393 protein-coding genes, 12 tRNA genes, 9 rRNA genes, 33 pseudogenes, 2 riboswitches and 1 other annotated feature (2 of these 450 running past the window's edge) are annotated in these 461373 nt (G+C 49.9%); of the genes and pseudogenes, 226 read left to right on the forward strand and 221 right to left on the reverse strand.

What is annotated here, in order from left to right; genetic code table 11:
- The 10 genes and pseudogenes from LJ046_RS00990 to LJ046_RS01035 form a co-directional block, all read right to left on the reverse strand.
- On the reverse strand, nucleotides 1-437 hold the 5' end (the start) of the coding sequence (locus LJ046_RS00990) for a glycosyltransferase family 4 protein (protein WP_002880142.1). 646 nt of this gene lie to the left of the window's left edge; 437 of the gene's 1083 nt are visible here — the first part of the coding sequence; it begins with the start codon at nucleotides 435-437; the stop codon falls past the left edge of the window.
- A gap of 99 nt (nucleotides 438-536) precedes the next feature.
- Nucleotides 537-1462 (reverse strand): annotated as a pseudogene (locus LJ046_RS00995) (acyltransferase family protein).
- 152 nt (nucleotides 1463-1614) lie between these two features.
- A complete protein-coding gene (locus LJ046_RS01000; protein ID WP_002880140.1) occupies nucleotides 1615-2361 on the reverse strand; it encodes a WecB/TagA/CpsF family glycosyltransferase in 747 nt (248 codons plus the stop codon).
- Between the two features lie 80 nt (nucleotides 2362-2441).
- Nucleotides 2442-3755: a sugar phosphate nucleotidyltransferase gene (locus LJ046_RS01005; RefSeq protein WP_002880139.1), complete on the reverse strand. Its 1314-nt coding sequence runs from the start codon at nucleotides 3753-3755 to the stop codon at nucleotides 2442-2444.
- A 12-nt stretch (nucleotides 3756-3767) separates the two neighbouring features.
- A complete protein-coding gene (locus LJ046_RS01010) occupies nucleotides 3768-5444 on the reverse strand; it encodes a phospho-sugar mutase (RefSeq protein WP_002880137.1) in 1677 nt (558 codons plus the stop codon).
- A 28-nt stretch (nucleotides 5445-5472) separates the two neighbouring features.
- Nucleotides 5473-6141, reverse strand: coding sequence for a sugar transferase (locus LJ046_RS01015; RefSeq protein WP_002880136.1), 669 nt, complete (start codon nucleotides 6139-6141; stop codon nucleotides 5473-5475).
- Between the two features lie 30 nt (nucleotides 6142-6171).
- Nucleotides 6172-6948: a tyrosine-protein phosphatase gene (locus LJ046_RS01020; RefSeq protein ID WP_002880135.1), complete on the reverse strand. Its 777-nt coding sequence runs from the start codon at nucleotides 6946-6948 to the stop codon at nucleotides 6172-6174.
- Nucleotides 6949-6951: 3 nt separating this feature from the next.
- Nucleotides 6952-7734, reverse strand: coding sequence for a CpsD/CapB family tyrosine-protein kinase (locus tag LJ046_RS01025; protein ID WP_002880132.1), 783 nt, complete (start codon nucleotides 7732-7734; stop codon nucleotides 6952-6954).
- A gap of 9 nt (nucleotides 7735-7743) precedes the next feature.
- A complete protein-coding gene (locus tag LJ046_RS01030) occupies nucleotides 7744-8652 on the reverse strand; it encodes a YveK family protein (protein ID WP_002880131.1) in 909 nt (302 codons plus the stop codon).
- Nucleotides 8652-9695 (reverse strand): LCP family protein, encoded by a 1044-nt coding sequence (locus tag LJ046_RS01035; RefSeq protein ID WP_035176866.1) that lies wholly within the window; start codon nucleotides 9693-9695, stop codon nucleotides 8652-8654. Before LJ046_RS01035 ends, LJ046_RS01030 begins: the two co-directional genes overlap by 1 nt.
- 329 nt (nucleotides 9696-10024) lie before the next feature.
- Between LJ046_RS01035 and hflX the strand changes: the two genes are divergently transcribed.
- Nucleotides 10025-11305 carry a GTPase HflX gene (hflX, locus tag LJ046_RS01040; RefSeq protein WP_002880127.1) on the forward strand — a complete coding sequence of 427 codons (1281 nt, stop codon included), beginning with the start codon at nucleotides 10025-10027 and terminating at the stop codon, nucleotides 11303-11305.
- A gap of 48 nt (nucleotides 11306-11353) precedes the next feature.
- On the opposite strand, the gene LJ046_RS01045 is transcribed toward hflX, so the two are convergent.
- The 3 genes from LJ046_RS01045 to LJ046_RS01055 form a co-directional block, all read right to left on the reverse strand.
- Nucleotides 11354-12130, reverse strand: coding sequence for a C40 family peptidase (locus LJ046_RS01045; protein WP_002880125.1), 777 nt, complete (start codon nucleotides 12128-12130; stop codon nucleotides 11354-11356).
- Between the two features lie 45 nt (nucleotides 12131-12175).
- Entirely contained in the window at nucleotides 12176-12931 is a 756-nt protein-coding gene (locus LJ046_RS01050; RefSeq protein WP_002880123.1) for a C40 family peptidase, read from the reverse strand.
- 292 nt (nucleotides 12932-13223) lie between these two features.
- Complete coding sequence (locus tag LJ046_RS01055) at nucleotides 13224-13937, reverse strand: C40 family peptidase (RefSeq protein ID WP_002880122.1); 714 nt, start codon at nucleotides 13935-13937, stop codon at nucleotides 13224-13226.
- A 363-nt stretch (nucleotides 13938-14300) separates the two neighbouring features.
- Here LJ046_RS01055 and LJ046_RS01060 point away from each other — a divergent pair, with 363 nt between their 5' ends.
- Nucleotides 14301-15524 carry an IS110 family RNA-guided transposase gene (locus LJ046_RS01060; RefSeq protein WP_072557688.1) on the forward strand — a complete coding sequence of 408 codons (1224 nt, stop codon included), beginning with the start codon at nucleotides 14301-14303 and terminating at the stop codon, nucleotides 15522-15524.
- 224 nt (nucleotides 15525-15748) lie between these two features.
- Here the strand turns inward: LJ046_RS01060 and LJ046_RS01065 are convergent, their stop codons facing one another.
- The 5 genes from LJ046_RS01065 to LJ046_RS01085 all read right to left on the reverse strand — a co-directional run bounded on the left by LJ046_RS01065 (nucleotide 15749) and on the right by LJ046_RS01085 (nucleotide 19828).
- Entirely contained in the window at nucleotides 15749-16531 is a 783-nt protein-coding gene (locus LJ046_RS01065; RefSeq protein WP_002879477.1) for a C40 family peptidase, read from the reverse strand.
- A gap of 187 nt (nucleotides 16532-16718) precedes the next feature.
- Nucleotides 16719-17192 carry a C40 family peptidase gene (locus tag LJ046_RS01070; RefSeq protein ID WP_002879478.1) on the reverse strand — a complete coding sequence of 158 codons (474 nt, stop codon included), beginning with the start codon at nucleotides 17190-17192 and terminating at the stop codon, nucleotides 16719-16721.
- A gap of 170 nt (nucleotides 17193-17362) precedes the next feature.
- Nucleotides 17363-18409 (reverse strand): 2-hydroxyacid dehydrogenase, encoded by a 1047-nt coding sequence (locus LJ046_RS01075; RefSeq protein WP_002879479.1) that lies wholly within the window; start codon nucleotides 18407-18409, stop codon nucleotides 17363-17365.
- A 283-nt stretch (nucleotides 18410-18692) separates the two neighbouring features.
- Complete coding sequence (locus LJ046_RS01080) at nucleotides 18693-19178, reverse strand: C40 family peptidase (protein WP_002879480.1); 486 nt, start codon at nucleotides 19176-19178, stop codon at nucleotides 18693-18695.
- A gap of 107 nt (nucleotides 19179-19285) precedes the next feature.
- Complete coding sequence (locus LJ046_RS01085; RefSeq protein WP_002879481.1) at nucleotides 19286-19828, reverse strand: guanylate kinase; 543 nt, start codon at nucleotides 19826-19828, stop codon at nucleotides 19286-19288.
- A gap of 89 nt (nucleotides 19829-19917) precedes the next feature.
- Here LJ046_RS01085 and LJ046_RS01090 point away from each other — a divergent pair, with 89 nt between their 5' ends.
- On the forward strand, nucleotides 19918-20247 hold the full coding sequence (locus LJ046_RS01090; RefSeq protein ID WP_002879482.1) for a DUF2187 family protein: 330 nt from the start codon (nucleotides 19918-19920) through the stop codon (nucleotides 20245-20247).
- 250 nt (nucleotides 20248-20497) lie between these two features.
- Here the strand turns inward: LJ046_RS01090 and LJ046_RS01095 are convergent, their stop codons facing one another.
- Entirely contained in the window at nucleotides 20498-21778 is a 1281-nt protein-coding gene (locus LJ046_RS01095; RefSeq protein WP_002879483.1) for an RNA-guided endonuclease TnpB family protein, read from the reverse strand.
- Between the two features lie 143 nt (nucleotides 21779-21921).
- Here LJ046_RS01095 and LJ046_RS01100 point away from each other — a divergent pair, with 143 nt between their 5' ends.
- Nucleotides 21922-23460 carry an O-antigen ligase family protein gene (locus LJ046_RS01100; protein ID WP_035176736.1) on the forward strand — a complete coding sequence of 513 codons (1539 nt, stop codon included), beginning with the start codon at nucleotides 21922-21924 and terminating at the stop codon, nucleotides 23458-23460.
- Nucleotides 23461-23510: 50 nt separating this feature from the next.
- On the opposite strand, the gene LJ046_RS01105 is transcribed toward LJ046_RS01100, so the two are convergent.
- From LJ046_RS01105 to LJ046_RS01140, 7 genes are all read right to left on the reverse strand, one after another.
- Complete coding sequence (locus LJ046_RS01105) at nucleotides 23511-24137, reverse strand: LVIS_2131 family protein (protein ID WP_002879487.1); 627 nt, start codon at nucleotides 24135-24137, stop codon at nucleotides 23511-23513.
- Nucleotides 24138-24139: 2 nt separating this feature from the next.
- The gene (locus tag LJ046_RS01110; protein WP_002879488.1) at nucleotides 24140-24655 is read right to left on the reverse strand and encodes a hypothetical protein; all 516 of its coding nucleotides are present in this window, start codon (nucleotides 24653-24655) and stop codon (nucleotides 24140-24142) included.
- A gap of 806 nt (nucleotides 24656-25461) precedes the next feature.
- Complete coding sequence (locus LJ046_RS01120) at nucleotides 25462-25953, reverse strand: threonine/serine exporter family protein (RefSeq protein ID WP_002879490.1); 492 nt, start codon at nucleotides 25951-25953, stop codon at nucleotides 25462-25464.
- A gap of 2 nt (nucleotides 25954-25955) precedes the next feature.
- Nucleotides 25956-26711: a threonine/serine exporter family protein gene (locus LJ046_RS01125; protein WP_035176738.1), complete on the reverse strand. Its 756-nt coding sequence runs from the start codon at nucleotides 26709-26711 to the stop codon at nucleotides 25956-25958.
- 52 nt (nucleotides 26712-26763) lie between these two features.
- Entirely contained in the window at nucleotides 26764-28308 is a 1545-nt protein-coding gene (locus LJ046_RS01130; protein WP_002879493.1) for an ABC-F family ATP-binding cassette domain-containing protein, read from the reverse strand.
- 14 nt (nucleotides 28309-28322) lie between these two features.
- Nucleotides 28323-28700, reverse strand: a complete 378-nt coding sequence (locus LJ046_RS01135; RefSeq protein ID WP_002879494.1) for a hypothetical protein — start codon at nucleotides 28698-28700, stop codon at nucleotides 28323-28325.
- 118 nt (nucleotides 28701-28818) lie between these two features.
- Entirely contained in the window at nucleotides 28819-29958 is a 1140-nt protein-coding gene (locus tag LJ046_RS01140; RefSeq protein ID WP_035176740.1) for an LCP family glycopolymer transferase, read from the reverse strand.
- A gap of 414 nt (nucleotides 29959-30372) precedes the next feature.
- Between LJ046_RS01140 and LJ046_RS09930 the strand changes: the two are divergent.
- Both LJ046_RS09930 and pepF read left to right on the forward strand, forming a co-directional pair.
- A pseudogene (locus tag LJ046_RS09930) lies at nucleotides 30373-30699 on the forward strand (RNA-guided endonuclease TnpB family protein); the annotation flags it as partial.
- Nucleotides 30700-30975: 276 nt separating this feature from the next.
- On the forward strand, nucleotides 30976-32778 hold the full coding sequence (gene pepF, locus LJ046_RS01150) for an oligoendopeptidase F (RefSeq protein WP_002879497.1): 1803 nt from the start codon (nucleotides 30976-30978) through the stop codon (nucleotides 32776-32778).
- Nucleotides 32779-32847: 69 nt separating this feature from the next.
- Here pepF and LJ046_RS01155 read toward each other — a convergent pair whose 3' ends face one another.
- The 21 genes from LJ046_RS01155 to rsmG all read right to left on the reverse strand — a co-directional run bounded on the left by LJ046_RS01155 (nucleotide 32848) and on the right by rsmG (nucleotide 56523).
- On the reverse strand, nucleotides 32848-34074 hold the full coding sequence (locus tag LJ046_RS01155; RefSeq protein ID WP_002879498.1) for a lactate oxidase: 1227 nt from the start codon (nucleotides 34072-34074) through the stop codon (nucleotides 32848-32850).
- Nucleotides 34075-34203: 129 nt separating this feature from the next.
- Nucleotides 34204-35742: an L-lactate permease gene (locus LJ046_RS01160; RefSeq protein ID WP_035176742.1), complete on the reverse strand. Its 1539-nt coding sequence runs from the start codon at nucleotides 35740-35742 to the stop codon at nucleotides 34204-34206.
- A gap of 880 nt (nucleotides 35743-36622) precedes the next feature.
- Nucleotides 36623-37420, reverse strand: coding sequence for a metal ABC transporter permease (locus tag LJ046_RS01165; protein ID WP_002879501.1), 798 nt, complete (start codon nucleotides 37418-37420; stop codon nucleotides 36623-36625).
- Nucleotides 37420-38073, reverse strand: coding sequence for a metal ABC transporter ATP-binding protein (locus LJ046_RS01170; protein ID WP_002879502.1), 654 nt, complete (start codon nucleotides 38071-38073; stop codon nucleotides 37420-37422). Before LJ046_RS01170 ends, LJ046_RS01165 begins: the two co-directional genes overlap by 1 nt.
- 25 nt (nucleotides 38074-38098) lie before the next feature.
- Nucleotides 38099-38899 (reverse strand): HAD family hydrolase, encoded by an 801-nt coding sequence (locus LJ046_RS01175; protein WP_002879503.1) that lies wholly within the window; start codon nucleotides 38897-38899, stop codon nucleotides 38099-38101.
- A gap of 265 nt (nucleotides 38900-39164) precedes the next feature.
- Nucleotides 39165-41135 (reverse strand): PTS fructose transporter subunit IIABC, encoded by a 1971-nt coding sequence (locus LJ046_RS01180; protein WP_002879504.1) that lies wholly within the window; start codon nucleotides 41133-41135, stop codon nucleotides 39165-39167.
- Between the two features lie 48 nt (nucleotides 41136-41183).
- Complete coding sequence (gene pfkB / locus LJ046_RS01185; protein ID WP_002879506.1) at nucleotides 41184-42098, reverse strand: 1-phosphofructokinase; 915 nt, start codon at nucleotides 42096-42098, stop codon at nucleotides 41184-41186.
- Nucleotides 42098-42847, reverse strand: a complete 750-nt coding sequence (locus LJ046_RS01190) for a DeoR/GlpR family DNA-binding transcription regulator (protein WP_035176743.1) — start codon at nucleotides 42845-42847, stop codon at nucleotides 42098-42100. The genes pfkB and LJ046_RS01190 overlap by 1 nt, the downstream gene beginning before the upstream one ends.
- Nucleotides 42848-43009: 162 nt before the next feature.
- On the reverse strand, nucleotides 43010-43759 hold the full coding sequence (locus LJ046_RS01200; RefSeq protein WP_002879510.1) for an aspartate/glutamate racemase family protein: 750 nt from the start codon (nucleotides 43757-43759) through the stop codon (nucleotides 43010-43012).
- A 13-nt stretch (nucleotides 43760-43772) separates the two neighbouring features.
- Nucleotides 43773-45323, reverse strand: coding sequence for a UDP-N-acetylmuramoyl-L-alanyl-D-glutamate--2,6-diaminopimelate ligase (locus LJ046_RS01205; protein WP_002879511.1), 1551 nt, complete (start codon nucleotides 45321-45323; stop codon nucleotides 43773-43775).
- A gap of 36 nt (nucleotides 45324-45359) precedes the next feature.
- Nucleotides 45360-46568 (reverse strand): sensor histidine kinase, encoded by a 1209-nt coding sequence (locus LJ046_RS01210; RefSeq protein ID WP_002879512.1) that lies wholly within the window; start codon nucleotides 46566-46568, stop codon nucleotides 45360-45362.
- On the reverse strand, nucleotides 46558-47244 hold the full coding sequence (croR, locus tag LJ046_RS01215; RefSeq protein WP_002879513.1) for a response regulator transcription factor CroR: 687 nt from the start codon (nucleotides 47242-47244) through the stop codon (nucleotides 46558-46560). Before croR ends, LJ046_RS01210 begins: the two co-directional genes overlap by 11 nt.
- Nucleotides 47245-47372: 128 nt before the next feature.
- Complete coding sequence (locus tag LJ046_RS01220; protein WP_002879515.1) at nucleotides 47373-49217, reverse strand: ABC transporter ATP-binding protein; 1845 nt, start codon at nucleotides 49215-49217, stop codon at nucleotides 47373-47375.
- Nucleotides 49218-49227: 10 nt separating this feature from the next.
- Nucleotides 49228-50955 carry an ABC transporter ATP-binding protein gene (locus LJ046_RS01225; RefSeq protein WP_002879516.1) on the reverse strand — a complete coding sequence of 576 codons (1728 nt, stop codon included), beginning with the start codon at nucleotides 50953-50955 and terminating at the stop codon, nucleotides 49228-49230.
- A gap of 138 nt (nucleotides 50956-51093) precedes the next feature.
- Entirely contained in the window at nucleotides 51094-51864 is a 771-nt protein-coding gene (locus LJ046_RS01230; RefSeq protein ID WP_002879518.1) for a DUF1129 domain-containing protein, read from the reverse strand.
- A 14-nt stretch (nucleotides 51865-51878) separates the two neighbouring features.
- On the reverse strand, nucleotides 51879-52979 hold the full coding sequence (gene ychF, locus LJ046_RS01235; RefSeq protein ID WP_002879521.1) for a redox-regulated ATPase YchF: 1101 nt from the start codon (nucleotides 52977-52979) through the stop codon (nucleotides 51879-51881).
- A gap of 76 nt (nucleotides 52980-53055) precedes the next feature.
- Nucleotides 53056-53319 (reverse strand): DUF951 domain-containing protein, encoded by a 264-nt coding sequence (locus LJ046_RS01240; RefSeq protein ID WP_002879522.1) that lies wholly within the window; start codon nucleotides 53317-53319, stop codon nucleotides 53056-53058.
- Complete coding sequence (locus LJ046_RS01245; protein ID WP_002879523.1) at nucleotides 53312-54202, reverse strand: ParB/RepB/Spo0J family partition protein; 891 nt, start codon at nucleotides 54200-54202, stop codon at nucleotides 53312-53314. The genes LJ046_RS01240 and LJ046_RS01245 overlap by 8 nt, the downstream gene beginning before the upstream one ends.
- On the reverse strand, nucleotides 54180-54959 hold the full coding sequence (locus LJ046_RS01250) for a ParA family protein (RefSeq protein WP_002879524.1): 780 nt from the start codon (nucleotides 54957-54959) through the stop codon (nucleotides 54180-54182). Before LJ046_RS01250 ends, LJ046_RS01245 begins: the two co-directional genes overlap by 23 nt.
- Before the next feature lies 1 nt (nucleotide 54960).
- Nucleotides 54961-55785, reverse strand: coding sequence for a nucleoid occlusion protein (gene noc / locus LJ046_RS01255; protein ID WP_002879525.1), 825 nt, complete (start codon nucleotides 55783-55785; stop codon nucleotides 54961-54963).
- A gap of 18 nt (nucleotides 55786-55803) precedes the next feature.
- Nucleotides 55804-56523 (reverse strand): 16S rRNA (guanine(527)-N(7))-methyltransferase RsmG, encoded by a 720-nt coding sequence (gene rsmG, locus LJ046_RS01260; RefSeq protein WP_002879526.1) that lies wholly within the window; start codon nucleotides 56521-56523, stop codon nucleotides 55804-55806.
- Between the two features lie 172 nt (nucleotides 56524-56695).
- On the opposite strand from rsmG, the gene LJ046_RS01265 reads away from it, so the two are divergent.
- Nucleotides 56696-57220 (forward strand): CvpA family protein, encoded by a 525-nt coding sequence (locus LJ046_RS01265; protein WP_002879527.1) that lies wholly within the window; start codon nucleotides 56696-56698, stop codon nucleotides 57218-57220.
- A 45-nt stretch (nucleotides 57221-57265) separates the two neighbouring features.
- Here LJ046_RS01265 and LJ046_RS01270 read toward each other — a convergent pair whose 3' ends face one another.
- The 5 genes from LJ046_RS01270 to LJ046_RS01290 all read right to left on the reverse strand — a co-directional run bounded on the left by LJ046_RS01270 (nucleotide 57266) and on the right by LJ046_RS01290 (nucleotide 60892).
- Nucleotides 57266-58225 (reverse strand): FAD:protein FMN transferase, encoded by a 960-nt coding sequence (locus LJ046_RS01270; RefSeq protein ID WP_002879528.1) that lies wholly within the window; start codon nucleotides 58223-58225, stop codon nucleotides 57266-57268.
- A 10-nt stretch (nucleotides 58226-58235) separates the two neighbouring features.
- Complete coding sequence (locus LJ046_RS01275) at nucleotides 58236-59018, reverse strand: tyrosine-protein phosphatase (protein ID WP_002879529.1); 783 nt, start codon at nucleotides 59016-59018, stop codon at nucleotides 58236-58238.
- 93 nt (nucleotides 59019-59111) lie between these two features.
- Nucleotides 59112-59660, reverse strand: coding sequence for an NADPH-dependent FMN reductase (locus tag LJ046_RS01280; protein ID WP_002879530.1), 549 nt, complete (start codon nucleotides 59658-59660; stop codon nucleotides 59112-59114).
- A gap of 16 nt (nucleotides 59661-59676) precedes the next feature.
- Nucleotides 59677-60216 carry an NAD(P)H-dependent oxidoreductase gene (locus LJ046_RS01285; RefSeq protein WP_002879531.1) on the reverse strand — a complete coding sequence of 180 codons (540 nt, stop codon included), beginning with the start codon at nucleotides 60214-60216 and terminating at the stop codon, nucleotides 59677-59679.
- A gap of 127 nt (nucleotides 60217-60343) precedes the next feature.
- Nucleotides 60344-60892 (reverse strand): TetR/AcrR family transcriptional regulator, encoded by a 549-nt coding sequence (locus tag LJ046_RS01290; RefSeq protein ID WP_003616592.1) that lies wholly within the window; start codon nucleotides 60890-60892, stop codon nucleotides 60344-60346.
- A 275-nt stretch (nucleotides 60893-61167) separates the two neighbouring features.
- Between LJ046_RS01290 and LJ046_RS01295 the strand changes: the two genes are divergently transcribed.
- Complete coding sequence (locus LJ046_RS01295; protein ID WP_035176744.1) at nucleotides 61168-62568, forward strand: C69 family dipeptidase; 1401 nt, start codon at nucleotides 61168-61170, stop codon at nucleotides 62566-62568.
- Nucleotides 62569-62634: 66 nt separating this feature from the next.
- Here LJ046_RS01295 and LJ046_RS01300 read toward each other — a convergent pair whose 3' ends face one another.
- Both LJ046_RS01300 and LJ046_RS01310 read right to left on the reverse strand, forming a co-directional pair.
- Nucleotides 62635-63132 carry a PTS sugar transporter subunit IIA gene (locus tag LJ046_RS01300; RefSeq protein ID WP_002879534.1) on the reverse strand — a complete coding sequence of 166 codons (498 nt, stop codon included), beginning with the start codon at nucleotides 63130-63132 and terminating at the stop codon, nucleotides 62635-62637.
- Between the two features lie 686 nt (nucleotides 63133-63818).
- Nucleotides 63819-64211: a pyridoxamine 5'-phosphate oxidase family protein gene (locus tag LJ046_RS01310; RefSeq protein WP_002879536.1), complete on the reverse strand. Its 393-nt coding sequence runs from the start codon at nucleotides 64209-64211 to the stop codon at nucleotides 63819-63821.
- A 91-nt stretch (nucleotides 64212-64302) separates the two neighbouring features.
- Here LJ046_RS01310 and LJ046_RS01315 point away from each other — a divergent pair, with 91 nt between their 5' ends.
- The gene (locus LJ046_RS01315) at nucleotides 64303-65229 is read left to right on the forward strand and encodes a helix-turn-helix transcriptional regulator (RefSeq protein ID WP_002879537.1); all 927 of its coding nucleotides are present in this window, start codon (nucleotides 64303-64305) and stop codon (nucleotides 65227-65229) included.
- 313 nt (nucleotides 65230-65542) lie between these two features.
- On the opposite strand, the gene LJ046_RS01320 is transcribed toward LJ046_RS01315, so the two are convergent.
- From LJ046_RS01320 to yaaA (LJ046_RS01340), 5 genes are all read right to left on the reverse strand, one after another.
- Nucleotides 65543-66217 carry an ABC transporter ATP-binding protein gene (locus tag LJ046_RS01320; RefSeq protein WP_002879538.1) on the reverse strand — a complete coding sequence of 225 codons (675 nt, stop codon included), beginning with the start codon at nucleotides 66215-66217 and terminating at the stop codon, nucleotides 65543-65545.
- 1 nt (nucleotide 66218) lies between these two features.
- Entirely contained in the window at nucleotides 66219-67277 is a 1059-nt protein-coding gene (locus tag LJ046_RS01325; RefSeq protein ID WP_002879539.1) for an ABC transporter permease, read from the reverse strand.
- Nucleotides 67278-67318: 41 nt separating this feature from the next.
- Nucleotides 67319-67825 (reverse strand): TetR/AcrR family transcriptional regulator, encoded by a 507-nt coding sequence (locus LJ046_RS01330; protein ID WP_002879540.1) that lies wholly within the window; start codon nucleotides 67823-67825, stop codon nucleotides 67319-67321.
- Between the two features lie 302 nt (nucleotides 67826-68127).
- Entirely contained in the window at nucleotides 68128-69531 is a 1404-nt protein-coding gene (locus LJ046_RS01335; protein WP_002879541.1) for an FAD-binding oxidoreductase, read from the reverse strand.
- A gap of 180 nt (nucleotides 69532-69711) precedes the next feature.
- Complete coding sequence (yaaA, locus tag LJ046_RS01340) at nucleotides 69712-70449, reverse strand: peroxide stress protein YaaA (protein WP_002879542.1); 738 nt, start codon at nucleotides 70447-70449, stop codon at nucleotides 69712-69714.
- Nucleotides 70450-70513: 64 nt separating this feature from the next.
- Between yaaA (LJ046_RS01340) and LJ046_RS01345 the strand changes: the two genes are divergently transcribed.
- The gene (locus tag LJ046_RS01345) at nucleotides 70514-71149 is read left to right on the forward strand and encodes a hypothetical protein (RefSeq protein ID WP_002879543.1); all 636 of its coding nucleotides are present in this window, start codon (nucleotides 70514-70516) and stop codon (nucleotides 71147-71149) included.
- Nucleotides 71150-71242: 93 nt separating this feature from the next.
- Entirely contained in the window at nucleotides 71243-72454 is a 1212-nt protein-coding gene (locus tag LJ046_RS01350) for a L,D-transpeptidase family protein (RefSeq protein WP_002879544.1), read from the forward strand.
- Between the two features lie 80 nt (nucleotides 72455-72534).
- On the opposite strand, the gene LJ046_RS01355 is transcribed toward LJ046_RS01350, so the two are convergent.
- The 3 genes from LJ046_RS01355 to LJ046_RS01365 form a co-directional block, all read right to left on the reverse strand.
- On the reverse strand, nucleotides 72535-72708 hold the full coding sequence (locus LJ046_RS01355; protein WP_002879545.1) for a hypothetical protein: 174 nt from the start codon (nucleotides 72706-72708) through the stop codon (nucleotides 72535-72537).
- 83 nt (nucleotides 72709-72791) lie between these two features.
- Nucleotides 72792-73424, reverse strand: coding sequence for a nitroreductase family protein (locus tag LJ046_RS01360; RefSeq protein WP_002879547.1), 633 nt, complete (start codon nucleotides 73422-73424; stop codon nucleotides 72792-72794).
- 125 nt (nucleotides 73425-73549) lie between these two features.
- Nucleotides 73550-76081 carry a M1 family metallopeptidase gene (locus LJ046_RS01365; protein ID WP_002879548.1) on the reverse strand — a complete coding sequence of 844 codons (2532 nt, stop codon included), beginning with the start codon at nucleotides 76079-76081 and terminating at the stop codon, nucleotides 73550-73552.
- 174 nt (nucleotides 76082-76255) lie between these two features.
- Here LJ046_RS01365 and LJ046_RS01370 point away from each other — a divergent pair, with 174 nt between their 5' ends.
- The 5 genes from LJ046_RS01370 (at nucleotide 76256) to LJ046_RS01390 (ending at nucleotide 80965) form a co-directional block, all read left to right on the forward strand.
- A complete protein-coding gene (locus LJ046_RS01370; RefSeq protein WP_002879549.1) occupies nucleotides 76256-76435 on the forward strand; it encodes a hypothetical protein in 180 nt (59 codons plus the stop codon).
- A 342-nt stretch (nucleotides 76436-76777) separates the two neighbouring features.
- Nucleotides 76778-77596, forward strand: coding sequence for an aggregation-promoting factor C-terminal-like domain-containing protein (locus LJ046_RS01375; RefSeq protein ID WP_002879550.1), 819 nt, complete (start codon nucleotides 76778-76780; stop codon nucleotides 77594-77596).
- Nucleotides 77597-77767: 171 nt separating this feature from the next.
- Nucleotides 77768-78715 (forward strand): sugar-binding transcriptional regulator, encoded by a 948-nt coding sequence (locus LJ046_RS01380; RefSeq protein WP_002879551.1) that lies wholly within the window; start codon nucleotides 77768-77770, stop codon nucleotides 78713-78715.
- 277 nt (nucleotides 78716-78992) lie between these two features.
- Nucleotides 78993-79682 carry a C69 family dipeptidase gene (locus LJ046_RS01385; protein ID WP_002879552.1) on the forward strand — a complete coding sequence of 230 codons (690 nt, stop codon included), beginning with the start codon at nucleotides 78993-78995 and terminating at the stop codon, nucleotides 79680-79682.
- Between the two features lie 233 nt (nucleotides 79683-79915).
- Nucleotides 79916-80965 (forward strand): IS30-like element ISL7 family transposase, encoded by a 1050-nt coding sequence (locus tag LJ046_RS01390; RefSeq protein ID WP_002878880.1) that lies wholly within the window; start codon nucleotides 79916-79918, stop codon nucleotides 80963-80965.
- Between the two features lie 334 nt (nucleotides 80966-81299).
- On the opposite strand, the pseudogene LJ046_RS01395 reads toward LJ046_RS01390, so the two are convergent.
- Together LJ046_RS01395 and LJ046_RS01405 are read right to left on the reverse strand one after the other, a co-directional pair.
- Nucleotides 81300-82800, reverse strand: a pseudogene (locus LJ046_RS01395) (RNA-guided endonuclease TnpB family protein).
- A gap of 65 nt (nucleotides 82801-82865) precedes the next feature.
- Nucleotides 82866-83492 carry an IS607 family transposase gene (locus LJ046_RS01405; RefSeq protein WP_072557691.1) on the reverse strand — a complete coding sequence of 209 codons (627 nt, stop codon included), beginning with the start codon at nucleotides 83490-83492 and terminating at the stop codon, nucleotides 82866-82868.
- A 93-nt stretch (nucleotides 83493-83585) separates the two neighbouring features.
- Between LJ046_RS01405 and LJ046_RS01410 the strand changes: the two genes are divergently transcribed.
- Entirely contained in the window at nucleotides 83586-83939 is a 354-nt protein-coding gene (locus LJ046_RS01410) for a C69 family dipeptidase (protein WP_133281435.1), read from the forward strand.
- A gap of 448 nt (nucleotides 83940-84387) precedes the next feature.
- Here the strand turns inward: LJ046_RS01410 and LJ046_RS01415 are convergent, their stop codons facing one another.
- Nucleotides 84388-85806: a DASS family sodium-coupled anion symporter gene (locus LJ046_RS01415; protein WP_002878959.1), complete on the reverse strand. Its 1419-nt coding sequence runs from the start codon at nucleotides 85804-85806 to the stop codon at nucleotides 84388-84390.
- A gap of 25 nt (nucleotides 85807-85831) precedes the next feature.
- Nucleotides 85832-87235, reverse strand: a complete 1404-nt coding sequence (locus LJ046_RS01420) for a class II fumarate hydratase (protein ID WP_002878957.1) — start codon at nucleotides 87233-87235, stop codon at nucleotides 85832-85834.
- A gap of 613 nt (nucleotides 87236-87848) precedes the next feature.
- On the opposite strand from LJ046_RS01420, the gene LJ046_RS01425 reads away from it, so the two are divergent.
- Nucleotides 87849-89222, forward strand: coding sequence for an IS4 family transposase (locus tag LJ046_RS01425; protein WP_072557692.1), 1374 nt, complete (start codon nucleotides 87849-87851; stop codon nucleotides 89220-89222).
- 175 nt (nucleotides 89223-89397) lie between these two features.
- Here LJ046_RS01425 and LJ046_RS01430 read toward each other — a convergent pair whose 3' ends face one another.
- From LJ046_RS01430 to LJ046_RS10675, 5 genes and pseudogenes are all read right to left on the reverse strand, one after another.
- The gene (locus LJ046_RS01430; RefSeq protein WP_002877134.1) at nucleotides 89398-90153 is read right to left on the reverse strand and encodes a DUF4430 domain-containing protein; all 756 of its coding nucleotides are present in this window, start codon (nucleotides 90151-90153) and stop codon (nucleotides 89398-89400) included.
- A gap of 34 nt (nucleotides 90154-90187) precedes the next feature.
- Complete coding sequence (locus tag LJ046_RS01435) at nucleotides 90188-91234, reverse strand: prenyltransferase/squalene oxidase repeat-containing protein (protein WP_002877136.1); 1047 nt, start codon at nucleotides 91232-91234, stop codon at nucleotides 90188-90190.
- A 127-nt stretch (nucleotides 91235-91361) separates the two neighbouring features.
- Nucleotides 91362-91511, reverse strand: a pseudogene (locus LJ046_RS01440) (type II toxin-antitoxin system RelB/DinJ family antitoxin); the annotation flags it as partial.
- Nucleotides 91512-91736: 225 nt separating this feature from the next.
- Nucleotides 91737-92548, reverse strand: a pseudogene (locus tag LJ046_RS01445) (replication initiator protein A); the annotation flags it as partial.
- Between the two features lie 117 nt (nucleotides 92549-92665).
- Nucleotides 92666-92812, reverse strand: a pseudogene (locus LJ046_RS10675) (replication initiator protein A); the annotation flags it as partial.
- 438 nt (nucleotides 92813-93250) lie between these two features.
- Between LJ046_RS10675 and LJ046_RS01450 the strand changes: the two are divergent.
- Nucleotides 93251-94345, forward strand: a pseudogene (locus LJ046_RS01450) (IS110 family RNA-guided transposase); the annotation flags it as partial.
- 247 nt (nucleotides 94346-94592) lie between these two features.
- Here the strand turns inward: LJ046_RS01450 and LJ046_RS01455 are convergent.
- Nucleotides 94593-94832 carry an LPXTG cell wall anchor domain-containing protein gene (locus LJ046_RS01455; RefSeq protein WP_002879463.1) on the reverse strand — a complete coding sequence of 80 codons (240 nt, stop codon included), beginning with the start codon at nucleotides 94830-94832 and terminating at the stop codon, nucleotides 94593-94595.
- Nucleotides 94833-95610: 778 nt separating this feature from the next.
- Here LJ046_RS01455 and LJ046_RS01465 point away from each other — a divergent pair.
- On the forward strand, nucleotides 95611-96525 hold the full coding sequence (locus tag LJ046_RS01465; RefSeq protein WP_002879460.1) for a hypothetical protein: 915 nt from the start codon (nucleotides 95611-95613) through the stop codon (nucleotides 96523-96525).
- A gap of 58 nt (nucleotides 96526-96583) precedes the next feature.
- On the opposite strand, the gene LJ046_RS01470 is transcribed toward LJ046_RS01465, so the two are convergent.
- The 5 genes from LJ046_RS01470 to glpK form a co-directional block, all read right to left on the reverse strand.
- Entirely contained in the window at nucleotides 96584-96823 is a 240-nt protein-coding gene (locus tag LJ046_RS01470) for a hypothetical protein (RefSeq protein WP_002879459.1), read from the reverse strand.
- 96 nt (nucleotides 96824-96919) lie between these two features.
- Nucleotides 96920-97420: an O-acetyl-ADP-ribose deacetylase gene (locus tag LJ046_RS01475; RefSeq protein WP_002879458.1), complete on the reverse strand. Its 501-nt coding sequence runs from the start codon at nucleotides 97418-97420 to the stop codon at nucleotides 96920-96922.
- Nucleotides 97420-98202 carry a tyrosine-protein phosphatase gene (locus LJ046_RS01480; protein ID WP_002879454.1) on the reverse strand — a complete coding sequence of 261 codons (783 nt, stop codon included), beginning with the start codon at nucleotides 98200-98202 and terminating at the stop codon, nucleotides 97420-97422. The genes LJ046_RS01475 and LJ046_RS01480 overlap by 1 nt, the downstream gene beginning before the upstream one ends.
- A 111-nt stretch (nucleotides 98203-98313) precedes the next feature.
- Nucleotides 98314-99084 (reverse strand): tyrosine-protein phosphatase, encoded by a 771-nt coding sequence (locus LJ046_RS01485; RefSeq protein WP_002879453.1) that lies wholly within the window; start codon nucleotides 99082-99084, stop codon nucleotides 98314-98316.
- A 33-nt stretch (nucleotides 99085-99117) separates the two neighbouring features.
- Nucleotides 99118-100626: a glycerol kinase GlpK gene (glpK, locus tag LJ046_RS01490; protein ID WP_002879452.1), complete on the reverse strand. Its 1509-nt coding sequence runs from the start codon at nucleotides 100624-100626 to the stop codon at nucleotides 99118-99120.
- A 196-nt stretch (nucleotides 100627-100822) separates the two neighbouring features.
- Here glpK and LJ046_RS01495 point away from each other — a divergent pair, with 196 nt between their 5' ends.
- From LJ046_RS01495 to LJ046_RS01510, 4 genes are all read left to right on the forward strand, one after another.
- Nucleotides 100823-101491, forward strand: a complete 669-nt coding sequence (locus LJ046_RS01495; RefSeq protein WP_002879450.1) for a type 1 glutamine amidotransferase — start codon at nucleotides 100823-100825, stop codon at nucleotides 101489-101491.
- A 126-nt stretch (nucleotides 101492-101617) separates the two neighbouring features.
- Nucleotides 101618-101854, forward strand: coding sequence for a transcriptional regulator (locus tag LJ046_RS01500; RefSeq protein ID WP_072557693.1), 237 nt, complete (start codon nucleotides 101618-101620; stop codon nucleotides 101852-101854).
- 97 nt (nucleotides 101855-101951) lie between these two features.
- Entirely contained in the window at nucleotides 101952-102188 is a 237-nt protein-coding gene (locus LJ046_RS01505; protein WP_072547936.1) for a transcriptional regulator, read from the forward strand.
- A gap of 123 nt (nucleotides 102189-102311) precedes the next feature.
- A complete protein-coding gene (locus tag LJ046_RS01510) occupies nucleotides 102312-104402 on the forward strand; it encodes an AAA family ATPase (protein WP_002876617.1) in 2091 nt (696 codons plus the stop codon).
- Between the two features lie 561 nt (nucleotides 104403-104963).
- Here the strand turns inward: LJ046_RS01510 and LJ046_RS10290 are convergent.
- The 13 genes and pseudogenes from LJ046_RS10290 to LJ046_RS01585 form a co-directional block, all read right to left on the reverse strand.
- Nucleotides 104964-106063 (reverse strand): annotated as a pseudogene (locus tag LJ046_RS10290) (branched-chain amino acid transport system II carrier protein); the annotation flags it as partial.
- A gap of 419 nt (nucleotides 106064-106482) precedes the next feature.
- On the reverse strand, nucleotides 106483-106806 hold the full coding sequence (locus tag LJ046_RS01530) for an AzlD domain-containing protein (RefSeq protein WP_002876620.1): 324 nt from the start codon (nucleotides 106804-106806) through the stop codon (nucleotides 106483-106485).
- Nucleotides 106790-107500, reverse strand: coding sequence for an AzlC family ABC transporter permease (locus tag LJ046_RS01535; RefSeq protein WP_002876623.1), 711 nt, complete (start codon nucleotides 107498-107500; stop codon nucleotides 106790-106792). The genes LJ046_RS01530 and LJ046_RS01535 overlap by 17 nt, the downstream gene beginning before the upstream one ends.
- Nucleotides 107501-107597: 97 nt before the next feature.
- Complete coding sequence (locus LJ046_RS01540; RefSeq protein WP_002876624.1) at nucleotides 107598-108509, reverse strand: DMT family transporter; 912 nt, start codon at nucleotides 108507-108509, stop codon at nucleotides 107598-107600.
- Between the two features lie 153 nt (nucleotides 108510-108662).
- Nucleotides 108663-109412: a gamma-glutamyl-gamma-aminobutyrate hydrolase family protein gene (locus LJ046_RS01545; RefSeq protein WP_002876625.1), complete on the reverse strand. Its 750-nt coding sequence runs from the start codon at nucleotides 109410-109412 to the stop codon at nucleotides 108663-108665.
- Nucleotide 109413: 1 nt separating this feature from the next.
- Entirely contained in the window at nucleotides 109414-110223 is an 810-nt protein-coding gene (locus LJ046_RS01550) for a Cof-type HAD-IIB family hydrolase (protein ID WP_002876627.1), read from the reverse strand.
- A 64-nt stretch (nucleotides 110224-110287) separates the two neighbouring features.
- The gene (locus tag LJ046_RS01555) at nucleotides 110288-111163 is read right to left on the reverse strand and encodes an alpha/beta hydrolase (protein WP_002876630.1); all 876 of its coding nucleotides are present in this window, start codon (nucleotides 111161-111163) and stop codon (nucleotides 110288-110290) included.
- A complete protein-coding gene (locus LJ046_RS01560; RefSeq protein WP_002876631.1) occupies nucleotides 111156-112466 on the reverse strand; it encodes a PTS sugar transporter subunit IIC in 1311 nt (436 codons plus the stop codon). Before LJ046_RS01560 ends, LJ046_RS01555 begins: the two co-directional genes overlap by 8 nt.
- 542 nt (nucleotides 112467-113008) lie before the next feature.
- Nucleotides 113009-114715 carry an RNA-guided endonuclease TnpB family protein gene (locus LJ046_RS01565; RefSeq protein WP_002876634.1) on the reverse strand — a complete coding sequence of 569 codons (1707 nt, stop codon included), beginning with the start codon at nucleotides 114713-114715 and terminating at the stop codon, nucleotides 113009-113011.
- Between the two features lie 247 nt (nucleotides 114716-114962).
- Nucleotides 114963-115079 (reverse strand): 5S ribosomal RNA (gene rrf / locus LJ046_RS01570).
- A 70-nt stretch (nucleotides 115080-115149) separates the two neighbouring features.
- Nucleotides 115150-118057 (reverse strand): 23S ribosomal RNA (locus LJ046_RS01575).
- A gap of 217 nt (nucleotides 118058-118274) precedes the next feature.
- Nucleotides 118275-119838: ribosomal RNA gene (locus tag LJ046_RS01580) — 16S ribosomal RNA — on the reverse strand.
- A gap of 511 nt (nucleotides 119839-120349) precedes the next feature.
- A pseudogene (locus LJ046_RS01585) lies at nucleotides 120350-120544 on the reverse strand (anion permease); the annotation flags it as partial.
- 66 nt (nucleotides 120545-120610) lie between these two features.
- Here LJ046_RS01585 and LJ046_RS01590 point away from each other — a divergent pair.
- Nucleotides 120611-121410, forward strand: a pseudogene (locus tag LJ046_RS01590) (LysR family transcriptional regulator).
- A gap of 385 nt (nucleotides 121411-121795) precedes the next feature.
- On the opposite strand, the pseudogene ribH reads toward LJ046_RS01590, so the two are convergent.
- The 16 genes and pseudogenes from ribH to LJ046_RS01670 form a co-directional block, all read right to left on the reverse strand.
- A pseudogene (gene ribH / locus LJ046_RS01595) lies at nucleotides 121796-122260 on the reverse strand (6,7-dimethyl-8-ribityllumazine synthase).
- A 14-nt stretch (nucleotides 122261-122274) separates the two neighbouring features.
- On the reverse strand, nucleotides 122275-123417 hold the full coding sequence (locus LJ046_RS01600) for a bifunctional 3,4-dihydroxy-2-butanone-4-phosphate synthase/GTP cyclohydrolase II (protein ID WP_035176353.1): 1143 nt from the start codon (nucleotides 123415-123417) through the stop codon (nucleotides 122275-122277).
- 123 nt (nucleotides 123418-123540) lie between these two features.
- Nucleotides 123541-123614: transfer RNA gene (locus LJ046_RS01605), tRNA-Asp, on the reverse strand.
- Nucleotides 123615-123617: 3 nt separating this feature from the next.
- Nucleotides 123618-123690: transfer RNA gene (locus tag LJ046_RS01610), tRNA-Val, on the reverse strand.
- Between the two features lie 2 nt (nucleotides 123691-123692).
- A tRNA-Arg gene (locus LJ046_RS01615) sits at nucleotides 123693-123766 on the reverse strand.
- 35 nt (nucleotides 123767-123801) lie between these two features.
- A tRNA-Gly gene (locus tag LJ046_RS01620) sits at nucleotides 123802-123873 on the reverse strand.
- A gap of 19 nt (nucleotides 123874-123892) precedes the next feature.
- Nucleotides 123893-123966: transfer RNA gene (locus LJ046_RS01625), tRNA-Pro, on the reverse strand.
- A gap of 3 nt (nucleotides 123967-123969) precedes the next feature.
- Nucleotides 123970-124042 (reverse strand) — tRNA-Asn (locus LJ046_RS01630).
- Between the two features lie 7 nt (nucleotides 124043-124049).
- Nucleotides 124050-124166, reverse strand: a 5S ribosomal RNA gene (gene rrf / locus LJ046_RS01635).
- Nucleotides 124167-124235: 69 nt separating this feature from the next.
- Nucleotides 124236-127143: ribosomal RNA gene (locus LJ046_RS01640) — 23S ribosomal RNA — on the reverse strand.
- Nucleotides 127144-127271: 128 nt separating this feature from the next.
- A tRNA-Ala gene (locus tag LJ046_RS01645) sits at nucleotides 127272-127344 on the reverse strand.
- Nucleotides 127345-127413: 69 nt separating this feature from the next.
- Nucleotides 127414-127487: transfer RNA gene (locus LJ046_RS01650), tRNA-Ile, on the reverse strand.
- A gap of 113 nt (nucleotides 127488-127600) precedes the next feature.
- Nucleotides 127601-129164, reverse strand: a 16S ribosomal RNA gene (locus tag LJ046_RS01655).
- Nucleotides 129165-129666: 502 nt separating this feature from the next.
- A complete protein-coding gene (locus tag LJ046_RS01660; RefSeq protein ID WP_002879620.1) occupies nucleotides 129667-130293 on the reverse strand; it encodes a TetR/AcrR family transcriptional regulator in 627 nt (208 codons plus the stop codon).
- A 3-nt stretch (nucleotides 130294-130296) separates the two neighbouring features.
- Nucleotides 130297-132297: an ABC transporter ATP-binding protein/permease gene (locus tag LJ046_RS01665; RefSeq protein WP_002879621.1), complete on the reverse strand. Its 2001-nt coding sequence runs from the start codon at nucleotides 132295-132297 to the stop codon at nucleotides 130297-130299.
- A 134-nt stretch (nucleotides 132298-132431) separates the two neighbouring features.
- Nucleotides 132432-132821 carry an iron-sulfur cluster biosynthesis family protein gene (locus LJ046_RS01670; RefSeq protein ID WP_002879623.1) on the reverse strand — a complete coding sequence of 130 codons (390 nt, stop codon included), beginning with the start codon at nucleotides 132819-132821 and terminating at the stop codon, nucleotides 132432-132434.
- Between the two features lie 160 nt (nucleotides 132822-132981).
- Between LJ046_RS01670 and LJ046_RS01675 the strand changes: the two genes are divergently transcribed.
- The gene (locus tag LJ046_RS01675; protein ID WP_002879625.1) at nucleotides 132982-133206 is read left to right on the forward strand and encodes a hypothetical protein; all 225 of its coding nucleotides are present in this window, start codon (nucleotides 132982-132984) and stop codon (nucleotides 133204-133206) included.
- Between the two features lie 174 nt (nucleotides 133207-133380).
- Here the strand turns inward: LJ046_RS01675 and dltD are convergent, their stop codons facing one another.
- Entirely contained in the window at nucleotides 133381-134667 is a 1287-nt protein-coding gene (dltD, locus tag LJ046_RS01680; protein WP_002879626.1) for a D-alanyl-lipoteichoic acid biosynthesis protein DltD, read from the reverse strand.
- Nucleotides 134657-134899, reverse strand: coding sequence for a D-alanine--poly(phosphoribitol) ligase subunit DltC (gene dltC, locus LJ046_RS01685; RefSeq protein ID WP_002879627.1), 243 nt, complete (start codon nucleotides 134897-134899; stop codon nucleotides 134657-134659). Before dltC ends, dltD begins: the two co-directional genes overlap by 11 nt.
- Nucleotides 134900-135111: 212 nt before the next feature.
- Between dltC and LJ046_RS01690 the strand changes: the two genes are divergently transcribed.
- The gene (locus LJ046_RS01690) at nucleotides 135112-136161 is read left to right on the forward strand and encodes an IS30-like element ISL7 family transposase (protein WP_002878880.1); all 1050 of its coding nucleotides are present in this window, start codon (nucleotides 135112-135114) and stop codon (nucleotides 136159-136161) included.
- A 65-nt stretch (nucleotides 136162-136226) separates the two neighbouring features.
- Here LJ046_RS01690 and dltB read toward each other — a convergent pair whose 3' ends face one another.
- The 5 genes from dltB to LJ046_RS01715 form a co-directional block, all read right to left on the reverse strand.
- Nucleotides 136227-137459 carry a D-alanyl-lipoteichoic acid biosynthesis protein DltB gene (gene dltB, locus LJ046_RS01695; protein ID WP_002878369.1) on the reverse strand — a complete coding sequence of 411 codons (1233 nt, stop codon included), beginning with the start codon at nucleotides 137457-137459 and terminating at the stop codon, nucleotides 136227-136229.
- Nucleotides 137456-138958: a D-alanine--poly(phosphoribitol) ligase subunit DltA gene (gene dltA, locus LJ046_RS01700; protein WP_002878368.1), complete on the reverse strand. Its 1503-nt coding sequence runs from the start codon at nucleotides 138956-138958 to the stop codon at nucleotides 137456-137458. The genes dltB and dltA overlap by 4 nt, the downstream gene beginning before the upstream one ends.
- Nucleotides 138959-138973: 15 nt before the next feature.
- Nucleotides 138974-139123 (reverse strand): teichoic acid D-Ala incorporation-associated protein DltX, encoded by a 150-nt coding sequence (gene dltX, locus LJ046_RS01705; protein WP_002878364.1) that lies wholly within the window; start codon nucleotides 139121-139123, stop codon nucleotides 138974-138976.
- 192 nt (nucleotides 139124-139315) lie between these two features.
- Nucleotides 139316-139618, reverse strand: a complete 303-nt coding sequence (locus LJ046_RS01710; protein WP_002878362.1) for a hypothetical protein — start codon at nucleotides 139616-139618, stop codon at nucleotides 139316-139318.
- A 36-nt stretch (nucleotides 139619-139654) separates the two neighbouring features.
- Nucleotides 139655-140863 carry a YncE family protein gene (locus LJ046_RS01715; RefSeq protein WP_002878361.1) on the reverse strand — a complete coding sequence of 403 codons (1209 nt, stop codon included), beginning with the start codon at nucleotides 140861-140863 and terminating at the stop codon, nucleotides 139655-139657.
- 597 nt (nucleotides 140864-141460) lie between these two features.
- Here LJ046_RS01715 and cbpB point away from each other — a divergent pair.
- Both cbpB and LJ046_RS01730 read left to right on the forward strand, forming a co-directional pair.
- Nucleotides 141461-141958, forward strand: a complete 498-nt coding sequence (cbpB, locus tag LJ046_RS01725) for a cyclic-di-AMP-binding protein CbpB (RefSeq protein ID WP_002878360.1) — start codon at nucleotides 141461-141463, stop codon at nucleotides 141956-141958.
- 138 nt (nucleotides 141959-142096) lie between these two features.
- Nucleotides 142097-143911: a heavy metal translocating P-type ATPase gene (locus LJ046_RS01730; protein ID WP_002878359.1), complete on the forward strand. Its 1815-nt coding sequence runs from the start codon at nucleotides 142097-142099 to the stop codon at nucleotides 143909-143911.
- A 264-nt stretch (nucleotides 143912-144175) separates the two neighbouring features.
- On the opposite strand, the gene LJ046_RS01740 is transcribed toward LJ046_RS01730, so the two are convergent.
- Nucleotides 144176-145354 carry an RNA-guided endonuclease InsQ/TnpB family protein gene (locus LJ046_RS01740; protein WP_002878358.1) on the reverse strand — a complete coding sequence of 393 codons (1179 nt, stop codon included), beginning with the start codon at nucleotides 145352-145354 and terminating at the stop codon, nucleotides 144176-144178.
- A gap of 22 nt (nucleotides 145355-145376) precedes the next feature.
- Nucleotides 145377-145820 (reverse strand): IS200/IS605 family transposase, encoded by a 444-nt coding sequence (gene tnpA / locus LJ046_RS01745; protein ID WP_002878357.1) that lies wholly within the window; start codon nucleotides 145818-145820, stop codon nucleotides 145377-145379.
- Nucleotides 145821-146026: 206 nt separating this feature from the next.
- Nucleotides 146027-146075 (forward strand) — a sequence feature (sodium ion sensor (DUF1646 type); this cis-regulatory element may regulate processes involved in with the transportation of sodium ions).
- 52 nt (nucleotides 146076-146127) lie between these two features.
- Between tnpA (LJ046_RS01745) and LJ046_RS01750 the strand changes: the two genes are divergently transcribed.
- Entirely contained in the window at nucleotides 146128-147282 is a 1155-nt protein-coding gene (locus tag LJ046_RS01750) for a cation:proton antiporter (protein WP_035176559.1), read from the forward strand.
- Between the two features lie 99 nt (nucleotides 147283-147381).
- Here the strand turns inward: LJ046_RS01750 and LJ046_RS01755 are convergent, their stop codons facing one another.
- Nucleotides 147382-148038: a CPBP family intramembrane glutamic endopeptidase gene (locus tag LJ046_RS01755; protein ID WP_002878355.1), complete on the reverse strand. Its 657-nt coding sequence runs from the start codon at nucleotides 148036-148038 to the stop codon at nucleotides 147382-147384.
- 92 nt (nucleotides 148039-148130) lie between these two features.
- Between LJ046_RS01755 and LJ046_RS01760 the strand changes: the two genes are divergently transcribed.
- Nucleotides 148131-149231, forward strand: a complete 1101-nt coding sequence (locus LJ046_RS01760) for a YdcF family protein (protein ID WP_002878354.1) — start codon at nucleotides 148131-148133, stop codon at nucleotides 149229-149231.
- A gap of 204 nt (nucleotides 149232-149435) precedes the next feature.
- On the forward strand, nucleotides 149436-150530 hold the full coding sequence (locus LJ046_RS01765; RefSeq protein ID WP_002878352.1) for a BMP family lipoprotein: 1095 nt from the start codon (nucleotides 149436-149438) through the stop codon (nucleotides 150528-150530).
- 45 nt (nucleotides 150531-150575) lie between these two features.
- Here the strand turns inward: LJ046_RS01765 and LJ046_RS01770 are convergent, their stop codons facing one another.
- Genes LJ046_RS01770 through LJ046_RS01780 form a run of 3 tightly spaced genes read right to left on the reverse strand, consistent with a single transcriptional unit; the run spans nucleotide 150576 to nucleotide 152730 of the window.
- Complete coding sequence (locus LJ046_RS01770; RefSeq protein WP_035176550.1) at nucleotides 150576-151793, reverse strand: MFS transporter; 1218 nt, start codon at nucleotides 151791-151793, stop codon at nucleotides 150576-150578.
- A 25-nt stretch (nucleotides 151794-151818) separates the two neighbouring features.
- On the reverse strand, nucleotides 151819-152277 hold the full coding sequence (locus tag LJ046_RS01775) for a hypothetical protein (RefSeq protein ID WP_002878350.1): 459 nt from the start codon (nucleotides 152275-152277) through the stop codon (nucleotides 151819-151821).
- 42 nt (nucleotides 152278-152319) lie between these two features.
- Nucleotides 152320-152730, reverse strand: a complete 411-nt coding sequence (locus LJ046_RS01780) for a hypothetical protein (protein ID WP_002878349.1) — start codon at nucleotides 152728-152730, stop codon at nucleotides 152320-152322.
- A 45-nt stretch (nucleotides 152731-152775) separates the two neighbouring features.
- Here LJ046_RS01780 and LJ046_RS10615 point away from each other — a divergent pair.
- The 10 genes and pseudogenes from LJ046_RS10615 (at nucleotide 152776) to LJ046_RS01820 (ending at nucleotide 161818) form a co-directional block, all read left to right on the forward strand.
- Nucleotides 152776-153844 (forward strand): annotated as a pseudogene (locus LJ046_RS10615) (serine/threonine protein kinase).
- A gap of 186 nt (nucleotides 153845-154030) precedes the next feature.
- Entirely contained in the window at nucleotides 154031-154201 is a 171-nt protein-coding gene (locus LJ046_RS10120) for a hypothetical protein (protein WP_002878348.1), read from the forward strand.
- Nucleotides 154202-154219: 18 nt separating this feature from the next.
- Nucleotides 154220-154885, forward strand: coding sequence for a hypothetical protein (locus tag LJ046_RS01790; RefSeq protein ID WP_002878346.1), 666 nt, complete (start codon nucleotides 154220-154222; stop codon nucleotides 154883-154885).
- A gap of 21 nt (nucleotides 154886-154906) precedes the next feature.
- A pseudogene (locus tag LJ046_RS10305) lies at nucleotides 154907-155005 on the forward strand (DUF4352 domain-containing protein); the annotation flags it as partial.
- 186 nt (nucleotides 155006-155191) lie between these two features.
- Nucleotides 155192-156289: a BMP family lipoprotein gene (locus LJ046_RS01795; RefSeq protein WP_002878343.1), complete on the forward strand. Its 1098-nt coding sequence runs from the start codon at nucleotides 155192-155194 to the stop codon at nucleotides 156287-156289.
- A 295-nt stretch (nucleotides 156290-156584) separates the two neighbouring features.
- Entirely contained in the window at nucleotides 156585-157670 is a 1086-nt protein-coding gene (locus tag LJ046_RS01800; RefSeq protein ID WP_002878342.1) for a BMP family lipoprotein, read from the forward strand.
- An 82-nt stretch (nucleotides 157671-157752) separates the two neighbouring features.
- Nucleotides 157753-159297 (forward strand): ABC transporter ATP-binding protein, encoded by a 1545-nt coding sequence (locus LJ046_RS01805; protein ID WP_002878338.1) that lies wholly within the window; start codon nucleotides 157753-157755, stop codon nucleotides 159295-159297.
- A complete protein-coding gene (locus LJ046_RS01810; RefSeq protein ID WP_002878337.1) occupies nucleotides 159290-160429 on the forward strand; it encodes an ABC transporter permease in 1140 nt (379 codons plus the stop codon). Before LJ046_RS01805 ends, LJ046_RS01810 begins: the two co-directional genes overlap by 8 nt.
- On the forward strand, nucleotides 160429-161385 hold the full coding sequence (locus LJ046_RS01815) for an ABC transporter permease (protein WP_002878333.1): 957 nt from the start codon (nucleotides 160429-160431) through the stop codon (nucleotides 161383-161385). The genes LJ046_RS01810 and LJ046_RS01815 overlap by 1 nt, the downstream gene beginning before the upstream one ends.
- Nucleotides 161386-161620: 235 nt before the next feature.
- Nucleotides 161621-161818 (forward strand): hypothetical protein, encoded by a 198-nt coding sequence (locus tag LJ046_RS01820; protein ID WP_002878331.1) that lies wholly within the window; start codon nucleotides 161621-161623, stop codon nucleotides 161816-161818.
- A gap of 43 nt (nucleotides 161819-161861) precedes the next feature.
- Here LJ046_RS01820 and LJ046_RS01825 read toward each other — a convergent pair whose 3' ends face one another.
- The gene (locus LJ046_RS01825; protein ID WP_002878330.1) at nucleotides 161862-163091 is read right to left on the reverse strand and encodes an MFS transporter; all 1230 of its coding nucleotides are present in this window, start codon (nucleotides 163089-163091) and stop codon (nucleotides 161862-161864) included.
- 345 nt (nucleotides 163092-163436) lie between these two features.
- Nucleotides 163437-163589, reverse strand: coding sequence for a hypothetical protein (locus tag LJ046_RS09945; protein ID WP_155240865.1), 153 nt, complete (start codon nucleotides 163587-163589; stop codon nucleotides 163437-163439).
- 143 nt (nucleotides 163590-163732) lie between these two features.
- Between LJ046_RS09945 and LJ046_RS01830 the strand changes: the two genes are divergently transcribed.
- Nucleotides 163733-164578, forward strand: a complete 846-nt coding sequence (locus LJ046_RS01830) for a helix-turn-helix domain-containing protein (RefSeq protein ID WP_002878328.1) — start codon at nucleotides 163733-163735, stop codon at nucleotides 164576-164578.
- A gap of 40 nt (nucleotides 164579-164618) precedes the next feature.
- On the opposite strand, the gene LJ046_RS01835 is transcribed toward LJ046_RS01830, so the two are convergent.
- Both LJ046_RS01835 and LJ046_RS01840 read right to left on the reverse strand, forming a co-directional pair.
- Nucleotides 164619-164990, reverse strand: a complete 372-nt coding sequence (locus tag LJ046_RS01835) for a hypothetical protein (RefSeq protein WP_002878327.1) — start codon at nucleotides 164988-164990, stop codon at nucleotides 164619-164621.
- A 92-nt stretch (nucleotides 164991-165082) separates the two neighbouring features.
- A complete protein-coding gene (locus tag LJ046_RS01840; protein WP_002878326.1) occupies nucleotides 165083-165925 on the reverse strand; it encodes an aldo/keto reductase in 843 nt (280 codons plus the stop codon).
- Between the two features lie 200 nt (nucleotides 165926-166125).
- On the opposite strand from LJ046_RS01840, the gene nagB reads away from it, so the two are divergent.
- Nucleotides 166126-166830, forward strand: coding sequence for a glucosamine-6-phosphate deaminase (nagB, locus tag LJ046_RS01845; RefSeq protein ID WP_002878325.1), 705 nt, complete (start codon nucleotides 166126-166128; stop codon nucleotides 166828-166830).
- Between the two features lie 1096 nt (nucleotides 166831-167926).
- Entirely contained in the window at nucleotides 167927-169261 is a 1335-nt protein-coding gene (locus LJ046_RS01855) for a dihydrolipoyl dehydrogenase family protein (RefSeq protein ID WP_002878324.1), read from the forward strand.
- Between the two features lie 397 nt (nucleotides 169262-169658).
- Here LJ046_RS01855 and LJ046_RS01870 read toward each other — a convergent pair whose 3' ends face one another.
- The 4 genes from LJ046_RS01870 to LJ046_RS09820 all read right to left on the reverse strand — a co-directional run bounded on the left by LJ046_RS01870 (nucleotide 169659) and on the right by LJ046_RS09820 (nucleotide 171731).
- Nucleotides 169659-169928, reverse strand: a complete 270-nt coding sequence (locus LJ046_RS01870; protein ID WP_002878320.1) for a hypothetical protein — start codon at nucleotides 169926-169928, stop codon at nucleotides 169659-169661.
- Nucleotides 169929-170117: 189 nt separating this feature from the next.
- Nucleotides 170118-170771, reverse strand: a complete 654-nt coding sequence (locus LJ046_RS01875) for a ParA family protein (RefSeq protein ID WP_002878318.1) — start codon at nucleotides 170769-170771, stop codon at nucleotides 170118-170120.
- 21 nt (nucleotides 170772-170792) lie between these two features.
- Entirely contained in the window at nucleotides 170793-171362 is a 570-nt protein-coding gene (locus LJ046_RS10680) for a tyrosine-type recombinase/integrase (protein WP_133281467.1), read from the reverse strand.
- Nucleotides 171363-171431: 69 nt separating this feature from the next.
- Complete coding sequence (locus tag LJ046_RS09820; RefSeq protein WP_035176547.1) at nucleotides 171432-171731, reverse strand: site-specific integrase; 300 nt, start codon at nucleotides 171729-171731, stop codon at nucleotides 171432-171434.
- A gap of 636 nt (nucleotides 171732-172367) precedes the next feature.
- Between LJ046_RS09820 and LJ046_RS01885 the strand changes: the two genes are divergently transcribed.
- On the forward strand, nucleotides 172368-172835 hold the full coding sequence (locus LJ046_RS01885; RefSeq protein WP_002878317.1) for a Dps family protein: 468 nt from the start codon (nucleotides 172368-172370) through the stop codon (nucleotides 172833-172835).
- A 53-nt stretch (nucleotides 172836-172888) separates the two neighbouring features.
- Here the strand turns inward: LJ046_RS01885 and LJ046_RS09950 are convergent.
- Nucleotides 172889-172978, reverse strand: a pseudogene (locus LJ046_RS09950) (IS30 family transposase); the annotation flags it as partial.
- A gap of 202 nt (nucleotides 172979-173180) precedes the next feature.
- Here LJ046_RS09950 and LJ046_RS01895 point away from each other — a divergent pair.
- Nucleotides 173181-174314: pseudogene (locus tag LJ046_RS01895) on the forward strand (IS3 family transposase).
- A gap of 64 nt (nucleotides 174315-174378) precedes the next feature.
- Here the strand turns inward: LJ046_RS01895 and LJ046_RS01900 are convergent.
- The 3 genes from LJ046_RS01900 to LJ046_RS01910 are packed head-to-tail and all read right to left on the reverse strand — an operon-like array spanning nucleotide 174379 to nucleotide 175900.
- A complete protein-coding gene (locus LJ046_RS01900) occupies nucleotides 174379-174681 on the reverse strand; it encodes a hypothetical protein (protein ID WP_002878316.1) in 303 nt (100 codons plus the stop codon).
- A 27-nt stretch (nucleotides 174682-174708) separates the two neighbouring features.
- Nucleotides 174709-175362 carry an ABC transporter ATP-binding protein gene (locus tag LJ046_RS01905; protein WP_002878315.1) on the reverse strand — a complete coding sequence of 218 codons (654 nt, stop codon included), beginning with the start codon at nucleotides 175360-175362 and terminating at the stop codon, nucleotides 174709-174711.
- Between the two features lies 1 nt (nucleotide 175363).
- Nucleotides 175364-175900 carry a hypothetical protein gene (locus LJ046_RS01910; RefSeq protein ID WP_002878314.1) on the reverse strand — a complete coding sequence of 179 codons (537 nt, stop codon included), beginning with the start codon at nucleotides 175898-175900 and terminating at the stop codon, nucleotides 175364-175366.
- Nucleotides 175901-176093: 193 nt separating this feature from the next.
- Here LJ046_RS01910 and LJ046_RS01915 point away from each other — a divergent pair, with 193 nt between their 5' ends.
- The 5 genes from LJ046_RS01915 to LJ046_RS01935 all read left to right on the forward strand — a co-directional run bounded on the left by LJ046_RS01915 (nucleotide 176094) and on the right by LJ046_RS01935 (nucleotide 181456).
- Nucleotides 176094-176741: a deoxynucleoside kinase gene (locus tag LJ046_RS01915; RefSeq protein WP_002878312.1), complete on the forward strand. Its 648-nt coding sequence runs from the start codon at nucleotides 176094-176096 to the stop codon at nucleotides 176739-176741.
- 21 nt (nucleotides 176742-176762) lie between these two features.
- Complete coding sequence (locus LJ046_RS01920; protein ID WP_002878308.1) at nucleotides 176763-177461, forward strand: deoxynucleoside kinase; 699 nt, start codon at nucleotides 176763-176765, stop codon at nucleotides 177459-177461.
- Between the two features lie 243 nt (nucleotides 177462-177704).
- Complete coding sequence (locus LJ046_RS01925) at nucleotides 177705-179162, forward strand: ABC transporter substrate-binding protein/permease (protein WP_002878306.1); 1458 nt, start codon at nucleotides 177705-177707, stop codon at nucleotides 179160-179162.
- Between the two features lie 19 nt (nucleotides 179163-179181).
- A complete protein-coding gene (locus LJ046_RS01930; RefSeq protein ID WP_002878305.1) occupies nucleotides 179182-179928 on the forward strand; it encodes an amino acid ABC transporter ATP-binding protein in 747 nt (248 codons plus the stop codon).
- A gap of 217 nt (nucleotides 179929-180145) precedes the next feature.
- A complete protein-coding gene (locus tag LJ046_RS01935; protein WP_002878304.1) occupies nucleotides 180146-181456 on the forward strand; it encodes an NCS2 family permease in 1311 nt (436 codons plus the stop codon).
- Between the two features lie 65 nt (nucleotides 181457-181521).
- On the opposite strand, the gene LJ046_RS01940 is transcribed toward LJ046_RS01935, so the two are convergent.
- Together LJ046_RS01940 and LJ046_RS01945 are read right to left on the reverse strand one after the other, a co-directional pair.
- Entirely contained in the window at nucleotides 181522-182775 is a 1254-nt protein-coding gene (locus LJ046_RS01940; protein ID WP_002878302.1) for an MFS transporter, read from the reverse strand.
- Between the two features lie 14 nt (nucleotides 182776-182789).
- Complete coding sequence (locus tag LJ046_RS01945; protein ID WP_002878299.1) at nucleotides 182790-183929, reverse strand: ThiF family adenylyltransferase; 1140 nt, start codon at nucleotides 183927-183929, stop codon at nucleotides 182790-182792.
- A 339-nt stretch (nucleotides 183930-184268) separates the two neighbouring features.
- Between LJ046_RS01945 and LJ046_RS01950 the strand changes: the two genes are divergently transcribed.
- On the forward strand, nucleotides 184269-185114 hold the full coding sequence (locus LJ046_RS01950; protein WP_002878293.1) for a helix-turn-helix domain-containing protein: 846 nt from the start codon (nucleotides 184269-184271) through the stop codon (nucleotides 185112-185114).
- A gap of 20 nt (nucleotides 185115-185134) precedes the next feature.
- Here LJ046_RS01950 and LJ046_RS01955 read toward each other — a convergent pair whose 3' ends face one another.
- The 5 genes and pseudogenes from LJ046_RS01955 to LJ046_RS01970 all read right to left on the reverse strand — a co-directional run bounded on the left by LJ046_RS01955 (nucleotide 185135) and on the right by LJ046_RS01970 (nucleotide 189154).
- Entirely contained in the window at nucleotides 185135-186034 is a 900-nt protein-coding gene (locus LJ046_RS01955) for an ATP-binding protein (protein WP_002878291.1), read from the reverse strand.
- A gap of 112 nt (nucleotides 186035-186146) precedes the next feature.
- On the reverse strand, nucleotides 186147-186302 hold the full coding sequence (locus LJ046_RS09955; RefSeq protein ID WP_002878290.1) for a hypothetical protein: 156 nt from the start codon (nucleotides 186300-186302) through the stop codon (nucleotides 186147-186149).
- A gap of 104 nt (nucleotides 186303-186406) precedes the next feature.
- Nucleotides 186407-187931: pseudogene (locus tag LJ046_RS01960) on the reverse strand (ClC family H(+)/Cl(-) exchange transporter).
- 70 nt (nucleotides 187932-188001) lie between these two features.
- On the reverse strand, nucleotides 188002-188247 hold the full coding sequence (locus LJ046_RS01965) for a hypothetical protein (RefSeq protein WP_002878287.1): 246 nt from the start codon (nucleotides 188245-188247) through the stop codon (nucleotides 188002-188004).
- Nucleotides 188248-188470: 223 nt separating this feature from the next.
- The gene (locus LJ046_RS01970) at nucleotides 188471-189154 is read right to left on the reverse strand and encodes a hypothetical protein (RefSeq protein ID WP_002878285.1); all 684 of its coding nucleotides are present in this window, start codon (nucleotides 189152-189154) and stop codon (nucleotides 188471-188473) included.
- Between the two features lie 819 nt (nucleotides 189155-189973).
- Between LJ046_RS01970 and LJ046_RS10310 the strand changes: the two genes are divergently transcribed.
- The 6 genes from LJ046_RS10310 to LJ046_RS10315 are packed head-to-tail and all read left to right on the forward strand — an operon-like array spanning nucleotide 189974 to nucleotide 193795.
- The gene (locus LJ046_RS10310) at nucleotides 189974-190264 is read left to right on the forward strand and encodes a hypothetical protein (RefSeq protein ID WP_231128064.1); all 291 of its coding nucleotides are present in this window, start codon (nucleotides 189974-189976) and stop codon (nucleotides 190262-190264) included.
- A gap of 1 nt (nucleotide 190265) precedes the next feature.
- On the forward strand, nucleotides 190266-190976 hold the full coding sequence (locus LJ046_RS01980) for a hypothetical protein (RefSeq protein WP_002878282.1): 711 nt from the start codon (nucleotides 190266-190268) through the stop codon (nucleotides 190974-190976).
- 10 nt (nucleotides 190977-190986) lie between these two features.
- A complete protein-coding gene (locus LJ046_RS01985; RefSeq protein WP_035176552.1) occupies nucleotides 190987-191616 on the forward strand; it encodes an ATP-binding cassette domain-containing protein in 630 nt (209 codons plus the stop codon).
- A complete protein-coding gene (locus LJ046_RS01990) occupies nucleotides 191606-192115 on the forward strand; it encodes a hypothetical protein (RefSeq protein ID WP_002878278.1) in 510 nt (169 codons plus the stop codon). Before LJ046_RS01985 ends, LJ046_RS01990 begins: the two co-directional genes overlap by 11 nt.
- A gap of 19 nt (nucleotides 192116-192134) precedes the next feature.
- On the forward strand, nucleotides 192135-192917 hold the full coding sequence (locus tag LJ046_RS01995; RefSeq protein WP_002878276.1) for a hypothetical protein: 783 nt from the start codon (nucleotides 192135-192137) through the stop codon (nucleotides 192915-192917).
- A 29-nt stretch (nucleotides 192918-192946) separates the two neighbouring features.
- Nucleotides 192947-193795 carry a hypothetical protein gene (locus LJ046_RS10315; protein WP_057709470.1) on the forward strand — a complete coding sequence of 283 codons (849 nt, stop codon included), beginning with the start codon at nucleotides 192947-192949 and terminating at the stop codon, nucleotides 193793-193795.
- Nucleotides 193796-194032: 237 nt separating this feature from the next.
- Here LJ046_RS10315 and gndA read toward each other — a convergent pair whose 3' ends face one another.
- From gndA to rpmH, 7 genes are all read right to left on the reverse strand, one after another.
- Nucleotides 194033-195418 (reverse strand): NADP-dependent phosphogluconate dehydrogenase, encoded by a 1386-nt coding sequence (gene gndA / locus LJ046_RS02005; protein ID WP_002879895.1) that lies wholly within the window; start codon nucleotides 195416-195418, stop codon nucleotides 194033-194035.
- Nucleotides 195419-195516: 98 nt separating this feature from the next.
- Complete coding sequence (gene spxB, locus LJ046_RS02010; protein WP_072557695.1) at nucleotides 195517-197367, reverse strand: pyruvate oxidase; 1851 nt, start codon at nucleotides 197365-197367, stop codon at nucleotides 195517-195519.
- 305 nt (nucleotides 197368-197672) lie between these two features.
- Nucleotides 197673-199568 (reverse strand): tRNA uridine-5-carboxymethylaminomethyl(34) synthesis enzyme MnmG, encoded by a 1896-nt coding sequence (mnmG, locus tag LJ046_RS02015; RefSeq protein ID WP_002879417.1) that lies wholly within the window; start codon nucleotides 199566-199568, stop codon nucleotides 197673-197675.
- 26 nt (nucleotides 199569-199594) lie between these two features.
- Nucleotides 199595-200980 (reverse strand): tRNA uridine-5-carboxymethylaminomethyl(34) synthesis GTPase MnmE, encoded by a 1386-nt coding sequence (gene mnmE / locus LJ046_RS02020; protein ID WP_002879418.1) that lies wholly within the window; start codon nucleotides 200978-200980, stop codon nucleotides 199595-199597.
- Between the two features lie 107 nt (nucleotides 200981-201087).
- Nucleotides 201088-201957 carry a YidC/Oxa1 family membrane protein insertase gene (locus tag LJ046_RS02025; RefSeq protein ID WP_002879419.1) on the reverse strand — a complete coding sequence of 290 codons (870 nt, stop codon included), beginning with the start codon at nucleotides 201955-201957 and terminating at the stop codon, nucleotides 201088-201090.
- Nucleotides 201957-202322, reverse strand: coding sequence for a ribonuclease P protein component (gene rnpA, locus LJ046_RS02030; protein WP_002879420.1), 366 nt, complete (start codon nucleotides 202320-202322; stop codon nucleotides 201957-201959). Before rnpA ends, LJ046_RS02025 begins: the two co-directional genes overlap by 1 nt.
- A 48-nt stretch (nucleotides 202323-202370) precedes the next feature.
- Entirely contained in the window at nucleotides 202371-202511 is a 141-nt protein-coding gene (gene rpmH, locus LJ046_RS02035) for a 50S ribosomal protein L34 (RefSeq protein ID WP_002879421.1), read from the reverse strand.
- A gap of 475 nt (nucleotides 202512-202986) precedes the next feature.
- Here rpmH and dnaA point away from each other — a divergent pair, with 475 nt between their 5' ends.
- The 12 genes from dnaA to dnaB all read left to right on the forward strand — a co-directional run bounded on the left by dnaA (nucleotide 202987) and on the right by dnaB (nucleotide 217114).
- A complete protein-coding gene (dnaA, locus tag LJ046_RS02040; RefSeq protein WP_002879422.1) occupies nucleotides 202987-204351 on the forward strand; it encodes a chromosomal replication initiator protein DnaA in 1365 nt (454 codons plus the stop codon).
- Between the two features lie 180 nt (nucleotides 204352-204531).
- The gene (dnaN, locus tag LJ046_RS02045; RefSeq protein ID WP_002879423.1) at nucleotides 204532-205659 is read left to right on the forward strand and encodes a DNA polymerase III subunit beta; all 1128 of its coding nucleotides are present in this window, start codon (nucleotides 204532-204534) and stop codon (nucleotides 205657-205659) included.
- 224 nt (nucleotides 205660-205883) lie between these two features.
- The gene (gene yaaA / locus LJ046_RS02050; protein ID WP_035176726.1) at nucleotides 205884-206114 is read left to right on the forward strand and encodes a S4 domain-containing protein YaaA; all 231 of its coding nucleotides are present in this window, start codon (nucleotides 205884-205886) and stop codon (nucleotides 206112-206114) included.
- Complete coding sequence (gene recF, locus LJ046_RS02055; protein WP_002879425.1) at nucleotides 206114-207259, forward strand: DNA replication/repair protein RecF; 1146 nt, start codon at nucleotides 206114-206116, stop codon at nucleotides 207257-207259. Before yaaA (LJ046_RS02050) ends, recF begins: the two co-directional genes overlap by 1 nt.
- A complete protein-coding gene (gyrB, locus tag LJ046_RS02060) occupies nucleotides 207243-209204 on the forward strand; it encodes a DNA topoisomerase (ATP-hydrolyzing) subunit B (protein ID WP_002879426.1) in 1962 nt (653 codons plus the stop codon). The genes recF and gyrB overlap by 17 nt, the downstream gene beginning before the upstream one ends.
- Before the next feature lie 12 nt (nucleotides 209205-209216).
- Nucleotides 209217-211688, forward strand: coding sequence for a DNA gyrase subunit A (gene gyrA, locus LJ046_RS02065; RefSeq protein ID WP_002879428.1), 2472 nt, complete (start codon nucleotides 209217-209219; stop codon nucleotides 211686-211688).
- Between the two features lie 216 nt (nucleotides 211689-211904).
- Nucleotides 211905-212198 carry a 30S ribosomal protein S6 gene (gene rpsF / locus LJ046_RS02070; protein WP_002879429.1) on the forward strand — a complete coding sequence of 98 codons (294 nt, stop codon included), beginning with the start codon at nucleotides 211905-211907 and terminating at the stop codon, nucleotides 212196-212198.
- A 40-nt stretch (nucleotides 212199-212238) separates the two neighbouring features.
- Nucleotides 212239-212817, forward strand: coding sequence for a single-stranded DNA-binding protein (ssb, locus tag LJ046_RS02075; RefSeq protein ID WP_002879431.1), 579 nt, complete (start codon nucleotides 212239-212241; stop codon nucleotides 212815-212817).
- 26 nt (nucleotides 212818-212843) lie between these two features.
- Complete coding sequence (gene rpsR / locus LJ046_RS02080; RefSeq protein WP_002879432.1) at nucleotides 212844-213080, forward strand: 30S ribosomal protein S18; 237 nt, start codon at nucleotides 212844-212846, stop codon at nucleotides 213078-213080.
- Nucleotides 213081-213220: 140 nt separating this feature from the next.
- Entirely contained in the window at nucleotides 213221-215242 is a 2022-nt protein-coding gene (locus LJ046_RS02085) for a DHH family phosphoesterase (protein ID WP_002879433.1), read from the forward strand.
- A gap of 22 nt (nucleotides 215243-215264) precedes the next feature.
- A complete protein-coding gene (gene rplI / locus LJ046_RS02090; protein WP_002879434.1) occupies nucleotides 215265-215720 on the forward strand; it encodes a 50S ribosomal protein L9 in 456 nt (151 codons plus the stop codon).
- 23 nt (nucleotides 215721-215743) lie between these two features.
- On the forward strand, nucleotides 215744-217114 hold the full coding sequence (gene dnaB / locus LJ046_RS02095; protein ID WP_002879435.1) for a replicative DNA helicase: 1371 nt from the start codon (nucleotides 215744-215746) through the stop codon (nucleotides 217112-217114).
- Between the two features lie 48 nt (nucleotides 217115-217162).
- On the opposite strand, the gene LJ046_RS02100 is transcribed toward dnaB, so the two are convergent.
- Complete coding sequence (locus LJ046_RS02100) at nucleotides 217163-218320, reverse strand: DUF2974 domain-containing protein (RefSeq protein ID WP_002879436.1); 1158 nt, start codon at nucleotides 218318-218320, stop codon at nucleotides 217163-217165.
- 271 nt (nucleotides 218321-218591) lie between these two features.
- Nucleotides 218592-218906, reverse strand: a pseudogene (locus LJ046_RS02105) (zinc ribbon domain-containing protein); the annotation flags it as partial.
- Nucleotides 218907-219183: 277 nt separating this feature from the next.
- On the opposite strand from LJ046_RS02105, the gene LJ046_RS02110 reads away from it, so the two are divergent.
- Together LJ046_RS02110 and LJ046_RS02115 are read left to right on the forward strand one after the other, a co-directional pair.
- The gene (locus tag LJ046_RS02110) at nucleotides 219184-220233 is read left to right on the forward strand and encodes an IS30-like element ISL7 family transposase (RefSeq protein ID WP_002878880.1); all 1050 of its coding nucleotides are present in this window, start codon (nucleotides 219184-219186) and stop codon (nucleotides 220231-220233) included.
- Between the two features lie 121 nt (nucleotides 220234-220354).
- Complete coding sequence (locus tag LJ046_RS02115) at nucleotides 220355-220579, forward strand: hypothetical protein (protein WP_002879886.1); 225 nt, start codon at nucleotides 220355-220357, stop codon at nucleotides 220577-220579.
- A 110-nt stretch (nucleotides 220580-220689) separates the two neighbouring features.
- Here LJ046_RS02115 and LJ046_RS02120 read toward each other — a convergent pair whose 3' ends face one another.
- The gene (locus tag LJ046_RS02120) at nucleotides 220690-221394 is read right to left on the reverse strand and encodes an MgtC/SapB family protein (protein ID WP_002879885.1); all 705 of its coding nucleotides are present in this window, start codon (nucleotides 221392-221394) and stop codon (nucleotides 220690-220692) included.
- A 128-nt stretch (nucleotides 221395-221522) separates the two neighbouring features.
- Between LJ046_RS02120 and LJ046_RS02125 the strand changes: the two genes are divergently transcribed.
- Both LJ046_RS02125 and LJ046_RS10320 read left to right on the forward strand, forming a co-directional pair.
- Nucleotides 221523-221595 (forward strand) — tRNA-Thr (locus LJ046_RS02125).
- 194 nt (nucleotides 221596-221789) lie between these two features.
- Complete coding sequence (locus LJ046_RS10320) at nucleotides 221790-222341, forward strand: helix-turn-helix domain-containing protein (protein ID WP_002879883.1); 552 nt, start codon at nucleotides 221790-221792, stop codon at nucleotides 222339-222341.
- A 22-nt stretch (nucleotides 222342-222363) separates the two neighbouring features.
- On the opposite strand, the pseudogene LJ046_RS10685 reads toward LJ046_RS10320, so the two are convergent.
- Nucleotides 222364-222657, reverse strand: a pseudogene (locus LJ046_RS10685) (LytTR family transcriptional regulator DNA-binding domain-containing protein); the annotation flags it as partial.
- A gap of 387 nt (nucleotides 222658-223044) precedes the next feature.
- On the opposite strand from LJ046_RS10685, the gene LJ046_RS02145 reads away from it, so the two are divergent.
- On the forward strand, nucleotides 223045-223785 hold the full coding sequence (locus LJ046_RS02145) for a ThiF family adenylyltransferase (protein ID WP_002879877.1): 741 nt from the start codon (nucleotides 223045-223047) through the stop codon (nucleotides 223783-223785).
- Nucleotides 223786-223891: 106 nt separating this feature from the next.
- Here the strand turns inward: LJ046_RS02145 and LJ046_RS02150 are convergent, their stop codons facing one another.
- Nucleotides 223892-225265 carry an IS4 family transposase gene (locus LJ046_RS02150; protein ID WP_072557696.1) on the reverse strand — a complete coding sequence of 458 codons (1374 nt, stop codon included), beginning with the start codon at nucleotides 225263-225265 and terminating at the stop codon, nucleotides 223892-223894.
- Between the two features lie 268 nt (nucleotides 225266-225533).
- On the opposite strand from LJ046_RS02150, the gene LJ046_RS02155 reads away from it, so the two are divergent.
- The 6 genes from LJ046_RS02155 to LJ046_RS02180 all read left to right on the forward strand — a co-directional run bounded on the left by LJ046_RS02155 (nucleotide 225534) and on the right by LJ046_RS02180 (nucleotide 230563).
- Nucleotides 225534-227114, forward strand: coding sequence for an ATP-binding cassette domain-containing protein (locus LJ046_RS02155; protein WP_002880565.1), 1581 nt, complete (start codon nucleotides 225534-225536; stop codon nucleotides 227112-227114).
- Complete coding sequence (locus LJ046_RS02160; protein ID WP_002880563.1) at nucleotides 227104-228678, forward strand: ATP-binding cassette domain-containing protein; 1575 nt, start codon at nucleotides 227104-227106, stop codon at nucleotides 228676-228678. The genes LJ046_RS02155 and LJ046_RS02160 overlap by 11 nt, the downstream gene beginning before the upstream one ends.
- A gap of 83 nt (nucleotides 228679-228761) precedes the next feature.
- Nucleotides 228762-228834, forward strand: a tRNA-Thr gene (locus LJ046_RS02165).
- A 135-nt stretch (nucleotides 228835-228969) separates the two neighbouring features.
- A complete protein-coding gene (locus LJ046_RS02170; RefSeq protein WP_002880562.1) occupies nucleotides 228970-229608 on the forward strand; it encodes an ABC transporter ATP-binding protein in 639 nt (212 codons plus the stop codon).
- Nucleotides 229605-230372: an ABC transporter permease gene (locus LJ046_RS02175; protein ID WP_002880561.1), complete on the forward strand. Its 768-nt coding sequence runs from the start codon at nucleotides 229605-229607 to the stop codon at nucleotides 230370-230372. Before LJ046_RS02170 ends, LJ046_RS02175 begins: the two co-directional genes overlap by 4 nt.
- A 2-nt stretch (nucleotides 230373-230374) precedes the next feature.
- Nucleotides 230375-230563, forward strand: a complete 189-nt coding sequence (locus tag LJ046_RS02180; protein WP_002880559.1) for a hypothetical protein — start codon at nucleotides 230375-230377, stop codon at nucleotides 230561-230563.
- A gap of 241 nt (nucleotides 230564-230804) precedes the next feature.
- On the opposite strand, the gene LJ046_RS02185 is transcribed toward LJ046_RS02180, so the two are convergent.
- Entirely contained in the window at nucleotides 230805-231947 is a 1143-nt protein-coding gene (locus LJ046_RS02185; RefSeq protein WP_002880557.1) for an SLAP domain-containing protein, read from the reverse strand.
- A gap of 267 nt (nucleotides 231948-232214) precedes the next feature.
- On the opposite strand from LJ046_RS02185, the gene LJ046_RS02190 reads away from it, so the two are divergent.
- The 3 genes from LJ046_RS02190 to LJ046_RS02200 all read left to right on the forward strand — a co-directional run bounded on the left by LJ046_RS02190 (nucleotide 232215) and on the right by LJ046_RS02200 (nucleotide 234560).
- Nucleotides 232215-232736 carry a GNAT family N-acetyltransferase gene (locus LJ046_RS02190; RefSeq protein ID WP_002880554.1) on the forward strand — a complete coding sequence of 174 codons (522 nt, stop codon included), beginning with the start codon at nucleotides 232215-232217 and terminating at the stop codon, nucleotides 232734-232736.
- A 397-nt stretch (nucleotides 232737-233133) separates the two neighbouring features.
- Entirely contained in the window at nucleotides 233134-233967 is an 834-nt protein-coding gene (locus tag LJ046_RS02195) for a pyridoxamine kinase (protein WP_035176956.1), read from the forward strand.
- Nucleotides 233968-234002: 35 nt separating this feature from the next.
- Nucleotides 234003-234560: an ECF transporter S component gene (locus tag LJ046_RS02200; protein WP_002880550.1), complete on the forward strand. Its 558-nt coding sequence runs from the start codon at nucleotides 234003-234005 to the stop codon at nucleotides 234558-234560.
- Between the two features lie 26 nt (nucleotides 234561-234586).
- On the opposite strand, the gene LJ046_RS02205 is transcribed toward LJ046_RS02200, so the two are convergent.
- Nucleotides 234587-237352 carry a DEAD/DEAH box helicase gene (locus LJ046_RS02205; protein ID WP_002880549.1) on the reverse strand — a complete coding sequence of 922 codons (2766 nt, stop codon included), beginning with the start codon at nucleotides 237350-237352 and terminating at the stop codon, nucleotides 234587-234589.
- A 148-nt stretch (nucleotides 237353-237500) separates the two neighbouring features.
- On the opposite strand from LJ046_RS02205, the gene LJ046_RS02210 reads away from it, so the two are divergent.
- The 15 genes and pseudogenes from LJ046_RS02210 (at nucleotide 237501) to LJ046_RS02285 (ending at nucleotide 251877) form a co-directional block, all read left to right on the forward strand.
- Entirely contained in the window at nucleotides 237501-238211 is a 711-nt protein-coding gene (locus LJ046_RS02210; RefSeq protein ID WP_002880548.1) for a DUF975 family protein, read from the forward strand.
- A gap of 85 nt (nucleotides 238212-238296) precedes the next feature.
- Entirely contained in the window at nucleotides 238297-238776 is a 480-nt protein-coding gene (locus LJ046_RS02215; RefSeq protein ID WP_035176954.1) for a YcxB family protein, read from the forward strand.
- Nucleotides 238777-238866: 90 nt separating this feature from the next.
- Complete coding sequence (locus LJ046_RS02220) at nucleotides 238867-239292, forward strand: Rrf2 family transcriptional regulator (RefSeq protein ID WP_002880542.1); 426 nt, start codon at nucleotides 238867-238869, stop codon at nucleotides 239290-239292.
- Between the two features lie 138 nt (nucleotides 239293-239430).
- A complete protein-coding gene (locus LJ046_RS02225) occupies nucleotides 239431-240276 on the forward strand; it encodes an NAD(P)H-binding protein (RefSeq protein WP_002880538.1) in 846 nt (281 codons plus the stop codon).
- A 58-nt stretch (nucleotides 240277-240334) separates the two neighbouring features.
- Entirely contained in the window at nucleotides 240335-240544 is a 210-nt protein-coding gene (locus LJ046_RS02230; protein ID WP_255217700.1) for a 2-hydroxymuconate tautomerase, read from the forward strand.
- Nucleotides 240545-241005: 461 nt separating this feature from the next.
- Nucleotides 241006-241578: a hypothetical protein gene (locus LJ046_RS02235; RefSeq protein ID WP_002880533.1), complete on the forward strand. Its 573-nt coding sequence runs from the start codon at nucleotides 241006-241008 to the stop codon at nucleotides 241576-241578.
- A 458-nt stretch (nucleotides 241579-242036) separates the two neighbouring features.
- A 16S ribosomal RNA gene (locus LJ046_RS02245) occupies nucleotides 242037-243600 on the forward strand.
- 217 nt (nucleotides 243601-243817) lie between these two features.
- Nucleotides 243818-246725: ribosomal RNA gene (locus LJ046_RS02250) — 23S ribosomal RNA — on the forward strand.
- 71 nt (nucleotides 246726-246796) lie between these two features.
- Nucleotides 246797-246913 (forward strand): 5S ribosomal RNA (gene rrf / locus LJ046_RS02255).
- Nucleotides 246914-247189: 276 nt separating this feature from the next.
- Nucleotides 247190-247543 (forward strand): hypothetical protein, encoded by a 354-nt coding sequence (locus tag LJ046_RS02260; RefSeq protein WP_002880594.1) that lies wholly within the window; start codon nucleotides 247190-247192, stop codon nucleotides 247541-247543.
- A 91-nt stretch (nucleotides 247544-247634) separates the two neighbouring features.
- Nucleotides 247635-247769 (forward strand): annotated as a pseudogene (locus LJ046_RS09960) (family 1 glycosylhydrolase); the annotation flags it as partial.
- Between the two features lie 127 nt (nucleotides 247770-247896).
- The gene (manA, locus tag LJ046_RS02270) at nucleotides 247897-248859 is read left to right on the forward strand and encodes a mannose-6-phosphate isomerase, class I (protein ID WP_072557742.1); all 963 of its coding nucleotides are present in this window, start codon (nucleotides 247897-247899) and stop codon (nucleotides 248857-248859) included.
- A 39-nt stretch (nucleotides 248860-248898) separates the two neighbouring features.
- On the forward strand, nucleotides 248899-249774 hold the full coding sequence (locus tag LJ046_RS02275) for an ROK family protein (RefSeq protein ID WP_002880597.1): 876 nt from the start codon (nucleotides 248899-248901) through the stop codon (nucleotides 249772-249774).
- 559 nt (nucleotides 249775-250333) lie between these two features.
- Nucleotides 250334-251098, forward strand: a complete 765-nt coding sequence (locus LJ046_RS02280) for a hypothetical protein (protein WP_002880598.1) — start codon at nucleotides 250334-250336, stop codon at nucleotides 251096-251098.
- The gene (locus LJ046_RS02285; protein WP_002880600.1) at nucleotides 251095-251877 is read left to right on the forward strand and encodes a hypothetical protein; all 783 of its coding nucleotides are present in this window, start codon (nucleotides 251095-251097) and stop codon (nucleotides 251875-251877) included. Before LJ046_RS02280 ends, LJ046_RS02285 begins: the two co-directional genes overlap by 4 nt.
- A 50-nt stretch (nucleotides 251878-251927) precedes the next feature.
- Here LJ046_RS02285 and LJ046_RS02290 read toward each other — a convergent pair whose 3' ends face one another.
- Nucleotides 251928-252413 (reverse strand): sigma-70 family RNA polymerase sigma factor, encoded by a 486-nt coding sequence (locus LJ046_RS02290; protein WP_002880607.1) that lies wholly within the window; start codon nucleotides 252411-252413, stop codon nucleotides 251928-251930.
- A gap of 487 nt (nucleotides 252414-252900) precedes the next feature.
- On the opposite strand from LJ046_RS02290, the pseudogene LJ046_RS02295 reads away from it, so the two are divergent.
- The 4 genes and pseudogenes from LJ046_RS02295 to LJ046_RS02310 form a co-directional block, all read left to right on the forward strand.
- Nucleotides 252901-253902: pseudogene (locus tag LJ046_RS02295) on the forward strand (RNA-guided endonuclease TnpB family protein); the annotation flags it as partial.
- A gap of 103 nt (nucleotides 253903-254005) precedes the next feature.
- Nucleotides 254006-254627: pseudogene (locus tag LJ046_RS02300) on the forward strand (IS607 family transposase).
- Entirely contained in the window at nucleotides 254599-256149 is a 1551-nt protein-coding gene (locus tag LJ046_RS02305) for an RNA-guided endonuclease TnpB family protein (protein ID WP_072557743.1), read from the forward strand. The pseudogene LJ046_RS02300 and the gene LJ046_RS02305 overlap by 29 nt, the downstream one beginning before the upstream one ends.
- 373 nt (nucleotides 256150-256522) lie before the next feature.
- Nucleotides 256523-256906: pseudogene (locus tag LJ046_RS02310) on the forward strand (zinc ribbon domain-containing protein); the annotation flags it as partial.
- A 417-nt stretch (nucleotides 256907-257323) separates the two neighbouring features.
- Here the strand turns inward: LJ046_RS02310 and larD are convergent.
- The gene (gene larD / locus LJ046_RS02315) at nucleotides 257324-258046 is read right to left on the reverse strand and encodes a D/L-lactic acid transporter LarD (RefSeq protein WP_002878857.1); all 723 of its coding nucleotides are present in this window, start codon (nucleotides 258044-258046) and stop codon (nucleotides 257324-257326) included.
- 163 nt (nucleotides 258047-258209) lie between these two features.
- Nucleotides 258210-259124, reverse strand: a complete 915-nt coding sequence (locus tag LJ046_RS02320; RefSeq protein ID WP_002878856.1) for a LacI family DNA-binding transcriptional regulator — start codon at nucleotides 259122-259124, stop codon at nucleotides 258210-258212.
- A 179-nt stretch (nucleotides 259125-259303) separates the two neighbouring features.
- Between LJ046_RS02320 and gtfA the strand changes: the two genes are divergently transcribed.
- The 4 genes from gtfA (at nucleotide 259304) to LJ046_RS02335 (ending at nucleotide 263213) form a co-directional block, all read left to right on the forward strand.
- Nucleotides 259304-260746 (forward strand): sucrose phosphorylase, encoded by a 1443-nt coding sequence (gene gtfA, locus LJ046_RS02325; RefSeq protein WP_002878855.1) that lies wholly within the window; start codon nucleotides 259304-259306, stop codon nucleotides 260744-260746.
- Nucleotides 260747-261199: 453 nt separating this feature from the next.
- Nucleotides 261200-261457: a hypothetical protein gene (locus LJ046_RS10325; RefSeq protein WP_231128067.1), complete on the forward strand. Its 258-nt coding sequence runs from the start codon at nucleotides 261200-261202 to the stop codon at nucleotides 261455-261457.
- A 289-nt stretch (nucleotides 261458-261746) separates the two neighbouring features.
- Nucleotides 261747-261911: a hypothetical protein gene (locus LJ046_RS10330; protein WP_002878853.1), complete on the forward strand. Its 165-nt coding sequence runs from the start codon at nucleotides 261747-261749 to the stop codon at nucleotides 261909-261911.
- Nucleotides 261912-262265: 354 nt separating this feature from the next.
- Nucleotides 262266-263213 (forward strand): glycosyltransferase family 2 protein, encoded by a 948-nt coding sequence (locus tag LJ046_RS02335; protein ID WP_002878851.1) that lies wholly within the window; start codon nucleotides 262266-262268, stop codon nucleotides 263211-263213.
- A gap of 194 nt (nucleotides 263214-263407) precedes the next feature.
- Here the strand turns inward: LJ046_RS02335 and LJ046_RS02340 are convergent.
- A pseudogene (locus LJ046_RS02340) lies at nucleotides 263408-264373 on the reverse strand (IS110 family RNA-guided transposase); the annotation flags it as partial.
- An 8-nt stretch (nucleotides 264374-264381) separates the two neighbouring features.
- A complete protein-coding gene (locus LJ046_RS02345) occupies nucleotides 264382-264888 on the reverse strand; it encodes a DUF1836 domain-containing protein (RefSeq protein ID WP_002879665.1) in 507 nt (168 codons plus the stop codon).
- Nucleotides 264889-265053: 165 nt separating this feature from the next.
- Here LJ046_RS02345 and LJ046_RS02350 point away from each other — a divergent pair, with 165 nt between their 5' ends.
- From LJ046_RS02350 to LJ046_RS02370, 4 genes are all read left to right on the forward strand, one after another.
- Nucleotides 265054-265887 (forward strand): DegV family protein, encoded by an 834-nt coding sequence (locus tag LJ046_RS02350; RefSeq protein WP_002879664.1) that lies wholly within the window; start codon nucleotides 265054-265056, stop codon nucleotides 265885-265887.
- A gap of 261 nt (nucleotides 265888-266148) precedes the next feature.
- Nucleotides 266149-266733: an SGNH/GDSL hydrolase family protein gene (locus tag LJ046_RS02360; protein ID WP_035176768.1), complete on the forward strand. Its 585-nt coding sequence runs from the start codon at nucleotides 266149-266151 to the stop codon at nucleotides 266731-266733.
- Complete coding sequence (locus LJ046_RS02365; protein ID WP_002879661.1) at nucleotides 266730-267383, forward strand: histidine phosphatase family protein; 654 nt, start codon at nucleotides 266730-266732, stop codon at nucleotides 267381-267383. The genes LJ046_RS02360 and LJ046_RS02365 overlap by 4 nt, the downstream gene beginning before the upstream one ends.
- Before the next feature lie 75 nt (nucleotides 267384-267458).
- Nucleotides 267459-268280, forward strand: a complete 822-nt coding sequence (locus LJ046_RS02370; protein WP_002879659.1) for a hypothetical protein — start codon at nucleotides 267459-267461, stop codon at nucleotides 268278-268280.
- A 91-nt stretch (nucleotides 268281-268371) separates the two neighbouring features.
- Here the strand turns inward: LJ046_RS02370 and LJ046_RS02375 are convergent, their stop codons facing one another.
- Complete coding sequence (locus LJ046_RS02375) at nucleotides 268372-268923, reverse strand: biotin transporter BioY (RefSeq protein WP_002879658.1); 552 nt, start codon at nucleotides 268921-268923, stop codon at nucleotides 268372-268374.
- A 397-nt stretch (nucleotides 268924-269320) separates the two neighbouring features.
- Here LJ046_RS02375 and LJ046_RS02380 point away from each other — a divergent pair, with 397 nt between their 5' ends.
- From LJ046_RS02380 to LJ046_RS02455, 16 genes and pseudogenes are all read left to right on the forward strand, one after another.
- Entirely contained in the window at nucleotides 269321-270034 is a 714-nt protein-coding gene (locus LJ046_RS02380) for a YjjG family noncanonical pyrimidine nucleotidase (RefSeq protein ID WP_002879656.1), read from the forward strand.
- 49 nt (nucleotides 270035-270083) lie between these two features.
- Complete coding sequence (locus tag LJ046_RS02385; protein WP_002879655.1) at nucleotides 270084-270242, forward strand: hypothetical protein; 159 nt, start codon at nucleotides 270084-270086, stop codon at nucleotides 270240-270242.
- A 57-nt stretch (nucleotides 270243-270299) separates the two neighbouring features.
- Nucleotides 270300-271127, forward strand: a complete 828-nt coding sequence (locus LJ046_RS02390) for an exodeoxyribonuclease III (protein ID WP_002879654.1) — start codon at nucleotides 270300-270302, stop codon at nucleotides 271125-271127.
- A 79-nt stretch (nucleotides 271128-271206) separates the two neighbouring features.
- Nucleotides 271207-271746, forward strand: coding sequence for a cyclophilin-like fold protein (locus LJ046_RS02395; RefSeq protein WP_002879652.1), 540 nt, complete (start codon nucleotides 271207-271209; stop codon nucleotides 271744-271746).
- Nucleotides 271747-271933: 187 nt separating this feature from the next.
- Nucleotides 271934-272842, forward strand: a complete 909-nt coding sequence (locus LJ046_RS02400) for an L-lactate dehydrogenase (protein WP_002879651.1) — start codon at nucleotides 271934-271936, stop codon at nucleotides 272840-272842.
- A gap of 118 nt (nucleotides 272843-272960) precedes the next feature.
- Nucleotides 272961-273818 (forward strand): aldo/keto reductase, encoded by an 858-nt coding sequence (locus LJ046_RS02405; RefSeq protein ID WP_002879650.1) that lies wholly within the window; start codon nucleotides 272961-272963, stop codon nucleotides 273816-273818.
- A gap of 296 nt (nucleotides 273819-274114) precedes the next feature.
- Nucleotides 274115-276334, forward strand: coding sequence for a ribonucleoside-triphosphate reductase, adenosylcobalamin-dependent (nrdJ, locus tag LJ046_RS02410; RefSeq protein ID WP_002879649.1), 2220 nt, complete (start codon nucleotides 274115-274117; stop codon nucleotides 276332-276334).
- A gap of 179 nt (nucleotides 276335-276513) precedes the next feature.
- Nucleotides 276514-277552: pseudogene (locus LJ046_RS02415) on the forward strand (IS30 family transposase).
- 122 nt (nucleotides 277553-277674) lie between these two features.
- Entirely contained in the window at nucleotides 277675-278760 is a 1086-nt protein-coding gene (locus tag LJ046_RS02420) for an ABC transporter ATP-binding protein (RefSeq protein WP_002879600.1), read from the forward strand.
- On the forward strand, nucleotides 278760-279626 hold the full coding sequence (locus LJ046_RS02425) for a carbohydrate ABC transporter permease (protein ID WP_002879599.1): 867 nt from the start codon (nucleotides 278760-278762) through the stop codon (nucleotides 279624-279626). The genes LJ046_RS02420 and LJ046_RS02425 overlap by 1 nt, the downstream gene beginning before the upstream one ends.
- A 3-nt stretch (nucleotides 279627-279629) precedes the next feature.
- Entirely contained in the window at nucleotides 279630-280454 is an 825-nt protein-coding gene (locus LJ046_RS02430; RefSeq protein WP_002879598.1) for a carbohydrate ABC transporter permease, read from the forward strand.
- The gene (locus LJ046_RS02435) at nucleotides 280438-281739 is read left to right on the forward strand and encodes an MBL fold metallo-hydrolase (protein ID WP_002879597.1); all 1302 of its coding nucleotides are present in this window, start codon (nucleotides 280438-280440) and stop codon (nucleotides 281737-281739) included. Before LJ046_RS02430 ends, LJ046_RS02435 begins: the two co-directional genes overlap by 17 nt.
- A 52-nt stretch (nucleotides 281740-281791) precedes the next feature.
- On the forward strand, nucleotides 281792-283087 hold the full coding sequence (locus tag LJ046_RS02440) for an extracellular solute-binding protein (protein WP_035176757.1): 1296 nt from the start codon (nucleotides 281792-281794) through the stop codon (nucleotides 283085-283087).
- A 124-nt stretch (nucleotides 283088-283211) separates the two neighbouring features.
- Nucleotides 283212-283673, forward strand: coding sequence for a DUF4430 domain-containing protein (locus LJ046_RS02445; protein ID WP_002879595.1), 462 nt, complete (start codon nucleotides 283212-283214; stop codon nucleotides 283671-283673).
- A gap of 1 nt (nucleotide 283674) precedes the next feature.
- Complete coding sequence (locus LJ046_RS02450) at nucleotides 283675-284223, forward strand: ECF transporter S component (protein ID WP_002879592.1); 549 nt, start codon at nucleotides 283675-283677, stop codon at nucleotides 284221-284223.
- Nucleotides 284216-284779 (forward strand): cob(I)yrinic acid a,c-diamide adenosyltransferase, encoded by a 564-nt coding sequence (locus tag LJ046_RS02455; RefSeq protein WP_002879589.1) that lies wholly within the window; start codon nucleotides 284216-284218, stop codon nucleotides 284777-284779. The genes LJ046_RS02450 and LJ046_RS02455 overlap by 8 nt, the downstream gene beginning before the upstream one ends.
- A gap of 257 nt (nucleotides 284780-285036) precedes the next feature.
- Here the strand turns inward: LJ046_RS02455 and LJ046_RS02460 are convergent, their stop codons facing one another.
- Together LJ046_RS02460 and LJ046_RS02465 are read right to left on the reverse strand one after the other, a co-directional pair.
- On the reverse strand, nucleotides 285037-286038 hold the full coding sequence (locus LJ046_RS02460) for a D-2-hydroxyacid dehydrogenase (RefSeq protein ID WP_002879588.1): 1002 nt from the start codon (nucleotides 286036-286038) through the stop codon (nucleotides 285037-285039).
- A gap of 290 nt (nucleotides 286039-286328) precedes the next feature.
- Nucleotides 286329-287726, reverse strand: a complete 1398-nt coding sequence (locus LJ046_RS02465; protein WP_002879587.1) for an FAD-binding oxidoreductase — start codon at nucleotides 287724-287726, stop codon at nucleotides 286329-286331.
- 189 nt (nucleotides 287727-287915) lie between these two features.
- Here LJ046_RS02465 and LJ046_RS02470 point away from each other — a divergent pair, with 189 nt between their 5' ends.
- A complete protein-coding gene (locus LJ046_RS02470) occupies nucleotides 287916-288347 on the forward strand; it encodes a peptide deformylase (RefSeq protein WP_002879586.1) in 432 nt (143 codons plus the stop codon).
- A gap of 44 nt (nucleotides 288348-288391) precedes the next feature.
- On the opposite strand, the gene LJ046_RS02475 is transcribed toward LJ046_RS02470, so the two are convergent.
- The 9 genes from LJ046_RS02475 to LJ046_RS02510 form a co-directional block, all read right to left on the reverse strand.
- On the reverse strand, nucleotides 288392-289273 hold the full coding sequence (locus LJ046_RS02475; protein WP_002879585.1) for a MetQ/NlpA family ABC transporter substrate-binding protein: 882 nt from the start codon (nucleotides 289271-289273) through the stop codon (nucleotides 288392-288394).
- Between the two features lie 25 nt (nucleotides 289274-289298).
- A complete protein-coding gene (locus LJ046_RS02480) occupies nucleotides 289299-289778 on the reverse strand; it encodes an S-ribosylhomocysteine lyase (RefSeq protein ID WP_002879583.1) in 480 nt (159 codons plus the stop codon).
- A gap of 411 nt (nucleotides 289779-290189) precedes the next feature.
- Nucleotides 290190-290345 carry a hypothetical protein gene (locus LJ046_RS09965; protein ID WP_002879582.1) on the reverse strand — a complete coding sequence of 52 codons (156 nt, stop codon included), beginning with the start codon at nucleotides 290343-290345 and terminating at the stop codon, nucleotides 290190-290192.
- 20 nt (nucleotides 290346-290365) lie between these two features.
- Nucleotides 290366-291961 carry an acyl-CoA dehydrogenase family protein gene (locus LJ046_RS02485; RefSeq protein WP_002879581.1) on the reverse strand — a complete coding sequence of 532 codons (1596 nt, stop codon included), beginning with the start codon at nucleotides 291959-291961 and terminating at the stop codon, nucleotides 290366-290368.
- Between the two features lie 161 nt (nucleotides 291962-292122).
- Nucleotides 292123-293700, reverse strand: coding sequence for an ATP-binding cassette domain-containing protein (locus LJ046_RS02490; RefSeq protein WP_002879580.1), 1578 nt, complete (start codon nucleotides 293698-293700; stop codon nucleotides 292123-292125).
- The gene (locus LJ046_RS02495) at nucleotides 293697-295259 is read right to left on the reverse strand and encodes an ATP-binding cassette domain-containing protein (RefSeq protein ID WP_035176755.1); all 1563 of its coding nucleotides are present in this window, start codon (nucleotides 295257-295259) and stop codon (nucleotides 293697-293699) included. The genes LJ046_RS02490 and LJ046_RS02495 overlap by 4 nt, the downstream gene beginning before the upstream one ends.
- 141 nt (nucleotides 295260-295400) lie before the next feature.
- Nucleotides 295401-297299, reverse strand: a complete 1899-nt coding sequence (locus LJ046_RS02500; protein WP_002879575.1) for an endonuclease MutS2 — start codon at nucleotides 297297-297299, stop codon at nucleotides 295401-295403.
- Between the two features lie 80 nt (nucleotides 297300-297379).
- Nucleotides 297380-298081: a hypothetical protein gene (locus LJ046_RS02505; RefSeq protein WP_013438912.1), complete on the reverse strand. Its 702-nt coding sequence runs from the start codon at nucleotides 298079-298081 to the stop codon at nucleotides 297380-297382.
- Nucleotides 298082-298314: 233 nt separating this feature from the next.
- Nucleotides 298315-299229, reverse strand: a complete 915-nt coding sequence (locus LJ046_RS02510; RefSeq protein ID WP_002879573.1) for a LysR family transcriptional regulator — start codon at nucleotides 299227-299229, stop codon at nucleotides 298315-298317.
- Between the two features lie 135 nt (nucleotides 299230-299364).
- Between LJ046_RS02510 and LJ046_RS02515 the strand changes: the two genes are divergently transcribed.
- Complete coding sequence (locus LJ046_RS02515; RefSeq protein WP_002879572.1) at nucleotides 299365-300489, forward strand: 5-methyltetrahydropteroyltriglutamate--homocysteine S-methyltransferase; 1125 nt, start codon at nucleotides 299365-299367, stop codon at nucleotides 300487-300489.
- A gap of 145 nt (nucleotides 300490-300634) precedes the next feature.
- On the opposite strand, the gene LJ046_RS02520 is transcribed toward LJ046_RS02515, so the two are convergent.
- The gene (locus LJ046_RS02520) at nucleotides 300635-302008 is read right to left on the reverse strand and encodes an IS4 family transposase (protein ID WP_072557698.1); all 1374 of its coding nucleotides are present in this window, start codon (nucleotides 302006-302008) and stop codon (nucleotides 300635-300637) included.
- A 218-nt stretch (nucleotides 302009-302226) separates the two neighbouring features.
- Here LJ046_RS02520 and LJ046_RS02525 point away from each other — a divergent pair, with 218 nt between their 5' ends.
- Nucleotides 302227-302730, forward strand: coding sequence for a hypothetical protein (locus LJ046_RS02525; protein ID WP_002878644.1), 504 nt, complete (start codon nucleotides 302227-302229; stop codon nucleotides 302728-302730).
- A gap of 192 nt (nucleotides 302731-302922) precedes the next feature.
- On the opposite strand, the gene tnpA (LJ046_RS02530) is transcribed toward LJ046_RS02525, so the two are convergent.
- Nucleotides 302923-303384 carry an IS200/IS605 family transposase gene (gene tnpA / locus LJ046_RS02530; protein WP_002878645.1) on the reverse strand — a complete coding sequence of 154 codons (462 nt, stop codon included), beginning with the start codon at nucleotides 303382-303384 and terminating at the stop codon, nucleotides 302923-302925.
- Between the two features lie 66 nt (nucleotides 303385-303450).
- Between tnpA (LJ046_RS02530) and LJ046_RS10335 the strand changes: the two genes are divergently transcribed.
- The 3 genes from LJ046_RS10335 to LJ046_RS02540 all read left to right on the forward strand — a co-directional run bounded on the left by LJ046_RS10335 (nucleotide 303451) and on the right by LJ046_RS02540 (nucleotide 306152).
- Entirely contained in the window at nucleotides 303451-303795 is a 345-nt protein-coding gene (locus LJ046_RS10335; RefSeq protein WP_231128107.1) for a hypothetical protein, read from the forward strand.
- Nucleotides 303789-304862 (forward strand): RNA-guided endonuclease InsQ/TnpB family protein, encoded by a 1074-nt coding sequence (locus LJ046_RS02535; RefSeq protein ID WP_231128088.1) that lies wholly within the window; start codon nucleotides 303789-303791, stop codon nucleotides 304860-304862. Before LJ046_RS10335 ends, LJ046_RS02535 begins: the two co-directional genes overlap by 7 nt.
- A gap of 351 nt (nucleotides 304863-305213) precedes the next feature.
- On the forward strand, nucleotides 305214-306152 hold the full coding sequence (locus tag LJ046_RS02540; RefSeq protein WP_002877686.1) for an ROK family glucokinase: 939 nt from the start codon (nucleotides 305214-305216) through the stop codon (nucleotides 306150-306152).
- Between the two features lie 51 nt (nucleotides 306153-306203).
- Here the strand turns inward: LJ046_RS02540 and LJ046_RS02545 are convergent, their stop codons facing one another.
- Together LJ046_RS02545 and LJ046_RS02550 are read right to left on the reverse strand one after the other, a co-directional pair.
- The gene (locus LJ046_RS02545; protein WP_002877693.1) at nucleotides 306204-307127 is read right to left on the reverse strand and encodes an L-lactate dehydrogenase; all 924 of its coding nucleotides are present in this window, start codon (nucleotides 307125-307127) and stop codon (nucleotides 306204-306206) included.
- 721 nt (nucleotides 307128-307848) lie between these two features.
- Nucleotides 307849-309067 (reverse strand): annotated as a pseudogene (locus tag LJ046_RS02550) (MFS transporter).
- Nucleotides 309068-309165: 98 nt separating this feature from the next.
- Here LJ046_RS02550 and LJ046_RS02555 point away from each other — a divergent pair.
- Nucleotides 309166-309312 (forward strand): fumarate reductase flavoprotein subunit, encoded by a 147-nt coding sequence (locus LJ046_RS02555; RefSeq protein ID WP_133281457.1) that lies wholly within the window; start codon nucleotides 309166-309168, stop codon nucleotides 309310-309312.
- A gap of 143 nt (nucleotides 309313-309455) precedes the next feature.
- On the opposite strand, the gene LJ046_RS02560 is transcribed toward LJ046_RS02555, so the two are convergent.
- Nucleotides 309456-310376, reverse strand: coding sequence for a LysR family transcriptional regulator (locus LJ046_RS02560; protein WP_035176483.1), 921 nt, complete (start codon nucleotides 310374-310376; stop codon nucleotides 309456-309458).
- A gap of 154 nt (nucleotides 310377-310530) precedes the next feature.
- Between LJ046_RS02560 and LJ046_RS10125 the strand changes: the two genes are divergently transcribed.
- From LJ046_RS10125 to LJ046_RS02575, 3 genes and pseudogenes are all read left to right on the forward strand, one after another.
- Complete coding sequence (locus LJ046_RS10125) at nucleotides 310531-310935, forward strand: shikimate dehydrogenase family protein (protein WP_002877697.1); 405 nt, start codon at nucleotides 310531-310533, stop codon at nucleotides 310933-310935.
- Nucleotides 310892-311260, forward strand: a pseudogene (locus LJ046_RS10130) (FAD-binding protein); the annotation flags it as partial. The gene LJ046_RS10125 and the pseudogene LJ046_RS10130, both read left to right, overlap by 44 nt.
- 27 nt (nucleotides 311261-311287) lie before the next feature.
- Nucleotides 311288-311587, forward strand: a complete 300-nt coding sequence (locus tag LJ046_RS02575; protein ID WP_002877703.1) for a hypothetical protein — start codon at nucleotides 311288-311290, stop codon at nucleotides 311585-311587.
- Between the two features lie 80 nt (nucleotides 311588-311667).
- Here LJ046_RS02575 and LJ046_RS02580 read toward each other — a convergent pair whose 3' ends face one another.
- From LJ046_RS02580 to LJ046_RS02600, 5 genes and pseudogenes are all read right to left on the reverse strand, one after another.
- A complete protein-coding gene (locus LJ046_RS02580; RefSeq protein WP_002877705.1) occupies nucleotides 311668-312531 on the reverse strand; it encodes a lysophospholipid acyltransferase family protein in 864 nt (287 codons plus the stop codon).
- Nucleotides 312532-312546: 15 nt separating this feature from the next.
- Nucleotides 312547-313493 (reverse strand): annotated as a pseudogene (locus tag LJ046_RS02585) (glycosyltransferase family 8 protein).
- Nucleotides 313494-313528: 35 nt separating this feature from the next.
- Entirely contained in the window at nucleotides 313529-314353 is an 825-nt protein-coding gene (locus LJ046_RS02590) for a glycosyltransferase (protein ID WP_002877714.1), read from the reverse strand.
- A 27-nt stretch (nucleotides 314354-314380) separates the two neighbouring features.
- Complete coding sequence (locus LJ046_RS02595) at nucleotides 314381-315157, reverse strand: lysophospholipid acyltransferase family protein (RefSeq protein WP_002877715.1); 777 nt, start codon at nucleotides 315155-315157, stop codon at nucleotides 314381-314383.
- A 61-nt stretch (nucleotides 315158-315218) separates the two neighbouring features.
- Nucleotides 315219-315291, reverse strand: a tRNA-Lys gene (locus LJ046_RS02600).
- A 126-nt stretch (nucleotides 315292-315417) separates the two neighbouring features.
- Here LJ046_RS02600 and yycF point away from each other — a divergent pair.
- The 9 genes from yycF to LJ046_RS02645 all read left to right on the forward strand — a co-directional run bounded on the left by yycF (nucleotide 315418) and on the right by LJ046_RS02645 (nucleotide 324543).
- The gene (gene yycF, locus LJ046_RS02605; protein WP_002877717.1) at nucleotides 315418-316146 is read left to right on the forward strand and encodes a response regulator YycF; all 729 of its coding nucleotides are present in this window, start codon (nucleotides 315418-315420) and stop codon (nucleotides 316144-316146) included.
- A 46-nt stretch (nucleotides 316147-316192) separates the two neighbouring features.
- A complete protein-coding gene (gene walK / locus LJ046_RS02610) occupies nucleotides 316193-318088 on the forward strand; it encodes a cell wall metabolism sensor histidine kinase WalK (protein ID WP_002877719.1) in 1896 nt (631 codons plus the stop codon).
- The gene (gene yycH, locus LJ046_RS02615; RefSeq protein WP_002877720.1) at nucleotides 318078-319643 is read left to right on the forward strand and encodes a two-component system activity regulator YycH; all 1566 of its coding nucleotides are present in this window, start codon (nucleotides 318078-318080) and stop codon (nucleotides 319641-319643) included. The genes walK and yycH overlap by 11 nt, the downstream gene beginning before the upstream one ends.
- Complete coding sequence (locus LJ046_RS02620) at nucleotides 319644-320444, forward strand: two-component system regulatory protein YycI (RefSeq protein WP_002877722.1); 801 nt, start codon at nucleotides 319644-319646, stop codon at nucleotides 320442-320444. It begins immediately after the preceding gene.
- Nucleotides 320445-320462: 18 nt separating this feature from the next.
- A complete protein-coding gene (locus LJ046_RS02625; RefSeq protein WP_002877724.1) occupies nucleotides 320463-321260 on the forward strand; it encodes an MBL fold metallo-hydrolase in 798 nt (265 codons plus the stop codon).
- A gap of 94 nt (nucleotides 321261-321354) precedes the next feature.
- Nucleotides 321355-322638 carry a S1C family serine protease gene (locus LJ046_RS02630; protein WP_002877726.1) on the forward strand — a complete coding sequence of 428 codons (1284 nt, stop codon included), beginning with the start codon at nucleotides 321355-321357 and terminating at the stop codon, nucleotides 322636-322638.
- A gap of 492 nt (nucleotides 322639-323130) precedes the next feature.
- A complete protein-coding gene (gene rlmH, locus LJ046_RS02635) occupies nucleotides 323131-323610 on the forward strand; it encodes a 23S rRNA (pseudouridine(1915)-N(3))-methyltransferase RlmH (RefSeq protein WP_002877727.1) in 480 nt (159 codons plus the stop codon).
- Nucleotides 323611-323838: 228 nt separating this feature from the next.
- Nucleotides 323839-324102, forward strand: coding sequence for a hypothetical protein (locus LJ046_RS02640; RefSeq protein WP_002877729.1), 264 nt, complete (start codon nucleotides 323839-323841; stop codon nucleotides 324100-324102).
- A 99-nt stretch (nucleotides 324103-324201) separates the two neighbouring features.
- Complete coding sequence (locus LJ046_RS02645; protein WP_002877733.1) at nucleotides 324202-324543, forward strand: hypothetical protein; 342 nt, start codon at nucleotides 324202-324204, stop codon at nucleotides 324541-324543.
- Nucleotides 324544-324607: 64 nt separating this feature from the next.
- Here the strand turns inward: LJ046_RS02645 and LJ046_RS02650 are convergent, their stop codons facing one another.
- The 3 genes from LJ046_RS02650 to LJ046_RS02660 all read right to left on the reverse strand — a co-directional run bounded on the left by LJ046_RS02650 (nucleotide 324608) and on the right by LJ046_RS02660 (nucleotide 327140).
- Nucleotides 324608-324973 carry a pyridoxamine 5'-phosphate oxidase family protein gene (locus LJ046_RS02650; protein ID WP_002877735.1) on the reverse strand — a complete coding sequence of 122 codons (366 nt, stop codon included), beginning with the start codon at nucleotides 324971-324973 and terminating at the stop codon, nucleotides 324608-324610.
- Nucleotides 324974-325106: 133 nt separating this feature from the next.
- Complete coding sequence (locus LJ046_RS02655) at nucleotides 325107-325775, reverse strand: energy-coupling factor transporter transmembrane component T family protein (protein WP_072557699.1); 669 nt, start codon at nucleotides 325773-325775, stop codon at nucleotides 325107-325109.
- 9 nt (nucleotides 325776-325784) lie between these two features.
- Entirely contained in the window at nucleotides 325785-327140 is a 1356-nt protein-coding gene (locus tag LJ046_RS02660; protein ID WP_002877739.1) for an ATP-binding cassette domain-containing protein, read from the reverse strand.
- Nucleotides 327141-327439: 299 nt separating this feature from the next.
- Between LJ046_RS02660 and LJ046_RS02665 the strand changes: the two genes are divergently transcribed.
- The 3 genes and pseudogenes from LJ046_RS02665 to LJ046_RS02675 all read left to right on the forward strand — a co-directional run.
- The gene (locus LJ046_RS02665) at nucleotides 327440-328915 is read left to right on the forward strand and encodes an MFS transporter (protein ID WP_035176485.1); all 1476 of its coding nucleotides are present in this window, start codon (nucleotides 327440-327442) and stop codon (nucleotides 328913-328915) included.
- A 63-nt stretch (nucleotides 328916-328978) separates the two neighbouring features.
- A complete protein-coding gene (locus tag LJ046_RS02670; protein ID WP_002877744.1) occupies nucleotides 328979-329827 on the forward strand; it encodes a helix-turn-helix domain-containing protein in 849 nt (282 codons plus the stop codon).
- A 140-nt stretch (nucleotides 329828-329967) separates the two neighbouring features.
- Nucleotides 329968-330573, forward strand: a pseudogene (locus tag LJ046_RS02675) (ATP-binding cassette domain-containing protein); the annotation flags it as partial.
- Nucleotides 330574-330748: 175 nt separating this feature from the next.
- Here the strand turns inward: LJ046_RS02675 and htpX are convergent.
- From htpX to LJ046_RS02690, 3 genes are all read right to left on the reverse strand, one after another.
- Nucleotides 330749-331648, reverse strand: a complete 900-nt coding sequence (gene htpX, locus LJ046_RS02680; RefSeq protein WP_002877752.1) for a zinc metalloprotease HtpX — start codon at nucleotides 331646-331648, stop codon at nucleotides 330749-330751.
- Nucleotides 331649-331664: 16 nt separating this feature from the next.
- Entirely contained in the window at nucleotides 331665-332219 is a 555-nt protein-coding gene (locus LJ046_RS02685; RefSeq protein ID WP_002877753.1) for a LemA family protein, read from the reverse strand.
- 157 nt (nucleotides 332220-332376) lie between these two features.
- A complete protein-coding gene (locus LJ046_RS02690; RefSeq protein WP_002877754.1) occupies nucleotides 332377-333534 on the reverse strand; it encodes an SLC13 family permease in 1158 nt (385 codons plus the stop codon).
- A gap of 592 nt (nucleotides 333535-334126) precedes the next feature.
- Here LJ046_RS02690 and LJ046_RS10575 point away from each other — a divergent pair.
- The 3 genes from LJ046_RS10575 to LJ046_RS02700 all read left to right on the forward strand — a co-directional run bounded on the left by LJ046_RS10575 (nucleotide 334127) and on the right by LJ046_RS02700 (nucleotide 336643).
- Complete coding sequence (locus tag LJ046_RS10575) at nucleotides 334127-334261, forward strand: hypothetical protein (protein ID WP_003616231.1); 135 nt, start codon at nucleotides 334127-334129, stop codon at nucleotides 334259-334261.
- A gap of 121 nt (nucleotides 334262-334382) precedes the next feature.
- Nucleotides 334383-335294: an HNH endonuclease gene (locus LJ046_RS02695; RefSeq protein WP_002877755.1), complete on the forward strand. Its 912-nt coding sequence runs from the start codon at nucleotides 334383-334385 to the stop codon at nucleotides 335292-335294.
- A gap of 221 nt (nucleotides 335295-335515) precedes the next feature.
- The gene (locus LJ046_RS02700; RefSeq protein WP_002877756.1) at nucleotides 335516-336643 is read left to right on the forward strand and encodes a C40 family peptidase; all 1128 of its coding nucleotides are present in this window, start codon (nucleotides 335516-335518) and stop codon (nucleotides 336641-336643) included.
- 289 nt (nucleotides 336644-336932) lie between these two features.
- On the opposite strand, the gene LJ046_RS02705 is transcribed toward LJ046_RS02700, so the two are convergent.
- The 3 genes from LJ046_RS02705 to LJ046_RS02715 form a co-directional block, all read right to left on the reverse strand.
- A complete protein-coding gene (locus LJ046_RS02705; protein ID WP_002877762.1) occupies nucleotides 336933-337694 on the reverse strand; it encodes an amino acid ABC transporter ATP-binding protein in 762 nt (253 codons plus the stop codon).
- 3 nt (nucleotides 337695-337697) lie between these two features.
- Nucleotides 337698-339281 carry an ABC transporter substrate-binding protein/permease gene (locus LJ046_RS02710; RefSeq protein ID WP_002877764.1) on the reverse strand — a complete coding sequence of 528 codons (1584 nt, stop codon included), beginning with the start codon at nucleotides 339279-339281 and terminating at the stop codon, nucleotides 337698-337700.
- Nucleotides 339282-339410: 129 nt separating this feature from the next.
- A riboswitch (Lysine riboswitch) is annotated at nucleotides 339411-339586 on the reverse strand.
- 93 nt (nucleotides 339587-339679) lie between these two features.
- Nucleotides 339680-340306 (reverse strand): DNA-3-methyladenine glycosylase, encoded by a 627-nt coding sequence (locus tag LJ046_RS02715; RefSeq protein WP_002877767.1) that lies wholly within the window; start codon nucleotides 340304-340306, stop codon nucleotides 339680-339682.
- A gap of 82 nt (nucleotides 340307-340388) precedes the next feature.
- On the opposite strand from LJ046_RS02715, the gene LJ046_RS02720 reads away from it, so the two are divergent.
- Nucleotides 340389-340760 carry a DUF488 domain-containing protein gene (locus tag LJ046_RS02720; RefSeq protein WP_002877770.1) on the forward strand — a complete coding sequence of 124 codons (372 nt, stop codon included), beginning with the start codon at nucleotides 340389-340391 and terminating at the stop codon, nucleotides 340758-340760.
- Here LJ046_RS02720 and LJ046_RS02725 read toward each other — a convergent pair.
- A complete protein-coding gene (locus LJ046_RS02725) occupies nucleotides 340747-341445 on the reverse strand; it encodes an NAD-dependent protein deacylase (RefSeq protein ID WP_002877771.1) in 699 nt (232 codons plus the stop codon). The genes LJ046_RS02720 and LJ046_RS02725 overlap by 14 nt on opposite strands.
- Before the next feature lie 110 nt (nucleotides 341446-341555).
- Here LJ046_RS02725 and LJ046_RS02730 point away from each other — a divergent pair, with 110 nt between their 5' ends.
- The gene (locus LJ046_RS02730) at nucleotides 341556-342035 is read left to right on the forward strand and encodes a hypothetical protein (RefSeq protein WP_002877776.1); all 480 of its coding nucleotides are present in this window, start codon (nucleotides 341556-341558) and stop codon (nucleotides 342033-342035) included.
- A gap of 51 nt (nucleotides 342036-342086) precedes the next feature.
- On the opposite strand, the gene cls is transcribed toward LJ046_RS02730, so the two are convergent.
- Together cls and LJ046_RS02740 are read right to left on the reverse strand one after the other, a co-directional pair.
- Nucleotides 342087-343550 carry a cardiolipin synthase gene (gene cls, locus LJ046_RS02735; RefSeq protein WP_002877778.1) on the reverse strand — a complete coding sequence of 488 codons (1464 nt, stop codon included), beginning with the start codon at nucleotides 343548-343550 and terminating at the stop codon, nucleotides 342087-342089.
- 1 nt (nucleotide 343551) lies between these two features.
- Complete coding sequence (locus tag LJ046_RS02740) at nucleotides 343552-344496, reverse strand: alpha/beta hydrolase (protein WP_002877779.1); 945 nt, start codon at nucleotides 344494-344496, stop codon at nucleotides 343552-343554.
- Between the two features lie 72 nt (nucleotides 344497-344568).
- Between LJ046_RS02740 and LJ046_RS02745 the strand changes: the two genes are divergently transcribed.
- On the forward strand, nucleotides 344569-345336 hold the full coding sequence (locus tag LJ046_RS02745) for a ribonuclease H family protein (RefSeq protein ID WP_002877782.1): 768 nt from the start codon (nucleotides 344569-344571) through the stop codon (nucleotides 345334-345336).
- An 87-nt stretch (nucleotides 345337-345423) separates the two neighbouring features.
- Here LJ046_RS02745 and LJ046_RS02750 read toward each other — a convergent pair whose 3' ends face one another.
- Nucleotides 345424-346380 (reverse strand): DUF1002 domain-containing protein, encoded by a 957-nt coding sequence (locus LJ046_RS02750; protein ID WP_002877784.1) that lies wholly within the window; start codon nucleotides 346378-346380, stop codon nucleotides 345424-345426.
- A gap of 133 nt (nucleotides 346381-346513) precedes the next feature.
- Here LJ046_RS02750 and LJ046_RS02755 point away from each other — a divergent pair, with 133 nt between their 5' ends.
- The 5 genes from LJ046_RS02755 to LJ046_RS02775 all read left to right on the forward strand — a co-directional run bounded on the left by LJ046_RS02755 (nucleotide 346514) and on the right by LJ046_RS02775 (nucleotide 350831).
- The gene (locus LJ046_RS02755) at nucleotides 346514-347386 is read left to right on the forward strand and encodes a glycosyltransferase family 2 protein (RefSeq protein WP_052001642.1); all 873 of its coding nucleotides are present in this window, start codon (nucleotides 346514-346516) and stop codon (nucleotides 347384-347386) included.
- Nucleotides 347370-348029, forward strand: coding sequence for an alpha/beta fold hydrolase (locus tag LJ046_RS02760; RefSeq protein WP_002877787.1), 660 nt, complete (start codon nucleotides 347370-347372; stop codon nucleotides 348027-348029). The genes LJ046_RS02755 and LJ046_RS02760 overlap by 17 nt, the downstream gene beginning before the upstream one ends.
- A 93-nt stretch (nucleotides 348030-348122) precedes the next feature.
- Nucleotides 348123-349124: a ribose-phosphate diphosphokinase gene (locus LJ046_RS02765; protein WP_174269723.1), complete on the forward strand. Its 1002-nt coding sequence runs from the start codon at nucleotides 348123-348125 to the stop codon at nucleotides 349122-349124.
- 182 nt (nucleotides 349125-349306) lie between these two features.
- Nucleotides 349307-349987: a TetR/AcrR family transcriptional regulator gene (locus LJ046_RS02770; RefSeq protein ID WP_002877792.1), complete on the forward strand. Its 681-nt coding sequence runs from the start codon at nucleotides 349307-349309 to the stop codon at nucleotides 349985-349987.
- Nucleotides 349988-349997: 10 nt separating this feature from the next.
- Nucleotides 349998-350831, forward strand: a complete 834-nt coding sequence (locus LJ046_RS02775; protein ID WP_002877793.1) for a hypothetical protein — start codon at nucleotides 349998-350000, stop codon at nucleotides 350829-350831.
- Between the two features lie 39 nt (nucleotides 350832-350870).
- On the opposite strand, the gene LJ046_RS02780 is transcribed toward LJ046_RS02775, so the two are convergent.
- Nucleotides 350871-351521, reverse strand: coding sequence for a Crp/Fnr family transcriptional regulator (locus LJ046_RS02780; RefSeq protein WP_002877795.1), 651 nt, complete (start codon nucleotides 351519-351521; stop codon nucleotides 350871-350873).
- Between the two features lie 37 nt (nucleotides 351522-351558).
- Complete coding sequence (locus tag LJ046_RS02785) at nucleotides 351559-352866, reverse strand: CAP domain-containing protein (RefSeq protein ID WP_002877796.1); 1308 nt, start codon at nucleotides 352864-352866, stop codon at nucleotides 351559-351561.
- A gap of 146 nt (nucleotides 352867-353012) precedes the next feature.
- On the opposite strand from LJ046_RS02785, the gene LJ046_RS02790 reads away from it, so the two are divergent.
- The 15 genes from LJ046_RS02790 (at nucleotide 353013) to LJ046_RS02860 (ending at nucleotide 371805) form a co-directional block, all read left to right on the forward strand.
- On the forward strand, nucleotides 353013-354101 hold the full coding sequence (locus tag LJ046_RS02790) for a D-alanine--D-alanine ligase family protein (RefSeq protein WP_002877797.1): 1089 nt from the start codon (nucleotides 353013-353015) through the stop codon (nucleotides 354099-354101).
- Between the two features lie 49 nt (nucleotides 354102-354150).
- Entirely contained in the window at nucleotides 354151-354786 is a 636-nt protein-coding gene (locus LJ046_RS02795) for a helix-turn-helix domain-containing protein (RefSeq protein WP_002877800.1), read from the forward strand.
- Between the two features lie 130 nt (nucleotides 354787-354916).
- The gene (locus LJ046_RS02800; protein WP_002877803.1) at nucleotides 354917-356026 is read left to right on the forward strand and encodes a YibE/F family protein; all 1110 of its coding nucleotides are present in this window, start codon (nucleotides 354917-354919) and stop codon (nucleotides 356024-356026) included.
- Entirely contained in the window at nucleotides 356023-356817 is a 795-nt protein-coding gene (locus LJ046_RS02805; protein WP_002877806.1) for a YibE/F family protein, read from the forward strand. The genes LJ046_RS02800 and LJ046_RS02805 overlap by 4 nt, the downstream gene beginning before the upstream one ends.
- On the forward strand, nucleotides 356783-357649 hold the full coding sequence (locus LJ046_RS02810; RefSeq protein ID WP_002877808.1) for an alpha/beta hydrolase: 867 nt from the start codon (nucleotides 356783-356785) through the stop codon (nucleotides 357647-357649). The genes LJ046_RS02805 and LJ046_RS02810 overlap by 35 nt, the downstream gene beginning before the upstream one ends.
- A gap of 161 nt (nucleotides 357650-357810) precedes the next feature.
- Nucleotides 357811-359427 (forward strand): alpha-glucosidase, encoded by a 1617-nt coding sequence (locus LJ046_RS02815; protein WP_002877811.1) that lies wholly within the window; start codon nucleotides 357811-357813, stop codon nucleotides 359425-359427.
- Between the two features lie 149 nt (nucleotides 359428-359576).
- Nucleotides 359577-360536 carry a LacI family DNA-binding transcriptional regulator gene (locus LJ046_RS02820; RefSeq protein ID WP_002877817.1) on the forward strand — a complete coding sequence of 320 codons (960 nt, stop codon included), beginning with the start codon at nucleotides 359577-359579 and terminating at the stop codon, nucleotides 360534-360536.
- A 118-nt stretch (nucleotides 360537-360654) separates the two neighbouring features.
- Nucleotides 360655-362310: an alpha-glucosidase gene (locus LJ046_RS02825; RefSeq protein WP_002877818.1), complete on the forward strand. Its 1656-nt coding sequence runs from the start codon at nucleotides 360655-360657 to the stop codon at nucleotides 362308-362310.
- Between the two features lie 54 nt (nucleotides 362311-362364).
- Entirely contained in the window at nucleotides 362365-364068 is a 1704-nt protein-coding gene (locus tag LJ046_RS02830) for a glycoside hydrolase family 13 protein (RefSeq protein ID WP_002877819.1), read from the forward strand.
- Between the two features lie 93 nt (nucleotides 364069-364161).
- Nucleotides 364162-366438 carry a glycoside hydrolase family 65 protein gene (locus tag LJ046_RS02835; protein ID WP_002877822.1) on the forward strand — a complete coding sequence of 759 codons (2277 nt, stop codon included), beginning with the start codon at nucleotides 364162-364164 and terminating at the stop codon, nucleotides 366436-366438.
- On the forward strand, nucleotides 366423-367088 hold the full coding sequence (pgmB, locus tag LJ046_RS02840; RefSeq protein WP_002877823.1) for a beta-phosphoglucomutase: 666 nt from the start codon (nucleotides 366423-366425) through the stop codon (nucleotides 367086-367088). Before LJ046_RS02835 ends, pgmB begins: the two co-directional genes overlap by 16 nt.
- 10 nt (nucleotides 367089-367098) lie before the next feature.
- On the forward strand, nucleotides 367099-368205 hold the full coding sequence (locus LJ046_RS02845; RefSeq protein WP_002877826.1) for an ABC transporter ATP-binding protein: 1107 nt from the start codon (nucleotides 367099-367101) through the stop codon (nucleotides 368203-368205).
- 110 nt (nucleotides 368206-368315) lie between these two features.
- The gene (locus tag LJ046_RS02850) at nucleotides 368316-369533 is read left to right on the forward strand and encodes an extracellular solute-binding protein (protein WP_035176490.1); all 1218 of its coding nucleotides are present in this window, start codon (nucleotides 368316-368318) and stop codon (nucleotides 369531-369533) included.
- Between the two features lie 53 nt (nucleotides 369534-369586).
- On the forward strand, nucleotides 369587-370945 hold the full coding sequence (locus LJ046_RS02855) for a carbohydrate ABC transporter permease (protein ID WP_002877834.1): 1359 nt from the start codon (nucleotides 369587-369589) through the stop codon (nucleotides 370943-370945).
- 2 nt (nucleotides 370946-370947) lie between these two features.
- A complete protein-coding gene (locus LJ046_RS02860) occupies nucleotides 370948-371805 on the forward strand; it encodes a sugar ABC transporter permease (RefSeq protein ID WP_002877836.1) in 858 nt (285 codons plus the stop codon).
- Between the two features lie 151 nt (nucleotides 371806-371956).
- Here the strand turns inward: LJ046_RS02860 and LJ046_RS02865 are convergent, their stop codons facing one another.
- Complete coding sequence (locus tag LJ046_RS02865) at nucleotides 371957-374962, reverse strand: glycoside hydrolase family 31 family protein (protein WP_002877837.1); 3006 nt, start codon at nucleotides 374960-374962, stop codon at nucleotides 371957-371959.
- Nucleotides 374963-375509: 547 nt separating this feature from the next.
- On the opposite strand from LJ046_RS02865, the gene nagA reads away from it, so the two are divergent.
- Nucleotides 375510-376658: an N-acetylglucosamine-6-phosphate deacetylase gene (nagA, locus tag LJ046_RS02870; RefSeq protein ID WP_002877838.1), complete on the forward strand. Its 1149-nt coding sequence runs from the start codon at nucleotides 375510-375512 to the stop codon at nucleotides 376656-376658.
- A gap of 70 nt (nucleotides 376659-376728) precedes the next feature.
- On the opposite strand, the gene LJ046_RS02875 is transcribed toward nagA, so the two are convergent.
- A complete protein-coding gene (locus tag LJ046_RS02875) occupies nucleotides 376729-377202 on the reverse strand; it encodes a nucleoside 2-deoxyribosyltransferase (RefSeq protein ID WP_002877839.1) in 474 nt (157 codons plus the stop codon).
- Between the two features lie 172 nt (nucleotides 377203-377374).
- Here LJ046_RS02875 and LJ046_RS02880 point away from each other — a divergent pair, with 172 nt between their 5' ends.
- Complete coding sequence (locus tag LJ046_RS02880) at nucleotides 377375-377854, forward strand: PTS sugar transporter subunit IIA (protein ID WP_002877840.1); 480 nt, start codon at nucleotides 377375-377377, stop codon at nucleotides 377852-377854.
- Nucleotides 377855-377863: 9 nt separating this feature from the next.
- Here LJ046_RS02880 and LJ046_RS02885 read toward each other — a convergent pair whose 3' ends face one another.
- On the reverse strand, nucleotides 377864-378661 hold the full coding sequence (locus LJ046_RS02885) for a tyrosine-protein phosphatase (protein ID WP_002877843.1): 798 nt from the start codon (nucleotides 378659-378661) through the stop codon (nucleotides 377864-377866).
- Between the two features lie 196 nt (nucleotides 378662-378857).
- Between LJ046_RS02885 and LJ046_RS02890 the strand changes: the two genes are divergently transcribed.
- The 5 genes from LJ046_RS02890 to phnE (LJ046_RS02910) all read left to right on the forward strand — a co-directional run bounded on the left by LJ046_RS02890 (nucleotide 378858) and on the right by phnE (LJ046_RS02910) (nucleotide 383196).
- Complete coding sequence (locus tag LJ046_RS02890; protein WP_002877844.1) at nucleotides 378858-379331, forward strand: universal stress protein; 474 nt, start codon at nucleotides 378858-378860, stop codon at nucleotides 379329-379331.
- A gap of 420 nt (nucleotides 379332-379751) precedes the next feature.
- Nucleotides 379752-380693 carry a phosphate/phosphite/phosphonate ABC transporter substrate-binding protein gene (locus LJ046_RS02895; RefSeq protein ID WP_002877845.1) on the forward strand — a complete coding sequence of 314 codons (942 nt, stop codon included), beginning with the start codon at nucleotides 379752-379754 and terminating at the stop codon, nucleotides 380691-380693.
- 117 nt (nucleotides 380694-380810) lie between these two features.
- Nucleotides 380811-381581 carry a phosphonate ABC transporter ATP-binding protein gene (phnC, locus tag LJ046_RS02900; protein ID WP_002877846.1) on the forward strand — a complete coding sequence of 257 codons (771 nt, stop codon included), beginning with the start codon at nucleotides 380811-380813 and terminating at the stop codon, nucleotides 381579-381581.
- 2 nt (nucleotides 381582-381583) lie between these two features.
- Nucleotides 381584-382384: a phosphonate ABC transporter, permease protein PhnE gene (gene phnE, locus LJ046_RS02905; protein WP_002877847.1), complete on the forward strand. Its 801-nt coding sequence runs from the start codon at nucleotides 381584-381586 to the stop codon at nucleotides 382382-382384.
- The gene (phnE, locus tag LJ046_RS02910; protein ID WP_002877848.1) at nucleotides 382384-383196 is read left to right on the forward strand and encodes a phosphonate ABC transporter, permease protein PhnE; all 813 of its coding nucleotides are present in this window, start codon (nucleotides 382384-382386) and stop codon (nucleotides 383194-383196) included. Before phnE (LJ046_RS02905) ends, phnE (LJ046_RS02910) begins: the two co-directional genes overlap by 1 nt.
- 255 nt (nucleotides 383197-383451) lie before the next feature.
- Here phnE (LJ046_RS02910) and LJ046_RS02915 read toward each other — a convergent pair whose 3' ends face one another.
- Nucleotides 383452-385077, reverse strand: a complete 1626-nt coding sequence (locus tag LJ046_RS02915) for a peptide ABC transporter substrate-binding protein (RefSeq protein ID WP_002877849.1) — start codon at nucleotides 385075-385077, stop codon at nucleotides 383452-383454.
- A 251-nt stretch (nucleotides 385078-385328) separates the two neighbouring features.
- On the opposite strand from LJ046_RS02915, the gene LJ046_RS02920 reads away from it, so the two are divergent.
- From LJ046_RS02920 to LJ046_RS02970, 11 genes are all read left to right on the forward strand, one after another.
- Complete coding sequence (locus LJ046_RS02920) at nucleotides 385329-385814, forward strand: hypothetical protein (RefSeq protein WP_002877850.1); 486 nt, start codon at nucleotides 385329-385331, stop codon at nucleotides 385812-385814.
- Nucleotides 385815-385871: 57 nt separating this feature from the next.
- Nucleotides 385872-387272, forward strand: a complete 1401-nt coding sequence (locus LJ046_RS02925; RefSeq protein ID WP_002877852.1) for a metallophosphoesterase family protein — start codon at nucleotides 385872-385874, stop codon at nucleotides 387270-387272.
- A 96-nt stretch (nucleotides 387273-387368) separates the two neighbouring features.
- Nucleotides 387369-389318, forward strand: coding sequence for an asparagine synthase (glutamine-hydrolyzing) (gene asnB / locus LJ046_RS02930; protein ID WP_002877854.1), 1950 nt, complete (start codon nucleotides 387369-387371; stop codon nucleotides 389316-389318).
- A 33-nt stretch (nucleotides 389319-389351) separates the two neighbouring features.
- Nucleotides 389352-390611 (forward strand): carboxylate--amine ligase, encoded by a 1260-nt coding sequence (locus LJ046_RS02935; protein WP_002877857.1) that lies wholly within the window; start codon nucleotides 389352-389354, stop codon nucleotides 390609-390611.
- A 364-nt stretch (nucleotides 390612-390975) separates the two neighbouring features.
- Entirely contained in the window at nucleotides 390976-393186 is a 2211-nt protein-coding gene (nrdD, locus tag LJ046_RS02940; RefSeq protein WP_002877859.1) for an anaerobic ribonucleoside-triphosphate reductase, read from the forward strand.
- A 71-nt stretch (nucleotides 393187-393257) separates the two neighbouring features.
- Nucleotides 393258-393980 carry an anaerobic ribonucleoside-triphosphate reductase activating protein gene (nrdG, locus tag LJ046_RS02945; RefSeq protein WP_002877861.1) on the forward strand — a complete coding sequence of 241 codons (723 nt, stop codon included), beginning with the start codon at nucleotides 393258-393260 and terminating at the stop codon, nucleotides 393978-393980.
- Between the two features lie 18 nt (nucleotides 393981-393998).
- Nucleotides 393999-394556 carry an iron-sulfur cluster assembly protein gene (locus LJ046_RS02950; protein WP_002877862.1) on the forward strand — a complete coding sequence of 186 codons (558 nt, stop codon included), beginning with the start codon at nucleotides 393999-394001 and terminating at the stop codon, nucleotides 394554-394556.
- Nucleotides 394556-395872 carry a DUF438 domain-containing protein gene (locus LJ046_RS02955; RefSeq protein ID WP_002877865.1) on the forward strand — a complete coding sequence of 439 codons (1317 nt, stop codon included), beginning with the start codon at nucleotides 394556-394558 and terminating at the stop codon, nucleotides 395870-395872. The genes LJ046_RS02950 and LJ046_RS02955 overlap by 1 nt, the downstream gene beginning before the upstream one ends.
- A gap of 99 nt (nucleotides 395873-395971) precedes the next feature.
- The gene (locus tag LJ046_RS02960) at nucleotides 395972-397192 is read left to right on the forward strand and encodes an MDR family MFS transporter (protein WP_002877867.1); all 1221 of its coding nucleotides are present in this window, start codon (nucleotides 395972-395974) and stop codon (nucleotides 397190-397192) included.
- An 86-nt stretch (nucleotides 397193-397278) separates the two neighbouring features.
- Nucleotides 397279-397617, forward strand: a complete 339-nt coding sequence (locus LJ046_RS02965; RefSeq protein WP_002877868.1) for a hypothetical protein — start codon at nucleotides 397279-397281, stop codon at nucleotides 397615-397617.
- A 24-nt stretch (nucleotides 397618-397641) separates the two neighbouring features.
- The gene (locus LJ046_RS02970; RefSeq protein WP_002877870.1) at nucleotides 397642-399594 is read left to right on the forward strand and encodes a M13 family metallopeptidase; all 1953 of its coding nucleotides are present in this window, start codon (nucleotides 397642-397644) and stop codon (nucleotides 399592-399594) included.
- Between the two features lie 334 nt (nucleotides 399595-399928).
- Here LJ046_RS02970 and LJ046_RS02975 read toward each other — a convergent pair whose 3' ends face one another.
- The 3 genes from LJ046_RS02975 to LJ046_RS02985 form a co-directional block, all read right to left on the reverse strand.
- Nucleotides 399929-401950 carry a KUP/HAK/KT family potassium transporter gene (locus LJ046_RS02975; protein ID WP_002877871.1) on the reverse strand — a complete coding sequence of 674 codons (2022 nt, stop codon included), beginning with the start codon at nucleotides 401948-401950 and terminating at the stop codon, nucleotides 399929-399931.
- Between the two features lie 156 nt (nucleotides 401951-402106).
- Nucleotides 402107-402520 carry a hypothetical protein gene (locus LJ046_RS02980; RefSeq protein WP_002877874.1) on the reverse strand — a complete coding sequence of 138 codons (414 nt, stop codon included), beginning with the start codon at nucleotides 402518-402520 and terminating at the stop codon, nucleotides 402107-402109.
- A gap of 116 nt (nucleotides 402521-402636) precedes the next feature.
- The gene (locus tag LJ046_RS02985) at nucleotides 402637-403584 is read right to left on the reverse strand and encodes a YfgM family protein (RefSeq protein ID WP_002877877.1); all 948 of its coding nucleotides are present in this window, start codon (nucleotides 403582-403584) and stop codon (nucleotides 402637-402639) included.
- A gap of 213 nt (nucleotides 403585-403797) precedes the next feature.
- On the opposite strand from LJ046_RS02985, the gene LJ046_RS02990 reads away from it, so the two are divergent.
- The 5 genes from LJ046_RS02990 (at nucleotide 403798) to LJ046_RS03015 (ending at nucleotide 409353) form a co-directional block, all read left to right on the forward strand.
- Nucleotides 403798-404007: a DUF1659 domain-containing protein gene (locus LJ046_RS02990; protein ID WP_002877879.1), complete on the forward strand. Its 210-nt coding sequence runs from the start codon at nucleotides 403798-403800 to the stop codon at nucleotides 404005-404007.
- Nucleotides 404008-404066: 59 nt separating this feature from the next.
- Nucleotides 404067-404303: a DUF2922 domain-containing protein gene (locus LJ046_RS02995; RefSeq protein WP_002877881.1), complete on the forward strand. Its 237-nt coding sequence runs from the start codon at nucleotides 404067-404069 to the stop codon at nucleotides 404301-404303.
- Nucleotides 404304-404573: 270 nt separating this feature from the next.
- Complete coding sequence (locus LJ046_RS03005; RefSeq protein ID WP_002877886.1) at nucleotides 404574-405773, forward strand: glucosaminidase domain-containing protein; 1200 nt, start codon at nucleotides 404574-404576, stop codon at nucleotides 405771-405773.
- Between the two features lie 20 nt (nucleotides 405774-405793).
- A complete protein-coding gene (locus LJ046_RS03010) occupies nucleotides 405794-407404 on the forward strand; it encodes an SLAP domain-containing protein (RefSeq protein WP_002877887.1) in 1611 nt (536 codons plus the stop codon).
- Between the two features lie 110 nt (nucleotides 407405-407514).
- The gene (locus LJ046_RS03015) at nucleotides 407515-409353 is read left to right on the forward strand and encodes a monovalent cation:proton antiporter family protein (protein WP_002877888.1); all 1839 of its coding nucleotides are present in this window, start codon (nucleotides 407515-407517) and stop codon (nucleotides 409351-409353) included.
- A 104-nt stretch (nucleotides 409354-409457) separates the two neighbouring features.
- Here LJ046_RS03015 and LJ046_RS03020 read toward each other — a convergent pair whose 3' ends face one another.
- Both LJ046_RS03020 and LJ046_RS03025 read right to left on the reverse strand, forming a co-directional pair.
- Entirely contained in the window at nucleotides 409458-410423 is a 966-nt protein-coding gene (locus tag LJ046_RS03020) for a Gfo/Idh/MocA family protein (RefSeq protein WP_002877890.1), read from the reverse strand.
- Nucleotides 410424-410464: 41 nt separating this feature from the next.
- The gene (locus LJ046_RS03025) at nucleotides 410465-411214 is read right to left on the reverse strand and encodes a hypothetical protein (protein WP_002877891.1); all 750 of its coding nucleotides are present in this window, start codon (nucleotides 411212-411214) and stop codon (nucleotides 410465-410467) included.
- A 163-nt stretch (nucleotides 411215-411377) separates the two neighbouring features.
- Here LJ046_RS03025 and LJ046_RS03030 point away from each other — a divergent pair, with 163 nt between their 5' ends.
- The 7 genes from LJ046_RS03030 (at nucleotide 411378) to LJ046_RS03060 (ending at nucleotide 420131) form a co-directional block, all read left to right on the forward strand.
- Nucleotides 411378-412067 (forward strand): 2,3-diphosphoglycerate-dependent phosphoglycerate mutase, encoded by a 690-nt coding sequence (locus LJ046_RS03030; RefSeq protein WP_002877893.1) that lies wholly within the window; start codon nucleotides 411378-411380, stop codon nucleotides 412065-412067.
- 251 nt (nucleotides 412068-412318) lie between these two features.
- A complete protein-coding gene (locus tag LJ046_RS03035) occupies nucleotides 412319-413602 on the forward strand; it encodes an LCP family glycopolymer transferase (protein WP_002877894.1) in 1284 nt (427 codons plus the stop codon).
- A gap of 2 nt (nucleotides 413603-413604) precedes the next feature.
- Nucleotides 413605-414222, forward strand: a complete 618-nt coding sequence (locus LJ046_RS03040; RefSeq protein WP_002877895.1) for a glycerol-3-phosphate acyltransferase — start codon at nucleotides 413605-413607, stop codon at nucleotides 414220-414222.
- Nucleotides 414223-414300: 78 nt separating this feature from the next.
- Nucleotides 414301-417303, forward strand: a complete 3003-nt coding sequence (locus LJ046_RS03045; RefSeq protein WP_002877896.1) for an LTA synthase family protein — start codon at nucleotides 414301-414303, stop codon at nucleotides 417301-417303.
- A gap of 46 nt (nucleotides 417304-417349) precedes the next feature.
- Entirely contained in the window at nucleotides 417350-418441 is a 1092-nt protein-coding gene (locus tag LJ046_RS03050; protein ID WP_002877897.1) for an acyltransferase, read from the forward strand.
- A gap of 257 nt (nucleotides 418442-418698) precedes the next feature.
- A complete protein-coding gene (tyrS, locus tag LJ046_RS03055; RefSeq protein ID WP_002877898.1) occupies nucleotides 418699-419964 on the forward strand; it encodes a tyrosine--tRNA ligase in 1266 nt (421 codons plus the stop codon).
- A 94-nt stretch (nucleotides 419965-420058) separates the two neighbouring features.
- Nucleotides 420059-420131: transfer RNA gene (locus LJ046_RS03060), tRNA-Thr, on the forward strand.
- 159 nt (nucleotides 420132-420290) lie between these two features.
- Here the strand turns inward: LJ046_RS03060 and LJ046_RS10620 are convergent.
- A pseudogene (locus LJ046_RS10620) lies at nucleotides 420291-421522 on the reverse strand (IS4 family transposase).
- A gap of 309 nt (nucleotides 421523-421831) precedes the next feature.
- Between LJ046_RS10620 and LJ046_RS03075 the strand changes: the two are divergent.
- Entirely contained in the window at nucleotides 421832-422014 is a 183-nt protein-coding gene (locus LJ046_RS03075) for a zinc-ribbon domain-containing protein (RefSeq protein ID WP_002877198.1), read from the forward strand.
- Between the two features lie 464 nt (nucleotides 422015-422478).
- Here the strand turns inward: LJ046_RS03075 and LJ046_RS10690 are convergent.
- Nucleotides 422479-422628 (reverse strand): annotated as a pseudogene (locus LJ046_RS10690) (transposase); the annotation flags it as partial.
- Nucleotides 422629-422794: 166 nt separating this feature from the next.
- On the opposite strand from LJ046_RS10690, the gene LJ046_RS03085 reads away from it, so the two are divergent.
- The 10 genes and pseudogenes from LJ046_RS03085 (at nucleotide 422795) to LJ046_RS03130 (ending at nucleotide 434869) form a co-directional block, all read left to right on the forward strand.
- Nucleotides 422795-423445: an HD domain-containing protein gene (locus LJ046_RS03085; RefSeq protein ID WP_002877201.1), complete on the forward strand. Its 651-nt coding sequence runs from the start codon at nucleotides 422795-422797 to the stop codon at nucleotides 423443-423445.
- Nucleotides 423446-423644: 199 nt separating this feature from the next.
- On the forward strand, nucleotides 423645-423806 hold the full coding sequence (locus tag LJ046_RS10695) for a hypothetical protein (RefSeq protein WP_002877205.1): 162 nt from the start codon (nucleotides 423645-423647) through the stop codon (nucleotides 423804-423806).
- Nucleotides 423769-424806, forward strand: a pseudogene (locus tag LJ046_RS03095) (peptide ABC transporter substrate-binding protein); the annotation flags it as partial. The gene LJ046_RS10695 and the pseudogene LJ046_RS03095, both read left to right, overlap by 38 nt.
- Nucleotides 424807-425048: 242 nt before the next feature.
- Nucleotides 425049-426677: a peptide ABC transporter substrate-binding protein gene (locus LJ046_RS03100; protein ID WP_002877209.1), complete on the forward strand. Its 1629-nt coding sequence runs from the start codon at nucleotides 425049-425051 to the stop codon at nucleotides 426675-426677.
- Nucleotides 426678-426941: 264 nt separating this feature from the next.
- Complete coding sequence (locus LJ046_RS03105) at nucleotides 426942-428570, forward strand: peptide ABC transporter substrate-binding protein (protein WP_002877213.1); 1629 nt, start codon at nucleotides 426942-426944, stop codon at nucleotides 428568-428570.
- 228 nt (nucleotides 428571-428798) lie between these two features.
- A complete protein-coding gene (locus LJ046_RS03110; protein WP_002877214.1) occupies nucleotides 428799-430445 on the forward strand; it encodes a peptide ABC transporter substrate-binding protein in 1647 nt (548 codons plus the stop codon).
- Between the two features lie 425 nt (nucleotides 430446-430870).
- Nucleotides 430871-431791: an oligopeptide ABC transporter permease gene (gene opp3b, locus LJ046_RS03115; RefSeq protein ID WP_002877215.1), complete on the forward strand. Its 921-nt coding sequence runs from the start codon at nucleotides 430871-430873 to the stop codon at nucleotides 431789-431791.
- Between the two features lie 21 nt (nucleotides 431792-431812).
- Nucleotides 431813-432844 (forward strand): ABC transporter permease, encoded by a 1032-nt coding sequence (locus LJ046_RS03120; RefSeq protein WP_002877216.1) that lies wholly within the window; start codon nucleotides 431813-431815, stop codon nucleotides 432842-432844.
- 13 nt (nucleotides 432845-432857) lie between these two features.
- Nucleotides 432858-433901 (forward strand): ABC transporter ATP-binding protein, encoded by a 1044-nt coding sequence (locus LJ046_RS03125; RefSeq protein ID WP_002877218.1) that lies wholly within the window; start codon nucleotides 432858-432860, stop codon nucleotides 433899-433901.
- A gap of 14 nt (nucleotides 433902-433915) precedes the next feature.
- Nucleotides 433916-434869, forward strand: coding sequence for an ABC transporter ATP-binding protein (locus LJ046_RS03130; protein WP_002877224.1), 954 nt, complete (start codon nucleotides 433916-433918; stop codon nucleotides 434867-434869).
- 348 nt (nucleotides 434870-435217) lie between these two features.
- Here the strand turns inward: LJ046_RS03130 and LJ046_RS03140 are convergent, their stop codons facing one another.
- The 3 genes from LJ046_RS03140 to LJ046_RS03150 all read right to left on the reverse strand — a co-directional run bounded on the left by LJ046_RS03140 (nucleotide 435218) and on the right by LJ046_RS03150 (nucleotide 438407).
- Nucleotides 435218-436531 (reverse strand): C1 family peptidase, encoded by a 1314-nt coding sequence (locus tag LJ046_RS03140; protein ID WP_002877226.1) that lies wholly within the window; start codon nucleotides 436529-436531, stop codon nucleotides 435218-435220.
- A gap of 52 nt (nucleotides 436532-436583) precedes the next feature.
- Entirely contained in the window at nucleotides 436584-437897 is a 1314-nt protein-coding gene (locus LJ046_RS03145) for a C1 family peptidase (protein WP_002877228.1), read from the reverse strand.
- A 96-nt stretch (nucleotides 437898-437993) separates the two neighbouring features.
- Entirely contained in the window at nucleotides 437994-438407 is a 414-nt protein-coding gene (locus LJ046_RS03150; RefSeq protein ID WP_002877230.1) for an Hsp20/alpha crystallin family protein, read from the reverse strand.
- 226 nt (nucleotides 438408-438633) lie between these two features.
- Here LJ046_RS03150 and greA point away from each other — a divergent pair, with 226 nt between their 5' ends.
- Nucleotides 438634-439095 carry a transcription elongation factor GreA gene (greA, locus tag LJ046_RS03155; RefSeq protein ID WP_002877232.1) on the forward strand — a complete coding sequence of 154 codons (462 nt, stop codon included), beginning with the start codon at nucleotides 438634-438636 and terminating at the stop codon, nucleotides 439093-439095.
- Between the two features lie 83 nt (nucleotides 439096-439178).
- Here the strand turns inward: greA and LJ046_RS03160 are convergent, their stop codons facing one another.
- The gene (locus LJ046_RS03160; RefSeq protein ID WP_002877233.1) at nucleotides 439179-440468 is read right to left on the reverse strand and encodes an adenylosuccinate synthase; all 1290 of its coding nucleotides are present in this window, start codon (nucleotides 440466-440468) and stop codon (nucleotides 439179-439181) included.
- Between the two features lie 185 nt (nucleotides 440469-440653).
- Between LJ046_RS03160 and LJ046_RS03165 the strand changes: the two genes are divergently transcribed.
- The 3 genes and pseudogenes from LJ046_RS03165 to LJ046_RS03175 all read left to right on the forward strand — a co-directional run bounded on the left by LJ046_RS03165 (nucleotide 440654) and on the right by LJ046_RS03175 (nucleotide 443260).
- Nucleotides 440654-441646 carry a GMP reductase gene (locus tag LJ046_RS03165; protein ID WP_035176450.1) on the forward strand — a complete coding sequence of 331 codons (993 nt, stop codon included), beginning with the start codon at nucleotides 440654-440656 and terminating at the stop codon, nucleotides 441644-441646.
- A 128-nt stretch (nucleotides 441647-441774) separates the two neighbouring features.
- Nucleotides 441775-442936, forward strand: a pseudogene (locus LJ046_RS03170) (Y-family DNA polymerase).
- A pseudogene (locus LJ046_RS03175) lies at nucleotides 442929-443260 on the forward strand (hypothetical protein). The pseudogenes LJ046_RS03170 and LJ046_RS03175 overlap by 8 nt, the downstream one beginning before the upstream one ends.
- Nucleotides 443261-443329: 69 nt before the next feature.
- Here LJ046_RS03175 and LJ046_RS03180 read toward each other — a convergent pair.
- Both LJ046_RS03180 and LJ046_RS03185 read right to left on the reverse strand, forming a co-directional pair.
- Nucleotides 443330-444622 (reverse strand): nucleobase:cation symporter-2 family protein, encoded by a 1293-nt coding sequence (locus LJ046_RS03180; RefSeq protein WP_002877239.1) that lies wholly within the window; start codon nucleotides 444620-444622, stop codon nucleotides 443330-443332.
- Between the two features lie 29 nt (nucleotides 444623-444651).
- Nucleotides 444652-445221 (reverse strand): xanthine phosphoribosyltransferase, encoded by a 570-nt coding sequence (locus LJ046_RS03185; RefSeq protein ID WP_002877242.1) that lies wholly within the window; start codon nucleotides 445219-445221, stop codon nucleotides 444652-444654.
- Between the two features lie 67 nt (nucleotides 445222-445288).
- A riboswitch (purine riboswitch) is annotated at nucleotides 445289-445386 on the reverse strand.
- Between the two features lie 189 nt (nucleotides 445387-445575).
- On the opposite strand from LJ046_RS03185, the gene guaB reads away from it, so the two are divergent.
- From guaB to LJ046_RS03200, 3 genes are all read left to right on the forward strand, one after another.
- Nucleotides 445576-446733 (forward strand): IMP dehydrogenase, encoded by a 1158-nt coding sequence (gene guaB, locus LJ046_RS03190; RefSeq protein WP_002877243.1) that lies wholly within the window; start codon nucleotides 445576-445578, stop codon nucleotides 446731-446733.
- Nucleotides 446733-448286, forward strand: a complete 1554-nt coding sequence (guaA, locus tag LJ046_RS03195) for a glutamine-hydrolyzing GMP synthase (protein ID WP_002877245.1) — start codon at nucleotides 446733-446735, stop codon at nucleotides 448284-448286. Before guaB ends, guaA begins: the two co-directional genes overlap by 1 nt.
- Before the next feature lie 144 nt (nucleotides 448287-448430).
- On the forward strand, nucleotides 448431-450041 hold the full coding sequence (locus LJ046_RS03200; protein WP_002877247.1) for an ATP-binding cassette domain-containing protein: 1611 nt from the start codon (nucleotides 448431-448433) through the stop codon (nucleotides 450039-450041).
- A gap of 36 nt (nucleotides 450042-450077) precedes the next feature.
- Here LJ046_RS03200 and LJ046_RS03205 read toward each other — a convergent pair whose 3' ends face one another.
- The gene (locus LJ046_RS03205; RefSeq protein ID WP_002877248.1) at nucleotides 450078-450920 is read right to left on the reverse strand and encodes a helix-turn-helix domain-containing protein; all 843 of its coding nucleotides are present in this window, start codon (nucleotides 450918-450920) and stop codon (nucleotides 450078-450080) included.
- Between the two features lie 156 nt (nucleotides 450921-451076).
- On the opposite strand from LJ046_RS03205, the gene LJ046_RS03210 reads away from it, so the two are divergent.
- Entirely contained in the window at nucleotides 451077-452549 is a 1473-nt protein-coding gene (locus LJ046_RS03210) for a glycoside hydrolase family 1 protein (RefSeq protein ID WP_002877249.1), read from the forward strand.
- 52 nt (nucleotides 452550-452601) lie between these two features.
- On the opposite strand, the gene LJ046_RS10135 is transcribed toward LJ046_RS03210, so the two are convergent.
- From LJ046_RS10135 to LJ046_RS03235, 6 genes are all read right to left on the reverse strand, one after another.
- The gene (locus tag LJ046_RS10135; RefSeq protein ID WP_002877251.1) at nucleotides 452602-452763 is read right to left on the reverse strand and encodes a hypothetical protein; all 162 of its coding nucleotides are present in this window, start codon (nucleotides 452761-452763) and stop codon (nucleotides 452602-452604) included.
- 118 nt (nucleotides 452764-452881) lie between these two features.
- Nucleotides 452882-453097 carry a hypothetical protein gene (locus LJ046_RS03215; protein ID WP_002877258.1) on the reverse strand — a complete coding sequence of 72 codons (216 nt, stop codon included), beginning with the start codon at nucleotides 453095-453097 and terminating at the stop codon, nucleotides 452882-452884.
- 253 nt (nucleotides 453098-453350) lie between these two features.
- The gene (locus LJ046_RS03220; RefSeq protein ID WP_072557701.1) at nucleotides 453351-454574 is read right to left on the reverse strand and encodes an IS110 family RNA-guided transposase; all 1224 of its coding nucleotides are present in this window, start codon (nucleotides 454572-454574) and stop codon (nucleotides 453351-453353) included.
- Between the two features lie 281 nt (nucleotides 454575-454855).
- Nucleotides 454856-455668 (reverse strand): transporter substrate-binding domain-containing protein, encoded by an 813-nt coding sequence (locus LJ046_RS03225; RefSeq protein WP_002876658.1) that lies wholly within the window; start codon nucleotides 455666-455668, stop codon nucleotides 454856-454858.
- Between the two features lie 51 nt (nucleotides 455669-455719).
- On the reverse strand, nucleotides 455720-456469 hold the full coding sequence (locus tag LJ046_RS03230; protein WP_002876657.1) for an amino acid ABC transporter ATP-binding protein: 750 nt from the start codon (nucleotides 456467-456469) through the stop codon (nucleotides 455720-455722).
- Nucleotides 456466-457185 (reverse strand): amino acid ABC transporter permease, encoded by a 720-nt coding sequence (locus LJ046_RS03235; RefSeq protein ID WP_371857118.1) that lies wholly within the window; start codon nucleotides 457183-457185, stop codon nucleotides 456466-456468. Before LJ046_RS03235 ends, LJ046_RS03230 begins: the two co-directional genes overlap by 4 nt.
- A 411-nt stretch (nucleotides 457186-457596) precedes the next feature.
- Between LJ046_RS03235 and LJ046_RS03240 the strand changes: the two genes are divergently transcribed.
- Nucleotides 457597-458361 (forward strand): nucleoside phosphorylase, encoded by a 765-nt coding sequence (locus LJ046_RS03240; protein ID WP_002876654.1) that lies wholly within the window; start codon nucleotides 457597-457599, stop codon nucleotides 458359-458361.
- 79 nt (nucleotides 458362-458440) lie between these two features.
- Here LJ046_RS03240 and LJ046_RS03245 read toward each other — a convergent pair whose 3' ends face one another.
- The 3 genes from LJ046_RS03245 to LJ046_RS03255 form a co-directional block, all read right to left on the reverse strand.
- On the reverse strand, nucleotides 458441-459703 hold the full coding sequence (locus LJ046_RS03245) for a carboxylate--amine ligase (protein WP_002876652.1): 1263 nt from the start codon (nucleotides 459701-459703) through the stop codon (nucleotides 458441-458443).
- Between the two features lie 93 nt (nucleotides 459704-459796).
- On the reverse strand, nucleotides 459797-460762 hold the full coding sequence (locus LJ046_RS03250; protein ID WP_002876649.1) for an ATP-binding protein: 966 nt from the start codon (nucleotides 460760-460762) through the stop codon (nucleotides 459797-459799).
- A gap of 150 nt (nucleotides 460763-460912) precedes the next feature.
- Nucleotides 460913-461373, reverse strand: the end of a protein-coding gene (locus tag LJ046_RS03255; protein WP_002876648.1) for an amino acid permease. It continues 934 nt past the right edge of the window; the window shows 461 of its 1395 coding nt (coding positions 935-1395); the start codon falls outside the window, past its right edge — the gene reads right to left on this strand; its stop codon occupies nucleotides 460913-460915.

Genomic DNA, 461373 nt, shown 5'->3' on the forward strand with positions numbered 1-461373 from the left:
TCTTTAACCTTTTCACCACAAGCAATCAAGTGTGCATGATTATATGAGAAACGCGTGAATTTTATCTTATCATAGAAGGTGTTGTGACTAGTATTAATAAAGACACACTTCTTATAAAGCCCTAACAACGTCACGTAAAACGCAGCCATTCTGTGGTGAGTATGAATCACTGTAATATTTTCGGATTTAACTATCTGTCTAAGCTTGAAAGAAATATCTAGCATAGTCTTAGGACTCTTATCAGCTAAATCTGGTATTTCATAGAACTTGATTTGCATTTCTTTCAAAGCATCTTTATCAAAGCCCTTACCCGCGCAGACGATAATTTTATTGACTAGTGGCTTAAAAGTTTCACACAATTGCAAAACAACGTTCTCAGTCCCACCATGAATTGGTGCTCTAGCGATGAACAGAATGTTTTGGTCTGCCAAGTCCATTAAGCACATACTCCTTTCAAATGACTACAACTTTATAGTTAGTTACATCTTGCTCTTTTAAAGTAAATTTCTTTATGTTTTGATTCTCTAGGTAAGACATTATACTTTTAACATCTTATGAACTAATTGCCAATAAGCAACAGCCGCTATATAGCTAATAATCATAGCAACCAATCCAAGGCTTATCTGGTTCATTAAGCTCTGTGGTTTTAGTAAAAAGATAGTTGTGAAAACCACTACATGGACTAAATACCATTCATACGAATACTTACAAATTGTCTCCCAAATTTTCTTTGTGCCTTGCCCTATAACGGCGTATAACCATATCGCTAAAGCAGTATACCCAAGAAATGCTGGAACATCATTTAAGGCCTTCAAAGTAGGAAACTTAAGTGCTATTACAGCTTCTAGTCCGATACCAACAATTGCTATGAGAAACAGTTGCCACCTTTTAAAATCAAGCTCTTTACCTGATTTTAATACTTTTGCTACTTCCATACCCAAGCAGAATTCCCATAAAAACTGCAAAAAGAAACTATTCAGAACACGTTCTTCGCCAAAACCTAGAGCCGTCACCAAGCATGACCACGCTAAGCTAACAATCACTGAACCGATAACAAACTGTTTACCATTAATTTTTTCTCTAACCTTACAAAGTAAGGTAAAGATAAAATAAAACTGAAACTGTGTTGACAAATACCACAGCTGAAAACCAAAACTACCTTCATATCTTGGCACAAACATCTTAAACAGAAAAATATGGCTGAGTAGAGCAACAAATCTATCAGATCCAACATACATCCACGGTAATATGAATGAAATGATCACAATCAATATATACGGAATATAAATCTTGCCGAATCTTTTTTCATAAATTCAGTAAACGTCGTTGAATGCTTAAGGTAGCTTAAGTATAAGCCACATCCTGAAGCAAAGAAGAAAACGTGCACCCCCGTACCACCTAATGAAGATGCTGTATTGATAACGGATGGTAAAGCCTTGAGATAATTCTGAACACAATGCATCAAAACTATTGTGATAATTGAGAAAGCTTTTAAAAAATCTAACGTTTGAATATGTCCTTTTTTATCAAGTTCAAATCCAACAACTAGTTCATCTGTCTGTCTGTTTGTCAAGATTATGTCCTTTTTACTGCAAAGTCAACTGTATAACAAATTTAGTTTTTCTTCTTGTACTTCAAAGCTAGCTTAAGGATTTTACGATCATCAACTAAATAGCGTTTCGCCAGTCTTTTTGGATCTTGAGTAATTCTATAGAACCATTCAAGCCCATGATCAGCCATCCACTTTGGAGCACGCTTAATTTGGCCAGCTTCAAAATCCAGGCTAGCTCCCAAGCCCAAACTAACAGGTACACCAAGGCGTTCACGATTATGATAAATAAATTTTTCCTGCTTAGGAGCTCCCAGACCAACAATCAAAATCTGCGGAGCAACATCCTTAATCATCTTAGTAATCTTATCCATCTCAGACTCATCATTTTCAAAGCCATAAGGCGGGGAGTATACACCACAAACGTTCAAGCCTGGGTAACGATTTTCCAAGTTCCTAGCAGCCTTAGCAGCAACTCCTTCAGCAGCTCCTAAGAAAAACATCTTATAACCCTTTTTAGCAGCTCTTTCACAAAGTAGAGGAAACAGATCTGAACCTGAAATTTTTTCTCTAATTGGCGTTCCATACCACTTAGCTATCCAAGTAAGGGGCTTACCATCACAAAGAATCAAATCTGCGTGTTTATATACTTCTACAATCTCTCCCCCTCGTTCGAGCTGGATGATGTGATCAGCATTAGGAGTAACAACGTATGCATTCTTATCAGCCGCTACTAGCTCTTCAATCGCATCTAATGCCTCCGTCATTGTTAAGTTGTCAATCTCTGTGTTCATGAACTTGATTCGTGACATTAATTTCTACCCACCTTTAAATATACGCAAACCTGAAGATAAAATCACCTTCAGGTTCACACATAACTATATATTCATTTCTATTCTTTACTACCAAATTCGTAGCTTGATTTATCACTAACTGAGATGTCAGAACCAATTTGAGTTTCCAAGACAGATAAGTTAGTTCTTGCAATAATAGTGTGTTTACTACCGGCTGGTAGAGTAATCACACTCCCCGGTTGAATAGCTCTCTCTATACCATCAACAACGACGCGACCAACACCAGACAGAATCGTCCAGACCTCTTCACGTAAATCATGACTGTGATATGACATTCTGTGACCAGCTTTCATGGTAGCTTTAGCTACTAAGTTGTTTTCACCAACACTGATAATCTGATATGATCCCCATGACTTATCTGCATAGCGCACATCAGTAGCAATCTTTTCAACGTAAGGCTTCATATAACCTGATTGCTCTTTCTCAGCTACCAAGATACCATCACCTGAGGCTGCAACAACCATGTCATGTGCCCCCATTACCAAAATTGGAATATCCAATTCATTAATAACGTGAGTGTTAGTTGTTGTTTCGTCCAAAGTGGCATTACCAATTACATTGTCAGCCATAACTTCAGACATCATATTCCAGGTACCGACATCACGCCATTCACCCTTGTAGCGAAGAACGTTAATGCTACTTTCCTTCTCAACAACGGCATAGTCAAAACTGATCTTTTCACATTGATCGTATTTGTTGTAAAGGTCTTGGTAATTTTCAAAATCAATCAACTCATGCGCTTTTTCCATTAAGTATGACAACTTAAAGGCGAAGATTCCTGCGTTCCAAACAGCACCCTGTTCCAAGTACTTTTCTGCAGTTGCACGGTTAGGCTTTTCCTTGAATTCTTTAACCGGACTAACCTTGTCCTTTGATTTAGGAATGATGTAGCCATACTTTTCAGAAGGGTAAGTTGGTTCGATACCCATCAAAGTTAGATTGGCTTGACCAGCAAGTTTTCCAAGCTGTTCGACAGCTTCATAATAGCTATCGCCAACGTAAGGGTCAACGGGACAAACAACAACCGGTTCGTCATCCTTTACACCCATTTCATCATGTAAGTATGCTGCGGCTAAAACAATAGCTGGGAATGTGTCGCGGCGCATTGGCTCTACGCAAACTGAAACATCTTCACCTAATTGATTATGGATTGCTGGTACTTGGGACTTACTAGTCGCAATCGTAACTGTTGCATCTTTGTCAACACGCTTGATTTGACGGTAAACACGCTGAACCATTGATTCATGCTTATCGCCATTTCTGAAAAGCTTGATGAATTGCTTACTTCTAACATCGTTAGACAATGGCCATAAACGCTTGCCAGAACCACCTGAAAGTAAAATGATGTTCATTTGACCTCTTCCTTACTTCATGTACTCAGCTAATTGATCAGCAACTTTCTTTTCTGTTGCTTCTGATTCTTCCATCGTATCTGAAACAATAGAAATGTAAGCTTTAAGCTTAGGCTCAGTACCTGAAGGACGAACAACAACTGAACTTTCACCTTCCAAAAGATACTTCAACACATCTGATTTAGGAAGACCATCCAACCCTTGACTGTAGTCAAGAGTCTCAATTACCTTGCGACCACCAAATTCATTGATGCCTTGGTGGAAGTGCTTCATGATCTCTTGCATCTTTTCGAAACCAGCTGCACCTTCAAAAACATATGAGTGCAAAGTGTTCAAACGGTAGCCATATTGCTTGTAAAGGTCTTCAAGCTTCTCTAACAGACTAATGCCTTGAGTCTTGTAGTAGGCAAACATCTCACAGACCATGAATGCACCACCAATAGCATCTTTGTCACGTACATACGTACTTGACAGGGTACCGTATGATTCTTCGAAACCGAAGATATAATCATTCAAGCGGCCTTCCTTTTCCAAGAGGCCAATCTGTTCCCCAATGAACTTGAAGCCAGTCAAAACATCTATCGTCTTTACACCGTAGTGATCAGCGATCTGGTTCCCCATATCTGAAGTAACGATAGTTTTGACTATGACTGGGTTCTTTGGCATCGTACCATGCTTAATACGCCGACTACAAATGAAGTCAAATAGAAGCAAACCAATTTCATTCCCAGTCAAAAGACGGTAATCCCCGTCCTTAGTCTTTACACCAACGCCACAACGGTCTGCGTCTGGGTCAGTAGCCAAAAGGATATCAGCGCCAACCTTCTTGCAAGTATCAAGACCAAGCTGCATGGCTTCACGGTATTCTGGATTAGGGAACGGGCAGGTAGGGAAGTTGCCATCTGGCATTTCTTGTTCCTTAACCAATGTAATGTTTGTAAAACCAGCTTCTTTTAAAGCTCGAGTCATTGGAACTCGGCCTGTACCGTTTAACGGAGTGTAAACAATCGCCATATCACGGTTGATATCTTCAGTAACAACCGATTGTTTCTTAACTTCTTCAATAAAGGATGTCAATACTTCATCTGAGATGTATTTAACCTTACCCGCTTCCAAATCAGCATTGAAGTCACCCATCTTAACATCAAAGTAGTCAATAGCTTCGATTTCCTTAAGGATTTCAGCAGCAGTTTCAGTAGTAATCTGACAACCATCGTCACCATAAACCTTGTAGCCATTGTACTTAGATGGGTTGTGCGATGCAGTAATCATAATACCAGCTGATGTGTGCAAGTAACGAGTCGCAAATGAAACAGTAGGAACTGGGCTCAGCTGTGGCCAAATATTAACTTGAATACCATTCAGCACAAAAACAGTTGAAGCAACTTTTGCGAAAAGATCTGACTTAATCCGTGAATCGTAGCCAATAGCAACAGAAGGATTGTCGTACTTCTTGTTCAAATAGTTGCTTAACCCTTGTGACGCTCTAGCAACAGTATATACATTCATTCTGTTTGTACCTGCGCCAATAGTACCGCGAAGACCACCAGTACCGAATTCCAAATCACGATAGAATGCATCTTCAATTTGTTCTTCGTTCATACTGTTGAGCTCAACGCTTAAGTCTGGATCAGCAATTGCTAATTTTGACCATCTACTGTATTCATTCTTGATATTTTCTTTTAACATTAGTCTTTCCTTTAAAAAAAGCCGTTTCCTACTCTTCATACATCCCGTTCGGATGGAAAATAACCCCAATTGTCTTGATGATGATCCATAGATCAAAGAAGACGCCACTCCGGTTGATGTACTCGATGTCAAGCTGCACCATTTCCGGAAAGTCTGCCGCGTTCCGGCAGGTTGCCTGCCAAAGGCCACTACATCCCGGCTTAACCAGTAATCTCTGCTTGTCATAGTCAGTATACTGTTCCACCTCATTTGGCAACGGCGGCCGGGGACCAACCAGTGACATATTCCCAATCAGCACATTCCAAAGCTGAGGCAATTCATCTAAGCTGTGAGCTCTGATGAACTTGCCAATATTAGTGATCCGTGGGTCATCATGCATCTTAAACATAGCCCCTTCGACTTCATTTTGCTCCAGCAGATCCTTCTTCAGCTTGTCAGCATTGACCACCATAGACCGGAACTTGTAAATCCGGAAAGGTTTCTCATCCTTGCCGATTCTGATTTGTGAGTAAAAGACTGGTCCGCCGTCTTCGCCATGAATCTTGATCGCCAGCACCAGAAAAAGCGGCGACAACAAAATCAAGGCAACCAAGGAAGCCAGAAAGTCAAAGAGACGCTTAATCCCATGGTAGAGAGGGCGGCCCTTGACTTTGGACTGTTTAACATATGCTGGACTGCTGCTATATCCCATATCCATTTTTTCCTCTCCTTCATCCAAATTTCTACTTTAAAACAGACCCAAGAACTTCTTGCGCTTCTTCGGTAAAGGTTGCCAGTCTAGGTAAACTGGATCGCCATTGATTACCGCTTGCGCATTATCCAAGTACTCCTGTTTCTTATCTTCACCAAATTCTTTTGCCAACTTGTTTAACGCTTCACCCAATTGGTATTGCCGTCTTGGCAAATCATGAGCATCACTGGCAAAGAAGGCACATTGTCCAGCCTTGATAAACTCCCGGCTACATTCTTCAATTTCTTTGCCAAACAAGCCGGTATATGAGCTAGCCGTGATCTGTACCAAAACTCCCATTTCCAAGAATTCCTGCAGCTTCTGTGGATTTGCCAGAATTTCCTTATTCCGTTCTGGGTGAACAATGATTGGCGTAATCCCTCTTCTGGTCAGTTCGTACACCATGTTCTTGGTGTAATGTGGCACTTCATTGCTTGGCAATTCCAAGAGCATGTAGTGGCCATCTTCATCGCAGAAGAGGATGTCATCATTGTCAAGAGCTTCAGTCAAGCCACCTGACAATCTGACTTCATGTCCTGGAAAGACCGTCAGCGGAATACCCGCTTGGTCAATCCGGTCTTGAAACTCTTCCGTCAACTTGATCACATCTTGCTTGTGGTTGGTGTAGCGGCCATTCAATGTGTGTGGAGTACACAAAGCATGGGTTACGCCATCCGCAACCGCGGCTCTGGCAAGCTTAAGTGAAGCCTCCCAAGACTTTGAACCATCGTCGATCCCTGGTAAGATGTGACAGTGTAAATCAACTACCGGCATGAGCTACTTCTTTCTCCCAAAGAGACCCTTCTTCTCCTTTTCTTCGCCATAACCGTAGCCGTATCCATAACCATAACCATATCCATAGCCGTCATCCCCATCGGCATCAACATCGTTCATAACATAACCTAAAATTGGTGACTTAGTCAGCTTAAGCAGCTCAACTGCCCGCTTTACCGCTGACTTCTGTGAATATGCCTGGCGCACAACCAAGATCGTCCCGTCCAAAGAACTGGTCAGTAGCTGGGTTTCGGCCGCGTCCAAGACCGGTGCTAAGTCGATAACTACCATGTCGTATTCTTGCTTCAAGTCTTCAATCAAGTTCAACATATGCTTGGAAGACAGAAGTTCTGAAGGGTTTGGCGGGATTGGACCTGCAGTAAGGATTGACAGGTTCTCAACTCCGCTTTCCCGGATCACACTGTTTGCGCCCATTTCTTTTGCCCGGCTAGTCAACAGAGTCGTCAAGCCGTTACTGTTGGATACGTTGAAAGTGGAGTGCAAGGTTGGCCGACGCAAGTCCGCGTCGATCAAGATCGTCTTCTTACCAACTTGTGCCATGGTAATGGACACATTGGCACTAACCGTAGACTTGCCGGCACTGGCCATGGCTGAGGTAAAGGCGATCGTCTTTACTTCTTTATCAACGTTCATGAAGTTGATGTTGGTCCGGATGTTTCTGAACTGTTCTGAAATAACGCTTTGCGGGTTGGCCAAAGTAATCAGCTTGACCCCGTTCTTCATTGTTTCACTGTCGAAATGCTTTTTTCTGCCAAATAAGCCCATGCTAACCTCCTAAACCCGTCTTCTGGAACTGCCACGCTTTTCAGCGGTCTTAGCCGTAAAGGTCCAGTCCTTTGGCATCGTGATATGTCCAATTTCACCCAAGTTGGTCAAGCCTTTACCCAAGTTGGTCGAGCCAAGTTCATTGGTCATGAATGAATCTTCACGAACAGTCGTATCTGACAAGTCCTTGATGATGATGATCAACAAGCTGACTACCAAACCAACTAAGGCACCAACAGCCGTCATCATCTTCACGTTAGGGAAGCTCTTAGTGCCGTTAGATGCAGTTGCAACGATGGTCACGTTGTTAATATCCATGATAGATGGCAGCTGTTCCTTGAACTCCTTGGCAACGGCGTTGGCTTCGGCCTTGGCCTTGACTGGGGTTTCTGCCGTAGCAGATACGCTGAAGACCTGAGATGAAGTGGTCGTCGTAACACTAATGGCGCTCTTTAATTCGCTAGCAGAAACAGTGTAGCTCTTGCCATCCCGCTTGATCACAGCTGGCTTGGCCTTAACGGCCTTTTTAACTAAGACTTTAGTGCCATCGTCTTGAGTCTTGTAGACAGCCTTCTTGGCTGGAGTGGCTTTTCTGACAACCGTAACCGGGTTGGCCAGGTACTTGGAAGCGCCCTTCAAGATCTTGCTACTGGTAATCAGGTCCTTGTAAGTGGTAACGGCGTTAACATCGGCTTGCTGCATAGCGTAAGCTTGGCTAGCATCGCTAGATTTCCGGTTAACCAAAAGCTGGGTCGTCGCCGTGTACTTAGGAGCGATCAGGTAATCGGATACGCCGTAAGCGACTAAGCCTAAGCCAATGGTCCAAATCAAAATGCTAATAATGTGCTTTCTGATTAAGATGAAAAGCCTGCGCAGGTCAATGGTTACTTCTTCATTATTCTGTTGTTCAGCGCTCACTAGTTGTCCTCCTTATAAACGTTGACATTCTTAATTCCTAAAGTTTGCCGGATGTTATTGGAAATCCGCTGTCTTTCCTTAGTAGACATGATTTCAACTTCCATGTTGCCGAATCTTTGATTGTTGACGCTGCTGCTCTTCCCTTGAGCGTAGTCTGACTTGACATTGTCAGTTGCCCCTTGGTAATTCATGGCCAACTTAATCATGTCGTTCAAACTTAGATCAGTCTGTATGCTGTCACCCAAAGATTGCATGAATGAGCTGTTCAAGATGGTCTTGTAGGACACGCTCTTCTTAATTGCAGCCATCATCACCAGCCGTTCACGCTCCTGGCGGCCGTAGTCTTGCCGCGGATCACCGTGGCGGAGCTGGACGAAAGCCAAAGCCTTCTTACCAGAGATGTGGTAGGTCTGCCCTTCTTTAAAGCTGTAACCCATGTTGGTGAAGGTCAGTGGTGACACTACATCCACCCCGCCCATCTTGGTGATGATCTTCATGGTGCTTTCCCAGTTGACCAGGACGTAGCCATCGATCGGCACGCTGTAGTACTTGTCCAAAGTCTTGATCGTTTCACTGACCCCGCCCAAAGAGTAGGCGCTGTTCAGCTTGATCGGTGAAACCTCCGGGTAATCCGGCAGGTTAACCTTGGAGTCCCGGGCGATCGTGGTTACCCGCGTCTGCTTCTTACTTGGATTGACCGTGACAAACATCATCAAGTCAGTCAAGCCGTGGTAGTTCTTTACGCTCCGTCCTTCAGCCCCGGTGTCAGTCCCCAGAATCAAGAGGTTGACTGGCTTCTTGGCATCCAGGATCTTGTCTAAGCTGGACCGGTTCTTATTTGACTTGGTAGACTTTGAAACCGGCGTGTACATCGTCGTCGCTGCATCCCTGGCATTCTTATAAGCATGACCGATTACTAATAACCCTGCCAGCAGCAAGACCCCAACAATCCCCGCGATCCAGCGGCCGATATGGCGCTTACGGCGGCGGTGATGGTGATGATGATGGTGGTGGTGAACACGACTTTGATCAGGTTCATTCATAATTATCTTTTCTTGTTCTCCTTATATCCCATACCCATTTTTTATCTCTATTTTTCCTAGAACATAACGGTTCTTGTTGGATAAGCATTGCTACTATAGCATGCACAATCCATGATAATGTCCTATTATACATCTCATCTCATTCACAAAAAAGGTCTAAATCGTTTCCAATCTATTTCCATGGATCAAATCTCCTTAACATTTATCTGTTTAAGCAATTTCCACCTAAATTTAGGCAAATTCAGCGCTTTTTCTTCTCCGCTTCTTTACAATAGATAATAAATAGATGTACAAATTCATCATCTAGCAATACAGAAAGGAAGTTATAGATGATCGACAATCAAGCTCACTCAGTCAAGGCCTACTTAGCCGGCGTCAATCTTGATGATCCCAACTTTGACTACTCCATGACCGAACTGGCCAATTTAGCAGAAGCCAATAATTTCACCGTTGTCGGCTCCAGCCAACAGAAGGCGGAAAACATCGTCGCCTCCAGCTACCTGGGCAAGGGCAAGGTGGCTGAAATCAAAGACCTGGCCCAAGGACTCGGGGCCTCCGTCCTCATCGTCAACGATGAACTGACCCCAGTCCAAATCCGCAACCTGGAACACATGACCAAACTCCGCGTCATCGACCGGACCGAACTCATCCTGGAAATCTTCTCTTCCCGGGCCCGGACCAAGCAAGCCAAGCTGCAGGTCCAATTAGCGCGCCTGCAGTATGAACTGCCCCGCCTGCACCCGTCCGAAAACAACCTCGACCAGCAGCACGGCAGCGGCGGTTCCACCGGCGGGGGCTTCGCCAACCGCGGGGCCGGGGAATCCAAACTGGAAATGAACCGGCGAACCATCGGCAAGCAGATCTCCGCTATCAAACATGAATTAAAGGAAATCTCGGGTCAGGAAGAAATCAAGGCTGCCCGCCGCAACCAGAGCCAGCTGCCTAAGGTCGCCCTGGTCGGCTATACCAACGCCGGCAAGTCTACCACCATGAATGGCCTGCTCAATGCCTTTGGAGCTGGCAATGAAGATAAACAGGTCATGGCCAAAGACATGCTCTTTGCAACCCTGGACACCTCAGTCCGCCTGATCGACCTGGATGGCTTCTCCTTTATCCTGTCTGACACGGTCGGCTTCGTCTCCAAGCTCCCCCACAAGCTGGTCGACTCTTTCAAAGCGACCCTGCAGGAAGCCAAAGACGCTGACCTCTTGATCAATGTCGTTGACGCCGCTGACCCGAACATGAACCAGATGATCAAGACCACTCTGGAAGTCTTGGACGAAATCGGCGTCAAGGACCTGCCAATGATCACGGCCTACAACAAGGCTGACTTGACAGACCGTAACTACCCGCAGATTGAAGGGGGCGACCTTCTTTACAGCGCGGTTGACCCAGCTTCCATCCAGGCCCTGGCCAAGCTGATCACGACCCGCCTTTTCAGCAATTACCAGATCACTGACCTCCGCCTGCCGCTAACAGCCGGCAAAGACCTGGCCTACCTGCACCAGCACTCCCGGGTCTTAAAGGAAGACTACCAAGCTGACGGAATCGAAGTTTCCGCCCGCCTGTCACCCCAAGACCGGGCACGTTTTAGCGCCTACCAAATTTAGACCGCATAAAAAGCCAGACTCTATCACTAGAGCTTGGCTTTCCTATTGCTATAGAACTCTTCTTGCCCGACCAGGCCAGAAGTAGGTGGACAGGCTCGCTTGTACAACCCCCTGCTGGTCTCCAGCAGCGGTAACGTACTTCCCGTCCCCCACGTAAATGGCTACATTATATGGTTTATTCTTGGAACCCCAAAAGAGCAGGTCTCCTTCCGCGAAGCCAGAACTTGGATCAACCGCGATCCCCTTCTTGACCTGGCTCTTGGTGCTGGAACCTGTATTGACGCCAGCTGCCTGCTTGTAGACATAGGCAACCAAACTGGCATTGTCAAAGGCATTCGGGCCCTTGGAGCCCTTGACATAGGCCTTGCCGACCTGCTGCTTAGCCAAAGACACGACTGCCTTAGCCCGGGCCTTAGACCCCATCGGGGCAAACCAAGAGGCTGCCAAACTGGCAGCACTGCGGGCCTTCTTAACCGTCTTCTTAGATTTAGCCTTGGCCTTCTTGGCCTTCACGGCCTTCTTGGCAGACTTGACCTGGTTAAAGTACTTGGCCATGACCCATTCCCTCTTGCCAATCCGGTACCACAGATTGCCCATGGAGTCAGTTGCCGTCTGGTAGACAAAGTGGCTGCTGCCCTTCTTTAAATGAGTCGCAACATGCCGCCCTCTCTGATAGTTGGTCCAGACAGTGACATATTGCTTGCTGATAACCTTGATCCGCTTGCTGGCGGCCTGGGCCTGCTTGACCGGCTTGACCCCTGTCGCTGAGATCCCTAAGAAAGTCAGCGCTACAGCAGAAAACTTGATCATATTAGACTTCTTCATGCTCATTTTCTCCCTTACACCGCTAACTCTATTTTAACACGGAAACTAGAGACGCCGGGCCGTTGATGGCCAGAAGTAACTGCTGATGGTTGCCAAGATAACCCCCTGCTGCTCATCAGCGGCGGAAACATATTGACCATTACCAACATAAATTGCAACGTGATATGGCGCTGCCACATCCCCCCAGAAGAGGAGGTCCCCCGGCTGCAGGCTGGCCGTTGATACCGGCACAGCTACGCCTTCCTCAACCTGGGTATAGGTAGTCCGGGAAACGGTTTGACCAATCGCGGTCTTGTAAACCCATTGGACTAAGCCGGAGCAGTCAAAGCTGCTTGGACCGGTCGCGCCCCAGACATAAGCCTTGCCGACTTGCGCCTTGGCTAAGGCTACTACGGCATTTTGCCGCCAAGATGAACCAACGGGAGCCTGGGAAGAAGCAGCTTGCGTCAATTGATTGGTGTTTAAGACCGGGTTGGCCGGTTTCTTGGCTGCAGTCTGTTTGGTCGTTGTTAAGACAACCGTGTACTTGCTGGCAATCCACTTTCTATTCCCAATCTTCAGCCAAACCTTGTGCTTCTTGTCAGTAGCTGAGGCCTTGACCTTCTTGACCGTACCCTTCTTAAGGTACTTGTGGGTCTTCTTGCCCTTCTTGTAGTTGGTCCAAACCGGAGCCTTCTTGACTACCTGGACCTTGGAAAGGTGACCCTTGACTTGCGCGTTTGCTGGCTGGCCGCCTAGGCCCAGTCCCCCGAAAAAGAGCGCCGCCACGCCCAAGAATTTAATCCATCTTGCATTACCCATATTTTTTCCTCCAACGGAAGCAAAACTTATACCTAATATTAATGATAAGCGTTCGCCCCCCTGGCCCGCAAGCCCCCTAATGATACAAAAATATTACAAAAAACGGGGAAGGCGCCGTCGCCCTCCCCGCTGGAAATATGCAAGTGTTGAATAATCGCTGCAGTTTGTCCCGTTGGAACAAAAAAGCCGTCGTAACGACGGCTAATTCAAACGTGTAAACTTTAAATCGGCCGTCACCGGCTCGAGTTCATTCTACTTAGACTAGCGGAAAAATGCAAGATAAGAACGCGGCTTAAATTACTTTCCGCGCGCTGGATGGGTAGAAAGCACTGGAGCGGTTCGCGCTGACCTTGTACTTAATCACCCCAACCGTCGGGCTGGAGGCATGGACGAACTTGCCGCCGCCCACGTAAATCCCTACGTGGCTTGGAGCTGACTTAGAACCAAAGAAGAGCAGGTCCCCCTTGACCAGCTTCTTGGTTGATACCGCCTTGCCGTAGTAGAGCTGGCTGACTGAGTAGTGCGGCAATGTCAAGCCTGTTGCCTTCTTGTACACGTACATGGTCAAACCTGAGCAATCAAAACTGTAAGGACCAGTTGCCCCCCAGACATAAGCCTTGCCGACTTGTGCGTTAGCCAGCTTAACAACTTTGTTCTGCTTAGTCTTTTTAGCCGCGGCGGCCTTAATTGAAGCGTACTTCTTAGTCGTGACTGTGTTAGTCCCCAGAATCCACTTGTTGTCCTTGATCCGATACCAGGTCCGGCCCTTGTACTGGGCCTGGCCCGTGGCCGTGAACTTGTAGCCGGACTTAACCTGGCCAGCCAATTTCTTGCCGGCCCCGTAAGTGGTCCAGGTGTTGACCTTGTTACCCTTATTGTAGGCTACCCGGGTCTTCTTCACGATCGTAATATTGCTGTCCTGGCTGTCGGTTGCCGCGTAGGCCGGCTGCGCCCCGCCGAGCCAAACTGCCAGCAGTAAAAGGACTAAACTGAATTTCCGCTTCATTATAACTGTTTTCTCCTAAATTGAATCCGCTTTTTCTAGTGTAAGCAAGTTTTGTTACAGAAAGGTTACAGAAAAAATACAGTTATTTTTTAATAACAAAAGGCAAAACATACTAACCTAGTGTTGGATGATTACTCGACGGAGTAGTCGTTCAACACTTTTTCTTTTACTATGTAAAGTGGAGATGAAGCCAATGCCGTTCCTTTTCTGGACACACGATGTCGTAGGCAAAACGGGCAGCTTCACCATTCAATTGTGAATCTCGTCTAAGTATGTTGGCTGTTAAAGTCCTGTTGAGAAAATTAGATCTGATTGGATTAGGTGAAGGTAGCTCATCTCCGAGTAAAGCGGAGGTTTATTCTTATGGATTTATTGAAAACTGTTTTCGGTATTGATGTTAGCAGCCGAAAGTCTAACGTATGCATTATGGTCAATGGCCAAAAAGTTAATGACTATGCCATCTACAACGATATGGTAGGCTTCAATCAGCTGCTAGGTGACCTTAAGCAGGTTACTAACCCACAGATTATCTTTGAAGCAACTGGCGTCTATTCCAGAAGACTCCAGGCGTTTTTAGACATGCACGAATTGCGCTATGTCATGATGAACCCGCTGGAAGCCAAAAGAAAGACAAAGGATAACCTGCACCAGAACAAGACCGATAAGCTTGATGCCTTGTACCTTGCCAAGCTGCAATCTGAGCACCCGCAGCGGCTGGCCTACGTTCAAAGCGAAGAATATCAAGAATTGATGGCCAATAACCGTATCTATGAGCAGGCTTCGCACGATCTGATAACCAACAGGAATAGACTGCACAAAGCCATTCAGCTCACTTTCCCAGAGATTGAGCACTTAATGGTTAATCCGAGAGGGAAAAACTACTGGAGTATTGTCCTCAGATTCCCACACCCAGATATCGTACTAGAAACAAAAGAAGCCGATATCATCGACTTCTTAAAGGGCTTAACCGGTATTGGTAAAAAACGCGCTAACGACATAGCGCAAAGTCTTATTCGGTTGGCTAAAGTCGCATGCCCAGCTGTCAAAAAGAACAGTGCTCATATTCGTGGCCTCAAAATGGCTATTAACAACATTTTGAGCGCTGAAGAAGAGTGCCAGACTGCTTTACAGGAGATGGCTAAGCTGGCTCCTAAACGGGATCTGGAGATCCTCACAAGCATTCCAGGCATCGGCGAAAACACTGCTCTAAGAATCATTAGTGAGCTTGGGGATATCAGACGCTTTAACAACCCTAGCCAATTAAATGCCTTCGTTGGTGTTGATCCTCAAGTTTATGAATCTGGCAACCTCACGGCCCACCTGTCAATTTCAAAGCGTGGGACAGCTATTGGCAGAAAGGTGCTGTACTTGGCCATAAACCAAATTCAGTCGGCTAAGAAAGTGGGAAACCCTTGCCATATTGCGGATTATTACGAGAAACGAAAACGGTCTTCTGAGACTGCAAGTCACAAGAAGGCCGCTATCGCATCGATCCATAAATTATTACGGACGATCTTCGCTTTAATTAAGAATGATCAATTGTATAGCTATGACGTAGCCAAACATAACCAAAGACTTTTGTCATAAAAATTGATCCAATAGATATTATAACAGCCTCTTTTTTGAAATTACAGAAGGTGGCTGTATTTATCATGCCCTAAACCAGATATTTAACTCGATTCTCCGGGAACCATTTCCCGATTAGGCCCTTATTTCAAAATAAAATTGCCTAAAATCGTTGATAACACTTGACTTAGAGTAGAAAAGAAAAAGGACGCCAACTGGCGTCCTATATAAAGGATATTTCTCAATTAAATCAAGCGCTTGGCAGTTGATGGCCAGAAGTAGTAGCTCAGGCTCTGCTTGATCACGCCCTGGCTTGGAGTAGCCGCGTGAACAAACTTGCCGTCGCCCACGTAAATCCCCACGTGGTATGGTGAAGACTTGGAACCCCAGAAAAGCAGGTCCCCCTTCTTCAAAGTTGTCGTAGAAACAGCAACCGTCTTGCCTTGGTGCACTTGCGTGTAAGTGGTTCGGGTAATGTACTTGCCTAGGGCCCGGCTGTAAACGTAGCTAGTCAAGCCGGAGCAGTCAAAGCTGTAAGGACCAGTGGCACCCCAAACGTAAGGCTTGCCCACTTGGGCCTTGGCCAAGGCAACAACCTTGTTTTGCTTGGTCTGCTTGCTCTTAGATACCTTCTTGGCTGCCGCAGCCTTCTTAGCTGCCTTGGCAGCGGCCTTCTTGGCTTCTGCTGCCTTCTTGGCCCAGGCTTTAGGACTCAAAGTGTAAGAAGCCAGAATCCATTCGTTGTCAGCGATCTTGTACCAGGTTTGCTTCTTGTACTTAACTTCGCCGATCACCGTCAAAGTAGTCCCGTGCTTGAAGCTGATGCCAGTGTCGTTGGCCGCGCCAAGCTTAACCTTGTAATTCTTCCAGGCCTTAACGCTGTAGCCGGACACGTAGTTGACCACAACCTGCTTGTTAACAGCCTCAACAGTCGCTGCCTGGGCGGCCGGAGCTTGGGCGCTGGCGGCAACAGGTGCGACCAGGGCCAGGGCCATTAAAACTTTGACTAATAAACTCTTGAACTTCAAAACTTGATACCCTTTTCTATTCTGATGTTTTACACAGGTTCTATAATAAATTACCGATGTTACAAGAATGTTACAAAAAGGATACTAGATTGTTAAAATTAAGTCCAATTTAAAAAGGCCAACGCTTTTTGCCGCGCTGACCTTCTTTTTTATCGTTATTATCGTAATTTTAGCAGGTAATGATAAACTAGATAACCCGCTTGGCAGTTGATGGCCAGAAGTAGGAGCTCAAGTACTGCTTGCGGACACCTTGGCTTGGAGTAGCCGCGTGCACGTACTGGCCGCCGCCCACGTAAATCCCAACGTGGTATGGGGAAGACTTGGAGCCCCAGAAGAGCAGGTCGCCCTTCTTCAAGCTGGCAGTTGAAACCCTAACGGTCTTGCCCTTCTTTACCTGGGTGTAGGTGGTCCGGGTAATGGACTTCTTGATCGCCCTCTTGAAAACGTACTGGGTCAAGCCTGAGCAGTCAAAGCTGTAAGGACCAGTAGCGCCGTAAACATAGCGCTTGCCAACTTGCTTCTTGGCCAGCTTAACGACCTCGTTCCGCTTGGTCGTCACGCTTGCTGCCTGGGCCTGGTGGCTGTTTGCCTGCACGGCGATTGGCACAACCAGGGCCAGGGCTAAGGTCAATTTTACTAAGATCTGCTTAAACTGCTTCATTACGTTGTAACTCTCTTTCTCTTTTCTCGATGCTTGTATCATAGCCGATGAGTGTTACAAGAACTTTACAGACCGTTTGCAGTTTCTTTAATAAGCCTTTGCAGTTTTTTTAACATCCTGCAATTTTTCCGTAAAAAAAGGCCCCGGCAAAGAGCCAGAACCTTAATTTATTAAGCCCGCAGCTTCTCAGATGCGAAAGTGGAGCTTTCCGGTGCAGCCACGACTTCATTGCGGGCATCAACTGCCCCCTCAGTGGCCATGTTATGGAAATTGTTAAATGACAAGGAGATCATGTCTTCCAGGGCTGGTTCAGTAAAAGAGCCCATGTGCGGAGTCAAGAGCACCCGCGGGTAAAGGTCCATTAAGGACTGGACTTCCTGGTCCGGCACGTCGCTTTCACAGTCAAACTTGTGGCCCATGATCTTCTTTTCATTGGAAACCACATCAGCGCCGTAGCCAGACAGGTGGTTACTGGAGACAGCAGCGGCGATAGCTGCTTCATCAGCCAGTTCGCCCCGGGCCGTGTTAACCAAGACTGCCCCTTCCTTCATCTTAGCGATGAATTCAGCATTCATCAGCTTGTCGTTCTTCCCTGGGAAGTATGGCACGTGAACAGAAACGATGTCACAAGTTGCCAGCAGTTCGTCTTCTGTTACAAAAGTGCAGTATTGCTTGGCGAAGTCAGATGGGAATGGGTCATAAGCATAAACTTCGGCGCCCAGAGCCTGCCACATCTTGCCTTCAACTGCCCCGATCTTGCCGGCCCCGTAGATGCCGACCTTCAAACGGTTGAATTCCGTAGCGAAGTAGTCCGGATGCATCCCAAAGTCCTGTTCATGGACATGATGGGCAGCTTCACCAACGTGTCTTGACAAAGTCAAGCCCAGGGTAAAGGCCAGGTTGGCTACCGCGTATGGGGAGTAGTTTGGCACCCGGGCAACGGAGATGCCCAAGTCCTTAGCGGCTTCCAGGTCGAAGTGGTCCACGCCGACTGACCGGGTGAAGACCCAGGAGATCCCGTAGTTCTTAAACTGTTCCAGGTTGGTCCGGTCACAGAGGCAGTTGCCCCGGACCAGGACGGCGTCGCAGTCTTCTGCTTGTACTACGTTTTCCCGGTTCAAGTATTCAGTAATGAGCTTCAAGTCGTAGTCATACTTGTTTAGTTTTTCAAAATAACTTCTTTCAAGCGGCCTAACGCCGTAACATGCAATTCGCATCTTGAATACCTTCTTTTCTAGGACTTTACTTTATTTCTTTCAATAATTGCCCCTATTCTATTTAATTCCTTTCTCATTTACAACCCTTTCCTTCAATTTCTTAACTATTTAATTTTCTCCCGCCTTTCCAGGCCAGGTAAGGGCTGACAGACTTTGCTTTCCGTAAATCCTTCCCTTAAAAGTCCAGCTTTTGCTTTTAATCTACAGGCCAAAAAGGCAAAGAAAAACGCCCCTGAGGCGGGTGCCTCAAGGACGCTGATTTGATCATTTTGAAGTTTGCTAATTAGATAATCCGCTTGGCAGTTGATGGCCAGAAGTAGGAGCTCAGGTATTGCTTACGGACACCCTGGCTTGGCGTAGCGGCGTGCACGTATTGGCCGCCCCCAACGTAGATGCCCACGTGGTATGGGGAAAACTTGGGACCCCAGAAGAGGAGGTCACCCTTCTTCAAGCTGGCAGTTGAAACCTTAACAGTCTTGCCTTGGTAAACTTGGCTGTAAGTAGTCCGGCTGATGTACTTGCCGATGGCGTGGCTGTAGACGTATGAAGTCAAGCCTGAGCAGTCAAAGGCGTTAGGACCGGTTGCCCCGTAAACGTAACGCTTGCCGACTTGCTTCTCGGCCAAGGAGACGACCTTGTTGCACTGGCTGGTCTTAGAAGCAGCTTGGACAGTGTTGCTTTGAGTGTTAACAGTATTTACGGAAACGAAACCGGCGAAGGCCAGGGATACGGCTGCGACTACTTTGGCTAATGACTTCTTGAACTTCAAAACGATTTACTTCCTTTTCTTAATTTGATGTTTAACATTTTACAGGAGAAATATTTCAATTCTGTTTCAAAAAGGTCACGCCTTTTTTACAATCTATGAGAAAAAGCTTAATTTTGTAATTTTCTCACCAAACTGTCCAAGCTGGCATAGGTCGCTTGCAGGTCGTCATTGACCAGGACATGGGCGTATTTTGCCAAATCTTCCGGCAATTCGTTCAACTCGCTGCCGGTCAGCCGCTTCTTGATCTGGTCACTTGCATCACCCCGGTCAGCCATTCTTTGCGCCAAGGTATCCAGGCTGCAAGTCACATAAAGGAAGTAAACCTGGTCTCCTAAAGCTTCCAGGTAGGACCGGGCCCCCTTGATATCCACGATCAAGCTGACCAGGTCGTTTTTAGCCCAGGCTCTTTCCAGCCCTTCTTTACTGGACCCGTACTGGTAGTCTCCGTATTTGACATGTTCAAAAAAGTGCAGCTGGGCAAAAGAATCATCGTCTTCAAAATAATAAGCTGACCCGCTTTCCCCAGGCCGCTTCGGCCGGGTGGTGTGGGTAATCACCCGGGGGATCTGGTAGCGGTCGGTCAGATATTCAGATATAGTCGTCTTGCCCGCCCCGCTGGGACCGGCAATCAAGATAATTTTTTTAGCCAAAAAAGGATCTCCTAACTTGAAAATTTTCGCTCTATACTATATCATAGCCTAGTTGAAATTTTAAACATTTGCGAATTAAGGAGATTGCCATGAAGAAAGCCGATGTTGAATTAGGTGCCGTCGTTAACGCCAAGTCAGAAGAAGAACTGAAGAAGCAGTTCCAAGGCACGGTGGAAAAGATCTATGAAAACTCCGCCCTCCTGGCTATCACTTCCTTTGACGACGTTGATGCTGCTGCCGTCAGCGACCTCAACTACAAGCTGGTCGTCAACTTCAAGAACATGAAGCCGGCCCGGGCAGCCAAGAAGGCCAAGGCCCTCTCCACCAACAACGTGACCATCGAAAAGATGGCCCCGACCATGAAGGCTGACGACAAGGACAAGAAGGAAAAGAAGGCTCCGGCCAAGAAGAGCAAGTAAGAGAACTCCGTGGTTATCCCGCGGAGTTTTTTGTTAAGATAGTAGAGAAAGCGAGTTGACAACATCAACTACCCCCGACCGAGGTCGGAGGTTTGCAACTAGCTAGCGTGGTCCAAGCAAACTCCCCGAGGGGAGTTCTCCCATAGCCAAGCCCGAAGGCTTACGCTGTCGCTTCTCAAGCATCCTTGGCGAACCTCAGATGCTCCCGCAGGCTGACTACTACGGCAGAACAGCACGTTTACGCACTGCTCTAATTTGTTTGTTTCTTTGTTTTCTTGCCTTTGGCTTTCTTAGCATCTGTCGTATCATGCTTACTCTGATACGACGGATTAGGCACGCCGCTGACGTACATCGTTCCCAGCATTTGAATGTTCATTGCGGCTATGCGGTCGTCATTAGAGCGGTAGCCGCATCTGTCACAGATATACATGTGCAGCTCATGGTCACGATTTTCTTTCAAAATCCGCCCACACTTAGGACAGCGCTGACTGGTATAGTGAGCGTCTACCTCGACAACCTCGCTGCCATTCTGATGTGCCTTGTACTTGAGCTTTTGTTCCAGGTCATAGAAAGACCAGGAATGGTGCTCATATCTATTTTCCTTCTTACGGCTATAGACCGTATCAAAAGTTACGTCAGTAAGATCCTCAAGCACAAAGAGAGTATCAGCTCCGTAGTGGTTGACGAGTGTCTTAGACAAGCAGTGATTGTAGTCGCTCATCCAGCGGTTCTCTCGTTGACCAATCTTGCGAATGCGTCTCTTTGAGTTTCTGGTATTTGTCATCTGCAGATGACGTCTCAGCTCTTTATAGTGCTGACGCTTTCTGGCAATCGTCTTCCCGTTGTGGAAGAAAGTTTTGCCTTTTTCGTCATAGCAGGTAACGATCTGGCGAAGGCCTCTGTCAACCCCAACTACATGACGAGTCTGCTCAATCTCGTAATCTGGAAAAGACTTGGTTGCGCTGATATGCATAAACCAGTGCTTGCCAGATCTAAGGATTTTGGCAGTGCCAAAAGTCCATTCGTCATCCAGATATTTTTCAAAGCCTGGCATGGCAATTTCGCATTCAATCCGTCCGTTAAGGGTATTGACAGACACGATCTTGCCATTCTGCTTGAAGGAATAATCCCGATCTCTTACTTCATCCAATTGCGGACGCTTGAAAAATATTGGCTCCCAAAGCCAGTCAAGATCACGTTGGACAGTGTAGTAGCCCTTGTCTTTCGGCGCATTGATGTCGTGAAATTTATAAGGCTTCTGACCAAGCTGCGTTTTAACAGACTTGTATCTGGCGATAACGGTCTTCAAGACAGACTGAGCCATTTGTGATCTGAGGTTGAATTTTTGTCGTAAGTCAGAGTAGACAGCTTTGTTCAGCTTTGCTTGGCCGAGTTCAAAGTCATGCTCAAAAATGTATTCAGATGCAAAATTACAACCTTGTCTATAAGCTTCCATGCTGTCTATCAGTGATTTAGCATTTTCGGAACTGGCAACTTTGATGTGAGCTTTAATAGTCAAAGAAATATCCATGGTTTGCCTCTCTTCACTAAAAATAGCATACCACAAAAACTAGTGATATAGGAGGCTAGACTACCGAATATCTAACAATCAGAAAGGAGAAAGGCGTGCTCCTCCCTCGATTGAAATCGAAGGTTTCCGCACGCTACATTTTAATGAAAGAAAAAACTAAAAGCCTGCTCTACTGGTTCATCCTCCTCCAGCCCTTCCTGGATTTGGACTTCTTCTACCGGGGGAAGCTGGCCACCATCCTGCCCTTCACCATCCCGACCATCATCCGGATCGCCGGTGTCATCGTCTTGGTGGGCCTGCTTGTCTGGGGGCAAAAGCAGCTGCCTCCGGCCTGGCTCTGGGCCTACCTGGCCCTCTTGACCCTCTACGGGATCTTCCACCTCTGGCACATGCAGAACTTCAAGAGCCTCAGCCCAAACGATTATGGCTACTCGAATTTCGGGGAGATTTTTTACCTCTTCAGAATGCTCCTGCCCCTGGCCTTGATCTGGGTGACCAAGAAACTGGAAATCAGCCAGGACTTCTTGTTAAAAGCCTTCGCCTGGGTCAGCGGCCTCTTCACCGGCACGATCGTCTTGAGCAACCTCTTCGTGGTCTCTTTGAAGTCCTACGAAACTGGGGTAATCTCCGGCAACATCTTCACCTGGTTCATGGGGCCGCTTTACGGCTACTCCCACAGCGCCTCCAAGGGTTTCTTCTACTTTACCAACACCTTGAGCGCCATCCTCTTGATGCTGGCCCCGGTCGTCTTCTACCTGCTTCTTGAGCGCTTCTCTTGGCAGACCGGCCTTTTGGCCCTCAGCCAGACTTTGGCCATGCTGGAAGTCGGCACTAAGGTCGCCCTCTACGGCTTAGCCGGAACCCTGGCCGTCAGCTTGATTGCCTGGCTGGTCCACCTGTTTTGCTTAAAAAACGTCAAGTTTTCTAAAGGCGGCCTGGTCACCCTTTTGGCCTTAGCCGGGATCACCGGGGTCTGCTGGCAGGTCTCCCCGGCTGTCCAGCGCTACAAGTACGAGATCTACTGGGCAAACAGCCATGACTCCAAGATCGACCAGGAAAACGCGCTCTTAAAGGCGGGCCTGGCCAAGTACAAGAATAACCCGGACAAGCTGAAAGAGTTTGAGAAGGACTTTTTGGCCAAATATTACCAGAAGTACGCCTTAAACAAGCGCTTCATTACCAAGTCCTATCCATATAAGTACGACCCGCAGTTCTGGATCGACCTGCTTAAAGAGCCGGCCAGCGTCCGTTTAGCCAACCGCAAGGTCGAAGAGGCCATGCTTAAGCAAGTGGTCAAGTATGACAATGATCCTTTGGACAAGTGGCTGGGGATCGGTTATATGCGGCAGACCAACATCTTCAACCTGGAGCGGGACTTCACGGCCCAGTACTACTCTCTGGGGCTAGTCGGCGCCTTCCTTTACCTAGCCTTTTACCCGGCCATCATCCTCTATGGGGCCTTTGAGTGGCTGAAGGAAAAAGCCTGCCGGACCTTTTACTTAACCAGCCTCTTGATCGCTAGCGCCCTGCTACTGGGGGCTAGCTACATGTCGGGCAATGTCCTGGACTTCCCGACCTCTAATCTGCTTTTAGCCTTCCTAGACGGCGGCCTCCTGGCTTACATCAAGGAAGAAAAAGGCCGAAGCAGAGGACTGCGAATCGTCAGATTTGAGAAAAAGTAAGAAAAAATCGTCTTCTTTAATTAGAAGGCGATTTTTACTTTGTTTAATTCTTACTTGCTTTCCTTGTCAATAAAGGAACTGTCCGGCACCCGGATCAGGTAGAAGCGCTTGGCCTGGTGGCCAACATGGAGGCCGATCCCGTTAGCCGCGGTGTTCTTGTACTTGGCCGTGTAGATAGCCACGTAGGCCTGCTGGTAGCGGGAATCTTGCTTCTTTAGCTCCTTGCGGCTGAATGGCAGAGCCGAGGCCGTCACGTTGATCGGATCCTTTTCATAAGAGACCGTAGCCAGGTAGCTGGGCACGGTATACTTTTTCCCCTTCAGGTAAAAAATATACTGCTGGCTCAAATCCCGGTTCTTGGTGGACTTGACCTGGACATAGTAGTTCTGGCTGGCGCTAGGCTGCAGGACCAGGGGCTTGTAGATCACGGATGAAGTAATCCGGGAAGTATCCGTCAAGTTCGGGTCGTCAAAGAGGCTGACGGCTAAGAGCCAGCCGGCCAAAAGGCAGAAGCTGGCGACTTCCAGCAGGCTGATCAGGGAGTTGCCCCATTCAAATTTATGCTGGCGCTGGATGATCATCTTCAGCCGCCGGCGCCGGATATTTTGCACGATAAAGACCAGGTAAACGATGGCTACCACCCAGAGGGCCACCCCCAGTACGTTCCAGCTCCACATAATTATGCCTCTTTCTTCGTCTTGGCCTTGGCTTCTTTGGCAGCTTCCTTGGCGGCTGCTTCGCCTTCCTTGACCTGCTTGATCTTCTCGCTCATGGCGTCAGCCAGGCGGTCGGCTGCCCCTTCAACATCGGCTACTAATTCGTCGCCATCCATGAAGAGGTCGATCCGGAAGTGGGAAGCGTTCAGGTATTCGCTGGCCGTTTCAAAGTAGACCTTGACCGGCTGGGCTTCTTCTTCGTCAAAGAAGTTGATCAGCTTCTTGTAGTTGGCCAGGGGCAGGTTGATGATGTTGGTTTCCAGGGCAAAAGTGATGGGGTTCTTCCCTTCCAAAACCAGCTGGACCTGCATGAGCCGGTCTTTCTTCAAGGCCGTGGCCACTTCCTGGACCATGGTCAAGGCGTGTTCACGCAGCTTCTTCTTGCTCCGGGAGACTTCGGAATACTTGATGGTCTCCATGTCAGACAGGTAGGTCTGTTCTTCGATTGCTTTAGTTAAGTCTTTCAGGTTGATCTGCATTTTTTGTCACCGTCCAATTATGTCTGTATCTACATTAACTAAAAAAGTCCCCGGGCGCAAGCGAAAAAAAGAGCCGGCCAGGGGGGCCGGTTCTCATTAGGATTAATAGGAAATGTAGGTTGTCACCAGCACTCGACTGATTTATAACCTCCGGGGCGGCGATAACATGGGGAAAACACCGCCGCTCCGGGAAATAGAGCCTGCCGCGCGGCAAGTTCTCTATTACTCTGCTATTTTAGCATATCCATCTTCAAGAATCTCTCATGATATGCGATCTCAGTGAAAAAATCTTCGGCTATAGCTGAATTATTAGACAGCTATTCTGGCCAGAAGAGGTCGTTTAGGGTTTTATCCAGGGTTCTAATGAATAATCTCTCTAGCACGTGACTTCTTTACGTGCTTTTTGTTGATATATGCTGATTTTTTGATAAGGGGATTATAATTGGAAGAAGAAGATTGACAAGGGCGACGCCAACCTCCCTTATTACAAGGAAATCACGGTCCGCCGGAGCGAGATGGGCTGGAAGGTCACCGTTTCTGATTCGATTGGGCAAGAGGAAAGCAATTATAGCGTGAAATGACAAAAAAGCCGCCAGAAGCATACTTGCCTCTAGCGGCTTTCTTAACTCAAGGCACTTGCCAAACGGCAAATGTGACTCCTTCTCGTTCACATCAAGGGTGTGTCAGCATCGACGCTTCCCGCGTCTGGCCAAAGGCCTGATGCCCTCTATCTTAAAATACGCACCTTTGCGTTTTCCTCGACTCGTCGATATTAGATTATACGCTCTTTCCCAGGCCTTGTAAAGCTACTTTTTCAACTTTTTCCGCAGCTTGAGCCGCTTGATGTACTTGTTCCAAGCTTCCTGGAACAGGGTTGACAGCAAGAAGCCCAAAGCGATCGACACAGTCACGATAGCCACCCGCATCATCATCTGCTGGGCAGCAATATACTTGCCATCAATCAGCCGTCTGACCACCATATAAGCCGGCGCTCCCGGCACCAGCGGCACCAGGCCCGGTACGCTGAAAAGGGTGACGGGACACTTTTTCCACTTAGCCAAAACTACCGCGACCAAGCCCACGGCAAAGGCCCCCAGGGTGTTGGAAATCATCCTCCCGCCAGAAGCCTCCGTCACCAGCCAGTAGACCATCCAGCCCGCGCAACCGCAGATCCCGCTCCAGTGAATCACCCGGTGGGGAATATTCACCGTCAAGGCAAAGCCCACCGTGGCAATGTATGAAAAGACCAAGTTGATCAAGACGTCCCAGGTGTTGAAACTAACCTGCATCCCCAGCATGACTAAGCTCCTAAAAATCTAATCACGATCCCGACGCCGCCGCCCAGGGCAATCGCCGTCATCGCCGCCTCACACATGCGCACGATCCCTGACACCCAGTCGCCCATAAACAAGTCTCTCAAGGCGTTGGTCAAGGCCAGGCCGGGTACCAGAGTCATCAAGGCCCCAGTCAAAATATTGTTTACATTGCAGGCCGGAAAAATCCCATTAATGATAATGGTGAGTAGCCCCATCTCCATGGCCGCGATCATTTCCGCCAGGAAGCGGATCTTGGTGTAGCCCTTAAGCCAGGAGTCCATCAAATAGCCGCTGGCCCCGACCAGCCCGGCAACCGGGAAGTCGACCCAGTCATAGACATCCAAAAAGAGAACCATCAAGGTGGCACTCAAGATCCCGGCCCCGATGACCTGCAGCCATAAAGGAAAAGTCGGGATGTTCTCCTCGATTTCCCGCAGCTTCTCTTCCAGCTCCTCCAGGTCAATCCGCTTGTCTGCGAATTCCCGGGAGAATTCATTGACCTGGTCGACCAGTTCCAGGTTGATGGCCCGCTTCTTTACGGTTTCCAGTTCCGTCACCGTGCTGCATTCCCCATCATCCAGGCTGACGAAGAGGCCGGTTGGCATGGCAAAAACATTGACCTCCTTGATGCCGGCGTTGACAGCGATCCGGCGCATGGTGTCCTCCACCCGGTACATTTCGCTACCGCCGGCCAGCATGAGGCGGCCAGCCTTCAAACAAGTATGAACGACTCTTTTCATGTACGCGTCTGTGCTCATTTTTTCACCGCGAGCCTGCCTAAAGGCAGCTAAATCAATTATTCATGGCTTCAATATCGACGACCTTGTCGACCCAGTCACCTCTGAAAAAGTCCCGTTCGTGACTGACGATGATGACCCCGCCCGGGAAGTTGACGATGGCCTTCCGCAGGCTGTCCTTAGTTTCATTGTCCAGGTGGTTGGTCGGTTCGTCAAGGAAAAACAGGTTGGCCGGCTCAAACTGCATCTCAGCCAGCTTCACCTTCTCCTGCTCGCCCCCGGACAGTTCCTTAAGTGGACTCATGACCAATTGGGCGGTCAGCCCCATCCGGGCTAAAGCCTGCCGCAATTCCTTGGGCTTCTTCTGGTCAAATTCACTCTCTAAGTACTGCAGAGGCGTCATATTCTGGTTGGGCCAGGTCAAGTCCTGCTTGAAGTAGGCCAGCTTAGCCGTAGCCGACAGGTCAAATCCCCCATAGATCGGCGGAATCTGCCCCAAGAGGGTCTTCAGCAGGGTGGTCTTGCCGATCCCGTTAAAACCGGTGATGGCGACCTTTTCCCCATTGCCAACGGAGAAGTTGAAGGCTTCCTTAACCAAAGCCTGGTCGTAGCCGATCACCAGGTCCTGCGTCTGCAAAAGCAAGTTAGAGGCCGTTTCCACGTATGGAAAGTCAAATTTGGCCTTCTTGCCGTTTTGCGGAGGGGTCAGAATTTCCATTCTGTCCAGCTGCTTTTGCCGGGACCGGGCACTTTTGGCCCGGGTGCCGGCTTTATTTTTTCTGATATAGGCTTCAGTCTTGGCGATCTGCCGCTGCTGGTTGGCATAGGCCTTCATATAAGTCTGCCGGTTGGCTTCCTTTTGCCGCACGGCTTGCTTTAATGTACCGGTATAGCGGGTGATGGTCCCGAAGTCGATGTCGATAATACAGTTGGTTATCCGGCCTAAAAAGTCGTAGTCGTGGCTGACAACGATAAAAGCGCCCGTAAAATCATTCAAGTAGTCGACCAGCCAGTCGATGTGACCGACGTCTAAGTAGTTGGTTGGTTCGTCCAGGACCAGGACCTGGGGCTGCTCTAAGAGGAGCTTGGCCAGGATCAGCTTGGACCGCTGGCCCCCGGAAAGCTGGGAGACGTCCCGGTCAAAGCCCAGTTCAGCCAGGCCTAAGCCGCTGGCCACCCGGTCGATTTCTGTGTCCAGGTCATAGAAGTTGTTTTCTTCCAGGTAGGTCTGCAGGCGTCCGGCTTTAGTTAAAAGGGCCTCATCGCCGCTTTCGCTGTAATCGATGTAAAGCTGGTTCAACCGGGCTTCATCTTGGTAGAGCTGGTCAAAGGCAGTTTTTAAAAAGTCCCGCATGGTCAGACCGGGCGTCAGTTTGGCGTACTGGTCCAGGTAGCCGACGGAGAGCTTGTTTTGCCACTTGACTGACCCTTCATCAGGGAGGATTTCCCCGGTCAGGATTTTGATCAAGGTGGACTTGCCGACCCCGTTTTGGCCGGTGACCCCCATGTGGTCTTCCTTGTTTAAAACGAAATTGGCGTCTTCATAGAGGGTCTTTTCCGCAAAGCCCTGGGTCAAGCCGCTGACGGTCAGTAAACTCAAAATTTTTTCCTTTCTTACAGGTGAAAGTTTTCCGCCTGCTTGCGCTCATGGTCGTACTTCTGCAGGGTCTTGAGGATCCGCGGCCAGAGATAGCGCGGGGCGGTCAAGTGCAGGTGGTCGTCAGCCACCCGGAAGTAGCTGGGACTGAGCTTGGTTAAGCCGGAGAGGAATTCCTCATCCAGGTGGTACTTGTCAGAGATCCGCTGGATTTCGGCAATCGCGTATTCGGTGTAAGACGAGCTCACGAAGACCAGGATGGCGCCGATGATGCCCCAGACCAGGGACTGGGTATTGGTTAAGGCGAAAGAGTGCCGGCAGATGTAGAACATGGCGATGAAAGTCATTACGCCGGCAATCCCGCCGTAGATGTATGGATAATAGCGTTTTTTCACGAAAATTCCTCCTAATTCTATCAACTATCTTAACGTATTTTGCCCCCTGGATAGTAGGAAAATTATTGCTGAAAGGGAAAAAATACCCCTAGCTAAGCTAGAGGCATGATTGTCAGCACTACCAAGAATCACTGTTTCTTGGCGTAATTGAGTTGGCTTCATAAATCGTGTAGTTGGTGATGGTCTCATTGCTGGAGAAGTCGACCCCGTTATAAGTCTCGTTCAGACTGTTCTGCCGGGTTTCCTGGTTGGTCAAAGTCTGCGTGGACAAGCCCAGGCTCTTTCTCAGCTTGTTGGACCACTTCTGCAATTCTTCAGTTGACGCTATCTGGAAGCTGGTTCCGGAAATCGTCGCGTCGTGGCCCTGGATGTAGCCGCTGGAGATGTTGCTGGCCGCGCCTCTGTAGTTGATGGCCAGGCTGGTCATGTCGCCAAAAGTCAAATTGGTCTTGACGTACTTGGCAAAAACCTTGAGCAGCTTCTGGTAGTTGGCTAAACCGTTGACGGACAAGCCCTTCTTGACCACAGCCTGGATGATCTGCCGCTGCCGCAGCTGCCGGCCGTAGTCCCCCCGGGGGTCGTCATAGCGCATACGGGCATAAGCGATGGCATGGCGGCCATCCAGGTGCTGCTTGCCCTTCTTAAAGTCACACCAGTCATAGCTGAAACTAAACGGCACGTTGACGTCAACCCCGCCTAAAGCGTTGACCAGGCCCTTCAAGGCCTTCATGTTAACTTCCACATAATAGTTGATCGGCACGTTGAGCATGGCCGAAACCGTCTTGACCGACCCGCTGCTGCCCCCAAACTGGTAGGCCGAGTTGACCTTGAACATGTAGTAGCTAGTGCTGCTCGTTTCACCCAGAATTTCCGTCAAGGTATCCCGGGGAATCGAAGTCATGGTCGCCTTCTTGGTCGTTGGGTTGACGGTCACCAGGATGATGGTGTCCGAGTTCCCCTTGTCATTTCTCCCCTCAAGCCCCTGGTCGACCCCTAAAACCAGAATCGAGATCGGCTTCTTGGTCGCGATCCGGGCACTGGTCGCCGTGCTGCCGTTATTGCCGTTCATGCTCACCAAGGCTGAATGCAGGGAGAAGTAAGCATGCGCCCCCCAGGTCACCGCGATCATGACGGCAAAGGTCACCAAGAGGCCAATGATGGTCGGCAAAGGACGGCGGGACTTTTTCAAAAAGCCAGCCTGGACAAGAGTCACATTACGAAAAATTTTCTGTTGTCTTCTGCTGTGTTGCTCTTCCATGGACTAACCCCTTTAGTAATTTGCTATTATTTATTTTCGCATGAAAAAGGCATTTAATAAACCAGGCGTGGTAATATTTAGACTATCTTATTTTTTGGCAAAAAGCCGCTTTGAGAGGACAATACTAGTGGCAAAAAACGTACTTAATGTGTTTGATTATATGTAAGAGATAACAGGTAGGTTCTAAGTTCAATTAATTTAGGGAAATCCGGAACTTTGCTTTAGGATAGATCCCAGCTTTCACCCACACTTCAAAAACGTATGTTTGGAAATCAGCAGGAATACCTGCTAAAATATTCCTCGAAACAAAGATATAATTCTGAAAGGCGGTGAAATCAAACGGCGGAACAGGTAAAAGAAGCACCGGCAGAATTAATTCAGACAAGAGTCTATGAACTACGTCCCAACAAGACTATGAGAAAAGTTTTGGATGAAGCTTGTGACTACCGTCGTTATTGCTGGAATCAAGGCCTCGCCTTGTGGAATGAAATGTATAAGGTAAGACAAACACTTAAATCTTCTTTGTCCACCGACTCCAAAAAGCTGACCGAAGAACAGAAAGTGCTGCTTAAAGACAAGCCTTCATCGAGTGAACGAAGAGTTCGTAATATGTTAGTTGCCGATAAAAAAGACTGGCAGTATGCACAGTCAGCCCGGATTCAGCAACTGGCAATTTCTGATTTGGGTAAGGCTTGGAACAATTTCTTTGATAAGGCCCAACCAGGCTGGGGCAAACCAAAGTCATGCGGGTTGGCTGTACCCGAGGATTGGTGAGAGCCTTTCCCTGAAGTTGCAAGAGTGGTGCTTCGGTACCTGCGCTGGTCAATGCGGTTACCCCCTTGTTGGGATATCGGAATACTGGTGATGACGGCAATAAGAAAAATGTCTGTATTCATGTCTTTGGACATACGTAGTCAAAGATTACGGTTTGGCTACATTGCACACGTTTTTTTGCAGCAGTAGAATATCAAGTATCGTAAACACACTAAAAGAAATGAGAAAAAGAAGAGGTATCGTATGGAAATCCCTTATCGCAGTGAGGTTCCCAAAGAACAGACCTGGGACTTGACCCGGATCTTCAAGACTGAGGCGGACTGGGAGGCCGCCTTTAAAGCTGTCAAGCAGGAAGTCAAGGCCCTGCCGGCCTTGGAAGACGGCTTTACGGAGAGCGCGGCCGTCCTCTATGACCGCTTGACCCAGATTTTTGCCGTTGACCGCCGCCTGTCCAAGATCTACGTCTATGCCAGCATGGCCAGCGACGTCGACACCAGCAACCAGAAGAAGCTGGCCCTCAATTCCCGCGCCCAGAGCCTGGCCGCTGAATACCAGGCGGCTGTTGCCTTCATTCAGCCGGCTGTTTTAGCCTTGGGGAAAGAGGGCCTGGACGCCTTTTTCAAGGAAGAGCCAAGACTGGAAAACTACCGGCACTATTTGGAACAGATCGTCAAGCAGGAAGAGCACGTTTTGCCAGCTGAAGAGGAGAAGCTGGTATCGGCGGCCGGGGATGCCCTGTCAGCTTCGGCCAACACCTTCAACGTCTTGACCAACTCCGATTTGCAATTCCCTTACATTGAAGATGAAGACGGGGAAGCAGTGGAACTGACGGAAGCCAACTACGACATCTTGATCCAGTCCCAGAACAGGGAAGTCAGAGAGGACGCCTTTGACGCCCTTTACGCTGTCTACGGCCAGTTCGCGTCAACTTTTGCCTCAACATTGGCCGGCAATGTCAAGGCCCACAACTTTGATGCCCAGACCCACCACTACCAGGACGCCTTAGCCGCGGCTCTGTCAGAAAACAACATCCCTGTCGACGTCTACAACCAGCTTTTGACTAGCGTCCACAAGCACCTGGACCTCCTCCACCGCTATGTCAACTTGCGCGAAGAGATCCTGGACCTGAAGGGCGACCTGCAAATGTGGGACATGTACGTGTCGATCACGGGCAAGCCAAGCCTCAGCTACACTTTCGCTGAAGCCAAGGCCCAGGCCAGAGAGGCCCTGCAGGTTTTGGGCGAGGACTATGTCAAACACGTCGACTACCTCTTCAATAACCGCTGCATCGACCACGTGGCTAACATGCACAAGCAAAGCGGAGCCTACTCCGGCGGGGCTTATGACACCGACGCCTATGAGCTCTTGAACTGGCAGGGGGACCTGGATTCCCTCTACACCCTGGTCCACGAGACCGGCCACTCAGTCCACAGCATGTACACCCGGGAAAACCAGCCATACGTGTACGGGGACTATCCGATCTTTGTCGCGGAAATTGCCTCAACGACCAATGAAAACCTGCTGACCAACTACTTCCTGGATCGGGTAACGGATCCAAAGACCCGGGCCTTCCTGCTCGACTACTACTTGAGCTCCTTTAAGGGAACGGTCTACCGGCAGACCCAGTTCGCGGAATTCGAGAAGTTCATTCATGAAAGCGACCAGGCGGGTGAAGCCTTGACGGCTGACTACCTGTGCGGCTTCTACGACCGGCTCAACCAGCAGTACTACGGCCCGGCGATCAGCCTGGGCAGCGACATCGCCCTGGAATGGGCCCGGATTCCTCACTTCTATTACAACTTCTACGTCTACCAATACGCGACCGGCTTTGCCGCGGCGACTGCCCTGGCTAACAAGATTACTTACGGCAGCCAGGAAGACAAGGAGAAGTACCTGGACTTCCTTAAGTCCGGCTCCAGCGACTACCCGATCAACATCATGCAGAAGGCCGGCGTCGACATGACCAAGTCCGACTACCTGGAAGATGCCTTCAAGGTTTTTGCGGAAAGACTGGACGAATTTACTGACTTAATCAAAAAATTGTAGAAAAGAAAACGAAGCTGCTCAAAGTGAGTAGCTTCGTTTTTTGCTATTAAACTTGACACATGTTCAATCTTAGTGGTGTGAAGCACCAGTAGCCGCGTCTGGTTCAGACTTGATTTGGTTGACCGCGGTAACTGGGTATGGCTTGCGTACCCGCGGGTCAGTGCTGGATGGCTTAGTGTCGCCAGCGTACTGGAAGTCAGTCAAGCGGGCGTGCTTAACGTCTTCAATAGTCTTGCAGCCAGTCAGTTGCATGTCGATCTTCAATTCATCGTTCAATTCGTTGATGACTGAAGCAACCCCGTGCGGGCCACCCAAAGCCAGGCCGTAAAGGTAAGGACGGCCAATACCAACTAGGTCAGCCCCTAAAGCCAAAGCCTTGAAGACATGGGAGCCCCGGCGGACACCACCGTCGAAGATAACCGGGCAGCGGCCGTTGACTGCTTCAACAACTTCTGGCAATACATCGATAGTTGCAGGAGCACCGTCGATTTCCCGGCCACCGTGGTTAGTCACGTAAACGCCGTCTGCGCCGGCAGTCAAAGCAACTTCAACGTCTTCAGCACAGTTGACACCCTTAACGATGACTGGCAAGCCGGACATTTCCTTGATCCGCTTGATGTCATCCGGACCGATGTTCTGGGCGCTGGAAGCGTACATTTGCGCAACCGTTTGCCCTTCGCCCTTGGCGCCTTGGAAACGGGTGAAGAAGTCCAGCGGTACCGGGAAGGCAAAGTTGGTCCGCAGGTTGGCTTCCCGGTAGCCTGATACCAAAGCGTCAACCGTCAACAGGATTGCCTTGTAGCCAGCAGCGTTGATCGCGTCAAAGACCATATTGTTGAAGTCCCAGTTCTTTGAAAGGTAAAGCTGGAACATCCGCGGAGCATCTGGCGCAGCGGCAGCGATTTCTTCAACCGGCTTGTTGCCGTAAGTGCTGGAAGTAAACATGGCCCCAGCCAAAGCTGCCGCCTTTTGGGTAGCAACTTCAGCGTCAGCGTGGGAGATCCCATGACAAGCGATTGGTGAGATCATGATCGGCGTCTTCAGCTTCATGCCCAGGAATTCAGTTTCAGTTGACGGGTTGTCCATCCCGGTCAAGGCCCGGGGAACAATCTGGTAGTGGTTGAAGGCAGTAGTGTTGTTTCTCCAAGTCCATTCATATTCTGAACCTGAAGCTACGTAGTAGTAAGCCCCTTCCGGCATTACTTCCTTGGCCTTTTCTTCAAGCTCATCAACGTTAACAAATTTTAAGTCTTCATCTGCTTCGCTTTGCGGGAAGCCCTTGATGTAATGTGTCATGGAAATCTCCTCAATCATTAAAAAATTACTATCAATTACTGTTAACTTACAAGGATTATCATAGCATTTAATCGCTTACTTTTGGGCCAATCTTTTGCTTTTTAGAATCTGCTCAAAAAATTAGAAGTACTAGAAGTGCAGCTGTCCCGTAGCCAAGCCGACCAGGTACAGGAAGATACAGATGATTGCAGTGTAGATCCCGCACCACTTGAAGGCCTGCTTCAAGATCGTGCCTTCGCTGCCTTCCTGGCCGATAGCGGTAGACGCAACCGTGATGGATTGCGGGGAAATCATCTTCCCGGCAGTAGCCCCGACCATGTTGTTGGCCACGACCCAAGTCTGACTCACGCCCAGGCTTCGGGCAGCTGAGGCCTGCAATTTGGCGAAAAGGATGTTGGAACTGGTGTCTGACCCCGTCACGAAAGTCCCCAGGGCACCGATGATTGGCGCGATCAATGGGTAAACCGGACCCATGACCTTGACCAAAACAACCGCGATGGCACTGGTCATGCCGGCATAGCCCATAACCTTAGCCAGGGCCACGATAGCGGAAATAGTCACCGCCGTCTTGCCGATCCCCTTAATCAGGTTCCAGAGGATTCCAAAAGTTTCCTTAACGCTCAAGCCCTGGATCATGGCCCCGATGAAGGTAGCCAACAAGATCAAGGTCCCTGGTGAAGACAGCCAGTTGAGGCTGAACTGACCAGCATTTTTGCCAGTGTAAACCTGGAACTTCAAAGTCGCGGAGTTGAGCAGGCTGTTAACGGCTGGGAACAAGGATGAAGCGGCCAAAACGAAGACGAAAACTAAGATGAATGGCGCGCAGGCTTGCAGCAGTTCACCAGCTGAGTGCTTGGCAATGTCCCCGGTAGAAGCGGAGTATTCCGGCACGTCCTTGTGCCGCTTGGCCAAGAGGGCCGTAACCAGGATGCAGACGATGGAACCGGCGATGGCTGGCAATTCCGCCCCAACGTACTTAGCCACTAAGATTTGCGGCAAGGCAAAAGCCAGACCAGACATGAAGGTAATGAAGCCTACCCCCTTGATAGCCTTGACGCCCCCGCCGACCAGGCCAACCAAGATGTAAGGGATAACCAGGATCAAAACGCTCAGCTGCAGAGATACCACGAAGGCCATGTTCATCACGTCCAGGCCGGCAGTCTGGGCCAAGGTGATGACTGGCAGGCCGACCGCCCCGAAGGCAGTTGGAGTGGTGTTGGCCACCAGGCAGATAACGGAAGCTTCAATCGGGTTGATCCCGAAGGTCATCAAGATGCTGGCCGGGATGGCAACAGCGGTCCCGAAGCCGGCGATGGCTTCCAGGAAGCCCCCGAAGCCCCAGGCGATCAAGAGGACCAGGACCCGCTTGTCGGTCGTCAGACCACAGAGCATGTCCTGGATTTTTTGCATGGCGCCGGATTTAAAAGTTACCTTGGAGGTGAACATGGCGGCCACGATGATGTAGACAATCGAGAACAGGCCGCCCAGGATCCCTTCCAAGGTCCCGGTCAAAGTGTCAACGACTGGCAACTGGAAGGCAGTAATGGCCAAAATGATTGCCAGGATAAGAGAAATAACGGCTGCCTTGGCCGCAGGCATCTTCAAGGCTGTCAGAGAGATGATCATCCAGACGATCGGGATCAAGGCAAAAATGAATTTAACCCATATTCAGATAACTCCTTCTATAAGTATTTTTCACAAGGATTATTGTACATGAAAGCGCTTAAAAAGTCATGTGAATTTTGCTTTAAAACGTTGATATATTAGCGCTTGTACTTGAACTTATTTCACAATATTTTTGTTTGCTAAAAGAAAGATCCAAAAAAGCCCCGCTATTGCGGGGCTCTATATATTTTTTCACAAACTTGTTTGTTAACAAGGTTGCCTCTATTGATCGTCAAAAAAGATTTAAAAAATTTTGCTATTTAGCGTTAGGCGTACCTAATTTTTCCAAAACGTAGTCGCCGTCACTGTCCTGGCTGATGATCCCGTTTTGGTAAGTGTCAGTCACGCTAGTGTCATCCTTGTCACCGGTGTCACCGGTGTAAGAGAGCTTGTGGGTGACCGTGTAGTTGACGTAAGTCTTGCCGCTGCTGGCCGAACTGGTAGACAGGACGCTGACGACTTCGTTGTAATTAGCGACTGAGTCAGAGTCGTCCCAGTTGTCGTGCAGCTTCTTGATGCTGAGGTAGCCGGTATTGCTGCCGTTGACCCAGTCTTCGCTGCCATTGTCATCCCAGATGTCCTGGAGAAGGTCTAAAGCGTCTTCGCTGCTTGCCTTGCCTGGAGAAGGTCTAAAGCGTCTTCGCTGCTTGCCTTGGTCTTAGTATTCCTGGAGAGGCTGCACGATTTGCTTATCCTTGGCATAGTGTGCCTTGCTGGCGCCGCAGTTAGCGCAGTAGATTAGATCATTTTTACTTCCCCCTTTTTGATAAAAACTCTGTATGCTTAACTGGCAAAAAATGCTCTCAAGCCCAGTATTGCATAGAAAAATACAATTTTAGGCAAAAGAAAAGGAGCTCAAGAGCTCCTAAAATTCCATATTTGACTACGCCCGCTTCTTTCTGGCTTGGGTGAAGTAAACCAGCAGGTAAGCCGTTACCTCAATTACAGAAATGAAAAAGGTTACCGGCCAGTTGGTGATGTAGCCCAAGCACAGCCCGGCCCAGACCCCCAACAGGGCCAGGCCGACCGACCAGGCCAGCATGCTCGGAATCGACTTGCCCAAATAACGGGCCGTTGATGATGGCATGGTCAAAAGGACAAAGACCAGCATGGACCCGACCACCTGGGAGCCAATGGAAACCGCCATGGCCAAAGCCACCAGGAAGACCACCCCGACAAAGCCGGTATTGATGTGGTGGGCCGCTGCCCCGATATGATCAAAGGAATCATAGTTTAGGGGCCGCTGGATGGCAAAAATGATCAATAAGACAACCACTGACAGGCCGACCAGCTGATAGACGCTGGATCTGGACACCCCGATAATGGACCCGAACAAAATGTTGGTCGCGTAGCTGCTGGCTGAGCTGGACAGGGACAAAAAGAGGATCCCCAGGCCGACGAAGAAGGCGGAAATCGCGGAAATCGACGACTCCTTCTGCTCAGTCTGCATGGACAATTCCCCGACCCCGATTGAACCCAGGAGGGCAAAAATCAGCATCCCCGTCAAAGGCTTCAGTCCCATCAAAACGGCAAAAGCCGCCCCGGCAAAGCCGATTTCCGACAGGGTGTGGGCCAGGAAACTGAAATTGCGGGCCACGACATAGACGCCCACCACCCCGCAGGTAATCGCGATAAAGGTGGCCGCCCAAAAAGCATTGCGCATGAATTCGTAGGCAAACATCAGTTGAAACTCTCCTTAAAATCTTCCATCTTCCCCTGGCTGACCGTCCCGTCGCTTAAGTAAAGATAGTCCTTCATATAGCGCTTGGCCAAAGGAATGTCGTGGGTGACGAACAAGACCGTCATCTTGTGTTCATGGTTGAGGTGGGCGATTAGGCTCATCAATTCTTCCTTGGCCTTAGGGTCCAGGCTGGCCGTGGCTTCATCCAAAATGATGAAGTTCGGCTGGTCCAAGAGGGCCTGGGCCAGGTAGGCCCGCTGCTTCTGCCCGCCGGAAGCCTCCCCCATCCTGGTGTCCGCCAGGCCTTTCAAGTGGGTCTCCTGCAAAATATTGTTGACCTGGTCCTTAACCTTCTGGCTCTTCCAAAAAGGCGTGTTTAATTCGATAAAAGACTTGATTGACAAGGGATAGTCCGGGTCAATATTGCGGAACTGAGGCACATAGCCCACCTTTACGTCGTCAGCCAGCTCAAAATAGCCGTGGCTGGGACTCAGCATCCCTATCAGTATTCTGACCAGGGTGGTCTTCCCGGCCCCGTTAGGGCCCAAAAGAGCCGTCATGGACCCGGTCTCCAAGCTGAAATTGAGCTTTTTAAAAATCTCCTGGTCGTCGAACTTCATGCTCAAGTCCACGACCTGCAAAACTTTACTCATTTACTTACCTCTAGTCTCAGTCTCTCTATAGCTTCTTCAGCAAGTCCAGGACCTTGTCCTGGACTGCACTTTCATCGCTTGAGCCGATAATCCCGTTAGCCGCCCGCTTGGCTTCCGGCAAAGCCGTAGCTGTCGCGTAGCTCTGGCCCACGTATTGGAGCATGGCCACGTCGTTGCCCCCGTCGCCGAAGGCCACCATTTCGTCAGCCGGGATCCCGTAGCGCTTGCCCAAAAGCTTGAGGCCTACCGCCTTGTTCATGCCCAGCTTGCTGATGTCAACGGCTGAGTCGCTGCCGGCCACCATGTCCAGGCTCGGGAATTCCCGCTTGAGCTGCTGAGCAAAGGCTGATGATTCCCCTTCCCCGGTCGCCACAGTGAACTTGAAGATCCGGTCCTTGACGCTTTCGTAGTTGTCCACGGCTTTCAGTTCCTGGTAAAAAAGGTGGAGGTAGTTGTAAAACTCTTCCCCGTAGCTCTGCAAGGTGTAGGCGCTATTCACCCCGGCCAAGACAGTCGGGTGGTCCTGGCCGTACTTTTCCTTGATCTCGTGGATCATGGCCAGTTCATCGCTGTTTAAGTCCACGATGTTGAGGATTTCCCGCCCCTTCAAGACATAGGCCCCGTTTTCAGCCACGAAGTAGAGCTGGCTGAGGTATTCTTTTGGAAAACGGGTAACCAGGTTTTCATACTGGTTGCCGCTGGCGATGACGAACTTGACCCCCTTTTCCCTGGCTAGGTCCATGATTTGCTTGAACTTGTCCAGGTCGTACTCCTTCTTGGAGTTGAGCCAGGTACCATCCATGTCGGTCGCGATTAACTTGATCATCTTTTCTGCTCCATTCTCGTAATAAATCGTCTCATTTTTCAGTAAGTATAAAACTTTTGCTTTCTTTTGCTTTTTCCACTATCTATCTTACAGAATTTTGCCCGCTATTACTTGCTTTTTGTCCGCATTTAAAAAATCTGTAACAGTAGAGTATAACAAATCTTCCAGGAGAATGCCAGTATTTTTTCTAAAAAGAAAATTTAGGGCTAAACACAAAAACAGGAGGGACTTAATCCCCTCCTGTTTTGCATTTTAACTTATTTGTTTACTTTTCAATTGGTTTCTTCCAGAAGCCCATCATCAAAGCAGCTACGATTGAGCCGACAGCTACGGCGCCCAGGTAGCCCAGCCAGTTGCTGGACAAAGCGATAACCCAGAAACCACCGTGAGGTGCTGGCACGCCGACATGCCACAGACCCACCAGGGCCCCGCCGACAGCACTGCCGACGATTGATGAAACGATAACGTGCAGCGGGTCAGCACTGGCGAATGGGATAGCCCCTTCAGTGATGAAGGAGAAGCCCAGGATCCAGTTGGAAACACCGGCCCGGCGTTCATCTTCGGTAAACTTGTTCTTGAAGAAAGTAGTCGCGATAGCAGTCGCGAATGGTGCTACCATACCACCAACCATAACGGCAGCCATCAAGATAGCTGAGGTCTTGGAAGTCGGGTCGTTGGCGAAGGCACCTGAAGCGAAGACGTAAGCGGCCTTGTTGAAAGGACCACCCATGTCGATACTCATCATGCCGGCCAGGATCATGGTCAAGAGAACCAGGTTGCCAGTGCCCATGCCGTTCAAGAAGTTAGTGATAACCCCGTTCAAGGCACCGAAGACCGGGTTGATGATGTAGTACATGATCAAGGCTACTAAGAGCAGACCAAAGATTGGGTAGAGCAACATTGGCTTCATACCTTCAACGTTCTTCGGCAGCTTAGCGAAGAGCTTCTTGAGGCCCAAGATCAGGTAACCGGCGATGAAACCGATGGCAATCCCGCCCAGGAAGCCGGCTGGTGAAGCAGCCTTGACGTCGGCGTTAACAGCGTAAGAGCCACCCAAGGAAGAGTTGGCGATTGAGGCCATGAAACCACCGACGAAACCTGGCATCAAGGCTGGCAGGTCACCGATTGATTCAGCGATGTAGCCGGCCAGAACCGGAACCATGAAGGCGAAGGCCAGGTTACCAGCACTGTTCAAGAAGATGAAGGCCGGGCTCTTGGCGCCACCCATGTATTGTTCAACCAGGAAGGAGATGGCCATCAAGATACCGCCACCGATAACGAACGGAAGCATGTGGGAAATACCGCTCATCAAGTGCCGGTAGATGGTTGACCATACGCTGCCGTCGCTTGCAGCTGAGCTTTCACTGGCTTCACCAGCTTCTGCATGGTAAACGCTGCCCTTGCCGGACAGGATCTCGTCAATCAGTTGGTCTGGCTTGTTGATCCCGTCAACAACTGGGTGCTTGACCAGTTGCTTGCCGTCAAAGCGGGCCATCTTGACCTGCTTGTCGGAAGCGATGATAACACCCTTAGCCCGCTTGATTTCGTCAGCAGTCAGTTCGTGCTTAACGCCTTCTGAACCGTTGGTTTCAATCCGGACTTCAACGCCGCGCTTTTTACCGGCCTTGATCAGGGCTTCTTCAGCCATGTAAGTGTGGGCGATCCCGTTGATGCAGGCAGTAACGCCGACGATCAATGGCTTTTCGTCACTAGCTGCCTTAGCTTCTGCTTCCTTCTTAGCGGCCAGCTCGGCTTCGCGTTCAGCGTCTTCCTTGTCCTTGTCAGCTTCTGCCTGGCTGAAGAGGTCGATAACTTCGTCAGCCGTCTTAGCTGCCTTCAGCTTTTCAACCAGGTCAGGGTTGATCAAGAGGCTGCTCAGCTTAGCCAGGGCTTGCAAGTGGGTGTTGTCCGCACCGGCTGGGGCAGTGATCATGAAGAAGAGGTAGACTGGCTGCTGGTCTAATGAATCGAAGTCCACGCCTTTTTCACTCTTGGCAAAAAGCACCCGAGCCTTGTTAATGTATTCGTTTCTGGCGTGAGGCATGGCAATCCCGCCACCGATCCCGGTAGTGGATTCCTTTTCCCGGGCCCAGATGGATTCAACGAACTTTTCCTTGTTGTTGACGACGCCCGTAGCTACTTCCAAGTCGGCCATTTCGTTGATGGCTTCTTCCTTGGTGGTAGCCTGCAAGTCCATAATCATCGACTCTGGGCTCAAAATGTCTTTAATCCGCATCTTGTTCTCCTCAGTTACTAAAAAATACTTTGTTACTTCTTATTCCCTTTATTCAACGACGTCGATCTTGATTTGCGGCAAAACGGCGTCGATTTGGCTCTTAACCGCGATGTCTTCAGTGAAAGCCGTTGCCCCGCCGCAGGCGCTACCGACCCGGAGGCCTTCAGCCGCGTCGTGCTTTTCAAACCAGGTGCCGACGAAACCGGCAATCATGGAGTCCCCGGCGCCAACGGAGTTGACCGCCGTGCCCGTGGCCGCGTTGGCGTGGTAGACGTGGTCAGCAGTTACCAGGTAAGCACCTTCGCCAGCCATGGAGATCATGACGTTTTGCGCGCCCAGCTTCTGCAACTTCTTGGCTGCTTCCAGCATGTCGGCAGTTGATGAGAAGCTGGTGTCAAAAAGGTCAGCCAGTTCGTGGTGGTTTGGCTTGATAACCAATGGATTGAACTTCAAAGTACGCAGCAGGGCTTCGCCAGTCGTATCAACGACGAATTCCGCCCCCTTTTCCCGGATCAGCGGCAAAAGGCTTTCGTAGAAGTCCGTTGGCAGGCTTGGAGCCAGGCTGCCGCTCAAAACAACGACATCGCCTGCTTCCAGGTCGTCCAGGCGGGACTTGAAGGCTGCGACTTCCTGGTCGGTAATGTCCGGGCCAGCCGCGTTTATTTCAGTTTCTTCCTGGGCATGGATCTTAACGTTCACCCGGGTGTCGTCGCTGATTCTTACGAAGTCGCTGCTGATCTTCTTGACGTTCAATTGGCGGATCAATTCTTCGCCGGTAAAGCCGCCGACAAAGCCCCAGGCAGTGTTGTCCACGCCTAATTGGTTAAGAATCTGGGAAACGTTGATCCCCTTGCCCCCAGCTAAGAACTGGGTGTCGCTTGACCGGTTGGTCTCCCCGTCCTTGACTTCTGGCAGTTGCAGAACGTAGTCCAAAGCTGGGTTGACAGTCACGGTGTAAATCATTATTTAGCCTCCTCAAGTTGAATATTTACTGGCAATTTCTCCCGGTCGCCAGCCTCCAGGCGGCTGATGATGGTCACCTGGTCGGTCTTGGCGAATTCGGCAAAAGTTACCGCGTTAAATTTGCTGCGGTCGATTAAAACGAAAGCCTGCTGGCTTTGCTGGATAGCCGTCCTTTTCACGGCAGCTTCCTCAGTGTCCGGTGTGGTTAAAAAGCCGGCCGGGCTCAGGGCGTTGGCCCCAATGAAAGCCGCGTTGAAGTTCAGCTCCTGCAGGCGGGAGACAGTGGTCGCGCCAATGGCCGCGTGGGTCTGCCGCTTGACATGGCCGCCTAAAAGGCAGCAGTCAATTCCAGCGTCAGTCAAGGCCAGGGCCGTTTCCAGCCCGTTGGTCACCACGTGCAGGCCGCTGATCTCTTTTAAAAAGGGAACCATTTCATAAATGGTCGTCCCCGCGTCTAAAAAGAGATAGTCGTGCGGGTGGACCTTCCTGGCGGCCAGGCGGGCAATAGCCAGCTTGTCATCCCTGTTCAGATTGAAGCGGATCTGCTGGGCCACATCCTGGCCAAAAGTTTGCAGGCTCTGCGCTCCGCCGTGGACCCGTTTAAGCAGACCCCGGTCTTCCATTTCACTCAGATCGCGTCTGATCGTCGACTCGGATGTCGAGGTCAAGCGGCAAAGTTCCGTTACGCGGCAAATCTGATGTTCATCTACATAATGGGCAATCATTTGTTGCCGCTCTTCCGTCAGCATCTTTATCTTACCTCGTTATCTATTGTGAAGGCTTTCTCAGTCAAAAGCAATCATTTTTCGTCAAAAATGAGCGATTTTCCTAAAAAATTGACTTTTTTTGACAGAAACATACTTAAAATTAGCCAGGCAAGCAAAAAAGACCAGGAAACCCTGTTCTTTTATTTAGTCATATAGATATTTCTGACAGGCCTGGCGGGGATCTTGCCCGTTCCTGATCGCCAGAGCCAGTTCGATCGACACGTCAGCGATGATCGACTGGGGGTCGATAACCTGGTAGGGGTGGTCCGGCGACTGCTCCTGGGCTAAGGAAAGTTCCGTGCAGCCCAGCAGGATCACGTCGCAGCCATATTCGTCGTGCATCTTGCGGAGGATCTCATGGTAGAGCTCCTTGTCGACGATCCCCTTCTCCTTGATGTCCCGGTAGATCAATTCCGTCACCATCGGCTGGATCTCGGGACCGCCGAATTCGACTTCCCGTCCCACCCGGTGGATCTCGTCTTCATAAAGGTGGTCGTAAATTGACCCTTCAGTCGCGATCAAGCCGATCTTGGGACTGTTTGGGAACTGGTCGACATATTGGTGCACGGCAATCCGCATCATGTGCAGGAAGGGAATGTCGGTCAAGGCCGCCAGGTCGTCATAAAAGTAGTGGGCCGTGTTGCAGGGCATGACCATGAAGTCCGGCCCCAGCTTGGCCTGGCCTAAAACATCTTCTTTAAGCGCATTGAAAAAATTCGGCTGGCTGTGGTCCTTGATGTAGGCCGTCCGATCTGGCACCTGGGCATCATTGACCAGGATGTAGTTCAAGTAGTCCTGGTCCTTGCTGATCTTGACCCGGTGGTTGATCAAGCGGACATAGCTTTCGGTCGCAATGGTCCCCATCCCGCCAATAATGCTAAAGAAATGCTTCACTAAATATCAATCCTTACTTTTCTAATTCCTGGACCACCTGCCGGGCGATAACAATATCGCCGGCATATGGGGTGTCTACCCCGCGGATCTTCTGGAAGGCGTCAGCCCCCTTGCCGCAGAGCAGGACCACGTCGTTCGGGCCAGCTTCGGAAATGGCTTCCTTGATGGCCTTCTCCCGGTCCAGTTCGATAACCGTTTCACACTTGGAGTGGTCGATCCCGGCATCGATTTCCTCGCAGATGTCCTGGGCATTTTCAAAGCCAGGGTCGTCCGTGGTCAGGTAGGCCTTGTCAGCTTCCGCCGTCAAGCTTTCACTGAAGCCCGGCCGGCGGGAAATTCCCTTGTCCCCAGGCGCGCCGACCACGACGATAATCCGGGGGTTGGTGAATTCCCGGCGCATGAACCGCATCAAGGCCAGCATCGAGGCCTTGTTGTGGGCATAGTCCACCACAATCAAGCCGTGCTTTTGGGTCGTGACGGTTTCCATCCGGCCTGGGATGGTCACGTGCCGGATCCCCTTGGCGCAGTCTTCATAGCTCATCCCGGCTAGGCCAGCCCCGATGATGGCGCCGGTAGCGTTGGTTTCGTTGAAGTCGCCGATCATCTGCAGAGTGTATTCACCAGAGATTGGCAGCTTGTGGGCCTTGCTTGAAGCCGTAGTCAAGATGAACTTGGTTTCAGCCAGGTCAGTTTCCACGGACTTGTAGCGGAAGTCGATCGGCTTCTTCAGATCCGGGTTTTCAAAGCCGTCCCGGGCAAACAGGTAGATGCTGTCCGGGTTGGTCGTGGTCGTTGCTGCCGCGTAAACATCAGCGAAACGGTCGGTTTCCGCGTTGATGATGCACTTGCGGGAGTTAACCAAAAGCTGCAGCTTGCAGTGGAGGTAGTCCTCAAAGTTCGGGTGCTCGTTGACCCCGATGTGGTCCGGGGTGATGTTCAGGAAGAAGCCCAGGTCGTAGGTCAGGCCAAAGACCCGGTTCTTCTTGTAGGCTTGGGATGACACTTCCATAACCATGTGGGTCATGCCGTTGTCAACTGCCCGCCGCATGTCTCTGAACAAGTCCAGTGATTCCGGCGTGGTCAGGCTGGACTTGAAGGTGTCTTCCGGAGACAGCCCGAGGATGTTGTCGACTGAGGACAAAAGAGCAGTCCGGCCCCCGTTGAGCTGGTCCAGCATCCCCTTTAAGAAGTAGGCGGAAGTGGTCTTGCCCTTAGTCCCGGTAAAGCCAACCAGGAAGAGGTCGTCTTGCGGGAAGCTGTAGAAGGCAGATGACAAAAGGGCCATCGCCTTGGACACGTTGCGGACGATCAAGGCGTGCATCCCCGTGCCTTCCGGGTATGGCTGCTCAGCCACGTAGGCAATTGCCCCGTTTTCCTTGGCCATGGTCAGGTAGGTTGGCCGGAAGCCCGCCCCCTTGCAGAAGAAGAGGCTGTTGTTCTGGACATCGCGTGAGTCATAAGAAACAGCCTCCATTCTGGTCTGGACAGTGTCCTGGACGGCACTGGACTTGAGTAGGTGGTGTTCTTTTAAGATTAAAATACAGGTGTTTAATGAGATGCTCATTTTTACTCCTCACTGTCAATTAAGATTCAATTCAAATTATACCACAGGTCTAAGAGCAAAGTTATTTGCCTGGGGATCCCGGGGCAAGAGAATGATGAAACTGGTCCAATCCTTGTTTGATTCACAGCGGATCGTCCCCCCGTGCAGCTCGACGGCCCCCTGGACGATGGACAGGCCTAAGCCCGTGCCCCCGGTCTTGGTATTGCGCGAGCTTTCCACCCGGTAGAAGCGGTCAAAAATCTTCTTCAATTTGTCCTTGGGAATCGGTTCCCCGTTATTCTCAACCCGCAGCTCAACCTGCTCGTGGTTGATCAGGTTGGCCACCAGGTTGATCCGGCTGGCCCCAGCCGCGTACTTTAAGGCATTGGAGATCAAGTTGTTGTAGACCCGGACCAGCTTTTCCACGTCGGCGTTGACGATCAAATCATCCGGCCGGGCCTTGACGCTAAAGGCAATGCCCTTCTTCTCCGCTTCTAGCTCAAAGCCGGCCGCCACCTGCTCCATCATGCCCTTGATATTGATCGGGGTCACGTTCAGCTTGGTCTTGGTCGACTTCAAGGTGGTGTACTCGAAAAGGTCATTGGCCAGGGACCTCATCTGCTCAGCCTTGTCATAGGCGATATTGATGTACTTGAGCATGTCCTCCTGGCTGGTCACGGCCCCGTTCTTCAGCAGGCCCAGGTAGCCGATGATGCTGGTCAAAGGGGTCCGGATATCGTGGGAAACATTGGTGATCAGTTCGTCTTTCGACTGCTCGATCGCCTTTTCTTCATTGATCGCCCCCACGGTTGAGTCGACCAGGGAGTTGATGGAATCGATCACCTTCTGCATGTCGTTGTTGACGCTGAAGGAAATCCGGTGGTCAAAGTGGCCGTTGGCAATATAGTGCAATTCGGAAATGATGTGCCGCAGCTGCATTTGGTGGTAGCGGCGGATTAAGCGCCAGTACAAGACGATGACGTCAGCGATCCCCATCAAAATTATCCCGATTCTTTCCCAGGACCAGATATGGTAGCCCGGTCCGATCGTCATGGTCTTTTTCAAAAAATAAATGCCGTTGACCAGGCTCTTGTCCTGCAGGACCGCCAAATGGTAGAGGATGATGACGGACATGTTCAAGAGCAGCATGATGATGACCGTCACCACGCCTTCAGCAAAAAGCTCGCTCTTCTCAGCCGCGGTCAGCTTGACTCGGGGCCGCTTGCCCTGGACGACTTGTTTTTCTTTGTCTTGCTTAGGCTTCAACCTTGTAACCTACACCCCATACAGTCTTGATAACTTCTTCTCCGTCGGTGGCCTTCTGGATCTTGTCCCGCAAGTGGGAAACGTGAACCATGACCGTCTTGGCGCTGACAATGGACTCTTGCTGCCAAACCCGCTCGAAGATCTCATCAGCTGAGAAGACCCGGTTGGGGTGGCTGGCCAAAAGGTAAAGAATGCCGAATTCCAGGGCTGTCAGTTGGATTTCCTTGCCTTCAACCGTCTTGACCTCATGGGAGTCCTTGTTGATGATCAGAGGCCCGACTTCCAAAACGTCAGGCTCCTCTTCCTTGACCTGCTTCTGGCTGCGACGCAAAAGGGACCGGACCCGGGCCATGACTTCCAGGGGGTTGAAAGGCTTGGACACGTAGTCGTCGGCCCCGGTGATCAAGCCCTGGATCTTATCCATGTCGCCGGTCTTGGCGCTGACGATGATGATCGGAATGTCAGAATCTTTGCGAACTTCCTTGACCACATCGATGCCTGACAGGTTCGGCATCATCACGTCCAGAATCATCAAGGCGATATCTGGCGTGGTTGAGAGCTTGGTCAAAGCTTCCTTGCCATTGTAGGCGGCAATCGGCTCATAGCCTTCGTTCTTCAAATAAATGCTTAAGAGTTCCACGATTTCGTGGTCATCATCGACAACGAGAATTTTCATTTGCAAAACCTCTTCTATTCCAAACTTATCTATCCTGTATTGTACCTTTTATTTTAACCAATATACCAAAAAGAGCGTACTTTGACGTACGCTCTGACTTGGATTTTAGCAAAACATAAGATTCGCTCTTATTGGATTTCTTTTTTGCCGGTGTAGAGCTCGTAGTAGTAGCCCTGCTTGGCCAGAAGCTGGTCGTGGTTGCCGGCTTCCAGGATCCGACCGTGGTCCAGGACTATGATCAAGTCGGAGTTGACGATGGTGGACAGACGGTGGGCAATGACGAAGCTGGTCCGGCCAGCCAAAAGGTTGTCCATCCCGGCTTGCACCAGGCGCTCAGTCCGGGTGTCGATGGAACTGGTGGCTTCGTCCAGGATCATAACCGGAGTGTCAGCGATCATGGCCCGGGCAATGGAGAGCAGCTGCAGCTGCCCTTGAGAGAGGTCACCGCCGCCCCCGTCGATCACCGTTTCATAGCCATCATCCAGGTCATGGATGAACTCGTCGGCCCGGGCCAGGCGGGCTGCCTGGTAGACGTCGTCATCTGAAGCGTCAGGCCGGCCGAAGCGGATGTTTTCCATGATGGTGCCGGTAAACATGTGAGTTTCCTGCAAGACGATGGAAACAGACTTGCGGAGGTCATCCTTCTTGATGTCCTTGATATCGATCCCGTCGTAAGTGATCGTGCCGGAATTAATTTCATAGAAGCGGTTGATCATGTTGGAAATGGTAGTCTTCCCGGCCCCCGTTTCCCCGACCAGGGCCACCTTCATGCCAGGCTTGGCTTCAAGGGAAATGTCGTGCAGGATCTGCTTGCCTGGTACATAGCCGAAGCTGACGTGGTCAAAAACGATGTGACCCTTGACTGGCACGTACTTAAAGCCGTTTTCGGTCGGCAGCTTCCACTGCCAGGCATTCTTGACGCCCGACTTCTCTTCGATAGTTACCTGGCCGTCGTCAACTTCAACATTTTCATCCAGGACCTGGAAAATACGCCGGGCCCCGGCAATAGCCAGAACGATGGCGTTCAGCTGCTGGGAAATCTGAGCGATCGGCATGATGAAGGCCTTGGACAGCTGCATGAAGGAAGCCAGAGCCCCCAAGGTCAGCGGAATGTTGCCGGCTAAGATTGCCGCCCCGCCGATCAAGGCGATCAAGACATAGAGCAGGTTGCCGATATTGCCCATGATTGGGAACAAGATGGTGGCATAGGTGTTGGCCTTACCTGAGGCAATCCGCAGCTGGTCATTGTAGCGGTCAAAGTCGGCCTTGACTTCCGGTTCATGGGAGAAGACCTTGATGACCTTCAAGCCGTTAAGCATTTCTTCGTTGTAGCCGTTGACCATGCCCATAGTCTTCTGCTGCTGGTCAAAGTAGTAGCTGGACTTGCCGGTCAAGTAGCGGACAACGCCTAAGGACAGGAGAACCACTACCAGGGAAACCAGGGTCAATTGCCAGCTGAGATAGAACATCCCCGCCAAAACGAAGACTACTGAAAAGACAGAGTTAGCGAACATCGGCAGGGCCTGGGAGATCATCTGCATCAAGGTGTCGATGTCGTTAGTGTAGCGGGACATGATGTCGCCGTATTCGTTCTGGTCAAAAAAGGCTATCGGCAGCCGCTGCATGTGGGTAAACATTTCATTTCTGATTTGCTTTTGCACCTGCTGGGACAAGACCATCATCAGCAAGGTGAAAAGGTAGTTGGCGACCAGACCGATGGCGTAAACGCCGGCCATGAGCAAAACAGCGTGAGCCAAGGGGCCAAAGTCCGGGCTCTTTTGCTTGAGCATGGGCGTGATGTAGCGGTCGATAACCTGTTCAATGAACAAGGAGCCGACAACGGAAGCCGCCGCGCTGATGATCACGGAGACCAGGGAAACGATCAAAGCCGCCGGGCTAACCCGGTAGACGTATTTCAGCAGGCGGGTCAAGGTCTGCATTTGTGATGGTTGCTGAGCTTGTTTTTTAGTCATCGATTATCACCTACTTGCTGTTTTCTTCCTGGAACTTGGCGATGGATGAGTACAAGTCGTTGCGCTTGATCAATTCATCGTGGGTTCCGACGTCTTCGATCTTCCCGTGGTTCATGACCACGATCCGGTCGGCATCCTTGATGGAGACGATCCGCTGGGAAATGATGATCTTGGTCGTTTCCGGCAGGTCCCGCTTCAAGGCTTCCCGGATTTCCCGTTCAGTCTTGGTGTCGACGGCACTGGTGGAGTCGTCCAGGATCAGGATCTTCGGCTTCTTCAACAGGGCCCGAGCGATCGTGATCCGCTGCTTTTGCCCCCCGGAAACATTGTTGCCGCCTTGTTCGACCATGGTGTCATAACCGTCCGGCATTTCCCGGATAAAGCCGTCAGCCTGGGCAATCTTGGCTGCCCAGACGATTTCCTCGTCGCTGGCCTTTTCATTCCCCCACTTGAGGTTGTCCTTGATAGTGCCGGTGAAGAGGACGTTCTTTTGCAAAACGACCGCCACGTTGTCGCGCAGGGTCTTAAGGTCGTAAGAGCGCACGTTGTGGCCGCCGACTCTGACTGCCCCGCCGGTCACGTCGTAAAGGCGAGGAATCATGGAAATCAAGGTTGACTTGGAAGACCCGGTTTCCCCGATAATCCCCAAAGTTTCCCCGGACTTGATCCGCAGGTCAATGTCCTTTAAGGCATAGTGGGCATCTTCCTTGTTGTACTTGAAGTCAACGTGGTCAAAAACGACTTCCCCGTTGGTCACGCTGGTCAAAGGTGACTTGGCCGGGTTGACAATAGTTGGCTTGGCCATCAAGACGTCAGCCACCCGGCGCCCGCTTGACTGAGCCATCATCAGCTGGGTGAAGATCATGGACAGGATCATCAAGGACATCAAGATGGACATGGTGTAAGAGAACATGGAAACCAGCTGGCCGGTTGCCAGTTGATGGCCCACGATCAGTTTTGCCCCAAACCAGGACAGGGCCAGCATGACAGCGTCGATCATCATGGTCATGACCGGGCCGTTGAAGGCCATGATGAACATGGCCCGTCTGAAGAGCTTGTAGATCTTGCTGGTGGACTTTTTAAAGTTGTCGATCTGCTCTTCTTCATGGACATAGGTCTTGACTTCCCGGATCCCGCGGATGTTTTCCCGGACCTTCCGGTTCAGTTCGTCATAGGCCCGGAAGATTCTCGGGAAGTATGGCCGAGCATTCTTAATGATCAAGATCATGGCAAAAGCCAAAATCGGAACAGCCACGAGGAAGATCAGTGTCAGTCTCCAGCTGATCGAAACTGCCATGAACAGGGAAATGATCATCATGAACGGGGCCCGGACGGCCATTCTGATGCTCATCTGGTAGGCCTGCTGGATGTTGTTGGTGTCAGTCGTCAGCCGGGTCACCAGACTCGCGCTGGAGAACTTGTCAATGTTTTCAAATGAAAAGTCCTGAATGTGGTAGAACATGTCATGGCGGAGGTTGGCGGTAAAGCCGGCTGCCGCGTGGGCTGAGAAGTAGCTAGCACTGGCCCCCAGGACCAGGGAGACCAGGGCCAGCATGATGGTGAACAGACCCATCTTGCGCACGTAGTCCATGTCCCCCTTATTGATCCCGTTGTCAATCAAGAGCCCCATGATATATGGGATATACATTTCAATGAAGACCTCGACGACCACGCACAAAGGAGACAAGAGCGTCTCTTTTTTGTACTGGCGGACGGACTTCAATAAAGTTTTAAGCATTAATGACCTCCCTCTTTACTGCTCATCGCTTTTTATAAAAAAATCGTCAAACAAAAACAAATAGATGCTGAGCATCTATTTGTTTTATACTTATCAGCTTATTTTACACCCATTAGGATTAAAAAGCACGCTATTGATTTACTTTTTCTTCATGGTCAGCTTGTCCGGGCTGAGAGAAGTCCCTTCAATCCCGTAGTGACGGCGAACCAGCCAGCGAATCCCGTAAGCGGCTGCGGCCACCAGGATGTCAGCCCAGCCTGGCAGAACCGGGTTGATGACGGACAGGGCCGGAATTGAGAGGACAAAGACGATCAGCATGATGATCAAAAGTGACCCCAGAAGGCCCCAGATCACCTTGCCCCAGGCCGGCTTGCCGGTCTTCGGGTCAGGCTGCATCCAGGTGTTGTATTTGGTGAAGTACCAGCCCATGGCCAGACCCATCACGATCAAGGTCAGGATCCCGGAACCGGAGGAAGTGGACTTACTGTTGTCCGTGAACAATTGCAAGACCCCAAACAGAACCGTCAGCATGGCCGTGTAGAAGAGGGCCCCGTCCAGGGCTACCAGCTTGTCCGGCACCCTTTCCGGCTTAACGACCGGGTGCAGGATCTGGCTGGCCTTCAGCTTAGGCGCGGCGCCAAACAAAACGTTGGCCGGCTGCCCCTTGATCTGGGCGTCGTAGATTTCCGGCAAAAGGCCGTCGATCTGGGCGTCAGCGTCGCCTTCGCTCATGCCGCCGGCAACCAGTTCCTTCTTCAAGCGGTAGATGTAGTCCTTGTTCTTGTTGGACAATTTCCCCCGGAGTTCTTCCGGGTTCTCCTGCTTGATGCTTTCCGTCTTGGCTTCTGCCTGCCCCTGCTTTTGCAGCTCGGCTTGAGAAGCGTTCTTAACTTGCTTTTCTTCGCTCACTTCTGTCTCCTGCCTTATACGTTAAATCTAAATTCGATGATGTCGCCGTCCTGGACTTCGTATTCCTTGCCTTCCAGGCGGACTCTGCCGGCTTCCTTGATCTTCTGCATGCTTTCGTACTTGTCCAGGTCTTCGAAGGAAACGACTTCGGCCCGGATGAAGCCCCGTTCAAAGTCGGAGTGGATGACACCGGCGACTTGCGGCGCCTTCATGCCCTGGTGGAAGGTCCAGGCCCGGGTTTCCTTGCCCCCGGCCGTAAAGAAGGTTCTGAGGCCCAGCAGGTGGTAGGCAGCCCGGATCAAGCGGTCCAAACCGGATTCTTCAACCCCTTCAGCCGCCAGCATTTCTGCCTTTTCTTCATCGTCCAGGCCGGCAATTTCTTCTTCGATAGCCGCGGAGATGCCCAGGCAGCCAGCCCCTTCCTTGTCGGCGTGGGCCTTGACGATTTGGTAGTACTTGTCGCTTTCCGGATCAGCCATGGATTCTTCCGCGATGTTGGCCACGTAGATGACCGGCTTGGAAGTCAGGAGGAAGAGGCCCTTGACGATCTTGGCTTCGTCATCAGTGAACTTGATGGACCGGACCGGGTCGCCGGCTTCCAGAACTGGCTTGATCTTTTGCAAGACATTGTATTCAGCCATGGCTTCCTTGTCCTTTTGCTGGGCCATCTTCTGCACCTTGCCGATCCGGCGGTCAACTGAGTCCAGGTCAGCGTAGATCAGTTCCAGGTTGATGGTGTCGATGTCTTCTTCCGGGTCAACCTTGCCGGAGACGGAAGTGATGTTTTCATCGTCAAAAGCCCGGACCACGTGTACGATAGCGTCGGTCTGGCGGATGTTTTCCAGGAACTTGTTGCCCAGGCCTTCACCCTTGGAAGCCCCCTTGACCAAACCGGCAATGTCGGTGAATTCAAAAGTCGTGTGGACAACCTTCTTGGCCGGGATCAGTTCTTGGATTCTGGCCAGGCGCTTGTCCGGCACTTCAACCATCCCCACGTTCGGTTCAATGGTCGCGAATGGGTAGTTAGCCATTTCCGCGCCCGCCTTGGTAATTGCGTTAAAAAGAGTTGACTTGCCGACGTTTGGCAAACCGACGATACCAGCAGTTAAAGCCATATTTTGTAATTCCTCTTTCTTGTTTTTTCTTGCTTGCGTGTTTAATTCTTGGCCTTTTGGCCAGATTAGTCAATGCCTAGCCGAAATTTGGCCGGGCGATGTCTTCCTTGGCCACGTAAAAATCGTTCTTCAAGTTGACGGGATCATTGCTCTTGGCCAGGACCTTCTTGACCTTCTTGTTGAAATCAGCCCGCGGCATCATGACCACGTGCCCGCAGCCCATGCATTTCAAGCGGATGTCGGCGCCCAGGCGCAGGACCTCCCAGTTGTTGGTTTGGCAAGCGTGGGGCTTCTTCATTTCAACCGTGTCCGCCAAGTCAAAAGTAATGTTTTTAGTCATCGAGATTCACACCTAACAAATCCAGAATTCGGTTCAGTTCATCCGGGGAAGCAAAGTCAATTGACAAGTGCCCCTTCCCCGTCTTGTTTTCCGTAATGCTTACCGGCGAGCCGAACTTGGCGGCCAGCTGGCTTTCGCTGGCCCGCACGAATGCTGACTTGCCGGCATTCTTTTTCTTCTGCTTCTGCCCGCGCTCGTTCATCTTGGCGACCAGCGCCTCGACCTTGCGGACCGGCATCCCTTCCTTAACCACCCGCTTGGCCAGTTCATCGATCCTGTCCTTGTCCTTTAAGCCCAGAAGGGTTCTTGCCTGGCCCATGGACAATTCCCCTCTTTGCAAAAGACCCTTGGTCTTCTGCGGCAAGGTGAGCAGACGGAGGTAGTTGGTGATGTAAGGGCGGGACTTGCCCATCTTCTTGGAAACCTCTTCCTGGGTCAAGCCCAGGTTCTTTTGCAGCATTTCATAAGCCTGGGCTTCTTCCAAAGGAGTCAGGTCTTCCCGCTGCAGGTTTTCCAAGATGGCCACTTCCATCATCTGGCTTTCATCAAACTGGCGGATGATGGCCGGGATGGTGGCCTGGCCGGCTAATTGGGAAGCCCGGCAGCGGCGCTCACCGGCGATTATCTCGTAGCCGCCGACTGACCGGCGGACGATGATCGGCTGCAGGACCCCGTTTTCCTTGATGGATTCAGCCAGTTCTGCCAGCTTCTTTTCATCAAAATTCTTCCGCGGCTGGTAAGGGTTGGGCCGGACTTCTGCCAAAGGCAGGTCTTCGATTTCTTCGGCCGGCTTTACCTGGGGTTCTTCTTCAAAAAGCGCCCCCAAGCCCCGGCCCAGGCCGCCCTTCTTTTCCTGTTTCTTATTTCTTGAGTCTCTTGCCATGAGCCTTCAGCACCTCTTTTGCTAAGTCATCATAAACCTTGGCCCCGCGCGAACTTGGCGCGTATTCCGTGATTGCCTCCCCGTAGCTTGGCGCTTCAGCCAGCTTGGTGATCCGCGGAATGATCGTCTTGTAGACCCGGTCGCCGAAATATTCCTTGACCTGCTGGACCACGTCGGCCCCCAGGTTGGTCCGGGCATCCAGCATGGTCAGCAAGACCCCCTCCACGCCCAGGTCCTTGTTAAAGTGCTTCTGGACTAAGCGGATGGTGTTGAGCAGCTGGCTCAATCCTTCCATAGCGTAGTATTCGCTTTGGACCGGAATCAAAATCGACTGGCTGGCCGTAAAGGCATTGATGGACAACTGCCCCAAAGAAGGAGGACAGTCGATAAAGACGAAGTCGTACTTGTCGCCCAAGTCTTCAATGGCCCCCTTCAAGCGGGTTTCCCGGGCCATCATGCTGATCAGCTCGGTTTCCGCCCCGGCCAGATTGATCGTGGCCGGCAGGATGTCCAGCTTCTTGCTGCTAGTCGGCTTGATGGCTGAGGCGATCGGGATTTCATCGATTAGAACATTGTAGATATCATACTCGATGGTCGACTTCTCAATCCCCAAGCCTGAGGTGGCATTGCCCTGCGGGTCAATGTCGACAATCAATACCTTGTAGCCTCTTTTAGCAATGGAAGCGGCCAAATTGATGGTCGTCGTGGTTTTGCCAACGCCGCCCTTCTGGTTGGCGACTGCGATGACGCTACCCATGCTAGTCCTCCTTCTTCTTTCTCTGATTCTTCATCACGATAGTAATCTGGTACTCATCCGGGCTCTTCGCCTCGGTAACCTTGACTTTCACGCCGGACTCCTTGGCCAGTTTAACCGCCTGCTTGATCGTGTTGATCTGCAGCTGCATGTCCCGGCCATAGCGGACCACCGCCTTCTTCTTAACGGCTGGCTTAGGATTGGCCAGCTTGGCCGCCCGCTCTTCCGTCTCTTTCACGCTGAGACCTTTTTCGACAATCTCTTCAGCCAATTTAACCTGGTCCTCTTCGCTTAAGCCCAAAATGGCCCGTCCATGGCGGGCACTGAGCCCGCCTTTGGCCAGATACTCTTGCACAGGTTCAGCCAGCTTGAGCAGGCGGAGCTTGTTAGCTACGTAGGACTGGGACTTGCCAATATCCTGGGCCAGCTGGGTCTGGGTCAAGTCGTTGAGCTGCATCAGCTGCTCATAAGCCTGGGCCTCATCGATCGGATTCAGGTTTTCCCTTTGCAGGTTTTCGATTAAGGCCAAAGAAGCGGTCTGCTGGTCATCGAGATTGTTCACGATAGCCGGGATCTTTTCCCAGCCCAGGCTCTTGGCCGCCCGGAAGCGGCGCTCGCCGGCAATGATTTCGTAGCCGCCCTGGTCCTGGCGGACGATGATCGGCTGCAAGAGCCCTTCTTCTTGCAAGGTCTGGGCGAGTTGCTGGATAGAATCATCGCTAAAAGTCCTTCTTGGCTGGTAGCGGTTCGGATGGATTTCCGCTAAAGGCAGGTCCTGGACCTGCTTGTTTTGGGGAATTTCATTTCGATGAAAAAAACCAAAAGCCATTTGGGCACCTCCAAAAAACTACAAGGGTTTCCGGTTTGGCGTGCCTGCCTGGCGCGGGTACTTGCCCGGAGTTGCCTTGACCTTGTCAACCAGGACGAGGATCCGCTCTTCAGCGCTGCCTGGCAGGGTGATGACCCGGCTGAAGACAGCTTCGCCGCCCAATTTCTCCAGGGCACCCTTGGCGTCTTCCAATTCTTCATCAGCCCGCGGCCCCTTTAAAGCCAGGAACTTGCCGCCGACTTTGGCCAGGGGCAGGCAGTATTCGCTCAAAACGCTCATTCTGGCCACGGCCCGGGCAGTTACCAGGTCAAACTTCTCCCGGTAGTCCGGGTTTTGCCCCACATCTTCAGCCCGGCCGTGCACCAGGTTCACGCCTTCGATGCCAAGCTTCTCCAGCAAGTCAGACAAGAAGTTCAGCCGCTTGCCTAAAGAGTCAACGATGGTGACTTCCAGGTCCGGGCGGAGGATCTTGATCGGCAGTGACGGAAAGCCGGCTCCGGCCCCGACATCGCAGAGCTTGGCTCCTTCTGCAAAGACCTCTGGCCAGAGCAGGAGCGGAGTCACGCTGTCGTAGAAGTGCTTGAGGTAGACCTCGTCTTCGTCCGTGATCCGGGTAAGGTTGACGTGTTCATTGACCCGGACCAATTCCTTAAAATATGTTTTAAATTGTTGCTCTTGGACAGGAGACAACTTAAAATTATATTTTGACAATGTTTCTGCAAAAAGTTCAGGATTCATTCTTTCACCTGTGAAACCGTGTTTCACACCCTTAAATGTAACGCAAAAAGCAATCTTGCGCAAAAAAATGTTACACAAACCATCTTAACAATTATGGATTATTTTTGCTTGAAGGTCAAAAAGAATCCATGGAAAATTACAGCTAAAAACAAAGGATATAAAGGATATAAAGATGCTCTTAGTTATTTTCGTCATTCTCTACATCGCCTGGCAGACCTACAAAGGCTACCATGTGGGTTTCTCCAAGCGGATTGTCAATTTGATCTTCGCCGGTCTGGTCTTCATGCTGGCCATCATGCTGCAGAATCCAGTCGGCGACCTGATCTACACCCAGTTCGTCCAGGGGCAGGCGGGCGACTCCAGCCTGGTCCTGCATGCCTGCCGCTTCGGGGCCTTCTTCGCCCTCTTCTTCATCCTCAAGCAGATATCCAAGATCTTCAAGGCCTGGCTACCCGCCCAGGAGACCAAGACTGGTTTCACGGCCACTTTGGACCACATGGCCGGGGCCATCGTTTCTTTCGTGGCCTCCTACTTCTTCATGTACGTGGTCTTGTCCATCCTCAACTCAGTCGGCATCAGCCAGCTGAGCCAGCTGATCAGCGATTCACAGCTGCTCAGTTTCATCGTCAACGACACGCCAGGTCTGTCGACCGGGGTCTTCAAGACTCTCTTCAGCATCAGCCGGACCACGGCCTAAGGAAAAAGCAGCTTCACCAGAAGGTGAGGCTGCTTTTGCTTTACTTTAGTAATCCAGGCCGACTTTTTCCACCCGTTCATCGTTATACACGTAAATGGCGCCTAAGCGGTGGTCATTGACCCAGTTGGCAATTGGCTGGCCGGCAAAGAAGCAGCGCTTGCACTCGATTTCCGCGTCAACGGAATTCTTGGTGAAGGTCGTCACCCCGGCGATGTTGGTTTCCACCGGGTAGCCAGTCCGGGAGTCGATCAAGTGGTGGTACTTGTGCCCGTCCACTTCCAAAAAGCGCTCGTAAGTCCCGCTGGTGACCACGGAGCATTCCGGGATCATCATGGCCGTGATGTTTTCTCCCCGCGGCTTCAAAGGATCCTGGACGCCTACCGTCCACATCCCGTTGGCCCGCTTCGGGCAAGGGTTGACGAAGAGGACATTGCCGCCCAGGTTGATGATGCCGGCTTCGACCCCGTAGGCCCGCCAGAGGTCCCTGATCCGGTCGGCCGTCCAGCCCTTGGCGATCCCGCCCAGGTCCAGCTCCATGCCTTCCTGCTTCAAAAAGACCGTGTGGTCATCGTCATTTAATTCGACCATCCAGGGGTCGATCAGCTTCATTTTCTCCTGGATTTCCGCGTCACTTGGCACGCGGGCATCCTGAAAGCCGATGGACCAGAGCTTAACCAGGGGGCCGATTAAGGCGTTGAAGCCGAAGTTTTTCCGGCTGGTCTCAACGGCCAGCTTGATCAAGCCGTAAACGCTGCTGGAGACTTGCACGGCCTCCTTGCCCGCCTGGTCGTTGACCCGGGTTACTTCGGACAGGCTGTAGCGGGGGTGGTCCGGCTTGCGGTTGACCGTCAGCAGGTCTTCAAAGTGGTCGATTAGGACCTTGGTCTGGTCCAGGATCTTTTCCGGGTCTTCCCTTGCCCCGTAGATCTGCAGGCTGATGTGGGTCCCCATGGCCTTGTGCTGGGCCATCACTTGGTCAGTTGATATGTATTTGATGATTCCCATTTTTAAATCCTTACTCTTCTAGATACTTGGCCCGGAGCTGGTCACGAAGGACGGGCGTTACGCCCAATTGCCGGGTCAAAAAGGCTTCCATGCCGCCATATTCCTGGTCGATGGTGATCAAGGCGCTGTCTAAGTACTCATTGTTGACCGTGCCCAGAGACCTAAGGTTGGCCCGCTGCACCAGGCTTTCCCCGTTTTCCCGGGCTTCCTTGTCCCTTTTGGCCCGGTAGTCGTTAAGGTAGGGAGCGGATAAAAGATAGTCCTGGCGGATGGTTTCCGGGTCAACCCCCAAAACTGTCAGCAAAAAGACAGTCACCAGGCCCGTCCTGTCCTTGCCTTCCGAGCAATGATAAATAGTTCCGCCTTCAGTTTCAGCCAGATAGGCTAAAACCTGGCCAAAAGCCGCCTGGGCGTGCTCTTCCGTCACCATCAGCCGGTAGCTCTCCACCATATGGCGGAAGCCCGCCAGGGGGTCTAGGCCGTACTGCCTGGCTAATTCCGCCAGGCTGGCTCCGGCCTTGGTCTGGTCCCGGCTGTTAACGGGGATATTGACGTTCTGAATCCCGGCTAGCTTTTTATCCGGCCGCTTGCGGCATTCTTGCGGAGAACGGAGGTCGATGATGGTTTTCACCCCGCGAGCCCTCAAATAATTGCCATCTTCTTCACTGATCGCTGCGACCGTCCCGGTCCGCAGCAAAAGTCCGGCCTTGATCTTCCTGCCGGCAAAGCCGGTATAGCCGCCAAGGTCCCGGGGATTGCGGACTGTTTTCAAGGGTAAAAGCTCCTCTGCCATCTTTTCTCCTCCTTCACTTCTCCCTACAATTTTAAAACAAAACAAGGCGGAAGCGCCAAGCTATCCGCCTTATTTTGCAGTTTTTCTTTTACATTACTTCTTGGCTTGGGTAACGAAAGCAAAGAAGGCTTCCATAACCTTGTCCAGCTGAGCGATTGAAGCTTCGTCAACCAGGTCGCCGCTTTCCTTGTCAAAGCTGCTGTAAGCCTGGCCGATCAGCAATTCGTTGCCTGGCAAAACGTTGGCCGTCATGTCCGGAGACAGCAGGATTTCCCGGGCATCTTCCTGGGCGCGGGAAGCGCCTTGGCCGCCCAAGGACACGCCTACAACGCAGACTGGCTTGTAGGCCATAACCTTGCTGCCAGCGTGGCTGCCCAGCCATTCCAAAGCGCTCTTCAAAGCAGCTGGAATAGCGTGGTCGTATTCTGGAGTAGCGATGATCAAGCCGTCAGCCTGGTCAACCTTTTCCCGCCATGCCGCAACGCGGGCATCAGCTTGCCCTTCCTTGTAGAAAGCTGGCAGGTCGCCAATTTCAGCGACTTCGATTTCCGCCTTATCGCCAAAGCGCTTGGCGATGAACTGGCAGAGCAGACGATTGAAAGAAAAATCGGCATTAGTTCCGACAATAGCTAATAATTTCATTTGGCAATTCCCCCACTTACTTCGTGATTTGTGCGTACCAGGCGTCGACTTCGTCAAAGAAGTGTTCCAGGAAGTCAACGGTACCGGGAATCTTCAAATCGCCGTTTTCGTCAAAGGCAGTAGCTGCCCCGCCCATCATGAATTCATCGTCGTTGAAGACAACCGGGCGCAGGCCCGGGGAAGCCAAAATCGTCTTCAGCTTGGTCTGTGACCGGGCAGCCCCTTGGGCCAGCGGTGAAGTTGACACGATAACGACTGGCTTGCCGTTGAAGGGGTGAGTGTTGGTTGACAGCCATTCCAGGGCGCTCTTCAAAGCGCTGGTTACTGAGTGCTGTTGTTCCGGTGACCCGATCAAAACCAGGTCAGCAGCGGCAACTTGGTCACTTAATTTGGCCACGTCAGCCGGGTCTTCCTGGCCTTCCTTAAACATCGGCAACCCCTTCACGGTCGCGAATTCAAAATCATACTTATCAGCGAAGTGCTTGGCAATGAACTTCAGCAGCATTTCGTTGTAAGACTTGTCAGCGTTAGATCCGTTAAGAGCTAAAACTTTCATAAAAACCACCTTTCAGATTTTCCATTACTTCCCTATTATACCCAAATTAAAGGGATTTCAGCAGGGCTTTTGTGAATAAATTACAAGGATAGAAATGCCCGATTGATAGTTTAATTTTTTAAATGGATCAGCGGTCAAAAAGGCTTTCCAGCTGCCGTTTGATGATCCGGACGAAGTTGTCCTGGTCATAGTCAATCAGGCCATCGACCAGCATTACGGCCAGGCCGTTGACGATAATCCAGTTGAGGGCGATGAGCCACTTCTCCAGTTCCGGGTCAAGGTCGCGCTGGTACTGTTCGCGGAGCTTGGTGTGGCCCAGGTCCATCAAGGTATCGCGGATTAAGTCGTCACCAAATTCCCCATTGACGAAAATCGTTGAGAACAGGCTCCGGTGGTCGCGGGCAAATTGCAGGTAGGAGAGGTCAACATCGTATAAGGGCTCGCCAATAAATTTCTTCTGCAGGATTTCATCACGCAAGGTGCGGGAGACGCGCTTAAGCACTTCCTTGCGCAGGCCATCCATGTTCTTGAATTCCAAATAGATCGGTTGAGTTGAAAAGTGGCCAGTCTGGGCAATGCTGCGGGCAGTCAGGTTCTCGATCCCGTCGGTCAAGGCCTTCTTGTAGGCGATGTCCAATATTCGCTCGCGATCAATTTCTTTCCTTCTGGCCATCATCTGCTCCACCTAATTTCATCATATTCTGAAAGCACTTTAATATTTCATTCCTAACCGGACCAAGCTTTTCCAGCTGATTCTATTAGCTTAGACTAATGAACTATCGGCAATCAGCCTATAAAAAACTCTTATTCGTACTAATTAATATATTAGCACAATATCAAACCAACAGCGTATTTTTAGTAAAAAGTTAAGCAGATAAACCCCGTTCCTGCGGGCGGAGGCAAAATAAGGTAAAATCTAAACAAGAGCAAAAGGAGAAAAGAGGACAAATTATGACAACACACGGACGTTCATCCTGCACTTCAATCTTGATCGGGAAAAAGGCCAGCCTAGACGGCAGCGTGATTATTGGCCGCAATGAAGACTCACGGACGGCCTGGCCCAAGCACCTGGCCTTCCACCAGCGGCAAGCAGGAGCCCAGACTTTCAAGTCACATGATAACAAGTTCACAATTGATTTGCCAGAGGAGGCCTTTGCATATTCATCCACTCCAGAATGGACGAAAAAGTACGGGCTTTTTGAAGAAGACGGGATCAATGAGTACCATGTGGCAATGAGTGCTACGGAAAGTGCTTATGCCAACGAGCGGGTTCTGGCCATCGACCCCTTTGACGCTGAAAAGGGCCTGCTGGAAGAAGCCATGGTGACTATTGTTTTGCCTTACGTCAAGACGGCCCAAGAAGGGGTCAAGCGCTTGGGCGAAATCGTGGAAAAGTACGGGGCGGCTGAATCAAACGGGATTCTGTTTGCGGACAGAGACGAGGCCTGGTACTTGGAAATTGGGTCCGGCCACCACTGGGTTGCCCAGAGAATCCCGGACGACTCCTACACGGTGGTTGCCAACCAGCTGTCAATTCAGGAGATCGACTTTAAGGATCCGGCCAACTTCCTTTATTCAGCCGGCCTGCAGGAATTCGTTTATGAGCACCAGCTGTGGCCAAAGGAAGCCAAGTTCAACTGGCGGGAAATTTTTGGCACGAGAAGCGAGAGCGACCTGCACTACAACACCCCGCGGGTTTGGTACGGGCAAAAGCTGCTGACCCCGTCAGTTAAGCAAGAGCCACAGTCTTTTGACCTGCCATTTATTCAAAAGGCGGACCGGCCACTCAGCGTCCAGGACGCCCAGACGGTACTGGCCAGCCACTACAGCGATACGGAATATGACTTGACCAACCCGAAGAACGCGGGCCAGGCAAGCTTCCGGCCGATCGGGGTGGCGACGACCCAGGAATCCCACCTCTTGCAGCTTAAGGGCGAGGACATGTACCACTGGCTGGCCATGGGGGTTACGGCGCAGAGCGTCTACATTCCCTTCTTCCCGCAGGGGACCAAGGTGCCTTACATGTGGGGCAACGGTAAGGTCGACTACAGCCCGAACTCTGCCTACTGGATCTTCAAGCTGGCCGGGGTTCTGGTTGACCGGAACTGGGGCAAGTACGGCAAGGAACTGGCCAACGCCCAGACGGAAGCCAAGGAAAAGGTCCTGCGCCTCCGCTATGAATACGACCAGAAGCTGCACGCTGACCCAAGCCAGGCCACGGCGATCGCTGATGAGGCCAATGCCAAGATGGCCAAGACGGTTACGGACATCTACAACAAGCTGATCAGCAGCTTGATTACCCAGCAGACGAGTGATTCCCCGCTCAGCTTCCAGATGGACCCGAACTTGTAAAAAAGCATATTAAAAAAGGCGCGAACCCGCATCCCCGCAACGTTCACGCCTTTTTCTTCATCTAAATTAATGGTAGCTGATCGTCTGGACCGCTCTTTTGGCATTGATCTCCCTAAAGAAGACCGGTGCCGAGACCCCTTTGAGGATCTGGTCGTTGGTATAAGTCACGATCACCGTATCGTCGTAGCCGAGACCGCGGAGCAGCTTGCGGTTCATCGTCGCCAATAGCTGCCCCTTTTTAACTTCCTGACCGGCTTCAACTAAAATGTCGCAGCCGACCCCGCCTAGCTCTACCGTATTCAAACCCAGGTGGATCAAGAGATCCAGTCCTTCCTTGGTCCGGATGCCAATCTCATGGTTGGTCGGAAACAAAGAAGTAACCGTGCCGTTCAAGGGAGCGTAGATCAAGTCGCTGGACGGCTGAACCGCGAAGCCCTCGCCCAGTCCCTTGCTAGCAAAAATCTCATCGTTGACGTCCTCGAGCGGGAACAACCTGCCCTGGACCGGAGCCAGAACCTTGCTCAGCCGGGCCCTGCTCTTTAGCAAATCAAAAATTCTAAACATAAATCAACCTCAAAATTATATTCAGACTAAAATATGTAAGCGGAATCATCACTGTCTAGTTTATCATTTTGATGGTAGTTTTGCTATATGTTCCCGCTAACAATTGTCATTTTCCTAACGGAGCATCCGTTTTGGCCGCTATTTCGACCTTCCAATTATATTCGTCAACCAATTTATTTGTCCATTTCATGACGGAACCTCCGTGAAAAGCTTAGAATCTCACCGTTCAGCATGACAATAGTCCGTTTGCGCAAGTTGATCGAGATAACCATAAATAAGCTTGGCCGTGGTTGACATGTCTTGGTACTTTTCATCAGTGAACAGCTTGCCATTTAGGACAATGCTGGTATTCCGGAGGTCTAGTCGGGCTGGGCCATCGTCCTAACTGTAGAATAGGGGATTCCTGTTTCTTTAGCAATGCCTTGCCAACTTAATTTGGACTGCAAGATCTTTTGATAGTCCAAGCTGGTGCTGCTTAGACCGTTCAGTGTCTTCGTATCGTTTGCATCAAGCAGCTACATCAAGCTGCTGCAAAGCCTTGCCAATCATCCGGCCGTATGGTGATACAAGCTGGAAATATGTCGACAGTTCATTCAGCCCAAGCCGGAGATGGCCAAAAAGCTCCTAAACACTAACCCCCTGGTTGATTTTCATCCAACCAGGGGTTTTCTTGTCAGTTATTTAGTTTAGATTTTTTGCTTAACTTCTTGCACGTGGACAACCAGGACCTTCCGCAACCAAGGCAGATCGGCTTTCATGAGGTCAAAGTACTCGCCGGCTTCAACGAATTCGCCAGTAGCATAAACGTGGTAGCCACGGCCTGGACCTTCAGTGCCTTCAAACTTCATGGAGCCGAAGGTCAGGATCAGCTGGCTGTTTTGAGTCGCAATATCTGCTTCAATCGACCGCATCCCAGCAGCAGGCACGAGGAAGGTTGAGTCATCAACCACCTTGATGTAGCTGCTCCAGGTGTTGACCACATGAGCTGGACTGGCTTGGTAGGAAACGATCGTTACTGGTTGCGGATCGCTGATTACCTCCAAAAAGTTTTGGGTTAAAGTAGTGCTTTCTTCTAACATATTTAAATTCTCCTTTTCTTCTTGTTGTAGACATCATAAAATAAAAAGATGACAATTTACGGCACCTTTTAGCAAAAATAAGGAGAAAAAATTGAAAAAATCTGAGCGGCTTAATCAAGAGCTGATTTTTTTAAGTGACAAGAAGCGCTTTAACCTGCAGGACCTGATGGACAACTTTCAGATTTCCAAGCGGACGGCCCTAAGGGACGTTGCCAGCCTGGAGGAACTTGGCTTGGCCTTATATGCTGAAGCAGGCCGGGCTGGCGGCTATTCACTGATTCAAGAGGACCTGCTGACCAAGATATACTTCAATTCGGATGAGGTTGCCGCGATATTTTTCGCGCTCAAAGCCATGGAGCAGCTAAAAGAAACCCCGTTTAACGAATCTTTCCAGATGATCAGCCAAAAGCTGCTCAAGAACCTGGCAGCGAGCCGGCAGCAGCAGGTCTTAGCCTCACAAGCAGCGGTTTCCTTCTTCAACCCCCCGGCAGTTCACCACAACCCTTACTTGCGCCTGCTGATGGAGTCAATCCTGCACGACTCCCTGGTCCGGGCCAACTTCAAGGGCCAGCAAGTCCTGCTGCAACCCTGCCAACTCTTTTTTAGGGATGGCAACTGGTTGTTTGCAGCCTATGACTTGCTGGGCCAGGCCTTTTGGAACTACCGCTGCGACCAATTGCAGGATTGTACTGAGCAGGCTGCCGTTCCTAATAAGCTTAGTTTGGCTGAATTGAAGCAAAAGCAGCTAGAGTTTGAGCACGACAAGTCAGGCCAGGAATTTAAAATTCTCCTCAACCACCGGGGCCAGGAACATTTTTTGAAAAATCTCTACCCAAATATGCAGCTTGAGCATGAAGGCGGGACTACTTATTTGACCGGTTCATATACGCCACGCACCTTTGAGTACTTAATTGACTATCTCTTGACTTTTGGACTGAATGCGAAAATCATCACGCCAGAAGAGCTAAGAAGGAGCTTTAAAGAGCGGCTGGCTGCCATACTTGACCAATACAGCTAAAAAGCCCCTAATTGGACTATATTCCAATCCAATGTCATTAAGTTAAGGGATTGACATCAAGAAAGAACCGTATTATCCAAAATTTGGGTAGTACGGTTCTTTTGACTTTTGTAGAATTCGGAATAAAAATAAACGTGGAAGTGTCATTAGCACTCCCACGTTTATTTTTCCATCCCTAACGACCTCACATTTCTCACTCGTTTTCTTATTTAATCACAACCTTTTTCCAGATTTTTCTGCCAAAAATTCAAATCCGGTCATTTTTCTGCGTATCCGGTCAAAAAAGGCCCCGCCTGAGCGGAGCCTTCTTCTGTTATTTTCTTTGTGACAACTGCCCGTCCATCATGTCATAGATGTGGTCAGCGTATTTTTCCAGCCGCGGGTCGTGGGTGACCAAAATGATCGCCTTCCTGTCATCCTTGGCCAGCTTCTTAAACAAGCGGCCGACTTCTTCCACCCGTTCACTGTCCAGTGATGCCGTTGGCTCATCAGCCAGTAAAATCTTCGGGTTGGCGTACATGGCCCGGGCGATTGCCACCCGCTGCTTCTGCCCGCCTGACAAGTTCTCCGGATACTTCTTGACCAGGTTCTCAATCCCCAGGTCAGCCAAAAGATCCTTTAATTCTTCCTGGCGCAAGTTGCCGGTCTTCTTCACCTTGTCCACCAGCTGGAACTGTTCCTTAACCGTCAAGTAAGGCACCAGGTTGTAGGCCTGCAAAATAAAGCCCAATTTGTTCAAACGCAGGCGGCTGCGGTCCTTCTCCTTCAACCGGCTGATGTCCTGGCCGTCGATTTCCACCTTCCCGCTCGTCGCGGTCTGCAAGGCACCCATAATCGTCAGCAGGGTGCTCTTCCCGGCCCCGCTTGGTCCCATCAACAGAACCACGTTGCCAGTATCCGCGCTGAAGTCGACCCCCTTGAGGGCAACCGTCGCTGCATCCCCCTGCCCGTAAACTTTTTTCACGTTCTTAATTTCAATCGCTGCCATCTTAGCCTCCAATTGCCTGTACCGGGTCAATCTTCAAAATCGTTCTAACTGGGTTAAGCCCGCCCAGCAGACCCATTACCAACATCCCGCCGATCGTCGCCACGAAAATCCCTGGCGTAAAGGCCATCGGAACAGATGCCGGTATCGCGGCCGCCGTGCCCCAGATTGCCAAAAGAGCAAGGACCAAAGCGCTCGTTACCAAAATCAGACTCTGGCTGACCGTGGCCCAAATCAAAGTCTTGGCCGGCACGCCCTGTGCCCGCAGAACCGCGTAGTTCGGCAGCTTCTGGATAGTCAAAATGTACAGGAAGACTGCCACGATGGCCAGGGAAATGATGAACATGAAAGCAATCATCAATTCAAAAGTCAGGTTCTGTTCAGAGTGGCCCGGCAGTTTTTGCGTAAATTCCTTAATCCCGTAAGCCTTGAAGTTCTTCCCCTTAACAGACAGCTTCCGCTGGGAAATGATCCCGGAAGCTTCAATCCCCGGTGCCACGTTCTTTAATTCCTTCCATGCCGGCAAAAAGCCATACATGATCGGTTCAATATTAATCTTGGCATCCTTGACGAAGCCGACGATCGTGTACTTGTGGTCTGACCCGTTCAAGGTCACCTTGTCGCCCAGCTTGTAGCCCTTGTCCTTAAAGCTGCTGTCAGCCGTGACTTCGTACTTGCTCTTAGCCCGTCGGCCAGCAATTACATCCTGGTCCTTGTAGATAAATTCGCCCTTCTTAACCCCCATGTACTGGGCGTTAATCCCGGTCTTGCCCTTCTTCTTGGCCACTACCTGCAGTTCGCCGACCACGGCTTCCTTGTCAGTCAGGTCGATCTTCTTCAAGTCGTCCTTGGTCAAAATCGAACTGTTCATAAACAGGTTGGCGTTCTTGTTCAAGACCACGCTCTTGGTCTGCCAGCCTTCCAAAGCCACCGTGTTTTCCCGGGCCAGGCCGTATGCCAGGCCCCAGGTTGCCAAAATCATGTACGCGATCAGAAAAATCATGAAGACGATCAAGCCGTACCGCATCTTTTCATGCTTGATCTCTTTTAGTGCTAAAAACATTTTTTTGCTTTCTTCCTTTCTTATGTCTTTTCCCAGCCTGCCTATTTATGTTGGCTAAAGAGCTTCTCTAAAGCCTTATGCTCCCGGTCTAAGTAAAAATCAGCCTTGTCCGGGTCCAGCAAGGCTTCCCTGATCGCCTCGTGTGACAGGGCCATGGCCGCCCAGGCACAGGCCGGCATCTGCTTGTTGGGCCTGCTGCTTGGCAAAAGCGCCTCGTTAGCCGCGTAGTGCAGGCGGATCAAGTTATAGTACTGGCTGCCAGTAGCCTTGGTCACAAAGTCCTTGGTCATCTGATAGAGCTCGTCTGCCCCCATCCGGCCGGTCAGACCCGTGTGTAGGTCCCGCATGGCCAGCTTGAACAGGTACTGGTAAGCATCCGTCAAATCCTCAAAGTACTTGTAAAAGGTCCCCCGGGCAATCCCGGCTTCCTTGACGATCCGCGCCACCTGGGCGCTGGCCAAAGTATGGGCGCTGAATTCCTTGAGCAGGGCCTCTGTTACCCGGTCCTGCTTGTCTTTACTTAAATTCTCAAAAGTTGCCTTGACCATTTTTCACCTCCGTGACACCGTGTCACCCTCAACTGTTTTCCAGTATATGCCTGAAGTGACACCGTGTCAACATAAAAAGTGACGCAGTGTCATTTTTTTTGCACAAAAAAGGGCTGCCGGAGCAGCCCTTCCCTGTGATAATTAATTTGTGAAGATTAAAAATTAAAATGTTGTTTTGTTGTTTTTATGTACTTACTGTTAGGTACTTGTTCTTTTCGTTTTTTGGTTAATTCTTGATTTGCTTAGTTGATTAGTTCTTGATTATTTTTACTTTGGATTTTCCGCGCGGAGGGAGCCGTGCTTTAGTTTAACGGGAAGATCTTGTCTGGGTTAAGGATGCCCTTAGGATCGAAGAGGCCCTTGACCTTTCTGAGCAAGTCGGTGTAGTCCTGGCCGTAGAAGTCTTCGTAGTAGTTCTGGCGGGCGTAGCCAACCCCGTGTTCACCGGACATGTTGCCGTCCACTGACTTGGCGGTCTTGTAGAGTTCGGAGATAACGGTGTCGCCCTTCTTGGCGAATTCTTCGTCAGTCATATCGTCTGAGCAAAGGTAGATGTGCAGGTTACCGTCGCCGGCGTGGCCGAAGTTAGGAATCCGCATGTCTTCTTCCTTTTCCAGTTCTTCGATCCGGTGCAGAACCAGCGGAATCTTGTTGATCGGCACGGAAACGTCGACTTCGTCCATCTTAGGAGTTGACTTTTGGATGGCCAAAAGCAGCTTTTCACGGGCGTCCCAGATGGTCTTGGCTTCGTCTGATTCAGCGTTCAAGACAGTTTCCTTCAAAGCGTGGAATGGCTTGACTGCTTCCAAAGCTTGAGCCAATTGGGCTTCAGCGTCGCTGGCCGTGAAGGAGTCGATGCCCAGGATGATGAAGCCATCGCCTTCCTTGATTGGGAAAGTAGCGTCGTAGTACTTTTCCCACAGGTTCAAGACCTTGCGGCCCATGTATTCAACAGTGGTTGGCACAACGCCGGAAGCCAGGATAGCTGGCACTGACTGGATGGCATCGTCCAAAGTCGGGAAAGGAATGATGGCGTTCAAAGCGTGCTTTGGTCTTGGGTAAAGACGGAGAACAGCTTCAGTGATCACGCCCAAAGTCCCTTCAGAACCGATGATCAGGTCCTTCAAGGAGTAGCCGGATGATGACTTAACTGACTTGGAACCGAACTTGTAGACCTTGCCGTCAGTCAAGGCAACCTTTACTTCCCGGATGTGTTCACGGGTTACCCCGTACTTGATAGCCTTCAAGCCGCCGGCGTTGGTGCTGATATTGCCGGCTACAGTAGCCCAGTGCATGGCTGGTGCTGGCATGTAGGTAAATGGCTTGTCTGCCAAAAATTCTTCCAGTTGGTTCAAACGGATGCCTGGTTGAACAGTGATAGTCAAGCTGGCTGGGTCGTAGTCGATAACCTTGTTCATCTTAACCATGTCCAGGGAGATCCCGCCGTGCACAGTCAAGTTAGCCCCCATCAAACCAGTTGAGTTGCCCCGTGGAGTCAAGGCAATTTCGTGGTCGCTGGCATACTTCAAGACGCTGGCTACTTCTTCAGCCGTGGTTGGCTGGATTACCAGGTCAGGCATAGCCCGGACAGTCTTGAATTGGTCGTGGTCCCAGTGTTCAGTTACTTCAGTAATAAAACGTTCTGGGTCGGCAATCATTGGCCGCAAGTTTTCAATGTCTTCAGCAGTTAACTTATGATATTCCATTCTAGTTCACCTTACAGTTTTCTTTTTTGTGTTTCAATCTCCGTTTCTATTAAATCACATATGAAAGCGTTGTCAATTTTATGATTTATTGCACAAAAGAAAAAAGGCCTGTCAGCAAGCGCTTCCTAGCCTTTTAAAAGTGTAAATTTTTTCTCTTTTTTCGCACTTTGTGAAAAATCGTCATGCCTTCTTCCGAAAAACGACCCGGTCTTCCCCGCTTTGGTCAGGGGCAAAGGCATAGCCGAAGTCGGTGAAGTCCGGCAGGTCGGACAAGTCCCGTCCCCCTTCCGCCAGCCAACGGACTAAACGGCCCCGGGCCATCTTGGCATGAGTTGCCTGGGGCCGCCATTTGCCGTTTTTCTCTTCCTGGAAGACGACCTCAAGCAAGCGGTCTCCCTCTTTTAAGAACGGAGTCAGGAGATGGCTGTATTCCTTGGAAGCCAGGTTGAGGACCACGGAATCATCTTGGTAGAGCTCTTGGTAAACTTTTTCTCCCCAGAATTCATAAAGGCTCTTATACTTAAAGGCAGGCAGGGGGCTCTTCATTTCCAGGCGGTAGGGCACGATCCCGTCAAAGGGGCGAAGGCTGCCGTAAAGACCGGACAAAACGCGCAGGTGCTGATCTAGGTAGTCTAGCCCGGCTTGGTCTAAAACATCAGCGGCCAGGTACTGGTACTGCAGGCCACTGTAGGCAAATAGGGCTGGTACTTGCGGCTGAGTTAGGTCAGCAGCCAGCATCTGGCGGGCTTCTTCGGTGATTTTGGCATTGGCCCGCCAGACTTTTTCCAGATCAGCTTGATCTAAGGAATGCAAATAGGACCAAAGCTCCTCAGCCTGGTCGAGGAAGACGGGCTGGCTTTTCGGCAAAAAGCCGCCGTCTGTCTGCATTTTTTTAGCTGGGGAAATTACAATCTTCATTTTTTACATCCTATTAATAATCTAGTAAAATAAAACATGTGTTTAACAATAAGGAGGAGCAAGCATGATCAACCCTGATTTTGCGATTATCTTAAATTTTAACCCAACTGGGGCAAATGTAAACGCGGATGCTCTGGTCCGCCGGGCAAGGGACATCGGTGCCCGCGCCGTCAGCGGCCGGGAAGAATTAAAAGCGGCCTGCGAAAAGTACACCATCGCCTACCTGCCAGACCAAGCTGGCCAGCACTACAAGGCAGATGAAGTCGTGGACGCTTTGCTAGCTGCCAGAAAGGCCGGCCAGGCCTTAGTCGTTGACGTGGACGGCGAAGACGAAGCTGACCAAGCGGCTTTAGACGCTTTGAACGCCTGGATGCACAAGTTTGGCCACGCGGTTAATGAAGGCCAGGAAAGTGACTTGTCAGCTGACGCGGCAGAGGCTTTTGTCTTGACCAACCGGCACGCGCCCTACCAGGCCTACCTTTTCTTAAAGGCCCCTTATCCTGCAGAGGTCAAGGTGACTGGCTTGACGAAAGCGCCAAACCGGATCGAATGGCTCGACGGCCGGGAAGAATGTGAATTTGTTTTTGAAAACGGAGTCCTGACGGTTCAGTTAAAGAAGCAAGAAAGTCCTTTTGCCTGGCAACTGGTGCGGATTCAAGGCCACCGGCCGGAGGACGATATCGCGGAGACAAAATTTTAAATTCATATTAAAGATCTTTCCGTACATTTTAATCGCTAAGAGATTCGTATTATACTGAACACAATCTTTTGAATGAGCAGATTGGAGTTATTAATGACATCTCGCAAAGACTACCGGAAGAAAAACACTCAAGGCAGCAAATACCTGATTATCGCGGGTGTGGCGGTTATCGTCCTGGCCTGCGCGGGTATTTGGGGCCACAATGCCTACCAACAGCACCAGGCAACCGTTCTAGCGGAAAACAAGAAGCAGGTGGCATACAACAAGAAGCACTTCAACGCTAACGTCACTATCTATGGCGTCAAGGTGGGCAAGCTGACGGTTGACCAAGCGGTCGAAAAGATCCAGGCCAAGGCTGTCAACAAGCTGGTCTACAAGGACGGCAAGATCAGTGCTGTTCGTGACAGCAAGTTGACAACTATCAGCAAGGAGCAGGTCCAGAAGTACTTTGACAAGCAGTACACCCAGCTGCCGACTGACCAGAGCTACAATTACGAGAACACGGCTCTGAAGAAGGGCAAGAGCAAGCTGAAGGCCATTACCGCGGCCAGCGTGGACTACTCTGTGGCGGGGAAGACTTTTACCCTGCCAGCTAAAGACTACTTGACCCAAATCAGCTACTACAGCGGCGCTGTCCACTACGACGACGCAAGCAAGCTGACGGCGAAACTGAACGCCATGGACAAGGAAGTCAAGACTTTGGGCAAGAGCTACAAGTTCAAGACGCCAGCCGGGTCAACCATCACCGTTACCAACCAGAGCTACGGCTGGGGGATCTGGACGGCCAGCGCCAAGAAGGCGGTTCTGTCAGCTTATGAGACTGGCAAGAAGACCATTGACGGGAAGAACCACATCTATGGTGAAGGCTACACCACGCAAGGTCTGGGCTACGGCAAGAGCAACAATGGGCTGGGCAACAGCTATGTGGTTGTGTCAATCGCCAGCCAGGACATGTGGGTGGTTGTCAACGGCAAGGTGGTCGTAACTGTATCTGACGTGGTTACGGGGACGGCCAACAAGGGCGACAACGCTACTCCTACTGGGGTTTGGTACATCATGTACAAGCAGAAGGATGCTACTTTAAGAGGGCAGAACGACAACGGGTCGAACTACGCTTCTAAGGTCAGCTACTGGATGCCGTTTACGATGAGCGGCTGCGGGCTGCACGACGCGCCATGGCGGACCGACTGGTCAAGCACGGCCTACCTGAAAGGCGGGTCACACGGCTGCGTCAACATCCGGCCTAGTGAAATCAAGTCCGTTTGGGACGCGGTTAAGGTGCACATGCCTGTGATCGTTTACTAAGAAGTAAATTACATATAAAAAGGATCTATCTTCATCAAGAAGGTAGGTCCTTTTTTGGTGTGTTATTTTCTATTTATCCGCTAATTCCTTAAGTTTCTGGACAGGTTCGCTCTCCTTGAGCTTTCTCTTCCCTTCTCCATGAGGATCCCTGCCTGCACGCCCTTCAAGAACGGGGCTGACCGCTTCAAAGCCTGTCCACCAGCGTAGCCTAAAACCAGCAAAAGGGCGATTCTCTTAGCATGTTTCATCTTCATTTTGCTCACCTTATTTCTCACACATCTCTGACCATTTTCTACTACTTATATTATAGCGCTTTCTCAGCGGCAGCAATGCCAACTTAGGCGAATTCCGTCACGTCTTTGACATCATAACGGACAGTATCTGGAACAACTTCACTTGGGTCCGGTTTGCCAATGGAGATGGCCATCACTGGAATGTATTGTTCTGGGTCCAGGCCAAATTCTGCTGCAGCCTTGCTTGCATCATAGCCAGCCATTGGGTTGGTTTCGTAGCCGTGTTCACGGGCAACCAGCATCAGTTGCATGGCAACGAGTGAGGCATCAACCATCGCGTCTGCAACTAACATTTGCCGGTCAGCCTTTTCGTAAAGTGGAAGGAAGGTGTTAACCGCGGCATCGCGTGCTTCTGGAGTTACCTTCTTTTCTTCTACCATGCCATTCCACAGGTCACGATACTTCAGATATGACTTAGTGTTACCGAAAACCATGATCGTGGCTGGAGCAGTGTCAACTTGAGGGTAATTGAACGGCATTAAGAAATCGCGAAGCTTCTTCTTGCCTTCTGGAGTGTCGACAATAACAAAGTGCCAGGACTGCAGGTTGCAGGCACTTGGAGCAGAGATAGATTCATTAATGATTTCCAGCAATTCGTCACGGGAAATCTTCACGCTGGAATCATAGTGCCGGATAGACTTTCTGTTTTGCATGATATCTTTAAAATCGTTGTTCATTTTATTACCTCAAAGAATGTACGATAGTATTTACATCTATATTGTAACCGATTGCAAACGAGTTGAATACATAAAAAAACTGTTTCCAGCTCTTACCGGAAACAGTTTTCTTATGCTCTATTCAATTACTTTTGCAAAGCAGCAGCAACCGCGGCGTTGACGTCAGCTTGTTCGCTAGCAATCAAGTCCACCCGGGCAGCGATGACCTTCCGGTCCATCTTGATTTCCCGGTTCAGCAGCATGTTGCTTTCCTTGTCAGTAAAGAAGGCGTTGTATTCGTCGTAGCGTTCCTTGGTCTTGAAGACGCGGGAGATGACAGTGATGAAGGTAGCGAATTCCATGTCGCCGCCGACCGTCTTTTCCAACCATGCCCATTCGTCTCTGATCCAGTCCCAGGCCAGCTGTTCACCTGCTGGGTTGGACAAAACGCCGCTGAACCAGCCGCGCAAGTCCTGCGGCTTAATGATTTCAGTGTTTTTGAACCAGGAAACGATCTTCTTCAGTTCGCCTTCGTCCTTGCTCTTCACGATCGCGGCTTCCAGGTCCATCTTGAATGACGGGTCACTGGTTGCCTGGTACAAACCAATCAGCTTGTCAGTCAATTCGCTTGACCCGTAGTTTTCAACTTCGTTGATCAAAACGTATGGCCGGATGTCAGCTGGCAGTTCTGCCAACTTATCAGCGTATTCCACGTAGATTTCGTGAGCTTGCTTTTCTGAATCAGCGTTGCGGCCGTAAAGACTAGCAGACAAAACGTATGGCCGGGTCTGAATGTCTTCATCGCTTTCCCCTGCCTTAGGCAGCCAGCCCAAACGGGCAACTTGGTCCTTGGACAAGTCGTTGTACAGAGCCCGCAGGTTCTTGTCAGCTTCACTGCCGGCTGGGGCAAATTGCCGCAGCTTAGCAGCAGTCGTATACAGAGCATCGTTGACAATGTGGCTTTCTGAGTTCTTGAAGAGTTCCAGAACTGGTACCACGTCAGCGTATGAAGCCTGCTTGCCTTCTGCCAAAAGCCGCAGGTCTTGCAGCAATTGCAATTGGGAAACTGGATCCAAGTCCTTGGCTTCCTTCATGATGTCGTCCATCAAAGTCTGGTCGTACTTCACGATGAAGTGGGAGTTGTTGCCCACGTTCAAGCGCAGAGCGTGGCCGGCTTCTGCCCGCAGAGCCTGGTAGTCACCCAGGTCAAGTTCAACGTCTGACATGATCTTTGGTGCCTTGAAGTTAGCGTTAAGCGGAATTTCCCACTTGCGGCCGACTTCCTTGCCTTCACCGATGAAGAATTGCTTCTGAGTCAGCTTCAAGTGGCCGTCCTCAACAAAAGCATTCACCACTGGGTAGCCTGGCTGGTCCAGCCAAGTGTGCATGATTTCCCCAATGTTCAAGTCAGTGGCCGTTGACAAGGCATCCCAGAGATCGTCACCTGCCGCGTTGCCAAACTTGTGCTCGTCAAAGTAGCGCTTCAAGCCCTTTCTCAAGGCTTCATCGCCCAAAAGTGACCGGACCATGACCAGCATTCTTGACCCCTTGGCGTAAACGATGGCCCCGTCAAAGAGGGCGTCGATTTCAGCCGGGTCATTAACTTCCACGTGCACTGACTGTACCCCGTCGGTTGCATCCCGGGTCAAGGCAGACGCTGCTTCAGAAGTCTGGAACATTTCCCAGATGTGCCAGTTAGGTTCCAGGTGGTCAACTGACAGGTATTCCATCATGTTGGCGAAACTTTCGTTCAGCCAGAGGTTGTCCCACCATTCCATGGTTACCAGGTCACCGAACCATTGGTGGGCCAGTTCGTGGGTCACCACAGTCGCAACCAGCTTCTTCATTTCCAAAGTGGTGTTGTCCGGGTCCAAAAGCAGGTAGGCTTCCCGGTAGGTTACCAGACCCCAGTTTTCCATGGCACCGGCTGAGAAGTCAGGCAGGGCCAGCTGCAGTGATTGCGGCAGCGGATATGGAGTTTGGTAAAAGTCTTCGTAGAATTCAATTGCCCGCTTGGCAATGTCCAAGGAGAAGGTCAGTTCCTTTTCAGTGTGGGCTTGAGTTGAGTAAACCCCGATCAAGACCCCGCTCTTGGTGTGGGTGGTCAATGACCGCATTTCACCAAAGGCGAAAGCAACCAGGTAGCTGGACATGCGGACAGTTTCCTTAAAGTAGTGCACACCGTTTTCTACCCGGTCTTCTGGCATGTTGGCCAAAACAGTCTCGCCTTCGTGTTCGTCGAACTTGAGGGCGAGGGAGAAGGTTGCCTTAGCTTCTGGTTCGTCAACACATGGGAAGGCTTCCCGGGCAAAAGTAGTTTCAAACTGGGTCCCGATCAGTTCCTTCTTAACGCCATCAACTTGGTAGTAGGACGGGTAGATCCCCATCATAGTGTCAGTCAAAGGCGCTGAGTAGTCGATCGCGATGACCGCTTCCCCAGTCTTGCCGGCTTCGATCTTGATGCCTTCAAAGTCGTCGCCAAAAGTAAACGGCACTTCCTTGCCGTCAACAGTGACCTTGCTGATGGTCATGTACTTTTGGTGGACCAAGACAGTTTCTTCCTGGATTTCACCATGGATGGTGGAAGTCCCTGAGAAAGATCTTGCTGCCCGGTCAACGTCGATGTATAGATCGTAGTGATCTGGATGGAATGTTTCGTAAAAACGCTTAACAGCCATTGTTTCCTCCTATAATCCGCGCCTAATTTTTCCTCGCGTATATTGTATTCATACTTCTCTATTCTAGCAAAAAAGGCTAAATAAAGCCCATTTAACGCAAAATATCTTTTCCCCTGCCAGCATTAAAAAACGCGTACACCACCAAGCCCGACCTTGCGGGTACATGGTAGCGTCATGGCCCTTAAGCAAGACGATGTACCCAGCTACTTAACCAGACGGAAGATCCTGTCTCCAGTTAAGCTGGCCATGGCAGAAAAAGCCAACCTCAACCAGCTCCGCTTTACCAAGGAGCAGCAAGGGCTGCTGACTGAATTAACCCGGCTGACCCGGCGGGTCAAGCTGAGCTTCGTCTAGCTCAGCCCCTTGATCTCGATCAGCCAATTCAGTTTCTAACGGAAATTAATTCCATTTTTGAAATAATTGCATATGTAAAAGACCAGTCTAGCAGCTGGCCTTTTCCTTTTATTGCAGTCTCTTGACAATTGTTACTAATGTTACTTATCTGTATAGCTAATTTAAAGCGCTTAAAATGATAATTTCGGCCCTATCTTCGACTTTTTTATGATCTTTTTGCCAAAAAAATGTTCATTTTACCTGATTGTTAACGAGCTGTGGTCGTTTTGTAACACTCCTGTCATATTCCTTTAGTAGCATAGACTTAGTTTTTAAGAGAAGCATGTGAGGAGTTTCTACTATATGACGTTCAAACACAATTTCAAGAAAGTTTTATCAGCAACTGCTTTTGCAGCTGCCCTCGTGGTTGCTCCCGCCGCTAACGTTTCAGCGGCTACTAATGATGCAAGTTCTACCCAACAATCAGCAACTGCAACTAGTCAAGACCAACAAGCCAGCCAAGACCAGGCCGCAAGCCAGTCTAGCGCTGCTAACCAAAGCTCAAGCACTTCTACTTCTAGCGCGACTTCAACCAGCACGGTAAAGAAGGTTGCTAAGAAGACTTCCAAGAAGAAGGCAGTCAAGAAGGTTGCTAAGAAGACTAGCAAGAAGGCAACTAAGAAGACCAAGAAGACTAGCAAGAAGTCAACTAAGAAGACTACTAAGGCCGCTACCGCAGCTGTAACTGCCAGCGCTGACCAAAGCCAGGCAACTGACCAGCAAGACGACGCTGCTAAGAAGGCTGCTGAAGCTGCTGCCAAGAAGGCCGCTGCCGCTAAGAAGGCTGCTGCTAAGAAAGCTGCCGCTAAGAAGGCTGCTGCCAAGAAGAAAGCCGCCGCTAAGAAGAGGGCCGCTGCCAAGAAGAAAGCTGCCGCTAAGAAGAAGGCTGCTAAGAAGTCAGCTGAAAAGGCAGCTAAGTACTGGATCGCTATGCGGGAATCAGGCGGTTACTACACTGCCAGAAACGGCAGTTGTTACGGCCGCTACCAACTCTTGATTTCTTACCTGGGCGGTGACCTGTCCAAGAAGAACCAAGAACGGACTGCTGACCGCTACGTTTACGGCCGTTACGGTTCATGGGTCAACGCCAAGAGATTCTGGCTGGCTCACAACTGGTACTAAAATCAGACAATGCCGAAGGGGGAATCGATCGATTCCCCCTTCTTTTTTACCCTTTTTAGTTCTTTTTTCCCTTTTTCAAAAAGTGATACCTTTTTACTTATTTTACAAAAGCAACCTTTTGTTTTACAATATTCAAATAGTCTTTTAAATGTCTAAAATTGGGAGGAAATCATGCAGCTCAGCAACGACCAGCTTGCGAACATCGCACACGACTACTACATCAGCAAACTCAACATCGCCGAAATTTCCGCCAAATACAACCTGTCCCGCTACCTCATCGACAAGGCCTTAAGCGATGCTGAAAAGACCGGCATCGTCCAGATCAACATCAAGGAAGGAGCCAAGCGGAATTCCGGCCTGGAAAAGAGTTTCCGCCAACAGTTTGGCCTCAAGGAAGCCTTTATCTTAAAGAAGCTGGAGACCAAGAACCAGGACAGCGAAAAGATCGTCAGCTTTGCCGCTGAACAGATCCAGAGCTACATGCAGTCCAGCAAGAACGTCGGAATCACCTGGGGCACGACCATGCTCGACATCATCAACTCCTTTACGGAAGTTAAAAACGATGACCTGACCTTCGTCCAGCTGGTTGGCTATCCTCTCCAGGGCAACGGCCGCAAGAATCCGCTGGAAAGCATCGCCGCTGCCCAATGCGGGGGCCACTTCCACGCCCTTCCCGCTCCCCTTTACTCCTCCAACCCCGACCTGGTCAACTTGATCAAGAAGGAACCTTTTTACGAGCAGCTGGATGAGCTCTACGACAACATGGACCTCCTGGTCGCCAGCCTGGGAACCCTGCAAGCCTTTGAAGAAGAAAGATTCCTGCACGAAAAATACGAGAGCCTCCTCTTCAAGAACATCCACCAAAAGAGTATCTCCGGCATGATCTTCGGCCGGCCATACGACCATGAAGGCCACTTCTTCAGTTCAATTACTGACAAGATCATCGGCATCTCCGACCAGCAGATCGTCAAGACCCCGGTCCGCTTCGTCGTGGTCAACGACCGCTTCAAGTCTAAAGCCCTCTTAGGCGCCCTCAAGTCGGGCATCATCACCCACCTAGTCACTAGTGAAACCATCGCTGACCGGGTCCTGCAGCTGCAAGAAGAAAGCGGCCGGTAAAAAATTAATTATTTTGCCTGCTTAGCAGGCAAAAGGACCAGCTCCGAAAAAGAGCCGGTCCTTTTTTCAACCGGTATAATCTAGCTATCCCCTATTTTGTATGTAAAAATCTTTCTCATTTTCCGATAATTTCTTGCCCAGCTCCTTCTTAATAAAGTAGTTTCTCTTTTCGTATAGGATTTTAATTTAACGGTTAGATGCTTATGATTTCTTTCAGTAAGCGCTAACAAGCGCTGCTGTGTGATTGATAGGATTATATTTGATAGGGGGAAATATCATGCGTAAGTTTATTTGGGCTGCCGGTGCCCTGGGCCTGGCCGCTGCTTTTACCGCCACACCTGTTAAGGCTTGCACGACTGTAGTAGTTGGCAAGAAGGCCACGACCGACGGATCAACCCTGGTTGCCCGTAATGAAGACATTGGCGCCTGGTCCAAGCACTTCTATGTTCACCAGGCAACCAGCAATGGCCCGACCACTTATGTTTCTGAAGACAACGGCTTCAAGACCAGCTTGCCGAAGACTGCCCTACGCTATACCAGCACGCCAGACGTCGAGCAGGTTAATGGCCACCAGTGGATTTTTGGCGAGAACGGGGTCAGCTTCAGCAACAAGAACGAAATCTGGTACATGGAAATCGGCTCCGGCCACACCTGGGCAGCTGTCAGAGTTCCAGACAACAAGTATGCCGTCATCCCTAACCAAATGGTGATCGGCAAGCTCAACCTCAAGGACTCTAAGAACTACATGGCTTCAACCAACCTGGTCAAGAAGGTTAAGGCCTGGTCCCAGAACAAGAAGATCAAACTGGCTGGCTATGTAAAAGGCACGGTCAACTACTCCAAGGCTTTTGGCACCAACGACAAGACCGACGCCATCTACAACCGGCCAAGAATGTGGGACGGGCAGAGAATCTTGACCTCAAGCAAGAAGCCGTCAATTACTAAGAAGTCCTACACCGAATCATAAAACTTACTAAATCTTGATAATCACATCAATATTGGTAAGTTTTTCTGATATTCCTTTCTAGTTAAATCTATGAGTAGATTCAACTTGGCAAAAGAAACGCCGATTGTAAAATTAAACTGAACACTGTTCCGATCCAGTAAGAAAAATCGTTTTCACTGGATTAGAGCACAAAAAATCCATTTCAACCATCTGGTAGAATATGAATTACCACAAACATTTCTAGAGAGGTTAAAATGGATCATTCTTATTCTAACACTAAACCACACCAAAAGGGCAAGCACCTTACGCTAAACGACCGGACTACAATCCAGGAGCTGCACTCTAAGGGCTACTCTAATCGTGCTATAGCTAGAGAACTTAACTGCTCACCAAGCACGGTCGGATATGAGCTCAAAAGAGGCACAGTATCCCTGTATACCGGCAATGTGAGGCGGTATAAAGCTGTCGAAGGGCAAAGCACTTACGAACTACATAGAAGCGAATGCGGCCGCAAGAGCTTGTTTCTTCGCAGACATAAGTTCATCGACTATGTTTCCCACTGCTTTCATAATCAAGGCTGGTCTCTTGATGCTTGCGTGGGTTATGCTTTGGCCAAGGGAATCTTCCAGAAAGATCAGGTCGTATCAACCAAAACTCTGTATAACTACGTTGACTTGGGCCTAATGGACATCAAGAACGGTGATCTTCCAGAGAAGGTCAAGCGCAATACTAAGACTCGTCGTGCCCGTGTAAACAAGCGTATCCTGGGACGAAGCATCGATGAACGTAGTCCTAGAATCGAAAGCCGTAAGGACTTTGGCCACTGGGAATGCGATCTGGTTCTTGGACACAAGACTAAGGACGACGATGTGTTGCTTACTCTGTGCGAACGAAAGACGCGTCAGTTCTTCATGATCAAGATTGAGGATAAGACCTCAGCTAGCGTTATGAAGGCATTTGATAAGCTTCGAGAGTACTACGGATCCAAATGGAATCAAATCTTTAAGTCTATCACAACTGACAACGGATCTGAGTTCGCAGATCTATCCAATCTTGAGCAAGTTTCCAAGACTCTTGTGTACTACGCTCATCCTTATACATCTTGTGATAAAGGCAGCGTAGAACGGCACAACGGGCTTATCAGACGCTATATTCCCAAGGGAGACCGTATGGATAAGTACAGTGTGGAAGATATTGCTAAGATCGAGGTATGGTGCAACTCTCTTCCTCGGAAGATCTTAAACTACAAGACTCCAGAAGAGTACTTTGACACCGAACTTGACCGCATTTACCGGCGTAGATAGTCAAAATCTACCAGATGTTATGGTAAGTGTTCAATTTATTCTTGCAATTGGCGTTGGCAAAAGAAATCAGATTTTTAACCTTTTGAAGTTAAGGTCAGTGAGTACGGTTGGCTGTCAAATAACGCCAAATGGCATTATCCAATAGCTTTTTATCTGCCCCACTGGAAACTTTTAGCATGGCAGTCGGAAAGGCATCTTGCCCGCAAAAAGCGGGCAAGCATATCGTGATGCCTTCTCGAAGCAGTCAAGCCGCGATTTTAATACCCCGAACTGAGTTCGTTAAAGCTGACTGCTCTTACATGCTAGAGCCTTCAACTTTGTAGTATTACTTGCCTTATGCTTCTTTTATCCGACTGGCAAGAATCTCCTTAACTCGCTTGTAAGGCGTGTAAAGCGTGATTTCTTCGTCAGTTAATCTACTCAATATGTTTTTGGCTGCGGCGATATTCGCATTCATCTCGCCGCATTTCTTGCATTTGGTCAGTTCATGATGACTGCCGTATCTTTCCTCAAAATGCTGCCCGCAGATCGGACAGTACTGAGAAGTATATGCCGGATTGACATCATGAGTTTCAATCGAATTCTTGCTTGAAAGATATTCAATACGTTCATCCAGTTGGCCCTTAGTCCATGAATTCAAGCGTTTGCGTATCTTTCTTGCGAATCTGCTGTTATCTGATTTGACGCCTTTTTCTTTTACGAATGTCAAGTCTTCCTTAGCAATGACCGCCGGATGCTCTGTCTCGATCATCCTGTTTATCGCATGGTTGATAAAGCTTCTGACAGTTTCTTGCGCTGAGCGGTAGCTCTTGTCATACGACTTTCTGCCGATATTGTTCTGCTCCAGATTCTTAAGCTTGCCAAGCAGTTTTATTTTCTTCCTCAAAGCAGTCTTAGACAAAGGTTGGTTTGCCTTCTCCAGTTGCTCAAGCTGCTGATTGAGCTGCCAGCGCAAACTCACATATGGCTGGCGATTTGCGTTTCGCTTGCCGTATTTGTCAACGATGGCATTGGCAAGCTTGCTGAAGTTTTCACCATATTCATTGCCGCTGCTGCAGGAAAGCAGGGTGGCAAGCCCCTTGTCAATGCCGATTGCCTTCTTTGAATCATTGCTGTAACGCTTGCTAGAGATCAGCTTATGAACTTCAAGGCGCTGCTTGATGCGGTCAAGCACCACGGTGATATCGCCGGTGCGTGGATAATTCCACGAACTGGTCATCTCTACAGAAAACTGCTTTCTAGGCACATCGGAACTGAATGAAAAAGTATTTCCTTCAAATGCCCAATTCAAGTCACACTTCATGCTAGAGCCAAGCTTGCCCGACTTGCGTGCCCGGTAGTGGCAGCGGTACGTAATCCGGCGCAGGTAGCTGTGCGCTTGCTTGATTTGCTTATCCGTAAGTTTAGCTTCTATTTCAGTTAAAGCTTCAGTGTATTCTTCTGGCAGCTCAATTGGCTTGTGAAGAAGAACGGCTTGCCATGCGCTCTTAAATTTCAAAATAAAGAACAGAAGGTGGCGCTGATCAGCAGAAAGATTTTCATTTCCTTGGATCACTTTCTTCAAGCGATTCGCCAGATTCGACCACATGCTTTTTATGTTGGCACATGCTTTTTATGTTGGCACATGCTTCACGGAGAGCGCCTACCCAGTGCTTGGTCTGAAAGTTGTAGACTGTTTCTAGCTTGCCTTTTGAGCCTTTAACCGGCTTGTCCCACTTGCGAACTTGGTTGCGCAGAGCCTGCCAGTTATTAACCGCTAGCATCGACTTGATGCCGCAGTAGCGGTTCAAAAAGAAATGCCGGCATCTGCCGTATCTTTCAAAAAAGTCGGACATTCTGGCAAATTCTTCATCGCTTATCTTTTTGGAGTAGACTCTAACTGTCTTGGGCTGAGTCTTTTTCACTGTCTGCTTGACTGAAGAGTTTCTTGGATGACTCTTGCATTCTGATGCGACCTCTTTCCATACAGCTTAGCTGAGAAAACAGTGATTATAGATAAAACATCTTCTACAAGTTCTGAATTTGGATCAACGTTATCTGTCTGATTGATGACAACCAGCTCTACATCGTTTGCCTGACAGATTGTCTCAATCATTTCAAAGCCAAAACGGACAAGCCGGTCTTGATAATTTACCACGACTCGCTCGCACTGCTTCTTGCAGATCATGTTGATCAGCTCTGTCAGGCCCTTTTTCTTATAGTTGAGACTAGATCCAACATCTTGAATGATCTTAAACTGATAGCCATTGACTTCGCAATATCTGGACACTACATCCTTCTGCCTTTGGAGGTCTTCTTTTTGATGACCAGAAGAAACCCGGCAATAGCCGATGGTTAGCAGCTTCTTAGGCTTAGACGCCTTCACATTTCCTTGCAGAACTTCATCTAGCATTTCTTTAGTGTAGCGACGTTGATTGGAGGCAGTTCTAAGCGGCGTAATCAGTCCTTCAGCTTCCCAATTGCGGAGAGTTGACTTGGCAACGTTAAGATATTCAGCTGCTTTTGATATGGACATGTATTCGCTCATCGTTTCTTCCTTCCAATCTTTTGATACCGGCATTATATCATGAATTGGTAAGAAATATTACTATTTAGTACTGGATGAAATTAATACTTTTTAATAGTCACAACCTTCTTCCTCAAGCCGGACAAGAAGGTTAGTCCGGCCAAGGTTGGCCAGGTGCTTTCCTCCCACTTCACCGGGACCAAGTACTCCAGCTACGGCAAGTGGAAGGGCGGCTACCGGCCGATCAACGTGCCAACTGACGTGGAATCCCACATCCTGCATGTGCCTAAGGAATACGCGGCTATCCAGTGGCTGGCCATGGCCTCCTCGGCTAACAGCGTCTACCTGCCTTTCTACACCAACATCAGTGACACGCCAAGCCAGTACAAGGTTGACGTGACGGCAACTACTAGGACCCGACTAATACCAAGTCCGCCTACTGGACTTACAAAACTACGGCCATGGTAATTGAAGCCTACAAGCACAAGAAGTTCATCGACAGCTCAACTGGCAAGAAGATGGACCTGATCTACAAGGACGTTAACCCGACTAAGAAGGCCGTAACTAAGTAGCTCAAGGCCTACCTGGCCCAAAGCGACAAGCTGACGGCCTATCTGACAGAACAGAACCAGAAGAAATGCCGACTACGCTCAAAAGAAGTGGCAGACCATGAACAATAGCTTGATCGTCCACTCCAACAAGCTGGCTCCGGTAACCAAGTCCAAGCTCACTTTCAACAAGTAATTTTATTTCTGTAATCTCCATAGTAACTGTAAACAAGAAGCATTTTAACAAGTAAGAAGAGTAACATCGATATTTTAACCGCGCGAAAAAGGCAGCCTTAGCGGGGCTGCCTTTTCACTTACAAACTTTTTACTTTACTTACAAGCACTTTGCAAACTTGCTTTTAACCTTTTTACCACAGGCCGATCAGCTTCATCCACAAGCCGCCAATGCCGCCGTAGACTACCAGGTAGAAGAGACCCAAAACGAAGCACATCTTCCACCAGTCAGTCTGCTTGACATAGCCTAGGGCGAAGAGGGCAGTAGCCGGCCCACATGAGTAGTGGGTGGTTGACTGGAAGATCGCCCCAGTCATGCCCAGCATGATAGCCGCGAACATTACCGGCACGCCAGCACTCTTGGCAATCAAGAGCAGAGGCGCGTACATGGCAACAACGTGGGCCGTGCCGGAGGCAAAGAGGTAGTGGCTGTAGAAGTAAACCAGGACCAGGATGGCCATGACCAGAACTGGTGACATGCCGCCGATGACAGACTTGATTGAAGTCTGCAGCCACGGAATCACGCCGCCCTTAAGGCTCAGTTGGTTGGCCATGAAGATCAGGATTGAGAACCAAACGACAACGTTCCAGGCACCAGTTTCGCTCAGCATGTCCTTGGTGGTCAGCACCCCGGTTACCAGCAAAAGCGCGGTTGCCAGGAAGGCTACCCAGGTAGCGTCCAAGCCGATGAAGCTGGACAGCATCCACAAGACAAGGGCCAGGATGAAGACTGCCATCATAACCTTCTCAGAAGCCTTTATAGCGCCCATTTCCTTCAATTGGCCGTCAGCCCATTCCTTGGCGTTAGGAGTTTCCTTAATCTTAGGCGGGTACATCTTGTAGATGATAATTGGCACTAAGATGAAGGAGATCAAGGCTGGCACGATAGCGGCTGCTACCCAGCCGAACCAGGAAATCTTGACCCCATTAGCCGCTGCCAGACCAACCGCGGCCACGTTAGGAGCTGAGGCAGTCATGAAGAGGCTGGATGAGATCGTGTTGGCGTGGAATTCGTTGAAGACCAGGTAGGAACCGATCTTGTCTTCCGTGCCATCAGAAACCTTGGAACCGAAAGTGTTGGACAAGGATTCGATGATTGGCAGGACGATACCACCAGACCGGGCAGTGTTACTTGGGGTGGCTGGTGAAACGACCAAGTCGATCATGGACAAGGAGTAGGCCAGACCCAAAGTCTTTTTCCCGAAGGCCCGGACGAAGATCAAGGCGATCCGCCGGCCCAAGCCAGTCTTGGTAAAGCCCCGTGCAATCATGTAGGCCATGGCGATGGTCCATGGAGTTGAGTCAGCGAAGGCTGACAGGGCTGGCTTCATTTGCGCCAGGCCCAGGCCGATGATGGTCACGTAGGCGATGATGGATACCCCGGCGATTGGCAGGGGCTTGGTAATGCAGGCAATGATCGTCGCCAGGAAGATGGCGAACATATGCCAGCCGGCAACGGTGATGGTCGCCGGGCGCAGAGGAGTGAGCAGGAAGAGCCCAATCCCGATGATCAAAGGCCAGATGAAGCCTTTGTAATTAACTTTTGTTAACATTTTTTCTCCCGCTTTTTGAAAAAAACTATTCTTCCGGCTTAGTCCGGTCGATGTTGGTCATGGCCATGTAGTCCATCCATTCATCGTATTGTTCTTCAGTCACCTTGCCGCTCTTCAGGGCAGCTTCCTTCAAGGTAGTGCCTTCACGTTGAGCAGTTTGAGCGATTACGGCAGCTTCATGGTAGCCGATCTTTGGTGACAAAGCAGTAACAGTCATCAGGGAGTTTTCCAGCAGGTCATCCATTCTTTGTTCGTTGACAGTCAAACCGTGGATCATCTTGTCAGCGAAGCCAGTAATAGTGCCGGCCAGGATGTCAGCTGATTCCAGGAAGGCAGCGATCATGACAGTCTTGAAGACGTTCATTTCGAAGTTACCTTGGCTGGCAGCGAAGTTGATAGTTACGTCGTTACCCAATACGCGGGCTACAGCCATGGTTACTGCTTCAGCCTGGGTTGGGTTAACCTTACCTGGCATGATTGATGAGCCTGGTTCGTTGGCTGGGATGTTAAGTTCACCGTAGCCGGCACGTGGGCCAGAAGCCAGGAAGCGGATGTCTTGGGCAATCTTGAACATGTCGTTGGCCAAAGTCTTGAAGGCGCCGTGCATTACGCTCAAAGCTGAGTGGTGAGCCAGGCCCCAGAACTTGTTGGTGTCAACCTTGAATTCGTGGCCGTAAACTTCTGACAGCTTGCCAGCGATAGCTTCAGTCATGCCCGGAGCGGCGTTCAAGCCAGTACCTACGGCAGTACCACCGATAGCCAATTCGTAAAGGCTTGGCTTCAATTCTTGGATGTAAGCCAGGTCATGCTTCAAAGCTGAAATGTAGCCGGAAACTTCTTGGCCGAAAGTCAAAGGAGTAGCGTCTTGCAGGTGGGTACGGCCAACCTTGACAGTCTTCCAGTACTTGTTTTGCTTTACCTTAAGTTCGTCAATCAAGTGTTCAATAGCTGGTTCCAGCTTGTCGACAGCTTCAACAGCAACGATGTTCATTGCAGTTGGGTAAGTGTCGTTTGAGCTTTGGCCACGGTTAACGTCGTCGTTAGGCAGGATGTTCAAGCCTGGGTGAAGCTTGTTAGCCAGGTTGGCAACAACTTCGTTGACGTTCATGTTGGTTTGAGTACCTGAACCAGTTTGCAATACGTGAAGTGGGAAGTGCTTGCGCAGGTCTTCGTCGCTAAGTGCCAGCAATTGGTCGATAGCTTCTTCGATTGCTTGTCCCTTTTCAGCTGGTTCGTCGCCAACTTCAACGTTTGATTCAGCAGCAGCCTTCTTCAAGTGCAGGAAAGCACGGATGATAGCCAATGGCATCAATTCGCCGGATGGGAAGTTGTTGCGGCTTCTTTCAGTTTGCGGGCCCCAGAGAGCTTCCTTAGGAATCTTAACTTCACCGATCGTGTCTGATTCAATACGGTATTCTTGTTCTGCCATCTTACAAATCTCCTTACAAAAAGCTTTTACAAAAATCTTGCTTAACTAATTGCATTATATAACGGCTTTTTTGAATTTTGTTAAAAATAACACAGCTTTTTGTCGTTTTTTAAAGAATTTCAAGGACCGTCTATTTTTTGAAATTTAGGGGATTTTTTAGCAAATTTGTTAAAATGTAAAAGTTTTCAGTGATAAGTAAGCGGTTGCCAGAAGCTCTTTGCAATTTATTTTGACGTAGTAAAAAAATTTTAGCCTGTTTTTTACAGGAAGTTAATGAAAAATGTAACTTGTGAAATATTCATTAGCCAAAAGTGGTTCAGGCAGTTTTTCCTTATAATAATACGCTTTCATCGTTTTAAGAAGAATGCGAAAAATGAGCATAGCTAAAAAATGAGGGATTTTGGGCAGTTGCATCCCCGGCACAAACACAAAAATACAAGGAAGAAAAAGGTCTATCCTCAATTGGTCAATGTCATTAAGTTAAGACATTGACTCTGAACGGAGAACGTCTTAGAACACTCATCAGAATTTGATGAGTGTTCTTTTTGCTTAATTTTTGAAATCGCTTTACGCTATCTTTGATTAGAAATTTTATCAAAGGTGGCGTATTCTCATGACTAAGAAACATCAAGTCTTTAGACAGCTTGATTCTGTAACGGATAAGGCTGCCGAATGCATCAATTACTTTGCTTATCATCCGTGCAAAGATTTCACGCGTAAAAGAAAATTGGATGCTAAGACATTCATTAAGACCACTCTTGGCATGCAAGGAAACTGCTTAAATAAGGAGCTAGCTGACGCATTTCCTAAGTTCTCTGAGCGAATGACTGTATCGGCCTATGAACAACAGAAAGCTAAGGTTAACCCTAGATTGTTCAAGGTAATTCTGTATGAATTCAATTCAACTCTGAAACAGCCTGCTTTATATCGTGGCTATCGACTGCTGGCAATCGATGGTAGTGACTTTGCTTTGCCATATGATAAGCATTCACCATTTCTATGCAATATTCAAACAAGAAAAACACCTTCGGCCGATAATAAATTAACGACCAAAGGTGCTTGCTTGATTCATGCCAATATCCTTTACGATATCGCAAATTGTTGTTACCTAGACTGCTTATTGCAATCACGAAAGGGTATGGATGAACGCAGTGCGGCTGTGCACATGCTTCAGAACTTAAGACTTCAGCACCGCTATATCGTACTGATGGATCGTGGCTATGAATCCTTCAATCTTTTCAAGCATGGCAATCGACTGTCTAACTGCAACTATGTTGTTCGCCTCAGAACTAAAGATAAAGGTGCTATTCGGGAAATCAGTGCTCTTCCCGACCAAGAATGTGATCTTGAGATGACGTTTAACATCACCAATAGCGCCAAGCAAAAGAAGCTTCATCCGGAGTATCACAAAATCAATGCCCCAAATCGTCGCTATAAGGACAAATATTCACCCAAGTACCGTACAGCGCACTGGGATTTTGAAAGTTTTTGTCCGGTCCACTGCAGAATCGTTAAGCTTAAGATCAACGACCCACAATCGGGAAGCACCAAGTGGGAAGTACTAGCTACTAATCTAAGCTCGAACGACTTCCCGCTTAGTGAAATGAAAAAACTGTATCATCTGCGCTGGGATATTGAAAGCTCATTTCGCAAGCTAAAGTATGATCTCGGTGCAGTATGTTTTCATTCGAAAAAACCAACATTTCAAGAAATCGAGTTGTACTCTCAACTGATTATGTTTAACGTGGTCAACAGAATCATATCCCTTTGCCGGGTAGCTGATGCTCACAGGAAATGGCCTCATGAGATAGACTTTAAAGAGGCAGCCAACATAGTTCACCGCTATTATACAACGTCCATGAAAGATGCCCCAAAGCAGATGATTGAAGAAATAGAAGCGTATCATCATCCAGTCCGAAAAGGCCGAAAATATCCAAGACCTTTACGGTTTCAAGGTTCTGTTAATTTAAACTATCGAATTTCGTAAAAAGACAGTCAATTGACTGCTTATTTGTCATGCCCAAAAAACAGAAAAGACACCTATCTAACATAGATAAGTGTCTCAAAACGGCTCCCTGTTCAAAGTCAATGCCTTAACTTAATGACATTGCCCTTTGGCAGCAGTCGCTTTGTTTGAATCAATATTAGCGGGATCTAATCAGTTAATACCCCTCCGTTGTAAAGTACCAACGAACGTTGTCCCCACTCTTAAGCTTCGTTAAGTTTGCAGCATGGTCAATAAATTTCTTGTTAACACTGAACATCCAACCGGAACCGGCCTTAACGTCATTTTCCTTGAGGCCGTTAATGCCGTTCACGTAAACGGAGGGGCCCGGAATATAACTAATCTTCAGGTTCGTTTGCTTTAAAATCGAAAACGCGTTGGCGCCCTTTTTAACGCGCATCCACTTCGAATAGAAAACTTTTTTGTATCCATCAACCGTTAAATGGATTTGAATTGTATTCTTAGCATTAGACGACTTTTTAGCCGCATGATGCGTATCCTGAACCACCTTGGTTTCTGCTTTGTGGTTAATTTTACCCAGCTTATCAGATTTAGGGGCATTTGACCGCTTAGTTTTAGCGACCTTGTTAGGACTTGCCTTTGCACTGGATCCGGTTGTCCGATTAGGGCTTGTGCTTGATTGAGAACTAGCAGTTTGGGGCTTGTTGGCTGTTTTTTGAGCCCGCCTATCTGCTTTTGGTTTTGCTTTGCTTGCACCCTTTGCTTTTTGCTGGTGACTTGGCTGTTTAAGATAACTTGAACTGGTCGAACTTGAACTTGAACTTGAAGAAGTCACTTGTTTAGAAGTTGTCGGCTTAGGGGCTGCGTCTCTCGATGAAATCACCTGTTGGGCGCCAAAAGCGATTCCAATTGTGAGAATGAACGTAAGAATGAAGCCAATTGCTTTTTTCATATTGTTTTGTCACCTATCACTCAAAATTTGGCGATTAATTAATTGTGTAAACTGAACGATTCTTTAAAGCAGCTTTATAAGCGGCAACCGCTAAATTTACCTGACCGACACCATAGAGCTGAGTAGCTGCGTTTTTAATTGAACCGGATTTATTGACATAGGTCAGCATTGCATAAAGCGGCGTACTAGTTTGACTTGTTTTCATCGCCGTGTTATTCACATATTTCTTCATGCCAAAAACATTTGATAGGGCAATAATTGCTTCAGCGGTTGAATTGGCATTTGGCGTTGTTTTGCCATTAAACGTGTAGCCAAATGCACCACTGGGCTGCACAATACTAGTAAGAAATTCTTGCCCCTTCAGCAGGCTGTCCTTGACGTTAGTTGTATTAACCTTTCCTAGAGCCAGAGCGGTTAGAACCATGCTGGTCGTGTCGGCATCCCTAACTCCTTGTTGGTTATTATACGTCCAACCATGATTATTTAATTGAGCTTTCACTAGCCGAGCACTCAAGCTTGCTTTGCTAAACTTCGCTCCCTTTGGCTGCTTGAACTTTGAGCTCATCGAAATGGCAATCAGCACTTGTGCCTGGGCACTTGTCGTTTGTTTGGAAACACTTGTCCGGTACAACTTGGTTACCAGATTGATTCCCTTTTTGTGGCCATATGGCTTATAATCTCTAGCGTTGAGCCCCATCGCCTGAACGGCCATCACGGCATTGGCCATTGTTGCAGCAGGGGTTGTCTTTTTGATTACCAAGTTTTTTCGCAGCAACGTTTTTTCCTTGGTATTAAATTTATAACCGTTTCCCTTGAGCCCTAACAGAAAGTCAGAGTACCCCGCAGTCGCACCAGTATCAGGATTGAGTTTCTTACTAAAAATAGGACTGCTTTGACCGGAAAGTCCGGTCTTATTTTCTTTAATCATCTTTTTGGCATAGGAATAAGTACGGGCAATTCTGCTGTGAATGGTGCCGGTACTAGCCTTCCTAATTGATGCAGCGTTGGTAGTTGTTGAGAGCGTCAAAGCGGCGATAACCAAAGTTGCAGAAGTCAAGACTGATTTTATATATTTATTCATAGGTGTGATCTCCTTAGATAATGCATAAAAGTGGCTGGGGCCTCATTTTCCCCCAACCACTTTGATATTTGATTGTTAGATGAAGAATTACTTATTGTAGGTCATCGAAATTGAATCGCCATCTTTCAGGTAAGGCACCATTAGCAACAATCCGCTTATAAAACATATTGATCGCGGTAGTTGGGTTTAGACCTAACTGGCTTAAAACGGCTTCGGTATTATCTGCCAATTCTTTGTCAATCTGGACTTGTACGCATTTCTTTTCCTTAACTGCCATGATTTTCTCGCCCCCCTTTATTACTACTCACATTATACTAATCTTTGAGTACCACTCAATTAGCCTGCTTCTTTAAAAGTTGTGAATTTAAGTTTGCTGTCCTTTCCGCAATGGCACTTATACAACGTTCCTAAAGTGCCCGTAAGCGCATTTTAAAACTCGTTTAATATAATTATGCTCTATCTGTTTAAAACAGCTTAAATGGCCTTATATAGCTTTTTAGTTTTAAGCACGCTCATCGTTAGGGTGTTTGGCCGCATATTCTCTAGCCGCCTGTTTATTCCACCAAACACCAAATAAGTTTTGCATGGTGCCATACAAGTAGTTCTCAACGTTCTTGATGTGCTTCTCATTGCTTCTTAGGGCGTTAAAGTAGCGTCTTAGTGCTTTAGTCATCAAAGGTTTCAGTTTTCCTCATCATCAAGTGGGATTATGACGCCAATGTCCTGATGATCCTTTTCAACTCGATATTTAGCATTCAAGATGATACCAATAAACCGGCGCATTTGTTGCGGGGTGCGGCACCAGAAACTAAGTAATTGCACGGCTTCGGGTTCTAAGAAAACGGGTAAGCCACTATCTTCATCAGTTAAGAAATCATTAGCATGGTTCACCAAATCCTTGTTTTGCTTTTCTAGTTCTGCTGGTGAGAATTGGGCTGTGGAAAAGTCCAACTTTTGAGTATCTATATTATATCTATTAGTATCTAAATTATTAGTATAGTCTAGATTGTGACTCTTTTTGACACTTTCGCGTGTATCAAGGGTTCGCGGCTCTTGTTGCCGAGATTTTGTATAAATGTCTGTTGCCGTAACTTCTAAATCTGCTAAATACAATCTATTTGGTTCATTTTTACCAGTTTTGGGATTAAAGTGCATGGTTTTCTGAAATAATAATCCTTGGTTTTCAAGTTCATTTTTTACCCTAATCACTTTCTTTTTTGACCAGCCCATAAGATCTGTTAGTTCTTGATTTGTAAAAATGAAATAAACCCGGTTATCTTCATCAACCCAGTTTTTTTTCAATGAATAATCTAGTGTAGTGTCATGCCGATATTTAAAGCATGTGCAATTAGAACTATAACTGCTGATATAGAGCCGCATGCGTAGTATCCGTGTCAATATTACTAAGATATCATCATGACACTACACTAATCTATCGTGTAAAATCATATATCCTAATTTTGCACTATCACTTAATGTCTTATATTGAGATCCATAAATTAAAACCTGTGGGAATTGGAAAAAACGAGTTGCATAAGCTTTTTCCGACTCAATAAAATTGAAATTAGTTTGATTCATTATAAAACTTCCCTTCTCAACTGACACATACTGTCTCGAAAGAGAGTTGCTAAAACATTAGATTTGCTTTAAAATAAAAATCTGATATGCTTTAACTAAATTACAAAGCATTCATTTAGCCGTGAGGGCTTTGTAATTTACCAGCATGTGTCTATTCTTGGTTGCCCATTCGGCAACTTTTTTAATTTCTGGTAGATTGCAAATTTAATCCGAATTTTTGGACAAATTTGCAATCTACCATTAACACGGTTCTGACCATTTTAGGTATGCTAGGTGTAATTACAGACGTACAAACTATAAACGTCTCACAGGACACGACAGGCACCTTAAAACATGTTACAAACGAGGTGGACTCCGCTAGCCAAGCTGATAAAGCACCAACTAGTGCGAACGTTTCTAATGTGACCTCAACTAGTGTAATGTCATACTGACATTGCACTAGGTGACCTTAAGCAGGTTACTAACCCACAGATTATCTTTGAAGCAACTGGCGTCTATTCCAGAAGACTCCAGACATTCTTGGACATGCACGAATTGCGCTATGTCATGATGAATCCGCTAGAAGCCAAAAGAAAAACAAAGGATGACCTGCACCAGAACAAGACCGATAAGCTTGATGCCTTGTACCTTGCCAAGCTGCAATCTGAGCACCCGCAGCGGCTGGCCTACGTTCAAAGCGAAGAATATCAAGAATTGATGGCCAATAACCGTATCTATGAGCAGGCTTCGCACGATCTGATAACCAACAGGAATAGACTGCACAAAGCCATTCAGCTCACTTTCCCAGAGATTGAGCACTTAATGGTTAATCCGAGAGGGAAAAACTACTGGAGTATTGTCCTCAGATTCCCACACCCAGATATCGTACTAGAAACAAAAGAAGCCGATATCATCGACTTCTTAAAGGGCTTAACCGGTATTGGTAAAAAACGCGCTAACGACATAGCGCAAAGTCTTATTCGGTTGGCTAAAATCGCATGCCCAGCTGTCAAAAAGAACAGTGCTCATATTCGTGGCCTCAAAATGGCTATTAACAACATTCTGAGCGCTGAAGAAGAGTGCCAGACTGCTTTACAGGAGATGGCAAAGCTGGCTCCTAAACGGGATCTGGAGATCCTCACAAGCATTCCAGGCATCGGCGAAAACACTGCTCTAAGAATCATTAGTGAGCTTGGGGATATCAGACGTTTTAACAACCCTAGCCAATTAAATGCCTTCGTTGGTGTTGATCCTCAAGTTTATGAATCTGGCAATCTCACGGCCCACCTGTCAATTTCAAAGCGTGGGACAGCTATTGGCAGAAAGGTGCTGTACTTGGCCATAAACCAAATTCAGTCGGCTAAGAAAGCGGGAAACCCTTGTCATATTGCGGATTATTACGAGAAACGAAAACGGTCTTCTGAGACTGCAAGTCACAAGAAGGCCGCTATCGCATCGATCCATAAATTATTACGGACGATCTTCACTTTAATTAAGAATGATCAATTGTATAGCTATGACGTAGCCAAACATAACCAAAGACTTTTGTCATAAGAATTGATCCAATAGATATTATAACAGCCTCTTTTTTGAAATTACAGAAGTTGGCTGTATTTATCGTGCCCTAAATCAGATATTTGACTTGATTCTCCGGGAGCTATTTTCCGATTAGGCCTTTATTTCAAAATAAAATTGCCTAAAATCGTTGATAACACTTGACTTAGAGTAGAAAAAAGCTCCAGAACTTGCTAAACGCTTCTGAAACTCTTTCTTTATGGACTGATTTTCAAAAAATCAAGACTTACTTTTCTTGCTTTCTTTTCTCAAAGCTGAAGCCAAAGAGAGAAACTCCGGCCAGCAGAGAAATAATGCCTGCCAAGATGCCTGGCTTAGCGTCCTTTTCACCGGTTTGCGGGAGCTGAGCTCCAGTGGCTGCTGGGGCCTTGGCTACTGGTGCAGTGTTGGCTAACTTAGTTACAAGAGTTGGAGTCTTGGCTGCTGACTTAGTTGCTGGCTCTTCATCCGTGTTCACTACAGTCACAACGTCACCGCCGTCAGTATCTTCCTCCGTATCAGCTGGTTCTTCAGTATATTCCTTAGCGGTTGGTTCTGTAGAAGGTTCTTTGGACGACTCGGTAGTCGGTTCTGTCGTTGGATCCGTTGACGGTTCTGTACTTGGCTGAGTCGGTTCAGTTGGAGTCGTTGGGTCCGGTCCGTCGGCTGTGTTGCTTCCAAGGCAGCCAAGCGGGCCTTTGCCAGGTTCAAAGCGTGCAGAGTTGCGGCCGCTTTTGCCGTAGCAGTGGCCAACGCTTCCTTCTTTTCCGCTAAATCAGCTTCCTCCGCGATCAAAGCAGCTTGCGCGCTTTGCAGCTTCAGCCGTCTTAGCGTTGCGCCGTCTTCAAGTCATCCTGGCTGGACCCTAGCCTGGACGTCATTAGTGGCCGCGTTGACTGGCTAAGGCAAATTTGCCGCCCCCAGACTGACTGCCCCAATACCAGCAGCCGCAACTGCTGCCATCTGCTTGATCCGGGTCTCGCTTCTCGCTTTCATGTTTTTCCACTTTTCGCTCTTAAATAGTAAGATCACATATATATAATTATAAATGGTGGAAATATTCCCGGGAAAGCAGGAAGCACCGGAAAAGTAAAGATTCTTTTATCTATTAAAAAGAAAAAGTATCATCAAAAAGCAATAAAGCTGCTAAACTATTTTTCACCCAAAGGATCGGTAATTAGCCTATAATTTTAGTTAAACCGTCTGAAAAAAGAGCCTTTGCAAGCCAACTTGTGCTAGGCTTGTGATGCGAAAGGAAGATTTATATGGCAAGAATGTCGCGCAGACAGTACCAAGAAAGACAAGAACAAACCGCGCAAAAGCAGACGCGGCAGACAAACCCTAACTCCGTTCCTCGCTTGGACACTGACAGGGCTTCAAGAAGCGAGCAGAAGGTCCGGCTCAACTTCTGGCAGATCTTCGCCGACCGCCCTTACGTCACGGTCATCATGATCAGCCTGGCCCTCTTCTGCATCCTGGCCAAGTGGTGGATCGGCCTGGCCATCATCATCATCTTGACCATCGCCGGTATCTTCGTGATTGGCCGCTCTCACCACCCTAACCGGGTCCTCAGTCTGGAATTCAAGCTCAAGGCCTCCCGCAAGCTGAGTATGATCAAGGCCCTGCAGCTTTTGGGTTCAAACATCATGTTCCTGGCCGCCTACATGCGGCAGATCGTCAGCGTTGACTTCTCCAGCGCCGGGGCGACTGACAGCCTTACAATCATCCAGAACATGCTCTCCAATCAAGGGACTTTCGGCCAGCAAGGTTCCTATTTCTTGAGCCTCTTCAACCAGCTGACCGGGGGATCGCTTTGGGGGACCTACCGCTACGCTACCAACAGCTCGCAGATGATGAACTCCACGGCCGGCACCATGATCATCCTCTGGATCTTCCTCTTGATGATCGCCCCAGCCTTCTGCGTTTTGTCCCAGTTCTTCAGAGAGCCTTACTCCCGGCACGTGATGACGGTGGCTTCCTTGATTTCCACCATCTCCTTTGCCTTGACGCCAACTTTGATGAACCGCTGGGTCATCTCATACGCCGTAGAAAACCAGATGAGCCAGGCAGCGGCGGAAAACGCTGTCCAAGTCGGCGGTATGGTCTACCCGGCCATCATCTCCGCCGTCTTCGTCTTTATCCTGGCTATCTACCGGGAAATCAAGAAAGATGAATTTTAATAGCAATGAAAAAAGCTTCAGTATTGCTTTACTGAAGCTTTTTCGTTTGATTCTAAATCTATTTTGTCAGAAAAATCCAAAGCAGGTTGACTGCCAGCAAAACAGCTGCCGTGCATCCCTTCCACAAATTGTATTTCTCTGCCGGCGCCTTCTTGTTCACCAGGTACTCCATGCCAAAGCCGCAGACCAGGTTTAAAGCCAGCATGACCAGGCGGTACTGCAGCGTTCCCCAGCTACTCAGCAAATTTAGCAGAGCCAGCAGGGTAAAGACGATTGTCACGTAATATTTTCTCAACACCTTCTATCCCTCTCTTGTAAGCAAAAATATAATTTACACTATTTTCAAATTAGCATTAGCTTAAACCGTTATGAGAGAGATGTCAATCTCCATTTCCTACCCTAGCAATTTCTGGTACAAGGCGTAAGTCCGGGCGTCGTAGGCCACCATGATTACCCGCATTTCGTAATCCTTGTGCTCTCTCAGCCACTTGCGGACCTCACCGAAAGCCACCTTGCTGGCCGCGTCCAGCGGATAGCCGTAGACCCCGGTTGAGATCGCGGAAAAAGCGACCGAGTGCAGGCCATTTTCCTTGGCCACCCGCAGGCTGTTTCTGTAGCAGGCAGCTAAAAGCAGGGGATCGCTGTGTGAACCCGAGTAAATCGGCCCTACAGTATGGATGATGTACTTAGCCGGCAGGTTAAAGCCCGGCGTGATCTTGGCCTCACCCGTCTCGCAGCTGCCCAAGGCCCGGCAGGCCTCATTCAATTCAGGTCCCGCTGCCCGGTGGATGGCCCCATCGACGCCACCGCCGCCCCGCAGTTCCCGGTTAGCCGCGTTGACGATCGCGTCCACCTTCAAAGTCGTGATATCCCCTTGCCAGATTTCTAAATTCATTAGTCTGTCTCTTCCTCCTCTAAGTACATTTCCCGGAACTTTTCCAAATCTGCCTGCTTAAAGCCCAGTTTTCTGGTAAAAAAATTGTCAAAACTGCCCCAGCCCTGCCGGATAGTCTCCGTGATCCCTTTAACCGCGGGTCCTTCGCCCCGGGTCACGTTCATCTTCGCGATCACCTGCGACAGCTTCTCATTAGTCGGATGCTGCTTCTCAATGGAAAAATCGTACAATTCATCCGTCAGCAAATAGTCCTCCGCGATGGTCTTGTCGTCCACGCCTAGGGCCATCAAGATCAAAATACTGATGATCCCCGTCCGGTCTTTCCCGGCCGCGCAGTGGTAGACCAAGGCCTGGTCCTCCGGCAGCTTCAGCAATTCCTCAAAGACCCGTTTGATCCCCTCTTCTGAATGCTCATTTAACAAAACCTGCTGGTAGATCTTAGGCAGGTAGTCGTCAAATTCCGGCAGATGGTGAAAAAGGCGCAAGAAAGGATGGGCCTGGTTGAAGCGGTCCCCTTCAGCGTAAAGGCCAATATTCACAAAACGGACCCCCGGCCAGAGCAGGTCGGGGTAGGATCGCTGCTCCCGGCTGGACCGCAGGTCACAGTCCACCGTAATACGCAGGTTGGCCAGCTTGACCCGGTCCCTGGCTGACATCTCGTTTAAAGCCGCCGACCGGTAGATCTTCCGCCACTTAACCCGGCGGCCGTCCAAGCCTTGATAACCGCCCAGGTCACGGAAGTTGACCGGTATGTCCAGTTCAATTACCCTTTGCATCTCCATCCGGCATCCCTCTTTTCCAAAAATCCGCGAAAAATTCTTCTCCCTTCCATTTTAGTTTTCCCAGAATTTTTTGGCAAAAAAATCGCCCCAGCTTAAGCCGGAGCGAAAATCTTATTCTAAAAACTTGTCCCTAAGCCTGTCCAAGTCTCCTTGGCCAAAGCCCAGGCTGGCAAAATAGCGGTCAAAGCCGCCCCAGGTCTGCCGGATCGTTTCCGTAATCCCGTAAAAAGCCGTCTGGCTTACCTGGGTCTGGTTCATCTTGGCAATCTGCTGGCCCAAGCGGTCGTTTTCATCCGCCTCATCCCAGTCCCGGCTGTATTCCCGGCTGTATTCCCGGCTGAGCAGGTAGTCCCGTAGGATTTCCCGGTCTTCCAGGCCCAAAGCCATCAAAACGATCACCGACACCATCCCCGTCCGGTCCTTGCCCATGGAGCAGTGGTAGATCAAGGCTTCATCATCTTCCAGGGTCAGCATTTCCTTAAAAATCTTCCGCATCACCAGGCCCGTTCTGGGGGCGACAAGGTTCTGCTGGTAGACCATGGCCAGGTAAGATAATTTGGGTAGCTTGCCCGAATACTTCTCCCAGGCTGCCTCAGCTTCTTCCTCTTCATCCCCGCTCTCACTGTAAAAGTGGGCGTCGACCAGTTTAGCCCCGGGCCAGAGCTTGTCCGGGAAGTTGTCCTGTTCATGCCGGGAGCGCAGATCACAGTCCACCACAATCTTCCGCCGGGCCAGTTCCGCCTGGTCTGCCTTGGTCAAATGGCTGAGTGACCCCGACCGGTAAAGCCGACCCCACCTGACAGTCCGGCCGTCCTGGCTGACATAGCCGCCCAAATCCCGGCAATTGTAGCCGGCCTCTAACTTTACGATCCGCTTTGGCATTTTTTATCCCTTCATCCTGTTAAACGTTAAAAACTAAAAATCTTTCCCGTGGGCAAAGACCCGGGTGGCCAGAACCGCCCGCTGCCAGCCCGCGTAGAGCCGGTCTCTTTCCGCCTCTTCCATCTTTGGTGCAAAGGCGGCCCCGGTCTTGGCAATTTCCTTCAAGCTATCCAGGTCTTGCCAGTAGCCGACGGCTAAACCTGCCAGAAAGGCGGCCCCCAGGCCAGTGGTTTCCAAATCCGCTGCACGCTCGATCTTCTTGCCTAATAGGTCTGCCTGGAACTGGAGGAGGTAGTTGTTGTTTGAAGCCCCGCCGTCGACTCTGAGGACCGGAATCTCAATACCCGAGTCCTTCTGCATGGTGTCGACCACATCCCGGGTCTGGTAGGCCAAGGACTGCAGGGTTGCCTTGATCAAGTCCTTGTCACTGCTGCCTCTGGTCAAGCCAAAAATCGCCCCCCGGGCTTCACTGTCCCAGTATGGTGCCCCCAAACCAGTAAAGGCGGGAACCACATAGACTTCATTAGCGTCTTTAGATTCCAGGGCCGCCTGCTCTGATTCCGGAGCTGAGTTCAGCAGCTTGACCGAGTCTCTCAGCCACTGGATGGCTGACCCGGCCACGAAGACTGACCCTTCCAAAGCATAGTTTACTTGATTGCCCAGCTTGTAGCCAATAGTCGTCAGCAAATTATTCTTGGATTCGATCGGTTCCTCCCCCGTGTTCATCACGATGAAAGACCCGGTCCCGTAGGTGTTCTTGACCATGCCTGGCTTGACGGCCAATTGGCCAAACAAGGCTGCCTGCTGGTCCCCGGCCATCCCGGCGATCGGCACCCTGCCGCCGAAGAACTGGTAAGGGTCAGTTTCCCCGTAGACTTTAGAATTTGATTTAACCTCCGGCAGCATGGCCCGCGGAATCTTCAGCAGGTCCATGATCTCCTGGTCCCAGGTCAAATCATGAATGTTAAAGAGCATGGTCCGGCTGGCATTGGTGCAGTCAGTTACATGGACCTTGCCCCGGGTCAGCTTCCAGACCAGCCAGGTGTCGATCGTGCCAAAAAGCAGCTCCCCTTTTTCCGCCCTTTCCTGGGCCCCTTCCACATGGTCCAAAATCCAGCGGATCTTCGTGGCAGAGAAGTAAGGGTCGATCACCAGGCCCGTCTTTTGCCGGATCATCTCGCTGTAGCCGTCCTTAACCAGCTTTTCCGCGATATCGCTAGTTTGCCGGGACTGCCAAACGATAGCCGGGTAGATTGGCCGGCCCGTCTCCTTGTCCCAGACCACCGTGGTTTCTCTTTGGTTGGTAATCCCGATGGCCGCCAGTTGGTCCGGCCGGATGGCGGAGTTGATCAGAGCAGTTGACGTCGTGATCTGGACCGCGTTCCAGATTTCCTCAGCATGGTGCTCTACCCAGCCGGGCTTGGGGAAGTACTGGGTGAATTCTCGGGCCACGCTGGCCACCTGCTGGCCGGCATGATTGAAAATGATTGCCCTGGTTGAGGTAGTCCCCTCATCGATTGCCAAAATGTATTGTTCACTCATATGTGATCCTTTAAACTTATCCCTTTCTTGCTTTACTTACTTGCTTTTTCGCCGTCTTTTTCGAAAACGCTTACCATTTTAGTCTAAGCCAGTTTGTGAAAAAAGCAAGCCAAAAGGACCTGGCCTTTAGATTATTATTTTTCCGCCTTTTAGTTTATAATTAGTGTGATTGATTACGATAAGGAAGAATTTGACTATGGATGATAATTTGATTCGCATTGCCTACCTCTACGAAGACTTGATGAACACCTACGGGGACTCCGGTGACGTCAAGATCCTCCGCTACTTTTTGCAGAAAAAAGGCTGGCAGACCCAGATCGACAATATCTCCCTGGGCAGCCAGTTCAACGCGGACGACTACGACTTTGTCTTCTTCGGCGGCGGCCAGGACTATGAACAAAGCATCGTGGCCAAGGACCTGCAGCGCTTCAAGGAAACCCTGAACGACTACATCCAAGCTGGCAACCCCATGCTGGCCATCTGCGGGGGCTATGAACTGATGGGGACCTACTACAACACCATTTCCGGGACCAAGATCAAGGGCCTGGGGATCCTGCCCCTACACACGGAATTTGACCCAGAGAAGCGGATGATCGGTGACACCAAGTACGAAACTGAATGGGGCCCGACCATCGGCTTTGAAAACCACTCCGGCCAGACCTTCCTGGATGACCGGAAGATGCTCAAACCTTTCGCCAAGGTAGTCGAAGGCTACGGCAACAACCATGAGGAAAAGGAAGACGGGGTCCGCTACAAGAACTTCATCGGCTCCTGGTCCCACGGCCCGATGCTTAAGAACGAGAATGTGGCTAATGCCCTGGTGGACATGATTTTGAAGCGGCACGCTGCCCGCGTGGCTCAATAAGATAGCTTTTTGACCAGCTTTTGACGAGCTGGTCTTTTTTTCGCGATTTTTTTAAAAAAATCGTTATTTCACACTTGTGGTATATCACAGATGTGGTATAATAATTGGCGTAGGGGAGTGAGAACGATGAAGATCGATATTCTTCGATACCTCGACGACAAGCACCTGACCATTTACCGGGTGGCGAAAGAGTCGGGCTATGGCTACACTACCCTTCACAAGTCATTTAACAAGCAGCAATCAAATGCGACGTCAATCAACTTGCGCGATCTCGACGCGATCGCCCGGGCCAAGCACGTGGCGATGTGGCAGGTTCTGCGTGAGCTGGAGAATGATTATCTCAACGATGACGATGATGACTAAACTAAATACGAAGGTTGGTTTAACCGCTGAGCAAATCCTATTGTTTTGATTTCGCTTGATGCAGAAGTATAATAGTTGGCGTAGGGGAGTGAGAACGATAAAGATCGATATTCTTCGATACCTCGACGACAAGCACCTGACCATTTACCGGGTGGCGAAAGAGTCGGGCTATGGCTACACTACCCTTCACAAGTCATTTAACAAGCAGCAATCAAATGCGACGTCAATCAACTTGCGCGATCTCGACGCGATCGCCCGGACCAAGCGCTTGGCGATGTGGCAGGTTCTGCGTGAGCTGGAGAATGATTATCTCAGCGATGACGATGATGACTAAACTAAATACGAAGGCTGTTTTAACCGCTGAGCAAGTCCTATTGTTTTGATTTCGCTTGATGTTGAAGGAGTTTTTAGTTAGCCAAAAACCAGCAACTTATTTTACTCAGAAAGGGGTAAAATCATGGATTACAACAACTTTAACGATATGGATGATCTTTTTAGAGAATTAATGAACGGCTTGGGCGGCTTCAATTCCGAAAACCGCCGCTACTTGATCAACGGCCGGCAGGTAACCCCGGAAGAATTCGCTGAATACCAGAAGACTGGACAGCTGCCAGGACAAGGCCAGGCCAAGAATTTCCAGGGCAAGCAAAAGAAGGCCAACGGCATTTTGGAAAAGTTAGGCCGGAACCTGACCGCTGAAGCCCGGGAAGGCAAGCTCGACCCGGTTATCGGCCGGAACAAGGAAATCCAGGAAACGGCGGAAATCCTCTCCCGCCGGACCAAGAACAACCCAGTCCTGGTCGGGGACGCCGGGGTCGGCAAGACCGCGGTTGTTGAAGGCTTAGCCCAGGCAATTGTCCACGGGAACGTGCCGGAAGCAATCAAGAACAAGGAAATTATTTCCATCGACATCTCCAGCCTGGAAGCCGGGACCCAGTACCGGGGCTCCTTTGAGCAGAACATCCAGGACCTGGTCAAGGAAGTCAAGGACAGAGGCAATGTCATCCTCTTCTTTGACGAAATCCACCAGATCCTCGGTGCCGGCGGCTTGGGCGACGGCAATGGTTCCAAAGGGATGAGCGACATCTTGAAGCCGGCTTTGTCCAGAGGTGAAATCACCGTAATCGGGGCCACCACCCAGGATGAATACCGGAACACCATCATGAAGGACACCGCTTTGGCCCGCCGCTTCAACGAAGTAACTGTCAATGCTCCGAGTCCAGCTGAAACCTTCAAGATCTTGAAGGGAATCCGGGCCTTATACGAAAAGCACCACAATGTGGAACTGCCAGACGACGTCTTGAGGGCCGCCATCGACTACTCAGTCCAGTACATTCCGCAGCGGTCCCTGCCTGACAAGGCCATCGACCTTTTGGACATGACCGCCGCTCACCTGGCTGCCCAACACCCGGTGACTGACGCCAAGACCATTGAAAAGCAGATCAAGGAAGAAAAGCAGGCCCAGGAAAAGGCCGCTGAAAAGGAAGACTACGAAGCCGCCCTTGACCACAAGACCAAGGCTGAAAAGCTGGAAAAGCAGCTGAGTGAAAACCACAAGGAAAGAAAGACCGTGGCTACCCCGGCTGACGTGGCCGCTGCTGTTGAACGCCTGACCGGGATTCCGGTTTCCAAGATGGGCGCCAGCGACATCGAACGCCTGAAGGGGCTCAGCAGCCGCTTAAAGGCCAAGGTCATCGGCCAGGATGAAGCCGTTGAAGCAGTAGCCAAGGCTATCCGCCGCAACCGAGCTGGCTTTGACGAAGGCAATCGGCCAATCGGCTCCTTCCTCTTCGTTGGCCCGACCGGGGTCGGCAAGACGGAACTGGCCAAGCAGCTGGCCTTGGACATGTTTGGCTCTAAGGATGCCATCATCCGCCTGGACATGTCTGAATACTCCGACCGGACAGCCGTTTCCAAGCTGATCGGGACCACGGCCGGCTACGTGGGCTACGATGACAACTCCAACACCTTGACGGAAAAGGTTCGCCGCAACCCTTACTCAATCATCCTTTTGGACGAAATTGAAAAGGCTGACCCGCAGGTCATCACCTTGCTCTTGCAGGTCCTTGACGACGGCCGCTTAACTGACGGGCAAGGCAACACGGTCAACTTCAAGAACACCATCATTATCGCTACCTCTAACGCCGGCTTCGGTAATGAACAGCTGATGGGCGACGCTAAGAAGGACGAGAAGCTGATGGACCGGCTGGCTCCTTACTTCAGACCGGAATTCCTCAACCGCTTCAACGCGGTCATCGAATTCAAACACCTAACCAAGGAAGACTTGAAGAAAATCGTTAACTTGATGCTGGCTGACGTAAACGAGACTCTGGCCAAGAAGGGCATCAGCCTGACTGTCAGTGAAAGCGCCAAGGACTACTTGATTGAACAAGGCTACGACGAAGCTATGGGGGCACGGCCGCTGAGAAGAGTCATCGAACAGGAAATCCGTGACAAAGTAACTGATTACTACCTGGACCACCTGGACGTCAAGAAGCTGAAGGCGGACATGGTCGACGGGGCCCTGGTTATCAGTGAAGATAAGTAATAGTATTCTGTTAAAGATCTTGCACAATCGTAAAAAAGGCAGTCAAATGACTGCCTTTTTTACTTTGTCCGGATTTTTGCATTATAATAAACAGGTAATATAAAATTGCTTGCGGAAGGTTGCCTTATGCAAGATAAATTCTACGCTTTTAGTGAGGAAGCCAGGGAAGTTTACAAGCGCTCCCCTTTCCCAACCTTGATCTACCAGTTGATCGACGGTCAATACCAAGTGGCGGGAAGATCAAGCCGGAAAACCTCTGGGATGCCATCACCCACCAAATCAAGCTGGGCGTCTTCTAGAAGGACAGACAGCGGAACTTCCTGGGGGCTAACCAGCACTTTTTGGACTACTACGGCTTGACTCTGCCGGCTATACTTACGGGATCGCCAATAACAGCGACGAGATCAAGAGCATGATCCGCCTGGCCGACCACAACCTTTACCAGGTTAAAAAGAACGGCCGCAAGGACATCTGCGGCAGTCCCTTCCAGCCGAATTTTTTTGAATATGAGTAAAAAGAAACAGCGTGAAAGCTTAATTTGCTTTCACGCTGTATTTTTTGTGGCAGGTAACGGCCGGCAAAGGTCAGGGCAGCCTTAGCAAAAGCAGTATTGCTAATAATGCTTGGGGCCGCGTTCAAGCCGTCAAAGAGGGCCGGGATGATCGTGAAGTAAACCGCGAACTTGTAAACTGCCGGATTATTATTGAAAAAATTGCTGGTCAAGCCGCAGAAGATAAAGGCGATGGCCAGGGGGTAGAGGAACATCAAAACCGGAGTTGACCAGGCGATGATGGTGGTCAAGCCAAAGTTGGCAATGGCAAATGAAAGCAGGCAGTTAAAGGTCAGGAAAGTCCGGTAGGAAATTTTTGGAAAACGCTTGTGGAAGTCCTGGGCAAAGGCAACTACCAGGCCGATGGCCGTGGATATCCAGGTGATGGTAGCCAAGGTCGCCAGGAGGGCTTCCCCGAAAGTGCCCAGGTAGTTTCCTTGCCTTCCTTGATCTTGAAGCCCTTGATGGCCGTAACAACCGTAATCCTGAAGGTCAAAGCTGCCAGGGCGTCCAGGGTGTTGTAGCCCTGCAGAAAGCCGTTGGTCAAAGGAGCAGCGAGGTAGTCGGCGCTAGCTTGCGTGCTGCTGGTTGCCCCCATTGGCTTGATAGCGGCAATTAAAAAGATGATAAAAAGCAGGGCCAGGAAAGACGGGTTAAGGATTTTGCCAACCCGGTCGGTGATCTTCCCTTCGCTCAAAGAGCAGTAGTAAACGATACCGAAGAAAACAGCTGAATAGATCAGCAAGGCCCAAGGCTGCATCCCCTTTGAGAATTGGTCAGAGAACATGGAGAAAGGCACGGTTGCCGTCCGCGGAGTCGCGAAGAGCGGCCCTAAGGTCAGGTGAACCAGGATCAAGAAAGGTCAAGGCGAACTTTTCCCCAGCGGCCGGGCTAAACCAAAGATCCCGTCAGCCCGGGTAACGGCCAAGGCCAATAAGGCGGCCAGAGGGATCAGAGTCCCGGAAATGATGAGGCCGATGGCGGCGAAAAGCCAGTTTTTACCGGCCATTTGCCCCAGGTGAACCGGGAAGATCAGGTTCCCGGCCCCGAAAAACATGCCAAAAATCAAAGAGGCGATGATCAGATACTGTTTGCTAGTTAACTTTTTCATGATAAATCTCCTTGCAATCACTAATGATGTCCGGAGATCAGCGCTAATCCCAAGTTGCTAAAAAACGAGTAAAAAAAGTCCTTGCAGAAACGATTATTTCTACAAGGACGCTTGCGCGTGTTACCACCTTTGCTTCACCGCTTTGTCACCAAAACGGCCTTACCCCGTGCTGGCCCATCGGCCAAGACGTTGTCGCTGTAAAGGGCAAACACATTTGACACTTCGCAAAGACGTCGCGCCAACCACTCAGAGCCTACTTTCGCCTTGGACCCGTCTGCCGCTTTCCCAGCTGACCGCGGCTCTCTGGAAGACTTCCGTCCGGGGCTACTCTGCTCTTTTCAGTGTTTCAACTCGCTTTTTTAACTTGTTTATGATCTAATACTTTTTCTCAGCTAAATGCAAGCTTTTTTGCCGAATTTTTAAAAAAATCTGAACAGGGCCACGCTGGCCACCCCGGTGACCACGATCCACATCAGGCTCTTGGTGAAATAGGCCACTAGAAGTGTCGGCAGAGTTGCCGTCAGATACTGCCAGTCAACCTTGGGCAGCTGCCCCTGCCTGGCCGTAAAGAGGCTGCCGAACCAGAGAGTGGTCATGATGACGATCGGCACGAACTGCAGGAATTCCACCATCCACTTGGGCAGGCAAAATTTTTTTAAAATCAGGAAAGGCAGGATCCGCAAAAGGGTTACCCCGCCGCCGCAGACCAAAAAAGTTATCAGTAATTTACTCGAAAAAGACATGCTTGATCACCATCCCCACTAAACAACCAACTACCGTCACCACAATCGTAGCCACGCTGGCCGGCAGGAAGATAAGACCTAGGTAGGTTAGGACCATCGTTCCCCCGATCATGACCAGCTGCAGCTCGATTTTGACCGACTGGTCGGTGATCAGCTGCAGGTACAAAAGGCCTAGGAACATGGCAACCACCGCGTAGTCCAGGCCCAGGGCCTTGGTGTCGGTGATCACGCTGCCGATTAAAGCCCCGAAGAGGCTGGACAGGCACCAGGCAGCATAGGCCACCAGGTTGGCCGCGTTCAGCCATTCGTATTTCAGCTTGCCCTTGGTGTAGTTGAGCTTGGTGATTGCCAAGGCAAAAGTCTCATCAGTTACCAGGCTGCCCAGCCAGAGATTTTTGATCAATTTCTCGTCCTTGAATTTCGGGGCCAGGGTCATCGTCATCAAAAGCATCCGGGCACTCATCAAATTGGTGGCCGCGAAGATTGAAAACAGACTGCTCCCGGCCGGAAGCATGCTAACCAGGGCGAACTCACCCGAAGCCGTGTACACCAGCAAGGACATGATAAAAGTCTCCAAAGGACTAAAGCCATTGGTATGCGCGATAATACCAAAAGCGGTGCCAATCCCCACGTAGCCGAGCACGGTCGGCAGGGTATCCTTGACCCCGGTTTTGGCGTCTAATACATTATTCAATTGTTTTTCCCCCATGTTAATGATCAAATCATCGTTTTGGTTTTAACACAGTTTTCCTTGCTCTGACGGGCTTTTTCGGCAATATGGATAAAAATTTCTAAAGATTTCTTCGCAATTTGCCCCGGCGGGGACTGGGCACGACCTGCAGGCAGGTGGCCAGGATAATCAAGACCCCGCCCGCTATCTTCATGATGCCAAAGTCGCTGCCCAGAAGGGTAACCGACAGAATCGTCGCTACCAGCGGCTCAAAGGCCTCCAGCATGCTGGCCAGGCCGGCTGAGATGTACATAACGCTGGAAAGGTAGAGCGAGTAAGCGAAAACCGTACCGGCGATCACGATGTAGATCACCAGGCTCCATTCCTTAACCGTAACTCCAGTGGCGGGCATCACGGACAGGGCCGGACTGAGGATAATCCCGCCCAGCAGCATCCCCCAGGCCAAAATAGTGATGGTCCCATACTTTTTAAAAAGCTTGGCCGGCATGGCAATGGCCAGAGCCTGGGTCAAGGCACTGAAGAAGCCCCAGACCAGGGTTTTAGGCGTCACCGCCAAGTGGCTGAAATTTCCGTTGGTCACCAAAACCACCGTCCCGACCACCGCTAGCAAGACCGCGATCAGATCGATTCTCCGGGGCATTTGCTGGGTTTTAGCCGCTATAAAGCAAATGATCAAGACCGGGGCCAGGAAGACCAGGACAGTGGCCGTCGGCGCGTTTGAGGCCGCTACCGTGTAGAAGTAGGTAAATTGGGCCCCGGTGATGCCCAGCATGGAGAAAAGGGCCGCGTAGAGAAGGTTGCGGTGATTTTTGAAAATAGCAAAGGTTCCCTTCCCCTTGTGGACCAGGGAAATGAGCAAAAGGCTCGCCCCGGCCAGCCATGACCGGACGTCAACCAGCCAGAAGGTATTGATATTTGGGCTTTGGTAGAGCATTTCCGCCGCCGTCCCCGAGGTCCCCCATAAGGCAGCCCCAGTAATTGCCAACAGGATTCCCAAATGCTTGTCTTTCATTTCTTCACCGTCATCGTTTCACGTGTAACATTCCATTTCTGCCTGGAAAGACAGATCCTTTTATATTATGACAGTTTTATGAGATTTTTGTTAGTCCCTTCCTGAAAAAAGGCAAAAGAAAAAGCAGCGAAAACGCTGCTTGCTTCTTTTCTTCTACTGCTTCTCTTCTTCCGCCTTGTCGATCAGGTACTTGAAGAGACGGTTCATGATGGCTGCTTCCGGGGCAGGGTTAGCGTGCATTTCTTCCGGGTGCCACTGCACGGCGATCACCTTGCCGTCAGTGCTTTCCAAAGCTTCCGTCACCCCGTCGCTGGCGCTGGCTGATTCGGTCAAGTCCGGAGCCACTTCCTTGATCAGCTGGTGGTGGAAGGAGTTGGTCATGAGGCTGCTTTCCCCCATGATCTTTTCCAGGGTTGTCCCGCTCTTGATCTTGACCACGTGGGTGCCCACGTCAGGCCGGGTAGCCTGCATGTGCTTTAAAGTGTTGCCTGGCCGCAAAGACAGGTCCTGCCACATGCTGCCGCCGTGGGCCACGTTGATGATCTGGGCGCCCCGGCAGATGCCCAGGACCGGTTTGCCGGTTTCTTCCGCCCGCTTCAAGAGGGCCATGTCGAAGGTATCCCGGTCTGGCCAGGTTTCCCCGCTTTTTTGGTCAATTTCTTCCCCGTACAAGTGGGGGTCAAGGTCATGGCCGCCAGACAGGATCAAGCCGTCAACTAAGTCCAGCTGCTTAAAGGCCATTTCTTCTCCGCCAGCAGTAAAAGGAATTACCAAAGGAATCCCGCCGTTCTTGAGGACTGAGTCCACGTAAGCAGCGTTGACGTAGGTCCGGGGCTCACCCATGAAGGGGCCGGACTGGATCGTAACTTCTGAAGCTGAAATACCGATAACTGCTTTTGCCATCTTATTCTCCCATGTCTACAAACTTCTCCACCGCCAAAGCGATGCCGTCCTGATTGTTGCTGGCCGTGACGTAGTCAGCCGCGGCCTTGATCTCGTCGATCGCGTTGCCCATGGCCACCTTGAAGACCCCAGGCAGCTGGAAGTCAGAGAGGTCATTGTTGTTGTCGCCAAAAACCATAGCTTCTTCCGGCTGGATGTTCAAAAGGTCCAGCAAAGTGGTTAGGGCCTGGCCTTTGGAGGTGCCAGCAGTATTGAATTCCAGGCACTGGCCGCCGGAAGCTGAGATTTCGAATTCCTGCTCAGTCGCCGGACTGAGGCCAGCCCGGAACTTCTTCATCTTGCTAGGCAAAGAAACAAACTCGCCCTTGATGAATTCGTAGTGCTGGCCGGGCACCATCCGCTTGACCCCCATGTTCCGGGCCTTGGCCAGAAAGCCGACACCGAAGGCACTGCCCTTTGGGGCTACATAGAAATCCTTGGTGTCCATGAAGTAAGGGCCAAAAATCCCCGTCTGCTTCAAGGCCAGAATGTGCTCCACGTTTTCATCAGTCAAGGGGCTGGCGCTTAGGACTTCCCCGTCCATCCGCTGGATCAGGCCGCCATTGTAGCAAATAGCAAAGTTGTCTGCCGGATCCAGCTTGAAGGGTTCAAAGACCTTCAAGACGCCAGGCAGGGGCCGGCCGGACAGGGGCACCACAAGAATTCCTTTTTCCCGGGCCTTTTTTAAAGTCGCCAGGGTCTTAGGGCTGACCTTCTTTCTGGAAGTCAGCAAGGTTCCGTCCAAGTCCACCGCGATCAATTTAATTTTCATAGATGTTTCCTTTCATCTTTGCAACTATTTTACGGCAAAAGGCGACCAGCGCCTAATTTCACGCTTAGTTTTCCTTGTGCTTGGAATTTTGGCTGTTGTTTGGCCCCGGCTTGACCTGCTGCTTGAGCAGGTACTCCTGGATAATCCTGACCACCTGCTTATTCTGCGGCAGGCTGGAGTGCTGGGCTTCTGCCCCGGTAACAGTCATCGTGGTATAGCTCTTGACCTGGTTCTGGAAGATGTACTTGCCGGCTTCCACGCTGCTTTCCGGCACTATCCCGTCGGATTCGTAGTTTTTCCCGCCGGACAGGGAGTAGACGATCATATTTTTCGGCAGGCGCTTGCGGTACTTGATAAAGTCTGTCATCATTTGCGTCTTGTACTTGATGCTCTTTTCACTGAAGTTGTAAGGCGAGCCCAAGGTCATCAAGCGCTTGATTGTGATTTCATCTGAATAGTCGCTGTAGTAGTGTTCCAGCCAGTAGGTCCAGATCAGGCCCCCGTTTGAGTGGCCAAAAGCCTTGAAGTTGTTAAACTTGTAAGTTTTAGCAATTTCGTAAAAGGCATCGTCCAGCCAGCCGGCCTGCTTCTTGATATTGCTGTAACCGTCATGGTTATTTTGGAAGCCAATCACGATAAAGGGCTCATTGTCCTCCTTTTTTATTGAACCAGAATAAGTCAAGGTCCCGTCTTCACTGATTTCCACCTTAAGCAGGCTGTGCTTATAAGGGGTATTCTCGTTGAGCAGGTCCACCAGTTCATTGAAGCGGTTGACGGTAGCACTGGAGCCGGGAACCATGATCAGAGGTGACAGTTGCGAGCGCTGGCGTTCAGCGTGCTCCTTGTTGGTCTTTTTCATCCAGGAATAGCCCGGAACGGCCAGCAAAATAATGATCGTCAAGGCAACGACGATCAGTTTCCAGTTGCGGCTCTTAAACATGACGGTCATCCTCCATTTCATAGTCCTTCAGCAGGATCTTGGTCCGGTTGTCCAGCTTGACGGCTGGAATCATCATGACCACGTCCAGGCAGAAGAGGAAGATGGTGAAAATCAAGGTCGGCCAGTTGCCGTTAGTGGCAAAAAACGGCACCAGAGGGCCTGGCGTCCCCGTCAAGACCGTGTAGACCGGAGTCGGCACGATATGCAGGAAAATCGCCAAAGCCGCGATCAGCATGTTCACGACTGGCACCAGGACCAGCTCAAGGGCATAGATCGGGTTGAGAATCACCGGCAAGCCGACCAAAAAGCCCCGAGACGAACTGAACAAAAGCGGCCAGAGGTTCATCTTAGCCACTGTTTCCGACTCCTTCCCCCGGCCCCAGATCAAGATGGCCACGGCTAAAGCTAAAATTGCCCCGCAGCCGCCCATCACCCCGTAAATCGAGATCATGGACCCGCCCAGGTAAGGATAAGGCACCTTCCAGACTGCCCCCCGCCGCAAGACATAGGTCAAGTTGGCAATCGCGGCGGCTGATCCAGCCATGTTGCTCAAATCGAGAATCGGGGCTTCCAGGCCCAGCCAGCTCAAAAATGAAGCCAAGGCCATGGCCGGCACCGTCAAAAGCAGGTTGTTGGAATTTTCAACCGGTGACACGATGCTGGTCAGGCTAAAGTCGGCCTTGACCTTGCTGATAACCACATAGAGAATCCCGCCGATAGCGATTCCCCCGATTACAGTAACCAGGGTCGGCTTCAGAGCCTTGATCGCCCGGTCCTGGACTAGTTTGGTGTGCTCATAGTTGACAGACTCATAATCGCCCCCTAACCAATGGAAAACCTGTCCTACCCCATAACCTAGCAAAAGGGCAAAGGAGGTGTACTGGAAGCCCAAATAGCCCCCTGTAAGCAAAGAAATCCGTCCGGTCAAGCCCAGCTGAAAGAGATAGATCATGACCAAGAGACTGGTCAGAGCACTGATCCCAGCCATCGTCGCATCTTTACGGTAGATTTTAGCCGTAAAGGAAGCTGAGAAATAAACCGTGAACAGGCAAAAAAGGCCGAAGATAACTTCAACCACGCATTGTGACAGGTTGGTCCCGATGTCCCAGAAGCGGTCACTCATGATTTTGTCAAAATCAAATATATTATAGATAAAACTTTCCGGCGCAAAGACGCTGTACTGCAAGACCTGGAAAAAGGCTCCGACCGTCGCGATCGGCATCAGAACGGCAAAGGTCCGCTGGGCCACTCTGAAAAAGGAGCGGCGGCGCAGCCAGATGCACCACTTGGCTAATTTGTCCATTTACTCTTCCCCCCACAAAAACTATATCAATTATACAAATTTCCTTAGTACTTGAGCAAACTTTTGCCGCAAAAAACCGGACCAATTTCTGGTCCGGTTTAAAAAGTAACAAGAAATGTATTTATTCAACACTTGTAGCTGTCTCAGTTGCCAATGTAGGGTTAACCAGCATTACCAAACCGATGATGAGTGTTAGTAATCCGAATTCAAAAACATATCCATTAATATTCAAGTGAACACTAATGAACACATTCTTGTCCTCTAGCTGAAGCTAGAAGATTTTTTAGGCTTTTTTGCGGGGAAATGCCTTGTGCGCTCAGTTGTATGTACCTCCACTAAAGTTTCCCTTAGCTTCTGATACTTTTATCATACGCACAGTCAAAGAGTTCGCCATATTTTGCTTAACAAAGCCCGAAGACTCAGTCTCACAAAACGGGCAGGAATATGTCCTAAGTTTCCCTAGTGCCGAAGCTCTAGGGCAGCGCCCAGTCCACGACTTGAAGCAGGGACGAACCCACGCTTGTGACGCTTTGATTGATAGACTATGCCATCACCAACTGTTTGTTTGCGTAACGGTCTTCAAGAATCAACTTAACATTCTTGTACGGCATATATTTCGTTATTTCTTTGTCATCCGCCCTTTGCAAAATATTTACCGCTGCTGCTGTATTTGCGTTCATTTCTCCACAATTTGGACAGACAGCCGTTTCATGATGTGTGCCTTTTCTTTCACTGAAATGCGCACCACATCTTGGACAGAACTGAGACGTATACGCTGGATTAACGTCAATGGTTTGAATTCCCAGACTGCAGCATAAATACTCGATACGTTTATCCAGTCTTCCTTTAGTCCATGACGATAACTTTCGTCTCACTTTTGCTTCATAGCGGTTTGATGCTTTAGGCAATTTCTCTTTCGTAAAAGTCAGATCTTCCTTGACAAGAATATCTGGATCTTCTGCTACAAGCATCTGTCTAATACTTGTGTTCATCACCCGCTCCATATTGCATAGCTTTCTTTCATGTTGGTGATGGTAGAGCTTGCTGCCAAGATGGTGTTTTTCAAGACGGGAAATTTGGCACTCAAGACTTCCAATGCGGTGTCTGATACGCTTCTTTGTTTTGGCTGAATAATTCTTTGCTAACTTTTCCTGCAAAGCAGACTTTTCTTCTCTTAATTCCTTGGCTAACTGGATGTACTCATTGCGATTTGTATTGCGGTCATTGATCCGCTCAACTTCAGCGCCTACCAGCTGACTGAAATCTACCCCATATTCTTGATTACTACTGCATGAGATAAGTGTTGCCAATCCCTTGTCCATCCCCAGTTGCTTTTGTGGCTTGCGGATATTATGGGCAACAGCCTTAATAGCACGATGAACTTCCAGACGTTTCTTGTCTCGATCAAGAATGAGCTGGATGTCACCGCGTTTCTTCTTATTGGCATAGCAGTATGGCCCGGTCAGCTTAATCTGCTTTTTCTTTCTGCATTTTGCCGTCATGATTTCTAGGTAGCTTGAGCCATCTTTTTCAACAACTTTCCACATCATTTCGTCACAGAGCATGCATCGTGCTGCCGTTGAATGAGGGTAGGGTTTATGTTTTCTGGTGAGACGTCTGATATATCCAAAGCAGTGCCGAAGCTGCTTCTCGGATAAAGCGGCTCTTAGTGCAGGATACTGGCTCATTTCTTCATTTGGCTGTGCTTCATTCTCACGTCTCTGCAGAATGAGTTGCCAGTAATACGGAGAAGTGAAGACGTAATTGAGATACTGGCGCTCAGCATTAGACAATGCATCATTAGCTTGAACCATCTTTTTCAGTTTCAAGCCAAGATTTGACCACATGGAATTGAGATTCATGCACACGTCTTTAACCGCTTCTGTTACATGCCGGCCTTGAATTCCAAACTGCTCGCTAAGAAGCTTTTGCTTTGAGAGTCTGACCGCTCTTGAATCAGGAAATTTCAATCCTTGAGCTTTATTCTTCTTATAAGCCTTTTTCCAGTCTTTGACCGCTTTGCGGGCTTTCTTGATTTCACCGTCATGCTTGCGGATTTTATCTCTAGGGCCATACCAGTTAGCAACATCAGTCATGTGGTTGATGCCGCACAACTGTGAATAAAGGAAGTCTCTGCATTTGCCGTAAGCAGTAAACAACTCATCCAATTCTTTTAGTTCGTCACCATTTAACTTTACCGTATAAGCTCTGACTGTCTTAGTTTGAGTTCTTCTCTTTTTTCTGGTCATTTTTGGAAACGACTTTCTTTTTACGATTTGCGATCTTATGTTCGCATCTATCCGTATTATATCACAGAAGCTCGTTCAAATACATTGGGAACATGACCTAGAATAGAAAAGACTACAAATAAGCATTAGTAGTCTTTAATTGCTATTTTTGACTATATATTTTTACGGCTGCTGATTTCCCAAAAAAGAAAACAAAGAATAAAACAATAAAACAAAAAGAGCCAGACTTCCGTCTGACTCTTGATTCGCGCGGCAGCTTCCTATCCTCGCAGGCAGTTTCCCACCAACTACTTTCGGCGTTAAGAAGCTTAACTTCTGTGTTCGGCATGGGAACAGGTGTATCCTTCTTGCCATTGCCACCGCACTCTTTGCTTGAGCTTGCACGCTCAAAACTGAATATCTCTTCCAAGTCAAAACCTCATTGCTTTGCTCTTTTGGTCAAGTCCTCGACTGATTAGTACCGGTCCGCTCCAAGCCTCACGGCTCTTCCACTCCCGGCCTATCTACCTCATCGTCTCTGAGGTGTCTTACTTTCTTAAAGAAATGGGAAATCTCATCTTGAGGGGGGCTTCGCACTTAGATGCTTTCAGCGCTTATCCCGTCCGCACATAGCTACCCAGCGATGCCTTTGGCAAGACAACTGGTACACCAGCGGTGCGTCCATCCCGGTCCTCTCGTACTAAGGACAGCTCCTCTCAAATTTCCTGCGCCCACGACGGATAGGGACCGAACTGTCTCACGACGTTCTGAACCCAGCTCGCGTGCCGCTTTAATGGGCGAACAGCCCAACCCTTGGGACCGACTTCAGCCCCAGGATGCGACGAGCCGACATCGAGGTGCCAAACCTCCCCGTCGATGTGAACTCTTGGGGGAGATAAGCCTGTTATCCCCAGGGTAGCTTTTATCCGTTGAGTGATGGCCCTTCCATGCGGTACCACCAGATCACTAAGCCCTACTTTCGTACCTGCTCGAGTTGTCTCTCTCGCAGTCAAGCTCCCTTTTGCCTTTACACTCTGCGAATGATTTCCAACCATTCTGAGGGAACCTTTGGGCGCCTCCGTTACACTTTAGGAGGCGACCGCCCCAGTCAAACTGCCCGTCAAACACTGTCCTCGGCCTGGATCACAGGCCTGAGTTAGAGCATCCGTCAAGCAAGGGTAGTATCCCACCAGCGCCTCCGATAAGACTGGCGTCCTATCTTCTCCGGCTCCTACCTATCCTGTACATGCTTGACAGATACCCAATATTAAACTGCAGTAAAGCTCCATGGGGTCTTTCCGTCCTGTCGCGGGTAACCCGCATCTTCACGGGTATTATAATTTCACCGAGTCTCTCGTTGAGACAGTGCCCAAATCATTACACCTTTCGTGCAGGTCGGAACTTACCCGACAAGGAATTTCGCTACCTTAGGACCGTTATAGTTACGGCCGCCGTTTACTGGGGCTTCAATTCAAACCTTCGCTTGCGCTAAGCTCTCCTCTTAACCTTCCAGCACCGGGCAGGTGTCAGCACCTATACTTCATCTTACGATTTTGCAGATGCCTGTGTTTTTGATAAACAGTTGCTTGGGCCTTTTCACTGCGGCTGATCTTGCGACCAGCGCCCCTTCTCCCGAAGTTACGGGGCCATTTTGCCGAGTTCCTTAACGAGAGTTCTCTCGCTCACCTGAGGATACTCTCCTCGACTACCTGTGTCGGTTTGCGGTACGGGTGCACCGTTTCTGGCTAGAAGCTTTTCTCGGCAGTGTGACGTCGCAGCCTTCGCTACTTTAATTTCGCTCCTCATCACGCCTTGTCCTTATGAAAGCAAGCATTTGACTCGCTCTCAGACTTGACGCTTGAACGTGGTATCCAGCACCACGCGCTGCTAGCCTCCTGCGTCCCTCCATCGCTCATAACGATTCGGTGCAGTACAGGAATTTCAACCTGTTGTCCATCGACTACGCCTCTCGGCCTCGCCTTAGGTCCCGACTTACCCTGGGCGGACGAGCCTGCCCCAGGAAACCTTAGTCTTGCGGCGGACAGGATTCTCACCTGTCTTTCGTTACTCATACCGGCATTCTCACTTCTAGAAGCTCCACATGTCCTCTCGGTCATGCTTCACCGCCGCTAGAACGCTCTCCTACCACGTGCATAAACGCACATCCACAGTTTCGGTATCATGCTTAGCCCCGGTAAATTTTCGGCGCGGCGTCACTCGACTAGTGAGCTATTACGCACTCTTTGAATGATGGCTGCTTCTGAGCCAACGTCCTAGTTGTCTGCGCAACTCCACATCCTTTTCCACTTAGCATGAATTTTGGGACCTTAACTGGTGATCTGGGCTGTTTCCCTTTCGACTACGGATCTTATCACTCGCAGTCTGACTCCCGCACATAAATGTCTGGAATTCGTAGTTTATCTGAATTCAGTAACCCTTGACGGGCCCCTAGTCCAAACAGAGCTCTACCTCCAGCATCCTCTTTGCGAGGCTAGCCCTAAAGCTATTTCGGAGAGAACCAGCTATCTCCAAGTTCGTTTGGAATTTCACCGCTACCCACAACTCATCCCCGCAATTTTCAACTTACGTGGGTTCGGTCCTCCAGCGCGTTTTACCGCGCCTTCAACCTGGTCATGGGTAGGTCACTTGGTTTCGGGTCTGCGTCAGCCAACTGCTCGCCCTCTTCAGACTCGCTTTCGCTGCGGCTCCGTCTTTTCTGACTTAACCTTGCTGACTAACGCAACTCGCCGGTTCATTCTACAAAAGGCACGCCATCACCCGTTAACGGGCTCTGACTACTTGTAGGCACACGGTTTCAGGTTCTCTTTCACTCCCCTCCCGGGGTTCTTTTCACCTTTCCCTCACGGTACTGGTTCACTATCGGTCACTGGTTAGTATTTAGCCTTGCGAGATGGTCCTCGCGGATTCAAGCGGGATTTCACGTGTCCCGCCCTACTCAGGATACTGATAGGCCTTCTTTGGATTTCGCTTACGGGGCTTTCACCCTCTCTGGCGCGTTTTCCCAAACGCTTCTGCTATCCTCTGAAGTACCATGTCTCAGTCCTACAACCCCGGCAGATAAATCTGCCGGTTTGGGCTCTTTCCTGTTCGCTCGCCGCTACTTGGGAAATCGATATTTCTTTCTCTTCCTGCAGCTACTTAGATGTTTCAGTTCGCTGCGTGTTCCCTCCTTAAGCTATGTATTCACTTAAGGATAGCATGTCTGCACATGCTGGGTTCCCCCATTCGGAGACCTCCGGATCAAAGCCTACTTACGGCTCCCCGAAGACTTTCGCGGTTAGTCGCGTCCTTCATCGGCTTCCAGTGCCAAGGCATTCACCGTGCGCCCTTCTTCACTTGACCTTGCAAGTTTGTTCTTTCGAACTCTCTCGGTCGCTTTGCAATGTTTTCATTGATCTCAATGATTCTCGGTTTTTTCTTGGAATTAAGATATTCAGTTTTCAACGTACAAGTGAGAGCTGATACTCTCAAAACTGAACAAAGTTTCTTTTGCAGTGTGCTTCCGTAACTGGTGGACTTCTATTAGCATTTCTGCTCTCCATCCATCCGTTTTCCTTAGAAAGGAGGTGATCCAGCCGCAGGTTCTCCTACGGCTACCTTGTTACGACTTCACCCCAGTCATCTGCCCTGCCTTAGGCGGCTGACTCCTATAAAGGTTATCCCACCGACTTTGGGCATTGCAGACTTCCATGGTGTGACGGGCGGTGTGTACAAGGCCCGGGAACGTATTCACCGCGGCGTGCTGATCCGCGATTACTAGCGATTCCAGCTTCGTGCAGGCGAGTTGCAGCCTGCAGTCCGAACTGAGAACAGCTTTAAGAGATCCGCTTACCCTCGCGGGTTTGCTTCTCGTTGTACTGCCCATTGTAGCACGTGTGTAGCCCAGGTCATAAGGGGCATGATGACTTGACGTCATCCCCACCTTCCTCCGGTTTGTCACCGGCAGTCTCTTTAGAGTGCCCAACTTAATGATGGCAACTAAAGACAAGGGTTGCGCTCGTTGCGGGACTTAACCCAACATCTCACGACACGAGCTGACGACAGCCATGCACCACCTGTCTCTGCGTCCCCGAAGGGAACCATCTATCTCTAGGTGTAGCGCAGGATGTCAAGACCTGGTAAGGTTCTTCGCGTTGCTTCGAATTAAACCACATGCTCCACCGCTTGTGCGGGCCCCCGTCAATTCCTTTGAGTTTCAACCTTGCGGTCGTACTCCCCAGGCGGAGCGCTTAATGCGTTTGCTGCGGCACTGAGGACCGGAAAGTCCCCAACACCTAGCGCTCATCGTTTACGGCATGGACTACCAGGGTATCTAATCCTGTTCGCTACCCATGCTTTCGAGCCTCAGCGTCAGTTGCAGACCAGAGAGCCGCCTTCGCCACTGGTGTTCTTCCATATATCTACGCATTCCACCGCTACACATGGAGTTCCACTCTCCTCTTCTGCACTCAAGAATGACAGTTTCCGATGCAGTTCCACGGTTGAGCCGTGGGCTTTCACATCAGACTTATCATTCCGCCTGCGCTCGCTTTACGCCCAATAAATCCGGACAACGCTTGCCACCTACGTATTACCGCGGCTGCTGGCACGTAGTTAGCCGTGACTTTCTGGTTGATTACCGTCAAATAAAGACCAGTTACTGCCTCTATCCTTCTTCACCAACAACAGAGCTTTACGATCCGAAGACCTTCTTCACTCACGCGGCGTTGCTCCATCAGACTTTCGTCCATTGTGGAAGATTCCCTACTGCTGCCTCCCGTAGGAGTTTGGGCCGTGTCTCAGTCCCAATGTGGCCGATCAGTCTCTCAACTCGGCTACGCATCATTGCCTTGGTAGGCCTTTACCCCACCAACTAGCTAATGCGCCGCGGGCTCATCCTAAAGTGACAGCTTGCGCCGCCTTTCAAACTTGAATCATGCGATTCATGTTGTTATCCGGTATTAGCACCTGTTTCCAAGTGGTATCCCAGTCTTTAGGGCAGATTGCCCACGTGTTACTCACCCATCCGCCGCTAGCGTCCAACAAATCACCCCGAAGGGATCTTTGAATTCAGCTCGCTCGACTTGCATGTATTAGGCACGCCGCCAGCGTTCGTCCTGAGCCAGGATCAAACTCTCAATTTTAAAATTGAGCTTTTTTAATCTGCTCCAGATTATTTGCTTGCGAATTGACTTCGCTTATTTGTTTGGATCAAACAATGTTTGACCCGCACACTGCGAAACTTTGTTCAGTTTTCAAAGTACCAACTTGCGTCTTAGCGACGCAACATTTTATATCTTACTCGCTTGTTGACTTCTTGTCAACAAGTTTTTGATATTTTCTTTTTCGTGTCTCCGGCGAATTCCTTCTTCGCCGCGACAACAAATACTAGTATACTCGTTATTGTTGAAAGGTCAAATCCACCTTTTCATTCGCTTTATCATGGGTACAGCCGGCAGAGTTGTAACAAGCGCTGCTTGATATAGTTTTGCCTTTGTTTTCGCTTACGGGGGAAAATCTTTTTCTTTGCGAAGAATAGTTCGGATTATCGTAATTTTTCCGGGAGAAAAAAGGTGAAACTTTTTATTTTTTTGCTTTAAACAAGAAAAAACACTAGAGTGAGGCACTCAAGTGTCAGCAAACTCTTCATTTTTTTTACCAATATCCAATGCACTTGGTCCACAGCAAACCGCCGCCCAGCCAAATAACATTGAAAATCACACCGATGATCGCGCTCAGCTTCCACCAGTCCTTGTTTGACACATAGCCTGTACCGGACAGCATAGCTGCCGGTCCAGCTGAGTAAGTCGAAGTCGACAGGAAGACCGACCCGCAGAAAGCCAGCATGATAAATCTGATTTATCAATAAACCAGCACGTTAGAGCTATGTTTTACGATAAGCGAAAGGATTTTTATATGGAATTCAGAGATCTGCGTTATTTTATCGACTTGGTGGAAAGCGAAAGCTATCATGCCACTGCTCAAAAGAATCAGGTCACCCAGCCAGCCATCAGCGCCATGGTCAAAAGGCTGGAAGAAGAATGCGGGGTCCAGCTGGTCTTTAAAAAATCAAGCCGGGCTCCCCTGGGTCTTATATAAAAGGGCCAAGAAACTAGTCAAAGAGGAAAATTCAATTAAGATCGAAGTCAAACGGGCCAACGCCAATAACTTCCGCTTAGGCTATTCAGAACTGGCCGGCAAGGCCTGGCTGGCATCAGTGATCACTCACTTAAACCAAAGCCGGATGCTGGCAAATATCGAAACTAAAGAAGAAGATTCCCACCTGCTTGAGCAACATCTGCGGGAGGGACGCTTTGACGTAATCGTCTTCTCCAGATTAGGCGATGAGCCCTTACCAGGAATCAAGACTACCCCCTTGCAGCGCTATCAATATGTTTTGGTAGTTGCTGAAGACAGTCCCCTGGCCCAGCTGGATGAAATCCGCATTGCTCAGATCAAAGACACGCCCTTGATCATGCGGCACAAGTGCTTTTTATCAAGAATATCCCTTGACCGGCTCTTTGCGGCAAGGAATGGGCGTCAGCTACTTGATGGACATTGCCGTGGAAAATGTTCCCGGCGTCAAAGCCATCCCCTTGGTTCCAAGCCAGCGAAGCTACTGCTACTCTAGCTTGGGGATCCGCGAGAATTTCATTCCAAATGAGGTTCAAAAGCAGTATCTGGAGATCTTGAAGAAGAACCAGGACCTTAATTAAACAAAAATAAAAAGCTGAATTGGTCAGCTTTTTTAACAGGAAAAGGGCCCCGCGTCTCAACACTAACGCGAAGCCCCTCATGCCACAATAATATTCAATTTTATTACAAACTGCCTGGCAAGTCGTCATTTTTGATCGGCCCAGTCGCTGTGCACAAACAGAACACCCTTGCGCGGAAGGCTTTCCCGCTAAATCGCGACTGCTGCCTTAGCCTTGATCTTGCCGACAGCAAACTGACAAATACGCCCTTTCAAGAGGCTCACTCATCAACCATCTTTTCTGTCATTCGCATACGCCCTTTCCATAAGGTTCGATACGATATTCGAAAGTACTTTCTCTACTTAGGATAATAGCACAAAAGTTAAGCGCTTGCAAGTTATGGGGATTAACCGATTTTTTCCTGCAGGCTCATCATTTCCAGCAGGCTCTGGGCGGTCGCGCTCCCCTCGTTGCCGACCTTCAAGCCGGATCTTTGCAAGGCCTGGTCGATATTCTCCGTCGTCAGCATGCCAAAAGTCACCGGTACCTTGCCCGCCAAATTCAATTCCATGACCGCGCTGGTTACATTGCTGATGATCATCGCGTAGTGGTCGGTCTCGCCCTTGATCACCGCCCCCAAAGTCATGATCCCGTCGTATTTGCCGGAATCAACCAGCTTTTTAGCCGCGAAGCCCAGTTCAAAAGCCCCCGGTACCCGGTAAGTATCAATATCTTCTTACTTGATCCCAAACTTAAGCAAAGTCTCGGCCGCGCCGGTTGCCAGGCTCTTGGTCACCAGCTCGTTAAAGCGGGACACCACGATCGCTACCTTGCCGTGGACTTGCTTAAAATCACCTTGAATTACTGCCATCTTTTTCTTCCTCACTATAAACTGACTAACATGTGCTTAAAGCGGTCCCGCTTGGTTTCCAGATATCTGCGGTCCTCAGCCGTTGCCGTCATTTCCAGAGGCAGGCGGTCGGTAATTTCCACCCCGGCCTCTTCCAATTGCTTGATCTTGTCCGGGTTATTGGTCAAAAGCTGTACCTGCTTAATCCCCAAATCCTTGATCATTTTGGCGGCCACGTCGTACTTGCGCTCATCTGGAGCAAAGCCCAGAAGCAGGTTGGCGTCATAAGTATCATGACCTTGGTCCTGCAAGACATAAGCCCGGAGCTTATTAGTCAAGCCAATCCCCCGTCCTTCTTGGTTAAGGTAGAGGATAAGCCCGGACCCCTTTTCTTCAATCCGCCGCATGGCCTGGTGGAGCTGGTGGCCGCAGTCACAGCGCTTGGAGCCGAAGACGTCCCCGGTCAGGCACTTGGAGTGGATCCGCAGCATTACCGGCTCATTTTTGGCAATTTCTCCTTTCTTAATCACCAGGTTGCCATTGCCGTAATCCTTGATTTCAAAATCGCCGTAGTCAGTTGGCAGTTTTACGAATTCTGACCGGCTACTCGCGAAGCTCCGGCAGTACTCCTGCAATTCCGCGATCGTGAAGTATGGCAGGTCGTATTCCTTGGCGATTTCTTCCAGTTCCGGCCGGCGGGCCATGTGCCCGTCTTCTTTCAAAATTTCGCAGATGTAGGCCACTTCCGCTTCACCAGCCAGTCTGGCCAAGGTAACTGAGGCTTCCGTGTGCCCGTTTCTTTCCAAAACGCCCCCGTCTTTAGCGACCAGCGGGAAGCAGTGACCTGGCTTGAAAAAGTCTTCTGGCTTGGCTTCCGGGTCGGCCAAAGCCTTGATCGTAGTTGCCCGGTCGTAAGCTGAGATTCCCGTGGTCGTCGTCTTGTAGTCAACGCTGACGGTAAAGGCCGTCCCAAACGGGTCCGTGTTGTCCTGCCACATCTGCGGCAGTTCCAGTCTTTCCGCGATCTCCCGGCCAATACTGGTGCAGAGCAGGCCCCGGGCATGCTTGGTCATGAAGTTGATTTTTTCCAGAGTAACCTTGCTGCCCAAACCAATCATGTCCCCTTCGGCTTCCCGGTCTTCGTCGTCGGCCACGATTACCAGGCCGCCCTGTTTCAGAAAGCCCTGTCAATCAGGAAGAAGATCTTTTTTATCTTACTCCTCTTTTCAATCAGCAATTCCATGGGAATAAAAAGCAATAGAAACGAAAAAAAGCAACGACCTAAGTCGCTGCTTTAATTACGGTCCATGCGGGATTTGAACCCGCGATCTCCTCCGTGACAGGGAGGCGAGATAGACCACTGCTCCAATGGACCATATGGAGGATACAGGGCTCGAACCTGTGACCCTCTGCTTGTAAGGCAGATGCTCTCCCAGCTGAGCTAATCCTCCGATGCACCCAGTAGGACTTGAACCTACAACCTTCTGATTCGTAGTCAGACACTCTATCCAGTTGCGCTATGGGTGCGCTGGAATATTCTGTTTGCTAACGCTGCTGCGTTAAGCGGAAGACGGGATTCGAACCCGCGACCCCCACCATGGCAAGGTGATGTTCTACCACTGAACTACTTCCGCATGTTCGCTTAATGCGAGATCGGGAAGACAGGATTTGAACCTGCGACCCCCTGGTCCCAAACCAGGTGCTCTACCAAACTGAGCCACTTCCCGGTACTCCGCCTGTCAGACTCGAACTGACGACATCCTGATTAACAGTCAAGCGCTCTACCAACTGAGCTAAGGCGGAATGTTGAGCGCGGCAGCTTCCTATCCTCGCAGGCAGTTTCCCACCAACTACTTTCGGCGTTAAGAAGCTTAACTACTGTGTTCGGCATGGGAACAGGTGTATCCTTCTTGCCATTGCCACCGCACTCTTGCTTGAGCTTGCACGCTCAAAACTGAATATCTCTTCCAAGTCAAAACCTCATTGCTTTGCTCTTTTGGTCAAGTCCTCGACTGATTAGTACCGGTCCGCTCCAAGCCTCACGGCTCTTCCACTCCCGGCCTATCTACCTCATCGTCTCTGAGGTGTCTTACTTTCTTGAAGAAATGGGAAATCTCATCTTGAGGGGGGCTTCGCACTTAGATGCTTTCAGCGCTTATCCCGTCCGCACATAGCTACCCAGCGATGCCTTTGGCAAGACAACTGGTACACCAGCGGTGCGTCCATCCCGGTCCTCTCGTACTAAGGACAGCTCCTCTCAAATTTCCTGCGCCCACGACGGATAGGGACCGAACTGTCTCACGACGTTCTGAACCCAGCTCGCGTGCCGCTTTAATGGGCGAACAGCCCAACCCTTGGGACCGACTTCAGCCCCAGGATGCGACGAGCCGACATCGAGGTGCCAAACCTCCCCGTCGATGTGAACTCTTGGGGGAGATAAGCCTGTTATCCCCAGGGTAGCTTTTATCCGTTGAGTGATGGCCCTTCCATGCGGTACCACCAGATCACTAAGCCCTACTTTCGTACCTGCTCGAGTTGTCTCTCTCGCAGTCAAGCTCCCTTTTGCCTTTACACTCTGCGAATGATTTCCAACCATTCTGAGGGAACCTTTGGGCGCCTCCGTTACACTTTAGGAGGCGACCGCCCCAGTCAAACTGCCCGTCAAACACTGTCCTCGGCCTGGATCACAGGCCTGAGTTAGAGCATCCGTCAAGCAAGGGTAGTATCCCACCAGCGCCTCCGATAAGACTGGCGTCCTATCTTCTCCGGCTCCTACCTATCCTGTACATGCTTGACAGATACCCAATATTAAACTGCAGTAAAGCTCCATGGGGTCTTTCCGTCCTGTCGCGGGTAACCCGCATCTTCACGGGTATTATAATTTCACCGAGTCTCTCGTTGAGACAGTGCCCAAATCATTACACCTTTCGTGCAGGTCGGAACTTACCCGACAAGGAATTTCGCTACCTTAGGACCGTTATAGTTACGGCCGCCGTTTACTGGGGCTTCAATTCAAACCTTCGCTTGCGCTAAGCTCTCCTCTTAACCTTCCAGCACCGGGCAGGTGTCAGCACCTATACTTCATCTTACGATTTTGCAGATGCCTGTGTTTTTGATAAACAGTTGCTTGGGCCTTTTCACTGCGGCTGATCTTGCGACCAGCGCCCCTTCTCCCGAAGTTACGGGGCCATTTTGCCGAGTTCCTTAACGAGAGTTCTCTCGCTCACCTGAGGATACTCTCCTCGACTACCTGTGTCGGTTTGCGGTACGGGTGCACCGTTTCTGGCTAGAAGCTTTTCTCGGCAGTGTGACGTCGCAGCCTTCGCTACTTTAATTTCGCTCCTCATCACGCCTTGTCCTTATGAAAGCAAGCATTTGACTCGCTCTCAGACTTGACGCTTGAACGTGGTATCCAGCACCACGCGCTGCTAGCCTCCTGCGTCCCTCCATCGCTCATAACGATTCGGTGCAGTACAGGAATTTCAACCTGTTGTCCATCGACTACGCCTCTCGGCCTCGCCTTAGGTCCCGACTTACCCTGGGCGGACGAGCCTGCCCCAGGAAACCTTAGTCTTGCGGCGGACAGGATTCTCACCTGTCTTTCGTTACTCATACCGGCATTCTCACTTCTAGAAGCTCCACATGTCCTCTCGGTCATGCTTCACCGCCGCTAGAACGCTCTCCTACCACGTGCATAAACGCACATCCACAGTTTCGGTATCATGCTTAGCCCCGGTAAATTTTCGGCGCGGCGTCACTCGACTAGTGAGCTATTACGCACTCTTTGAATGATGGCTGCTTCTGAGCCAACGTCCTAGTTGTCTGCGCAACTCCACATCCTTTTCCACTTAGCATGAATTTTGGGACCTTAACTGGTGATCTGGGCTGTTTCCCTTTCGACTACGGATCTTATCACTCGCAGTCTGACTCCCGCACATAAATGTCTGGAATTCGTAGTTTATCTGAATTCAGTAACCCTTGACGGGCCCCTAGTCCAAACAGAGCTCTACCTCCAGCATCCTCTTTGCGAGGCTAGCCCTAAAGCTATTTCGGAGAGAACCAGCTATCTCCAAGTTCGTTTGGAATTTCACCGCTACCCACAACTCATCCCCGCAATTTTCAACTTACGTGGGTTCGGTCCTCCAGCGCGTTTTACCGCGCCTTCAACCTGGTCATGGGTAGGTCACTTGGTTTCGGGTCTGCGTCAGCCAACTGCTCGCCCTCTTCAGACTCGCTTTCGCTGCGGCTCCGTCTTTTCTGACTTAACCTTGCTGACTAACGCAACTCGCCGGTTCATTCTACAAAAGGCACGCCATCACCCGTTAACGGGCTCTGACTACTTGTAGGCACACGGTTTCAGGTTCTCTTTCACTCCCCTCCCGGGGTTCTTTTCACCTTTCCCTCACGGTACTGGTTCACTATCGGTCACTGGTTAGTATTTAGCCTTGCGAGATGGTCCTCGCGGATTCAAGCGGGATTTCACGTGTCCCGCCCTACTCAGGATACTGATAGGCCTTCTTTGGATTTCGCTTACGGGGCTTTCACCCTCTCTGGCGCGTTTTCCCAAACGCTTCTGCTATCCTCTGAAGTACCATGTCTCAGTCCTACAACCCCGGCAGATAAATCTGCCGGTTTGGGCTCTTTCCTGTTCGCTCGCCGCTACTTGGGAAATCGATATTTCTTTCTCTTCCTGCAGCTACTTAGATGTTTCAGTTCGCTGCGTGTTCCTTCCTTAAGCTATGTATTCACTTAAGGATAGCATGTCTGCACATGCTGGGTTCCCCCATTCGGAGACCTCCGGATCAAAGCCTACTTACGGCTCCCCGAAGACTTTCGCGGTTAGTCGCGTCCTTCATCGGCTTCCAGTGCCAAGGCATTCACCGTGCGCCCTTCTTCACTTGACCTTGCAAGTTTGTTCTTTCGAACTCTCTCGGTCGCTTTGCAATGTTTTCATTGATCTCAATGATTCTCGGTTTTTTTCTTGGAATTAAGATATTCAGTTTTCAACGTACAAACTTGGCCTTCCGGCCAATGGAGGCAAACGGGATCGAACCGATGACCTCCTGCTTGCAAAGCAGGTGCTCTCCCAGCTGAGCTATGCCCCCGTAAAATATCAACTTTTAAGATGTTACTCCATCTTGCCCGAAATGTAAAGAGATTTCTTTGCATTTCAATGGGCCTGGATGGACTTGAACCATCGACCTCACGCTTATCAAGCGTGCGCTCTAACCAGCTGAGCTACAAGCCCAAGTTCTTATTGTTGGTACTCTCAAAACTGAACAAAGTTTCTTTTGCAGTGTGCTTCCGTAACTGGTGGACTTCTATTAGCATTTCTGCTCTCCATCCATCCGTTTTCCTTAGAAAGGAGGTGATCCAGCCGCAGGTTCTCCTACGGCTACCTTGTTACGACTTCACCCCAGTCATCTGCCCTGCCTTAGGCGGCTGACTCCTATAAAGGTTATCCCACCGACTTTGGGCATTGCAGACTTCCATGGTGTGACGGGCGGTGTGTACAAGGCCCGGGAACGTATTCACCGCGGCGTGCTGATCCGCGATTACTAGCGATTCCAGCTTCGTGCAGGCGAGTTGCAGCCTGCAGTCCGAACTGAGAACAGCTTTAAGAGATCCGCTTACCCTCGCGGGTTTGCTTCTCGTTGTACTGCCCATTGTAGCACGTGTGTAGCCCAGGTCATAAGGGGCATGATGACTTGACGTCATCCCCACCTTCCTCCGGTTTGTCACCGGCAGTCTCTTTAGAGTGCCCAACTTAATGATGGCAACTAAAGACAAGGGTTGCGCTCGTTGCGGGACTTAACCCAACATCTCACGACACGAGCTGACGACAGCCATGCACCACCTGTCTCTGCGTCCCCGAAGGGAACCATCTATCTCTAGGTGTAGCGCAGGATGTCAAGACCTGGTAAGGTTCTTCGCGTTGCTTCGAATTAAACCACATGCTCCACCGCTTGTGCGGGCCCCCGTCAATTCCTTTGAGTTTCAACCTTGCGGTCGTACTCCCCAGGCGGAGCGCTTAATGCGTTTGCTGCGGCACTGAGGACCGGAAAGTCCCCAACACCTAGCGCTCATCGTTTACGGCATGGACTACCAGGGTATCTAATCCTGTTCGCTACCCATGCTTTCGAGCCTCAGCGTCAGTTGCAGACCAGAGAGCCGCCTTCGCCACTGGTGTTCTTCCATATATCTACGCATTCCACCGCTACACATGGAGTTCCACTCTCCTCTTCTGCACTCAAGAATGACAGTTTCCGATGCAGTTCCACGGTTGAGCCGTGGGCTTTCACATCAGACTTATCATTCCGCCTGCGCTCGCTTTACGCCCAATAAATCCGGACAACGCTTGCCACCTACGTATTACCGCGGCTGCTGGCACGTAGTTAGCCGTGACTTTCTGGTTGATTACCGTCAAATAAAGACCAGTTACTGCCTCTATCCTTCTTCACCAACAACAGAGCTTTACGATCCGAAGACCTTCTTCACTCACGCGGCGTTGCTCCATCAGACTTTCGTCCATTGTGGAAGATTCCCTACTGCTGCCTCCCGTAGGAGTTTGGGCCGTGTCTCAGTCCCAATGTGGCCGATCAGTCTCTCAACTCGGCTACGCATCATTGCCTTGGTAGGCCTTTACCCCACCAACTAGCTAATGCGCCGCGGGCTCATCCTAAAGTGACAGCTTGCGCCGCCTTTCAAACTTGAATCATGCGATTCATGTTGTTATCCGGTATTAGCACCTGTTTCCAAGTGGTATCCCAGTCTTTAGGGCAGATTGCCCACGTGTTACTCACCCATCCGCCGCTAGCGTCCAACAAATCACCCCGAAGGGATCTTTGAATTCAGCTCGCTCGACTTGCATGTATTAGGCACGCCGCCAGCGTTCGTCCTGAGCCAGGATCAAACTCTCAATTTGAAAATTGAGCTTTTTTAACCTGCTCCAGATTATTTGCTTGCGAATTGACTTCGCTTATTTGTTTGGATCAAACATTGTTTGACCCGCACACTGCGAAACTTTGTTCAGTTTTCAAAGTACCAACTTGCGTCTTAGCGACGCAACATTTTATATCTTACTCGCTTGTTTGATTCTTGTCAACAAGTTTTTTGATATTTATTTTTGCCTTGCTTCAAGCACTTGGCTCGTTTCAAGACAAATAATACTTTACCTTCTTTTTGTCCTTTCGTCAAATTGGTCATTTTATTCGGTTTATTATGTGAACACACGGCTTAGTTGTCATTTTTATTTTTTCTTTCTTTTGCCTTTTGTTTAATTTTATCTGGCTTAATCTGGGAGAAGCAGTCTTTTAGTTCGCTTTTAGGTCATTTTTACCGGAAGACTTTTTCAAAAAAATGTTATTTCCCGGTAAAAAAGAAAAACCGCGGATCAAATCCACGGTTTCTTAGTTATTGCTCTTATTTCAATCTGCTTTCTTCTTAAAGCCATTTTCCAGGTAGCTCAAGCGGCGGTCCAGGACTTGGGCCAGCTTGGCCGTATCGACGGGCCGGCCGGCTTCATAGTCTTCTGCTCCTTTACTAAGGCAGCTGATGAAGGCCAAGAGCAGGCTGTGCAGGAGAAATTTCAAGTCAGTCCGGTCCTGCAAAGCAACCTTAGCTGTCAAACCGGCAATTTCCTGAGCCGACAGGCAGGACAGCGGGTCTTCTGCCTGCTTGGGCCGGGGCACTTGCTGGGAATGCAGCATGTCAATCTTCCGGTAGAAGAAGGCCGCGTTTTCCCCATAGAAGATTTCATCCAGCCACTGGGGCAGGACCTTCCTAGCCAGGGCAAAAGGATCATAGCCGCAAGCAGCTAATTCTTTCCGGGCGCCTTCGATCATCCGCTGGCTAATCTGGTCACCCAGGTAAAAGTAGACGTCTTCCTTATCCGCAAAATACTGGTAAAAGCTCCCCCGGGGGATCCCTGCCGCCTTGATCAAGCGGTTGATGGATGCTTCATCGAAGCTGTGGGTAAAAAATTCCTCCCGGGCCGCTGCCATAATCCGGTCCTGCTTTTCCTTAGGCAGGTTGAAAAAAGTCTGGCTGGGCATTTTTTACTCCTTCCGCAAAGCTTCAACTGGATCCAGCTTGGAAGCGTGGTTGGCTGGCAGGATCCCGGCGATCATGCTGATGACAATGCTGATGAGCAAGCCAGTCAAGGCGTATTGCGGGGTAAAGCTGACCACGGCCGCCTTAAAGGCTGACTGGGTGAAGCTGTTGATCCCCTGGGCCAAAAGCCAGGTCAAAGCAATCCCGACAATCCCGGAAGCCAGGCCCAGCAAAAAGGCTTCGCTGGAGAAGATCCGCCGGATGTCCTTGCGCCGGGCACCCAGAGCCTTCATGACCCCGATTTCCTGGGTTCTTTCGACTACCGAGATATTCAAGACAACCAGGATCATGATAGCTGAAACCAAAAGGGAAACTGCCGCGATAGCCGTCAGAACGTAAGTCAAAACGCTCAAGATGCTGTCAAACATTTCCGCCATCTGCTCCTGCATTGAGCCGGCAAAGCCCTTGTCCTTGGCTGCCTGCTTGATAGAAGAAGTGTACTGCTTGTTCGTTGCCGTCAAGTAGACCACGTTTGCCTTCAAGCTCAAGCCGTTGTCTTTGAAGATTTTTGCCAAGTCGCTGTAGGGCAAAAGCAGGGTGCTGACCTGGCCGGAACCGGAAGCTTCATAGATCCCGACTACCTTGACCGTTTTGGTGATAGTCTTGGTCCCAATCTGCAAACTTGCCTTGACCTTCTTGCCTAAGATCTTCTTGCCCAAGTTGTCGGCGCTGCCGCTGTCGATCATGACCTCGTCCTTGCCAGCCTTAGGCAAGTGGCCCTTCTTGACCTCTGACTTGGCGATCCCATCATTGACCGTCTTAAGGTAGATCATGCTGGCCGTCTTCTTGCCGTATTTCAGCTGGTTGGTCCCCAGGGAAATCGCGCTGTAGCCCTTCTGCAGCTTTTTGACATGGGCGATCTTCTCCAGCTTCTTTAAGTCCTGCTTGCTAAAAGCCGAAGCGCTACTGGTCCCGGACAAAGAGGCCATATTGTTTTGCTGCTGCTTGGCCAGGGCTGCCTTGTCCCCGGTTTGCTGGGCCTGCATCCCCTGCTGGCGCATCTTCTGGCTGGAAGTCTTCTGGATTTCCGCGACCAGGGGGTTGGAGTAGGTGCTCATCTGCCCGCTGACATAAGAGGTAACCCCCTTGCCCAGGCTGAGCATGAGGATTACGGACATGATCCCGATCCCCATCCCGGTTGAAACCAGGGCGTTGCGGCCAAACTTGGCCTTCATATTCTTAAAAGCCAAAGAGATCGCCTTAAAGAGGCTCATCTGCTGGATCTTAACTTCAGTTCTCTGCTCCAGGTGGTGGTCCAAGGGCTTTTGTTCCTGGTCGCTGACGATCTGCCCCTGGTCGATCCGCAGAACCCGGCTGCAGTGGCTGGCCACCTTGTCTGAGTGGGTAACCATCAGGACCAGCTTGCCTGAAGCCGCGATGTCTCTGATCATGTTCAAAATCACGTCAGTCGTGTCCGCGTCCAGGGCCCCGGTTGGTTCATCGGCGATGATCACGTCCGGGTCATTGGCCAAAGCCCGGGCAATGGCCACCCGCTGCTTCTGCCCGCCGGACAACTGATCGGGCTTCTTGTGCATGTGGTCCTTTAGGCCCACCTGGGTCAAGAGCTCTTCCGCCCGGCCGCGCCGCGTTTTTTCATCCGCGTTGGACAGGGTCATGGCGATTGACACGTTGTCGATCAAGTCCAGGTGGGGGATCAAGTTGAAGTTTTGAAAAATAAAACCGATTGATTTCTTATGGTAGTTAACCATTTCCTTTTGGGAAAAATCACGCAGGTTCTTCCCTTCGTATAAAATGGCTCCTTCAAAGTCAGAGTCCAGGCCCCCGATCGTGTTCATCAAGGTCGACTTGCCTGACCCAGATTCCCCGACGATGGCGACCATTTCCCCGGCGGCAAATTTCGCATTGACCCCGCGCAAGGCCTCGTACTGGCCCCCGCCCGGCATCTTGTAGTACTTTTTGACGTCTTTCAATTCAAGAACTGTCATCTATCCATCTCCTATGCAAAAATATGACAACTTGTCATATAACATGTTGTCATATTAATCCCTCTCCCAGTTTCTGTCAAGCAAAACAAAAACATGACCCCGGAAAATTCCGAAGTCATGTTTTTTTCACGTTCTTAGCAGCTGGCGCCGTTTTGAATCTGTTCAGCGGTAAGTTTGCTTGGCTCGTAAACGTTGACGCCGACCGCGCTGTCAATCAAGCCGCTGCCGTCGCTCAAGGACAGCATCCCGTACTGTTCGCCAACGCTCAAGTTGTCATCCAAGAAGCCCATTTCCGCCTCGCCCGTGTACAAGTCCAGACCTAAATTGTTGTCGATCTTGATTTGATAGTCCGCGTCTGGCTGGTCCAGGGCGACGAACTGGAAGTTAGCCCCGATCGTACAAGACCCGCCTTGCAGTGAGTACTTGTTGGACCCGTCATTTAAAGCCAGGAGCAAGACTGCCTTGTTTCCCTGCTTCTTTTTCAAAAATTCTCCAGCTTCCGGACTAAAAGTCATTTCAACCATATTGTTACCTCCTCATCGGACTTACTTATTTTTTGATAGTTTGAGTGTAGCACGTTTTTTCTCAGCAAAAATTGATCCAGGTCAATTTTCTTCCCTCTAAGGGCGGAAAAATGCTTAAGAATGTTATAATTTCCCTAAAAAGAGTGAGGAGGTGGACCACATGACTAAAGTCAAATTCAACCTGGACGACGGCCTGGCCATCCTGCTTCAGGCCTACCAAGACCAAAGCGGGACAGACAGGGACGCCATCATCAACCAGGCCGTCAAACAGCTGCTGGTCAAAAAACTGGGCAAAAAGCGGATCGCCCAGCTACTCACGGACAGCGAAGACGGCAGCGACTACCAGCTGGAACAGTTCTTCAGCAGCTACGACTGGCTTGAATAGGCAAACAAAAAAGCCCAATTCCGCCAACATTGGAATCAGGCTCACACAGTGCGTGCCAAAGCAAACCACATATTAAGGGCTGTTTTCGCTACCGGAGAAAACAGCCTAAGCATTTGACACGAGATAGATTATATACTCAAACTGGCTTTCGGACAATCTTTTCACCCCGAAAGCTTATTTTTTTAATTTTGCCAGGACGTCTTTATTCGTCAAAGCCACCGTCGGCAGCTTTTTCTTTTCCCGCCAAGTCTTGGTCAGGTAGTAGTCGTTAATCGCGTATTCCGGTTCCGCGTACTTCTGCTCCATAAAAGGCTTGACTGCCTGGTCAACGGCCAGCCAGCCGTTCCAGCCCAGGTGGATGGTGTCTTCCATAAAGTACTTCTTCTTGCCGTCCTTGGACAGGTCATAGATGTTGTCAAAGCCCTGGCTGATCAGCTGGTGCTTGATCTTATTCGTAGCCGTGTCATACATCTTCTGTGACAAGCCAGTGTACTTCTGCCACTTGGCGTTAACTGGCGGAATAATGAAGAGGACCTGGGTCTTGTCCTTGGCGAACTGGTTCAAGAGCAGCTCGAAGTCCGAGTATTCCGGGGATTCAACATAGTTGAACTTCTTCTGGCTCCCCTTCAATTTCTTGAGCAGCTTGGCATTCAAGCGCTTTTTGTAAAAACTAGTCCGGATCCCAAAGCGGTTGCCCTTGGTATCCTTCTTGGCTTCCTTCTCTGAGGCCTTCTTCAAGCCCTCGTAAGAGTAGGTATCCGGCAGCTTGGCCCCCTGCTTCTCAATCTTTGGCAGGCGGTCGCGCAGCTGCAGGGAAGTAAAGAACTTGTCTTCCGTGGAGTAGATCTGCCGCCGCCAGCGGAGGTAGTAGCGCTCCATCTTGGAGATCCCCACCCCGGCCGCGATTTCTAGCAGGGCATGGTGGATCACGTGCTCACTCTTCACGCTTGGCATTTGCAAAAGGCGGCGGGCCGCGTAGCGGTCAGCTTCCGTGTCTTTAGCGTTCAAAATAAAGTCGCTGGCATGCAGAGGCGAGTAGTAGAGGGTAAAGGCATCCGGGTTCTGCCCCTGGGGCGTGAACCATTGCGGTGAAATAATCACCACGGCCTTCTTGCTTGGCGCCTCCTGCATCCCCAGGTATTGAGCCAGGGACTGGCTGCCCGGTCCCCCAAGCAGGAAAGGCGTGTAGGAACGATGGTACTTGGTAGCCAGGACAGTCGGGTGCATGTTGTCAAAACGCGACAGTTCACTTGACCCGTAGAAAGGCACATAGCCCTCCTTATAGGCCTTCTGCCGCATGGCCTTGCCCTTGAAGACAGTCGTGGTCTGCGAAGCGGCGGCCTGGAAAAGGCTGCCCTTTGAGAAGGTCCGCTCCCAAGGCAGGGATAAGATCCCCATCAGCAAGAGCACCGCGCAGATGACTGGCCCAAAGATCAGCCAAAGTTTTGTCTTATTCTTCATCTTGCAGTTTCTTCACCTGTTCAACCAGCTTGTTCGGGGTGTTCCAGTCGTCGCGGTTGAATTCAGAAACCGGAACAGTGATGTCGAAGGTTTCCTGCAGGGTCAAGAGCATCTGCACAGTGGCCATGGAGTCCATGATCCCGCTCTCGTAGAGTTCTTGATCCATGTTGTCTGAGAAGTCTTCACCAGTTGCTTCAGCTAAAATGTCAACGATTTGCTTTTGAATATCCATAATTTTCCTCTTCTTGTTAAATCTGTTTCTTTAGATCTTTTTTCTGTTTTGTTTTCTGTTGATTTTTTAAAAAAATCGCCGATTGTAAAATTAAACTGAACACTGTTCCGATCCAGTAAGAAAAATCGTTTTCACTGGATTAGAGCACAAAAAATCCATTTCAACCATCTGGTAGAATATGAATTACCACAAACATTTCTAGAGAGGTTAAAATGGATCATTCTTATTCTAACACTAAACCACACCAAAAGGGCAAGCACCTTACGCTAAACGACCGGACTACAATCCAGGAGCTGCACTCTAAGGGCTACTCTAATCGTGCTATAGCTAGAGAACTTAACTGCTCACCAAGCACGGTCGGATATGAGCTCAAAAGAGGCACAGTATCCCTGTATACCGGCAATGTGAGGCGGTATAAAGCTGTCGAAGGGCAAAGCACTTACGAACTACATAGAAGCGAATGCGGCCGCAAGAGCTTGTTTCTTCGCAGACATAAGTTCATCGACTATGTTTCCCACTGCTTTCATAATCAAGGCTGGTCTCTTGATGCTTGCGTGGGTTATGCTTTGGCCAAGGGAATCTTCCAGAAAGATCAGGTCGTATCAACCAAAACTCTGTATAACTACGTTGACTTGGGCCTAATGGACATCAAGAACGGTGATCTTCCAGAGAAGGTCAAGCGCAATACTAAGACTCGTCGTGCCCGTGTAAACAAGCGTATCCTGGGACGAAGCATCGATGAACGTAGTCCTAGAATCGAAAGCCGTAAGGACTTTGGCCACTGGGAATGCGATCTGGTTCTTGGACACAAGACTAAGGACGACGATGTGTTGCTTACTCTGTGCGAACGAAAGACGCGTCAGTTCTTCATGATCAAGATTGAGGATAAGACCTCAGCTAGCGTTATGAAGGCATTTGATAAGCTTCGAGAGTACTACGGATCCAAATGGAATCAAATCTTTAAGTCTATCACAACTGACAACGGATCTGAGTTCGCAGATCTATCCAATCTTGAGCAAGTTTCCAAGACTCTTGTGTACTACGCTCATCCTTATACATCTTGTGATAAAGGCAGCGTAGAACGGCACAACGGGCTTATCAGACGCTATATTCCCAAGGGAGACCGTATGGATAAGTACAGTGTGGAAGATATTGCTAAGATCGAGGTATGGTGCAACTCTCTTCCTCGGAAGATCTTAAACTACAAGACTCCAGAAGAGTACTTTGACACCGAACTTGACCGCATTTACCGGCGTAGATAGTCAAAATCTACCAGATGTTATGGTAAGTGTTCAATTTATTCTTGCAATTGGCGTTTTTAAAAAAATTACTTGCCCAGCGGCACGTTGAACCACAGGTTGTTCAGGAATCCTGAGAAGATCAAGAAGCTGAGGCAGACCACGTTGAAGGTCACGAAAATTGCCACCGCTTCAGTGAACTTGTTGTGCTTGACCAGCTTGTGTTTCTTCTTGAAGCGGAGCCAGATGTCGTTGATGATGATGGCCAGGGCGTGGTAAAGACCGTAGACGATGTAGTACCAGGTCAAACCGTGCCAGACCGCCATTACCATGAAGTTGACCAGGTAGGCCGCTTGAGCCAGGCGGTTCCGGTTCTTGATCAAGCGCTTCTTCATCGCGAAGAAGGTGAAGCGCATGAAGATGAAGTCTCTGAACCAGAAGGACAGAGTCATGTGCCAGCGGTTCCAGAATTCCTTGATGTTGTGGGCCGCGAAAGGCTTGTTGAAGTTCATCGGCGTGTGGATGCCCATAAAGTAGGAAATCGACACGGCGAAGAGGGAGTAGCCCGCGAAGTCAAAGAACAGGTACATTGAGTAGCAGTACATGACCCCTAAAAGCCACCAGGACAGGTGCAAAGGATACATCCGCCCGGCCAGGATGGCCTGCTGCTCAAGGTATGGCAGGCAGTAGGTCCCGAAGAACCAGCCCAGGAGGAACTTGTACAAGAAGCCCTGGAAGAGGTATCTGACCGCGTAAGAGAGGTCCTTAATGTAGTCTTCCCGGCTCGGTGCCTTGTCATAGTCCTTGACGAAGCGGCGGTAGCGGTCGATCGGGCCGCTGGAGATGGTCGGAAAAAACAAGAGGAAGCGGGCGTACATAACCGGATCCACCTGCTTGATCGTCCCGTCGCGCAGCTCAATGACCACCTGGACCGTCTTGAAGGTTAGGTAGGAAATCCCTAAGAAGCCGAAGTCGATCCCCTGCTTGTGGGGCACGATCGGCCAGATTTTTACCCCGACCAAAGGCAGGATAGCCAGGATCACGGCCAGGCAGAAGACCCAGGTCTTATTGGCCTTCCCCGTCTTCTTCCGGTAGTGCTGGTAGGCAAAAGTCACCAGGAACTGGTAGACGATATAGCAGATCAAGGTTACCCCCTGCTGCCACTTGTCCGCGTCGAAGATGAGAAAAATGAAAGCAAGGGAGACCAGGGCTTCGTACCACTTGTAGCGCTTGCCGAAGTAAAGGCCGATGATCAAAGGCAAAAGCGCGATCAACAGGTAGACAAAGTACTGCGGGTTTTCATATGGTTGCAGATTTATCACGCCTGGTTAACCTCCTTGATGACCGCCTTGATGTCGACCTTCCCGTTCTGGGAGATCGGCAGGGCGTCTTTGTAAAGGTAGCGCTGCGGGATCATGTACGGCATCACGTCCTTGGCTAGGCCGTCTCTGATCTGCTTGGTAATGGTCCCTTCAGCGAACTTGCGGCGGACCCCGTCGTTTAACTCAACCACGGCTACCAATTGCTTGATCGTGTGGTCAGGCTTGTAGATCGGGGCAGCAACCGCGTGGCGGACCAGCGGATTCTGGTTCATGTAGAAGTTGATTTCTTCCAGCTCGATCCGGTAGCCGTTGAACTTGATCTGGAAACCGATCCGGCCCTTGTAGAAGAGCAGGTCCCCGTCAAAGTAGCCCACGTCCCCGGTCCGGTAGTGCTGAACGCCGTCTTCCTGGTAAAAGGCTTCTTCGGTCTTTTCCGGGTTATTGATGTAGGCCTTGGAAACTGACGGGCCGGCGATGATCATTTCCCCGCTCTTGCCGTCATCGCCCTGGCTGAGGTCAATAGTGATTTCCGTATCTTCCTTGACATAGCCGATTGGCAGGCGGTCATATTTTTCCAGAATTTCCTGGGTGATCTCCACTTGCGTGACTGCCACGGTCGCTTCCGTTGGCCCGTAGGTATTAAAAATCCGGCTGTCCGGGAAGCGTTTCTTGAGCATTTCAACTTCCTTACGGGGCAGTTCTTCCCCGCAGAAGAGGAAGTGGCTGAGGCCGGCGTGGTGGTCTGCGTCAAAAGTCCGGTCCAGGAAGCACATTTGGGCAAAGGACGGAGTTGACACCCAGACATTTACGTCGGTTTCCGGCAAGGCCTTGAAGAGCTGGGCAAAGTTTTCCGTCACTTCGTGAGGCAAAACAACCAGTTCCCCGCCGCTCAACAGGGCCGGATAGATGCTCATGACTGACAGGTCAAATGAGTAAGGGGCCTGGGCCAAAAAGCGCGGATGGTCCGGCAGGTCAAAGTCCTTCAGTTCCCAGTCAACGAAGCTAACCAGGTTGTCGTGGCTGATCTGGACCCCCTTAGGCTTACCGGTCGTCCCGGAAGTACAAATGATATAGAAGTTTTCATCGCCCTTGACGTAGTCTGCCTCATCCGCTGTCCCCTCTTCCGGAACGTCGTCCGGCTTAAGCAGGGTCAAGTCGCCCAGGTCGACTTCCGGCAAGTCGCTGATGGCGATCAAGACCGGGGAGGCAGAGACTTCTCTGACCAGGTCGATTCTTTCAACGTTAGAATAGTCGGCGATTGGCACGTAGCAGTGCCCGCTCTTTACACAACCTAAGAAGCAAGCCAGCATGTCAAAAGTCTGCCCGCCCCAAATCATAACGGGTACCTTGGCCGGTGCTTTTTCCTTTAACAAGGCTGCCCAGCTGTTAGCCCGCTTGATCAAGTCAGCGTAGGTGTTCTTTTGACCCAGGTAGTCGTAAACTACCCGGTCTGGTTCTCTTTGCGCGATCTCATCGATCGTCTTGACAATATTTCTCATTTCCACTCAACTCTCCTAAAATTCATTGTAAATAAAGCCAGTTGAACCCAAGCCACAATATTCATACAAATAAATCAAGCCTAATAAAATGAGGCTGTAAAGCAGGGTTCGCAGGATAAAAGACCGGATGACCTTCCCCCGGCTGACTGGTGTCTTATTTTCCATTAAGCTCATCTCCTCTTCTTTTCACCAGAGTCTGCTATCCCAACAGAATGAAACAACACAACTTACTTTTTTATTACAGTCAACTGTAACACATTATTCATATTTCGTTCACAGTCTTCTGACATTTTACCATTTCTTAACGTATTAAAAAACACAAAAAACTAGTCCTTCACCTTATATTTTTGCAAAAAGCTACTTCAATCCGGCCTTACGCTCCTGGCTGTAGCAGAACAAAAGCAGAATTGAAGGCAGGAAGCCGACGAAGAACATCGCGATCAAGCTCATCCGCAAAACGTAGCTTGGGGACTGCCACTTGTCCAGCTTGGCGGTCGCCAGCACGTAGGCCGCGTACAAAACGACCAGGGCCAGGCCCCACAAGAAGCTGGTGTAATGAGTGACCTGGTAGAGGTAGAGCAGGCCGCTGGCCGGGATCAGGCAGGACCAGCCGGAAATCTGCACGTCGATGATGATTTTCTTAGCAAGTTGGCTATCCATTTTTTATTGTTTCCTTTATATGATATTCGCTATTTATCAGTTATTGTCCAGCAGGGCGTTGATATTGACCGACAGGGTCCGGTCCATGACCGTGATATCCTGGCGGGCATACTGGCTGGAGGCCGATTCAAAGAGGCAGAGCAGCTGGCCCTTATAGACTGTGATCTGCTCTAAGTAAGGCGGCATCCTGACCACCTGCTCGGCATTTGACTCGTCGAGGTTGTTCACGGCCGTGATCGGGAAGATGTAGAGCTTGGAATCCTGGCTGCCATATGACTGGCTGAGGAAAATTTTGTCCCCGTAGATGGCCAGGCCCTGGATCTGCTTGTTCATACTGGTCGTCCCGTCCGGGTCAGACCAGGAAACGGACTCGTTGATACTGGAAATCTCACTGGTGGTGATGGTGTTTTTGTACTGGCCGGACCGGGCCAGCTTGTAGCTGGCGACCTTGCCATGGCCATTTTCATTGAAATAGCCGACAAAGAGCTGGTCATCGTAATAAGTCAAAGCTGAGGCCTTGGCGATCGAGTTGATCGGAATCTCATGATCATAAACCAGCTGGTCGCTGGTCTTGGCGCTGGCCACGTATTCGATCAATTTGGCCAAGGAGAAGGACATCAAGGCTGACTGCCCGTCCTTTGACCCGGTCAGCCAGATCTGCATCCCCTTAGGGTCATAAGCAATCCCGCCCAGGTGCTGCCGGCCTGGCAAGCGGACCGTTTTCAAAAATTTCCCCGTCTTTTTGTCTAAAACATAAATGACCGAGGCATGCCGGTGCTGGCCGTCATAGGCCGTGATCAAAAGATAATTGTAGACCACGGCGATCCCCTGGGGGGTCATGGCGCTGGCTGAAGTAATCTTTTTCGCCTGGTAGTCATAGCTCCGCGTCGAAATGAGGCCCGGGATGACCACGTCCTGGCCCACCGTCGTCCTTTTCGGGGTCTGGTAGGCGGCCTGGTAGACGAAGCTGTAATTGTCCCGGATCGCCTTCCGGTAGGCTGTCAGCTTGTGCCAGGCCGGGCTGGTGCTGGTTCCGTCCTTGGCCTTGGTCAGCTTGGGCCGGGCCGCCAGCATGGCCTGCTTCATCTGCCACTGGCTGTAAGCCGGATAGGCCCAGTAATAGCCCCAGGCTGCCAGGCCCGCCAGCAGGATTAGGTTAAAAATCAGCAGGCGCAGCTTCCGGTGAAAATGGTGCTTCTTCCGGCTGACTAGTTTCTTTCCGCTTTTTCTGTCTTTTTTGCCCATTGGCCCTCCTTCCGGCCTTTTTTCTGCAATTTTTTCCCTAAAAAAGAAAATTCCCCTCTATCTTAACAAGCCCGGCCAGGGGCGAAGCAATTTTTTTGGCTTTTTTTGAATTTTTCGCTAAATGTCATACTTTGTTCACATTTCCAGTATAATATAATGACCGTAGCAAGCGAGAGCTTGTTACTACACTCAACTTTTTGTTTTTCATTCATACTCCTCCAAAGTAAATGAAAAATATCGACTGACTCCATAGTCGATTCATATCTATCCCTTTCGGCTCACGTGCGTTGCGTGAGCTTTTTTGTTGCTTGAAGAGGTCTTTATATATCCGCAAGCAATTCTTTACTCTTTGTTAAGGAATTCCAAACCCTTTATTGAGAATTACCCTGTATGATAAACATGTAATGAGCTGGTAGAACTCGTTACAAGTACTCCCACTTTTTTATTTCATTCATTCTTACTCCTCCAAAGTAGATGAAAACCAATTAGGCCTGCGCGAGCAGGCCTTTTTCTTTTTCTCTTTTTCCAAAATAGTTTTATACTTAAATTATGTCAAAACAAAAATTAGCAAAGAAAAAAATATAAGGAATTAGGTTGATGATTTCAGCAGCTATTCAACGCGTTCTCGCGGAAAAGTCCGGCTCCTTTTTGATTCCGGCCAGCAAGATTGCCATCGTTGAAGAAGACAATCCCCTTTACCATGCCTTCTTGATCTTAACCAAGGTCAAGTACGCCAAGATTCCCGTCTTGAACAAGAAGGGCCAGATCACCGGCCTCTTAAGCCTGGCCATGATCACCGACAAGATGCTGGACCTGGATGGCATTTCCGTTAAGCCTTTGAACAAGTACAAGGTCAAGGATGTCATGGAGACTGACTTCGTTTCCATCAGCTTTACGGAAAAAGACATCGAGACCCAGCTCCACCTGCTCGTTGACAACAACTTCCTCCCCGTTGTCGACGACCAGGGGGTCTTTCAAGGGATGATCACCAGGCGAGAATGGTTCAAGGCCTTCAACTACCTGGCCCACACTTTTGACGACCACTATGTCACGGTTGACAAGAAGCAGGTCCTTAAATTAGAAGCGGAGAATTAACAATTACAATCATAAGCATTTTCAGTATAAGAAATCCAATTTGTGCTAAAATATATCTAATAATCTATATTGTCTTTTAAGATAAAAAGTGAAGTGTGTGTCCACACTCCTTGTTTTTACTATTGGGAGGAATAATTCATGAAACGCCAATGGAAATTCATTGTCGTCCTGGTTCTCGGGGCAATTGGACTGATCACTGACAATGTCCTGCACATTCCGGGAATCGCGGAGGTCCTGTTCGACATTGCTGGTGCCTACATCAGCATCTCCTTAGCCAGGGAAATGTTTGGGGACTTGAAAGAAGGGCACTGGGGCATCGACGTCCTGGCCCTGATCGCGATCATCTCCATGATGATTACCCGGGACTACTGGGCTGAATGGATGATCCTGGTCATGTCTACTGGTGGCGAAAGCCTGGAAGACTACGCGACCGGCCAGGCCAACCGGGAACTGCGGGCCCTTTTGGACAAGAACCCGCAGGTAGCCAGCAAGCTGGTTGACGGCAAGGTAGTTGAAGTCAAGGTTGACGACCTGCAGATCGGCGACCAGGTCTTAATCAAGCCAGGTCAGCAGGTGCCAGTAGATGGGACCATCATTGAAGGCAGCTCTACCTTTGACCAGTCATCTCTGACCGGGGAATCAGTTCCGGTGGACAAGACGGTCGGCGACGACTTGATGTCCGGTTCCCTTAACGGGGAAACCGCCGTAACCATGGAAGTCAAGAAGCTGGCCAAGGACTCTGAATACCAGACCATCGTTGAACTGGTTAAGTCTTCTGCTGCCCAGCCGGCCAAGTTCGTCAAGATGGCGGACCGCTACGCCGTGCCATTTACCATTATTTCATTAATTATCGGGATCGCTGCCTGGGTGACGACCGGGAACTTCACCCGCTTCGCGGAAGTCATGGTCGTTGCCTCCCCATGTCCGCTCTTGATCGCCGCTCCAGTTGCCCTGGTAGCGGGGATGAGCTCCATGTCCAAGCACCACATCATCGTCAAGTCCGGTCCAACCTTGGAACAATTAGCCAAGGCCAAGACCTTTGCCTTCGACAAGACTGGGACTTTGACCCAGAACCAATTGGTCATCCAAGACGTTCTGCCGGAAAACGGCTTTGACAAAGAAACTATCCAAAGCTACGCGGCCAGCCTTGAGCAGCAATCCGACCACATCATCGCCAAGTCCCTGGTTCAAGGGACTGACAAGAACTTGATCCAAGCCGTAAGCAACTTGCAGGAATCAACTGGTAACGGGGTGAGCGGGACCGTTGACGGCAAGTACGTCATGGTCGGCAAGCTTTCCTACGTGGCGCCTGACGCTAACGTAAACAAGGCCAAGACTACTGCTGTCTACGTTTCAGTTGACGGCAAGTACGCCGGCTGCATCACCTTCAAGGACCAGCTGCGGCCAGAAACTCCGCAAACTTTGGCCCGCCTGCGCAAACAAGGCGCAAAGCACATCATGATGCTGACCGGGGACAACAAGGACGTAGCCCAGGCGATCGCTGACGCGGCCGGCGTCGATGACGTCCGGGCCAGCCTTTTGCCAGCCCAGAAGATTGAAGCCATCAAGAACGTGGCGCCTGAAAACCGTCCAGTCGTCATGACCGGGGACGGGATCAACGACGCGCCAAGCTTGACGGCCGCTGACGTCGGCATTGCCATGGGAGCCAATGGGGCTAGCGCGGCCAGCGAAAGTGCTGACGCGGTCATCATGGTCAACGACTTGAGCAAGATCAACGATGCCGTGGCCATTGCCAAGCACACCATGAAGGTGGCTGAAATCGACGTTATCACTGCCATCGTGGTCGTTATCATTCTGGAACTGGTGGCCTTCACTGGTCTTATTCCGGCCTTCTGGGGCGCTGTTTTGCAGGAAGTGGTCGACATGATCACCATCTGCCTGGCCCTTTTGGCTAAGACCGAACCGAAGAATCCAAAACAGACCGGTTTATGACATGCTCCCCCGACCAAGGTCGGGGGTTTCTTTATAGGCTAGTGCTCACGCACAGCCTACAGCTTCTGAGAACAACCAACTTATTCTTGCAAGCAGGATTGGCCGAAGTCAAGACTGCTTTTTTACTGGTTCTGTCCAGCAAGCTGAACAGCAGTGCAAAAACAGAGGTCAGTCTATTTATCACGGAAGTGCCCCCTCCAACGATTCCGCCAAGCCGCAGTGACTGCTGTTTGACGGTACGATTTTTTTGCTTGCCCAGCTCTCTCAGAGCTGGGCAAGTCCTTTAAGCAAAATATTGATTGATGCATTGATGTCACGGTCATGATGCGCCTTGCAGAATGGGCAGTCCCATTCCCGCACTGACAGTGGCTTCTTGCCCATATCCTTGCCGCATTTTGAGCAGATTCGGCTGGTGTATGCTGGATTGACCTTGATGAGAATCTTTCCGTACTTCTTGCACTTGTATTCCAGCATTTCGCGGAATTTACCCCATGACTGACGCAGGATTGAGTGGGCAAGGTGGTGATTCTTTGTCATGTTCTTGATCTTGAGATCTTCAATGACGATGACGTCGTATTCCTTTACCAGCTGATCCGTGATCTTGTGCAGATAGTCATCGCGCTGATTCGTGATGCGGCTCATATAGCGGTTTTTGGCGACATTGGCTTTCTGCCAGTTGCGATAGTCAGACAAGCTTTTTGCGCCAAGAACCTTTTTGTTGACGTCCTGCTGCGACTTAACCAAAGCCAAATGACGGCGCTTGGATGACTTGCTCTGCCAGATTTCTGCTTGTTTCTCGCAGAAATCCGATGAGAACCTGTCAAACTTTCTGCCGTCTGACAGAATGGCCAAGTGCGTCAACCCCACGTCAATGCCAACCGCCTTGCCAGTCTTTGGCAGGAAGGCGGTCTTTTTCTCCACGATGAGAGAAAGCCAGTAGCGACCGCAAGCATCGATGCTGATCGTGTAGCGCTTGATCTTGCCGTCGATGACGCCGGTTTTCGATGATCTGACTCTTCTCAGCTTCGGCAGGAACATGTTTCTTTTGCCCATGATCCGGATGCTTGACGACTTGCCAGTATATGACTGCTTGGCGTTATGTTTTGAGTGGAAGCGGGGCTTGCGTCTCGTTCCGGCAAAGAACGCCTCCCAGGCATCGCTGATGTTCTTGGTCACGATTTGGAAGCTGGAGCTGTCGCTTGCCTTGAGGAATGGATATTCGTTCTTCAAAGCGGGAAGCAGATTGTTAAGATCGAATTCCGTTAACAGTTTTAAGCTCTTGTTGTTCTTGTAGCGTCCCTGATAGAGGCTGACAAGTTGATTCCAGAGGAAGCGGTCATTGCCAAAGAACTGTCTAAGTTTGGCTTGTTGTACGAGAGTCGGGTACAATCTGATTTTCACTCCATATTCCGGCAGATCTGACTTGCGCTTGCGTATTGCCATGTCGCTTCCTCCTTTCTAGCGTTTAGTGAAATGGTCTATTCCATTGCGTCTCAATGTATTTCTTGACGACAGCTTCGGTTGTCACTCCAATGCTTCCTGCGTAATAGCTCGGTGACCAGACGTGACCACCCCAGAAGTATTCCTTCATCGTTTCTGGATACTTTTCAAAAAGCCACTTGGCCGTAATGCCTTTGAGCTTCTTGACGATATTTGTCACGCTCTCTTGGGGTTTGGCAGACAGCAGAATATGCACGTGAGTTGGCATTATTTCCAGAGCCTTGACCGTATACTCATTCTCACGGCAGATCTGAAGGATCTTGTCCTTGAGCGAATCGACAATAATTGGATTAGCCAAGGCTTGGTTGCGATACTTGGTACACCAGACGATGTGGTAATTGAGGTTGTATACGTAGCCTCGCCCATGGATGATATCTGGCTCATCATTTCTGAATTCGTATTTAGTCATATGAGTTGCACCTCCTTTCAGTATTTACAGCTCTCTAGCTATTTATATTATATCACATGTCGAACTAACGTTCACATACTAAGGTAAAAAGTTGGCGATTCAACTCGGCATTGAAATGTCAAGTTTTCTCACCCCCAACGTAATAAAATTTGTCTTTTCTCCAATTTCTTGCTAAAGTATTATTAGTTAACATAACATTTTTCAGAGGTTGGAGTTTCAAAACTTTCAAGAATTTGCTTCTTTGGGTCAAGAAGCTTTTTCTTGGGAGTTTTTTGTTTTCCAGCCCTTTTTTGAAACGGAGGTCAATATGGAATTTATTGGACAATTGATACTGGTCTTGCTGATGACAACCCTGCTGGGGCAAGTCTTTGCCCGCTTCAACTGGCCCTCAGTCATCGGCCAGCTCTTATCGGGGATCCTGCTGGGATCGGCTCTTTTGGGCTGGATCAACCCTAACGAAACGATGACTCTCTTCTCCGACATCGGGGTTATCATGCTGATGTTTTTAGCCGGGATTGAAAGCGACCTGGACTTGCTGAAGAAGTACTTTAAGATCAGCTTCACGGTGGCCACGGTCGGGGTTATCCTCCCTATCCTCTTTATCGGCGGGGCCTCCCTGCTCTTCGGGATGCAGTTCCTGGAAGCCCTCTTCATCGGGATCATCTTCGCAGCCACCAGCGTCTCCATTTCCGTGGAAGTCCTGCGGGCGACCGGGATGCTGCAGACCAAGGCCGGGACGGCAATTTTGGGGGCAGCGGTAGTCGACGACATTTTGGCGGTGATCGTCCTCAGCCTCTTCACCACCTTCAGCCATGAAGGCGGCAAGTCTGGACTGACCAACAACTTCTTCCTGAACCTGCTCTTTGAAGCCCTCTACTTCGTCTTCGTCTGGCTGGTTTACAAGTTCATCGCGCCAAAGTTCATGCAGCTGGCGGAAAAAATCAATGTCAGCTACTCTGTGGTCATCGCCTCTTTGATCCTGTCTTTGGGCATGGCCTACATCGCTGAATTAGTCGGCTTGAGTGCCGTGGTCGGGGCCTTCTTCGGCGGCCTGGCCATCCGGCAGACCAAGCAGGAAGCAGAAGTCAATTCCTCAGTCTCCGCGATCGGCTACTCAGTCTTTATTCCAACCTTCTTCGTCAACATCGGCCTGTCGATGACTTTTGCCTCCATCGGCCAGGACTTCCTCTTCATCGTGGTCATGACGGTTCTGGGCGTTCTGTCCAAGTACTGGGCCGGCAAATACTCATCAGAAATCTTCGGCCTTAAGCCGCTGGAAGGCAGCATTGTCGGGGCCGGGATGGTTTCCCGGGGGGAAGTGGCCTTGATCGTGGCCCAGATCGGGATTGCCCACCACCTTTTCCCAAAGGACATTTACTCCAGCTTGATTCTGGTCATCATCTTGACGACGGTTCTCTCACCAATCATGCTCAACCACTACATCAGAAAAGACGAAGCGTGAAACTAAAAAGCAGCGAAGCCAAGCTTCGCTGCTTTTCGTATCTCCAAACAGATTTCTTTTTTTCTCTTTTTGTTGTATTCTTGTATTTTTCCTTTTGGCCTAGCCTAAAATGCTGAGCATGTTCCACATGATGTGAGTGGCCATGGAGTAGCGCAGGTCCTTGGTGGTCATGTAGACCCAGGCCAGGACTGACCCCATCATCCAGTAAACCAGGAGATATGGTGACCAGAAGGGATTGTGGGCAAAGGCAAAGAAGAAACCGGAAACCAGGATCCCCGCCCACTTGGCGACCTTGCCGGCATGGTTAAAGAGGAGGTTGAAGAACATCCCTCTGAAGATGATTTCCTCCATAACCGGGGCAACTAAGACCACCATGATATTGTAGGTTGGACCCGCCGTCTGCTGGAGGTGATCCAGGTTCTGCTGGTTGACTGAGACCCCGCCGCCGATCAAGTTCATCAAGAGGATGTAGAGCAGCTGCATCAAGAAGAAGCCCCCGACTGCGGTGGCCAGCTTCCACCAATCCCAGTGGAAGTCCTGGCTGAAGCCCCAGTCATTGTCATCATCCAGCTGCCCCTTATAGAGCCAGAAGCTGAACCAGAAGACCAGGACGGTCGAGAGGGCCAGGATGAAGGCCTCAGCCGACCCGAAGCCAAAGATGTCCGGGTAGAAGTAAAACTCCTGCAGGGTCGTGTACAGCGCGAACAAGATTGCGATTTCGATCAAGTAAAAGAGATAATGCCCAATTTTTTTCATGTTTGTCACCTTGTTGTCTCAAAAAAATTCTTATCCTCTATTATAATAAAGTTTAACCAATTTTCTAAACGATATGGACGAGGACCTAAAAAATGCCATCCAGATTAAACACACTGCTATTTCTATTCAGCCAGAACCGGGCTTTCAGCTACTTTACCATTTTGGTGGCGATTGCCTCGGTAACCTTCATTTTCTCCTGGCTGAGCGACCCGCGCCGCTTGATCAACGGGGTCTTTTTCACCTTTTTCATCGCTTCGCTGGGGGCCTGGTTCACCTTCCTGGTCTATGCCACCAACCTGCCCAGCTTCCGCAAGGTCTACCTCTGGGCCCTGGCGATCCTGGCAGTAACCGTGGCCGTCATCGTCTCCTTCTCCTGGATCCTGCTTTTATGGAACTCCTATGTGGTCTTGAAGCATGAGAGCCATACCCTGCCCAACCTCCTGACCTTGATCCTGGCCGGGGCCATGCTGGGCCTCTGGGTCTTCATTTTCATCGGCCACTTCACCCGCAGCACGCCGACCGGCCTGCGCCTCATCCTGGACATTTTCCCGACGGTCGCGGTCTACCTCGCAGCCGTCATGTACAACTTCCTGGTCAACCTCCTGCTATACCAGATTGTTCCTCGCCGCTACCAGCAGAACTACCTGATCGTTTTGGGAGCGGGCCTGATCCATGGGGACCAGATTTCCAACATCCAGGCGGCCAGAATCAACCGGGCCATCCAGTTTGCCTACCACCAGCAGGAAAAGGGCCAGCCCTTGCCCAAGTTCATCATGTCCGGCGGCCAGGGGCCGAATGAAAAAATTTCTGAAGCGGCAGCCATGGCCGCTTACGCCATCAAGCGGGGGGTCCCGAAGGAACTGATCCTGCTGGAAGACCAGTCCAGAAATACCGAGCAGAACATGGAATTTTCTCAGATTGTGGCCTACAACGACTATGGCAATGACAACTTCAAGGCTTGCTTCTTTACCAGCAACTACCACGTCTTCCGGTCAGCCATCTACGCGAAAAGGGCGGGGCTGGATGCCAACGGGATCGGCTCTTACACCCGCCCTTACTACCTGCCCAACGCGGTTTTGCGCGAATTCGCCGGCATGTTCGTCATGAACCGCCTCCGCCACTTCACCGTGATGGCCTTGATCGTGGCCGGCTACATCGCCTTGGCAATTTGCAAACTACTAAATGTCTTTTAACTTTTTTAAAATTACCTGGAAAATCCGGGTAATTTTTTATTTTTTCTAGTATGCCCTTCCCGCTTAGAGTCATATATCTTGAGAGCTTTCTGGCAAAAACGAGAATCCCGTCAAATCAACACTTTATCTTGTGGGTGCACTTTTGACATAACTACCAAATATTGATAAGATCGTAATCGTGTTAATCTTAAGGGGGATTTTATCGTGAAGAAATTCAAATTCAAGCAAGTTTTGGCTACTGGTACTGTTTTAGCAGCAGGGATTGCCCTGACTGCCTGCTCAGGGGCCAAGCAAAACGGCGGCAGCTCCAACAAGAAGAGCTCAGCCAGCGTGGCCTTGATCACTGACATCGCCGGGGTTGACGACCACTCCTTCAACCAGTCCGGCTGGGAAGGGATGGTAGCTTACGGCAAGTCCCAAGGCTTAAAGCGGGGGACCAACGGCTACCAATACTTTGAATCAAGTTCAGCTTCTGACTTTACGCCAAACATCAACCAGGCGGTTGCGGCCGGCTACAAGACCATTTTTGGCGTTGGCTACTCACTTAAGGGCGCGATTGCTTCAGCAGCCAAGAAGCACACTGACAAGAACTTTGTCATCATCGACGACGTGATCAAGGGGCAAAAGAACGTGGCTTCCGCCAACTTTAAGTCTCAAGATGCTTCCTACATGGCCGGGGTAGTTGCGGCCCGGACCACCAAAACCAACGTGGTTGGCTTCATTGGCGGGGTTCACGGGGACATCGTCGACTTATTTGATGCTGGTTTTGCCAAGGGCGTGCAGGACACGGCCAAGAAGATGGGCAAGAAGATCACGGTTTTGAACCAATACGTCGGCTCATTTACGGCCGCTGACAAGGAAAAGTCAATTGCCAAGGCCATGTTCGCCAAGAAGGCGGACGTGATCTTCCACGCTTCAGGTTCAGCCGGCCAAGGCTTGTTCAGTGAAGCCAAGTCAGTCAACCAAGAACTGACTGCCAACTCCAGCAAGAAGGTCTGGGTCATCGGGGTTGACTCCGACCAGTCCAGCCTGGGCAAGTACAAGTCCAAGGACGGCAAGAAGTCCAACCTCTGCTTGACCAGCGTGATGACCGGGGTCAACGTGGCCGTTAAGGACATCGCTACCAAGGCAGCCAAGGGCAAGTTCCCAGGCGGCAAGCAGCTGGTTTACGGCTTGAAGCACAACGGGGTCTACTTGACCCGGGGCTACGTCCAGGCTTCAGTTTGGAAGCAGGCACAAACTGCCCGCAGCCAGATTCTGGCCCGCAAGGTTTCAGTACCAAGCCACCCAAGCAAGTAAGCAAACAAAAATCTCTGAGCAAGAGCTCAGAGATTTTTTTGCGTATCAAGCTTTTTTCTCGCGGCCAGACTGAAGCAAGACCAGGCAGAAGATCACGAGGAGGATAATGGCGCCAGCTGAGAAGTAGAGGGCCACGCTGCTCTTTACCCGGCCTTCAAAGAAGCCCAGGACCAGGGCCATGATCAAGGTCAAGAAGATGCCCACGAAGCGGAGCAGGGCCGTGCTTCGTCCCTGGTAGCTGGCGGGAGTTTTCATGATCCGGCTGGTTTCCAGGTAGGTGTAGACTGGGATGCCAGTACCAAAAATACTGCCGAGCAGGAGGCCGAAAACAAAGGGAGAAAGTTGGCGGCCTGCCCCGCCGCTTAGGTAGGTTGCCCCGGCAGAAAGGACGATCAAGGCAAGGACAGAGAGCTTTTTGAGGCCAGCAGGCAGGCTGACCACAGCCCGGTTAAGGCCAGCACCGACTGCCACGGCAAAGATGATGCCCAGGCCAATCACCAGGATTGACTTGAACTGGGGATCATAGCGGCCGATTTTTAAAATTACTAGGCTCATGACCAGTTGGTTACGGCAGGTAAAAAGGACTTCGGCGGCAAAGATCAAGGCAATGCTGTTTTTAAAGACGATGCTGACTGATTCCCGGATATCGCGGGCCAGGATGGAAAAGCTGAAGGAGGGTTGGACGGAAGCCACAACTTGATCAGCCGGTACCCGCAGCCAGATTAAGAGGGCCAGCAGATAAAGGGCGGCGCAGAGGTAGAGGTAGTTGGGCAAAGCCACGAAGCTGAGGGTCACGAAAACCAGCAGATAACCGACAATTGAGGAGATAGAGTTCAGCGAGCTGATCCCCTGCTGCACCAAGGGGATGGCCTCCCGGTTCTCCTTGCGGACGATATAGACGGTTCTGGCGGCGTTGTCGAACTCACTGATGATGGAAATGACAATGTCGACGACAATTAAGACGCCGATGAAGGCCACCTTGTCCAGGTCAAAAATCAGCGGCGGAAGCAGGCAGGCTATTCCAGAAAGCAAGGTGGTGAAAAAAAGGATCCGCCAGGCACCATGCTGGTCAACGAAGCTGCCGATAGCCAGAGCAAAGGCCACGCTTACGGCAACGCTGATGTTGTTGACCAAGCTGTTGACCGCGGGACTGGAGACGTACTCTTGGACTATGAAGGACAGGGCCACGCTATAGATGCTGGCCGCCAGCATGATTATTCCTTGCGAGGAATTAAAGGGCAAAGTTGGAATTTCTTTTTTCATTGTTCACTCACCTTGTTTTCACTTTTTATTCTTTACTGAAATCATACTCCTTTTTCACACAAATGGTATTTTTTATAAAGTGGATATAAAAAGTACTGAGCAGAGGCTCAGTACTTTTACATCTATTAATTTTTCCCGGCTTTAACGGCCCAAGAGACCAGGAGCAGGCCAGCAAGGCACTGATGATCAAGACAGCCGGGAAATCGCGCCAATCTTCGCTGGTGAAAGCTTGCCAGTCCTTTTTGGCAAACATCATGACCAGGCCAGCAAGACCCAGCAGCAAATAGAGAACCGCAATCACAAAAAGTACCTGCGCCGTTTCAAACACCTTTCTGACCAGCATCCCTTCAACCAATAGCAGACTCCCGCTTGCCAGAAAAATCACTGCCAATTTCCGCCAGCTGAAAGTCACCGGCAATTGCTTAAAACCGCTCAGCAGCATCCCGCAGCCGATTAACAAATTTACCCAAAACAAGCTATTCATTGCTTTCCTCCACTAACAACTAATATCCGCCATCCTACTCTATTATTCTTCTTCGTTCAAGCTCTGATAGCCGTAATTTGCCAGCTGCTGGTCAGTATCGATCACTGACATCCCTCGGACCAGGCAATAGATCAAGACCGCATCCCGCTTCACATTGGCATAAAGCGCCCCGTTGTCGCTCAAAGACAAGAGACGGTTAGTCTCTTTCAATGACAGCTTCAAGCTAATGGCCAGGGCCAGAACCTTGTTCCTTGCCGGCAGGCGCCGTCCTTTTAAGATCTGATAGCCATAGCTGCGCTCAATCGCGGCCTCATTAAACAGGTCACTCTTCTTGACCCCCTTGTCTTCGATCAGCTTGTTCAAGTAGCCGGCAAAATTGTAATCAGCCACTTGATCTAGTACATTAGAAATATGATCTGCTTTCAAAGCAGCGAGTAATTTTTCAGTTTCCATTTTTACCCCCATTGTTACCATTATGGCAGAAAGATTTTATATAAGATGAAGCAAGGAAAAATAAGCGATTACGTTAATCCTGTCCCCATTAAGATATACGTTAATCCTGTCCCCATTAAGATAACGGACGACAAGGCAATTTTCAAAGTTGAGAAGCTGGTCCCGACGCCTTACATCGAGCGGGTCCTTCCTTTAGAATACGCCCCTTTATATGAACAGCTGGCCCAGCTAGACACCGCGATTCCCAAGATTGTCTGCCTGGAAAAAAGCGACCGCCTGACCGTCATCGAAGAATACATCGACTCTCCCCGTCTTGACCAGTACTTAGAGACCCACAAGCTCACTTCTGCCCAGATCCACGACTTAATCTGCCAGCTGCTGGACGTCCTCGCGGTCCTGCACCAGCAGACACCGCCGATCATTCACCGGGACATCAAGCCGGAGAATATTTTTTATGATGGCAAAAAGCTGATCCTGGCCGACTTCGATATCGCCCGGAACATGCAGGAAGACGCTGACCGCGACACCCGCATCCTGGGGTCAGTGGGCTACGCGGCCCCGGAACAGTTTGGTTTCAGCCAGAGCGGTCCAGCCAGCGACTTCTATGCAGTCGGGGTGCTGATGAACGTCCTTTATACTGGCTCCCTGCCCCAGCGTCCGCCTTTATAAAGGACCAGAACGGGAAATCATTGAAAAAGCTACCCATATCAACAGCCAGAAACGCTACCAAAACGCCCAGGAATTCAAGGATGCGATTACTGGCTTAGGCCAGTCCAGCTGGCTTTTGCCAGGCTTCCGCAGCCATCAGCCCGCCCGCATGCTTACAGCCGGTTGCGGCTACTTATTGATGCTGTTTAGTTCCTTTAGTATGGACGCCAAGAGCGACTCAGTGGCTGACAGTTTCCTGCTCCGCCTGTCCTTTTTCATGGTTCTTTTCTTGATCGTCCTTTTTGCCTGCAACTACCGCAATATCAAGAGCATGTGCCTTTTCCATTCATCCAAGTCCAAATTTACCCGGGCCTGCGGGATCATCATCAGCTACCTGCTCGTGGCCACGGTTTTGACCACGGCTTTAGCCGCTTTATCGGTAGCGATTTCATCTTTTGGCCATTAGTGGGCTGCCTGCCCACCAATCCTTCTCTTTAAAAGTCTACACTTAAACTGGATGCTGACCCATGCAAGATGGTGAATTTTTTAGCTAAGAATTCTGCTTGAGCCGTCTTAGGCAAAAATGGAATGTGTGCAAGCAGACTTTCAGCTTTCAGCATCAATTAAGTCACTTGTTTAAGGAGAGGATAAGATGAAAGTAGTTGGAATTCTGTTAATCATTTTAGGCGTTATTGGTATTGCCATTGGGCTGATGATGTTCGGTGATATTGGCGTAGCATGTATTGTCGGCGCTCTTGCCGCCCTGCTGTCGGGATTCGGCTTCTTAAGCGTTAACAACAAGCTGAATAGTTCTGAGTCTTAAAGCCGGGGGGATCTTGCCATGAAGTCCAATAAAAATCCATTTTACAAGCAATGGTGGGCTGTAACCATCGCCTTCATTTTCGTGTTTTTTGTCGGCTACATCTTCGGCTCTGCCGCTTCTTCGAGTGACGACTCCAATGACGAAGCCTCTGTAGCCAGTTCATCAAAGAGTTCTTCTAAGAGCACTACTGACGACAAGTCTTCTGAGAAAAACAATGCTAAGAAAACTTTGACTGTCAGCTATAAAAATTACGAAATTTCTTCAGAAAAGACCTTTAAGCCGAACTATACGAATAATAGCTGGGCCGGCGGCAGCGTATCTGTCGACAGCATTACTTTGTACAAGACAGCCAAGGCCTACAATTATGATAGTGCCAACGATGGCAAATTCACTATTCAAGGTTTCATGCAGATTCATTACGTAATTAAGACCAAAGCTGATGTTTCAGTTTACCCGACTCAAGGAACATATATCTACTCCAATGGTGAACAGCACGGAGCAGATTCCACTGAAAGTTGGGATGGCGATATTTCTAAGAACGTAACAAAGCAAGGAACGGTAACTGTCCCAGTCGAAAAGATTTCAAGCGTCAACAGTGTTCGCGTAAAATTTGACGCGAGTGCCCAAGACGTTAGTGATGATTCTTTAGACCACGATTTTGATTTCACTATCACTTTGTCCTAACAGACAGCTTGATCTTTAAGAAATTTGGTTGGCGAAGCAAAGACTTCTGCCAAAACGCTGCAGCTGCAATACAAAACCTCAATTTGGAACGACAATACGGTTAAATTCAAGCTCAAATAAACCGCGAAAGCAAAGCCTGCGAGAGCCAGGTTTTGCTTTTTTTGTTAACCGTTGTCAAAAAAGCAGTTCGGAATTTCGCTTATATTGTTGCTTTTTTCTGTTTTTACACTATAATAAGCTAAGATAAAAATAAACATTTTTTCACGATTGTCACACAAATATTCGTGTTGTAACGGAGGAAATCACGTGTCTGTTTCTAAATTTAAAAAGTTAGCAACCATCGCTACTGCTGCTGTTTCAGTTTCAGTTCTGTTGACTGCCTGCCAAGGCAAGAAGTCATCATCTTCAACTGGTACTAAGACCACCAAGCACAGCATCGCGCTTATCACTGACAACAACGCTATTGACGACCACTCCTTCAACGAAGCTGCCTGGAATGGTTTCAAGGCCTTCGGTAAGAAGCACGGTCTGAAGCAAGGCAAGGGTGGCTACCAATACTTTGAATCTTCATCAGCCGCCGACTTTACTCCTAACGCCAACGAAGCTGCCAGCTCCGGCTTTGAAACCATCTTCGGTGTCGGCTACCAACTGACCAGCGCTATCAAGTCCGCTGCCAAGAAGAACCCTAAGAAGAACTTCGTGATCATCGACGACGTGATCAGCGGCCAAAAGAACGTTGCTTCAGTTACCTTCGAAAGCAACCAGGCATCATACCTTGCAGGTATTGCTGCTGCTTACACTACCAAGACCAACCACGTAGGTTACATCGGTGGTGCCAAGTCAGCTACCTTGGAACTGTTCGAAGCCGGCTTTAAGCAAGGTGTTGAAGCAGGTGCCAAGGCTTTGGGCAAGAAAATCAAGATTGACGACCAATACATCGGCAACTTCACTTCAACTGACAAGGCTAAGTCAATCGCTCAATCAATGTACGCCAGCGGCGCGGACATCATCTACCACGCAGCCGGCAACGCTGGTAACGGGGTCTTCACTGAAGCCAAGGACATCAACAAGAACCGCAAGGCTTCCAAGAAGGTTTGGGTCATCGGTGTTGACGTTGACCAATCAAGCCTGGGTAGCTACACTTCCAAGGACGGCAAGAAGAGCAACTTCGTTCTGACTTCAGTTCTGAAGGGTCTGGACGTTGCTGTTGAACGTATCGCTGAAAAGGCATACCAAGGCAAGTTCCCAGGCGGCAAACACTTTGTCTACACTCTTGAAGGCAACGGTGTTTCTGTAACCAAGGGCAACATCGACTCCAAGACTTGGAGCAAGGTTCAAGCAGCCCGCAAGCAAATCTTGAACGGCAAGGTTAAGGTTGCTGAAAGCGTAAGTGACTTGAAGTAATCTCAAACAACAGATTTTTTAAGAGGCACTCATCATTCGATGGGTGCCTTTTTTCTTCGCCTTAGCGTTATAACTTAAACTTCCCAGTCCGGGAACTGGTCTATACAAAGCTACCACTTTGTTCGTGAATTAACCGTTTTCTTAACCGCTGAAAAACTTTTTCTCCAAATTTGTCCAAAAAAGCGAATATTCGCCTATCTGTTCTCTTGCTTTTTCCAAAACTGAATGCTATCTTTAATACATAATCGTTCGTCTATGAAAAAGAAAAGAAGAAAAAGAAAGAAGTAATTTCGCTATGCGCTTTAATTACAAGAAATTGGTTGCCGCTGGGGCAACCACCCTGTCAATCGCTGCTGTATTGACTGCCTGCTCCGGCAAGAAGTCTAACACTTCCGTCAACAAGGACACCAAGCACGGTATCGCCTTGATCACTGACGGTAACGGTGTTGACGACCACTCCTTCAACCAAGCCGCTTGGTCTGGTTTCAAGGACTACGGCAAGGAACACGGCCTCAAGCAAGGCAAGGGCGGTTACCAGTACTTTGAATCATCATCTGCTGCTGACTTCACCCCTAACCTGACTCAAGCTGCCCAAGCCGGCTACCAAACCATCTACGGTGTCGGCTACATGCTGACTGACTCAGTTAAATCCGCATCCAAGAAGTACCCTAAGAAGAACTTCGTCTTGATCGACTCAGTTATCACTGGCCGCAAGAACGTTGCTTCAGTTACCTTCAAGAGCAACGAAGCTTCCTACCTTGGCGGTCTGGCTGCTGCCTACACCACCAAGACTAACAAGGTCGGCTTCATCGGCGGGGCCAAGTCCAGCGTCCTGGACCTCTTCGAAGCCGGCTTCAAGCAAGGTGTCAAGGATGGTGCCAAGGCCTTAGGCAAGAAGATCACCGTTTACGACCAATACATCGGCAACTTCACCTCAACCGACAAGGCCAAGTCAATCGCCCAGTCAATGTACACTGACGGCGCTGACATCATCTACCAAGCTGCCGGCAACGCCGGTAACGGTGTCTTCACCGAAGCCAAGACCCGCAACAAGGCAACCACGGCTGCCAAGAAGGTCTGGGTCATCGGTGTTGACGTTGACCAGGCAAACCTGGGTAACTACACTTCAAAAGACGGTAAGAAGGCCAACTTCACGCTGACCTCCGTATTAAAGGGGCTGCGTTTCGCATGCAAGGACATCGCTGACAAAGCCTACAAGGGCAAATTCCCTGGCGGTAAGGTAATTTCCTACGGCTTAGCTCACGATGGCGTCTCTGTCACTAAGGGGAACCTTGATGCCAAGACTTGGAAGGCAGTGCAAGCTGCCCGCAAGCAAATCCTGGCTGGTAAAATTAAAGTTGCAACTGCTCCAAGTAAGTAGCACAATATATAGTAGTCAATCTGAAACACTCCGCAATATTACGGGGTGTTTTTTGTAAAAGTAATAAAGAAAGTTTTGTCATATGGAAAAAGAGATCAAAAACATCATTGAGATGCGCCATATCGTGAAAGACTTTAACGGTTTTAAAGCCAACAACGATATCAACCTCACGCTCCGCAAGGGCGAAATCCTGGCGCTTCTTGGCGAAAACGGCGCCGGCAAGTCTACTTTAATGAGTATTCTTTCCGGCCTGCTCGAACCAACCTCTGGCGAAATCTACGTGCGGGGCAAGAAAGTCAACATCTCCGGCCCAAACGTCGCTACCAGCCTGGGGATCGGGATGGTGCACCAGCACTTTATGCTGGCCCAGGCCTTCACTGTCCTGGAAAACATCATCTTAGGCCACGAAACCACCAAGGGCCTGGCCCTGGACTTCAAGACCGCCAGAGAAAAGATCCTGGCCCTGTCCAAGCAATACGGCCTGGCCATCGACCCTGACGCTAAGATTTCCGACATCACCGTCGCTCAGCAGCAAAGAGTTGAAATCCTGAAGGTCCTTTACCGCGGGGCCGACATCTTGATCTTCGACGAACCAACTGCCGTTTTGACGCCGCAGGAAATCACTGAATTCATCAAGATCATAAAGAACCTGGCCAAGGAAGGCAAGTCCATCATCTTGATCACCCACAAGCTGAAGGAAATCAAGGAAAGTGCCGACCGGGTCACTGTCATCCGGGCTGGTAAGTCCATCCAAACTGTCAGCGTTGCCGATGCAAATGACGAACAATTGGCCGAAATGATGGTTGGCCACCATGTTAACTTTAAGCTGGACAAGGCTCCCCTCAATCTAGGCAAAAATATCCTGGAAGTCAAGGACCTGCACGTCAATGAAGACCGGGGGACCGAATCAGTCAAGGGTCTCTCCTTCAATATCCGCGGCGGGGAAATCCTTGGTCTGGCCGGGATCGACGGCAACGGCCAGGACGAACTGGTCGAAGCCATCACTGGCCTGCGCCATGTTGAAGGCGGCCAAGTCGTCATCAACGGCCAGGATTTGACCAACAAGCCAGTCCGCCAAATCACGGAAGCCGGCGTCGGCCACATCCCTGCCGACCGGCAAAAGTACGGCTTGATCCTGCAACTGCCTTTGTCTGAAAACATTGCCAGCCAGACCTACTACAAGGAGCCTTACTCCAAGCACGGGATCATGAACGAACAGACCATCCGGGAACACGCCCGGGAACTGATCAAGAAGTTCGACGTCCGCACGACCAGCGAACAATTGCCAGCCAGCGACCTGTCCGGTGGTAACCAGCAAAAGGCCATCATCGCCCGGGAACTTGACCGGGACGCTGACCTGATCATTGCCTTCCAGCCAACCCGGGGCTTGGACGTCGGGGCCATCGAATACATCCACAGCCAGCTGCTGAAGCAAAGAGACGCCGGCAAGGCCGTGCTCCTTGTGTCCTACGAACTTGACGAAATCTTGCAGCTGTCTGACCGAATTGTCGTCCTGCACGACGGGGCCGAATCAGGTGAAGTCAAGCCTGACCAGACTAGTGAAACTGAACTCGGTTTGCTTATGACCGGGAAGAATACCAAGAAGGAGGCTGCCGCTAATGATTAAGGTGAGCCCTAAAACCAAGCGGCTTTTAGTGCCGATCGTTTCTGTTATTGCCGGCTTTTTAGTCGGGGCCATCATCATGCTGGTCTGGAGCTATGACCCATTCCAGGCCTACAGCTCAATGTTTGAAAGTGCCCTGGGCTCAGCCAACGGGATCGGGGAAACTATCCGTAACGCCACCCCGTTGATCTTTATCGCCATCGGCTTCCAGATCTCTTCAGCCGCTGGCTTCTTCAACATCGGTCTGCCGGGCCAGGCGCAAGCCGGCTGGCTGACCGCCATCTGGATCGGCCTGGCCTTCAAGGGCCTGCCCGTCTACATCCTCTTGCCATTTGAAATCATCGCCGGCAGCCTGGCCGGTGCCTTGGTTGCCGGGATTGCCGGCTGGCTGCGGGCCTACTTCGGAACTAACGAAGTTATCTCAACCATCATGCTTAACTACATCGTCCTCTACCTTTGCCAATACCTGCACCAGGACGTCATGAACAAGAGCCTCCGCGTTGACACCGACACTACCAAGACCATCGGGGCTAGCGGCAGCCTGCGGATTCCGTGGCTGAGCGAAATGTTCGGCGGCTCCCGGATCAGCGGTGGTATCTTCCTGGCCATAATTGCCCTGGTCATCTTCTGGTTCTTGATGAAGAAGACCACGGTTGGCTTTGAAATCAAGGCGGTTGGTTTGAACCCATTCGCCAGCCGTTACGCCGGCATGAGCGACAAGAAGAACATCATCATCTCCATGCTCCTGTCAGGCGCCTTCTGTGGCCTGGGCGGGGTCGTACAAGGTCTGGGGACTTACCAGAACTACTTCACCCAAACGACTACCCTGGACATCGGCTGGGACGGCATGTCCGTTGCCCTTTTGGGCGGCATGAGCGCCATCGGCATCCTGCTGGCTTCCCTGCTCTTCTCTATCTTGAAGATCGGTGGCCTGGGGATGCAGACGGCAGCCGGGATTCCATTTGAAATCGTTTCTATCGTCATCGCTGCCATTATCTTCTTCGTAGCCATCAGCTGGGCTGTCGGCCTCCTTTTCAAGGAAAAGAAGTCTGACAAGACCGCGACCTATATTGCCACGGCGGAAACCGCCGGCCGGCAAGCCGCCAATGACCAGCAAAAAGGAGGGGAAGCATAATGAACTTCGTGACTGTATTAGCCTTAATCGTTTCATCAACTTTAGTTTATTCAGCTCCCTTGATTTTCACCGCTTTGGGCGGGACCTTCAGTGAAAACTCAGGGATCGTCAACGTCGGTTTGGAAGGGATCATGACCATGGGGGCCTTCACCTCCATCGTCTTTAACCTGAGCTTCGCCTCAACCTTCGGCACCGCTACTCCATGGCTGGGTGCCCTCTTGGGCGGGATTGTCGGGATCATCTTCTCCCTGCTGCACGCCGTTGCCACGGTCAACTGGCGGGCTGACCACGTTATTTCCGGGACGGTCTTGAACTTGATGGCGCCGCCATTGGCCGTCTTCCTGGTCAAGGCCATCTACAACAAGGGGCAGACCGAAAACATCAACCAAAACTTCGGCTACTTCTCCTTCCCTGGCCTGGCCAACATCCCGGTTATTGGGCCGATCTTCTTCAAGAACACTTCAGCTCCTGCCTGGGTGGCCATCGTCTTGTCCATCTTCCTCTACTGGGTACTATACAAGACCCGCTTTGGCCTGCGCCTGCGGTCCAGCGGTGAAAACCCGCAAGCTGCCGACACTTTGGGGATCAACGTCTACAAGATGCGTTACGCCGGCGTCTTGATCTCCGGTTTCCTCGGCGGGATCGGCGGGGCCGTCTTCGCTGAAGCAATTGCCGGGAACTTCTCAGTTTCCACTATTGCCGGGCAAGGTTTCATGGCCCTGGCTGCCATGATCTTCGGCCGCTACAACCCAATCGGCGCTATGCTGTCCTCCCTCTTCTTTGGCTTCGCGCAAAGCTTGAGTATCATCGGGGACCAGCTTCCGGGCATTTCCAGCCTGCCATCCGTTTACCTGCAGATCGCGCCTTACGTCTTGACGATCATCGTTCTGGTAGTCTTCTTCGGCAAGACTGTCGGGCCAGCTGCCGACGGGCAAAACTACATCAAGTCGAAATAAAGAAAACAGGGCTTTGGCCCTGTTTTTTACTGACATTTTTTCTGAAAAAATACTAAAGTAAATTAATGACAAGTTTTTAAAGCAAGCTTTGTCGAGCTTGGTTCACTGGAATATTAGAGTATGACTCCAATTCTGGCTGAATCCAAAGACCCCTTCCGGGCCCGGATTCGCTGAATTGGAGTTTTTTATTGGAGGTTAGAATTTAATAGAAGCTCATGAAAAAGTCGCCCCTTCCGTGATCTGGTCGATCATCGGGACCGCGGCCATGTCCGTGATCATTGCCATCGCCGGCAGTCCTTACCAGGGGCAGAGCAAGCAAGTGGTCATAGGGTCACAAGCCGCCTTCATCGTCCTCTTCATCTTCACCCTCTTGATTTTTGCCTGCATCTTGCGCTTTATTAAACGCGACAAGCAAGGTCTAGTCAAAAACTAAAGCAAGCGAAAAGCCTTACTCCACACGGAGCAAGGCTTTTCCTTCAGATTGAACTATTTACTCTGCTAGTAGAAAGCAATAAATGCAATCCGTCTGCAAAAATAATTATCGCGCACATCATTAAGCACCAGACCGGTTTAATCTGGCCCAAAACAAGCCCGAACAAAGCATATCCCAAAGGAGAAAGCAAGGCTACTACTGAACTGGTAGTCGCTCCAACTCTCCCTTGAAGATTAACCGGCACCTTGGTTCTAACATACATGGCATATGGCAAGTTTACCGCGGCCAAGCAGGCACCTACCACCAGCATGCAGATGCTAAAAATACCAGTAGCAAGCAACTTATTCGGACACAAACATGCTAAAGCTAGTATAATAAAGTCACCCGCTAAAATGATTCCAATTCTGCCGGTCGTCAGCAAATAATTCTTTGGCATCTTGAAAGAACCTAGCAATAGACTGACCAGAAGCATCCCTCCTGCGCAAAAGCTGTCCGCCAATCCATATAAATTTGCAGGAATTCCCAGTTCCTTCATCATGGCGATTGGCAGGCTGACTTCCAGGCCGCTTAAAGCAAAATTAGCAATCACGGCAAAAAGCAGCAATTCCATTAAATAGCGGTCATTTTTGAAATACTCTAAGCCATTTTTGATGGATAAGAGCCATGAATCACTGATCGCTTCCACGTCAACAGAAATCAAGCGGAAATCCAATAAAGCAATTGCCAGCAAAACCACGCTTTCACCAGCTAATTCAAGCAAAGCAATATTGGAGATGGCGACTGCCCCAGCCAGCAAACCGCCCAATATCGGTGCCAAAATAACAGCACCCGCGTCTGTCAGTTGTTCATAGGCAACTAATTTTTGCCGGTGTTCTGCAGCTACCATTGAATTCGTTGAAGCCTTATAGCTGGTCGATTGAAAGGTATCACAAACTGTCAGCACAATACTGCTGGCAACAATAATCAGCAACCGTTCAGATAATGAAAGCTGCTCTCTAAATAGTGCTATAAACAGTATTACCGCTACAACGCTTGTTGCCTGGGCGATCATGCAAATTTTTTTATGATCATACTTATCAACGCAGAAGCCGATTAAAGAACTCAAAAGCAAGTTGCTCAAAGGCCGAACCAAAAGCAGCATGGAAAATAGCATGCTAGAAGATGTCTTTTGCAAAACATACACGCCCAGGCAAAAGGAAAAAGTCGCGCTCGTTAAATTACCGATTCCCAGGCTGCTGATTGCCAGAATTAATTGCTTTTTTGATTTTTGCATATTTCACCTATCGTAAATCCTAGATATAACTTTTTTCATTAAAATAAAGTAAATGGTGCAATACTCAATATAATGTTTCGGGATGTCAGATGTTTGAATCAGAGGATTTACGTATCCGTACAGATCGTCATGCCTCTTTTGTCTATCTATGAGCGAATCAATACGTATGATTGTCTGCTCTCGATATTTCACCTTTAATAATCAGATATACTAGTAACTCACCTATAACTTTTTCTTTGGATAAGGGGTATTTTTTATTATTAAAATTATAGAAAAAGCGCCAGTTTCCACCCAAAATGTTACTAGCGCTTTTTTCAATCTCTCTCAAATGTTTACTTAGCATCTTTAAAGCAAACTACAACCAGGCATATATAACTCATCATAATCATCAGTAACAATCCATTCAATCATTGCAAAATATTTACCGTATGCAGCGCTTTCCATTGTTAGGCAATTACAAACATCTGATGAACTGATCTTTTTGATAGTTAAACTCATAAAAGAAACCTCCTAAAATATTTTCCTAAGTTTGGATTTTGCTTTAAAATTAAAACTAAATAAATTAAAGCATGGATAGCAGACTTACTTTTTCTGCCTTCTCATATGTGAGAAAAAAGCCCTAATTTTATTTTGGAGGAAAGATGACAGCAATAAACTTCAAGCAAATTAGACAGATGCAGGGACTGACTTTGAAAGAAGCAGCAAGTGGCATCTGCTCTATTCAGATGCTGTCCCGGTGGGAAAACGGTACTGGCAATATGGATTTTGAAAAAACACTCAAATTGCTTGAAAGGGTGAACATCACTAGTTCAGAATACGTTCACCTGGCCAGCTTAGACGATACTGATCAACTATCAGCTGAATTGCAGAAGGCATGGGAGCAAAAGGACCATACTCTAATTAAAAGAATCGCCCGAAACAGCTTAGAGGAATTCCATCTGACTTCAAATAACTTAGCCTTAAACTACGGAGCAATTGCTTGCAGCCTTTATCATTGTTTAACAAAAGTCAATTTACTGGAGATTGATGAACAAAACGCGCTTAATAAAGAGCTATCTGAGATTACGGTCTGGGGACAAGAAAATATTTCCCTGTTCTTTAACACCATTCAAGTGCTCAGTCCCAAAATGATTTTTCAAATTTCTGCCCAATTAATTGAAAATTTGGATTTTGCCAAGCAAGCAGGTTCGGATACTTTTTACTTTGCAACGACCACTTTATTTGAAGCCGTCATCGCCTTACTTATCAGCAACAATTCTGCCTATGCCGCAAACATCTTAAGGCAATTAAACCACTTCGATTTCCCTCAGCGCGAAACAATGCTGATCATTGGCCGGAAATTTTTAAATAGTTTGATAGACTGGCAAGAGCCGCAAAACGAACAAAGCATTTTAAAAATTATCGATTTTCTGCTCGATATGGGACTGACAATGCAGGCCAAAAATTTCTTGCAAGTCTATAAAACCGTTCGAAAGGTCAAAAACTAAAGCAAGTGAAAAGCCTTACTCCACACGGAGCAAGGCTTTTTCAGATCTTAAAAAGCAATGTAGCCAGCAGGCGCAAAAGCGCGAAGACCGCGAAGACCCAGATGCTGTCTTTGATCCCGCCTAAGTAGCGGCGCTGGTAAAGAGTCATCCCGGCAGCCGCGGCAAAGAGCAGGATAAGGGATACGGCGGCCAGCCAGCTGCCCGGCCAGTAGATCAAGTGGATCACAAACAGGCAGGCCAGGTAGGGCCGGGACCACTTCAGCCGCAGCAGGCTAAACTGCTTCCGGCTCAAGTGCCGGGTCAGCAAGAGCGGCTCAATCCCGGCCAGGTCCTCTGGGAGAAAAAGCCGGGCAAGTACCTGGCCTTCCCAACAACTTGCAAGCAGAATTAAAACAGCTTCCTTGCCAGCCAAGCGGCTGGATCATCAGCCGCTTTTTGGACTGTGGGGAAGAAGGCGGCAAGGTCTACAACTACTACAAAACTTTCGTGAAGATCAGCTGAAAATTAAATGCTCTCCAAGGGCTGCTTGCTCTTCGGTGGCAGGTAATCCCGGTCCAAGGCGGCCAGTTCACCGGCGGTCAAGACCAGGTCAGCAGCCGCCAAGTTGGCCCGCATGTGGTCAACTGAACTGGCCTTTGGAATGGTCAAGACCTGCCCGGTCCGCATGGTCCAGGCCAGCAATACTTGATGGACGGACACGCCCCGCTTGTCAGCGATCTGCTTTAAGCTGGCTTTAACGGGGATAGATTGCCCGTTGCCTGAGTTAAAGGGCGAATAGCCAATAAAAGCAATGCCGTGCTGCTTTTGCCAAGGCAGGAGGTCATATTCAACGCCCCGCTTGTCGAGATTGTAGAGGTCTTCATTGGCAAAAACGGCCCCTTCCCCGGCGATATCTACCAGCTCCTGCATATCAGCCGTGTCAAAGTTGGAGACGCCCCAGTAGCGGATCAGGCCGGCAGCTTGCAAATCCTGCAGGCCCTTGACTGTTTCTGCTAAAGGATAATCGCTCTTCCAGTGCAAAAGATACAAGTCCAGATAGTCTGTCCCCAGCCGCTTCAAGCTGGCGGCCAGGCTTTTTTTCTGCTCTCTTGGACTGGCGTGCCAGGGGTAGAACTTGGAGATAAGGAAGAGCTGGCTCCGGTCCAGGTCCTTGATGGCTTCACCGACCAGGCTTTCGGCCTGCCCTTCCCCGTACATTTCAGCGGTGTCGATCACGTTGACCCCGGATGACAAGCCATACCTTATAGCCGCGATTTCCTCCTCCCGCTTGCTGGCCTTTTCCCCCATACCCCAGGTGCCCAGGCCCAGCTGGCTCAGTTTTTCTCCTTTGACAGTCATGTATTTCATGGAATTTTCCTCCATCTGTTTTATTGTTTTTCTATTTTTGCTTTCTCATTAAGAATAGTACAAGGGCGGCCATTTTTTAGCAAAAATCACACAGATTTTACCAAGATTTATTGGTCTATACCTTGACAAAAAATACTTACGGAACTAGAATGGACTATACCAATATGAGCAAGCAAAAAAATCAAGGAGTCGTGATCAAGATGAAAGTTATCGTTGTGAAAAACGCCAGTGAATTAGGCAAGCAGGCCTTTGACCTTTTGGCAAAGGCGGTTGACGAAGGGGCTAAGACCTTGGGGTTGGCAACCGGGTCTTCACCGGTTGAGCTCTATCAGGAGATGGTGGCCAGCCAGCTCGACTTCCGCCAAATGACCAGCGTCAACTTGGATGAATACGTCGGTCTCAGCCCGGAAAACCCGCAGAGCTACCACTACTTCATGAACCAGCATCTCTTCCAGTACAAGCCATTCAAGCGCTCCTACCTGCCAGACGGCCAGGCAAAAGACATCCAGGCAGAGTGCAGCCACTACAACCAGATTTTGGCAGACAACCCGGTAGACTTGCAGGTCTTAGGGATCGGGCAGAACGGGCACATCGCCTTCAACGAACCGGGGACGCCGTTTGACAGCGTGACTCATGAAGTTGCTTTGACGGAAAGCACGATCAAGGCCAACGCCCGCTTCTTCGACAGCATTGATGAAGTGCCAAAGAGCGCCATCTGCATGGGGATTGCCAATATCATGGCGGCTAAGGAGATCATCCTTTTGGCCAAGGGGGAAAGCAAGGCTAAGGCTATTAAGGCCATGGTTGAAGGGCCAGTGACTACGGATGTCCCAGCCAGCGTCCTACAAAAGCACCCGAACGTTACGGTGATTGCCGACCAGGCAGCCGCGAGCTTACTTAAATAAGAAGTAAAACAGGAGCACCTTCTTCGTAAAAAGATGCCCCTGTTTTTGCTAGCGCTTCGGAAAGCGGTTGCGCAAAGCAAATGCCAATGATAATATAATATGTAACAGATACTATAAGCTTACTTCGGATTTAACATTGGGAGTGATGAAAATGCCTTGGTTTACAATCATGACGGTCATCGTAGTCATCTTGGCAGTCTTCGGCCTAATTACTTTAGCCAAGTATCTGATAAAATGATTGATAAGTTATTCCCTGTGACGGATTATCTGTCACGTTTAGCTTGTGTTAACTATGATGACTAACTATATAAAGTGTCATTAAATGATTTGCAACTAGCAATCACTAGCAACCTCCATTTCCCTCTTTCGTTCATAACCGTTCACAGGCGTTCATAGGTGTTTCGATGCTGACACGGCCATTTATTTACACTTAAACTAGATCCTGTGGTTAGTTGTCCTTTAGAGTGCATCCCCTTGCCCTATTCCTAATTCCGATAACTCTAATTTAATGAATTAGAGTGATTATATGCTGACCTATCATATACTGAGCAATCATATAAAGCCCGCCCGGGGGATTGCGAAAATGTCTGGTTTTGTCCGGTTCGAAAAACGAATTTAAAGCGTGCTATAGCCTGTCGCCCGCTCCCCTTGCTGGGGGCTCTGAGATAAAGCCACAGACTTGTATGGCACCATGCAGAACTTATTAGGCATTTGGTGGAATAAACAAGCGGCTAGAGAATATGCAGCCAAACACCCCGAAGAACAGAACACTGACAATGAGCGTTCTTGGAATTAAACGGGCGCCGAAAGTGCAGACGACAGTGCCTTGCTGAATACCTTGCAGCAAATTGTCGGTGCGGTTTCAGATTAAAAAGCCGCAAGTGAGCCGCGATCTTTAGTTCCGCAAATGCGCATTAATGAGTTCCGGTAAGTGATTGCCAAAACAATCGCCCTTACCGGAATTTTTTTGCTATTAAGCGGATTCTTTTGCAAAAAATCTTTCTGCCTCTAAGCATTGTCCGTTGCTAATTTGTATGCCATCTGTTATGCTTAACTTCTTTATTGTTAGTAGACAGTGTATAAGGAGGTCGATGTTTTGAAGAATCCATATGATTTTGATGTCTTGTACTTAGGTAGTGGGCATGGCGCGTTTGACGGGGCCGGCCCATTGGCAGCTTCGGGAAAAAAAGTTGCGGTGGTTGAAGGTGACATGATCGGCGGCACCTGCCCGAATTATGGGTGTAACGCGAAAATCACGCTTGATACGCCGGTGGTTTTGCAGCGGTTGGCAGAACGGATGCAGGGTGTTGTGTCTGGCAATATCAAGATCAACTGGTCGGCATTAGTGGCCCATAAACAAGCCGTGATTAAGCCGTTACCGAATGCTATCGGTACGGGATTAACCCAAAACGGCGTGACGATCATCCATGGCTATGGAAAATTTCAGGACGCGCACACGGTTGTTGTGGGTGAAAAGACTTATACCGCTGACAAAATTGTCATTGCGACCGGCCAGCGCCCGCATCGCATCGATGTTCCGGGGACCGATTTAGCCCATGACAGTCGGGCCTTCATGGACTTGGACGTCTTGCCGAAGCGAATCGGTATTTTGGGATCTGGCTATATCAGTATGGAATTTGCGACGATTGCCAATGCGGCAGGCGCCGATGTCCATGTGTTGATGCATCATGATCGTGCTTTGCGGGAATTCCACCAGCCGTTTGTCGAAGATGTGATGGCCGACATGACGAAACGGGGCATTCAATTCACGCCGAACGCGGCGGTGACGGCGCTTGAGAAGACCACTGATGGCATTGTGATTCATTATGGTGACAAGGAACAGTTAGTTGTCGATTGGGTGCTGGACGCAACCGGCCGAATCCCGAATGTTGAGCAACTGGGATTAGAAAACATCGGTGTCAAGTTTAACCAGCACGGGATTCTTGTGGACGACTATCTGCGAACCAATGTGTCCAATATTTATGCATCGGGCGATGTTTTAGACAAGCTACAACCCAAATTGACTCCAACAGCCACGTTTGAGTCCTATTACCTTTACAAGTTACTGAGCGGCCAAACAACTGCGCCGATTGATTATCCAGCGATTCCGTCAACGGTTTACACCTCGCCAAGAATTGCCAAAGTAGGTGTGGCACCGGAAGCGGTCAAGGATGATACTAACAAAGTCGTGCACAACCACATTCCGGATGACTGGTATCATCAAACCGATCAGGAAACGGTGGGTGATAGCCTTTTGGTGTTCGATCAGGAACATCATCTTGTCGGCGCCACGGAGTACAGTGCTCAGGCCGAAGATGCGATCAACACGTTATTGCCGGCGATTGTCTACCATCTGAGTCGCGATCAGATGTGGCAAATGGCGCACATTTTCCCGGCTGAGGGTGCAGCGGCATGGCATAAGATTCGGTAATTTCGAGATAAAGCCACAGGGGGCTGCTTGCTTGGCTTTAGTGCAAAAGAAAAAGGTTGACCATAACTGGTCAGCCTCTTTTTATGTCGTTACCTTTGTTACTTAGTTCCGCCGTGCCTGTGCCCTCACTAGTGGGGATGGATCAACTTGTAGCTTTTGGCGGTCAATCGGTCGTCCATACCGTGCCACAGCCGCCCTTACTAGCGGGGATGGGTCAGTAACTAATCGGTCAAGGTCTTGCGGTCTAACGGCCTTTGCTACCCAGATTCTAGCGTTTTCGTCCGGGTCAGTAACAAGGCGGTCAAGCGTTGCATTGTCTCGGTCAAGCACCGCATCGATTGCCCTTAATTCTTTTTCTGGCAAATCACTCTTAACCATTGTTACTTTACTACGCTTTCTATAAACCGTATTTCTTCATGTTGTTAATATACAGGTCACGAAAGAGCTCGCTATCCGTAACGTCCCGATCTGTTACCCACAGCTTGTCTAAATATTCTTGAAAGAGTTCGGTTGTGGTCTTGCCCGTGATCGCTTTGTACACCTCAAGCTTAGCACGTGTTTCCTTACTGATTACCATGTTTATATGCTCACTTTTGACCTCAGCGGGCTTTTTCCCTTTTGCCCGGGGTCTTACCACCTTAACCGCCTGTGGCTTTTCCTCGGCCATTTCGGCCGCCTATGCGGTCTTTTGCATTACGTCCTGAGCATCTACCTTAATCTTGTTAGCCATTCTTTAAATCCTCTTCAATCTCGTTTAATAGTGCTTTCGCATCCTCGGTTACCTTTGCCCCTTTGGCAGCATACTCAAACAGGCTCTGTTTGGCGTTTTGCGCCTCTCTCACGGCCGTTTCATCCCTTAGGGTAGAGATCGATAAACCTTAGTATTAAATTGCTCTGCTACCTCATTTAAAGCCTCTGTGATCGCCTTGCTTAGGTTAGTGCGGGGGTTATATCTGTTTAGCACAATGCCACAGATTGAAAGGCGGGGATTAGAGCGCCGCTGTATTGCCTTGACACGCTGGGCAAGGGTTGCCATGCCTTTAAAGCTGTAAATGTCCGCCTGCACGGGGATGATGAGCTTATCCGCCGCCGTCAATGCATTGCTGACAATGACGTTTAAGCTTGGCGGGGTGTCAATGACTATCAAATCATAATCATCTTTGACCGCCTCTAGCTTGTCAGACAAGATAAACTGAGCATCTAGCACGCCCGCTAGCTCTACCTCGACACGCTCTAAAGTGAGGGATGCCGGGACTAGATCAAGATTCAAGTATCCACTAACGGGTGTAGCCACAGCCGGGACTTGCACGCTCTCGCTGGTCAATAACTCATAGCTCGTTTTGCTGGGATCGTAATCGCTGACCAAACTATAAGATGCATCCCCTTGCTGGTCAAGATCCACTAGTAGCAGCCTCTCGCCTCTTAGAGCCTCGCCTGTCGCTAGTAACAGGGCAAGGGTAGTTTTACCCGCCCCGCCTTTTTGAGTGGTTACAGTTACTATTTTTGCCATTTTAGACACCTTATATAAAGACTAATCAAATAATGCCTTGCTAATATCGGCCGTTGCTGAGTTGCCCAGCTTGCCAATCTGGTGCAAATAAATGTTTGTCGTGTCGCCGCTCGCATGTCTGAGCATTAGTTGGGTATCTCTTTGGCTGTGCCCCAGCTCTAAGGACAAGATCCCGGCTGTGTGTCTCGTGCTGTGTGCCGTCCATTTTGGGTCATTAAACCCGGCTTTGATAAATCTAGTCTTACAGATCTTGCTAATGGATCGGGTACTGAGGGTCTGACCGTTTGAACGGTTGCTAGTGCTTGTAAAAAGCGGCTCTGTGCATGCTGGGATATCCTTTGCATCGATGCCACGGGTGGTTAAATAGTCGGTCAAGACAGTGTAAACGTGATCCGGCAACGGTACATAGTCGCTCGCATCGGCCTTCCCCTTGCCTTGCACTAAAAGCACCCGGGATGCCCCTAAAATGGTTATATCCTTGACCTTAGCCCGGGATGCCTCAATCGTCCGTAAGCCACAGGTAAAGAGCAAAACTAACAGCGCATAATCCCGCTTCCCGGCCTGTGTGGCCTGGTCGATCTGGTCTAGTATCTCTTTGACCTAAGCCACCTCAAAATAGCTTTTAGGGCTCTTACGGTTGACCTTGCCCGACTTGACGTACTAGGCAATGTTGGGATATTTGCCGATGCTCTCAAGCCATTTAACCCATTGCTTGATCGCTACCATGTAAAGGTGCACTGTATTAGGTTTATAACCTCGCTTGGTCAGATCCTCTTTATAGCGTCTAATAGTGTTCGTTGTCGGTTGCTGGGCGTCCGGTTGGTCTTTAAGCCACAGCTTAAAGCGCTTGATACAGCTTTTATAGGTCTTAGCCGTGTTCGGCATGTCTTCAAGATACAGTAAAAAGCTATCAAGGGTTGCCCCGTCTAAGGTTTGGGCAAGCGTGATGTCATTGGTCATTTTTGCACCCCTCTTAACTATGATTACTAATCATATAATCATATATTGACTCTTTACAGCTATTACAGCACCTTTTCCGCCTATGTGTTTATGGAATTAGAACTTTTTTCAATTAGTTCGGGATCTGCTCCCCCCGATTTTCAAATTTCTATCCCACACGAATAAAACCATGGGCACTGCCCAAACCCGCAAGCTGTGTCAGCTTGACCCCATAAATGAGCGGGAGCTCCCGCTCAAACTCACCCCGCACTCGCCGTGAGGCAGGCAAAAAAAGCAGGTGTGCTTTTCTTTACATGTGCAAAAGTGTCTTGGCCTAGTGAGTCCATCAACTCCTTAAAGCCGTTCTACGTCGATTTACCGTTGACGGACAGTAAAATTATACGGTTAACAGCTAAAATGGCTTAGAGAGCAAATTAGGGGCATTTAAAGCCAATAAAGTCCAGTCGCCAACTCTTTCGGACTTTATTGGCTTTGAAGATTCCAATTGACGCAAGTCAGTTTTGTTTGAGCAAAGCGAAATCTGATACAGATTTTAATGGGTTTAGCACAGCGTAATCTTTAATGACGTATAAGTGCGCCTCTGACATTTTCGTCGGTTTTGAGTTATAATAACCATATCAAAAGGAGATCAATCTAATGAAATATACGAAAACTAAAGCAGTATTAAATCAACTCGTTGCCGATTTGAGCCAGATGTCAATGATTATCCATCAGACGCATTGGTACATGCGTGGACCCAACTTTTTGAAGTTGCACCCCTTGATGGATAAGTTCATGGAAGAAATTGATAGCCAACTCGATGTCATTTCTGAACGGCTGATTGCGCTTGATGGCAATCCTTACTCGACCTTAAAAGAAATGGCCGAAAACACTAAGATTCAAGACTGGCCTGGTGAATGGGACAAAACAACCCCAGAACGCCTCGCACACTTAGTTGATGGCTATCGTTACTTGGAAGACCTTTACCAACACGGCATTGAAGTATCCGATGTTGAAAAAGACTTCAGTACCCAAGATATTTTCATTGGTCTCAAAACCGCAATTGAGAAGAAAATCTGGATGATTCAGGCAGAGCTTGGGTCGGCGCCGGAAATTGATGAATAAAATAATATTAAAAAATCGGTAGGCTTATGGGTAGGCTTATGGTAGATTGTAAAATTAATCCGAACGCCCATTTGAATATTGGACAGCCCTAGTTCACAAAAGGTTTCGATTTTAATTCGTTCGGAATAGATTATACTAGACAAAAGATCAGCTCCTAAAAGATGGGTTTGTGGTAAACACCATTTTAAAGTAAGCTGATCTTTTTTGTCCGAGTACAGAACGATAAAAAATTTGGCTTAAAACAGTGGGATTTGCAACACTTTTTAAGTATTTAAAACACCCTGATTTAACCCGGGGATTGATATGACCCCTAAAATTAGGACACTAATTTTAGGGGTTATTTTCATGACTAAATACACTAAAGAAATCAAACTTGCTATCTACCACGAATGGATAAACGATGACAGAAGAGGTGCCTACCTTAGCCGGAAATATGGGATGAGGCTAGGAGAAATTGCATATATGGTGGCCTTACTTCAAAGGCATGGAGAAGGTATCCTGGATCGCCCTCAACAGAAATATACTTGTGATTTTAAGCTTGCGGCTATTGATAGGGTTCTGCTAGGTGGTGAAGCACTTAGACAGGTTTCCTTAGACTTAGGGCTCACGAATCATGGAATTCTTGCAAATTGGCTTCGCTCTTTCAAATAAAAAAATTGGAGGCCTTAATTCAAGAACGCAAGAAGTAACTATTACTATCAGACCCATAAGCCAGATAAGGATTCTGGTAACCAGAAGCTGATGGATAGAATTAAAGAGATCTTTCTTGAACACAGACAGCGCTATGGGTACCGGCGAATCTACGGACAGCTTCGCCGGGAAGACTATGAGGTCAACCATAAGAAGGTGCAGAGGCTCATGCAAAAGATGGGCTTGTTCGCCATCTCAATCCGCAAGAGACGTAAATACAGCAACTATTACGGCGTTCAAGGCAAGATCAAGCCAGACTTAATCAAGCGCAATTTCTACGCAATTATTCCCGACAGACAATGGTTTACCGACGTGACAGAATTCCATCTCAAAGATCAAAAGCTCTACCTTTCTCCAATTATTGATGGTTGTACCCAAGAAATCATCTCCTACAATATTTCTAGGCACCCAGACCTTAAGCAAGTAATGACCATGCTAGATGACGCATTTGAGAAGCACCCGGCTCTTAACGGGCTTATTTTCCACTCAGACCGTGGCTGGCAATATCAGCACCAAGCATATCAAGCCGCTCTGGCTAACAGAGGGATCGATCAGAGTATGTCCAGATTGGGTAATTCTCTTGATGACGGCTTAATGGAGGGCTTCTTCGGCATTCTTAAGCGGGAGATGTTCTACGGCCAAGAACATAAATACAAGGACTTAAATGAGCTTGAGCAAGCTATTCACAAATACATCGATTACTACAACAACGTAAGAATCAAGACAGGACGAAAAAACATGACCCCGATTGAATATCGGAATCATGTTTTAACAACCTTAACGGCGTAATACTAAATTGTCCCAATTTTAGGGGTCATATCAGGCAGATCCTTTTTTAGTTTATGTATGTTTGTCAGAGCTTCAAACCAAGCCAAGAGCCGTAAAAGATAAAAGCAAATAAGAAGATAGCAGTGACTACCAAGGCCAAGATACAGCTCAAAAACAGGCTAACTGAGTGCTTTTGCCCCCACGCAATCAGCCAAAACAGCAGTAAAAGATCGCCAATATCTTCTAGAGCATAATATAGCCGGGCTTGATGAAAAAATGGAGTAACAAGCAGAGTCAGCAGCCAGAAAGGCAAAAAGCGACCGATCCAATGGTAGCTTTGCTCATCAAGAAACTGTCTACGCATATTGATATCGCCTGCCTTTTTCATCTAAACTTTCCCTTTAATTGTAGTCCATCAGACAAACTTTTCCAGATCAATCACCCGGTCAGCTTGGGCAGCTTCCGCGAGATTGTGGGTAACCAGCACGATTGTCTTACCCTGCCGGCTTCTCAAATCCAGCAATTGGTTAAAAGCAGCTTGAGCCCGCTTGGCGTCCAGTGCTCCCGTCGGTTCATCCGCTAGAGCGATCTCCCCAGGCTTCAAAATTGCCCGGGCCAAGGCACAGCGCTGCTGCTCACCACCTGACAAGGTCTGCACCTTGCTCTGCTTGACTTTGCTTAAATCCAGGCTTGCCAGGACCTGGTCAATCTCTTTCTGCTTTTCCCTCTTGCTTTTCTTGACAAAAGCCATGGCCAAGAGCAAGTTTTCCTCTACTGTCTTGGTTTGAATCAAAGCAAAAGATTGAAAAAGATAGTTCAGTTGCTGACGCGGCAATTTGGTTGCCTGCCGGCTGTTGACCTTAGGCATCAGCTTGCCCAAAAGCTTGATCTCCCCCTGGTCAACTGCTTCAAGCAAACCCAGCATGTTGAGCAGGGTCGACTTGCCTGAACCCGACGGACCCACGATCGCTACGAATTCGCCGCGTTCAACCGCAAAACTTACATCCTTAAAAATAGTCCGCTGCCCGTACTTTTTACCTAAATAACTGACCTCAATAACTTTTGTCATACTACTCTCCCTTAAACAATTCAACGACGTCATTGAAAGAATCCTTGATCACATACAGATAGAAGAGGCTCAGCTGCAGCAGGTAGATCAGCGGAAGAACAAATAGGCCAACCTTGCTTCTCAATAATCCCGCGGCAAAAAGCTGCCCAGCTCCCGTCAGAAAGATCACTCCAAGTGGCAAGGCATACAGCTGGCGCGGGCTGAAGCCGAGAAACTTCTTCACGGCTATTTCCTCCCGGTTGAGCTGTTTATAAATCATAACCAAGATCAACAAGAGCAGAAGCAAACGGACCAGCAGAATTGCCAAAGCCGCGCCAAACATGATAACCGTCTGCCACAGGCTCTTCTGCAGCCTGTCTATATAGGAAGAAACACTGACAAAATTGGGCTTGTTATCGCTCAGATTGAAGCGGGCCAACAGGGCCTTGTTCGTGTATCTCTCCCGCGTTTTTTGGTCAGCAAATTTCAAATAGCCATTCATCACGCTGGCAAAAATCCCCCCGATCTCAACATAGGTCATGTTTTCCGAAATCGCCATATGGATGACTGGATTCCTAATCTGGTAGGGTTCTTTCAGACTATTGTTCCACGTGAAACACCATCCCTCCTCCAGGCAAATTATTCCTCTATCATATAAAAAATCTTTTTGGACAAAAAACTTGCTAAGGCACTATATCTTGCAATAAACTATTAGAGCAACGTAGATCTAGTATAGTATGAATAGAAAGAGTGTGATCACCGTTATTGTCTTAAGTGGCCCAATTGGAGCCGGCAAATCCAGTTTAACCAGTATCCTCGCCAAGCACCTTGGCTCAACAGCATATTACGAAGAGGTCAACAACAATCCGGTTCTGCCTTTGTACTACAAAGACATGAAACGGTACACCTTCCTCTTGAACACCTACTTCTTGAACAAGCGGCTGGCTGAAATCAACGCCGCCGCCGGCAACCACAACGACGTTTTAGACCGGTCCATCTATGAAGACCTGCTCTTCTTCAACATGAACGTCGATAACGGGGTTGCTGACCCGACTGAATACCAAATCTACCACGATTTGATGGACAATATGATGGAAGACGTGCCAGGCAACCCGCGCAAAAAGCCGGACCTCTTGATCTACATCCACGTCTCCCTTGACACCATGCTCAAGCGGATCGGCAAGCGGGGCCGGAAGTTCGAACAGCTCGACTCCGACCCGGGCCTGAAGGAATACTACCAGAACCTCCTGCGCTACTACGAGCCCTGGTATGAACAATATGACATTTCACCCAAGATGATGATCGATGGTGACAAGTACGACTTTGTCGACAACATCGATGACCAGGACCTAGTTCTGGACATCATCGACAACAAGCTGCGCGAAATCGGTAATTTATAGTTAGTTGTTAGAAGGAACGTGATGACCGTTATTGTACTAAGTGGGCCCGTTGGAGCCGGTAAATCCAGCCTAACCGCAATTCTTTCCAAATATCTGGGGACCAAGCCTTTCTACGAAAGCGTCGATGACAACCCTGTCCTCCCGCTTTTCTACAAGGACCCCCTCAAGTACACCTACCTGCTGCAGCTCTTCTTCTTGAACACGCGCTTCCGCAGCATTAAAAAAGCCCTCAGCGACGACAACAACGTCCTGGACCGGTCCATCTATGAAGATTCTCTTTTCTTCCATATGAACGCCGACATCGGCCGGGCCAATGACCTGGAAGTCCAGACCTACGACGAGCTGCTGGAAAGCATGATGAAGGAACTGGAGCGGATGCCTAAGCGCCATCCTGACCTCCTGGTTCACATCAATGTTTCCTATGAAACAATGATCAGACGGATCCAGAAGCGGGGCCGGTCTTACGAGCAGCTCAGCTTCGACCCGACCCTGGAAGACTACTACAAGCGGATGCTCCGCTACTATGAGAAGTGGTATGACGACTACGACTACTCACCAAAGATGATGATCGACGGCGACCACTACGACTTCATGGCCAGCGAAAGCGACCGGACTGAAGTCCTGGACCAGATCACCCAGAAGCTCAAGCAAGTGGGCAAGCTGCCAAAGAACTGGCAGGCCGGTGAAATTGCCACCGAATCAATCGAATTTTCATCTTAAGAAGCTCCCCTGACGGGGGCTCTTTTATTTAGGCTAAATTCTTTGTTTAGTTAGCTTTCAGCCTTGTAGAACAATTTTTTTAATTCTTTATGGGGTTTCACTTTAAAAAGAAAATTGGTACCGGTTGCTTTTATCCAAAGATAAGCTGTATAAAATAAACCGTTTCTAAAAAACGTGATACAATATTGACGATCTGCTTTTCTAGCGGAAGAAACTATTTATGAAAAAGGGTGAAAAGATAACATGCATTTAAAGAAACTTCGCAAACTTCTCCTGCTGCCAGTCAGCCTACTCATCGCCGCGCTATTCTTAACGGCGCCCAAGGCCCAGGCTGCTAGCAAGAAGACTTACATCATCGGTACCGACCAGACTTTCAAGCCCTTTGAAATCCAAGACAAGGATGGTACCTACAATGGCAAGAACCCGGGGATTGACATCGAAATCCTCCGGGAAATCGCCAAGCACGAAAACTTCAAGTACGAGCTGAAGATCATGTCCTTCAACGCCGACGTCCAGGCCCTGCAGTCTGGCCAGATCGACGGGATGATCGCCGGCATGAGCGTGACTGAAGAAAGAAAAAAGACCATCGACTTCAGCAACCCCTACTACACTGACGGGGTCTGCCTGGCCGTGGCCAAGGACAGCAAGATCACCAGCATGAAGGACCTCAAGGGCAAGACGGTTAACGTTAAGACCGGGACTACTTCTGCTATCTATGCCAAGTCCATCCAAAAGAAGTACGGCTTCAAGCTGAAGTACTACACCAACTCCAACACTTCCTGGGCTGACGTCAAGGCCGGCAACGCTGACGCCTGCTTCGACGATGGTCCGTCCCTGCGCTACGGGATTGCCAACGGGACCGGCCTGCGCATCGTCGGCAAGCAGGTTGCCAACGCCCCTCTGGCTTTTGCCGTTAAGAAGGGGGAAAACCAGGAACTCCTCAAGATGTTCAACGACGGTCTGGCCTGGCTGAAGAAGACTGGCCGCTTAAAGAAGATCGTTAACAAGTACACCAGCAAGAAGGCTGTTAAGAGCCAAGTCGTAGCTGATACTTCAATTTTGGGCTTAATCAAGGGCAACGCCGGCGCTCTTCTGCAAGGTCTGTGGATGACCATCGAACTCTCAATCGTCGGCATCCTGGCCGCCCTGGTCTTCGGTTTAATCCTCGGGATCATGGGGATCACTGAACACAAATTCTGGCATGGCCTGGCCAACGTAATCATCTACATCTTCCGTGGGATTCCAATGATGGTTTTGGCCTTCTTTATTTACATCGGCATGCCAACCTTGCTGGGCCACAAGCTGCCTCTCTTTACTGCCGGCATCCTGACTTTGATGCTGGACGAAGGGGCCTACATCGGGGCCATCGTCCGCGGGGGCTTCGAATCAGTTGACGTGGGTCAGTGGGAAGCGGCCCGGTCCCTGGGTCTGCCTTACTACAAAGCCCTGTGGAAGGTTGTTGCCCCGCAAGGCTTCAAGCTGATGATTCCATCCCTGGTCAACCAGTTCATCATCACTCTTAAGGACACTTCCATCCTTTCCGCCATCGGGGTCATGGACTTGACGCAAACTGGTACCAACTTGATCGCCCAGAACTTCCAGGGCTTCAAGATGTGGCTGATCATCGCCGTAATGTACCTGATCATCATCACCCTGCTTACCTGGCTGTCCAACTACATTCAAAAGAAGATGCAACATTAGTTAAAAGGAGGCTTTTCCCATGGAAGAAAAATACAAGGTTCAGGTAACTGACCTGCACAAGAGCTATGACGGCGTTCATGAAGTCATCAAGGGCGCCAGCCTGGACGTCGCGCCAAGCGAAGTCGTCTGCATCATCGGTCCGTCTGGTTCAGGCAAGAGTACCTTCCTGCGCTGCATCAACAAGCTGGAAGACTTCCAAGACGGCCACATCTACTTGGATGGCGTTGACCTGGCTGACCCAAAGGTCGACATCAACAAGATGCGGGAAAAGATCGGCATGGTCTTCCAGCACTTCAACCTCTTCCCGAACATGACCGTCCTGGAAAACATCACCCTGGCTCCGGTCGAACTGGGCAAGGAAGACAAGGAAACGTCCATCAAGGAAGCCCACAAGTACCTGCAGATGGTCAACATGGATGACAAGGCCGACGTCAAGCCGACCACCCTGTCCGGCGGCCAGCAGCAGCGGGTAGCCATCGCCCGGGCCCTGGCCATGAAGCCGGATGTCATGCTCTTTGACGAACCGACCAGTGCCCTGGACCCGGAAATGGTCGGCGACGTTTTGAACGTTATGAAGAAACTGGCCCAGGAAGGGATGACCATGATCGTGGTAACCCACGAAATGGGCTTCGCCAAGCAGGTGGCTGACAAGGTTGCCTTCTTCTACGGCGGCGTGATCAAGGAACTGGGGACGCCGGAAGAAATCTTCGACCACCCGCAGGAAGAAGAAACCAAGAACTTCTTGAACAAGGTTTTGAATATCTAAGCTGAGTTTAGATTTTTTTAAAACAAGTTAAAAATTAAAAGGAAAGCGCTTGAGTTGCCATGCTCAAGCGCTTTTTAGCGGCTAAAAATAATGGAAACACACTTTATAGTAACTAACAAAATTATAATTCGTATTTACATCCGGTTAATTCCATGTTAAGGTAGAAATATCCCCTTATATCGGAGGAAATTCCGAACATTACCTACTGGAGGATCAAATGGAATTTATTAACAAGTATTTCGAGCTCGACAAGCTCGGTTCAAACCCTAAGCGGGAGTTCATCGCTGGTCTGACGACCTTCTTCGCGATGTGCTACATCCTTTTCATCAACCCTAGCGTCTTGGCCGCCAGCGGGATGGACAAGGGCGCGGTCTTCACGGCAACTGCCCTGGCCAGCGCGCTCGGCTGTCTTATCATGGGTATTTTTGCTAACTACCCGATCGCTACTGCCCCGTCTTTGAGTCTTATCGCCTTCTTCACCTACACTGTCTGCATCGGCATGAAGGTAAAGTGGCAGACTGCCCTGGCCGCTGTTTTCCTGGCCTCAATCATCTTCATTTTGATTACGGTCTTCAAGCTGCGGGAACTGATCGTTGACAGCATCCCTAACGACTTGAAATTTGCCATTTCCGCCGGGATCGGGATCTTCATCGCCTTCCTGGGCCTGCAAAACGGCAAGCTGGTTGTCAACAGCGCTTCTACTTTGGTAACTATCGGTTCCTTCAAGGACCCAGCTGCCTGGGTAACCATCTTCGGTCTGCTGGTAACCATCTTCTTGATGATCCGGCAGGTGCCAGGCGCGATCTTCATCGGGATCGTCCTGTCATCAATCTTCAGCATCCTGGTTGGCCAAAGCAAGATGCCGACTTCAGTCGTTTCTTTGGCGCCAAGCTTGAAGCCAAGCTTCGGCCAAGCCATCTTCCACTTGGGCGACATCAATACCGTTCAGATGTGGACCGTTGTCTTGACCTTCCTGCTGGTAGCCTTCTTTGACACTACCGGGACCTTGATTGGTCTGGCTCACCAAGCCGGTTTGGTTGACAAGGACGGCAAGATGCCTAGAATCGGCAAGGCCATGACTGCTGACTCAACGGCCATGATGGTTGGTTCCGTGCTTGGTACTTCACCAGTCGGCGCCTATGTTGAATCTTCATCCGGCATCGCTGCCGGCGGCCGGTCAGGTTTGACTGCTGTTTGGGTTGGGATCTTCTTCCTGCTCTCAATGTTCTTTAGCCCGCTTTTGAGCGTGGTAACCACGACCGTAACTGCTCCAGCCCTGATCATCGTTGGCGTGCTGATGGCATCCAACCTGGCCAAGATTTCCTGGAACAAGCTGGAAATCGCCGTTCCTGCCTTCCTGATCATGGTTGGCATGCCTTTGACCTACTCTATCGCTGACGGGATGGCTTTGGGCTTGATCACTTACCCAATCACCATGGCTGCTGCTAAGCGCGGTAAGGAAGTTTCACCAATGATGTGGATCTTATGCGTGATCTTCATCATCTACTTCTTGATCTTGAACGTTTAATTAAACTAGATAGTAAAAAAGCATCGAGCTCATGCTCGATGCTTTTTTGCATAGAAGTATTCTCTTTATCTCTCGTTCATAACTAATTTTTTGTTTTGAGTCAGCAATGCACAGAGCACGATAAAAAGCGTTGCTAAGATGGTAAACAGTATCCAACTTACTTGAGGCGTTTGCATATTTGCAATACTAAGAAAGAGTGCCTGACCCACAGGGGCTCCTATCAAGACCGACATCTGCATAAATCCAGAAACGGCAGCAATTTTCTCGTTAGGAATTTCTCTAACCATTAAGGCACTGATTCGGGGGTTGACTTTACCAGCTATGTAGCCCGCTGCAAAAAGGCTTACTGCAGCTAAGATTAAAGCTTGGTGCCAGATAAACGACACTCCTAAAGCTGCTAACGAAGCTCCAGCCAATAAAAGCAACGTTAGTAAACGACTATTTTTCAAGAAATCATTCATTAAAAGACTTCCCAAAATGATTCCAACTGACAAAATAATGTCTAATAAGGCTACTGTATTCCCATAATTGCCAAGCCACATAGTGCGTTCACCTAACAAGGCGACATTAATCAGCCCATTCATTGAGGCACCGAGGAAATTGATTATTACTGCTAAGGCAATAGTCAACAAAATAAAACTATGTTTTTTCAATTCAAGCCAGGCATCAGCAATATTGCTCAATAAAGATTGATCTGGCTTTTGTGATAATGGAATCTCTTTTTCAGCTTTAATTAACCTTGGCCAGGTTAATTTTAAGGGTAAAATTGCTAAGCAAAAAGTAGCCGCATTAATCCAAGCAAAGGCAGAGTAATTGTAAGCCATGGCAACAATCAGCGCAGCACCAAGACCTTGAAAGATAATCTGCACCGTGGTCGTGGCTGCAGTTTCTAAGCCAAAAGCAGCATTTAACTCATCCTCAGGCAGCAGTCTTGGCAAAAAGGGCAAAGTTAAACCGTTAGCGTAACTGCCAATTGTATCTGACACGATATTAATTAATAGTAAGAATAGAAATAAAGGGAATGACTGTGGTAGCTTAATTAAACCAGCTAACAGCACAAAGAGAGCTGCTTGAATCATTCTAACGATAATTACGCTTTTAGCTTTATGATGGGTCTGATCAGCCAGGCTGCCAGTTACTACAGATAAAAGAGACGGCAGTAAGGTCGCAAACGAAGCTAACGATACTGCTAGTGATTTATTGGGGACACTTGCCGCATAAATGATAAAAACAATATTATACAGACTATCTCCAATTCCGCTTAAAACTGTTGAGTTAATTAAGGCTCGATACCCTGAGTTTTTCAGATACACTTTCATTCGTATTCATCCCTTTACTTGAATAATCCATAATATTTAAAGACTTCCCAATCCTCAACTTTTCCATTCCCACATGTAGGACACTTATCAGGATATCTAGGCCATGGCTTATGCGCAAAGGAACTGAAGTTTTCATAGTCAATTTCTAATTGTGTAGATAGGCTCCTTGGTTTAGCATATCCCGTCAATACTCTAACAGCTTCATCTACAACAACGGATGTTAATTGGTATATTGCTGGCCCGTAAGCAATTGACTTTGGTCTAAAGCCGCTTTTAGCCGATCCAATAAATTGTTTCAAAAATTGTTTATCCGTCAAAGTATAGTGAATATTAAGGCAGTCAAAGCATCCTGTAATTCCTGGAATAATAGTAAATACACGCCCATGGTTCACTTGGGTACCTGCGAAAACACAAGGTATATTAGCTTTAACAATTGCCTCGTTAACAACTCTAACTATCTCGAACTGAGGCTCATCAATAGCACTAATTACCATATCTACAGACTCTAAATATTTCTGTAAATCTTCCGGCTCTTTTATCTTAAGATTATGTACCTCAACTTCAATTTGAGAATTAATCTGATTGATTGCCCTTCGTGCTACATCTGTCTTCATCAAACCAATATCTGCTTCACTATAAAGGAATTGCCTACCTAGATTTTCTTCTTCAACCATATCATAATCAATAATTTTAATTTTTCTAGGACCTAATCCAGCTAGCAACGTTAATATATTTGTACCACCTCCACCAAGTCCGAGCAACAAAATCGTAGATTCCTGTATTTTTTTCTGAACATGGAATCTATCATTAGTAGAGTTGATATAATGACTAAAATATCTAACATTTGGCATATACCGTGCGTTAAGGCATTCTTCTTCCTTTAAATCAGTTTCTTCCAAAAAGCCTTCTTGATCTAGCAGATTAATCCCATCAAGTATGTAGTCATCTGACAATTCTAAGTCAGGAAACCGTCTTCTCTCTTCATCCAATACATCCTTCAAAGAACGACCATCTAATATAGTGGCTAGATTCCATAATTGTTCTGTAGGATCATAAAATTCTTTAGTAATTCCAATTTGTGCACCGATTCTAAAGTGCTCTTGGTCTAAGCGATATACCGGATATATCTCCTTAATTCGTGGTCTTTCATACATATCTCGTCCTCCATAAAACAAAAACTGCAGCTTTAATTACTGCAGTTTCTTACTGCTAAAATACAGTCCAAACAGTGTACTTATCGTTGTCCAAGTTTCTCTTAACTTCTACGAACTTGCTCATTACGCTCATCTCTTTTCAAAGAACTAGATCTGACACAACAATAAAATTAATTTTTTATTGTTGCGCTAATAGTATTATCATTTTAAGCTTTTTTCAATCAAATTTGCATATTTGCAAAAAATAAAATCCTTTTTGCTTTTTATTTGATTTAGATATTCTATATTGGCTACAATAGACTTGTTAAAAAGTACAGTATTGTTTGGAACGTTAAAAATATGTTTGGCGAAGTTTTCAAAAAATTAAGGAAGAGTAAACATATTACATTGGAAGCTATATCTAAAGATGTAATTTCAACATCTCAACTTTCACGTTGGGAAAATGGTTTAAGTGATATATCTCTCAATAAATTAATTATTCTTTTGAATCGAATAAATGTCTCACCACAAGAATTTATAGCAATGACAATTCCTAAAAATAATGAGACTAACAATTTTCTAAAAAATCTTTCTTTACTTTATAGTGAGAAAGATTCTATAAGTATATATCGAATTTTTCTAAAAAATATTGCGGCTTACCATCATACGAATAACGTGGATTATCTGTTTCACGCAAGTGCTGCCGCAAATGTTCTTTTCGACATAAAAAATAAAAACTATCTAACTCCTCAAGATCAACAGGACTTAAAACTATTTCTAACTCAAAACAACCATTGGAACCTATCGACCATTCAAGCTTTTGGTAATTCTGGTTTTATTCTTCCAAATAACACTGTTTTCCAATTAATTAACAGTTTAATTGAAGACATAGTCTACTTAGAAAACATAAATTTTGAATTTTATCTAGAGGCTTGGAATACGATAATCAACAACTCGTTGATTTTAGTTAAAACAGATTTCAAAAAATCAAAACTTCTTCTAGCCAGAATTAAAGAGCTTTCCTATACGGAGCCTTACTTAAGCATTACAGTAAAAGTCAATTTTCTCGAACTACTTATTCACTATAGAGAAGACGGTAATTCTGAACCGATTAAAAGATTTCTAGAATCTGCAAAAGTCCTTGGTATACCTAACCTATATAATGATCTACTATTTGGTTGGGCTCTTTTAAAACTAAATTCTTAGTATTATATACACTTTGTTGCTTATGTCCGCTTTTTGTACCTGGTTCCGCGGCCGTTGCCAACCTTGACGACAAGATTTTTAGCAATCAAATCCTTCAAAATTCTAGAGACTTTGGAGCGGCTATAAGGCAACGCATCTGTAATTTCGACTATTGGTTTCAAGATATTTTTACTCAAAGTATCATATGCCAATCCTTCAACCGACGTCATTTCAACCTGTCCCTGTACCGGCAACGTTACCTTGACCGAATTAGCAAAAGCCTCAAAAATCGGCTTTCGCTCGCTATCTTTATATGCCTCCTGAATCCGCAAGATTCCTGTGCCCAGTGTTTCAACGATGTGTAGACGGTAAAAAATATTCCCCAAGATCGGGTTTCTAAGAATCGAAATATTGCCACGCGAGTACTCCTCTTCTGAGAGTCCCGCTGGCAAGACACCTGGTGACGTGACTTCAATCCGGTCATCAAACATCATCACTCGAATTTGTGCCGGAATATCCCAAGTCCGGTGCATCAAGGCGTTGGCTACAGTTTCTCTGAAGGCTTCTTCGGGGATCCGAAAGACCTTTTTTCTAGTCATCCCGGAAATTTCTTCGTAGCTATAGTAGTCCAAAAAGACGTTCACAGTATCATCTAGCTCTTTGAGAACCGATTCATGGTCAAACGTTGCTCGCTTGGTGATTACATTAATGCTGTCACCAAAGTGGATAAGTTCAATGCCCGGAAATGAGTTTTGATCAGATAAAAGCTCAGCCACTTGATTATAGCCAAGGTCGTCATCATATAAATTCAAGATTCTTAAGATATCCTGGCTAAAATTTTCCAGCCCAATCTCCCGCTTAGCCCACTTTTCGAAGTAGTCAAAGGTCAAGTCTTGATTCTCAGCTAGCAAACTTTCGCAATCAAGATATTTTTCAAACATGACTTTGTCACCTCCAGATTGCTTTACGCGTGAAATTCGGTCGTAAATACGCGTAAAATTGAACCGTAAATGACGTGCAAAATTTTACGATTGATTTACACGCGCGCGAAAATCAATCAAGCTCTATTTCCTTACCAACCGCTTTTACATTTCTAGGATTATATCCTAGATCCTTATATTCTTCAGTCAGTAATTCCTCATAGTCCAAATAGTCATATGCAGGATCTGACCAAAGATCGTATCCTGTTTCCTCATGGATAAACATCATCCTCAACCTTCCCTTTCTTGTCCATAATTCCCTCTGATTCTAGTAAAAAATCGTTCAAAAGACAATCAAAAAGGCTGCTCTCTGAGCAGCCTTTTTCTACATATCTACTTTTCATTCTGTAACCTAGCCACTTCATCATAGATGACGCCGCGCTGGTTTTCATCCAGTTCCAAAACGACCAAATCGCCCACTACGAGCTGGGTGTTGCCGTCCGGGATGATATCCTTTTGCCCCCGGTGGATAACCTTAACCAGGGTCCGATCCGGCCAGGCGATCTCCTTAATCTTTTTGCCAGCCATCTGACTGCCCTCAAAGACGGAAAAGGTCAGCTGGTCGGCTTCCCCGACATAGTCGTTGTCTTCCTTGGTCTGCATCCGGCCTGCTAGGCTTTCGTAAATCGGCTCCCCGCCAGCCAGTTCATTGGTAATGTAGGCCATCACCGACACCACTGCCAGCGGCATCAGGTGCAGGAGCGACCCCACCATCTCTGCGATCAGCATAATCGCGGTAAAAGGCGAGCGAACAATCGCCGCAAACAGCCCCGCCATGGAAAAAATCACCAAGTTGACGACCAATTTCTGGTCCAAGAGGCCCAGGCCCACCATAAACTGGCCGTAGACCGCGCCCAGAAGCGCCCCCATGGTCAAAATTGGCAAGAAGATTCCCCCTGGCAGACCAGAATCATAGGAAATAATGGAAAAGCTGATCCGCAAAAGGAAGATCAAGGCCAGGATCCCAGTGATATGCATTTGGTTCAAGCTGAGAATCAAGTTATTCCCCCCGCCGACATAGCCTGGGAAGTAGTACATGATTGGCACCAAGATAAGTGCCGGGATGATCCCATGCAGCCAGCGCGGAAGGACAGGGATCTTTTGATAAACGTGGCTGAAATTAAGCAACCCCCACTGGTACAGGCGCCCGATCAAGCCCAGGAAGGCCCCCAGCAAGAGCAGGTGCCAGTACTGCAGGATGGGGAAACTGTGCTTGTAGTCAATCGCTAAGACCGGGGTCTGGCCAAAGACATTGGAGACCACAAAGTTGGCCATGATGGCGCCAGCCAAGGCGTTCAGCCAGACCCGGGGTGAAAAGTTGTGAAAGACTTCTTCAACGATAAACATGGCCCCGCCTAAAGGCGCGCCAAAGGCCGCGGACAAGCCGCTGGCCGCCCCGGTTGCCAGGAGAACTCTGGAGTCAGTTTTGGAGGCCTTGAAGCCCTGGGCCACTCCCTGGCCGATCGTTGACCCTAGTTGAATTGACGGGCCTTCCCGGCCCAAAAAGAGGCCTGAGCCAATGGACAGAACCCCGCCGATGAACTTCCGCCAAAGGATCGGCAACCAGGCCAGTTGCAGCTTACCCTGCAGCTGGAGTTCAACTTCCGGGATCCCGGAGCCGCCGGCACGCGGCTGCTGCTTGACTAAGAAGCCGGCCACGATCACGCTGGCTAAAGCCCCCGCGGCTAAGAGCCATAAGAGGGCTGGATTGGCGTGTGCTGCCTGGTAGCCCTTCTGCCATATGGCCAGGATCTGCCCAATCAGCCAGCGGAAGCTGCCGACAACGATGCCCCACGACCAGGGCTTCAAATAATAAGCGCAGGTTGAATTTGCGCGTTTGTCTGTCTTCACTCTCCATATATTGTTTACCCACCTTTTTTACTTATAAGAACAGGATAAACTTTTTCAGCAAACATGTAAAATCCTCCTTACGGCTTCATCAGCTTGGATCGGGTCACTTTAAAGGAAAGCTGCCGGGCAAAGCAGTAGCTGCTGACCACATCCAGCATCCCCTGCTCCTGCCCCAAAGTCATCTTGCCGTCCAAACTGAGCAGAATCCCCAAGCTGGCGATGAGCAGGCAGCAACCGATCTGGCCCAGGCCGCTCAGCAGAATCATTACCGTGGAAGCAGATAAAGCTTTATCTGTGTTGTCTTCTGCGGTGTCGCTTGGCACTTTTGCCGTCGCGTTCCAGGCTTTTTTCCATTTCCAAAATAAAATTGAACATTGTTTTTGCTCCTCATCTAATCTACTTACAAGGCAATTGTAGGCTACGAAGCTGGCCATAAACGAAAGCCGTCAAATTTGCCGCTTTTCGCGTCATTTTCGTCAGATAAAGGGCAAAAGAAAAGAGCGAAGCTCATGGCTGGAGTTTCGCTCTCTAGAGTTATCTTCGCTTTTAGTAGTTGGTTACGGTTGCCTGGCCAACGCCGATAATCTTGAATTGGGCTGCTTGGCTGCTCTTCTTGCCAGCAGCTGAGGCAACGACCTTGAAGTTCCCTTTCTTGCCCTTCAGTGACTTGGCTGAGAAGAAGACCTTTTGCTTGTCCTTGGTCAACTTAGCCTTTTTGACCAGCTTGTTCTTGTAGTAGAACTTTAAAGTAGTTTTCTTCTTGGCATCGGTAGTGAAGGTCAGACCCTTCTTGGTCCGGTCATCCTTAAGCAGGGTTGGCTTAGCGGCAGCGTAGTTGTCCTTGGTCAAAACATAGGCCTTGGTTACCGCCTTTCCCTTGGCGTTTAAGCCGGTAAGAGTGAAGTCCTTGTAGCCGGTAAACTTGACGGCCGTCTTGAATTTCCCCTTCTTGGTTACCTTGACTGGCTTAAGTGCCTTAGCATTGTAGCTGACAACCACCTTGCTTGCGCCTTTGGCCTTGCCAGCGATCGTCAATGACTTGGTCTTGGCGTTATAGCTGGTTTTAACGGCGGTTACGGCTGACTTAACCGGAGTATAGTTCACAACCGTTACGATGTCAGCGGGATCATCATTGTCCGCGGCATTGACTTGCTTCTCACCAATGACTGTCAACATTCCCAAGGCTAAAGCAGCCGTTGAAACAGAGGCTAAAATCTTATTTCTTTTCATGTTTCCCTCCTAAAAATCAATTAATTAACTTACTCTGCCATTGTAGACCTAGGAGGCGTTTTCTAACAAAAAACGTCATATTTGGCTTATTTCGCATCATATTCGTCCATAAAAAAGAACGAAACCCCAACATGGAGTTTCACTCTTTAGCGTTATCTTTGCTTTCAGCAGTTATGTTAAACGTTCAATTTATTCTTGCAATTGGCGGAAATTATCTTTTTTAAAATGATTTCTCCTTTTTCAAAAAAGTAAAAATTCGTTTTTAAAATATATGACTGAATAAAAACATTGCTAAAGCCGCGTTTAGCATGATACTAGAGCATGTGTCAATGACTTTTGCTTGAATTTTTTGTTTAAATTTATGTTGACAGGGATTATATGTGTAACTATACTGAAAGCGATTAAAGGGGGAAGAAAAAATATAAGGGAGGAGCCGTATATATGTATATTATTAGGCAACAATGGCTGCAGGACAATGCTATACGTAAGTGGTATTTTCTAGCAGCCATTTTAATTTTATTTGGAGGATGCAGTACTGCTATTCTGGTGAGCGACGCGCCGCAAAATCAGTGGTTAAGCCAGACCATATTCTCACGCTTTCTTGTTTTCAGCCTGCTGGTTCCTGTCCAGATCTTACTTTTACTGAGTACATTTCGTGTCCGTCTGCAGGACATATATATTACTGGGAGCAGGCGAATAATTTGGAAGCAGCTGGAGTATCATTTGTCGATTGCTTTGCTCGTGACCCTTGTGCCATGGGGAGTCGGCTGCCTAATTGGCATGTGCCTCAATGGCTGGAGGACCAGATTAGGGACTATAGTGGCAGAAGCATTGATTCGCTACCTGGATCTGGCTTTGTCCTGCCTGGCTATTCTCTTGCTAGTCAGTCTCTGTTCACTGGCTAGCAAGAGAATCTGGGCCTTTCTGGCCGGCTTTGTTCTAAGCGGAATTTCCTATTTTTTGAACGTCAACCATCATTTTTCCTTGTTCTATGATTTTCTCATCGATGATTTGGGAACCCTGCTTCTGTCCCGCTTGCCGATCCTGCTCAGCATAGTCTTGTTTCTAGCTGTTGGCGTACAAATGGAAATCGCTAGAAAGGATTGGTAAAATGCGGCTTTTTAAAGATCAGTTCCTGTATTTCTGGCAGCTGATAAAGGTGAGATTCCTATCTTGGCTACTGTTGATCTGTTTGTTTTTACTAGTTGCCGGTGGTTTCATGAGAAACGGCAGAAGTGCCAGTATAATAGTCTTCCAAGGGCTCGGCCTGGCAGAGATAAGGGCTGGCATTAGAGAATTTCCAGTCTTGTGGTTTGGATATTTCTTTTTCCCGTTGATGATCAGCTTGAATATTTTCAAGGAATTGTGGATCAGCAGGGTAATGCAGCTGCGGGGCCAGCAGATCAAGCCAAGTCATTTCAGCTGGGTCAATGTCGTATTGCAACTGCTTCTGGCCGCTGTTTACGTCTTGGCAAGCAATGCCTGCCTGTGGTTGAAAGACTTGCTGTGTGGCAACACTCCTCTTGTTCTGGGACCCTGGCAAGGAGGAGCGGCAGAGTTGTACTGGATATTAATTGCCTGGCTTGGGGTGAGTTCACTTTTACTGATTCAAGCCAGCTGCAGTGAATTCATCCCCGCTTTGGGCCTGATTATGCCAATCGTCTTGTTGGTTTCGACCTCTTTGACGGCTTGGAGCGGCAATCCGCTGAATGCTTTAATGTTTAGCCGCTGGACCAGTGGCGCAGAGTTGTTTATGTTAGTGTGGACCCTGATCTGGGCTTTGCTGTACGTGTTAGTTGACAGCAAGCACGGCTGGGTCTAAAGGAGGAAGAATATTTATTGAGCTAAAGAATGTAAACAAGGTCCTTTCAGGCCGGCAGCTACTCAGTCAAGTCAACTGCGAGATTGAAGCTGGACAGATTGCGGTTTTTGAAGGGATCAACGGATCTGGGAAGACCTTGATTTTAAAGACGATTTTGGGCTTGATGAAAGTTGACGGGGAAGTCTTGGTAGCTGGCAAGCAGGTCAAGCCGCAAGATGCTTATCCGATCAAGGCTGGGATTTTGATTGAAAATCCCAGCTTGATTACAGACTTCACGGCAACGCAGAATATGGAGCTTTTAGCCAAGCTTGATGAGCATATTTCTGCAACTGAAATCGCAGAATTGCTGAAATACTTTGACTTAAGCCGCTTTCCTAATGAAAAGGTCAAGAAGTTTTCTTTAGGGATGAAGCAGAAGCTGGGCATTGCTGAAGCCTTCTTGGGGTCATATCCGCTGATTGTTTTAGATGAACCGACCAACGCTTTGGACAGCGATAGTATTGATAAGTTGGTGGATTTGATCAAGTTGCGGCAAAGCAAGGGATGTACTTTTGTCATCGCCTCACATGACCGGGATTTTGTTAATCAAGTGGCAACCAGGCGCTTTAAAGTTGAAGAAGGTGTGGTTCATGAAGCGTAAAGTGTGGCTGGCGGTAGCCTCTGTCTTGTGCGTGCTGGCAGGCCTGCGTTATTGGCAAGTAAATGCTAATCCTCTTTGCCGCGGGGTAGACAAGGAAATTTTTGTCAAAAAAGGGCAGGAGGTTCATGCTCCGGGAATCGACTTTAAGATTCTGTCCGCCAAGATGGTCAAAGAGAAAGAAAACGTCTATTTGACTGTAAAGGTTGATCTGAAAGACCGTGGCTATTACGCGGATGGCAAGCGCGGCATAATCGCAGCAGTTAACAACATGTATTTCAATATGCCATACAGCCTCAGCAATCCATCAGATCTTGATGTGGTGGATGGCAAAGGTCACAAAATGGCCATTGGATATTTGACTAGCAAGACTCCCCAGCCATTGACGCTGAAATTTGACAATGTGCGAAGTTGGTATGATACAGAAAACGCACCGGCCAGATTTAGCTTTTTGGTTGGGGATGGCAATGGATATAAGAAGTATTCAATGCCTCTGGAATGAGCATAATGAGGGAGACAAAATGAGTTTATTGTGGTCAAGGCTGAATAAGCGCTGGTTTGTTGCGGCAATCGCTGTTGGCATGGCAGTGGGCTTGGGTCAGATAATCGTCAACTGCTACACTGGCATGGCGAATATCGACTCGCCTTACACTCGCTGGTTATCAATTAATACTGACTCATCTGCAACGACAATTTTCTTTATCCTCTTGCCCTTCTTAGCTAGTATTCCAGCAGGAAATATGTTAAAAGAAGACTTGGACAGTGGTCTATTCAACAAGTTTAAACTGCAGGTGCCTGTTGCTCGTTTGATCATGCAATATGCGGTTATGGCATTTGTGACTGGTTTTGTGACCATCATGATTCCTATGCTTTTTAACTTGTTGGGGTATCTGTTGATTCTTCCCAATTTTAAGCCGGATAATTTGCTGAATATCAATATTGGGGTTTTCAACTTCAACACCATGCTGGTTTCTTTGTACTATAGTCATCCATTTGTTCACGCATGTTTAAACATCTTGTTAGCTTCTGTCTGGGGAGGTTTGTTTTCGGTATTTGTCTTGGTCAACTCGGTTTGGATTAGAAATCGCTTTGCATCATTGAGTACAGCCCTGGTTTTAGAGCTAGTACTAATGGAGCTAAATGCCGTTCTACCGATTGATGATATGCCAAGCATATCACCTACTGATTTCTTGCCAGAGCAAGGAGACCGTCCCTTGTTGTGGCTGACAGCTTTGATAACGATAGTGTTAGCTGCCTACTGTGTGGGGATGTATAAGTTGGCTTGCCGCCGGGCCGTGCTGTAACTTTCGTGCGAAAGGGGAGGAGTCTAAGTGTGAAGGTTATTAAACAACAATGGCTGTTAGATACTGCTGTACACAAGTGGTATCTGCTAACGGCCACATTGCTATTCTTTGGAGGATGTAGCAATACATTTTTAATAACTAATACACAACAAAGCTTGTGGTTAGAGCAAACTCTGTTTTCTCGCTTTCTGATTTTCAGCCTTCTGATACCTAGTCAGATGTTGCTCTTATTAAGTACCTTTAGAATTAGGTTTCAAGATATTTACATCGCAGGTGGAAGATGGATTATTTGGAAGCAACTTAAGTACCGTTTGATAGAGATACTGTTTTTCAGCCTTTTACCATGGGCGTATGGCAGTTTAACGGGGATGCTTGTTAATGGCTGGAGGCCGACATTAGGAACCATAGCTATTGAAGCATTAATCCGCTGCTTATATCTGATTTTGTCGTGCTTAGCTCTTCTTTTGCTTACTAGTTTTTGCTTTCTGATTAGTAACCGAATTACTGCCTTTCTGATGGGGTTTGTTGTAAATAGTTTTTCTTTCTTCTTGCTTGTTAATGGCTGGAGGCCGACATTAGGAACCATAGCTATTGAAGCATTAATCCGCTGCTTATATCTGATTTTGTCGTGCTTAGCTCTTCTTTTGCTTACTAGTTTTTGCTTTCTGATTAGTAACCGAATTACTGCCTTTCTGATGGGGTTTGTTGTAAATAGTTTTTCTTTCTTCTTGAATGTTAACTACCACGTGTCCTTATTTTATGATTTTGTCGTTCCAAAATTTGGTACTATACTCTTCTCCTGCTTTCCGATAATGTTAGGCTTACTTCTTTTCTTAATAGTCATTGTACAGCAGGAGATTTCCAGAAAAGATTTGTAACATATGGTGAAAAGGCTGTCTTATCTAGCGTAATCAATATATAGAAAAGTAGAATTGAGCGCAGCGTCTCTAGTGTAATGTCATGTCGACATTTAAAGCATGTGCAATCAGAACTATAGCTGCTGATATAGAGCCGCATGTATTATTAAGATATCATCATGACACTACACTAGCTATGCAAGCAAAAAAGAGTGAAACTTCATTGGAAAGTTTCACTCTTTTCATCAATACTGTTTGTTATTTTTCTTCATACCATTCGGTGTGGTAAACGCCCTCGCGGTCGTTCCTGTAGTAAGTGTGCGCACCGAAGTAGTCTCTTTGTGCCTGAATCATGTTGGCCGGCAGGCTTGGGTTGAAGATTGATTCCAGGTAGTTCAGAGCGGCGCTGAAGCTTGGAGTCGGCACGCCAGCTTCCGCAGCCAGCTTAACGACTGCTCGCAAGGCTGGCAAGTTCTTTTCCATCACACCCGCAAAGTATGGGTCTTGGAAAAGGTTGTCCAGTTGCTTGCCGTCAGCGTAGGCATCTTCAATGTGATACAGGGTCTTGGCGTGGATGATGCATCCCGCTTCCCAGTTCTGCGCGATCGCCGGGTAGTTCAGTTCCCAGTCGTACGCCTTAGCGGCCATGGTCAACTGCTGGAAGCCTTGAGCGTAAGCCACGATCTGTGCCAGGTACATTGCCTTGCCCAAGTTGTCGATCAAGTCACTGGCAACTTCACCGTCGTAAACGACTTCCTTGCCTTCCCGGGTCGTTGCCTTGGACATGAACCGGGCCAAAACTGCTTCCGCTACCACCGTAATTGGAGCGCCCAGCTTGATGGCGTCTTCCAGCATCCAGTTGCCAGTCCCCTTGTAGGAAGCAACGTTCAAGATGTGGTCGATCACATCGTCGTCAGTCAAGTCGTCCTTTTGCCGCAAAACTTGTGAAGCAATTTCAATCAAGTAGGCGTTCAGGTCACCCTTGTCCCATTCAGCAAAAATATCTGCCATTTCCTTGTTGGACTTGTGGGCTACCTTGCGCATGATGTCGTAGACTTCAGAGATTTCCTGCATGATCGCGTATTCCATCCCGTTGTGGACCATCTTAACGTAGTGGCCCGCCCCTTCTGGCCCGATGTAGGACACGCAGGCGCGGCCGTCTTCAGTCTTAGCGGCCATCGCGGTCAAGATTGGCGCTGCTTCTTCATAAGCTTCCTTGTCCCCGCCTGGCATCAAGGCCGGGCCGTTCAAGGCGCCTTCTTCACCGCCGGACACGCCCATGCCGATGAAGTGCAGGCCGTGCTTCTTTAATTCATGGTAGCGGCGGTTGGTGTCGTGGAAGTTGGAGTTCCCGCCGTCAATAATGATGTCGCCCTTGTCCAAAAGCGGGATTAGCTTCTGAATGGTTTGGTCAACCGGGTCACCAGCCATGATCTGCACCAGAATCTTGCGGGGCTTTTCCAAAGAATCAACGAATTCTTCCCAAGTGTAGCAAGGCTTCAGCTTGTCATCCTCGTACTTGGCCAAAGCATCGACTTCCGGCTTGTCGATGGAGAAGCCGGAGACTGAAAAGCCGTGATTTCTAACATTGAGGGCTAAGTTCTTGCCCATGACCGATAAACCGATCACACCAAATTGTTGCATTTATTTACCTCCTAGTATGTCTGCCTCTTTTATTATACTTGCAAGCAAGAAGAAAGCGAAACCAAAAGGTTTCGCTTTCTTCTTTATTTATATTTCTCTTAGTGAGAAGCACCTGAAGTAGTGTCTGGTGCAGTTTCTTGAGATGATGCACTAGTAGTTGCTTGAACTTGTAAAGCGTCAGCCTTGTCTTCTGAGTGGCCGGATGCACCTGAAGCCGCGTCAATTTCCAAACCAAACTTTTCAGCAAAGTATGAGAATGGGTGCAAAGCTTCTGCGTGGTAGTACTTCACGAATTCTGGGTCATCCAGAGTGTTAAGTTCAGTTGAGTAAGCCATGTGCTTAGTGTACTTAACGTCGATGAAGGCCGGGCCGTCCATCTTCTTCCATTCTTCTACAGCGGCTTGGAATTCAGCCTTGTCGTGAACAGTGAAGGCCTTCATGTTCATACCTTCAGCAACCTTTGCCCAGTCGTTGTCTGGAATGATAACACCTGACAGAGGTTGGTTGGATTCGTCACGCTGTTCTGCTTCGATGAAGCCCAAAGTTTCGTTAGTGAAGACAACAGTCAATACGTGCATGTTGTAGCGAGCCAAAGTAAGCAGTTCTTGGCTCATCATCGCGAAGCCACCGTCACCGGCCAAGTGCCATACTTCACGGTCTGGCATTGCAGTTGCGGCTGCAATGGCAGCTGGTGAGCCGTAACCCATGGTTGCGTACAAGCCTGAAGTAGTCCAGCGTTGCTTGCCATTCATGTTCAACAGACGTGCGTGGTCCATGTTAACGTTACCAACGTCAATAGCGAAGACAGCGTTGTCTGCGGCTTCCTTGTTGATGACATCCCAGATTGGTTCTTGGCGTACGCGGCCTTCGTCCTTCAAGTGGTCGTCAGCAAATGAAGCAGTCCATGCGTCCCATTCTTCACGGTCGGCCAAAGCAGCCTTGTAAAGTGGTGATTCTTCACGGGCTTCACCGGCGTCGATCAAAGCACGCAAGCTCTTCTTAGCGTCTGCCAGGATTGATACGTCAACTGAGTGACGCTTGCCTTGCTTTTCTGGGTCAACGTCGATTTGGATAACCTTGGCGTTCTTAGGGAACCACAATACTGAGAATGGTGAGTTGTTACCAACCCAAACTACCAGGTCAGTGTGGCCTTGAACTTCGTTAGGAGCCTTAGCACCGAGACGGCCGATAGTCCCCAAGTATGGCTTGAAGCTGTCTTCAACGATACCCTTGCCCAGGTATGAGGACATCATTGGCATCTTGAACTTGTCAGCAAATTCCTTCAATTCTTCGGCAGCGCCTGAAGCACCCAAACCGAAGTAAACAACTGGGTTCTTAGCTTCCTTGATCAACTTAGTTGCGGCTTCAATTGATTCAGCAGTTGGAGCAGCGTAGTTGTCAGCAACGTGGTTGCTTGCGGAAACGCGGTAGTTGTCTTCGATTTCTTGCCAACCGAAGTCCTTAGGAATTACCAAAACAGCTGGACCCTTCTTTGCGTAAGCTTGACGGATAGCAGTGTCCATCAAAACTGGCAAAGCTTCCTTGGTCTTGGCTTGGTGGACCCAAACGGCAACGTCACGGAACCATGGCGTTTCGTCAAAGGCTTGGAAGAAGTTGATGTCTTGACGAGGAGTTGGAACATTGGCTACCAGGGCAACCATTGGGGTCTTGTCGTACTTAGCGTCATACAAGCCGTTCATCAAGTGGATGGCACCAGGGCCAGCTGAACCCATGCAGACACCAAGCTTACCAGTAAGCTTGTATTCTGCTGAGGCAGCCAAGGCACCGGCTTCTTCGTGACGAACTTCGATGAACTTGATCTTGTCTTGCATTTCGTAGATCGCGTTCATGGTTGAGTCAAAAGAACCACCTGGGAAACCGTAGAGGTGGTCAATGCCCCACTTGTACATAACATCTAAAACGGCGTTTGCGCCCTTAATTTTTGCCATAAGTGAATCTCCTTAAAAATTATTACTTACAGCCCTTTATTAAACCACATTTTTTCACTTTTGCAAGTGCTATCAAAAGCCGCTATATCAAGGATAGTCGCATTTTAAGCTAGTTAATTCACAAACTTGCTTTTTCTGGATAAAAATTTTGTGCTATCTTCCCTTTCTTTATTGTGAAAAAATAGCTAACTTCTGGAGAATATTTTTCGGTGAAGTCTTTATTAATTTTTGAAAAAGTATAAAAGCTATCGATTATTTAAAAAGCAGGCCAGGATCTCTGGTCTGCCTTCTAAAATTATTGCTCTTTACTTCTGAACCTTGGCGTATTTGCCATTTTGTATGTAGACGCTCAAGATGGCCAAGTCAGCCGGGTTGACCCCGGAGATTCTTTCCGCCTGAGCCAGGGTTTCCGGCCGGATCTTGGCGAACTTCTCCCGGGCTTCTGTAGCCAGGCCCTCGATCTGGTCATAGTCGATGTCCTTCGGGATCTTCTTGGCTTCCTGCCGGCGCAGGCGGGCCACTTGAATCTCCTGCTTCTTGATGTAGCCGGCATACTTGATGTCGATTTCCACCTGTTCCTTGACATAGCGGTCTCCGGCCAGCTTCTGCCCAGTCAGACGTTCAACGTCTTCAACCGTCACCATTGGTCGTCTGAGGAAGACGTCTGCCTTGACCCCGCCGTTTAAGTCAGTTTGGCCTAAACCTGCCAGGTATTCGTTGACGGCAATGGTCGGGTGAACGGTGATTTCGTGCAGCCGGTCCAGGTCTTCCTGGATCAGTTCCTTCTTAGCCAAAAATTCAGCATAGCGATCATCGTCAATCAAGCCCAGGTCATGCCCCTTTTCCGTCAAGCGGAGGTCGGCATTGTCGTGGCGGAGAAGCAGGCGGTATTCAGCCCGGCTGGTCAAGAGCCGGTAAGGTTCTTCCGTCCCCTTAGTTACCAGGTCATCGATCAAAACCCCGATGTAAGCTTCGTCCCGGCCCAGGGTGAAGGCTGGCTTGCCTTCCGCGCTCAAGGCCGCGTTGATCCCGGCAATCAGGCCCTGGCCGGCGGCTTCTTCATAGCCGGAAGTCCCGTTCATCTGCCCTGCCATATACAGGTGCTTGATCCGCTTGGTTTCCAGGGTGTGGGTTAACTGCCAGGGGTCAACCACGTCGTATTCAATGGCGTAGCCCGGCCGCATCATTTCAGCCTTTTCCAGGCCAGCGACCGTGTGCAGCATTTCCAGCTGCACTTCTTCCGGCATGGAGGTTGAAAAGTCCCCGACATAGATTTCTTCCGTCTTCCGCCCTTCCGGTTCTAGGAAGATCTGGTGCCGGTCCTTGTCCGCGAAACGGACGACCTTGGTTTCAATTGACGGGCAGTAGCGCGGTCCTACCCCGACGATGTCACCGGAGAACATTGGTGACCGGTCCAGGTTTTCATTGATGATTTCGTGGGTCTTCGGGTTGGTGTAGGTCATCCAGCAGGAAGTCTGGTCGGTTAGGTAGTCTTCATCCCTGCTGGTAAAGGAGAAGTGGCGGGGCTCCTTGTCGCCCGGCTCTTCTTCGGTCTTGGAATAGTCGATGGTGTGCCGGTTGACCCGGGGCGGCGTCCCGGTCTTAAAGCGGCGCAGCTTGAAGCCCAGTCTCTCCAGGCTTTCAGACAGCTTAATGGCTGGAATCGTGTTGTTCGGACCGGATGAGTAGTTCAGTTCCCCGATAAAAATCCGCCCTCTGGCCGCGGTCCCCGTCGTCAAGACCACGCTCTTGGCCCGGTAGCGGGCCCCGGTGTTGGTCACTACGCCCCGGCATTCCCCGTCTTCAACGATCAAGTCGTCAACGACCGCCTGGCGCAGGGTCAGATTAGGGGTGTTTTCGATGGTCCGCTTCATCTCTTCGTGGTAGTCCCACTTGTCAGCCTGGGCTCTTAATGCCCGGACAGCCGGCCCCTTGCCCGTGTTCAGCATCCGCATCTGGATGTAGGTCTTGTCGATGTTCTTGCCCATCTCCCCGCCTAAAGCGTCGATTTCTCTGACCACGGTCCCCTTGGCCGGGCCGCCGACTGAGGGGTTGCAGGGCATAAAGGCCACCATGTCCAGGCTGATGGTGAGCAGCAGGGTCTTCTCCCCCATCCGGGCACTGGCCAGGGCTGCTTCACAGCCGGCATGGCCGGCGCCGACTACGATCACGTCATATTCGTTTGAAACATAAGTCTTCATTTTTTTCGTCTTCCTTGCCTTCCTCGCTATTTCCCTAAGCAGAACTGACTAAAGAGGTCATTGATCAATTCATCCGGAGCGCTGTCACCAGTGATTTCCCCCAGGCTTTCCCAGGCCCCGGTAAAGTCTATCTGAAGCAGGTCAACCGGCATCCCTGCCTCAAGCCCGCTGGCCACGTCGGCCAATTGCTGCTTGGCCTTGGCTAAAAGGCCCGCCTGCCGCTGGTTGGTCACCAGGACCTGGTCGTTGGAGTTTTCGATCCCCTTGAAGAAGAGCTTCTTGATCATGGCTTCCAATTCGTCCAGGTTTTCCTTCATCATGATCGAGGTGCTGATCACTTCACTGCCGCTTTCTTTAGCAATCTCAGCCGCGGTCAGCTTCTGGCCCAGGTCCGTTTTGTTCAGCACGATGATCCGCTTTTTACCGGCGGTCAGTTCCAAAAGCCGCCGGTCTTCTTCCGTCAATTCCTGGCTGCCGTCCAGCAAAAGCAGGATCAAGTCCGCCTGGGCAATGGCCTTCTTCGACCGCTCGACCCCGATTTTTTCCACCTGATCCTCGGTATGGTGAATCCCAGCCGTGTCAATCAACTCCAAGGGCACCCCCTTGACAGACACGAACTCTTCCAGGGTGTCCCGGGTAGTCCCGGCCACGTCCGTCACGATCGCTTTGTCGCTTTGGGTCAGGTAGTTCAAAAGGGAGGACTTGCCCACGTTAGGCCGGCCAACAATCGCTGTCTTCAAGCCGTTTCTGAGGATCTGCCCCTCCTGAGCTGTCTCCAGCAGGCGGTCAATCTTGCCGCTGACGGCTTCCGCGCAAGCCAGCATCTTCTGGGCCGTCACTTCTTCTTCATCGTATTCCGGGTAGTCGATGTTGACTTCGACATTAGCCAAAACATCCAGGATTTCCTGGCGCAGTGCCCGAATTTCCGTCAAAAGGCCGCCGGAAAGCTGCTTGACCGCCACCTGCCGGGCCTTGTCAGTCTTGGCCCGGATAATGTCCATCACGCTTTCAGCCTGGGTTAGGTCGATCCGCCCGTTGACGAAGGCCCGCTTGGTAAATTCGCCCGGGTCAGCCATTCTGGCCCCGTTGGCCAAGAGCAGCTGCAGGATGTCATTGGTGACCACGATCCCCCCGTGGCAGTTGATTTCCACGATGTCTTCCTTGGTAAAAGTCTTCGGCGCCAGCATGACGGAGGCCATGACCTCGTCGATCACCTGCCCGGTCGCCGGGTCCACGATGTGGCCGTAGTTAATCGTGTGGCTGGGAACCTTTTCCAGGTCCTTGCCCTTAAACAAGCGGTTGACAATGACGACTGCATCTTCCCCGGAGACGCGGACGATGGAGATCCCGCCTTCTCCCAGCGGCGTTGAGATCGCCGCGATCGTATCAAATTCCGTTAAACGTTGAACCATCTCGTTACCTCGTTTTTTCCAATAAAAAAAGCGCAATTTCCACCATGAAAAATGATGGATAAAGCACTTTCACTACTTTATCTAAAAAACTTTAGATGACTATTCAATTATTTCCGCTTGATCCGCTTATAAGCCCGCCGCATCTTGCGCTGGCGCTCGCGTTCAGCTTCCTCCTTGGCTTCCTGCTCCTTGCGGTACTTGAATGGGTTCTGCAAGACCAGGGTCTGGCCAACCTGGAAGAGGTTGGAGATCACCCAGTAAAGGGAGATCGCGGACTGGAAGACGATGGCCCAGATCCCGACCATGATGGCCATGACATAACTCATCATCTTAGTCATCGTGGTCTGGGAAGACTTAGGCACCGACAAAGTCGCGATGTATGAGGACAGGAAGGTAAATACTGTTGCCAAAATCGGCAGGATGTAGTATGGGTCTGGCTTGCCCAGGTCCATCCACAAGAATTTACCATTCTGCATCTCTGGCGTCCGCCAGATGGCCTGGTACAGGGCCCACATAACCGGCAACTGGATCACCATCGGCAGGCAGCCGGCGTAAGGATTGACACCCGCTTCCTTGTAAAGCTTCTGCGTTTCTTCGTTTAGCTTGTTCCGGGTCTCCAGGTCCTTGCTGGAATACTTCTCCTGCAAGGCCTTCAGTTCCGGCTGGATCTCCTGCATCTTTCTGGTGCTGTTGATCTGCACCGCGTTCAAAGGCAAGAGGATCACCCGGATGATAACCGTAAAGATGATTATGGCCCAGCCGTAGCTGCCCCCGCAGACTTTGGCAATCCAAAGCACGAACTGGGAGAGGTAGTAAACTACCCAGGCATCCCACCAGTTGCTGGAATTATGGGAGATCGGCGTTGGCTTCTGGGTGGTCTGCGTGGCGCAGCCGCTCAGAACAAGGGCAAAAACCGTCACCAGTGCCAGAGCGGCCAGAAGGCGCTTGGTACTCTTCTTCGATAAAATGTCCTTCACTATTTTTCCTCTTTATTTGGCATTTCTTCAATGACGTGGGCCAGGTTCAGCGCGTGAAGCAGGTTTTCCCGCGTCTTTTCCCAATCGAAATCGCGAGCGTAGGGCCTGGCAATCACCAAGAAGTCCAAGTCCGGCGCAATCCGGTCCCGGTTCTCGGTCAACACCGCCCTGATGTAGCGCTTGAGACGGTTGCGCACGACGGCCGTGTGACCGACCTTCTTGCCCACAGAGATGCCGACGCGAAAATGCTTATTCTGCTTTCTATGCAGGACGTAGATCACAAAAGCCCGGTTGGCAACTGATTCGCCATTTTCAAAGACGGTCTGAAAATCCTGTTCAGATTTAACTCGATATGACTTTCTCAAAGCTCTTTACACTCTTGCAAATTAAAAAAACCACTGGGATTCAGTGGCTTAAGCAGATAATACGTTTCTACCCTTTGCACGGCGTCTAGCCAAAACCTTACGGCCGTTGCTTGTAGCCATACGCTTCATGAAGCCGTGAACGCGTGAACGGTGACGCTTCTTAGGTTGGTAAGTTCTCTTAGTTGACATATCTTTGCACCTCCATTTTTTAGTGCTACGTGCACAATTTCTTATCTAGAATAGCACGGAAATCGAAAAAAACCAAGTTTTTTCTTGCAAACTTGCCCGATTTTTTCCTTAGAGTGCCTGAACCTGATCCCCGGCCTGTGGACAGAAAGCAGACCGCGAAAAAATTTTTTCCCAGCAATCAACAGGCTTTTTCGCAGACTTATCCACAGTCCACACCCTGTCAAAAACTTTTTCAACACCCTGTGGATATATCTGGTCAAAACTAGGCTCTCCTTTTGCCTATCTAAGAAAAGTTGTCCACAAGGCTTATCCACTTTTGACCACTTTTGATAAAATTATCATCAGAGTTAACAGGCTTCTTTTTGTTTCTTGTCCACAGCATGTGGATTCTGGATTTATTTCTTCCACCTGTGGAAAACCCGGTCAGTAAATGCTAAAATAATTTTGCTAAACGATTTTTTGGAGGGAATGTTTTTTGTTCGATTTAGAAAAATTCTGGGATAGCTTCAACGCTGAAATGCGGTCCGAATTTAATGAAGTATCCTACAATGCCTGGTTCAAAAACACCAAGCCGGTCTCCTTCAACAAGGACACCCATGAATTGGTAATCTCCGTCCAAACCCCCGTGGCAAAGGGGTATTGGGAGCAAAACATCTCCGCTAACCTGATCCAGTCGGCTTATGCCTACGCGGGAATCGATATCTACCCGGTTTTCGTCGTTAAAAACGGCCCGGCGCCCAGCAGCGAAAGGATGCTGGAGCCCCAGCCGCAGGCCAAGCCCGAGAAAGCCCGGCCGCAAGGCCGCGAATTCACCAAGGACCTGCGCTTAAACGAGAAGTACACCTTCGAGAACTTCATTCAAGGCGAGGGCAACAAACTGGCTGCCGGGGCCGCTTTGGCGGTTGCCGACAACCCGGGGACCTTCTACAACCCCTTGTTCATCTTCGGGGGCGTGGGCCTTGGTAAAACCCACTTGATGCAGGCGATCGGCCACCAAATGCTGGCGGAAAGACCAGATGCCAAGGTTGTCTACATTCAAAGTGAGACTTTTGTCAACGACTTCATCAATTCCATCAAGAACAAGACCCAGGACAAGTTCCGGGAGAAATACCGGACAGCTGACCTACTCTTGGTCGACGACATCCAGTTCTTCGCCAAGAAGGAAGGGATTCAAGAAGAATTCTTCCATACTTTTGAGACTCTCTATAATGATCAAAAGCAGATCGTCATGACCAGTGACCGGCTGCCAACGGAAATTCCCGACCTGTCCGAGCGGCTGGTCTCGCGTTTTGCCTGGGGACTGCAAGTTGAAATCACCCCGCCAGACCTGGAAACCCGGATCGCCATCCTGCGCAAGAAGGCTGAATCCGAAGGCCTGGAGATCGATGAAAGCACCCTGGACTATGTGGCCAGCCAGGTCGATACTAATATCCGGGAGCTGGAAGGGGCCCTGGTCAAAGTCCAGGCCCAGGCCACCATTCAAAAGCAGGACATCAACATTGGCTTAGCTCGGTCGGCTTTAGCCGACCTCAAGCTGGTCCAGAAGAGCAGGGGACTACAGATTTCCAAGATCCAGGAGGTCGTGGCCAACTACTTCCAGACCTCAGTGCCGGACCTTAAAGGAAAGAAGCGGGTAAGGCAGATCGTCATCCCGCGTCAGATTGCCATGTACCTGTCCCGCGAGCTCACCGATGCCAGCCTGCCAAAAATCGGCCAGGAATTCGGGGGCAAGGACCACACGACCGTGATGCATGCCTGCGACAAAATCGCCCGGCAGATCAAAACGGACACTGAAATCAAGTCCGCTGTTTCCGACCTGCGGCAGATGCTGGAAAGATAGGTCCGTTGATAACTTGTGGACAAGTCCATGATTTATCCACATTTTTTTAACTGGCAAAAGTCCGGATTACCGGGCTTCCGGTTAGTTATCAACAGAATTCACAGGACCTACTACTACAACTATCTATATATAAACAAATAATTAAATAAAGAGAGCAGCAAACTAACCAAGGAGGACCAGATGAAATTTACTGTACAGCGCAATCTTTTTATCAATGACTTGAATTCCGTTTTAAAGGCAGTTTCTTCAAGAGTCCAGATTCCGATTTTGAGCGGGATCAAGCTGGACCTGACGGAAACTGAACTGATCATGACTGGCAGCAATGCCGATATTTCCATTGAACTGAGCCAACCGGTTTCTGATGACTTACGGGTTGAATCAACTGGCTCCATTGTCGTGACCGCACACTTGTTCAGCGAAATCGTCCGCAAATTGCCAGGCAGGGAATTCACTTTTGAAGTCAAGGAAGGCAACCAAATCCAGATCACCTCTGACAAGGCGGACTACGTAATCAACGGCCTGGACGCCAGTGCCTACCCGCGCCTGCCGGAAATTGCCGGAACTTCCTTCAGCCTGCCGTCTAAGACCCTGCGGGAACTGATTACCCAGACTGTTTTCGCCGTATCCACCGAAGAAAGCCGGCCAACTCTGACCGGGGTCAACTTCAGCTTCAAGAACGGGCATATCAAGGCGGTGGCTACTGACTCCCACCGCCTGTCCCAAAGAATCGTCGACATCGCGGCCGGTCCAAGCGAAGACCTGTCCCTGATTATCCCGGGCAAGAACCTGCAGGAACTAGCCCAGATCATCGGCGACGCTGACCAGGATATCAAGGTTTACCTGGGCGACAGCCAGATCCGCTTTGAATTTGAAAACCTGTCCTTCTACACCCGTCTTTTGGAAGGGGCCTACCCGGACGTTGACCGCCTTTTGCCAACTGAGTCAACGACCAGCGTGCAGTTCGCCGTTTCTGACTTGATGCAGACATTGAGCCGGGCCAGCCTCTTGACCCACGCCAACCGGACCAACGCCGTCCAAATGACTTTGAACGTGGCTGACCAAACCGTCCTGGTTTCCGGTAATTCCCCGGAAGTCGGAAAGATTGAGGAAGAAGTTGGCTTCAGCAGCTTAACTGGCCGAGACCTGACCATTTCCTTCAACCCGGACTACATGGCCGCTGCCCTGCGGGCCTCAGTAACTGACTCCGTCATCATCAACTTCACGGAAAGCCTGCGGCCATTCACGGTCGTGCCAAATGACCAGTCAGTTGAATTCGTGCAGCTGATCACCCCAATCCGAACTTTCTAAAACAGACTGCCAATAATTCACAAAAGCCACTCTCCGGAGTGGCTTTTTTTCGACTATTTTTTAATACAAGCGTTTTTTACGGCTTTAAGCCCAAAATACCTGCTTTATGTACCACGATACTAAATGGGTAAATAAGCGCTCTGAGGCCCTAAAAAAGGCCTTCTTGATTGAGTTTCCCTGGAAAAAAGACTATAATTTATAAGTGGAATACTAGTTTTACATTGGTGAAGGTGAAGACTATCGAAACTTTTGCGATTAATGGTGAATTCATCACCCTCGGACAATTTTTGAAAGATGAATGTGTCGTTTCCTCGGGCGGGCAGGCCAAGTGGTACCTCAAGGACAGTCCAGTTCTGGTCAATGGGGACAAGGAAGACCGCCGGGGCAGGAAGCTCTATCCTGGTGACCGTTTGACCGTTGCCGGCAAGGAATATGAGCTGGTTCAGGGACTTTAATGTACCTGGGTCGGTTTAAGCAGAGCGGTTTCCGTAACCTGGCTCTCCTTGACCTGGAATTTGACCCACACGTGAACGTTTTTCTGGGTGAAAATGCCCAAGGCAAGACCAACCTGCTGGAAGCAATCTACTTTCTGGCCCTTAGCCGGTCCCACCGGACCAGCAATGACCGGGAGATGATTGCCTTCGGCCAGGACTTTGCCAGCCTGGCTGGCCGGGTGCACAAGCGCCAGCTGGACCTTGACCTGCGCATCGTCATCAGCAAGAAGGGCAAGAGCGCCTGGGTCAACCGTGTTGAGCAGGCCCGGCTATCCAAGTATGTGGGCCACCTTAACGCCATCCTCTTTTCTCCGGAAGATCTGGAATTGGTGAAGGGGGCCCCTTCTTTGCGCCGGCGCTTCATGGACCTGGAATTCGGCCAGATCAATCCGGAGTATCTCTATTTCGCCAGCCAGTACCGGCAGCTGCTCCAGCAGAGAAATAACTATCTCAAGCAGCTGGCCCGCCGGCAGGCCAGTGACCAGGTCCTGCTCGGGGTCTTAACTGAGCAGGTGGCCACGGCGGCCAGTGAACTGATCTGGCGGCGCTACCGCTATTTGGCTGACCTCAACCGCTACGCGGCCGAGGCCTACCGGGCCATCAGCGGGCAAAGAGAAGAGCTGCGGGTCCTTTACCGGCCTTCAGCCAAGGAGATTACGGCTGCAGACCAGCCGGCCCAGATCAAGCAGAAGCTGCTGGACCGCTTTGCGGAGATCGCTGACGATGAGCTCAGAAGGGCCACGACCCAGCTGGGTCCCCACCGCGACGACCTGGAATTCCAGCTGGACGGCAAGAATGCCCACCTGTTTGCCTCCCAAGGGCAGCAGCGGACCATTGCCCTCAGCTTGAAACTGGCGGAAATCCAGCTGATCAAGCAGCTGACGGGAGAAGAGCCGATCCTGCTTTTGGACGACGTGATGAGCGAACTGGACCAGAACCGCCAGGCAGCCCTGCTCAATTTCATCCATGGTCAAACCCAGACTTTTATTACGACAACCGATCTAGATGGTATTTCCCAGGAAATAGTCAAACAGCCGCGAATTTTTTACATCCATTCCGGCCAAATTATAGAAAAAGAGGAAGGATTAAATGGCAGACGAAGATAACAAATTGAAGAAGGCTAAGCAGTTTGAACAAGAAGCTGACAAGTACAATGCCAGCCAGATTCAGGTCCTTGGCGGCCTGGAAGCCGTACGCAAGCGTCCGGGGATGTACATTGGCTCAACCAGCTCCCAGGGCTTGCACCACCTGGTTTGGGAAATCATCGACAACGGGATCGACGAAGCCCTGGCAGGTTTCGCGACCAAGATCGAAGTCACCGTCAACGAAGACAACAGCGTGACTGTCCAAGACGACGGGCGGGGGATCCCGGTCGACATCGAAAAGAAGACCGGCCGGCCAGCCGTTGAAACTGTTTATACGGTTCTGCATGCCGGTGGTAAGTTCGGCGGTGGCGGATACAAGGTTTCCGGCGGTCTGCACGGGGTCGGGGCTTCTGTTGTCAACGCCCTGTCCACCAAGCTGAACGTCACTGTCATGCGGGATGGCAAGAAGTACCACATCGCCTTTGACCACGGCCGGGTCGTTGAAGAGCTGAAGGAAGTCGGCACGGTGCCTTTGACTGAACACGGGACCATCGTCCACTTCTGGCCGGACCCGAACATCTTCACGGAAACCACGGTTTTTGACGACAAGATCTTGAAGAACCGGATCCGGGAACTGGCCTTCTTGAACAAGGGGCTGAAGCTGACCTTCACTGACAAGCGGAAGGACACGGCGGAAACCGACGTCTACCACTTCGAAGGTGGGATCAAGGAATACGTCTCCTTCCTCAACCGGGGCCAGGAGGTACTTTTTGACGAGCCAATCTACGTGGAAGGCAAGTACGAGGGCATTGACGTTGAAGTATCTTTGCAGTACACGACCGGCTACAAGACAACCTTGATGACTTTTGCCAACAACATCCACACTTATGAAGGCGGGATGCACGAGGCGGGCTTCAAGACGGCCTTGACCCGGGTGGTCAACGACTACGCCCACAAGGCCAAGATCTTGAAGGAAAACGATGACAACCTGTCCGGGGAAGACATCCGGGAAGGGATGACGGCCGTGATTTCCGTCAAGCACCCGAACCCGCAGTTTGAAGGGCAGACCAAGACCAAGCTGGGCAACTCCGACGCCAGAACTGCCGTTGACCGCGCCTTCTCAGAAACCTTCTCCACTTTCTTGATGGAAAACCCGCAGGTGGCCCGCAAGATCGTTGAAAAGGGGCAACTGGCCGAAAGAGCCAGAGTTGCCGCCAAGCGCGCCCGGGAAGTTACCCGGAAGAAGTCCGGCCTGGAAATCGCCAACCTGCCAGGCAAATTGGCCGACAACACTTCAAATGACCCGAACATCTCAGAACTCTTCATCGTCGAAGGGGACTCCGCCGGCGGCAGCGCCAAGCAAGGGCGGAGCCGGCTGACCCAGGCCATCCTACCCATCCGGGGGAAGATCCTGAACGTGGAAAAGGCCTCAATGGACCGGATCCTGGCCAACCAGGAAATCCGGACTCTGTTTACGGCCCTGGGGACCGGCTTTGGGGCAGACTTTGACGTCTCCAAGGCCCGCTATCACAAGCTGATCATCATGACTGACGCCGACGTCGACGGGGCCCACATCCGGACCCTGCTCTTGACCCTCTTCTACCGCTACATGCGGCCGATGATCGACAAGGGCTATGTTTACATCGCCCGTCCGCCTCTGTACCAAGTGCGCCAGGGCAAGCTGATCAAGTACCTGGACACTGATGAAGAACTCCACGACTACCTGGGGTCATTGCAACCAAGCCCGAAGCCAATCGTGCAGCGCTACAAGGGGCTGGGGGAAATGGACGCTGAGCAATTGTGGGAGACGACCATGGATCCTGAAAACCGCCGCCTGGACCGGGTGGACCCGGAATACGCCAAGGACGCGGATGAAGTCTTTGAAATGCTGATGGGCAACGAAGTTGGCCCGCGGCGCAAGTTCATCGAAGACAATGCCCAATATGTTGAAAACTTGGATGCTTAATGGGAGGTAGGAATGGATAACGAAAATCAAGGACAAGACCGGCGGATCAGAAATGTCGATCTGACGCAAACGATGCGGAGCTCCTTCTTGGACTACGCTATGTCCGTCATCGTGGCCCGGGCTTTGCCAGATGTCCGCGACGGCTTGAAGCCGGTTCAGCGGCGGATCCTGTACGGGATGAACGAGCTGGCCGTGACTCCGGACAAGCCTTACAAGAAGAGTGCCAGAATCGTCGGGGACGTCATGGGTAAGTACCACCCGCACGGCGACTCCTCTATCTACCTGGCCATGGCCCACATGGCCCAGGACTTTGCCTACCGCTACATGCTGGTAGACGGGCACGGTAACTTCGGTTCCGTCGACGGCGACCGGCCGGCCGCCATGCGTTATACTGAAGCCAGAATGAGCAAGATTGCCGTGGAAATGCTCCGCGACATCAACAAGAATACGGTTGACTGGCAGAGAAACTACGACGACACGGAAAATGAACCGACCGTCCTGCCAGCAAGAATTCCTAACCTCCTGGTCAACGGTTCCAGCGGTATCGCGGTCGGGATGACTACCAACATTCCGCCGCACAACCTGTCTGAAGTCATTTCCGGTATTCACATGCTGATGAAGAACCCGGACGTGACGACCAAGGAACTGATGAAGGCCATCCCAGGGCCGGACTTCCCAACCGGCGGGATCTTGATGGGCCGGGGCGGGGTTCTGCACGCTTATGAAAGCGGCAAGGGCAACATCGTCGTCCGGGCCAAGACCGAAATCGAAACTGAAAAGAGCGGGCGGGAAAGAATCATCGTCAGCGAGATTCCTTACCTGGTCAACAAGGCCGAACTGGTCCAGAAGATCGCTGAACTGGCCCGCGACAAGGTGATCGACGGTATTACCGGGGTGCGGGATGAATCCGACCAGAGCGGGATGCGGATCACGATTGACGTGCGCCGGGATGCCAGCGCCAGCGTGGTTTTGAATAACCTCTTCAAGGAAACTCAGATGCAGTCCAACTTCGCCATGAACATGGTGGCGATCGTGGACGGGGCACCGAAGTCCCTGACCTTGAAGCAGATGCTGCAGTACTACCTGGCCCACCAGGAAGACGTCATCACCCGCCGGACCAAGTTTGACTTGGAAAAGGCTGAAGCCAGAGCCCACATCCTGGAAGGTTTGCGGGTAGCGCTGGATCATATCGACGAAATCGTCAGCTTGATCCGGAACTCTGAATCAAGCGACATCGCCAAGGCGGGCTTGATCAGCCGCTTTGACCTGGACGACCGCCAGGCCCAGGCTATCCTGGACATGCGTCTGGTCCGCCTGACCGGTTTGGAAAGAGACAAGGTCGAAGGCGAATACCAGGAGCTTTTGGTCAAGATTGCCGACTACAAGGACATTCTGGCCAAGCCTGAAAGAATCGACCAGATTATCTACGACGAGCTGCTGGACATCCAGAAGCGCTTCGGTGACAAGCGCCGGACCCAGATTACGGCCAGCGAAGTGGTCACGATCGAAGACGAAGACTTGATCGAAGAACAAGACGTCCTGTTGACTTTGAGCCACCAGGGCTATGTCAAGCGGATGCTGATCGACGACTTCAAGACCCAAAACCGCGGCGGCAGGGGGATCAAGGGGATGGGCGTCCAAAAGGGCGACTTCATCGAGCACCTGCTCTACTCAAGTACCCACGACTACCTATTCTTCTACACCAACAAGGGCAAGGTCTACATGAAGAAGGCCTACGAAATCCCAGAATACGGCAGAAGCGCCAAGGGCCTGCCAATCGTCAACCTCCTGCAGCTGGACAAGGGCGAGCACATCCAGACCGTGGTCAACCTGCCGCAAGGGCATGACGACGACTACGCCTTTTTCATCACCAAGCTGGGGACGGTCAAGCGGACCAAGATCCGGGAATTTGAAAATATCCGGACCAACGGTTTGATCGCCTTGACCTTGAAGGATGGCGACGAACTATCCAACGTCCTGACCACTGATGGCCAGCAGAACATCTTGATCGCTACCCACCAGGGCTACGCCGTGACCTTCAATGAAGATGACGTCCGGGCCATGGGGAGAAGCGCGGCCGGCGTCCGGGGGATCAACCTCCGCGAAGGCGACTACGTGGTTGGCTCAGGGATTCTGAAGCCGGAAGACGAAGTTTTGACTATCTCGGAAAAGGGCTACGGCAAGCGGACCGCGGCCAGCGAATACCCGGTCAAGGGCCGGGGCGGCAAGGGGATCCAGACCGCCAAGATCGGCGAAAAGAACGGTCCTCTGGCTGGCGTGGCCGTGGTTGACGGGCAAAGCGACATCATGTTGATCACCACTGACGGGATCATGATCCGCTTCAAGACCAGCGATGTCTCCCAGACTGGCCGGTCAACTATGGGCGTCCGCCTGATCAAGGTGGCTGACGGCAATGCCGTGGCAAGCATGGCAGTCGTGCCGGCTGAAGCTGAAGGCGAAAGCGAGCCGGAAACGGAAGTTTAGCGGCAAAGAAGCAGAAAAAAGTAAGATAAAATAAAAAATTACCAGCATTTTTGGCGTAATAGTTAGTGGGAAGAAAATCCCGGATCACGTGTAAAAAATGTTTGGTAATTTTTTTTATTTTGTGCTAAAATTAGGCATTGCGAGTAATTAGATCAATTACTCCTTGTTCTTGATTTTAGCAAGAACCATTTAGTCCAAAAGGAGGTGCAATAGTCTATGACAACCAAGTACGAAATTACTTACATCATCAAGCCAGACGTTGACGATGAAGCAAAGAAGGCCATTATTGACAAGTACACTAAGGTGATCACTGACAATGGTGGTGAAATGGTTGAAGCTAAGGACTGGGGCAAGCGTCGTTTCGCATACGAAATCGAAAAGTATCGTGAAGGTAGTTACTACATCATGACCTTCACTGCTGAAGACGCTGCAGCTGTCAAAGAATTTGCCCGTTTGAGCAAGATCGACGACTCAGTTCTGCGTTCAATGACTGTCAAGTTAGACAAGTAATTGTAGTTTCCCGTAATACAGGAATAGGAAGGAAATAAGTATGATCAATAATGTTGTACTTGTTGGCCGTTTAACACGTGATCCTGAATTACGTACTACTGGGAGCGGCATCTCGGTTGCTACGTTCACTTTGGCCGTTGACCGGCAGTTTACCAATGCATCAGGCCAGAGAGAAGCGGACTTCATCAGCTGCGTGATTTGGCGCAAGGCTGCTGAGAATTTCTGCAACTTCACCAGCAAGGGCAGTTTGGTGGGCATCCAGGGCCGAATCCAGACCAGAAACTATGATAACAAGGACGGCCAGCGAGTTTACGTCACAGAAGTCCTCGTGGACAACTTCTCACTGCTCGAATCACGCCGCGAGCGTGAAAGCCGTCAGCAAAACGGCGGATTTGGCGGCCAAGGTCAAAGCCAAAACACCGGCTTCAACACCGGATTTGGCGGCGGCAGCGGCTACGCCAACGACAACGCCTTCGGCAGCCCGGCCCAGTCAAACGGGCCAGCTAATGCCGGATTCAATGAAGATAACAAGAAAGATGCCGACGGAGACACGAACACTAACCCGTTCGACAGCTCTGACGATGCAATCAACGTCTCAAATGACGATCTTCCATTTTAAAATTACACAAGAAAGGATCTGAAGACATGCCTCAACAAAGAAGAGGTGGTCGTCGTCGCCGCAAGGTTGACTTCATCGCAGCCAACCACATCGACTACGTAGACTACAAGGATGTTGATCTGTTGAAACATTTTATCTCAGAAAGAGGTAAAATCTTGCCACGTCGTGTCACTGGTACTAGCGCTAAGAACCAACGCAAGGTTGCTAAAGCTATCAAGAGAGCCCGGATTATGGGCCTCCTGCCATTCGTAGCTGAAGACTAAGCAGCAGGATCAATAAGCAAATAAAGAGACCGAAAGGAGCTGGACTCCTCCCGGTCTCTTTTTCTTTTCTGTTTTGTGGCGGGCGGCAATAGGTTATAATGGGAGTAGTTTAATCTGCTTTAAAGATGTGGAAGAATTTTATGAAAAACTTTTTACGCAAACTTGAATTGCCAGAATTCGTCCGGGATTCCAGATTAATCATTGCCTTCTCCAGCATCGCCTTCTTGACTGTGCTGAGCACGGTTGTGGCTTTCTTCATCAACCGGATCTTCGGGGTGGCGCTTTTGCTGGTCTTGATCGTGGATGTCTTTTGGGTCGTTTTCGGCGTTTACATTCTCGCGAAAAATACCAACAATTACGCGGCCAACCTTTCCTACCGGATTAAACGGGGGGAGCAGGAGGCCATGATCAAGATGCCGCTGGGGATCCTCCTTTACGACGAGTCCCGGCACATCCAATGGGTCAACCCTTACTTGCAGCTCTATCTGGGCGACAAGGACGCTATCGGCAAGACGATTACAGCGGTTGACCGGAAACTGGGCAAGCTGGTTGAAGAAGCCCTTGAGGCCCAGACTTCGGAAAGCAAGGTGGTCAAGTGGGGGGATCACCAATTTGAAATGGTTGTCCAAGACAGCATCGGGGTCATCTACCTGCTCGACATTACCCGTTATGCCGACCTGGCTGACAAGTACCGGGCTGAGCGCCTGGCTATCGGGCAGATTTTTGTCGACAACTACGACGAGCTCAGCGAGCGGATGCACGACCAGGAACTGGCCAGAACCAGCACCTACCTGCAGACGACTTTGAACGACTATGCCAAGAAGTTCAAGGCCTACTTGAAGCGGATTGATGAGGACCACTTTTTGCTTCTGGCCCACTTGCAGGACCTGGAAGCCATGGAAGAAGACAAGTTCTCAGTTTTGGACAAGATCCGCCTGGAAACCAGCCGGAACAACACTCCTTTGACCTTGTCGGTCGGGATTGCCTACGGGGGTGAGTCGCTGAGAAAGATCGCCAACCAGGCCCAGGCCAACTTGGACCTGGCCCTTGGCCGGGGCGGGGACCAGGTTGTCCTCAGGGAACTGGGCCAGGTAGCCCGCTTCTACGGGGGTAAGTCCAACCCAATGGAGAAGCGCACCCGGGTCCGGGCCAGAATGGTTTCCCAGGCCTTGGGCGAGCTCTTCAAGGATGTTGACCAGGTCTTCGTCCAGGGGCACCAGCGGCCCGATATGGACTCTGTCGGCAGCGGGATCGGGGTTGTCAAGATCGCCCGCCTACACGGGGCGAAGGCCCACTTTTTGCTAGACACGGCCCACTGCAACTATGACGTTGACCGCCTGGTCAAGAAGATGCAAGCGGCAGACCCCCAGCTGGACCTTTTTGTTAGTCCGGATGAGGCCAACGCGGTCGCGACGGACAACTCCCTTTTGGTCATGGTGGACCACTCCAAGTACTCCATCACTTATGACCAGCGCCTCTATGACCGCTTGAGGAACCGGATCGTGGTGATCGACCATCACCGGCGGGGGGAAGAATTCCCGGAGAACCCGATGCTGACTTATGTGGAGCCATATGCTTCCTCAGCCAGCGAACTGGTGACGGAAATGGTGGAATACCAGCAGCCAGCTGAAGACAACCGGGTTTTGACCAACCTGGAAGCCACGGCCATGCTGGCCGGGATCACGGTCGACACCAAGGAATTCTCCTTGCGCACGGGGACGAGAACCTTTGACGCGGCCAGCTACCTGCGGTCGATCGGGGCGGACTCCTCGGTGGTCAGTGAGCTTTTGAAGGAGGACATTTCCAGCTTCCTGGTTAAGAGCCACCTGGTGGCCAGCCTGCAGATGCTGCGGCCGAAGATGGCGGTCATGCAGGGGCCGGAGGACAAGGTGATCGACCCGATCTTGACGGCCCAGGCAGCCGATATGGCGCTTGATTTGGAAGGGGTGTCGGCATCTTTTGCCATCACCAGAAGAAGCGGGGACAAGGTCGGGATTTCAGCCCGGTCGATGGGCCACATTAACGTCCAGGTTATTATGGAGAAGCTGGGCGGGGGCGGCCACTTGTCCAACGCGGCGACCCAGATCAAGGATATTACGGTCAAAGAAGCCAGTCAGCGCTTGCTGGCGGCAATTGACGAATATCTGGAAGAAAACAGTTAAAGAAGAAAAGGAGCAATGAACGATGAAAGTTATTTTTATGCAAGACGTTAAGGGCAGAGGCAAGCGGGGTCAGGTCAAGGACGTGCCGGACGGCTACGCCCAAAACTACCTGATCAAGCGGGGCCTGGCCAAGGAAGCCAACAAGGGCAACCTGAACACCCTGAAGCGGGTGGAAGCCAAGGAAAAGGCTGAATACGAAGCTCAAAAGGCAGCTGCCCAAGAGATCAAGAAGCAGCTGGAAGCTGACGAAACTGTGGTTGAACTGAAGTCCAAGGCCGGCAGCGACTCCCGCCTCTTCGGTTCAATCTCCAGCAAGAAGATCATCGAAGGCCTGGACAAGCAGTTCGGCATCAAGCTGGACAAGCACAAGCTGGAACTGCGGGAACCAATCAAGGTTCTGGGCTACACTAATGTGCCAGTCAAGCTCTTCAAGGGCGTTGAATCAAAGGTCCGGGTCCACGTTACCAAAGAAAATTAAGAAGCTGAAAGAAGCCGTGATTGATGGATAATCTTGTCACGCAGCAGATCCCGCATGATTCTGCTGCTGAAAAAGCCGTTTTAGGGGCGATTTTCATTGATCCCGAAGTCATCAACGAAGTCAGCTCGGTCTTAGAGCCGGCTGACTTTTATGAACATGCCAACCGCCTGGTCTATAGCGCCCTTTTGGCTCTCTATGACGAGAGTAGGTCAATCGACCTGGTTACCTTGCAAGAGGAGCTCAAGCGGCGGGGACAATTGGAAGAACTGGGCGACATGGCCTACGTGTCAGAGCTTTTGCTGGCAACGCCAACTGCCTTTCACGCCAAGGACTATGCCCGCATCGTCCACCAGAAGGCACAGTTGCGCAATTTGATCAATGCCAGCCAGAAGATCATCTCCAGTGCCATTCAAGGGTCCGACAGCGTGGATGAGATCCTCAGCAACGCTGAAAATGAGATCATGAACGTCTCCAATGAAAAGGGGAGCGGGGGATTTCATAAGATTGAGGACCTGATTGCCGGAGCCTTTGAGCAGATTTCAAATAATGCCCAGAACCAGGACGCGGTCACGGGTTTACGGACGGGTTTTGCCTATCTGGACGAGATGACGACGGGGCTGCATGATGACGAATTGATCATTTTGGCGGCCCGGCCGGGTGTCGGGAAGACCTCTTTTGCCATGAACATCGCCAAGAATGTGGGCATTACTGAGAAGAAGCCGGTAGCGGTCTTTTCCCTGGAAATGTCTGGTGAACAGCTGGTCCAGCGGATGCTGGCGTCAACGGGCTTGATCGACTCCCAGCACCTCAGAACGGGGATCCTGGACAGGGATGAGTGGAACCAGCTGGACATGGCAGCAAGTGTCTTGCGACAGGCTCCGATCTATATCGATGACACGCCGGGGATCAAGATCAGCGAAATCCGGTCCGAGTGCCTGGCCCTGCAAAAGGAGCTGGGCGACCTGGGCTTGGTCGTGATCGACTACCTGCAGCTGATTGAAGGGCCAAAGACTGAGTCCCGCCAGCAGGAAGTTTCCGCGATCTCCCGCCAGCTCAAGAAGATGGCCAAGGAATTGCACGTGCCGGTAATCTCCCTGTCGCAGTTGTCGCGGTCAGTTGAGCAGCGGCAGGACAAGAGGCCAATTTTGTCAGACTTGCGGGAATCCGGGTCAATCGAACAGGACGCCGACATCGTTGGCTTCCTCTACCGGGACGATTACTACCGGGATGAGGATGCTGACGGCGAGGAACCGAAGGAAGATCCGGAAAATGTTGAAGTTGAAGTTATTATTGAAAAGAACCGGTCAGGCCGGCGGGGATCAGCCAAACTGATGTTCTCAAAGCCTTACAACCGCTTCTCCAACCTGGACCCAGGCCATGAGGCCCAGGGGTAGGGGAAAGACAGCAAAAAAGCGCGAATCGTTGCTGATTCGCGCTTTTTGTTATTCTTGCTTGATGTCGTAGGCATCAAAGAAGATTGGCCCTTTCTTTGAATCATTGAAATTCGGCCGGTTCTTGTAAGGATCCTCGCTCCTGTTGAAGGGCAGGGTAAGGCTCTGCCGGGCCGTTTCAATGATGTTGTTAAAAATCTGCCGGAAGATAGCCCGCATTTCCGGATCCATGGCAAAGTATGCCCGGCCAAAGCGGTAGGTGCCGGTAAAACCACTGATCTGTTTGATCTTAGTGATGTCCAGGCTGCCAAAAGCCTCAAAAAGGGCGGACCACATCTGCCCTCTTTTTTCCGCGGGAATCTGATGGTTGAAGGCGATCAGGGAGTGGCGGATCACCCGGGCTGTAGCCGTGAGGCCCTCTTGCGCCAAAACATAGCTATCCCGGCCAACGCTCCAGGTTCTTGGGTCGTGCTGGCTGAGGACTGGCTGGTTGCACTTGACGACCAAGACGCGCTCAGTATGGTCCAGCATGCAGCCGATAATGGAGCTTTCCGGGATGTAGGTCTTCATCTTTTTGATATTGTCTTGGAAGCCGCTGGTTCCGTAAATTTGGTGCCGGTAGCCAGGTCCGTCAAAGCTGTATGACTTGATGACCCGGGCTTGAATCTGCGGATCAGCAAAGGCCAAAGCGTAGTGGGCGTAGTTGCCCCCCTTGGAGTGGCCGGTGATATAGATCCGGTCATTTGGGTAGGCCTGGCCGATCTGGTTGAGATACTTGGCGGCCAGCCTCTGTCCGGTAATTTCCGGTGTATAATTCATGACCATGTCCTCGCTCCAGCCGATCATGGACTGGTCGGTGCCCCGGTAGGCGACCAGGATGGTCCGGTCGTCCAGGCGGAAGGCGCCAGCGTTGAACTGGATGGGTTCAGGCTCAATCTCTATCTTGTTGACCCAGTCCAGAACGGTCAAGTCAGCCAGACGGGGAGACTTGGGCAAGAGCAGGAGTTCAGTTTTGTCCAGATTTTGCCAGCGGTCAGGCTCACGTTGGTAGATGGACTGGCAGACCTCGCCTAGGCTGTGGCCAACCGTACTGCTGTCAAAGGGAAGGTAGGCCAGGGATGCCATTAAGGAAGCATCCAGGCTGTTGAAAGGGCAAGCTTGAAAAGGCAGATCGCCTCGCCAGCGCAGATAGTCTAATGTTGATGCCATCGCAAAAACCTGCTGCAAAAAACGTGTGTAATGTAGCCAAATAGTAATCTTTGACTATGTATTGTCCGAAGACATGAATACAGACATTTTTCTTATTGCCGTCATCACCGGTATTCCGATATCCCAACAAGGGGGTAACCGCATTGACCAGCGCAGGTACCGAAGCACCACTCTTGCAACTTCATGGAAAGGCTCTCGCCAATCCTCGGGTACAGCCAACCCGCATGACTAAGGCCAGGGCCTTAGCCATTAATTCTCCTTTCTTTAATATTTATAGTGCATGATTTAATTCTGGGTACTCAGTCAGTGCTAAAAGACTAAGCATCGCATTCTTACCTCGATCTACGACCTTATTGTAGTTCGGGCATTTTTCGTTGTAGCAGACGTACTCATTGTGTTTAGTACCATGCTTCTTGTTTCCATAAAGGGTGATCTTGTCATCACCTTTTTTGACATTGCCACAGGCCGCACAACGCTGAGTAGACGGATACAGCTTGTTTGCCAGGATAAGTTCCTTACCATACCAATCGCACTTGTAAGTCAAGATCTGCTTAAACTTGCCAAACATCGACCGATGAACACCCTTCTGTTAACTCTTATATATAATCAAACATATCAAATACGTTTTTAGCCACTAGTATTACGCTCCTTAGCTAACATTGTACATTATTGCGCAAAAAGCGGGGCGGGGAAGGCTTTATGTTGATTGAATGTAATTCTTTATTTACGCCGATTGTAAAATTAAACTGAACACTGTTCCGATCCAGTAAGAAAAATCGTTTTCACTGGATTAGAGCACAAAAAATCCATTTCAACCATCTGGTAGAATATGAATTACCACAAACATTTCTAGAGAGGTTAAAATGGATCATTCTTATTCTAACACTAAACCACACCAAAAGGGCAAGCACCTTACGCTAAACGACCGGACTACAATCCAGGAGCTGCACTCTAAGGGCTACTCTAATCGTGCTATAGCTAGAGAACTTAACTGCTCACCAAGCACGGTCGGATATGAGCTCAAAAGAGGCACAGTATCCCTGTATACCGGCAATGTGAGGCGGTATAAAGCTGTCGAAGGGCAAAGCACTTACGAACTACATAGAAGCGAATGCGGCCGCAAGAGCTTGTTTCTTCGCAGACATAAGTTCATCGACTATGTTTCCCACTGCTTTCATAATCAAGGCTGGTCTCTTGATGCTTGCGTGGGTTATGCTTTGGCCAAGGGAATCTTCCAGAAAGATCAGGTCGTATCAACCAAAACTCTGTATAACTACGTTGACTTGGGCCTAATGGACATCAAGAACGGTGATCTTCCAGAGAAGGTCAAGCGCAATACTAAGACTCGTCGTGCCCGTGTAAACAAGCGTATCCTGGGACGAAGCATCGATGAACGTAGTCCTAGAATCGAAAGCCGTAAGGACTTTGGCCACTGGGAATGCGATCTGGTTCTTGGACACAAGACTAAGGACGACGATGTGTTGCTTACTCTGTGCGAACGAAAGACGCGTCAGTTCTTCATGATCAAGATTGAGGATAAGACCTCAGCTAGCGTTATGAAGGCATTTGATAAGCTTCGAGAGTACTACGGATCCAAATGGAATCAAATCTTTAAGTCTATCACAACTGACAACGGATCTGAGTTCGCAGATCTATCCAATCTTGAGCAAGTTTCCAAGACTCTTGTGTACTACGCTCATCCTTATACATCTTGTGATAAAGGCAGCGTAGAACGGCACAACGGGCTTATCAGACGCTATATTCCCAAGGGAGACCGTATGGATAAGTACAGTGTGGAAGATATTGCTAAGATCGAGGTATGGTGCAACTCTCTTCCTCGGAAGATCTTAAACTACAAGACTCCAGAAGAGTACTTTGACACCGAACTTGACCGCATTTACCGGCGTAGATAGTCAAAATCTACCAGATGTTATGGTAAGTGTTCAATTTATTCTTGCAATTGGCGAATTCTTTATTTACAAAAAAATTTAAAGGTATATGATTATGGCATAAAAATGAAAGGAAATGAGATGAATGAAAGTTGTAACAGTTAAGTCAATCTGGCTGACCCTGCTCACGGTCTTGAGCTTTGTCCTACCATTTTGGGGCTGGCTGCCACTGGTGTACTTGTACAGCCAACGGCAGGATCCGGCCATGCAGGGGATGGAAAAGACACTTAAGCTCGCGGCTGGCGTGCAAGTAGCGTACTTGGTGATTTTGGCGGTAATCTTCTACTTCTTTGTCCCGATTCACGGTTAAAAACAGATAATTTCAATTTTTTTAGTACAAGATCTTGTGAATGCCTCCTTGTCAGCTAAGTCTTTATAGAGAAATATTTTATCACTCTGTCAGTTCTTTTCACGTGAGGGCTACTTGCTGCCGGGCGAGTAAGTGATGCGCTTGATATCCGGGTATTTGCGCAGGTTCATGATGATCTGGTTTTCATCGATCCGGCCGGCGATTTCGCCATCGCATCTGAAAAGGACATGGTCGTCAGAGACGCTGATGATCTTGATGCTGAGCTGGTGGACCTCGTTTTTTTCCAGTTCGCTTTGAATGGTTTCCAGGATATGGGGCGTGTTGCTGGCTTCGATCAAGAGGCTGATGCTGACCTTGCGGAGCAGGTTGAGGACCGTTTCTTCCCGCAAAAAGCGCTGCATGAGCAGGAGCAGGACGGCGGCCACGATTCCAACCCAGTAAAGGCCGACCCCAATCGCGATTCCGATGGCTGAAGTGGCCCAGAGTCCCCCGGCGGTCGTCAATCCGGAAATCTGCTCTTTATGGACCAGGATGGTCCCGGCACCGATAAAGGAGATTCCCGTGACCGTCAAAGAGGCGATTCGCGATGGATCGTAAGAAACGTTGCTGAAAGTGAGCATGTCGTAGAACCCATACTTGGAGACGATAGAAAACAGGGTGGAGGCAATGGCTACCACGACGTGAGTATGCAGGCCCGCGCTCTTTCTCTGGGTTGCCCGCTCAAAGCCAATCAGGCCGCCGCAAAAGGCGGACAGCAGGATCCGCAGAAGCCAGACCAGTTGAAAGCTGACAGGTATGCCGGTAAATTTTTCCATATTTTTCCTCCTTGCTGATTTTAGTTCTTTCGGCGCAAATAAGCCGAAAAAATAAAAAAATTCCAAAAAGACTTGCAAAAGTCTGCAATTAATGATTAAATTAATAACTGTGTTAAGGCACAAGAGTTGCTGACTTAGCTCAGTTGGCAGAGCACTTCACTAGTAATGAAGGGGTCGGAGGTTCGAATCCTCTAGTCAGCATTATACAGATTCTTGTTTACGATTAAACTTTATTTATCAGCGTTTTGCAAAGATAAATAAAGTTTTTTTGTAATATCGATCTATTGACAGTTTATCAGAATGATAAGTCAGCAGCAGAAAATATGGAATCGTTTAATAAAGGGACTGTTAACTAGCTAGCTAACAGTCCTTTTTTTGACGAAAGGGAAGATTTGATGAAAATTGGCGAAGCACTGCGTAAAAAAAGATTGGAACTAGGGTTGACCCAGCAAGAAATGTGCGAAGGCATCCTTAGCCGACCTTTTTATGCAAAGGTTGAAAGTGGAAAAAATCGAATTAACGTGGAAAGCTTGTTCAAAATATTATTCGCGCGGCAAATCGACCTTGTCGAATTTGGCAAGCTGGTTCAAGGAACGTACGATTCGGCAGAAAATACGGCTGAGAAGCGGTATCAAAGCCAGATGAACGTGGCAGTAAGTACCAAAGAACTTAAATTAATGGAAAAATACTGTCAGGACATAATTGAGTCGTCGAATGATTCCGCAGCACTAGCTGTTTATATGGTTGAATTTAGTAGATCTCAATATTTAACATTAGATTTAAGTGCAATAAACTTAGGGGGGCAATTACAGAACATTGTAGGACCAATGATATTTGGAGAATCTGCCGCATCTAATTCGTTGGCTCTTTTGAGTATGTGTGTTTTGACTTTAAGTTTTACGGTGATTGAGTTAAGAAGAATACTTAGTTTATGCAGAAAAAAATAGCACAATGAATGTCGTCATGACACTATATTGAATGCACGCGAGTTAGGTTAAATACAAAAAAGAGCTGATCACGGCTCTTTTTTGTGGCATTCAATTTTAGCATGATTGACCGCCGCCGCCGGACGGCTACGGAATGGGCAATGCCTTGATCAAAATAGGCGATGCCCTTTTTTTCGTCGTAATTTTGCACTGCATCCAGGTTTATCAAGCTTTGCCGGTCAGCAGGGACCAAGCTTGGATACCTTTTTTCATAATCCTTGAGGGTGCCCAGGCAATCGAAGACCTTATTTTTGGCGTAAACCCGCAAGGTCTTGAAAGGCTGATTCCATATTTGGAAAACGGAAACTTCGGCTTGGCCTTTAGTCAGAAGCATGGACAATGTAATTTTGGATTTTGAAAAAATGGTTGAAAGAAAAGCTAAGCGACTGTCCCGTAAAGAGATCACGTCGGCAAGCAGTCTCAGCAGTCTTTGCACGGGGCATGAAATCAGCAATTTTGGGATCGGCGAGCTCCTTTTTAAGCTGTTTCAGTAGTGGATGAAATAATATTATTTTTTTATTAAAAAGTATTTACTTTCTCATTTTTAGGTACTAGAATACCGGTATAAACAACAGTGATAGAATCGGTTGGCGTAAGGGCTGTGGTACAAGAGTTGAATTAAAAAGTCATTAAATAATTAAACGGGGAACTGGACAGAAAAGACTTGAAGATTTCAGATCAAGAATTGATCAATATAATTGAGAAATTTCGGTCTTTAGGCTTAGTTACTACTAATTCGTATAGCGGTAACTCAAAATATTCCAGAAATATTAGTTTCTTTGAATGGATGGACACGTCTGACAATGTTGATCCAAATATATACCAAGAAAAATTGCAGAAAGCAAAAGTAGCTGTGTTTGGAGTTGGCGGGATTGGATCTGCAATGGCTGAATACCTGGTTAGAGCAGGAGTAAAGAATATCAAACTGGTTGATTTTGATACAGTGGAAGAATCAAATCTCACGAGACAAACGGCTTATGTGGAAAGCGACATAAATAAAGCTAAGATACAGGCGTGTTCAGATTACTTAAAAAAGATAGACAGCACTGTTAGTGTGGAGACTGTACATTGTAAGATTACAGGGCCAGCTGATATTGAAGCGAATATTGATGCTGAAACCGATCTGATTGTAAATTCGATGGATCAACCAGCAGAGTTAGACAGCTGGTTTGATGAAGTTTCTAACAAGACTAAAAAAGCTGTGATTTTTAGCAGCTACGCTTCAACTGCAACAAATGTGTATCCTAAAATTCCAGGTGTAACAAGAGATTACAGTGAATTTTTAGGTAAGGAACAGATTACAAAAGACTGCATAATTGACAACAGTTTTCCAATGGCGGCAATCTTGTCTGTAACAGCAATGGCAGCGGGCATGGCTAGTTACTACGCAATGTCATTAAGTTAAGGCATTGACTTTGAACAGGGAGCCGTTTTGAGACACTTATCTATGTTAGATAGGTGTCTTTTCTGTTTTTTGGGCATGACAAATAAGCAGTCAATTGACTGTCTTTTTACCAAATTCGATAGTTTAAACTAACAGAACCTTGAAACCGTAAAGGTCTTGGATATTTTCGGCCTTTTCGGACTGGATGATGATACGCTTCTATTTCTTCAATCATCTGCTTTGGATCATCTTTCATGGACGTTGTATAATAGCGGTGAACTATGTTGACCGCCTCTTTAAAGTCTATCTCATGAGGCCATTTCCTGTGAGCATCAGCTACCCGGCAAAGGGATATGATTCTGTTGACCACGTTAAACATAATCAGTTGAGAGTACAACTCGATTTCTTGAAATGCTGGTTTTTTCGAATGAAAACATACTGCACCGAGATCATACTTTAGCTTGCGAAATGAGCTTTCAATATCCCAGCGCAGATGATACAGTTTTTTCATTTCACTAAGCGGGAAGTCGTTCGAGCTTAGATTAGTAGCTAGTACTTCCCACTTGGTGCTTCCCGATTGTGGGTCGTTGATCTTAAGCTTAACGATTCTGCAGTGGACCGGACAAAAACTTTCAAAATCCCAGTGCGCTGTACGGTACTTGGGTGAATATTTGTCCTTATAGCGACGATTTGGGGCATTGATTTTGTGATACTCCGGGTGAAGCTTCTTTTGCTTGGCGCTATTGGTGATGTTAAACGTCATCTCAAGATCACATTCTTGGTCGGGAAGAGCACTGATTTCCCGAATAGCACCTTTATCTTTAGTTCTGAGGCGAACAACATAGTTGCAGTCAGGCAGTCGATTGCCATGCTCGAAAAGATTGAAGGATTCATAGCCACGATCCATCAGTACGATATAGCGGTGCTGAAGTCTTAAGTTCTGAAGCATGTGCACAGCCGCACTGCGTTCATCCATACCCTTTCGTGATTGCAATAAGCAGTCTAGGTAACAACAATTTGCGATATCGTAAAGGATATTGGCATGAATCAAGCAAGCACCTTTGGTCGTTAATTTATTATCGGCCGAAGGTGTTTTTCTTGTTTGAATATTGCATAGAAATGGTGAATGCTTATCATATGGCAAAGCAAAGTCACTACCATCGATTGCCAGCAGTCGATAGCCATGATACAAAGTGGGCTGTTTCAAAGTTGAATTGAATTCATACAGAATTGCCTTAAATAATCTAGGATTAACCTTAGCTTTCTGTTGTTCATAGGCCGATACGGTCATTCGCTCAGAGAACTTAGGAAATGCGTCAGCTAGCTCCTTATTTAAGCAGTTTCCTTGCATGCCAAGAGTGGTCTTAATGAATGTCTTAGCATCCAATTTTCTTTTACGCGTGAAGTCTTTACTTGGGTGATAAGCAAAGTAATTGATGTATTCGGCAGCCTTATCCGTTACAGAATCAAGCTGTCTAAAGACTTGATGTTTCTTAGTCATGAGAATACGCCACCTTTGATAAAATTTCTAATCAAAGATAGCGTAAAGCGGTTTCAAAAATTAAGCAAAGAAAACACTCATCAAATTCTGATGAGTGTTCTAAGACGTTCTCCGTTCAGAGTCAATGTCTTAACTTAATGACATTGAGTTACTACGCAATTATGTTTCTAACTGGAATTTGAATTCCGAAAGATGCTATTCAGATAGATTTTGATGGATGGACAATCTTGAAGATTAATGTTTCTGTAGCGGGATAAGGAGGAGTAAATTGTTAAAATTGTGGCTGAAAGCTAATCGGCCGCGGGCGGCCGTATTGCTGGCGCTGAGCGTCTTGTTTCAAGCTGTGTCAGCCTACAGTCTGTACTTAATCAGTCCGCAGCTGAACAGCTTGATTGGTGGAAAATTTACCTGGCTTTTCGGCCTGGCCCTACTTAAATTGGCTTTGGATTTGTTTGGCAACCTGCTTTTGGCGGTAAACAACTACTTGTTCAGCCAGCAGAGTCAAGCAGCAATCGACAGCTACCGGCAAAATTTGCTGCAGGCCTACTATGACAGCAATGATCAGTGGCCGACAGCTGATCTGCAGAATGACTTGGTCAATAATTTGCAGGTGATCAACCAAGATTATTGGCAAAGCATCTATTATTTCGTCAACAATGTGCTCTACGCCTTTTTTGTCAGTGTGGCAATTCTTTCCTTTAATTGGCAACTGGTTCTTTGTGCTTGGGCAATCGCTATTGTGGCTCTTTTTGTGCCGAAGCTCTTTGAAGAAAAAAGCAGCGCGGCAACTGAAGCCGTGGTTAACCGCAACCAAAAGTACTTGCAGGCACTGGACCAGTGGTTGGCAGCGATTGAGGAACTGCGGCGTTTTTCTTTAAAAAAGGTATTGTGCCGGCAGCTTGGTGAGGAAAGCCAAAAATTGGAGGACACCCGGATCAAGCGGCAAGCTTGCCTGTCAGTCGCGGAATTCACGCAAGAAATAGTCGACAATATCGGGATTGTGGGAGTCCCTTTTCTGCCGGGAATACTGTACTTCAGGGGCCAGGTGGCTTTCGGGGCAATCATCGCTGCTGGCTATTTAGCCAATGGCGTTTTCAGTTCCCTGCAAGAGGCTTTTTCGGCTTACATTTCGGCAAAATCAACGACTAAGTTGAACGAAACCATGCTCCAGCATTTGCAAGTTCAAGCGGCCGCGAAGACGGAAGATCCCCAAACGATTATCGGCCGGGGGATAGAAGTGAACTTGGGCGGGCAAGTGATTAAATATCCAGATTTTACGATCAAGGCAGGAGAGAAGGTCTTACTTACCGGGCCAAGTGGCTGCGGGAAAAGCAGCTTGCTTAAACTTCTGCTTGGCCAAATTGAGCCGAGCAAAGGCCAGCTGACATATTTGGATTCTGAAGGGAAGGAAATCCCAAATCCGGCCCGGTCCTTTGAATATCTGCCGCAGGCTGGCTGGATTTTCCCCGGAACAGTCGCTGACAATATCACCATGTATGATGCCAAAAAGCAGACCAAATTGGCGGAGGTACTGAAAAAGGTTGGCTTAGACCGGGACTTCTCTAAGGCAGTTGACCTCGACCGTGAGGTCAGTCCCCAGCAGGCAGACCTGTCTGGCGGGCAGAAGCAGAAGATTTTCCTGGCCCGCGGCCTCCTGCGTCATAAAAAGTTCTCCTTGATGGATGAACCGCTGAGCGCACTTGACCAGGCCAGCCGGCAGAAAATTTTGCCACTTCTGCTGGGGTGGAAACAGACTTTGATTTTTGTTGGGCATAATTTACCGCTCGAAGAGCGGGAGCGATTTGATCAAGTGATCAATTTGAAAGAAGGGGAAAATTTTGCAAATTAAGGATTTGTTTCGGCTAAACCCCGGCCGCTTTCTGGCATTACTGCTGGCCCGGGCATTGACGGCCCTGCTGACGGCGTGGGCAGCTTTTGCCTTGACCTGGGAGTTCAGCGCGATAAAAGACCGGCATTTTCAGCAATTTCTGCTGTTTGCGGTTCTGCAGCTTTTCTTGCTCTTGCTTGGCAGCCTGCTGGATCAAGTGACCGATTATTTTTGGGAACTTCACCTTGAAAAGTATTTTCACCAGATCCGGCAGGAGGTTCTTGCCCACGCTTATGCTGAAGCGGCTGGGACAAAGGAAAATCTTCAAAGCGAATTGACTAATGACCTGGAAATGCTGAAGGACCAGTATGCTGATTCTATTGGCGGCATCGTTCACTCGGCCGTCCTGCTGGCCTTGGTTGCCGGTTCTCTGGCGTCTTTCCGCTGGAGTCTGCTCTTACTGGTTATTGCCGTAAGCGCCTTGCAGATGTACTTGCCGCGCGTTCTTGACGAGCCACTGCAAAAAGCTACTGACAAAATTTCGGCCAGCAACCGGAAATATCTGCAGACTCTGGCCGATTGGCTCAATGGCATTGATACTTTGCGCCGCTATGCGGTCGGGGAAAAATTCTTAAGCATTATTCACGCTGATGCCCGCGAGTTAGAGTCTGCTTATGTAAAGCAGCAGAAAGCTGACCAGGAACTGGACTACCTCAATCAAGCTATTTATTCTTTGGGGAACACGCTGATTTTTCTGCTGACTGCTTATTTGGTAGCGCGCGGGCAGCTCGAATTCGGCTTGATTGCCTCGGTAAATGACTTCAGCTTGTACCTGTTTGGCTCTCTGATGAACATTGCCAATTACCGGGGGCAGTTGGTTGCCAGCCGCGGTTTGCGGGAAAAGATTCTGGACTTGCGGCAGCCACTGGCTCAAGCGGAAGAAGGGGGGACAGCGCCAGCTGCCTTCTCTGTAAAGGATCTGCGGCTGACTTTTGCCAATGGACACGAAATCAAGTATCCAGATATCCAAGTCAAGCCGGGGGAAAAAGTACTCTTGACCGGGGCCAACGGGACTGGCAAGTCGACTCTGTTTAAGCTCCTGGTAGGGGAAGCAGCGGCCAGCGGAGGACAGATCAGCTTTTTTGACCAAGCTGGAAAAAAGGTGAAGCCTGACCGAACGAAAATCGGCTACCTGCCTCAGCAGGCGGTCTTATTGCCAAGCAGCGTCATGAACAATATCACCATGTTTGATCCAGAACTTGAGTCAAAGGCGAAGGCCAGCGCGGCCGACGCCCAGCTGTCTGAGGCAGTTGATAGTTGGCCTCAAGGCCTGGAAACGCCGGTTGACTTGGCAGGGGACAATTTGTCTGGCGGGCAGAAGCAGAAAGTAGTGTTGGCCCGTGCGGAAGTTCGTGACAGCCAGCTTCTCTTGGTTGATGAAGGGACCAGCGCGATCGACCAAGCAGCTGGCCGGAAAATCCTGGACAAACTGCTCCAGTCTAAACAGACGGTGGTTTTGATCGCGCACAATCTGACTAAAGAAGAGCGGGACCTGTTTGACCGGGAAATTAAACTATCTGCCTAAAAAAATTAACTTTTTTCGCGAAAGCTCTTGTCAAGGACACGTTTTTATGGTTTAATTAATAACTGTGTTAAGGCACAAGAGTCGCTGACTTAGCTCAGTTGGCAGAGCACTTCACTAGTAATGAAGGGGTCGGAGGTTCGAATCCTCTAGTCAGCATATTTTAACCGTCACCTACAGGGTGGCGGTTTTTTTCTTGCCTAAAATCCTTCAAGCTTTTATAAAAATTGCTTCATCCTTTTTGGACTATAATGTAACTGCAGTATAAAAATTACAGAAATCAGGAGGAAGAAAATGGCACTCATTGAACTCAAGCAGGTGTCCTACCGGGCAGGTGACCAGGAAATCCTGCAAGACGTCTCCTTTGCCGTGGAGGAGGGGGACTACCTCACCTTGACCGGACCGTCGGGCAGCGGGAAAAGCACGACTTTGAAGCTGATCGCGGGCTTGATCTCACCTAATAAGGGGGAGATTTTTTATAAGGGGCAAAATCTTGATAGCCTGGACCTGGTCCAGTACCGCCGGCAGGTGTCCTACTGCTTCCAGCAGCCAACCTTGTTCGACGAAACGGTTAAGGACAATCTGGCCCTGCCTTTTGCCATCCGCAAGCAGGACTTTGCTGAAAAGCAGGTCCAGGAAGCTTTGAAGCAGGTAGATTTGCCAGCTGACTATTTGGATAAAAAGATTACCACCCTGTCTGGCGGGGAGAAGCAGCGGGTGGCTTTGATCCGTAATCTGCTTTTCCGGCCGGAGCTCCTCCTGTTGGACGAAGTGACGACCGGGCTGGATGAAGAGAGCAAGCAAATCGTCCATCAGCTGATCGCCCGGGTGCACCAGGAGGGAACCACGATAGTGCAGGTGACCCACGACCAAGAGGAGCTGGCCGCTTCCAAGCAGCTCCTGCACATGGAAAAAGGAGGAGTTTTGAAATGAAAGCAATAGCTGTCAGCGATCTGTCATTAATCTTGTCTTTTGCCCTGGTCCTGGTATCCGTGGCGATTTCCTGGAAGGAAAAGCTGGGCTTGACCAGGGACATTTTTTACAGCGTGGGCCGGGCTATCGTCCAGCTGGTCATTGTCGGCTACGTCTTGAAGTTCATCATGCAGGTCAACAATGCCCTTTTGACCCTCTTGATGACCTTATTTATCATTTTTAACGCGGCCTGGAACGCCAATAAGCGGGATCCCAACCCGAACCGCCAGCTCTGGCAGTCAATCATGGCCCTTTTGATCGGGACTTACATCACCTTGGGCGTATTGCTGCTGACTCAGACGGTGAAGCTGAAGCCGATGCAGATCATTCCGATTACGGGGATGATCGCCGGCAATGAGATGGTGGCTATGGGTCTGTGCTATAAGGTTTTAGCCACGGGTTTCCATGACCAGCGCCAGCAGGTTTTGGAAAAAATCGCCCTCGGGGCTGACGTGAAGACGGCCAGCATGACCATCCTGCGGCGGAGCATCAAGACTGCCATGCAGCCGACGATCGACTCAGCTAAGACGGTGGGGCTGGTCAACCTGCCGGGGATGATGTCCGGGTTGATTTTTGCTGGCGTGGATCCAGTTTATGCAATCAAGTACCAGATCATGGTCACTTTCATGCTTTTGTCAGCGACTGGCCTGGGCGCCGTGATCGCGGGCTACCTGTCCTACCGCAACTACTTCAATAAGCGGAGCCAGCTGCGGGAAGAGCAGTAGCGATGTTAGAAAAATATTTTACCTGGCTGGCAGAAGTACTGTTAATCATAGTAGTAGGCTTGGTCTTCATAACTCTCCATTCTCTCTACTATAGTTATGGCATGATGATTTTTGGTGAGCATTCCGCGGCAGCAATTGAAATGCTTGGGAAAGCGAAAAGCTTTGGAGTAGCATTTACACTGTCGCGGTGATAGTCATTGCTGTAAGCACGCAAATCGTCAGATCTTTTAAAATGAGTAAGAAGTAACTGGAGGATGCCTAAGTTATGAGCAGCGATGAGTGCATGGCTTGATGCAATCGAAGCAATGCGATTGTCGAATTATCCCTTCTTTTGCTGACCAAGTATTACCGCTAATTTTTATGAAAAAAGCTCTAACTGCCTCTGTGGCAATTAGAGCTTTGTTTGTTTCTAAAATTAATTCGCGATCCGGCTTACTTAACGTTGCCTGCCTTGATGTAACGGCCGACATTGATCCGGTAGTAAGTCTTCTTACCGATCTTCCGCTTGCCGCCGTAAGTGAAGACCTGCTTGCCCTTCTTTAAGGTAGCAACTGACTTCACCCGCTTGCCCTTGCTATTGTAAGTCCAAGCATTGTGAACCAGCTTGCGGGCAGTACCATCAACGTTGTTGATCTTGATGTACCGGTTGGTCCCGATCTTGTAGTAGTTGTTGCTGCCGATCTTGATGATCCCGCCGATCACGTAAACGTAAGTGTACGCGCTCTTGTAAGCACCGGTTCTCTTACCGGCGGAAGTGTAGACGTAAGACTTAGACATAATCTTCTTCTTAGTCTTGCTTACAGGTGCTTGACTGGCTGGCGTCTTAGATGGGCTTGATGAAGAACTGGAGCTGATTGACAGAGGCAGAACTGAGATGTTCCCGTCAACATTCAGCCCCTTCCAGTTTTCAGTGAACTGCCAGATGATGACCCCGTTCATTGACGGGAAGTATGAAAAGTCTGGTGCGTCGATCCGGCCTGAGCTGGTGTAGTAGGCTACCCACAATGAGTTAGGGTAGGTTGACGTAACCGTGCTCATGTTGATCGCGTTGTTCAAAAGGTAAGAACCAGAGTAGAGCAATGGCTGGTAGCCAGCTGCCTTAACCTTCTTCATGAAGGCCATAATGGCGCTGGTATTAGCACTTCTGCTCCCGCTGGTTGAGTTGCCGCTGCTGGTTTCCCAGTCACAAGCCAGGTATGAGCCTGCTGGCAGGCTGACTGCCTTGGCGCTGGCGATAGCGTAGTCCGCTTCACTCTTAGCTCTGGATGAGCTGGAACCGAAATTGGCGAAGTGGTAGGCCATTGGCAACAGTTTGTTGGCCTTGGCGCTGGCTACTTGTGCCTTGGCGTTTGGATTCCGGTAGCTGGTGCCTTCGCTGACCTTGACAATGACGAACTGAGCGCCCGCCTTGCTGTACTTGGTCGTGCTGGTTGGCTGGTAGCTTGACACGTCAACCCCATAAGAACGGCTGCTGGCGCTGGTCGTGCTGGCCTGTGCCAGGCCGGCGAAGCTTATGCTTACAGCTGCCGTTAATGTGGAGACTAACGCAAGCAGTTTAAGGTGTTTAAACTTCATGTATCTGGTACTCCCATTAAAAAAGTGTGTGATTGAAAATGCTCAAAACTCAAAATAAGTGGTTTGTTTTGCAACAGTCCTCATTATATAACTGCAATGTTACAAAACCTTGACACAACCTTTTCCAATTCTTAAATAATATTACAGTTTTTAGCACTGAAAAGGCTTCCCTTTAAGCAGATCGTTTGAGCTTGCCTGCCGACTTATGTAAAATACCCTTTGTCGTTGTCATTGAACCAGTAATATAGATAAGGGAGCGAATAGGAAATGCAGATTAGAAAAGCAGAATTGAAAGATTTTGACCAGGTGATGGCGATCCTGCAGGACGGGCGCAACCAGCTGGCAGAAAGCGGGATTGACCAGTGGCAGGGGGACTACCCGAACCCTGACCACGTCCGCCAGGACATCGAGAATGGCTATGCCTACCTGGCCAAGGCCGACGACGGGGAAACAGTCGGGACCTTGACCATTATTCCCGCGCCGGACCACGCTTATGATCAATTGGACGGGCACTGGCAAATCGACACGAATGACTACGTTACCATCCACCGGGTGGCTATCCACTCTGACCACACTGGTCACGGCTATGCTTCTCAACTCTACCAGGCAGTAATCAACTACTTCGCCAGCGGCTTCAATGACATCAAGTCCGTCAGAGTCGACACCCATGAGGATAACCTGCCCATGCAGCACTTGATCGAAAAGAGCGGCTTTAAGCGGGTCGGCACCCTGCATGGGGTCTACCGGGAAAACGAGACCAGCTACGTTTACGAACTTCTGACTGTTTAAATTATGCTTACTAAGTAATAAGTAAGTCGCATAAGTAAACAGTTTAAAAATAATAGCTGTTTTGAAATTCGTAAGGAAAAGATCATATTTTCATCACAACTATCTTGTATATTAGATTCGTAGCTTGAGGTTGTGGAGAGCCGCAAGTTGCAACATCCAAATTTCTTTTATTTTTCTTTCCTCAATGTAACATTGCATTGAATTTTATACATACACAACACATTCCTAACCAAAGTCAGTTGTTCTTCTAAGCAACTGGCTTTTCTTGTGCTCTGAAAATGAAAATGCCAGTGTTATACTAGTTATTACCAGATTAGAAAAAAGTTTCGCAATAATTACTTTCATATTTTTTAAGCAAGCATATAATAGAGCTACTGAGCAATAAGGAGGAGCCAAAGTGAAATCAGTCTTGATCAGTCAAGATCTATCTTGTGTTGGTCAAGTCTCGCTGGCGGTCGCCTTGCCCGTGTTAGGGGCCAGCGGCCTGCAGACCGCGGCTTTGCCAACGGCAATTTTGTCAACGCATACGGGCGGGTTCGGGGAGAACACCTTCCTGGACCTGTCGGCCAGTCTGCCAGATATTTGGGCGCACTGGGACAAGGAAAAGATCTCTTTTGACGCCATCTATTTGGGCTACTTGGGCCAGGCGGCCAGCCGGGTCTGGGAGAAGGGGCTGGAAGAATACAGCCGGCAGGGGAAACTCATCCTGCTGGACCCGGCTATGGCTGACCACGGCCGTCTCTACCGCGGCTTTGATGACAGCTATGTTGTCCAGATGCAGCGCTTAGCCCGGCAGGCAACGATTTTGACGCCCAACTTGACCGAAGCCCTGCTGCTCTTGAATGAGCCGGTGGACTTTACTGAGTTTGACAGCCACCGGGCCTGCGTGATCACCCAGCGCCTGGCCCAGAAGTTTGCCCTGTCCCAGGTAGTTTTGACCGGGGTGCCCCTGGCCGACAACCGGATCGGGCTTTACGGGCTCAGCCGGGGCGGCCGGGTTTGGGAAAGGACCCAGGACCGGATTCCGCACAGCTATTTTGGCACGGGGGACCTTTTTGCCAGCAGCCTCTTGGCCGGCCTGCTTCACGGGCTGGACTTGGAACAGGCAGCTGGCGTGGCCGGGGACTTCGTGGCCAAGGCAATCCTGGCAACTGATTTGGACCAGGACCAGCGCTTTGGCCCTAATTACGCGGCGGCTCTGCCTTGGCTTTTGCAGCAATTGCAAAATTAGTGCATTGATCATCTATTTTAAGGAGGGGGAAATAATTGCGCGATGAACAGAATTCTTTAAGAGCAGTCGTGATGACCGGCTTGTTCGCGGCCATGATTTATATCGGCATCTGGATCCTGCGGATCCCGCTGCCGGCGGTTGTTGGCCGGCCTTTCATCCACTTCGGCAACACCTTGACAGCCGTGGCCATTCTCTACCTGGGCTTCCGTAACGGGGCCCTGGCGGGGATCATCGGCCTGGGCGGCTTTGATATCCTCAACGGCTACGCGGCTACCAGCTGGCTGACTATGCTGGAAGTCGTAGTCGTGGCTGCCATTTTGTCCGCGGTCTACAAGGGCATGAAGTACAACGACAGCAAGAAGAACATCATTATTTTGGCGGTCATCGCCGGGGTAACCAAGATTTTTACCTCTTACGCGACGATGGTCGTGGCTGCCTTGATGGCCGGGACGGCATTGCAGCCAGCCCTGGTCGCGGCCTTCCTGAGCCTGCTGGCCACGGTGATCAACTCCTGTTCAACCGCGGTCTGCACGCCGATCCTCTACTTTGCCTTGAAAGATATTACCGTCCGCGTCATGAAGCGGGCACACTAAAAGGCTTCCCGGCTGGGAAGCCTTTTTTAATTGCTGAAAAGCTGGTCGGCGATTTTGGCTGGCAGGGGATCAGGCAGAACCAAATCCAGGCCGACCGCGCTCTTGCCCTTGAGATTTACCTCGCGGACCGTGGCAGGGTCGATTTTCGCTGAGCCCAGGTAGTAAAACTTTGGGCCGTAGGCATCCGCCCGCTTGACGAAGACCGGAATCCGGGTGACTTGCTGGCCAGATTCCGTCCCCCGCAAAAGCTGCTGGACTTCCGGGGAAGACAGGTGGCGGGGAGTTCTGGTATACCAGGCCAGGCGCTGGCCGCGTGCCTGGTTGTCATAGCGGGCATTTCTTTGCTCCTGGTCAGTTTTTTGATAAGTGATAAAAACCGGGCAGACATTGCCACTCAGCCGGTAGCCATACATGGGCCGGCTGACGTCTAGTGGCCAGTTGAGCAGGCGGCAGACCTCCTTGCGGTCGTAAGCCGCGTAGAGGGTGAAGTCTTGAGTCGGGTCTTTTTCTTTGGCGAGGAAGAGGCCAGTTTCGACCGCGTCTTTAAACAGACGGAGGAAGTCGGGACTAGCTTGGACGATCTGAGGATTTAAGGACCAGCAGCCGTCCTTTAAGCAGGCGACAGGCTCGCCGCCGTACTTGGCCTTTTGGCTAGTTGATCCGCTTTTGACATCATAGAAGTCCAAGGAGAGGATAGCTTCCAGAGATTTTTCCAAGGCGGGTGAGTCGTAGGCCCCGTAATTTTTTAACAGAGCTTGGAAGTCTGTCTGACTGATTTTGCCTTTTGGCAAAAGAGCCTGCAAAAGCAAAAGTTCATGTGGCCGCTGGCCTGGGGCCAGTTCCTTAGTAACGAAGGAGAGGACCTGGCTTTCGTAAGAGGACAGCTGGCAGGGCTGGCCCATTTTTTTCAGGAAGGCTCCGTAGTGGGGCAGGGACTTGTTGTCCAGCCAGAGGCGGGGTGAGACCTGGCCTTTTTTGGCGAAATCCAGCAAAAGGGGCGCCCGGCCCAGCTGCTGGGCCAGGTCCGCGTAGGCTTCCCGCAGCTGCTTGAGCGAGTCCAGCTTGACCTTGTCCAGGGAGGCCAGGATCTCCTGGCTGGCGATCCGGCTGAAGTTGATGGTGGACAGGCCGGCAAAGCTGACGGTTTGCAGCTGGTACTTCAGCTGGTCGCGGGAGAGCTTTTTCCCGGCTAAGGCCAGGGGGATCAGGTAGTTGTTCTGGTAGTTGCCGATGAAGTCCAGGACGGTGACGAAGTCCTGGCCCGGGTAGAGGCGCAGGCCCCGGCCCAGCTGCTGGATAAAGACCGTGGCTGACTGGGTGGCCCGGAGCATGACGATCTGGTTGAGGGCGGGAATGTCCACGCCCTCGTTGAAAAGGTCGACCGTCACCAGGTAGTGGAGGCGGCCGCTTTCCAGATCCTTGACCGCCTGCCGGCGGACAGCTGGGGAATCCTGGTTGGTCAAGGCCTGGGCCGGCTGGCCCTGTTGAGTAAAAGCTTCCGCCAATTGCCGGGCTTCTTCCTGCCGGCTGCAGAAGACCAGGCCGCAGGGGCGGGGACCGCTGTAGCCGTAATAATCCAGTTCTTTAAGGAGGTAGCTGACCCGCTTTTTCGCGCCCAGCCAGCGGAGGTCGCTGAAGTCATCAGAAGTCTGGCCGTCAATTTCATAGTCGCGGATACCGATATAGTGGAAGGGCGTGAGCATTTTGCTTTCCAGGGCATCGGCCAGGCGGATCTCGTAGGCTAAATTGTAGTCAAAGAGGGCAAAAATATCCTGCTGGTCCATCCGCTCTGGCGTGGCTGTCAGACCCAGGCAAAAGGCCGGGTTGAAGTGGCTGAGGACTTTTTGATAGCTGGGCGCGGCGGACCGGTGGGCTTCGTCAATCAAGATGTAGTCATAAAAATCAGCTGCCTGGCTGGCCAGGAACTGGTCCTGGGAAACGGTCTGGATGGTCGCGAAGGTGTAGCGGGCCTGCTGGTGGCTGGTCCCGGTCAAAAGGGCGAAGTCGCTGTCCTTGCCGCCGATGACCTTTTTGAAGGTCTCAAGGGCCTTGCGGGCGATCTCTTCCCGGTGGACCAGGTAGAGGAAGCGGCGGGGGACAAAGTCTTTGACCGCCAAAGCCGCCAGGTAGGTTTTCCCCGTCCCGGTAGCAGAAACGACAAGGGCCCGGCGGGCGCCGCTTTTGACTAAGGCTTGGAGATTTTCCAGGGCGGCTGCCTGCATCTGGTTGGGAACGATCTTTTCTTGTTTCACGTGTAACACAGGCTTGGCTGGCGGCTGCCAGCTTTTTTCATAGTCAGCCAGCCAGGTGTAAGTCAGGGGCTGGCTTTTGCCCGTCAAGTCCGCTAAAGCCGCGGCTAGTTGCCGGGGCAAGGCCGAATCGGTTTGGGAATCGACCTCGAGGCACCATTCCTGGTTGGCCAGGAGGGCGGACCGGGTGAAGTTGGCGCTGCCGATGACGGCGGTCTGCCAGTCCCCATGGTCAAAAAGATAGCCCTTGGCATGGAAGGGACCGTCCACGATCCGGACGGTAAGATTGGAAATTTTTAAGAGCTCGGCGAAAACCCGGGGCTGGTTGAAGGCCAGGTAGGTCCCGGTGATGATGGTCCCGCGGACCCCGCTGGCTTGCAGGTCTTCCATGACCAGCTTGAAAGGGGGCAGCATGTCGGCGGTGATGAAGGCCACGGCCCAGGTAAAGGACTGGCAGGTCAGCAGCTGCCGGCGCAGGGTTTGCCAGATGTTTTCTTGCTGATTGCTGATGAGCCGGGGCGGGCTCAAGGGGGAAAGTTCCATGGATTTGACCTCACTGTGGAAAGATTTTTTACCATCATAACACAAGAGAGCAGCGGGGAAGATAGGAAAAGAATTATGTTACATGTGAAACAATCAGCGCTATAATAATGGTGAAAATAATAAAAGCTTTTTTACAGAGGAGAGAACAATGAAAGCGAAGGAAATCCGGGCCCTGGCCCGGGAAAACCTGAAGCAGATCCCGAAGAAGATCTACATGCCGATGGGCCTGCTTCTGGTTGTGGCAAATATCATACCGAATGTCGTTGACCAGGCCACTGATTTCAAGTCGGGGGTTGGAGCTAATATCATCTTCTTTCTATTGGAAATCGCGGCCGCGCTTTTGACGGCTAACGGCTACATCTTCTTTGATCGCTGGCGGAATAAGATCCAAAAGGGCGGGGAAGAGCCAAATGCCTGGTGCGGCCTAACCGGCCAGCACATTGCCCGGCTGGCAGTCTACGGGGTTATCGGAGCCTTAATTATCGTTTCCGGGACGCTGGCGATTGTCGCGGTGATCGTTGGGTCAGCCATTCCGCAAGTACCGGTAGCGGTAAGCATCATTCTTTTGATCTTGCTGGTCGTTTTGCTGGTCTGGATTGAGCTGCGGCTGACCTATGTCGTTTATGTGATCGACGATGACGTGCGGACCGGGCAGAAGCGGTCAGTCTGGGCAGAAATCGGTGCTGGCTGGAAGCTGACCAAGGGCCGGGTCTGGAAGCTGCTTTGCCTTAATTTATCCTTCTTGGGCTGGTACATTTTGACCGCCTTTACCCTGGAAATTTTGGGTATCTGGCTGATGCCATACTACAATTTGGCAATTGCCGAAACTTATGAACAGAGCAAGGAAAACAAGTATTAGTATTATTAGACGCGCGATGGCGCGTCTTTTTTTACGGGCAAGGAAGAATAGCTTATAATTTTTATATAGAAAGGACGTGAGGCAGATGGCACAAGCCTTATATATCAGCGAGATTCACATGGACTTGAACGAGTACACTAGGATGGCCATGAAGGTGACGGAAAAGAGCCGGCGGCGGATCATCATGATCGCGGAAGCAATCTGGATCACGGCCGGAGCGGTGGCTTTCGCCTTGAAGCAGTATGACTTCACGGTCATGTTTGCCCTGGTGATTGCTTTTTACCCGGCGGCACTCGTCTACCTCTACAAGCGGCGGCTGAAGAAGATTTACGCGGGCATGCCAGCCATCAAGGATGACTACGTGCGCTACGAATTCTACCCGGACCACTTCCTGGTTTTGACCAACCGGGGGGACGGGGAATACCGCTATGACCAGATCACCCGCTATGTTGAAACTGACGAGGAAATCATCATGATGCCGGCTCCGGACCAGGGCATGCTGCTTCTGAAGAAAAACTGCAGCCCGGACTTGATCAAGTTTTTACGGGAGAAATGCCAGCGGTAGTTTCACGTGGAACACAGCGGAAGTGGCAAATTGCCGGAAAAGCTGTTAAGATTAAGGAAACAGGCTTTTTTAAAAAGGAGCTGGTAAAAAATGAAATTTTCCCATAAATTGAGTGACGCGGTCCACCTGCTGGTCTACATCGAGATTTTTCCCGATGATGACCTGTCCAGCCGGGCGATCGCGCGTAGCATCGTGACCAATCCCAGCATGGTGCGTAGTCTGATGATGGACCTGCGCAAGGCAGGGCTTTTGAAGACCAAGCAGGGGAGCGCTGAGCCGGAACTGGCCAAGAAGCCGGAAGAGATCAGCCTCTACGATATCTTCGCGGCAGTCGGTATGGACCACCACTTGCTGCACGTCGATGAAGACACGGAGCAAAAGTGTCCGGTTGGCGGCAACATTCAAGGGCCGCTGGCCAAGGCCTACGCGGAAGTGGAAGAGGCGGCTTTTGCCAAGATGCGGGAGATCAGCCTGCGGGAAATTGTGGACCAGATAAAAGAAGGGCAGCTTGCCTAATTACGTCAGCGAAAGCTGGCGTTTTTTTATGGAAATAGATGTTGACTTTAAAAATACACGTGCTAGAATTACTGTAGATTTAAAAATAACAAGTAAACGAAATAGAAAAAAGAGAAAAAGAAACTAACGGAGGCAATTATGAAGTACGCTATTTCAGCGGCTACTGGCAACTTCGGCCAGACCGCGGTCAAGAATTTGGTTGATGCAGTTGGGGCAGAAAATGTAGTGGCGATCGTCCGCAACGAAGAAAAGGGGAAGCAGCTTTTGCCAGCTGGAATTGAAATCCGCCAGGCAGACTACGGCGATGAAGCAGCTGTAGAAAAGGCCCTGGCTGGCGTGGACAAGTTGCTCTTTATTTCCTCTCAGCCAGGCGGGGCAGTAACTAGAGCTGACCAGCACAAGAATGTGGTTGAAGCTGCTAAGAATGCCGGCGTTGGCTACGTGGCTTACACCAGTTTCCCGAAGGCCAGTGAAAGCGACAACTGGCTGGCAGCTGACCACAAGCTGACGGAAAAGCTGCTTAAGGAGAGCGGCCTCAAGCACTCCTTCCTGCGCAACAACTGGTACCTAGAAAACGAAATGACTTTCCTTGCTCCAGGTCCGGCAAACCGGCTTTACTGGGCTAACAACTTTGCCGGCTGGGCACCGGAAAGTGAATACGCCGCGGCAGCGGTTAAGGTTTTGACCAGTGATGATCCAAAGGAAGTTTACGAATTTGCCGGCCCGAAGCGGAGCTATCAGGACCTGGCAGCGGCCTTGAACGTGGCAACTGGTGAAGAAGCAGCAGCCAAGCAGGTCAGCCAGGACGAATACGTGAAGGCCTTGGAAGGCCTGGGCTTGGATCATGATACGGCGGCAATGTACGCTGCCTTCCAACAGCCAATTGATGATGGTTCATTGACGGAAGAAAGCAGCGACCTGGAAGAAGTTCTGGGCGGCTTGACTCCGCTGGACCAGGCAATCAAGGAACTTTTGGCAAAGTAGCTTTGGCAGATACTTTTTTCTAAAAAAGCAGGTATAATGTAGGAAAAGTTACTTGTTTTTGAAAAAAAGGAGCAAAACAATGCCATTTGTACACATTGAACTCTTGGCTGGCCGGACGCCAGAACAACTGGAAAAGATGATGAAGGACGTGACCCGGGTGATCTCAGAAGACACTGGCGCACCAAAGGAACACATCTCCGTGATCATTAATGAACTTGGCAAGCAGCAGCTAGCTCAAGGCGGCGAATGGAGAGAACCACAAGCTTAAAGATTTTGACTCACCCAAGGCGGGTGGGTCTTTTTTTCGGGAAAATAACAGGTGGGAAATAATGTGCAAAGTGAATCAAAAGGGAAGGAGGGCTAGAGAGGCAAAGGATGAGGGGGCTTTCTTAAAAGAAAAAATCTTAGCAAAATTAATATAATAGTTGGCTAAGATTTGTATAAATTTTATGATAAGATAATAGTTGAAAAGTGAGTAGAAAAAAGCGACTGAGGCGAAAGCGGAAGATAAAACGCAACAACACTAGAAAGCCAGCACTGACAAGGAAGGGTCAGGGCTGGCTTTTGTTTTCGGAAAGAAAAGGGGGGCTGGGGGCTGCTGCGCTGCCGTTTTTTCATTATGAATAAATCGTAATAAAGTCGAAATCGCGCCAGACCAGGCTTTTACCGCTGCCGGCTGCAAAAAAAGTTCCTGGCACAGATAATGTGTCACGAACGGAGGTAGTAAAAATGATTACCAGTATCAAACTTTTGGAAGCTAATCAGATCCTGGCCCAGGTCTTGGACAGCGAGAGGGGCAGTGAGATCAACGTCAAGAAGTTCTGCAAGCTAGCTGCCTGCTCACGGCCAACCTTTTACGCCCACTATGGCAGCATGCGGCAGCTCAGTGCGGAATTACTATTAAAGAAGCTAGACCAGCACTTGTACTTTGCCACCAGTGATTATGGCAATGGCCTTAAGAGGCTATTGACCTATATGGAAAAAGACCGCTGTTTCATTTTGAACCTGCTGGCCTTGATTGATGCGGAGAAGGGGAAAATCAAGGGCAAGGAGTTTGCGACCCGTTTTCCGCAGAAGGTTGAATGGCTGCTGCGAAAGAAGACAGTTTGCTATGTTGATGCTCATTCCTTAAGCGGGGATTATTCGATTAAGACCTTGAACAATGCTGCCCACATCATCTACGCGATCCTGTACGAGTGGCTAGCTGAAGGCCTGCAGCTAAGTGCGCGGGATGTTTATGACCGCTGCCAATTGGCGATTGAGGTTGTCGAGGAGCAAACAAGTAAGAAAGCGCTTTTGTAATTCAAAAAGAAAAAAGCAAAAACTTTTAGAAAAAATATCAGTCAAAAATCCATCGTTTCCGAACAAAGAAAGCAGAAATAAAGTGAAAATGACTACTAGTCTTGATATTCCCGAACGAGACCAGGCCCCACCTTATCACAACTCTACCGGGTGTTTACAATGTAAACCGTATGAAAAGGCTGATTTGACCTTTCAAAAATAACGAGTATACTAATGTTTGTTGTCGCGGCGAAGAAGGAATTCGCCGGAGACACGAAAAAGAAAATATCGAAAACTTGTTGACAAGAATCAAACAAGCGAGTAAGATATAAAACGTTGCGTCACTAAGACGCAAGTTGGTACTTTGAAAACTGAACAAAGTTTCGCAGTGTGCGGGTCAAATATTGTTTGATCCAAACAAATAAGCGAAGTCAATTCGCAAGCAAATAATCTGGAGCAGATTAAAAAGGCTCAATTTTCAAATTGAGAGTTTGATCCTGGCTCAGGACGAACGCTGGCGGCGTGCCTAATACATGCAAGTCGAGCGAGCTGAATTCAAAGATCCCTTCGGGGTGATTTGTTGGACGCTAGCGGCGGATGGGTGAGTAACACGTGGGCAATCTGCCCTAAAGACTGGGATACCACTTGGAAACAGGTGCTAATACCGGATAACAACATGAATCGCATGATTCAAGTTTGAAAGGCGGCGCAAGCTGTCACTTTAGGATGAGCCCGCGGCGCATTAGCTAGTTGGTGGGGTAAAGGCCTACCAAGGCAATGATGCGTAGCCGAGTTGAGAGACTGATCGGCCACATTGGGACTGAGACACGGCCCAAACTCCTACGGGAGGCAGCAGTAGGGAATCTTCCACAATGGACGAAAGTCTGATGGAGCAACGCCGCGTGAGTGAAGAAGGTTTTCGGATCGTAAAGCTCTGTTGTTGGTGAAGAAGGATAGAGGCAGTAACTGGTCTTTATTTGACGGTAATCAACCAGAAAGTCACGGCTAACTACGTGCCAGCAGCCGCGGTAATACGTAGGTGGCAAGCGTTGTCCGGATTTATTGGGCGTAAAGCGAGCGCAGGCGGAATGATAAGTCTGATGTGAAAGCCCACGGCTCAACCGTGGAACTGCATCGGAAACTGTCATTCTTGAGTGCAGAAGAGGAGAGTGGAACTCCATGTGTAGCGGTGGAATGCGTAGATATATGGAGGAACACCAGTGGCGAAGGCGGCTCTCTGGTCTGCAACTGACGCTGAGGCTCGAAAGCATGGGTAGCGAACAGGATTAGATACCCTGGTAGTCCATGCCGTAAACGATGAGCGCTAGGTGTTGGGGACTTTCCGGTTCTCAGTGCCGCAGCAAACGCATTAAGCGCTCCGCCTGGGGAGTACGACCGCAAGGTTGAAACTCAAAGGAATTGACGGGGGCCCGCACAAGCGGTGGAGCATGTGGTTTAATTCGAAGCAACGCGAAGAACCTTACCAGGTCTTGACATCCTGCGCAACACCTAGAGATAGGTGGTTCCCTTCGGGGACGCAGAGACAGGTGGTGCATGGCTGTCGTCAGCTCGTGTCGTGAGATGTTGGGTTAAGTCCCGCAACGAGCGCAACCCTTGTCTTTAGTTGCCATCATTAAGTTGGGCACTCTAGAGAGACTGCCGGTGACAAACCGGAGGAAGGTGGGGATGACGTCAAGTCATCATGCCCCTTATGACCTGGGCTACACACGTGCTACAATGGGCAGTACAACGAGAAGCGAACCCGCGAGGGTAAGCGGATCTCTTAAAGCTGTTCTCAGTTCGGACTGCAGGCTGCAACTCGCCTGCACGAAGCTGGAATCGCTAGTAATCGCGGATCAGCACGCCGCGGTGAATACGTTCCCGGGCCTTGTACACACCGCCCGTCACACCATGGAAGTCTGCAATGCCCAAAGTCGGTGGGATAACCTTTATAGGAGTCAGCCGCCTAAGGCAGGGCAGATGACTGGGGTGAAGTCGTAACAAGGTAGCCGTAGGAGAACCTGCGGCTGGATCACCTCCTTTCTAAGGAAAACAGATGGATGGAGAGCAGAAATGCTAAGAGAAGTCCATCAGTTACGGAAGCACACTGCAAAAGAAACTTTGTTCAGTTTTGAGAGTATCAGCTCTCACTTGTACGTTGAAAACTGAATATCTTAATTCCAAGAAAAAACCGAGAATCATTGAGATCAATGAAAACATTGCAAAGCGACCGAGAGAGTTCGAAAGAACAAACTTGCAAGGTCAAGTGAAGAAGGGCGCACGGTGAATGCCTTGGCACTGGAAGCCGATGAAGGACGCGACTAACCGCGAAAGTCTTCGGGGAGCCGTAAGTAGGCTTTGATCCGGAGGTCTCCGAATGGGGGAACCTAGCATGTGCAGACATGCTATCCTTAAGTGAATACATAGCTTAAGGAAGGAATACGCAGCGAACTGAAACATCTAAGTAGCTGCAGGAAGAGAAAGAAATATCGATTTCCCAAGTAGCGGCGAGCGAACAGGAAAGAGCCCAAACCGGCAGATTTATCTGCCGGGGTTGTAGGACTGAGACATGGCACTTCAGAGGATAGCAGAAGCGTTTGGGAAGACGCGCCAGAGAGGGTGAGAGCCCCGTAAGCGAAATCCAAAGAAGGCCTATCAGTATCCTGAGTAGGGCGGGACACGTGAAATCCCGTTTGAATCCGCGAGGACCATCTCGCAAGGCTAAATACTAACCAGTGACCGATAGTGAACCAGTACCGTGAGGGAAAGGTGAAAAGAACCCCGGGAGGGGAGTGAAAGAGAACCTGAAACCGTGTGCCTACAAGTAGTCAGAGCCCGTTAACGGGTAATGGCGTGCCTTTTGTAGAATGAACCGGCGAGTTGCGTTAGTCAGCAAGGTTAAGTCAGAAAAGACGGAGCCGCAGCGAAAGCGAGTCTGAAGAGGGCGAGCAGTTGGCTGACGCAGACCCGAAACCAAGTGACCTACCCATGACCAGGTTGAAGGCGCGGTAAAACGCGCTGGAGGACCGAACCCACGTAAGTTGAAAATTGCGGGGATGAGTTGTGGGTAGCGGTGAAATTCCAAACGAACTTGGAGATAGCTGGTTCTCTCCGAAATAGCTTTAGGGCTAGCCTCGCAAAGAGGATGCTGGAGGTAGAGCTCTGTTTGGACTAGGGGCCCGTCAAGGGTTACTGAATTCAGATAAACTACGAATTCCAGACATTTATGTGCGGGAGTCAGACTGCGAGTGATAAGATCCGTAGTCGAAAGGGAAACAGCCCAGATCACCAGTTAAGGTCCCAAAATTCATGCTAAGTGGAAAAGGATGTGGAGTTGCGCAGACAACTAGGACGTTGGCTCAGAAGCAGCCATCATTCAAAGAGTGCGTAATAGCTCACTAGTCGAGTGACGCCGCGCCGAAAATTTACCGGGGCTAAGCATGATACCGAAACTGTGGATGTGCATTTATGCACGTGGTAGGAGAGCGTTCTAGCGGCGGTGAAGCATGACCGAGAGGACATGTGGAGCTTCTAGAAGTGAGAATGCCGGTATGAGTAACGAAAGACAGGTGAGAATCCTGTCCGCCGCAAGACTAAGGTTTCCTGGGGCAGGCTCGTCCGCCCAGGGTAAGTCGGGACCTAAGGCGAGGCCGAGAGGCGTAGTCGATGGACAACAGGTTGAAATTCCTGTACTGCACCGAATCGTTATGAGCGATGGAGGGACGCAGGAGGCTAGCAGCGTGTGGTGCTGGATACCACGTTCAAGCGTCAAGTCTGAGAGCGAGTCAAATGCTTGCTTTCATAAGGACAAGGCGTGATGAGGAGCGAAATTAAAGTAGCGAAGGCTGCGACGTCACACTGCCGAGAAAAGCTTCTAGCCAGAAACGGTGCACCCGTACCGCAAACCGACACAGGTAGTCGAGGAGAGTATCCTCAGGTGAGCGAGAGAACTCTCGTTAAGGAACTCGGCAAAATGGCCCCGTAACTTCGGGAGAAGGGGCGCTGGTCGCAAGATCAGCCGCAGTGAAAAGGCCCAAGCAACTGTTTATCAAAAACACAGGCATCTGCAAAATCGTAAGATGAAGTATAGGTGCTGACACCTGCCCGGTGCTGGAAGGTTAAGAGGAGAGCTTAGCGCAAGCGAAGGTTTGAATTGAAGCCCCAGTAAACGGCGGCCGTAACTATAACGGTCCTAAGGTAGCGAAATTCCTTGTCGGGTAAGTTCCGACCTGCACGAAAGGTGTAATGATTTGGGCACTGTCTCAACGAGAGACTCGGTGAAATTATAATACCCGTGAAGATGCGGGTTACCCGCGACAGGACGGAAAGACCCCATGGAGCTTTACTGCAGTTTAATATTGGGTATCTGTCAAGCATGTACAGGATAGGTAGGAGCCGGAGAAGATAGGACGCCAGTCTTATCGGAGGCGCTGGTGGGATACTACCCTTGCTTGACGGATGCTCTAACTCAGGCCTGTGATCCAGGCCGAGGACAGTGTTTGACGGGCAGTTTGACTGGGGCGGTCGCCTCCTAAAGTGTAACGGAGGCGCCCAAAGGTTCCCTCAGAATGGTTGGAAATCATTCGCAGAGTGTAAAGGCAAAAGGGAGCTTGACTGCGAGAGAGACAACTCGAGCAGGTACGAAAGTAGGGCTTAGTGATCTGGTGGTACCGCATGGAAGGGCCATCACTCAACGGATAAAAGCTACCCTGGGGATAACAGGCTTATCTCCCCCAAGAGTTCACATCGACGGGGAGGTTTGGCACCTCGATGTCGGCTCGTCGCATCCTGGGGCTGAAGTCGGTCCCAAGGGTTGGGCTGTTCGCCCATTAAAGCGGCACGCGAGCTGGGTTCAGAACGTCGTGAGACAGTTCGGTCCCTATCCGTCGTGGGCGCAGGAAATTTGAGAGGAGCTGTCCTTAGTACGAGAGGACCGGGATGGACGCACCGCTGGTGTACCAGTTGTCTTGCCAAAGGCATCGCTGGGTAGCTATGTGCGGACGGGATAAGCGCTGAAAGCATCTAAGTGCGAAGCCCCCCTCAAGATGAGATTTCCCATTTCTTCAAGAAAGTAAGACACCTCAGAGACGATGAGGTAGATAGGCCGGGAGTGGAAGAGCCGTGAGGCTTGGAGCGGACCGGTACTAATCAGTCGAGGACTTGACCAAAAGAGCAAAGCAATGAGGTTTTGACTTGGTAAAAGATATTCAGTTTTGAGCGTGCAAGCTCAAGCAAAGAGTGCGGTGGCAATGGCAAGAAGGATACACCTGTTCCCATGCCGAACACAGAAGTTAAGCTTCTTAACGCCGAAAGTAGTTGGTGGGAAACTGCCTGCGAGGATAGGAAGCTGCCGCGCGAGACAAGAGTCAGACGGAAGTCTGGCTTTTTTCTTTTGCTTGGATACTTAAGAAATGCCTTGACATTAGCAAATAAATATTATAAAGTTAAACTAACAATTAAATCACGTGTTATATCAAGAGCTAGTGAGTGGTTACACACTTTGACCTAGCAGCAACCTGCCGACCGGTAAGGTGCTCCACTGTAAACGGATATACGTCACTTAACCGTGTTCGTATATCGAACACGGTTTTTTTTGCGACAAAGTCCCAGTGACGTTAAACAGGAGAAACAGATGTCAAGTATACTAGATGATCAACTACGATTAATGGCTTTAAAGCAATACGGGTTAATTAAAGCAATTAAAACACCCGACATTTCTGAAGCGGATTTAACATTAATACTGAAAAATACAGAAAATGAAACTATTAAACAATTAGCAGCTGAAAAGCTACTTAAAAAACCCGTTTATAACATTTATAAAGCGGATTTAGAATTAATACTGAAAAATACAGAAAATGAAACTATTAAACAATTAGCAACTGAAAAGCTACAATATCTTAATTCGCATCCCAGATTAGGTTGGGCAGGTTCCATGGCGAGAGCAAATAGGTTGGGCAGGTTCCATAGCGAGAGCACAAAGGATTAATGGCCTGAAATACAGATATAAGGTCCTGATGAAAAAGTTAAAATTCGGGATATTTTACATAATGCTAATTAATCTGATGGGACACTCAAAATGGTCCTGGATGAATTCCTACCGGAACCGCTATGGCTTGATCCGCGACGACATTCACACCCAGAAGAAGACCTTGAAGAAGTCAGCCTACTGGTACCGGAAGCTGAGCAACAGCAATGAGCTGGACGCGGATTGATTTTTGTTGTTTTTTGCAAGAACTTTCGCTGTTTTTTCCCAATCCGACCGCAAAATAGCTTATGATGTTAATGGAGTAAATAAGTAAGCGGAAACACAATCGAAGGTGCAAAGGAGACTAAATGCAAATGGCAGAACCATTATTTTTGGAGCCAGTTTTTCATGAAAAAATCTGGGGCGGCACTGGCTTAAAAGACGAGTTTGGCTACCAGATTCCCAGCAACCATACCGGTGAAGCTTGGGTGATTTCAGCCCACCCACATGGCCCGGCAAGCATCAAGAACGGCCCTTACCAGGGCATGAAGCTGAATGAATTGTGGGACCAGCACCGGGAACTTTTCGGCAACGCTAAAGGTGACGTCTTCCCGCTTCTGACCAAGATTTTGGATGCCAACCAGGACCTGTCCGTCCAAGTACACCCGGACAATGAATACGCTAGAATCCACGAAGGGGAACTGGGCAAGACTGAATCCTGGTACGTGATCAAGGCCAAGCCAGGCGCCAAGCTCTACTACGGCCACAATGCCCAGACCCGGGAAGAATTCGCCGAAATGGTGAAGAACGGGGAATGGAAGAAGCTCTTACGGACTGTCCCGGTGCATGAAGGGGACTTCTTCTACGTGCCGCACGGCATGGTGCACGCTGTCGGCAGCGGCATCATGGTTTTGGAAACCCAGCAGTCCAGCGACACCACCTATCGGATGTACGACTTTGACCGGGTAGACAAGAAGACAGGCAAGCTGCGCCAGCTCCACTTGCAGCAGTCAATCGACACGGTGCAAGTGCCATTTGAAATGCCAAAGCTCAACCATGAAGAATGGGGTGTTGGCGACGTTCACGTGATCCAGTTCGTGATGGCGGAATACTTCGGCGTCTTCAAGCTGGACGTTCGCGGCAAGGGTGACTTTGAGATCAAGGATGGCAAGTACCGCTTGCTATCAGTCTTGGATGGATCTTGCGACTTGACGGTCGACGGGCAGACTTATCCGCTGAAAAAAGGTGATCATCTGATTTTGCCATCGACGATTTCCTGTTATACTTTAGATGGTCAAGCTACGATCATCGCTTCCAAACCGGGCGATGAAGCTTAAAAGACAAAATTGAGAGTTAACAGAAGCATAGGTGAGAACATGACAGATACTTTTGTAGGCAGTATTGAAGCCGGCGGCACTAAGTTTATCTTGGGCGTGCAAAACGTTGAGACTGGGGAAACCACTGCAACCAAGCGGGTGCCAACCACGACTCCGGCGGAAACCCTGGCAGCCTGCCGGGACTTCTTCAAGGAGAACCCAGTCAAGGCCATCGGGATCGGCTCTTTTGGCCCGATTGACATCGACCCGAAGTCAGCAACTTTTGGCTACATTTCCAAGACCCCAAAGGCTGGCTGGTCAAATACTGAACTGAAGGGCTACTTTGAAAAAGAACTGGGCGTGCCAGTCGTTTTGACGACTGACGTCAACGCTTCCTGCTACGGGGAATACATTGCCCGCGGCCGGGATGATGAAAAGACCTACCTTTACATTACCATCGGGACTGGCGTTGGGGCCGGTGCCATCCAGCAAGGCCACTTCATCGGCTACACCAACCACTCAGAAATGGGCCACATGCGCATTCCTAAGCGGGCGGACGACAAGTATGAAGGCGGTTGTCCTTTCCACCACGATGCCTGTGGGGAAGGCCTGACTGCTGGTCCAACGCTCAAGGGCAGAACCGGGATTCCTGGTGAAGACCTGGACCGCAGCCACCCAGTCTTTGACTTGATTTCCTATTACGTGGCTGAGATGCTCTACAACATCTACCTAACCATCCGGCCAGACGTCATGGTTGTCGGCGGGTCAGTCTTGAACGAAGGTGACATGGCAACGGTCAGAAAGTACTTCGCGGAAATGAACAACGACTACGTTGCTCTGCCAGACCTGGATGAACTGATCGTGCGGCCAATCGTGGCTAACAACGGTTCAGCTACCTTGGGCTGCTTTGAAATGGCCAAGGACTTGCTTAAGTAAAAAGCAGAAAAACAAGATAATAGTACTAAAAAACCAGCTCAAGCGACAGCTTGAGCTGGTTTTGTTATGGGTTTTATTCTTGATAATGTTCCGACGTAACGATATACACGAATGAGCTCTTTTTCTGACTGGCCAGCCAGCGCATTCTGATCTTAAATTCCAGGACGCCGGCTTCATAACTGGCCGAAATTGCCCGGTCCTTCCCCTGGCATCGGTCCTATCCACGGTTGTGGCGCTTGATCTGCAGTGGTGAACGCAACAACAATAATATTATAATTACACAAAATACTCTGAGACAGCGTAGGCAAATGCTCTAGTAAGTTGCATGGCTTTCTCCCTATAAAATACGACATGTTTCTTAATTAATATAATAACTCATTTGCCTTAACAATAGGGCTAAGCAGAGTAAAAGGGATTGATTAAAAAAAACAGATGTTAGCGCTTTTAATTAACGCGGGAGTATGCTATATTTTTAACTTGGAATGGATGCCCTCAATTCTTCATAATATAAGGGCTATCCACAGTTAAGTAGGTTGTTTTGAATACAGGGAAAGGAAAAATGGAAGAAGTTGAAGCGGCACTTAAGCAGCTGCTGGCTGGCCGGGTCTGGTCGGCCAGTTTGGGCCGGGAGCTGGAGAGCAAGAGAATCTGTTTGAGCGATTTGCTCTTGGACAAGCAAAGAAAGAATGTGATCAAGCCAGCTGACGTCCCTTTAATCCGCCAGGCCCTGGGTGAACTGCAAAAGAATTTCCAGGAAGAAGTCAAACGGGTCTTGCTGACTGAGCCGGAGCTGGCTTCTGATGCTGACCGGCTGGCCTGGCTGCTCCTGCAGCTTTTTGCCAAGAAAAGGAAGCGGGTCCGGGACTTGACGGCTGACCAGCTGGCTCTCCTGCAGACTGAAGAGGCTAAGAAATACGTATTTTTTCACGGGCCGCGGGTCTATTTCCGCAACAACGCCTGCTTTTTGACCAATACTTTCCCGGCAGAACTGGTCCATATCAACGACCTTGCCGGGCTTAAAGGACAGCCGGCAGCTTTTTCCGCCTTGTTGCAGGGAGAAGAAGTGGATGGGGAAGAACTCAGAAGCTGGCTTGACCTCTTCGGTCCCTTGTATGAAGAGAAATATTTCGGCAAACACTACGGACCAGGCGTGGAACTGGAGGGGTTTCAAATCTCTAGCGGGAAAAGAGATCCCCGGATCTACTATGTCCTGCGCTACCTGCTCAAGGATAAAGAGCCAGAAGCAAGATCGAAAAATTTTGCCGCGCTTCCTTTAAAGACGATCCTAAGGCGGAATTTAGTCTGCCACGAGGCCTTCAAATGATGACGGTCTACAGCCGGGAGTATTACCAGGCAGGATTAGCCGAAGGAAAAATCAAGGCCAAAAAGCTGGACAAGTACCGGCTGGGACCAGACTTTATTCTGGCTTATGACCTGGGGCCAGCTGCTTCTTACCGGACCTTGCTAGTCGACCGGAAGCAGGGAGAGATCGTCTTAAGAGCCACGACCAAGACCCTGCTGGCCCACTTCGTCAACGAGGACCTGCCCGGCGGCTACCCCTTGCAGGACAAGCTCTACAAGCTCCTGGGGATCCGGGAGCAGCACGTGATTTCGGCGGGGCATGGGGCAATTTTTTCCCCGGAATCCTTCCACGCCGGCCTGGTGGACCTGGTGGCCCTGCAGCGGATGCGGGGGATGGAAGCCTGCCAGGGAGGGCTGCTCATGACCGACTTGGCCGGGGTCAACTGCTATTTCTTTCAGGTGAAGCGCGGCTATGCCAATGCCAGCCGGCAAGTGAAAGAAGCGGTTGAGCACAACGCCCTTTACTGCAGCCTTTTTCATGGCCTGGCTGGGCAGGTGGGCTGCCCGGTTTGCAGACAGGGTGACTGGAACCTGCTCTATGGACCCAGCTACCAGCAGGCGGTTGAGGCCGACCTAGCTGGCCGGATCCCCTCTTTAAGGCAGCTTTTGGCTGAGATCAAGGCAGAGGAGAAGGCAGTCTTAAAGCAGATCCTGCTGGATGAACTCGGCCTGCCTCTTTTACCAGATGATTTAGACTATGCCTTAAAGCAGGCTGAGAAAAAGCTCTTATTCAGAATATAACGAAAAGCCCCCGCGGTCGCGGGGGCTTTGCTTTGTTTCTTTACAATAATTCAGGCTAACTGACGGCGGAGTTTCTCCAGGGCCTGCTTCTTAATCCGGCTGGCCGTCCGGTAGGGAATATTCATTAAGTCGGCCGTTTCCTTGAGGCTGCGGCCAGCCAGGATGTTCTGGCCTAAAAGCAGCTTTTCGCTAGTCGACAGCTTCTTCCAGGCTTCCTTAAGAAGCAGATTGTGCTGGTCGGCCTGACCAACAAAGGCGGCAGCCAGCAGTGGTTCGTCGTGGTCTCTTTGCCGCTTTTTCTGCCGGAGCAGGTCAAGGATCCGCCAGTAGACCTTGCGGAAGGCCAGCTTGTCAGCTTCTTCTTGCGGCTGGTCAGCCATTTCTTGCAGGCATTGGGCGTAGACGATCAGGCCTTCTTGAAAAAGATCCTCGTAATCGGCACACTTTCGGTAGACATGGGCCGTTTTCAAGGCTCCGGCGACTAATTTCCGCCTTTCCCAGGCTTGGTCCATTGCTTGATTGATTTGCATGTTCATTTTTTCGCACTCCTTAATTTTTTCTTGCTCGGCGCCTTGCAAGTATTATCTTAAGGGCTTTGCCAAAGGAGTGCTGACCAGGAGCAAGGAGGCAGCAAGCCCGATTTTCCGCCCTTTACACTTTGAAGAAAATGTAAGAACGGCTGTTTAAGGGCAGATTTAGGGAGTCAATCAAGGTAAAAAATAAAAGTTTTCATAGGAGAAAAGCAAGAAAGTCGTCATAGATCATTCATACTTACCCCGTATAGTAAAAAAACTTTAGTCAAATTAGTCTATACTGTTGCTTTTGACAGAACAAATCAATTCTTTACCTTTTGTTCGTATCAAGTTCGGTGAGGCGTGATATAATAATTCTTAGAGGTACGAGAATGTAGAAGAACTTAAAATCATAGAAATAATCTAAAGACAGTCAGTGATCTATATTACTTTTCGAACAAGTAACACTAAGGCCAGTGGATGAATTATTAGGAAAGGAGGTAAAACGAAAATGGTCCAAGCGAAAAGAAAGAAAAAACAAAAGACAATTCCGAGAAATAGTGAACTCATTGACCAATTGGCCAGTGAGTATTACATCAAGGCTACTCCAGAGCTTGACCGTGCGGCAGAAATTGCTCATAAGATTTATAACGCCGCTTTGTATCAGCTCAGACAAGCCCTTTTCAAGAGAAAGGGATCGATTTATTATGAGGGCTTGGACAGGATCTTCAAAAATAAAAGAAATGCCAATGAGCTTATGCTTTATGGTCAGATGCCCACTGTTCAATGTGCTCAACAGACGCTTAAAGAAGTAGCCGCGGTTTGGAAGGCCTGGTTCTGTGCCTTGCAATCTTACAAAATAGCACCACAGAAATTTACCGGCAGGCCGAGAATTCCACGTTACTTGAAGAAAAGCAGACGTCATACTTTTTACGTGACACCACAAAACGCGAGAGTCAAAGAAGTGAAAAGTGCTGATGGCAAAGATGTCGTAGCGCGGTATCTGATTATTCATTCTTTGGGGCTTAGCATCAAGCTTGCAGACGGCATAAAAAAGGTCAATCGCATCGCAATTAAGCCACTGTCAAATGGTTATAAACTCACAGTAGCCTACACTCCAGCTGCAAACCAGAAACCATATCTGCCAGACAACGGACGCTATATTGGTATCGATCGAGGTGTAGATAATGCATTTGCCTGCGTCTCAAATACTGGCGATAAGGCCTTACTCATTAATGGCCGTGCAATCAAGTCTGCCAATCAGTACTACAACAAGCGCATGGCGAAATTGAAGAGCCTTCAAGCTCAATACCACCAGCTCGAAAGCATCATCAATACCAAGCAAGGCCCAAAGGCAGTATACGGCCAGACCAAATCCATGCAGCGCCTAACCGATTGGCGCAATGCCAAGATTCGTCAATTTGCCCACAAGGCATCCAAGCGCATAGTAGATTACGCGCTAAGCTGTGGAGCAAATACTATTGTGATTGGCAAGAACAAGACACGGAAACGGTTGTGACTGTTAAAAAATATTAATTTCATCCAGTACTAAATAGTAATTTTTCTTACCAATTCATGATATAATGCCGGTATCAAAAGATTGGAAGGAAGAAACGATGAGCGAATACATGTCCATATCAAAAGCAGCTGAGTATCTTAACGTTGCCAAGTCAACTCTCCGCAATTGGGAAGCTGAAGGACTGATTACGCCGCTTAGAACTGCCTCCAATCAACGTCGCTACACTAAAGAAATGCTAGATGAGCTTCTGCAAGGCAATATGAAAGCAGCTAAGCCTAAGAAGCTGCTGACCATCGGCTATTGCCGGGTTTCTTCTGGCCATCAAAAAGAAGATCTCCAAAGGCAGAAGGACGTGGTGTCTAGATATTGCGAAGTCAATGGCTATCAGTTTAAGATCATTCAAGACGTTGGATCTAGTCTCAACTATAAAAAAAGGGCCTGACAGAGCTGATCAACATGATCTGCAAGAAGCAGTGTGAGCGAGTCGTTGTAAATTACCAAGACAGGCTTGTCCGTTTTGGCTTTGAAATGATTGAGATAATCAGACAGACAACGTTGATCCAAATTCAGAACTTGTAGAAGATGTTTTATCTATAATCACCGTTTTCTCAGCTAAGCTGTATGGAAAGAGGTCGCATCGGAATGCAAGAGTCATCCAAGAAAGCAAAAAGCTCTTCAGTCAAGCAGACAGTGACAAAGACTCAGCCCAAGACAGTTAGAGTCTACTCCAAAAAGTTAAGCGATGAAGAATTTGCCAGAATGTCCGACTTTTTTGAAAGATACGGCAGGTGCCGGCATTTCTTTTTGAACCGCTACTGCGGCATCAATTCGATGCTAGCGGTTAATAACTGGCAGGCTCTGCGCAACCAAGTTCGCAAGTGGGACAAGCCGGTTAAAGGCTCAAAAGGCAAGCTAGAAACAGTCTACAATTTTCAGACCAAGCACTGGGTAGGCGCTCTCCGTGAAGCATGTGCCAACATAAAAAGCATGTGGTCGAATCTGGCTAACCGTTTGAAGAAGCTGATTCAAGAAAATGAAAATCTTTCTGCAGATCAGCGCCACCTTCTGCTCTTTATTTTGAAATTTAAGAGCGCATGGCAAGCCGTTCTTCTTCACAAGCCAATTGAGCTGCCAGAAGAATACACTGAAGCTTTAACTGAAATAGAAGCTAAACTGACGGATAAGCAAATCAAGCAAGCGCACAGCTACCTGCGCCGGATTACGTACCGCTACCACTACCGGGCACGGAAGTCGGGCAAGCTTGGCTCTAGCATGAAGTGTGACTTGAATTGGGCATTTGAAGGAAATACTTTTTCATTCAGTTCCGATGTGCCTAGAAAGCAGTTTTCTGTAGAGATGACCAGTTCGTGGAATTATCCACGCACCGGCGATATCACCGTGGTGCTTGACCGCATCAAGCAGCGCCTTGAAGTTCATAAGCTGATCTCTAGCAAGCGTTACAGCAATGATTCAAAGAAGGCAATCGGCATTGACAAGGGGCTTGCCACCCTGCTTTCCTGCAGCAGCGGCAATGAATATGGTGAAAACTTCAGCAAGCTTGCCAATGCCATCGTTGACAAATACGGCAAGCGAAACGCAAATCGCCAGCCATATGTGAGTTTGCGCTGGCAGCTCAATCAGCAGCTTGAGCAACTGGAGAAGGCAAACCAACCTTTGTCTAAGACTGCTTTGAGGAAGAAAATAAAACTGCTTGGCAAGCTTAAGAATCTGGAGCAGAACAATATCGGCAGAAAGTCGTATGACAAGAGCTACCGCTCAGCGCAAGAAACTGTCAGAAGCTTTATCAACCATGCGATAAACAGGATGATCGAGACAGAGCATCCGGCGGTCATTGCTAAGGAAGACTTGACATTCGTAAAAGAAAAAGGCGTCAAATCAGATAACAGCAGATTCGCAAGAAAGATACGCAAACGCTTGAATTCATGGACTAAGGGCCAACTGGATGAACGTATTGAATATCTTTCAAGCAAGAATTCGATTGAAACTCATGATGTCAATCCGGCATATACTTCTCAGTACTGTCCGATCTGCGGGCAGCATTTTGAGGAAAGATACGGCAGTCATCATGAACTGACCAAATGCAAGAAATGCGGCGAGATGAATGCGAATATCGCCGCAGCCAAAAACATATTGAGTAGATTAACTGACGAAGAAATCACGCTTTACAGGCCTTACAAGCGAGTTAAGGAGATTCTTGCCAGTCGGATAAAAGAAGCATAAGGCAAGTAATACTACAAAGTTGAAGGCTCTAGCATGTAAGAGCAGTCAGCTTTAACGAACTCAGTTCGGGGTATTAAAATCGCGGCTTGACTGCTTCGAGAAGGCATCACGATATGCTTGCCCGCTTTTTGCGGGCAAGATGCCTTTCCGACTGCCATGCTAAAAGTTTCCAGTGGGGCAGATAAAAAGCTATTGGATGACGCCATCTGGCGTTATTTGACAGCCAACCGTACTCACTGACCTTAACTTCAAAAGGTTAAAAATCTGATTTCTTTTTCCAAGTTGAATCTACCCATAGATTTAACTAGAAAGAAATATCAGAAAAACTTACCAATATTGATGTGATTATCAAGATTTAGTAAGTTTTATGATTCGGTCAGTAAATATGGGCAAGAAAAACAATCAGAACTTTGTTGGCTTGCCTCACCAGCAGATGATCAATATGATCCGCTACAAGGCCAATATGGTCGGTATCACGGTTATCTGCACAAATGAATCGTATACAAGTCAGACTAGTGCTCTTGACGGCGAAAAGCCATGCTGGAACAATGGCAATAAGAGCAGGAAAAAGCGAGGGCTGAGCCCAGCCAATCGGCGCATTCACCGCGGCATGTTTAGAACCAACAAGGGTTTGTTGGTCAATGCGGACATCAACGGTGCAATGCAAATAGTAAGAAAAGTATTCCCGAACGTCTCATTTGCGAACGGGATAGTGGATGCTGTGTTGCATCCAGCCAAATGGTCTTCTCTCATTTGAGGAGCCACTTGGCAAACGAGTAATATTTGTGCCTGTGTATAGGGTTTCGGTTGACGGACTGTAAAGTTGTCCTCCAGTTTTCTTGAAAACCATATCAAGGGAGCGTTTGTGATACTTACTTGCTAGGTATTGCTTGAAAAAGGTCGGTCTAGATATTAAAGATGTTAAAGCAGACACTCGGCAAAATCATATCAAATGACACAATTTGATATAATCTGACCCAATATTCTCTAACATCATTTAAGCCATAGATCAAGAGATCTTGATCTATAGATTCCATACCTTTTTTTATTCTTTCCAAGACAAGCAAACCCGAGGCCTCCGGGCCGCATCTATATCTATTTTTTACGCGAAAAAGCGCTGGACGTCACGGTCCAGCGCTTTTTTCTTTTATGTTTACGTTCAATATTTCTTGAATTAGAAAGTCAACTTCAAGAAGTACTTGACGAACATGGCAGCCAGTACGGCACCGGCAAATGGCGCGGTACCTGGTACGATCAGGCCGTATTGCCAGTCGTTGTTGGCCTTGTTCTTGATTGGCAGGATTTGGTAAGCCAGACGAGGGCCCAAGTCCCGGGCTTGGTTCATGGCGAAGCCAGTAGTACCGCCCAGGCCCATACCGATAGCCCAAACCAGCAGACCAACCAAAAGTGGAGTAAAGCCGAATTTTTCAAACTTGGCCACGATAGCCAGGATACCACTCAAGAAGATGGTAGTGGCGATCATTTCGACCATCCAGTTCCGTGGCAGGTTACGCAGGTTAGGGTTGGTGGAGAAGATGTTCCGGGTAGCCACTCCGTCGATGGTGTCTTTGGAAGCCTTGAAGTGGTCAGCATACATGAAGTAGGCCAGAAGAGCACCGGCAAAGGCACCGGCGAATTCAGCCATAGTGTAAGGGATGAAGCTGGACCATGGGATGATCCCCAGGATAGCCTGACAGAGAGCCATGGCTGGGTTCATGCAGACGCCACCGAAGATGAAGAGGCAGGCGGTAATCCCAAATGACCAGGTCGTAATGGCGAAAATATGGCCTGAGCCGTGGTACTTGGTCTTGTTCAAAACGTCATCGCAGTGCACGCCAACACCGAAAAGAATCATGAGCCCGGTAGACAGGAACTCATTTAACAAGTTGTGTATCAAAATCCTATTCTCCTTGCAGTAGATAATTTTTAAGGTACATAACAGCCAATAATTATATACCTATAGCCGGCAAAAAGATATAGGGAATCGTGAATTTTTTAAGCATGAATGCGATTTTATCATCAGATTTAACAAACCTTCTAGGGAAAAGTAAGTGAATCGTTCATAAATCTAGCAAAGTGACCGGCAATTCCTGTTTATGGCCGCTGGGGAAATGGCCCCGGCGCAGGCGCTGGTCGAGCAACTGGCAGGTCAGGGCCGCCAGGTCCTTAATCGGCTGTTTAACGGTCAGCAGGTCCGGGAAAAAATTACGGACAAAATTGGAGCCGTCAAAACCTGTTACCAAAGGCTGGTAGCTCAGCTGGCGGACTCGCTGCTTGACCAGCAAGGCGGTGATATCATCGCTGCAGCAGATGGCGTCGTACTTTTGTCCGGTCAGCAGCTTGGCTAGCTGGACCTGCTTAAAGAGGTTGCCCGCGGTAAAGTCCAGGTAGGCCGTGGAAAACTTGGTCTGCCGCTTTTGGAAGCAATCCATCATGCCCCGCAGGCGCTCATTGATGGGGGAGAGGTCTTGCTGGCTGCCGCAGAAGATTAGAATTTCCTTGGCTCCCCTCTTAAGGACGGTTTGGGCAATCAAGTGTCCGCCGCCATAATTGTCACAGCTGACCAGGGGTATTTCCCGGGAAATAGGCCGGTCAAAGGAGACAGTAGGCAGCTGCTTGGTCAAGGACAGGGGCGTTTCCGGCAGGCTGGTGATCAGACCGCTAAATTTATTGCTTTTTAAACTGGCCAGGAAGTTGTCATCTTGACCAACATGCAGCTGGCAGTCATAGCCCAGCTGCGCTAGATTGCCCTGGACGGCTTCGTAAAATTCAGCGTAGAGCGGGTTGGTAACCGTGGGCAGGAGGACCAGGACGGTCTTGGAGCCAGCTTTATTTGGCTTGTAGTGCAGGGCCTTGGCCGCCTGGGCAATTTTAAGCTGGTTTTGGGGACTGACGGTTTGCTGGTTGAAGTAGCGGGAAACGGTGGGCACGGAAACTCCCGCCAGCTTGGCGATTTCGGTAAAGGTGACTTTCATGCGTCCTCTTTTCTAATAAAACTGCAAAAAATAATTGCTTTGACACCAGATATTATAAGGCTTTCGCTAGACTTTTTCTGCAAAAAAGCAGGGGGAAATTCCAAGTACGGTCAGGACTTTGTAAACTGGAGACAGCAAGAAAATAAAGCGCTTTAACAAAAAGCAAAAGAGGTTTAAAAATGAAATTGCAAAACAAAGCTATGTTGATTACTTACCCGGACAGTCTTGGCCATAACTTGAAGGACCTGTCCCAGGTGATGGACCGCTACTTCTCCAAGGCGATCGGCGGGATCCACTTGCTGCCGTTCTTCCCGTCTCATGGGGACCGGGGCTTCTCACCGATGACTTATGAAAAGGTCGCTCCAGAATTCGGCACTTGGTCTGATGTAGAAAAGCTGGGTGAGCAATACTATTTGATGTTTGATTTCATGATCAACCACATCTCAGCTCACTCTGACTATTACTTGGACTTGCAAAAGAACAAGGAAAAGAGTCCTTGGCGGGACCTTTTCTTAAGCTGGGATAAGTTCTGGCCAGCCGGCCGGCCGACTCAGGCAGATGTTGACTTGATCTATAAACGCAAGGACAAGGCGCCTTGGGAAGAGCTGGAATTCGCGGACGGCAGCCGCGAGAAAATGTGGAATACTTTTGGCCCCGACCAGATTGACCTGGACGTGCGGACCGAAGTTACCAAGCGTTTTGTCAAGGAAACCCTCCAGCAGCTGGTCAAGCACCAGGCCAGCTTGATCCGGCTGGATGCCTTTGCCTACGCGGTTAAGAAACTGGACACGAGCGACTTCTTCGTTGAACCTGAAATCTGGGACCTGCTGGATGAAGTCCGCCAGGACCTGGCTGGAACAGACGCGCAAATTTTACCGGAAATCCATGAACACTATAGCTTGCCGCGCAAGGTCAGCGAGCATGGCTACTTTATCTATGACTTTGCCCTGCCGATGGTTCTGCTCTATTCCCTGTATACTGGCAAGAGCCAAAGGCTGGCCGCCTGGCTGAAGCAGTGCCCGCTGAAGCAGTTTACTACCCTGGACACCCATGACGGCTTGGGGGTAGTTGATGCCAAGGACATTTTGACTGATGAGGAAATTGACTACACGACCCAGGAGCTATACAAGGTCGGGGCTAACGTCAAGCGGAAATACTCTTCAGCTGAGTACAACAATTTGGACATTTACCAAATCAATACGACCTATTACTCAGCCCTGGGCAATGATGACCAAAAGTACTTCCTGGCTCGGCTGCTGCAAGTTTTTGCCCCGGGGATTCCGCAGATCTACTATGTTGGCCTGCTGGCCGGGGAAAACGACCTGGACCTGCTGGAACGGACCAAGGAAGGCCGGAACATCAACCGCCACTACTACAGCCTGGAAGAAATTGACCAGGAAGTTAAGCGGCCAGTTGTTGCCAAGCTTTTGAAATTGCTGGAATTTAGAAATACTGAAGCGGCCTTTGATCTGGATGGCCGGCTGGAAGTTGCTGCTCCAAGCGAGCATGAGATTGTCTTAAAGCGGGTCAACCAGGCTGGAGACCGGGAAGCGGTTCTCCGGGTGGACCTGGCTGCCTTGACTTACCAGATCAGCGTCAACGGTGAGGAAATTTCCCTGTAATGGCAGCTGGAAAATTCACTGAAGATCAACGTTAGTATCATAGTTTGTTCAAATTTACTGTGTAGTATAGAAAGCATAGACGAGCTGAAAGAACTTGTCTATAACTCATATTTCTTATATTTTTCTTTCCCTGATATACACAACATACATGTACACTACCTAAGAAGCAGCTAGCCAGTAACAGCTGCTTTTTTGGTGTTCAAGGATATTTTTTCATTGTCCGAAATAGCCGTTATGTTTATTTTGTAATATATATGCGTAAAGCTCTTGAAAAATGACATTGAAAGATGTTGAAAAGGTTTGCACGTGAAAATGAAAATATTTATCCTTAGAGTTAGTGGTGATTGTATTAGAGAGATGCAAGAAGGCAATAATAAACGCAAGCTTGAATACCAAGCTTATTTGCCCTACGCCGCCCTGCTTATGCTAGCGGCGTATTTCTGTTACCGGCAGATGCGTACCGGGAATATCATCATCGGGTCAGACACGATTTTCCACTACAACCGCTTCTATAAAACAGCCCAGCAGATCAAGCACGGCAACTTCAACTGGTTTATGACCATGTACGGCTTCAGCCATTCAGGCCGGGTGATCAATGCCCTGTACGGGCCGCTTTTCCAGCCGGCGGTCAGTCGCTACGCTTTTGGCCGCGTTTTACATGACGATCGGCTGGGCTATATCTTTATCGGCCAGCTGGTCTATGCCCTTTAGCAGCACAAAGGAAACGAACTCAACGGCTGGATCAGCCTTTACGGGGGCTTCTGGCTTCTGGTCTCCTCCCAGCTGCTGCCATGGGACCGTATTTCTAACCGGTTTTCGTTCCTGGCCCGCTTCCTCCAGTTCCCGTCCCGATTTGTCTGCCTGGCTTACCCCTTGATCTTGCTGGGGATGGGGATGTCGGCGGAAATTATGCTGAAAGAAGTCCAATCATTGGTCCTGGCTGGTCTACGGCCTGACCGGCCTGTCTCTGGCCATCAGCATTAACAGTCTGGTTTACTACATGAATGTTGATGCTTGGAACAGCTATTTAAACAATGTCGCGCGCAATGCCACCACCAATTTTGGCCATGAAGTTACTGATCCGGACAAGCACAAGATCAAATGGACCAAGTCGGGCTTGATCGCCTTGACTCCGGCCCGGAAAAAAAGCTATGCGGCAGGCTAACGCGGCCATGCACTCCAAAGACCTGCATAAATTTTTGACTTTGACCAAAAAAGCCAATCGCCGACTACCTGCCGGCTTATAAGTTTGACCCTAAGCCGGTCATTACTGGCTGGTCAGATGCTTACAAGAACATGGAATACTGGCAAGAGCAGACTGACAAAGCGGCCAGTTCTTACAATAAAACTGTTTTGAACAAGTAGGTCAGAAAGCCGCTCACGATCAAGGCCGTCAAGGGCGGAAAGATCAAGCTGCTTTTGGCAATTTCCTGGCTTTCCTAGCCAGGCTTTATCTGCGCCAGATTAGGGGTTAAACTTAAGGGTAAGCAAGCAGAAAGTGAAGAAAAGAAGTAAAAACATGAAAAAGATTTCAATTATCGTGCCTTGCTACAATGAAGAAGCGGCCTTGCCCCTTTTTTATCCGGTAGCGCATGAGGTGCTGGAAAAACTGCCCGACGACTACGAGCTGATTTTTGTCAACGACGGGTCCAAGGACAAGACTTTGGAAATCCTGCGCGACTTGGCCGCCAAGGATCCCCATGTCTTTTATATTTCATTTTCAAGAAACTTCGGCAAGGAAGCCGCCATGTACGCGGGCTTCGTCAATGCCAGCGGGGACTATGTGGCCGTGATGGACGCCGACTTGCAGGACCCGCCGACCCTTCTGCCGGAAATGATCAAGATCCTGGACTCCGGTGAATATGACAGCGTGGCCACCCGGCGGGAGGACCGGAAGGGTGAACCGCCGGTCAGAAGCTGGTTTGCCCGCAAGTTCTACCAGATCATCAACAGGATCTCTGATGCTGACGTGGTCGACGGGGCTCGGGACTTCCGCTTGATGAAGCGGGACATGGTCGATGCGATCGTGGCGATGAGCGAATACAACCGGTTCTCCAAGGGGATTTTTGGCTGGGTTGGCTTCAAGACCTACTGGCTCCCTTATGAGAACGTGGAAAGAGTAGCCGGGGAAAGCAAGTGGAACTTTTGGAAGCTGCTCAGGTACGCCGTTGACGGGATCATCAACTTCTCCTTGGTGCCTTTGAACCTGTCTTCCTGGATGGGTTTCTTCATGACCGGGGTGTCCTTTATCATGCTGATCGTGATCGTTCTGCGCAAGTTGATCAAAGGGGACCCGGTAGCCGGCTGGGCTTCCTTGATCTGCGTGGTGATCTTCATCGGGGGTCTGGTCATGCTCAGCCTGGGCGTGATGGGGCAATACCTGGCCAAGATCTACATGGAAAGCAAGCGCCGGCCCCACTACATTTCCAGTGAATCAAATATTAAAGACGTTAAAAAGATCGACTAAGGCCGGTCTTTTTATTTTTCTACTCTAAGTCAAGTGTTATCAACGATTTTAGGCAATTTTATTTTGAAATAAAGGCCTAATCGGGAAATAGCTCCCGGAGAATCAAGTCAAATATCTGATTTAGGGCACGATAAATACAGCCACCTTCTGTAATTTCAAAAAAGAGGCTGTTATAATATCTATTGGATCAATTCTTATGACAAAAGTCTTTGGTTATGTTTGGCTACGTCATAGCTATACAATTGATCATTCTTAATTAAAGTGAAGATCGTCCGTAATAATTTATGGATCGATGCGATAGCGGCCTTCTTGTGACTTGCAGTCTCAGAAGACCGTTTTCGTTTCTCGTAATAATCCGCAATATGACAAGGGTTTCCCGCTTTCTTAGCCGACTGAATTTGGTTTATGGCCAAGTACAGCACCTTTCTGCCAATAGCTGTCCCACGCTTTGAAATTGACAGGTGGGCCGTGAGATTGCCAGATTCATAAACTTGAGGATCAACACCAACGAAGGCATTTAATTGGCTAGGGTTGTTAAAACGTCTGATGTCCCCAAGCTCACTAATGATTCTTAGAGCAGTATTTTCGCCAATGCATGGAATGCTTGTGAGGATCTCCAGATCTCGCTTAGGAGCCAGCTTAGCCATCTCCTGTAAAGCAGTCTGGCACTCTTCTTCAGTGCTCAGAATGTTGTTAATAACCATTTTGAGGCCACGGACATGAGCACTGTTCTTTTTGACCGCTGGGCATGCGACTTTAGCCAAACGAATAAGGCTTTGCGTTATGTCGTTAGCGCGCTTTTTACCAATACCAGATAAGCCTTTTAAGAAGTCGATGATATCGGCTTCTTTTGTCTCTAGTACGATATCTGGGTGTGGGAATCTGAGGACAATACTCCAGTAGTTTTTCCCTCTCGGATTAACCATTAAGTGCTCAATCTCTGGGAAAGTGAGCTGAATGGCTTTGTGCAGTCTATTCCTGTTGGTTATCAGATCGTGCGAAGCCTGCTCGTAGATACGGTTATTGGCCATCAATTCTTGATATTCTTCGCTTTGAACGTAGGCCAGCCGCTGCGGGTGCTCAGATTGCAGCTTGGCAAGGTATAAGGCATCAAGCTTATCGGTCTTGTTCTGGTGCAGGTCATCCTTTGTCTTTCTTTTCTACTTTTTTACTCTTCTTCTTGGCCGGTAAACTGGGCAAAGTACTTGTCCAGGTAGACCTTGTAGCTGACGGTCATGATGACGTTGCGGAGCATGGTTTTGTATTCGCCATGCTCGTGGCCAACGTCGGTCAGCTCGCCTTTAAAGCCGAAGACGTAGGCCAGAACGTTTTCCAGTTCATCAACCATGTAGTTGTAGGCTGTTTCAGTGTCGTAGCTGGACCGTTGCAGCTTCAGGGCCTCGCGCAGGTCAGCCAGGGAGAGGACGTTTTTGGACACGGCGATAAAGACCAGCTCAGCGATCTGCTGGCGGCTGTAGAGCTTCTTTTTAGGTGAGGCGATCAGGTTATGCTTGACATAGTTGCTGACCATGGAACTGGTCAGGTGGACGTTTTCCAAGGGGGCCAGGGCCTCATTGATATAAGTCGCGGTCTGCTCCAGGTACAGGCCCATCTGGGGCAGTTCCTGGTAGCGGGGCAGGTGCAGGCCGGCCAGGGAACGGGCAATTTTTTCCATAAAAACCTCCTGTCAGCTGATACAAAAAATAAAGACAAAACAAAATTCGATCATCCACATTATAGCAAAACAGCTTAGCGGTTTTCAAAAAACTTGACACGAGGACTTTCCTGCTATAGACTTAAGCAAAAGTTTTTAAGAAACCGATGACGAGGATTATGAAATATGCCAATTAAGATAGTAACTGATTCCGGAGCTAACATGACAGCGGGCAACTTGGGGAGCTGCCAGTTGGAAGTAGCGGCCTTGAGCCTGATTCAAGGGGATAAGACCTGGCTGGACGACGCCAGCTTTGACCAGGCGGAATTCAATCAAAGAGCCAAGGACGGGATCGCGGCGTCTTCAGCCTGCCCCAGTATTTCAGCCTGGCTGGACGCTTACGCCGGGGGCAGCGAGATCTATGTCGTGACCATCTCATCGGGCTTGTCCGGCAGCTACAATTCAGCCATGCAGGCGGCAAAGATTTACCAGGAAGAATACCCGGATGCCTTGATTCACGTTTTTGACAGTAAAAGCGCGGGTCCGGCCCAGTTTTTGGCGGCGGAGAAGATCGCGGAACTGAAGGAAAAGGGGATGCAGTTCCCGGACCTGGTGGAAGCAGTGAGCGACTACCTGGAAAACCATGTCCGCCTCTTTTTTGCCTTAAAGTCGATGACCAATCTGGCCAACAATGGCCGGGTCAGCCCGGCGGTGGCCAAGATCGCCGGACTTTTGAAAATATGGGTCTATGGCTGGGCAGAGGAAGGCGAAATCAAGCCCCTGGGCAAGGCCAGAGGGGAGAAGAAGACCCTGGCAGCCCTGCTGAGAACTTTGGAAGAGAAGGGCTACAGGGGCGGCCGGGTCAAGATCGACCATGCTGACAACTTCGACAGCGCGGCTGAGCTTCACGACTTGATCAGGAAAAAGCGTCCAGAGGCCAGGGTTGACCTGGGCACCTGCCGCGCCCTATGCAGCTTCTACGCTGAAGCGGGCGGGCTGATGATTGGAGTAGAAATTTAGCATGTAAAAAATCAGCACCGGTCCGGGTGCTGATTTTTTACTTCTCGTCTTCTCGTCTCCATCTGGTAGTAAGGCTTGATCCAGAGCTTATCCAGGGCCTCCTAGAAGTGAGTCAGGACATAGTCGCGATTGACGTACTTTTCCCGGACGCTTTCGTCAAAAACGTGATACAGTTGAGTTAAGTCATCATCGGTGTACTGGAGGGCCTCCCTCGCCTTGTCGATGGCAGACTTGATGTTTTCCTGGCATAGAAAGGTAGAAATGAGAATTTTATTACTCGGTGACAGCATCTTTGCCCGCAAGGAAGGGCTGGATCAGCCTAGAATCAACTGGACCCTGAAAGAGAAAAAGCCTGACCTGGAAATCGACAATACGGCGGTGTCTGGCATCAATTCCGGCGCCCTTTTAGCCCTGTTAGGAGACCTGGCCTTAAAGCGGCCCCGGGCTGACCAGCTTTTCTTAATGGTCGGAGTCAATGACGCGGCCAGTCATAAGCAAGTGCCACTAGACCAGTACCGGAAGAACCTCCAGGCTATTGTCTCTGCCCTGGTCTGCTTTTATCCGGGGACCAAAACCGTCCTGGTCTCCGGTCCGGCGGTGGATGAAGCTAAGCAGAGGGGGCGGACCAACGCGAAACTGGCAAAGTATGCTAAAGTAATGGAGGAAGTCGCGGCTGAATACCAGCTTGCCTATGTCGACTTTTTCACGGCCATGCTGAAGGAGGGAGACCTGAAAGCCCTGTGCCGGGGAGAACTTGACGACGGCCTGCATTTTGGCCCGCGCGGTTATCAATTGCTGGCAGCGAAAATGATGAAGCAGCTGCCCAAGGAAGAGGTTGAACAATGAAGAAGATCTACGTGGTTCGCCATGGCCGGACCTATTTGAACAAGTACCAGCGCCTGCAGGGCTGGTCTGACGCCCCTTTGACTGAAGAAGGGATCGAGGGTGCCCACCGGATGGGGAAGGCCTTGAAGGACCAGCATTTTGACTTGGTGGCCTCCAGTGACTTGAAGCGGGCCGCTGACACCCGGAAGATCATCGTTTCGGAAAATGACAACTGGGAGTCAACCGAGATGACCCAGACCGCTGACTTGCGGGAGCTATTTTTTGGCTACTACGAGGCCTTTCATGATACGGAAGGAGTAGCGGCGGCCTTCAAGTCCACCAAGTACCCCCGCCTGGTCGACGCGGTCAAGGACGGCTACACTTGGCAGGAAATCGGGGACTTATTCCACGCGGCTGACCCGGAGGGGGATGCTGAAAGCGGGATCGAGTTTGAAAGCCGCCTGAAGCGGGGGATCGACTACCTGGTCAACCATGATGAGTCAGAGCGGATCCTTTTGGTTGGTCATGCCTGCGTCATCCATTGCCTGGCCTGCATCTACGGTGGCAAGCACCTCAGAACCGACTTGCCTAAGCACAACGAGATGACGGTCTTGAATGTCGATGATAACGGCCAGGTCAGCCTGGAAGAATTTGGCCGGCCGATGTACTGATTTTTGCCCTGCTGGTCTATAATAGCTTGTAGGGAGAAGTAGGGAAAGATCTATCGAAAATGGTAGGTGAGACAGATGATTAGTAAAGAAAACAAATTGTTGATCCGGCGCTATCTTTACGCCATGATCAACATGTACGGCATTATTCCGCTGAGACACGCGTACCATATTTTCAGCCACCAGAACCCCTTGCTCAACATTGACGAGGACGACTTCTGGGAATTCACCATGTTGGACCAGAGCGACCAGGACTACAATGTGGCCGGTGAAAGGGAACTGCTGGTGGAAGAGCGGGGCGAAGATGAGGATGAGGAATTCTACCTTTACGGCGACTGGGTCTTGATGGACCTGCCGCAAGATTTCAAGCGGATCAAAGAGCTCCAGCACAACCGCCTCTATTATGTGCCGGAGAAGGATGAATTTTTGCGCCGGGAAAACGAATGGTATTATGAACGGACCACGGCGACGGAAGAGTACCGCCAGTATCTGAAAGACAGCAATCCAGGCCTCAGCGACGACCGGCTGGAAGAAGCCTTCTTTGAGGCGCTGACCCAGCTGCACTCGGTCAGCTACGGCAAGACGGTGGAAGAGACCATCAACGCCGTGCCCCGGTCCCTGCGCCTGATCGGCTTCACTGTAACGGACGAGCAGGAAGATGAACTGCGGGACTTGCTCAGACGGATGCTGGACGGAACCCGGCAGGAGGCTTTGCGGGGAAAGATGTACAAGTACCACAAGCTGCCGACCACTTTGGAAATCATCGAGACGGAAGGCTTGACTCCGGAAAACATCTCCCGGATTCACAGCGGGAAGATCGACGCCATGGAACTGGTGCCCCAGATCGAGCTCAAGCAGCCCGACCTGGCCCAGCAACTGGCCACGATTTACCAGCAGTAAGGCCAAAACAAGGCAAAATTGAACAAAGTAAAAGGCGAAACTCTAAGAAGGGCTTCGCCTTTTCTTTTATCTGTACCTGCTTTCTTCCAGCTTATTTTTGGTAGCCGCGGCCGACCTTGCCGGCGTAAGTGGTAAAAATCCCCCGCAAGCGTGGGGCCAAGGCAACGACCAGGGCCAGTTTGGCTAAGGTTGTGGGCAAAAAAGGCCAGATAGCAGCGTTAGCCGCGGCTGTAAAAGGCAAATGGCTGATCCAGGCTAGCCAAGCAGCGCCCAGGAGCAGTTGTAAGAAGAGGGCAATCCCGGCCGCCAGGGTCAAATAAAATCTGTTTCCTTTAGCCAGGCCCGTGATCATGGCCAGGGGCAAGAAAGCCCAGAGAAAGCCTCCGTTAGGCCCGAAAAGGACGGCGATGCCGCCACTGGCGCCGCTGAAGACGGGGAGACCGGCGGCCCCTAAGAGCAGGTAGAGGGCGACGGCGCCGGTTCCCAGCTGCCAGCCAAAGGCAGCCGCGATTAGGGGGATTACCAGGGTCTGCAGGGTAAAAGGGACCCCGCCCGGCAAGGGGACCGCCAACTGGCTGCCGACAATGATCAAGGCCGTGGATAAGGCCAAAAGACAGAGCTGAAAAGTATTTTTTCTGGACATTTTTCTCCTCCAATCCAGCAAAACTATTGCTTACTTGATTAATATAGTTTTACTGGGGCTTTTTGTCAATAAGATATTTTGCCAAGTACATGTATAGCAATCGCTGGAGGGAAAAGTAGCAAAGATAAAGGTTAGGTAAAAAGATGCAAAAATATGGGGAAAAGCAGGTCTAGTGACTAAGCGCCGGGGATGCTACTAGATATGCACAACTTCCACAGGAGTTATCCACAATATATCGTAGTTGCTTGCCGGAGTAAGGCCCAAGATGTGGAAAAGGAGAAAATGGGGGTAAGATAAACTGAAAGTAATTTTTTGCACTGCTTTAGTTTTTTGTCTATAATGGAATCTTAATACGCCTAATAGAAACAAGCAATGCAACAGAAAATAAGGAGGCCACATGCGCTATCAGCAAATTATCCTGGACGTTGACGACACCTTGCTCGACACTGAAGCAACGGTCCACGACTCCCTGGTTCAGCTCTTCAAATCCCATGGCTGGGAGATCAGTGACGAATTTGAAAAAGAATTCCACGCCTACAACCAGGGTCTCTGGCGGCGGCTGGAAAAGGGTGAGCTGACCTTGAACCAGCTCTACGAGATCATGTTCCCGGATATTATCAAAAAATACTGCGGGGTCGAAGTCGACGGGATGGAGACGGCTGACGAATTCCACAGCTACTTCCACACCGGCCACAAGCTCCTGCCCGGGGTCAAGGACACCCTCCGCTATGCCAAAAGACTGGGCTACAGCCTGGCGGTTTTGAGCAACGGGGAGCAATTTGGCCAGGAGCACCGGCTGGAATTAGCCGGGATAAGACACTACTTTGACCTGGTCGTGACCAGCCAGGAAGCCGGGGTGCAGAAGCCAAACGCGGAAATTTTTGACTACTTTTTCGCCAGAAGCGGCTACAGCCCCAACCAAACTGTCTTCTTCGGCGACGGCCTGTCCTCTGACATCATGGGAGCGGAAAACTACGGCTTTGCCAGCATCTGGTTCAACCACCGCCACCGGCAGAAGACCCTGCCAGTCCACCCCCTCTTTGAGGTGGACAACTATGCCCAGTTCCAGCGGATCTTGAAAAAAGACTTCGCCCCGACCGCTCTGCGTTAGTTTCCGTTATACTTAAAGCAGACAGACTTTAAGAAAGATTTGGGGAAAAATGGAAAATTACTTTTTTGATTTCGACGGCACGATCTGCGAATCGCGCCACATCTACGCGGCCTGCGCCTGCACTTGGGGCGCCTTTGACCCGGCCAGCCTGAAGAAGGAAAAGGCTGACTACACGGTCGACTATCCCCTGGAAATTTTGGCGATCTAGAAAAAAGCGAAGAGTAAAAACGACAGAGAGTAAAGAAAAACAGAAAGTGAAGATAAAATGCGACTGATTTCTTGGAACATTGACTCATTGAACGCGGCCTTGACGGGGACTTCCCCGCGGGCGGAAATGACCCGGGGGGTCTTGAAAAACTTGCATGACCTGGACCCAGATGTCCTGGCCCTGCAGGAAACCAAGCTGCCGGCCAGCGGGCCAAGCAAAAAGCATCAGGCGGCTCTGGCTGACCTTTTTCCGGAATATGATTTCGTTTGGCGGTCCAGCATGGAGCCAGCCCGGAAGGGTTACGCGGGCACGATGTTTTTGTATAAGAAGGGCCTGGATCCGGTAGTGACCCGGCCGAAAATCGGGGCCCCGGAGCCGATGGACTTTGAAGGGCGGATTTTGACTCTGGAATTCCCGGACTTTTACGTGACCCAGGTCTACACGCCAAATGCCGGCAACGGTCTGGTCCGCTTGGGTGACCGGCAGGAATGGGACAAGTGCTACCGGGCCTACCTGGAAGAATTGGACAAGAAGAAGCCAGTCCTGGCCAGCGGGGACTTCAACGCCGCCTACCAGGAAATCGACTTGAAGCACCCGGAAAACAACCACCATTCCGCCGGCTTTACGGATGAAGAAAGAGCGGGCTTTGGCCAGCTTTTGGCGGCGGGCTTCACGGATACCTTCCGCCAGATCCACGGCCAGGTGGAGGGCGTCTACTCCTGGTGGGCCCAGCGGGTGCGGACGGCTAAGGCCAATAATTCCGGCTGGAGAATCGACTACTGGCTGGTTTCCAACCGCCTGGCTGACCAGGTGGAGAAGTCGGAAATGATCGAGACTGGAGAAAGAGCGGATCATTGTCCAATTTTATTGGAAATTAAGCTGTGATTTGGTTACAATTAGAAGTTAGAGGTTGAAGAAACAAAGAAGTTTTAGTTAATTTTTAGTGTATGAGGCGTATGTGTATATGAAGAGATTAGAAAAAGGGGTCATCGGCTTGATCCTGGTCATTTTTGCCGGCACGGTGATTATGGCCGTCTCGAGCGGTGGCCAGAAAGCAGAAAGCAGTTCAGACGCCTTCGATACTTCAGAGTACCGGAAGGCAGTCAAGTCAACCGACAACCACCACTTCAAGAACATGAAGGTGGAATTGTCCGGCAAGAAGAGCAAGATTACTGGCATCCTGCCCAAGACGCCGACTTCTGTCAGCCTGCTCAAGCAGTGGGAGAGCAAGAAGGTTGACCTGGATTTTACGGCCAGCAAGAAGGATAGCGTGCTGATCAGCAAGCAGACAGTTAAGCTGCCAACCCCTAAGGGGCAGGAATTGACACATGCCACGGTTGGTGAAATCGGCTATGACCCGGACAGCGACAAGGTCTTGATTTTTGCCAGTGACAAGAACTACAGCCGGGGGTTCTATCCTTTAGGTAATTTGAAGCGGAACGAACCGAGCCCGGCTAGTTTGAGTGCCGACCAGGATCCGCTGGAATTCAGTTTTAAAGATTAAGCAGAAGGACTTTCGCTTTAAGCGGCAGTCCTTTTTTCTTTCCTGTTACTTTTGCCTTGTTTTCTGAATTTTTAACTGGCTTGAAACTTTTTTAATTAAGTAAGGCTTGCACTTTGGACAAAATTGTTTTATTGTTTATTATGAGAAAACGATTGATGACATATTAAAAAATAAGGAGGAATCTTTAATGAGAAAAGTAGCAGTGATCGGCATGGGACACGTTGGGGCCACGGCGGCCTTTATTCTTTTTACCCACGGGGTAGCGGACGAATTGGTCTTGCTGGACAAGAATGAGACCAAGTGTCGGGCTGAATGGGGCGACTTGCGCGACACCCTGGGCAGAAACGACTTCTACGTCAACGTCAAGTGGGGCGACTGGAAAGAGCTGGCGGACGCTGACTTGATCATCACCGCTTTTGGTGACGTGGCGGCCTCAATCACGACAGGCGACCGGTTCGCGGAATTCCCGATCAACACCAAGAACGCGGTTGAAGTTGGCCAGAAGATCAAGGACAGCGGCTTCAAGGGCGTCATCATCAACATCTCCAACCCTTGTGACGTGGTAACCTCCATCTTGCAAAAGGTGACAGGCCTGCCAAAGAGCCAGGTCTTCGGGACCGGGACCTTCCTGGACACTTCCAGAATGCAGCGGGTTGTCGGGGAAAAGCTGGGCCAGGACCCGAGAAACGTGTCCGGCTTCAACCTGGGCGAGCACGGGTCCAGCCAGTTCACGGCCTGGTCAACTGTTTGGGTCAACAACCGGCCAGCCAAGGACCTCTTCAATGAAGCAGAGAAAGAAGAAATGGACCGCTTGAGCAAGGACAATGCCTTCATGGTCGGCAAGGGCAAGGGCTACACCTGCTACGCTGTCGCTACCTGCGCGGTCCGTTTGGCCAGAGCCGTCTTCTCTGACGCCAAGTTCTACGGCCCGACCAGCTGCTACGTTGAATCTCTGGGGACCTACATCGGCTACCCGTCAATCGTTGGCAAGCATGGGGTAGAAGAAGTGCCAGTTCTGGACTTGCCAGCTGACGAACAAGCCAAGCTGGAAGCTTCCGCTAAGAAGCTGAAGGACAGCCTGGCCAGCTTGGAATAATTAAAACGATTCTGACAAGTCAAAAGAATTTTAGCGTAAGAAAATCCTCCCGGTCGGGAGGATTTTTGTTATAATGAGCTTAATTACAAAAAGTAAGGAAAATGACAGGAGGCAAAAAATGACTTTGCACGGTTTGGAAGATACTTACGAATTAGCCAATGGGGTCAAGATCCCGGTAATCGGTTTCGGGACCTGGCAGACGCCAGACGGCGATGTGGCCCAAGAAGCAGTTGAGACAGCCTTGAATGCCGGCTACCGGCACATCGACACGGCCGCAGTTTATGGCAATGAAGCCAGCGTGGGCCGGGCCATCAAGCGCAGCGGTGTCAAGCGGAGCGACTTGTTCGTGACCAGCAAGCTTTGGAACGGGTCCCACAGCTATGAAGGGGCCAAGGCGGCTATTGACGACAGCCTGCTCAAGCTGGACACGGACTACCTGGACCTGTACTTGATTCACTGGCCAAATCCAGTTGCCATCCGGGACCACTGGGCAGAAGGCAACGCGGAAGCCTGGCGGGCCATGGAAGAAGCCGTTCAAGCTGGCAAGATCCGGGCAATCGGGGTCTCCAACTTCCGCCGCCACCACCTGGAAGCCCTCTTAAAAACGGCAGAAATCAAGCCTGTGGTCAACCAGATCTGCCTCAACCCAAATGACTTGCAAGCGGAAGTAACGGCCGCTAACAAGGAATACGGCCTTTTGAGCGAGGCTTACAGTCCTTTGGGCACGGGCGGTCTTTTGGGCAATGAGACCATCAAGGCAGTTGGGGCCAAGTACGGCAAGTCCAGCGCCCAGGTTTTGATCCGCTGGTCCCTGCAGCATAACTTTTTACCACTACCGAAGTCAGTTCACCCGGACTACATCAAGGCCAACGCTGAGGTCTTTGACTTTGCGCTTACTGCAGATGACATGGCCAAGCTGGATGGCCTGCAAGGGATCGGCCAGCCAGTCCTGGATCCGGACCAAGCAGAATTTTAAAGACAAAAGCAAAAAGAAGTAAAAAAATTATAAGAAAGACTATATAATATGCCGAAAAACGAATTGGTGGTTATATAGTCTTTTTGTATATATCCGGAAAAGCCGAACAAAAATTGCTAAAAAATTTTTCAAAAAAATTTGACAGCGGGTGAAGGCTTACGGGGCTTGAATTAAGCCAACATACAGTTTCTCGTGTTCGCCTAGTTACACAATACTACATCTTGTGTTTCACAGGAAGAGTGCTAATATATGGAGTGCTTAAAAAATAATGAGACAAGCAGAAAGGACCTGAGAAGATGAGTGAAGAAATATCTCTCTCGGAGGAATTTATCGACCGGGTGAAAGCGAGTGTAAAACCTCACTGGGGCAAGCTGGGCTGGGTCACCTACAAGCGGACCTACGCCCGCTGGCTTCCGGAAAAGGGACGGAGTGAAAACTGGGATGAAACCGTCAAGCGGGTGGTTGAAGGCAACATCAACCTGGATCCCCGCCTTCAAGACTCCCCAAGTCTGGAACTGAAGCAGAGCTTGACTGAAGAAGCAGAGCGGCTCTACAAGCTGATCTACGGCCTGGGCGCGACGCCATCTGGCCGGAACTTGTGGATTTCCGGGACTGACTATCAGAGACAGACCGGGGATTCCTTAAACAACTGCTGGTTTGTGGCCATCCGTCCGCAAAAGTACGGGGACAGCAAGATCGTGCCCAGCTACCTTGGCAAGCAGGAAAAGGCCGTTTCCATGCCTTTCTCCTTCCTCTTTGACGAACTGATGAAGGGGGGCGGGGTTGGCTTCTCAGTTGCCAGATCCAACATCAGCCAGATTCCCCGGGTCGACTTTGCCATCGACCTGCAGCTGGTGGTCGATGAGACCAGTGAATCCTACGACGCTTCCGTCAAGGTCGGGGCCGTCGGCAAGAATGAATTAGTTCAAGATGCTGACAGTATCTACTACCGCCTGCCGGACACCCGGGAGGGCTGGGTTTTGGCCAATGCCCTCTTGATTGACCTCCACTTTGCCCAGACCAACCCGGACCGTAAGCAAAAGCTGATCCTGGACTTGTCCGACATCCGTCCTTACGGGGCAGAAATCCATGGCTTCGGCGGCACGGCTTCCGGCCCAATGCCCTTGATCTCCATGCTGCTGGACGTTAACGAAGTCTTGAATAATAAGGCTGGTGGCCGTCTTACGGCTGTCGATGCCGCCGACATCTGCAACTTGATCGGCAAGGCAGTCGTGGCCGGCAATGTCCGCCGGTCAGCGGAACTGGCCCTGGGCTCAAATGATGACCAGGACTTCATTTCCATGAAGCAGGACCAAGAGAAGCTGATGCACCACCGCTGGGCATCCAACAACAGCGTGGCGGTTGATTCAGCCTTCAGCGGCTACCAGCCGATCGCTGCCGGGATCCGGGAAAACGGGGAGCCAGGGATCGTGAACCTGGACCTATCCAAGAACTATGGCCGGATTATTGATGGCTACCAGGCTGGAATTGACGGGGACGTGGAAGGGACCAACCCTTGTGGGGAGATCTCCCTGGCCAACGGGGAACCTTGCAACCTCTTTGAAGTCTTCCCGCTGATCGCGGAAGAACAGGGCTGGGATTTGCAGGAAGTTTTTGCCTTAGCGGCCCGCTACGCCAAGCGGGTAACCTTCAGTCCTTATGACTGGGAAATTTCCCGGAAAATAATTCAAAAGAACCGCCGGATCGGGATCTCCATGTCCGGGATCCAGGACTGGCTTTTGACCAGACTGGGCAACCGGGTGGTTACCGGCTTCAAGGATGACTTTGACCCGGAAACCCATGAAGCTATCAAGGTGCCAGTCTACGACAAGCGGGCCATTAAGATGGTTGACCAGCTTTACAAGGCCGTGGTCAAGGCTGACCAGGCCTACAGTAAGACTTTGGGCTGCAATGAATCAATCAAGCACACCACGGTCAAGCCATCAGGCACGGTGGCTAAGCTGGCCGGTGCCAGTGAAGGCATGCACTTCCACTACGGGGCTTACTTGATCCAGCGGATCCGTTTCCAGGATTCTGACCCGCTTTTGCCAGCCTTGAAGGCCTGCGGCTACCGGACGGAAGCCGACATCTACACGGAAAACACGACCTGCGTGGAATTCCCGATCAAGGCGGTAGGGGCGGACAACCCTAACTTTGCCTCAGCTGGCACGGTTTCAATCGCGGAACAGTTTGCCACCCAGGCCTTCTTGCAGACTTACTGGTCGGACAACGCGGTTTCCTGCACGATTACTTTCCAGGATTCCGAAGGTGACCAGGTTGAACCCTTGCTCCGCCAGTACCGCTTTATCACCAAGTCAACCTCGCTTCTGCCATACTTTGGCGGTTCCCTGCAGCAAGCGCCAAAGGAACCGATCGATAAGGAGACTTACGAAAAGCGCAGCCAGGAAATTACCGGCAACGTGGAAGAAGTCTTCAGCCAGCTGAACAGCGACGTCAAGGACCTGGAACTGGTCGACCAGACCGACTGTGAAGGCGGCGCCTGCCCAATTAAGTAAGGCAGGCAAAATAGCGATAAAAGACATAAGAAAAAACTAAAATCGCCGATTGTAAAATTAAACTGAACACTGTTCTGATCCAGTAAGAAAAATCGTTTTCACTGGATTCGAGCACAAAAAATCCATTTCAACCATCTGGTAGAATATGAATTACCACAAACATTTCTAGAGAGGTTAAAATGGATCATTCATATTCTAACACTAAACCACACCAAAAGGGCAAGCACCTTACGCTGAACGACCGGACTACAATCCAGGAGCTGCACTCTAAGGGCTACTCTAATCGTGCTATAGCTAGAGAACTTAACTGCTCACCAAGCACGGTCGGATATGAGCTCAAAAGAGGCACAGTATCCCTGTATACCGGCAATGTGAAGCGGTATAAAGCTGTCGAAGGGCAAAGAACTTACGAACTACATAGAAGCAAATGCGGCCGCAAGAGCTTGTTTCTTCGCAGACAAAAGTTCATCGACTATGTTTCCCACTGCTTCCATAATCATGGCTGGTCTCTTGATGCTTGCGTGGGTTATGCTTTGGCCAAGGGAATCTTCCAGAAGGATCAGGTCGTATCAACCAAAACTCTGTATAACTACGTTGACTTGGGCCTAATGGATATCAAGAACGGTGATCTCCCAGAGAAGGTCAAGCGCAATACTAAGACTCGTCGTGCCCGTGTAAACAAGCGTATCCTGGGACGAAGCATCGATGAACGTAGTCCTAGAGTCGAAAGCCGTAAGGACTTTGGTCACTGGGAATGCGATCTGGTTCTTGGACACAAGACTAAGGACGATGATGTGTTGCTTACTCTGTGCGAACGAAAGACGCGTCAGTTCTTCATGATCAAGATTGAGGATAAGACCTCAGCTAGCGTTATGAAGGCATTTGATAAGCTTCGAGAGTACTACGGATCCAAATGGAATCAAATCTTTAAGTCTATCACAACCGACAACGGATCTGAGTTCGCAGATCTATCCGATCTTGAACAAGTTTCCAAGACTCTTGTGTCCTTATACATCCTGTGATAAAGGCAGCGTAGAACGGCACAACGGGCTTATAAGACGCTATATTCCCAAGGGAGACCGTATGGATAAGTACAGTGTGGAAGATATTGCTAAGATCGAGGTATGGTGCAACTCTCTTCCTCGGAAGATCTTAAACTACAAGACTCCAGAAGAGTACTTTGACACCGAACTTGACCGCATTTACCGGCGTAGATAGTCAAAATCTACCAAATGTTATGGTAAGTGTTCAATTTATTCTTGCAATTGGCGAAAATTATCAAGATATTGTGGTGTGTAACTAATGGGCGAAAATTATCAAGATATTGTGGTGTGTAACTAATGAATGATGAAAATTTTGTTCAAGTAAAGAATCTACGCAAGGTTTATGAAAACGGCCATGAAGCAATCAAGGACGTTAGTTTTTCCGTTAAAAAAGGCGATCTGGTCTGCTTATTAGGCCCTTCCGGCTGTGGAAAGACGACCATTTTGAATATGCTGGCCGGTCTTCTTACACCAACTAGCGGTGACATTTTATTTGATGGCAAGTCGGTAGTAAAAACCGCGCCTAAGGATCGGCAAATCGGTTATGTTTTCCAGAACTATGCCCTATATCCGCATATGACTGTCTTGCAAAACATTATGTTTCCATTAACGGTCGGCAAGAATAAGCGTCCTAAGGCTGAAGCTGAAAAGGTTGCTAGAAAGTACATGAATTTAACGCAGATTGATGAATTTGCGGATCAAAAACCTGGTCTGCTTTCCGGTGGTCAACAGCAGCGTGTAGCGATTGCCCGTGCCTTGGTGCAAGAACCTAAGATCTTGCTTATGGATGAACCATTGAGTAATTTGGATGCTCGTCTGCGGTTAAAGATTCGTGAAGAAATTCGTTCATTAGTCAAAAAAGTTGGCATTACGACTTTATTTGTTACACATGATCAAGAAGAAGCTTTGTCGATCGGCGATAAGATCATTCTGTTCAATGACGGCGTGATTCAACAAGATGATTTGGTTCAAAACTTCTACTTGGAACCAAATAATTACTTTGTTGCTAACTTTGTTGGCAATCCAGTAATTGACAACTTCTCGGTTGAAGTCAAAGATGGTAAAGTTACTGGCTCAGATTTTGAAATTGCAGTCAATGATTTGAAACAAGACCGTTTTAAGCATGAATTAAAAGATGGCAAATATGTTTTGTCAGTTAGACCTGAAAATATTTTGCCAGCTGAAAGTGGAAACGTTAAGGTCACAATTCAAGATATTGAATTGATAGGTCGTGAACGTATTTTGAAATTCAATCATGATGGCATTCAAGCTCGTTCTTTGGTTGATTTGGAAACTCCAATTAAGGCAGGAGACAATATCAACCTTAAAATGCGGCTTGATCGCATCTTCATCTTTACCCCAGAAGGGGAGCGTGTTTACTAATGAAGCAAAATCAAAAAAGGGCTTGGCTCTTTCTGGCTCCAACCATTATTTTTGTAACGGGCTTTAGTATTTTCCCAATTTTGCGGGCCTTTGTTATGAGTTTTCAAGGTGGACCGTTAATTGCCTTGGATTGGACGGGCTTTAGCAATTATCAGTATATTTTCAAAGATCCCGAGTTCTGGACGGCAATCAAGAACACTATTATTTATGCTTTGGTTTCTGTACCAGTAGCTTTAGCGATCTCGATTATGCTGGCTTGGTTGATTTTCAGTAAGGCGAAGAGAAAGTCGTTCTTTGAAACTACTTTCTTCATGCCATATGTTACAAGTACGATTGCGATCGGTATTGTCTTTCGCTATATTTTCAATGGTGACTATGGTTTGCTCAACTTCGTTTTGAAAGCGTTGCATTTGCCTGCACCTAACTGGATTGATGATCCTTCAATGTCATTAACGACGATCATTATTTTTGGTGTTTGGACAAGCTTGGCTTTTAACATTGTTATCTTGATGGGTGCCTTGAGAAATATTGATCCTAACTATTACACGATTGCTGATATGTATGGGGCAAGCGGTACCGAAAAGTTTTGGCGGATTACTATGCCGCAGTTGATTCCAACGATCGCTTTCTTATTAACGATGAATATTATCGCAGCCTTCAAAGTTTATACTTCAGTATATGCCTTGTTCAATGGGCAAGCCGGCGTCGGCAACTCTGCGACGACTGCAGTGTTCTACATCTATAACAAATTCCAGATTGTTGGTACGCCAGGTGTAGCGATGGCTGCCACTGTTGTGTTATTTTTGATCATTTTGTTTATTACTTTCTTGCAGCGCAAGATGATGAAAAAGATTGGAGGGCAGTAAAAGATGAAAAAGATTCGCTGGGGCAGATTATTTGCCTATTTGATTTTGACTTTCTTTGCAATTATTACTGTCTTTCCTTTCATTTATATGATTTTGGGTGGATTAATGAGTTTCCAAGAAACAACAACGATTCCGCCAACAATCATTCCAAAAAATCCACAATGGGGCAACTATGCTAGTGTTTTTGCGCAGGCTCCATTTGCACGCTATTTCTTAAACACCTTCATTACTACGAGTGTAACGACAATTGTTAGTTTGTTCAACGCGATATTAGGTGCCTTTGCAATGGTTAACCTTCATTTTAAAGGCAAGAACTTCGTTCAAATCGTTTTGCTGTCATTGCTGATGGTTCCTGGTGAAGCAATAATTTTCACCAACTACAATACTGTTGCAAAGATGGGCCTTCTTAACACTTACCTCGGTTTGATATTGCCATTCCTTACTTCAATTTTCTACATGTACTACTTGCAGAGCTATTTTGGCGCTATTTCAAGAACAATTTATAAGGCTGCCAAAATTGACGGTGTATCTGACTGGGAATATATTTGGAAAATTTTAGTCCCAATGTCACGGGGTGGTTTATTCACTGTTGGTTTGTTAAGCTTTATTTCTGGCTGGAATTCATTCCTATGGCCATTGTTGGTAACTAATGAAGACAGTATGCGGCTTCTTAACAACGGATTAACTAATTTCGCTTCTGATGCCGGTAGTGAAACCCAATTGCAATTAGCTGCTGCTACTTTGACAGTTTTGCCAATTTTAGTTCTTTACTTCATTTTTAGAAAACAAATTATTCGCGGAGTAGTTCGTAATGACCTTAAGGGATAAAACAACCGTTACTTTTTATAATGGCTTGACCACAATTGGCGGACCTATGATTGAAGTTGCCTATAATGATTCACACGTTTTGTTTGATTTAGGCGAGGTATATCGTCCTGAACTCGGTTTGAGTATGGACGATGAAGATTATCAGACTTTGATTAAGTACCAATTGATTGGTGAAGTTCCTGATTTTTATGATGAAAAAATCACGGGCAAAGCAATTGATACCAAGCGTTGGAAACATAGTGCAGCTTATATTTCTCACCTGCATCTGGATCATAGCAAGGCTTTAAATCTGCTTTCACCAACGATTCCATTGTATGCCGGCCCAATTACGGCTCACTTGCTGCCAGCATTAAATGAAAAAGGCGATTTTCTTTTGCCAGCAGCCGGTCATGAAAAAGGCTACACTCGTCCAATCATCGCGGCTGAATATAAAAAGCCGATTAAGGTTGGCGAGATCACAATGGAAATTTGGCCAAGCGATCACGATGCATATGGCGCTACCGGTCTAATTGTTAAAACCCCGGATAAAAAAATTTCATTCACTGGTGATATTCGTTTGCATGGCTATCATCCGGATTGGGTACATGAATTCTTAGCTGCTTCAAAGGGTGCAGATCTTTTCATCACTGAAGCAACTGGCAGTTCATGGCCTGAAAGAAAGAATGAAAAGCAAAGTGAGGAATTTACCGGGATTAACAATGAAGATGAATTGACACAAGAAGTTGTTCGTCTTCAAAAAGCTAATCCAAAACGGCAAATTACTTTTAACACCTACCCAACCAATGTTGAAAGATTGCTTAGAATTATTTCTGATTCACCACGGAAAGTTGTTTTGCATGCAAAACGGGCTCATTTGTTGCATAAGAGTCTGGGTAAAGAATTTCCGTACTATTACTTGCCAGAGGAGCCGAAGTTCGCTGATCTGAATCCAGAACCGGAAGTTTCTTATCAAGATCTTCTTAACGATGATCACGAATTCCTTTGGCAAGCTGTTGCTGACTTTGATCAGTTGATGGAAGGCGGATTGTATATCCATTCTAATGCTGAGCCACTTGGTGATTTCGACCCAGCATACAAGTCTTTTGTCGAAAATTTTGCTAAACATAATGTGGAATATAAAGCTCTGCGTTGTTCTGGCCACGCAGATGAGGGGGAGTTACAAGAAATCATCAGCGAGGTTCAACCAGCTATTTTAGTACCAGTGCACACATTGCATCCGGAGCTGGTCGAGAACCCATATGGAAAACGGATTTTACCTAAGCGTGGTCAAAGCATCACGCTTTAGTGAATCAATAAAATTTGTTGTTTAGTTTTATTTTTGGGGAGGATTAATCCAAATGAAGTTTAGTAAGAAACTTGCTGTGTTGGCTGCTGCCGGTTTGGCATTAATGGGAACAGCTGCTTGTTCTAATGGCAATAGCTCATCTAGCTCAAGCAAGATTCCATCAAAGATTACCAAGAAGACAACAGTTGTTTTTTGGCATGGTATGGTAGGAGTACAACAATCAACTTTGCAAAAGTTGACTAAGGAATTCGAAAAGAAGAATCCAAATATTACCGTTAAGCTTGAAAGTCAAGGTACTTACATAGATTTGCAAGCCAAGATCAACTCAACTTTGCAATCACCAAACAATTTGCCTACAATTACGCAAGCTTACCCAGGTTGGCTTTGGAATGCCGCTAAGAATAAGATGCTTGTAAACTTGACACCTTACATCAACAACAAGAATGTTGGTTGGGGCAGTGCTAAGGCTTCAGACATTAGGTCCGAACTGTTGAAGGGCGCTCAAATTCAAGGAACTCAATATGGTATTCCATTTAACAAGTCCATTGAAACTTTAACTTATAACAAAGACATGTTTAAGAAATACGGCATTAAGAAGGTTCCAACCACTATGGCCGAACTTAAATCTGTTTCTGAAACTATTTACAAGAAGAGTCACCACAAGGTAGTAGGTGCTGGTTTTGATTCACTTTCCAACTACTACATTTTAGGTATGAAGAATGCCGGCGTTGACTTCTCAAGCAAGATCAACTTCAGTGGTTCAACTTCAAAGAGCGTTATCAACTACTACGCAGATGGTATCAAGAAGGGCTACTTCAGAGTTGCCGGTTCAGAAGGATACTTATCAGGTCCATTTGCTAACGAAAAAGTTGCCATGTTTATTGGTACTTCCGCAGGTGAAGGCTTCGTTAAGCAAGGTGTAGGCAAGAAGTTTACTTATGATGTTGCTGCTCGTCCAGGCAAATACAACATGCAACAAGGTACAGACATTTACATGTTCAACCACGCAACTGCTGAACAAAAGGCGGCTGCATTTAAGTACATTAAGTTCTTGGTATCTAAGTCAAGCCAACTTAAGTGGGCTAACGCAACTGGCTACATTCCAGTTAACAACTCAGTAATTAATTCTGCAGCATACAAGTCCAACACTTCACTTAAGCTTCCAGCTAAGCTTTCAACTGTTATGAAGCACTTGTACAGCGTTCCTGTAGAAAAGAACTCAAACGCAGCCTATGGTCAATTGAACAGTATTATGCAAACTATTCTTTCTGCAGCTCAAAAGCACCAAAATGTTAATAACGCAATTAACGAAGGTAAGCAAAAGTTTGATGCTGCTTGGAAACAATAAAACTAAATAGCGATTTAATGGCTCTTTGTCAAATCCTGTTGATGAAGAGTAAATGATTAGGATTAAGCAATTAATAAATTGCAATTGGCGAAAAAACTAAAATAAAAAACGGGAGAAACAAAAGATGAAAAAGAAGATTTTAGCAGTCGTAGTTGCCTTGGCAGCCTTCGTGGGCCTTTTTGCCAGCCAGCCAGTCCAAAAGCAAAGTATTCAAGCAGCCAAAACCACTAAAACGGCTAAGAAGACTACTAAGAAGACTACTAAGAAGGCCAAGACTAAGCAAATCAGAGTGACCTACACTTTGAAGGACACGACTAAGGCCAAGAACAAGCAAACCCTGGCTAAGAAGACCTTCAAGGTCAAGAAGGGGACGACTGTCTTCACTGTTTTGAAGAAGGCCTGGAAAGTCAACTACACTAAGTCTTCATATGGTGTCTTCATTACCAAGATCAAAGGCCTGGGCAATGAAAAGAAGAAGCTCTACTGGACTTACACCGTTGATGGCAAGATGCCCATGGTGGCAGCTGACAAGCAAAAGCTGACTAAGAACAAGTCCAATGTTGTCTTCACTTTGAAGAAATACTAAAATGCAGACCAAGGAACGCTACCAGCTGCAAAGGCTGACCCTGCTGGCCTTGCTGACTGCGATGTGCGTGGTTTTGCGGATCTTTAAAATCATCGATATCCCCAATGTCCAGCCGGTGACCGACATTATCATGCTGACGACGCTGGAACTGGGGGCAGGGACGGGGATTCTCCTGGCCATTTTGGTCATGGTGATCTCTAATATCTTCCTGGGGTTTGGCATTTGGACCTTGCCGCAGATTTTTGCCTACGCGGCCTGCGCTTTGACCGTGGCGTTATTTGCCAGGCTTTTGCCGCTGAAAAGCCGGAAATTATTCTGGCTGCAGGAGCTCCTGGCCGGCTTTCTGGGCCTGGAATACGGCTTCTTCGTCAGCCTGGGCATGGCTGGCTGGGGCGGCTGGGCAGCCTTCATTGCCTACTGGGTCAGTGGCCTGACCTTTGACTTGTATCATGCTGCCGGCAACCTGGCCTTTTATCCTATCCTTTATCTGCCATTGGTTTTGGGCCTGGACCGGTTTAAAAAGAAAGTAGGGTGGAAGCAAAATGCTTAAAGTCTACACTAAAGTCGGTGACCAGGGGAAAACCAAGCAGGTGACCGGCAAGATGGTCGCCAAATACGACCCGCAGATCCAGACACTGGGAGCTCTCGATGAGCTGCAGTCCTGGCTGGGGGTTACGGTGGCCAACCTTTCTCCGGCCTGCCAGGGCCTGGAAGAAAAGCTGATCAAGCTGGAGCGGGAAATGTATGAATTGCAGGCTGACCTGGTAGTCAAGCGGCACCATACGATTACCTTGGCTGAAGTGACTTACATGGAAGAGCAAATCGATGCCTGGACGGAAGAATTGCCGGAAATGAAGGAATTCATCCTGCCGGGCGGCTCAAAGACCAGCGCCAACCTCCAGTATGCCCGGGCACTGGCCCGGACCAGCGAGCGGGTCTGCGTGCTGTACGCGGACGAAAGCGGGGAGGTCAAGAGCGACAGCCTCAAGTACCTGAACCGCCTGTCAGACTATCTGTTCGTCATGGCCCGCTACGCCAACCTTTTGGAGGGCGTGGCTGATGTCAAGAGCAAACCCGCCCGGCCGCGGCGGCGTCCGAAAAAATAAGCTAGCAAATCAAAAAGTGTTGGATGACTTTGAGAGCAAGCATCCAACACTTTTTCTTTTACAGTTACTTTCAGTATATTCTACTCCAAAAATAAGCAAGCAAAAACCCGCGGGTGAGAAGGCCCCGCGGGTTTTCGTTTTAGCTTTTAATGGATAAGTTTAAAAGTATGTGTTTGTAAAGTAATGTAAGTAATTTTTAAGTAGATTGTTGTAAGAAAATCTGTAAGTTTTAAAAAAGGGATTTCTAAGCGGCTAGATTAGCCAACCTTAACTGGAGTTTCAGCTTCCTTGCCTTCAACCAATTCAAGGTTGTTGTCGAAGGCCTTAATTACCATGTTGCGAACAGCGTGAGTAGTGTAGAAAGCAGTGTGTGGAGTTACCAGAACGTTTGGACGAGCGATCAAGTCAGCTAAACGTGCGTCTGGGAATTCCTTGCCTTCCCAGTCTTCGTTGAAGACGCCAACTTCACCTTCGTAAACGTCCATTGCGTAACCGAAGATCTTGCCTGAGTCCAAACCACGGATAACCGCGTCAGTGTCAACCAATGGACCACGTGATACGTTAACGATAACTACGTCTTGCTTCATTTTAGCGATTGACTTGTCGTTGATCATGTGAACGTTAGCTGGAACGTCAGGAACGTGCAGGGAAATAACGTCAGCTTGCTTGTACAGGTCGTCAAGTGAGTCTACGTAGTAGCCCTTCTTTTCCAATTCTGGGTTGCGGAAGATGTCGTAAGCGATAACCTTAGCGCCGAAGCCTTCCATGATTTGCATGAAGACTTGACCGATGTGGCCAGTACCTACAACACCAACAACTTGGTCGCGAACTTCACGGCCGATAGTTGGTGCCCAACGCAAGTCGTGACGGGCAACCTTTTCGTCCATAGCCTTGGCTTGACGCAAGATGCGGGCAGCTTGGATAGCAGCGTGTTCCGCGATGGCGTTTGGTGAGTAAACTGGAACGTTGGTGATTTGGAAGCCAAGTTCCTTAGCCTTAGCCATGTCGATGTTGTCAACACCAACGTTACGCAGGCTCATCTTAGTGATGCCGTTGTCTGCCAAAGCTTGCAGAGTTTCAGCGGTGTAGTCAAGTTGTTGGTAAACAACAACACCGTCAGCACCCTTTGCCAAAGCAGCAGTTTCTGGGGTCAAAAGCTTGTCAGTGTATTCAACTTCGACGTCCTTGTGAGCGTCTTCCCATTCCTTCAAGAATGGCTTTTCATCTTCACGAATTGCGTAAGCAAAAATTTTAGTCATTAATTGTCCCTCCGTTATTCTTGCTCTTACATTGATAATAGTAACACAAAAAGGTGAAAGATAACACTAAAAACCAGTCACGTGAACAATATAATTTGGATGAAAGCGCTAAACATCAATATGGACAAGATGATTTTTGAAGTGAAAAAAATATCTTTCACAAAGTTGAAAATGTTTTGACTGCAGCCAGTTTATAGTAACGGAGTTTTTAAGCAAAAAGCGGCATAATATCCTCTCTTACAAGAATGTTATGCCACTTTTCTTCTATGTTATTTGCTGATTGCTGCCGCTTAATCGATCTTGCGCTTTGGATTGAGCAGGTTCATTGGGTCAAACAAGCTCTTGATCTGGTGTTGGATCCAGTCAACGTCTTCACCCAATTCAACATTGTTCCACTGGTTCTTCAACATCCCTACGGCATGTTCGCCAGAGATGGTTCCACCCAGTTCCAAGGCCTTGGTAAACATTTCGTGCAAGACGATATTGACACTTTCAGGCATTTCCTTGGCATCCTTGGACCAGGTAACGGTTGGGTGCAGGTTGCCGTCGCCAGCATGTCCGGCGGTGAAGATTTCCAATTCCGGGTACTTGTCGCTCAAAGCCTGGATCGTGTCAACCAACTCAGCCATGCGTGAAGTTGGCACGGCCATGTCTTCCATAACTGCGCTGCGACCAGTGAAGATGGCTGGTAACATGTCCTGGCGGACGCTGATAATCTTGTCTTGCTCAGCTGGGTCAGTAGCCAGCTGGACGTCGGTCACATGATACTTGTCCATAATGTTCTTGACGATTTGTTTGCCTTCATCAGAAATGGAGTCGACGCGGAAAATTAAAGCTGCGCCGCGGCCGGCCATCTCCTTGTTATCACGGAATTCGCTGACTGCCTGCAGGGTGTGGGAATCCATGGCTTCTAACATGGCAGGGTAGATCCCTGACATCCGCAGATCTTTGGTGGCTTCAGCCAAAGTGTGCATATCCTTGAAGTAGGCCAAGCCCATCAAGGATTCGCCCAAAGGCAGCGGCAGCAACTTGACCGTAATTTCCACGATCGTACCCAGCGTCCCTTCTGAGCCGACAAACAATTGAGTTAAGTTGTAGCCAAAGGCTTGCTTGCTGGTTTTGCCGCCCAGGTCAAGGAGGCGACCATCAGCTAGGACGACCTTCAAGCCCAGGACGTTGTCGCGGGTTGATCCGTAGCGAACGCCACTCAAGCCGCCGGCGTTGGTCGCGACGTTGCCGCCGATGCCTGACATTTTCTTTGAAGCTGGATCTGGAGCGTAGAAGAGCCCTTGCTTTCTCGCGGCTTGGTCAAGGTCATTGTTGATGACGCCTGGCTGAACGACGGCATAGGCATCCTCAGCGTTCAATTCCAGAATCTTGTTCATCTTGGCGGTTGAAAGAATGATGGCGTGGTCAACAGCATCAGCGCCAACAACGGTGCTGGTGAAGCGGTTCTGGGAAACAACTGGCAGGTGGAAGCGGCGGGCAGCCCGCATGACTCCCTGGACGTCAGCGATTGAGCCTGCTTCGACCAGGGCTAGAGCCAGGCCGTGCTGGCCAGGCAGGTTTTGGCTATAGGATGCGGTTTGTAAGCTGTCTTTATCAGTTTTGACGATCCCATCCTTTACTTGTTCCTGCAAAAAATCAATTATTTCGTCTGTGTTGTAGGCTGAAAAATTCAATCCCATGGTAAATTCTCCTTTTAAGCAATAGTGATTTTCACGGACACGAATGAGTGTCTTGTTATTTTATCACTAACAATTAGTAAGTGAGTTTAGTATACACCAATGCTCAGCAATTGCAAATAAATAGTTTTTGTTCCAAAATATCTTTAACCTGGTAAACTTTAGGTAAAAAGCAAAATCGAGGAAACGATAATGACAGTGCAAAAAATCATCCACGATCCCCTCAGTTTAAGCCAGCCGGCAGCTAAAGCGGCGGCCAGTGACCGGCAAGCGGCCCAGGACCTGCTGGACACCCTGCTGGCCCACCGGGAAAGCATTGACGGCCTGCCGCCCGCCGCTGGCCTGGCCGCCAACATGATTGGGGTAAACAAGGCGATTATCGCGGTCAACGCCGGCTTTTTACCTATAGTTATGCTCAATCCCAAGATCGTTAAAAGATCCGGTCACTACCTGGCAGAAGAAGGCTGCCTGTCTTTGCCTGGAGAGCGGCCGGCTGACCGCTATGAAGAAATCACGGTCAAATACCAGGATATGGACTTAAAAGAGCATGAGCAGGCCTTTACGGGCTTTGTGGCGGAAACTATCCAGCATGAGGTCGATCACTGCAAGGGTAAATTAATTTAATAAGGTAGGAAAGCAAAAAGCTGGGCCAAACGGCTCAGCTTTTTTTAATCGGTCAGGTAGGAGACCGGCTTGTTGACTTCGACCTTGGTGCCGGAGTATTTCTTGGCGATCCACTTCTGGATCTGCTTGTTATGGTAGAGCTTGCCCAGCTTCTTGTAAGGGGCATTGTTCTTGTTCTTCTTGGCAGTGGCCAGGACATTGATGTTGTTCTTGGTGCTCTGGTCGATCTTTTCGTGGTAAAGGGAGTCCTTGAGCACGTTCAAGTTGCCGGCCAGGGCGATGGTGTTGCCGATGAGGACGGCGTCGACGGACTTGATGATCCGCGGGCCAGTGGTATCATCGATCAGCTTGAACTTGAACTTCTTCGTGTTGGAAACAATGTCGTTGGTGTTGCCGCTGGCTGAGTCGAAGTTCTTCTTCAGCTTGATCAGGCCGGCGCTTTGCAAAAGCAGGAGCCCTCTGGCTTCGTTGGCGGCATTGTTGGCCAGGGCGATGGTGGCGCCTTTAGGCAGGTCGGAGAGCTTCTTGTACTTGGATGAGTAGATCCCCATTGGTTCCAGGTAGGTCGTGGCCAGGGCTACTTGCTGGCCGGTGTTGCTCTTGGACTTGTTGTAGGCTTCCAGGTAGGCCCAGGAAGCGAAAGCGCTGACATTGATGCTGCCATCGGAGGTTGCCCGCAGGAGGCTTGGCCCGTCAGTAAAAGCCTTCACCTTGATCTTGAGGCCCAGCTTTTTGGCCTGGCTGCTCTTGGCGATGTGCTGCCAGACTTGGACGTCGGGGCCGATAGAGCCGACAGTGACGGTAGTCGTCTGGCTCTTGGCCGTTTGCCGGGAAGAAGTCAGGCGCAGGGCGAAGAAGGCGGCAATGATGACGACGAGGGCGATGGCGGCGGCGATGAGCCGCTGCTGCTTTTTCTTTCTTCTCATGATTTTTGCTCCTAAAAGTTAAAAACTAGTCTTCAACCACGTGGCGGTCAAATGGGTCGTCGCTGATGCCCTTCTTCAAGATGTCGTTGCACCATTCCTGGGCGCTGAAGAGTGAGTGGTCGCGGTAGTTGCCGCAGCTTTCGATGGTGGTACCAGGCACGTCTTCCCAGGTGATATCGTCTCTGATGGCCTTGAGGGAGTCGCGCAGGGCCTTGGCTACTTCAGTGGTGCTGTGTTCACCCCAGGTAATCAAGTGGAAACCAGTCCGGCAGCCGAATGGGGAGCAGTCGATGACGCCGTCTAAGCGGTCGCGCAGGAGGCTGGCCAGGAGGTGTTCAATGGTGTGCAGGCCGCCAGTTGGGATGGCGTTTTCGTTAGGCTGCACCAGGCGGAGGTCGAAGTTGGAGATCTTGTCGCCCTTAGGGCCTTCTTCAACGGTGATCAGGCGGACGTAAGGTGCCTTAACTTTAGTGTGGTCCAATTCAAAACTTTCTACTTTAGCCATGATGATAATCTCCTTTTTTCTAAAAAATACTGCTTAACTAAATTACTTGAAAAAACGTGACAAAAAAAGTCCCTGAACGAAAATGCTTTCGCTCAGGGACGTATTAGCGTGTTACCACCCATCTTCACGGCCAAAAGAGGCCGCCTTTAAGTACGCTCCGCCTGGGCGGAGTTATACTCGGGCGCGGTATCGGGCGCCTCCCGCGGGAAGCTTGCCGGAGCTCGCCTCCCGTATGACTCAAAGACCATGTTCGCCGGGGCCTCTTCAGCGCTTTTCAGCCACCGCGCCTCTCTGAAAGAAGATTTGACCAGCTACTTATCTTTTCCTTGTCAACGTGTTTTCATTTTTTAATCATAATATAATAACGATAGCCGCTTGTCAACCTTTCGCGGCAAAAATTATCCAAGCCGGCTAATCGTCCTGGCCGCGGTTCTGCTTGGCTTCGTCCTCGCGCTTGATCTTGAGGATTAAGGGGGTCAGTTTGATTACTAGGAACTTGGCAAAGTAGTAGGCAATCACGAAGAAGATGAAGTAAAGAAAAAACCGCCAGCCGCGGTTAAATACCAACGGCTGGCGGTTATTAATTTTTAGCCCAAACGGTTGAGCAGTTCCTTCAAGAAGTCGTAAGTGCTGCCGACGTAGCGGTAGTCTGAACCTTCGAAGACGATAGCGTTCGGGTTGGTGTTGACGGAGATGATGTTTTCAGCATGGTCAACAGTAAAGGTGTATTGCGGCGCGCCGGCAATACCCAGGTTGATCAAAACTTGCGGCTTGATCTTGTGGCCGTTGACGCCGAGCTGCTGGCCACGGTTGAAGTCTGAGCCGACCATTGGTCTGGTAACCCCGATTTCAGCACCCAGCTTTTCAGCTACTTGCTTGGCCAGAGCGATAGTTTCTGGCTGGTTGGCACCACGGCCCAGAGCCAGAACGATCTTGGCCTTTGGCAGGCCGGCTGCTTGTGATGGGCTGCTTACCGCGTCAACCGCGCCGGCTGGAGTCTTGGCTGCTTCCAGAAGCGGCAGGATCTGGTCAAGGTCAGTCAAGTCAGCCTGCTTTCTTGCCACTTCCTGGCTTGGTACATCAGCCATTTCAGCATTGCTGATTTCCGTGTACATCTTTTCGATCGTGCCTTCAGCGATTTCCATGGCTCTGGCGTCTCTTACCAGGTGTTCTGGAGCAAATTCAGCGCTGTAGCCGTAGCCGCCCATGATCTGCAGGGTCAAGTCACAGGATTCAACCGCTGCCTGGCTGCCGAAGCACTTAGCCATAGCTGATTGTTCCATGTACGGCAGGCCGGCATCCTTGCGGCGGGCAGCTTCCTCGTAAACCAAACGGGTCAGTTCCTTGTTGGTCGCAATCTTGCTGATCTTGTATTGGGTAACTTGCATGTCCTTGAGCAGGGTATTGCCTGACTTGCGCTTAGCCGCGTAGTTTTTGGCAATATCAAGGGCGTGTTCCTGGATCCCGGTCAAAACGGCCCCCATCAAATAGCGGGCATCATCGTGGGCGTTGTTGGCAATTTCCAAACCTTGCCCCCGCTTGCCTAGCATGTTTTCCGGACCAACTTCTATCTGGTTCATGACAACTTCACCGCAAGGAATCCCCCGCAGGCCGATGAACTTTTCAACATAGCCGAAGGAGAAGCCTGGCATCCCCTTGTCCACGATAAAGACAGAGTATTCGTCAGGACCAGTCTTCACGTTGACTGAGTAAACTTGAGCCAGGGTCCCGTTGGTAATCATAACCTTGTCGCCGTTGATGATCCAGCGGCCGTCCTTTTCAACAGCGTAGGACTGGTGCTTGCTTGGGTCTGAGCCGCCTTCCGGTTCAGTGTTGGAGAAGCCGAGGATGGCTTGGGCACCCCAGGCAAAGTAGCGCTTCTTAGCGGCGTCAGTGCCGTACTTAGCCAGCTGGTCACAGCTCTTGTAGTGGCCTTCCAGCATTACGCCGACACTGGCGTTGGCCTTGGCCAGGATGTTGACGATCTTGCCGGCGGTTTGAGCGGAAACGTCCAGTCCGCCATATTCCTTAGGAATTTTTGCCTGCAAAAGGCCCAGGTCAACGATCTTCTGGAAAAGGCCGTTTGGCAGCTTGGCCTGGCGGTCGATCTGCAGGTCAAAAGGCGCTACGTCCTTGTCTGCCAATTGCTGAACGGCTTGCAAAAGTTTGGTTTCATTAGTCATGCTAGTATCTCATCATTCTTTTATCATATAGAGAAGCAACGTTTTTTATTTCGCACAGCCAAAAAAAAGAAAACGCTTTTATAATTAATATACTATCATGAACTAGTGGTAATGTGCAATAGTGGGAATAAAAAAGGCTCACTTGCGTGAACCTTTATAGTTTAATCAAGTTGAATTTCGCGGTCAAAAAGCTGGCAGCTATCCGCGGTCAGATTATGGGCGACAAACATGATCGTTTTATCCGTCTTGAGCAAGCGGGTAATAACCTCCCGCGTGGCTGCCTGGTCAATAGCGCTGGTGCCTTCATCGATCAAAAGCAGCTGGCTGTGGTAAAGATAGCTGCGGGCCAGAACGATTTTTTGCCGCTGACCGCCAGAGATATTGCTGTCTTCTACGGCAACCCTTGTATCAAGCCCAGCCGGCCACAGGCGCAGGTCCTCACTTAAGTTCACCTGGTCTGCTGTTTGGCGGAGTAAGTCTTGATCGTTTAAAGCCGGATTGAACATGGTCATGTTTTCAGCAACGCTGCCGGGGAAAAGCTGGGGATCTTGGGGGAGATAGCCAATTTGACTCAAGTTGGGCTGAATGACCTGTCCCTTCTGGTCCAGATAGTGAATTTCTCCACTGGCTGCCTTGACTTCACCCAAGAGCAGCTTGAAAAAAGTACTTTTCCCCCGGCCGCTGGCGCCGGTCAGCAGAACTTTTTCTCCGGGCTGCAGCTTGATGGCCGGGTAAGCCAGTCTGAGGCCGTTAAATTCAACGGTTAAAGGACTGCTGGCAAAAGCCGCTGGAGCTTGGCCAGCCTCTTTTTGCTCCGGGACAGCTTCTCTTTGCTTAAGCAGGTCTTGCCGCAGCTGGCGGCTGCCGGAAATTTCGCCTAAGTAGTCAGCCGCGTTCTGCAGATTGCCAAAAAAGTCACTGTTAAAAGAAGCAATGCTGCTGAGCAGGCCAAAAGCCGTCCAGTGTCGGATGACCAGAAAGGCGGTCAAGAGCAGGATCAGGCTGCTGCCAAGAGAATATGCCAGCTGATTGAGGTAATCCAAATGGGCGGAGACGGCGCTTTTGTGCACATGGGCATCTTCCAGTTCTTTGGCGGCCAGGCCGGCTTTTTCCTTAAACCAGGCCAAGGACAGGCAGCGGTGCAAGTCGCCAAGGCCGAGCAGCCAGTCGCCAAGAACCTTGAGATAGGCCTGGTTCTGCGTGGCCAGTCTTTGATTGGCGTGGTTGAGCTGGCGGTCCAGCAGGCGGGGAAGGTAGATCTGCACCAAGGCAAAGATGAGGCAGGCGATGAAGAGGCTCCAGTGAAAACTGAGCAGGGCACCGCCAGAAGCCAGGACAGTCATGCCGGCCTTAAAGCTGCTGTAAATATTGCGCAGGTAGCTGACAGTCAGCAAGTCCCCTTCCTTAAGCAGCTGGTTTTGCGCCTGGGCTGGATCGTGTGCTTGGCCATCATTGAATATATGCAGGGCAAGCTCTTGCCGGATCTGCTGCAGGTAGCTTTGGATCAGCTGTTCCAGGGACAGGTTGCCATAGTAGGTGAGCAGGGCACTGAAGACTAGGCAGGCCAGCTGCAAGGCCAGCATTTGGGCAAAAAGCACGGGCTGCCGGTTTCTTAAAGCATTGAATTCCAAAGTTAAGGCGTAAGAAGACCCAACCAGCAGCAAGGAACTTAAAGCCGCGGCCAAGAAGAGTAGGCTGCTTTTGACTGGCTTGCGGAGGTAAAATTCTTTAAAAGTCATACATGCTCCCTCTTAGCTAAGCTGATTTCCCGGTCAAAGCGGGCTTTTTGTTCAGGGCTTAAATTGTGGGCAACGAAAATGACGGTTGCTGGCAATTGACAAAGGGTCCGCAAGATCTGATCCTGGCCGGCCCGGTCAACCGCGCTCAGTGACTCATCCAGCAAAAGCAGGGGAAAGCCATGGCTTAAAGTCCGGGCAAGAGCCAGTTTTTGCTTTTGACCGCCGGACAGGGTCAAATCGTCTGGGGTAATCTGGCGCTGGGGATCAAGCTGGAGGCCGACTGTTTTCAGGTAATCTTTTGGATCAGCACTTAGGCCAGGGGTATGCATGGTCACGTTTTCCGCCAAAGTCGCGGGGAACAGGACCAGGTCCTGGGCCTGGTAACCGATTGAGTAAGGGTCCGGCTGGAAAGCCTGGCCAGCAGCGTCTTTAAAGATGATCTGGCCTTTTTCAGATTGTAAATTGCCTAAAAGCAGTTTTAAAAGGGTGCTTTTACCGCTGCCGCTGTCGCCAGTGATAAGGATTTTTTCACCAGCATGGATGGTCAAATCGGGGTAGGACAAAAGCTGCTTGCCGTGGGTCAGGGAGACTTGTTTGATCTCGATTTGGGCCATCCGGTTGACCGGCTGCAGATTGTCATTTTTCTTGCTTTCCTGCAGGCGGCTAAGCTGCTGGCGCAGGCTTTTGGTCGAATTTAGATAAGAATAGCTGCCGGCGATGTTTTCCAGGACGGAAAAAATACTGCTGGCGAAATAACCAGACGTGATAACGCCACCTAAGGACATTTGTCCTTTAAAGAAGAGGAAGCCGGCGATGAGGGGGATGCTGACTGTGCCTAAGGCGTTGCTAAGGCTTTGCAGGCACTGGATCTGGCTGTTGATCTTGCGGCGGCTGACTTGCCGGTCGGCCAGCTCTTGGCCGGACTTAAGCAGGGCTTTTTGATAAGGGCCTTTGGCAAAGTAGCGGCGAAGTTCTGCCAGGCCGGCAGTCCATTGGGCGATAGTCGCTAAAAAGTGCTGACTAGCGGCAGACAATTGATCGGTGGCCTGGTTGCTGTATTTTTCCAGTAAGCGGGCAATCGCGAAGGAAGTCACGGTAGTTAAGAGGCTGGCCAGGAGCAGGAGCCAGTGAAAAGACAAGAGGCTGGCGGCAACCATAAGCGCGTTGATAACGTCACAGATCAAGTAAAAGAGAACAGTCGCGTAATCGTAAGTCAAAGTGTCAAGGTCTTGGCTAAAGTGGTTGGTCATCTCGGAGACTCCTGCAGGCTGCTGGTAATAGTGGTCAGCCAGTCTGTCTCTGACGCCGTGCAGATACTGCTGGGTCTGCTTGCTAAAGAGGTAGTTGGCCCCGTTGAAAGCCAAGTTCAGTACTAAGGCCAGGGCAAACTGGATCAGAAGCAGGCTGCAAAAAATGTTAAAACGGCCGTCGGAAACTTGGTTGACCATTGGCGAGAACAGGTAAGTTGAAGCAACGTCGATGACCTGGGTCATGACCAGCAGGGCAAAGATAATGGCAAAGCGGCCCCGGTTGCTGTTGATTAGTTTACGTAAAGTCATGGGCAAAAATCGTGTAGTCTTTTTCTCCTAAAGGATCTTGGGCTTGTAAATAACATCTTTGTTGTGTGACTTTTATAATCTTAATTTAATATAAAGCCGCAAACAACCGGTATAAGCGGAAAACATTAACTATTTTTACTGCTATTGCTTTTTACTTTTTGCTTCTTGCTCATACTTTACTAATTTCTTATAAGCTTTTTTGCTCCCGCGGTTCAAGTCCTTGTTAAATTTATATTCTTGCCAGTCGCTTATAAAGAGCAGGTCCAGGTTATAGCCCTCTGGATAAAGGTCGGCAGCTTTTCGCCGTAATTTTAACCGTTTAACGGGAACGACAGAAAATTGTTTGTTGACGAAAATTTTTGCCAAGGTTTGGTTTGCTTCTAAGGCGTAGAAAATACCCTCTCTTTCCAGATTGCCCGCGTAGACCACGTCTCCTTTGCAAAAATGTGTTTTGACTATTTTGCTAGTAGCTTTTTCTTTCAAAACGACTGTACTGCTGCTGAGTGGCAATTGACCGGCTAAAACTTTTTGCGCCTGGTCGATAATTTCTTTTGGCATCCCTACTTTTTGAGCAATCCAAAAAGCCCGGCTCTGACCGACTTGGTCTAAGAGCAGACGGTAGGTTGGGGTGAGGGTGTCGGCATTGAAGTCCATTGACGCGGTCCGGTAATTTGGATGCTTAACAGCATAATCTTTAATTCTGCTGTAGTGGGTCGTGGCTAAAACTAAGCAGCCCTTAAGTTGCAGGGCTTGCAAGACGGAAATAGCAATAGCAGCTCCTTCATCGGGGTCAGTGCCACTACCCAGTTCATCGAGCAAAACTAGACTGCGGCTTTGAGCGTGAGTGACAATTTTGGCAATATTGGTCATTTCTGCTGAGAAGGTCGACAGGGAGTTATCTAGGTCCTGTTGGTCACCAATTTGGCTGAAAATCTGCTGGCTGACAGGGATGTCACAGATTTCCCGGCTGGGCAGAAAAAGCCCAATCTCTGTCATCATGATAGCCAGGCCGCAGTTTTTTAAAGTGGCGGTTTTGCCACCGGCATTTGGTCCAGTAATGATCAAGCCACGAACTGGTGGCTTGATTTCCAGGTCAAGTGGAACGGAATTTCTAAGCAGGGGATGCCGCATCCCCCGTAAAAGCAGCTGATTTGTCTGATTTAATCTGGCCCGCTTGCCATTCAGCTCCCGGCTATATCGCGCCCGGGCCATAATTTGATCAATTGCCGCGACGACATCAATGTTACGTAATAGGCCGGGGCTTTCTTCATAGACGGCAGCGGTCAGCTGTCCGAGGATCATCGCTTCAATAGCTTCAATTTGTCCCTTGACAGCAATCTTTTCGCTGCTCAGCTGGTCCAGTTTGCGTGGAAGAATGAAGGCAGTCTGTCCATTGGCTGAATAAGCGATGATTCGTCCAGCGATTGCCTTTTTAAAGCTGCTTTTGACGGGCAGAGTCAAGTGACCATCTTTTTCTACTAGCCGCTGTTCTTGCAAACTTTGGCTGACTTTCTTGCTTTGCAGCAGCTTACCAGCCGTATCTTTTATTTCCTGGCTTAGTTCCTGTTCTTGCCGCCGCAGCCGCCGTAAGTCGCGGTCAGCGCTGTCGGCAACTTGACCATGTTCTATTGACTGATAGATCTGTTCAACTAGTTTTGGAAAAAGCTGGAGTTCTTCACCATAGGAATTAAGGATTGGAACCAGATCTTTTTCTCTGTACAAAAAGCGTTGCAGCAATTCACAGACCCGGAGATAATCAGCAACTTTTTCCAAATCATCTGCTGATAGAAGGAGCCACTTCTGAGCGCGATTGATCAATGGCAAAAGGGAATCGGAAGAAACAAACGGCAGCTGCAAGCTCCGCTCTAAGAGCCGCGTACCTTCCTCTGTTTCATCGAGCAAGTGGGTAACAGCTGCCGGTTTGGTCAATGGCTGGGCCTGCAGAAGCAAGTTTCTGGCTTCGGGGGACTTGGCGTAAGACGCTACTTGGGTAAGGACTTGTGCAAATTGCAATTGGCTGTTTTCAAAAATTTCAGTCATCTAATTTTCCTTTAATCTGATATGTGTAAAAAAGCGGTCTCCAAATAAGTTGGAGACCGGTTGATAATATTCTGCTTTAATTAAGCGAAGTTTTCCTGCAGGTCCTTCACGCCGGCTTCTGACAGGGTGGTGTAGATTGAATACTTAACGCCCTTGAAGGTTTCCAGGCTAAGTTCGACGCTCTTTTCACCATTGCTGCCATCGCTGACTGCCACGCCCAAAAGCTTGTAGGCAGTTGAAGTCGGGTCTGGTGAGAAGTACAGGCGCTTCTTGCCGTCAGTTACTGACTTTTCAGTGTAGAAGTAAACCTTGGCCGGGAAGGACTTGACCGCCAGGTTGAGGTCGCTGGAGTCAACCTCGTTCAAGGTCAGCAATTCGTAGTGCTGAGCCAGGTGACCGCCAACGCTTTGGAAGACAGACAGGAACTTTTCGGTTGCTTCAGGGTCAACTTCACCAAAGTCGATGTTGTCGTTTTCTTGTACCAATGACAAGATCAACAAGTGCTTAGTATCCTTGTCGTAGTATACGCTGAAGTTTTCAACGCCACCTGGCCAAGGAGCCTTGCCCTTTTCATATTGGGTAAAGTAGACGCTTGAGTCGTTCTTGACAACCAGCTTGCTTGCGCCATCAACGGTCTCCAGAATGGTGATCGGCATTGGCGGAACATTGCTGTCCTTTTGACGCTGTGCCCACAGCTGGGATTGCTTCTTCTTTTCATTGCGGGAGTTGATGTAAGTACCGACGCAGATGATGATGACCAATAATAAAAGTATCCAACCCATAGTTGTCTAAACCTCCAGTATAGGCATTTCTTCCGAGCTGAAAAAATGCTTGATTAATGCTAAGTTAAAATTTATCTGGTTCAAAGCTAAGCGCTAAGCCCGTTTATATCTTTTAATTTTACTACAAAATAGCCGTTTGGCAAACCTTGTATAGGCCGCAAAGTTATTAAAATTAAGCGGAGACGGGGGTTTTTAAGAAAAAAGCAGCTGATCCTTATTAGAAATAAATTAAGTTAGCGCTTGGCATTCTTTTCAATGCTTTCCCTTAAGTAGCCCAGGTACTTTTGCCCAATGGAAGAAAGCTGGTGCAGGCAGTTGGTCAGGTAGCCGATTTCAATGTATTCGTCGCTGATCAAAGGCCGGGCGATGATGTCGTCCCCGTTTAAGTCAGCGTTGATGATCCCTGAAGAGATGGTATAGCCGTTTAAGCCGATTGCCAGGTTAAACAGGGTAGCCCGGTCACTGACAATAATAGATTTTGGGGAATGCTGGTCAGCCAGGGTTTCTTCCCAGTAATAGAAGGAATTGTGCTGGCCCTGGTCGTAGCTGAGCTTGGGGTAGGGCAAGAGGTCTGCTAAAGAGATAGATTTTTTGCCGGCCAGGGGATGGTTTCTGTATAAAAAGACGTGGGGGCGGGCCTTAAAGAGGGGAGTGAAGCTAAGTTCCTTTTCCTGGAAGCTGTTTTCCATGACCTGGCGGTTGTAGCGGCTGAGGTAGACGATACCGATCTCGCTGTGGAGGTTGGCCACGTCTTCGATAACTTCATAGGTCCGCATCTCTTTGAGGCTGGCTTGGTAGTCGCTCTGGCCGATTTCTTTTAACAGCTGGACGAAGGCGTCAACAGCGAAAGCATAGTGCTGGGCCGCCACGGAAAAAATCTTCGGCGCGCTGGACTGGTCGCCGTAGCGGCGCTCAAGCAACTGGACCTGGTCCAGGATCTGCTGGGCGTATTGCATGAACTCCCGGCCATCTTCGGTCAAGCTAACCCCTTTTTTGCCCCGGATCAGGATGGTGATCCCCATTTCTTTTTCCAGCTGCTTGATGGCGCTGGACAGGGTGGGCTGGGCGATGAAAAGTTCTTTGGCTGCCTCGGTCATGTTGCCGAGGGCGACGACTTTTTGCAGATAGAGTAGTTGCTGGATGCGCATGCTTGAACCTCCATAGTTTAAATCTATCGATACACGATAAAAATAGCTATTTTCAATCATAACGAGATCTGGCTATAATAACAAGCATTAAGAGCAAATTAAAAATACGATTTAAAAACTTCGGAGGTAATTCAGATGTCATTTCCACGTTACGATATTGTCGGCAGTTTCTTGCGTCCAGCAGCATTAAAGGAAGCCCGGGAAAAATTTGCCCGCGGCGAAATCAGCCAGGCTGAGCTTACGGCCGTAGAAGATCAGGAAATCAAGGACCTGGTGCAAAAAGAAGTCGCTGCCGGCTTAAAGGTAGTTTCTGATGGGGAATTCCGCCGCAGCTATTGGCACTTGGATACTTTCTGGGGCTTTGGCGGGGTAGAACATGTACGGGCTGAGCATGGCTACTTCTTCCATGATGAAGAAACCCGGCCAGACGCGGCCAAGTTGGTTGGCAAATTGACTTATGAAGCCGGGCACCCGGACGTGGCAGCTTTCGACTTCCTCAAGCCTTTGGCGGATGCAGCTGGTGTTGAAGCCCGGCAGAGTATCCCTGCCCCGGCTCAGCTCTACTGTGAACTGATTTGCCGCAACGATGAATTGATCGCGGCTACTGATGCCGTTTACCCAGACCGGGCAGAACTGGCTAAGGACGTTTCCAAGGTCTACCGGGAGTTGATTTTGGACTTGTACAAGCACGGTGCCCGCGACATCAAGCTGGACGACTGTACTTGGGGCGTCTTGGTCAACGATAGTTTCTGGCATGCTTTTGACGAAGGCCACCTCAAGCGCGAAGAAATCCTGCAGCTTTACAAGGAGATCAATGAAAATGCCTTGGTTAACCTGCCAGAAGACTTGCGGATCACGACCCACATCTGCCGGGGCAACTACGACTCAACTTGGGCTTCAGAAGGCGGCTACGGCCCAGCTGCTCCTTACGTCTTCAAGGAAAAAGGGGTGGAGGCCTTCTACCTGGAATTTGACGATGACCGGTCAGGCGACTTCGCTCCTTTAGCTGAAGTGCCAGCTGACAAGGTAGTTGTTTTGGGCCTGGTAACCAGCAAGAAGCCGGAATTGGAAGACCCAGAAGCTTTGAAGGCCCGGATCAAGGAAGCCGGCCAGTACCACCCATTGGCTACTACGGCTCTCAGCACCCAGTGCGGCTTTGCCTCAACTGAAGAAGGCAACCACTTGACTGATGAAGAACAATGGGCCAAGATCAAGCTGGTCATCGACACGGCTAAGGAAGTTTGGCCAGACGCTGAATAATCAATAAGGATGCCTCCTTGCGCCAATGTCATTAAGTTAAGGCATTGACTTCGAACAGGGAACCGCTTTGAGACACTCATCTAAGTTAGGTGGGTGTCTTTTCTGCTTTTTGGGTATGACAAATAAGCAGTCGATTGACTGTTTTTTACGAAATTCGATAGTTTAAACTAACGGAACCTTGAAACCGTAGAGGTCTTGGATATTTTCGGCCTTTTCGGACTGGATGATGATACGCTTCTATTTCTTCAATCATCTGCTTTGGATCATCTTTCATGGACGTTGTATAATAGCGGTGAACTATGTTGGCCGACTCTTTAAAATCTATCTCATGAGGCCATTTTCTGTGAGCATCAGCTATCCGGCAAAGGGATATGATTCTGTTGACCACGTTAAACATAATCAGTTGAGAGTACAACTCGATTTCTTGAAACGCTGGTTTTTTCGAATGAAAACATACTGCACCGAGATCATACTTTAGCTTGCGAAATGAGCTTTCAATATCCCAGCGCAGATGATACAGTTTTTTCATTTCACTAAGCGGGAAGTCGTTCGAGCTTAAATTAGTAGCTAGTACTTCCCACTTGGTGCTTCCCGATTGTGGGTCGTTGATCTTAAGCTTAACGATTCTGCAGTGGACCGGACAAAAGCTTTCAAAATCCCAGTGCGCTGTACGGTACTTAGGTGAATATTTGTCCTTATAGCGACGATTCGGGGCATTGATCTTGTGATACTCTGGATGAAGCTTCTTTTGCTTGGCGCTATTGGTGATGTTAAACGTCATCTCAAAATCGCATTCTTGATCGGGAAGAGCGCTAATTTCCCGAATAGCACTTTTACTTTGAGTTCTTAGACGGATAACATAGTTGCAGTTAGACAGTCGATTGCCATGCTCGAAAAGATTGAAGGATTCATAGCCGCGATCCATCAGTACGATATAGTGGTGTTGAAGTCTTAAGTTCTGAAGCATGTGCACAGCTGCACTGCGTTCATCCATACTCTTTCGTGATTGCAATAAGCAGTCTAGGTAACAACAATTTGCGATATCGTAAAGGATATTGGCATGAATCAAACATGTGCCTTTGGTCGTTAATTTATTATCGGCCGAAGGCTTTTTTCTTGTCTGAATATTGCATAGAAACATTGAATTCTTATCATACGGCAAAGCAAAGTCACTACCATCAATTGCCAGCAGCCGATAGCCATGATACAAAGCAGGCTGTTTCAAAGTTGAATTGAATTCATACAGAATTGCCTTAAATAATCTAGGGTTAACCTTTGATTTCTGCTGTTCGTAAGCCGACGCGGTCATTCGCTTAGAAGGCTTAGGAAATGCGTCAGCCAGCTCCTTGTTCAAGCAGTTTCCTTGCATGGCAAGAGTGGTCTTAATGAATGTCTTAGCATCCAGCTTTCTTTTACGCGTGAAGTCTTTGCTTGGATGATAAACAAAGTAATTGATACATTCGGCAGCCATGTCTGTAACAGAATCAAGCTGTCTTAGGACTTGATGCTTCTTAGTCATGAAAATACGCCACCTTTGATAAAATCCCTAATCAAAGATAGCGTAAAGCGGTTTCAAAAATTAAGCAAAAAAACACTCATCAAACTTAGATGAGTGTCCTAAAGTCCTTTTTAGAATGTGCTAAAATCAGAATATAAATTATTTTTCTAAGAGGTACTTATGGATACTACCGAGAGCATAACATTTACCAGCAAGCTAACATTTTGGGATAAATTTAAATGCTTTTATTTATTGGATTTTTACAATCATATTTTTTAATGCGTTTTCAAAAGAAATGGCAAAAGATACTTATATATCTGCTATTCGGCAGTATTTGGCTTTTCGAACTCAATTTTTTAATTAACTATTCTTACTTGGGAATTAGTTCCATGATTCCAGCTCTTTTGGTAATTTCAGTCGTCATTTGGGAACCAATGCTTGCTGCATTTATTATTGCAATCAAAAGCCCAGCAGTTTTTCAACTTATTCTTACCCCGGGAAACGCAACCAGGAGCTCTGAGGTTCGTTATGCCGATACCAGAATTGACCGCTTCAAAAATGCAATCTTGTTTGACACCAATGATTTCTACATCTTCATCTGCCGCATTAGTGCAGCAGGTAAGAAAGTGCGATTGGGATACAACATAATTTCCAAGGAGCAAAACAATAGCACATTGGAAAAATTCAACTTTGTTAAAACAATTTCTCCAGACCTTAAAAAAATAATCAAACTGCATATCTAAACATTGTTATTGCCGATTCAATATTATTCTACTGCTAGTGCTCCAGACTAAAGCATTCCCCGTTCAAAGTCAATGTCTTAACTTAATGACATTGCTCCTTGCGCGGGGCATCTTTTTGATTAAAAAGCGTGCACAAACTCGTGTCTTTAGACATGAGTCAAGCACGCAAAAGCGCCCCAAAGGGGCGCTTTTTTAGTTTTCGTTTCTTCTTTTTCTTTCCAGTTCGCCATATTTGCCATTCTGTTGTTTTTTCATGGCTGCCGTGTACTGCGAAGCAATGTAGTTTTTCACGACTTCTTTGCTCATATCACCAAAGGTGCTCATAAAATAGCTTGGCGACCAGAGATGGCCACCCCATAGCATCTGCTTAGTTTCCGGGTACAGCTCAAACCATTTCCGAGCTGTCCAGCCCTTCAGCCCCTTAACTATGTCTACAGGCCTCTGCTTTGGCGAAAACGAGATGAGCATATGAACGTGATCAGGCATGACTTCCATTTGCTGGATCTCGATTTCTGACATATCCGCTCTTTTTTGGAACAGCTCTTTCATTTCTTCAACCTTTTCTGGGCTGTCAAAGACTTTTTTCCGATACTTGGTCACGAAAACCAGATGAAAATTGAAATTATAAACGCAGCCTCTTTCATGAACAATCATTGCTCATACCACCTTTCTTAGTGTTATAATTATAGCATAAAGAAGGACGAAAGAAGGTATGTATCTGTGCCTAATGAAGAAAAGTATGGCTTTACCAGACAGTATCACGTACTGCTGACTGATAAGCAAAAAATTCAGCATGAGAAGGCGTTGAAAACTCAGAACGCTTTATTTCAGTACGTATTAAAGTATCTCTTTAAAACTTATGGCGCTAAGCATATTGGACGCCCTATGCCATTTAGCCAAAAGCCCATTCAGTACGTACTTAACAAAATTAAAACTGGCTTCATCAAGGACAAGTACGGCTTGGCACGTTGGAAGAAGTCAGTGCTGTTTTTGTCGTTCATTCAGCCGATGAGTTTCTCAAGACCGTCTACACCAACTTCTCACAGTATCGCAAGCGCTTGGTGAAAGCAGACAAGAGCATGGACGAGAAGGCTCGCTATAACTTCAAGATGAACGTAACTAAAGATAAGTACGGCAAGCACAAGAACCAGCTCCACAAGTCTTGGTACCGCAAGGGATCGATCAACTTTTTGAGAAACGGCGCGAGCTTTAGAGACATCACCTCACAAAAGCTTCCAGAAGATTCTAAAGGCGGCATCAGAATTGAGGACAAGCATATAGACAACCACACCTTCTTAACAGTAGCCGACTTTGGTACTGTTGAAGTCATTGAAGACTTGTCCGAATTAAACTTGAAGGATATTGCTTTGACAAAGATAAAGAAGCTTCCAGATGGTACTTACAGACTGCAGCTGACTTTTTCATTGCCTCGCAAGAAGCAGGAAGCAAAAACTATTCAAGACTTTGACTGGAACATGGCGGGCAATGAGGCATTTTGCTCATCTGACGGCAAGCGCATCAAGGTATCAGACAGAACTATCAAACGTGCTGACGAGTATGAGCAGAAGATCAACGAAATTAAATCATTTCGTGACTTGGAAGAGAATATCCATGGCCGAAGCAAGCGATATCGGCGACTTGACCGCAGGCAGCAGAAGCTGAATGCAAAGCGTACGAATCTGCTTACCAACGAATACCGTCATCTGGTGCACGAAGTGGCCGACGGCTGTGACACGATAGTCGTTGAGAAGCTGGATGCCTATGAGATGCGCAAGCGTGGAAAAGGCTCTGCTCAAAGCAAAGGAATCAATCGCAGACTGGCGGTCCTTAAGCCATATGAGCTGATGACTATTTTAGAGTCGCTTGTAAAGAAGCAGAACAAGAGGCTTGTCAAAGTGGATTCATTTTGGACAAGCAAGGCATGCCACGACTGCGGATACATCAACAAAGATCTCAAAGTTGGTCAGAAAGAATGGCAGTGTCCAAGCTGCAAGAAGACGGTAGACAGGGATTTAAACGCGGCAAGAAACATATTAGATTGGGGGATTCATCCAGAGCATCACGCAAAGCTGAAGAGAGCGGCCGAAGAAGGGAAAAATCTTAGCCCTTCGTCACTGGTGACGGAAGTCTAAGATTAAAGCACTAAAAACAGCCTAGGCGAAACGTAACAATCGTCCTTAGCACTAGACGGTGTTATCTGCGTAATCTTCTGAGCGAGTCAAAACGAAGACGAGATGACATTGGGCAGTTGTGAAACTAACCTAAACACTCTGAGTACTTCTAAGAGTTGTCGATCTTACGTGTAATGTGTTGGGTGGCCCCCAGATTCCTGCGACTTTAGTCGTAGGAGGTTCAAATTTGGAAAAAATGTCACAAGTCTGATAAATTTCTCAAAAAGTCAGCCGAAGCGCTTTCGAAAAGCCAAATTCTTCTTTATAATAGGACTAGCAAAAAGAGAACATTGAAGAAATGAGGCAACAACTTTGAAGAAATATGCATTTGGTGTTGACATTGGTGGTACCACTGTAAAGATTGGTTTGTTTGAAACCAACGGTGAATTGTCCCAAAAGTGGGAAATCCCAACCAGAAAAGAAGGCAACGGGGCTAAGATCCTGCCTGACATCGCAGCTTCTCTGAACGACAAGCTGAAGGAACTGGACATTCCTAAGGAAGAAGTAGCCGGGATCGGCATCGACGTGCCAGGTCCAATCCTGGACGACGAAATCGTTAACCGCTGCGTCAACCTGGGTTGGGGCGTCTTCAACGTGGCTGAAAAGGTCCGCAAGCTGACTGGCCTGGACGAAGTCAAGGTAGCCAACGACGCCAACGCTGCTGCTTTGGGTGAAATGTGGCAAGGTGGTGGTGAAAGCCACCAAAACGTTGTCATGGTTACCCTGGGTACCGGTGTCGGCGGCGGGATCATCTCTGAAGGAAAGATCGTCGCTGGTGCCTTTGGGGCTGCCGGGGAAATCGGCCACATGCTGGTCAACAAGGATGAAACCCAGCTCTGCGGTTGCGGCAAGAAGGGCCACCTGGAACAATACGCTTCCGCTACTGGCATTGCCCGCAAGGCCGAGGAACTTCTGGCTGAAAGCAGCGAAGAATCAAGCCTGCGCGGGGTAGGCCAGCTTGACGCCAAGGCAGTCTTTGACGCGGCTAAGGAAGGCGACAAGCTGGCTTTGGAAATCGTCGACTTTGTCGGCGAAACTTTGGGCACTGCCCTGGCTTCCATCTCCTGCGTCTTTGACCCAGAAGTCTACGTTATCGGCGGCGGGGTCTCCAAGGCTGGCCAAATCTTGCTCGACACTGTGCAAAAGCACTTCGTTGACGCGGCCTTCCACGCTTCTGAAGGTACTGAATTCGCCCTGGCCCAACTGGGCAACGATGCCGGTATGTACGGCGCCGTTAAGATGGTTCTGTAATTTTGAATATAGAAAAAGCACCAGACTTTTAAAGTCTGGTGCTTATTTTGTTTATTCTAAAGAGTCCAGGGTTGCCTTCATCGTCGCTGCTGAGGCCTGCATCTTGGCCAATTCGCTGTCATTTAACGGCAATTCCAGCACGTGGCTGATTCCTTGCCCGTTGATGATGGCCAGGGTGCCCAGATAGATCTCATCCTTGATCCCGTATTCCCCGTGCAATGGCGCAGAAAGAGGCAGGGCCAGGTCGTTGTTTTCCAAAATGGCCGCCACGATCTTGGCCAGCATCATGGCCACGCCATAGTAGGTTGCGCCCTTTTTGCCGATGATCTCGCCGCCCTTTTCCCGGACATGGGCTTCAATCTCATCCAAGGCTTCTTTAGTCATGCCCGGATAGTCAAGCAGGGGCTTGCCGTTGACCACGGCACTTGAGAAGTTCTCAAAGCTGCTGTCGCCATGTTCACCCAGAACCCAGGCGTTGACTGATTCAATTGGCACTTGCAGCCGCTTGGCCAGTTCTACCCGCAAACGAGCTGAGTCCAGGGAAGTCCCGGTCCCGATGACCCGCTTCTTTGGGAAGCCGGACAGCTTCTGGGTCAAAGTGGTCAAGATGTCAACCGGGTTGGCGGAAACGACGAAGATGCCGCTGAAGCCGGAAGCTACGACTGGATCAACGATGCTCCGCAAGATGGCTTCATTCTTCTTGATCAAGTCAAGCCGGCTTTCACCTGGCTTGCGGGGCACGCCGGCCGTGATAACTACCACGTCGGCGTCAGCCGCGTCGCTGTAGTCACCAGCTCTCAGCTTGGTCTGGCCCGTAAAGTAGGTCAGGTCTTCCAGGTCCAGGCAGTCGCCCGCGGCCCGGTCTTTATTCAAGTCGCAGATGACCAGTTCATCCACCCGCGTTGTTTGCAATAAATCGTTGGCAAAGTTGGAACCGACAGCACCGTCGCCAACCAGCAGGACTTTTCTGCTCATTATTTAATCCTCCTTCAAGGAAATTAGCTAACCATATTATAACTGAATTAGCTGGAAAATTTCCCGGAAAATAAAAAACGCGGCCCAGAGGACTGCGTTTCTTAGAAATGTGATGTGATGTGATGAAACTTAAGCTTGCTACGACAAAGTAGTTTGCTTGGCGGCGCCTGTTAGTGATAGGCGTAGAGGCGCCGCATGTGATGAGTAAGGAAAAATAAGTTTGTCTGTCTGTAAGAGACAGGAACCGAAAAATGTTGAAATACATATCTGAGTTCAGAGCCGGCCCTTGCCTATAAAAAACAAGTAACATAATAGAAAAGCAAAAGCATGGCAACTGGGCTGCTCATGAACCTGTTAAGAGCTACACCAACCGGTGGCATGCTCGGATCGCCACCTGTCAGTAGTACCGAAAATTATAACGACTGAAGGAGAAAAAATGAGAAAAATAACTAGCCGCATAACTTTCGAAGAATATAGTACTACGGTTTATGCTAATAATCAAAAAAATAGCTCACTTTTTTAATTATTAAAAAAACAAGCTATTTGTAAGCGGTTGGAGGAAAATGAGAACTGCAAAAAATTAAGCTTGTGACTTGGTTAACTTTCAGAAAAAATAGCTAGCTAAAGAAAAACGACTCCAGCAGAGCTGAAGCCGTGACATGGTAAATATTTAAATCTTGTTTTTTAGTTTGCTGGTTTTCTTGCTTTTGTCTTTCCAGCCTTAGGCTGCCCGCTTCTTGGCCTGGATTTCCCTAAGGCCTGGCAGGCTGATCATGACCAGGAAGCTGATGATGTAGAGGGCGGACAAGAAGCCCATAACCACGTACAGGTTGTAGTGGTCCATCAAGGCGCCGATGATGACGGAAGAGAAGCCCCCGATGGCCCGGCCGGTGTTCATGATCAAGTTGTTAGCCGTGGACCGGATTTCAGTCGGGTAGAGCTGGCTGATTACCGCCCCGTAGCCGCCAAACATCCCGTTGGAGAAGAAGCCGGTCAAGGCTCCGGCCAAAAGCATGGCCCAGTAGCTGGTCACGTTGACGATGGCAAAGACCACGACCGCGCTGCCCAAAAGGAAGATGCCGAAGGCCCAGCGGGGATCGATCTTGTCCATGATCGTCCCGAAGACCATCATCCCAAGGCTCATCCCGATGATAGTAGCGATCATCCAGTAAGAAGAGCCGGAAACTGACAGGCCCTGCTTCTTCTGCACGATTGACGGCAGCCAGTTCATCAAGCCAAAGTAGCCGGCAATCTGCACGATCGTCATCAGCATCAAGCCCAGGGTCTGCAAAGCCAGGCGGGGCGTCTCAAACAAGCGGCCGAAGGAGATCTTTTCACTCGTTTCTTCCGCCTTCTTGTGAGCGGCCAAAAATTCGTCGCTTTCCTTGACGTGGCGGCGGACAAAGTAGGTCAAGACAACCGGCACTACCCCAAAGAGGAAGAGGGTGTTCCAGCCGTAAGCCGGAATGATCCAGGCGGCCAGAAGAGCGGCCACGATAGAGCCGATTTGGCCACCCACGGCCGCCACCGAGCTGGCCCGGCCGATTTGATTAGCCTGGAAGTTTTCCGCGATCAAGGCAATTCCGACCCCGTATTCACCGCCGGCCCCGATCCCGGCTAAGAAGCGGAGAGCGTAAAGGGCGGTGATGTTGTGGGCAAAGTAGGTTAAGCCAGTCGCGATGGCAAAAAGAAAGATCGAAAGTCTTGACCCGGCCGATACGATCTCCTAGCAGCCCAAAGAGCGCGCCACCGAAGAACATTCCGAGGTTGGTAAAGGTTCCGATCCAGCCGCCGGCCGCGGAGCTGATGTGCATCTGCGCGATGATTTCCGACAGGGAGAAAGACAGGAACATGACGTCCATGTTTTCCAGCAGGAAACCGGAAGACATAGAGGCCAAAACCCACTTTTGGTTAGTGGACATTGAGCTGGTATTATCCATTATTAACTTGTACCTCCAAAATTAATGCTCACGGACATTACTTATTTTGTATTGGTAACAATTATTTGCGTTTTTCTTAAGATTGTCAAGGACTCTTAATGATGAACTCCTGGTCCTACGCTTCCGGTTTAGTGGCTGGTACGGCAGCTGCTGACAATGCCGACAACTACGCCGTTGACGTTGTTACCAGCGCCAGTCATGCTCCGGCTCCTAAGCCAGAAGCAACTTCCGGTGCCAGTCACTAATATTGCTAACAATTCACAAATTTTCTCCCGGGCACAAAATAAGCTATATGAAAATATACACTTTGCCCTTTTTGGCCGCGGGAACCTTCTTCCTTACAAAAACTTGCTAAAAAAGCCCAAACTGATGCTTGGGCTTTTTCTTCTTAAACGAACTTATATTCGTTATTATAATGCTTCCGGCAGTAGGATTTGATAAATTGTTCGAATCTGGTTACGGCCGGGGTCAGGAAGTGGTCAGACTTTTTCACGACAAAAATCGGGTGAACGCCGACATTTTCATCAATGTGCAAGAGCTTGACCGTCCGCGGGTCCAGCTGGGGCAGGTGGGGCACGATGGCTACCCCGTAGCCCCAGTGAACGAAGCCAATGATGGTATGGTCTTCCATGGACTCCATGATGATCTTCGGCTTGACGCCGGCTTCAGCGAACATCTTATCCAGACGGGGGCGCAGGCCGCTGCTTTTGCTATAGTAGATCATCGGGTACTTGGCCAAATCAGCCAGGGAGACAGAGTCCTTTTTGGATAAAGGATTGGAAAAGGGAACGACAGCCAGCATTTCCTGGTCAACCAGATGGGAGATGTCGACCTTGTCTTCCAGGCCAGGCAGGTCAGGAGCTGAGGAGATGACCAAATCCAGTTCGTCATTGACCAGCTGGTTCACCAAATCGTCGGTGGTTCCCTGTACGAAGGAGAAAGTGATGTCTTTGGTGTCTTTTTCCTGCTTGAACTTGCAGATCAGCTGGGGAATCAGGTCCTGGCCCATGGTAAAGGTGAAGCCAACCCTGATATGACCCCGGTTGACGTCCAGCAATTCAGCAATGTACTCGCTGCCCTGGTCCAGGTCGCTCAAGCCGCTCTTGACGTATTCCAGGTAGATCTTGCCATAGTTGGTCAAGCGGATGTTCCGGCCCTCTTTTTCAAACAGGGGCACGCCGAGCTCTTCCTCAATGCTGCTGATGGCGTAGGAGAGGGAAGGCTGGGAGATGCCCAGCTTTTCGGCCGTCTTGGCCATGTGTTCTGTTTTCGCCAGTTCGACGAAGAAACGTAAATGTCGAATGTTCATATTTGCCTCCAAATCATGCACAACAGGTTTCCATACCTACAGTGTATCAATAATTTTGCTTTGCCTTATTTATAGCGAAGAGTGAAAACGATAACATAATAGTGAATTGAGGAAAATGTAACTTGTTGAAAAAAGCTTAAAGGAGATTCCAGAAATGGCAGACGAAAGAAACAACGAGATCGAAGAAACGAAGCTTCCAGGCGTTAACGGCCCAATCACCGGCTGGCTTGACGGGCACACGATTTTGGTCGGTTTGATGGCTTACCCAATCCGCCACACCATGTCACCAACCATGCACAACAACGCTTTTGCCAAGTTGGGCTTGAACGGGGCTTACCTTTGCTTTGAAATCGACAGCGAAAAGCTTCCAGGCGCTATCGACGCTATCCGGACTCTGGACATGCGGGGGTCAAATGTTTCAATGCCTAACAAGAAGAAGGTCATCCCTTACCTTGACAAGCTGGACAAGACTTCACAAATGTGTGACGCGGTAAACACTATCGTCAACGAACACGGCAGTTTTGACCGACACCATCAAGAAGTACAACTCTTACGTTGACGCCGGCCACGACCCGGAATTCGGCAAGAGCGCCTTCCACTTGAAGTGTGAAGTAGCACCATTCTACGCAACTCCGCGTAAGCCAGCCATCCACCACACCATGGGTGGTCTGGTTATCGACACTAAGGGCCACGTTTTGGACGAAGCAGGCCACGTGATCGCCGGCCTGTACTCAGCTGGTGAAAACGCGGGCGGCCTGCACGCCGGCAACCGTTTGGGCGGGAACTCCTTGGCTGACATCTTCACCTTCGGCCGGATCGCCGCTGACACGGCTGATGAGGAAAACCCAGCTAGCGACGCGGTCAGCGGGGCATCTCACCACTAAGAGAAAAAATAAAGAGGGAGTACTACCATGTTCTACAAAAGCCACTTTGGCACCATTTTGACTTCTGTATTGTCCATGTTCATGGGCTTGGTGATGGCAATCTTCATCATCTTCTTGAGCCACCTGCCTTTCAACTGGGTTAACCTGTTTGAATTGACCGCGGAAATCAACCTGATCGTCTTTTTCTTCAGTTTGTTCATCCCTTACAATGCCTGGGGTGACTGGTTTGCCGGCCTCTTCAACTTGCAGGAAGGCACGGTAGCTTTCAAGCTGGTCCAAGGGATCATCCCTTCCGCCGTTTTGAACACGCTCAACACCTTTATCTAAAAAATACGTCAAGTAATTTTTTATAAAAAATAAGATCATGAAGGAGAATTTTACCTTCATGATCTTTTTGCTTTGAAAAATTATTCTCCCCGCCAGCCGGCAATGTCCCAGCTGGTGAAGTCGTAGTCCAGTTTCTTCTTGTAGACTCTCTCATAAGCCTGGACCTTCAGCTTGTAGTCTTCTTCCATCAAGCGGCTGGCGTTCTCGCTGGCCGTCTTGGTCGGGTCCGGGTAGAGGACGTCCAGAACATGTACGGTGTAGCGGGTTTGGTAGAAGTGCTCGTTCTGCTTTTCCAGTTTTGGCAGGTCCTGGATTTCCACAAAAGTCGAAATCACCGGGACGTTGCACTTGGCCGCGAAGTAGTAGGCCCCGCGTTGCGGCTTGCGGGGCTTGCGGTAGTTCCACCACATTTCCTGTTCAGGGAAGATCAAGACCCAGTGGTTTTGGTTAAAGGCCCGGTTCAAGTGCTGGATGAATTCCCGGCCCAGGTAGTTGGGACTCTGGGTCAGAGGAATTGACCCCATATTGTTCATGATGTAGGAGAAAAAGCCCGGCAGCATCAAGTTGGTATCTTCAATCACGATGTCCATCCGCCGGTGGGCCTTCTGGGCCAGGCGGTTGACGGCCAGGGCATCAACTTGGTTAAAGTGGTTGGCCGTCACGATTGCCCCGCCCTTTGGCAGGCCTTTTAGCTTGTTCAGGCCATTCACCTTGGTTGGCCTGGAGATAGTCTTGGTCAACAGCTGTAAAAGCTCGCGGCCCACGGCCCCGTCAAATTTCGTCTTGGCCTGGCCCTGCTTTTGCCAAAAACCTTCCACCAAGGCCAGCTTTTCCTCGCTGGACATTACCGGGTCGCCGATTTCCGTTTTGGCGGTAAAGTTTCTTTCATTCGCGGCCTGTTTGATATTGTGGATTACGTCCAGGCGCTTATCTCCGATAATCATATCTTTCTCCTTGCCCTATAGGGTAACTTTTATTTCCTGTTTCACGTGGAACCAGTTTTGCGGATCATGCAAAATTTTGCCGACCATGTCGACCATGCTCTGCATCTTGGCCAGTTCTTCCTTCCGGTCTTGGTCGCTGAAAGCAGCCAGCTGTTTTTGCAGGTCTTTATAAAAAGGCGTCTCTTTAGCGGCCTGCCAGAAGTAGCTGCCATACTTGACTTCCTCGAAGTGCCATGGCTTGTAGAAGAGGTTGTAATGGATCAAGTACGGACTGGTCATTTCCGGGTCAAAGTCGTTAGGCATGGCGTCCCAGCGGGGGTCCAGCAATTTGATCCGGCCAGAGCAGATCTCGTTTAAGTAGTCCTGGTCCGGCGCGATTGAGTTGAACTGGTAGGTCGAAAGTAGCTGCAGGAATTTGTCCACGAAGCCTTCATCCCGCATGGCTTGGCAGTTCATGACCAAAACGCCGGAGTTAACGTACTTGTCCGGATCGATCCCCAGGCAGTCTCGGATGTAGGTCTGCAAGGGCTCGATATAGTGGATCGACTGGTCATGGCAGGCAGCGACCAGATTGTTTCCCATTTCCGTCTGGTAGAGGCCGGCGATGTCGGCGTTCACGACCGTGTCAGCGTCGATATAAACAGCCTTGTCGTATTCCGGGAAGAGTTCCGGGATAAAGAGACGGTAGAAGATCGACAGGGTGAAGAAGTCGGCCCGGAGGTAGTTGCCCTTCTTATTTTGGATTTGGGCAAAAAGCTGGTCATCCAGCTGGCGGAATTCGATCTTAACCTTGTCTTTTTCATAAGCGGCTAGGGCCTGCTGGTTGGCCGGGCTCAGCCCCTGGTGCAGGATGATGATCGTATAGTCCTTTTCCGGACTGGCATGCTTGACCAGGGAGCTCACGGAAACAGCTAGGTAAGGGTGAAGTCGTCACTGATGGTGTAAAAAATTGGAATCGTCATCTTTCTATTCTCCACAAAGCAGTTTTGTATTTGCCTTACAGCTGGTCTTTAAGCTGCAGGTACTCATTAAGCAAGTCATCGTATTCGTGCAGGTTGAGCACGCTGTGGACCCGTTTCACGTCCCAAGGCTTGACCGTCTGGGTGCGGAAATAAGGGAAGAAGCGGAAGCTGGTGGTGAAGTGCTGGATGACCGTATCGTCCTGGAGGGCGTATTGCTCATTGTACTTACGCGGGGCAATCCGCTTTTCTTTGGCTAATTTATTGATGGCCGTCTGGTCAGGCAGGAACATCTTCTTAACCTGCATCAAGTGGCGGACCCGTTTAAAGAGGCCAGTCCGCTTGATTTCCGGCATGTTCAAAAGGAGGACCCCGGAATTCAAGTAGTCAAAAATCTTCTTTTGATTGTGGAAGAAGAAGCGGCCAAAGTAGTCCAGGACCCCGACCAGTTCCGTCCCGGTCAAGTCCTGGGTGTAAAACTGGTCAACCGGCCGACGGATGATCACGTCATCGTCCAGGTAGAGGATGCGGTCGGGAATTTGCGGCAGTTCGTCGGCAAAAAGCCGGAGCATGGCGTAGGGGGTGAAGCGGGTGCCCATGTTGGCCGTTGGCGGTTCCTTGATGAAGTTTTCGGTGCAGTCGATCAGCTCCAGGCTGCTGTTGGGGTTGTCAGCCACGATGAGCGAGCGGATGAAGTCGGCCGCGTGCTGGCTGAAGGGCTTGAAGGACCTGGATTTGCTCTTGGCCCTCATGGTCAGAATGTAGACGTGAACCTCTTCGCCGCGTTCGGCTTTGAGCAGGGATAAGACGGCAATCAGCACGCCTCTTTCAGCGTTGTGGTCACCACAAAAAAGAAAGTTCATGGTTTTGCCTCCATAGTAGAAAAAGTCCTAGTTCTTACTGTCAATTTTAACATACGAGCAATACTCGCAAGTGCTCAGTTTTGCCCGCTCCTGCATGCTTTTGGCGATTTCACCGTGCAGCTTTTCCTGAGCCGCCTTCTTGCTCAGCTTCTCGTCCGGGTAAAAGGGGCCATCGATGTAGACCGTGATTTTCGGCCGCTTGCGCCAGTGGCAGGGCTGGTAGGTGGTCGTCATGGCAAAAGCCGGGGCCTTCAGGCTGACCGGGAAGTTGAAGCTGGTCGCCGGGAAAGGGCGGATCTTGGTGTAGTAGGGCCAAAGATGGGCTTCCGGGTAGATGACGATGGCCGCCTGCTTTTCTTCATAGGCGTATTTAACGTCCTTGAGCAGGCGGATGGACTGCTTGATGTTTTTCCCAACCGGCAGGCCAGCTGCCGGAATCACGTACTTGCCTAAAAAAGGAATCCCCCAGTTGGCCTGCGCGGCCAGGGCATAGTAGTGGTAGGGGTTGACGATGGTCATGGGGGTGAAGGGGTCACCCAGCATCTGGGTGTGGTTGCCATAGACAAAATAGCCCTGCTTTTTAAAAGGGCGCAGCTTTTCCTTGCCTTTGACTTTAACTAGTAAGAAGAGGCGGGAGTAGAGCCAGGCAAAGGCGCAGGCCAGGCTGCGGACCAGGACGTTCCAGAATTGCCAAGCCGCCCCTTTCCGGAAGGCCTGGTAGTCATCTGGGAGCTGGAAGTCCTGCTGGGCGGAACTGACCAGGTCCTCGCTTTCGCTGTGGTAGTAGTAAATCTTTTTACTCATCAAAAGTCCCCCGCTTGCTGTAAAATAAAAAAAGCACTGCGAGCGCAGTGCTTAGAGATGATGGGTCGTCAGGGGATCGAACCCTGGACACCCGGATTAAGAGTCCGGTGCTCTGCCAGCTGAGCTAACAACCCGTGTCAACCAACAATTTTATTATGCCATAAATTTCAGTAAAAGCAATCTTCTTTTTTACATTAATTGTAATTTTCTTAATTTGGCGGGCAAATCAAGTATAATAGTCACAGTGAAGGAGGTCCATAATGCCTAAAAAAATTCTCGTCGTTGACGACGAAAAGCCGATTTCCGATATCATCAAGTTCAACTTGACCAAAGAGGGTTTTGATGTAGAGACCGCTTATGACGGCGAGGAAGCTGTCGAGAAGGTTGAAGAATACAACCCTGACTTAATGATTTTAGACTTAATGCTTCCGAAGAAAGACGGGCTGGAAGTAGCCCGGGAGGTCCGCCAGACCCATGACATGCCGATCATCATGGTTACTGCCAAGGGCAGTGAGATCGACAAGGTCCTCGGCCTGGAAATGGGGGCGGATGACTACGTAACCAAGCCTTTCTCCAACCGTGAGCTGGTGGCCCGGGTCAAGGCCAATTTGCGCAGCCGGGACATCGTCAAGAAGGCAGTGGAAGTTAACCAGCAGAAGGAAAAAGAACAGGAAAGCAATGACATCCAGATCGGCAACCTGCTGATCAAGCCGGATGCCTACCTGGTTGAAAAGAACGGGGAAAAGATCGAACTGACCCACCGGGAATTCGAGCTGCTCTACTACATGGCCCAGCACATGGACCAGGTTATGACCAGAGAGCACCTCTTGCAGACGGTTTGGGGCTACGACTACTTTGGCGACGTCCGGACGGTTGACGTTACGGTTCACCGCTTGCGGGAAAAGATCGAGGACAACCCGGTCCGGCCGAAGATTTTGGTTACCCGGCGGGGAGTCGGCTACTTTGTCAAGCAGCAAACAGAAAAATAATTTGGGAGCCACTGTTTGAGGTGGCTTTCTTTATGTGGATGGATTAATGAAGAAAGATAAAAAAGCACGCAAAGAGAAAGTGAAGAAAGAGAAGACCAACCTGCTTAAGTGCGCGGTCAGCTCGATCCAGACCAAGATCGCCCTTATCTTTATGCTCCTTTTGCTGGCCACGATTGAAATCATCGGGGCCTACTTTACCCGGCAGATGGAACAGACCAGCATCAACAACTTTCAAACCACGATTCAGCTGCAGTCGATCGTGACCGACCAGCTGACTGCCCAGCTGGTCAAAAACGGCAAGAGTGCTGACCGGAAGATGAACCAGATTATCACTGATTACAGCAATGACGCGATTTCTGAAATCCAGGTCGTGGACAGCAAGAACGTGATCCGGGCCGTGTCCAACTTAAACGACAAGAACCGGGTGGGACAATTGTCTAACAACGGCGATATCCGGGAAGTGATCAACTCCGGCCAGCAGAAGACCCAGGTTACCAGTGACCAGAAGGGCAGTTTCATGGTTCAGATTGTGCCTCTGACCAGCGGAACCAACATCGTCGGGGCGGTTTACGTCCGGGCCAGCATGGCTGACGTCTTCAATAACTTGCGAAATATTTCGATGATGTTCTTGACGGCCTCACTTTTGGCCGTAGTCGTGGCGGCGATTGCCTCCATATTTATTTCCCGGGCAATAACCCGGCCGATTGAAGAGCTCCGCCAGCAGGCCATCCAGGTGGCTAACGGGGACTACTCAACCCAGGTTAAGATCTACTCTAATGACGAACTGGGCCAGCTGGGGGCGGCCTTTAACACCCTCTCAGTCAAGATCGAGCGGTCCAATGAGCAGTCAGAATCTGAGCGCCGCCGGCTGGACAGCGTCCTGTCCCACATGACTGATGGGGTGATCGCGACTGACCGGCACGGGAATGTTTCGATCATGAACCAGATGGCCCAGGACTTCCTGGACGTCAAGGCCGAAGACGCGATCAAGAAGCCGATTTCTCAAGTTTTAGGCCTGGGGGAGGACTACACTTCCCAGGACTTGATCTCCAACCAAAGCGACATGCAGGTCACGGTCAATGCCGGCACGGATGATGAAATGATCCTGCATGCCAGCTTTACCTTGATCAAGCGGGTCACGGGCTTTGTTTCCGGGGCCGTCTGTGTTTTGCACGACGTGACTGAGCAGATCAAGAACGAAGACGAGCAGCGGCAGTTCGTTTCCAATGTTTCCCATGAATTGCGGACTCCTTTGACCAGTGTCCGGGCTTATATTGAAGCCTTGAATGAAGGGGCCTGGAAGGATCCGGAGATTGCCCCCCAGTTTTTGGATGTGACGCAAAAGGAAACTGAGCGGATGATCCGGATGGTCAACGACCTCCTGGTTCTGTCCAGAATGGACCGGGGAGCCACCAAGCTGGAACCGGAGTGGGTTAACTTTACTGACTTTGTCTCCCACCTGCTCAACCGCTTCGACATGATTGTCGAACATGACCAGGGCGAGGCCCAGAGCGATACCAAGGAATACGTGATCAAGCGGGACCTGGGCAACCAGGCCCTTTGGGTGGAAATCGACACTGACCAGATGATGCGGGTGATCGACAACATCATGAACAACGCTATCAAGTACTCCCCTGACGGGGGGACCATCACGGTCCGCCTGACCCAGAACCAGAACCAGATCCTGCTCAGCATCAGCGACCAGGGCCTGGGGATTCCAAGGAAGGACCTGGGTAAGATCTTTGACCGCTTCTACCGGGCAGACAAGGCCCGGTCCCGGGACCAAGGCGGGACCGGTTTGGGCCTGGCCATCGCCAAGGAAATCGTGACGGCCCATGGCGGCCGGATCTGGGCAGACAGCCGGGAAGGGCACGGGTCAACCTTCTATATTGCCCTGCCTTACGAACCAATGGATGAGGAGGATGAATGGGATGAAGTTTAAATTCAAGTTCAAATTCAATGATTTTCTCCTCCACCTGGCGACCTTGACCGTGATTTTGATCTCGATCGGCCTCTGGGTCACGGTGATGACCAGTGACCAGCGCTTCAGCCGGATCAGCAATGAATCATCCTCCCAGAGCTCGGCTTCTTTGTCGACCTACTACCGGAATGTCCAGTCTTTTTACGCCCCGGGCCAGACCTATGTCTTTCAAAACGGGGTCCGCTACCAGGTCCTTGACGCCAAGCGAAACCTGCCTTTGAAGTTTGTCCAGTACCTGGAAAAGGTCAAGCTGGGGACGATCGAGAAAATGGCAACCACGGCCAGTGATTATGAGAGACTGCTGGCTGACCAGAACTATATTATGTTTGCCTACCCGGACCAGATCAATTTCACGGTCCTTTTAGGCAAAAAACAAGCTAATTCCAGCCTGCAGTTCAACCGGGTCTTTGTCCCGGTCAAGAGCAAGACCCGCTACCTCTATTTCGGCAACGACAAGGGCAGCCGGGTCTACCGGGTAAAGATCAAGTCCGGCTCCTTCTGGCAGCTGGCAAAGTACGTCAAGAGCGCCCAAGACCGGCAGGAGGTCAGCTTCCTGCACTTAAAGAAGCTCTACGTGCCTTTTTATGCCAAGGAAATCAAGGCCAAGGAATACAGCTACCTGATCAGCTACCAGTCCAGCAGCTACTATGCTTCTCGGCTCTTGGGCAGCAGCTACCGGAAGTCGGTGGCTAAGAACGGCCGCACTGTCTACACGGCTGGTTATTCCAAGCGCCTGCAGATTCCTAAGGAAGGCAAGAGCAATGACCACCAGTATCTGTACCAGAACTACTTGACCAGCCAGGAGCGGACGGTCACCCAGGAGATGCTGGAAAGTGCCGCCTATGTCAAGCAGTTGGGCCTGGCTGAACAGGACCTGCGCTTTTTTGAAAGCAGCGGCAAGACGGTGTCCTACATCAACTATATTGAAGGCTATCCGATTTTTGCCAACGACGCTTTGGCTCAGACCCAGGTAACCATGGGGACGGAGTCGGTCAGCGTGGCTTTCAGCAGCATGAACCTGCAGATCCCGATCCCGTATGACGGCCGTGTCAAGACCTTGCCGAAAACCGCGACTCTGCTGAAGGAGCTGAATAGCATCGGCATCAAGGAAAGCGAAATTGAAAAAATCACCATAGGCTACCATATCCAGGCCGACAAGAAGCGCAGCGACTTGATTACCCTGGTGCCGACCTACTTCATCAAGGTTGGCGGCAGCTGGAACAGCCTGGCCGGCTGGAAGAAGATTAAGGCGGAAAACACGGATCTGTTAATGGAGGGGCCAAGTTCCAGCTCCAGCAGCTACTCGTCTTCCAGCTATTCCAGCAATGAGTCGAGCAGTGAAGCCAACTCAAGCGCAAGTTCCAGCGTCAGCCAGGCGGGCAGCCAGGCACCGGCCAGCAGCCAGGAAGCATATTCCAGCAGCCGCAGACAGCCGGCGGCTGAATCAAGCTCCAGCTCCAGTTCAAGTTCCGCCGTATCAGCAAGCTCTGCCAGCTCAAAGGAAGGAGAAAAGTAAATGGATCATCGCAAAATTGAATGGCTTTTTCTGATCCTCTTCTGCTTAGTCGACATCTATCTCTTGATTGAGCTTTGGCGGGCCCCGGTTACCTTGACCTCATCGACCAATTCGGTGCCGACCTCAACCAGCTTGAAGGCTGAAATGAAGTCAGACAATATTACGGTTCCTTCTCTGTCCAGAAAGGGGGACTCGGGCTACTACCTGGCCACTAGAAGTAAGAGCGACTTGAAGGAAGCCGCCAAGAAGCTCAGCAGCGACGTCTCCACCAGCTACGCTGAAGGGGACAAGACCCTGTACGCGACCATAAAGACCGCGATTCCGCTGGAGCGGATGACGGTGGGCGAGTTCAAGAATGACAGCAATTACGTCCTGCATGGCAAGCAGTATGTCTATGCCAAGAACCTCTCCAGCAACAGCAGCTACGTTTACGTGCAGAAGTCCCAGTACGGCCTGGTTTACAGCAGCCTGGCCCAGCTGGTGGTCAATGTCAAGAACAAGAAGATCACGGGCTACTACCAGACCTACTTGACTGACTTGTCCAGTGTCCGCGAGCTGCAGGCAACTATCAGCCCCTTGCGGGCGGTCACCAACCTCTACACCACCCGGGAACTGGCCGACAACTCCCGGGTAATGCAGGTCAAGCTGGGCTACACCAAATTGACCGAGGTCCGGGGCAGCGTGATTTTCGTCCCGACCTGGCTGGTCTGGATTGAAAATAAGAGAAGTAAGAGCAGCTGCTTGAAGCGGGTCAACGCCTTCAGCGGCCAGCTTTTGCAAAACAGTACATTGGACGATTAAGGGCAGGAAGGAAAAAATTTGCAATTCGCGGTATTATCGAGCGGATCAGCGGGCAACTGCAGCCTGCTGATGACTGACCAGCACAAGATTTTGATGGACGCCGGCCTTTCAGGCAAGAAGACCAAGGAGCTTTTAGCCAAGGTAGGCGTGGCGATCGAGGACCTGGACATTGTCTTTTTAAGCCATGACCACGGCGACCACAGCGGGGGGATGGGGGTCCTTATGCGCCGCTATCCCCAGCTGAATGCCTTCAGCAACACGGGCACCTGGAAGTACTTGGAGGAGACCGGGAAGATCGGCTGCCTGCCGAAAGACCAGATCAATGTGATTGAGCCGGGCCAGACCAAGTGCTATGGGGACTTGGAAGTAACGGCTTTTGCCACTAGCCATGACGCGGCCCAGCCCCAGTACTACGTTTTTTCCAGCGGGGGCAAGCGCCTGGCCTGCTTGACGGACACAGGCTACGTGTCTGAAGAAGTCGAATATGAGATTCAAGACGCGGATGCTTATTTGCTCGAGTTCAACTATGACGACCTGATGCTGAGAAGCGGCCCCTATCCCTGGAGCCTGCAGCAGCGGGTCCGGTCAGACCACGGCCACCTGTCAAACGAGCAGGCAGCTGAGACTCTGGCCAGGGTTATCAGTTCTAAAACCAAGCATGTTTTCATGGCCCACCGCAGCCAGCAGAACAATTTAAACTATTTGGCCCGGGACGTGGCGGAAGAGGTTTTGGCGGCCAGAGACGCCGACGTGGCCAGTGACCTGGAATTGCACGATACCGAGCCGATGACGCCGAGTTCTTTAATTAATTTATAATACAGAGGATTTAAAGCTTTTAATTAATACGTTTTGTTCATATATACTTCAAAAAGCTAGGATATGATAATGGCAACGATAAGGAGTGATAACCATGTCTGAAGAACAAGATAAGCAAAGAAACACGCGCAAGAAGGAAAATAACCGTTTGCTAACTAAAGCGGCCATCATTGGGGTCGTTGCCGGTCTTTTGGGCGGGGGGATTGCCTACGGCGGCTTGTCAGCAGCCAATTTGAACAGCAATGCTTCATCATCCACGGCCAGCTCAAGCAGTAGCAACACTGGTGAAACCGGGTCAGTGACGACTTCATCCAGCGGCACGACTAAGGTCAACAAGTCCAGGACTACCAGCGGGACGATGACTTCCGCCTACAAGAAGGTGAAGAACTCGGTTATTTCAGTTTTGAACTACAAGTACACTTCCAGTTCATCATCAAGCTCTGACATCTACAGTATATTTGGTTACGGTGACTCGGACAGTTTAGACTCATCCAGCTCCAAGAAGTCTTTGACTTTGTACTCTGAGGGTTCCGGGGTCATCTACACGACGGCAAACGGTAAGGGCTACATCGTCACTAACAACCACGTTATTTCTGGGGCAGCCAAGGTGAAGGTCATGCTGGATTCCGGGAAGACGATTGCCGCTAATGTTGTCGGCAAGGACTCAACCAGTGACCTGGCAGTTTTGTCAATCGACTCCAAGTACGTGACTCAGACTGCTTCATTTGGTGACTCCAGCAGCCTGCAGTCCGCGCAGACGGTGATTGCCATCGGTTCACCAGAAGGGTATGAATACGCGTCTACGGTAACGCAAGGGATCATTTCCTCACCAAGCCGGACGATCACTTACAACTCCAACCAGATGACGGTCATCCAGACTGACGCGGCCATCAACTCCGGTAACTCCGGCGGGCCCCTGGTCAACTCTGACGGTCAGGTTATCGGGATCAACTCCATGAAGCTGGCCAGCTCCAGCAGTGGCGACTCCGTCGAAGGTATGGGCTTCGCGATCCCGTCAAACGAAGTTGTGACGATCGTCAACCAATTGGTCAAGAATGGGAAGATCACCCGGCCGCAACTGGGCATCAAGGTAGCAGCAATTGATGAACTGAACAGCTACTACAAGAAGCAGCTGGGCATTTCAACTAGTCTGAAGAAGGGCCTGTACGTGGCCGGTGTAACTTCAGGCAGCGCGGCAGCCAGTGCCGGGATCAAGAAGGGCGACGTGATTACGGCGGCTGACGGTAAGACGGTCAACGACGTAGCCACCCTGCACAGCATCCTGTACAGCCACAGTGTTGGTGATAAGGTCAAGATTACGGTCAACCGGAATGGCAAGACCATGACCTTCACGGTAACCCTGCAGGCAAGCAACTAATTTAAGAACAAATAATCCAGTGGATCAGCAGATCTGCTGGATTTTTTTGTTCTTTTCAAAACAAAAACAGGGTGAAAGGAAGGTAAAGTTCGTATATATTTCTTGTCAAGGGAAATTTTTAAGGAGACTTTATCCCCAATTCTGTGGAAAAGACTGTGAATTGTGCAAAAAACAGAGTAAAAATCGCTAAAAAAACTGTGGATAAGCTGTGGATTGTGTGTAAGTTCCACGGGTAAAAGGCTTGTTAAAACGTCTGTTCAAGGCGGCAGGTCGGGCCTTTTTGGTGATTGTTTGTGAAAAGGTCCAGTCCACAGGTAGTTTGTGGAATGGTTACACGGGATTTTAGAAATTTTTTTGCAAAAAGCTAGACCTAGATAGAATTCGGCTTTAGTCCACTAGATCTAGAAAAGGCCTTTCCACAGCTGTGGAAAAAGGCGGTTGATAAACTGTTAATTGTGGGGATGGAAGTAAAAATGGTAAAATAGGGGCATTATGAATATCAAAATTGTTTGCGTTGGAAAATTAAAAGAGAAGCATTTTAAGGACGGGATCGCGGAGTACCAGAAGCGGCTGAGCCGCTTTGCCAAGGTGGAGATCGTGCAGGTGCCGGATGAGAAGGCGCCGGAAAGCCTCAGCCCGGCCCAGATGGAAGAGGTCAAGAAGCGGGAAGGCGAGCGGATCTTGAGCAAGATCAAGGACAAGGAATATGTTTACGTTCTGGCCATTAAAGGCAAAGAGCGGGCTAGTGAAGAGTTCGCCAAGGAACTGAAGGACCTGGGGACCTACGGGCATTCAGACATTACTTTCGTGATCGGGGGAAGCCTGGGGACCAGTGACGCGGTCAACAAGCGGGCCAACGACCTCTTCAGTTTCGGCAAGCTGACCATGCCCCACCAATTGATGCGGCTGGTTTTGATTGAGCAGATCTACCGGGCCTTTATGATCAACTCTGGCAGTCCTTACCACAAGTAGAATAGAAAGTATAAGCCTCTCCTGGGAAATCAGCAGGAGGGGCTTATATACGAATCAGTCTAGTTCTAGAATCTAGGGTGAAAGTGTTTAAATAAAGTATTTTAGTCATGAAAGGGATGATTTTGATGACTAAAACAGAGCGTTACATGTGGCTGGCCAATGACCTGCTTTTGACGGCAGCAGCAGTGTCGCTGATCATTAATTTAGTTGGCTAGACGGCTTCCGGTTATGCCTTTAGCGGCAGTCATGGGCAGGCAACAGAACTGCTTTTATGATGCTTTTATTTTGCTCGTTGCCGCGGCTGCTTTGGGAGCCTGGCTGAGCAAGTGGCTGGCTCCTGTAGCAGCTTGGGTAATTGGTGTCTGCCTTTTGCTGGGCCTTGTAATTGACCGGGTGGTAGGCCTGTATTTTGGCTTGACCTGGTATTGGACTTTGGCTGTTGTCGCTTTGGCGGTCAGTCTGGTCAGCTGCGTGATGGCCTGGCTTGGGTGAAAATGCAAAAGTTATTAAGCTTAGCAAGAATCACTGCTCAAAAGAAGAACTTGAGCTTACAATATAAGTGAATAGCCCTTAAAAAATAGGAGCGTGATTATGATGAAAAACTTTGTAACTAAGCCAGCCGTTAAAACCGTCTTCTTGCTGGCTGGCATCTGTTTGGCCTTGTTTATGGCAATTCAGTGGATCTTTGCCTTGGGCAACCCAGGTCCAGTATCTTGGGCAATTGTCGGCATGATCGCGATCACTCTGCTGACCCTTTTCTTGGGAATCATTCCCTTGACCAAGCTCAGCCCGGCGGTTGGCTACGTAACTGCTGCAGCATTAGCGGTTATCGTCTTAATTTTTGTCTTCAATATTCATGGGTACATCTCAATCGGCATCTGGTACTTGCTTTACGCTGCCCTGGCCTGTGGCCTTTTATGGGCGAAAAAATAGAACAGTAAACAAAAATGGCTTCCAGGATTTTCTCCTAGAAGCCATTTTCTTTATGCTGATTTGATTAAGCGAAGATTTCTTCAACTTCAACTACTACGGCAGTATCAGTTTTCTTGCCAACCTTAGCAGCGTATTCCTTAGCGAAGTCGTCGCCTTCGTGGATAGTCACGCTGCCGAGCACGCGTACGTTAGTGTGGCTTGGCACGTCAGCAACTACAACAGCAACCTTGCTGCCGTTCTTGATGTTTTCCCACAAGTGGGAGAAGGTAACTTCACTCCAGACCAGGTGCTTGTCGTCCAAAGCAGTCAATGATTCCTTAGGACCAACTTGTGGGTTGCCGTCCTTGTCAACGGAAGCAACGAAGGCCAAAGCGTCGTTAAAGAACTTTTGTTGGTCAGCAGTCAAAGTAGTAGCGTCTAATTTCTTCATAATGGTAATTTCCTTTCTTTTTACTTAAGTAGTAATTTCTTCTCTTGATACTTAGTATTATAGGCCCTCCCCAGGCAAAAGAAATTGATTTAGATCAATTTTATAGCTTTTTTAATAAATTTTTTTGCAATTTCTACGGGAGTAAAAAAGCGCCCAGATTCAAAAGAAGAACCGCAATAATAAAGAGCAGCCAATCTTTGTTAGTTAGCGGCACCTCAACGATCACGGACCGCGGAGCGCCTTCGCGGTAGCCGTGGGACTCCATCCCCTGGGCCAGGTTGTCGGCACTGTTTAAAGCTACCAAAATCGCATTAAAGTAGAGGACCGGGGACCAAAAGGAGAGGTAGACTCCCCGCATCATCCCTGCCACCCGGATCTGCTTGACCGCGGCTTGCATGCGGGGAATGATGTTCAAAGCCGCTAAAGTTCCATAAGCAAACTTGCTCGGCAAGTGCAAGTTCTGCTCCAGCGACCGGGCCATCTCTTCTGCCGTGGTTGAAATGGTCAGGCAGGCCGTGGTGAAGGTATATACGAAGGCCCGGCTGGAGATGTCCAAAGCATACCAGAGGTCGCGGTGGTCACTGAAGATGTAGCCTGAAGAAAAGACGGTAATTGCCGCTAAGCCCGTTGCCAAAAGCATCCTGCCCAGGGTCTTAGGCTTGATCCGCCGGTATAAGAGGTAGGCTAAGGATAAAACAATAACGATGATATTGCTGAAAAGGCTGACCTTAAAAGATAACTCCAGTGAAATAATCAAGGTCAGCAGGAATTTCAAGCTGGGATTCATTTTGCTTTTAGTCATTTTCTGCTCCTAATCCTGGACAAAAGCCAGCTCTCTGCCGGCCAGACGCAGGTGGTAGTCGCACCAAGTGCTGATTCCGTAGAACTGGTGGCTGATCAGCAGGATCGTCTGCCCGCTCTTTTCCTGGCACTTTTGCAAAAGCTGCACGACCTGCTCAATCGACTTCTGGTCCAGGCCGCTCAAAGGCTCATCGATCAAGAGCACTTCCTGGCCCGACAAAAGCATCAAGAGGATCTGCAGCTTCTTTTTCTGCCCGCCCGACAAGGAGTAGACCACCTGGTCCATGTGGTCGGCCAAATCCAGGTCAGCCAGGGCCTGGTCTAAGACTTCCGGAGTGAAGTAGGGGGAAGCGTGCTTTTGGCTCAAAGCCAGCTCCTCTTTGACGGTGATGGCCATGAACTGGTCAGCCGCATTTTGAAAAATCTGGGCTACATGCTGGAAGTAGGTCCGCTCATTGAGCTTGGCCACTTCCTTGCCCTCCCAGGTCAAAGACCCCTGGTAGTCCAGCAACTTGGTCATGGCCTTAAACAGAGAGCTCTTCCCGCTGCCGTTTGGCCCCGTGATCAAGGTCACCTTCCCCTTGGGGATGGATAATTCCTTTTGCTCAAGCAAAGACCGGCCTTGCTTGATGGCAAAATTTTTCATGACAAAAGCCGCTGGCTCGTTCTCCGGCAGGGGGAAGTGCAGGCCGATTGGCTCAGTAGCCAGGAGAAGCGCTTGTTCATCCTTAGTCAATAAGTCCACTTGCTCGCCTTTGAAGCGGTAGACCCCGTCCACCTTGCCCTGGTAGTCGTCAAAAAGGTGGTCGGTGATGATGATGGTCTTGCCCTGCTCTTTCAGCTTGGCCAAGCGGCCAATCAAGAAGCGGCGGGCCGCCGGATCCACGCTGGCAAAAGGCTCATCTAATAAGAAAAGATCCACGTCCATGGCGACCAGGACGGCCAAGGCTACCCGCTGCTTTTCCCCGCCGGACATGGTTACGATCTTCTGGTCTAAAAGAGAGTCGATTTCCGCGAATTCGCTGGCCAGCCTCAGCCGGTCCGCAAATTCTGTCTTGCTTTTGCCCAGGTTTTCCATGGCAAAAATAATCTCTTCTCTAGGTGTGGCCATGGTAAACTGCTCGCCGGCTTCCTGGAACATCATGGCCTGACTTCGCCCGCCCAAAGAAACCTGCCCGCTGGTCAGCTGGCCCCCGTATTTCGGGTAGAGGCCGGCCATGATCTTCAACAGGGTCGACTTGCCGCAGCCGGTCGGCCCGATCAAGAGGGAAAAAGTCCCCGCCGGCAGGGTTAAGGAAAGGTCGCGGATGACCTCCCGGTCCCCGTAGGAAAAAGTTAAGTGGTCAATTGTCAGTTCTGCTTGCAAAATAAAAAGTCACCTCAAAACTGGGGTGACCATAAGCAGCATTTTCCCTTGCCAGCATTACCTGGCCAGGTTCCATGGGTATCATCTCAGCCTTCCGGCACCCCGTTGATTCGTCAAATTGATTCTTATTTTATTATATTGGATGTGCTAAGGCCTGTCTAATTCAAACTTTGTCCAAACTGATTGAAAATGCCGATTTATAGCACTTTTCTTAAAATAATCTGGGAAGTAGCTTTAACGAAAAATTTTTTAGTTGTATCCTAGAATTACAGGCTTTTAGACTTTAGTGGGAGAGAAAAATGTCAGATCAACGAAGACGAGTAATTACCGTGGCCTTGATGTTATCAAACGTCATGTCCGGCCTGGACAACACGATTATCAACACCGCCTTGCCGCGGATCATTGCCGATTTGCACGGGATTGAGTATACCGGCTGGCTGGTGGCCATCTTCTTATTGGGGACGGCTGTTTCCACGCCGCTTTGGAGTAAATTAGGCGAGCGGCGGGGGAACAAGCTGGCCTACCAGCTCGCGGCTGCCTGCTTTTTGCTGGGGGCGCTGCTCCAGGGCTGCGCCCAGCAGATGTCCTTTCTCTTGACCTTCCGCCTGTTGGCCGGGATCGGCAACGGGGGGATGGTGTCGCTTCCTTATATCATCTACTCTGACCTTTATCCAAACGCCCACAAGCGCCTAAAGGTGCTGGGGATGGTCTCTGCCTTCTTCACCACGGCCACCATCTTAGGACCGCTCTTTGGGGGCTGGATCGTTGATGCCCTGTCCTGGCGCTGGGTCTTTTATATCAACATCCCGGTGGCCTTGATTTCCATCGTTTTGATTCAGATCTTTTTCCTGGATGAGAAAAAAGATCGGCCAGCTCGCAGGGTCGACTTAGGCGGGGCCATCTGCCTATCCTTTGGGGTGGTGGCCCTCTTATTGGGGACCCAGCTGGTGGGTTCAGCCAGTCTGGCCACGGCGCTTTTGATCTTCGCGGCGGCCTTGATTTTCATCGGACTTTTGGTCATTATTGAGCGCCGGGCAGAGGACCCGATTATTCCAGGCCGCTTGTTCAAAAATATCCCCTTGGTGGTCGACTTTACTTTGTTCGTTTTGATCTGGGCCGCCATGTCGGCTTACAGCGTCTACGCGCCGATGTGGGCTGAAGGCTTGATGGCCACGACTGCCCTGGTCGGAGGGATGACCCAGATTCCCGGAGCCCTTACCGACATGCTGGGCTCCTTGTCCGTGGAAAAAATGCGCCGGCGCTGGTCAGCCTACCAGGTTATGCTGGCCACCTGCTGGCTTTTGGCGGCAGGCTACCTGGCTATGGCCGTGGCTCCGCGCTATTTCCCTTACTGGGGGATCTTGCTGGCCGGGATGCTGCAGGGCTGGGGCCACGGGGTCATGTTCAACCAGCTTCAGGTTAAGGTGCAAGAAGACGCGGAAAGCCAGGACGTGCCGGTTGCTACTTCTTTCTCCTACCTGATCCGGATGCTGGCCATGGCGATTTCTTCCAGCGTCTTCGGGGTCATCTTGAATGAGCACTTGGCTAAAGGGGTCAAGGCTAGCGGAGGCAAGATCACTTTGTCCATGCTCAACCACTTATCAGACGCCAAGACCCGGGCCAGCCTGCCCAAGCAGGATTTGGTCCAGATGGAGAATATCCTCTACGGGGCTATTCACGCGATTTTCTGGGCGGCCTTTATCCTGGTCTTCCTGTCTCTGCTTTTGGCTATCTGGGCCCGCTGGCGGGAGAAAGAATTGGCCGGTAAGCGGTAAAATCTGGTAAGACCCAGTATAGGATAAAAAGAAGATAATTTTTTGCTGGAAAGGAGAGAGCTGATGACTGAAATTGCCAAGCTGCAGAAAAAATTGCAGGAAGCGGGGGATGCCACCCTGCCGCTGAGCAAGGGGAAGGGGCAGACCGCGGCCTGTACGTTTGTTTTACTAGGCGACAAGGCTGAAGGCTGGAAGAATGACTCTTTGACTGCCTTGCTGCTTTTAGCGGGGACGGGGCACTTCCGGGCTGGCCAGAAAAAGTGGCAGGTTAAGCCCGGTGACTGGTTCCTCCTGGCAGCTGGCCAGGACTGCAAGGCCAGTCTGAAAGAGGGGCTCCTAGTCCAGCTTGTCTTGCCAGAAGCTTTTTCAGTGAAAGACTTGAAAAAGGAGCTCATGCTGGGAGAAGCTGAAGAAGTAGGGACCCACGGCCGGGTGGCGGTTGACGGGCCAGCTGGGGCGGCTTTCCTGGCGGCCTTGAATGAGTACCAGACTAGCGATTCTGTATCTTCAGTCTTGCTCAAAAGCCAGCTGCTAACTGCCCTGGCTCTGGCCTTGCGGGCACTAAATGAAGTGGGCAGCTTGAGTGAGCGGGAGATCCGCCGCTATATTAGTGAAAACTATGTCTCGACCAGCGTGAAGGATGCCGCGGCTTACTACCAGCTCAGTCCCAACTATTTTTCCGACCTGGTCAAAAAGAAGACCGGGCAGAGCTTTATTGAGCTGGTTGACGAGCAGAAGATGGAGGCAGCCGTCCGCCTTTTGGCCCGGCCAGACCTGTCGATCAAGCAGATCATCGGCCTGGTTGGCTACCGGGGCAAGTCCTTCTTTTATGAAAAATTTGGCAAGTACTACGGGATGTCGCCGGCGGCCAAGCGTAAGGAGCTCTTCCGCCAGCAGGGCATCAATTTATGAAAATAGAAAACCGCTGAACTGTAAGTTCAGCGGTTTTTGCATAAAAAACAGGAATTTTCAAATATGAAAAGTAAGGATGCAGGAACAGTTTGAGCGCTAGAATGTTAAACAATTATTAACGACATATGAGGAGGAGAAAAGTGATTGAAATCGACCAGCTTTCTTTTGATTATCGGACTTTTAGCAAGGAACTGGGATTAAAGGGAGCTTTGCAGGATATCTTCCATCGGAAATACCAGCTGGTGCCTGCTCTGAAAGATCTGAATTTGACTATAAAAGATGGTGAAATTATTGGCCTGATTGGCCCAAATGGAGCAGGAAAGACGACATTGACCAAACTGCTGACAGGGATTATTCAGCCAAGCAGTGGCAGCGTGAAAGTAGCGGGACTCATTCCGGGAAGTCGTCAAAAGAAGCTGTTGCGGCAAATTGGGGTCATGTTTGGGCAAAAGTTGCAGCTGTCTTGGAACTTGCCTGCTGTTGACACTTTGAATATGCTGGCGGCCATTTATCAATTAAAGCCAGACCGTTATCAAGCCAGATTGCGGGAGTTGTGCGATTTACTGGATATTGGCGAGATCGTAAAAACGCCGGTCCGCAAATTGTCTTTGGGCCAGCGGATCCGCTGTGAACTTGCTTGTTCCTTGATCCATGAACCAAGCTACCTGTTTCTGGATGAACCAACCATTGGCCTGGACCTATTAACGCAGGAAAAAATCTACAATTTTTTTAAAACTGAAAACAGACGCCAATTTATTCTTGCAATTGGCGACACATTTTTCTTCCCTCTAATACACTTTTTTGAAAAAGCAGCAAATTAATGCGTACATTATAGCAAATAGAAGCCGAGAGATAAATATAACTTAAATTTAGGTAGAGTAAAAAAGCTTCCAGAAAAATCTGGAAACTTTTGTATTTAATTTACATCTTTTCCAAGCGCTTGATCCGGTCAGCGGTCGCCGGGTGGGTGTCAAAGAGATGACTCAGGCTGTGCCGCTTAATCGGGTCCTCAATATACAAGGACGCGCTGGCGCTGTTGGCCGCCTGCATGGGAGGGCTGTTCTCAATCTTGGTCAAGGCGCTGATCAAGCCGTGCGGGTTCCGGGTCAGTTCAACGGAACTGGCATCGGCCAGGTATTCCCGGTTTCTGGACAGGGCCATCTGGGCCAGGCTGGCCGCCAAAGGCCCCAGGATCAGAACGAATATAACCCCGATCACGCCGATGATCATCCCAATCGTTCCGCCTTCTCGGTCGTCATCATCGTCCCGGTCAAGGCCGAAGCCGAACCAGACCCAGCGCTGGGCAAAGTCGGCGATAAAGCTGATGGCGCTGACCAAAACCAGGGCCACCATGGACAGACGGATGTCATAGTTGCGGATATGGGAAATCTCGTGGCCCAGGACCCCTTCCAGCTCTTCTCTGTTCATCATGTCCAGCAGGCCCTGGGTAACAGCAATGGCTGACTTGTCCGGCGACAGGCCGGTCGCGAAAGCGTTGGGGCTCTTGTCCGGAATCAAGTAGACTTCGGGCATGGGAATATTGGCCACTAAGGCCATGTCTTCCACGATATGAAAAAGCTGGGGATTGTCCTCTTTATTTAAATGCTGGGCATGGTTCATGCTCATGACGACATTGACCGGATCCTGGAAGACCAGGAAAGAGTAAATCAAGGCAATGACGCCGGCGGTCAATACGCCCGGCAGGGGCTTGCCCCACATCAGCTGGCCCAGGCCCGCGCCCACCAGGGCAAAGATCAAAACGAAAACGACCAGGACTCCGACCGTCTTCCGCTTGTTTTGGGCAATTTGTTGGTATAGCATGGCGATCCCTTAGCCTTTAAAAGGATACCTTTGGTACCTTGGTTTCTTCTTCAGGGATTTCCAGGTAGTCAACCTTAGTGAAGTGGTGGATTTTAGCCACGATGTTGGATGGGAAGACCAGGAGCATCTTGTTGTAGACAGCCGCGCTGGAGTTGAAGAGCTGCCGTGAGTAGGCAATCTTGTTTTCCGTGTTGGTCAGTTCTTCCTGCAGGTTGGCGAAGTTAGTGTTGGCCTTCAGGTCTGGGTAGCTTTCAGACAGGGCGAAGATGGTCTTCAAGCTGTCAGTGATTTGGTTGGACAGCCGCATGGCCCCTTCATGGTCGTCAGCTGGCAACTGGGTCAGCTGGTTTCTGAGTTCAACCACCTTGCTCAGGGTTTCCTTTTCGTGCTTGGCATATCCCTTGACGGTTTCCACCAGGTTAGGGATCAAGTCGTTCCGCCGCTTGAGCTGAACGCTGATCTGACTCCAGGCCTCTTCAGTGTTAACCTTGGCCTTTTGCAGGCCGTTGTAGGCTGAAATGTAAAAAATAACGATTAATACGACTAAAATAGCAATAATCCAGACTGCCATTTTTTGCCTCCCTTTCTAGGCCCCAGAGGGGCGAAATCAACTTTGACCAGATGCTTCCGGCCGTTTTAGTAAATTATATATTAAAAGGCAACTGAGCACTAGTTTTTAAGCAAAAAACGCCTCCAATAAGGAGACGCGCGAGAGATTTAATATCTTACTACAGGTTCAGCTTGACGATGACCCAGCCGATAAGGGACAGGATGATCAAGCCGGCGATCTGGTAGCCCAGCCACTTCGGGAAGAACTTCTTCTTGGCATCCTTGGAAGCGTGGGCGTAGAAGGTCCGCATGACCAGCATGTTGGCCATGGACCCGATTGGTGACCCGAAGCCGCCGATGTTGGAACCAAGGGTCAAGGCTTCAGCGTACTTGGAGAACTTGCCGACCAGGATGGTTGATGGCACGTTGCTCATGACCTGGCTGGACAGGATGGATGTCCAGTAAGTGCTCATTTCAGTGCCGACCAGGCCGTGGATCAGGGCCACGACAAAAGGAATCTGCTGGATGTCGCTGATGAAGAAGAAGAAGAGGGTGAAGGTTAGCAAAAGGGAGTAGTCAATGTGGAGCAGGATCTTCCAGTTGACGATCAAGGCCCAGATGATGGAGGCCAGCATCGGCATCCAGATTGGAACGAACTTGAAGACGCCAACGAAGAAGAAGCAGAAGATGACCGTGGTGATCATCGTCATTGGCCAGCTGACGTTGATTTCAACGACTTCCTGGGTCGGGATGTTCTTCTTCGGGATAAAGAAGAAGATGCAGAGAAAGACGACCATGGCCACGATCAGGTAAGGCAGGGTCCACTTAAAGAAGATAGCGGGCACTAAGTGGTAGTTGGAGACCACGAAGATGTTGTGGGGGTTGCCCCATGGGGTGAAGGCCGCCCCGATGTTGGCCCCCATCCCGATCAAAGTGGCCGGCAGGATTTCCGGCAGCTTGTACTTCTTGGCGATGTTCAAGTACAGGGGGATCATGGTCAAGCAGGTAATGTCGTTACCCAGGAACATGCCCGAGAAGACGGACAAGAGAGTAAAGAGGAGGATCAGCTTCCGGGTGGAGTCAGCGATCGCCGCCAGTTTATAGGCAATGATGTCCAGAACGTGCAGGTAGCTGTAGACCTGGATCAAGACCAGCATGGTCGTGACAGACTCGATCGTGTGCCAGTTCATATCGGCGCTGAGCGGCCGGGCAAAGAAAAGACTGATGATGGTGATCACGATGGTGATCTGCAGAATTCGGTCGCTAAAAATTTTCTTTAAGGTGGTCAAAAAGGTGGTCAAAAAATTATTTGAACTTTTGCTTTTGGCGGCTTCCATATAAAATCCTCTACTCAGCTAGAATGGTATTTACAAAATTTACGTAAAGTTAACGAAAAGCGAAAATGAACTTTACTTTCGTGTAGTTCCATTGTCAACCATTTTTCCCTAAATCTCAATAGTACAAAATTAACGAACGAATGTTATTGAAAAGATATTGGCGAAACGCGGCAGGTCAAAAATCTGACTTTTTTAGCTTGCTGAAAAAATAGTAAAGACTTTAGAAAGCGGTTTATATGGCTAAAATAAGGGATTTATTCCGGAAGACAAAAAACGGACTTTGCTATCTTTTTTAAGTGATTAAAACGTGTCGACTTTTTACACGGCCACAAAAAAGTCAAAAGCCTGCTTTTGATTTCCAAAATAATGTAAGCGTTACCGGAAGTGAAAAACAGAAGTGACAAATTGGCAAAAATCCTCCTTGGACATTTTGCTAAATCCATTTAACATTTCTGACGGAAGATATTTGCCCTTGCTTTTAGCTAAAAAGGGGCTGGAGGGGCAAAGAAATGCCGAAAAGGCTTGCCTAACATGGGGAAAGAGGAGTATAATGACTACTGATTTTCGAAAATCGATGAAAGGATGAAGAGACATGTCAAGAAATATCCACACGGGTATCAACCCACACCGTCGTCCACGTAACGCTTCTAATGCTAAGGAACGCGTTGCTCATGCCGCTGCTATAATCAGCTTCCTGAACCAAGCAGCTAAGGACGAAAACAAGTAATTTGTTTTTAAACAGACAATAAAGACTCTGGCTTTTGGCCAGGGTCTTTTTTTCGCTTGCTTTTTGCCTTATGATAGGAAAAAGCTAAGAGACGAGTAAGAAAGAAAACAAGGAGGCAAAAATGAAGTTTCAGTGCAGCAGCTGCGGTTTAAGACTGGAATCCCTGCATTTCAAGCTGCCTGGCCTGGTCAATGACCGCTTGGCCAGCCTGTGTGACATCTGCCGGCAGCGGGGGCTGGATCCGGCAGCTTATCCCAATCCTGTGGTCAAGCTGTTCGCGGCCAACCTCCTTTATGCCTTTGTGGGCAAGGACGGGGAAGCAAGCGGGGACTTTTCCCTGCCGGACTTAAAAATCCGCCGGTCCTACGAGGCCCTCATGCAGGACTATGATGGAAATGTCCTGGCCAGGCAGCAGCTGCCCAGAGCAGACTTCAACCAGGCCGTGATAAAGGCTGAGGATGATCCCAGCTTCTTTCTGCCAGGAAAACTCCCTTTCGCGGAAAAACTCCAGGCCTTAGGCCTCAGCGTTGACTTTCAGTTAAACGAGGTTGACTATATAGACCGGGAGCGGATCAGAGCCAAGTACAAGTACCGCTGCCAGTACTGCGGCCGGCGGGGGCGGAGCGTGGACCACAAGGACCCCGTCTCCATCTCGCACGATAACAGCCTGGACAATCTGATTTTGTCCTGCAGCGAGTGTAACCGGATCAAGTCTAATATGCCTTATGACCTTTTCGTCAAGCTCAACGAGGAATTGCAGCCTTTAAACAAAAAGCTGGTCAAGTACGAGAACGCCCTGGGCCCCTTGGAAAAAGAATTCCAAGACCGGCGGAACATGCTGGCCGCCAAGGTTCATTTAAAGGGCGTGGTGAATGACCCGGAACTGGACGCCATCCGCAAGGAAAACAAGCGCCTGCGGGATGCCATCGACAGTTTAGAGAGTGACTATGACGCGGCCCGCCGCTTGCGCGAGGACCACTTCAAGTTGGGCTGGAAGCTCTACCTGGCCCAGCAGGACAAGGAAATCATCTAGCTTTGATAATTTAAAGCTTATGGAGCGAGTATTAAAAGTTAGACCAGGTACAGAAAAAGTCTCCAGAATGTACAGGCTTAAAAAGCTTTAAAAAGCGCTACAGAACAACTTGCAGCGCTTTTTCGTTTTGTAATCAGACTGCTACATTCCTGTAACAATTGAAAGTTATACTATAGATTGTTGTAAAATCAAACCACATGTTAAAGGAGAAAAGACGTTTTATGAAGAAAAAGAACTTGTTGATGACTGCTTTGGCAACTCTGAGTGCATCTGGCGCCCTTTTAACTACTGGGGCCAGCGCTTTGGCTGACAGCTACACTGTTGTTAAGAACGATACTCTGTGGGGCCTGTCAAAGAAGTACGGCGTTTCAGTAAGCGACTTGAAGAAGGCTAACGGCGTTTCCGGCCACTTGATCTACGTGGGCCAGAAGCTGCAAATCCCAACTAAGTCAACCGAGGCAACCAAGACTGCTAAGACTAGCACTTCAACCAGTACCGTTGACACTACTTCAACGACCCACACAGTCGTAAAGGGTGACACTTTGTGGAGTTTGGCTAAGAAGTACGGCGTTTCAGTAAGTGCTTTGATGAAGGCTAACAACTTGTCAAGCAGCACCATCTTGATCGGCCAAAGTTTAAACTTGCGGGCTGGCATGACTACTTACGGGGTAAACGGCGTAACTACTGGCTCAAGCTCAACTGCAGCAAGCACTAACACTGCTTCATCAACCAGCACGACTGCTTCTAGCCAGGCGCCAAAGGCCAAGAAGAGCACTACTACTAACACTAGCAGCAATTCCAACACCAGCACTAGTGCCAACACTCAAAGCCAGTCAACTGCATCTAACAGCAGTGCGTCCACTACGACCAACACTAATACTGCAGCATCAAATGCTAACACTACTTCAAGCACTAACACTGCAGCAAGCAGTAGTCAAGCAGTCAGCCAGGCACCAACTGCTTCAACCTCAACTGCAACTACAACTGCCTCAGCCAGTGCCAGCGCGATTACTTCATACGCGTTGACCTTCCTGGGTGTGCCTTACGTTTGGGGCGGGACCACGCCAAGCGGCTTTGACTGCTCCGGCTTGGTACAATACGTTTACAGCCACTTCGGCATCAACCTGGGCCGGACTACTTACACCCAGCAATACGCCGGCACTAAGATCAGCGTGGCCAGCGCCCAAGCTGGTGACCTCTACTTCTGGGGTTCATACGGCTCAGCCTACCACGTAGCCATCGCCTTGGGCGGCGGCCAATACGTCATGGCTCCAGCCCCAGGCCAAAACGTGATGACTGGCAGCGTGTCATCATACACGCCAAGCTTTGCCGTTCGTGTTTTAGGCTAAAAATTTCCCATCGATATCAAACAGTTTAAGCAGCGTCAGCCAGCCGGCTGGCGCTGTCTTCTTTTGCCTGGCTATAATGGCTCTATAATATTTCGGTTGTCTGGTTTTTGCAGCTGATCATTAATGAGTTAGCTTGTCTGGGCTTGGCCTCGTAACTGACTATGCAGGTTTACGATAGTCAGCAAACATGGACAATTATTTTTGACCTGTTCATGCTTACTAATCGCGGGGTAAACAACTAAATCGCAAACAGAAAAAAAGCAGCCGTGAGGCTGCTTTTTGCGTGTAATTAAATTTGCGGGCCACGGAAGTTGGCTAAGAACTTCTGGGTCTTTTCGCTTTGCGGATGGTTGAAGATTTCATCCGGGCTGCCTTGCTCAGCCACGTAACCGTCGCTCATGAAGAGCACCTGGTCGGAAACTTCCTTGGCGAAGGCCATTTCGTGGGTAACCACGATCATGGTCAAACCAGTCTTGGCCAGCTTCTTCATGGTTTCCAAAACTTCCCCGACCATTTCTGGGTCAAGGGCACTGGTCGGTTCGTCGAAGAGGAGGATTTCCGGGTTCATGGAGATGGCTCTGGCAATCGCTACTCTCTGCTTCTGCCCACCGGACAATTGACGGGGCTTAGCGTCGACGTAGGGATCCATCCCAACGGTCTTCAGGTTCTCCAGGGCAATCTTCTTGGCTTCTGCCTTTGACCGCTTCAGGACCAGTTCCTGGCCGATCATGCAGTTTTGCAAGACGTTCTTGTTTTCAAAAAGCTCAAACTGCTGAAAAACCATGCCGACCTTGGACCGGTAGCGGGGGATGTTGTAGTTTTCATCCAGGATGTTCTGGTCATGGAAAAGAATTTCCCCGTCAGTTGTATCTTCCAGCAAGTTGATGCAGCGGAGCATGGTTGACTTACCGCCACCGGAAGGACCGATGACCGTCATAACCTCGCCCTTGTGGACTTCAAAGGAAATATCCTTCAAAACTTGGTGTTCACCGTAAGCCTTTTGCAGGTGCTGAACGTTTAAAATAATTTCATTATCCTTGTAATCAGCCATTTTTTACTTATCTCCTTCCTGCTTGCCGACATGAACTTGCTTGGCCATCATGTTGTAGTTTTCAGGACCTTCGATGTGCTTTTCAATCAAGTTGAAGATCCGGGTGATCGTAAAGGTCAAGAAGAGGTAGATGACCGAGATGACCAGGTAGGTTTGGAAGAACTGGAAGCTCTGGCTGGCAATCGTTGAACCAACGAAGAACAGTTCTGATACTGAGATGATGCTCAATACGGAAGTGTCCTTGATGTTGACGATAAATTCGTTGGTGATTGACGGCAGGCAGTTCCGGATAGCTTGTGGCAGGATGATGTTCCACATTCTCTGGTTGTGGGTCATCCCCAAAGCACTGGCGGCTTCAAACTGCCCCTTCGGCGTGGAGATGATCCCCCCGCGGATAACTTCGGCCAGGTAGGCCCCGGTGTTGATGGAGACGATGATCAAAGCGGCAACCGTTCTGTTTAGGTTGATGTGCCAGAACTGGGCGATCCCGTAGTAGATAACCGCGGCTTGTACCATCATTGGCGTGCCACGGAAGATTTCAACGTAGACGGACAAGAGCCACTTGCAGAAGGCTAACAGGCCCTTCTTGAACTTGTTCTTTGGTTCTGGAATAGTCCGGACGATGCCGACCAGCAAACCGATGAAGAAACCGGCGATGGTGCCGACCAGGGAGATCAATAGAGTCATCCCGATCCCTTCCAGGATCATCTGCCCGTAGTTCTTCAGCATGGAAACCAGCCAGTTTTCCTTCTTGGTGCTGGTCTGGGGCTGCTGCTGCACGGCTTCCTTCATCAGCTTGTTTCTTTCTGAAGTGGAAATGCCGGCCAAAACCTTGTTAACCTGGCTGAGCAGCTGGTCGTTGCCTTTCTTAACCCCAATGGAAACTTCCGCGTCAGAAGAGGAGACCTTGAAGCCCTTCATCTTAGACAGGTTGACCCCGGTAATGTTGGAGTCCATCATCTGGAAGGAAGTCAGTTCCGTGTCTTCAGCCACGTAGCCGTCGATCGTGCCGGCTTCCAGGGATTCCCGCATGGCGGCAAAGTCCTTGGAGGCTGGTTCCCGCTTGGCCCCTGGCAGCTGCTTGATCAGGTCGTAGTGCAGGGTCCCTTGCTGGGCAGTCAGCTTGGCCCCCTTGAAGTTAGTTAGGTACTTGGCCTTGGCGTACTTGCTCTGCTTGTTGACGATGACCACGAAGTTGGTGGTCCGGTATGGGCTGGTAAAGTTGATGGCCTTCCGTCTTTCCGCCGTCGGGCTCATCCCGGCAATGATCAAGTTGATCTTGCCACTGGTCAGTGCTGGCAAAAGCCCGTCCCACTGGGTCTTTTCCACGATAACCTTCTTGCCCAGCTTCTTAGCGATGATCTTGGCGATCTTGACGTCGTAACCATTGGCGTAAGAGCTGGTCCCGTCGATCTTGACCGCGCCGTTGGCGGACGTGGTCTGGGTCCAGTTGTATGGAGCGTAGTTGGCTTCCATACCAATCTTCAAGGTGCCACTGGCTTGCGCCGGCTGGCTCCAACTGACAGCTAAGACAAGCGTCATGACCGCCGCCATTAAGGCGCTAATCCAGCTGCTGTGCTTCTTCATCTGAATAAACCTCCGATATGTTTTTAGTAGTTATGAAATACAATAAAAAGCGGCAAAAAGCGGCAAAAAAGCCCCATTGCGGTATACAATGAGGCTTACTTTGATTCTGTAAAATTCAGTATGACTACCAAAAATTATAGCGCTCCCTAGAAAACTAGGACAGTCTGCAGAATCTTCTCCTGCAGCCCAACCAACAGCGCGCACGACCCCACTGCTGATTTCGGCGATATCCCTTAATAACAAGGCTCAACACTGTCAGTGAGCTCCCCTTGTGTTTGTGAACGATCGCGACCTCTATTGTATTGGATAATTTTTAACTACATTTAGGCTAAATTACTTTTAAGAAAAAGTCAAGAAAAAATTAGTTTTCTGAATTTTTGTGATTGCCCTTTTCTTATTTACAGCCAGCCGTGATCATCCACCCAGTCCCTTTTCTTCATGCCAGAGACGTAGGGGTTGCCGGCCACATAATAGCGCAGAGGCGCCTGGGCCCAGGCCGGGTCAGCCTGGACGATCCCGATTCTGGGCGAAGCAATGATTTCTTTAGCCGGCTTTTTCTCAGTCAAGTCAATAACGAAAGGGGAGTCCGCCAAAGGGGCCAGGTCCCAGTTTCTTGACTTGATCCCCATGGCCTGCATTAATTTGGCCGGTCCATTGGTCAAAAGGACCCCGTCTTTGCCACCCCGGTTTTTAAGCATTTGGTCTAGGCCCCAGACCGGCTCAATGGCCCGGATTAAGACCCCTTGGGGGTTGCCTTCTTCCTGGCAGGCGATGTCAAAAAAGACGTACTGCCGCTGGGAGTAGATGTAGATGGTCCCGCCGGCCCGCCACAGGCCCTCGTTAGCCTGGCTTCTTCTGCCCCCGTAGGAGTGGGCGGCCCGGTCGTATATGCCCAGGTAGGCTTCGGCCTCAACGATATAGCCGCCAATTTTTTTTCTGCCGGCTTGATAATAAAAGGGGCGGCCGATCAAATCCCGGCATATCTCGCTGGTGGGCCGGCCGGTGAAAAAATTCCTGTAGTCCATTGCTTAATTAATCTTTCTAACTAAAATAGGGAATGTAGTAAAAGCTGTAATAAAAACTGTTTTTAAGAGAAAGCGTGCGCCTATGTCAACGATCAAAACTGTCCGTATCTACGCCAAAGAGCAGCCCGCCGGCTACCGGATCTTAGTCGACCGGCTCTGGCCCCGGGGAATCAAAAAGGAAGCCGCCAATTTAGACGAGTGGAAGAAAGAGCTGGCTCCCAGCCGGGACTTGCGGACCTGGTTTAAGCATGACCCGGCCCGGTACACGGACTTCCGCCAAGATTACCTGGAAGAATTGGCAGACAATCCGGAATGGCCGCCTTTCGTGGAGCATTTGCAAGAGCTTTTGCAAAAAGGGGACGTCCTCTTTTTGTACGGGGCTAAAGATGAAGAACACAACCAGGCCGTAGTTTTAAAGGAGGCAGCTGAGGAAGCCCTAGCTAAACTTCCTTAAAGACCTCCAAGGCGTCACCGGTCAGCTGCTTGATGCCTTGTGCCGGGATCTCAGTCAAGTTGACGGCCCAGATTTTGGCATCTTTTGCCGCGTAGCCTAAGAGACCGGCGAAGGGGTAGACAACTAAGCTGGTGCCGACGATCACGACCAGGTCGCTTTGCCGCATTTCCAGGATGGACTGGTTGACATTGGCCGGGTTGATGCCTTCACCGTAAAGGACGATGCCGGGCCGGATGATCCCGCCGCACTCGTGCTTGTAGCCCTTGGCGTAGTCCTCATAGCTGACCTTTTGCTTGCACTTGGAGCAGTAGATGTCGTAGAGGTTGCCGTGAAATTCGGTCACGTGCTGGTTGCCGGCCTGCCGGTCCAGGGTGTCGATGTTCTGGGTGATGAGGGCCCCTTTTTCATTGCAGATGGCCGCGATCTTTTCGTGGATCAGATTTGGCTTGGCGTCCGGGAAGTACATGTTTTGCATGACGAAGTCATAAAAAAGCTGAGGCCGGTCATAAAGGGTCTCCTCGCTCAAGATGACTTCCGGGGGCTCACTGACCCCGTTGTAGATGCCAGTCTTAGACCGGTAGTCGGGGATGCCGGAGTGGGTTGACACGCCTGCCCCGGTCAAAAAGACAGGGTGCTTGGCCTTTTTTAAGTCTGCTTTAAATTCCGCAAGTTTTGCTTGGTCCATTTTTTACCTCTTTCTTAAAAAACGGCTGATACCTTTTGATTTCATTATAAGCGCTTGGTTTGCTATAATTAAGCTACTAGTTGCAGAAGATATTATATTTGAGGTAATCCATGGACACGTTATTTTACTTGGTCGCCGACACTCTGCTGGCGGCCTATGCCGGCTACAGCTGGTACAGCCAGGCCACGGTGATCCTGCGGGCCCGCTGGCGGATGACGGCGGTGGTCATGCCGATCCTATTGGTCTGGCTGGGGGCCAGCTGGGGCTACCTGGACCTGGGAACTCCCGGCTTCATCGTCTTCACGGCCCTCTTCATTTTGACGGGGATTTTGGAAGCCACGTCGGGCTTTGCTGACAAGCGGGTGGTTTTGAGCGGCTACTTCCGCCGGACTTTGAAATACAGCGAAATCAGCCAGGTGATCCTGACCGCGGCGCCGCCGGAAGTGGGCGACCTGTCGATCGTGGCCCTGGAAACCAGCCGCCACCAGATCTACTACCTCCGCTTCAACAAGCAGGCCAGCGATGTGGCCTCCTTCTTGACGCAGCGCCTGGAACGCGGGGTAAATATTGACGTAAGAAAAATGGGTTAGTCGAGTGACTAATCCATTTTTATCTGCCCTAAATTTCTGTTTTCTTGTTTTTTACAAAATCGGGGACAGGAGGCGGGAGAAGTTCTGCAGGAACCGCAGCCAGCGTGACTGCTTCTTGATCATCTCCGGCGTGAGGAGGGTCGACTGCTCCATGTCCTTTTCAAACTGGTCGGACATCTCCTTGTTAAAGGCCCGGTCGTAGACGAAGACATTATCTTCAAAGTTCAAGTCATAAGACCGGTAGTCCTGGTTGACGCTGCCGACAGTCGCGTACTTGTCGTCGACGATAATGGTCTTGGCGTGCATGAAGCCGTTGTTGTAGGCGTAGACCTTGACCCCGATCTTGACCAGCTGGTTGGCGTACCACTGGGTTGCCCGGTAGATGAAGGGGTGGTCCGGCATGCAGGGGATCATGATCCGCAGGTCAACCCCCGAGCTGGCCAGGATCTGCCAGGCGGCAATCATGGCCTCATCTGGAATCAAGTAAGGAGTCTGGATCCAGACCCGCTTTCTGGCTAGCATCATCAAGCGGACCAGGCCGTTTCGCATGTAAGGCTCGTCGTTGTCGGGGCCGTCAGAAACAACCTGTACGGCCATGTCGCCCTTGGAGATGTCGTTTTCATCCAGGTCAGGAAATAGCTTTTCGTCAAAGCTGATCAGTTCTTCTTCCTTGACGGCGGAAGCGTTCCAGTCCATCACGAATCTTTCCTGCAAAAGCAGGGAGGCTGACCCGACCAGGCGGAGGTGGGTGTCCCGCCAGTAGCCGAATTTTTTCTTCCTGCCCAGGTACTGGTCGCCGACATTGAAGCCTCCGGTCCAGGAGGTAACCCCGTCGATGACCACGATCTTCCGGTGGAGGTGGTAGTTGATCCGGTTCCGGGAAATCATGTTTCTTGAGGTGATGAAGGGCAAAACGTCGCCGCCGGCTTCAGTCAGCTGGTTGAACCAGCTCTTGGAGGCTCCGAATGACCCCCAGGCATCGTAGAGGACCCGGACCTGGACCCCCTCCTTGGCTTTTTGGATCAAAAGCTTGAGGAATTCGTTGCCGATGGCGTCGTTATAGATAGTGTAGTATTCGACGTTGATGCTGGACTTGGCCTGGCGGATATCGGCGAAAAGGTCCCGGAACTTGTCATGCCCGTCGGTGTAAAGCTTAAGCTTGTTGTTTTTGGTAATGGGCGACTCCTGGTCCTTGTCCAGGTACTTGATCAAGATGTGGGCGCTGGGGGAGGTGTCGTTTTGGTCAATTTTAGCCGGGGCCTCGGTGATCATTTTTTGCACGTTGGAGAGGCCGATGTGCTTTTGCCGGTTGATGGCAAAAAGGTTTTCCTGGGAAATCCCCCGGCCGACGAAGACGTAGATGATGAAGCCGACTACGGGCAGGATGATCAAGACGATCAGCCAGGCCCAGGAGGCGGCCACGGACCGCTTTCTGTGGAAGACGGTCCAGAGGGCCAGGATGGCGTTGGCGAAGAAGATGATGTGCCAAATATCGATCCAAGAGATGGCAGTCACTTTAAAGTCCTTTCTTGATTTTATCTAAGCCTAAAAAACGGTTCAGGATGCCGATGACGAAAGGATCGTCATGCATCTGCGAGTGCTCGGCGTTGTCGCCGCGGACCTCGACTTCCTGGTAGTAGACCGCGTCCGGGGCCAGGATATAGCGGATGCTTTTGGCGGAAACCACGGAGATAAAGCGGTCGGAATTGGTCGTGTCCAGGACGTTGCCGTAGATGTTCAAAACCCGGATGCTGGGGCTGAAGTCCCGCCGGTGGCGGAGCATGTAGGAATAGTGCGGGGTCATCATGCTGGGCCGGCCACTTTCCGTCAGGCGGTTGACATTGGGGATGTCGCCCAGGTACATGACTCCGTTGAAGGGGCCGGCGATCAAAGCGCAGCTGTCCAGGTGGGGGAAGTTTTTCCGCTTGGCATAGCGCATTTCTGTAGCGACCACGCAGGGCGAGCCCAGGGAGTGGGCCACGGCGCTGTAGCGCGTAAAGACGTATTTTTTGCTCAGAAAAGGCAGGATGAAGCTGAGATAGTAGTTGATGGCCTGGTAGCCGGCAATCCGGTCCTTGAAGGCCAGCTGGATGATGGGCTGCTTGTCGCCGGTATAGCATCCGGTCAGCTTGATCCGGCCGGTTAAGTCAGCCTCGACTTTCAAAAAGCGGGCGTCCCCTTTTTGCTTGAGGGCGTCTTCAACCATCACCCTGGTGGTGTAGTCCCCGCCGCGGAAGCCATGGACGTAGATGATCGGAACCTGGTCAGAGCCGCTGGCCTGGTTTTCAGCCAGGTCGCTGACCCGCTTGCCCCGCAGCTTCAGAAAGATCCGGAAAGGCGGAAAGGTTGCCAGAATGCCCAAGAAGAACATCATGGCCAGGGAGTGGTCCCGGGGATCGAGATTTTTGCCGCGCTTTTTTTCAGTTTCTTCAGCATACTTTTTAGAATTAAAAAAGAGCACAGTCGCCCCTCCTTTCTCTGATACAATTGCTTTGTAAACATCATACCATTTTAAGCAGAAGAGAGGGAGTAGATGAAAGTTTATGTTGTTAAAAAAGGCTACCGGCCAGGAATCTACCACAGCTGGCCTGAGGCCGAAGAGCAGGTCAAGGGCTTTCCCGGGGCAGAATACAAGTCCTTCAGCAATATAATGGAGGCCCTGGACTATCAGCAGATGGACCCGGAAGATGCCCTCAAGGCCTTGCAGGGGGCAGAGGACAATCTGCAGGCCGCGATCGCCAAGGTCAGACAGGGCGGAAGCAAGAAAAAGCAGGCTGAAAATAAAAAAGAATTTGCGGCAAGTTCGAAGTATGCCGCCCACATTTTTACCGACGGGGGCTGCCGGAACAATGGGACCCACAAGGGCGGGCACGTGCAGGCAGACGACAAGGCAGCCTGGGCTTATTTGATCGAATACGGCGGCCAGAAGCTGTCCGCCAGCGGCGGCCGTTTTGGGGCCACCAACAACGAAATGGAAATGACCGCTTTTTTGGAAAGCCTGAAGAAGCTGGAAGAACTGGGCTTAAATGATCAGCCCCTCTTGTTCTCTTTGGACTCCCAGTATGTCATCAAGGCCGTCAGCGACAATGACCAGGGTCCGGCCTGGATCAAGGGCTGGCAGAGACGGGGCTGGAAGAAGGCGGACGGGTCACCCGTTGCCAACCGCGAGCTCTGGCAGGAGATTGCCAAGGAAATAGCCAAGTTTGCCCAGCCGGAATTTGAATGGGTCAAGGGGCACGCCAACAGTGCCGGTAACAACTTTGTCGACGGCCTGCTCAACAAGTATATGGACCAGATGTAAGGCAGAGACAGAAAAAGCCCGCGCTTGGCGCGGGCTTTTTGCATGAATATTTGATTTTTCAGATATCGTCCAGCTTCAATTGCTTCATTACTTGCTAAAACTGGAGAAGAGGCTGGTAAAGAAGTTGACGATGGCGTCCCAGAGCTTCTGCAGGGCGTTGCGGTTTTCGCTGGTGTTCAGCTTGGCAAAGATCCCCTTGGCGCTCTTCTGGATGGCGCTCATGGCCTGGCTGGCCTGCTGCTTGAAAGAAGAGGAGTTAAGGGCGCCGGAGTCCCGGATCTCAACCAGGATGTTGACGATCTGCTGCTTCTGTTCGTTGGTGAGCACGTTGGTCAGATTGTTGTTTTCGATCTGGTTGTTGACGATCGTGATGATCTGGTTCTTGGTGATGTTTGAGCCTTTTTGGGCCATTTCCTTCTTGGCCCCGGCTACGGCATTATTGAGCTGGGCGTCAGAGTAGCCCTCCTTGCCCTTGTTTTCCTTGGTGATCCCGCTTAAGGTGTTCAATTCGTCCTGGGCCGCGGTGATCTGCTTCTGGTTCAGCTTCTCCCCGCTCTTGGCATAGGCCTTGTAGATCCCGGCCAGAGCGCCGGAACCATCGATCGGGATCGCGGAAGTGACGTAGATGTTGGCGTCAGTGATCCCGGCCGTTACCGCCGCGTTTCGGTACTGGTTGGCGGTGATGGTAGTGATGTTGTTTTGCCCGTTGTAGTTGAGGATGCGGACGTTGATCCCGCTGCCGGAGCTGTTTTTTTCAATGGCAGCACTGGACCAGACCCCGGAAGAAGAGGTAAAGGAGCTGCCGGACGGGTTCAGGTAGGTAACCAGGTCGCTGCCCGTTACTGTCAAGGTGTTGTAGCTGCTGGAGTCGCTGAGGGCCCTCTTTAAAACGTCCAGGGTGCCTTGCTTCTGGCTGGCAGTTAATGAGGTCCCCAGGGTAATAACCGGGGTGGTGTCTTCGGCGGCAGAGACCCCGCCAGCCGTCAAGCCCAGGCCCAGGAAGAGGGCGCAGGCCGTAATGATTTTCTTGATTTTCGTGTTCATTTTGATAAGTCTCCTTGCTTTCTGTTTTCATGCTCCGCCTATAATTATACTAGAGTTTGTTTTGGGGGTATCTCCCTTAGCAAAAATTTAAGCAGGCCCCGGCTGGCGGCAGATTACTGGCGAAGATGATATAATGAAAAAGATAGATTTGGAGAGGGGGGATGCGGCTTTGCGAGCGAATACCGACTTGAAGCTGACGGTCATCATGACTGTTTACAACCAAGAGAAATATCTGGCCAGAGCCTTGGACTATTTGCTTGAGCAGAAGAACCAGCAGTTCAAGCTGCTGGTCATTGACGACGGCTCGACTGACTCAACCGCGGAAATCGCGGCCAGCTACCAGGACCGCTTCCAAGCCTTCGACCTGGTCAGTAAGGCCAATGAAGGGGTGGCCGCTGCCCGGAACTTAGGCCTGGAGATGGTTGACACGCCGTATTTTATTTTTCACGATGGAGACGACTGGGTTGAGCCAGACTACACGGACTACTTTATCAAGGCTTTTGACCGCCACCCGGACGATGACATGGTAACCTGCGGCTATTATGTCGACCAGGCAGGGAAGCCGTCCGTGCCGATTACTAAACCGGTTGAGGGGGAATTGACCCGGTTTGAGGCCGTGTTAAAGGTCTTGGGCAGTGCCCATTCGCCGGTTAAGGGCTATACTTGGAACAAGTGCTACAAGACCCAGCTGGTCCGCTGCTTGCACCTGCGTTTTAACGAGGACCTGGACTTGATGGAAGACCAGGTTTTCAATATTGACTATCTGATGCAGACGGAAGGCTGCTACTACAGCTCCGTGCCGCTCTACCACTACTGGCAAAGAACCGACAGCGCGGTGCACACGGTCAGCTGGGACCACTTCTGGAGCATCGTGGGGGCCAATATTTCGATTTACAAGAGCATTTTTTCTCACTTGCGGCAGAAAGCTCTCAGCAAGCGGCCGCAAACCCAGGAATACCAAGGCAGTTATGTAAGGGAAAGGATCAAAGATGATCATCAAAGTTAATGGAGTCGATCTTTACTACCAAAAGCTCGGTCAGGGCCACCCCCTCATCCTGCTGCACGGCCACCACTTGGACGGCGGAATGTACAGCAAGGTGATCGCGCCTTTGTCACTGTATTACACGGTCTATACCCTGGACATGCGGGGGCACGGCTTAAGCGGCGGCGACGGGGCTGAGCACTACCAGACTGAAGTGGAAGACCTAGCTGTCTTCATCAAGGAGCTGGGCCTGGAGCAGCCTTACGTCTTTGGCTATGACTCCGGCGGTCTGGTGACCCTAATGCTGGCCAGCCAGCAGCCCGATATCCTGGGCAAGGCGGTCGTGGCCGGGGTCTTCATCGACGGCCGGGGGATCCACAAGTACCACTACTTGACTGAAGGGGTCCGGCGCTTTCTCCGCTTTGACCGCGACAGCCGGTTGGAACTTACCGAATCCTACATGGAGCCGGAAAGCCTGGAGCAGATCCAGATTCCCGTTCTCTGCGTGGTCGGGGAAAATGACTGGGTCAAAGTCGAACATGTCCGCTGGTACAGCAGTTTGATTCCAAATGGCCGCCTGGCCTTGATGCCGCGGCAGACCCACGATTCCTACGTGGTAAACAGCTTGAAGATTTTAGACTTGATCAAAGATTTTTGCAAGGAATAATGAGAAAAGGGCTGATCAAAGCCGAACCTTTGCTATAATGTTACTGTAGATGCAATAGATTCTGTTAATGAGAGTGTTTCTAAGGGGTTCATGATGACATCAATTACAAAAGAAGAAATTCATAAGTTGCTCAACCCGATGAAGGTGATCGGGCTCGGCGGCAATCCGCAATTGAACGAAAAGGTAGCCAGCACGCTGGGCGTTCCTTTGATCGAAACGACGGTTCACCACTTCAGCGACGGTGAAATCCAGGTCAACATCGCAGAAAGCGTCCGGGGCTGTGACGTCTTCGTCATCCAGTCAATTCAAGATCCGGTCAATGAAAACTTCATGGAACTGGAAATTGTCCTGGATGCCCTCCACCGGGCTTCAGCCCACACGGTCAACTGCGTGATCCCGTACCTGGCCTACTCTCGTTCCGACACCAAGACCCGGTCCCGGGAACCAATCACGGCCAAGCTGATTGCCAACCTGCTCCAGCTGACTGGGATCGACCGGGTATTGACCATCGACTTGCACGCTTCCCAAATCCAGGGCTTCTACAACGTGCCGGTTGACCACCTGCACGCGATGCCGCTTTTGGCCCAATACTTCCTGGACAACGGGATCGCGGTTAAGGATGACGACGACGTGGTCGTTGTTTCACCAGACCACAGCGGGACCAAGTTGGCCCGGGTCTTCGGCCAGCACTTCAACGCACCGATCGCCATCGTTGACCAGCGCGGGGCCCGCTACGATGACAGCGTCCACGACATGATCGGTGACGTTAAGGGCAAGAAGTGCATTATCGTTGACGACTTGATCGACACTGGCACCCGCCTGGCTTCATCAACCCGGTCAGTCTTCGCTGCCGGCGCGACCAAGGTTTACGCGGCTGCTACTCACGCCTTGCTTTCACAAGACGCGATCAAGATCGTGAATGGCTTGCCGTTGGAACAAATTGTGGTTACGGATACCATCAAGCATGAAAAGTATCCTGACCGGATGGTCCGGATCTCAGTTGACCGCTTGCTGGCCAAGGGGATTGACCATATTTACAACGATCGTTCAATTCACGATATTTTTGATGAACAAAACCGCTTCACCAAAGACTAAGGCGCGATAAACCGGGAGACCGCTAGCGGTCTCCTGTTTTTATTTATTTTGTTTTTGGGAACGTGACTTAATAAAACAAGAAAAAATAACAGATTTGGGTAAAAGCGAATGTTATTGCTGTAATTAGGCAAGGAAATCTTGCTATAATTTTATTAACTTTTATAGAGAGGATGAGATGATCGATGGCAAGAAGAAAGAACATGCAGAGACGGCGGGAGATCTTGGACAACACCTTCCGTTTGATCAGAGCCAATGGCTTTGACCATGTTTCCTTGCAGATGATCGCGGAGAACTCAGGAATTTCCAAGTCTCTGCTACAGTCTTACTACCCCCACAAGGCAAGACTGATGACTGACATTGTCAGAAACCTGTTCAATACTATGTGGGACCAGGTAGAAATAAACTATCACGCGCCAAAGAAGAACCCCTTCACCCGGGTGGACGCTTTAATCTACACGATCGCGACTTTGGGGATGACGGACAAGGGCCTGGACCGGGTAATTACGGAGGCCTTTACTGACCAGACTTCTTTGGACAACTGGAGCCGGATGCTGGACGAATGGATGAAGTCCCACAATGCTTTTTCCGAATACAGCAACTACCAGGAAATCCGGACCGGGATTGCCTTTATCATTACGGGGGTTGGCCGTTTGTATCGTGACCGGGAAAAGCACGGTCTTAACGCCGAACAAATGGCGGACTACTCAACCAGTTCCTTGATGTACGGCTTTTTGCACGCGGATCCTGCGGAAATCGACGCCGTATTGGAAGAAGGTCACGGGATCATTGACGACAGCAACATCGATGAGGTCCACCACGCGATCGACACCATGTTTGACGAAGGCAAGGTAATTTACAGTTAGGAGCAAGCGCATGGCAGAAAGTTCCGGAACGCACAGACGAAGGAACAACTATGAAATCGTGGACAACGCGTTAGAATACAAGCGTCCCTTGGCCTTTATAGCTTTCTTATTGCTCAGCTTGCTGCTGGCCACGGGAACTTTCCTGAATCCTGCTTTTATGAAGGAGACTATCAAGACCGACAGCAACACGGTCGTGATCAGCCAGCAGGTCAACAGCCACTTCAACCGCCTGGCCACAATCGTCAACGGGTCCAGCGATGAAAAGAACTTGATCTCTGATGACCAGGCCAGGGAAGTTGCCGACTTGATCATCGACTACAAGTATGGCTGGCACTTTATCCATACCAGCAATCTGGGCCTGGCTAAAGACATCAAGGACGTGATCTTGAAGAAGGAGCAGACGGATACCGACCAGGTGACCGCTATCCGCAAGAAGCTGAAGAAGCAGAGCGATTCTTCAGTCTACATCGTCAGCAATGCCTTTGACCTGGCCACGGTCATGTTAGAGGCCAACTTGATCACGATCATCCGGATCGTCAACCTGCTGGTGATCCTGCTCTGTCTGGTGGCCGTAGTCTCGATTTTGCGGGAGGCTTTTGCCAGTCACACCAAGCGGGCAGTGGTTCACGACATGACAGCCGGGCTGATGTGGACCGCTTTTTGGTTCATCCTGGTTTACGGGCTCTTGGCCATGGTGCCGATCTTTATGGACACTTCGGTGATTACCGTGGCGGACCTGGGCTACTGGCTGGAAATCGCCAGCGGGGTCTTCCTGGACTTCGTGATCGCCGGCGTTATTTTATACGTGGTCAGTGCCATTCCATGGCAGGCGACTTCAAGATAGCAAAAAGGCAAAGCCGTTGGGCTTTGCCTTTTTAGTTTGCTATTTAAGGATGGTGATCTGCTTGCCTTTGGCGGCGATGTAGCCATCCTTTTTTAATTTGGAGAACTCCCGGCTGAGAGTTTCAGGGGTGATGCCCAGCAGGCTGGCCAGGTCCTTCTTCTTCAAGGGAAGTGTGAAGGTGGCGGAGCCGGCTTCGTCAGCGTAGTCTTTCAAGCTGGCGTAGAGGCGGGGGCCAGCTTCCAGGCTGTTGCGGCGCATGGCGTTCTTTTGCGCGCTGACCAGGCGCTGGCCGAATTCATTTAAGAGATGCAGGGAAAGCTCCGGGGACTTGAGCAGAAGGTCCTGGAAGTCGGAATAGTTGATGGAGCAGGCCGTGCTGTCTTCCAGGGCTTCGATGAAGAGGTCATCGTTTTCCGTGTCAAAGAGGTTTTCCTCCCCGTTGATGTCGCCTTCCTGCATCAAGCTGAGGACCTGCTCATGGCCGTCGGGGCTGAGGCTGTAGATCTTGGCCCGGCCTGAGTCCAGGGAAATGACTGACAGGCGGCCGTCGCCCGGGGCGTGGATCAAGCTCCCTTTTTTAAAAAACTGCTGGTGGGTCGAAATGTGAACCAAGTCCTGGCGCAGGTCCAGGGGGAGGTTCTTAAAAATCGGCACGTGGCTGATACAATTTAACTCGTCGTGTTGGTGCATGGTTGTCTGTTTTGCTTTAACTTATACTTTTACTTGTTTACTTTTTCTTGCTAGATTTCTTATTAGACTTTTTGGCAGCTTTCTTACTGGTCTTTTTAGATTTAGCCTTAGCTTTCTTACTAGACTTTTTACTAGACTTCTTGCTAGATTTCTTACTAGTCTTCTTGCTAGTTTTCTTTGTCTTGCTGGTCTTCTTGACTGCCTTGGCATTGGTGATCTTCTTGCTCTTGACGGTGGAGATGTTCTTGCCGACCTTGTAGAGGTACTTGGCCAGGCCTTTGTTTTGCAGGTCCTTCTGGCTGACCTTGTTCTTGCTCTGGGTGCTAGAAGAGGAGACCTTGCTTGAATAAGTCTGGCTGCTGCTCTGCTTGAAGAGCTTGAAGCTGTAAGTGGCCAGGTTACCGGCTCTGACCGTGTACTTGTGGCCGGCCGTCAGCTGAAGCTTGCTTGGGTAGTAGGTGATCACGGTCTGGAAGTTGCCAAAGCCGTACTCGCTGTAGTTGGCCACTTGGCTGGCGGTGACCGTCTTGCCGGTGTCATCGTCAGTAACGGTGATCTTCGGGGTTGAGGTCACAACCTTGTTTGAAAAGTATAAAGACCAGGCGATGTTTTGCCCATTTAAAAGCTCCAGGGGGAAGACCCCGGCATTTGGATAGGCTATCATTTCCCGGCTGGCAGTTCTTGCGCTGTCGCCCACATTCAAGACCTGGTTGACTGAGTAGCGGTAGCCGTTGGTCCCGTAAGCTGCCCCGACTGAAATCTTGCTTAAGCGGGTGGAAAGCAGCCAGGCCCGGTGGCCGGTGTCAGAACCCGACAGATTATAGCGGTCGGTCAAGAGGTCGGTCACGACGTCCCCAGCCGTCTGCGGGCTGGCATTGAAGTTGAGGTTGGCCGAGTTGGAAACGTCCTGGGCCAAAAGCCAGTTCTTCTTGGAAATGTAGCTTGGCCGCTTCTCATTTGGCAGCCCGTGCTGGTTGACGAACGGGTTGGCATTAATGGCGGCCATGACGGCGGCCGTCGTCTGGGCATTCTTGTTGCCATGGCTTGTTGTCTTGACGGCAGTTAAGCCGAAGAGGTCACGGTAGTAGTTGATGTAGGCGACTTGCTCGTTGATGTAGCTAGACTTTAAGCTGCCTGCCTTGAACTTCTTCTTCAAGGAAGGCTTGCTGGCATAGATATTCTGCTGGGTGTAGACGGTCTTGCTCAAGGCCTGGTATTCTCTTTGAAAACGGAGCACCTCTGCCTGTTCCTGCGGCGTGAATTCTGCCGCCTGGACAGCCGTGGACCCTACTGCCAGAAGGATTACCGGCAGTAAAAGCAGTGCTGGCTTATGACGCATCTTCATCAACCCCTTTCTAGTTTATATTATAGCTGATTTTTTGCTTTTTTCGCCATTAAGCGCTTTTGCTAAAAAAATTAAAATTTGTCTGGAAAGTGCGCCAAAAGCCCGAGTTTTCGGTATAATACAGATTGATAAAAGGAGACGAAACAATGACGAAAAAAACACAAGTTGGTTTGATTTTTGGTGGGAACTCCTCCGAATACGAAGTCTCAATCACTTCAGCCGGCAACATCTACAAGGCAATCGACAAGGACAAGTTTGACGTGCACCCGATCTGGATCACGAACTCCGGCTACGTGGCCAGTGAAGCTGATTCATACAAGGTTCTGGAAGAGCCGGGCTACATGGTGGAAAAGACTGACAAGACGGCCAACCTTTCCAACTTGATCGAGCTGGCTTCCCGGCCAGAACTGGACGTGCTCTTCCCAATCGTCCACGGCAACCTGGGTGAAGACGGGGTCCTGCAGGGCCTCTTCCGCCTGATCGACAAGCCTTTCGTCGGGGTTGACGTTTTAGCGGCAGCCGTAACTATGGACAAGGAATTCACCAAGATCCTGGCCCAAAGAGCCGGCGTGCCGGTAGCCAAGTGGGTATCTATCAAGCGCTACGAATATGAGGACGCTAAGAACCAAAAGCTCAGCTACGACTGGGTCAGCGGCCAGCTGGGCACCAGCAACCTCTTCGTCAAGCCGTCCAACCAGGGTTCTTCCGTCGGCATCACTCACGTAACTGACGACAGCAACTACGCTGAAGCTTTGGCCGAAGCCTTCAAGTACGATGACAAGGTTTTGGTTGAAGAAGGGATCGTGGGCACTGAAGTTGAAACCGCCGTTTTAGGTAACGACCACCCGGTAGTTTCCGGGGTCGGCCGGATCATCAACGCCGACAATACTTGGTACAGCTACGAAAACAAGTACAGCACAGAATCAACCACGACCCTGCAGATTCCAGCCCAGATTCCGGCAGAAACCGCGGAAAAGGTCCAGGAAAACGCCTTGAAGATCTACCAGATCACTGAGTGCAGCGGCATGGCCCGGGTTGACTCCATGCTTAGAGAAAGCGACGGGGAAGTCATCTTCAACGAATTGAACTCCCTGCCAGGCTTTACCAACATCAGCATGTACCCGAAGCTGTTTGAAGAAGCCGGGATTTCTTACCCAGACTTGATCACCCGCTTGATCAGGCTGGCTGAAGAGCGCTACGCCCACAAGAAGACTCTCCTGCACAAGCACGACTAAGAAAAAAAGTACTTTGAAAATTTGGTTTTTTGCGAAAGAAAGTTAGAACATGAGTGAGAAAAGTGAGCAGATGAAGACCAGTGAAGCCGCCCAGGCCCTTGGGGTCAGCGAGAACACCCTGCGCAAGTATTCGCAGGCGGTGGAGAAGGCTGCTTCACCAGCTTACTTTCCCCGGGTCAAGAATACCCGCCGCTACCGGCCGGAAGACTTGACAGTTTTGAAGCAAATGCAGGACCTGGTCAAGGCAGGGCGGAAGGTCGACCAGGCGGCCCAGGAACTTTTTGCTGGTGAAAAGGAAGAAGCACCGGTCAAGACGGCCAGGGAAGACCAGCTGGAAGCTGCCCTGGCCGCCAAGGACCAGGAAATTGCTGAACTGAAAGAGCAGCTGGCCCAGCTGACAGCGGCTAAGGCAGCGGAAAAGCCGGAAGATTCCCTTGAGCCAGCGGCTGATGTCCTGGACCTGCCGGATTTTGATGACGGCTTTTTAGAAGATGAGCCGCTCACTCCGGAGCAGAAAAGGGCCCAGGTCGTGGCTGACATGGCCAAGAGCGACCAGGAAGTTCACAAGGAATTGCTCAGCCGGGCCCAGGAGAACGCGGCCAAGGGGGCGCCAACCTACCGGACCCTGGCTGACATGCAGCTGGCGCCCAAGAAGACTCCCTGGTGGAAGAAGATTTTCAAATAATCGCGTGATTTGCTAAATTATACTTAAGAATCAAAGGGGACCGCGAAAGCGGTCCTTTTTTGCTTAAAATAATAAGGGACTGACTGTCACTTAAAAATAAGCAAAAAATGGAAAGGCAAATACAAAGAGGATGGAAACGAAAAAGCAGCGCATCCTGGCCGCCCTGGTCCTGCTGGCCCTGGGTCTGGGCCTGGCCGCGCTGACCTATTTTAAGACGACCGGCTACAAGAACCCGGTGGCGGTGATCACGGACACGAAGATCAAGGACCGCCTGCTGAAAAAAGAAACTGATATTTACGGCAACAAGGATGAAGAACGCCGGCAGTACCTGCACGTTCAAGTCTTGACCGGCAAGTACAAAGGGCAGACCTTTGAAACGGTCAACACCTACTACCCTTCCCAGCTGGTCACCCAGAAGTACCGGGCAGGCGAGCGGGTCTTCGTGACAGTGACTGACGGCAGCCTGGCCCTAGTTTCACCAAAAAGAGACTGGATCCTGGTCATGACCTTGGCTATTACCCTGGCCTTGATGGTGGCGGTAGTCGGCCGGCGGAGCTGGCACTTGATCGTTTCCATGGCTATCAGCTGGATCCTGTTTTATTGCTTGATCTTGTGGGACGTGGCGGTCAACGGGGCCGGGATCATCTGGATGTTCTCCCTGGCTGACATCGTCTTCTCCTTCTTCAGCCTGGCTATCGTGCAGGGGGTGAACAAAAAGATGCTGGTCACCTGGCTGGCAACCCTGCTCGGGGTCTTTGTCTCTTTTGCCCTCTGCTATGCCGTTATCAAACTGACCGGGGAGACCTACCTCAACTATGAAATGGGCGACTATGCCACCCAGGACACGCGGGGGATCTTCATGGCCCAGGCCCTGATGGGGGTACTTGGGGCAGTTATGGACGAGGCGACAGACATCGTTTCCAGCCTGTATGAACTGATCCAGCACAAGCCCGAGATCACCGTTAAGGAGCTTTTGGCCAGCGGACGAACGATGGGGCAGGAGATCATGGGGCCTTTGATCAATGTTTTGGTCTTGATCTTCATTTCTGAAGCCCTGCCGGAAACAATCCTGTACTTCCGGGATAATAACACTATCGCGACGACTTTTAACTTCACCATGTCCTTAGGGGCGACGCAGAGCGCGGTTTCAGCAATCGGGATCGTTTTGACCATCGTTTTTGCCAGCCTCTGCAGCCTCCTCTTTTTAAAAAAGTCGCAGAAAGGGGGTAAGCAAGAATGAGCAGCCTTGGCGCTTTAATTATCGTTTTAGCCATCTTGATGACCATCATCGGCGGGGAAACCGGGATCCGCAGCTTTTTCAGCGTCTTGATCAACAGCCTCTTGCTGGTCCTGGTGGCCATGCTTATCTCCTGGGGCTTGAGCATTCCCATCATCACCGCGATTTTCGTGCCCCTCAAGCTGGCCACGATTATCTTCCTGGGCACCCATGACTATACCGTGGCTAAAAATTCCTTCTATGCCTCTTTGATCGTCTTATCACTCGTCAGCGTCTTGATCTTAGGCATCCAATACCTGGCCCAAGCTGCCGGTTTGGGGCCGGAAGCCGGGGAAATCCTCCTGGGTCACTCCCAGATGCCGGGGATCAGCTACGGTCAGATCGCCGTTACCGTGGCCATTTTCTCCGCCCTTGGGGCGGTGGCGGAAGCCGCCGTGTCGATGAGTTCGGGGATTTTGGAACTGAAGAAGGCCAAGCCGGATATTACGGAAGAGCAGCTGATGAAGAGCGGGGCAGCCATCGGCTACGACGTTTTGGGCACGGCCATGAACACCATCATTTACGGGATGTTTGGCAGCTTTTTGTCCCTCTTTTTATGGTATTACCGGCTCCACTATTCCTTTAGTGAGGTAATTAATGATAAACTTTTTGTAAACGAAGCACTGATCATCATGTATTCTCTGCTCGGTGTGCTGCTGACGGTTCCTTTGGCGACCTTTTTGCTGGCCAAGGGGATGAGCCGGCAAAGTGAGGCAAAAAATGGAAACGAAAAAACTAGAGATCAAGAACTTTAACGGCCGGACCTACCAGCTGCAGACCTACACGGTTAAAAGCGGCCACGCTCCCTTAAACAAGCTCCGTCCCCTGGCCATCGTCGTGCCGGGCGGCTCCTTCACCCACCTCTCCGTCAAGGAAGGTGAGCCGGTGGCCCTGGCCTATGTCAGCCGGGGCTTCAACGCCTGCGTGGTCAGCTACAATCTTTTGCAAGATGAAGGGATGATCTATCCTGATGCCGGCCTGGACGTTCTCAGCACAGTCAACTACTACCGCGAACGCGCTGCTGAATACCAGATTGACCCAAACAAGATCATGACCATTGGCTTTTCCGCCGGCGGCCATGTTGTCAGCGCGGCCAACTACCTGGCTGATGAAGCTGAATACCAGGAAAGCTATGGCTATGAGGGGGACCAGGTCCGGCCAAATGCCACGATTCTGGGTTATCCTTTGACTGACGTCCACAAGGTGGCCTTTGAAATCGGCGGCCGGGCTGACGGGGCCCTGCCGCCTGACCCCAAGCTGGTCGACACGGCCCTGGGGGTAAGTCCGAAGACGCCGCCAACCTTCATCTTCCAGTCCTGGAACGACCCGATCTGCCTGCCGACCAATGCCATGGCCTATGAGGAAGCCTTGTTCCAAAACAAGGTCAAGTGCGAGGCCCACATGTTTGACATCGGCTACCACGGCTACTCTTTGGCCACTCCGGAACTGTCCACGGAAGACATCTTCTGGCAGGGCAACCCGCACACGGCCCGCTGGTTCAATTTGAGCCTGGAGTGGCTGGACCACCTTTTCTCCGGGATCAACTACGATGAAAACAAGGACAAGCTGACCCAGCTTTACCAATAGACGAAAAATGGATTTATTATTTACGAGAGCTGCCCGGGCAGCTCTTTTTTAATTTGGTTAGCGGTAACTGCTTGCATCCGCGCTTGTTTTTCCTATACTAAACTTGTAGAAAAAAATGACAGCGCTTCAGATGAATTTAGATGAGAGTTTGAGGAAATAAAATGACAGCAGAAAAGCAAGAACCATGGTGGAAGCAGGCCGTGATCTACCAGATCTATCCCAAGTCCTTCCAGGACACAAACGGCGACGGGGTCGGCGACCTGCGGGGGATCATCAAGCGGCTGGACTACCTGCAAGACCTGGGCATCGACGCCATCTGGCTCTGCCCGGTCTACAAGTCACCAGGCGTGGACAACGGCTATGACATCGCCGACTACGAAGCCATCGACCCCCAGTATGGGACCATGGCGGACATGGAAGAATTAATCAGTGAGGCCAAGAAGCGGGGGATCCGGATCGTGATGGACCTGGTGGTCAACCACACCTCTGACCAGCACCCTTGGTTTATCGAAGCCCGGAAAAATCCTTCCTCTCCGGAACACGACTACTATGTCTGGGCGGACAAGGCCAATGAGCTCAAGTCGGCTTTTTCCGGCAGCGCCTGGGAATATGACGGCCAGGTTGGCCAGTACTACCTCCACCTTTTTGCCAAAGAGCAGCCGGACCTCAACTGGAAGAACCCGGCCCTAAGGCAGAAGGTCTACGACCTGATGAACTTCTGGATTGATAAGGGGATCGGGGGCTTCCGGATGGACGTGATCGAGCTGATCGGCAAGGTCCCGGAAGAAGAGATTACCGCTAACGGCCCTAAGCTGCACGACTACCTGCAGGAGATGCACCGGGAGACTTTTGGCGACCGGGACTTTTTGACGGTCGGGGAAACCTGGGGGGCAACTTTAGACAACGCTCCTCTGTACAGCGACCCGGACAGAAAAGAACTGTCCATGGTCTTCCAGTTTGAATTCACGGAACTGGACAAGCAGGCCGGCAAGGAAAAGTGGGACACCAAGCCCCTTGACTACGGCGACTTGAAGAATGTCCTGGCCAAGTGGCAGAAGCTGGACTTTAACCACAGCTGGAACAGCCTCTTTTGGAACAACCACGACCTGCCCCGGATCGTGTCCCGCTTCGGCAATGACCAGCAGTACCGCGAGCGCAGCGCTAAGATGCTGGCCCTTCTACTGCATGGCTTGCGGGGAACCCCGTACATCTACCAAGGTGAGGAAATCGGGATGACCAACTGCCCGGTTTCGGCTATCGACGAGGTAGAAGACATCGAAGCCCGGCGGATGTACCAGGAGCGGCTGGCAGAGGGCTGGAAGAAGGAGGACCTGATCAAGGCCATCAATGCCCAGGGCCGGGACAATGCCCGGACGCCAATGCAGTGGGATGCTTCAGCTTCCGCCGGCTTTACCAGCGGCCGGCCATGGCTGGCGGTTAACCCTAACTGCCAGGAAATAAACGTAAAAAATGCATTGAATGACCAGGATTCAATTTATTATTTCTATAAGAAGCTGATTGCCCTCCGCCACCAGGAACGGATTTTGACCGATGGGTCCTTTGAACTTTTGGACACGGCAGATGCTGTCATGGCCTACCACCGGGAAAACGCGGAAGACAAGTGGCTAGTTGTCTGCAACTTGACTGGCGAGGAGCAGGAAGTCTCCCTGCCGGATAAGGTCAAGGAAGTCCTTCTGGCTAACGGGCCTGTCCCGGAAGACCTGTCGGCTGCTGTCCTGCCAGCTTACGCGGCCTTTCTCTGCCGGGTGAAAAAATAAATAGATTAGTTAATATGTAAAAAGATAATCTTATTTTTGAAAGCGAATTCTTTAACTTATAAAAAATAAATTATTTTGTGTTAGAATCTAGCATAGGAAGTGAAGAAGGAAAAGTTTAAACTAGGAATCCTTGATGGGAGGAAATTTGCTTGAAGAGAACCGCTACTTTAGAAGATGTGGCTCGCAAGGCCCATGTGTCGAAGATGACCGTTTCCCGGGTGATCAACCACCCCGAACTGGTTGCTCCGGAACTGCAGGTCGTTATTGAAGACGCCATGCACAAATTGAATTACCACCCTAACAACGCGGCCCGGGCCCTGGCCAAGAACCAGACCAGCGTGGTAAAGTTCGTGATCTTAGAAGACGTCGACGATACCGACCCTTACTTTACCAATGTCTTATTTGGCATGGCGACGGAGTTGAAGAAGCAGAACTATTCCCTCCAGCTGCTCTTGAAGGGGAGCCAGCTGGACCAGGGGGCAGCTGACGGCTATGTGATCACCGGAGCTAGGACTGATGATTACCCCCAATTGAACGAGCTTAAGCAGCCTTTCGTCCTGTTTGGTGAGAATCGGGGCGGCTACGACTTTGTCGACACCAACAACCTGCTGGGTGAGACCATGGCGACCAAGTATGCCTTGAAGGCGGGCTACCGGAATGTGGTCTTTATCGGCATCGATGTCCGTGAGGCTTTTGAATTTTCCAGAGAAGCTGGTTATGTCAACACCATGCAGCAAAATAAGAAGATTCCCAGCGTCTTCCGGGTGGAAAACAGCTTAGCCGCGGCCCGGGAATTTATCCAGGACCACTTGGGCGAATTTCCCAAGAACACCTGCTTTGCCTGTGCCAGCGACCGGATTGCCATGGGGGTCATCCAGGCCCTGGTGGAGGCGGAAGCCAAGATTCCGGAAGACTTTGGCGTGATTGGCTATGACGGGGTCCTTTTAGACCGGGTGTCATCGCCGACGATCACGACCGTCAAGCAAAACCTCTGGCTGATCGGTGAGAAGCTGGCGGAACTCATTTTAAGAAAAATTGCCCAAAACGGCGCGCCGCAAGGGGAGGTCTTTATCGAACCGACCTTGAGCGAGGCCGAATCAACCAAATAGTAGCTGAAGCATCCTCAGGGATGCTTTTTTGCTTGGCTTTTGTTACCGATAACAGGCAGGCCAGTCTTGTAAGCGCTAACCCTAATATGGTTAAATTTTTACTGGAGGAAAAAGAAACATGACTAAGCAGGATGCATGGCAAAAGAAGGCCATTATTTACCAGATTTACCCGAAATCATTTCAAGACAGCAACGGCGACGGCATCGGCGACTTAAACGGTGTCCGCCAGCGGATCCCTTACTTAAAGCAGCTGGGCATCACCGCCGTTTGGCTGAATCCGATCTACCAGTCACCGGGCATTGACAACGGCTATGACGTCAGCGACTACTACAAGATTGACCCGGTCATGGGGACCATGGCAGACTTTGAAGCACTTGTCACCGATTTGCACCAGGCTGGGATCAAGCTGATCATGGACTTCGTCTTAAACCACACGTCTGACCAGCACCCTTGGTTCAAGGCCGCGGTCAGTGACCCAGCCAGCCCTTACCGGGACTACTACATTTTTGCCGGTAAAAACGGTGTCCGGCCGAACAATTGGGGCAGCTTCTTTGGCGGCAGCTGCTGGGCAGCAGACCCGGCCGGAACGGGCCAGTCTTATTTCCACCTTTTTGCCAAGGAAATGCCGGATTTGAATTGGAAGAATCCGGCTGTCCGCGAGGAAATGTTCAAGGCGGCTGAGTTCTGGCTCAAGAAGGGGGTCGATGGCCTGCGCCTGGATGCCTTCATCCACATCGCCAAGGCCGACCTGCGCCAGTCCTACCCAAGTGAGGACGATAAGCCGATTATCGCGGAAGACTTTTTCGCCAACCGGCCGGAAGTGCAGGAATGGCTGGCGCCTTTCTGTGCCCGCCTGCGGGAAGAATTTCCGGACCTCCTGCTTTTGGGGGAAGCAGCCAGCGCCAGCATCAACCTGGCGGTCGACTACACCGATCCTAAGCGAAATTTGATGGACTCAGTCATTACCTTCCGCTACTTTACGGAAAAAGAAGATTCCGTTAACCCAGACTTCAGCGGCCAATACCAACCAAAAGAGTTTGACTGGCTGGCCTTTAAGCAAAACCAAACCGTCTGGCAGCAGACCTTGTCAGCCGCGCCGACCCTGTACTGGAGCAACCATGACATGGCCCGCCTGGCCACCCGGGTCGCCAAGACCCCGGTCCAGCAGCGGTCTTTGGCCATGGCCATGTACCTGGAGCGGGGGATCCCGGTGATTTACTACGGGGAAGAATTAGGCCTGCACAATCTGGAATTTGATAATGCAGACCAGTTTGCCGATGAGACGGTGGCTGACTTCGTTAAGGAAGCTGGCGAGGCCGGGGTAGACGAAAAGACGGCCCTGGAAATGGCCAGCCAGACCCACAAATTGCCGGCCCGGGGACCAATGCCTTGGGACGACAGCCAGTATGGCGGCTTTAGCACTGCTGAGCCTTGGCTGACGGGCAGAAGCCGGGACAAGGTCAGCGTGGCCAGCGAAGACGCGGACCCAGCCAGCATGCTCAACTTCTACCGGCAGCTGTTGAAATTGAAGCAGACGCCTTTGTTTACCAAGGGCAGCTACTACCTGCTGGATACCAAAGCAGACCTCCTGGTCTACCAGCGGGATTTAGGGGATGACCGGGCTTTAGTGGTTGTTTCCCTCAGCGCCAAGAAGGAGCACTTGACCCTGCCAGAAGAACTGACTCCGGTCTTAACCGCCGGCAGCATCAACCTGCAGGGCAAGGAACTGACCCTGATGCCTTTTGCCGGGGTAGTTTTGCAAAAGAAAAAATAAGCAATAAAACAAGTAATAACCAACGTGATGATTTTTTAGCGAGGAAACAGAAAAATGCAAACAGCAGCAGTTAGACACAGACCTGAAAGCGAAGATTGCTACCTGGTGACGACGGAGACCATGAAGCTACGCCTGCACACGGGCCGCGACGTCAAGGCTGTCTACGTTCACTATTGCGACGTCCACGAACCCTTGGCCAACTTGAAAAAGCAGTCCATGGACCTGGCCGGCCACGGCCAAGTAAACGACTACTGGGAAACGACGGTGACCTTGCCTTTGCACCGGGCCCAGTACGTCTTTGAAATTCACGGTGAAGACGGCGAGGAATGGGTTTATGGTGACCGGGGCTTCAGAAAGAACGAAAAGGAAAGCTACGAGGACCCGAACAACTACTTCAAGCTCCCTTACTTCCACGCGGTCGACATGACCAAGAGCCCGGACTGGGTCAAGGAAACGGTTTGGTACCAGATCTTCCCGGAACGCTTTGCCAACGGGGACAAGAGCAATGACCCGGAGGGCGTTAAGGACTGGAATCCAAGCGACCACCCAGGCCGGGAAGACTACTACGGCGGTGACCTGCAAGGGGTGCTGGACCACTTGGACTACTTGCAGGACTTGGGAATTAATGGCCTGTACTTCTGCCCGATCTTCAAGGCCAGCTCCAACCACAAGTACGACACGATCGACTACCTGGAAATCGACCCGGACTTTGGGGACAAGCAGCTTTTTGCCCGCTTGGTCAACGAAGCCCACGCCCGGGGGATGAAGGTCATGCTGGACGCGGTCTTCAATCACATGGGCGACTCCTCCATGCAGTGGCAGGATGTCGTAAAAAACGGCCCTAATTCCCGCTTTGCCAACTGGTTCCACATCAACCGCTTCCCGGTTGAACCGTATGACCCAGCCGATCCAAGCTACGAGACTTTTGCCTTTGAAAAGCACATGCCGAAATTGAATACCGCCAACCCGGAAGTCGTGGACTACCTTTTGACGATCGCGACCTACTGGGTCAAGGAATTCGATATCGATGCCTGGCGGCTTGACGTGGCTGACGAAGTCGACCATCAATTCTGGAAGAAGTTCAAGGCCGCTGTTACGGCCATTAAGCCGGACTTCTACGTCCTGGGCGAATCCTGGCACTCCAGCCAGTCCTGGCTGAACGGGGATGAATTCTCCGGTACCATGAACTACCCATTCACCGGCCAGATTGCTGACCACTTCCTTAAGGGGACGCAGGACGCCAAGACCATGACCGAATTATTGACTGACCAGCTCTTCTTATACAGAGAGCAGAGCAATTCAGCCATGCTGAACGTTTTGGACTCCCATGACACTGCCCGGATCAAGACGGTGGCCGGTGAAGATGAAGACAAGGCCCTGCAGGCTCTGGCCTTCACCTTCATGCAAACCGGTTCTCCGTGCATCTACTACGGGACGGAAATGGGCATGAGCGGGGACAACGACCCTGACTGCCGCAAGCCAATGGACTGGAGCCAGGCAGGCAGTCCGGTCTGGCAGGCAGTTCAAGCGATCATCGCCTTCCGCCGCCAGCACTGGGAAAGCCTGAGCAAGGGGCAGACCTGGCTGGAAGTTGAAGAAAACGGTTTGATCCATGTTAAGCGGACCGGCAAGGAAACGATCGAAGGCTGGTTCAACACGACCGGGCAAGCCGTCAACTTAAGCGCGGAAGCCACTTTGAGCCGGGGCTATGAAGCTGGCCAGCTGGCAAGCAAGGGCTATGTTCTGAGTGTGAAATAGAAGCTGTTAACGGTAACATAAAAACAAAGTTTGTTAACGTTTGCATGTTAGCTGATAATGATTACAGAATGATTTGAGCGAGGAAGAACAGTGATGAAAAGAATTTTTGAAATTGATCCCTGGAAATTGACCAGTCATACCTTTTCAAAAGAAGACAAGCGTCTTCAAGAAAGCATGACTTCAATCGGCAACGAATACATGGGCTTGCGCGGCAACTTTGAAGAAGGTTACAGCGGCGACAGCCTGCAAGGCACCTACTACGCCGGCGTTTGGTTTCCGGACAAGACCCGGGTCGGCTGGTGGAAGAACGGTTACCCTGACTACTTCGGCAAGACTTTGAACGCCCCAAGCTTCATTGACCTGCCAGTGACCATCAACGGCCACAAGCTGGACCTGGCAACTGATAAAATCAGTGACTTCAGCTTGAGCCTGGACATGCATCAGGGTTTGCTCACAAGAAGTTTTATTTATGAAGGCAAGGGCTGCCGGGTTCAATTTACTTTCACCCGCTTCCTTAGTTCCGTCATCAAGGAAGCTGCCTTGATCAAGGTCAAGGCCACTGTCCTCAGTGGTGAGGCTGACCTACAGATTGCCAGCCACTTGAACGGGAACGTGGTCAACGAAGACAGCAACTACGAAGAAGGCTTCTGGGATGCCTTAAATGAAGACGCTAACGGCCGCAGCATCCAGCTGCGGACCAAGCCAAACAACTTCGGCACTCCGCAATTCACGGTTCTCTTGAAGGAAGTTACCCGGGAAGACGGGGAAGTCATTTCCGGTGACGTGACGACCGCCAGCGGTGAAGTCAGCGAACTGTTCGCTAAGACTTTGACCAGCGGCCAAAGCTGGGAACTGGAAAAGGACGTCATCGTCATCACCAGCCGGGACGTGGCTGATGAAGAACAAGCCGCCAAGGCTGACGAATTGATGGCCAAATTGACCAGCAAGACTTTTGCCCAGAACCTGGCCGACCATGAAGCTGTCTGGGACAAGCGCTGGGCAAGCTGTGACGTGACGATTGACGGTGATCCGGCCGCTCAGCAGGGGATCCGTTTCAACATCCTCCAGCTCTTCATGACCTACTACGGCCGTGACCCGCGCCTTAATATCGGGCCGAAGGGCTTTACCGGTGAAAAGTACGGCGGTGCTACTTACTGGGATACTGAAGCCTTCATCGTGCCAATGTACCTGGCCGTAGCGCCTAAGGAAGTTACAAAGTCCCTCTTGGAATACCGGCACGAACAATTGCCCGGTGCCTTCCATAACGCCCGCCAGCAAGGCTTGAAGGGTGCCCTCTTCCCAATGGTTACCTTCAACGGGATTGAATGCCACAACGAGTGGGAAATCACTTTTGAAGAAATCCACCGGAACGCGGACATTCCATTTGCTATCTACCAATACACCCGCTACACGGGCGACGACTCCTACGTCAAGGATGAAGGCATGGATGTCCTGGTTTCAACCGCCCGCTTCTGGGCTGACCGGGTCCACTTTTCCAAGCGCAAGGGCCAGTACATGATCCACGGGGTAACCGGTCCTAACGAATACGAAAACAACGTTAACAACAACTGGTTTACCAACACCATGGCCAAGTGGCTTCTGGGCTACACCCTGGAACGCTGGCCACTGGCCACTGAAGCAGCCAAGAAGCGCCTGCAGGTAACTGACGAAGAACTGGCCAAGTGGCAAGACATCGTCGACCGGATGTACCTGCCGGAAGACAAGGAGCTGGGCATCTTCGTCCAACACGACACTTACTTGGATAAGGACCTCAGAAACAAGGACACCATCCCGGCTGACCAATTGCCACTGAACCAGCACTGGTCCTGGGACAAGATCCTGCGGTCACCGTTCATCAAGCAAGCCGACGTTTTGCAAGGGATCTACTTCTTGAACGACCACTACACCAAGGAAGAAAAGGAAAGGAACTACGACTTCTACGAACCAATGACGGTTCACGAAAGTTCCTTGAGCCCGTCAATTCACGCCATCCTGGCTGCTGAACTGGGCAAGCAGGACAAGGCGGTTGAATTTTACGAACGGACTGCCCGCTTGGACCTGGACAACTACAACAACGACACGGTTGACGGCCTGCACATCACTTCCATGAGCGGGAGCTGGCTGGCCATCGTGCAAGGCTTTGCCGGCATGCGCTACAACGAAGACGGCATCAGCTTTGCCCCATTCCTGCCGAAGAAGTGGTCCAGCTACAGCTTTAAGATCAACTACCGCGGCCGCATCTTGGCCCTGGAGGTTGAAAAGGACAAGGAAGTCAAGCTGACCCTTCTCTCTGGTGAAGACTTGCCAGTCAAGGTTTGGGACCAAGAAGTAACTCTGAAAGAAGGACAAAGCCAATGCTTAAAGGATTAATTTTTGACCTGGACGGGGTCATCACTGACTCAGCAGTCTACCACCTCAAGGCTTGGCAAGACCTGGCCCGCAGTATCGGGATCGAACTGCCGGAAGAATTCGGTGACAAGCTGCGCGGCTTGTCCAGAATGGATTCCCTGGAAATCATCCTGGAATACGGGCACAAGGAAAATGACTACAGCCAGGAAGAAAAAGAAGCCCTGGCAGCCAAGAAGAACGCGGCTTACGTGAACGCGGTCAAGAACATGACCCGGGCCGACATCTTGCCAAAGATGGACGATCTGCTCAAGCAGGCCAAGGGCCAAGGGCTGAAGCTGGCTCTGGCCTCAGCTTCCAAGAACGCTTCTTTGATCTTGAAGCAGCTGGGACTTGCAGACATGTTTGATGCCCGGGTTGACCCGGCTACCCTCAAGCACGGCAAGCCGGATCCGGAAATCTACATCCGGGCCCAGGAACTGCTTGGTTTGGAGAAGAATGAAGTAATTTCTTTTGAAGACGCGCCAGCAGGCGTAGCGGCAATCAAGGCGGCCGGCCAGTTCGCGGTCGGGATTGGCGATCCGATCGTTTTGAAGGGGGCCGACTACATCGTTGGTTCAACCAGCGCCTTAGATTTGACCGAGATTGAGAAAGTTTTTGAAGCAGGGAATTAGGTAAGAAAAAATGGTGAAAATCAACTTAAATCACATCTACAAGAAGTATCCAAACGCGGATGACTACTCAGTTTCAGACTTTGACCTGCACATTGGCGACCATGAATTCATCGTCTTTGTCGGCCCGTCTGGCTGTGGTAAGTCAACGACCTTGCGGATGATTGCCGGCTTGGAAGACATCACTGAAGGGACTTTGGAAATCGGCGGCAAGGTCATGAACGATGTGGCTCCCCGCGACCGCCACATCGCCATGGTTTTCCAGAACTACGCCCTTTACCCGCATATGACGGTTTACGACAACATGGCATTCAGCTTGAAGCTGCGCCACTACGAGAAGGCCGACATCGACAAGCGGGTCAAGAACGCCGCTGAAGTCCTGGGCCTGGCCCACTTGCTGGAACGGCGTCCAGCCGACTTGTCCGGTGGTCAAAGACAGCGGGTTGCCTTGGGGAGAGCGATCGTGCGTGACGCCCCGATCTTCCTGATGGACGAACCTCTGTCCAACCTTGACGCCAAGCTCCGTGTCTCCACGCGGGCGGAAATCGCCAAGCTGCACCAGAACTTGAAGACGACCACCATCTACGTTACCCACGACCAAACTGAAGCCATGACTCTGGCTGACCGGATTGTTGTCATGAACGCCGGCCGGATCCAGCAGATCGGGACGCCGAAGGAAGTCTACAACAAGCCAGCCAACCAATTCGTTGCCGGCTTCATCGGGTCACCGCAGATGAACTTCTTCAACGTGACCTACAAGGACGATTACATCGACGACGGCCAGGGCATCAAGCTCGAGGTGCCGGAAGGCCGGGCCAAGGTTCTGGATGCCAAGGGCTACAACGGCAAGGCTATTGTGATGGGCCTGCGGCCGGAAGACATCCACATGGAAGAAGCCTTCCTGGAAACCTGGCCGGAAGCAGTCGTTTCCGCCAAGGTTGTCGTTTCCGAATTGCTGGGTGCAACCAGCCAGCTCTACATGAACGTTGACAAGACCGAATTCGTCGGCGTTGTCAACGCCCGTGATTTCCACAAGCCAGGTGACATCGTCAAGGCAGGTTTCAACCTGAACAACGCCCACTTCTTTGACAAGGAAACGCAAGTAACGATTACCGATTAATTCCAGCAAATATCGGACGCTTAAGAAAAATTAATTCAGCTAATCACCTTGCAGCTAAAGGCTGCAAGTTGATGTAAAAAATAAACAATTGTTTGTTTAGGAGGAAAAAAATGAGTTTCTTTAAAAAGGCTGCTTTGAGCAGCGCGGCAGTATTGGCTGCCTTGAGTTTGTCAGCATGCTCCAAGAGCAGCAGTAGTTCATCATCAACTGCCGACAAGAAGGCATCATTGACTTTGTGGGTAGACACTCAACAAGTATCCTACTACAAGGACATTGCTAAGGACTTCCACAAGAAGTATCCAAACATTACCGTTAAGGTTACCCAAAGTCCTAACGGTTCCGCTAACGCCAAGACTGACGTTGGTAAGGATGCTTCCAAAGCAGCCGACGTCTTTGAAGTTCCAAACGACCAATTAGGCCAAATGGCAAACGCTGGTTACATCAACCCGCTATCACCAAGTGACACTGCCAACATCAAGAAGAACTATGTCAGCCAGGCTTACAAGGGTGTTACCTGGAAGGGCAAGGTTTACGCTTACCCATACGCTCAACAAGCCGACACGATTTACTACAACAAGTCCAAGCTGTCAGCTAATGATGTTAAGGACTGGGACACTTTGACTTCCAAGGGTGTTCTGGCTACTGACTTCACCAACGCTTACACCATGTGGCCAATCTTCTTCTCAGCTGGCACTACCCTGTACGGGGAAAACGGTGAAAGCCTAAAGGGGTCAACTTTCAACAGCCAAAACGGTGTCAACGCTTTGACTTGGATTGCCAAGCAAAAGAGCAACAAGGGCGTAATGCAAACTTCAAACGCTTTGAACCAATTGAATAAGGGCAATGCTGACGCCATCATGGACGGCCCATGGGACGCTGCCAACATCAAGAAGATCTTGGGCAAGAACTTCGCTGTTGCCAAGTACCCAACTGTAACTGTCGGCGGCAAGAAGAAGCAATTGGAAGCCTTCCTGGGTATCGAAGGTTTCGCGATTAACTCCCACACTTCAAACGCCAAGGCCGCTTCAGAATTGGCTGCTTACATCACCAACAAGAAGTCACAATTGATCGCCCACGAAAAGGCTGGTCAAATCCCAGTTTTGAAGAGCGCTGTTAACTCAAGTGCCGTGCAAAACGACCCAGTTGCCAAGTACGTTATCGAAATGGCGCAACCAGGCAACTCAGTTCTGCAACCAAAGCTGCCGCAAATGGCAACCTTCTGGGACGGTGCAGCTCCTCTGATCAGCGGTACCTACGACGGCAAGATCAAGCCCAGCCAATACAAGGCGCAACTTGCCAAGTTCTCAAAGAAGATTTCTCAAAAGTAATTTAATTAAGCAGCAACAACTTTAATTAAGCTTGAGAAGGAGAGTAATGAAAAATGTTTAAAAGAAAAGGACATGTTCCTCCGACAGCCAGCTACAAAGAAGTCTGGTCCAAGGGGGACGTGGCTGACAAGCTGTCCTTCTTCTTCATGGGCGTCAGCGCCCTGAAGAATAAGCAGTGGGCCAAGGGTCTCAGCCTACTGATCAGTGAAATTGTTTTCCTGGTCTGGTTTATCTTTAGCGGGGTCAGTGCCCTCAGCATGCTGAGCAACCTTGGGGAAAACAAGACCAAGAAGGTTGTCTTTGACCAAGCGCAAGGCGTTTACGTGACCAAACAGCCAGACAACTCAGTCTTGATCCTCCTCTTCGGGATCATGGCCCTCTTCCTGGTCATCGGTTTCATCTGCCTCTATGTCACCAACTTGCGCTCAACCCGGGCCAACTACATCAAGAAGCGTGATGGCAAGCACATTGCCACCAACAAGGAAGAACTGGCCAGCCTGCTGGACTCCCGCCTGCATGCGGCCTTAATGTTCATTCCTGTGCTGGGGATTCTCCTCTTCACTGTTTTGCCAACTGTCTTCATGATTTCCATGGCCTTTACTAACTACGACCGCCAACACCCGATCGGCTTCTCCTGGACTGGTTTCCAGGCCTTCGGCAATGTTTTGAGCGGGGACCTGGCCGGGACTTTCTTCCCTGTCCTGGGCTGGACCTTGATCTGGGCCGTAGCTGCCACGGCAACCACCTTCTTAGGTGGGGTTCTCCTGGCCCTCTTGATTGAATCCAAGGGGATCAAGCACCGGAAAGTATGGCGGACGATCTTCATCGTGGTTTACGCCGTACCGCAATTCGTTTCCTTGCTGCTGATCGCGCAATTCCTGGACGCGCAGGGGCCTTTGAATACCCTGTTGCAAAACTGGGGCTGGATCTCAGGGCCGCTTCACTTCATCGACAATGAAGCTGCCCCTTGGGTAGCCCGGCTGACGGTTATCATCGTCAACATGTGGATTGGTATTCCGGTTTCCATGCTGGTTTCCATGGCGATTATCCAAAACCTGCCACAAGACCAGATTGAAGCCGCGAGAATCGACGGGGCTAACGTCTTCCAGATTTTCCACAACATTACCTTCCCGCAGATCCTCTTTGTGATGGGTCCGTCCTTGATCCAGCAATTCATCGGCAATATCAACAACTTCAACGTTATCTTCCTGTTGACTGGTGGTAAGCCAATGAACAACAACTACAACGGTGCCGGCTCAACCGACCTTCTGGTCAACTGGCTCTACAACCTGACCTTCGGTCAGCAGCAGCGCTACAACGCCTCAGCCGTTCTGGGCATCTTGATCTTCATCTTGAGTGCGACGATTTCCTTGATCGCTTATCGTCACACCACTGCGTTTAAGGAGGGATAAAATTGAAGTCTTACTCTAACCAGAGAAAAGTATCCCTTTTCTTCAGATATTTATTGCTGACGATTTTAGCAATTTTGTGGCTGATCCCCATCCTCTGGATCGTTTTGGCCAGCTTCTCATACAACGATACTGGCTTTATCTCAACTTTCTTCCCTGAAAAATGGACCTTCCAGAACTATATCGGGATCTTTACCAACTCCCAGTTCCCATACCTGCACTGGATTATCAACACTTTGCTCGTGGCCATCATTTCCGCCACTCTGTCAACCTTCATCCAAATCACGGTTGCTTACGTCCTGTCCCGCTTACGCTTCAGACTCCGCAAGCCATTCTTGCAAATTGCCCTGGTTTTGGGCATGTTCCCTGGTTTCATGTCCATGATCGCCCTTTACTACATATTGAAGGGGCTGAACATGCTGAACCTGGGCGGCTTGATCCTGGTCTACGTCGGTGGTGCCGGCCTTGGCTTCTACGTTGCCAAGGGTTTCTTCGACACAATCCCGCGGTCACTGGATGAAGCAGCTGAACTGGATGGTGCAACCAAATGGCAGGTCTTCACTAAGATCGGCCTGCCGCTCTCCAAGCCAATGATCGTCTACACAGCTTTAACGACTTTCATGGCACCATGGGTAGACTTCATCTTCTCCGGGATCATCCTCTCAACTTCAGGTGACCCAAAGACCTACACGATCGCGTATGGTCTGTACAACATGCTTTCTTCTTCAAAGGGGAACGCGACGGCCTACTTCGCCCAATTCGTGGCTGGCTGTGTCGTCATCGCTATCCCAATCACGATCCTCTTCATCATCATGCAGAAGTTCTACGTCAGTGGGATTACTGTAGGTGCTGACAAGGGTTAACGCACAAACCCGAACAACATTTTATTTAATCCTTGCCTTCTCAGCGAAAAGAATCTGAGAATATCTCGGATTCGATTAAAGAAAAACAGTGGAAGCTTCCTTACGAAGCTTTCCACTGTTTTTTTGTCTAAAAATATCAAAAAATTACGGCTTATTTAAGGGGCCGGTAGAAGTCGATGCCACTGGCGGCAGCGTAATCGCCGGTCGTTTCCAGAATGCTGAGGCGGACAGCCTTGGCGCTGACCCCTCTGAGGCCGATAACCTTGTTCTTGCAGTCGCTGTTAAACTGGTAGTCAGTCCCGTAGCTGGTGAAGTTTTCCCCATCGGTGGAGATTTCCACCCGCATCCGCAAAGGCCGGCCATCCCGGCTGCTGGCTCTTGGCACGTAGATCAGCTTGTTTAATTCTGTTTGGTCCGGGAAGCTGAAGGTCAAAGTCAGCGGCTGGTCTTCGCTTGGTTTGCCCGTGCTTTGCCAGTCGGTTGCCGTTCTCCGGTCCAGGAGGTTTTTCAGCTGGTGGCCGCTTGCGCTTTCCTGGCTGGAAGTGACTTTGACATTGGAGATGATAAAGTCCCGCGGTTCCCGCTTGGTCTTGACCTGCAAGAGGTCGGACCATTCGGATACCTTGTAGCCAGCTTCATAGCGCAGGCGCAACCGGTAGCCAGTGTTGGCGGCCAGGTCGGTAAAGGTGAAGATGTTCCCGCTGATCCCGGTGTAGAGCAGGCCGTTCAATTCAATCTGGACACTAGGCGTCCGCTGGACCCACTTGACCGTCAAAGAGTGGGCACTGATCTTGTCCCGGTCGACTTCAACCTTGCCCGGCAGGGGCAGGGCGGCGTCGGTTATCTGGTGAACTAGCTGCTCATTGGCGAAGCGGAAGTTGTTGACCAGGATTTCCAGCTTTTCCTGCTTGATGTCCCGCTCCTGCAATTTGATGATCAAAGCCGGGCGAGGCGTTGCGCCCAAGTCCTTGAAGCCTTCCGGCCAGCAGAACTTGTTGTCGTAGTAGAAGCCTTCCTTGGCTCTTTGTAGGGTTTCCGGCGTGCCGTATTCAGTCAAGGTAACGACTTCCTCGTCGCCGGCCCGGAGCTGGATTTCATCTGGGTGCTGGTCACAGTATATATAAAAGAAGGTTTGCTCTTTAATGGCCATGTTCGGGTAGTAGCCGGTGGTCGGTTCGATGATCACGCGCAGCTTGCTGTCGGCCACATGGGTGCGGATGACGGTTTGGGCGCTGTTGTGCTTGTAGTCGTTTTGGTCGTTGTCGCTGTAGGTGCTGATGGTGGCGTCGCCTTGCGGGTAGAGAACGAAGCGCCGGCTGCCCAGGTCGAAGATGCTGCCGCCTCTGACGAAGACGGGCAATTGCCAAAGGGGGTACTTGCGCTGGTTGTAGACCCGGCCGCCCATCAAGCGGTCGCCGGTAAAGAGGTCGATCCAGACAGTCTGCTTGTCGGGCAGGTAGATCCGGTCGCGGACGCTTAGGCCTTGATTGTCAGACTTGCCGTTGACGATTGGAGCGACAAGCAATTGGTCGCCCAGCATGAATTCATCAGCAAAGTCCCGGCCGTAGCCAACCTGTTCATGCGGAAAGGCCATAAGCAGCGGCCGGACCAGGGGCAGGCCGTCCTGGGCCTGGCGGCTGAGGGCATAAAGGTAAGGCTTCAGCTGCTCACGCAGGCCGAGGTAGGCCTTCATGATCCGGGAGACCTTGTTGTTGAAGGCGAAAGGCGTCTTGCTGAGCGGGCTTTGGTCGTCAATGACGAAGAGAAGCGGGGTAAAGGTCTTCCATTCCAGGTCGCGGACGGCAACTTGGGCATTTTCCTGGCCGTGCTTGCCGCCGGCAGCGGCCCCAATGAAGGGCAGGCCAGACAAACCAGCACCTAATAAGGTAGAGATTTGCGTTTTGATGCTGGACCAGTCACCGCTGACATCGCCGAAGGCCAGGGCAGCCTGGCTTTGGTAAGGAAGGAGGCTGTCGCGGATCAGGGTAAGGGGCTTGGCTTTCGGATTTTCCTTAGCCAGGTCGGAATTGACGGCGGTCAAGTCGCTGCTTGGGTCGTCGACCGCGGCAAATTCGCTGTGGTGGGCTAAAGGCTGGCCCTTTTCACTCCAGAAGCCTGGATGGCAGTTGCGGCTTTGGGCATAGCTGGCAAAGGCGGCAAAGTCATCGGGCTTAGCGGCAGTTTGGCTTTCGTAGTTGGGGATGATCCAGGATAACGGGAAGCCCCAGCGCTGGTAGCGGTCCAGCATGGCCCGGGCGGAGAACTGGTAGTCCTTTTCCCCGTTTAAGCTTGGCAGGTGGCCGCTGTTTTCCGTCTTTCTTGTGTAGTAGCGGTTGTCTTCAAAGCGGACTGCTTCATGGCCCTTGCCGTCAGCTTCTTGCCAGGAGCCGTCAAGGAAGTTGCCGAGGTGGCCGAAGGAGAGGGCGTAGCTGGGCAGCATGAAGGGCTTGCCGGTCAAATAATAGAAGCTGGACAGCAATTCTTGCGGAGAGTTTCCTATTATATAGTAGCTGTCAAAGACCGGGGTCCGGTGGCTGAGGATGGTGAGCTGGGAATTTTGCCGGCCGAAGTCATAGTGGCCAGTCGCGGTCGTGTTGCGCAGTTCGGCAAAGCCGGCGTTGGTCCAGAAGAAAGGCACGGCAGCCAGAACGCCGTCAGCCCCGGTGATACCGTCGGTCTTGATGGTGATTTTTTCACCCTTGTGGCTGAAGTGGCCGTTTTGGACCCCGCCGCCGTAGTAGTATTCGTTTTGCCCTTGCTTCAGGATTTCGATGCTGTGCTTGTCGCTCAGTTCGAGGGCGGAAGCCTGGACCATCCGCGGCCGGTGGACAGACTCGTCAAAGATGCTGAAGCTGCCGGTTTTCTGCTGGAAAATCAACTTGCAGCTGCCGGTGGTGATGATGAACATGTCGCTGGTCGCGTGGGCCGTGGCCCGGGCGAAACATTGCGGGTCGGGCTCAATGCCTTTGACCAGCATGTCGTCAGTTTCGGCAAATTCTTGACTTGGATCCAGCCAGTAGCGGAAGATGCCATTAGCGATCAAGTAGACGCGGGCGATCTCGCCGGTCGCGTAATGAAGCTCATAGTAATTTTCACGCTTATTGACGCCAACCAGTTTTCCTAATTGATGTCTTGAATTTTGCAGGTCTGCAGTCATAATCTTTTTCCTTTATGTCATGAAATATCTAATCTAATTATAGCCAAAAAGCCGGTAAATTGGAAAAAATAGCCTATACCAGTTTGGGTAACCAGGAGACAGACAATTACCTTGTAGAAAAGAAGGAGTTTATTGCTCCTTAAATTATCTGGCTAACAAATATTATGAAGTCTTAAATTGTGACGACTTTCAAAAATTATATTTTAGTAATGCTAAAAAACGTGCTGGATTACTACTGGTGTAAATAAAAATGTGATACAAATGGTGTAATGGCACGATATAAATGGTGTAACTAACTACGGAAGAGCTGGCTGATCATCCTGTTTTTGATTTTGATTCGACTGGGTTTTTGCCTATGCTTATCTTTGGGTTAGATGAAGACCTGGTCCGGTCGCAGGGCTTTTTCTTCAAAGAATCCAATAGCTGATCTTTAACTGCCTGAAACGGGCAGTTTTATTTTTGCTCATTTTTTAGCAAAGCATTGACTAAAAGGCTTACAGAGTTAAGAATAATAGAAGGAAAAAGATTGTTTTACTAAGGAGAAAAAATGCGCTATTACATTCATGCTGATCAGTTTTACCTGCCAAATGGCCGGGAAAAAGGCGGCTATTTAGAGATTGTTGATGGTAAATTCGGGGCCTACCTGCCAGAAGGCAGCCAAGTGCCGGATGCGGTGGACTACACTGGCTTTAGCGTGGCAGCGGGCTATGTCGACACCCACATCCACGGTTCTGTTAAGGAAGACGTGATGAAGAGCGACTGGGAGGGAATCAACCGCCTGTCTGAAGCCTTGCTGAGTGCCGGGGTAACCAGCTGGCTGCCAACGACAGTGACCGCGTCCAGTGAGCAATTGGTTGAAGTCTGCCGGATGCTGGCTGCTCACCAAGGAGAAGAGAGCGGGGCTAAGATTCAAGGAATCCATTTTGAAGGCCCATTTTTTACGGGAGAACACGCGGGGGCGGAAAATCCAAAATACATGATGGATCCAAGCCCGGCAGAACTGGACAAGTGGCTGGAAGCGTCAAAGGGGATGCTGAAGAAGATCTCTCTTGCCCCAGAACGTCCAGGAACGCCAGCCTTCGTAAGCTACGCTGTCAGCCGGGGAGTCAAGGTAGCCCTGGGCCACTCTAGTGCCAGCTATGACCAGACTAAGGCAGCTGCACAGGCTGGGGCAACGATTTTTACTCACACCTTTAACGGGATGCCGGACTTCTCTCACAACCAGCCAAACATTGCCAACGCGGCCATGGCACTGGAGAACATGGACAACGAACTGATTGCTGATGGTCACCACGTCACGCCTAGCGCCATCAAGGCCCTGCTGGCGGCTAAAGGCAAGGACCATATTGTTTTGATCACTGACTGCATGGAAGCCGGGATGATGCCGGATGGCGACTACATGCTAGGGGAACTGCCGGTATACGTTAAGGACGGGATGGCACGCCTGAAGGAGGGCGACAACCTGGCCGGCAGCGTCTTGCAACTGAAGGACGGGGTGAAGAACCTGGTTGACTGGGGATTGGCTGGCAAGGAAGAGGCTGTGTTGATGGCCAGCTATAACCCGGCCCGCAGCCAAGGCCTGCTGGACAAGTGCGGGGCGATTCGTCCAGGCCTGCCAGCTGACTTCTTGATTTTGAAAGATGACATGTCCCTGGCGAAGACCTACTTGAATGGGGAAATTCGCTGGGAAGAATAATAAGTATAAAGAGAAAAAGCCTGTCTTCCAAAATTGCGGAAGGCAGGCTTTTTGTTAGATATAGTTGTTTTTAGTATACGGCACCTTCGTAGAAGTCAAAGCGCAGCTTGTTGAAGTTGAAGTCCTTCAGCTGGCTCATCTTGATCACGTTGTCGCTGACACCCCAGCTCATGAGGTTGATCGGCTTGCCGTAGTCTTCGTCCGGGATGACCAAAAGGACGTACTTGCCTTGGCTCAAGGCGTAACCCAGTTCCATGCCCAGGCCGACGTCTTCTTCGTCAGGGATGTAGACGCCCAGCATGACGTCGTTGGTCTTGATCCCGTTCAAGTCGTTGTTGTAGGTGGCCGTAGCCCAAACCTTGTCGTGCAGGTATTCCGGGTGTTCGTCAACCCGGATGCCCTTGTACTGGTTGTCCAGGGGAACGTAGCTGTTTTCCAGGTCAACCGTTGGGTTTTCCTTGAGGGCTTCCATGGCTTCCTTGTAGGCTTTGTTTTGGCGGTCAGTGAACCAGCCGGCACCGAAGTAGATCGTCTTTTTTGGCATATCTTGTATTCCTTTCATGTCCGTTGCGAGATATTGTGTTTCTTTTTCTAGAATAACTTTACCATTTTCCGCCCCGGCTGACTAGTCAAAAATTAAGCATCAGCCAAGTTGCCCAGCGGCAGAAAGCTTATAATAAAAGTAGTTGTATTTTTGAAAAAAGGGTGGACTAAAAATGACTGAAGAACTCTTAAAAGCGGAAAGCTGTTTTGTTTTGCGGGCCGAAGACCGGGCCGACATGTTTGCCCAAGTCTACAAAAAGCTGCTGGAGCAGGGGCTGGTAGCGGCCGGCTTTTTAGACCAGGTGGTGGACAGAGAAGAGGACTTTCCGACCGGCCTGGCCAGCTGTAATCTGGCCCCGGGTCTCCCCAACCTGGCTTTTCCGCACACGGAAGGCTGCTTCGTCAAGCAGCAGCGGGTCGTTCCCATTAAGCTGCTGGCCCCGGTCAGCTTCAAGAGCATGGTCGATCCCAGCCGCGAATTGCCAGTTGGCTTTTGCTTCATGTTGCTGGACCAAAAGGCGGACGGCCAGGCTGAACTTTTAGCCAGAACCATGACCTTCCTTAGCCAGGCTGAACCAGCAGCCCTCAGCCGGATTTTTTCCCAGACTGATCCTGCCGGCGTGTACTCTGCCCTGCGGGAAGAGGGATTTTAATTCTGGCGCTTATTTCTCCAAGTATATCGTCCGCAAATCCAACAGGTCAGCATTAGAGAGGCCGATCTGCTGGTGAAGGTAGGCGTTGATGCTGCCGTAGTCCCGGTTGATGACATCCAGCAGGTACTTGAAGTAGGCCGGCTGTACAGTCTGTAAATCGCGGAAGGTCGCCAGGAGGCTGTCATCAGCTCCGGCGGCCTTTTCCTTGGCCAAAAGCTGGCTGACGAAGTCCTTGATTACTTCATTAGTGAAGAGGTAGTCTTTTTCAATGGTTTTCATCGGTACGCCCAAGGCCGTCAGAATTAAGATTGCCCCGAAACCGGTCCGGTCTTTCCCGGCCGTGCAGTGGAAAAGCACGCTCTCGCCGTCTTTCTCATTAGCCAGGAGAACTTCAAACAGGTGCTGGTAGGCCTTGTTGGCGTTCTTCCCGGTTGCCATGTTCTTGTAGGCCCACAGCATCCGCTGGTAGCCCCAGCCTGGATCCTGGCTTTCTCTCGCCATGTCGGAAATGCTCATGGTGGAGTTGGTCAAGTCCTCATCGAAAACCGGGTCGGCGAAGTACTCAACGCCCGCGATCTTCCGGTCTGGCTGCTTGTTTCTTTCGAAACTGGTCCGGAGGTCGATATCGTACTTGAGCCCGTAGCGGCGCAGGTATTCCTGGTCTTCCTTGAGCAGGTCGGCCAAGTGCCCGCTCCGGATCAGCTTGTGCATTTTGATCTTTTTGCCGGAAACGGTCTGGTAGCCGCCCAGTTCACGGAAGTTCCGGCCGCCTTTAACGTCCAGCAATTGCTGTTTTAATGAAGTCATTTGTCGAATCCTTTCTTATTTATTTGTCTGTATTTTCTTTTTATTGTTGTCTAGCGGTTGATTTTTTCATCCCGCTTAAAAAATGCTTCCCTGCAAGTTTAAGATGTAACAATTTTGCGAAAGCGCATTACTAAACCGTGACTTATGTTAAAATATAGATAAGCGAAATACGTAGATAGTACGGGAGATGAGCACTATGACTGAAGAAAAAATCAAAATTTTGGTACCTGTCGATGGATCTGAATCCGCTGAACGTGCTTTTGACAAGGCCGTGAAGATTGCCGCCAACAACGGCTACCACGTTGATGTTTTGAACGTGATCGACACCCGGCAGTTCATGGGCGAAATGCAGGACACCTTGATCTCAGGCGACACGATCTACCAAATGACCCAAGACTCAGAGGAATACCTCAAGAGCCTCAAGCAATGGGCCCACGACGACCTGGCCTTTGACGACATTGACTACCACATCCGTTACGGCAGCCCGAAGAGAATCATCTCTTACGACTTCGTCAAGGACCACGGCAACAACCTGATCGTGATGGGCGCCACCGGCTTGAACGCCGTTGAGCGGATGCTGATGGGGTCAGTTACCGAATACGTCAACCAGCACGCCATGGCCGATGTCTTGATCGTCAGAACTGACGTCAACAACATGCCTGCCAAGTAAGTTGGCTGATAAAAGTATATCTTAAAAAGAGGACGTTTGGAACAATTTCCAAACGTTCTTTTATTTCCCGTTTATTTAGCTTGAATTTTACTTTTGTTCGGATTTCAACTAATTAAGTTAGTAGTTTGTGTAATTTTTCGCTATTTCATTAACCTTTTGCTGGCAAAATTGGACCGGATCAATTAGTTTGGGTAAAAAAAACGAAAAACGCTTGCTAAAACCCGAATATTTCTGGTAGAATTGTTCCAGAACACAGAAGCGAGATTCGCCTTGCTGTCGTTCCGATGAGATGTATGAGCGTGAGAGCCGGCCGGTTGTGGAGGCATTTGTGTGGACTTTTCTCTGGCTGCTTTCAAGCTCATCCCTTATGCTGCTGTTGTACTATTTTAACTTTCATTAACCATTTTTCAGGGGGAAATAATGAAAAAGTTCAAGAAAGCATTGTTTGGTGCTTTAACTGTTGCTGCTGCCGTGCTGGCAACTGCTTGCTCTTCAAGCAAGTCATCTTCTTCATCAAAGGGCTACACTCCATCAAAGTCACACCCTTTGACGATCCAGTTTGTTCCTAGTCAAGCTGCTTCCACTTTGGAAGCCAAGGCTAAGCCGCTTGAAAAGATCCTTTCCAAGAAGCTTGGCGTTCCGGTTAAGATCTCAATGTCAACTGACTACAACACGGTTGTCGAAGCCATGAAGTCAAAGAAGGTTGACGTCGGCTTCCTGCCACCGGATGGTTACGTTCTGGCCCACAAGCAAAAGGCTGCTGACGTTCTGCTTCAAGCTCTCCGTTACGGGGTAAAGCAACCAGGCGGTAAGGCAACCAACAAGCTGGTTAAGTTCTACCGGTCAGAAATCCTGGTTAAGAAGGGGTCAAAGATCAAGAGCTGGAAGGACTTGAAGGGCAAGAAGATTGCCGTTCAAAACGCTACTTCTTCAGCGGGCTACATCTTCCCAATCGCTGAATTGAAGGAAAAAGGACTGGACTTGACTAAGAAGGGCAACGCCAACCTGGTAACTGTAACTGGCCACGACCAAGCCGTGCTTGACGTTCTTAACGGGGACGTTGATGCTGCCTTCACTTTCGAAGACGCACGTAACACTGTTTTGGCCGACCAACCAAACATCATGAAGAAGGTTGTTCCAATCTACTTCACTACGGGCATCCCTAACGACACCATCTCAGTTCGTTCAGACATGAGCATCTCCTTCCGCAAGAAGCTGTCCAAGGCCTTCGAATCTCTGCGCAAGGACAAGAAGAGTTTGAAGATCATTGAAAGCATCTACGACCACGAAGGCTACGTTCCTTCAAAGGACTCAGACTTCAACATCGTCCGCAAGTACGACAAGATGGCTGCTACCAAGTAGTCATTGATATCACAAAGATTATCAACTGAATACTAATAGTGAAATCGTGCCCCGCTTTAATGTAGGACACGATTTTCAATGAAAAAGCAAATTTAGTTATTTAAGGAGTTATTATTCATGGCAGAACAGCCGATGATCGAAATGAAGAACGTTACCAAGGTCTACGACAATGGTACCGTTGGTTTGAAGAACATCAACCTAAAAATCAACAAGGGTGAGTTCGTGGTAATCGTTGGTCTTTCCGGTGCCGGCAAGTCCACTCTGCTCCGGGCAATCAACCGCCTGCACGACATTTCTGAAGGCGACATCTTGATTGACGGTGAGTCAATCACCAAGGCCAAGAGCAAGAACCTGCGCCTCATGCGGCGCAAGATCGGGATGATCTTCCAAAGCTTCAACCTGGTTAAGCGCTCCAGCGTTTTGCGGAACGTTTTGGCTGGTCGCCTGGCTTACTACCCAACCTGGAAGACTACTTTCAACCTCTTCACTGACGAAGACAAGCAAAGAACTTATGAAGCCCTGCAAAGCGTCGGCATGGCTGAAAAGGTCTACTCCCGGGCTGACGAATTGTCTGGTGGTCAGCAGCAGCGGGTGGCTATCGCCCGGGTGCTGACCCAAAGACCGGAAATCATTCTGGCCGACGAACCAACTGCTTCTTTGGACCCGAAGACTTCCCGCCAGGTTATGGAAGACTTGAAGATGCTGAACGAAAAGTTCGACATGACGGTCGTAGCCAACCTGCACTCAATTGAACTGGCCAAGGACTTCGGCCACCGGGTCATCGGTGTCCGGGCCGGGGAAATCGTTTATGACGGCAAGATGGAAGACACGCCGCAAAGCGTCTTCGACAACATCTACAACGGCGGCAAGGGTAAGGAGGAAGACTAACAATGTCAGCAACTGACCGCGACATGTTAAAACTTCCAAAAAAGAAGTTTAAGATGTGGAACTGGGTCTGGGTCATCTTGATGGTCCTGGGTCTGGTTTTATCTGTTAACAACACGCAGACCAGTCTGCCGGAATTTTTCGCCAACTTTGGCCAGTTCGCGGAAATCTTCGTGCAGATGGCTCAGCCGGACTGGTCATATGCCGGCACTGCCATTCCTTACCTGGTGGAAACGATCAAGATGGCCATCATCAGTACGGTTATCGGGTCCCTCTTGGCCTTCGTTTACTCACTTTTGATTGCCAGAAACATTGTCCATAACCGGGTAATTACCGGCGTTCTGCGCTTCATCATGAACATCATCAGAACGATTCCTGACCTGCTCTTGGGTTCAATCTTCGTTGCTATCGTTGGTATCGGCCCGGTTGCCGGTATCCTGGCCTTGACTGTCTTCACCTTCGGTGTTGTGGTCAAGCTCTTCTACGAAGCCATCGAAACTATTGATCCAGGTCCAAGTGAAGCCATCAAGGCAGTCGGGGGCAACGGGATAAACAATATTATATTTGCCGTTATGCCACAGATTCTGCCTTACTTCATCAGCTACGCCCTGTACGCTTTTGAAATCAACGTCCGGGCATCCACGATCCTCGGTTACATCGGTGCCGGTGGTATCGGTCTGCAGCTGAAGAACACTTTGGACATGTTCAACTACAACCAAACGGGGATGATCATCCTGGTTGTCTTCCTGGTTGTTTTGGTCATCGACTTTGTTTCAACTAAAGCAAGGGAGGCTTTGATGCGCTAATGGATACGACAATGAAGAAATTACCACCAAAACCAGTGACGGCCAAGTCCAGAGCTATTAAGTGGGGCGGCTGGATTATTTCCATCGCCATCATTATTTGGTCCTGCACGGGCATCAACTTCGGCGGGATCAAGCCAACTGCCGGCCAGATTACCGGGGCGATCTTCAATGGTCTTTTCCACCCGGACTGGTCATACGTTTATAACGGCAGCGGGGAAGACCTGGTTTCCCAATTGTGGCAGACCTTGTGTATTGCCTTCCTGGGGACTTTTATCTCCGCCATCATTTCAGTTCCTTTTGCCTTCTGGGCAGCCAACACTCGGCACAAGAAGTTCTGGGTATCTGAAAGCGGGAAGATCGTTTTGACTTTCATCAGATCTTTCCCGGAAATCGTTCTGGCCTTGATGTTCATTAAGTCCGTTGGCCCGGGCGCTCCAGCTGGTGCCCTGGCCTTGGGTCTGCACTCAGTCGGGATGCTGGCCATGCTGTTCTCAGAAGCGATTGAAAGTTTGGATGATGGTCCAGCTGAAGCGATTACGGCGGCCGGCGGGTCTAAGTTCAACGTTGCTGTTTTCGCGACCATGCCTGACTTGATGCCAGCCATCGTTTCCAATACCCTTTACCGTTTTGACGTGTCCGTCCGGTCCGCTTCTGTTTTGGGTCTGGTTGGGGCCGGTGGTATCGGCTATCCTTTGATCATCGCCTTGAACTACCGGCAATGGAGCCGGGTTGGGATCATACTTTTGGGGATCATCGTTATGGTTGTGGTCATCGACTGGATCTCTGGTACCATCCGGAAGAAGTTGGTCTAAAAATATATTTGAATAATAACTCTTTGAAAAGCTGTGGCGGTTGCCACGGCTTTTTTCTTTTTTAAGAGAGGTCAACAATCAAGCCATCGACTTTAATCATGGCGTTATTACTTTGACAGTGACAATCATCATTACTTGCTTCTTACTATTGTTGCCTTCCTTAGGCAAAAGAAAGAGGCTCGCGTAAGCCGCGAGCCTCTTTTCTTTATTCTAGTCTGTGGTCTATTGTTTGTTGTCTGTCGCTATTGCTGCTTGTTACTTCAGGTAAGCGTACTTGAAGCTGTAGTTTGCCCCGGCGCCGTTGTAGATCACGCCCTTAACGCTCGGCTTGACCATCCAGGCTTCGATTGGGTGGTAGAGTGGGGTAACCCCTTGTTCTGCCAGCAGGACTTGTTCAGCCTTGGCAAGATCCTTGAAGCGGTCGCTGGTTGAACTGGTCGTCTTAGAAGCGGCAACGTACTTGTCGTAAGTCTTGTTTGACCACTTGCCGTAGTTGTATGAAGCGCCAGTAGTCTGCAGGTCAAGGAAGGAAATTGGGTCGGAGAAGTCGGCGTTCCAGCCAGTTGAAACGACGTCAAAGTTGCCGTTCATCATTCTGGTCAGCCGGGTCTTCTTCGGGATGCTTTGCACTTGCACATCGATGCCCAAGTTGTTTTCCAGTTGGCTTTGAACGAATTCAGCTGCCTTCTTGGCCGTGTCATCGTCGTCGCCCAGCAGGGTGAAGGAGATCTTCTTCTTGCCGGTTTCTTTCAATGCTTGCTTGTAAAGCTTCTTGGCTTCCTTAACGTTGTAAGTCATGGCCTTTTCAGTTGCGGCGTTCTTGACCGTGTCGGTGTAGTCCTTGCCGTTAACCGTCGTCATGCCTTCTGGGTCAAAGGTTGTAGCTGGCGTTGCAGCCCCGCCCAGAGTTGAAGCAAGTTCTTTGCGGTTGATGGCCATGGAGATGGCGAGACGCAGGTTCTTGTTCTTGAATTCTGGGTGCTTCTTGAGGTTGTAGGACAGGTATTGGGTCGTGGACATCTTGCGTTGGGTGTAGCCGGTCTTGCCCTTCAAAGACTTGGTGGCTTGGGCGTCCAGGAAGGCAGCGTCAAGCTTGCCGCTTTGGTAAAGGTTGTAGTCAGTTGCCGGAGTCTTTTGAACGCTGAACTTGATCGTGTCCAGCTTGACGCTCTTCTTGTCCCAGTAGGTTGGGTTCTTGACCAGCTTCCAGCTCAAGTTGGACCCGGTCCAGCCAACTTGCTTGAATGGACCGTTGTAAACCATGTACTTGGACGCGGTCGCGTACTTGGAGCCGAACTTCTTGACGGCATGTTCATTTTGCGGGAAGAAGAGCGGGAAGGCCATCAACAGCTTGAAGTATGGGATCCGCTTTTCCAAAGTAACGGTCAGCTTGTACTTGCCGTCAGCCTTGATGCCCAAAGCTGCTGGCTTCTTCTTGCCGGAAACGATCGCGTCGGCATTCTTGATGCCGCTGAACAAATAGGCATATTCAGAGGCGGTCTTCGGGTCGATGGTTCTGCGCCATGAATAGACGAAGTCCTGGGCCGTAACTGGGTCCCCGTTGGACCACTTGGCGTCCTTTCTGATGGTGAAAGTCCAGGTCTTGCCGTCGGCACTGTTCTTGGTGGAAGTGGCCAAAGCATTTTGGACCTTGGCGTTCTTGCCCAGAAGGTAAAGCCCTTCTTCAACGTTGTTGATTTGTTCATATGATGCCTGGTCGGTTGCCTTGGATGCATCCAAGGTCGTCATTTCGGCGGTATTCATCCAGGTAAGGGTCTGCTTCTTGGAACTGCTTTGTGAGCTATTTGACCCGCAGGCGGCTAAAGTGGCCGCGCTAGCTAAGATTACGGCTGAGCTGGCTAAAAGTTTCTTGCTTCTCATATTGTTTGCCTTCTTTTTCTCGTAAAACTCATATATTACGACACAGCTTGATAGATGCAGCTAAAATGCTGATCTGAGAGATATTACTAATTATAGCAAGTAAATTAAAAAACGCCAGGTGCACTTTAATTTTTTTGTCATCAGCTGTGAACTTTCCCCATTATATGGAAAAAAGCGCTTTGCCCAAGTAAAAAAAGCTATTCCAGACCGACTTTTTGCTATAATTAGGGTAAGATTGCAAGGAGGACAACATGGAAAAATTAACTACCATGGAGCTGGCTGACGAGTTAGCTGAAGCTCAAGACAAGATTCTTAACGGTGAAGCAAAGCTAGATACCGGCCGGGTTTACCAGGCCATCGATGATTTGGGCGTCTTGAACGATCCCATCAGCAATTACTTCGATCGGACCGAAGATGAATACTATGAAACTGAAAGTGACCACTACCTGGCTTTGACTAATCTGACTGGCAAGCTGGGCGACCTGCACGACCGCATCTTGACCAACCACGTGGACGGTTTCGTTGACAAGGACGAAATCAACCTGACCTACAACCACGAAAATGCCTACGTGGACGACAATTACGTGCCAAGAACCGACCTGCACGTTTTGGTCTACGGGCTTAAGGTGATCGGAGCGGTTGAAGCCATCGCCGCTGCCGACCTGCGCAACGTCTTGTCCAAGGATGCCGTGCTTTCCTTGGGCCTGGCAGCACACGCATTAGCAGAAAATCTATAATTGAGAGCCGGGGGAGGCCCGGCTTTTTGTGATTTTAGGCTTTTTGGAAGGGTAGAAATGGACCTGTTTAAATACACAAAGGGAATTATTGACAAGGCAGTTGGGTCTTTCAAGCTGCACGCCGTGCAAAAGAATGCCGGCGAGCTCCTGGATCCCATGCAGAAGTATCTGACGGTAGGGGAGTACCATGTCGATGCTCGCGACGCCACGCCTGACGGCCGGCCGTTTACCTTGACGGTCTACCAAGATGACCAGGGCATCCTGCACCAGGCACTCAGTCCGGAAAGCACTGACAGCCTGGCCGCTGAATACGACCGGAAATTCGTGCCGGAACTGAACCGCTTCAAGGCTTTCCGCAGCCGGAAAACGGGCCGGCGCTATGTCGTGGAAGACTACCTGGCCCGCTTTGTCAGCGACGTGAAAAAGGAAATCCGGGAAGGAGACGACTCTGTCAATATCGGGGTCATTACCGACACCCACTTCAAGAATGTTGACAGCCTGGACTTCTATGGCTGGAACGGCTTGATGCATGTCAAAGAGTTTTCCTACCTGGACCAGCTGGATATTTTGGACCTCAAATGCCACCTGGGCGACTGGATCGACGGCTCTGACGCCGGCCTCATCAGCGAAAGCGAACTGATGAAGCTGCGGGACTCCTTTAAGTCCAGCAAGGTGCCTTACCTCATGATCAAGGGCAACCATGACGAAAATGACAAGTTTGACGAGCACCATGACTTGAAGGCCAGCTTCCCGGAGCGGGAGTTTGAGAAGATTATGTGGCCGGAGATGTACCGGCAACGGGAATTGGGCTATGTTTCCCGCCAGCACGGGGTGGCCTGGTTTGACCAGGGCCATGTCCGGGTGATCAGTCTGAATACGTCAGACATTCCCTACATTTTGGATGAAAAAGGGCAGAAAAAGTACGATGTTAAATTGACCCTGGGGGTACGGGAAGACCAGGTGCAGGAACTGATCGAAATCCTGCAGCAGTCAAGCGGCAAGCAAGTTATCCTGCTCAGCCACGCCAACCCGATCAACCGGAAGGGCGGCAATGCCTTGAAGTACAACGGGCGGTCCCTGCATGAACTCTTGGTGGCCTTCAACCAGAAGGAAAAGGGCCGGATGCACTCCAGCAAGGACGTGCCGGCGGAATTCCGCTTGAGCAACGACTTTGACTTCACCGCGGTCAAGGACGCCCGGATCATCGCCTACTTCTGCGGCCACCGGCATGTGGAAGACCAGTACCGGATCAACGGCATCCAGTACGTTCTGTTCAACTGCTCAGCCTTGATGGGACCCAACCACCAGCTGACGAACAAGTATAACAAGAACTTAAACCGGAAGATGGACCACCAGAATGAATTTGCCGGCTATGTCGTCAACGTGGACCTTTTCCGGCGGCGGATCAAGGTCTTTGGCTATGGGGCCGCGACCAGACGGAGAATTTTTTTCATTTAAGTAAAGATTGACAAGGACTCTGTAAACATTAGAGCCCTTGTTTTATAATAAGAAGTTGACTTTATAGAAACTAACTAGAATTAAGGGAGAGAAAACATGTGCGGAATTGTCGCCTTTTACGATCCAGAAATCAATAACAAGCAGGCGGCCATCGGCAAGATGATGGCTACCATCCAACACCGGGGACCAAACAGTGACGGGATGTACACCAACGACAAGGTGGCCCTTGGTTTCAGAAGACTGTCGATTATCGACCTGCGGGGCGGTAGTCAGCCAATCTACAACGAAGACCGCAGCCGGGCGATCATTTTCAACGGGGAAATCTACAACTTCAAGCCCTTAAGAGAGGAACTGATCAAGGCGGGCCACACCTTCTCCACCAAGGCCGACACTGAAGTCATCCTGCACGGCTATGAAGAATGGGGGATGGACGGGATCCTTAAGCGGGTCCGGGGGATGTTCGCCTTCATCATCTGGGACGACAATACCCAGACCATGTACGGGGCCCGGGACTTCTTCGGGATCAAGCCGATGTACTACCAGGACGTGGACGGTCACCTTTTGGTCGGCTCAGAATTGAAGAGCTTTTTGCCCTTCCCTCATTTTAAAAAGGAACTGAATACCGAAGCCGTCAAGCCATACCTGATGAACCAGTACAACGACCTTAAGGAAACCTTCTTCAAGGGCGTCTACCGCTTCCAGCCAGGTCACTGGTTTGAATACAAGGACGGCAAGATGAAGACCCACCAGTACTGGGATGCCGAATACAAGGACAACAACCTTTCCTTTGAAGAAACAGTCAAGAAGATCAACGAAGACTTGAAGGAAACGGTTGACCTTTACCGCAACGCCGACGTTAAGGTCGGGGCCTTCCTTAGTGAAGGGGTTGACTCCAGCTTCCTGACGGCCCTTTTGGACCCGGATGAAGTCTTCTCCATCGGCTTTGACGACAGCACCTACGATGAAGCTTCCAAGGCCAAGGCCCTGGCCGACATCAACGGCTGGCACTTCTACGCTGACAAGGTCTACTCAGAAGAAGCCATGCGGGACTTCCCGGAAATGCAGTACCACATGGACGAACCAGACGCCAACCCGTCAATCATTCCTTTGTGGTACCTGTGCAAATTGGCCAGAAAGCACGTGACTGTTGCCCTGTCCGGGGAAGGGGCCGATGAGCTTTTTGCCGGCTATGTCAATTACGGGATGCACACCCACAACAATGTCATCAAGGTCTTTACCGACAAGCTGAAGAAGCTGCCAAAGGGAAAGCGGGTTAAGCTGGCTCATAAGATCAAGAAGATGCCAAACTTCCCGGGCAAGGTGCACCTTTACACCAACCTGGCTGAACCAAGCGAATTCTACGTGGGCCAGTCAGTCATCTACGACATGGACTACCCGACCATCTTCACTTCCAAGGACGCTAATGCTGTCTTGCAGCCGAGCTACCGGAACAAGCTGACGGTTAACGGCAACTACCAGGAAGACTTCAAGAAGGTCAAGGACCTGGACAATGTCAAGCAGATGCAGTACATCGACCTGCACCACTTCATGCTCAACGACATCGAGCAGAAGGCTGACAAGATTTCCATGGCCCACTCCCTGGAACTCCGGGTGCCTTACCTGGACGTGAAGATCGCCAAACTGGCCAACTCTATTCCAAGCAAGTACCTGGTCAACAAATACGACACCAAGTACGCCCTGCGCAAGGCTTCAGAACAGGTCCTGCCGGATGAATGGGCCAAGCGGCCGAAGCTGGGCTTCCCGACGCCAATTAAGCAATGGCTGCAGGAAGAGCGTTTCTACAAGCAGGTAAGAGACCTCTTCAGCGAAGACTTCGTCAATGATATTTTTGAACAAAAGAAGATCCTGGACCTACTGGATGAGAACTACAATGGGGACGGTTCTCACCGCCGGCAGATCTGGGCAATCTACACCTTCCTGGTTTGGTACAAGCTCTTCTTCGTTGACTACGAGGAAACCGTGCGCAAGTACCAGCACGTGCAGCCGGAAGTGGCCAGCTTGATCGCCCAGGGCAAGCTGCTCTAATCCAAAAAGAAGAGAAAGAGAATTTAATTACTAATGGCTAAATTTACACCAATTTTGCTTGGCAGTGACATCAACGTCTACGGGATGGCGCGGTCTTTTAACGAAGCATACGGCATCAAGGTCCAGGCTTGGGCGGCAACGCAATTGGCGGCCACCCGCTATTCCAAGATCGTGGACGTTGAAGTGTACCCTGGTTTTTCCGAAGACCCGGGCTTCATGAAAGTCATGCAGGAAAAAATCAAGGAATACAAGAATCATGAAGAGCCAGTCATTCTGATCGCTTGTGGGGACGGCTATGCAGAACTTTTGGCTAAGCACAAGCAAGAACTGGAAGGGACCTTCGTCGTTCCTTACATCGACTACCAGCTTTTGGAAAAGCTGATCTCTAAGGAAGGCTTCTACGAAGTCTGTGAAGAATACGGCCTGCCTTACCCGAAGACCAAGATCATCAAGCTGGCTGACTACCAGGATGGGTCATACGCCGACGTGCCTTTTGCCTTCCCGGTTGTCTTGAAGCCGGAAGACCCGGTTTCCTGGCTGGATGTCCAGTTTGAAGGGCGGAAGAAGGCTTTTGTCATCAAGGACCTGGCTGAATTCAAGGACATTGTGGGCAAGATCTACACCAATGGCTACAAGGAAGACTTGATTCTGCAGGACTTCATCCCGGGCGACGACTCCAACATGCGGGTCTTGAACGCCTACGTGGACAAGAACCACCAGGTCAAGATGATGTGCCTGGGCCACCCGCTTTTGGAAGACCCGACTCCGCAGTCAATTGGGAACTACATGGCTATTTTGCCGGCCTATGATGAAAAGCTTTACGAGACCGTCCAGACCTTCCTGGAGAAGATCAACTATGTCGGCATGGCCAACTTCGACATCAAGTACGATGCCCGCGACGGCCAGTACAAATTCTTTGAAATCAACCTCCGCCAAGGCCGGTCCAGCTTCTACGTGACCTTGAACGGCTACAACCTGGCCAAGTGGTACGTTGACGACTACGCTGAAGACTCCTTGGCCGGCCAGGAGACCGTCTATGCCAACAAGCTGGAGAGCAGCCACATGCTCTGGCTGGGCGTGCCGGAGAAGATCTTCAAGGAATACGCGGTCGACAACGAGGCCAAGCAGGCGGCCTTGAAACTTATCGATGCCGGCCAGGTGGGGACGACCGTCTTCTACGACCAGGACAGCTCCTTTAAGCGCTGGCTCTTGATGAAGTACATGTTCCACAACTACTACAAGCGCTTCAAGACCTACTTCCAGGTCAACAAGGGCCAGTACTTCGATAAATAGCCAATACTTTTATAAGCTCTTGATGAAAATCAAGGGCTTTTTTCATCTTTTTTAAATTTTTGAAGGACTTTGGCAAAAGACTAAAAATATTTGCTCAAGCAAAATATTCTTTTTTTAAAAATATACGGGCTCCAAGTCCCGTGACAACTGAATTCTCTCCTGTCATTTAACAGAAATGGACCTTTGTATAGACCACAATATCTGGTATTTTGTGCTATGCTTATCTTAGGAACTAAACAAGATGTGGTGGTTATCCACACTTAATCCATAAGATAGTCTGGTTCTTGTGAGTAACTCGCTTAAACAGCCCCAGAGGCTGATGTAAAAAGGCAAGGTATTTTTGAGAGATAAGAGGTTGATTGTCATGTTAAAGCCAGCAACAGAAACTGTGAGCTTGAATTTCGCTAACGCACCAAAGAAGTTCATCAAGCGCGACGGCGCCCCATTTAAATTTGAACAATTCAAGCTGGAAATGGTTCTGGATGAACTTGGCCTGGAAGACAACGAAATCAAGGCTGCCGTTTTGAGCAAGGTTTACGCCAAGCTGGCCACCTACACGGTTGACGCCGTTCAAGTCCACGCTGCCTTCAGAGCCAGCTTGAACGAACTGGGCTATCTGAATGAAGCCAAGGAATACGAAGCCAAGCGGCAGGAAGACGAAGCCGACTGGCGGGCAGAAACTGACACCAAGCAGCGTCTGGCCAAGCTGGTCGACAAGGATCCAAGTATCGTCCACGAAAATGCCAACAAGGACTCTGACGTCTTTGCCACCCAGCGGGACTTGACTGCCGGGACTGTGGGCAAGACGGTTGGTCTGACCATAATGCCTCAGCACATCGCCAAGGCCCACCTGCGGGGGGACATCCATTGGCACGACCTGGACTACACTCCTCTTTCACCAATGTCCAACTGCTGCCTGATTGACTTTGACTACATGCTCAACCACGGCTTCAAGATCGGCAACGCCTTTGTGGAAGTACCGAACTCCATCCGGGTGGCCACCAGCCAGGTAGCCCAGATCATCACCAGCGTGGCTTCCAGCCAATACGGCGGTTGCTCTTTTGACCGTTGCGACGAAGTCCTGGCGCCTTTTGCCGAAAAGGACTACAAAAAGCACCTGGAAGAAGGGCGTGAGTTCGTCGACGACGAAGACAAGGTAAAGGCTTTTGCCAAGAAGCGGACCCAAAAGGACATCTACGACGCTATGCAGAGCCTGGAATACGAGATCAACACCATGTTCTCCAGCCAGGGGCAGACTCCTTTCACCACCTTGGGCTTTGGCTTAGGGACCAACTGGATTGAAAGAGAAATCCAAAAGGACATCCTGCAGGTCCGGATCGAAGGCCTGGGCCGGGAACACCGGACGGCCATCTTCCCGAAGCTGGTCTTCAGCTTGAAGAAGGGGCTTAACCTCCACCCAGGCGACCCGAACTACGACATCAAGAAGCTGGCCCTGGAATGTGCTACCAAGCGGATGTACCCAGACGTTTTGAGCTACGACAAGATCATTGACATCACTGGCTCCTTCAAGGCCCCGATGGGCTGCCGGTCCTTCCTGCAAGGCTGGAAGGATGAACAGAGCCGGGAAGTCAACTCCGGGCGAATGAACCTGGGCGTGGTTACCTTAAACCTGCCAAGAATCGCCATGGAAAGCCAGGGCGACATGGACCGCTTCTGGGAAATTTTCAATGACCGCCTGGAACTGGGCCGGCAAGCCTGCGAATACAAGGCCAAGAAGGTCACTGAAGCTAAGCCGGTCAACGCTCCAACCCTGTATGAATACGGCGCCTTTGGCCAAGGGGTTAGCGATGACGGCGACGTCAACGACTTCTTCAAGAACGGCCGGGCCACGGTTTCCCTGGGCTACATCGGCCTTTACGAAGTCGGCACGGTCTTCTACGGGCCAGACTGGGAAAAGGACCCGGAAGCCAAGGCCTTCACTTTGGAAGTGGTCAAGAAGATGCATGATGCCTGCGCCAAGTGGGAAAAGGAAGACCCGAACCACTACCACTACAGCGTCTACTCCACCCCAAGTGAAAGTCTGACCGACCGCTTCTGCCGCCTAGACACGGAGAAGTTCGGCAAGGTCAAGGACATCACGGACAAGGAATACTACACCAACTCCTTCCACTACGACGTCCGCAAGCACCCAACCCCATTTGAAAAGCTAGACTTTGAAAAGGACTACCCATACTACGCTGCCGGTGGTTTCATCCACTACTGCGAATACCCGAACTTGAAGCAAAACCCGGCCGCTCTGGAAGCTGTCTGGGACTGGGCTTACAACAGAGTCGGCTACCTGGGTACCAACACCCCGATCGACAAGTGCTACGAATGCGGCTTTGCCGGCGAGTTCAAGTCAACCGCCAAGGGCTTTGAATGTCCGCAATGCGGCAACCACAACCCGGAAACCTGCGACTGCGTCAAGCGGACTTGCGGCTACCTGGGCAACCCGCTGAAGCGGCCAATGGTCCACGGCCGGCATGAAGAAATTGCCCACCGGGCCAAGCACATGAGCTTGGGCATGGTCAGCGAGGAAGCCAGCCTGGAAAAGCAGAAGAACAGCCAATACTAAACGAAAAGAATTATACTAATAGGCAGGAATCATTCCTGCCTATTTTTTATCGAAAGCAAAGGAGAAGCGAGATGCCAGAGAAAGACAAGAATCAGCAAGAAGGCCCTGACGTCCGGGACAACCTGATCCGGATCAGCGTCGGCGGGGAAACGGTCTTTGTGGACGCCAACCAGTACAAGGCTAAAAATGCCGGCCAGACGGCCAAGCCCCGGAAGATGAAGCGCCAGCCCAAGAATCCCAAGCCGGGCGAATGGATCTCAGAAGACTACAGCAAGCATAAGATTGCCGACTACAAGTCCTTCAACTTCGTTGACGGGGAAGGGGTCCGCTGCTCCTTATACGTGTCCGGCTGCCTCTTTGACTGCCCGGGCTGCTACAACCTGGCCGCCCAGAACTTCAACTACGGCCGTCCCTACACCCAGGAATTGGAAGACCAGATTATCGCGGATATCGGCCAGTCCTATGTTCAAGGGCTGACCTTGCTTGGCGGGGAACCCTTTTTGAATACCTGGGTCTGCAACCGGATCATCGACCGGGTCCGGGCCGAATACGGCCACAGCAAGGACATTTGGTCCTGGTCAGGCTATACCTGGGAGGAACTCTTAAAGGAGACCCCGGACAAGGTGGAAATGCTCAAGAAGCTAGACATCCTGGTTGACGGCCGCTTTATGGACAACTTGAAGGACCTGACCCTGCAGTTCAGAGGGTCCAGCAATCAGCGGATCATTGACGTGCAGAAGTCCCTCAAGACCCCGGACCTGCACCCGGTCATCTGGGACAAGCTGCAGAGATAGTTTTTTAGCGAGGAAAAAATGAACGAAGAAAAACGCGCCTTGGTTAACCAGGTCATCGGTCAGCTGCAGACCGTCATCGACCCGGAGCTCCTGGTCAATGTGGTCGACCTGGGCCTCATCTACGGAGTCGACATCGATGATGAGGGCAACTGCCTGGTGACCATGACCTTGACCACAGCCGGCTGCCCCTTAAACGACTACCTCAACCGGGAAATCCGCCAGGCGGTGGGCCAGCTGGCCGCCATCAAGCAGGTGGACATCAAGCTGGTCTGGTACCCGGTCTGGACCCCGGACCGCTTAAGCGAGCAGGCGAAAAAGCAGCTGGGCATCAAGGAAGAGCCGGCTCCGGCGGCTAAGGAGATCAACCTCCACCAGCCGATCAAGACTTTCGCTGACCAGTATCCGGAATTTACCGAAGATATGGCCGAGATCGGCTTCAACCGGATCAAGATTCCGGGCATGCTGGACACGGTGGGCCGGCTGATGACCCTGCCGATGGGCTGCCGGGCCATGGGCTTTGACCTGGAAGAGGTCAAGGAGAAGCTGCGCTTGAAGGGATACGAGGTGACTGAGTGATGACCATGTCTTTAAAGGAGAGGCAGGAGAAGCTGCTGGAGATCTTGCGCCTTTTGCGGGACAAGGGGGACTTTGACCAGGCCAAGGCCATGTTCAACGAGGCTTTTTCTTCAGTCTCAGTCAAGGAAATCACGGAAGCTGAGCGGGCCTTGATCGCCGGCGGCCTCAACCCCCAGGAAATCCAGAACTTGTGTACGGTCCACGCGGAAGTCTTCCGGGGATCGATCGGCGGGCAGGAAGCAGGGGAGGCTTTTGCCCGGCCCGGCCACCCGGTCCAGACCTTGAAGCAGGAGAATGTCGTTTTGACCTCTCTGGTTAACGATGCCCTTTTACCAGACCTGGCCAAGTATGAAGCAAAGCCAGCCCCGGAACTTTTAGCCAAAATCAAGCAGGAGCTGGCAGACCTGGCCCAAGTAGACAAGCACTATACCAGAAAAGAAATCTCCATGTTTCCCTTGATGACCAAGTACGGCATCACAGCCCCGCCCCAGGTCATGTGGGGGGTAGACGATGATATCCGGGCCTGGATCAAGGAGGCCCGGCAGGCGGCTGAAACGGGCGAGGCAGAACTTTTGGCCAAAAAGGTCAAGCAGGCGGCCAAGGAAGTCACCGAAATGATCTTCAAGGAAGAGGCGATCATGCTGCCGCTCTTGACGGAAGTGGCGACGCCGGCCGACTGGCTTAGGGTCAAGGAAGACGAGCCCCGGGTGGGCTACTGCTTGATTCCCAATCCGTCAGCCTGGCGGCCATCCGCGGCCGAACTGGCTGAGAAAAAGGCAGCCGACCCGGCGGCGATCGCCAAGTGGAATGACCAGATCGGGGCTTTTGCCGGCCAGCTGGGCGGCAATGAAGCCGAAAACTACCAAAAGCTGGTGGAAGTCGAGCAGGCAGAGGAAAAAGCCCGGCCAGCCCTGACGGAGTCCTTTATTGAGTTCGCGGAAGGCAGCCTCAGCTATGAGCAGCTCTCGGCCGTCCTGGACCTTTTGCCCCTGGACCTGGTCTTTGTGGACAAGGACGACGTCATCCGCTACTTTGGCGGCAGCTGCGGCTTTTATCCCCATTCGAAAAACGACCTGGGCATGAACCTGTTTAGCATTCACATGCCAAAAAGCGTGCCTAAGGTCAAGGCCATCGTGGATGACCTGAGAAGCGGGAGAAAGGACAAGCATGCCTTCTGGTTTGAAGTCCGGGGCCGCTTCGTCTATATCCAATACCTGGCGGTCAGAAACAAGGCCGGGGAATATCTGGGCGTTTTGGAAGTCTTGCAGGATATTACCGACCTGCGCGCATTGCAAGGAAAGAAGAAAGAGTTGTAGAATTATAATAAAGAGAGGAGCCATGGCTTGCTGAGTCGTGGTTTTCTTATTGCCTGGAGTATTTTTAGCAATTAAATTTAGAAAAGGAGGAATGGATAAATGAAAACTAAACACGGACAGAGCCAGTTGCCGGAAATCGCGCTGCCCTGGCTGGTCGTGGCCGAACTGGCTACTTGGATCGGGGCCAGCTTCATTTGGCCACTGACTTCCGTTTACCTAAACAAGCGGTTGGGGATCAGTCTGTCGGTAATCGGGATCGTCCTCTTCTGCAACTGCGTGGCCAACATGCTGGGGTCAACCATCAGCGGCCGGCTTTTTGACCGGCTCAATCCTTATCCTTTGATTACGGGCGGGATGCTGCTGGATGCTTTGGTCCTGTTGGCCATGGCCTTCTTCCATGGCTGGCCGGTTTACTGGGTCTGGTTGGTCTGCACGGGCTTTTTAGGGGGCTGGAACGGGGCCCTGGTCAATTCCATCGCCACCAGCCTGCGCAAGTATCCGGGCCGGTATGTCTTCAATATTCTCTACTTCTCCCAGAACCTGGGGGTGGTAATCGGGACCTTGGTTGTCGGCTACCTTTACGACTACTCAATTGAGCTGCTCTTTATCATTGCCAGCTGCCTTTTCTTGATCGGGACTTTAGTTGCCTTCTGCAAGTTTAAGCCGATCGTGGCCTACCATGCCCGCCGGCAGGAGCAGAAGAAGACTGGCCAAACCCCGCTGAAGGCGGAAAAGATGCCAAAGGCCAACTTCTGGATGACCATGGGCTTCTTCATCACCCTGGGGGTGACCTGGCTGATGTACATGAACTGGGAGTCCAACCTGTCCGTTTACATGGTCAGCCTGGGGATTCCTTTCCACCTTTACTCAACTTTATGGACGATCAACGCCGGCATCATCGTGGTCGTGCAGCTGATTTTGGCCCGCTTCCCGCGGATCTTCAAGAGCATCTACCAGCAGATCTACTTCGGGATCTTCATGTTTGCCGTGTCCTGGCTGACCTTGATTTTCGCCAAGACCTACCCGGGCTTCGTCTTGTCCATGTCGATCCTGACCTTGGGTGAATCGACGGCCTTTTCCGCCATTCCGGCCTATGTCAACGACATGTCGCCGTACTCCAGCAAGGGCAAGTACCAGGGGATGACCCTGGTGGCTAGCGGGGTCGGCCGGGCCTTCGGGCCGCTTTTCGGCGGGACCTTGATCGACCTCTTCGGCTACAAGACCATGTTTGTAGTCGCCAGCTGCGGCATCCTCCTTTGCCTTTTGGCCCTCTTGCCGCTGAGAACAAAGCTGAAGGACCAGGTGCAGTTCTTCAAGTAGGAATTTTTAGCATTTTTTTGCACTTTGGTTGAACAGGGAAGCAGTTAACGGGTAAAATAAGACGATAGTGAGAAAAGGAGGAAAACATGCTTAAGGTTTACGGGACAAAAATCTGTCCGGACTGCATCGCCTGTGAGGCCAGTTTTAAAAAGTACGGCATCGGCTACGAATTCGTTAATATTTTCGCCACCATGCCGGATTTCAAGGAATTTTTGCGCTTGCGGGATGCCAGTCCCGCCTTTGCTCACGCTAAGGAGCAGGGTAGCGTGGGGATTCCGGCCTGCGTCAAGGAAGACGGGGAAATTTTTACCGACTGGGAAGGCTTCTTAAAGGACCAGGGCTTAGAGCCAATCTGGCCCGAAGCAGCTGACCAGGCCAAGGCTGAAATCGCGGCCCAGTGCGACCTGCGCCAGCACAACTGCTAGTTGAAAAACAAGGAGGAAGAAATATTGAACAATAAATTTGCCGTCCGCGGCGGCAGCGGCGACACGACTGTCATTGACAAGACTGCCCGCCCGCAGGACAACCTGTATTTGGCCGTTAACTCTGACTACCTGGATCAGCTGGAAATCCCGGCTGACCGGTCCCGGATGGGGAGCTTTGACCAAATCGCTGAAAACGTTGAAAAGACCCTGATGGCTGACTTCGCGGCTTTTGCCAGCGGGGAAAAGGAAGTGCCAAACCTGCCGAACCTGGCCAAGGCCGTTGAACTATACAAGCTGGCCAAGGACTTTGACAAGCGGAACGCTGATGGGGCAGAACCAATCCAGGCTGACTTGAAGAAACTGGAAGGCTTGAACAGCTGGAATGACCTGCAAGGCGCGGCAGCTGCTTTGGCCAAGGAAGGCTTTGACCTCCCATTCTCCTTCTCCGTTGACGCGGACATGAAGAACACCAAGGTCAACACGGTTTACTTCGGCGGTCCCCACATCTTTTTGCCAGATACGACCACTTACGAAAGCCCGGACGCGGAAAAACTCTTGGGCGTGTTAAAAGAACAGACCCTCAAGCTCTTCCAAATGGCCGGGGTAAGTGAAGAAAAAGCCGCTGAATATGTAGACGGGGCCCTGGCTTACGACCAGCGACTGGCCAAGGTAGTCAAGTCCAGCGAAGAATGGGCTGACTACCCGGCCATGTACAACCCGATTTCATTGGCGGACTTCAAGAGCAAGTTCACTAGCTTTGACATGGGCCAGTTCCTGGCAGGCTTCCTTGGTGAAGAACCAGAAGTTTTGATCAACACGGAACCCCGCTACCTGGACCAGGCAGAAGGTCTTTTAAACGAAGCCAGCTTCAGTGAAATCAAGGGCTGGATGCTGGTTAAGTTTATCAATGACGTGGCCTCATCTCTGTCGCAAGAATTCAGAGAAGCCGCCTTCCCGTTCAGCCAGGCTTTGACCGGCCAGCCGCAACTGGCCAGCGGGATTAAGCAGGCCTACCGGATTGCCAACAGCACTTTCAGCGAAGTTGTCGGCGTCTACTACGGGCAGACCTACTTCGGGGCCGCCGCCAAGGAAGACGTTTTGGGCATGATCAAGCGGATGCTGAAGGTCTACGAGGACCGGCTGGCCAAGAACGACTGGCTCTCCCAGGCGACTAAGGACAAGGCCATCACCAAGCTGCAGGCCTTGATCTTGAAGGTCGGCTACCCGGACAAGATTGAAGACATTTACAACCGCCTCCAGGTTACCCCGGCAGAAGAGGGCGGCAGCCTTTACAGCAACCTGCAGGCCGCCAGCCAGGAAAGCATCAAGTACAGCCTGGAGAAGCTCCACCAGCCGGTTGACCGGACTGTTTGGCTGATGCCAGGCAACCTGGTTAACGCCTGCTACGACCCGCAGAGAAACGACATCACCTTCCCAGCGGCCATCTTGCAGGCACCATTCTACAGTGCTGACCAGAGCCGGGCAGCCAACTACGGCGGGATCGGGGCCGTGATCGCCCACGAAGTTTCCCATGCCTTCGACAATAACGGGGCCCAGTTCGATGAATTCGGCAACATGAAGAACTGGTGGACCGAAGCTGACTACAAGGAATTTGCTGACCGGACCAAGGCGGAAATCGCCCTCTTTGACGGGCTCAAGTTCGGCCCGACTACTTTGAACGGCAAGCAGATCGTGTCCGAAAACATCGCTGACCAGGGCGGCTTGGCCGCGGCCATGACCGCCTGCAAGGAAGAAGGTCAAGGCCTGGAAGACTTCTACGTCAACTGGGCTAGAGTCTGGGCACAAAAGTCCCTGGAAGCAGCCATCAAGATGATCGTTTCCGTTGACGTGCACGCGCCAGGCCCTCTGCGGGCGAATGTCCAGGCCCAGTGCCAGGACGAATTCTACGAGACCTTTGACGTCAAGCCGGGCGACGGGATGTACCTGGCTCCGGAAGACCGGGTCAAGATCTGGTAGTTTTTCATAAAATTTCATAAGCAACAAAAAAAGCAGTCATTCTATCAATGACTGCTTTTCTGCTGCTGTGTGTTTGTCTAATATATGTGTGTAAAAGAGGAAAAGAAAAAGGAAAATTAATTCCTATAGGAGAAGCAATTTCTTGCTTCTGACTATGGTTATATAATAACGGCCCTTTGTAAAAAAGCTGTGATCAATCTGCTTTGCTTCAATGAAAAAAAGTTTGTAATTTTCTAGAGTATTTAAGACTTTCTAAAAGCAAAAACGGCAAGTATTCAATCACTTGCCGTTTCTTTATTTGCTAATTACTTCTTTTTGTCCTTTTGCTTCTTGTCTAGCAAGGTGTCTTGCTGTAGTCAACCGGAGCAACCCGCTTGATTCTTGCAGGCTCTTGCTTACCAAGGACCAAAGGCACGCGTTCGATGACCGTGTCCGCGAATTCCAGGCCGAACCATTGAGCCGGGTTAGGTGACAGGTTCTGCAGCTGGACGCGGGCCTTGACCAGCCACTTCTTGTAAGAAGACAGGGTGGTCGAAGGTGAGATGACGTCGTTGACGATGACGAACTTGAAGTCGCCGACGTCCCGGCCAGGAGTAGTCGTGTATTCCTGCGGCTGGGCCTCGATCGTGTTGTCCTTGATCAAGTCGTGGACGATCTGGCGCACGTAGACGTTGACGCTAGTCTGCTTCTTGAAACCAAGGTAGAGCTGGATGTTGATCACGTTCTTGGTGCCAAAAGTGTTGACCGCGTATTCAGCGGTAAACGGCTCGTTGGTCACGTTGACCGTGACGAACCAGTAAGCCCGGGCCCGCTTAGGCCGCTTGTCCAGGATTGAGTAGAGGACTTCCCGCTTGATGAACTTGTTGTACTTGACGTTGGCCATGTAAACCAGGTTGTCAGCGTAGGTCGGGTAGTTGTCGTCGTGGCTGAGGTTGGTCAGCATGTCCGTGTATTCATCCAAGCGGACATAGGCATTGCCGGCTTCGTTTTGGTCCCGGACCTTGTTGCCGAAGTACCAAACGACCATGACGGAAACGATCAAGAGGGTGATCAACAGTGATACGTAACCGCCGTGGGCGAACTTGCTCAGACTGGACCCCATGAAGAGGATGTTGATAGTACTGAAGAAGATCACGAAGAGCAGGTTGGCCGGGTTGTGGCCATGCTTGAGCAACATCCATTCATAGCGCAGGATGGTGGTCATCAGCATGGTAATGGTGATGGACAGACCGTAGGCTGCTTCCATGTGGGCTGAGGTTCTGAAGAAGAGAACCAGGGCGATGGCGGTAATGCCCAGCATTTTGTTAACGGCCGGGATGTAGATCTGCCCTCTTTCATCAGATGGGTAGAGGATATTCATCCGCGGCAGGAACTTCAGGTTGATGGATTCAGCTACCAGGGTGAAGGAACCCGAGATCAAGGCCTGGGAAGCGATGATCGCTGCCAGGGTAGCCAGAACGATTGACGCCAGCCGGATGTTTTCCGGAATCATGGCGTAGAAGGGGTTGATTTCAGTGTCTGAGTGCAGGTTGGTGTTGTTTAAGATCCAAACCCCTTGCCCTAAGTAGTTCAGGGAGAGGCAGACGAAAACAAATGGCCAGGAGCCGAGGATGTTCCCCTTGCCGACGTGGCCGACGTCGGCGTAAAGGGCTTCAGCCCCCGTGGTGGCCAGGAAGATGGACCCTAAGATCGCTAAGCCCGCCTTGTTGTAAGGACTAAAGAGCAATTTGATCGCGTAGTAAGGGTTCAAGGCCTGCAGGATCCACCAGTTGCCGCCAATGTTGATCAAGCCCATGATGCCCAGGAAGGCGAACCAGACAAGCATGATTGGACCGAAAGCCTTTCCGATGATTCTGGTCCCCATTCGCTGGATGGAGAAAAGCACTAGCAAAATAATAATAGTAATGACCAGGACTGTGGTCTGGTTACTGACCGGGACGTTGCCCTTGCCGAATTCCAGCCCCTTCAGCCCTTCAATGGCAGAGGTAACCGTCACGGCCGGGGTCAGAGTCCCGTCGGCCAGGATAGCGGCTCCGCCGATCAGGGCTGGCCAGACCAGCCAGGCAGCCTTATGTCTGATCAAGGTGTAAAGGGCGAGGATACCACCTTCACCGTGGTTGGTTGCCTTCAAGGCGATAATCACGTTCTGCACCGTCGTGAGCAAGGTCACGGTCCACAGGATCGCGGAAATGGTTCCGATGATCAAGTCCCGGCTGACCGTATTGAGCCCGCCGTTGCCGGCGATTACGGCTTTCATGACATACAGGGGACTGGTCCCGATGTCGCCGTAGACAATCCCAATCGCGATCAAGAGGCCGGCGGCCGTCATGCGATCGCGTTTATTTTCTACTTCCATAGCAATTAAATACTCCTCAAACTTTTAAAAAAAGCCTGTGATACACTAAAAAACAAATTTAAAGCTTTTGCTTAGATTTAACAAGTAAAAAAAGAATGCCAGGAGACATTCTCTTTACTGTAATTTTCTTATATTTGGAGTAAAGTTTCAAGCCCTTTAGGACAAACTGCTTTCAATCTTCGCGCGAACGCCTTCGTACCAGTTGCTCCAGTCTTCGTAAGTAGTCATCGCTTCCGGGTCAACGCCGGTTTCTGCGGTCATCTTATCGAGGAGGGCTTGGAAATTGTGGGCGTGGTCGATCAGCACATGCTTGACCAGGTTCTTGCGGGAGAATGGCTGGTTGAGCAGGAGGTAGTGGTTGATGTTGACCATGTTGTGGTCTTCGTCAAATTCACTGATGATTTCCAGGTCGTCGCGTTCGAAAGAAGAAACGTAGAAGTTGGCGAAGTTGACCAGGTAAGCTGGCTGGTCGGCAACTTCGCGTGCTGGCATGGTTACGCGTTCTGGTTCAGGCATCACGATCTTGAACATGTCTTCATTGCTGCGGATTTTCTTTTCTTCTTCTGCCAAAGTTGTAGCTCCTTTTTAAATAAAAGTCTATAAGGTCAATAGTAATTTTAACGGCTTTAAGGCTAGAAAGCAAGCGCCAGGCCCCCATAAATCAAGGCCTGGCGCTGATTTATTTCTTATTTGCCCGACTTTAGGTAGCCCTCGACGTCATCCTTGGTGATGGAGTCGATGGTGGTGTGGCCCTGCTGGTAGGCGTAGTTGAACAGGTTGATCAGGTCCTGCGGACTCCAGCCGGCAGTGCTTTCGCCCAGGTTGTCAAGCTGGGTGCGGATCTGCTGGACGTCCCGGCTGGTCACGGTGCTGCCGCCAACCTTGTCATTGTTGCTGGTCCCGGACCCTTCAGCCTGGTTGCTGGAAGAGCTGGCTGAGCTGGAAGCGGCAGAAGATGAGCTGGAACTGGATTCCTTGCCGCTGGACTTACTGGAAGTGTCTGAAGAGGATGAGCTGGAGCTTTCAGAACTGGAGCTGGAGTCTTCCTGCTTGCTCTTGGCTTCCTTGAGCAGGTCCTTGACATTAGACCGGACCTTGGCGTAGTAAGCCCCGTTGATATAAGGCAGGTCTAAGATGCTACTGTAGGTGGAAGCGGCGCTGTCGTAGTCGCCGTCTTCCATGGCCTTGGCTGCCTTGTTTAAGAGCGGCTTGATTTCACTGTCGTAGTTGTCCTTGACGGCCTTGAGCTGTTTAACCAGCTTTTTGGCCTGGCTGGTCATGACACTGTAGCCGCCATTTTGCTCCTGGGCCTTTTGGGCCAGGTTCAAGGCGCTGTCGTACTTGACGGTCGTCTTGGCCAGTTTCACGGAGTCGGCTAGGTTTTCGGCCTGGGCCTGGTAATTTTTGGCTTGGGCAGTTGCCTTAGCCTGGTAGGCCTGGTCAAATTCGTCAGCAGCCTGGCTGTACTTCTTGGCTTTTACGGCCTCTTTGCCGGCCTGCATGTGGCTGGAGTAGCTGGAACTTGCCGTCTGCTCCTGGCTCTGCTTTTGCTGGCTGGAGTAGAAGTAGGCGCCAGCCCCGCCCAAGGCGAGTACGGCCACCACAACGATGGACCAGATAGTCGATTTTTTCATAAATAACCTCCTCGTTAATCTTCCCAATTATACCAGATCAGCCACCTGCTTTAGGCAGCCAGTCCAACTTGTAATTGTTCCTTAACAAAAAGTGGCCGACATTTGCTTCTTGAAACGTTAGTATCAGTGCAGGCCCAAGGCGCCGGGGCCGGCCGGAGCGAAGCCCGTTGCTTCGCGGCAAGATTGATTTTTTACAGAAACAGGAGAGAAAAAATGAACTTCACTTTAGCTGACCAAAGCATTCAATACACCTTCAAGGCCGAAAAGTATGACAAGGGGCAGATGCAGCGCAGCCTGCAAAACGTCAAGCTGGATGCCAGCCCGGAAAGCCTGGTCAAGGTGGGCCAGGCCATCAGCAAGCTGCAAGGCGATGAACTGGCTGCCTTGACCCTGGTCCAAAAGCACAATTTGACCTTGGCCTAACTCTTTGACGCGGAAACTTCAGATAAAGAATTTTTGAGTAAGAAACAGGAGAAAAAATCATGACTACGACTAACGAATTGCAATTAACCTTTAAGTCCAGTGCCGGCAAAAAGAAGAGCCTGAACCTGCCATACGCGGTCAAGGGCTTGAGCGCGGACGTGGTCCGGGAGGCCGCGGCCGCCATCGCCGGCGAGGGCGTGTTCGTCAAGGAAGGGGAGGTCCTCTATGCTGAGCCGCTGGCTGCAAACTATATTGAACGTACTGTTACGGGTGTGTTTGACGATAGTAATCATTAGACAGATCTGGCCGCTTTAGCCGGATGCAAAATTTATACCCAAGAGGCGGCCTGGCTGCCTCTTTTCTTTTTATGTTTTATGCAGCTTTGCCCCCGCCTTTTGGCATTTTCTTTCTTAGCTTGGAAAGGGGGAAAAGCAGTTTTTTCCTATAAAAATTGTAATTGCTTAAGAAAATTGTTACTTTTACTTTACAGAATGCGCGTTCGATTGTAACTATAGCACTGAGCACATACAATAGAGGTTAAGATTGAAATTATTAGGAGGAGATTAATGAAGAGAAGATTTTTGACTGGACTTGCTACCGCAGCGATGCTAACTTCCGTCGCCGTTCCAGTGACCAATAACATGTTTCTCTCAAATCAGGCAGTTGAGGCATCAGCTACTAGCGATGCCTTTTTAAGTAAGGTCAGCCTGCAGGCGCAGAAGACGTCCAAGAAGTACGGCGTCTACGCCTCTTTGATGCTAGCCCAGGCTGCCTTGGAATCTGGCTGGGGGACTTCAGCTCTGTCTACCCAGGCCAACAACGTCTTTGGAATGAAGGCTACTGGCTGGACCGGTGCAACCTATAGCGTCAAGACGGCCGAACAGACTTCCAGCGGCAAGACTTACTACATCACGGCTGATTTCAGAAAGTACAGCAGCTACCAGGCATCTTTTGATGACTACGGCTTGAAGATGCGGACGACCCTGGGCAACGGAGGTCTGTGCTACAGCAAGACCTGGCTGGAAAATGCCTCAAGCGCCTCAGCTGCCGCCAAAGCCATCAAGGCTGCCGGCTACGCGACTGACACCAACTACGCGAACAAGCTGATCAGCCACATCGGGACCTACAACTTGACCAAGTATGACCCGGTTTACTCCGGCACTAATTACACGGCCAAGGTAGCCAAGTCCGGGGCAACCTACCTCTACCCGACTGACCACTCTGTTTCACCAAAGAAGTCTTACGTGACTGCTGGCCAAACCGTAACGGTTACCAAGACCTACACTTACTACAATGGCAAGAAGCGGATGTACCTCAAGGGCCTGGGCTGGATCGACGGCGAAAGCCTGAACACTGGCAGCTCTCAAGCGCCAAGTGCTGACAATGCCGCCAGCGTTTCCGGGCAAATGAAGGTGCTGATGCACTCAGCAGCTATCTACACCAGTAGTGGTGCCAAGAGCACGGCTAAGTCGGTCAAAGCTGGCAAGAGCGTGACGACTTACGGGTCAGTCACGATCAACGGGGCCAAGTACTACCGGGTCAACTCCGCCAGGGCTGACCAGTTCATCAAGGCAAGCAACTTTGATGGGACCAGACGCAAGCTCAAGCGCAATGCCTACATCTACAACAATGCGGGCAAGCGGGTTGGCAAGACCAAGTGGCTCAAGGGAAGCACCCACACTGTCTACGGTGGCAGCGTGAAGATCAAGGGCAAGCAGTACTACATCGTTGGTCTTAACCAGTATGTCAAGAAGGGCAACTTTTAAAAAGACAGGGAAGAAACTGAATGAGATTTAACAAAATTTTGACGGCAGCAGCCGTGGCCAGCCTTGGCCTGACGTTTGTTTTCAGTCAAGGGAAGGCCGCGGAGGCCTCAATCAACAGTGAAGCCAAGACCAAGACTTACAGCGGTACCAAGTCCCTGGAGACCCTGCTTAAAGCCGCGGGGCTGACTTACAACCAATTCAACAGCGTGGCTAATGGCAACAAGTACGGCAGCCGTTTTGGCTACCGCAATGGGGTTGGCAAGCCTGAAGGGGTGGTCGTGCACGAAACGGCGAGCCCAGGTGCCACGGCCTGGGATGAAGGCCGCTATTTCAACAACAACTGGATGACGGCCTACGCCTATGTTCACGCCGTGGTCGACAACAACCAGACTATCCAGATGATGTCAACTGACTATGGTACCTGGGGGGCAGGCCCAATTGCCAACGTCCGCTACATTCAAGTTGAGCTTTGCGAAGTTTCGACCCGGTCCCAGTTCGTGCAAAGCGTGGCTAACGATGCCTACTATATCGCCAGCCTTTTGCACAGATACAATTTGACTCCTTCCCGGGCCAGCCAGGATGGGTCAGGGACGATCTGGTCCCACAATGAAGTCTCCCATTACCTGGGCGGGACTGACCACGGGGACCCTGACGGCTACTTTGCTAAATGGGGCTACTCCATGAGTGACTTCTACAGCTTGATCAGCTACTTCTACAACAAGCAGGGAGCAAGTACCGGCACCAACACTGGCAACACTAATACTGGCTCTGGTTCAAATACTGGGAATACCAATACTGGCAGCAATACCAGTTCAAGCACTGATAGTTCCAGCCAAGCTCCAGCTACCCAGCCGGTAACGACCAAGAAGCTGCGCTTGATGCGGAATGCCTACAGCTATGATGCCTCCGGCAAGAAGCTAGCAGTCAGGGCTTTGAAGGCCGGGCAACACCTCAAGGTCTACGGGTCAGCTGTAACGATTGGAAGCAGCAAGTACTACAAGTACGCTGATGGCAAGTATGTCAAGGCTGGCAACATTGATGGGACCAGCCGGACTTTGACGGCCAATGCCTGGACCTACACTATTTCCGGCAGCCGGGAATGGTCCACGGCTAAGCTCTTAAAGGGGAGCAAGGTCACGACCTACGGCAGCCAGGTTAAGATCAAGGGCAAGGCCTACTACATGACTGGCTTTACCAGCAATAACGTGGCCAAGTATGTCAAGGCAGTCAATTTCCAGCCTAAGCCAGTGGAAGTCAGCACGAGCAAGCGCTTGATGCGGAATTCTTACAGTTACAGCGCTGCTGGCAAAAAGTTGCCAGACAGCATGCTGAAGGCTGGGCAATACCTCAAGGTCTACGGGTCAGCTGTAACGATTGGCAAGGCCAAGTACTACAAGTACGCTAACGGCAAGTATGTCAAGGCTGGCAATATCGACGGGACCAGCCGGACTCTGACTCACAACGCTTACGTGTACACGGTCAAGGGGGCCCGGAACTGGAATGAAGCCAAGCGCCTGAAGGGCAGCACGGTTACTACTTACGGCAGCCGGGTCAAGCTGGCTGGCAAGTACTACTACATGGTCGGCTTCTCCGGCCAGACCGCCCTGTACATCAAGGCGGGCAACTTTTAATTGAAGACAAGAAACGGATTTGGGCCTGGCCCAGGTCCGTTTTTTCTTACTAATTTGCGGGCTTATTGTATAATAGAAAAAATGCGATTAGTGAGGAGATACTTTTTAGCATGGAAGGACTATCACTGTTTTTAACGGTCTTCTTGGCCCTGGTGATTCCGATCGTCATGGCCCGCTTGCGGGTGACCACGGTGCCGACCGCCGTGGCCGAGATCATCGTCGGGATCTTGATGGGCAAGAGCTGTTTGAACCTGATTACCCAGACTTCCCAGCTGACTTTTTTGTCCAACCTGGGGGTCATTGTCTTGATGTTTTTGTCAGGGATGGAAATCGATTTTGACTTGCTGAGCCCGAAAAAGCACACCCGAGCCCGGAAGTCAGAGAGCGGCAAGCAGGTCAAGCCCATGGTCGTGGCTGCCTTCGCCTTTGGCGGGGTAGCGGTGGCCTCAGTTTTGCTGGCTTTGGGGATGAAGGCCCTGGGTCTCTTTAACGACGTGGCCCTGGCTTCGATCATCTTTATGACCGTGGCCTTAGGCGTGGTCATCGCTACCTTAAAGGAAAAAGAAATCCTGGGCCGGCCGATCGGGCAGACGATCTTGCTGACGGCGGTCATGGGGGAAGTTATTCCCCTGCTGCTTTTGACCATCTATTCCACCGTTAACGGCGGGGATGCCCGAAAGCTCTGGCTGATTATCCTCTTGTTTGTGGCCGCGATTATTCTTCTGCGCCGCTTTAAGCGGCCTTACCTGTGGTTTGCCAAGGTGACCAAGGCCACAACCCAGTTGGACGTCCGCCTGGCCTTCTTCCTGATTTTTGCCCTGGTGACGGTGGCAGAGCAGGTTGGGGCGGAAAACATCCTGGGGGCCTTTTTGGCCGGGGTGGTCATGAAGCTGCTGGAGCCAACCCAGGCGACCAAGGACAAGCTGACTTCCATCGGCTACGGCTTCTTTATCCCGATCTTCTTCATCCGGACCGGGGTCAACCTCAACTTGAAGCTGCTCTTCGCCAATCCGCAAGCCTTGATGCTGCTGCCGGTTTTGGTCATCTGCCTCTTCTTAGCCAAGCTGCCGGTTACTTTGACCTACATGTGGGCCTTTAACAAGCGGAATGCTTTTGCCGGGGGCTTCTTAACGGCAACGACGATCACGATCGTTCTGCCGACCTTGCAGGTAGCCCGGAAGCTGAACGCCATCACGGCGACTCAGTCCAGTGCCTTCATTTTGGCGGCGGTCATCGTCTGCATCGCCTGCCCGATTGTCTTCAACTCAACTTTTGCCTTGACGCCGGAAGACAAGATCAAGGAAAAGGTCGTGATCTTCGGCCTCAATGCCGTGACTATGACCGTCTACCAGGACCTGCACGACTCCTGGTATTCAGTTCAGGTTCTGACCTGCCGGAAGGAAAAATACGACACCTACAAGAGCAAGGTAAAGAATTTGAAGCTTTTGCCTGACCGGAAGGTGGATACTTTAGAAGCAGCCGGAGCCTTTGACACCGATATCTTCGTGGCCACCTTCACTGACGACCAGGCCAATTTGGAAGTGGGCCGGGCAGCCAAGCAGGCCGGAGTCAAGCGGGTCATCGTCAGCCAGGGCAAGGTCGTGGCTGATACGGTCGACCAGCTCAGAGAGGAAGGCATCGAGCTTTTTGCCTTCAACAACCTGCATGGGGCCATGCTCCGGGCCTTGATTGAATCACCAGCCGTCTACCGGATCATCACGGACACCAACAATGCCCTGTACGACGTGGTGGTCAGAAACTCGGCCTACACCGGCCGCCAGCTGATGGACTGGGACTTCGTCGACCAGATCACCGTTTCCCGGATCCGGCGGGGGGACAAGTGGATTTCCCCGCACGGGTCAACTGTGATCGAGCCGGGCGATGAACTGATCTACAGCGGCCCTTGGCGGGAAGCCGACCGGATTCACCAGCTTTTGAGCCGGGAATAGAAAACGACTATATCAAAAAATCGCTCTGCCAGCCGGCAAAGCGATTTTTCTTGTTTATTTCCCCCTAGTTCTTTAATTCTTTATTTTTCTGTTTTGCTTTTTCCTTAAGGCATGCAGTCCCTGGCTGCTTCCAGGACGGCGATGACCTGCAGGCTGTGGGCAAAGGCCCGGTCAGCAGCGGTTTTGTCCTTTTGGTCAAAGTTCCGGATGAATTCAGTGAATTCCGGGATCATCCGGTGCAGGTCTGGGTCAAAGTTCTTGGCGGTCTGCCCGTCTGCCGTTTCCAGCCGGTAGCTTCTGATGTCACCCGGGCTGCCAATAAAGCTGATCGCCCCTTTTTCCCCGGCGATGAGAGAGGGGTTGTGGGCAAAGGCCTGGGAGTCCTTGGCCGCGGTCAAGCTGGCCTGTTTGTCGTCATAAGCCAGGACTAAAACGCCGGAAGTGTCGACGCCCTTTTGCAGGTTAGGGAAGTAATGGACGTCCAAAGGCGCCCCAAATAGGCTGACGGCTAAGTGGATGTTGTAGACGTTCAAGTCCAAGAGGGCTCCGCCGCCCAGACGGGGGTTGAAGGCCGGGGCGATGTCGCCGGCCAGGAAGCGGTCGTAGCGGGAAGAGTACTGGGTGTAGTTGAGGCTGACCACGTGAACCGGGCCTAAAAGCTGCAAGTCACTGGCCAAGGAGTTAAAGGCTGGCAGGTAGCGGTTGGTGATGGCCTCGGTAATGAGGCAGCCCTTCTGGTCGGCCAGCTGCTTGAGCTCTAAGGCTTCTTCAGTCGTGAAGACGAAGGGCTTTTCACAGATCACGTTCTTGCCGGCTGCTAAAGAGTCCAGGCACATTTGGTAGTGCATGGAGGAAGGGGTGGCCACGTAAACCGTGTCAACTTGGTCGTCTTTGAGCATTTCCAGGTAGTCGTCGTAGACCCGGCTGATGCCGTATTGGTCAGCCAGTTCCTGGCCGGTGGCTGCTGACCGCTTGGTCGTGGCGATAGCAGCTAATTTTAAGCCGGGCAGGGGAAGGGCAGTGAGGAAGTCTCTAACGATCTTGCCGCTGCCGATAATACCGAGTTGCATTTTTTTGCCTCCTTATTTGTACCTTTTGTATTTTCTGTTTTCTATTTATTCAGCCGGCTGACGTCGACGGAATTTTTGCTGACCGTCTTGGGGATGGCCAGCTTTTTCTGCTGGTTGACCTTGAGCATGGACAGCTTGGTTGAGCTGGTCTGCCCCTTAACCTTGTACTTGGCATAGATGGCCAGGCCGGTCAGCTGCTTTTTCTGGCTGAAGTCGATGGTCATCTTGATCTGCTGGAGCTTAGCCTTGGCCATTTGGCTGTCGCTAGACAGGCTGGCCAGGCCGTTGGTTTCCGTGATCTCTTGCCAGAGGCGCTGGCTCTTGCCCGTGTAGCTGAGCCGCCAGCCATTTTTTGCCCGGCTGACGAAAAAAAGCTTGGCGCTCTTTTGGCTGAGGGTCAGGGTGTCCATGTCCTTGACCAGCTGCTGGAAGTGGGAGATGGTCGTGAACTGGCTGAGCTTGGCCTTGTACCAGGCTTCCTGCTGGTCTTTATAGTATTTGACGTAGGCATAGCGCTGGCCCACCCACATCTTGACGTTCTGGTCCCCGCTCTGGGTTAAGTCCGTCTTCATGACGAAGGGAGATCGCTGGTAGTTGATCTGGCCGTAAAAACGGACTGGTTTATTTCCCGTGTAATAATGTTCGTCGATCTTCAGCTGGAAGTTAGCAATCTTGCTCTGCTGGGCCTTTTTGGCCAGGCTCTGGGGGCTGGGCTTGGCGCAGGCTGTTAAAAAGAGGCTGGCCAGGGCCAGAAGGGTGAGCAGGTGAATTTTCTTTTTCTTTGACGGCATAGTATGAATCACATCCTTATTCTTCAATTCTAACAAATCACTGACTAATTGTTAGCGATTCCAGTCAGAAAAAGTGCTTTTTTTGCCTTTAGGACTTTGAAAAGGCCGCGAGAGGCCGTATAATAATTAGTGAAACGTTTAATTTGCTAAAGGAGATTTTTTAATGTCTAAATTAGTTTTAATCCGTCACGGTCAAAGTGAATGGAACCTTTCAAACCAATTCACTGGTTGGGTTGACGTTAACTTGTCAGACAAGGGTGTTGAAGAAGCTAAGAAGGCTGGTCGTTTGATCAAGGAAGCCGGCTTGGAATTTGACCAAGCTTACACTTCAGTTTTGACCCGTGCGATCAAGACTTTGCACTTTGCTTTGGAAGAAAGCGGCCAACTCTGGGTTCCAGAAACTAAGTCCTGGAGACTGAACGAACGTCACTACGGCGCTTTGCAAGGCTTGAACAAGGCTGAAACTGCTGAAAAGTACGGCGACGAACAAGTTCACATTTGGCGTCGTTCATACGACGTTTTGCCACCAGTTTTGGCTGACGACTCAGAATTCAGCCAAGCTAACGACCGTCGTTACGCAAACTTGGACCCACACATCGTTCCTAAGGCAGAAAACCTGAAGGTTACTCTGGACAGAGTTATGCCATTCTGGGAAGACCACATTGCTCCAGACCTTTTGGCTGGCAAGAACGTGATCATCGCTGCTCATGGTAACTCACTGCGTGCCTTGACTAAGTACATCGAAAACATCTCTGACGAAGACATCATGGATGTTGAAATGAAGACTGGTGAACCAGTCGTTTACACTTTCGACGACAAGTTGAACGTTGTAAGCAAGGAAAAGCTGGACTAAGTCCTCTTTCCCTAATTAAAGCGAAGCTCCGGCTTCGCTTTTTTTGTTGGACTGATTAAGGATTGACAGGTGGCTTGCTAAGATGATAGCTTAGATAGGAAAGTTGTGCACAGGGATACTTACGGGAAAATATCGCGTGCCCGCTTTGACTGTTTTTTACAATTTCAATAAGAAAAGGCCGCAGGCAAAAGTTGGCGGTGCTTTTTTGCTATAATACAGACTAATGTCATTTTTTAAGTAGGTATCAATTTATGAAGAAAGAAGACAAGCTAGGCATTCCTGAGACCAGGCAGCATGCCAGAAAGCGCAAGCAGAAGCAGATCCGCAACTGGATCATCGGCATTTTGGCGGTTGTCTGCGCCATTGCGGCCGGAGTGGGCCTGTATGCCGCCCATTTGTACAAGACGGCTGAGCAGGCGGCCAACAAGGCTTATGACTCAGAAAACGCGGTTAAGACGACCTATGGCGAATTCAACGGCAAGAAACCTTTTGCCGTCATGCTCTTAGGGACCGACACCGGGGCCTTGGACAGAACGGAAAAGCGCGGCAATACTGACACGATCATCGTCGTCGTGGTCAATCCGAAGAAGAAGAACTACACGATGATCTCGATTCCGCGGGACACCATGGCTGACATGGTTGGCGATGATTCAAACGACGTGCAGAAGATCAACGCGGCCTATTCGATCGGCGGAGCCAAGATGGCCATGAAGACTGTCTCTAACCTCTTGAACATTCCGGTCAAGTACTACGCCTTGGTCAACATGGGCGGGCTGATGAAGCTGGTCGATTATGTCGGCGGGATTTACGTGACGCCGCCTCTGACCTTTACCTACAGCGGCTTTCCTTTCAAGAAGCGGGTCCGACAGCACTTAAACGGGCAGGCGGCTCTGGCTTACAGCCGGATGCGCTATGATGACCCGCAGGGTGACTACGGCCGGCAAAAGCGGCAAAGAGAAGTCATCACCAAGCTGGTCCAGAAGCTGGCCACGGCAGACTCACTGATGAACTTCAGCAAGATCGCCAATAACCTGTCATCAAACGTGAAGACCAACTTAAGCTTCCAGGCTTTGAAGTCGATCTTGGCCAACTACTCAGACTGCACTTCTTCCAGCGACAGCGACTACCTGCACGGCTACAGTGCTTATGTTAACGGCGCGGCCTACCAAATCGCGCCAACCAGTGAACTGCAGCGGATTTCCAACAAGATCAGAAAGCTGCTGGGCTTGAAGACAGCGACCGTCTCCAACCGGGAAACCGAGCTGAATACCTTAAACGAGACCGCCGGCTTTAAGTTTGGCAGCGGTGAGACCCAGAACTACACGATCTATGATCCGGGCACGACGGCTGACAGCGTCAAGAGCGGCAAGAAAAGTTCAAAGTCCAGCTCCAGCTCTAAATCCAGCAGCCAGGCTTCCAGCAGTACAGATTACTCTGGCAATACTGCTTATTCTGGTAGCACAAATTACGATACTACTTATAGCTACAATTATAATTACAACTACAATACCAATCCGTTTTCGGGGGGCTATTAAAGGTGCTTAGCAAATTTTTGGCAGTAATTATCGGCTATTTGTTTGGCAACTTCATCAGCGCCATGTTTGTGGGCAAGTACTACCTGCACAAGGATCCGACCAAGTACGGGTCAGGCAACCCGGGTACGGCCAACATGGGGGCGGTTTTCGGCAAGAAGGCGGGGATTCTGACCTGCATCGGCGACTTGCTTAAGACCCTGCTGGCCATTTGTCTGGTCTATGCCATCTACCACCAGCACTTGCTCACGGCTTATACGGGCCTGGGCGTGGTCTTAGGCCACTGCTTCCCGGTCTTTAATCACTTTAAAGGGGGCAAGGCGGTGGCCGTGACGGCCATGGTTACGGTTCTCTACGACTGGCGGGCGGGGCTTATTACTCTTTTAATAGCCTTGGTCTTGACCGCAATCATGCAGAACCTGACTATCCCGCCTTTGGTTTTCATGCTGTCTTTCAGTATTTACCAGCTGACCAAGTCGCTTGAACCTGGCCTGGTCTTCTTGATCATGACGGCGGTCATGGCCTTCAAGTTCCGCTACGATATACGGGATTTTTTCACGGGTCATGGCAAGCGGGTCGATATTTTATATACGATCAAGAAGAAGTTGGGAATATTGAAATAATTTCTTGGTCTTTTTTTAAGAAAAACTGAGTATAATGGATAATGAATTTGCAAAAGAAAGAGAATAATTCCGATATTGATGAGTGAACAAACACAATCCAGAAAAATTCATAACCTGCTGAAGTACGGCTTCCTGCTGTTGGTAGCTCTGGTGCTTTTGCTGCAAATGTTTAATTTCAAGAGCAGCATGCTGAAAAGCTCAATTACCTACCTGCGCCACCTGCCAGCAATCGTGGAAAGCGCGACCTATTGGTTTATTCCAATGGTCTTCGGGGCCGTTTACAGCAAGCGCAAGCTGCGCTTTAACGAAGGCTTTAGGGCCTGGGCTATCATGGAAGTAACCCTCTTGGCCTACTATCTTGTCTTCTTTATCTCCAAGCCATGGCACTTAAATGCCTGGCGCTTCTGGGGTATCCTCTTCCCGATTCTGACCTCGACTTCCGTCTTGATGACGGGCCTGGTCTTCGGCCTGCTGGTGCAGCCGGTCATTTATGACTGGCAGGAGAAGTTCAGCAAGAAGCAGAGCTTGATCATTTTGATCGCCTTGACCTTGCTGGGCTTTACCCTGTCAGCCGGGACTTACGAGATGAACTACTCCATCTATGGTCTCTACCTGGCTCTGCCATTTGCCTGGGGGATGTTCTTAGGGAAGGTTGACTTTTCCGTCAAGCAAACGGCCATCTTTATTGTGGCCGGTATCCTTTCCCTTGGCCTGGTAATCGTCGGGGTAGCCGGCTTTAACGCCGTTTACTGGTCACAGATCATGTCTGGGCGGGCCAACCCGTCATCATGGAACTACCAGTTCCTGCTCAACGTGACCTCACCCTTCATCTTTATTATTGCCTTGGCCGCTTTTGCTTTTGCCCGGCCGGCCATCAAGACTTTGGAAGCAAAGGACCTGGACTTCCTGGTTCCACTGATCATCTTCATGCAGGCACCAGATGCCAACTCCTTTATGTCTTCCTTTAAGTACGGTACCGGCAGCCGGCAATTGAACCGGATGATCACGATTTTGATCATGCTGGTCATTGCTATTGCCTGGCACTGGCTGATTGAACGCTACTTGTGGCGCTTCAAGCTAGTTAAGCGGATCAACCGCTTCTTGTATGAAAGCAAGAGCTTCGGGGCAGCAGCTGAAGGGGCCTTTAACCGCCTTTGGGGCTGGATGAAGTACTACCACCACCGGACCAACCTTTTGACTTGGACCTTCTTCTTTATCCTGTCCTTTGCTTCCTTCCTGGTTGAATCCGACAATATGCGGATCCAGATCACGACTGCTTCCAGCGTCAACGCCGTAGTCTGGCTGGTTGGGACCAAGCTGGGGGCCTTGATTTTGACGACAATCTTTATTGACGCCTTCTTCACCATCCTTTACTTCGTCACGACCAGATACTGGGTTTCCCTCATCACGACTTCCACGGTCGTAATCGCTTGGGCGGTTGCCAACAAGATCAAGCTTGACCTCCGGGGCGAGCCAATTTACCCAAGTGAACTGTCTGAAGTAACCAACGCTGACAGTTTGCTGAGCATGATCGGGGGGCAGAAGACCTTGATCATGATCATGCTGGCTTTGGCTGCCGTTATTGCCTTGATGGTCTTCTGCGAAGTTAAGTTCAAGGTCAAGAAGCGCGGCAACTGGAAGCGGCGGGGGATGTGGGCCCTGGCCAGCCTGGCCCTCTTCATGACGCCGAAGTGGTTTAACCACCAAGGCTCAGCTATTTACCGCTTGAACTCGGCCTTTGACAACAAGCAGTCTTTCCGGAACCCGGAAAGAGATATCCAGGTTAACGGGCCAATTTTGAACTTCCTCAACTACATCGACTTGCAGATCATGGACAAGCCAAGCAACTACTCCAAGAGCCAGATTCAGAAGCTCTATGAGAAGTACCAAAAGGTGGCTGAACGGATCAACAAGACCCGGACTAACGATTTGTCCAAGCAGACCGTGATCTTTAACTTGAGTGAAAGTCTCATCGATCCATATACCTTCCCGACGATCAAGTTTGCCAAGGGGACCAAGGATCCGATTTCTTACATCCATTCACTGAAGAAGACGACTACTTACGGCAGCATGCTTAGTGCCGGCTACGGTGGTGGTACGGCCAACATGGAATGGGAATCACTGACTGGCTTTAACATGGGCTCCTTCAGCACAACTTTGACTCCTTACGTCCAAGTCGTGCCGCAGTACCAGTACTACCCAACCATTGGGGCCAACTTCAACTACTCTTCAGCAGTTCACCCATTCATCGGGACTTACTACTCAAGAATTGAAGACTACAAGCGCTTCAAGTTCAACAAGTTTGTTTACCTTGGTTCCAAGTACAAGATCGTGGACCAAAAGAAGCTGGGGACCAGTTCCTACAACTCCGACTTCACGACTTACGCCAACGGCTTGCGGCAGATCAATTCCCGCAAGGGCGGCCAGTTCATCAACCTGATTTCTATTCAGAACCACATGCCGTACAACAACTGGTACCCGAAGAACTATTATGCCGGCAAGATTTCCGGTGATCTTTTTGACGACGGCAGCATCAGAACGCAAGCGGCGACCTACATCATGGGGACCCACTACACTGACCAGGCGGTCAAGAAGTTCATCAAGCAGATTGACAAGATCAAGAAGCCAATTACCCTGGTCTTCTACGGTGACCACTACCCGTCAATCGTTTCCCAGTCATACACGTCTAAGTACCCGGTCCAAATGCACTCGACCCGCTACTTCATCTACTCCAACAAGTACGCCCGTCAGCACGGGGCTAAGGCTAAAATGACTTCCAAGACCAACTACGTCAACACCAGTGACTTCATCGCCATGATGCTGGAACAAACCAACAGCAAGGTTACGGCTTACCAGGCACTTTTAACTGAAGTGCACAAGAAGCTGCCAGCTTTGACGATCAGCTACAGCAATGACACCGGCTTTACCCTGGTTGACCAGAAGGGCAAGGAAGTTGACCCGAAGACCTTGACCAGCTCACAAAAAGCCCTGCTCAAGGACTACGAAATGATCCAATACGACATGACGGCTGGTTCAGCCTATGCCTTGAAGATCAAGGGTTTCTACACCATGAAGAAATAATTTGATTTATTGCAATAAAAGGGACTAAGGAGGATTAGTCCCTTTTTTGTCTTTTGAAATAAAAAAGGGGGCAATGATGGCTCATAAGCAGCGCGTCGCCTATCTCGATTACCTCCGCCTTGTGGCAATCTTGGGGGTAATCACTATCCATGTGGCCACGTCTCTCAACTTCTACCGGCAGGATTACGCGAGCTTAAACTGGCAGATCCTCAACTTCTGGGACGGCTTGAGCCGCTTTTGCGTGCCGGTTTTTATCATGATTTCCGGGGCTATTTTTCTGAATCCGGATTTTGATTTGAGCTGGGAAAAGCTTTTTAAAAAATACCTGCGCCGGATCGTAGTCAGCTACTTAATCTGGCAGCTGATTTATTGTGGCTGGTACTATTTCGCCAAGGAGGGCGACCTGGTGACCGTGGCTAAGTTCCTGATCGGCAGCTATGACCACCTGTGGTATCTGCCGATGATTGCCGGCCTTTACCTGGTGACGCCGCTTTTGCGGCCGCTGGCCAGAAGACGGCAGTTGCTCGAATACTACCTCTTGCTGGCCCTGCTTTTTGCCTGGCTTTTGCCGACCGGCCTGGACTTAATCCGCCTTTGGCCAAACCCGCCCAAGCATATGGCTGACGCGCTTGCCGCTTTTAAGCGCCTGCTGGGCAAGCTGGACCTGCAAACGGTAATGGGCTTTGGGGGCTACTACATGGCTGGCTACTACTTTAGCCAGGCCCACATGAGCAAGCGCAACCTGTATTTTGTCCAGGCCCTGGGCCTGCTGGGGGCTGGAGCGACAATCGGCTTGTCTGGCTGGCTGACGGCGAAGGTCGGCCATTTGCGCCTGACCTTGTACAGCTATAATTCCTTTTTTGTCCTGCTGGAGAGCAGCGCGGTTTTTCTCAGCCTGCAGATGCTTAAGCCCCGGCTTTGGTCAGAAGAAGTTTTAGGGGAATTGGCCGGGTCTGTCATGGGTATTTACCTGCTGCACCCGTTATTGATTTACTACTGGGGTAAGACGCCGGTCTGGCAGCTGGCGGCAAGTAATTCTGTCTGGCTGCCTGGCTTGGTAATTTTGATTTTTGCCAGCAGTCTCGCTATCGTCTGGCTCTTGCGCAGGAGCAGATTTTTGGCCCGCTGGCTTTTATAGGCTTGACCCGAAGGCGAATTCATGTTATTTTTATAAAAACGCGACAATGAAGTAGCTGCTTGGTTCAGCGTTCAGAGAACTAGCGGTTGGTGCGAGCTAGACAGGCCGGGCAGACGAAATACAGCGCGGGGAAGGAGAACCCCGTTAAGAAGCTCCCAAGAGGCACTTTGTGCGAACGTGGGTGGTACCACGGCTAAGACAGAATTTAGTCGTCCCTGGATCTTTTGATCTGGGGACTTTTTTATTTGGAGGCAGAAATGGCTAATTTTGACATTTTGGAAGATTTGAAATGGCGCGGCGCCATCAACCAGGAAACTGACGAGGAAGGCTTGCGGGATTACCTGGCCAAGCATGACGACCTGGCCCTTTACTGCGGGACTGACCCGACGGGTGACTCCCTGCACATCGGTCACTTGATTCCCTTCATGATCTTGAAGAGATTCCAGCTGGCCGGCTACAAGCCAGTCATCGTTATCGGCGGGGGCACGGGGTCAATCGGTGACCCATCCGGCCGGTCAACTGAGCGGGTCCTGCAGTCTGAAGAAACGATCAAGCACAATGAAGAAGCTTTGACGGCGCAGATGGTGAAGCTTTTTGGCACGGAAAACTTCCGCATCGTCAACAACCGTGACTGGCTGGGCAAGATGACCCTGCTGGAATTCCTCCGCGACTACGGCAAGCTCTTCCAGGTCAACAACATGCTGAACAAGGAAGTCGTGGCCAGCCGGCTGGAAAACGGGATCTCCTTCACTGAATTCTCCTACCAAATCCTGCAAGCCATCGACTTCTACATCCTGAACCGGGACCACGGCGTCCAGATGCAGATCGGCGGGGCTGACCAATGGGGTAACATCACGGCCGGGATCGACTTGATCCACCGCCTGGAAGGGGCAGACCGGCCAGCCTTTGGTTTGACCATCCCATTGATGCTGAAGGCCGACGGGACCAAGTTCGGCAAGTCCGCCGGCGGTGCTGTCTGGCTGGACCCGGAAAAGACCAGTCCTTACGAATTCTACCAATTCTGGATCAACCAGGACGACCGGGACGTGATCAAGTACCTCAAGTACTTCACCTTCCTCAACCACGAAGAAATCGACGCCTTGGAAGAAAAGGTCAAGACTGAACCATGGAAGCGGGAAGCCCAAAAGCGCCTGGCTGAAGAAGTAACCAAGTTCGTTCACGGCGAAGAAGGCTTGAAGGAAGCCCAAACGGTCACTGAGGCCCTCTTCTCCGGCAACGTGAAGGACTTGACCACCAAGCAGGTAGAAATCGCCCTGGCCAAGGCGCCAAGCGCTGAGAGCGGGGCAGAAAAGAAGAACCTGGTTGACTTCCTGGTTGACACCAAGATTGAATCATCCAAGCGGCAGGCACGAGAAGATGTTAACAACGGCGCCATCTATGTCAACGGCGACCGGATCCAGGACACCGACTTTGAAGTTGACCCGGCGGCTGCTTTTGACGGCAAGTTCGTCATCATCCGTAAGGGCAAGAAGAAGTACACCCTGGTGCACATCAAGGGCTAAAAAAGATTTTTAGAAAGTTTCCAGTTGGAAGCTTTCTTTTTTGTTTACTTTTTATCCTTTTGCCGAAAAGAAGCCGGCATGTTATAATTAAGGCGCTGCTGTAGCTCAGGAGGTAGAGCACCGCCGTGGTAAGGAGGAGGTCGCCAGTTCAAATCTGGCTAGCAGCTTAAAAAAGCAACTAATTGATCAGTAAAAGTGATAAAAATATTTGTGTGTCTGTTCCCAATCCTACTATACTAAGGATTATTAGTTAATATTTAAACTTCCCATACCAAAAAGGACTATGAAGCCTTGAAAACTTAATAGTTTAGCCAGTAAATATTCAATTAAGCTACTAGTGATGGCGATATAGCCTCTTGCATGTACTTCGGGAGGCGTGAAATGAAAGCGTTGGTGAACCTTTTCATCTGCTCTTCTGTCGGTTGGAAGATCTCTTTCACACTCTCGAACATGGCTTCCACCAGGATTTGTAGGGAGTGATTGAAAGTGATGTCCGCAAGTTCGTCTACCATGCAATAAAAGATCTCGCCTATTGTCCTATCATCTTCATCATCTCGCTTCTCAACTGACATGAGCATGTAGCGCAGAAAGACGAAAGCTGTATGGGCAGTCAATGCATCATATGACAGGCCATGGTATTCAGTGTCAAACTTCAAGAAACTCTTGCAGGTCTTGAAGAAGACCTCAATGTCCCATCTTTTGCCGTAAATTCTGATGATCTCATTTTCATCGATCGTCATGTCCGTGCAAATAAGAGCGATCCAGTCTTTGCGGTTGGAACGATTTCTTACGCAGACTATTCTGGCATCAATCTGGGCACCATCTTTGGCAGGATCTCCAACCTTTACAGGGACGGACAGGAGATATCTTGAACGACCCCGACGCTTCTTGCATGCGTTGAAGATCTGTTTGACGTTCATCCGCTTTCCTTCGAACTCGTATGTAATCTTGGAGCTTTTCTTTACCATGGCGATTACGTTCAAACCACGTTGACTGATTTGGACAATCTGATGAGGATTGGAGAACCAAGTATCAAACATGACGTACTTGGCAGTGAGCCCTGCTTTCAAGGCTTGATCGAGCAACTACATCGGTCCCCTTTGATTGTGCCATAATCCGCCTCTTGGCCGCGATTGTGCGCTTGTCGATCTTCTGGGTCGTCCCGATGACATTCTGATCGTTCTTTGAGGACAAGAGTGATGAAGCGATTGGGGCGTTGGTCAGAAGTCAGATCTTTTAGGTGTCCATTGACGATCCTCTTAGCTAGCAGAATAGTGAGGCGAAGCCAGTTGATATGTGGGTTCTGCATGAATTGATAGTAGGTGTTTTTGGAGAAGCCAGCAGTACACTTGCCAGACTTCTGTTGCATGTACATGCTTCTGTCTGGAAACACATTACTGAAGATGTATGAAAGGATCGACCAAAGTGGGATTCCTTTGGACTTGCGGAGCCCACATCTACGGAGAAGCTCCATAACTTTGTAGTCCTTGAAGAACTTTTCAACAGAACGGGCAATTTTAGGTTCGTTTTCAGTATCGAATGATGGTAAACTAGACATAGCGCAAGCCTTTCGTTTGATATTGATGATGTTTTGGTCGACTTAATTATATCAAGCGAACAAAGGCCTTGTGTTTTTTATTGGCTAAACTATTGAATTTTCAAGGTACAAGCCGACTTTTGTAAGTGGGAAGTTTAAGATATAATAAAGTGTTTTATGTTTCTTGCATTTCTTTAAATCATATGATATAGTATGTGTTGCATTGATGAATCAATGGCTTAACCAATTTTTGTGCATTTCACTCTTCATTTTTGGAGATATGATATGAACCTTAATTAGCTTAATCCATAATGAAGAGGAGATATTTAAATGCAAGATAAAACTTTAGTATGTAAAGATTGCCACAAGGAATTCGTATTCACTGAGGGTGAACAGGAATTCTACAAGGAAAAAGGTTTCGATAACGAACCTCAGAGATGCCTTGAATGCAGAAAAGCAAGAAAACAGGAAAGAAGAAACTTCAACAACAATAATTACAATAATTATAGATAGTTTTCGGGGAGGCCTCAGGGTCTCCTTTTTTATTTGCCTTAATTTAATTTTTATTATTTTAACTATAGATGTTTACAAATTTCTAAAAACTATATAATAATATAAATGACTATTGATTATATTATAGGGAGTTGAGAGTTTATCGTGAATAAAAACGGAGTTATTGCTGCCATATTAGCCTGATATAGGGATATTATACCCTTTTTTCAGACGTTGATAATAGTAACATCGTTTATTCAGGATAAACTCTTTTTGCTGCTATTTTATATATTGCAGCTGCGGTATCAAAATCAAAACAGATTTCAAATGTCAGTAATGGAAGAGGATTAAATTACCCTCTTCCATTTTTTATTGCTACCCTATACTATACTGAATTTCATAAATTTATATATAACACACTAGCACACTAAAAATCTTAGAGACAAAATAACAAAAATTCGGAGGTATTTATGAGCATTTTAGGATGAAGGGATCGACCAAAGTGGGATTCCTTTGGACTTGCGGAGCCCACATCTACGGAGAAGCTCCATAACTTTGTAGTCCTTGAAGAACTTTTCAACAGAACGGGCAATTTTAGGTTCGTTTTCAGTATCGAATGATGGTAAACTAGGCATAGCGCAAGCCTTTCGTTTGATATTGATGATGTTTTGGTCGACTTAATTATATCAAGCGAACAAAGGCCTTGTGCTTTTTTATTGGCTAAACTATTGAATTTTCAAGGTACAAGCCCACTTTTGTAAGTGGAAAGTTTAAGTAATTACAGCATACATGGAGGTAAAAATGGAACGGAAACTGATCGCGGATTTTGTCAAAGAAAATCTGGCTGAAGAAAGAACGGGGCATGACTATTACCACGGCAAGCGGGTGGCAGTCTTGGCTGAAAGAATGCTGCTGGCGGATCACCCGGAGGCTGGGCAAAAGAGCCGGGATATTGCTTATACGGCAGGCTTTGTCCACGACACGATCGATGAGAAGGTTTGCCCAAACCCAAGTGAAGTTTTAGCCAAATTGCGGGAAGTCTTTACGGCTGCTGGCTTAAGCGCAAGCGACCAGGACAATGTCTTTTTCGTGATCGAGCACATGTCTTTTTCCAAAAATATTGACCGCCACTACCGGCTCTCTTTAGAAGGAGAGTACGTCCAGGATGCCGACCGGCTGGAGTCTTTGGGGGCCATGGGGATAGCCCGGGCCTTCGTTTACAGCGGCAAGCACGATGACAAGATCTACGATCCGGAAATCCCGCCGATGGAACTGGTCAGCCATGATCAATACCGGAATCATGAAGAAACTACGATCAATCATTTTTATGAAAAGCTTTTTAAGCTGGAATGGCTGATGAACAGCCGGGCGGCCCAAAAAGAAGCCCGCCGGCGGACAGAATACATGCGGGATTTTGTCCGTGAATTTAGACATGAATGGGATTTAGATTAAATTTAAAGAAGCTTACCTATTATTAAGAAAATACAGAAATATTTAAATAATGGCGAGAATCCTTGCTATACCAATTGATCCTGGAAATAATAGATGGATTTTAAATGAAACTATCCTCGCTTTTCTTTAACACAAACATTAAACTTTTGGTTAGGCATGTGAGTCAATCATCAGTATAGACAAGTAAGGAGAAAGCACAATGAAAGTTTCCAAATTTTTAGGAGCTGGAGCAGCGGTAACATTATCTGCTTTAATGCTGGCGGCCTGCGGCTCAAGTTCCTCATCTTCCAAGTCGACCAGAAAGGCCTTGAGCTGGACGGTCGACGGCTTCCCAGTATTCTTACCTTTTCTCCGGGATTAAAAATGCCGATGCCATCGTAGCTGGCAAGAAGTCAGTCAACAGCTTGGGGATCAAGGCTGTCGGCAAGTACAAGCTGGTTATCACTTTGGAACAGTGGATTCCTTACTTTGACAAGCTGATGGGCTTTGCGGTCTTCTTACTGCAGTCTGAAAAGGCGGTCAAGAAGTACGGCTCTAAATACGGTACGGCATCCAAGTACATGATCTACAACGGTCCATTCGTGCAAAAGGGCTGGACCGGGTCCAATCTTTCCTGGAAGATGGTTAAGAACAAGTACCTGGCCAACACCAACATCCGGAAAGCCATCTCTTTGGCCGTCAACCGGAAGGGGCTGGTTTCATCACTTGGTGGCAACAACGTGGCGGCCAATACTCTGACCCCGCCAGGCTTAACCGATGTCAACGGCAAGGACTACACCAAGCTGCTTTCATCATCAGCTGAAAGCCTCTACCCGTCCTCAACCAAGAAGAGCGAGGCGGTTAAGTACCTCAACAAGGGCATGAAGCAATTGGGCGTAAGCAAGTAAGTTCAGCTTCAAGATCCTGGCTGACGACACTGACTCCGGCAAGAAGACAGCGGAACTGCTGCAGTCCAACATCGAAGCCACCTTCGACAGCAAGGTCAGCGTCAGCGTCCAGAACCTGCCGTTCAAGACCCGTCTTTCCCGGTCAACTTCAGGCAACTTTGACCTTGTCATCTCCGGCTGGAGCGCCGACTTTGCCGACCCGATCTCCTTCCTGGACCTGTTCACTTCCACCAATTCTGAAAACAACGGGAAGTGGAAGAACGCAACCTATGACAAGCTGATCGCTGACTCCAAGACCACGTCTTCAACCAGCAAGCGCTGGAGCGACCTGACTAAGGCAGAAAACATCCTGCTTAAGGATGCCGGTGTTACTACAGCACGACCGCGTCTTTAATCCGGCCGAGCGTCAAGGGCGTCATCCAGAACCGGGGGACTTGGAACTTCAAGAACGCCTACATCACCAGCAGCAAGTAGCGGTATAACAGCAAAATTAAAAGAATTTGACAAGAAGCGACCGTACGGCCGCTTCTTTTTTATCTTTTTCTTGCTATTTTTCGCTTATTTTTTCGTCAAAAATTTATTTTTCTTTAAGTTAGCCCTTGAAAATAGTCTAACTTAGAATTATAATTAATTTATCGTGTTGACTGAGGGACGGCTTTAAGCTGTGTTGGCCATCTTTTCAGCTCAAACAAATATGTGTTATAAGGAGAAAAAAGATGAAGTTATCTAAGACTTTGAGCGTTGGTGTAACTGTGCTGGCATCAGCGGCTCTCTTGGCTGCCTGTGGCAGCAACAGCAGTAAGGAATCCTCTTCTTCAAAGAAGACTTTGAACTGGACGGTTGCTTCTGAAATCCCAACCATGGACATGTCCAAGGCCACTGACTCTACTTCCTTCAACCAATTGTCAAACACTATGGAAGGTTTGTACCGTTTGGGCAAGAACTCCAAGCTGGAAAAGGCTTTGGCAACCAGCGAAAAGGTTTCTAAGGACGGTAAGACTTACACTTACACCCTGCGCAAGTCCAAGTGGAGCGACGGCAGCGAACTGACTGCCAAGGACTTCGTCTACTCATGGCGCAGAACTGTTGACCCAAAGACTGCTTCTCAATATTCCTACCTCTTCTCCGGGATCAAGAACGCTAACGCGATCGTAGCCGGCAAGAAGAAGCCTGAAACTCTGGGGATCAAGGCCGTTGGCAAGTACAAGCTGGTTATCACCCTGGAACGGCGTATCCCATACTTCGACAAGCTGATGGGCTTTGCTGTCTTCTTCCCGCAGTCAGAAAAGGCTGTTGCCAAGTACGGTTCTAAGTACGGTACGGCTTCTAAGTACATGCTCTACAACGGGCCATTTAAGCAAGTTGGCTGGACTGGCTCAAATCTGTCTTGGAAGATGGTCAAGAACCCATACTACTGGGACAAGAAGAACGTCAAGCTTGACACGATCACTTGGAGCGTACAAAAGACTCCATCAACTGCTTACAACTTGTACCAGTCAAACAAGCTGGACTACACTGGCCTGGACGCTTCACAAACCAAGCAATTGAAGAACCAGAAGGGCTACGTAACCTTAAACCAAGGTGCTACCTTCTACCTGCAATTCAACGTTGCCAAGAACAAGTACCTGGCTAACACCAATATCCGCAAGGCCTTGTCACTTGCTGTTGACCGGAAGGGCTTGACTTCATCCCTGGGCGGCAACAGTCTTCCAGCCAACACTTTGACTCCAACTCAATTGACTGACGTTAACGGTGAAGACTACACTAAGCGGATCTCCAAGTCTGCTAAAAGCTTCTACCCAGCTTCAACCAACAAGAATGAAGCCGTTAAGTACATGAACAAGGGCTTGAAGGAATTGGGCGTAAGCAAGTTCAGCTTCAAGATCTTGTCTGACGACACTGACGCCGGCAAGAAGACTACTGAATTCCTGCAATCAACCTTCGAATCAACCTTCGGCAACAAGGTTAGCGTTTCAGTTCAAAACCTGCCATTCAAGACCCGTCTGTCACGGTCAACTGCCGGCAACTTCGACATCGTTGTCTCCGGCTGGAGCGCCGACTTCGCCGACCCAATCTCCTTCCTGGACCTGTTCACTTCAACTAACCCAGAAAACAACGGTAAGTGGAAGAACACTTCCTACGACAAGCTGATCGCTGACTCCAAGACTACTGCTTCAACCAGCAAGCGTTGGGACGACCTGACTAAGGCAGAAGACATCCTGCTGAACAATGTCGGTGTTGCTCCGCTTTACTACAACACTAACGCTGCTTTGATCCGTCCAACTGTTAAGGACGTATACCAAAACCGTGGTACTTGGAACTTCAAGGACACTTACATCAAGTAATCAAGCGAAAAGAAGAGGCTGAGCCTCTTCTTTTTTGTGCTATAAGTATTTTTAGATTGACTTGTTTTTTGTGCTATAAGTATTTTTAGATTGACTTGTATCTGTTTTTGGATATTTAGATTGTTGAAATAAAATAGCGCTTTTTCTTAAAAATACTTGAAGAAGCATAAGCGAAGAACTATAATGAAAATATCATTAAAGGCTGCTGTAGAGCTTTAATTTGTGTAGGCGCTGGAACAGTCGGTAAAAGCAAGGAGAAAAAAGATGAAATTATCTAAGACTTTAAGCCTGGGAGCCACGGTTCTGGCTTCAGCAGCGTTGCTCGCTGCTTGTGGCAGCAATAGAAGTTCTTCTTCATCCAGCAGCAAGAAGACCTTGACCTGGATGGACTCAGCCGAAATTCCAACGATGGACCTCTCAAAGGCCACCGATGCGGCTTCCTTCAACCAGATTTCCAACACCATGGAAGGTCTCTACCGCTTAGGCAAGAATTCCAAGCTGGAAAAGGGCCTGGCTACCAGCGAAAAGGTTTCTAAGGACGGGAAGACCTATACTTACACTTTGCGTAAGTCCAAGTGGAGCGACGGCAGTGAATTGACCGCCAAGGACTTTGTCTACTCCTGGCGTCGGACCGTCAACCCGAAGACCGCTTCTCAATATTCTTACCTCTTCTCCGGGATCAAGAACGCTGACGCTATCGTTGCCGGCAAGAAGCCAGTCAGCTCTCTGGGGATCAAGGCTGTTGGCAAGTACAAGCTGGTTATCACCCTGGAACGGCGTATCCCATACTTTGACAAGCTGATGGGCTTTGCCGTCTTCTTCCCGCAGTCAGAAAAGGCTGTTACCAAGTACGGTTCTAAGTACGGCACGGCTTCTAAGTACATGCTCTACAACGGGCCATTCAAGCACGTTGGCTGGACCGGGTCCAACCTGTCCTGGAAGATGGTCAAGAACCCATACTACTGGGACAAGAAGAGCGTCAAGCTCGACACCATCAAGTGGACTGTTCAAAAGACTCCATCAACTGCCTACAACCTCTACCAGTCAAACAAGCTGGACGCGACTGCTTTGGACTCTTCACAAACCAAGCAATTGAAGAACCAAAAGGGCTACACCGAACTTAACCAAGGTGCTACCTTCTACCTGCAATTCAACATTGCCAAGAACAAGTACCTGGCTAATGCTAACGTCCGCAAGGCCCTGTCACTGGCTGTCAACCGGAAGGGACTGACCACCACTCTGGGCGGCAACAACCAGCCAGCCGACACTTTGACTCCAACCCAATTGACCAACGTCAACGGGGAAGACTACACCAAGCTGATCCCAAGCTCAGCTGAAAGCCTGTACCCGGCTAACCCGAACAAGAAGGAAGCCGTTAAGTACATGAACAAGGGCTTGAAGGAACTGGGCGTAAGCAAGTTCAGCTTCAAGATCCTGTCTGACGACACTGACGCCGGCAACAAGACCACTGAAGCCCTGCAGTCTAACTTCGAATCAAGCTTTGGCGACAAGATCAGCGTCAGCGTGCAAAACCTGCCGTTCAAGACCCGTCTGTCCCGGTCAACCGCCGGCAACTTCGACATCGTTGTCTCCGGCTGGAGCGCCGACTTCGCCGACCCGATCTCCTTCCTGGACCTGTTCACTTCAACTAACCCAGAAAACAACGGTAAGTGGAAGAACGCAACTTACGACAAGCTGGTTGCTGACTCCAAGACCACTGCTTCCGAAAGCAAGCGTTGGAGCGATCTGAGCAAGGCTGAAACCATCCTGCTGAAGGATGCCGGGATCTCACCATTGTACTACGACACTAATGTCTGGATGATCCGTCCAAGCGTCAAGAACGTCATCCAAAACCGTGGGACTTGGAACTTCAAGGACGCCTACATCAAGTAGTTTAAGTAGTCTGGAAAGCAACAGATTAAGCTGACAGATTTTTTAGAAAACGGGGCCAGGGCTCCGTTTTCTTTTTGCTATATACAATTCTGGCTATTTCTCTTTGCTGGTAAATTTAGAATTGCCAAAAGACTGGAAATCTTCTATAATGAAAAAATGATTAGATGCTGATGGATTGCTAAAAATGTGTTTTACAAAAAAGTTTTTTGACCAAGAGAGGACAAAACAGTGAGTAATTTTAAAAAGCTTCTGACAGCAACTGTCGCCGTATCCGGCGCCTTCTTGCTGGCAGCCTGCAGCAAGACCGCGACCAAGTCAGCCAAGCCTGTGTCCAGCAGCGGATATGAAAAGTCAATCAACTGGATGACCACTTCTGAACTGGAAAGCCTGGACCCGGCCAAGGCCGACGATACAGCCAGTGAGGAACAGATCGCCAATACCTATGAAGGCCTCTACCGGCTGGGCGAAAACTCCAAAACCGTTCCGGGCGTGGCTACCAAGAGCACGACCTCTAAAGACGGCTTGACCTGGACCTTTTACTTGAGAAAGGACGCCAAGTGGTCAAACGGGGACCCGGTAACGGCGGAAGATTTCGTTTATGCCTGGCGCCGGCAGGTTGACCCCAAGACTGCTTCCAGCCAGGTCAACAACTACGAAGGCATCAAGAATGCTATCAAGATCTCTGAAGGCAAGAAGAAGCCGTCCAGCCTGGGTGTCAAGGCCGAAGGCAAATACAAGCTGGTTGTGACTTTTGAAAAGAAGATTCCTTATTTTAAGGTCGTTACGGCCATCAGCTTGAAGCCGCTGGACTCCAAAGCTGTCAAGAAATACGGCAAGCGCTACGGTACCAAATCCGCCTATGCCGTCTACAACGGGCCTTTCAAGTCCGTGGGCTGGACTGGGTCCAACCTGACCTGGAAGCTGGCTAAGAACCCGTATTATTGGGATAAGAAGGCAGTTAAGCTGGAGACGATCAACTACAGTGTCCAGAAGACCCCGTCAACTGACTACAACCTCTACCAGACCGGGAAGCTGGACGCGGCTATCCTGGACACCCAGGCAGCCAAGAGCATGAAGGGCAAGAAGGGCTACCGGGTTCTGACCTTGGGCAACACCACCTACCTCTGCTACAACTACAAGAAGAAAAAGATCTTCCGTAATGCCAACTTGCGCCGGGCCATCTCCATGGCTATCAACCGCAAGCAGCTCTTGTCCACGATCGGTACCTACAACACCCAGGCCAAGACCTTTTCAGCCACCAACGTGGTTTTAGACGGGAAGAATTTTGCCCAGGAAGCGGAAAGTGCCAACTCCAGCGTGAACAAGTACGTGGAATACGACCTCAAGTCCGCCCGCAGTTACTTCAAGAAGGCCTTGAAGGAACTGGGCGTCAAGAAGGTTTCCTTTACTCTGATGGCTGACGACGACGACAGCTACAAGAAGCAGACGGAATTCATCCAGAGCGCCTTGACTGAGGCTTTTGGCGGCAAGATGACCGTTTCCGTCAACAACCTGCCAAAGACGACCCGGGTTTCCCGCCAAATTGCCAATAACTTTGATGTCGTTTTGGGCGGCTTGACCAGCGACTTCCCGGACCCATATCACTTCCTGGCTTACATGCAGTCAGGACAGACTTACAACTTCGGCAAGTGGTCTAATAAGGAATACGATAAGGCTGTCAAGGCGTCCCTGACCATGGACAAGACCAAGCGCCGCAAGGCCTTGCTCAAGGCGGAAAAGATCCTAATCGACCAGGAAGCTATCAGCCCGCTTTACCACATGGGTCAGGCCTGGATGATCAGACCAAATATCAAGAACCTGGTCTTCAACGGCGAATACCCAGACTTTAAGACAACTTACGCGGTTAAAAATTAAAATTTAACCGTGGTATAATTGAAAGTTGAGACGTTAGCAATAACGCTCAACTTTTTCTTTATTCCGGGGTTTATGTCCGGGAGTAGGATATTTTTTGGGCTAAAGGAGGGAGGCCACTAAAGATGTCTGCTGGCTGAAAGTTAAGAAAATTAGTTTTTACAGGAAAAAAGACTAATATTTTTATCTTAGCCGAACACTTATTTAAAAAAGGCCAGTCTAAGTTCCAGATAGACTCAAAAAAGAAAAAAGCAAAGTTTAAGTTAGCTGCCAAATGATGGGAAAAATGGACAAAAAGCCCGTAGTGCTTGACTTTTAGGGGCATAGTTTTATATCATCGTATGGTAATTTCTTTATTTTTTGGTATAATAAGAAAAATATTAAAAATGTAATGCTGATTAAAGCGAAAAAGTGTAAGGAGCAATACTATGGCTAAATACTTACTAAAACGTATTTTCTACATGATCCTCACTTTGTTCCTCGTTGCGACGATTACCTTCTTCTTAATGAAGATGATGCCAGGTTCTCCGTACGCCAACGAAGCAAAGATGACGGCTACCCAAAAGGCAATTATGAACAAGCAATACGGCTTGGACAAACCTGTTATTGAACAATACATCACTTACCTGGCTGGCGCCGCGCATGGTGACTTTGGGATTTCCTTCCAATACAGCAACCAGCCTGTTTCCAGCTTGATCGGGGCGCGTTTGGGCGCTTCTGCTCAATTGGGTCTGCAAGCTCTGGTTGTCGGGATTATCCTGGGGATCATCATCGGCTCAATCGCGGCCGTGAACCAAGGTACCTGGATCGACTCCACCGCGACGATCGTTTCCATCATCGGTAAGTCGGTTCCTAACTTCGTTCTGGCGGTATTGCTTCAATACTACATCGGCTTGAAGCTGGGCTGGTTCCCAATCGCCGGCTGGGGTGAAGCAGCACAGACGATCATGCCGACGATCGCCCTCTCGGTAGGGCCGCTGGCCGAAACAGCCAGATTTGTCAGAACGGAAATGGTCGACACCTTGAGTTCCGACTACGTTGAACTGGGCAAGGCCAAGGGTCTTAGCCGGATCGAAGTCATCAGAAAGCACACCCTGCGTAACTCAATGATTCCATTGGTTACCTTGATCGGGCCATACGCCGTTGCTTTGATGACTGGTTCAATGGTTATCGAAAACATCTTCAACATTCCTGGGATCGGGGAACAGTTCACCAAGTCAATCCTGACTAACGACTACCCGACCATCATGGGTGTAAGTATGGTTTACTGCTTCGGTTTGGTGGTAATCCTGCTGCTCACTGACATCGTGTACAGTCTGATCGACCCACGGATCAGACTGACTGACTAACGGAAAGCGAGGTTAAAATCAATGGATCAAGACGCAAGTAACGTAAAGATCACACCTGAATCCTTTGAACACGTGGAAAAGGGTGACACGCAAAGTGCGGAACACATTTCTGGTCCCTCACTTTCTTTCATGCAGAACGTGTGGATCAGATTCAAGAGCAACAAGGCAGCCATGATTTCCGCTGTGATCATCATCGTGATGGTGGTTATCGCTTTTGGTTCCAGCTTCTGGATCAACAACTCCAGCTTGGTTAAGTCAGCTCCGCAATACGCCAACCTCCCGGCCAAGTGGAAGGGCTTTGAGTGGCTCAACGGCTTGAACGGGAAGATCAAGCAAAACGGCGTTTGGACTGATGCTTACGCTTCAGTGCCAGCTGGCAAGTACTTCGTTGCCGGGACCGACTACCTGGGCCGGTCATTGGCCCAAAGAATCATCTACGGTACCAAGATCTCCTTGATCGTTGCCGTGGTTGCGGCCTTCTTCGACCTGGCCATCGGGGTTGCCTACGGGATCATCTCCGGTTGGAAGGGCGGCATGACTGACAACATCATGCAACGGATTATCGAAATCATTTCTTCAGTTCCTACCCTGGTTATCGTGGTGCTGATGCTGGTTGTCTTGAAGCCCGGCATCACTTCCATCATCTTGGCCCTGGCCATTTCCTCATGGACGACCATGGCTCGGCAGATTCGGGCCGAGACCTTGTCGCTGAAGAATGAAGAATACATTCTGGCAGCCCGGTCCTTGGGCGAATCAACCTTTAAGATCGCTACCAAGCACCTGATTCCAAACCTGTCCAGTATCATCATCATTCAAACCATGTACACCATCCCGAGTGCCATCTTCTTCGAAGCCTTCCTGAGTTTCATCGGTATCGGTATTTCCGCGCCTGAAACTTCCCTGGGTGTGCTTTTGAACGAAGGGCAGAAGAACTTCCAGTTCCTGCCATACCAAATGTGGTACCCAGCAGCAGTCCTCTGCGTTTTGATGATTGCCTTTAACCTGCTCGGTGACGGTCTGCGTGATGCCTTCGACCCTAAGGGTCAAAGATAAGGGAGACGAACATATGGCAAATAGAATTTTAGACGTTAAAAACTTAAAGATTGACTTCCACACTTACGCTGGTGAAGTTAAGGCCATTCGTGACGTTTCATTCCACCTTGATGAAGGTGAAACTTTAGCGATCGTTGGTGAATCCGGTTCAGGCAAGTCAGTTACCACCCGGAGCATCATCGGCCTTTTGGCCAAGAACTCCCAGATCATGGGTGGGCAAATCCTTTTCCACGGCAAGGACCTGTTGAAGCTTTCCGAAAAGGAATGGCAGCAAATCCGTGGTAACCAGATCGCCATGATCTTCCAGGACCCAATGACTTCTTTGGACCCGACCATGAAGATCGGCCAGCAGATTGCTGAACCATTGATCAAGCACAAGGGCGCTTCGAAGAAGGAAGCCTGGGCTAAGGCCTTGGAAATGATGAAGGCCGTTGGTATTTCGAACGCTGAAGAAAGAATCAACCAATACCCGCACCAATTCTCTGGTGGTATGCGGCAAAGAATCGTTATCGCCATTGCCTTGATCTGTGAACCGGAAATTCTTTTGGCTGACGAACCAACTACTGCCTTGGACGTTACTGTGCAAGCTGAAATCCTGGACTTGATGAAGGACTTGCAAAAGAGGGTCAAGACTTCCATCATCTTCATCACCCACGACTTGGGTGTCGTTGCCGGGATGGCTGACCGCGTTAATGTTATGTACGCCGGGGAATTTTTGGAAAAGGGAACGGTTGACGAAATCTTCTACAACCCGCAACACCCTTACACTTGGGGCTTGATCAACTCCATGCCGACCCTGACCAGTGAAAAGCTGGAATCAATTCCAGGGACCCCGCCAGACTTGCTTGATCCGCCAAAGGGCGACCCATTTGCCCCGAGAAACAAGTACGCAATGAAGATCGACGCGCAAATGAAGCCGCCGTTCTTCAAGGTTTCAGAAACCCACCAAGCTGCTACCTGGCTCCTGCACCCAGACGCGCCAAAGGTTACTCCGCCTGATGAAATCGTGCGTCGCTGGGAACACTACAAGGAACTGCAAGCAGCTGACAAGGATTAAAGGAGAAGCAGAATATGCCAGAAGAAAGAAAAAAGATTTTAGAGGTCAAGCACTTGAAGCAATACTTCAAGAACGGACGCACCGTCACCAAGGGTGTCGACGACGTCAGCTTCGACATCTATGAAGGTGAAGTCTTCGGCCTGGTTGGTGAATCAGGTTCTGGTAAGACCACCACTGGCCGGTCAATTTTGCAGCTGTACAAGCCAACGTCCGGTGAAGTCCTCTTTGAAGGCAAGGATGTGGCCAAGCTGCATGGCCGCGACGAACAATTGGCTTTCCGCCGCGACGCGCAGATGATCTTCCAGGACCCATACGCTTCCCTTAACCCAAGAATGACGGTTGAAGACATTATCGCGGAAGGGCTGGACATCCACCACTTGGTTAAGGACAAGGCAGAACGGCGCAAGCGGGTCGAAGAACTGCTGGAAACGGTTGGTTTGAACCGTAACCACGCTTCCCGTTTCCCACACGAATTCTCCGGTGGTCAGCGGCAAAGAATCGGGATCGCCCGGGCTTTGGCCGTTGAACCGAAGTTCATCGTGGCCGACGAACCTATTTCAGCCTTGGACGTGTCCATTCAAGCCCAGGTTGTCAACTTGATGATCGACTTGAAGAAGCAGCATGACTTGACTTACCTCTTCATCGCCCACGACTTGTCCATGGTTAAGTTCATCTCTGACCGGATCGGGGTTATGCACTACGGTAAGCTGCTGGAAGTCGGCAGTGCTGATGAAGTTTACGACCACCCGCTGCACGACTACACCAAGAGTTTGATCTCTGCCGTGCCGCAACCAGACCCGGAAATCGAACGGTCCCGGAAGCGGATCGATTACGAATACGGCAAGTTCGAAGGCGACGGTAAGGACGATCAACGGTCCATGCACGAAATCCGTCCAGGCCACTTTGTTAAGTGTACTGACGATGAAGTTGACTACTACGAAAAGGTTGCCCAAAGCTACGAGAAGTAGTTTGACAAAGCAAATAAAGAAAGAGAGCTCCAGCGAGCTCTCTTTTTTGTGTTTCGTCTATTTTTCGTTCTTCGAATTGAGCTTTATCGGCTGAAACATTCTGGCCGGCCTGTCCTTGGGGATCGGCTTCCTCTGGCTGGTGCCTTACTACAACGCGGCTCACGCTGAGTTCTACCGGACTTTAGCCGGCGACCAGTTTAAGAGCAAGGATTAAGTCCAAAGTAAAAACCGCTCAAGTTCTGTTAGAGAACTTGAGCGGTTTTTTTCATGCTTAATCCCGGTGAAGGGCGGCGATGACCAGGCCCAGCATGACGAGCGAGATCAAGCCGACGATAATCAGCGTACCCATTAGGCTAATGAGTCCCAAGGAGCAAGTTCAACAGGAGTTGAAGAGAGCAACTCTTGCTGGTCCTTGGTCAAGTATTTCTTGTGAACAACGACTTCGTAGACGTATTCCTTGAACCAGTTGTGGCTCATGACGAAGAAGCCCTTTTCCCCGGACTTGTCGCCCCAGGAGTTTTCTACCTTCCATTGGCGGATGTCGCCCTTATCTTCATCAACCCCGACCAGGGTCATGGCGTGGGAAACTTCACCAGCGCCGGTAGCCAGACGGTCAGCCTTGGACAGGCTAAGGTCAACGTCAAAGAGGTCTTCCAGCTTGTAGAGGTCAGTGTCCAGGTAGCCGGTCTTGCGGTCCATTTGCCGCAGGACGTCGTTGCCGAACCAGACAGCTTCCCCGTCCTTTAATTGGGCAACAGCGGCTTGCTCCAGGTATTCCATCGGCACGTTCAAGAAGAGGATCGGGCTGCCGCCCTTAACGTTGTCTTCAGCGCCCAGGTGGTAGAGCTTGCCGTATTCGTGGTCTGGGGCGTTGGTCAAGACCACGTAGTCGTCCAGGTCGACGTCAAAGTACTTGTTGAAGAAGGAGACTGGGGTCAAGTTCTTTTCTAGGTGGTAGTTCTTGTCGTCGTCTCTGTATTCCAGGTCAAAAGTCTTTGGCGGTTCACCAACGGCGATGGCAACCATCCGGTAGATTTCGTTTAAGAAGGTTTTGCGGGCCTTTTCCAGCCCTTCCTGGTCACCTGCTTGAGCCAGGCGGCGCAAGGCCAGGGCGTCTTTTCTTTCCTTGTCAGCCAGGGCGCTGGCCAAACCGTTAGTAGCGGAAGTGTTGAAGCTTTCAGGCATAACGTAGCTTGGCACGACACCATACTTCTTGACCAAAGAGATGGCCATGTGCCATTGGCCGCCGTCGTGGCCGGCGAAGTCGAAGTAGCTGCGGACTTCCCGGTCGTCTAATGGCTTATCAGCGGTTTCGATCACTTTTTCATAGAAAAGGTTGGCTCTTTCCAGCTTGTCCCAGAAGAAGTTGTAGCTTTGGGACAGGGTAAAGTTCTTGGCCTTATGCTTGGCGCCGAAGTCGTGGCGCAAGACGTTCAAGGTTGAGAAGAGCCAGCAGCGGCCGGACTGCTTTTGGTTGGTGACGTTGTCCGTTGGCAATTCAGTTGAAAAGACCCGGGTTAGGCGGCCAGCCACGCGTTCGTTGTAGGAAGCTTCCAGAACCCCGCTTCTGGCTGCAGCGCGGGCGATGACTTGGTTCTTCGGGTCAACATTGAAATTGGCGCTGAATTCCGCCAATTCCTGCAGAGTTAATTCATGACTCATATTTTTTTCTCCTTTTGTTTTAATATTAATAAGTCAATGTTAACATACCTGCTTAAATTAAGGAATCCCAAGGATCAAGTTCGATCGGCTGTTTTTTGAGCAGGTCCAGGATTTCAGCCGGTACGTGCTTCTTTTGCACGGCGACCTCGTAGGTGTATTCTCTGAACCAGTCAGCGCTCATGGTGAAGTAGCCCTTTTCCCCGGACTTGTCGCCCCATGAGTTTTCCACCTTCCATTGCCGGACTTGACCGCCGTCCACGTCAACGCCGACCAGTGCCATGTCGTGGGAAGATTCTCCGATCCCGGTAGCTAGGCGGTCAGCCTTGGATAAGTGGCTGTCGATGTCCAAAAGCTGGTCCAGCTGGTAGAGATCCAGGTCCATGAAGCCGGTCTTGCGGTCCATCTGCCGGCCAACATCATTGCCGAACCAAACAGCTTCTCCGTCCTTCAGCTGGGCAATCGCCGCGTCTTCCAGATATTCCATCGGCACGTTGATGAAGAGGTTAGGGTAGCCGCCCTTAATGTTGTCTTCAAAGCCCAGGTGCAAGACCCGGTTCATTTCATGGTCTGGGGCATTAGCCAAAACCACATAGTCGTCCAGATCGGTCGCGCAGTACTTTTTGTAGAACTGGACCGGAGTCAATCCCTTGTCCAAGTGGTAGTTCTTGTCGTCGTCTCTGAATTCCAGGTCAAAAGTCTTTGGCGGTTCACCCAAGGCCGTAGCCATGATCCGGTAGATCTGGCTTAAAAAGTCGGTCCGGGCTGCCTCCAGCCCTTCCTGGTCGCCTGCTTGCGCCAGCTGGCGCAGGGTCAAGGCGTCTTTTCTTTCCTTGTCAGCCAAAACCATGTCCAAAGCCTGGCTGTGGTTGCTGTTGAAGCTTTCCGGCATGGCGTAAGCCGGTACTACCCCGTATTTGGCGATGAGGGAAGCCGCCATGTGCCACTGGCCGCCGTCGGTCTGGCACCAGTCAAAGTAGCCGCGGACCGTCCGGTCAGCCAAAGGCCGGTCAGCCGTGGCAATGATCCGGTCGTAGAAGTAGTTGGCCCGTTCAATCTTGTCCCAGAAGAAGTTGTAGCTCTGGGAGAAGGTGAAGTTCTTAGCCTTGTTGGCCTTGCCAAAATTGTGCCGGACCACGTTCAAGGTTGAAAAGAGCCAGCAGCGGCCGGATTGCTGCTGGTTGGTGACATTGTCAGTGTCCAGCTCGATGGAAAAAGTCCGGTTCAGCCGCTGGCTGACGGCCGGGTTGTAGGCGGCGTCCAAGAGGCCGCTGCGTCTGGCGGCCCGAGAAATTACTTGATTTTTAGGATCAGCGTTGAAGTCCCGGCTGAAGGATTCCAGCAGCTGGGGGTTTAATTCGTGTGTCATGAAAAATCTCCCTTAGCAATAGATGATTATAGAATAATCTTACGCTAAAGAGGGCAAAAAAAGAAGCCCTAGCGGGCTTCTCTAAGCACTCTGGGCTTATTCGATAGTAATCGTGTCTGCGTTTTCTTCTGGAGCTACCTTTGGCAGGGTAACCGTCAAAACACCCCCGTCAAGCTTGGCGCTAATGCCTTTCTTGTCAACGTTCGGCAGGCTGAAGCTTCTGGAAACTGACCCTTCGCTGCGTTCCTGGCGCAAGAGGTTCTTCTTCTTGTCGCTGTCATCCTTGAAAGTGCTACGGTGGGCGGAAATCGTCAAAATCCCGTCAGTGTAGGAGAGGTGGATGTCATCCTTGCTCATCCCCGGCACGTCGATCTTGACGGTGTATTCGTGCTCATCTTCAGCAACGTCTGATTGCAAAATGTTTCTGAAAGCGTGGCTGTCCAATTTGTCGAGCCAGTCGCCCATGTGATCGAACAAGTCGTTGTAACGGTTCATTAAATCATTAGTCATAGTCTAAAACTTCCCTTCACCAAATTATGCAAATCGCTTTTTACAAATAGAGGCGGGGAGAGAAGCGGCGAAGCCGCTTTCTTTCCCGACAACTATATTATAGTCCCTTTTAGGAAAAATGGCGTAATTAGCACTCAGTTTTTTGACTGCTAAATAAAATCTTTGGCAAAAAGACCTGGGCGGGCTATAATGATTAAAAAATGGAAGTGAAAGGCGACTGGTAAGTATGGTATATTATCAGAAAATGACTCCCGAGGGCTACAAGCAGATTGAAGACGAGATCGCGGCCTTGAAGGCTGACCGGCCCCGCCGGGTGCAGAACCTGAAGGAAGCTCGTGCCTTGGGCGACTTGTCCGAAAACACTGAATATTCAACCGCTAAAAGGGAACTCCGCCACCTGGACAGCCGGGTCCGCTACTTGAACAAGCAGCTGAAATACGCGGAAGTCATCGAAACGGTCAACGACGGTAAGGTCAACCTGGGCAAGCAGGTGGAAATCCGCTATGAAGACGACCAGGAGGTTGAAGAATACCGGATCGTCGGCCGGATGGAAGAGGCCGTAGGGGATGGAAAACTGCCCTTTGACTCGCCTTTGGGCCACGCTTTGATGAAGCACAAGGCCGGAGACCGGGTGACGGTTGAAGCCCCAATGGGGGACTATGAAGTGACCATTTTGTCGGTCAAGTAGTAAACAGCAGAAGAAAATATAAAGACAAGAAAAACCGTTTCGCCAGGCGAAACGGTTTTTGTGTTGATAGCTTTTTTACCGTCTTACAGAGTCCATGGGTCTTGCAAAACGATGGTTTGTTCCCGGTCTGGGCCGACAGAAACAGTCACGACAGGTATGCCAGTGATTTCACTGATCCGCTTGACGAAGGCCTGGGCCTTTTCTGGCAGGTCTTCCCAGCTCTTGGCGCCGGTGATGTCTTCTTCCCAGGCTGGCAGTTCTTCGTAAACTGGCTGGCAGGCTTCAACTTCCTTCAAGCTGGCTGGGTAGTAGTCAATTTGCTTGCCGTTTAAGTCGTAGGCCACGCAGATCTTGATCTTGTCAAAGCCGCTGAAGACGTCCAGCAGGTTCAAGCTCAAGGCGTTGATCCCGGCTACGCGCTTAGCGTGACGGAGGGCAACTGAGTCAAACCAGCCAACCCGGCGCGGACGGCCAGTAACAGTACCGTATTCGTGGGCGATGTCCCGGATCTTGTCGCCGGTTTCATCGTGCAGTTCAGTTGGGAATGGGCCGGCACCAACTCTGGTAGTGTAGGCCTTGCAGATGCCCAGGACAGTCTTGATCTGGTTAGCCCCGATCCCGCTGCCGGAAGCGATCCCGCCGGAAACTGAGTTAGAAGAACTTACGAATGGGTAGGTACCCTGGTCGATGTCCAGCATGATCCCTTGGGCACCTTCAAAGAGGACCTTTTCGTCCCTGTCCAGAGCGTCGTTGACGTAGAGGGAAGTGTCACAAACGTACTTGGCGATCCGCTTGCCGTATTCAACGTACTTGTTGTAGATTTCGTCAAAGTCCATGGCTGGCTTGCCGTAAACCTTGGTGAAGAGGGCGTTCTTGCTTTTCAGGTTGAAGCGGAGCTTTTCCGCAAAAGTTTCCGGATCGATCAGGTCGCAGACCCGGATGCCGATTCTGGAAGCCTTGTCCATGTAAGTTGGCCCGATCCCGTTCTTGGTGGTGCCGACCTTCAGGTTGCCCTTGGCTTCTTCTTCATAAGTGTCTTGCATTACGTGGTAAGGCATGATGACGTGAGCGCGGTTGGAGATCTTCAAGTTGCTTGTGTCGATCCCGCTCTTTTCCAAGTTGTTCAGTTCGCCCAGGAGGACTTTAGGGTTGATAACCACCCCGTTGCCGATCACGGCGCCCAATTTAGCCGCGAAGATCCCAGATGGAATCAAGCGCATCTTGAATTCCTTGCCGTCAAAGTCGATCGTGTGGCCAGCGTTGTTACCGCCGTTAGCGCGAACTGACAGGTCTGCCGTCGTCCCTAAAAAGTCTGTAATCTTACCCTTGCCTTCGTCGCCCCATTGGCTGCCGACAACTGCGATTGATGTCATTTTTTCACCTCAAAAAATATTTCATAGAACTTACGTTAGAAAGGTTAGCATTTGCCGGGCAATTAGTCAACAGGAAATCCGAATAATATTTTTAGAACGTTCGTGAATAGTTCGAATAAACCTTGACTTTTATGGGAAATGTCAGTAAAGTATCAAAGGTACTTTAAAAAAGGAGCTGGCAAAAAATGAACAATTATTTCAGCATGGAAGCTTTTGACTATGATGATATCCAACTGGTGCCCAACAAGGCCATCGTGAAGAGCCGGAAGGAATGTGACACGAGCGTCAAGTTTGGAAACCGAACTTTCAAGATCCCAGTCGTTCCCGCCAATATGGAAAGCGTCATTGACGAAAAGCTGGCGGTCTGGCTGGCCCAAAATGGCTATTACTATGTCATGCACCGCTTCCAGCCCGAAAAGCGGGCCGACTTCATCAAGATGATGCATGAGAAGGGACTTTTTGCATCGATTTCTGTCGGCATCAAAGACGATGAATATGACTTCATCGACGAACTGGTGGAAAAGGACTTGATCCCGGAATACACCACGATCGACGTGGCCCACGGGCACTCAGTCTACGTGATCGACATGATCAAGTACATTAAGGAAAAAATGCCGGACACCTTCTTGACGGCCGGCAACGTGGCAACGCCGGAAGCCGTCCGGGAACTGGAAAATGCCGGCGCGGACGCTACCAAGGTGGGGGTTGGCCCGGGCAAGGCCTGCATCACCAAGCTCAAGACCGGTTTCGGGACTGGCGGCTGGCAGCTGGCTGCCCTCAGAATGTGCAGCAAGGTGGCCAGAAAGCCTTTGATCACTGACGGGGGGATCCGCCACAACGGTGATATCGCCAAGTCTGTCCGCTTCGGAGCCAGCATGGTCATGATCGGGTCAATGCTGGCCGGGCATGAAGAATCCCCGGGCAACGTGATTAAGATCGACGGCAAGACTTACAAGCAGTACTGGGGTTCAGCCAGTGAAGTGCAAAAGGGCGCCTATCGCAACGTTGAAGGCAAGCAGATGCTGGTCCCTTACCGGGGCAGCATCGCTGACACCTTGGAAGAAATGAAGGAAGACCTGCAGTCTTCCATCTCTTACGCCGGTGGCCGGGACCTGGAATCAATCAAGCGGGTCGACTACGTGATCGTTAAGAACACGATCATGAACGGCGACTATTAAACTGAATTTTGTAAAAAGAGGCTGAGGCCTCTTTTTATTTTTGCTTTTATTTTCTGTTTGCCTACTTTTTAGAACGAAGGTTCGATATAATTTATTAGAACGAATGTTCAAGAAAGAAGTGGATTTTGATGTACGATTACCGCTATGAGCCCCACCGGGTTATTTTCATGATCGACAGCAAATCTTTCTATGCCTCCTGCGAGGCCCTGCGCCTGGGCCTGAACCCAATGGAAGTCGCTTTAGCCGTCGTGTCCCAGCAGGTGGGGACTGACTGGGGGTCAGGCTTGATTATGGCTGCCTCGCCTTTGGCCAAGAAAAAGTACGGCCTGAGCAATGTCATGCGGGCCAGAGACTTACCGCCTAAAGACCAGGCCCCGGACCTAATGCTGGTTGAGCCGCATATGTATCTTTACATCAAGCGCAGCATGGAGGTTTTGCAGATTTTCCGCAAGTACGCGGTGGATGAGGATATCCATGTCTATTCGATCGATGAAAGCATGATCGATATGACTGAGTCCTGGCACTTGTTTGGGGATGACTCTTATCTGGTGGCCCGGAAGATTCAAAAAGATATTCACGACAGCCTGGGCTTGCGGGATTGGGGAGAACCCCCTTTTGGCCAAGCTGGCCATGGACATTTCCGCCAAGCACCGGACTTCGATGATTGCTTGCTGGCACTATATTGACGTGCCCGATACTATCTGGAAGATTCCCAAGCTGGAAGACGTTTGGGGGATCAATGTCAAGACGGCCAACCGCCTGCGCCGGCTGGGGATCAACAACATGTATGACCTGGCCCACAGCGATCTGGCTATTTTGAAGAAGGAGTTCGGAGTGATCGGCGACCAGCTTTTTGCCATGAGCTGGGGAGTGGACCGGAGCATCATCAAGCAGAAGTACCGGCCCAAAAGCAAAAGCTACGGAAACTCCCAAATCTTAAGCCGGGACTATGAAGACCAGCGGGAAATTGAGATAGTTATTCAGGAAATCGGCGACCAGGTCGCGGCCAGAATCCGGGCCCTTTTCAGAAGAAAGTGGCGGGGGCAGGCGGTCAGACGGCTGGGAGTGACCTACAGCAATTTAGCGCCGGCCGGCTGCCAGCAGCTGACCTTCTTCCTGCCGCCAGCCGAGCAGATCAAGCAGCAGAAGCGGGATTAGGTGGTCGACAAATTACGGAAGAAGTATGGTTTTGCCAGTGTCGTCAGAGCCTCCAGCCTTTTGCCAGGGGCCACGGCAATTGCCAGAAGCCGCTTGGTCGGCGGCCACAATGGAGGCAACGCCTATGAGTAAGGAGTTTGACCAACGGGTGACGGATTTTTTCGCCCATTATCAAGACCGGGGGATGAAGAAGTGGGCGGGCTTTTTCCTAAGCGACCACACGGCCATGATCAATAAAGAGACAAGGCAGAAAAGCGTGCCCGACCGGGCGGAAATGAGCCGGGAAGAGTGCGGAAAAGTGCTGGGAGCAGAGCTTTTGGCAACCAGCGGCCGGTGGCCGTCCAGCTGAAGGAAGTGGATGGCTTTGTCCAGGGCTACGCGGAAGACAAGGTGGTGATTGGCGAACACGTCATTGCGCTAGACGACTTGCGCTGCGTCCTGCTTTTAAGTGATTAAGGACAAAAAAGAAGCCCCGCTTCATGGTAAAGGAGGCTTCTGAGATTTATCTGTGTTTAATTGCAAAAGTTATTTTTCGTCCAGTCCTTTTTTGCCCTTGAAGATCAAGTTCAAAAGGACGGAAGAGATTGAGGCGATGACGATCCCGTTTTCTAGGAAAAGCTGCAGTTCACTTGGCAGAGCCTGAAAGATGGTTGGGTAGACGGAAACGCCTAAGCCCAGGCCCAGGGAGATGGCCACGATCAAGAGGTTATTGTTGTCGCTGAAGTCGACCTTGAGTAGCATCTTGATCCCTTGTACGGCGATGGAGGAGAACATGACCACCATGGCCCCGCCTAAAACCGCCGTTGGCATGATGGTGACCAGGGCACCGACTTTTGGCAGAAGGCCCATGGCCATCAAGAGGCCGGCTGCCCAGTAGATCGGCCGCTTGGACCGGATGCCGGACAATTGCAGGAGGCCGACGTTCTGGGAGAATGTGGTGTAAGGGAAGGTGTTGAAGAGACCACCGAAAATCTGGGCCAGCCCTTCAGCCCGGTAGCCCCGCTTGAGGTCATCTTCCGTGATGTCCTTGCCCAAGAGGTCGCCTAAGGCGAAGAAGACGCCGGTTGATTCAACCATGGAGACCAGGGCGATGATCATCATAGTCAAGCTGGATGACCATTCAAACTTTGGCAAGCCGAAATAGAAGAATTGCGGGAAGTGCAGCCAGGCAGCTTCAGAAACTGGGGTCAAAGAAACCATACCCAGGCAGGCGGCCAGGAGAGTGCCGACGATGAGGCCGATCAAGATGGAGATTGAGGCAATGAAGCCCTTGGCGAAGGCTTGCAGAGCCACGATCACTAAGATGGTGACGCAGCCGACCAGGAGGTTCTTCGGGTCACCGAAGTCCTTGGCAGTGGCTGACCCGCCGCCCAGGTTCTGGATGCCGACCGGGATCAAGGTCAAGCCGATAGTGGTGATCAAGGTCCCGGTGACAACTGGCGGGAAGAGCTTTTTGATTTTGGAAAAGACTCCGGCGATGAGGAAGACGAAGACCCCGGCCACGATGATTGATCCGTACATGGTGCCGATGGAGTATTTCTGACCGATCATTTCCAAAGGAGCAACAGCCTGGATGGCGCAGCCTAAAACGACTGGCAGGCCGATCCCGAAGTAGCGGTTGCGCAATAGCTGCAAGAGGGTGGCCAGGCCGCACATGAAGATGTCGATGGAAACCAGGTAGGTCAATTGCTCTGAGTTAAAGTGCAGGGCATTGCCGATCAAGATCGGGACCGCCACGGCCCCGGAGTACATGGCCAAAAGGTGCTGCAGGCCCAGGACAAAAGAGCGGCCTTGTGAAGGTTCTTGTGTTTGATCCATTTTTAGTAGATAACTCCTACTGTCAAAGATTAATTGAAGATAACTTGCCCGTCGGCGAATTCCTTGATGCTGGCCAAAGCTTCCAGGTGGTAGCCATGGTTAACCAGCCAGTCGTGGCCGCCCTGGAAGGCCTTCTCCACGACAACGCCCACGCCGACTACTTCAGAGCCGGCTTGTTCAGCCAGGGAGATCAGGCCCTTGGCTGCTTCGCCGTTGGCCAGGAAGTCATCGATGACTAAGATGCGGTCATTGGCATCAAGGAACTTGGCTTCAACAGAAATGGTGTTGGTCACTTGCTTGGTGTAGGAGAAGACTTCCGCGGTGTAGACGGCGTCAGTGACTGTTGAAGGCTTCTTCTTTCTGGCAAAGACCATCGGCACGCCCAGGCAATAGGCGGCCATGATGCCGGGAGCGATCCCGCTGGCTTCAGCGGTAAGGACCCGGGTGACGCCAGCATCCTTGAAGAGGCGGGCGAATTCCTGGCCCAGGGTCATCATCAATTGGGGATCGATCTGGTGGTTCAAGAATGAGTTGACCTTCAAGACGTCGCCTGGTAAAACGACGCCATCCTTCTTAATGCGTTCTTCTAAAAGTTCCATGTGACTCCTTCCGAGAAAAGAAAAAGGCTCCTTTTACCAAGCTAGGCAAAAGAAGCCGCGCCGGCAATACCGGCCCTTCTTTACCTATAGTCCGGAGTTTACGGCTCCGGGTAGAGACTGCTGCCCGTATCGCAGCGATATATAAGCAGAAACATTTGTTAAGTTATTGCTAAATCTTACAGCAAAAACCGAATTAATTCAATAAGATTCGCTGAAAAATTTCTAATCTGGCGCAAAAAGTCCTAAAATATTAAAGGAATTAGTGAATAATTCGCTTTTTGTTGACCTGGCGGCGAAAAACGTGTAAAGTTGATTAATTAAAAAGTATCAACGATTGTTTGAAAGGATAAAATCATGTCTTTGTGGGAAACCAAATTTGCTAAAGAAGGTATTACTTTTGACGACGTGCTCTTGATTCCAGCTGAAAGTCACGTTCTGCCGAACGAAGTCGACTTGTCAACCCAGCTGGCACCAAACTTGAAGCTGAACATTCCTTTGATCTCCGCTGGGATGGACACGGTGACCGAAGGCAGAATGGCGGCAGCCATGGCCAAGATGGGCGGTCTTGGGGTAGTCCACAAGAACCTTTCAATTCAAGCGCAAGCTGACGAAGTCCGTCTGGCTAAGAACACTCCGGTAACTGCCGAAGACACCCACGCTGCTGTTGACAAGGATGGCAAGCTCTTGGTAGCTGCTGCTGTCGGTGTGACCAGCGACACTTTTGAAAGAGCAGAAGCCCTGTTTGAAGCCGGTGCTGACGCGATCGTTATCGACACGGCTCACGGTCACTCAGCCGGCGTTTTGCGCAAGATCAAGGAAATCCGCGACCACTTCCCGCACAACACTTTGATTGCCGGCAACGTGGCTACTGCTGAAGGTACCCGGGCCTTGTTTGAAGCCGGCGTTGACGTAGTCAAGGTTGGTATCGGACCTGGCTCAATCTGCACCACCAGAGTGGTTGCCGGTGTCGGCGTGCCGCAATTGACTGCTATTTACGATGCGGCTGACGTAGCCCGGGAATTTGGCAAGCCGATCATCGCTGATGGCGGGATCAAGTACTCAGGTGACGTGGTTAAGGCTTTGGCTGCTGGCGGCAACGCTGTTATGCTGGGCTCCATGCTGTCAGGTACTGAAGAAGCTCCAGGGGACGTGCAGCAAGGTTCTGACGGCCGTCTGGTTAAGTCTTACCGTGGCATGGGGTCAGTTGGCGCCATGTCCCAGCAGCATGGCTCAAGCGACCGCTACTTCCAAGGCGGCGTGAACGAAGCCAACAAGCTGGTGCCAGAAGGCATCGAAGCTGTTGTTTCTTACAAGGGTACGGTAAGCAACGTTGTTTACCAGATCCTTGGGGGCCTGCGGTCCGGTATGGGCTACTGCGGGGCTGAAAACATCGACAAGCTGATTGAAACCGCCCAATTCGTCCGCATTTCAAACGCCGGCCTGCGTGAATCCCACCCGCACGACGTGATGATGAGCAAGGCCGCACCTAACTACGGAGGCATCGACTTCTAATGGCAAAAATCGATTTAAGCAATTTTGACAAGATCATCGTCCTGGACTTCGGCAGCCAGTACAACCAATTGATTACCCGCCGGATCCGTGACTTTGGCATCTATTCAGAACTTTTGCCGCACACGATTACGGCAGAAGAAGTGAAGAAGATCGCTCCTAAGGGGATCATCTTCTCCGGCGGCCCGAACTCAGTTTACGATGAAAACGCCCTGGACGTTGATCCGGAAATTTTTGAACTGGGGATTCCAATCTTGGGTATCTGCTACGGGATGCAACTGATGACCCAGAAGCTGGGCGGGACGGTTGAAAAGGCCGGGGAAGCTGAATACGGCTCAGCCCACATTGAAGTCAAGGAAGCTGACAGCCCGCTTTACAAGGGCCTGCCAGAAAAGCAGGTTGTCTGGATGAGCCACGGTGACCTGGTAACCAAGGTGCCAGAAGGCTTTGAAGTTCTGGCTTCAAGCAAGAACTGCCCGATCGCTTCCATGGCTGACCCAGACCGGAAGTTCTACGCAATCCAGTTCCACGCTGAAGTCCGCAACTCAGAATACGGCCTGGACATCTTGCGCCGTTTTGCCTTTGACGTCTGCGGGGCTAAGGACAACTGGACCATGGATGACTTTATTAAGCTGTCTGTTGACTCAATCAGAGAAGAAGTTGGCGACGCCAATGTGATCCTGGGGATCTCCGGCGGGGTTGATTCCAGTGTTACGGCTACCCTTTTGCACAAGGCAATCGGCAGCCAGTTGACGGCGATTTTTGTCGACCACGGCCTGCTTAGAAAGAACGAAAGCGATGAAGTTATGGCCGCTCTTAAAGAAGGGCTGGGCGTGAACATCGTCAGAGTTGATGCTAAGGACCGCTTCATGTCCAAGCTGGCTGGGGTAACCGACCCAGAAAAGAAGCGGAAGATCATCGGCAACGAATTCGTGCAGGTCTTCAACGATGAAGCCAAGAAGATCAAGGACGCCAAGTTCCTGGCCCAAGGGACCTTGTACACTGACGTGATTGAATCAGGGACCGACACGGCCCACACGATCAAGAGCCACCACAATGTCGGGGGCTTGCCGGAAGACATGCAGTTCAAGCTGATTGAACCGCTGCGGCAATTGTTCAAGGACGAAGTCCGGGTCTTGGGTGAAAAGCTGGGTCTGCCACACGACTTGGTATGGCGGCAGCCGTTCCCAGGTCCTGGCCTGGCTATCCGGGTAATCGGGGAGATCACTGAAGAGAAGCTGCGGATCGTCCGGGACGCGGACGCGATCTTGCGGGAAGAAGTCAAGAATGCAGGCTTGCAGGAAAGCATTTGGCAATACTTTGTTGCTTTGCCAGGGATGCGGAGCGTCGGGGTCATGGGCGACGGCCGGACTTACGACTATGCTGTCTGCATCCGGGCCGTTACGTCAATTGACGGGATGACGGCTGACTTTGCCCAGATTCCATGGGATGTTCTGCAGAAGATCTCCGTGCGGATCGTCAACGAAGTCAAGCAGGTTAACCGCGTACTGTACGACGTGACGAGCAAGCCGCCGGCAACTATTGAATACGAATAAAAAAGTGGAATTTTCTCCGCTGGAGAAACTACCTGGTTATTTCCAGGTAGTTTTTTTGTGTAAAAAATGAAAAAATCACTTAACTTTTTTATTTTTTAATATATACTTAACACACGGAAACGTGGGAGATTCTTTAAAAAGGTTGTGAGTGTTTTGCATTATTCAGATTTTATCAAGGGTAACCGGGTTAGGTTTATCGCGATCATTCTTTTAGTTATTGGCGGTAGCGCGCTTCTTGCCGGCAACAATGCTTTGCTGACGCTGCTGGGGGACGGCTTGCGCAAAGGAAACCTGCTGCTTTTCGTGACAATTATCGGGATCAATGTTGTGGTTAATTTCATCAGCGGCAGCTTATCTTATAGAGCCAATTACTTGTATGATAAACAGACTCAGGAGTATTTCCACAAGCTTCGGTTTGCTGAAGTGGAAAAAATCTACAACAGTGGTAACAAGGCACCAAAAGTTTCCAGCGTTCAGAACAGTTTGATCCAAGATTTAAACATGCTGGGTGAAAATTTCCTGGCTCCATGGCTGAAAATTACCGCTTGTGGATTGGATGTAGTCCTTTCCTCAATCATCGTCTTTACCTACAGCTGGCTTTTATTGCTGGTAATTCTGCTTCTTGCAGTGTTGATGTTTTTCATGCCTCGATTTTTATCTCCAGCTTTGCAAAAGGCTATGGATGATATTTCTAATGAAAACAAGCGTTATCTCGATATGCTGGAAAAATGGTTTAGCGGTTTGAGCGTTTTGCAGAGATACCACGTCAAGCAGAAGCTTTTGGCGGTGACGACTGCTCAAGGAAGGCAACTTGAAGATGCCAATGTCAGACGGTCCGGCCGGATGCAATTTGCCAGCGGCGTCAACAATGCCGCAAACGTGTTGTCCCAGGCCTTAATTTTGCTCGTTTCAGGTGTCTTGATTATTACTGGCCGGATGAATTTTGGTGTTTTCTTTAGCATTGGCAACTTTGCCAGCACGATTTTTACTGAACTGGGGGTTGTGGTCAACCAATATACTATTTTGCAGTCAAGCAAGACTTTAAACGCCAAGCTCAGAAAGCAGCTTGCAGTTCAGACCGACCACTTAGAAAAGACAGAAAGTTTGGACCAATTTCAGTCATTGTCAGTTCAAGCCTTGTCTGTAGCTTTTAGTAATGAGGAAAAAATCACTTATCCGGATTTTCAAATCAAGCGGGGAGAAAAAATCTTATTGTCAGGTGACAGCGGGACTGGAAAGCCTACGCTTTTTAAGCTGATCCTGCAGGAGTTGCCATTGGCGACTGGAAAGATTTGTTTTAAAAACGAAGCCGGGCAAGAAATTGAGCGGCCAGACCTGTCTCAAATTGGTTATGTTCCGCAAGATCCGGTTCTCTTTCCAGGTACAATCAAGGAAAACATTACAATGTTTAACTCCAAGCTGAATGACCGGGTAATGCATTTTGTTAAGCAGGTGAATTTGGGAAAAGATCTGGCTAAATTCCCGGCAGGAGTAGATACGGAACTCGATCAAGGCAAGCATGCCCTGTCTGGCGGCCAGCGGCAAAAAGTGGTTTTGGCCAGAGCACAGATCCATGATAGTCAGCTGATTTTCATTGATGAAGGCACTTCAGCCATCGATGCACACAATGGCTTGGAAATTCTGCAGAATCTGTTGCAAACCGATGCAACGATTGTTTTTATCGCGCACAACTTGACTGAAGAGATGCGGCAGTTATTTGACCGGGAGATTCATTTGAGTAATACTGCAGGTTAAACGAAAAAAGCGGGCAAGTTTGGCTTGTCCGTTTTTTTATTCATTGAAATATTTGCTAAAAGCTTTGCGATATTGGCTGGGGGTCATTTTTTTCCAGGCTTTAAAATTACGTTCTAAAACTTTGGCTGAAGAAAAGCCGCAGTAATTGGCAATGTAGGCGACGGAATAGTTTGTACTCAGCAAGAGGTATCTGGCGTGCATGAGCCGGACTTGTTTTAAGTATTTGCCTAAAGGAAGTTTAGTCACTTGGCTCAATTCTTTATTTAAAGTCACTTGTGAAATTCTAAAATGTTCAGCAATGCTTTGTGCCGTGATATTGGTGGAAGAGTTGTTGGCGATGTAGGCGATCACCGTGTCAGCCAAAGATTGGTCTGGCGGCGTTGTGACGGCAGTTTTTTCAGTATATTCGCTGTCGATCAGGGCAATCATTTGAAAAAATTCGCTCAAAATTAAAAAGCGGATACTGTCACTGATCGGCTGGTCGACGAGTTCAGCGATGGTAATCAGATTTTTTCTTAACTGCCGGTAGCTGGCTGTATCGCGGCTGATATGGTCCATCTTGATCCGCCAATTTTTACTGGAAGGATATTCTTTTTCTAAAAAATTATTGTCAATAATCAGTCCCATCACATAATAATACCGGTCTTTGTGCCCCGTCGCGGCATGAATCTGTGAGCGGTCAATAGCCCAGATATCGCCGGAATTGTAATGGTGGGTCTGGCCAGCAATGACAACCTTGAAGTCTTCCCCAGATACCAAATAGTCGATTTCGATTCCGGTATGCCAGTGGGTGGGGGCTTTAGGAGCGTAATTTGATCTTTTGAAAAATTTGAAGGGGAGGCGGGCGAGATTGTCGATCTCTTCGTAAGCAATGGGCATGTCCTTTTCTCCTTTATGAATTGTCCCTAAGTGCTTTAAGAAATGGGGAGTAATCGCTTTCCTATATGATACCATACTGTTTGTAAGAGCAAATAGCTTGCTGCTACAACTGATTTAGACGAATAAACCTGAACTTACAATTTAGGAGGAAAAATAATGGCTCATTTTAGAAAAGACTTTTTGTGGGGCGGCGCCGTAGCTGCTAACCAAGTTGAAGGTGGATACAACGAAGGCGGCAAGGGCTTGTCAGTGACTGACATTACCACGGCCGGCTCTTTGGAAAGTCCGCGTTATCTGACTTACACTTTGGATGGCAAGGATGGCAAAGTAGCTGGGATGTTCGCCAGCTCCTTGCCAAAGGGCGCTAAGGGGAAGATTTTTGACAATGAATACTACCCGAACCATGTAGCAATCGATTTTTACCATCATTACAAGGAAGACATCAAGATGTTCGCGGACATGGGCTTTAAGGTATTCAGGACTTCCATTGCCTGGACGCGGATTTTCCCAACCGGTGAAGAAGACAAGCCAAACCAGGAAGGGCTGGACTTCTACCGCAGAGTCTTTGAAGAACTGAAGAAGAATGGGATTGAACCATTAGTTACGATTTCCCACTATGAAGACCCATTGGCTTTAGGCGAAAAGTACAACGACTGGCAAGACCGTAAGATGATTGACCTCTACGTTAAGTACGCGACGACCTTGTTCAAGGAATACAAGGACCTGGTTAAATACTGGCTGACCTTCAACGAAATCAACTCATCCTTGATGTTCTTGAAGCTGGTGGGTGATGGCAAGGTATCTGATGCAGATTACCAAAAGGCTTACCAAAAGCTGCACCACCAATTCGTTGCTTCTGCTAAGGCAGTTGTTGTAGGCCACAAGATCAACCCAGACTTCATGATCGGGAACATGATTGCCGGTTCTGTTTACTACCCAGGCACCCCTGATCCAAAGGATGCTTTGGCTGCTCGCTATGAAGAAGAATTGAGCCAGCTTTACTGTGCTGACGCGCAAGCTAAGGGTGAGTATCCAAGTTTTGCCAAGCGCTTATGGGATGAACACAATGTTCATTTGAAGATTGAAGATGGCGACCTTGAAGTCATGAAGGAAGGTAAAGTTGACATGTACACCTTCTCATACTACATGTCAAACATGGTTACCACCCATGATGTTGGTGAAAAGGCTAAGGGCAACTTCGCTGCCGGCGCTAAGAACCCATATCTTGAATACTCTGAATGGGGCTGGTCAACTGACCCAGACGGCTTGCAACTGTACTTGGAAAAGATGTATGACCGTTATGGCATCCCAATGATGGTGGTGGAAAATGGTCTTGGTGCCGTTGATAAGCTAGAAGATGGTACTGTTCATGACGATTACCGGATTGACTACTTGAGAAAGCACATCAAGGCGATGGACAAGGCAGTTGAACATGGGGTTGACCTGCGTGCCTACACGACTTGGGGCTGCATTGACTGCGTTTCTGCCGGAACTGGTCAAATGTCCAAGCGGTATGGCTTCATCTACGTTGACCGTGATGACAAGGGCGAAGGTACGCTTAAGCGCCTGCCTAAGGATTCATACTACTGGTACCAAAAGGTTATCGCTTCAAACGGCGATGAATTATAAAATTAAAGCGTAAGAAAAGCGGACAAGTTTGCCTTGTCCGCTTTTTTGCTGCTTACTTTTTCTTGAGCAGGTCTTTGTACATAGGGCGGTCTGCTTCGGGGATGCCCAAGAGGTCCATGGCTCTATCCAGAGTAAAGTTAGTGGTGTTGAGAATGTTGAGCAAGTAATCTCTAGTCACCTTCTCAGTCGTTTCTTTAGTCACTTCTTCAGTCACTTCTTCAGTCGTTTCCTTCTTGGCCCGGTCAAGCTTGACCTAGATAAATTGTGGCATTACTTCAGTCATGGTAGTCACCTAGTTCTTATCTCTTTTTTCCAATTCCTTGATTAACTCGTCAAAGGCATGCGTCTCCGACAGCATTGGTCTGGATGAAGTATTCCGCTAAGCAAAAGAAGGCACTCTTGAAGCGCTGATTCAGCTCTTTTGCTGACAAGTCGCTGATCCGGTAAAAAGCCTTGATCTCGTATCTGGCAACCACACCGCCTACATCGGCGTAGGCCACTACAGCAGCGGCAGCAATGCTATGGTCTGCGTAGTAATCGAATTCCACGCTTAAAGCACACTATCCCATATAATTCTCTGCATCTAAAAGGAGCCAGTTCCAAACCGGAACTGACTCCTTTTCTTTTCTACTCTAAGTCAAGTGTTATCAACGATTTTAGCAATTTTATTTTGAAATAAGGGCCTAATCGGGAAATGGTTCCCGGAGAATCGAGTTAAATATCTGATTTAGGGCATGATAAATACAGCCACCTTCTGTAATTTCAAAAAAGAGGCTGTTATAATATCTATTGGATCAATTTTTATGACAAAAGTCTTTGGTTATGTTTGGCTACGTCATAGCTATACAATTGATCATTCTTAATTAAAGCGAAGATCGTCCGTAATAATTTATGGATCGATGCGATAGCGGCCTTCTTGTGACTTGCAGTCTCAGAAGACCGTTTTCGTTTCTCGTAATAATCCGCAATATGACAAGGGTTTCCCGCTTTCTTAGCCGACTGAATTTGGTTTATGGCCAAGTACAGCACCTTTCTGCCAATAGCTGTCCCACGCTTTGAAATTGACAGGTGGGCCGTGAGATTGCCAGATTCATAAACTTGAGGATCAACACCAACGAAGGCATTTAATTGGCTAGGGTTGTTAAAGCGTCTGATATCCCCAAGCTCACTAATGATTCTTAGAGCAGTGTTTTCGCCGATGCCTGGAATGCTTGTGAGGATCTCCAGATCCCGTTTAGGAGCCAGCTTAGCCATCTCCTGTAAAGCAGTCTGGCACTCTTCTTCAGCGCTCAGAATGTTGTTAATAGCCATTTTGAGGCCACGAATATGAGCACTGTTCTTTTTGACAGCTGGGCATGCGACTTTAGCCAACCGAATAAGACTTTGCGCTATGTCGTTAGCGCGTTTTTTACCAATACCGGTTAAGCCCTTTAAGAAGTCGATGATATCGACTTCTTTTGTTTCTAGTACGATATCTGGGTGTGGGAATCTGAGGACAATACTCCAGTAGTTTTTCCCTCTCGGATTAACCATTAAGTGCTCAATCTCTGGGAAAGTGAGCTGAATGGCTTTGTGCAGTCTATTCCTGTTGGTTATCAGATCGTGCGAAGCCTGCTCATAGATACGGTTATTGGCCATCAATTCTTGATATTCTTCGCTTTGAACGTAGGCCAGCCGCTGTGGGTGCTCAGATTGCAGCTTGGCAAGGTACAAGGCATCAAGCTTATCGGTCTTGTTCTGGTGCAGGTCATCCTTTGTCTTTCTTTTGGCTTCTAGCGGATTCATCATGACATAGCGCAATTCGTGTATGTCCAAGAATGCCTGGAGTCTTCTGGAATAGACGCCAGTTGCTTCAAAGATAATCTGTGGGTTAGTAACCTGCTTAAGGTCACCTAGCAGCTGATTGAAGCCTACCATATCGTTGGAGATGGCATAGTCATTAACTTTTTGGCCATTGACCATAATGCATACGTTAGACTTTCGGCTGCTAACATCAATACCGAAAACAGTTTTCAATAAATCCATAAGAATAAACCTCCGCTTTACTCGGAGATGAGCTACCTTCACCTAATCCAATCAGATCTAATTTTCTCAACAGGACTTTAACAGCCAACATACTTAGACGAGATTCACAATTGAATGGTGAAGCTGCCCGTTTTGCCTACGACATCGTGTGTCCAGAAAAGGAACGGCATTGGCTTCATCTCCACTTTACATAGTAAAAGAAAAAGTGTTGAACGACTACTCCGTCGAGTAATCATCCAACACTAGGTTAGTATGTTTTGTCTTCATTTTTTGCTTGAAGCTTAGTTGCTCTTAGTGATATCAGCCCCAAAGTACTTGATGGAGAGCTTCTTCAAAGTGCCTTCTTTTCTGACTTCGGCTAAGGCCTTGTTGAACTTGGCCAAAAGCTTGGTGTTCTTCTTGTTGAAAAGAGCGGAAACCTTAACTGGATCAACTTGCTTGGACAAGTCGGTCATCTTTAAGTCCTTGGTGTTGTTGTCCTTGGCATACGCATACCAGGCTTCAGCGGCATTGATTGTCCCGTCCACGCGGCCTTGGCGGACTAAGGACAGACTGGTTGAAAAATCCCCAGAAGGAACGATGGTCCCCTTGTACTTCTTAACCAGGGCCGCGTTGTTGGTCCCAGTGCCTTCAGCCCACTTTTTCCCTTGGATTTGGCTTAACTTGGTAACCTTGCTGGACTTTTTGGTGATCAAGGCGTAGCGGGAATAAATGTAAGGGTCAGAGAAATTGTAGACCTTCTTGCGTTCTGGTGTTTGAGTGATGTTGTTCAAAACTACATCGTACTTGCTAGAGCCCAGGCCGGCGATCAAGGAATCCCACTTGGTTGGAACAAACTTGGCTTTTAAGCCCAGCTTTTTAGCAACGGCCTTGCCTAAGTCGACTTCAAAACCGGTCAGCTTGCCGCTCTTCCGGTAAGAATATGGGGCATAAGTGCCTTCCAGACCGATCGTCAAAGTCCCCTTGCTGGTCAGTTCTGACTGGTAGGAAGAAGAACTTGAGGATGAGCTGGAAGATGAGGAGCAAGCGGCCAGGCTGGCGCCAATTCCCGCAACTGCTAAAAAGGACAAGATCTTCTTGATTGATTTTTTCATGATGTTTCTCTTTTCTGTTTATATTTTTAGTTTTGCGATTTTTGCTAAAAATCAGTCCAAGCTGGCCAGGGACATGGAATTAAGGAAGTCCCGGATCCGCTGGTTGTCATTGTCTTGAGCAAAAAATTTTCTGGCATCTCCATCGTAGAGGATCTCTCCGTTTTCCACAAAGACAATCTTGTCGGCGACCCGCCGGGCAAATGCCAGATTATGGGTTACGATGACCAGGGACTGCTTTTCCTTAGCTAGTTCCAAGAGCACCTTCAGCACTTCTATTTCCAGTTCGGGGTCCAGGGCACTGGTCGGCTCATCTAGCAAGATGTATTCGGGATGCATGGCCAGGGACCTGGCGATCGCGACTCTCTGCGCCTGCCCGCCAGAAAGCGTCTCTGGGTAAAAGTCTGCTTTGTCGGCCAGGCCTACCTTGGCCAGGAGCTTCTTGGCTTCAGCCTCCGCGTCAGCCTTCTTTTTCCCTAGAACCTGGACAGGGCCTTCGGTCACGTTCTGCAAGACCGTGAAGTGGGGGAAGAGGTTGTAGGACTGAAAGACCATCCCGGTCTTCTTGCGGACAGTTAAGATATCCGCGTCTTTGATTTTTTGGGAAAAATCAATGTGGAGCTCATCCAGGTCAAAGTTTCCGCTTTCCGGCCGCTCCAGCAGGTCTAAGGAGCGGAGAATAGTGGATTTCCCGGAGCCGGATGGGCCAACCAAAACGGTCGTTTTGCCGGCAGGGAAGTCCAGAGAAATGTTTTTTAAAACTTGGTGGTTGCCAAAAGTCTTGCTTACCTTAGTGATTTTCATGCTTCTGCCTCGCTTTCTTTGCTATGCCGGCTGCTTGCCTTTTCAAGCCAGCCCTGGAGCCAGGAGAGGACGCTGCAGAAGAGAGCGTAAACCAGGGCAACCAGGCTGTACATGATCAGGGGCTGGTAGTTTTCCGCGGCGATCTGCTGGCTGACTTCAAACATTTCCACAATGGTGATTGAGGCTGCCAGGGACGTGTCCTTGACCAAGCCGATGAAGCTGTTGGACAAAGGCGGGATGGAAACTTTTAGAGCTTGGGGCAGGATGATTCTTCTCAGAGTCTTTCCCCGGTTCATGCCGATGGAAGCAGCTGCTTCCCATTGTTCGCGCGGCACGGATTGAATAGCAGCCCGGATCGTCTCTGAAGCGTAGGCCCCGGTGTTCAAAGAGAAGGTGATAATGCCGGCGGTAAAAGGAGCCAGTTTGATCCCGTTAGGCAAAAGGCCGGGGATTTTTAAATAAGGCAGGCCGAAGTAGACGATAAAAAGCTGCACCAGCAGGGGTGTTGACCGGAAGAGCCAGACATAGAAGCGGAAGATGGCCTTGATGATTAAAAAGCCGCCGCCCTTGTCTGAAATCCTCACCAAGGCAGTGACCAGCGCGATGATCAAGCCAAGAATGAAGGAAATGAGGGCCAGGGTGATGGTGTATTTGAAGCCGGCCGCGAAGATTTGCGGCAGGTAGTCGGTGAAAATGCTGTGTAAAATTTTTGACAGCTCCTTTCTAGCAAAGCAGGACAAGCCAGGTTTGTATTAGAACCGAATTAAAGGCCAGGACAAAAGAAAAAGGCCCAGTCAATAGTGACTGAGCCTTGGCAATAAGCCTGGTCTGATCTCGCGAAAGAACCGCTTGGTCCTTTACGAACTGACAGAAAAGCCGTCACTATCGTAAATTTGCATAGCAAAACACATGCCGCACATCATGCCGCAAGTACACATAGTGTTCATGTTTTGACCAGAAAAGTTAGTCATGTCAGCTTTTCCTTCCTTATAAAATTAAAGTATATTTAAAAGATACACTAGCCGCTAATCTTTGTCAAGCTTACTCTGTCTGTTACAGAAAATCTTTTCACCAAAAAGTAGTAATTCGCTATACTTTAACTTGCTTAAACTGGAAAGGACTAGATTATGATCGAGAAAAACGAATTGCCGATTTTGGAATATGATCTGGTTTCCCAGGAAGTTCTGAAGCCGGGCCATGATAATGAAGACGTAAGGCTGCCGGAAAAATGCCTCTTTGCCTTCTTAGGGGACGAAGTCGATAAGTATGCCGAGCAGGTAAAGGCAACTGTGGCTGACCACTTTATTACGATTGACCGCCTGCGGCCGATCTATATTATTGAGAACCAAGGTGAGCAGCTGTGCTTATGCCGGGCACCATTAGGTGGTCCCGCCGCCGCCCAGTTCATGGATGCCTTGATCGCCCTTGGCTGCCGGAAGTTTCTGGCTGTTGGCTCCTGCGGGACCTTGGTGGACATTAAGGAAAACGACTTCTTGATCCCGACCCGGGCTTTAAGAGATGAAGGCACTTCCTGCAAGTACCTGCCGGCTAGCCGCTATGTAGACCTTGACCCAGTAGCTGTTGAAAAAATTGGCCAAGGCTTAAAAGAGCAAGGACTACCGTTTGAGCCCTGCACGACCTGGACGACTGACGGCTTTTTCCGGGAAACCCAGGACATGGTCGAATACCGGTGCGGGGAAGGCTGCCAGGTGGTAGAGATGGAGTGCGCCTCAATGGCTGCTGTTGCCGCTAAACGGGGCGCTGAATTCAGCCAGCTCCTCTACACGGCTGGTTCCCTGGCTAACGTGGAGGCGCATGATGACCGCGATTGGGGTCAGGTCTCCCAGGCCAAAGCCCTGCACATCTGCCTGCGGATTATCCACAACTTTTAAACAGGACAGAAAAATAGTTCGCAAAAAAGAGGAATCTTCCACAAGATTCCTCTTTTTCCTGTGCATAAGTTTATGTTTCTTACTTTTTCTCGAAGTACTGCTCCTTATTTACCTTGAAGTACTTCTGGTAATCCTTGTAGTAGTTGTGGTACATGTGCTTCATCAAGAGCCAGCGCTTGACGTTCATGTCCGGCTTATAGAAGACCGTGGTGCCTACCTTGCCGGCCCGCAGAAGTGCCAAGGCTTCCTTTTTGGCCAGGGAGTCGACCGCGTATTGTTCAAAAATCTTGTCCGGTACACCCAACCAGAGCTTGTGCTTGGCCGGATCCTGGTTGCCATAAACAACCGGCTGGTCCTTAAGCGAGTCTTCCACATAGTCGTCCACATACCACTTGGCCAGGTTGTAGCCGTTCAAAGTGACGTAGAAGCTGGACCGGCCTTGGCGGAGGTTGATCTCAAAGAACTTGTACTGGCCGTCGCGGACGTCGTACTTGATGTCAAAGTTGGCCATGCCCGTGTAGTTGATCTTTTCCAAAAAGGCCTGGACAGTCTGGTAGAGCTTCTCGTCATAGTCCGGCGCGATTACCATGTAGTTGCCGATGGCAATCGGGTCCGGGTCTTCCAAGAGGGGGTGGCCCAGGCACATCATCTTGACCTGGTGATTCTTGTCCACATAAGCGTTCAAGACCCGCATGTTGGAGTCATCGCCCGGGATGAAGTCCTGCAAAATCAAGTCTTCCTTGTAGCCATTGGTGTAGATCTTGCCCACAATATCCTTGAATTCGTCCAGATCCTTGATAACAAAAGCCTTCTTCCGCCCTTCAAACTGGACGTCCAGCCAGGAAACCGGGTCTTCCGGCTTTAAAGCGACCGGGAAGGGGAAGGGTACGTCGGCGTAAGAACCATCCTTGTAAGTGGACATAGTGATGACCTTGGTCTTCGGGTAAGGCAGGCCGTATTCTTCACAGACCTCGTAGAAGCCCTCCTTAGAGATCAGTTTTTCCAAGAGGGCGTAGTCGATATAAGGAACGATGAAGGCCTCTTCCAGCTCCTGCTTGTGCTTGGCTAAAAGTTCTGAGTAACTGTCCCCGCAGGAGATCAAGATCACCGGTTCCGGGTGCTTCTTGTATTCCTTGATCTTCTCGCGCATAACCTTGATGAATTCCGGGTCTTCAGTAAGGCCCGGGTGAACCTCGATGTCAACGATCTTTGAATACCGGGTCGGGGCTAAAGTGGACGCGCCCCAGGCCTGGACCTTGATCCCGTAAGCCTCGTGGAAGGACCGGGCCATCCCGTAAACATTGATGTCGCTGCCTAAAAGAATCGGAGTAAATTGTTGCATGATTGTTGCCAGATTTCTATTGGATTGTAATTTTTTGGATGAAAAAAGTCCCTACCTATGTTAGCACGTTTAGGCAGGAACCGAACTGTTTGCTTATGAATTTTCGCTGATCCGGTAGCGGATGGCCTTGGCCTTGCCCCGCTTGAGAACCAAGCCGCTGTTTTCCATCTGCCGCAAGAGCCGGGTCGCCGTAGCTGGGCTGACCCCTAAGAGCTCCTCAATATCGCTTCTGATAAATTCCCCATGCTCTTTGCCAAAAGCCAAAACGGTTTCTTCATTGCCAGTTGCCCGGGCCTTTGGCTTGGGGGCTGGGCTAGGGGAAGGAGCAGGTGTTACCGCCTTTTTGACTGGTTTAGAAGCCGCTTTAACAGCTGCCTGGTAATGGGGCAGGACCACTTTAAAAGAGCTGGGAGCGGCTAAAATCTGGGGCGCAAGGCGGCTGCCCTTGTAGGCACTCTTGATTCTGGCTAACCCCGTTCCGTAGGATTCCACCAGCTTCAGCTGGTAAAAGAGGTCAGCCAAGCGCTTGTTCCGGCAAACTGACAGGCCCAGCTGGATGTCTTCCAGGCTAATCCCGGGCATGAGGCCGCCAAAAGAAATGAATTCCACCCGGTCTGTGTATAAGTTGATCAAGCTGCTGGCCGGGTTGCTGTAGTCCCTGTGGATAATCGCGTTCATCAAGGCTTCTCTTAAGGCCTGCTTGGGGTAGGCTGGCCGGTCTTCCCGGTAAAGTCCCTTAATCTGGCTCTCTACTGGGTTGTGCTTTTCCAAAAAATCGTAGACCTGCTGGAATTGAGCGGCCAGGGACCCGGTAAACTCCTGCCGGTCCAGGAATTCATCCTGGTCTGTCCCCTTAAAAACAGCGCACTTGATCGTGTAAGGGCACTGGTCAGAGACCAGGAGGTCGAAATTACTGAACTGGAGGATGCCGAACTGGCTGGACGGCGGGCTAAAAGGGAGACCCTGCTGGTCAAAAAGGGCCTGCAGGGAGTTGAAGGTCAAGTCCTGGCGGGGAGAAAGCTGGTTTTCAAAGCTGCTGGAATCATTTGGCGTAAGCATGGCGCGCCTCCTTTTTACTGCTTGCAATCTAATCATATTTTAGCGAATCGCGTCAATGTCGTCAATGATTTGATTAGATTTGATTTGATTAGATTTACTTGATTTGATTCGATTCCCAGGCAAAAAGAAAAGCGCCCGAAGACGCTCTTGTTAAAGACTGGTCTGCTTTTTCTCCTGGTTTTTAGCATAGAAATGGTGGGCGACGTAGCAGAAGATCACGAATGGAATCGTCGCGTACAAGGCTACCCTCTGGGAAGGGTCAAACCAGATCAAAAGGCAGGATGCCAGGCTGGCGATAAAGGCAAACCAAGGCGTGAAAGGATAGAGGGGGGTCTTGAACTTGAGCTCGCCCTCCGTATGCCCTTCTTTCAGCCACTTCTGCCGGAACTTGAGCTGGCACAGGGCGATCGCCATCCAGACGAAGACCACCGCCAAGCCGGAGATGGAAACCAGGACCAGGTAGATCGTGTCAGCCGCGTAGACACTGGTCAGAAGGGAGAAGACCCCACCCAGCATGCTTATCAGCAAGGAGATGGGCGGAATCCCTCTTTTGTTGGTTTTTGCAAAAACAACTGGGATAGTTCCCTCATTGCCCAGGGACCAGAGCATTC

The sequence above is a fragment of the Lactobacillus delbrueckii subsp. jakobsenii ZN7a-9 = DSM 26046 genome (genome assembly GCF_001888925.1).
Classification (GTDB): Bacteria; Bacillota; Bacilli; order Lactobacillales; family Lactobacillaceae; genus Lactobacillus; species Lactobacillus delbrueckii.

Excerpts from the sequence above, each read along its gene's own strand:
- LJ046_RS03165 (WP_035176450.1), top strand. The coding sequence starts at position 440,654 with ATGAACAATTATTTCAGCATGGAAGCTTTTGACTATGATGATATCCAA.
- LJ046_RS02575 (WP_002877703.1), top strand. The coding sequence starts at position 311,288 with ATGTTCTACAAAAGCCACTTTGGCACCATTTTGACTTCTGTATTGTCC.
- LJ046_RS03130 (WP_002877224.1), top strand. The coding sequence starts at position 433,916 with ATGCCAGAAGAAAGAAAAAAGATTTTAGAGGTCAAGCACTTGAAGCAA.
- LJ046_RS02850 (WP_035176490.1), top strand. The coding sequence starts at position 368,316 with ATGAGTTTCTTTAAAAAGGCTGCTTTGAGCAGCGCGGCAGTATTGGCT.
- LJ046_RS10330 (WP_002878853.1), top strand. The coding sequence starts at position 261,747 with ATGAATGTTGATGCTTGGAACAGCTATTTAAACAATGTCGCGCGCAAT.
- LJ046_RS03225 (WP_002876658.1), bottom strand. The coding sequence starts at position 455,668 with ATGAAAAAATCAATCAAGAAGATCTTGTCCTTTTTAGCAGTTGCGGGA.
- LJ046_RS02215 (WP_035176954.1), top strand. The coding sequence starts at position 238,297 with ATGGCACAAGCCTTATATATCAGCGAGATTCACATGGACTTGAACGAG.
- LJ046_RS02730 (WP_002877776.1), top strand. The coding sequence starts at position 341,556 with ATGGACACGTTATTTTACTTGGTCGCCGACACTCTGCTGGCGGCCTAT.
- LJ046_RS01220 (WP_002879515.1), bottom strand. The coding sequence starts at position 49,217 with ATGACTAAAAAACAAGCTCAGCAACCATCACAAATGCAGACCTTGACC.
- LJ046_RS02525 (WP_002878644.1), top strand. The coding sequence starts at position 302,227 with ATGCTTTTATTTATTGGATTTTTACAATCATATTTTTTAATGCGTTTT.
- LJ046_RS01810 (WP_002878337.1), top strand. The coding sequence starts at position 159,290 with ATGATTAAGGTGAGCCCTAAAACCAAGCGGCTTTTAGTGCCGATCGTT.
- LJ046_RS03045 (WP_002877896.1), top strand. The coding sequence starts at position 414,301 with ATGAGTGAACAAACACAATCCAGAAAAATTCATAACCTGCTGAAGTAC.
- LJ046_RS02375 (WP_002879658.1), bottom strand. The coding sequence starts at position 268,923 with ATGTCCAGAAAAAATACTTTTCAGCTCTGTCTTTTGGCCTTATCCACG.
- mnmE (WP_002879418.1), bottom strand. The coding sequence starts at position 200,980 with ATGGTTCAACGTTTAACGGAATTTGATACGATCGCGGCGATCTCAACG.
- LJ046_RS01945 (WP_002878299.1), bottom strand. The coding sequence starts at position 183,929 with ATGTATGAAAGACCACGAATTAAGGAGATATATCCGGTATATCGCTTA.
- gtfA (WP_002878855.1), top strand. The coding sequence starts at position 259,304 with ATGAAATTGCAAAACAAAGCTATGTTGATTACTTACCCGGACAGTCTT.
- LJ046_RS02965 (WP_002877868.1), top strand. The coding sequence starts at position 397,279 with ATGCTTAAGGTTTACGGGACAAAAATCTGTCCGGACTGCATCGCCTGT.
- LJ046_RS01375 (WP_002879550.1), top strand. The coding sequence starts at position 76,778 with ATGACGTTCAAACACAATTTCAAGAAAGTTTTATCAGCAACTGCTTTT.
- LJ046_RS02580 (WP_002877705.1), bottom strand. The coding sequence starts at position 312,531 with ATGATTATCGGAGATAAGCGCCTGGACGTAATCCACAATATCAAACAG.
- LJ046_RS02205 (WP_002880549.1), bottom strand. The coding sequence starts at position 237,352 with ATGGAACTTTCCCCCTTGAGCCCGCCCCGGCTCATCAGCAATCAGCAA.
- LJ046_RS02845 (WP_002877826.1), top strand. The coding sequence starts at position 367,099 with ATGGTGAAAATCAACTTAAATCACATCTACAAGAAGTATCCAAACGCG.
- LJ046_RS01885 (WP_002878317.1), top strand. The coding sequence starts at position 172,368 with ATGAAATATACGAAAACTAAAGCAGTATTAAATCAACTCGTTGCCGAT.
- gyrA (WP_002879428.1), top strand. The coding sequence starts at position 209,217 with ATGGATAACGAAAATCAAGGACAAGACCGGCGGATCAGAAATGTCGAT.
- LJ046_RS02950 (WP_002877862.1), top strand. The coding sequence starts at position 393,999 with ATGAACGAAGAAAAACGCGCCTTGGTTAACCAGGTCATCGGTCAGCTG.
- LJ046_RS01970 (WP_002878285.1), bottom strand. The coding sequence starts at position 189,154 with ATGAAAAGAAATAAGATTTTAGCCTCTGTTTCAACGGCTGCTTTAGCC.
- LJ046_RS01005 (WP_002880139.1), bottom strand. The coding sequence starts at position 3,755 with ATGAACATCATTTTACTTTCAGGTGGTTCTGGCAAGCGTTTATGGCCA.
- dltC (WP_002879627.1), bottom strand. The coding sequence starts at position 134,899 with ATGGATATTCAAAAGCAAATCGTTGACATTTTAGCTGAAGCAACTGGT.
- LJ046_RS03205 (WP_002877248.1), bottom strand. The coding sequence starts at position 450,920 with ATGCCCATTGCTTACGAAGAGATCGACAATCTCGCCCGCCTCCCCTTC.
- LJ046_RS02885 (WP_002877843.1), bottom strand. The coding sequence starts at position 378,661 with ATGACTTCATTAAAACAGCAATTGCTGGACGTTAAAGGCGGCCGGAAC.
- LJ046_RS02275 (WP_002880597.1), top strand. The coding sequence starts at position 248,899 with ATGACAGATACTTTTGTAGGCAGTATTGAAGCCGGCGGCACTAAGTTT.
- guaB (WP_002877243.1), top strand. The coding sequence starts at position 445,576 with ATGTCTTTGTGGGAAACCAAATTTGCTAAAGAAGGTATTACTTTTGAC.
- LJ046_RS01405 (WP_072557691.1), bottom strand. The coding sequence starts at position 83,492 with ATGAGCGAATACATGTCCATATCAAAAGCAGCTGAATATCTTAACGTT.
- LJ046_RS01250 (WP_002879524.1), bottom strand. The coding sequence starts at position 54,959 with ATGGGTAGCGTCATCGCAGTCGCCAACCAGAAGGGCGGCGTTGGCAAA.
- walK (WP_002877719.1), top strand. The coding sequence starts at position 316,193 with ATGAAGAAAGATAAAAAAGCACGCAAAGAGAAAGTGAAGAAAGAGAAG.
- LJ046_RS01095 (WP_002879483.1), bottom strand. The coding sequence starts at position 21,778 with ATGGATATTTCTTTGACTATTAAAGCTCACATCAAAGTTGCCAGTTCC.
- LJ046_RS02960 (WP_002877867.1), top strand. The coding sequence starts at position 395,972 with ATGAAAACTAAACACGGACAGAGCCAGTTGCCGGAAATCGCGCTGCCC.
- LJ046_RS02370 (WP_002879659.1), top strand. The coding sequence starts at position 267,459 with ATGATTAGTAAAGAAAACAAATTGTTGATCCGGCGCTATCTTTACGCC.
- LJ046_RS01825 (WP_002878330.1), bottom strand. The coding sequence starts at position 163,091 with ATGCAAAAATCAAAAAAGCAATTAATTCTGGCAATCAGCAGCCTGGGA.
- LJ046_RS01390 (WP_002878880.1), top strand. The coding sequence starts at position 79,916 with ATGGATCATTCTTATTCTAACACTAAACCACACCAAAAGGGCAAGCAC.
- LJ046_RS02470 (WP_002879586.1), top strand. The coding sequence starts at position 287,916 with ATGACAGTGCAAAAAATCATCCACGATCCCCTCAGTTTAAGCCAGCCG.
- LJ046_RS02640 (WP_002877729.1), top strand. The coding sequence starts at position 323,839 with ATGCCTTTAGCGGCAGTCATGGGCAGGCAACAGAACTGCTTTTATGAT.
- LJ046_RS02495 (WP_035176755.1), bottom strand. The coding sequence starts at position 295,259 with ATGACTTTACGTAAACTAATCAACAGCAACCGGGGCCGCTTTGCCATT.
- LJ046_RS02485 (WP_002879581.1), bottom strand. The coding sequence starts at position 291,961 with ATGACTAATGAAACCAAACTTTTGCAAGCCGTTCAGCAATTGGCAGAC.
- LJ046_RS02925 (WP_002877852.1), top strand. The coding sequence starts at position 385,872 with ATGGACCTGTTTAAATACACAAAGGGAATTATTGACAAGGCAGTTGGG.
- LJ046_RS01100 (WP_035176736.1), top strand. The coding sequence starts at position 21,922 with ATGAAAGAAAAAACTAAAAGCCTGCTCTACTGGTTCATCCTCCTCCAG.
- LJ046_RS02335 (WP_002878851.1), top strand. The coding sequence starts at position 262,266 with ATGAAAAAGATTTCAATTATCGTGCCTTGCTACAATGAAGAAGCGGCC.
- LJ046_RS01190 (WP_035176743.1), bottom strand. The coding sequence starts at position 42,847 with ATGCTGACGGAAGAGCGGCAACAAATGATTGCCCATTATGTAGATGAA.
- LJ046_RS01140 (WP_035176740.1), bottom strand. The coding sequence starts at position 29,958 with ATGGAAGAGCAACACAGCAGAAGACAACAGAAAATTTTTCGTAATGTG.
- tyrS (WP_002877898.1), top strand. The coding sequence starts at position 418,699 with ATGGCTAATTTTGACATTTTGGAAGATTTGAAATGGCGCGGCGCCATC.
- glpK (WP_002879452.1), bottom strand. The coding sequence starts at position 100,626 with ATGAGTGAACAATACATTTTGGCAATCGATGAGGGGACTACCTCAACC.
- LJ046_RS01285 (WP_002879531.1), bottom strand. The coding sequence starts at position 60,216 with ATGAAAGTTTTAGCTCTTAACGGATCTAACGCTGACAAGTCTTACAAC.
- croR (WP_002879513.1), bottom strand. The coding sequence starts at position 47,244 with ATGAAAATTCTCGTTGTCGATGATGACCACGAAATCGTGGAACTCTTA.
- LJ046_RS03240 (WP_002876654.1), top strand. The coding sequence starts at position 457,597 with ATGATCGAGAAAAACGAATTGCCGATTTTGGAATATGATCTGGTTTCC.
- LJ046_RS03210 (WP_002877249.1), top strand. The coding sequence starts at position 451,077 with ATGGCTCATTTTAGAAAAGACTTTTTGTGGGGCGGCGCCGTAGCTGCT.
- LJ046_RS03015 (WP_002877888.1), top strand. The coding sequence starts at position 407,515 with ATGGAAGGACTATCACTGTTTTTAACGGTCTTCTTGGCCCTGGTGATT.
- LJ046_RS02420 (WP_002879600.1), top strand. The coding sequence starts at position 277,675 with ATGAATGATGAAAATTTTGTTCAAGTAAAGAATCTACGCAAGGTTTAT.
- rplI (WP_002879434.1), top strand. The coding sequence starts at position 215,265 with ATGAAAGTTATTTTTATGCAAGACGTTAAGGGCAGAGGCAAGCGGGGT.
- LJ046_RS01430 (WP_002877134.1), bottom strand. The coding sequence starts at position 90,153 with ATGAAAAAAGCAATTGGCTTCATTCTTACGTTCATTCTCACAATTGGA.
- LJ046_RS02705 (WP_002877762.1), bottom strand. The coding sequence starts at position 337,694 with ATGGCTGATTACAAGGATAATGAAATTATTTTAAACGTTCAGCACCTG.
- yaaA (WP_002879542.1), bottom strand. The coding sequence starts at position 70,449 with ATGAAGATTGTAATTTCCCCAGCTAAAAAAATGCAGACAGACGGCGGC.
- LJ046_RS01485 (WP_002879453.1), bottom strand. The coding sequence starts at position 99,084 with ATGCCAAAGCGGATCGTAAAGTTAGAGGCCGGCTACAATTGCCGGGAT.
- LJ046_RS02115 (WP_002879886.1), top strand. The coding sequence starts at position 220,355 with ATGAAAGTTGTAACAGTTAAGTCAATCTGGCTGACCCTGCTCACGGTC.
- LJ046_RS01365 (WP_002879548.1), bottom strand. The coding sequence starts at position 76,081 with ATGGCTGTTAAGCGTTTTTACGAAACATTCCATCCAGATCACTACGAT.
- LJ046_RS02995 (WP_002877881.1), top strand. The coding sequence starts at position 404,067 with ATGACTACGACTAACGAATTGCAATTAACCTTTAAGTCCAGTGCCGGC.
- LJ046_RS01935 (WP_002878304.1), top strand. The coding sequence starts at position 180,146 with ATGGAATTTATTAACAAGTATTTCGAGCTCGACAAGCTCGGTTCAAAC.
- LJ046_RS03140 (WP_002877226.1), bottom strand. The coding sequence starts at position 436,531 with ATGAGTCATGAATTAACTCTGCAGGAATTGGCGGAATTCAGCGCCAAT.
- LJ046_RS01055 (WP_002880122.1), bottom strand. The coding sequence starts at position 13,937 with ATGAAGCGGAAATTCAGTTTAGTCCTTTTACTGCTGGCAGTTTGGCTC.
- LJ046_RS10120 (WP_002878348.1), top strand. The coding sequence starts at position 154,031 with ATGAAAGTAGTTGGAATTCTGTTAATCATTTTAGGCGTTATTGGTATT.
- LJ046_RS02810 (WP_002877808.1), top strand. The coding sequence starts at position 356,783 with ATGGAAACGAAAAAACTAGAGATCAAGAACTTTAACGGCCGGACCTAC.
- nrdG (WP_002877861.1), top strand. The coding sequence starts at position 393,258 with ATGCCAGAGAAAGACAAGAATCAGCAAGAAGGCCCTGACGTCCGGGAC.
- LJ046_RS02830 (WP_002877819.1), top strand. The coding sequence starts at position 362,365 with ATGCAAACAGCAGCAGTTAGACACAGACCTGAAAGCGAAGATTGCTAC.
- LJ046_RS03145 (WP_002877228.1), bottom strand. The coding sequence starts at position 437,897 with ATGACACACGAATTAAACCCCCAGCTGCTGGAATCCTTCAGCCGGGAC.
- LJ046_RS01980 (WP_002878282.1), top strand. The coding sequence starts at position 190,266 with ATGCGGCTTTTTAAAGATCAGTTCCTGTATTTCTGGCAGCTGATAAAG.
- dltD (WP_002879626.1), bottom strand. The coding sequence starts at position 134,667 with ATGAAGAATAAGACAAAACTTTGGCTGATCTTTGGGCCAGTCATCTGC.
- LJ046_RS01290 (WP_003616592.1), bottom strand. The coding sequence starts at position 60,892 with ATGATGGCCAGAAGGAAAGAAATTGATCGCGAGCGAATATTGGACATC.
- LJ046_RS01950 (WP_002878293.1), top strand. The coding sequence starts at position 184,269 with ATGTTTGGCGAAGTTTTCAAAAAATTAAGGAAGAGTAAACATATTACA.
- LJ046_RS01010 (WP_002880137.1), bottom strand. The coding sequence starts at position 5,444 with ATGTTAAAAGAAAATATCAAGAATGAATACAGTAGATGGTCAAAATTA.
- LJ046_RS02560 (WP_035176483.1), bottom strand. The coding sequence starts at position 310,376 with ATGAACATTCGACATTTACGTTTCTTCGTCGAACTGGCGAAAACAGAA.
- LJ046_RS01675 (WP_002879625.1), top strand. The coding sequence starts at position 132,982 with ATGACTAAAGTCAAATTCAACCTGGACGACGGCCTGGCCATCCTGCTT.
- LJ046_RS02790 (WP_002877797.1), top strand. The coding sequence starts at position 353,013 with ATGACGAAAAAAACACAAGTTGGTTTGATTTTTGGTGGGAACTCCTCC.
- nrdD (WP_002877859.1), top strand. The coding sequence starts at position 390,976 with ATGTTAAAGCCAGCAACAGAAACTGTGAGCTTGAATTTCGCTAACGCA.
- phnE (WP_002877847.1), top strand. The coding sequence starts at position 381,584 with ATGTCAGCAACTGACCGCGACATGTTAAAACTTCCAAAAAAGAAGTTT.
- LJ046_RS01265 (WP_002879527.1), top strand. The coding sequence starts at position 56,696 with ATGCTCTTAGTTATTTTCGTCATTCTCTACATCGCCTGGCAGACCTAC.
- ssb (WP_002879431.1), top strand. The coding sequence starts at position 212,239 with ATGATCAATAATGTTGTACTTGTTGGCCGTTTAACACGTGATCCTGAA.
- LJ046_RS01750 (WP_035176559.1), top strand. The coding sequence starts at position 146,128 with ATGGAATTTATTGGACAATTGATACTGGTCTTGCTGATGACAACCCTG.
- hflX (WP_002880127.1), top strand. The coding sequence starts at position 10,025 with ATGATCGACAATCAAGCTCACTCAGTCAAGGCCTACTTAGCCGGCGTC.
- LJ046_RS02280 (WP_002880598.1), top strand. The coding sequence starts at position 250,334 with ATGGAAGAAGTTGAAGCGGCACTTAAGCAGCTGCTGGCTGGCCGGGTC.
- LJ046_RS01495 (WP_002879450.1), top strand. The coding sequence starts at position 100,823 with ATGGATGATAATTTGATTCGCATTGCCTACCTCTACGAAGACTTGATG.
- LJ046_RS10325 (WP_231128067.1), top strand. The coding sequence starts at position 261,200 with ATGCGTACCGGGAATATCATCATCGGGTCAGACACGATTTTCCACTAC.
- LJ046_RS01545 (WP_002876625.1), bottom strand. The coding sequence starts at position 109,412 with ATGGCAAAAGCAGTTATCGGTATTTCAGCTTCAGAAGTTACGATCCAG.
- LJ046_RS01730 (WP_002878359.1), top strand. The coding sequence starts at position 142,097 with ATGAAACGCCAATGGAAATTCATTGTCGTCCTGGTTCTCGGGGCAATT.
- LJ046_RS03100 (WP_002877209.1), top strand. The coding sequence starts at position 425,049 with ATGAAGTTATCTAAGACTTTGAGCGTTGGTGTAACTGTGCTGGCATCA.
- LJ046_RS01770 (WP_035176550.1), bottom strand. The coding sequence starts at position 151,793 with ATGAAAAAAGAAATTCCAACTTTGCCCTTTAATTCCTCGCAAGGAATA.
- LJ046_RS01560 (WP_002876631.1), bottom strand. The coding sequence starts at position 112,466 with ATGGACAAATTAGCCAAGTGGTGCATCTGGCTGCGCCGCCGCTCCTTT.
- LJ046_RS01550 (WP_002876627.1), bottom strand. The coding sequence starts at position 110,223 with ATGAAAATTAAATTGATCGCGGTGGACTTGGACGGAACCTTGCTGACT.
- LJ046_RS01225 (WP_002879516.1), bottom strand. The coding sequence starts at position 50,955 with ATGCTTAAAACTTTATTGAAGTCCGTCCGCCAGTACAAAAAAGAGACG.
- LJ046_RS02720 (WP_002877770.1), top strand. The coding sequence starts at position 340,389 with ATGTCAACGATCAAAACTGTCCGTATCTACGCCAAAGAGCAGCCCGCC.
- LJ046_RS10695 (WP_002877205.1), top strand. The coding sequence starts at position 423,645 with ATGAAAGTTTCCAAATTTTTAGGAGCTGGAGCAGCGGTAACATTATCT.
- LJ046_RS01690 (WP_002878880.1), top strand. The coding sequence starts at position 135,112 with ATGGATCATTCTTATTCTAACACTAAACCACACCAAAAGGGCAAGCAC.
- LJ046_RS01320 (WP_002879538.1), bottom strand. The coding sequence starts at position 66,217 with ATGGCAGCGATTGAAATTAAGAACGTGAAAAAAGTTTACGGGCAGGGG.
- tnpA (WP_002878357.1), bottom strand. The coding sequence starts at position 145,820 with ATGACTAAATACGAATTCAGAAATGATGAGCCAGATATCATCCATGGG.
- LJ046_RS02545 (WP_002877693.1), bottom strand. The coding sequence starts at position 307,127 with ATGAGCAGAAAAGTCCTGCTGGTTGGCGACGGTGCTGTCGGTTCCAAC.
- LJ046_RS02180 (WP_002880559.1), top strand. The coding sequence starts at position 230,375 with ATGTTAGAAAAATATTTTACCTGGCTGGCAGAAGTACTGTTAATCATA.
- dnaB (WP_002879435.1), top strand. The coding sequence starts at position 215,744 with ATGGATAATCTTGTCACGCAGCAGATCCCGCATGATTCTGCTGCTGAA.
- LJ046_RS01120 (WP_002879490.1), bottom strand. The coding sequence starts at position 25,953 with ATGCTGGGGATGCAGGTTAGTTTCAACACCTGGGACGTCTTGATCAAC.
- greA (WP_002877232.1), top strand. The coding sequence starts at position 438,634 with ATGGTATATTATCAGAAAATGACTCCCGAGGGCTACAAGCAGATTGAA.
- nagB (WP_002878325.1), top strand. The coding sequence starts at position 166,126 with ATGAAAGTTATCGTTGTGAAAAACGCCAGTGAATTAGGCAAGCAGGCC.
- LJ046_RS03025 (WP_002877891.1), bottom strand. The coding sequence starts at position 411,214 with ATGCCGTCAAAGAAAAAGAAAATTCACCTGCTCACCCTTCTGGCCCTG.
- LJ046_RS02630 (WP_002877726.1), top strand. The coding sequence starts at position 321,355 with ATGTCTGAAGAACAAGATAAGCAAAGAAACACGCGCAAGAAGGAAAAT.
- LJ046_RS02435 (WP_002879597.1), top strand. The coding sequence starts at position 280,438 with ATGACCTTAAGGGATAAAACAACCGTTACTTTTTATAATGGCTTGACC.
- nagA (WP_002877838.1), top strand. The coding sequence starts at position 375,510 with ATGCGCTATTACATTCATGCTGATCAGTTTTACCTGCCAAATGGCCGG.
- LJ046_RS02465 (WP_002879587.1), bottom strand. The coding sequence starts at position 287,726 with ATGGGATTGAATTTTTCAGCCTACAACACAGACGAAATAATTGATTTT.
- LJ046_RS01670 (WP_002879623.1), bottom strand. The coding sequence starts at position 132,821 with ATGGTTGAAATGACTTTTAGTCCGGAAGCTGGAGAATTTTTGAAAAAG.
- LJ046_RS01740 (WP_002878358.1), bottom strand. The coding sequence starts at position 145,354 with ATGGCAATACGCAAGCGCAAGTCAGATCTGCCGGAATATGGAGTGAAA.
- LJ046_RS03105 (WP_002877213.1), top strand. The coding sequence starts at position 426,942 with ATGAAATTATCTAAGACTTTAAGCCTGGGAGCCACGGTTCTGGCTTCA.
- LJ046_RS02190 (WP_002880554.1), top strand. The coding sequence starts at position 232,215 with ATGCAGATTAGAAAAGCAGAATTGAAAGATTTTGACCAGGTGATGGCG.
- LJ046_RS01380 (WP_002879551.1), top strand. The coding sequence starts at position 77,768 with ATGCAGCTCAGCAACGACCAGCTTGCGAACATCGCACACGACTACTAC.
- rsmG (WP_002879526.1), bottom strand. The coding sequence starts at position 56,523 with ATGAATCCTGAACTTTTTGCAGAAACATTGTCAAAATATAATTTTAAG.
- LJ046_RS02235 (WP_002880533.1), top strand. The coding sequence starts at position 241,006 with ATGATTACCAGTATCAAACTTTTGGAAGCTAATCAGATCCTGGCCCAG.
- LJ046_RS03010 (WP_002877887.1), top strand. The coding sequence starts at position 405,794 with ATGAGATTTAACAAAATTTTGACGGCAGCAGCCGTGGCCAGCCTTGGC.
- LJ046_RS01180 (WP_002879504.1), bottom strand. The coding sequence starts at position 41,135 with ATGCGGATTAAAGACATTTTGAGCCCAGAGTCGATGATTATGGACTTG.
- LJ046_RS02385 (WP_002879655.1), top strand. The coding sequence starts at position 270,084 with ATGGAAAATTACTTTTTTGATTTCGACGGCACGATCTGCGAATCGCGC.
- rpmH (WP_002879421.1), bottom strand. The coding sequence starts at position 202,511 with ATGTCAACTAAGAGAACTTACCAACCTAAGAAGCGTCACCGTTCACGC.
- LJ046_RS01815 (WP_002878333.1), top strand. The coding sequence starts at position 160,429 with ATGAACTTCGTGACTGTATTAGCCTTAATCGTTTCATCAACTTTAGTT.
- LJ046_RS01760 (WP_002878354.1), top strand. The coding sequence starts at position 148,131 with ATGCCATCCAGATTAAACACACTGCTATTTCTATTCAGCCAGAACCGG.
- recF (WP_002879425.1), top strand. The coding sequence starts at position 206,114 with ATGTACCTGGGTCGGTTTAAGCAGAGCGGTTTCCGTAACCTGGCTCTC.
- LJ046_RS02100 (WP_002879436.1), bottom strand. The coding sequence starts at position 218,320 with ATGGCATCAACATTAGACTATCTGCGCTGGCGAGGCGATCTGCCTTTT.
- LJ046_RS01510 (WP_002876617.1), top strand. The coding sequence starts at position 102,312 with ATGGATTACAACAACTTTAACGATATGGATGATCTTTTTAGAGAATTA.
- LJ046_RS02285 (WP_002880600.1), top strand. The coding sequence starts at position 251,095 with ATGATGACGGTCTACAGCCGGGAGTATTACCAGGCAGGATTAGCCGAA.
- LJ046_RS01310 (WP_002879536.1), bottom strand. The coding sequence starts at position 64,211 with ATGTTAGAAGAAAGCACTACTTTAACCCAAAACTTTTTGGAGGTAATC.
- LJ046_RS03125 (WP_002877218.1), top strand. The coding sequence starts at position 432,858 with ATGGCAAATAGAATTTTAGACGTTAAAAACTTAAAGATTGACTTCCAC.
- LJ046_RS02475 (WP_002879585.1), bottom strand. The coding sequence starts at position 289,273 with ATGAGAAGAAAGAAAAAGCAGCAGCGGCTCATCGCCGCCGCCATCGCC.
- LJ046_RS09820 (WP_035176547.1), bottom strand. The coding sequence starts at position 171,731 with ATGACCAATGACATCACGCTTGCCCAAACCTTAGACGGGGCAACCCTT.
- LJ046_RS02500 (WP_002879575.1), bottom strand. The coding sequence starts at position 297,299 with ATGACTGAAATTTTTGAAAACAGCCAATTGCAATTTGCACAAGTCCTT.
- LJ046_RS01530 (WP_002876620.1), bottom strand. The coding sequence starts at position 106,806 with ATGTCTTTTTCGAGTAAATTACTGATAACTTTTTTGGTCTGCGGCGGC.
- LJ046_RS02955 (WP_002877865.1), top strand. The coding sequence starts at position 394,556 with ATGACCATGTCTTTAAAGGAGAGGCAGGAGAAGCTGCTGGAGATCTTG.
- LJ046_RS03035 (WP_002877894.1), top strand. The coding sequence starts at position 412,319 with ATGAAGAAAGAAGACAAGCTAGGCATTCCTGAGACCAGGCAGCATGCC.
- LJ046_RS01940 (WP_002878302.1), bottom strand. The coding sequence starts at position 182,775 with ATGAAAGTGTATCTGAAAAACTCAGGGTATCGAGCCTTAATTAACTCA.
- LJ046_RS02670 (WP_002877744.1), top strand. The coding sequence starts at position 328,979 with ATGACTGAAATTGCCAAGCTGCAGAAAAAATTGCAGGAAGCGGGGGAT.
- LJ046_RS01345 (WP_002879543.1), top strand. The coding sequence starts at position 70,514 with ATGATCAACCCTGATTTTGCGATTATCTTAAATTTTAACCCAACTGGG.
- LJ046_RS01780 (WP_002878349.1), bottom strand. The coding sequence starts at position 152,730 with ATGGAAACTGAAAAATTACTCGCTGCTTTGAAAGCAGATCATATTTCT.
- LJ046_RS02510 (WP_002879573.1), bottom strand. The coding sequence starts at position 299,229 with ATGCGCATCCAGCAACTACTCTATCTGCAAAAAGTCGTCGCCCTCGGC.
- LJ046_RS01035 (WP_035176866.1), bottom strand. The coding sequence starts at position 9,695 with ATGAATGAACCTGATCAAAGTCGTGTTCACCACCACCATCATCATCAC.
- LJ046_RS01800 (WP_002878342.1), top strand. The coding sequence starts at position 156,585 with ATGCGCTTTAATTACAAGAAATTGGTTGCCGCTGGGGCAACCACCCTG.
- dltX (WP_002878364.1), bottom strand. The coding sequence starts at position 139,123 with ATGGAAAATAAGACACCAGTCAGCCGGGGGAAGGTCATCCGGTCTTTT.
- LJ046_RS01830 (WP_002878328.1), top strand. The coding sequence starts at position 163,733 with ATGACAGCAATAAACTTCAAGCAAATTAGACAGATGCAGGGACTGACT.
- LJ046_RS02380 (WP_002879656.1), top strand. The coding sequence starts at position 269,321 with ATGCGCTATCAGCAAATTATCCTGGACGTTGACGACACCTTGCTCGAC.
- LJ046_RS02755 (WP_052001642.1), top strand. The coding sequence starts at position 346,514 with ATGAAAAAGATAGATTTGGAGAGGGGGGATGCGGCTTTGCGAGCGAAT.
- LJ046_RS02935 (WP_002877857.1), top strand. The coding sequence starts at position 389,352 with ATGGCTAAATTTACACCAATTTTGCTTGGCAGTGACATCAACGTCTAC.
- LJ046_RS10125 (WP_002877697.1), top strand. The coding sequence starts at position 310,531 with ATGGCAGACGAAAGAAACAACGAGATCGAAGAAACGAAGCTTCCAGGC.
- phnE (WP_002877848.1), top strand. The coding sequence starts at position 382,384 with ATGGATACGACAATGAAGAAATTACCACCAAAACCAGTGACGGCCAAG.
- LJ046_RS02555 (WP_133281457.1), top strand. The coding sequence starts at position 309,166 with ATGATGAACTCCTGGTCCTACGCTTCCGGTTTAGTGGCTGGTACGGCA.
- LJ046_RS01075 (WP_002879479.1), bottom strand. The coding sequence starts at position 18,409 with ATGCGAATTGCATGTTACGGCGTTAGGCCGCTTGAAAGAAGTTATTTT.
- LJ046_RS02895 (WP_002877845.1), top strand. The coding sequence starts at position 379,752 with ATGAAAAAGTTCAAGAAAGCATTGTTTGGTGCTTTAACTGTTGCTGCT.
- LJ046_RS01050 (WP_002880123.1), bottom strand. The coding sequence starts at position 12,931 with ATGGGTAATGCAAGATGGATTAAATTCTTGGGCGTGGCGGCGCTCTTT.
- LJ046_RS02260 (WP_002880594.1), top strand. The coding sequence starts at position 247,190 with ATGTCAAGTATACTAGATGATCAACTACGATTAATGGCTTTAAAGCAA.
- LJ046_RS01270 (WP_002879528.1), bottom strand. The coding sequence starts at position 58,225 with ATGGGAATCATCAAATACATATCAACTGACCAAGTGATGGCCCAGCAC.
- LJ046_RS01245 (WP_002879523.1), bottom strand. The coding sequence starts at position 54,202 with ATGGCAAGAGACTCAAGAAATAAGAAACAGGAAAAGAAGGGCGGCCTG.
- LJ046_RS01295 (WP_035176744.1), top strand. The coding sequence starts at position 61,168 with ATGACAACACACGGACGTTCATCCTGCACTTCAATCTTGATCGGGAAA.
- LJ046_RS02430 (WP_002879598.1), top strand. The coding sequence starts at position 279,630 with ATGAAAAAGATTCGCTGGGGCAGATTATTTGCCTATTTGATTTTGACT.
- LJ046_RS02350 (WP_002879664.1), top strand. The coding sequence starts at position 265,054 with ATGCCAATTAAGATAGTAACTGATTCCGGAGCTAACATGACAGCGGGC.
- LJ046_RS02450 (WP_002879592.1), top strand. The coding sequence starts at position 283,675 with ATGCAGACCAAGGAACGCTACCAGCTGCAAAGGCTGACCCTGCTGGCC.
- LJ046_RS02345 (WP_002879665.1), bottom strand. The coding sequence starts at position 264,888 with ATGGAAAAAATTGCCCGTTCCCTGGCCGGCCTGCACCTGCCCCGCTAC.
- LJ046_RS02775 (WP_002877793.1), top strand. The coding sequence starts at position 349,998 with ATGGCAGAAAGTTCCGGAACGCACAGACGAAGGAACAACTATGAAATC.
- LJ046_RS01995 (WP_002878276.1), top strand. The coding sequence starts at position 192,135 with ATGAGTTTATTGTGGTCAAGGCTGAATAAGCGCTGGTTTGTTGCGGCA.
- ychF (WP_002879521.1), bottom strand. The coding sequence starts at position 52,979 with ATGGCTTTAACTGCTGGTATCGTCGGTTTGCCAAACGTCGGCAAGTCA.
- LJ046_RS02590 (WP_002877714.1), bottom strand. The coding sequence starts at position 314,353 with ATGAACTTTCTTTTTTGTGGTGACCACAACGCTGAAAGAGGCGTGCTG.
- LJ046_RS01875 (WP_002878318.1), bottom strand. The coding sequence starts at position 170,771 with ATGGCAAAAATAGTAACTGTAACCACTCAAAAAGGCGGGGCGGGTAAA.
- LJ046_RS01990 (WP_002878278.1), top strand. The coding sequence starts at position 191,606 with ATGAAGCGTAAAGTGTGGCTGGCGGTAGCCTCTGTCTTGTGCGTGCTG.
- gndA (WP_002879895.1), bottom strand. The coding sequence starts at position 195,418 with ATGCAACAATTTGGTGTGATCGGTTTATCGGTCATGGGCAAGAACTTA.
- LJ046_RS01565 (WP_002876634.1), bottom strand. The coding sequence starts at position 114,715 with ATGACCAGAAAAAAGAGAAGAACTCAAACTAAGACAGTCAGAGCTTAT.
- LJ046_RS02665 (WP_035176485.1), top strand. The coding sequence starts at position 327,440 with ATGTCAGATCAACGAAGACGAGTAATTACCGTGGCCTTGATGTTATCA.
- LJ046_RS02795 (WP_002877800.1), top strand. The coding sequence starts at position 354,151 with ATGAGTGAGAAAAGTGAGCAGATGAAGACCAGTGAAGCCGCCCAGGCC.
- LJ046_RS02085 (WP_002879433.1), top strand. The coding sequence starts at position 213,221 with ATGAAAAACTTTTTACGCAAACTTGAATTGCCAGAATTCGTCCGGGAT.
- LJ046_RS03180 (WP_002877239.1), bottom strand. The coding sequence starts at position 444,622 with ATGGATCAAACACAAGAACCTTCACAAGGCCGCTCTTTTGTCCTGGGC.
- cbpB (WP_002878360.1), top strand. The coding sequence starts at position 141,461 with ATGATTTCAGCAGCTATTCAACGCGTTCTCGCGGAAAAGTCCGGCTCC.
- LJ046_RS01910 (WP_002878314.1), bottom strand. The coding sequence starts at position 175,900 with ATGGCGATTTCGGAAAACATGACCTATGTTGAGATCGGGGGGATTTTT.
- LJ046_RS03250 (WP_002876649.1), bottom strand. The coding sequence starts at position 460,762 with ATGCTTACGCCAAATGATTCCAGCAGCTTTGAAAACCAGCTTTCTCCC.
- LJ046_RS01425 (WP_072557692.1), top strand. The coding sequence starts at position 87,849 with ATGACTAAGAAACATCAAGTCTTTAGACAGCTTGATTCTGTAACGGAT.
- LJ046_RS03245 (WP_002876652.1), bottom strand. The coding sequence starts at position 459,703 with ATGCAACAATTTACTCCGATTCTTTTAGGCAGCGACATCAATGTTTAC.
- LJ046_RS02695 (WP_002877755.1), top strand. The coding sequence starts at position 334,383 with ATGAAGTTTCAGTGCAGCAGCTGCGGTTTAAGACTGGAATCCCTGCAT.
- LJ046_RS01715 (WP_002878361.1), bottom strand. The coding sequence starts at position 140,863 with ATGGGCAAAAAAGACAGAAAAAGCGGAAAGAAACTAGTCAGCCGGAAG.
- LJ046_RS02405 (WP_002879650.1), top strand. The coding sequence starts at position 272,961 with ATGACTTTGCACGGTTTGGAAGATACTTACGAATTAGCCAATGGGGTC.
- LJ046_RS03120 (WP_002877216.1), top strand. The coding sequence starts at position 431,813 with ATGGATCAAGACGCAAGTAACGTAAAGATCACACCTGAATCCTTTGAA.
- LJ046_RS01125 (WP_035176738.1), bottom strand. The coding sequence starts at position 26,711 with ATGAAAAGAGTCGTTCATACTTGTTTGAAGGCTGGCCGCCTCATGCTG.
- LJ046_RS01165 (WP_002879501.1), bottom strand. The coding sequence starts at position 37,420 with ATGTTTGCCTACGAATTCATGCGCAATGCTTTTTGGGCGGCCACCTTT.
- LJ046_RS01925 (WP_002878306.1), top strand. The coding sequence starts at position 177,705 with ATGCATTTAAAGAAACTTCGCAAACTTCTCCTGCTGCCAGTCAGCCTA.
- LJ046_RS02505 (WP_013438912.1), bottom strand. The coding sequence starts at position 298,081 with ATGGGTTGGATACTTTTATTATTGGTCATCATCATCTGCGTCGGTACT.
- LJ046_RS02365 (WP_002879661.1), top strand. The coding sequence starts at position 266,730 with ATGAAGAAGATCTACGTGGTTCGCCATGGCCGGACCTATTTGAACAAG.
- LJ046_RS01275 (WP_002879529.1), bottom strand. The coding sequence starts at position 59,018 with ATGGCAGAGGAGCTTTTACCCTTGAAAACAGTCCGCAATCCCCGGGAC.
- LJ046_RS02320 (WP_002878856.1), bottom strand. The coding sequence starts at position 259,124 with ATGAAAGTCACCTTTACCGAAATCGCCAAGCTGGCGGGAGTTTCCGTG.
- LJ046_RS02120 (WP_002879885.1), bottom strand. The coding sequence starts at position 221,394 with ATGGAAAAATTTACCGGCATACCTGTCAGCTTTCAACTGGTCTGGCTT.
- guaA (WP_002877245.1), top strand. The coding sequence starts at position 446,733 with ATGGCAAAAATCGATTTAAGCAATTTTGACAAGATCATCGTCCTGGAC.
- LJ046_RS01170 (WP_002879502.1), bottom strand. The coding sequence starts at position 38,073 with ATGAGTAAAGTTTTGCAGGTCGTGGACTTGAGCATGAAGTTCGACGAC.
- LJ046_RS02175 (WP_002880561.1), top strand. The coding sequence starts at position 229,605 with ATGAAAGCAATAGCTGTCAGCGATCTGTCATTAATCTTGTCTTTTGCC.
- LJ046_RS01300 (WP_002879534.1), bottom strand. The coding sequence starts at position 63,132 with ATGTTTAGAATTTTTGATTTGCTAAAGAGCAGGGCCCGGCTGAGCAAG.
- LJ046_RS02620 (WP_002877722.1), top strand. The coding sequence starts at position 319,644 with ATGGATCATCGCAAAATTGAATGGCTTTTTCTGATCCTCTTCTGCTTA.
- LJ046_RS02975 (WP_002877871.1), bottom strand. The coding sequence starts at position 401,950 with ATGGAAGTAGAAAATAAACGCGATCGCATGACGGCCGCCGGCCTCTTG.
- LJ046_RS01110 (WP_002879488.1), bottom strand. The coding sequence starts at position 24,655 with ATGCAGATCAACCTGAAAGACTTAACTAAAGCAATCGAAGAACAGACC.
- LJ046_RS02750 (WP_002877784.1), bottom strand. The coding sequence starts at position 346,380 with ATGAACACGAAAATCAAGAAAATCATTACGGCCTGCGCCCTCTTCCTG.
- LJ046_RS01155 (WP_002879498.1), bottom strand. The coding sequence starts at position 34,074 with ATGACACATTACATCAAGGGCTTCCCGCAAAGCGAAGCAGATGAAGAC.
- LJ046_RS01325 (WP_002879539.1), bottom strand. The coding sequence starts at position 67,277 with ATGTTTTTAGCACTAAAAGAGATCAAGCATGAAAAGATGCGGTACGGC.
- pgmB (WP_002877823.1), top strand. The coding sequence starts at position 366,423 with ATGCTTAAAGGATTAATTTTTGACCTGGACGGGGTCATCACTGACTCA.
- LJ046_RS02480 (WP_002879583.1), bottom strand. The coding sequence starts at position 289,778 with ATGGCTAAAGTAGAAAGTTTTGAATTGGACCACACTAAAGTTAAGGCA.
- LJ046_RS01775 (WP_002878350.1), bottom strand. The coding sequence starts at position 152,277 with ATGAATAGCTTGTTTTGGGTAAATTTGTTAATCGGCTGCGGGATGCTG.
- LJ046_RS01840 (WP_002878326.1), bottom strand. The coding sequence starts at position 165,925 with ATGAAATACATGACTGTCAAAGGAGAAAAACTGAGCCAGCTGGGCCTG.
- LJ046_RS03030 (WP_002877893.1), top strand. The coding sequence starts at position 411,378 with ATGTCTAAATTAGTTTTAATCCGTCACGGTCAAAGTGAATGGAACCTT.
- LJ046_RS02785 (WP_002877796.1), bottom strand. The coding sequence starts at position 352,866 with ATGAAGATGCGTCATAAGCCAGCACTGCTTTTACTGCCGGTAATCCTT.
- yycH (WP_002877720.1), top strand. The coding sequence starts at position 318,078 with ATGAAGTTTAAATTCAAGTTCAAATTCAATGATTTTCTCCTCCACCTG.
- LJ046_RS02445 (WP_002879595.1), top strand. The coding sequence starts at position 283,212 with ATGAAAAAGAAGATTTTAGCAGTCGTAGTTGCCTTGGCAGCCTTCGTG.
- LJ046_RS02915 (WP_002877849.1), bottom strand. The coding sequence starts at position 385,077 with ATGAGAAGCAAGAAACTTTTAGCCAGCTCAGCCGTAATCTTAGCTAGC.
- LJ046_RS01905 (WP_002878315.1), bottom strand. The coding sequence starts at position 175,362 with ATGACAAAAGTTATTGAGGTCAGTTATTTAGGTAAAAAGTACGGGCAG.
- LJ046_RS01790 (WP_002878346.1), top strand. The coding sequence starts at position 154,220 with ATGAAGTCCAATAAAAATCCATTTTACAAGCAATGGTGGGCTGTAACC.
- LJ046_RS01105 (WP_002879487.1), bottom strand. The coding sequence starts at position 24,137 with ATGTGGAGCTGGAACGTACTGGGGGTGGCCCTCTGGGTGGTAGCCATC.
- LJ046_RS02520 (WP_072557698.1), bottom strand. The coding sequence starts at position 302,008 with ATGACTAAGAAGCATCAAGTCCTAAGACAGCTTGATTCTGTTACAGAC.
- LJ046_RS01370 (WP_002879549.1), top strand. The coding sequence starts at position 76,256 with ATGGCCCTTAAGCAAGACGATGTACCCAGCTACTTAACCAGACGGAAG.
- LJ046_RS02745 (WP_002877782.1), top strand. The coding sequence starts at position 344,569 with ATGAAAGTTTATGTTGTTAAAAAAGGCTACCGGCCAGGAATCTACCAC.
- LJ046_RS02715 (WP_002877767.1), bottom strand. The coding sequence starts at position 340,306 with ATGGACTACAGGAATTTTTTCACCGGCCGGCCCACCAGCGAGATATGC.
- LJ046_RS01930 (WP_002878305.1), top strand. The coding sequence starts at position 179,182 with ATGGAAGAAAAATACAAGGTTCAGGTAACTGACCTGCACAAGAGCTAT.
- LJ046_RS01420 (WP_002878957.1), bottom strand. The coding sequence starts at position 87,235 with ATGGCAGAACAAGAATACCGTATTGAATCAGACACGATCGGTGAAGTT.
- rpsF (WP_002879429.1), top strand. The coding sequence starts at position 211,905 with ATGACAACCAAGTACGAAATTACTTACATCATCAAGCCAGACGTTGAC.
- LJ046_RS01330 (WP_002879540.1), bottom strand. The coding sequence starts at position 67,825 with ATGGTCAAGGCAACTTTTGAGAATTTAAGTAAAGACAAGCAGGACCGG.
- LJ046_RS02210 (WP_002880548.1), top strand. The coding sequence starts at position 237,501 with ATGAAAGCGAAGGAAATCCGGGCCCTGGCCCGGGAAAACCTGAAGCAG.
- LJ046_RS02290 (WP_002880607.1), bottom strand. The coding sequence starts at position 252,413 with ATGAACATGCAAATCAATCAAGCAATGGACCAAGCCTGGGAAAGGCGG.
- gyrB (WP_002879426.1), top strand. The coding sequence starts at position 207,243 with ATGGCAGACGAAGATAACAAATTGAAGAAGGCTAAGCAGTTTGAACAA.
- nrdJ (WP_002879649.1), top strand. The coding sequence starts at position 274,115 with ATGAGTGAAGAAATATCTCTCTCGGAGGAATTTATCGACCGGGTGAAA.
- LJ046_RS03075 (WP_002877198.1), top strand. The coding sequence starts at position 421,832 with ATGCAAGATAAAACTTTAGTATGTAAAGATTGCCACAAGGAATTCGTA.
- LJ046_RS01175 (WP_002879503.1), bottom strand. The coding sequence starts at position 38,899 with ATGATCAAGTTAATCGCGACCGACATGGATGGTACCTGGCTCAACTCC.
- LJ046_RS02645 (WP_002877733.1), top strand. The coding sequence starts at position 324,202 with ATGATGAAAAACTTTGTAACTAAGCCAGCCGTTAAAACCGTCTTCTTG.
- LJ046_RS03085 (WP_002877201.1), top strand. The coding sequence starts at position 422,795 with ATGGAACGGAAACTGATCGCGGATTTTGTCAAAGAAAATCTGGCTGAA.
- LJ046_RS02985 (WP_002877877.1), bottom strand. The coding sequence starts at position 403,584 with ATGAAAAAATCGACTATCTGGTCCATCGTTGTGGTGGCCGTACTCGCC.
- LJ046_RS02880 (WP_002877840.1), top strand. The coding sequence starts at position 377,375 with ATGACTGAAGAACTCTTAAAAGCGGAAAGCTGTTTTGTTTTGCGGGCC.
- LJ046_RS02490 (WP_002879580.1), bottom strand. The coding sequence starts at position 293,700 with ATGACTTTTAAAGAATTTTACCTCCGCAAGCCAGTCAAAAGCAGCCTA.
- LJ046_RS01360 (WP_002879547.1), bottom strand. The coding sequence starts at position 73,424 with ATGAACAACGATTTTAAAGATATCATGCAAAACAGAAAGTCTATCCGG.
- LJ046_RS01090 (WP_002879482.1), top strand. The coding sequence starts at position 19,918 with ATGAAGAAAGCCGATGTTGAATTAGGTGCCGTCGTTAACGCCAAGTCA.
- LJ046_RS02515 (WP_002879572.1), top strand. The coding sequence starts at position 299,365 with ATGTCATTTCCACGTTACGATATTGTCGGCAGTTTCTTGCGTCCAGCA.
- LJ046_RS02390 (WP_002879654.1), top strand. The coding sequence starts at position 270,300 with ATGCGACTGATTTCTTGGAACATTGACTCATTGAACGCGGCCTTGACG.
- LJ046_RS01900 (WP_002878316.1), bottom strand. The coding sequence starts at position 174,681 with ATGAAAAAGGCAGGCGATATCAATATGCGTAGACAGTTTCTTGATGAG.
- opp3b (WP_002877215.1), top strand. The coding sequence starts at position 430,871 with ATGGCTAAATACTTACTAAAACGTATTTTCTACATGATCCTCACTTTG.
- LJ046_RS03185 (WP_002877242.1), bottom strand. The coding sequence starts at position 445,221 with ATGGAACTTTTAGAAGAACGCATTAAGAAGGATGGCGTCGTTTTACCA.
- LJ046_RS01280 (WP_002879530.1), bottom strand. The coding sequence starts at position 59,660 with ATGAAATTATTAGCTATTGTCGGAACTAATGCCGATTTTTCTTTCAAT.
- LJ046_RS03160 (WP_002877233.1), bottom strand. The coding sequence starts at position 440,468 with ATGACATCAATCGCAGTTGTCGGCAGCCAATGGGGCGACGAAGGCAAG.
- LJ046_RS01955 (WP_002878291.1), bottom strand. The coding sequence starts at position 186,034 with ATGTTTGAAAAATATCTTGATTGCGAAAGTTTGCTAGCTGAGAATCAA.
- LJ046_RS01240 (WP_002879522.1), bottom strand. The coding sequence starts at position 53,319 with ATGACTAAAAACATTACTTTTGACTTGGCGGACACGGTTGAAATGAAG.
- LJ046_RS02150 (WP_072557696.1), bottom strand. The coding sequence starts at position 225,265 with ATGACTAAGAAACATCAAGTCTTTAGACAGCTTGATTCTGTAACGGAT.
- LJ046_RS02460 (WP_002879588.1), bottom strand. The coding sequence starts at position 286,038 with ATGACTAAAATTTTTGCTTACGCAATTCGTGAAGATGAAAAGCCATTC.
- LJ046_RS01540 (WP_002876624.1), bottom strand. The coding sequence starts at position 108,509 with ATGAAAGACAAGCATTTGGGAATCCTGTTGGCAATTACTGGGGCTGCC.
- LJ046_RS01350 (WP_002879544.1), top strand. The coding sequence starts at position 71,243 with ATGACATCTCGCAAAGACTACCGGAAGAAAAACACTCAAGGCAGCAAA.
- rpsR (WP_002879432.1), top strand. The coding sequence starts at position 212,844 with ATGCCTCAACAAAGAAGAGGTGGTCGTCGTCGCCGCAAGGTTGACTTC.
- LJ046_RS01475 (WP_002879458.1), bottom strand. The coding sequence starts at position 97,420 with ATGAATTTAGAAATCTGGCAAGGGGATATCACGACTTTGAAGGTGGAC.
- LJ046_RS02990 (WP_002877879.1), top strand. The coding sequence starts at position 403,798 with ATGAACTTCACTTTAGCTGACCAAAGCATTCAATACACCTTCAAGGCC.
- pepF (WP_002879497.1), top strand. The coding sequence starts at position 30,976 with ATGGAAATCCCTTATCGCAGTGAGGTTCCCAAAGAACAGACCTGGGAC.
- yycF (WP_002877717.1), top strand. The coding sequence starts at position 315,418 with ATGCCTAAAAAAATTCTCGTCGTTGACGACGAAAAGCCGATTTCCGAT.
- LJ046_RS02920 (WP_002877850.1), top strand. The coding sequence starts at position 385,329 with ATGGAAAAATTAACTACCATGGAGCTGGCTGACGAGTTAGCTGAAGCT.
- LJ046_RS02400 (WP_002879651.1), top strand. The coding sequence starts at position 271,934 with ATGAGAAAAGTAGCAGTGATCGGCATGGGACACGTTGGGGCCACGGCG.
- LJ046_RS02595 (WP_002877715.1), bottom strand. The coding sequence starts at position 315,157 with ATGAGTAAAAAGATTTACTACTACCACAGCGAAAGCGAGGACCTGGTC.
- LJ046_RS02655 (WP_072557699.1), bottom strand. The coding sequence starts at position 325,775 with ATGACTAAAAGCAAAATGAATCCCAGCTTGAAATTCCTGCTGACCTTG.
- LJ046_RS01335 (WP_002879541.1), bottom strand. The coding sequence starts at position 69,531 with ATGGAATATCATAAGTTAACTGCTGAAGACATTGAAAACTTGCGGCCA.
- LJ046_RS01555 (WP_002876630.1), bottom strand. The coding sequence starts at position 111,163 with ATGTTTAAGAGCCGCAACTGGAAACTGATCGTCGTTGCCTTGACGATC.
- LJ046_RS03230 (WP_002876657.1), bottom strand. The coding sequence starts at position 456,469 with ATGAAAATCACTAAGGTAAGCAAGACTTTTGGCAACCACCAAGTTTTA.
- LJ046_RS02835 (WP_002877822.1), top strand. The coding sequence starts at position 364,162 with ATGAAAAGAATTTTTGAAATTGATCCCTGGAAATTGACCAGTCATACC.
- LJ046_RS02395 (WP_002879652.1), top strand. The coding sequence starts at position 271,207 with ATGAAGAGATTAGAAAAAGGGGTCATCGGCTTGATCCTGGTCATTTTT.
- LJ046_RS01480 (WP_002879454.1), bottom strand. The coding sequence starts at position 98,202 with ATGGAGATGCAAAGGGTAATTGAACTGGACATACCGGTCAACTTCCGT.
- LJ046_RS02170 (WP_002880562.1), top strand. The coding sequence starts at position 228,970 with ATGGCACTCATTGAACTCAAGCAGGTGTCCTACCGGGCAGGTGACCAG.
- LJ046_RS02440 (WP_035176757.1), top strand. The coding sequence starts at position 281,792 with ATGAAGTTTAGTAAGAAACTTGCTGTGTTGGCTGCTGCCGGTTTGGCA.
- LJ046_RS02875 (WP_002877839.1), bottom strand. The coding sequence starts at position 377,202 with ATGCCAAAAAAGACGATCTACTTCGGTGCCGGCTGGTTCACTGACCGC.
- LJ046_RS01355 (WP_002879545.1), bottom strand. The coding sequence starts at position 72,708 with ATGAAGATGAAACATGCTAAGAGAATCGCCCTTTTGCTGGTTTTAGGC.
- LJ046_RS09945 (WP_155240865.1), bottom strand. The coding sequence starts at position 163,589 with ATGAGTTTAACTATCAAAAAGATCAGTTCATCAGATGTTTGTAATTGC.
- dltA (WP_002878368.1), bottom strand. The coding sequence starts at position 138,958 with ATGAGAAATATTGTCAAGACGATCGATGAGATCGCGCAAAGAGAACCA.
- LJ046_RS01755 (WP_002878355.1), bottom strand. The coding sequence starts at position 148,038 with ATGAAAAAAATTGGGCATTATCTCTTTTACTTGATCGAAATCGCAATC.
- LJ046_RS02865 (WP_002877837.1), bottom strand. The coding sequence starts at position 374,962 with ATGACTGCAGACCTGCAAAATTCAAGACATCAATTAGGAAAACTGGTT.
- LJ046_RS01435 (WP_002877136.1), bottom strand. The coding sequence starts at position 91,234 with ATGAATAAATATATAAAATCAGTCTTGACTTCTGCAACTTTGGTTATC.
- LJ046_RS03220 (WP_072557701.1), bottom strand. The coding sequence starts at position 454,574 with ATGGATTTATTGAAAACTGTTTTCGGTATTGATGTTAGCAGCCGAAAG.
- LJ046_RS02110 (WP_002878880.1), top strand. The coding sequence starts at position 219,184 with ATGGATCATTCTTATTCTAACACTAAACCACACCAAAAGGGCAAGCAC.
- LJ046_RS02650 (WP_002877735.1), bottom strand. The coding sequence starts at position 324,973 with ATGAAGAAATTAGACGCTACTACTTTGACTGCTGACCAACAAAAGTTC.
- LJ046_RS02220 (WP_002880542.1), top strand. The coding sequence starts at position 238,867 with ATGAAATTTTCCCATAAATTGAGTGACGCGGTCCACCTGCTGGTCTAC.
- pfkB (WP_002879506.1), bottom strand. The coding sequence starts at position 42,098 with ATGATTTACACCGTGACTGTCAACCCAGCTTTGGACTACGTTCTGCAA.
- LJ046_RS02710 (WP_002877764.1), bottom strand. The coding sequence starts at position 339,281 with ATGAAGAAGCACAGCAGCTGGATTAGCGCCTTAATGGCGGCGGTCATG.
- LJ046_RS10575 (WP_003616231.1), top strand. The coding sequence starts at position 334,127 with ATGTCAAGAAATATCCACACGGGTATCAACCCACACCGTCGTCCACGT.
- phnC (WP_002877846.1), top strand. The coding sequence starts at position 380,811 with ATGGCAGAACAGCCGATGATCGAAATGAAGAACGTTACCAAGGTCTAC.
- LJ046_RS01385 (WP_002879552.1), top strand. The coding sequence starts at position 78,993 with ATGCGTAAGTTTATTTGGGCTGCCGGTGCCCTGGGCCTGGCCGCTGCT.
- tnpA (WP_002878645.1), bottom strand. The coding sequence starts at position 303,384 with ATGATTGTTCATGAAAGAGGCTGCGTTTATAATTTCAATTTTCATCTG.
- LJ046_RS02855 (WP_002877834.1), top strand. The coding sequence starts at position 369,587 with ATGTTTAAAAGAAAAGGACATGTTCCTCCGACAGCCAGCTACAAAGAA.
- LJ046_RS01920 (WP_002878308.1), top strand. The coding sequence starts at position 176,763 with ATGACCGTTATTGTACTAAGTGGGCCCGTTGGAGCCGGTAAATCCAGC.
- LJ046_RS09955 (WP_002878290.1), bottom strand. The coding sequence starts at position 186,302 with ATGATGTTTATCCATGAGGAAACAGGATACGATCTTTGGTCAGATCCT.
- LJ046_RS01660 (WP_002879620.1), bottom strand. The coding sequence starts at position 130,293 with ATGCCCAGCCAGACTTTTTTCAACCTGCCTAAGGAAAAGCAGGACCGG.
- LJ046_RS02690 (WP_002877754.1), bottom strand. The coding sequence starts at position 333,534 with ATGGAAGCCGCCAAAAGCAAAAGTTCAAATAATTTTTTGACCACCTTT.
- mnmG (WP_002879417.1), bottom strand. The coding sequence starts at position 199,568 with ATGAAGACTTATGTTTCAAACGAATATGACGTGATCGTAGTCGGCGCC.
- LJ046_RS03005 (WP_002877886.1), top strand. The coding sequence starts at position 404,574 with ATGAAGAGAAGATTTTTGACTGGACTTGCTACCGCAGCGATGCTAACT.
- LJ046_RS01070 (WP_002879478.1), bottom strand. The coding sequence starts at position 17,192 with ATGAAGCAGTTTAAGCAGATCTTAGTAAAATTGACCTTAGCCCTGGCC.
- LJ046_RS01020 (WP_002880135.1), bottom strand. The coding sequence starts at position 6,948 with ATGCCGGTAGTTGATTTACACTGTCACATCTTACCAGGGATCGACGAT.
- LJ046_RS03150 (WP_002877230.1), bottom strand. The coding sequence starts at position 438,407 with ATGACTAATGATTTAATGAACCGTTACAACGACTTGTTCGATCACATG.
- asnB (WP_002877854.1), top strand. The coding sequence starts at position 387,369 with ATGTGCGGAATTGTCGCCTTTTACGATCCAGAAATCAATAACAAGCAG.
- LJ046_RS02225 (WP_002880538.1), top strand. The coding sequence starts at position 239,431 with ATGAAGTACGCTATTTCAGCGGCTACTGGCAACTTCGGCCAGACCGCG.
- LJ046_RS02825 (WP_002877818.1), top strand. The coding sequence starts at position 360,655 with ATGACTAAGCAGGATGCATGGCAAAAGAAGGCCATTATTTACCAGATT.
- LJ046_RS02765 (WP_174269723.1), top strand. The coding sequence starts at position 348,123 with ATGACATCAATTACAAAAGAAGAAATTCATAAGTTGCTCAACCCGATG.
- LJ046_RS01015 (WP_002880136.1), bottom strand. The coding sequence starts at position 6,141 with ATGGATATGGGATATAGCAGCAGTCCAGCATATGTTAAACAGTCCAAA.
- manA (WP_072557742.1), top strand. The coding sequence starts at position 247,897 with ATGGCAGAACCATTATTTTTGGAGCCAGTTTTTCATGAAAAAATCTGG.
- LJ046_RS10320 (WP_002879883.1), top strand. The coding sequence starts at position 221,790 with ATGAAAATTGGCGAAGCACTGCGTAAAAAAAGATTGGAACTAGGGTTG.
- LJ046_RS02700 (WP_002877756.1), top strand. The coding sequence starts at position 335,516 with ATGAAGAAAAAGAACTTGTTGATGACTGCTTTGGCAACTCTGAGTGCA.
- LJ046_RS01710 (WP_002878362.1), bottom strand. The coding sequence starts at position 139,618 with ATGGATAGCCAACTTGCTAAGAAAATCATCATCGACGTGCAGATTTCC.
- LJ046_RS02815 (WP_002877811.1), top strand. The coding sequence starts at position 357,811 with ATGACAGCAGAAAAGCAAGAACCATGGTGGAAGCAGGCCGTGATCTAC.
- spxB (WP_072557695.1), bottom strand. The coding sequence starts at position 197,367 with ATGGCAAAAATTAAGGGCGCAAACGCCGTTTTAGATGTTATGTACAAG.
- LJ046_RS02760 (WP_002877787.1), top strand. The coding sequence starts at position 347,370 with ATGATCATCAAAGTTAATGGAGTCGATCTTTACTACCAAAAGCTCGGT.
- LJ046_RS01045 (WP_002880125.1), bottom strand. The coding sequence starts at position 12,130 with ATGAAGAAGTCTAATATGATCAAGTTTTCTGCTGTAGCGCTGACTTTC.
- LJ046_RS01205 (WP_002879511.1), bottom strand. The coding sequence starts at position 45,323 with ATGAGCATCTCATTAAACACCTGTATTTTAATCTTAAAAGAACACCAC.
- LJ046_RS02455 (WP_002879589.1), top strand. The coding sequence starts at position 284,216 with ATGCTTAAAGTCTACACTAAAGTCGGTGACCAGGGGAAAACCAAGCAG.
- LJ046_RS01870 (WP_002878320.1), bottom strand. The coding sequence starts at position 169,928 with ATGGCCGAGGAAAAGCCACAGGCGGTTAAGGTGGTAAGACCCCGGGCA.
- LJ046_RS01025 (WP_002880132.1), bottom strand. The coding sequence starts at position 7,734 with ATGGGCTTATTTGGCAGAAAAAAGCATTTCGACAGTGAAACAATGAAG.
- LJ046_RS02770 (WP_002877792.1), top strand. The coding sequence starts at position 349,307 with ATGGCAAGAAGAAAGAACATGCAGAGACGGCGGGAGATCTTGGACAAC.
- dnaN (WP_002879423.1), top strand. The coding sequence starts at position 204,532 with ATGAAATTTACTGTACAGCGCAATCTTTTTATCAATGACTTGAATTCC.
- LJ046_RS02685 (WP_002877753.1), bottom strand. The coding sequence starts at position 332,219 with ATGGCAGTCTGGATTATTGCTATTTTAGTCGTATTAATCGTTATTTTT.
- LJ046_RS02725 (WP_002877771.1), bottom strand. The coding sequence starts at position 341,445 with ATGGACCAAGCAAAACTTGCGGAATTTAAAGCAGACTTAAAAAAGGCC.
- LJ046_RS02805 (WP_002877806.1), top strand. The coding sequence starts at position 356,023 with ATGAGCAGCCTTGGCGCTTTAATTATCGTTTTAGCCATCTTGATGACC.
- LJ046_RS02780 (WP_002877795.1), bottom strand. The coding sequence starts at position 351,521 with ATGCACCAACACGACGAGTTAAATTGTATCAGCCACGTGCCGATTTTT.
- LJ046_RS01500 (WP_072557693.1), top strand. The coding sequence starts at position 101,618 with ATGAAGATCGATATTCTTCGATACCTCGACGACAAGCACCTGACCATT.
- LJ046_RS02890 (WP_002877844.1), top strand. The coding sequence starts at position 378,858 with ATGACTGAAGAAAAAATCAAAATTTTGGTACCTGTCGATGGATCTGAA.
- LJ046_RS01415 (WP_002878959.1), bottom strand. The coding sequence starts at position 85,806 with ATGTTAACAAAAGTTAATTACAAAGGCTTCATCTGGCCTTTGATCATC.
- LJ046_RS03020 (WP_002877890.1), bottom strand. The coding sequence starts at position 410,423 with ATGCAACTCGGTATTATCGGCAGCGGCAAGATCGTTAGAGACTTCCTC.
- LJ046_RS01805 (WP_002878338.1), top strand. The coding sequence starts at position 157,753 with ATGGAAAAAGAGATCAAAAACATCATTGAGATGCGCCATATCGTGAAA.
- htpX (WP_002877752.1), bottom strand. The coding sequence starts at position 331,648 with ATGCTATACCAACAAATTGCCCAAAACAAGCGGAAGACGGTCGGAGTC.
- LJ046_RS02425 (WP_002879599.1), top strand. The coding sequence starts at position 278,760 with ATGAAGCAAAATCAAAAAAGGGCTTGGCTCTTTCTGGCTCCAACCATT.
- LJ046_RS01060 (WP_072557688.1), top strand. The coding sequence starts at position 14,301 with ATGGATTTATTGAAAACTGTTTTCGGTATTGATGTTAGCAGCCGAAAG.
- LJ046_RS02185 (WP_002880557.1), bottom strand. The coding sequence starts at position 231,947 with ATGAAGTTTAAACACCTTAAACTGCTTGCGTTAGTCTCCACATTAACG.
- LJ046_RS01000 (WP_002880140.1), bottom strand. The coding sequence starts at position 2,361 with ATGTCACGAATCAAGTTCATGAACACAGAGATTGACAACTTAACAATG.
- LJ046_RS02360 (WP_035176768.1), top strand. The coding sequence starts at position 266,149 with ATGAGAATTTTATTACTCGGTGACAGCATCTTTGCCCGCAAGGAAGGG.
- LJ046_RS01665 (WP_002879621.1), bottom strand. The coding sequence starts at position 132,297 with ATGACAGTTCTTGAATTGAAAGACGTCAAAAAGTACTACAAGATGCCG.
- noc (WP_002879525.1), bottom strand. The coding sequence starts at position 55,785 with ATGGCTTTTGGTTTTTTTCATCGAAATGAAATTCCCCAAAACAAGCAG.
- rlmH (WP_002877727.1), top strand. The coding sequence starts at position 323,131 with ATGAATATCAAAATTGTTTGCGTTGGAAAATTAAAAGAGAAGCATTTT.
- LJ046_RS02800 (WP_002877803.1), top strand. The coding sequence starts at position 354,917 with ATGGAAACGAAAAAGCAGCGCATCCTGGCCGCCCTGGTCCTGCTGGCC.
- LJ046_RS01465 (WP_002879460.1), top strand. The coding sequence starts at position 95,611 with ATGGCAAGAATGTCGCGCAGACAGTACCAAGAAAGACAAGAACAAACC.